443 protein-coding genes, 3 tRNA genes and 3 pseudogenes (1 of these 449 cut by a window edge) are annotated in these 453559 nt (G+C 60.1%); 217 read left to right on the top strand and 232 right to left on the bottom strand.

Annotated elements, in window-relative coordinates; genetic code table 11:
- Positions 1-770, top strand: the 3' portion of a protein-coding gene (locus BTE54_RS06440; protein WP_078051826.1) for a zinc-dependent alcohol dehydrogenase family protein. 274 nt of this gene lie to the left of the window's left edge; only the last 770 of its 1044 coding nucleotides appear in the window; its start codon lies off the left edge, out of view; the stop codon is at positions 768-770.
- A 44-nt stretch (positions 771-814) separates the two neighbouring features.
- Here BTE54_RS06440 and BTE54_RS06435 read toward each other — a convergent pair whose 3' ends face one another.
- The gene (locus BTE54_RS06435; RefSeq protein ID WP_078051825.1) at positions 815-1459 is read right to left on the bottom strand and encodes a hypothetical protein; all 645 of its coding nucleotides are present in this window, start codon (positions 1457-1459) and stop codon (positions 815-817) included.
- Between the two features lie 331 nt (positions 1460-1790).
- Here BTE54_RS06435 and BTE54_RS06430 point away from each other — a divergent pair, with 331 nt between their 5' ends.
- The gene (locus BTE54_RS06430) at positions 1791-2567 is read left to right on the top strand and encodes an AAA family ATPase (RefSeq protein WP_078051824.1); all 777 of its coding nucleotides are present in this window, start codon (positions 1791-1793) and stop codon (positions 2565-2567) included.
- A 78-nt stretch (positions 2568-2645) separates the two neighbouring features.
- Positions 2646-3977 (top strand): MFS transporter, encoded by a 1332-nt coding sequence (locus tag BTE54_RS06425; RefSeq protein ID WP_065655780.1) that lies wholly within the window; start codon positions 2646-2648, stop codon positions 3975-3977.
- 190 nt (positions 3978-4167) lie between these two features.
- On the opposite strand, the gene metH is transcribed toward BTE54_RS06425, so the two are convergent.
- Positions 4168-7941, bottom strand: coding sequence for a methionine synthase (gene metH, locus BTE54_RS06420; protein ID WP_078051951.1), 3774 nt, complete (start codon positions 7939-7941; stop codon positions 4168-4170).
- Positions 7942-8133: 192 nt separating this feature from the next.
- On the opposite strand from metH, the gene BTE54_RS06415 reads away from it, so the two are divergent.
- Positions 8134-9381, top strand: coding sequence for an AGE family epimerase/isomerase (locus BTE54_RS06415; RefSeq protein WP_078051823.1), 1248 nt, complete (start codon positions 8134-8136; stop codon positions 9379-9381).
- A 144-nt stretch (positions 9382-9525) separates the two neighbouring features.
- On the opposite strand, the gene BTE54_RS06410 is transcribed toward BTE54_RS06415, so the two are convergent.
- Together BTE54_RS06410 and BTE54_RS06405 are read right to left on the bottom strand one after the other, a co-directional pair.
- Complete coding sequence (locus tag BTE54_RS06410; protein ID WP_143240695.1) at positions 9526-10086, bottom strand: dual specificity protein phosphatase family protein; 561 nt, start codon at positions 10084-10086, stop codon at positions 9526-9528.
- Between the two features lie 211 nt (positions 10087-10297).
- On the bottom strand, positions 10298-10750 hold the full coding sequence (locus tag BTE54_RS06405; RefSeq protein WP_078051821.1) for a hypothetical protein: 453 nt from the start codon (positions 10748-10750) through the stop codon (positions 10298-10300).
- Between the two features lie 442 nt (positions 10751-11192).
- On the opposite strand from BTE54_RS06405, the gene BTE54_RS06400 reads away from it, so the two are divergent.
- Both BTE54_RS06400 and BTE54_RS06395 read left to right on the top strand, forming a co-directional pair.
- The gene (locus BTE54_RS06400) at positions 11193-11825 is read left to right on the top strand and encodes an outer membrane protein (protein ID WP_065655776.1); all 633 of its coding nucleotides are present in this window, start codon (positions 11193-11195) and stop codon (positions 11823-11825) included.
- A gap of 211 nt (positions 11826-12036) precedes the next feature.
- On the top strand, positions 12037-12408 hold the full coding sequence (locus BTE54_RS06395; RefSeq protein WP_035261012.1) for a hypothetical protein: 372 nt from the start codon (positions 12037-12039) through the stop codon (positions 12406-12408).
- 173 nt (positions 12409-12581) lie between these two features.
- On the opposite strand, the gene BTE54_RS06390 is transcribed toward BTE54_RS06395, so the two are convergent.
- Positions 12582-12657: transfer RNA gene (locus BTE54_RS06390), tRNA-Ile, on the bottom strand.
- A 180-nt stretch (positions 12658-12837) separates the two neighbouring features.
- Between BTE54_RS06390 and BTE54_RS06385 the strand changes: the two genes are divergently transcribed.
- Entirely contained in the window at positions 12838-13581 is a 744-nt protein-coding gene (locus BTE54_RS06385) for an SIMPL domain-containing protein (RefSeq protein WP_065655757.1), read from the top strand.
- A gap of 184 nt (positions 13582-13765) precedes the next feature.
- Here the strand turns inward: BTE54_RS06385 and BTE54_RS06380 are convergent, their stop codons facing one another.
- A complete protein-coding gene (locus tag BTE54_RS06380) occupies positions 13766-14101 on the bottom strand; it encodes a hypothetical protein (protein ID WP_065655756.1) in 336 nt (111 codons plus the stop codon).
- 150 nt (positions 14102-14251) lie between these two features.
- Entirely contained in the window at positions 14252-14674 is a 423-nt protein-coding gene (locus tag BTE54_RS06375; RefSeq protein ID WP_065655755.1) for a secondary thiamine-phosphate synthase enzyme YjbQ, read from the bottom strand.
- 253 nt (positions 14675-14927) lie between these two features.
- On the opposite strand from BTE54_RS06375, the gene BTE54_RS06370 reads away from it, so the two are divergent.
- Complete coding sequence (locus BTE54_RS06370) at positions 14928-17480, top strand: HWE histidine kinase domain-containing protein (RefSeq protein ID WP_078051819.1); 2553 nt, start codon at positions 14928-14930, stop codon at positions 17478-17480.
- Between the two features lie 27 nt (positions 17481-17507).
- On the opposite strand, the gene BTE54_RS06365 is transcribed toward BTE54_RS06370, so the two are convergent.
- The 4 genes from BTE54_RS06365 to BTE54_RS06350 all read right to left on the bottom strand — a co-directional run bounded on the left by BTE54_RS06365 (position 17508) and on the right by BTE54_RS06350 (position 23884).
- The gene (locus BTE54_RS06365; protein WP_198939087.1) at positions 17508-18425 is read right to left on the bottom strand and encodes a DUF930 domain-containing protein; all 918 of its coding nucleotides are present in this window, start codon (positions 18423-18425) and stop codon (positions 17508-17510) included.
- A gap of 196 nt (positions 18426-18621) precedes the next feature.
- The gene (rpoD, locus tag BTE54_RS06360; RefSeq protein ID WP_065655752.1) at positions 18622-20676 is read right to left on the bottom strand and encodes an RNA polymerase sigma factor RpoD; all 2055 of its coding nucleotides are present in this window, start codon (positions 20674-20676) and stop codon (positions 18622-18624) included.
- Positions 20677-21068: 392 nt separating this feature from the next.
- Positions 21069-23054 carry a DNA primase gene (gene dnaG, locus BTE54_RS06355; protein WP_078051817.1) on the bottom strand — a complete coding sequence of 662 codons (1986 nt, stop codon included), beginning with the start codon at positions 23052-23054 and terminating at the stop codon, positions 21069-21071.
- A 380-nt stretch (positions 23055-23434) separates the two neighbouring features.
- On the bottom strand, positions 23435-23884 hold the full coding sequence (locus BTE54_RS06350; protein ID WP_170988576.1) for a GatB/YqeY domain-containing protein: 450 nt from the start codon (positions 23882-23884) through the stop codon (positions 23435-23437).
- Positions 23885-24222: 338 nt separating this feature from the next.
- On the opposite strand from BTE54_RS06350, the gene carA reads away from it, so the two are divergent.
- The gene (gene carA / locus BTE54_RS06345; protein ID WP_078051816.1) at positions 24223-25428 is read left to right on the top strand and encodes a glutamine-hydrolyzing carbamoyl-phosphate synthase small subunit; all 1206 of its coding nucleotides are present in this window, start codon (positions 24223-24225) and stop codon (positions 25426-25428) included.
- A 38-nt stretch (positions 25429-25466) separates the two neighbouring features.
- Here the strand turns inward: carA and BTE54_RS06340 are convergent, their stop codons facing one another.
- Positions 25467-26864, bottom strand: a complete 1398-nt coding sequence (locus BTE54_RS06340; protein WP_078051815.1) for an MATE family efflux transporter — start codon at positions 26862-26864, stop codon at positions 25467-25469.
- Between the two features lie 332 nt (positions 26865-27196).
- On the opposite strand from BTE54_RS06340, the gene BTE54_RS06335 reads away from it, so the two are divergent.
- Positions 27197-29287, top strand: a complete 2091-nt coding sequence (locus BTE54_RS06335; RefSeq protein WP_078051814.1) for a methyl-accepting chemotaxis protein — start codon at positions 27197-27199, stop codon at positions 29285-29287.
- A 443-nt stretch (positions 29288-29730) separates the two neighbouring features.
- The gene (locus tag BTE54_RS06330; protein ID WP_078051813.1) at positions 29731-30210 is read left to right on the top strand and encodes a DUF2938 domain-containing protein; all 480 of its coding nucleotides are present in this window, start codon (positions 29731-29733) and stop codon (positions 30208-30210) included.
- A gap of 30 nt (positions 30211-30240) precedes the next feature.
- On the opposite strand, the gene BTE54_RS06325 is transcribed toward BTE54_RS06330, so the two are convergent.
- The gene (locus tag BTE54_RS06325) at positions 30241-31158 is read right to left on the bottom strand and encodes a neutral zinc metallopeptidase (protein WP_078051812.1); all 918 of its coding nucleotides are present in this window, start codon (positions 31156-31158) and stop codon (positions 30241-30243) included.
- Between the two features lie 97 nt (positions 31159-31255).
- Positions 31256-31744 carry a DUF2306 domain-containing protein gene (locus BTE54_RS06320; protein ID WP_078051811.1) on the bottom strand — a complete coding sequence of 163 codons (489 nt, stop codon included), beginning with the start codon at positions 31742-31744 and terminating at the stop codon, positions 31256-31258.
- Between the two features lie 47 nt (positions 31745-31791).
- Between BTE54_RS06320 and BTE54_RS06315 the strand changes: the two genes are divergently transcribed.
- The 3 genes from BTE54_RS06315 to BTE54_RS06305 all read left to right on the top strand — a co-directional run bounded on the left by BTE54_RS06315 (position 31792) and on the right by BTE54_RS06305 (position 36790).
- A complete protein-coding gene (locus BTE54_RS06315; protein ID WP_162934103.1) occupies positions 31792-32658 on the top strand; it encodes a LytTR family DNA-binding domain-containing protein in 867 nt (288 codons plus the stop codon).
- A 157-nt stretch (positions 32659-32815) separates the two neighbouring features.
- Positions 32816-36304: a carbamoyl-phosphate synthase large subunit gene (gene carB, locus BTE54_RS06310; protein ID WP_078051810.1), complete on the top strand. Its 3489-nt coding sequence runs from the start codon at positions 32816-32818 to the stop codon at positions 36302-36304.
- Positions 36305-36601: 297 nt separating this feature from the next.
- Complete coding sequence (locus BTE54_RS06305) at positions 36602-36790, top strand: hypothetical protein (protein WP_078051809.1); 189 nt, start codon at positions 36602-36604, stop codon at positions 36788-36790.
- Positions 36791-36869: 79 nt separating this feature from the next.
- On the opposite strand, the gene BTE54_RS06300 is transcribed toward BTE54_RS06305, so the two are convergent.
- The 3 genes from BTE54_RS06300 to BTE54_RS06290 all read right to left on the bottom strand — a co-directional run bounded on the left by BTE54_RS06300 (position 36870) and on the right by BTE54_RS06290 (position 40841).
- On the bottom strand, positions 36870-38009 hold the full coding sequence (locus BTE54_RS06300) for a GGDEF domain-containing protein (RefSeq protein WP_078051808.1): 1140 nt from the start codon (positions 38007-38009) through the stop codon (positions 36870-36872).
- A 151-nt stretch (positions 38010-38160) separates the two neighbouring features.
- On the bottom strand, positions 38161-39609 hold the full coding sequence (locus BTE54_RS06295; RefSeq protein WP_078051807.1) for a UdgX family uracil-DNA binding protein: 1449 nt from the start codon (positions 39607-39609) through the stop codon (positions 38161-38163).
- Positions 39609-40841 carry a putative DNA modification/repair radical SAM protein gene (locus BTE54_RS06290; RefSeq protein WP_065655741.1) on the bottom strand — a complete coding sequence of 411 codons (1233 nt, stop codon included), beginning with the start codon at positions 40839-40841 and terminating at the stop codon, positions 39609-39611. The genes BTE54_RS06295 and BTE54_RS06290 overlap by 1 nt, the downstream gene beginning before the upstream one ends.
- A gap of 221 nt (positions 40842-41062) precedes the next feature.
- Here BTE54_RS06290 and greA point away from each other — a divergent pair, with 221 nt between their 5' ends.
- Together greA and BTE54_RS06280 are read left to right on the top strand one after the other, a co-directional pair.
- The gene (greA, locus tag BTE54_RS06285) at positions 41063-41539 is read left to right on the top strand and encodes a transcription elongation factor GreA (RefSeq protein WP_003522847.1); all 477 of its coding nucleotides are present in this window, start codon (positions 41063-41065) and stop codon (positions 41537-41539) included.
- 90 nt (positions 41540-41629) lie between these two features.
- The gene (locus tag BTE54_RS06280; protein WP_078051806.1) at positions 41630-42685 is read left to right on the top strand and encodes a glycosyltransferase family 4 protein; all 1056 of its coding nucleotides are present in this window, start codon (positions 41630-41632) and stop codon (positions 42683-42685) included.
- 31 nt (positions 42686-42716) lie between these two features.
- On the opposite strand, the gene BTE54_RS06275 is transcribed toward BTE54_RS06280, so the two are convergent.
- Positions 42717-43184, bottom strand: coding sequence for an Lrp/AsnC family transcriptional regulator (locus BTE54_RS06275; RefSeq protein WP_020811379.1), 468 nt, complete (start codon positions 43182-43184; stop codon positions 42717-42719).
- Positions 43185-43451: 267 nt separating this feature from the next.
- Here BTE54_RS06275 and trxB point away from each other — a divergent pair, with 267 nt between their 5' ends.
- The 4 genes from trxB to BTE54_RS06255 all read left to right on the top strand — a co-directional run bounded on the left by trxB (position 43452) and on the right by BTE54_RS06255 (position 47480).
- Positions 43452-44426: a thioredoxin-disulfide reductase gene (trxB, locus tag BTE54_RS06270; RefSeq protein ID WP_003522850.1), complete on the top strand. Its 975-nt coding sequence runs from the start codon at positions 43452-43454 to the stop codon at positions 44424-44426.
- Between the two features lie 24 nt (positions 44427-44450).
- Positions 44451-45347 carry a LysR family transcriptional regulator VtlR gene (locus BTE54_RS06265; RefSeq protein ID WP_020011327.1) on the top strand — a complete coding sequence of 299 codons (897 nt, stop codon included), beginning with the start codon at positions 44451-44453 and terminating at the stop codon, positions 45345-45347.
- A 602-nt stretch (positions 45348-45949) separates the two neighbouring features.
- Positions 45950-46240, top strand: coding sequence for a metalloregulator ArsR/SmtB family transcription factor (locus BTE54_RS06260; protein WP_065655739.1), 291 nt, complete (start codon positions 45950-45952; stop codon positions 46238-46240).
- A 127-nt stretch (positions 46241-46367) separates the two neighbouring features.
- Positions 46368-47480 (top strand): alkene reductase, encoded by a 1113-nt coding sequence (locus BTE54_RS06255; protein WP_065655738.1) that lies wholly within the window; start codon positions 46368-46370, stop codon positions 47478-47480.
- Positions 47481-47533: 53 nt separating this feature from the next.
- Here BTE54_RS06255 and BTE54_RS06250 read toward each other — a convergent pair whose 3' ends face one another.
- Positions 47534-47923 carry a DUF6220 domain-containing protein gene (locus BTE54_RS06250; protein WP_078051804.1) on the bottom strand — a complete coding sequence of 130 codons (390 nt, stop codon included), beginning with the start codon at positions 47921-47923 and terminating at the stop codon, positions 47534-47536.
- Complete coding sequence (locus tag BTE54_RS06245; RefSeq protein ID WP_078051803.1) at positions 47923-48960, bottom strand: NAD-dependent epimerase/dehydratase family protein; 1038 nt, start codon at positions 48958-48960, stop codon at positions 47923-47925. The genes BTE54_RS06250 and BTE54_RS06245 overlap by 1 nt, the downstream gene beginning before the upstream one ends.
- A gap of 89 nt (positions 48961-49049) precedes the next feature.
- On the opposite strand from BTE54_RS06245, the gene BTE54_RS06240 reads away from it, so the two are divergent.
- Positions 49050-49994, top strand: a complete 945-nt coding sequence (locus BTE54_RS06240) for a LysR family transcriptional regulator (protein WP_003522856.1) — start codon at positions 49050-49052, stop codon at positions 49992-49994.
- A gap of 58 nt (positions 49995-50052) precedes the next feature.
- Here the strand turns inward: BTE54_RS06240 and BTE54_RS06235 are convergent, their stop codons facing one another.
- Positions 50053-50319, bottom strand: coding sequence for a DUF2188 domain-containing protein (locus tag BTE54_RS06235; RefSeq protein WP_003522857.1), 267 nt, complete (start codon positions 50317-50319; stop codon positions 50053-50055).
- A 194-nt stretch (positions 50320-50513) separates the two neighbouring features.
- Between BTE54_RS06235 and BTE54_RS06225 the strand changes: the two genes are divergently transcribed.
- Complete coding sequence (locus BTE54_RS06225) at positions 50514-51620, top strand: calcium:proton antiporter (protein WP_078051802.1); 1107 nt, start codon at positions 50514-50516, stop codon at positions 51618-51620.
- A gap of 58 nt (positions 51621-51678) precedes the next feature.
- Here the strand turns inward: BTE54_RS06225 and BTE54_RS06220 are convergent, their stop codons facing one another.
- Entirely contained in the window at positions 51679-52881 is a 1203-nt protein-coding gene (locus tag BTE54_RS06220; protein ID WP_003522859.1) for a pyridoxal phosphate-dependent aminotransferase, read from the bottom strand.
- A gap of 211 nt (positions 52882-53092) precedes the next feature.
- On the opposite strand from BTE54_RS06220, the gene BTE54_RS06215 reads away from it, so the two are divergent.
- From BTE54_RS06215 to BTE54_RS06195, 4 genes are all read left to right on the top strand, one after another.
- On the top strand, positions 53093-54019 hold the full coding sequence (locus BTE54_RS06215) for an EAL domain-containing protein (RefSeq protein WP_078051801.1): 927 nt from the start codon (positions 53093-53095) through the stop codon (positions 54017-54019).
- Positions 54020-54165: 146 nt separating this feature from the next.
- On the top strand, positions 54166-54477 hold the full coding sequence (locus tag BTE54_RS06210) for a hypothetical protein (RefSeq protein ID WP_078051800.1): 312 nt from the start codon (positions 54166-54168) through the stop codon (positions 54475-54477).
- A gap of 150 nt (positions 54478-54627) precedes the next feature.
- Complete coding sequence (locus BTE54_RS06205) at positions 54628-55530, top strand: DMT family transporter (RefSeq protein ID WP_035263654.1); 903 nt, start codon at positions 54628-54630, stop codon at positions 55528-55530.
- A 444-nt stretch (positions 55531-55974) separates the two neighbouring features.
- A complete protein-coding gene (locus tag BTE54_RS06195; protein ID WP_003494703.1) occupies positions 55975-56190 on the top strand; it encodes a cold-shock protein in 216 nt (71 codons plus the stop codon).
- 145 nt (positions 56191-56335) lie between these two features.
- Here BTE54_RS06195 and BTE54_RS06190 read toward each other — a convergent pair whose 3' ends face one another.
- Complete coding sequence (locus BTE54_RS06190; protein WP_065655731.1) at positions 56336-56980, bottom strand: MBL fold metallo-hydrolase; 645 nt, start codon at positions 56978-56980, stop codon at positions 56336-56338.
- A 230-nt stretch (positions 56981-57210) separates the two neighbouring features.
- Here BTE54_RS06190 and BTE54_RS06185 point away from each other — a divergent pair, with 230 nt between their 5' ends.
- The 4 genes from BTE54_RS06185 (at position 57211) to BTE54_RS06165 (ending at position 60685) form a co-directional block, all read left to right on the top strand.
- Positions 57211-57810 carry a DUF1236 domain-containing protein gene (locus tag BTE54_RS06185; RefSeq protein ID WP_065655730.1) on the top strand — a complete coding sequence of 200 codons (600 nt, stop codon included), beginning with the start codon at positions 57211-57213 and terminating at the stop codon, positions 57808-57810.
- A 241-nt stretch (positions 57811-58051) separates the two neighbouring features.
- On the top strand, positions 58052-58558 hold the full coding sequence (locus tag BTE54_RS06175) for a MarR family transcriptional regulator (protein WP_031234081.1): 507 nt from the start codon (positions 58052-58054) through the stop codon (positions 58556-58558).
- A 2-nt stretch (positions 58559-58560) separates the two neighbouring features.
- Positions 58561-59274: a response regulator transcription factor gene (locus tag BTE54_RS06170; protein WP_003522866.1), complete on the top strand. Its 714-nt coding sequence runs from the start codon at positions 58561-58563 to the stop codon at positions 59272-59274.
- 31 nt (positions 59275-59305) lie between these two features.
- Positions 59306-60685 (top strand): ATP-binding protein, encoded by a 1380-nt coding sequence (locus BTE54_RS06165; protein ID WP_065655728.1) that lies wholly within the window; start codon positions 59306-59308, stop codon positions 60683-60685.
- Positions 60686-60756: 71 nt separating this feature from the next.
- On the opposite strand, the gene BTE54_RS06160 is transcribed toward BTE54_RS06165, so the two are convergent.
- The 4 genes from BTE54_RS06160 to BTE54_RS06145 form a co-directional block, all read right to left on the bottom strand.
- The gene (locus BTE54_RS06160) at positions 60757-61098 is read right to left on the bottom strand and encodes a tRNA-binding protein (RefSeq protein WP_003522868.1); all 342 of its coding nucleotides are present in this window, start codon (positions 61096-61098) and stop codon (positions 60757-60759) included.
- An 11-nt stretch (positions 61099-61109) separates the two neighbouring features.
- On the bottom strand, positions 61110-61928 hold the full coding sequence (proC, locus tag BTE54_RS06155; RefSeq protein WP_078051799.1) for a pyrroline-5-carboxylate reductase: 819 nt from the start codon (positions 61926-61928) through the stop codon (positions 61110-61112).
- A 1-nt stretch (position 61929) separates the two neighbouring features.
- Positions 61930-62430: a YbjN domain-containing protein gene (locus BTE54_RS06150; RefSeq protein ID WP_003522870.1), complete on the bottom strand. Its 501-nt coding sequence runs from the start codon at positions 62428-62430 to the stop codon at positions 61930-61932.
- 428 nt (positions 62431-62858) lie between these two features.
- On the bottom strand, positions 62859-63122 hold the full coding sequence (locus BTE54_RS06145) for an accessory factor UbiK family protein (RefSeq protein ID WP_003522871.1): 264 nt from the start codon (positions 63120-63122) through the stop codon (positions 62859-62861).
- A 308-nt stretch (positions 63123-63430) separates the two neighbouring features.
- Between BTE54_RS06145 and lgt the strand changes: the two genes are divergently transcribed.
- The 6 genes from lgt to BTE54_RS06115 all read left to right on the top strand — a co-directional run bounded on the left by lgt (position 63431) and on the right by BTE54_RS06115 (position 69451).
- A complete protein-coding gene (gene lgt / locus BTE54_RS06140) occupies positions 63431-64243 on the top strand; it encodes a prolipoprotein diacylglyceryl transferase (RefSeq protein ID WP_162934157.1) in 813 nt (270 codons plus the stop codon).
- A gap of 15 nt (positions 64244-64258) precedes the next feature.
- Entirely contained in the window at positions 64259-65359 is a 1101-nt protein-coding gene (locus BTE54_RS06135) for a class I SAM-dependent methyltransferase (RefSeq protein ID WP_078051797.1), read from the top strand.
- A 151-nt stretch (positions 65360-65510) separates the two neighbouring features.
- Positions 65511-66305 carry a peptidoglycan editing factor PgeF gene (pgeF, locus tag BTE54_RS06130; protein ID WP_078051796.1) on the top strand — a complete coding sequence of 265 codons (795 nt, stop codon included), beginning with the start codon at positions 65511-65513 and terminating at the stop codon, positions 66303-66305.
- 1 nt (position 66306) lies between these two features.
- Positions 66307-67458, top strand: a complete 1152-nt coding sequence (locus BTE54_RS06125) for a Xaa-Pro peptidase family protein (protein WP_078051795.1) — start codon at positions 66307-66309, stop codon at positions 67456-67458.
- 89 nt (positions 67459-67547) lie between these two features.
- Positions 67548-68297, top strand: a complete 750-nt coding sequence (locus tag BTE54_RS06120; protein ID WP_065655721.1) for a hypothetical protein — start codon at positions 67548-67550, stop codon at positions 68295-68297.
- A 221-nt stretch (positions 68298-68518) separates the two neighbouring features.
- Complete coding sequence (locus BTE54_RS06115; RefSeq protein ID WP_003522877.1) at positions 68519-69451, top strand: ribose-phosphate pyrophosphokinase; 933 nt, start codon at positions 68519-68521, stop codon at positions 69449-69451.
- A 248-nt stretch (positions 69452-69699) separates the two neighbouring features.
- Here the strand turns inward: BTE54_RS06115 and BTE54_RS06110 are convergent, their stop codons facing one another.
- The 4 genes from BTE54_RS06110 to BTE54_RS06095 are packed head-to-tail and all read right to left on the bottom strand — an operon-like array spanning position 69700 to position 73168.
- The gene (locus tag BTE54_RS06110) at positions 69700-70548 is read right to left on the bottom strand and encodes a phosphatase PAP2 family protein (RefSeq protein ID WP_078051794.1); all 849 of its coding nucleotides are present in this window, start codon (positions 70546-70548) and stop codon (positions 69700-69702) included.
- Positions 70538-72046 (bottom strand): glycosyltransferase family 39 protein, encoded by a 1509-nt coding sequence (locus BTE54_RS06105; RefSeq protein ID WP_198939086.1) that lies wholly within the window; start codon positions 72044-72046, stop codon positions 70538-70540. The genes BTE54_RS06110 and BTE54_RS06105 overlap by 11 nt, the downstream gene beginning before the upstream one ends.
- Positions 72021-72308, bottom strand: coding sequence for a lipid-A-disaccharide synthase N-terminal domain-containing protein (locus tag BTE54_RS06100; protein WP_031233742.1), 288 nt, complete (start codon positions 72306-72308; stop codon positions 72021-72023). The genes BTE54_RS06105 and BTE54_RS06100 overlap by 26 nt, the downstream gene beginning before the upstream one ends.
- Positions 72309-72328: 20 nt before the next feature.
- On the bottom strand, positions 72329-73168 hold the full coding sequence (locus BTE54_RS06095) for a glycosyltransferase family 2 protein (protein WP_078051793.1): 840 nt from the start codon (positions 73166-73168) through the stop codon (positions 72329-72331).
- 189 nt (positions 73169-73357) lie between these two features.
- Between BTE54_RS06095 and BTE54_RS06090 the strand changes: the two genes are divergently transcribed.
- The gene (locus BTE54_RS06090) at positions 73358-75622 is read left to right on the top strand and encodes a methyl-accepting chemotaxis protein (RefSeq protein ID WP_078051792.1); all 2265 of its coding nucleotides are present in this window, start codon (positions 73358-73360) and stop codon (positions 75620-75622) included.
- 132 nt (positions 75623-75754) lie between these two features.
- Here the strand turns inward: BTE54_RS06090 and adh are convergent, their stop codons facing one another.
- From adh to BTE54_RS06075, 3 genes are all read right to left on the bottom strand, one after another.
- Complete coding sequence (gene adh, locus BTE54_RS06085) at positions 75755-77272, bottom strand: aldehyde dehydrogenase (protein WP_065655717.1); 1518 nt, start codon at positions 77270-77272, stop codon at positions 75755-75757.
- A 173-nt stretch (positions 77273-77445) separates the two neighbouring features.
- Complete coding sequence (locus BTE54_RS06080; RefSeq protein ID WP_065655946.1) at positions 77446-78405, bottom strand: helix-turn-helix domain-containing protein; 960 nt, start codon at positions 78403-78405, stop codon at positions 77446-77448.
- Between the two features lie 105 nt (positions 78406-78510).
- Positions 78511-80595 carry a bifunctional diguanylate cyclase/phosphodiesterase gene (locus BTE54_RS06075; protein WP_078051791.1) on the bottom strand — a complete coding sequence of 695 codons (2085 nt, stop codon included), beginning with the start codon at positions 80593-80595 and terminating at the stop codon, positions 78511-78513.
- Positions 80596-80900: 305 nt separating this feature from the next.
- On the opposite strand from BTE54_RS06075, the gene BTE54_RS06070 reads away from it, so the two are divergent.
- The 5 genes from BTE54_RS06070 (at position 80901) to BTE54_RS06050 (ending at position 86189) form a co-directional block, all read left to right on the top strand.
- A complete protein-coding gene (locus BTE54_RS06070) occupies positions 80901-81509 on the top strand; it encodes a 50S ribosomal protein L25/general stress protein Ctc (RefSeq protein WP_065655715.1) in 609 nt (202 codons plus the stop codon).
- 295 nt (positions 81510-81804) lie between these two features.
- Positions 81805-84192: an EAL domain-containing protein gene (locus BTE54_RS06065; protein WP_078051790.1), complete on the top strand. Its 2388-nt coding sequence runs from the start codon at positions 81805-81807 to the stop codon at positions 84190-84192.
- A 17-nt stretch (positions 84193-84209) separates the two neighbouring features.
- Complete coding sequence (locus tag BTE54_RS06060) at positions 84210-84923, top strand: transporter substrate-binding domain-containing protein (RefSeq protein ID WP_065655945.1); 714 nt, start codon at positions 84210-84212, stop codon at positions 84921-84923.
- Positions 84924-85012: 89 nt separating this feature from the next.
- Positions 85013-85729 (top strand): aminoacyl-tRNA hydrolase, encoded by a 717-nt coding sequence (gene pth / locus BTE54_RS06055; protein ID WP_078051789.1) that lies wholly within the window; start codon positions 85013-85015, stop codon positions 85727-85729.
- Positions 85730-85736: 7 nt separating this feature from the next.
- A complete protein-coding gene (locus BTE54_RS06050) occupies positions 85737-86189 on the top strand; it encodes a GNAT family N-acetyltransferase (protein ID WP_078051788.1) in 453 nt (150 codons plus the stop codon).
- A 3-nt stretch (positions 86190-86192) separates the two neighbouring features.
- Here the strand turns inward: BTE54_RS06050 and clpS are convergent, their stop codons facing one another.
- Positions 86193-86504, bottom strand: coding sequence for an ATP-dependent Clp protease adapter ClpS (gene clpS / locus BTE54_RS06045; protein WP_065655944.1), 312 nt, complete (start codon positions 86502-86504; stop codon positions 86193-86195).
- A 241-nt stretch (positions 86505-86745) separates the two neighbouring features.
- On the opposite strand from clpS, the gene ychF reads away from it, so the two are divergent.
- The 3 genes from ychF to BTE54_RS06030 all read left to right on the top strand — a co-directional run bounded on the left by ychF (position 86746) and on the right by BTE54_RS06030 (position 89094).
- The gene (gene ychF, locus BTE54_RS06040; protein ID WP_078051787.1) at positions 86746-87849 is read left to right on the top strand and encodes a redox-regulated ATPase YchF; all 1104 of its coding nucleotides are present in this window, start codon (positions 86746-86748) and stop codon (positions 87847-87849) included.
- A 307-nt stretch (positions 87850-88156) separates the two neighbouring features.
- On the top strand, positions 88157-88630 hold the full coding sequence (locus BTE54_RS06035; RefSeq protein WP_065655710.1) for a MaoC family dehydratase: 474 nt from the start codon (positions 88157-88159) through the stop codon (positions 88628-88630).
- Positions 88627-89094: a MaoC family dehydratase gene (locus tag BTE54_RS06030; RefSeq protein WP_078051786.1), complete on the top strand. Its 468-nt coding sequence runs from the start codon at positions 88627-88629 to the stop codon at positions 89092-89094. Before BTE54_RS06035 ends, BTE54_RS06030 begins: the two co-directional genes overlap by 4 nt.
- 43 nt (positions 89095-89137) lie before the next feature.
- Here BTE54_RS06030 and BTE54_RS06025 read toward each other — a convergent pair whose 3' ends face one another.
- From BTE54_RS06025 to petA, 5 genes are all read right to left on the bottom strand, one after another.
- A complete protein-coding gene (locus BTE54_RS06025; protein ID WP_003494623.1) occupies positions 89138-89680 on the bottom strand; it encodes an adenine phosphoribosyltransferase in 543 nt (180 codons plus the stop codon).
- A 92-nt stretch (positions 89681-89772) separates the two neighbouring features.
- Complete coding sequence (locus tag BTE54_RS06020) at positions 89773-90165, bottom strand: GFA family protein (RefSeq protein ID WP_078051948.1); 393 nt, start codon at positions 90163-90165, stop codon at positions 89773-89775.
- An 84-nt stretch (positions 90166-90249) separates the two neighbouring features.
- On the bottom strand, positions 90250-91161 hold the full coding sequence (locus BTE54_RS06015) for a cytochrome c1 (protein ID WP_078051785.1): 912 nt from the start codon (positions 91159-91161) through the stop codon (positions 90250-90252).
- Between the two features lie 22 nt (positions 91162-91183).
- Positions 91184-92506, bottom strand: a complete 1323-nt coding sequence (locus BTE54_RS06010; RefSeq protein WP_065655707.1) for a cytochrome b N-terminal domain-containing protein — start codon at positions 92504-92506, stop codon at positions 91184-91186.
- Positions 92507-92520: 14 nt separating this feature from the next.
- Positions 92521-93099 (bottom strand): ubiquinol-cytochrome c reductase iron-sulfur subunit, encoded by a 579-nt coding sequence (gene petA, locus BTE54_RS06005; RefSeq protein WP_065655706.1) that lies wholly within the window; start codon positions 93097-93099, stop codon positions 92521-92523.
- Between the two features lie 309 nt (positions 93100-93408).
- On the opposite strand from petA, the gene BTE54_RS06000 reads away from it, so the two are divergent.
- Positions 93409-94341, top strand: coding sequence for an endonuclease/exonuclease/phosphatase family protein (locus BTE54_RS06000; RefSeq protein ID WP_078051784.1), 933 nt, complete (start codon positions 93409-93411; stop codon positions 94339-94341).
- A 9-nt stretch (positions 94342-94350) separates the two neighbouring features.
- Here BTE54_RS06000 and BTE54_RS05995 read toward each other — a convergent pair whose 3' ends face one another.
- Both BTE54_RS05995 and BTE54_RS05990 read right to left on the bottom strand, forming a co-directional pair.
- Complete coding sequence (locus BTE54_RS05995) at positions 94351-96219, bottom strand: ABC transporter ATP-binding protein (protein WP_078051947.1); 1869 nt, start codon at positions 96217-96219, stop codon at positions 94351-94353.
- Between the two features lie 341 nt (positions 96220-96560).
- Positions 96561-98411: an ABC transporter ATP-binding protein gene (locus BTE54_RS05990; RefSeq protein ID WP_078051783.1), complete on the bottom strand. Its 1851-nt coding sequence runs from the start codon at positions 98409-98411 to the stop codon at positions 96561-96563.
- A 534-nt stretch (positions 98412-98945) separates the two neighbouring features.
- Here BTE54_RS05990 and BTE54_RS05985 point away from each other — a divergent pair.
- Positions 98946-99407 (top strand): tRNA (cytidine(34)-2'-O)-methyltransferase, encoded by a 462-nt coding sequence (locus BTE54_RS05985; protein WP_161987926.1) that lies wholly within the window; start codon positions 98946-98948, stop codon positions 99405-99407.
- A 172-nt stretch (positions 99408-99579) separates the two neighbouring features.
- Entirely contained in the window at positions 99580-101232 is a 1653-nt protein-coding gene (locus tag BTE54_RS05980) for a Na/Pi cotransporter family protein (protein WP_078051781.1), read from the top strand.
- A 36-nt stretch (positions 101233-101268) separates the two neighbouring features.
- On the opposite strand, the gene BTE54_RS05975 is transcribed toward BTE54_RS05980, so the two are convergent.
- Complete coding sequence (locus BTE54_RS05975) at positions 101269-101544, bottom strand: hypothetical protein (RefSeq protein ID WP_003523094.1); 276 nt, start codon at positions 101542-101544, stop codon at positions 101269-101271.
- A 129-nt stretch (positions 101545-101673) separates the two neighbouring features.
- Between BTE54_RS05975 and hemF the strand changes: the two genes are divergently transcribed.
- From hemF to BTE54_RS05960, 3 genes are all read left to right on the top strand, one after another.
- Positions 101674-102585 (top strand): oxygen-dependent coproporphyrinogen oxidase, encoded by a 912-nt coding sequence (gene hemF, locus BTE54_RS05970; RefSeq protein ID WP_078051780.1) that lies wholly within the window; start codon positions 101674-101676, stop codon positions 102583-102585.
- A 123-nt stretch (positions 102586-102708) separates the two neighbouring features.
- Complete coding sequence (locus BTE54_RS05965; protein WP_078051779.1) at positions 102709-102978, top strand: hypothetical protein; 270 nt, start codon at positions 102709-102711, stop codon at positions 102976-102978.
- A 228-nt stretch (positions 102979-103206) separates the two neighbouring features.
- Entirely contained in the window at positions 103207-103392 is a 186-nt protein-coding gene (locus tag BTE54_RS05960; protein ID WP_003523091.1) for a DUF1059 domain-containing protein, read from the top strand.
- 24 nt (positions 103393-103416) lie between these two features.
- On the opposite strand, the gene BTE54_RS05955 is transcribed toward BTE54_RS05960, so the two are convergent.
- Genes BTE54_RS05955 through BTE54_RS05945 form a run of 3 tightly spaced genes read right to left on the bottom strand, consistent with a single transcriptional unit; the run spans position 103417 to position 105928 of the window.
- Positions 103417-104673, bottom strand: a complete 1257-nt coding sequence (locus BTE54_RS05955) for a CCA tRNA nucleotidyltransferase (protein ID WP_078051778.1) — start codon at positions 104671-104673, stop codon at positions 103417-103419.
- Positions 104670-105302 (bottom strand): CoA pyrophosphatase, encoded by a 633-nt coding sequence (locus tag BTE54_RS05950; RefSeq protein WP_003523089.1) that lies wholly within the window; start codon positions 105300-105302, stop codon positions 104670-104672. The genes BTE54_RS05955 and BTE54_RS05950 overlap by 4 nt, the downstream gene beginning before the upstream one ends.
- A complete protein-coding gene (locus BTE54_RS05945) occupies positions 105299-105928 on the bottom strand; it encodes a DUF1285 domain-containing protein (protein ID WP_078051777.1) in 630 nt (209 codons plus the stop codon). The genes BTE54_RS05950 and BTE54_RS05945 overlap by 4 nt, the downstream gene beginning before the upstream one ends.
- Positions 105929-106103: 175 nt before the next feature.
- Here BTE54_RS05945 and BTE54_RS05940 point away from each other — a divergent pair, with 175 nt between their 5' ends.
- The 5 genes from BTE54_RS05940 (at position 106104) to BTE54_RS05920 (ending at position 113450) form a co-directional block, all read left to right on the top strand.
- Entirely contained in the window at positions 106104-107114 is a 1011-nt protein-coding gene (locus tag BTE54_RS05940; RefSeq protein WP_003523087.1) for a MoxR family ATPase, read from the top strand.
- 25 nt (positions 107115-107139) lie between these two features.
- Positions 107140-108054 carry a DUF58 domain-containing protein gene (locus tag BTE54_RS05935; protein WP_078051776.1) on the top strand — a complete coding sequence of 305 codons (915 nt, stop codon included), beginning with the start codon at positions 107140-107142 and terminating at the stop codon, positions 108052-108054.
- The gene (locus tag BTE54_RS05930) at positions 108051-110861 is read left to right on the top strand and encodes a DUF4159 domain-containing protein (RefSeq protein WP_078051775.1); all 2811 of its coding nucleotides are present in this window, start codon (positions 108051-108053) and stop codon (positions 110859-110861) included. The genes BTE54_RS05935 and BTE54_RS05930 overlap by 4 nt, the downstream gene beginning before the upstream one ends.
- A 1-nt stretch (position 110862) precedes the next feature.
- Positions 110863-112947, top strand: coding sequence for a hypothetical protein (locus BTE54_RS05925; RefSeq protein WP_078051774.1), 2085 nt, complete (start codon positions 110863-110865; stop codon positions 112945-112947).
- Between the two features lie 89 nt (positions 112948-113036).
- Positions 113037-113450 (top strand): GNAT family N-acetyltransferase, encoded by a 414-nt coding sequence (locus BTE54_RS05920; RefSeq protein ID WP_078051946.1) that lies wholly within the window; start codon positions 113037-113039, stop codon positions 113448-113450.
- Here the strand turns inward: BTE54_RS05920 and BTE54_RS05915 are convergent.
- Positions 113447-114400: a LysR substrate-binding domain-containing protein gene (locus tag BTE54_RS05915; protein ID WP_078051773.1), complete on the bottom strand. Its 954-nt coding sequence runs from the start codon at positions 114398-114400 to the stop codon at positions 113447-113449. The genes BTE54_RS05920 and BTE54_RS05915 overlap by 4 nt on opposite strands.
- 86 nt (positions 114401-114486) lie before the next feature.
- On the opposite strand from BTE54_RS05915, the gene BTE54_RS05910 reads away from it, so the two are divergent.
- On the top strand, positions 114487-115452 hold the full coding sequence (locus tag BTE54_RS05910; RefSeq protein ID WP_078051772.1) for an MBL fold metallo-hydrolase: 966 nt from the start codon (positions 114487-114489) through the stop codon (positions 115450-115452).
- A gap of 59 nt (positions 115453-115511) precedes the next feature.
- On the opposite strand, the gene BTE54_RS05905 is transcribed toward BTE54_RS05910, so the two are convergent.
- Entirely contained in the window at positions 115512-116825 is a 1314-nt protein-coding gene (locus BTE54_RS05905) for an MFS transporter (RefSeq protein ID WP_078051771.1), read from the bottom strand.
- A gap of 339 nt (positions 116826-117164) precedes the next feature.
- Complete coding sequence (locus BTE54_RS05900; protein WP_035220162.1) at positions 117165-117734, bottom strand: N-acetyltransferase; 570 nt, start codon at positions 117732-117734, stop codon at positions 117165-117167.
- 296 nt (positions 117735-118030) lie between these two features.
- Here BTE54_RS05900 and BTE54_RS05895 point away from each other — a divergent pair, with 296 nt between their 5' ends.
- Positions 118031-119023 (top strand): glutathione S-transferase family protein, encoded by a 993-nt coding sequence (locus BTE54_RS05895; RefSeq protein ID WP_065655689.1) that lies wholly within the window; start codon positions 118031-118033, stop codon positions 119021-119023.
- 16 nt (positions 119024-119039) lie between these two features.
- Here the strand turns inward: BTE54_RS05895 and BTE54_RS05890 are convergent, their stop codons facing one another.
- Positions 119040-119531, bottom strand: coding sequence for an NUDIX domain-containing protein (locus BTE54_RS05890; protein ID WP_078051945.1), 492 nt, complete (start codon positions 119529-119531; stop codon positions 119040-119042).
- Positions 119532-119597: 66 nt separating this feature from the next.
- On the opposite strand from BTE54_RS05890, the gene BTE54_RS05885 reads away from it, so the two are divergent.
- Positions 119598-120548 (top strand): metallophosphoesterase, encoded by a 951-nt coding sequence (locus BTE54_RS05885; RefSeq protein ID WP_065655687.1) that lies wholly within the window; start codon positions 119598-119600, stop codon positions 120546-120548.
- Positions 120549-120763: 215 nt separating this feature from the next.
- Here the strand turns inward: BTE54_RS05885 and leuA are convergent, their stop codons facing one another.
- From leuA to BTE54_RS05860, 4 genes are all read right to left on the bottom strand, one after another.
- Complete coding sequence (leuA, locus tag BTE54_RS05875; protein ID WP_078051770.1) at positions 120764-122473, bottom strand: 2-isopropylmalate synthase; 1710 nt, start codon at positions 122471-122473, stop codon at positions 120764-120766.
- Between the two features lie 318 nt (positions 122474-122791).
- Complete coding sequence (locus BTE54_RS05870) at positions 122792-123025, bottom strand: CopG family antitoxin (RefSeq protein ID WP_078051944.1); 234 nt, start codon at positions 123023-123025, stop codon at positions 122792-122794.
- Positions 122991-123284 carry a BrnT family toxin gene (locus tag BTE54_RS05865; RefSeq protein ID WP_065655686.1) on the bottom strand — a complete coding sequence of 98 codons (294 nt, stop codon included), beginning with the start codon at positions 123282-123284 and terminating at the stop codon, positions 122991-122993. Before BTE54_RS05865 ends, BTE54_RS05870 begins: the two co-directional genes overlap by 35 nt.
- A 36-nt stretch (positions 123285-123320) precedes the next feature.
- Complete coding sequence (locus tag BTE54_RS05860) at positions 123321-124499, bottom strand: benzoate/H(+) symporter BenE family transporter (protein WP_078051769.1); 1179 nt, start codon at positions 124497-124499, stop codon at positions 123321-123323.
- 278 nt (positions 124500-124777) lie between these two features.
- Between BTE54_RS05860 and BTE54_RS05855 the strand changes: the two genes are divergently transcribed.
- Positions 124778-125860: an esterase-like activity of phytase family protein gene (locus tag BTE54_RS05855; RefSeq protein ID WP_078051768.1), complete on the top strand. Its 1083-nt coding sequence runs from the start codon at positions 124778-124780 to the stop codon at positions 125858-125860.
- Between the two features lie 63 nt (positions 125861-125923).
- Here BTE54_RS05855 and BTE54_RS05850 read toward each other — a convergent pair whose 3' ends face one another.
- Positions 125924-126568 (bottom strand): NrsF family protein, encoded by a 645-nt coding sequence (locus BTE54_RS05850; RefSeq protein ID WP_078051767.1) that lies wholly within the window; start codon positions 126566-126568, stop codon positions 125924-125926.
- Positions 126565-127080 (bottom strand): sigma-70 family RNA polymerase sigma factor, encoded by a 516-nt coding sequence (locus tag BTE54_RS05845; protein WP_198939099.1) that lies wholly within the window; start codon positions 127078-127080, stop codon positions 126565-126567. Before BTE54_RS05845 ends, BTE54_RS05850 begins: the two co-directional genes overlap by 4 nt.
- Positions 127081-127298: 218 nt before the next feature.
- Here BTE54_RS05845 and BTE54_RS05840 point away from each other — a divergent pair, with 218 nt between their 5' ends.
- Positions 127299-127568, top strand: a complete 270-nt coding sequence (locus tag BTE54_RS05840) for a pentapeptide MXKDX repeat protein (protein WP_078051766.1) — start codon at positions 127299-127301, stop codon at positions 127566-127568.
- A 72-nt stretch (positions 127569-127640) separates the two neighbouring features.
- Here the strand turns inward: BTE54_RS05840 and BTE54_RS05835 are convergent, their stop codons facing one another.
- Positions 127641-128222 (bottom strand): ATP-dependent Clp protease proteolytic subunit, encoded by a 582-nt coding sequence (locus tag BTE54_RS05835; RefSeq protein ID WP_003523060.1) that lies wholly within the window; start codon positions 128220-128222, stop codon positions 127641-127643.
- Positions 128223-128458: 236 nt separating this feature from the next.
- Here BTE54_RS05835 and BTE54_RS05830 point away from each other — a divergent pair, with 236 nt between their 5' ends.
- Entirely contained in the window at positions 128459-129049 is a 591-nt protein-coding gene (locus BTE54_RS05830) for a HupE/UreJ family protein (RefSeq protein WP_078051765.1), read from the top strand.
- A gap of 100 nt (positions 129050-129149) precedes the next feature.
- Positions 129150-129902 carry a DUF2076 domain-containing protein gene (locus BTE54_RS05825; RefSeq protein WP_078051764.1) on the top strand — a complete coding sequence of 251 codons (753 nt, stop codon included), beginning with the start codon at positions 129150-129152 and terminating at the stop codon, positions 129900-129902.
- Positions 129903-129926: 24 nt separating this feature from the next.
- Here BTE54_RS05825 and queF read toward each other — a convergent pair whose 3' ends face one another.
- From queF to BTE54_RS05805, 4 genes are all read right to left on the bottom strand, one after another.
- Complete coding sequence (gene queF / locus BTE54_RS05820; protein WP_078051763.1) at positions 129927-130391, bottom strand: preQ(1) synthase; 465 nt, start codon at positions 130389-130391, stop codon at positions 129927-129929.
- 16 nt (positions 130392-130407) lie between these two features.
- Positions 130408-131310 carry a cation diffusion facilitator family transporter gene (locus BTE54_RS05815; protein WP_078051942.1) on the bottom strand — a complete coding sequence of 301 codons (903 nt, stop codon included), beginning with the start codon at positions 131308-131310 and terminating at the stop codon, positions 130408-130410.
- Positions 131311-131465: 155 nt separating this feature from the next.
- Positions 131466-131867 carry a glyoxalase superfamily protein gene (locus BTE54_RS05810; RefSeq protein ID WP_078051762.1) on the bottom strand — a complete coding sequence of 134 codons (402 nt, stop codon included), beginning with the start codon at positions 131865-131867 and terminating at the stop codon, positions 131466-131468.
- Between the two features lie 68 nt (positions 131868-131935).
- Positions 131936-133042 (bottom strand): branched-chain amino acid ABC transporter substrate-binding protein, encoded by a 1107-nt coding sequence (locus BTE54_RS05805; RefSeq protein WP_078051761.1) that lies wholly within the window; start codon positions 133040-133042, stop codon positions 131936-131938.
- 285 nt (positions 133043-133327) lie between these two features.
- Here BTE54_RS05805 and BTE54_RS05800 point away from each other — a divergent pair, with 285 nt between their 5' ends.
- A complete protein-coding gene (locus BTE54_RS05800; RefSeq protein ID WP_078051760.1) occupies positions 133328-134503 on the top strand; it encodes a DUF3095 domain-containing protein in 1176 nt (391 codons plus the stop codon).
- A 131-nt stretch (positions 134504-134634) separates the two neighbouring features.
- On the opposite strand, the gene BTE54_RS05795 is transcribed toward BTE54_RS05800, so the two are convergent.
- The 4 genes from BTE54_RS05795 to BTE54_RS05775 form a co-directional block, all read right to left on the bottom strand.
- Complete coding sequence (locus BTE54_RS05795; RefSeq protein ID WP_003524068.1) at positions 134635-134955, bottom strand: metalloregulator ArsR/SmtB family transcription factor; 321 nt, start codon at positions 134953-134955, stop codon at positions 134635-134637.
- Positions 134956-135495: 540 nt separating this feature from the next.
- On the bottom strand, positions 135496-136542 hold the full coding sequence (gene choV, locus BTE54_RS05785; protein WP_035260963.1) for a choline ABC transporter ATP-binding protein: 1047 nt from the start codon (positions 136540-136542) through the stop codon (positions 135496-135498).
- A complete protein-coding gene (gene choW / locus BTE54_RS05780; protein ID WP_035240066.1) occupies positions 136539-137390 on the bottom strand; it encodes a choline ABC transporter permease subunit in 852 nt (283 codons plus the stop codon). Before choW ends, choV begins: the two co-directional genes overlap by 4 nt.
- A 285-nt stretch (positions 137391-137675) precedes the next feature.
- The gene (locus BTE54_RS05775) at positions 137676-138629 is read right to left on the bottom strand and encodes a choline ABC transporter substrate-binding protein (RefSeq protein WP_003524073.1); all 954 of its coding nucleotides are present in this window, start codon (positions 138627-138629) and stop codon (positions 137676-137678) included.
- A gap of 336 nt (positions 138630-138965) precedes the next feature.
- Between BTE54_RS05775 and BTE54_RS05770 the strand changes: the two genes are divergently transcribed.
- From BTE54_RS05770 to BTE54_RS05760, 3 genes are all read left to right on the top strand, one after another.
- A complete protein-coding gene (locus tag BTE54_RS05770; protein WP_078051759.1) occupies positions 138966-139547 on the top strand; it encodes a thymidine kinase in 582 nt (193 codons plus the stop codon).
- A gap of 113 nt (positions 139548-139660) precedes the next feature.
- Positions 139661-140113, top strand: a complete 453-nt coding sequence (locus tag BTE54_RS05765; protein WP_003524080.1) for a pseudoazurin — start codon at positions 139661-139663, stop codon at positions 140111-140113.
- Between the two features lie 238 nt (positions 140114-140351).
- A complete protein-coding gene (locus tag BTE54_RS05760) occupies positions 140352-141503 on the top strand; it encodes a DUF2333 family protein (RefSeq protein WP_078051758.1) in 1152 nt (383 codons plus the stop codon).
- A gap of 30 nt (positions 141504-141533) precedes the next feature.
- Here the strand turns inward: BTE54_RS05760 and BTE54_RS05755 are convergent, their stop codons facing one another.
- On the bottom strand, positions 141534-142250 hold the full coding sequence (locus BTE54_RS05755; RefSeq protein WP_078051757.1) for a LuxR C-terminal-related transcriptional regulator: 717 nt from the start codon (positions 142248-142250) through the stop codon (positions 141534-141536).
- A gap of 100 nt (positions 142251-142350) precedes the next feature.
- A complete protein-coding gene (locus tag BTE54_RS05750) occupies positions 142351-142872 on the bottom strand; it encodes a TIGR00645 family protein (protein ID WP_003524933.1) in 522 nt (173 codons plus the stop codon).
- A 358-nt stretch (positions 142873-143230) separates the two neighbouring features.
- On the opposite strand from BTE54_RS05750, the gene BTE54_RS05745 reads away from it, so the two are divergent.
- A complete protein-coding gene (locus tag BTE54_RS05745; RefSeq protein ID WP_078051756.1) occupies positions 143231-145471 on the top strand; it encodes a TonB-dependent hemoglobin/transferrin/lactoferrin family receptor in 2241 nt (746 codons plus the stop codon).
- Between the two features lie 56 nt (positions 145472-145527).
- Here BTE54_RS05745 and BTE54_RS05740 read toward each other — a convergent pair whose 3' ends face one another.
- Positions 145528-146451, bottom strand: coding sequence for an extensin family protein (locus BTE54_RS05740; RefSeq protein ID WP_078051755.1), 924 nt, complete (start codon positions 146449-146451; stop codon positions 145528-145530).
- Between the two features lie 282 nt (positions 146452-146733).
- Between BTE54_RS05740 and BTE54_RS05735 the strand changes: the two genes are divergently transcribed.
- Complete coding sequence (locus BTE54_RS05735) at positions 146734-148923, top strand: anthranilate synthase (protein ID WP_078051754.1); 2190 nt, start codon at positions 146734-146736, stop codon at positions 148921-148923.
- The gene (locus BTE54_RS05730) at positions 148920-149432 is read left to right on the top strand and encodes a GNAT family N-acetyltransferase (RefSeq protein WP_198939084.1); all 513 of its coding nucleotides are present in this window, start codon (positions 148920-148922) and stop codon (positions 149430-149432) included. The genes BTE54_RS05735 and BTE54_RS05730 overlap by 4 nt, the downstream gene beginning before the upstream one ends.
- Here the strand turns inward: BTE54_RS05730 and BTE54_RS05725 are convergent.
- Entirely contained in the window at positions 149429-150373 is a 945-nt protein-coding gene (locus BTE54_RS05725; protein WP_078051753.1) for an HD-GYP domain-containing protein, read from the bottom strand. The two genes, BTE54_RS05730 and BTE54_RS05725, sit on opposite strands and share 4 nt — an antisense overlap.
- A gap of 278 nt (positions 150374-150651) precedes the next feature.
- Between BTE54_RS05725 and ade the strand changes: the two genes are divergently transcribed.
- Positions 150652-152346 (top strand): adenine deaminase, encoded by a 1695-nt coding sequence (gene ade, locus BTE54_RS05720; protein ID WP_078051752.1) that lies wholly within the window; start codon positions 150652-150654, stop codon positions 152344-152346.
- A 65-nt stretch (positions 152347-152411) separates the two neighbouring features.
- Here ade and BTE54_RS05715 read toward each other — a convergent pair whose 3' ends face one another.
- The 3 genes from BTE54_RS05715 to BTE54_RS05705 all read right to left on the bottom strand — a co-directional run bounded on the left by BTE54_RS05715 (position 152412) and on the right by BTE54_RS05705 (position 155387).
- The gene (locus BTE54_RS05715; protein WP_078051751.1) at positions 152412-152963 is read right to left on the bottom strand and encodes a hypothetical protein; all 552 of its coding nucleotides are present in this window, start codon (positions 152961-152963) and stop codon (positions 152412-152414) included.
- 304 nt (positions 152964-153267) lie between these two features.
- On the bottom strand, positions 153268-153726 hold the full coding sequence (gene aac(6') / locus BTE54_RS05710; protein ID WP_078051750.1) for an aminoglycoside 6'-N-acetyltransferase: 459 nt from the start codon (positions 153724-153726) through the stop codon (positions 153268-153270).
- Entirely contained in the window at positions 153723-155387 is a 1665-nt protein-coding gene (locus BTE54_RS05705) for an alpha-glucosidase family protein (RefSeq protein ID WP_078051749.1), read from the bottom strand. Before BTE54_RS05705 ends, aac(6') begins: the two co-directional genes overlap by 4 nt.
- A gap of 154 nt (positions 155388-155541) precedes the next feature.
- Between BTE54_RS05705 and BTE54_RS05700 the strand changes: the two genes are divergently transcribed.
- Together BTE54_RS05700 and BTE54_RS05695 are read left to right on the top strand one after the other, a co-directional pair.
- Entirely contained in the window at positions 155542-156462 is a 921-nt protein-coding gene (locus BTE54_RS05700) for a sugar kinase (RefSeq protein ID WP_174036299.1), read from the top strand.
- A gap of 161 nt (positions 156463-156623) precedes the next feature.
- Complete coding sequence (locus BTE54_RS05695) at positions 156624-157673, top strand: bifunctional monoglucosyl/glucuronosyl diacylglycerol synthase (RefSeq protein WP_035240305.1); 1050 nt, start codon at positions 156624-156626, stop codon at positions 157671-157673.
- 172 nt (positions 157674-157845) lie between these two features.
- On the opposite strand, the gene BTE54_RS05690 is transcribed toward BTE54_RS05695, so the two are convergent.
- From BTE54_RS05690 to BTE54_RS05670, 5 genes are all read right to left on the bottom strand, one after another.
- Positions 157846-158082, bottom strand: a complete 237-nt coding sequence (locus tag BTE54_RS05690; protein WP_143240694.1) for a hypothetical protein — start codon at positions 158080-158082, stop codon at positions 157846-157848.
- A 19-nt stretch (positions 158083-158101) separates the two neighbouring features.
- Complete coding sequence (locus BTE54_RS05685) at positions 158102-158710, bottom strand: DUF2026 domain-containing protein (RefSeq protein ID WP_078051748.1); 609 nt, start codon at positions 158708-158710, stop codon at positions 158102-158104.
- A 212-nt stretch (positions 158711-158922) separates the two neighbouring features.
- Complete coding sequence (der, locus tag BTE54_RS05680; protein WP_003524225.1) at positions 158923-160353, bottom strand: ribosome biogenesis GTPase Der; 1431 nt, start codon at positions 160351-160353, stop codon at positions 158923-158925.
- 132 nt (positions 160354-160485) lie between these two features.
- A complete protein-coding gene (locus BTE54_RS05675; RefSeq protein ID WP_078051747.1) occupies positions 160486-161157 on the bottom strand; it encodes a tetratricopeptide repeat protein in 672 nt (223 codons plus the stop codon).
- A 156-nt stretch (positions 161158-161313) separates the two neighbouring features.
- A complete protein-coding gene (locus BTE54_RS05670; RefSeq protein ID WP_078051746.1) occupies positions 161314-161898 on the bottom strand; it encodes an NnrU family protein in 585 nt (194 codons plus the stop codon).
- Between the two features lie 150 nt (positions 161899-162048).
- Here BTE54_RS05670 and BTE54_RS05665 point away from each other — a divergent pair, with 150 nt between their 5' ends.
- Positions 162049-163032, top strand: coding sequence for a polysaccharide deacetylase (locus BTE54_RS05665; protein WP_078051745.1), 984 nt, complete (start codon positions 162049-162051; stop codon positions 163030-163032).
- Positions 163033-163294: 262 nt separating this feature from the next.
- Here BTE54_RS05665 and sbmA read toward each other — a convergent pair whose 3' ends face one another.
- The 4 genes from sbmA to BTE54_RS05645 all read right to left on the bottom strand — a co-directional run bounded on the left by sbmA (position 163295) and on the right by BTE54_RS05645 (position 168104).
- Entirely contained in the window at positions 163295-164563 is a 1269-nt protein-coding gene (sbmA, locus tag BTE54_RS05660; RefSeq protein WP_078051744.1) for a peptide antibiotic transporter SbmA, read from the bottom strand.
- Between the two features lie 183 nt (positions 164564-164746).
- A complete protein-coding gene (locus tag BTE54_RS05655) occupies positions 164747-165937 on the bottom strand; it encodes an MFS transporter (protein ID WP_078051741.1) in 1191 nt (396 codons plus the stop codon).
- 298 nt (positions 165938-166235) lie between these two features.
- Positions 166236-166988 (bottom strand): type I methionyl aminopeptidase, encoded by a 753-nt coding sequence (gene map, locus BTE54_RS05650; RefSeq protein ID WP_065655656.1) that lies wholly within the window; start codon positions 166986-166988, stop codon positions 166236-166238.
- 54 nt (positions 166989-167042) lie between these two features.
- Positions 167043-168104 carry an LLM class flavin-dependent oxidoreductase gene (locus BTE54_RS05645; RefSeq protein ID WP_003524232.1) on the bottom strand — a complete coding sequence of 354 codons (1062 nt, stop codon included), beginning with the start codon at positions 168102-168104 and terminating at the stop codon, positions 167043-167045.
- A gap of 218 nt (positions 168105-168322) precedes the next feature.
- On the opposite strand from BTE54_RS05645, the gene BTE54_RS05635 reads away from it, so the two are divergent.
- From BTE54_RS05635 to BTE54_RS05610, 5 genes are all read left to right on the top strand, one after another.
- Positions 168323-169099: a 3-hydroxybutyrate dehydrogenase gene (locus BTE54_RS05635; protein WP_003524233.1), complete on the top strand. Its 777-nt coding sequence runs from the start codon at positions 168323-168325 to the stop codon at positions 169097-169099.
- A 138-nt stretch (positions 169100-169237) separates the two neighbouring features.
- Complete coding sequence (gene xdhA, locus BTE54_RS05630; protein ID WP_078051939.1) at positions 169238-170707, top strand: xanthine dehydrogenase small subunit; 1470 nt, start codon at positions 169238-169240, stop codon at positions 170705-170707.
- Between the two features lie 194 nt (positions 170708-170901).
- Positions 170902-173241, top strand: coding sequence for a xanthine dehydrogenase molybdopterin binding subunit (gene xdhB, locus BTE54_RS05620; RefSeq protein WP_198939083.1), 2340 nt, complete (start codon positions 170902-170904; stop codon positions 173239-173241).
- A gap of 193 nt (positions 173242-173434) precedes the next feature.
- Positions 173435-174289: a xanthine dehydrogenase accessory protein XdhC gene (gene xdhC / locus BTE54_RS05615; protein ID WP_198939082.1), complete on the top strand. Its 855-nt coding sequence runs from the start codon at positions 173435-173437 to the stop codon at positions 174287-174289.
- Positions 174290-174526: 237 nt separating this feature from the next.
- Positions 174527-175456, top strand: a complete 930-nt coding sequence (locus tag BTE54_RS05610; protein WP_065655650.1) for a LysR substrate-binding domain-containing protein — start codon at positions 174527-174529, stop codon at positions 175454-175456.
- On the opposite strand, the gene BTE54_RS05605 is transcribed toward BTE54_RS05610, so the two are convergent.
- The gene (locus tag BTE54_RS05605; protein WP_174039553.1) at positions 175432-175770 is read right to left on the bottom strand and encodes a hypothetical protein; all 339 of its coding nucleotides are present in this window, start codon (positions 175768-175770) and stop codon (positions 175432-175434) included. The two genes, BTE54_RS05610 and BTE54_RS05605, sit on opposite strands and share 25 nt — an antisense overlap.
- A gap of 505 nt (positions 175771-176275) precedes the next feature.
- On the opposite strand from BTE54_RS05605, the gene puuD reads away from it, so the two are divergent.
- From puuD to BTE54_RS05585, 4 genes are all read left to right on the top strand, one after another.
- On the top strand, positions 176276-177538 hold the full coding sequence (puuD, locus tag BTE54_RS05600) for a urate hydroxylase PuuD (RefSeq protein ID WP_078051737.1): 1263 nt from the start codon (positions 176276-176278) through the stop codon (positions 177536-177538).
- Complete coding sequence (gene guaD / locus BTE54_RS05595) at positions 177535-178845, top strand: guanine deaminase (protein ID WP_078051736.1); 1311 nt, start codon at positions 177535-177537, stop codon at positions 178843-178845. Before puuD ends, guaD begins: the two co-directional genes overlap by 4 nt.
- Before the next feature lie 210 nt (positions 178846-179055).
- Positions 179056-179775: a sulfite exporter TauE/SafE family protein gene (locus BTE54_RS05590; RefSeq protein ID WP_078051937.1), complete on the top strand. Its 720-nt coding sequence runs from the start codon at positions 179056-179058 to the stop codon at positions 179773-179775.
- Between the two features lie 79 nt (positions 179776-179854).
- Entirely contained in the window at positions 179855-180988 is a 1134-nt protein-coding gene (locus BTE54_RS05585; protein WP_185740880.1) for an alpha-hydroxy acid oxidase, read from the top strand.
- A 204-nt stretch (positions 180989-181192) separates the two neighbouring features.
- Here the strand turns inward: BTE54_RS05585 and BTE54_RS05580 are convergent, their stop codons facing one another.
- Positions 181193-181537, bottom strand: coding sequence for a multidrug efflux SMR transporter (locus tag BTE54_RS05580; RefSeq protein ID WP_065655045.1), 345 nt, complete (start codon positions 181535-181537; stop codon positions 181193-181195).
- A complete protein-coding gene (locus BTE54_RS05575; RefSeq protein WP_078051734.1) occupies positions 181534-182118 on the bottom strand; it encodes a TetR/AcrR family transcriptional regulator in 585 nt (194 codons plus the stop codon). Before BTE54_RS05575 ends, BTE54_RS05580 begins: the two co-directional genes overlap by 4 nt.
- A gap of 189 nt (positions 182119-182307) precedes the next feature.
- On the opposite strand from BTE54_RS05575, the gene BTE54_RS05570 reads away from it, so the two are divergent.
- Positions 182308-183600, top strand: coding sequence for a D-alanyl-D-alanine carboxypeptidase (locus tag BTE54_RS05570; RefSeq protein WP_185740886.1), 1293 nt, complete (start codon positions 182308-182310; stop codon positions 183598-183600).
- A gap of 3 nt (positions 183601-183603) precedes the next feature.
- On the opposite strand, the gene BTE54_RS05565 is transcribed toward BTE54_RS05570, so the two are convergent.
- The 9 genes from BTE54_RS05565 to BTE54_RS05525 all read right to left on the bottom strand — a co-directional run bounded on the left by BTE54_RS05565 (position 183604) and on the right by BTE54_RS05525 (position 189548).
- Positions 183604-184347: a metallophosphoesterase family protein gene (locus tag BTE54_RS05565; protein ID WP_078051732.1), complete on the bottom strand. Its 744-nt coding sequence runs from the start codon at positions 184345-184347 to the stop codon at positions 183604-183606.
- Positions 184348-184352: 5 nt separating this feature from the next.
- Positions 184353-184709: a hydroxyisourate hydrolase gene (uraH, locus tag BTE54_RS05560; protein WP_078051731.1), complete on the bottom strand. Its 357-nt coding sequence runs from the start codon at positions 184707-184709 to the stop codon at positions 184353-184355.
- Positions 184706-185206 (bottom strand): ureidoglycolate lyase, encoded by a 501-nt coding sequence (locus tag BTE54_RS05555; protein ID WP_078051730.1) that lies wholly within the window; start codon positions 185204-185206, stop codon positions 184706-184708. The genes uraH and BTE54_RS05555 overlap by 4 nt, the downstream gene beginning before the upstream one ends.
- 3 nt (positions 185207-185209) lie before the next feature.
- A complete protein-coding gene (locus tag BTE54_RS05550) occupies positions 185210-185572 on the bottom strand; it encodes a DUF86 domain-containing protein (RefSeq protein ID WP_078051729.1) in 363 nt (120 codons plus the stop codon).
- Positions 185569-185859 carry a nucleotidyltransferase family protein gene (locus tag BTE54_RS05545; RefSeq protein WP_035220685.1) on the bottom strand — a complete coding sequence of 97 codons (291 nt, stop codon included), beginning with the start codon at positions 185857-185859 and terminating at the stop codon, positions 185569-185571. Before BTE54_RS05545 ends, BTE54_RS05550 begins: the two co-directional genes overlap by 4 nt.
- A gap of 53 nt (positions 185860-185912) precedes the next feature.
- Positions 185913-186410, bottom strand: a complete 498-nt coding sequence (gene uraD / locus BTE54_RS05540) for a 2-oxo-4-hydroxy-4-carboxy-5-ureidoimidazoline decarboxylase (protein ID WP_078051728.1) — start codon at positions 186408-186410, stop codon at positions 185913-185915.
- The gene (puuE, locus tag BTE54_RS05535; protein ID WP_078051936.1) at positions 186410-187333 is read right to left on the bottom strand and encodes an allantoinase PuuE; all 924 of its coding nucleotides are present in this window, start codon (positions 187331-187333) and stop codon (positions 186410-186412) included. Before puuE ends, uraD begins: the two co-directional genes overlap by 1 nt.
- Before the next feature lie 202 nt (positions 187334-187535).
- Positions 187536-188243, bottom strand: a complete 708-nt coding sequence (locus BTE54_RS05530) for a DUF1045 domain-containing protein (protein ID WP_003524263.1) — start codon at positions 188241-188243, stop codon at positions 187536-187538.
- Positions 188244-188339: 96 nt separating this feature from the next.
- Positions 188340-189548: an FAD-binding oxidoreductase gene (locus BTE54_RS05525; protein WP_078051727.1), complete on the bottom strand. Its 1209-nt coding sequence runs from the start codon at positions 189546-189548 to the stop codon at positions 188340-188342.
- Here BTE54_RS05525 and mnmD point away from each other — a divergent pair.
- Positions 189547-190302: a tRNA (5-methylaminomethyl-2-thiouridine)(34)-methyltransferase MnmD gene (mnmD, locus tag BTE54_RS05520; RefSeq protein WP_078051726.1), complete on the top strand. Its 756-nt coding sequence runs from the start codon at positions 189547-189549 to the stop codon at positions 190300-190302. The two genes, BTE54_RS05525 and mnmD, sit on opposite strands and share 2 nt — an antisense overlap.
- Positions 190303-190333: 31 nt before the next feature.
- Here the strand turns inward: mnmD and BTE54_RS05515 are convergent, their stop codons facing one another.
- Positions 190334-194005, bottom strand: a complete 3672-nt coding sequence (locus BTE54_RS05515; protein ID WP_198939081.1) for a response regulator — start codon at positions 194003-194005, stop codon at positions 190334-190336.
- 507 nt (positions 194006-194512) lie between these two features.
- On the opposite strand from BTE54_RS05515, the gene BTE54_RS05510 reads away from it, so the two are divergent.
- Positions 194513-195985, top strand: coding sequence for a DEAD/DEAH box helicase (locus BTE54_RS05510; protein ID WP_078051724.1), 1473 nt, complete (start codon positions 194513-194515; stop codon positions 195983-195985).
- Positions 195986-196217: 232 nt separating this feature from the next.
- Here BTE54_RS05510 and BTE54_RS05505 read toward each other — a convergent pair whose 3' ends face one another.
- From BTE54_RS05505 to BTE54_RS05490, 4 genes are all read right to left on the bottom strand, one after another.
- Positions 196218-197126 carry an EamA family transporter gene (locus tag BTE54_RS05505; protein WP_078051723.1) on the bottom strand — a complete coding sequence of 303 codons (909 nt, stop codon included), beginning with the start codon at positions 197124-197126 and terminating at the stop codon, positions 196218-196220.
- 161 nt (positions 197127-197287) lie between these two features.
- The gene (locus tag BTE54_RS05500; RefSeq protein WP_003520528.1) at positions 197288-197677 is read right to left on the bottom strand and encodes a DoxX family protein; all 390 of its coding nucleotides are present in this window, start codon (positions 197675-197677) and stop codon (positions 197288-197290) included.
- Between the two features lie 241 nt (positions 197678-197918).
- Positions 197919-198536 (bottom strand): L,D-transpeptidase, encoded by a 618-nt coding sequence (locus BTE54_RS05495; protein ID WP_078051722.1) that lies wholly within the window; start codon positions 198534-198536, stop codon positions 197919-197921.
- Between the two features lie 180 nt (positions 198537-198716).
- Positions 198717-199613 carry a DMT family transporter gene (locus BTE54_RS05490; protein WP_065655058.1) on the bottom strand — a complete coding sequence of 299 codons (897 nt, stop codon included), beginning with the start codon at positions 199611-199613 and terminating at the stop codon, positions 198717-198719.
- A 443-nt stretch (positions 199614-200056) separates the two neighbouring features.
- Between BTE54_RS05490 and BTE54_RS05485 the strand changes: the two genes are divergently transcribed.
- From BTE54_RS05485 to BTE54_RS05455, 7 genes are all read left to right on the top strand, one after another.
- Complete coding sequence (locus BTE54_RS05485; protein WP_065655059.1) at positions 200057-201466, top strand: circularly permuted type 2 ATP-grasp protein; 1410 nt, start codon at positions 200057-200059, stop codon at positions 201464-201466.
- A gap of 3 nt (positions 201467-201469) precedes the next feature.
- On the top strand, positions 201470-202411 hold the full coding sequence (locus BTE54_RS05480) for an alpha-E domain-containing protein (protein WP_065655060.1): 942 nt from the start codon (positions 201470-201472) through the stop codon (positions 202409-202411).
- 21 nt (positions 202412-202432) lie between these two features.
- On the top strand, positions 202433-203254 hold the full coding sequence (locus BTE54_RS05475; RefSeq protein WP_078051720.1) for a transglutaminase family protein: 822 nt from the start codon (positions 202433-202435) through the stop codon (positions 203252-203254).
- Between the two features lie 4 nt (positions 203255-203258).
- Positions 203259-203855 (top strand): class I SAM-dependent methyltransferase, encoded by a 597-nt coding sequence (locus BTE54_RS05470; RefSeq protein ID WP_078051719.1) that lies wholly within the window; start codon positions 203259-203261, stop codon positions 203853-203855.
- A gap of 117 nt (positions 203856-203972) precedes the next feature.
- Entirely contained in the window at positions 203973-204437 is a 465-nt protein-coding gene (locus tag BTE54_RS05465) for a GNAT family N-acetyltransferase (RefSeq protein ID WP_065655063.1), read from the top strand.
- A 50-nt stretch (positions 204438-204487) separates the two neighbouring features.
- Positions 204488-204898, top strand: coding sequence for a VOC family protein (locus BTE54_RS05460; RefSeq protein WP_078051718.1), 411 nt, complete (start codon positions 204488-204490; stop codon positions 204896-204898).
- 23 nt (positions 204899-204921) lie between these two features.
- Complete coding sequence (locus BTE54_RS05455; RefSeq protein WP_078051717.1) at positions 204922-205575, top strand: histidine phosphatase family protein; 654 nt, start codon at positions 204922-204924, stop codon at positions 205573-205575.
- A 187-nt stretch (positions 205576-205762) separates the two neighbouring features.
- Here the strand turns inward: BTE54_RS05455 and araD1 are convergent, their stop codons facing one another.
- From araD1 to chvE, 4 genes are all read right to left on the bottom strand, one after another.
- Positions 205763-206758, bottom strand: a complete 996-nt coding sequence (araD1, locus tag BTE54_RS05450; RefSeq protein WP_078051716.1) for a 2-keto-3-deoxy-L-arabinonate dehydratase AraD1 — start codon at positions 206756-206758, stop codon at positions 205763-205765.
- Positions 206759-206878: 120 nt separating this feature from the next.
- Complete coding sequence (gene gguB / locus BTE54_RS05445; protein ID WP_078051715.1) at positions 206879-208075, bottom strand: sugar ABC transporter permease GguB; 1197 nt, start codon at positions 208073-208075, stop codon at positions 206879-206881.
- On the bottom strand, positions 208072-209610 hold the full coding sequence (gguA, locus tag BTE54_RS05440; protein WP_078051714.1) for a sugar ABC transporter ATP-binding protein GguA: 1539 nt from the start codon (positions 209608-209610) through the stop codon (positions 208072-208074). Before gguA ends, gguB begins: the two co-directional genes overlap by 4 nt.
- Before the next feature lie 89 nt (positions 209611-209699).
- Positions 209700-210764, bottom strand: coding sequence for a sugar ABC transporter substrate-binding protein ChvE (gene chvE, locus BTE54_RS05435; RefSeq protein WP_065655068.1), 1065 nt, complete (start codon positions 210762-210764; stop codon positions 209700-209702).
- Between the two features lie 255 nt (positions 210765-211019).
- Between chvE and BTE54_RS05425 the strand changes: the two genes are divergently transcribed.
- Positions 211020-212024 (top strand): LysR family transcriptional regulator, encoded by a 1005-nt coding sequence (locus BTE54_RS05425; RefSeq protein WP_020808912.1) that lies wholly within the window; start codon positions 211020-211022, stop codon positions 212022-212024.
- 71 nt (positions 212025-212095) lie between these two features.
- A complete protein-coding gene (locus BTE54_RS05420) occupies positions 212096-212578 on the top strand; it encodes a hypothetical protein (protein WP_078051712.1) in 483 nt (160 codons plus the stop codon).
- A gap of 54 nt (positions 212579-212632) precedes the next feature.
- Here BTE54_RS05420 and BTE54_RS05415 read toward each other — a convergent pair whose 3' ends face one another.
- Entirely contained in the window at positions 212633-212896 is a 264-nt protein-coding gene (locus BTE54_RS05415; protein ID WP_078051711.1) for a hypothetical protein, read from the bottom strand.
- Between the two features lie 258 nt (positions 212897-213154).
- Positions 213155-213661, bottom strand: coding sequence for a MarR family winged helix-turn-helix transcriptional regulator (locus BTE54_RS05410; protein WP_003520548.1), 507 nt, complete (start codon positions 213659-213661; stop codon positions 213155-213157).
- A 520-nt stretch (positions 213662-214181) separates the two neighbouring features.
- Between BTE54_RS05410 and BTE54_RS05405 the strand changes: the two genes are divergently transcribed.
- A tRNA-Arg gene (locus BTE54_RS05405) sits at positions 214182-214258 on the top strand.
- Between the two features lie 212 nt (positions 214259-214470).
- Positions 214471-214611, top strand: a complete 141-nt coding sequence (locus BTE54_RS24590; protein WP_104679577.1) for a hypothetical protein — start codon at positions 214471-214473, stop codon at positions 214609-214611.
- Positions 214612-214861: 250 nt separating this feature from the next.
- Here BTE54_RS24590 and BTE54_RS05400 read toward each other — a convergent pair whose 3' ends face one another.
- The 7 genes from BTE54_RS05400 to uppW all read right to left on the bottom strand — a co-directional run bounded on the left by BTE54_RS05400 (position 214862) and on the right by uppW (position 222673).
- A complete protein-coding gene (locus BTE54_RS05400) occupies positions 214862-216808 on the bottom strand; it encodes a methyl-accepting chemotaxis protein (RefSeq protein ID WP_078051710.1) in 1947 nt (648 codons plus the stop codon).
- Between the two features lie 353 nt (positions 216809-217161).
- Positions 217162-218073 (bottom strand): homocysteine S-methyltransferase family protein, encoded by a 912-nt coding sequence (locus BTE54_RS05395; protein ID WP_078051709.1) that lies wholly within the window; start codon positions 218071-218073, stop codon positions 217162-217164.
- Between the two features lie 19 nt (positions 218074-218092).
- Positions 218093-218782, bottom strand: a complete 690-nt coding sequence (locus tag BTE54_RS05390; protein WP_059754423.1) for an ABC transporter permease — start codon at positions 218780-218782, stop codon at positions 218093-218095.
- A 12-nt stretch (positions 218783-218794) separates the two neighbouring features.
- Entirely contained in the window at positions 218795-219517 is a 723-nt protein-coding gene (locus tag BTE54_RS05385) for an ABC transporter permease subunit (RefSeq protein WP_078051708.1), read from the bottom strand.
- Positions 219518-219529: 12 nt separating this feature from the next.
- A complete protein-coding gene (locus BTE54_RS05380) occupies positions 219530-220306 on the bottom strand; it encodes a transporter substrate-binding domain-containing protein (protein WP_065655094.1) in 777 nt (258 codons plus the stop codon).
- Between the two features lie 41 nt (positions 220307-220347).
- On the bottom strand, positions 220348-221127 hold the full coding sequence (locus BTE54_RS05375; RefSeq protein ID WP_065655095.1) for an ABC transporter ATP-binding protein: 780 nt from the start codon (positions 221125-221127) through the stop codon (positions 220348-220350).
- A gap of 175 nt (positions 221128-221302) precedes the next feature.
- Positions 221303-222673 carry a Wzy-type polysaccharide biosynthesis protein UppW gene (gene uppW / locus BTE54_RS05370; RefSeq protein WP_078051707.1) on the bottom strand — a complete coding sequence of 457 codons (1371 nt, stop codon included), beginning with the start codon at positions 222671-222673 and terminating at the stop codon, positions 221303-221305.
- Between the two features lie 511 nt (positions 222674-223184).
- Between uppW and BTE54_RS05360 the strand changes: the two genes are divergently transcribed.
- Positions 223185-224255 (top strand): GNAT family N-acetyltransferase, encoded by a 1071-nt coding sequence (locus tag BTE54_RS05360; RefSeq protein ID WP_198939098.1) that lies wholly within the window; start codon positions 223185-223187, stop codon positions 224253-224255.
- 41 nt (positions 224256-224296) lie between these two features.
- Here the strand turns inward: BTE54_RS05360 and uppG are convergent, their stop codons facing one another.
- On the bottom strand, positions 224297-225376 hold the full coding sequence (gene uppG, locus BTE54_RS05355; RefSeq protein WP_198939097.1) for a polysaccharide biosynthesis glycosyltransferase UppG: 1080 nt from the start codon (positions 225374-225376) through the stop codon (positions 224297-224299).
- Between the two features lie 2 nt (positions 225377-225378).
- Positions 225379-226449: a polysaccharide biosynthesis UDP-hexose transferase UppI gene (gene uppI, locus BTE54_RS05350; protein WP_078051705.1), complete on the bottom strand. Its 1071-nt coding sequence runs from the start codon at positions 226447-226449 to the stop codon at positions 225379-225381.
- Positions 226450-226626: 177 nt separating this feature from the next.
- Between uppI and uppH the strand changes: the two genes are divergently transcribed.
- Together uppH and uppJ are read left to right on the top strand one after the other, a co-directional pair.
- Complete coding sequence (uppH, locus tag BTE54_RS05345) at positions 226627-227538, top strand: polysaccharide biosynthesis endo-1,4-beta-xylanase UppH (protein WP_223215544.1); 912 nt, start codon at positions 226627-226629, stop codon at positions 227536-227538.
- A gap of 8 nt (positions 227539-227546) precedes the next feature.
- Positions 227547-228491 (top strand): polysaccharide biosynthesis UDP-hexose transferase UppJ, encoded by a 945-nt coding sequence (gene uppJ, locus BTE54_RS05340; protein ID WP_078051704.1) that lies wholly within the window; start codon positions 227547-227549, stop codon positions 228489-228491.
- A gap of 17 nt (positions 228492-228508) precedes the next feature.
- Here the strand turns inward: uppJ and BTE54_RS05335 are convergent, their stop codons facing one another.
- Both BTE54_RS05335 and uppL read right to left on the bottom strand, forming a co-directional pair.
- Positions 228509-228757 (bottom strand): hypothetical protein, encoded by a 249-nt coding sequence (locus BTE54_RS05335; protein WP_065655100.1) that lies wholly within the window; start codon positions 228755-228757, stop codon positions 228509-228511.
- A gap of 190 nt (positions 228758-228947) precedes the next feature.
- On the bottom strand, positions 228948-229748 hold the full coding sequence (gene uppL, locus BTE54_RS05330; RefSeq protein WP_078051703.1) for a polysaccharide biosynthesis UDP-hexose transferase UppL: 801 nt from the start codon (positions 229746-229748) through the stop codon (positions 228948-228950).
- Between the two features lie 245 nt (positions 229749-229993).
- Between uppL and BTE54_RS25040 the strand changes: the two genes are divergently transcribed.
- Positions 229994-230203, top strand: a complete 210-nt coding sequence (locus BTE54_RS25040) for a hypothetical protein (RefSeq protein ID WP_198939079.1) — start codon at positions 229994-229996, stop codon at positions 230201-230203.
- Between the two features lie 22 nt (positions 230204-230225).
- Here the strand turns inward: BTE54_RS25040 and uppM are convergent, their stop codons facing one another.
- Positions 230226-231848, bottom strand: coding sequence for a polysaccharide biosynthesis protein UppM (gene uppM, locus BTE54_RS05320; RefSeq protein ID WP_198939078.1), 1623 nt, complete (start codon positions 231846-231848; stop codon positions 230226-230228).
- A 257-nt stretch (positions 231849-232105) separates the two neighbouring features.
- Here uppM and uppO point away from each other — a divergent pair, with 257 nt between their 5' ends.
- From uppO to BTE54_RS05300, 3 genes are all read left to right on the top strand, one after another.
- Entirely contained in the window at positions 232106-233521 is a 1416-nt protein-coding gene (uppO, locus tag BTE54_RS05310) for a polysaccharide biosynthesis phosphomannomutase UppO (protein ID WP_065655103.1), read from the top strand.
- 133 nt (positions 233522-233654) lie between these two features.
- The gene (locus BTE54_RS05305) at positions 233655-234056 is read left to right on the top strand and encodes a group II truncated hemoglobin (protein WP_035220023.1); all 402 of its coding nucleotides are present in this window, start codon (positions 233655-233657) and stop codon (positions 234054-234056) included.
- Positions 234053-234448, top strand: coding sequence for a DUF423 domain-containing protein (locus BTE54_RS05300; RefSeq protein ID WP_078051702.1), 396 nt, complete (start codon positions 234053-234055; stop codon positions 234446-234448). Before BTE54_RS05305 ends, BTE54_RS05300 begins: the two co-directional genes overlap by 4 nt.
- Before the next feature lie 3 nt (positions 234449-234451).
- Here the strand turns inward: BTE54_RS05300 and BTE54_RS05295 are convergent, their stop codons facing one another.
- The 3 genes from BTE54_RS05295 to rutR all read right to left on the bottom strand — a co-directional run bounded on the left by BTE54_RS05295 (position 234452) and on the right by rutR (position 236045).
- Positions 234452-234745, bottom strand: coding sequence for a hypothetical protein (locus BTE54_RS05295; RefSeq protein ID WP_078051701.1), 294 nt, complete (start codon positions 234743-234745; stop codon positions 234452-234454).
- Positions 234726-235151, bottom strand: a complete 426-nt coding sequence (locus BTE54_RS05290) for a DUF2325 domain-containing protein (protein ID WP_078051700.1) — start codon at positions 235149-235151, stop codon at positions 234726-234728. The genes BTE54_RS05295 and BTE54_RS05290 overlap by 20 nt, the downstream gene beginning before the upstream one ends.
- A 252-nt stretch (positions 235152-235403) precedes the next feature.
- Positions 235404-236045 (bottom strand): HTH-type transcriptional regulator RutR, encoded by a 642-nt coding sequence (gene rutR / locus BTE54_RS05285; RefSeq protein WP_003520582.1) that lies wholly within the window; start codon positions 236043-236045, stop codon positions 235404-235406.
- A 259-nt stretch (positions 236046-236304) separates the two neighbouring features.
- Between rutR and BTE54_RS05280 the strand changes: the two genes are divergently transcribed.
- The 10 genes from BTE54_RS05280 to BTE54_RS05225 all read left to right on the top strand — a co-directional run bounded on the left by BTE54_RS05280 (position 236305) and on the right by BTE54_RS05225 (position 249456).
- Positions 236305-237552 (top strand): Zn-dependent hydrolase, encoded by a 1248-nt coding sequence (locus tag BTE54_RS05280; protein ID WP_121490415.1) that lies wholly within the window; start codon positions 236305-236307, stop codon positions 237550-237552.
- Positions 237549-239006: a dihydropyrimidinase gene (hydA, locus tag BTE54_RS05275; protein WP_078051699.1), complete on the top strand. Its 1458-nt coding sequence runs from the start codon at positions 237549-237551 to the stop codon at positions 239004-239006. The genes BTE54_RS05280 and hydA overlap by 4 nt, the downstream gene beginning before the upstream one ends.
- Positions 239003-239446 (top strand): NUDIX domain-containing protein, encoded by a 444-nt coding sequence (locus BTE54_RS05270; protein ID WP_198939077.1) that lies wholly within the window; start codon positions 239003-239005, stop codon positions 239444-239446. The genes hydA and BTE54_RS05270 overlap by 4 nt, the downstream gene beginning before the upstream one ends.
- Positions 239443-240237: an ABC transporter ATP-binding protein gene (locus BTE54_RS05265; RefSeq protein WP_065655110.1), complete on the top strand. Its 795-nt coding sequence runs from the start codon at positions 239443-239445 to the stop codon at positions 240235-240237. The genes BTE54_RS05270 and BTE54_RS05265 overlap by 4 nt, the downstream gene beginning before the upstream one ends.
- A 234-nt stretch (positions 240238-240471) precedes the next feature.
- Positions 240472-241347 carry an ABC transporter permease gene (locus tag BTE54_RS05260; RefSeq protein WP_078051698.1) on the top strand — a complete coding sequence of 292 codons (876 nt, stop codon included), beginning with the start codon at positions 240472-240474 and terminating at the stop codon, positions 241345-241347.
- Positions 241344-242216: an ABC transporter permease gene (locus BTE54_RS05255; RefSeq protein WP_078051697.1), complete on the top strand. Its 873-nt coding sequence runs from the start codon at positions 241344-241346 to the stop codon at positions 242214-242216. The genes BTE54_RS05260 and BTE54_RS05255 overlap by 4 nt, the downstream gene beginning before the upstream one ends.
- A gap of 20 nt (positions 242217-242236) precedes the next feature.
- Positions 242237-243229, top strand: a complete 993-nt coding sequence (locus BTE54_RS05250) for an ABC transporter substrate-binding protein (RefSeq protein WP_059754460.1) — start codon at positions 242237-242239, stop codon at positions 243227-243229.
- A gap of 541 nt (positions 243230-243770) precedes the next feature.
- Positions 243771-244964, top strand: coding sequence for an efflux RND transporter periplasmic adaptor subunit (locus BTE54_RS05240; RefSeq protein ID WP_003520590.1), 1194 nt, complete (start codon positions 243771-243773; stop codon positions 244962-244964).
- 13 nt (positions 244965-244977) lie between these two features.
- Positions 244978-248298, top strand: a complete 3321-nt coding sequence (locus BTE54_RS05235; protein ID WP_078051695.1) for an efflux RND transporter permease subunit — start codon at positions 244978-244980, stop codon at positions 248296-248298.
- Positions 248299-248766: 468 nt separating this feature from the next.
- Positions 248767-249456, top strand: coding sequence for a Crp/Fnr family transcriptional regulator (locus BTE54_RS05225; protein WP_078051694.1), 690 nt, complete (start codon positions 248767-248769; stop codon positions 249454-249456).
- Positions 249457-249528: 72 nt separating this feature from the next.
- Here BTE54_RS05225 and BTE54_RS05220 read toward each other — a convergent pair whose 3' ends face one another.
- From BTE54_RS05220 to BTE54_RS05200, 5 genes are all read right to left on the bottom strand, one after another.
- The gene (locus BTE54_RS05220; protein ID WP_078051693.1) at positions 249529-250353 is read right to left on the bottom strand and encodes an MBL fold metallo-hydrolase; all 825 of its coding nucleotides are present in this window, start codon (positions 250351-250353) and stop codon (positions 249529-249531) included.
- Positions 250354-250356: 3 nt separating this feature from the next.
- Complete coding sequence (gene ureG, locus BTE54_RS05215; protein WP_003520595.1) at positions 250357-250968, bottom strand: urease accessory protein UreG; 612 nt, start codon at positions 250966-250968, stop codon at positions 250357-250359.
- Between the two features lie 89 nt (positions 250969-251057).
- Positions 251058-251729: an urease accessory protein UreF gene (locus BTE54_RS05210; RefSeq protein WP_198939076.1), complete on the bottom strand. Its 672-nt coding sequence runs from the start codon at positions 251727-251729 to the stop codon at positions 251058-251060.
- Between the two features lie 3 nt (positions 251730-251732).
- Complete coding sequence (gene ureE, locus BTE54_RS05205) at positions 251733-252218, bottom strand: urease accessory protein UreE (RefSeq protein ID WP_003520598.1); 486 nt, start codon at positions 252216-252218, stop codon at positions 251733-251735.
- A gap of 355 nt (positions 252219-252573) precedes the next feature.
- On the bottom strand, positions 252574-253110 hold the full coding sequence (locus tag BTE54_RS05200) for a peroxiredoxin (protein ID WP_003520599.1): 537 nt from the start codon (positions 253108-253110) through the stop codon (positions 252574-252576).
- Positions 253111-253333: 223 nt separating this feature from the next.
- On the opposite strand from BTE54_RS05200, the gene BTE54_RS05195 reads away from it, so the two are divergent.
- Positions 253334-253837: a hypothetical protein gene (locus tag BTE54_RS05195; protein ID WP_065655118.1), complete on the top strand. Its 504-nt coding sequence runs from the start codon at positions 253334-253336 to the stop codon at positions 253835-253837.
- Complete coding sequence (locus tag BTE54_RS05190; protein ID WP_078051692.1) at positions 253834-254160, top strand: hypothetical protein; 327 nt, start codon at positions 253834-253836, stop codon at positions 254158-254160. Before BTE54_RS05195 ends, BTE54_RS05190 begins: the two co-directional genes overlap by 4 nt.
- Positions 254161-254178: 18 nt before the next feature.
- Here the strand turns inward: BTE54_RS05190 and ureC are convergent, their stop codons facing one another.
- From ureC to urtE, 10 genes are all read right to left on the bottom strand, one after another.
- On the bottom strand, positions 254179-255888 hold the full coding sequence (gene ureC / locus BTE54_RS05185) for an urease subunit alpha (protein ID WP_078051691.1): 1710 nt from the start codon (positions 255886-255888) through the stop codon (positions 254179-254181).
- A 4-nt stretch (positions 255889-255892) separates the two neighbouring features.
- Positions 255893-256537: a Urease operon accessory protein gene (locus BTE54_RS05180; RefSeq protein WP_065655121.1), complete on the bottom strand. Its 645-nt coding sequence runs from the start codon at positions 256535-256537 to the stop codon at positions 255893-255895.
- Positions 256538-256541: 4 nt separating this feature from the next.
- Entirely contained in the window at positions 256542-256964 is a 423-nt protein-coding gene (locus tag BTE54_RS05175; protein WP_161987849.1) for a lysozyme inhibitor LprI family protein, read from the bottom strand.
- Between the two features lie 3 nt (positions 256965-256967).
- Positions 256968-257324, bottom strand: coding sequence for a GFA family protein (locus BTE54_RS05170; RefSeq protein WP_065655122.1), 357 nt, complete (start codon positions 257322-257324; stop codon positions 256968-256970).
- A 1-nt stretch (position 257325) separates the two neighbouring features.
- Entirely contained in the window at positions 257326-257631 is a 306-nt protein-coding gene (locus BTE54_RS05165; RefSeq protein ID WP_020808767.1) for an urease subunit beta, read from the bottom strand.
- Positions 257632-257649: 18 nt separating this feature from the next.
- Positions 257650-257907 (bottom strand): DUF1272 domain-containing protein, encoded by a 258-nt coding sequence (locus tag BTE54_RS05160; RefSeq protein ID WP_078051690.1) that lies wholly within the window; start codon positions 257905-257907, stop codon positions 257650-257652.
- Between the two features lie 10 nt (positions 257908-257917).
- On the bottom strand, positions 257918-258220 hold the full coding sequence (locus BTE54_RS05155) for an urease subunit gamma (protein WP_003520609.1): 303 nt from the start codon (positions 258218-258220) through the stop codon (positions 257918-257920).
- A 105-nt stretch (positions 258221-258325) separates the two neighbouring features.
- Positions 258326-259177, bottom strand: a complete 852-nt coding sequence (locus BTE54_RS05150) for an urease accessory protein UreD (RefSeq protein ID WP_198939075.1) — start codon at positions 259175-259177, stop codon at positions 258326-258328.
- Positions 259084-260337 (bottom strand): PHB depolymerase family esterase, encoded by a 1254-nt coding sequence (locus BTE54_RS05145; RefSeq protein ID WP_078051689.1) that lies wholly within the window; start codon positions 260335-260337, stop codon positions 259084-259086. Before BTE54_RS05145 ends, BTE54_RS05150 begins: the two co-directional genes overlap by 94 nt.
- 255 nt (positions 260338-260592) lie before the next feature.
- Positions 260593-261288: an urea ABC transporter ATP-binding subunit UrtE gene (gene urtE / locus BTE54_RS05140; RefSeq protein WP_078051688.1), complete on the bottom strand. Its 696-nt coding sequence runs from the start codon at positions 261286-261288 to the stop codon at positions 260593-260595.
- A gap of 3 nt (positions 261289-261291) precedes the next feature.
- Between urtE and BTE54_RS25485 the strand changes: the two are divergent.
- Positions 261292-261462: pseudogene (locus BTE54_RS25485) on the top strand (propionyl-coenzyme A carboxylase alpha polypeptide); the annotation flags it as partial.
- A gap of 22 nt (positions 261463-261484) precedes the next feature.
- Here BTE54_RS25485 and urtD read toward each other — a convergent pair.
- From urtD to urtB, 3 genes are read right to left on the bottom strand one after another with little or no spacing between them, the layout of a single operon-like run.
- Positions 261485-262246 carry an urea ABC transporter ATP-binding protein UrtD gene (urtD, locus tag BTE54_RS05130; protein ID WP_078051687.1) on the bottom strand — a complete coding sequence of 254 codons (762 nt, stop codon included), beginning with the start codon at positions 262244-262246 and terminating at the stop codon, positions 261485-261487.
- A 7-nt stretch (positions 262247-262253) separates the two neighbouring features.
- Positions 262254-263429, bottom strand: coding sequence for an urea ABC transporter permease subunit UrtC (urtC, locus tag BTE54_RS05125; protein WP_078051686.1), 1176 nt, complete (start codon positions 263427-263429; stop codon positions 262254-262256).
- A complete protein-coding gene (gene urtB, locus BTE54_RS05120; RefSeq protein WP_078051685.1) occupies positions 263426-265039 on the bottom strand; it encodes an urea ABC transporter permease subunit UrtB in 1614 nt (537 codons plus the stop codon). Before urtB ends, urtC begins: the two co-directional genes overlap by 4 nt.
- A gap of 57 nt (positions 265040-265096) precedes the next feature.
- Here urtB and BTE54_RS25480 point away from each other — a divergent pair.
- Positions 265097-265264 (top strand): annotated as a pseudogene (locus tag BTE54_RS25480) (riboflavin biosynthesis protein RibD); the annotation flags it as partial.
- Positions 265265-265327: 63 nt separating this feature from the next.
- Here BTE54_RS25480 and urtA read toward each other — a convergent pair.
- Together urtA and BTE54_RS05105 are read right to left on the bottom strand one after the other, a co-directional pair.
- A complete protein-coding gene (gene urtA, locus BTE54_RS05110; protein ID WP_035219970.1) occupies positions 265328-266617 on the bottom strand; it encodes an urea ABC transporter substrate-binding protein in 1290 nt (429 codons plus the stop codon).
- Between the two features lie 343 nt (positions 266618-266960).
- Positions 266961-267167, bottom strand: a complete 207-nt coding sequence (locus BTE54_RS05105; protein ID WP_065656767.1) for a DUF2735 domain-containing protein — start codon at positions 267165-267167, stop codon at positions 266961-266963.
- A gap of 480 nt (positions 267168-267647) precedes the next feature.
- On the opposite strand from BTE54_RS05105, the gene BTE54_RS05100 reads away from it, so the two are divergent.
- The 5 genes from BTE54_RS05100 to BTE54_RS05080 all read left to right on the top strand — a co-directional run bounded on the left by BTE54_RS05100 (position 267648) and on the right by BTE54_RS05080 (position 274763).
- Positions 267648-268682 (top strand): glutamine synthetase beta-grasp domain-containing protein, encoded by a 1035-nt coding sequence (locus BTE54_RS05100; protein WP_065656766.1) that lies wholly within the window; start codon positions 267648-267650, stop codon positions 268680-268682.
- A 154-nt stretch (positions 268683-268836) separates the two neighbouring features.
- Positions 268837-269607: an SDR family oxidoreductase gene (locus BTE54_RS05095; RefSeq protein ID WP_078051683.1), complete on the top strand. Its 771-nt coding sequence runs from the start codon at positions 268837-268839 to the stop codon at positions 269605-269607.
- A 31-nt stretch (positions 269608-269638) separates the two neighbouring features.
- Positions 269639-273034 carry an ATP-binding protein gene (locus BTE54_RS05090; RefSeq protein ID WP_078051682.1) on the top strand — a complete coding sequence of 1132 codons (3396 nt, stop codon included), beginning with the start codon at positions 269639-269641 and terminating at the stop codon, positions 273032-273034.
- On the top strand, positions 273031-273960 hold the full coding sequence (locus BTE54_RS05085; protein ID WP_065656763.1) for a response regulator: 930 nt from the start codon (positions 273031-273033) through the stop codon (positions 273958-273960). Before BTE54_RS05090 ends, BTE54_RS05085 begins: the two co-directional genes overlap by 4 nt.
- 278 nt (positions 273961-274238) lie before the next feature.
- The gene (locus tag BTE54_RS05080) at positions 274239-274763 is read left to right on the top strand and encodes an AAA family ATPase (protein WP_078051681.1); all 525 of its coding nucleotides are present in this window, start codon (positions 274239-274241) and stop codon (positions 274761-274763) included.
- Positions 274764-274898: 135 nt separating this feature from the next.
- Here BTE54_RS05080 and BTE54_RS05075 read toward each other — a convergent pair whose 3' ends face one another.
- The 6 genes from BTE54_RS05075 to BTE54_RS05050 form a co-directional block, all read right to left on the bottom strand.
- Entirely contained in the window at positions 274899-276017 is a 1119-nt protein-coding gene (locus BTE54_RS05075; RefSeq protein ID WP_004430064.1) for a branched-chain amino acid ABC transporter substrate-binding protein, read from the bottom strand.
- Between the two features lie 119 nt (positions 276018-276136).
- Positions 276137-276490: a DUF6867 family protein gene (locus tag BTE54_RS05070; RefSeq protein ID WP_003522917.1), complete on the bottom strand. Its 354-nt coding sequence runs from the start codon at positions 276488-276490 to the stop codon at positions 276137-276139.
- 182 nt (positions 276491-276672) lie between these two features.
- A complete protein-coding gene (locus BTE54_RS05065; RefSeq protein ID WP_003522918.1) occupies positions 276673-277401 on the bottom strand; it encodes an ABC transporter ATP-binding protein in 729 nt (242 codons plus the stop codon).
- Complete coding sequence (locus BTE54_RS05060) at positions 277401-278279, bottom strand: ABC transporter ATP-binding protein (protein ID WP_003522919.1); 879 nt, start codon at positions 278277-278279, stop codon at positions 277401-277403. The genes BTE54_RS05065 and BTE54_RS05060 overlap by 1 nt, the downstream gene beginning before the upstream one ends.
- Complete coding sequence (gene livM, locus BTE54_RS05055) at positions 278279-279676, bottom strand: high-affinity branched-chain amino acid ABC transporter permease LivM (RefSeq protein ID WP_059754526.1); 1398 nt, start codon at positions 279674-279676, stop codon at positions 278279-278281. Before livM ends, BTE54_RS05060 begins: the two co-directional genes overlap by 1 nt.
- 4 nt (positions 279677-279680) lie before the next feature.
- The gene (locus tag BTE54_RS05050; RefSeq protein WP_004430050.1) at positions 279681-280583 is read right to left on the bottom strand and encodes a branched-chain amino acid ABC transporter permease; all 903 of its coding nucleotides are present in this window, start codon (positions 280581-280583) and stop codon (positions 279681-279683) included.
- Positions 280584-280917: 334 nt separating this feature from the next.
- Here BTE54_RS05050 and cysQ point away from each other — a divergent pair, with 334 nt between their 5' ends.
- From cysQ to BTE54_RS05030, 4 genes are all read left to right on the top strand, one after another.
- Complete coding sequence (gene cysQ / locus BTE54_RS05045) at positions 280918-281706, top strand: 3'(2'),5'-bisphosphate nucleotidase CysQ (protein ID WP_065656759.1); 789 nt, start codon at positions 280918-280920, stop codon at positions 281704-281706.
- Between the two features lie 318 nt (positions 281707-282024).
- Positions 282025-283065 carry a DUF2793 domain-containing protein gene (locus BTE54_RS05040; RefSeq protein WP_078051680.1) on the top strand — a complete coding sequence of 347 codons (1041 nt, stop codon included), beginning with the start codon at positions 282025-282027 and terminating at the stop codon, positions 283063-283065.
- A gap of 191 nt (positions 283066-283256) precedes the next feature.
- On the top strand, positions 283257-283532 hold the full coding sequence (locus tag BTE54_RS05035; RefSeq protein WP_003491799.1) for a DUF1153 domain-containing protein: 276 nt from the start codon (positions 283257-283259) through the stop codon (positions 283530-283532).
- Between the two features lie 224 nt (positions 283533-283756).
- The gene (locus BTE54_RS05030; protein ID WP_003522924.1) at positions 283757-284038 is read left to right on the top strand and encodes a GNAT family N-acetyltransferase; all 282 of its coding nucleotides are present in this window, start codon (positions 283757-283759) and stop codon (positions 284036-284038) included.
- 254 nt (positions 284039-284292) lie between these two features.
- On the opposite strand, the gene BTE54_RS05025 is transcribed toward BTE54_RS05030, so the two are convergent.
- A complete protein-coding gene (locus BTE54_RS05025; protein ID WP_003522925.1) occupies positions 284293-284496 on the bottom strand; it encodes a DUF1059 domain-containing protein in 204 nt (67 codons plus the stop codon).
- A 287-nt stretch (positions 284497-284783) separates the two neighbouring features.
- Positions 284784-285134: a flagellar export protein FliJ gene (locus tag BTE54_RS05020; protein ID WP_003491821.1), complete on the bottom strand. Its 351-nt coding sequence runs from the start codon at positions 285132-285134 to the stop codon at positions 284784-284786.
- Between the two features lie 480 nt (positions 285135-285614).
- Between BTE54_RS05020 and ctrA the strand changes: the two genes are divergently transcribed.
- Together ctrA and BTE54_RS05010 are read left to right on the top strand one after the other, a co-directional pair.
- Positions 285615-286319: a cell cycle two-component system response regulator CtrA gene (ctrA, locus tag BTE54_RS05015; protein WP_003522926.1), complete on the top strand. Its 705-nt coding sequence runs from the start codon at positions 285615-285617 to the stop codon at positions 286317-286319.
- 150 nt (positions 286320-286469) lie between these two features.
- Positions 286470-287000, top strand: coding sequence for a GNAT family N-acetyltransferase (locus tag BTE54_RS05010; RefSeq protein WP_065655530.1), 531 nt, complete (start codon positions 286470-286472; stop codon positions 286998-287000).
- Here BTE54_RS05010 and BTE54_RS05005 read toward each other — a convergent pair.
- From BTE54_RS05005 to BTE54_RS04995, 3 genes are all read right to left on the bottom strand, one after another.
- Positions 286997-288043 (bottom strand): alpha/beta fold hydrolase, encoded by a 1047-nt coding sequence (locus BTE54_RS05005; protein ID WP_198939074.1) that lies wholly within the window; start codon positions 288041-288043, stop codon positions 286997-286999. The two genes, BTE54_RS05010 and BTE54_RS05005, sit on opposite strands and share 4 nt — an antisense overlap.
- Positions 288044-288183: 140 nt before the next feature.
- Complete coding sequence (locus BTE54_RS05000; RefSeq protein ID WP_078051679.1) at positions 288184-288711, bottom strand: GNAT family protein; 528 nt, start codon at positions 288709-288711, stop codon at positions 288184-288186.
- 85 nt (positions 288712-288796) lie between these two features.
- The gene (locus BTE54_RS04995; protein ID WP_003522930.1) at positions 288797-289444 is read right to left on the bottom strand and encodes a histidine phosphotransferase family protein; all 648 of its coding nucleotides are present in this window, start codon (positions 289442-289444) and stop codon (positions 288797-288799) included.
- Between the two features lie 251 nt (positions 289445-289695).
- Between BTE54_RS04995 and BTE54_RS04990 the strand changes: the two genes are divergently transcribed.
- Positions 289696-290292, top strand: coding sequence for a DUF1134 domain-containing protein (locus BTE54_RS04990; RefSeq protein ID WP_003522931.1), 597 nt, complete (start codon positions 289696-289698; stop codon positions 290290-290292).
- Positions 290293-290566: 274 nt separating this feature from the next.
- Complete coding sequence (locus BTE54_RS04985) at positions 290567-291796, top strand: hypothetical protein (RefSeq protein WP_078051678.1); 1230 nt, start codon at positions 290567-290569, stop codon at positions 291794-291796.
- Positions 291797-292015: 219 nt separating this feature from the next.
- Here the strand turns inward: BTE54_RS04985 and BTE54_RS04975 are convergent, their stop codons facing one another.
- Together BTE54_RS04975 and BTE54_RS04970 are read right to left on the bottom strand one after the other, a co-directional pair.
- Entirely contained in the window at positions 292016-292870 is an 855-nt protein-coding gene (locus BTE54_RS04975) for an RNA methyltransferase (protein ID WP_143240691.1), read from the bottom strand.
- Complete coding sequence (locus BTE54_RS04970) at positions 292860-293252, bottom strand: hypothetical protein (protein WP_059754555.1); 393 nt, start codon at positions 293250-293252, stop codon at positions 292860-292862. The genes BTE54_RS04975 and BTE54_RS04970 overlap by 11 nt, the downstream gene beginning before the upstream one ends.
- 38 nt (positions 293253-293290) lie before the next feature.
- Here BTE54_RS04970 and BTE54_RS04965 point away from each other — a divergent pair, with 38 nt between their 5' ends.
- From BTE54_RS04965 to rpoH, 3 genes are all read left to right on the top strand, one after another.
- Positions 293291-294313 (top strand): RluA family pseudouridine synthase, encoded by a 1023-nt coding sequence (locus BTE54_RS04965; RefSeq protein ID WP_078051677.1) that lies wholly within the window; start codon positions 293291-293293, stop codon positions 294311-294313.
- A gap of 274 nt (positions 294314-294587) precedes the next feature.
- A complete protein-coding gene (locus tag BTE54_RS04960) occupies positions 294588-295412 on the top strand; it encodes a class I SAM-dependent methyltransferase (protein ID WP_065655537.1) in 825 nt (274 codons plus the stop codon).
- A gap of 166 nt (positions 295413-295578) precedes the next feature.
- Positions 295579-296481 (top strand): RNA polymerase sigma factor RpoH, encoded by a 903-nt coding sequence (gene rpoH, locus BTE54_RS04955; RefSeq protein WP_003522581.1) that lies wholly within the window; start codon positions 295579-295581, stop codon positions 296479-296481.
- Between the two features lie 430 nt (positions 296482-296911).
- Here rpoH and BTE54_RS04945 read toward each other — a convergent pair whose 3' ends face one another.
- Complete coding sequence (locus BTE54_RS04945) at positions 296912-299206, bottom strand: hypothetical protein (RefSeq protein WP_198939073.1); 2295 nt, start codon at positions 299204-299206, stop codon at positions 296912-296914.
- 70 nt (positions 299207-299276) lie between these two features.
- Positions 299277-300575 carry an adenylosuccinate synthase gene (locus tag BTE54_RS04940; protein WP_046801505.1) on the bottom strand — a complete coding sequence of 433 codons (1299 nt, stop codon included), beginning with the start codon at positions 300573-300575 and terminating at the stop codon, positions 299277-299279.
- 241 nt (positions 300576-300816) lie between these two features.
- On the opposite strand from BTE54_RS04940, the gene BTE54_RS04935 reads away from it, so the two are divergent.
- On the top strand, positions 300817-301704 hold the full coding sequence (locus tag BTE54_RS04935; protein ID WP_198939096.1) for a DMT family transporter: 888 nt from the start codon (positions 300817-300819) through the stop codon (positions 301702-301704).
- A 90-nt stretch (positions 301705-301794) separates the two neighbouring features.
- Here the strand turns inward: BTE54_RS04935 and BTE54_RS04930 are convergent, their stop codons facing one another.
- The 3 genes from BTE54_RS04930 to BTE54_RS04915 all read right to left on the bottom strand — a co-directional run bounded on the left by BTE54_RS04930 (position 301795) and on the right by BTE54_RS04915 (position 305248).
- Positions 301795-302328: a transglutaminase-like cysteine peptidase gene (locus BTE54_RS04930; RefSeq protein WP_065655539.1), complete on the bottom strand. Its 534-nt coding sequence runs from the start codon at positions 302326-302328 to the stop codon at positions 301795-301797.
- A 276-nt stretch (positions 302329-302604) separates the two neighbouring features.
- Positions 302605-304380, bottom strand: a complete 1776-nt coding sequence (locus tag BTE54_RS04920) for a hypothetical protein (protein ID WP_078051674.1) — start codon at positions 304378-304380, stop codon at positions 302605-302607.
- A 16-nt stretch (positions 304381-304396) separates the two neighbouring features.
- A complete protein-coding gene (locus BTE54_RS04915; RefSeq protein WP_143240690.1) occupies positions 304397-305248 on the bottom strand; it encodes an acetoacetate--CoA ligase family protein in 852 nt (283 codons plus the stop codon).
- Positions 305249-305847: 599 nt separating this feature from the next.
- Between BTE54_RS04915 and BTE54_RS04910 the strand changes: the two genes are divergently transcribed.
- Positions 305848-306432, top strand: coding sequence for a transglycosylase SLT domain-containing protein (locus BTE54_RS04910; RefSeq protein WP_003522586.1), 585 nt, complete (start codon positions 305848-305850; stop codon positions 306430-306432).
- Between the two features lie 54 nt (positions 306433-306486).
- Here BTE54_RS04910 and BTE54_RS04905 read toward each other — a convergent pair whose 3' ends face one another.
- The 5 genes from BTE54_RS04905 to BTE54_RS04885 form a co-directional block, all read right to left on the bottom strand.
- The gene (locus BTE54_RS04905; protein WP_078051922.1) at positions 306487-307101 is read right to left on the bottom strand and encodes an alpha/beta hydrolase; all 615 of its coding nucleotides are present in this window, start codon (positions 307099-307101) and stop codon (positions 306487-306489) included.
- 158 nt (positions 307102-307259) lie between these two features.
- Complete coding sequence (locus tag BTE54_RS04900) at positions 307260-308204, bottom strand: VOC family protein (RefSeq protein ID WP_078051672.1); 945 nt, start codon at positions 308202-308204, stop codon at positions 307260-307262.
- 163 nt (positions 308205-308367) lie between these two features.
- Positions 308368-309444, bottom strand: a complete 1077-nt coding sequence (locus tag BTE54_RS04895) for a DUF2218 domain-containing protein (RefSeq protein ID WP_078051671.1) — start codon at positions 309442-309444, stop codon at positions 308368-308370.
- 71 nt (positions 309445-309515) lie between these two features.
- Positions 309516-310229 (bottom strand): uracil-DNA glycosylase, encoded by a 714-nt coding sequence (gene ung / locus BTE54_RS04890; RefSeq protein ID WP_065655545.1) that lies wholly within the window; start codon positions 310227-310229, stop codon positions 309516-309518.
- Positions 310230-310252: 23 nt separating this feature from the next.
- Positions 310253-310648: a VOC family protein gene (locus BTE54_RS04885; RefSeq protein ID WP_065655546.1), complete on the bottom strand. Its 396-nt coding sequence runs from the start codon at positions 310646-310648 to the stop codon at positions 310253-310255.
- 252 nt (positions 310649-310900) lie between these two features.
- Between BTE54_RS04885 and BTE54_RS04880 the strand changes: the two genes are divergently transcribed.
- The gene (locus BTE54_RS04880; protein WP_059754575.1) at positions 310901-311257 is read left to right on the top strand and encodes a YbaN family protein; all 357 of its coding nucleotides are present in this window, start codon (positions 310901-310903) and stop codon (positions 311255-311257) included.
- 16 nt (positions 311258-311273) lie between these two features.
- On the opposite strand, the gene BTE54_RS04875 is transcribed toward BTE54_RS04880, so the two are convergent.
- The 3 genes from BTE54_RS04875 to BTE54_RS04865 are packed head-to-tail and all read right to left on the bottom strand — an operon-like array spanning position 311274 to position 314031.
- Entirely contained in the window at positions 311274-312056 is a 783-nt protein-coding gene (locus BTE54_RS04875) for a heme ABC transporter ATP-binding protein (protein ID WP_078051670.1), read from the bottom strand.
- Entirely contained in the window at positions 312053-313141 is a 1089-nt protein-coding gene (locus BTE54_RS04870; protein WP_078051669.1) for an iron ABC transporter permease, read from the bottom strand. The genes BTE54_RS04875 and BTE54_RS04870 overlap by 4 nt, the downstream gene beginning before the upstream one ends.
- Positions 313138-314031 (bottom strand): hemin ABC transporter substrate-binding protein, encoded by an 894-nt coding sequence (locus BTE54_RS04865; protein WP_078051921.1) that lies wholly within the window; start codon positions 314029-314031, stop codon positions 313138-313140. The genes BTE54_RS04870 and BTE54_RS04865 overlap by 4 nt, the downstream gene beginning before the upstream one ends.
- Before the next feature lie 187 nt (positions 314032-314218).
- On the opposite strand from BTE54_RS04865, the gene BTE54_RS04860 reads away from it, so the two are divergent.
- The 9 genes from BTE54_RS04860 to BTE54_RS04820 all read left to right on the top strand — a co-directional run bounded on the left by BTE54_RS04860 (position 314219) and on the right by BTE54_RS04820 (position 319219).
- Complete coding sequence (locus BTE54_RS04860) at positions 314219-314566, top strand: antibiotic biosynthesis monooxygenase (RefSeq protein WP_003522597.1); 348 nt, start codon at positions 314219-314221, stop codon at positions 314564-314566.
- 9 nt (positions 314567-314575) lie between these two features.
- Entirely contained in the window at positions 314576-315100 is a 525-nt protein-coding gene (hutX, locus tag BTE54_RS04855) for a heme utilization cystosolic carrier protein HutX (RefSeq protein WP_020809737.1), read from the top strand.
- 184 nt (positions 315101-315284) lie between these two features.
- A complete protein-coding gene (locus BTE54_RS04850) occupies positions 315285-315674 on the top strand; it encodes a hypothetical protein (RefSeq protein WP_245316565.1) in 390 nt (129 codons plus the stop codon).
- A 127-nt stretch (positions 315675-315801) separates the two neighbouring features.
- Complete coding sequence (locus BTE54_RS04845) at positions 315802-316341, top strand: DUF2975 domain-containing protein (protein WP_078051667.1); 540 nt, start codon at positions 315802-315804, stop codon at positions 316339-316341.
- Between the two features lie 9 nt (positions 316342-316350).
- A complete protein-coding gene (locus tag BTE54_RS04840) occupies positions 316351-316593 on the top strand; it encodes a helix-turn-helix transcriptional regulator (protein ID WP_078051666.1) in 243 nt (80 codons plus the stop codon).
- Positions 316594-316687: 94 nt separating this feature from the next.
- Entirely contained in the window at positions 316688-317464 is a 777-nt protein-coding gene (locus BTE54_RS04835; RefSeq protein ID WP_078051920.1) for a YbaY family lipoprotein, read from the top strand.
- A 218-nt stretch (positions 317465-317682) separates the two neighbouring features.
- Positions 317683-318567, top strand: a complete 885-nt coding sequence (gene purU / locus BTE54_RS04830; RefSeq protein WP_065655552.1) for a formyltetrahydrofolate deformylase — start codon at positions 317683-317685, stop codon at positions 318565-318567.
- A 45-nt stretch (positions 318568-318612) separates the two neighbouring features.
- Positions 318613-318909 (top strand): type II toxin-antitoxin system RelE/ParE family toxin, encoded by a 297-nt coding sequence (locus BTE54_RS04825; RefSeq protein ID WP_035263680.1) that lies wholly within the window; start codon positions 318613-318615, stop codon positions 318907-318909.
- A gap of 4 nt (positions 318910-318913) precedes the next feature.
- On the top strand, positions 318914-319219 hold the full coding sequence (locus BTE54_RS04820) for an addiction module antidote protein (RefSeq protein ID WP_026363923.1): 306 nt from the start codon (positions 318914-318916) through the stop codon (positions 319217-319219).
- A 13-nt stretch (positions 319220-319232) separates the two neighbouring features.
- On the opposite strand, the gene BTE54_RS04815 is transcribed toward BTE54_RS04820, so the two are convergent.
- Complete coding sequence (locus BTE54_RS04815) at positions 319233-320627, bottom strand: sensor histidine kinase (protein WP_078051665.1); 1395 nt, start codon at positions 320625-320627, stop codon at positions 319233-319235.
- Positions 320624-321304 (bottom strand): response regulator transcription factor, encoded by a 681-nt coding sequence (locus BTE54_RS04810; protein ID WP_003491888.1) that lies wholly within the window; start codon positions 321302-321304, stop codon positions 320624-320626. Before BTE54_RS04810 ends, BTE54_RS04815 begins: the two co-directional genes overlap by 4 nt.
- A gap of 82 nt (positions 321305-321386) precedes the next feature.
- Here BTE54_RS04810 and BTE54_RS04805 point away from each other — a divergent pair, with 82 nt between their 5' ends.
- The 10 genes from BTE54_RS04805 to dps all read left to right on the top strand — a co-directional run bounded on the left by BTE54_RS04805 (position 321387) and on the right by dps (position 331027).
- Positions 321387-322454: an ABC transporter substrate-binding protein gene (locus BTE54_RS04805; RefSeq protein ID WP_245316564.1), complete on the top strand. Its 1068-nt coding sequence runs from the start codon at positions 321387-321389 to the stop codon at positions 322452-322454.
- Between the two features lie 316 nt (positions 322455-322770).
- Positions 322771-323715 carry a tripartite tricarboxylate transporter substrate binding protein gene (locus tag BTE54_RS04800; RefSeq protein ID WP_078051664.1) on the top strand — a complete coding sequence of 315 codons (945 nt, stop codon included), beginning with the start codon at positions 322771-322773 and terminating at the stop codon, positions 323713-323715.
- Complete coding sequence (locus BTE54_RS04795; protein ID WP_078051663.1) at positions 323712-324206, top strand: tripartite tricarboxylate transporter TctB family protein; 495 nt, start codon at positions 323712-323714, stop codon at positions 324204-324206. Before BTE54_RS04800 ends, BTE54_RS04795 begins: the two co-directional genes overlap by 4 nt.
- Before the next feature lie 107 nt (positions 324207-324313).
- Positions 324314-325831: a tripartite tricarboxylate transporter permease gene (locus BTE54_RS04790; protein WP_020809148.1), complete on the top strand. Its 1518-nt coding sequence runs from the start codon at positions 324314-324316 to the stop codon at positions 325829-325831.
- Positions 325832-325957: 126 nt separating this feature from the next.
- A complete protein-coding gene (locus BTE54_RS04785; protein WP_020809147.1) occupies positions 325958-326215 on the top strand; it encodes a hypothetical protein in 258 nt (85 codons plus the stop codon).
- A 360-nt stretch (positions 326216-326575) separates the two neighbouring features.
- Entirely contained in the window at positions 326576-327514 is a 939-nt protein-coding gene (locus BTE54_RS04780) for a siderophore ABC transporter substrate-binding protein (RefSeq protein WP_078051662.1), read from the top strand.
- A 220-nt stretch (positions 327515-327734) separates the two neighbouring features.
- Complete coding sequence (locus BTE54_RS04775) at positions 327735-328700, top strand: ABC transporter permease (RefSeq protein WP_065655558.1); 966 nt, start codon at positions 327735-327737, stop codon at positions 328698-328700.
- Complete coding sequence (locus BTE54_RS04770; protein ID WP_078051661.1) at positions 328693-329661, top strand: iron chelate uptake ABC transporter family permease subunit; 969 nt, start codon at positions 328693-328695, stop codon at positions 329659-329661. The genes BTE54_RS04775 and BTE54_RS04770 overlap by 8 nt, the downstream gene beginning before the upstream one ends.
- On the top strand, positions 329658-330416 hold the full coding sequence (locus tag BTE54_RS04765) for an ABC transporter ATP-binding protein (RefSeq protein ID WP_078051660.1): 759 nt from the start codon (positions 329658-329660) through the stop codon (positions 330414-330416). The genes BTE54_RS04770 and BTE54_RS04765 overlap by 4 nt, the downstream gene beginning before the upstream one ends.
- Positions 330417-330538: 122 nt before the next feature.
- The gene (gene dps, locus BTE54_RS04760; RefSeq protein ID WP_003522611.1) at positions 330539-331027 is read left to right on the top strand and encodes a DNA starvation/stationary phase protection protein Dps; all 489 of its coding nucleotides are present in this window, start codon (positions 330539-330541) and stop codon (positions 331025-331027) included.
- Between the two features lie 78 nt (positions 331028-331105).
- Here dps and BTE54_RS04755 read toward each other — a convergent pair whose 3' ends face one another.
- The gene (locus BTE54_RS04755) at positions 331106-331327 is read right to left on the bottom strand and encodes a hypothetical protein (RefSeq protein WP_003522612.1); all 222 of its coding nucleotides are present in this window, start codon (positions 331325-331327) and stop codon (positions 331106-331108) included.
- A gap of 384 nt (positions 331328-331711) precedes the next feature.
- Here BTE54_RS04755 and BTE54_RS04750 point away from each other — a divergent pair.
- Positions 331712-331786: transfer RNA gene (locus tag BTE54_RS04750), tRNA-Gly, on the top strand.
- Positions 331787-331927: 141 nt separating this feature from the next.
- Here the strand turns inward: BTE54_RS04750 and BTE54_RS04745 are convergent.
- Entirely contained in the window at positions 331928-332761 is an 834-nt protein-coding gene (locus BTE54_RS04745) for an aldo/keto reductase (protein WP_078051659.1), read from the bottom strand.
- Positions 332762-332822: 61 nt separating this feature from the next.
- On the bottom strand, positions 332823-334004 hold the full coding sequence (locus tag BTE54_RS04740; protein ID WP_078051658.1) for an MFS transporter: 1182 nt from the start codon (positions 334002-334004) through the stop codon (positions 332823-332825).
- A gap of 190 nt (positions 334005-334194) precedes the next feature.
- Between BTE54_RS04740 and BTE54_RS04735 the strand changes: the two genes are divergently transcribed.
- Positions 334195-335094 carry a LysR family transcriptional regulator gene (locus tag BTE54_RS04735; RefSeq protein WP_078051657.1) on the top strand — a complete coding sequence of 300 codons (900 nt, stop codon included), beginning with the start codon at positions 334195-334197 and terminating at the stop codon, positions 335092-335094.
- Positions 335095-335103: 9 nt separating this feature from the next.
- On the opposite strand, the gene BTE54_RS04730 is transcribed toward BTE54_RS04735, so the two are convergent.
- On the bottom strand, positions 335104-336003 hold the full coding sequence (locus BTE54_RS04730) for a LysR family transcriptional regulator (protein ID WP_003522616.1): 900 nt from the start codon (positions 336001-336003) through the stop codon (positions 335104-335106).
- 247 nt (positions 336004-336250) lie between these two features.
- Between BTE54_RS04730 and BTE54_RS04725 the strand changes: the two genes are divergently transcribed.
- The 4 genes from BTE54_RS04725 (at position 336251) to BTE54_RS04710 (ending at position 342126) form a co-directional block, all read left to right on the top strand.
- Positions 336251-337057: an alpha/beta hydrolase gene (locus BTE54_RS04725; protein ID WP_020809339.1), complete on the top strand. Its 807-nt coding sequence runs from the start codon at positions 336251-336253 to the stop codon at positions 337055-337057.
- A gap of 56 nt (positions 337058-337113) precedes the next feature.
- Complete coding sequence (locus BTE54_RS04720) at positions 337114-338304, top strand: efflux RND transporter periplasmic adaptor subunit (protein WP_078051656.1); 1191 nt, start codon at positions 337114-337116, stop codon at positions 338302-338304.
- 130 nt (positions 338305-338434) lie between these two features.
- Positions 338435-341629, top strand: coding sequence for a multidrug efflux RND transporter permease subunit (locus BTE54_RS04715; protein ID WP_078051655.1), 3195 nt, complete (start codon positions 338435-338437; stop codon positions 341627-341629).
- Between the two features lie 293 nt (positions 341630-341922).
- On the top strand, positions 341923-342126 hold the full coding sequence (locus BTE54_RS04710; RefSeq protein WP_065655566.1) for a hypothetical protein: 204 nt from the start codon (positions 341923-341925) through the stop codon (positions 342124-342126).
- A gap of 47 nt (positions 342127-342173) precedes the next feature.
- Here BTE54_RS04710 and BTE54_RS04705 read toward each other — a convergent pair whose 3' ends face one another.
- Together BTE54_RS04705 and BTE54_RS04700 are read right to left on the bottom strand one after the other, a co-directional pair.
- Entirely contained in the window at positions 342174-343019 is an 846-nt protein-coding gene (locus BTE54_RS04705) for an endonuclease/exonuclease/phosphatase family protein (RefSeq protein ID WP_078051654.1), read from the bottom strand.
- A 49-nt stretch (positions 343020-343068) separates the two neighbouring features.
- On the bottom strand, positions 343069-344529 hold the full coding sequence (locus BTE54_RS04700) for a phosphatidylserine/phosphatidylglycerophosphate/cardiolipin synthase family protein (RefSeq protein ID WP_078051653.1): 1461 nt from the start codon (positions 344527-344529) through the stop codon (positions 343069-343071).
- A 225-nt stretch (positions 344530-344754) separates the two neighbouring features.
- Here BTE54_RS04700 and pdxY point away from each other — a divergent pair, with 225 nt between their 5' ends.
- Both pdxY and BTE54_RS04690 read left to right on the top strand, forming a co-directional pair.
- A complete protein-coding gene (gene pdxY / locus BTE54_RS04695; RefSeq protein ID WP_078051917.1) occupies positions 344755-345630 on the top strand; it encodes a pyridoxal kinase PdxY in 876 nt (291 codons plus the stop codon).
- Between the two features lie 175 nt (positions 345631-345805).
- On the top strand, positions 345806-346447 hold the full coding sequence (locus tag BTE54_RS04690; protein ID WP_065655570.1) for a carbonic anhydrase: 642 nt from the start codon (positions 345806-345808) through the stop codon (positions 346445-346447).
- A 177-nt stretch (positions 346448-346624) separates the two neighbouring features.
- Here the strand turns inward: BTE54_RS04690 and BTE54_RS04685 are convergent, their stop codons facing one another.
- Both BTE54_RS04685 and BTE54_RS04680 read right to left on the bottom strand, forming a co-directional pair.
- Positions 346625-347440, bottom strand: coding sequence for a lytic transglycosylase domain-containing protein (locus BTE54_RS04685; protein ID WP_078051652.1), 816 nt, complete (start codon positions 347438-347440; stop codon positions 346625-346627).
- A 222-nt stretch (positions 347441-347662) separates the two neighbouring features.
- Positions 347663-348697: an aspartate-semialdehyde dehydrogenase gene (locus tag BTE54_RS04680; RefSeq protein WP_078051651.1), complete on the bottom strand. Its 1035-nt coding sequence runs from the start codon at positions 348695-348697 to the stop codon at positions 347663-347665.
- A gap of 507 nt (positions 348698-349204) precedes the next feature.
- On the opposite strand from BTE54_RS04680, the gene BTE54_RS04670 reads away from it, so the two are divergent.
- The 3 genes from BTE54_RS04670 (at position 349205) to BTE54_RS04660 (ending at position 354325) form a co-directional block, all read left to right on the top strand.
- Positions 349205-351088, top strand: a complete 1884-nt coding sequence (locus tag BTE54_RS04670; protein ID WP_174000018.1) for an MFS transporter — start codon at positions 349205-349207, stop codon at positions 351086-351088.
- Positions 351089-351285: 197 nt separating this feature from the next.
- On the top strand, positions 351286-352860 hold the full coding sequence (locus BTE54_RS04665; protein WP_078051650.1) for a Re/Si-specific NAD(P)(+) transhydrogenase subunit alpha: 1575 nt from the start codon (positions 351286-351288) through the stop codon (positions 352858-352860).
- Positions 352861-352879: 19 nt separating this feature from the next.
- Positions 352880-354325, top strand: coding sequence for an NAD(P)(+) transhydrogenase (Re/Si-specific) subunit beta (locus BTE54_RS04660; protein ID WP_003522629.1), 1446 nt, complete (start codon positions 352880-352882; stop codon positions 354323-354325).
- Positions 354326-354394: 69 nt separating this feature from the next.
- On the opposite strand, the gene rutF is transcribed toward BTE54_RS04660, so the two are convergent.
- The 7 genes from rutF to BTE54_RS04625 all read right to left on the bottom strand — a co-directional run bounded on the left by rutF (position 354395) and on the right by BTE54_RS04625 (position 359671).
- Entirely contained in the window at positions 354395-354919 is a 525-nt protein-coding gene (rutF, locus tag BTE54_RS04655) for an NADH-dependent FMN reductase RutF (protein ID WP_065655575.1), read from the bottom strand.
- A gap of 26 nt (positions 354920-354945) precedes the next feature.
- A complete protein-coding gene (locus BTE54_RS04650) occupies positions 354946-355536 on the bottom strand; it encodes a malonic semialdehyde reductase (RefSeq protein WP_059760057.1) in 591 nt (196 codons plus the stop codon).
- Positions 355537-355552: 16 nt separating this feature from the next.
- Positions 355553-356344, bottom strand: a complete 792-nt coding sequence (gene rutD / locus BTE54_RS04645) for a pyrimidine utilization protein D (RefSeq protein WP_198939072.1) — start codon at positions 356342-356344, stop codon at positions 355553-355555.
- 13 nt (positions 356345-356357) lie between these two features.
- Positions 356358-356744, bottom strand: a complete 387-nt coding sequence (gene rutC, locus BTE54_RS04640) for a pyrimidine utilization protein C (RefSeq protein WP_004443491.1) — start codon at positions 356742-356744, stop codon at positions 356358-356360.
- 26 nt (positions 356745-356770) lie between these two features.
- Positions 356771-357511 (bottom strand): pyrimidine utilization protein B, encoded by a 741-nt coding sequence (gene rutB, locus BTE54_RS04635; protein WP_060723695.1) that lies wholly within the window; start codon positions 357509-357511, stop codon positions 356771-356773.
- Positions 357508-358599 (bottom strand): pyrimidine utilization protein A, encoded by a 1092-nt coding sequence (rutA, locus tag BTE54_RS04630; RefSeq protein ID WP_065655578.1) that lies wholly within the window; start codon positions 358597-358599, stop codon positions 357508-357510. Before rutA ends, rutB begins: the two co-directional genes overlap by 4 nt.
- A 460-nt stretch (positions 358600-359059) precedes the next feature.
- Positions 359060-359671: a biliverdin-producing heme oxygenase gene (locus tag BTE54_RS04625; RefSeq protein ID WP_078051649.1), complete on the bottom strand. Its 612-nt coding sequence runs from the start codon at positions 359669-359671 to the stop codon at positions 359060-359062.
- A 306-nt stretch (positions 359672-359977) separates the two neighbouring features.
- Between BTE54_RS04625 and BTE54_RS04620 the strand changes: the two genes are divergently transcribed.
- From BTE54_RS04620 to BTE54_RS04580, 9 genes are all read left to right on the top strand, one after another.
- Positions 359978-360862: a dihydrodipicolinate synthase family protein gene (locus tag BTE54_RS04620; RefSeq protein WP_078051648.1), complete on the top strand. Its 885-nt coding sequence runs from the start codon at positions 359978-359980 to the stop codon at positions 360860-360862.
- A 21-nt stretch (positions 360863-360883) separates the two neighbouring features.
- On the top strand, positions 360884-361540 hold the full coding sequence (locus tag BTE54_RS04615; protein WP_065655581.1) for a GntR family transcriptional regulator: 657 nt from the start codon (positions 360884-360886) through the stop codon (positions 361538-361540).
- Positions 361541-361644: 104 nt separating this feature from the next.
- Complete coding sequence (locus BTE54_RS04610) at positions 361645-362976, top strand: sugar ABC transporter substrate-binding protein (protein WP_065655582.1); 1332 nt, start codon at positions 361645-361647, stop codon at positions 362974-362976.
- Positions 362976-363914, top strand: a complete 939-nt coding sequence (locus tag BTE54_RS04605; protein ID WP_078051647.1) for a sugar ABC transporter permease — start codon at positions 362976-362978, stop codon at positions 363912-363914. Before BTE54_RS04610 ends, BTE54_RS04605 begins: the two co-directional genes overlap by 1 nt.
- A 14-nt stretch (positions 363915-363928) precedes the next feature.
- Positions 363929-364750, top strand: a complete 822-nt coding sequence (locus BTE54_RS04600) for a carbohydrate ABC transporter permease (RefSeq protein ID WP_174039668.1) — start codon at positions 363929-363931, stop codon at positions 364748-364750.
- A 29-nt stretch (positions 364751-364779) separates the two neighbouring features.
- Positions 364780-365838, top strand: a complete 1059-nt coding sequence (ugpC, locus tag BTE54_RS04595) for a sn-glycerol-3-phosphate ABC transporter ATP-binding protein UgpC (RefSeq protein ID WP_078051645.1) — start codon at positions 364780-364782, stop codon at positions 365836-365838.
- Between the two features lie 21 nt (positions 365839-365859).
- Positions 365860-366819, top strand: coding sequence for a sugar kinase (locus tag BTE54_RS04590; RefSeq protein WP_078051644.1), 960 nt, complete (start codon positions 365860-365862; stop codon positions 366817-366819).
- A gap of 143 nt (positions 366820-366962) precedes the next feature.
- Entirely contained in the window at positions 366963-368021 is a 1059-nt protein-coding gene (locus tag BTE54_RS04585; RefSeq protein WP_078051643.1) for a P1 family peptidase, read from the top strand.
- 20 nt (positions 368022-368041) lie between these two features.
- Positions 368042-368908 carry a D-amino-acid transaminase gene (locus BTE54_RS04580; RefSeq protein WP_078051642.1) on the top strand — a complete coding sequence of 289 codons (867 nt, stop codon included), beginning with the start codon at positions 368042-368044 and terminating at the stop codon, positions 368906-368908.
- A 7-nt stretch (positions 368909-368915) separates the two neighbouring features.
- Here BTE54_RS04580 and BTE54_RS04575 read toward each other — a convergent pair whose 3' ends face one another.
- From BTE54_RS04575 to BTE54_RS04545, 7 genes are all read right to left on the bottom strand, one after another.
- Complete coding sequence (locus BTE54_RS04575) at positions 368916-369812, bottom strand: LysR substrate-binding domain-containing protein (RefSeq protein ID WP_078051641.1); 897 nt, start codon at positions 369810-369812, stop codon at positions 368916-368918.
- 251 nt (positions 369813-370063) lie between these two features.
- On the bottom strand, positions 370064-371575 hold the full coding sequence (locus BTE54_RS04570; RefSeq protein ID WP_078051640.1) for a serine hydrolase domain-containing protein: 1512 nt from the start codon (positions 371573-371575) through the stop codon (positions 370064-370066).
- 213 nt (positions 371576-371788) lie between these two features.
- The gene (locus BTE54_RS04565) at positions 371789-372529 is read right to left on the bottom strand and encodes an ABC transporter ATP-binding protein (RefSeq protein ID WP_078051639.1); all 741 of its coding nucleotides are present in this window, start codon (positions 372527-372529) and stop codon (positions 371789-371791) included.
- On the bottom strand, positions 372526-373356 hold the full coding sequence (locus BTE54_RS04560) for an ATP-binding cassette domain-containing protein (RefSeq protein WP_004443518.1): 831 nt from the start codon (positions 373354-373356) through the stop codon (positions 372526-372528). The genes BTE54_RS04565 and BTE54_RS04560 overlap by 4 nt, the downstream gene beginning before the upstream one ends.
- A gap of 3 nt (positions 373357-373359) precedes the next feature.
- Positions 373360-374262 carry a nickel transporter permease gene (gene nikC / locus BTE54_RS04555; protein ID WP_004433196.1) on the bottom strand — a complete coding sequence of 301 codons (903 nt, stop codon included), beginning with the start codon at positions 374260-374262 and terminating at the stop codon, positions 373360-373362.
- Complete coding sequence (locus tag BTE54_RS04550; protein WP_065656219.1) at positions 374259-375272, bottom strand: ABC transporter permease; 1014 nt, start codon at positions 375270-375272, stop codon at positions 374259-374261. Before BTE54_RS04550 ends, nikC begins: the two co-directional genes overlap by 4 nt.
- 2 nt (positions 375273-375274) lie before the next feature.
- Positions 375275-376870, bottom strand: coding sequence for an ABC transporter substrate-binding protein (locus BTE54_RS04545; protein ID WP_078051637.1), 1596 nt, complete (start codon positions 376868-376870; stop codon positions 375275-375277).
- A 233-nt stretch (positions 376871-377103) separates the two neighbouring features.
- Here BTE54_RS04545 and BTE54_RS04540 point away from each other — a divergent pair, with 233 nt between their 5' ends.
- Entirely contained in the window at positions 377104-378144 is a 1041-nt protein-coding gene (locus BTE54_RS04540) for a dipeptidase (protein WP_065656225.1), read from the top strand.
- A gap of 55 nt (positions 378145-378199) precedes the next feature.
- Here the strand turns inward: BTE54_RS04540 and BTE54_RS04535 are convergent, their stop codons facing one another.
- Positions 378200-378493, bottom strand: coding sequence for a hypothetical protein (locus tag BTE54_RS04535; protein WP_078051636.1), 294 nt, complete (start codon positions 378491-378493; stop codon positions 378200-378202).
- Positions 378494-378767: 274 nt separating this feature from the next.
- Between BTE54_RS04535 and mprF the strand changes: the two genes are divergently transcribed.
- From mprF to BTE54_RS04520, 3 genes are all read left to right on the top strand, one after another.
- Positions 378768-381368, top strand: coding sequence for a bifunctional lysylphosphatidylglycerol flippase/synthetase MprF (gene mprF / locus BTE54_RS04530; RefSeq protein ID WP_078051635.1), 2601 nt, complete (start codon positions 378768-378770; stop codon positions 381366-381368).
- An 11-nt stretch (positions 381369-381379) separates the two neighbouring features.
- Positions 381380-382750, top strand: a complete 1371-nt coding sequence (locus BTE54_RS04525; protein WP_078051634.1) for a virulence factor family protein — start codon at positions 381380-381382, stop codon at positions 382748-382750.
- Positions 382751-382971: 221 nt separating this feature from the next.
- The gene (locus BTE54_RS04520; RefSeq protein WP_078051633.1) at positions 382972-384300 is read left to right on the top strand and encodes a telomere resolvase; all 1329 of its coding nucleotides are present in this window, start codon (positions 382972-382974) and stop codon (positions 384298-384300) included.
- A 99-nt stretch (positions 384301-384399) separates the two neighbouring features.
- On the opposite strand, the gene BTE54_RS04515 is transcribed toward BTE54_RS04520, so the two are convergent.
- From BTE54_RS04515 to graD, 7 genes are all read right to left on the bottom strand, one after another.
- Positions 384400-385686: an aromatic acid/H+ symport family MFS transporter gene (locus BTE54_RS04515; protein ID WP_065656213.1), complete on the bottom strand. Its 1287-nt coding sequence runs from the start codon at positions 385684-385686 to the stop codon at positions 384400-384402.
- A 216-nt stretch (positions 385687-385902) separates the two neighbouring features.
- Positions 385903-386241 (bottom strand): YciI family protein, encoded by a 339-nt coding sequence (locus BTE54_RS04510; RefSeq protein WP_065656212.1) that lies wholly within the window; start codon positions 386239-386241, stop codon positions 385903-385905.
- Positions 386238-387125, bottom strand: coding sequence for a hydroxyquinol 1,2-dioxygenase (graB, locus tag BTE54_RS04505; RefSeq protein ID WP_078051631.1), 888 nt, complete (start codon positions 387123-387125; stop codon positions 386238-386240). Before graB ends, BTE54_RS04510 begins: the two co-directional genes overlap by 4 nt.
- A gap of 12 nt (positions 387126-387137) precedes the next feature.
- Entirely contained in the window at positions 387138-388193 is a 1056-nt protein-coding gene (gene graC, locus BTE54_RS04500) for a maleylacetate reductase (RefSeq protein WP_078051630.1), read from the bottom strand.
- Between the two features lie 3 nt (positions 388194-388196).
- The gene (gene tsdA / locus BTE54_RS04495) at positions 388197-389180 is read right to left on the bottom strand and encodes a gamma-resorcylate decarboxylase (protein WP_078051629.1); all 984 of its coding nucleotides are present in this window, start codon (positions 389178-389180) and stop codon (positions 388197-388199) included.
- Between the two features lie 46 nt (positions 389181-389226).
- Complete coding sequence (gene graA / locus BTE54_RS04490; protein ID WP_078051628.1) at positions 389227-390456, bottom strand: FADH(2)-dependent resorcinol hydroxylase oxygenase component; 1230 nt, start codon at positions 390454-390456, stop codon at positions 389227-389229.
- A 93-nt stretch (positions 390457-390549) separates the two neighbouring features.
- A complete protein-coding gene (graD, locus tag BTE54_RS04485) occupies positions 390550-391089 on the bottom strand; it encodes an FADH(2)-dependent resorcinol hydroxylase reductase component (RefSeq protein WP_020810141.1) in 540 nt (179 codons plus the stop codon).
- A gap of 205 nt (positions 391090-391294) precedes the next feature.
- On the opposite strand from graD, the gene BTE54_RS04480 reads away from it, so the two are divergent.
- Together BTE54_RS04480 and BTE54_RS04475 are read left to right on the top strand one after the other, a co-directional pair.
- Entirely contained in the window at positions 391295-391726 is a 432-nt protein-coding gene (locus BTE54_RS04480) for a MarR family transcriptional regulator (protein ID WP_004433168.1), read from the top strand.
- A 123-nt stretch (positions 391727-391849) separates the two neighbouring features.
- Complete coding sequence (locus BTE54_RS04475) at positions 391850-392239, top strand: hypothetical protein (RefSeq protein WP_004433166.1); 390 nt, start codon at positions 391850-391852, stop codon at positions 392237-392239.
- Between the two features lie 132 nt (positions 392240-392371).
- Here the strand turns inward: BTE54_RS04475 and BTE54_RS04470 are convergent, their stop codons facing one another.
- From BTE54_RS04470 to BTE54_RS04455, 4 genes are all read right to left on the bottom strand, one after another.
- Positions 392372-393001 carry an outer membrane protein gene (locus BTE54_RS04470; protein WP_078051914.1) on the bottom strand — a complete coding sequence of 210 codons (630 nt, stop codon included), beginning with the start codon at positions 392999-393001 and terminating at the stop codon, positions 392372-392374.
- A 253-nt stretch (positions 393002-393254) separates the two neighbouring features.
- Complete coding sequence (locus BTE54_RS04465) at positions 393255-394649, bottom strand: HAMP domain-containing sensor histidine kinase (RefSeq protein ID WP_198939071.1); 1395 nt, start codon at positions 394647-394649, stop codon at positions 393255-393257.
- Between the two features lie 35 nt (positions 394650-394684).
- Positions 394685-395359 (bottom strand): response regulator transcription factor, encoded by a 675-nt coding sequence (locus BTE54_RS04460; protein WP_078051626.1) that lies wholly within the window; start codon positions 395357-395359, stop codon positions 394685-394687.
- 160 nt (positions 395360-395519) lie between these two features.
- Positions 395520-396161, bottom strand: coding sequence for a TetR/AcrR family transcriptional regulator (locus tag BTE54_RS04455; RefSeq protein WP_162934125.1), 642 nt, complete (start codon positions 396159-396161; stop codon positions 395520-395522).
- Between the two features lie 141 nt (positions 396162-396302).
- On the opposite strand from BTE54_RS04455, the gene BTE54_RS04450 reads away from it, so the two are divergent.
- Complete coding sequence (locus tag BTE54_RS04450; RefSeq protein ID WP_078051625.1) at positions 396303-398339, top strand: NADH:flavin oxidoreductase; 2037 nt, start codon at positions 396303-396305, stop codon at positions 398337-398339.
- 75 nt (positions 398340-398414) lie between these two features.
- Here BTE54_RS04450 and BTE54_RS04445 read toward each other — a convergent pair whose 3' ends face one another.
- From BTE54_RS04445 to BTE54_RS04430, 4 genes are all read right to left on the bottom strand, one after another.
- Positions 398415-399476, bottom strand: a complete 1062-nt coding sequence (locus BTE54_RS04445) for an ABC transporter ATP-binding protein (protein WP_078051624.1) — start codon at positions 399474-399476, stop codon at positions 398415-398417.
- Positions 399473-401704: an iron ABC transporter permease gene (locus BTE54_RS04440; RefSeq protein ID WP_078051623.1), complete on the bottom strand. Its 2232-nt coding sequence runs from the start codon at positions 401702-401704 to the stop codon at positions 399473-399475. The genes BTE54_RS04445 and BTE54_RS04440 overlap by 4 nt, the downstream gene beginning before the upstream one ends.
- Positions 401705-401789: 85 nt before the next feature.
- Positions 401790-402815: an ABC transporter substrate-binding protein gene (locus BTE54_RS04435; protein ID WP_003492136.1), complete on the bottom strand. Its 1026-nt coding sequence runs from the start codon at positions 402813-402815 to the stop codon at positions 401790-401792.
- Between the two features lie 113 nt (positions 402816-402928).
- On the bottom strand, positions 402929-403927 hold the full coding sequence (locus tag BTE54_RS04430; RefSeq protein WP_078051622.1) for an ABC transporter substrate-binding protein: 999 nt from the start codon (positions 403925-403927) through the stop codon (positions 402929-402931).
- A 239-nt stretch (positions 403928-404166) separates the two neighbouring features.
- On the opposite strand from BTE54_RS04430, the gene BTE54_RS04425 reads away from it, so the two are divergent.
- A complete protein-coding gene (locus tag BTE54_RS04425) occupies positions 404167-404901 on the top strand; it encodes a response regulator transcription factor (protein ID WP_078051621.1) in 735 nt (244 codons plus the stop codon).
- The gene (locus tag BTE54_RS04420) at positions 404898-407003 is read left to right on the top strand and encodes an ATP-binding protein (RefSeq protein ID WP_078051620.1); all 2106 of its coding nucleotides are present in this window, start codon (positions 404898-404900) and stop codon (positions 407001-407003) included. The genes BTE54_RS04425 and BTE54_RS04420 overlap by 4 nt, the downstream gene beginning before the upstream one ends.
- Here the strand turns inward: BTE54_RS04420 and BTE54_RS04415 are convergent.
- Positions 407000-408334, bottom strand: a complete 1335-nt coding sequence (locus BTE54_RS04415) for an aspartate aminotransferase family protein (protein ID WP_078051619.1) — start codon at positions 408332-408334, stop codon at positions 407000-407002. The genes BTE54_RS04420 and BTE54_RS04415 overlap by 4 nt on opposite strands.
- 103 nt (positions 408335-408437) lie before the next feature.
- On the opposite strand from BTE54_RS04415, the gene BTE54_RS04410 reads away from it, so the two are divergent.
- The gene (locus tag BTE54_RS04410; RefSeq protein ID WP_162856837.1) at positions 408438-409286 is read left to right on the top strand and encodes a LysR family transcriptional regulator; all 849 of its coding nucleotides are present in this window, start codon (positions 408438-408440) and stop codon (positions 409284-409286) included.
- Positions 409287-409349: 63 nt separating this feature from the next.
- On the opposite strand, the gene BTE54_RS04405 is transcribed toward BTE54_RS04410, so the two are convergent.
- The 3 genes from BTE54_RS04405 to BTE54_RS04395 all read right to left on the bottom strand — a co-directional run bounded on the left by BTE54_RS04405 (position 409350) and on the right by BTE54_RS04395 (position 412149).
- Positions 409350-410051, bottom strand: a complete 702-nt coding sequence (locus BTE54_RS04405) for a L,D-transpeptidase (RefSeq protein WP_245316563.1) — start codon at positions 410049-410051, stop codon at positions 409350-409352.
- A gap of 80 nt (positions 410052-410131) precedes the next feature.
- On the bottom strand, positions 410132-411490 hold the full coding sequence (locus BTE54_RS04400; protein ID WP_078051617.1) for an ATP-binding protein: 1359 nt from the start codon (positions 411488-411490) through the stop codon (positions 410132-410134).
- Complete coding sequence (locus BTE54_RS04395; RefSeq protein ID WP_065656201.1) at positions 411490-412149, bottom strand: response regulator transcription factor; 660 nt, start codon at positions 412147-412149, stop codon at positions 411490-411492. Before BTE54_RS04395 ends, BTE54_RS04400 begins: the two co-directional genes overlap by 1 nt.
- A gap of 116 nt (positions 412150-412265) precedes the next feature.
- Between BTE54_RS04395 and dsbD the strand changes: the two genes are divergently transcribed.
- Positions 412266-414086, top strand: a complete 1821-nt coding sequence (gene dsbD / locus BTE54_RS04390) for a protein-disulfide reductase DsbD (RefSeq protein WP_078051616.1) — start codon at positions 412266-412268, stop codon at positions 414084-414086.
- A gap of 62 nt (positions 414087-414148) precedes the next feature.
- On the top strand, positions 414149-414757 hold the full coding sequence (locus tag BTE54_RS04385) for a DsbA family protein (RefSeq protein ID WP_078051615.1): 609 nt from the start codon (positions 414149-414151) through the stop codon (positions 414755-414757).
- 208 nt (positions 414758-414965) lie between these two features.
- Here the strand turns inward: BTE54_RS04385 and BTE54_RS04380 are convergent, their stop codons facing one another.
- The 3 genes from BTE54_RS04380 to BTE54_RS25235 all read right to left on the bottom strand — a co-directional run bounded on the left by BTE54_RS04380 (position 414966) and on the right by BTE54_RS25235 (position 417142).
- A complete protein-coding gene (locus BTE54_RS04380) occupies positions 414966-415991 on the bottom strand; it encodes a cyclopropane-fatty-acyl-phospholipid synthase family protein (RefSeq protein WP_078051614.1) in 1026 nt (341 codons plus the stop codon).
- A complete protein-coding gene (locus tag BTE54_RS04375; RefSeq protein WP_078051613.1) occupies positions 415988-416776 on the bottom strand; it encodes a DUF1295 domain-containing protein in 789 nt (262 codons plus the stop codon). The genes BTE54_RS04380 and BTE54_RS04375 overlap by 4 nt, the downstream gene beginning before the upstream one ends.
- Before the next feature lie 78 nt (positions 416777-416854).
- A complete protein-coding gene (locus tag BTE54_RS25235) occupies positions 416855-417142 on the bottom strand; it encodes a hypothetical protein (RefSeq protein WP_245316569.1) in 288 nt (95 codons plus the stop codon).
- Between BTE54_RS25235 and BTE54_RS04370 the strand changes: the two genes are divergently transcribed.
- From BTE54_RS04370 to BTE54_RS04300, 15 genes are all read left to right on the top strand, one after another.
- Positions 417038-418339, top strand: a complete 1302-nt coding sequence (locus tag BTE54_RS04370) for an NAD(P)/FAD-dependent oxidoreductase (protein ID WP_245316567.1) — start codon at positions 417038-417040, stop codon at positions 418337-418339. The genes BTE54_RS25235 and BTE54_RS04370 overlap by 105 nt on opposite strands.
- On the top strand, positions 418336-419154 hold the full coding sequence (locus BTE54_RS04365; RefSeq protein WP_078051611.1) for a DUF1365 domain-containing protein: 819 nt from the start codon (positions 418336-418338) through the stop codon (positions 419152-419154). The genes BTE54_RS04370 and BTE54_RS04365 overlap by 4 nt, the downstream gene beginning before the upstream one ends.
- Complete coding sequence (locus BTE54_RS04360; RefSeq protein ID WP_078051610.1) at positions 419141-420373, top strand: cyclopropane-fatty-acyl-phospholipid synthase family protein; 1233 nt, start codon at positions 419141-419143, stop codon at positions 420371-420373. Before BTE54_RS04365 ends, BTE54_RS04360 begins: the two co-directional genes overlap by 14 nt.
- Before the next feature lie 29 nt (positions 420374-420402).
- A complete protein-coding gene (locus tag BTE54_RS04355) occupies positions 420403-420780 on the top strand; it encodes a DUF2147 domain-containing protein (RefSeq protein WP_078051609.1) in 378 nt (125 codons plus the stop codon).
- Positions 420781-420849: 69 nt separating this feature from the next.
- The gene (locus BTE54_RS04350; protein ID WP_078051608.1) at positions 420850-421278 is read left to right on the top strand and encodes a DUF2177 family protein; all 429 of its coding nucleotides are present in this window, start codon (positions 420850-420852) and stop codon (positions 421276-421278) included.
- Positions 421279-421418: 140 nt separating this feature from the next.
- Positions 421419-421961, top strand: a complete 543-nt coding sequence (locus BTE54_RS04345) for a sigma-70 family RNA polymerase sigma factor (RefSeq protein ID WP_065656274.1) — start codon at positions 421419-421421, stop codon at positions 421959-421961.
- Positions 421958-422668, top strand: coding sequence for an anti-sigma factor (locus BTE54_RS04340; protein ID WP_065656273.1), 711 nt, complete (start codon positions 421958-421960; stop codon positions 422666-422668). Before BTE54_RS04345 ends, BTE54_RS04340 begins: the two co-directional genes overlap by 4 nt.
- Positions 422669-422782: 114 nt before the next feature.
- Positions 422783-422941 (top strand): hypothetical protein, encoded by a 159-nt coding sequence (locus BTE54_RS25230; RefSeq protein WP_162934127.1) that lies wholly within the window; start codon positions 422783-422785, stop codon positions 422939-422941.
- 161 nt (positions 422942-423102) lie between these two features.
- Complete coding sequence (locus BTE54_RS04330; RefSeq protein WP_078051607.1) at positions 423103-424257, top strand: iron-containing alcohol dehydrogenase; 1155 nt, start codon at positions 423103-423105, stop codon at positions 424255-424257.
- Positions 424258-424449: 192 nt separating this feature from the next.
- Positions 424450-425475, top strand: coding sequence for a LacI family DNA-binding transcriptional regulator (locus BTE54_RS04325; protein ID WP_078051606.1), 1026 nt, complete (start codon positions 424450-424452; stop codon positions 425473-425475).
- A gap of 35 nt (positions 425476-425510) precedes the next feature.
- Positions 425511-426464 carry a substrate-binding domain-containing protein gene (locus tag BTE54_RS04320; protein ID WP_065656269.1) on the top strand — a complete coding sequence of 318 codons (954 nt, stop codon included), beginning with the start codon at positions 425511-425513 and terminating at the stop codon, positions 426462-426464.
- Positions 426461-427264 carry an ATP-binding cassette domain-containing protein gene (locus BTE54_RS04315; protein WP_065656268.1) on the top strand — a complete coding sequence of 268 codons (804 nt, stop codon included), beginning with the start codon at positions 426461-426463 and terminating at the stop codon, positions 427262-427264. Before BTE54_RS04320 ends, BTE54_RS04315 begins: the two co-directional genes overlap by 4 nt.
- Entirely contained in the window at positions 427261-428265 is a 1005-nt protein-coding gene (locus BTE54_RS04310; RefSeq protein ID WP_078051605.1) for an ABC transporter permease, read from the top strand. Before BTE54_RS04315 ends, BTE54_RS04310 begins: the two co-directional genes overlap by 4 nt.
- Before the next feature lie 4 nt (positions 428266-428269).
- On the top strand, positions 428270-429337 hold the full coding sequence (locus BTE54_RS04305; RefSeq protein WP_078051604.1) for a phosphotriesterase: 1068 nt from the start codon (positions 428270-428272) through the stop codon (positions 429335-429337).
- A 24-nt stretch (positions 429338-429361) separates the two neighbouring features.
- Positions 429362-430132, top strand: coding sequence for a glutamine amidotransferase (locus BTE54_RS04300; RefSeq protein WP_065656265.1), 771 nt, complete (start codon positions 429362-429364; stop codon positions 430130-430132).
- Between the two features lie 9 nt (positions 430133-430141).
- On the opposite strand, the gene BTE54_RS04295 is transcribed toward BTE54_RS04300, so the two are convergent.
- A complete protein-coding gene (locus BTE54_RS04295) occupies positions 430142-431038 on the bottom strand; it encodes a ribokinase (protein WP_078051603.1) in 897 nt (298 codons plus the stop codon).
- Between the two features lie 24 nt (positions 431039-431062).
- Between BTE54_RS04295 and BTE54_RS04290 the strand changes: the two genes are divergently transcribed.
- Both BTE54_RS04290 and BTE54_RS04285 read left to right on the top strand, forming a co-directional pair.
- Positions 431063-431905, top strand: coding sequence for a BtpA/SgcQ family protein (locus BTE54_RS04290; protein WP_078051602.1), 843 nt, complete (start codon positions 431063-431065; stop codon positions 431903-431905).
- A gap of 13 nt (positions 431906-431918) precedes the next feature.
- On the top strand, positions 431919-433160 hold the full coding sequence (locus BTE54_RS04285) for a Zn-dependent hydrolase (RefSeq protein WP_078051601.1): 1242 nt from the start codon (positions 431919-431921) through the stop codon (positions 433158-433160).
- 394 nt (positions 433161-433554) lie between these two features.
- Here BTE54_RS04285 and BTE54_RS04280 read toward each other — a convergent pair.
- Both BTE54_RS04280 and BTE54_RS04275 read right to left on the bottom strand, forming a co-directional pair.
- A pseudogene (locus BTE54_RS04280) lies at positions 433555-434289 on the bottom strand (CoA transferase); the annotation flags it as partial.
- A 25-nt stretch (positions 434290-434314) separates the two neighbouring features.
- Complete coding sequence (locus BTE54_RS04275; protein WP_078051600.1) at positions 434315-436003, bottom strand: GMC family oxidoreductase N-terminal domain-containing protein; 1689 nt, start codon at positions 436001-436003, stop codon at positions 434315-434317.
- Between the two features lie 160 nt (positions 436004-436163).
- On the opposite strand from BTE54_RS04275, the gene BTE54_RS04270 reads away from it, so the two are divergent.
- The 4 genes from BTE54_RS04270 to BTE54_RS04255 all read left to right on the top strand — a co-directional run bounded on the left by BTE54_RS04270 (position 436164) and on the right by BTE54_RS04255 (position 438680).
- Complete coding sequence (locus BTE54_RS04270) at positions 436164-437093, top strand: LysR family transcriptional regulator (protein WP_078051599.1); 930 nt, start codon at positions 436164-436166, stop codon at positions 437091-437093.
- 159 nt (positions 437094-437252) lie between these two features.
- The gene (locus tag BTE54_RS04265; protein WP_078051598.1) at positions 437253-437567 is read left to right on the top strand and encodes a plasmid stabilization protein; all 315 of its coding nucleotides are present in this window, start codon (positions 437253-437255) and stop codon (positions 437565-437567) included.
- A 43-nt stretch (positions 437568-437610) separates the two neighbouring features.
- A complete protein-coding gene (locus tag BTE54_RS04260) occupies positions 437611-438057 on the top strand; it encodes a CBS domain-containing protein (protein WP_078051597.1) in 447 nt (148 codons plus the stop codon).
- A 107-nt stretch (positions 438058-438164) separates the two neighbouring features.
- Complete coding sequence (locus BTE54_RS04255) at positions 438165-438680, top strand: DUF305 domain-containing protein (RefSeq protein WP_078051596.1); 516 nt, start codon at positions 438165-438167, stop codon at positions 438678-438680.
- Between the two features lie 182 nt (positions 438681-438862).
- On the opposite strand, the gene BTE54_RS04250 is transcribed toward BTE54_RS04255, so the two are convergent.
- Genes BTE54_RS04250 through BTE54_RS25225 form a run of 3 tightly spaced genes read right to left on the bottom strand, consistent with a single transcriptional unit; the run spans position 438863 to position 439608 of the window.
- Entirely contained in the window at positions 438863-439153 is a 291-nt protein-coding gene (locus BTE54_RS04250) for a DUF3175 domain-containing protein (protein ID WP_198939070.1), read from the bottom strand.
- 20 nt (positions 439154-439173) lie between these two features.
- On the bottom strand, positions 439174-439362 hold the full coding sequence (locus BTE54_RS04245) for a hypothetical protein (protein WP_078051594.1): 189 nt from the start codon (positions 439360-439362) through the stop codon (positions 439174-439176).
- Positions 439363-439404: 42 nt separating this feature from the next.
- Entirely contained in the window at positions 439405-439608 is a 204-nt protein-coding gene (locus tag BTE54_RS25225; RefSeq protein ID WP_035237037.1) for a hypothetical protein, read from the bottom strand.
- Here BTE54_RS25225 and BTE54_RS25220 point away from each other — a divergent pair.
- Together BTE54_RS25220 and BTE54_RS04230 are read left to right on the top strand one after the other, a co-directional pair.
- Complete coding sequence (locus BTE54_RS25220) at positions 439601-439945, top strand: hypothetical protein (RefSeq protein ID WP_223215547.1); 345 nt, start codon at positions 439601-439603, stop codon at positions 439943-439945. The genes BTE54_RS25225 and BTE54_RS25220 overlap by 8 nt on opposite strands.
- A gap of 54 nt (positions 439946-439999) precedes the next feature.
- Complete coding sequence (locus BTE54_RS04230; protein ID WP_078051592.1) at positions 440000-440239, top strand: hypothetical protein; 240 nt, start codon at positions 440000-440002, stop codon at positions 440237-440239.
- Here BTE54_RS04230 and BTE54_RS04225 read toward each other — a convergent pair.
- Positions 440192-440965 carry a Crp/Fnr family transcriptional regulator gene (locus BTE54_RS04225; protein ID WP_065656253.1) on the bottom strand — a complete coding sequence of 258 codons (774 nt, stop codon included), beginning with the start codon at positions 440963-440965 and terminating at the stop codon, positions 440192-440194. The two genes, BTE54_RS04230 and BTE54_RS04225, sit on opposite strands and share 48 nt — an antisense overlap.
- A gap of 262 nt (positions 440966-441227) precedes the next feature.
- Here BTE54_RS04225 and BTE54_RS04220 point away from each other — a divergent pair, with 262 nt between their 5' ends.
- Positions 441228-441884, top strand: a complete 657-nt coding sequence (locus tag BTE54_RS04220) for a UdgX family uracil-DNA binding protein (protein WP_078051591.1) — start codon at positions 441228-441230, stop codon at positions 441882-441884.
- An 89-nt stretch (positions 441885-441973) separates the two neighbouring features.
- Positions 441974-442309, top strand: a complete 336-nt coding sequence (locus BTE54_RS04215; RefSeq protein WP_078051590.1) for a hypothetical protein — start codon at positions 441974-441976, stop codon at positions 442307-442309.
- Between the two features lie 24 nt (positions 442310-442333).
- On the opposite strand, the gene BTE54_RS04210 is transcribed toward BTE54_RS04215, so the two are convergent.
- Together BTE54_RS04210 and BTE54_RS04205 are read right to left on the bottom strand one after the other, a co-directional pair.
- Positions 442334-442582: a hypothetical protein gene (locus BTE54_RS04210; protein ID WP_078051589.1), complete on the bottom strand. Its 249-nt coding sequence runs from the start codon at positions 442580-442582 to the stop codon at positions 442334-442336.
- A 45-nt stretch (positions 442583-442627) separates the two neighbouring features.
- Positions 442628-442900 carry a DUF982 domain-containing protein gene (locus BTE54_RS04205; RefSeq protein WP_158080260.1) on the bottom strand — a complete coding sequence of 91 codons (273 nt, stop codon included), beginning with the start codon at positions 442898-442900 and terminating at the stop codon, positions 442628-442630.
- Positions 442901-443197: 297 nt separating this feature from the next.
- Here BTE54_RS04205 and BTE54_RS04200 point away from each other — a divergent pair, with 297 nt between their 5' ends.
- The 3 genes from BTE54_RS04200 (at position 443198) to BTE54_RS04190 (ending at position 444707) form a co-directional block, all read left to right on the top strand.
- A complete protein-coding gene (locus tag BTE54_RS04200; RefSeq protein WP_003520657.1) occupies positions 443198-443557 on the top strand; it encodes a hypothetical protein in 360 nt (119 codons plus the stop codon).
- Between the two features lie 15 nt (positions 443558-443572).
- Positions 443573-444355: a Crp/Fnr family transcriptional regulator gene (locus tag BTE54_RS04195; protein WP_078051587.1), complete on the top strand. Its 783-nt coding sequence runs from the start codon at positions 443573-443575 to the stop codon at positions 444353-444355.
- A gap of 124 nt (positions 444356-444479) precedes the next feature.
- A complete protein-coding gene (locus tag BTE54_RS04190; RefSeq protein ID WP_065656246.1) occupies positions 444480-444707 on the top strand; it encodes a hypothetical protein in 228 nt (75 codons plus the stop codon).
- 476 nt (positions 444708-445183) lie between these two features.
- Here the strand turns inward: BTE54_RS04190 and BTE54_RS04180 are convergent, their stop codons facing one another.
- Together BTE54_RS04180 and BTE54_RS24940 are read right to left on the bottom strand one after the other, a co-directional pair.
- The gene (locus tag BTE54_RS04180) at positions 445184-445708 is read right to left on the bottom strand and encodes a sigma-70 family RNA polymerase sigma factor (RefSeq protein WP_078051586.1); all 525 of its coding nucleotides are present in this window, start codon (positions 445706-445708) and stop codon (positions 445184-445186) included.
- A gap of 146 nt (positions 445709-445854) precedes the next feature.
- The gene (locus BTE54_RS24940; protein WP_158080259.1) at positions 445855-446094 is read right to left on the bottom strand and encodes a hypothetical protein; all 240 of its coding nucleotides are present in this window, start codon (positions 446092-446094) and stop codon (positions 445855-445857) included.
- Positions 446095-446173: 79 nt separating this feature from the next.
- Here BTE54_RS24940 and BTE54_RS04175 point away from each other — a divergent pair, with 79 nt between their 5' ends.
- Positions 446174-446404: a hypothetical protein gene (locus BTE54_RS04175; protein ID WP_078051585.1), complete on the top strand. Its 231-nt coding sequence runs from the start codon at positions 446174-446176 to the stop codon at positions 446402-446404.
- Between the two features lie 21 nt (positions 446405-446425).
- Here BTE54_RS04175 and BTE54_RS04170 read toward each other — a convergent pair whose 3' ends face one another.
- The 9 genes from BTE54_RS04170 to BTE54_RS04130 form a co-directional block, all read right to left on the bottom strand.
- A complete protein-coding gene (locus tag BTE54_RS04170) occupies positions 446426-446623 on the bottom strand; it encodes a hypothetical protein (RefSeq protein ID WP_078051584.1) in 198 nt (65 codons plus the stop codon).
- A 118-nt stretch (positions 446624-446741) separates the two neighbouring features.
- Complete coding sequence (locus tag BTE54_RS04165; protein WP_162934128.1) at positions 446742-447365, bottom strand: isochorismatase family cysteine hydrolase; 624 nt, start codon at positions 447363-447365, stop codon at positions 446742-446744.
- Between the two features lie 10 nt (positions 447366-447375).
- Positions 447376-448035, bottom strand: coding sequence for a DUF6766 family protein (locus BTE54_RS04160; protein ID WP_065656240.1), 660 nt, complete (start codon positions 448033-448035; stop codon positions 447376-447378).
- A gap of 76 nt (positions 448036-448111) precedes the next feature.
- Positions 448112-448612, bottom strand: coding sequence for a ferritin-like domain-containing protein (locus tag BTE54_RS04155; protein ID WP_003520646.1), 501 nt, complete (start codon positions 448610-448612; stop codon positions 448112-448114).
- A gap of 42 nt (positions 448613-448654) precedes the next feature.
- A complete protein-coding gene (gene catE, locus BTE54_RS04150; RefSeq protein ID WP_078051583.1) occupies positions 448655-450799 on the bottom strand; it encodes a catalase C in 2145 nt (714 codons plus the stop codon).
- Between the two features lie 68 nt (positions 450800-450867).
- Entirely contained in the window at positions 450868-451476 is a 609-nt protein-coding gene (locus tag BTE54_RS04145; RefSeq protein ID WP_065656238.1) for a general stress protein, read from the bottom strand.
- A 27-nt stretch (positions 451477-451503) separates the two neighbouring features.
- The gene (locus BTE54_RS04140; RefSeq protein ID WP_078051582.1) at positions 451504-451821 is read right to left on the bottom strand and encodes a PepSY domain-containing protein; all 318 of its coding nucleotides are present in this window, start codon (positions 451819-451821) and stop codon (positions 451504-451506) included.
- A 267-nt stretch (positions 451822-452088) separates the two neighbouring features.
- Entirely contained in the window at positions 452089-452706 is a 618-nt protein-coding gene (locus BTE54_RS04135) for an NAD(P)H-dependent oxidoreductase (protein WP_078051581.1), read from the bottom strand.
- A 104-nt stretch (positions 452707-452810) separates the two neighbouring features.
- Positions 452811-453218 carry a low affinity iron permease family protein gene (locus tag BTE54_RS04130; protein ID WP_078051580.1) on the bottom strand — a complete coding sequence of 136 codons (408 nt, stop codon included), beginning with the start codon at positions 453216-453218 and terminating at the stop codon, positions 452811-452813.
- Between the last annotated feature and the right edge of the window lie 341 nt (positions 453219-453559).

Here is a 453559-nt window from a genome sequence, read left to right as displayed (position 1 = left end):
ATTGCCATGAATGCCGCTCCGGCAACCAGCAGGTCTGCGAGGCGCAGTTCCAGCCCGGCTTCACCCATTGGGGCTCCTTCGCCGAATATGTCGCCATCGATTATGCCGATCAGAATCTGGTGCACCTGCCGGAATCGATGACTTATGCGACCGCCGCCGGCCTCGGCTGCCGTTTCGCCACCTCCTTCCGGGCCGTGACTGATCAGGGACGCCTGAAGGGCGGCGAATGGCTGGCGGTCCATGGCTGCGGCGGCGTTGGCCTCTCCGCCATCATGATCGGCGCTGGCCTCGGCGCGCAGGTCGTCGCTATCGATATAGCCGAAGACAAGCTCGAACTTGCGCGGCAGCTTGGAGCAACCGCCACCATCAACAGCCGCGCGGTTGCCGATGTTGCCGAGGCGGTTCGCGAGGTGACGGGCGGCGGCGCGCATGTCTCTGTCGATGCGCTTGGCCACCCGCAGACCTGCTGCAACTCCATCAGCAACCTGCGTCGGCGCGGCCGCCATGTGCAGGTGGGCCTCATGCTGGCCGATCACGCCATGCCCGCCATCCCCATGGCCCGGGTGATCGCCCATGAGCTGGAGATCTACGGCAGCCATGGAATGCAGGCATGGCGTTACGAGGACATGCTGGCGATGATCGAAAGCGGCAGGCTCGCGCCGGAAAAGCTGATCGGCCGCCACATCACGCTTTCCGAGGCAGCAACCGCCCTGCCCGCCATGGACAGCTTTAAGGAAAGCGGCATCAGCATCATCGACCGGTTCGAATAGTGCAGGCTCCTGAGACCGCCTGAGGTTCAGGGATTTTGCACCGCTCAGGCGCTCCTGCGTCCGAATGTCCGGACCGCAGCGGTTCCTCGGGCAGACGCATGGGCCGGCGATGCTGCCGGGATACGCGCCGCGCGATCCGTCTGGCTATCGCTCCATTGACGGGTTACCAGCTGTTTCTTGCGGACCTCCAGCGGGTCGGGGGTGTCCTCCTCCTCCTGCCGCTTACTTCCCGCAATTGCGGAGATCGTCGCCAGTCGCGAAATCCACCGCACTAGCTGCATGCCCTTGTGAACAAGCACGAAGATACCAACAATTGCCACCGCTATGATAATCACGAGGTTCCAGGGCGCGTCGCTGGCCCTCGCCGCCCGCTCCATGCGGTCTTTTGTCGTCGGATCAAAACCAAGCGTCGCCTTCAGCCTGGCGATATCCGCATCGCTGAGCCTGCTGTAACGCTCGCCACTATACAGCACATAACCGCTCCTATCCCCGCTGTTGAGATAACCAATGTCGAACGCTTCCCCGTCGCGAAGAAAAGGCTCGTTATCCGGCAGATCGTAAACGAGATCGATCGTCTCGCCGCCGCCGAATCCGGGGATGGCAAAAAAGCGGGACTTCCGCGCCTCAGCTTCGCTCACGAATATCGCGGAAAATAGAAACGCGACCGAAAAAAGCGCAATATGCTTCATTCACTCTCTCCAACAACAACGAGAATGACAACAACTGGCATTGCTGAATTAATTTGAAGTTTATACTTACGATAATATCCTAATTTTAAGATAAGTATTGAATATATCTAATATTGATCGATTTATTACCAAAAATGTACTGTACTAATTTATAATAAAATGAACTTCGAACGATTCGGCATGACGTATCTCCGCCAAAGTGCCAAACCATTGGTGCGAACAGCGCCCCACGTTAAGCCGCAATCACACGCAATTGCTTTGAGCATAGCGCCGCGATGATGCGACAGAGCGCAACGTCGGCGAACATGACGGATTAGATAAGGAACGCGACATGCTGTTTCTCGATAGCGTAACCATGAAAGAGACCCCGGACGGAAGAGACGACTATCCCTTCTCCGTTCCGGCGCTACGCCACCTGGAACGCCTCGAATTCAAGACGCCGATCACCTTTTTCGCCGGTAATAACGGCTCGGGAAAATCGACACTGCTGGAGGGTCTGGCGGCGGGAATGACGGCCTATGCCATCGGCAATCATGGCCAGGTCAAGGGTGATCTCTATCTCCAGCATGCCGAAACCGTGGCGAAGGCCTTCTATTTTGCCCGCAAAAAATATCCGAAGATCCGCATGTTTCTGCGCGCGGAAGACGTGCTTGGCTATATCCGTCGACAGAACGAGGAAGCACTGGACGATTTTCGCTGGGAGCGGGAAAAGGCTTTAAAAAACGGCGAGTATTTTCCGGAGGAAACGCCGGAGACATTTCGCGGGATTGTCAGGAACAACAGCCTCGACCGGCGATCGCATGGCGAAGGCTTCCTCGATATCATGCATCAGCGCGTGCATGGCGCCGGCCTCTATTTTCTCGACGAACCGGAAAGCCCGCTTTCGCCGCAAAAGCAGCTCGAACTGGCAGCCCTTATCCGCGACGCCGCCGATAGCGGCGGACAATTGATTATCGCTACGCATTCGCCGGTGCTTTTGGCCATTCCCGAGGCGACGATTTATTACTTCGATGAGGATGGCATCACCGAGCGCCTCTATGACGAACTGGAAAACATCAGCTTTCTGCGGCGCTTTCTCGATCGCCCCTCGAAATACCTGAGTGATTGAGCATCGATAAGGCTTGAAATCGTGCCGCTCTTGCCGCATGCCCATAAGTACTACGTAATTTAGAAAAGAAGCAGCCTCATGTCTCCCACCACCACACCGGCGGCAGCCCGGCCTCTTAACGGTCAGGATTACAAAACTCTTGGCCTTTCGGCCCTCGGCGGCGCGCTCGAATTTTACGATTTCATCATCTTCGTATTTTTCGCCACCGTCATCGGCCATCTGTTCTTCCCGCCGGAAATGCCCGACTGGCTGGTGATGATCCAGACCTTCGGCATCTTCGCCGCCGGTTATCTGGTGCGGCCGCTGGGCGGCATCGTTCTGGCGCATTATGGCGACCGTTACGGCCGCAAGCGGGTCTTCGCCTTCTCCATCCTGCTGATGGCGCTCTCCACGCTGGGCATGGCGCTGATGCCGACGTATGCCACCATCGGCGTGGCCGCCCCCATCCTGCTCATCGTCCTGCGCATGCTGCAGGGCGCTGCCATTGGCGGTGAAGTGCCCGGCGCATGGACCTTTGTTGCCGAACATGTGCCCTTCCGCCGCGTCGGCCTCGCCTGCGGCTTCCTCACATCGGGCCTTTCCTTCGGCATTATGCTGGGATCGCTGATCGCTTTCGCAATCAACTCGCTCTTCACGCCGGAAGACGTGGCCGGTTACGCCTGGCGCATTCCCTTCCTGCTCGGCGGTATTTTCGGCCTCATCGCCGTTTATCTGCGCCGCTGGCTGGAAGAAACGCCGATCTTCACCGAGATGAAAAAGTCGAAATCGCTGACAGACAAGCTGCCGCTTGGGCTGGTGCTGAAGCACCATATGCGCGGCGTGGTCATTTCCGCCCTGCTGACCTGGGTTCTCTCGGCCGCCATCGTCGTCACCACGCTGATGACGGCCACCTTCCTGCAGAAGCTTTACGGTTATACTCCGACGCAGGCACTCGCCGGCACCAGCTTCGGCACGTTGTTCCTGATCTTCGGCGTCATCATCGCCGGCGCGCTGATCGACCGTGTCGGCTCCGGCATCTTCTTCATGGGCGCCAGCATCTTCTTCGGCATCGCCACCTTCACCTTCTACAGCTATGCCGGCACATCGCTTCAAACCATGTTCGTGCTTTACGGCGTCATGGGCCTTTCGGTCGGCATGGCAGGCGCAGTGCCCTATGTCATGGTCCGCGCCTTCCCGGCCTCGGTCCGCTTCTCCGGCCTCTCCTTCGCCTATAACGTCTCCTATGCCGTCTTCGGCGGGCTGACGCCGATTGGCGTGACCACGGCGCTTGCGATCAACCCCATGGCCCACGCGTGGTATCTAGTCTTCATCGCCGTCCTCGCCTTCTGCATTGGCCTTTACCTCTATCTGCGCGGCAGCGAGGTGGAGAGCCATGTCGGCATCGAGGAACTGGCCGCGTTAAAGTCGTAAAAGACGACGTCAACGAAAAGCGCGGGGCATGCCCGCGTCGCTCGACGTCATCCTTGGGCTTGTCCCAAGGATCTAATCACAGTCGATAAAATCGAAACGTTGCAGATGCTCGGGACAAGCCCGAGCATTACGGAAGAGAGGTTTCAGGGCTTAGTCCCTGAAAGCTATTTGACCACCTTTGCCCAAAACCTCACGCCGCGCTATCAATTTCCTCGGCAGCATTCGTCGGTACGTAGTTCAGTACCGGCCCAAGCCAACGTTCCACCTCTTCCACCGGCATATCCTTGCGGCGCGCATAATCGAGAACCTGATCGCGCTCCACTTTGGCGACACCGAAATAATAGCTCTCGGGATGGCCGATATAGATGCCCGAGACGGAGGAGCCCGGCCACATGGCATAACTTTCCGTCAGTTCCACACCCGCCGCATTGGTGGCGTCGAGCAGGGCAAACAGCGTCTTCTTTTCGGTATGATCGGGCTGGGCAGGATAGCCGGGCGCCGGGCGAATGCCGGCATAGGCTTCGCCAATCAGCTCATCGCCGTTGAAGTTTTCCTGCGGCGCATAACCCCAGAACTCCTTGCGCACCCGCTCATGCATGCGCTCAGCGAAGGCTTCCGCGAAACGGTCGGCCAGCGCCTTGACGAGAATGGACGAATAATCGTCATTCGCCCGCTCGAAACGCTCGGCAATCGCTACTTCCTCGATGCCCGCCGTCACCACGAAACCGCCGACATAATCGGCAACGCCGCTATCGACAGGTGCGACGAAATCCGACAGCGCCACATTGGGGCGACCGTCGCGCTTGGAAAGCTGCTGGCGCAGCGTGAAGAAGGTGGCGAGCTCTTCGCCGCGGCTTTCATCCGTGAACAGCCGGATATCGTCACCCACGGCGTTTGCCGGCCAGAAGCCGATCACCGCGCGCGGCCGGAACCAGTTTTCCTCGATGATCTTCTTCAGCATCGCCTGCGCATCGCTGTAGAGCTGCCGCGCCGCCTCGCCCTGCTTTTCGTCATCGAGAATGGCCGGGAAACGACCCTTCAATTCCCAGGTCTGGAAGAACGGCGTCCAGTCGATGTAACGGGAAAGCTCTTCCAGATCATAGGTTTCGAACACCCTGGTGCCGAAGAATTGCGGCTTGACGGCGCTATAGCTCGACCAGTCGATCTTGTGCGCATTCTCGCGGGCGCGGGAAAGCGGCAGGCGCTGCTTCTCGCGCTCATTGCGGGCGTGCGCCTCTGCCACCTTGGCATATTCGCTGCGAATACCGTCGATGTAAGCGGGCTTCTGCTCGGCAGAGAGAAGCGCCGACACGACGCCCACCGCACGCGAGGCGTCGGTGACATAGATTGCCTGCCCCGCCTCGTAACGCGGATGGATTTTCACCGCCGTATGCACACGGCTCGTCGTCGCGCCGCCGATCAGCAGCGGGATGTCGAAACCCTGCCGCTCCATTTCGGCCGCCACATGCACCATCTCGTCCAGCGACGGGGTGATGAGGCCGGAAAGGCCGATCACATCCACCTTTTCGGCAATCGCCGTTTCGAGGATTTTCGTCGTCGGCACCATGACGCCGAGATCGATGATCTCGTAATTGTTGCAGGCGAGAACGACGCCGACAATGTTCTTGCCGATATCGTGCACGTCGCCCTTGACGGTCGCCATCAGCACCTTGCCGGCAGCGCTGCGTTCCGCACCGCCGTTCTGGCGCTTTTCCTCTTCCATGTAAGGCAAAAGCACGGCAACCGCCTGCTTCATCACGCGGGCGGATTTCACCACCTGCGGCAGGAACATCTTGCCCGAACCGAAGAGATCGCCGACCACATTCATGCCGGCCATCAGCGGCCCTTCGATGACGTGCAATGGACGCTCCGCCTTCTGGCGCGCCTCTTCCGTATCGGCCTCGATATATTCGGTGATGCCGTTGACCAGCGCATGTTCCAGCCGCTTTTCAACGGGAAGCTCGCGCCAGGAAAGGTCCTGAACCTTGGTATCCTTGGCGCCCGTACCACGGAAACGCTCCGCGACCTCCAGCAACCGTTCCGTCGCGTCGTCGCGACGGTTCAGCACCACGTCCTCGCAGGCCTCACGCAGTTCAGGGTCGATATTGTCGTAAACCGCGAGCTGCCCGGCATTGACGATGCCCATATCCATGCCGACCTGAATGGCGTGGTAAAGGAACACGGCATGCATCGCCTCACGCACCGGCTCATTGCCGCGGAAGGAGAAGGACAGGTTGGAAACGCCGCCGGAAATATGCGTCAGCGGCATGGTTTCACGGATGGTCTTGGTGGCCTGAATGAAATCCACGCCGTAATTATTGTGCTCCTCGATACCCGTCGCAACGGCAAAGACGTTGGGGTCGAAGATGATGTCTTCCGGCGACAGGCCCGCCTTCTCGGTCAGGAGCTTGTAGGCGCGCGAGCAGATCTCGACCTTGCGCTCATAAGTATCCGCCTGCCCGACCTCATCGAAGGCCATGACCACGACCGCCGCACCGTAATTATGGACGAGCCGCGCCTGCTGGAGAAACTTCTCCTCGCCTTCCTTCAGCGAAATGGAATTGACGATCGACTTGCCCTGAACGCATTTCAGGCCGGCCTCGATGATCTCGAACTTGGATGAGTCGATCATCACAGGCACACGGGCGATATCCGGCTCGGCGGCGATGAGGTTCAGGAACTCCACCATCGCCTTTTCGGAATCGATCAGACCCTCATCCATGTTGATGTCGATGATCTGCGCACCGTTTTCCACCTGATCGCGGGCAACAGCCAGCGCCGCCGTGTAATCACCGGCGGTGATGAGCTTGCGGAAGCGGGCCGAGCCGGTGACGTTGGTGCGCTCGCCGACATTGACGAAGGGAATGTCCTTGGTCAGCACGAAAGGCTCGAGGCCCGAAAGCGACATGAAGGGCTTGTGCTCGGGAATTTCGCGCGGCTTGTAGCCTTTCACAGCCTCCGCAATCGCCCGGATATGCTCCGGCGTCGAACCGCAGCAGCCGCCGACGATGTTGACGAGACCGTCGCGGACAAAGCCCTCGACCTGACGCGCCATCATCTCAGGTGTTTCGTCGTACTGACCGAATTCATTCGGCAGGCCGGCATTCGGATAGGCGCAGACGAATGTATCGGCCACGTCAGACAGTTCCTGCAGGTGCGGACGCATGGCGTCGGCACCCAGCGCGCAGTTCAGGCCGATGGTGAAGGGGTTGGCGTGGCGCACCGAGTTCCAGAACGCCGAAGGTGTCTGGCCGGAAAGCGTGCGGCCGGAAAGGTCGGTGATCGTGCCGGAGATCATCACCGGCAGGCGGATGCCCTTGGCCTCGAAACGCTCCTCGCAGGCGAAAATCGCAGCCTTGGCGTTCAGCGTATCGAAAATCGTCTCGATGAGGATGATGTCGGCGCCGCCATCGATCAGGCCGTCGATCTGCTCGCCATAGGCGATACGCAGGTCGTCGAAACTGACGGCGCGGTAACCGGGATTGTTGACGTCAGGCGAAATGGAGGCCGTGCGGTTGGTCGGGCCGATGGCGCCCGCCACGAAACGGCGGCGGCCATCTTCCCGCTCGGCGCGCTGGGCGGCACGGCGGACAATCGCGGCACCCTCGCGGTTAAGGTCGTAGACGGCGTTTTCCATCTCGTAATCGGCCTGCGCGATACGCGTCGACGAAAACGTGTTGGTTTCGAGAATATCCGCACCCGCCATGGCGTAGCGGTAATGGATGTCTTCGATGGCATCAGGCTGGGTCAGGATCAGAAGGTCGTTATTGCCCTTCTGGTGACAGGCACAGCCGATAAAACGATCGCCACGAAAATGGTCTTCGTCAAAACCCAGCCCCTGGATCTGCGTGCCCATGGCGCCATCGAGAATGAGGATGCGTTCGCTGGCGGCATCGCGCAACGCCTTGAAAATTTCCGCGCCGTCACGCTTTGCCCCTTCAGGGCCGAACAGATCGTCAAACACGGGCATACTCCTCATTTCGATTTGCAAGATCGCAAGCCGTCAAGTCACATAAAGATATGTTTATGTCAATATATCTTCAAGGGACAGGCATGGCTTTGCGCAGTTGCAGCACGTTACGAAATATCGCTGACAGATGACAGGTTTATACAGCAAGGATATAAGCCGAAGCAGCAAACCGCATGGAGGACGAGAATGCCCGAGGACGATCACAACAGCCGCAACTGGAACACCCTGCCCTGGCATCGCCAATGGCTGGTAAAACAGGCCGAGGGACTTTTCGATTTCTTCCAGTATCGTGCCCTCAACCCTGCCGGCGGCTTCTTCGATCTCGATGCCAAAGGCGCGCCGTTGCAGCCAAACGACCCCGTGCGCGGCATCCATGCTTCGGCCCGCATGGTGCATTGCTTCTCCATCGGCCACTTGCTTGGCCGTCCGGGCTGCGGCGATATCGTCGATCACGGCATGACCTACCTCTGGAACAGGCACCGCGATGGCGAGCATGGCGGTTATTTCTGGCAGGTGAACGATGCCGGCCCAGTGGACGCCACCAAGCAGGGTTATGGCCATGCCTTTGTGCTTCTGGCCGCCTCTTCCGCCAAGACCGTCGGCCACCCACTGGCCGACAAGATGCTGGCCGATATTACCGAGGTTCTGGAAACCCGCTTCTGGGAAGAAAAACACGGCGCCATCGCCGAGGAATTCCATCGCGACTGGTCGCCCATCGAGAATTACCGCGGCCAGAACTCAAACATGCACCTGACCGAAGCGCTGATGGCGGCCTATGAGGTTATCGGCGACAATAGCTACCTCAGCAAGGCGGAGCGCATCGCCGATCTCGTCATCCGCCGTCGCGCCGGCGAGCTGGACTTCCGTGTACCGGAGCATTTCGATGAGAACTGGACACTCGACAAGGAGTATCGCGGCAACGAAATGTTCCGCCCCTCCGGCTCCACCCCCGGCCACTGGCTGGAATGGGCGCGCCTCATCCTGCAATTATGGGTGCTGGGCGAGCGCCGCCATGACTGGATGCCGGTGGCCGCGAAATCGCTGTTCGTGCAATCCATGGCGCTCGGCTGGGACCGGGAAAAGGGCGGCTTCTTTTATACGCTCGACTGGAACGACAATCCCGACAAGCGGTCAAAGCTCTGGTGGCCCATGTCCGAGGCGGCGGGCGCTGCCCACTTCCTCAACGAGAACCTGCCGGCGGACAACTTCTATGAAGACAGCTATCGCCGCATCTGGAGCACCATCGCCAACAATTTCATCGACCATGAGAATGGCGGCTGGCACGAGGAGCTGACGGAAGATCTGGTTCCCGCCCACACGCTGTTCCCCGGCAAGGGCGATATCTATCACGCGCTGCAGGCCTGCCTCATCCCGCTTTTCCCGGCGACGGGAAGCCTGACGAAGGTGATCAGGGAAAGTGGCGGGGATTATTGAGGCGCGCTGCGCAACCGTCCGTCATGCCGGCCTTGAGCCGGCATCCAGCCACGGCGCGTCTGCGCCGTAAAAGAGTCTTTTGCGATCAATGACTTGATCGCACTGGACCCCGGATCAAGTCCGGGGTGACGATGTATGGCGGCGTCAAAACCCGATGGTTTCCTCGAAATCATCCCAGGACTGGTACATTTCATAACGCCCGATACCGGGGATCGGCACATGCCCGTAATAGGGGGAAAGCTGAAATTCTGCGACCGCCTCGCTCTTGCCGGCCACGGCAGCCACATAGATGGCGGAGGCGAGCCCGGTGCGGTTGGCGCCATGTTCGCAATGGATGAGAACAGGTTTTTCCGCATTGCGCAGCACGGCCGCCAGCGTTTCCGAATCGTCCACCGAGACCTTTTCGCTTGAACTCAGCGGATAATCCACAAGCCGGATGCCGTTGTTCCTGGCCGCAAGGCTTTCGGCATCGTACCAGCCTTCACGCTTTTCATCGCGCAGGTTGATGATTGTCTTGATGCCATAAGCCTTGGCATAGGCCGTGATGTCCTTACCGCTCGGCTGGGCCGAACGGTAAAGCTCTCCGGGAATGACTTCGTGAAAATTTCCGGTGAGCTGGCCGATGCCCATATGCGCACCCGCCAGAACCGGCAGGGCGACAAGGCCGATGGCGGTTATTTTCAGAAACTTCAGAACAATACGCAAAACATCAACCCGCGACATTCATCGAATGGAGGGGGAGATGGCATCGCAAATGGACGAAAACAAGTCAGCGACTGCCCCAGCCGGTTCCCTTGCGGACGATAGGAATTCACCCATCCGCCTGAAACCGCTGTGGTGCAGGGATTTTCCGACCGCCGCTCACCGGCGCGAAAATTTTCAAAATGCCGTGATAACCGACAGTCGCACGAACCGCTCAGTCGAATTCCGCGGAAATGACGGTGACGCGCCATTCCAGCCGTTGCGGCTCAACCCTTTCATTGTTGCGCATCCGGAACGCCCGGCAGGCCGAGAAAGTCTCCCCGGCCTCGATCCGTCTTTCGCTCACCTGATAGGGATCGAAGGAAACGGAGGCACGGAAGGCCGGTTCGAACCCTTCGAGCGTATAGGTCAGCCGCTGTACGGCGACATTATTGTCGTTGCGGAAGCTGACGCGGATCGGCAATGCCGCATCCGGGCAGGACGCATCGAATCCGGCGCTCGCGACGATATGGTCGAGCCGCTGGTTGCCGCGCCACCAGTCATAAATCACAAAGGCGGCGGTGGCCGTCCAGATCAACAACAGGCAGACAACGACGGATTTGAGATGCCGCGGAAATGCAATGAGGGTGAGAAGAAGAATGGCGCTGAGAACGGCTCCGACAATCACGTCGCCCCTCCTCCGCTAAAATAAAGCCTCATGCGATCTCATCCTCCCATGCCCTTTCCGCCCGCAACGATCCCCTCGCCGGGAAGTCGCAACGGTGTAGTCTCAACCGCAGCTTATGCCGCTGGCGATGCGGCGAAAAACATCGGCACCGCCATAGTCTACCACAACTCTATGGTCGCGCCCTGCGCTGTCAAGACAACCAAGCGTGACGCCGGCCGGCCACCCTGCCGGACTTTTGACGAAACGGCGAAGGGAACCAAACACGGCCGAAGACGTTCGCCGCATCAGAACAGCATGGCGGGGCGATAAAAAGCCGCGATCCGGGGCAAGACGGCCAGCAACGCCGGGAGGACACGAGCGCATCTTGGAACCGCCGAACCCCGCCCCATATTAAAAGCAGCTAATCTATGCTATGGATGTCAGTCAGCTCAGGGAGAAAACGATGAAAACGCTGATCGTAACGTCACTTCTGGCCCTTTCCGCCAGCACCGCAATGGCCGCGGATGCCGTCTACGAAACGCCGGCACCTCCGGTCGCTCAGGAAACCCTGCCGGTCTTCACCTGGTCTGGCCCCTATCTTGGTATCCAAGGCGGCGCGGGCTGGGCGAATGGCGATTTTTCGGCGGGCGGCCCCGTCGCTTCGGATAATTTCAATGGCGGCATTCTGGGCGCCTTTGCCGGTTACAATTACCAGTTCGACAATAATTTCGTCGTCGGCATCGAAGGTGACGTCGATTATAACTGGAACGACAATGACTATGCCGGTGTGCAGATCGGCACCGACTGGCAGGGCTCCGTCCGCGGCCGCGTCGGTTATGCCTTCGACCACGCCCTGCTCTATGCCACCGCCGGCTGGACCGCGACTCGCGGCTTTATCGAAACGCCCGGCGCCGGCAAGGACAGCACTACCTTCAACGGCTATACCGTTGGCGCGGGTCTGGACTATGCCTTCACCGACAATGTGTTCGGCAGGCTGGAATATCGCTACAACGATTATAGCGACAAGGACATCTTCGGTATCAACACCGATGTCGATCAGCACACTGTGAAGGTCGGTCTCGGCGTGAAGTTCTGATCGCGACCAATGGACTTCGACAAAAAGCCCGGCCATCCGCCGGGCTTTTTCGTCACTGAAAACCTGAACCGGCTTGAATTCTTACATTCTGAAATCAGAGAAATATGAACTGTGCAGAAATGGAATATTCACAGGCCGTTCACCCGTCCCGTGCCATGATCCGGGCATAATGAGCCTCTATCTCCCGAAGCAGGCTTATGGAGTAGCCCCGATGAAAAAGATAATTCTTTCCACTATTGCCGCGCTTGTCGCCACCGGCAGCATTTTTGCATCCTATGGCACCGCTGCCGCGCAGGACTATCCCTATCGCCCACGCTATGACCGTGGCTACGACCGCGGCGGCCCACCCCCGCCGCCCTACCGCGAACACCGCCGCCACAATGACGGCGCAGCGATCGCCGGCGGCCTCGCCGCAGGCGTCATCGGCGGCCTGATCGGCGGCGCCATCGCCAATAGCAATAACGGCCCGCGCTACTACGAGCCGCCACCGCCGCCCCGCCCGCGCTGCTGGTTCGAAGACCGCCGCGTTCCCAATTCCTATGACGGCGGCTGGCATACGGAAAGTATGCGGGTCTGCAACTGATATTAAAGCTTTCTCGATCCGGCTTGCCCCATCGGCACGCCGGATCGGCTCCGACGCATTCATTCCCCAGCCGGGCTGTGCCATCGGCATAGCAGAGATCACGCGTCAGACGTGACAGACGCGCGCTCGCGAAGAGCCGTAAAACATCCCAAGCAATTGATCTTGAAAGAAAATGGTGGGCCCGGAGGGACTCGAACCCCCAACCAAGCGGTTATGAGCCGCCGGCTCTAACCATTGAGCTACAGGCCCTTTTCGGAAAAACCAGTCCGAAACACCGGTTTCGCAATGGCTCGAATCCGGTGGGTCACGCTCTAACGTAATTTTTTGAGCCCGACAAGCCAATGATGCTTTCGCAAAGCAGTGCCGCCGTATTAGCTACACAATCTAAGGCAATACCCTTCAAAGGGACTCAATCAACGAGGAAACACCATGAAGACAAAAACGGCCCGCCTTTTCGCACTCACCGCAATGACCGCAGCAGCCATGATGCCGCTCGCCGCCCAGGTGTCTGCGCAGGAGGCTACTCCTCGCGAAGCCACCATTAGTGTTTCCGGTGAGGGCCAGTCGGCCATTGCCCCCGACATGGCGATCCTGTCCTTCAGCGTCGTCAAGCAGGCGGAGACCGCAGCTGCGGCGCTGACCGAAAACTCCAAGGCGCTTGCCGATGTTCTGAAGGCGCTGAAAGAGGCCGCCATCGAGGAGCGCGACCTGCAGACCAGCAATTTCTCGGTGCAGCCGCTCTACAAGCACTATGAACCCAAGGATGGCGTCTATGTCGCGCCCGAGATCACCGGTTATCAGGTGTCCAACGGCCTGACCGTGCGGGTGCGCGACCTGAAGAAGCTCGGCACGATCCTCGATACCTCCGTCAAGCTCGGCATCAACCAGGGCGGCGACATCACCTTCACCAATGACAAGCCCGAAGCGACGGTGACCGAGGCCCGCAAGCTGGCCGTTGCCGATGCGCTGGCTAAGGCGAAGACGCTGACGGAAGCTGCAGGCGTGAAGCTTGGCCGGGTCATTCAGATCAGCGAAAACTCGCAGCGCCCGATGCCGGTACCGGCGGGCGCGATGCGCGCTTCGATGATGAAGGAAGCCGACAGCGTTCCGATCGCTTCGGGCGAGAACAACTACAGCGTGGTGGTCAACGTCACCTTCGCTCTCGAGCAATAAGATCGACGGCGGGCGGCGCCTCGGCGCCGCTCCTGCCCCATCTTGCGTTCAGCCATTCACATAACCCGAAATAAAATGCCCCTCGCCTGCCTTTCCGGACAAGCGAGGGGCATTTTTGATCCATCTACCATACGGGGATATCGGCAGATCGATAAGGTCGCCGCTGTTAGCGGCGGATTACATTTTAGCGGCGGATGACGGGGCAGCCGCGCTCATTGGCGAAAACGACGCGGTCGCGGCCGTAACGGTTGAAGCCTGCCACAACGACACGGCGCGGCGATACATCAACCACGCGGGCGCGGCGAAGGCCCATGCGGCTCGCTTTTTCTTCCGCCAGCCAGGGCGAGCAGCCACGGCGCGGGCGATCCGGGCGACCCCAGCCGGGACGATGGCCATAGCCATCCTGAACCTGAACTCTGAACTGAACATCCGAGCCCGCGGAAGCCGCCGGCGCAGTGAAGGAAATTCCACCGAGGGCGATGAGGGCAGCCAGGCCGGCTTTTGCGAAGGTGCTGAACATGAACTCACTCCGTTGTTTCTTTGCCGACAGGGGAACATCCCCCGGCGATTGACGAGACCCTAGACTCGCCCGCCTGAATATCAGCAGAACCGAATGTTCAGCAGGCGTTCAGGGAGGTTAACGCGGAACGCCTCGATCCGGATCCGGATATCACGGCGAGATATGCAGCACGATTTCGCGCCGATGCGGCTCATCGCGGTGTTCGAAAAGATAAAGGCCCTGCCAGGTGCCGAGCACGAGCCTGCCGTCGCTGATCGGCACGCCGATGGAAGCCGTGGTGAGCGCCGATTTGATATGGGCGGGCATATCGTCGGGGCCTTCGAGCGTGTGGATGATCCAGCGCATGGAAGGATCGTCCGAAGGCGGCACGAGACGGGAGAAAAACATCGTGAGATCGCGCCGCACATCGGGATCGGCGTTTTCCTGGATAAGCAGCGAGCAGGATGTGTGCCGGACGAAGATCGTCAGCAGGCCTTCTTCCAAGCCGGCTTGGCTGACGAATGCCTTGGCCTCGGATGTGAATTCATAAAGACCCTGCCCCCGGGTGGCGACTATGATTTTTCTCTGCGGCACATTTTTTCCTTAAACGTGGTGGAACAAAATCGGCGCTGCCAACGTTTCAGCATGTCAAATTGTATCCAATGACGTAATGGATACGACAATAGCGTGATGACGGCCTATAAAAGCAGAACGGAAAACCGGCGTCACAGTTGCAAAAAACGGGGAAGGGTTGGCACTATCAGAATGAATTATTCAAGCTTACCCGTTCGTCGACGAACACAATATTCCCCGTACAAGACAGGCACAGGGTGCGAAAGACTGATTCATGGCCCCCAGTGACTATCATGTCGACCTGACCAATTGCGACCGCGAACCCATCCACATCCCAGGCTATATTCAACCGCATGGCTGTCTCATCGCCTGCGACAACGCCATGCGCATGGTGCTGCGGCATTCTGAAAACTGCCGCGAACTGCTGGGCGTCGAAGGCGATATCAATGGCAGGACGGCCGAGGAGGTGCTCGGCAAAAAACTCGTCCACGATCTTCGCAATGCGCTCACCGTCACCGGCAGAACCACGCGTCCCGCCATGCTGCCCGCCATGGAAATGAGCGACGGCCGCAGCTTCGATATTGCCCTGCATCGCTACAAATCCACCACGATCATCGAATTCGAGCCCTCGCGCAGCGAAACGCAGCCGCTGGGCACCGCCCGCAAGATGGTGGACCGCATCCGCGAGGCGGACAGCATCGAAAGCCTGATCTCCAGAACGACACGGCTGATAAAGGCGACGCTCGGTTACGACCGGGTGATGATCTATCGTTTCGAGGAAGACGGCGCCGGCAAGGTCGTGTCGGAAGCGAAGCAGCCGGAGCTGGAAAGCTTTCTCGGTCAATATTTCCCCGCCAGCGACATACCCCAGCAGGCCCGCGCGCTCTATCTCAAGAACACATTGCGCATCATCTCCGATGCGAGCGGCGCCCGGGTCTCCGTCCTTCCGGCACTCGACGCATCGGGCGAACCTCTCGATATGTCCTTTGCCCATCTGCGCAGCGTCTCGCCCATCCATTGCGAATATCTTCGCAACATGGGTGTTGCGGCTTCCATGTCGATTTCGGTGATTGTCGACGGTGCGCTCTGGGGCCTCATCGCCTGTCATCATTATTCCCCGCGCGTGCTGACGATGCCGGTCCGGATCGCCGCTGAAATGTTCGGAGAATTTTTCTCCATGCATTTGCAGGTCCTAAAGCAGAAGCGCAGGCTCGATACCGTAAACCACGCCCATGCCGCGCTTGACCGCTTCCTTCGGCTTGCCGCCCATCACGCCAACATCGAAGAACTGCTGATCGACAGCTTTCAGGATTTTGCCGATCTGATGCCCTGCGATGGCGTCGGCCTATGGGTGGGAAACAACTGGCACGGCCAGGGTGCAACGCCGCCGCATGACGCCATTCCAAGGCTGGCGCGCTTTGTTGCCTCGGCTTCAGAAGGCAGGGTCTGGGCGACGCACGCGCTGTCGCAGGCCATACCAGAGGCGGAAATCTATGCCGGCACCGCAGCCGGAATGCTCGCCATTCCACTCTCGCAGGTGAAGAACGACTATCTTCTGTTTTTCCGCAAGGAGATCGTGCAGAACCTGAACTGGGCAGGAAATCCGGAAAAATCCTATGAAACCGGTCCGATGGGGGATCGTCTCACGCCGCGCAAAAGCTTTGCAATCTGGAAAGAGACGGTGCGCTGGCAGGCTCAGCCCTGGTCGGAAGACGACCGGGAAATCGCCGAAGCGGCGAGGATTGCGCTGGTCGAGGTCGCATTCCATCACAGCGAGCTGATGGCGGGCGAAAGAGAGCGCGCGGAAGTGCGCCAGCGCATGCTGAACGAGGAGCTTAATCACCGCGTCAAGAATGTTCTGGCCATCATCAAATCGCTGGTCGGTAATCCCTCGCAGGAGGGCAAGACCCTGCAGGAATATGTGACCGCCCTGAAGGGCCGCATTCAGGCATTGTCCTTTGCCCATGACCAGATCATTCGCGGTGAAGGCGGCGGCGCGCTTCGCGATCTTCTGGATGCCGAGCTGTCGCCGCATCGCTCACCGGAAACCGTTGTGAAATTGACCGGCCCGCAAGTCACACTCGATTCGCGCGCTTTCTCCGTCATGGCTCTCGTTCTGCATGAGCTGGCCACGAACGCCGCCAAATACGGTGCGCTTTCGCAAAATGGCGGGCAATTGCACGTGCGCTGGACCATCGACGAGAACCGCGATTGCGAGATTGAGTGGCGCGAAATCCTGCCCACCAAACTGCCCCCGCCATCGCGCGCGGGCTTCGGCACCGCACTCATCAGCCGCAGCATCCCATACGATCTCGGCGGGCGCAGCACGATACGCTATTTGCCCGATGGGCTGGAGGCGGAAATTCTCCTGCCCTCCCGTCACGTTTCTTCGGCCATGGCAGTCGCCGACACGCAAACCGAAGATGAAACCGCGCCACAGCCCAGGCGCTATAACCGGGAGGAGCCGTTGAAAGTATTACTCGTCGAAGACCAGATGCTGATCGCCATGGATGTCGAGAACATGCTGGAAGACAACGGCATCAAGGCAATCGAAACGGCAACCTCGTCGGCAATGGCCATTGAAAAGCTGAAGACCTATGTGCCGGATGTCGCCATTCTCGACATCAATCTCGGCTCCGATACATCGATCCCCGTCGCCCGGGAACTCCACCGCCGCGGCATCCCCTTCCTCTTCGCCACCGGTTATGCGGATGGCAGCATGGTGCCGGATGAATTCGGCACCGTGCCGGTGATCAGGAAGCCCTATGATGAGGACGCGCTGATGGCGGGCATTGGGCTGCTGGTGGGGGATGCGGAGCGGGTTTAGGAGACTAATGATTGGGAAAACCCGCCCTCACTGAAATCTCGTAAAGCCCCGCTTTTTCGCGTCTTCCGGGCTGACCTCATTTCCGATTTTAAACCGGAACTCCGTCACCGTGTAATTTTCCAGATCGACTTCGCACTGGAACGAGACGTCATGCCAGCCACTGCCCGTGTTGAACGCGCCGCCGGAAGCATCGATCGAATTACCGGAAATCCTGCCGCCCGTGTCCGAATAGGGGATCATGCCCCTGGCGGCAAATCCCGCGCCCTGAATCTGGGCCAGGGCTTCGGTGCTGCAAAGCTGAACGACACGGCGACGCGGTGGCAGATCGCCAAACATCTGACGTCTCTGGGCCGGTGACAGCATCGACGAAGACAGGAGGTTTTTGGCCGCCGGAAGTTTCGCGGGCTTCTTTTCCGTCACTTCCGCCGGCTTTTCCTCAGTCGGCTTGGCCTGCGGCACTGGCGGCTGATCGGGCTGCGCTTCTTCCTTCACGGGTGAAACCGTGATCTCCCCCTGTGCGGCGGAAGCCTGAAGATCGCTGTTGGCGGCAGGAGCTGCGGGCTTTTCCTCAGCCGTTTTTTCAGGCTGGCTTGCAGGCTCCGCGGAAGGCTCGGTCTTTTCCGCTTCCTCCGTCTTGCCCGGCTTGTCCTCGGGGTCCGCCTGCGCTTCCTCGGGCCTCATGGCGATGGCCAGCAACGTCGCCTGCGGCGGCGGCAAAGGTTTTGCCTCTTCCGCTGGAGGAGCGGGCGGCGGTGGGGGTTGCGGCTTTTCCTCTTTCGCGTTCTCTTCACCCGGCGGCGGGGCCTCTTCCGCCTTTTTCTCCTCAGGCGGCGGCACCAGATCGACGCTGATGCTTTCCGGCTCCTGCGGCTCGGCTATCCGCTCCGGCAGCTCGAAAAAGAAAAGCGCGACGACGGCAAGATGCAGCAGCACGGAGACGGGCACAGCCCATCCTCCCCTCCGCCATTTGCCTGCCGAAATCTGTTGCATCTCATCGAACCAAATCGAACCCGGGCTTATCCAGCAAAAGCGGAATGCCTGTTTTCACACATAAGGCTTGTCGCAGAGTTCGCCAGTGCGGGAAACAAAAAACCCGGCCAGCGCTGACTGACCGGGTTCAATTTTAAAGGAAGCGGAACGCTTAGCTGTCGAGGAAGCTGCGCAGCTTTCTGGAGCGGCTCGGATGCTTCAGCTTGCGCAGCGCCTTCGCCTCGATCTGGCGGATACGTTCGCGCGTGACCGAGAACTGCTGGCCGACTTCTTCCAGCGTATGGTCCGTGTTCATGCCGATGCCGAAGCGCATGCGCAGAACGCGTTCTTCACGCGGCGTCAGCGAGGCCAATACGCGGGTGGTCGTCTCGCGCAGGTTCGCCTGAATGGCGGCGTCGATAGGCAGCAGCGCGTTCTTGTCCTCGATGAAGTCACCGAGATGCGAATCCTCTTCGTCACCCACGGGAGTTTCGAGCGAGATCGGCTCCTTGGCGATCTTCAGAACCTTGCGCACCTTTTCCAGCGGCATGGCCAGCTTTTCGGCCAGCTCTTCCGGGGTCGGCTCGCGGCCGATCTCGTGCAGCATCTGGCGCGAGGTGCGAACGATCTTGTTGATCGTCTCGATCATGTGAACCGGAATACGGATCGTGCGGGCCTGGTCGGCAATCGAACGGGTGATTGCCTGCCTGATCCACCAGGTCGCATAGGTCGAGAACTTGTAACCGCGACGGTATTCGAACTTGTCGACCGCCTTCATCAGGCCGATATTGCCTTCCTGAATGAGATCGAGGAACTGCAGACCACGGTTGGTGTATTTCTTCGCAATCGAGATCACCAGACGCAGGTTGGCCTCGACCATCTCCTTCTTGGCGATGCGCGCTTCGCGCTCACCCTTCTGCACCATCGAAACGATGCGGCGGAATTCGGCGATGGAAATGCCGGTTTCCGTGGAGAGGTTCTGGATCTCCTGACGGATTTCCCGGATCGTGTTGCTTTCCTCGCGGGCGAATTCCTTCCAGCCGCGCGCGGCCAGATTGGCAATCGACTTCATCCAGTTCGGATCGAGTTCCGCACCGTGATATTGCTCAAGGAAGCTGTCGCGCTTGACGCCATAGGATTCGGCAAGGCGCAGCAGGCGGCCTTCATTCTGCATCAGGCGCTTGGAAATGTCGTAGAGCTGCTCGACCAGGCTGTCGATACGGTTCTGGTTCAGCGACAGCGACTTGACGGCCGTGATCAGCTGATCCTTCAGTTCCTTGTACCGACGCTCCTGACCGGAAGACAGGGTGCCGGTGCAGGCAAGACGCGCTTCAACCTGCTGATCCTGAAGCTTGCGCAGCTTCTTATAGGTGTCCGCGATGGTATCGAGCGTTTCCATGACCTGCGGGCGCAGTTCGGCTTCCATCGCGGCGAGCGAAAGATTGGACTCGTCGTCGTCCTCCTCTTCCTCTTCCGGCGGAAGGCCATCGCCGCCCACGTCGGTCACATCCTCGTCGCCGGTCGGCGCACGCAGCTTGCGGGTCTTTTCCTTCTCTTCGGCGGCCTTGCGGTCCGCCTCGATCTTCTCCGGGCTCTGGAACTGGGGAGCCGCCTTGGCTTCAGGACCGGAATAGGTGGTTTCGAGATCGATAATCTCGCGCAGCAGCGTCGTGCCTTCGTTGAGTTCGTCGCGCCAGATAATCAGCGCCTGGAACGTCAGCGGGCTTTCGCACAGGCCCGAAATCATCGTTTCGCGGCCGGCCTCGATACGCTTGGCGATGGCGATTTCGCCTTCGCGCGACAGAAGCTCCACGGAACCCATTTCGCGCAGATACATGCGCACCGGGTCGTCGGTACGGTCGGTCGGTTCTTTCTTCTTGGCGGTCGCAAGCGCGGTGCCGCCGGAAGGGGCAAGTTCCCCGCCCTCGGAATCGTCGCTATCGGAATCGCTGTCGTCGTCGCTGCTGGCGGCTTCCTCGGCGTCCTCGTCCTCGATCACGTTGATGCCCATATCGGACAGCATCGCCATCGTGTCCTCGATCTGCTCGGAGGTCACCTCTTCAGACGGCAGGACGGAATTCAGCTCGTCCATCGTCACATAGCCGCGCTTCTTGGCGGCCTTGATCATTTTCTTGACCGCGTCATCCGAAAGGTCGAGAAGCGGGCCGTCCGTCGCACCGTCGCGTTCGTTTTCTGCTTCTTCGTTTTCTTTGACTTTGGTTGCCATCTATCTCGTCGCTTTCCCTGACGCTAACACCTGTTCCGCAGCATCGCCGTCCGCCCCTTGAGCATCCGGCGCATGCCGCGAATCACTGTCAGACACCTAACGGAGTGATCTTTAATTGCCGATTAACCACGGCAGCCTCAGGCAGAATGCAAAGACAGTGCACCCGGAAATGCTTGCTCATGCAATTTCTATCCGCCAAGGCTCATTCCACCTTACTTTTCCTGAAATGGTGATTCCCGCTATTTCCCGCCCCGTCAAGCCTTTGAGGGCGAGACAGCCAAGGAAATTCTTAAAAAGAGCCGCATTTTGCGGATTATCACCAGACTATCCCCTATTTAGGACGCCTGCCGCAAAAGGCAACCCCAAACACCTTTCAATTCTGCGGACCGCCCTCAGCCATGGCCGACGGCCGGCCCCTTCACCCGGCCGGACATGACCCCGAAACCATCGATGATCGCCTCCTGATTTTCCATACGGCCAATTTCCAGCTGCACTTCGGCCAGCGCCCGCACCAGCAATGTACCGCGTTCGTCATCCGTCGCCTCGGCGATTTCCCGCTCCAGTTCCTTTTTTTGCCAGAGCAGGGATTTCGTCCTCTTATGCAGGGAAAGGGCCTGCACATAACCCTCGCGCGCATCCTCCATCGCCGCCTGCTCCGTCGCCGTCCACAGGCGGGCATTGCGCACCTGCTGGTCCATGGCCTTCAAAAGCACCTCGAAACCCTGCTGTGACAGGCGCTCGATCAGCCCTGCCCGCGAAATCTCCGCCGCACTTTCCGCCGCATAGGTCAGCACCGTCGACCACAGGCGCTGCAAATCGCGGTTTTCGTAGTCGATAGCGGCGATCTCGTCATATTCCTCGAGCAGCAATTCGGGATGGTTGACGATGGTGATGGCAAGAACGCTTTCCCGGAGCGAAGGCTTTGTCTGATAGCCCCTGACAAGGCCAGACTGCGCAAGCCGGTCGGAAATGCTGCTGGCCGGCGCGGCCATCGCCCCGCCCCGCCCCGGCGCATTGCGCTGGAAGCCGCGTCCCGCGGGCTGCGCGCCGTTGCGGCGGAAATTGCCGTTCTGAGCCCCGCCTTGCTGAAAACGCGGCTGGAAAAAGCCGTTCAGCCTGTCGCGCATATCCTGCTGGTAAAAACGGCGTACCGTCTCGTCGCCGATAACGGCCACGATCTGCCGCAACCGGCTTTCAAGCTGGGCGCGTTTTTCCGGCGTATCGAAAGTGACGCCGGAGGTCTCGCGGCTCCAGATCATCGCGGCCAGCGGCTTGGCTTCAGACAGCACCCGGTCGAAAGGCGCGCGCCCCTCAAGCCGCACGAGATCGTCCGGATCCTTTCCATCGGGCAGAAGCGCGAAGCTGACGGAACGATCCGGCTTAATATGCGGCAGGGCAAGATCGGCCGCACGGTTGGCGGCGCGAATGCCAGCGCCATCGCCATCGAAGCAGAGGATCGGCTGCGGCGACATTTTCCAGAGGAGATCGAGCTGGCTTTCGGTCAGCGCCGTGCCGAGCGGCGCGACGGCATTTTCCACACCCGCCTGATAGAGCGCGATGACATCCATATAACCTTCGACGGCGATGACCGAACCGCCGGCCGCCTGCGAGGCGCGCCGGGCGCGGGCGAAATTGTAGAGAACATTGCCCTTGTGAAAGAGCTCTGTTTCGTTGGAGTTCAGATACTTCGCCACCGCATCCGCGGCCATGGCGCGGCCGCCGAAAGCGATCACCTTTTCCCGCGAAGACAGGATCGGGAACATGATGCGGTCGCGGAAGCGGTCGTAGGAGACCGGCACATTCTCATGCACCACCAGCCCGCAGGCCTCCATCTGTTCCTTCGTCACACCCTTGCTCGCCAGATGCTCTTTCAGCGCATTGCGGCTATCGGGCGCATAACCCAGCCGGAAAGTCTCGATGGTGCGCCCGGTCAACCCGCGATCGCGCAGGTAAGCCCGCGCCCGCGCACCGAGAGCGGTCTGCAACTGGTCCTGAAAGAACAGCGTCGCCATTTCCATGACGTCCTGAAGCGAAGTGCGCTCGCGCTCGCGCTTTTCCGCCTGCGGATCGGGCTGCGGCATGGAAATGCCGGCCATATCGGCAATCTGCTGCACGGCCTCCGGAAAACTCAGGCCCTCAAGCTCGGTCAGAAAGCGGAAGTGATCGCCGGAAACGCCGCAACCGAAGCAATGATACCGCCCCTTGCGGTCCTCGCAGTGGAAGCTCGGGCTTTTCTCACCATGGAACGGGCAGCAGGCCCAATAATCCCCGCGCGACGTATTGGTCTTCTTCTTGTCCCAGGACACACGTCGGCCGATCACATCGGAGATGTGCACGCGGTCGCGTATCTCATCAAGGAAAGAGTTGGAAAAGCGCATGGGTTACCTATTCGAGGCCAGTCTTTCATATAAGCGCGGAAAGAGGCCAGCACAAAACTTAAAGAACAGGAATACCCGATATTCACAGGCCACGACGGCGAAATCACATCGCCATTGCGCCCGCTTCGGGCAAATTTATGGCACCGCAGCATCACCAAAAATTATGTTTTTGTAATTTGAGCCGGCCGCGGCGGCGATGTAAAAACATCAGCGAAGGCAGCAATTGACCTCCGTATAATCTGCCGACGCCCGCAGGCACGTCCCCCGAAAAAAGCCTGTGAAGGACCGCATTTTGATCCGCCGGAATGCGTTTTCGTCGACAGAAAAAAGGCAGGGCAGCCCACATCTGCCCTGCCTTTACTTTTTAAGGATGCCCGAACTTACTTCAGCAAATCCTTGACGACGCCGGAAGCCTTGGCGAAGTCGATCTGGCCGGGGTAGCGCTCCTTCAGCGCATTCATGCACTTGCCCATGTCGCGCAGGCCGGACGCGCCGGTCTCAGTGATGACGGCCTGGCAGAGTTCGCGCACCTTCTCGGCCGGGATTTCTTCCGGCATGAATTCCTTGATGATGACGATTTCCTCGCGCTCCTGAGCCGCAAGCTCGGGGCGGCCGGCGCCTTCATAGATATTGGCGGATTCTTCCCGCTGCTTCACCATCTTGGTCAGGATCTGCATGATGTCCTCATCGCTGACGGGGTCCTTGCCCACGCCGCGATTGGCGATATCGCGATCCTTGATGGCGGTCTGGATGAGGCGCACGGTCGAGGTGCGGCGTGCATCACGAGCCTTCAATGCGTCCTTCAAAGCGTTTGCGAACGTGTCGCGCATCATTTTTCTTCTCCTTGGGAAAGCGCTTTCCGCAGCTTCTCGATACGGAAACTTTCCACCTCATTTTGCGAAACGACATAAACGAGCAGACACGCTCAAGCAAATCAAATGCATAAGACCTTGAAAATACGGTGGTTTAATTCCACGTAAATCTTGGCCCTGCGGTTGACCGCTTGGGCTGCTTTCGTTATTTTCCGGCACCTGCACGAGATTTTAACGAAGGGTCGGAACGCGAGCTTTATCGCGCGCCCCTTTATGTCACGAAGCCTGCGACAAAAATGGCCCCTTACCCCCTGCCTTTCAAGAGGCGGGGTGCGAAGCGGCAGAAACGGAACGAGATGACCGAGACAGCGCCCTGGACTACCCGCAAACCGACCGCAATGCTTGTTCTTGCCGATGGCACAGTGATTGAAGGAACGGGCATCGGCGCAACCGGCAAGGTTCAGGCCGAAGTCTGCTTCAATACGGCGCTGACGGGTTACGAGGAAATCCTGACCGATCCTTCCTATCTCGGCCAGATCGTCACCTTCACCTTCCCGCATATCGGCAATGTCGGCACCAATGAGGAAGACATCGAAGACCTGACGCCCGCCGCCCGTCGCGGCGCTGTCGGCGTCATCTTCAAGGCCGATATCACCGATCCCTCGAACTTTCGCGCCGTCAAGCACCTTGATGCCTGGCTGAAGGCCCGCGGCGTCATCGGCCTCTGCGGCATCGACACCCGCGCGCTCACCGCATGGATCCGCGAAAACGGCGCGCCGAACGCGGTGATCGCCCACGATCCGAACGGCGTCTTCGACATCGAAGCGCTGAAGGCGGAAGCCAAGGCATGGAGCGGCCTCGTCGGCCTCGACCTTGCCATCGAAGCCACCTCCGGCCAGTCCTCCACCTGGACGGAAACGCCGTGGGTCTGGAACAAGGGCTACGGCACGCTCGGCGAAGCCGATGCCAAGTACCATGTCGTCTGCGTCGATTTCGGCGTCAAGCGCAACATCCTGCGCCTCTTCGCCGGTCTGGATTGCAAGGTCACGGTCGTTCCGGCCCAGACATCGGCCGAAGACATTCTGGCGCTGAAGCCGGATGGCGTGTTCCTCTCCAACGGTCCGGGAGACCCGGCCGCGACGGGCGAATATGCCGTGCCGGTTATCCAGAACCTCATCAAGAGCGAGCTGCCGATCTTCGGCATCTGCCTCGGTCACCAGATGCTCGGTCTCGCCGTCGGCGCAAAGACCGAAAAGATGCATCAGGGCCACCACGGCGCCAACCACCCGGTCAAGGACTTCACCACCGGCAAGGTGGAAATCGTCTCCATGAACCACGGCTTTGCAGTCGACACCAAGTCGCTGCCCGAAGGTGTCGAAGAGACCCATATCTCGCTATTCGATGGCACCAATTGCGGCCTGCGCATCGTCGGCAAGCCGGTCTTCTCGGTCCAGCACCATCCGGAAGCATCGCCCGGCCCGCAGGACAGCCACTATCTCTTCCGCCGCTTCGTCAACCTGCTGCGTGAAAGACAAGGTGAAGCAGCGCTCGCCGAGCGCTGATACCTCGTAAAATCCGGAAAGATTATGCGGCCCGCTTTTCAGCGGGCCGTTTGCATTTCACGCTTCACCAGAAGGACGAAGCGGATGGTGAGCAGAACCGCCGCCGTCGAAAGGCCGATCACGAAGCCGAACCAGACGCCGCGCCCGCCAAAGCCGAGCGGAAAGGCCATGGTCCAGGCAAGCGCCAGCCCAATTGGCCAATAGGAAATCAGCGCCAGCATCGCCGGAATGCGCGCATCCTTCAACCCGCGCAGCAGGCCTGCTGTGACCGCCTGAATGCCATCGACAAGCTGGAAGATGCCGGCAATCACCACGAGGCTGCTGGCATAGGCAAGCACTTCCGCAGCTTCCGGTAGTTTGGGATCGAGGAACCACTTCGCCAGAAATTCCGGCACCGCCGCAAACAGGATGCCGCCGCAGATGGCGATGCCGCAGGCGATGGCGTAAATCATGATAGAAGCACGGATGAGATTCCTGAAATCTCCCTGCCCCCGCGTCACGCCCACACGAACCGTCGCCGCCTGGGAAAGACCAAGCGGAATCATGAAGGCGATGGAGGCGAGCTGCAGGGCGATGCCGTGCGCCGCAAGCTGGACGGTGCCGATCTGCCCCATCAGGATCGAAGCGGCGGCGAACAGCGTCACTTCGGCAAGAATGGTGATGCTAATCGGCAGACCAAGACGCAGCACTTCGAAAAGCGCGTGCCAATCAGGCCGCCAGAAGCGCACGAACAGCTCGTATCTCTTCGTTTCCTCACGCGTCTGCACATAGGCGACAATGAAAATGAAGCTGAAGGCGTTGACGATGACGGCAACGACGGCCGCACCATTCATGCCCATGGCGGGCAATCCGAAATGGCCGAACACCAATGCATAGGCCAGCACACCGTTCATCACCAGCATGACGAGGGTGACATAAAGAATGATGCCGGCGCGCCCGATGGCGCTGACAAGCCCGCGCAGGACATAAAACAGCAGCGCCGGCAAAAGGCCGAACTTGGCGATGGCGAGATAATGGCCGGTCAGCGCCGCCACATTGGGGTTCTGCCCAAGAGAAATGAGAATGCGCTCGGCATTGAAGAAAATCGGCAATGCAAGCAGCCAATAGGCGATTGCCACCCACATGCCCATGCGCAGCGAGCGGCGCGCGGATGTCGCATCACCCTGCCCGTAAGCCTGCGCTACCATTGGTACAACAGCGACGGAAAAGCCGGAGCCGAAAATGAAGACGACGAAAAAGAACTGTCCGGCCAGCACCATGGCCGCCAGCTTTTCGGCGCCAAGTTGGCCGACGATGACCATATCAGTGGTATGGATGCCAAGCTGCGCGAGCTGCGCGCCGATAAGCGGGATTCCCAGTACAAGCGTAGCCTTGAAATGCGAAAACCACGACCCCGATCCAGAAGGAACGGTTCCTGCAACAACCGACGAAGACATTGTAATTCACCTGAACTTTGGCCATTGCCCGCGAATTGCGCAACGGCAGCACGGTGATGAATAAAATATTCCCTTCCTGCACGCAACCTTTGCAGATCGATGATCAAAATTTACGCAAAACGGCAATCTGGGCCCCCCAATCGGCGAACCTTGATAACAAAAGACAAATTTAGCCGAATTTTACCATTTCAATTTACTTATTAGAATATTGCGTAGTTCTTCTAAACCAAAAGCTGCATGACGCAGAATATTCCCCGCCTTTAAGGCATGTCTCTCCCCACCATTCCCCTAGATGAGCCGAACGGATTCACCCGGTTTCAAGGACGTGTAGCTTGCCTAAAAAAACCAATCTCATGACGCGCATTCTCGTTGCTGCGTCATCACTTGTCGTCGCCGCCTTTGCCGGCTTCTCTTTTTACATCGACAGCCTTCAGCATCGCGTCACGACGGAAGCGGTGGCGGAAAACATCGATTCATCCGGCAAACAGGCGGCGCAAAGCATCGCCAACTGGCTGAATGGCCGCATCATGCTGACCGAAACGGTGGCAAAGACGCTGGCCAAGCTTCCGGATAACGAAGCAAAGCTGCATTTTCTGGAAAACGACGTGCTGACGGCACAATTCATGTCGACCTATTTCGGCAATGCCGACACCGGCAGCTTCACCACCTTCCCGAAAACGCCGCTGCCTGAGGGTTATGATCCGCGCAAGCGCCCATGGTATCTGGATGCGGTGAAAGCCGGCAAGACGGTTCTGACCGAACCCTACAATGATGCATCGACCGGCGGCCTCATCATCACCGCCGCCATACCCGTTTCCATCGATGGCAAGCTTGCTGGCGTGACAGGCAGTGACTTCTCGCTGGACTCGCTGGTGAAGATGATCAAGTCGGTGGATGCTGGCGCAGATGGATATGCATTCCTCGTCAGCAAGGATGGCAAGATCCTCATCCATCCCGACCCAAAATTCGTCGACAAGCCGATGGCCGATCTCTTCAAGGTCAACACGCCAGCGATTTCCTCCGCGATCTCCCAGACTGAGATCGACGGCAAGGGCAAGATCACCAGCTTCATTCCGGTCGCCGGCCTGCCCTCGGTCGACTGGTATCTCGGCTTTGTCGTCGATTCCGATGTTGCCTACAGCGCAATCGGCCAGTTCCGGCTCGCGGCAACCATCGCCACGATCCTCGCAGCGACGATCATGATCGGACTTCTCGCAACCGTCCTTTCCCGCTTCATCGTCCGCCCCGTCACGCAGATGACGTCCGCCATGGAAGGCCTTGCCGCCGGCAACCTCGATGTCGCCATTCCCGGTCAGGAGCGCACCGACCAGATCGGCTCCATGGCCGCAGCCGTTGCCGTGTTCCGTTCGAACGCCATGGAACGACTGCGCCTTGAAGGCGACGCCGAACAGAACCGTACGCTCTCCGAACAGGAGCGCAACGAGCGTGATAGAACGGCAGCAAAAGACGCGGCTGATATCCAGTTCGCAGTCGATTCACTTGCCCGGGGCCTGGCGCATCTTTCGGACGGCGATCTCAATTATCGCATCGACACGCCTTTCGTGGCCCGTATCGATCGCCTGCGCAACGATTTCAACAATTCGGTCGCCAAGCTGAACGCAGCCCTCAGCACCGTCGGCCAGAACGCCCTCGCAATCGATGCGGGTGCCGGTGAAATCCGCCAGTCGGCCGATGATCTGGCGCGACGCACCGAACAGCAGGCGGCCTCCGTTGAGGAGACGGCAGCAGCACTCGAGGAAATCACCACAACGGTGAAGGATTCCGCCCGTCGCGCCGAAGAAGTCGGCCGTCTGGTCGACCGCGCCCGCGGCAATGCCGAACAGTCCGGCGTCATCGTGGAAGATGCCGTGCGCGCCATGGAAGGCATCGAAAAATCATCGTCCGAGATCAGCAACATCATCGGCGTGATCGACGAAATCGCCTTCCAGACCAACCTGCTCGCGCTGAATGCAGGTGTTGAAGCCGCCCGCGCCGGTGAGGCCGGCAAGGGTTTTGCCGTTGTCGCCCAGGAAGTCCGTGAACTTGCCCAGCGCTCCGCCAATGCGGCGAAGGAGATCAAGACGCTGATCAACGCCTCGACATCGCAGGTGCAGTCCGGCGTTGAACTTGTCGGCAATGCCGGCAAGGCGCTGGAAACCATCGTCCGCGAAGTGCAGGAGATCAACCGCCATATCGACGCGATTGTCACCGCGTCGCGCGAACAGTCGACCGGCCTTCAGGAAATCAACACCGCCATCAACACCATTGATCAGGGCACACAGCAAAATGCCGCCATGGTTGAGGAGCAGACGGCAGCAAGCCACGGCCTCGCCTCGGAAGCAGCAGCCCTCAACGAACTGCTCGCGCAGTTCCAGCTCGCCACGGCCAGCCGGCGGCAGGCGGAATACGGGCGGGCCGCTTAAGGGGAAAAGACCGTGGCCGGAGCGCTATCGTCACCAGATCGCTGCCAGCCACTACCTACTCTCGACGTCATCCTCGGGGCTTGTCCCGAGGATCCAACCACGTCGCGTTAAATCCGATCGGTTGCAGATGCTCGGCCCTGTCCCACTGCTGTCCGGTTTAAATTTGGTGGACATGGCGCACGGTGTTGATTCTACTCGTATTCGAGCGTTTGGCGACGATCTCGGACACGAAAGAGGAGCAACACCGTGCGCCATGTCCACCAAATTTAAACCGGACAGCAGTGGGACAAGCCCGAGCATGACGGAGGTGAGGTCTAGCGCCTTTCTCACCCTCATGGCCGGAGCGATCCGGCCATTTTTCTTGTCCGCTCCGGCAATAGCCGGTTTCCGCCACCGGCGTGATCCGCTAGAGCTTGATCGATCATGATCATGCGGAGGGATCTATGCTGGAACTGATTTGGCGCGGCATTGCCATGGGCATCAGCGGCACCGTGTTTATGGATATATGGGCAATCGTGCTGCACCGGTTCTTCGGCCAGTCCGCGCCGAACTGGGCGCCGGTCGGCCGCTGGTTCTGGCATGTGCCGAAAGGTACGATATTTCACGACAGTATCGCCACGGCTGAACCCTATGAACATGAACTGGCGCTCGGCTGGATTTCACATTACGCCGTCGGCATTCTTTATGGCATCGTTCTAGCGCTGGTAGTCCCGGCCGCGTGGTTTGCCAATCCTTCGTTCATTGAGCCGTGGATCGTCGGCATCGTAACGGTTGGCGCGGGCTGGTTCCTGTTGCAGCCGGGGCTCGGCATTGGCTGGGCGGCGTCGAAAACACCGAACCCCACGAAGGTTCGCGTCCTCAACCTCGTGGCCCATACCATCTTCGCCCTCGGAATGTATGTGGTGGCGCTCTTGATGCGCTAAACGAAAAGGGGGCTGAAAAGCCCCCTCTCCTCAGATATTCGCCGAGAACGTATCACAATCTTCGACACGGCCGCTCTGGAAACCGCGCTTGAACCATTCCGCGCGCTGTGCCGAGGTGCCGTGGTTGAAACTGTCAGGCACCACATAGCCCTGGGTCTGCTTCTGCAGCGTATCGTCGCCGATCTGGTGGGCGGCGTTCAGCGCTTCCTCGAGGTCGCCGGTTTCGAGAATACCCTTCTGCTCGGTGAACTTGCCCCAGATGCCGGCATAACAATCCGCCTGAAGCTCGACGCGCACCGACATCTTGTTGGCGTCCGTCTGGCTCATCGACTGACGGCGGCGGTTGAACTCCGGCAGAACGCCGGTCAGGTTCTGGATGTGGTGGCCGACCTCATGCGCAATCACGTAAGCTTGCGCGAAATCGCCGGCCGCGCCGAAACGCTGGTCGAGTTCTTTGAAGAAGCTGGTGTCGAGATAGACCTTGCGGTCGCCCGGGCAATAGAACGGACCGCTGGCAGCGGAAGCATAACCACAGGCGGAAGACACCTGCCCGGAGAACAGAACCAGCGTCGGCTTCTGATAGGTCTCCCCGGCCGACTGGAAAATGCCGCTCCACGTATCTTCCGTCTCGGCAAGGACGGTGCGGACGAAGGCGGTCGTCTCGTCGGACGATTGTCCCTGTGGTCGCGTGCCGGACTGCTGGGTCCCCGATTGCGTCGTACCGCCGCCATCCATCGACAGGTCGCCGCCGGTCAGCAGCGTCAGCGGGTTGATGCCGAGCACCCAGCTGATCAACAGAATGACCAGAAGACCGCCAATCCCGATACCGCCGCCGCGACGCCCGATTGGCACGCGCATCCCGCCTCGGGAAAAAGGATCACCCGATCCCGCCGACATGCCGCGCCGATCCTCGATATTGTCCGACTGGCGACGCCCTCTCCATTCCATGCTCTTCTCCCGGCGGTTCCGCCTCAACAAGCTGCCTTATAACGGCACTATAATACATCTTGTTCCGGAAGAAAGCAGAGGCGGCCAAAGGAACCTTTCAGACGGTTCGGCGTCGCTGTTTCAATACCGTCAGAAACAGGAAGACGAACACCAGTGCGCCGGCGGAAAGGGCCACAAAACCGGCTTTTCCATCACCAAAAGCAACCTCATGCATGATGCGGCCGGGAACGAAGGTGAAGCCTCCGGCAATCACGATGCCGCCGAGATAAACGCTCTGCATGATCCGCATATGGCGTCTGATATCACCGCGGCGCGCGAAATAGATCGATTGCAGACACCCGTAGATGGTGAAGATGGAAAGCAGATGGATCGGGCTGAAACCATAAAACACCTTCAATTCATGGATGAAGAAGGTAGACGCCGCAGTCGCGACCATCAGCACCACCCAGATCTTGCCGAGCAGCCGGTGAATGGCGGTGCCCTTTGGGCGCAGGAAAATGAAGGCCCCAAGAAGGGCTGCGGGCACGACGGTGGCGACATGGAACTGCACGGCAAGCGGTGCATCTAACAAAGGCTGGAATGACATGGGCGCTGTTTCGGTTCGGTTGAAATCGAAGCCAATTTCGGCAAAACATGCGGAGAAGAAAAACGGATTGGCGCCATCAGCAGGAAAACTTCGTGGATCACCCGTCTCTGCAATTCACGCTTCGTGAAATGCACGCCATGCTGCAATCGCGCAGGCTGTGGCTGACATTTCTTGCGGTGCTGGCGATCTTCATCTTGACCGGGCCTTTCGGGACCAGCGAAACCATGAGCTTCGCCGACCGGCTGCTTTACTGGACAATCGTTCAGGCGGGCGCCTGGATGCTCGCCATCTCCTTTTCGGTCATCGCCAAGACGATCCTTGCAGGCCACATCGACAACATGCTGACACGCATGATGATCGGCTCGCTGACGGCAGCACTGCCGATCGGGCTACTGCTCGCCATTACCAATCAGATTTTCTACGGCAAGGAGATGGGTCTCACGCCGGTTCTGAAGAGCAGCCTCTCATCCCTGCCGCTCTGCGCGATCTTCTGCCTGTTGAGTTACCTTACGACCCGCCAGTCCTTCGAAAAGGTGGCGGACGCTGAAACGGACACAAATGCAAATGCAGATAGGGACGTGAAAGGCATCATCCCCTTGCTGGAACGATTGCCGCCGCAAAAGCGCGGAGAATTACTGCGACTATCGGTCCAGGATCATTACACGCAAATCGTCACCACGCGCGGGCAGCAGCTGGTTCTGCTACGTTTTGCCGATGCGCTGAAAGAACTCGGCCAGACGGCGGGTTTACAGGTGCATCGTTCCCACTGGATTGCCGATGCCGACTTTGTCTCCCTGCGCAAACAGGCCGGCCGTCTGCATGTCATGACCAGAGACGGCAGTGAAATCCCCGTCAGCCGCTCTTACAGTGCTGCGGTACAGGCCCGTTTCACCGCACACGCCCCTGCCCGTTAAGAGTTTCTGTCGATTCCGGAATTTATGGGGTTCCGTTCTCAAAAACATTTGCCTATAAGCCGCTTCTAGCCTGAAAACATTTGAATTGCGCCCCCCGACCGGTGATCCTTCACCCTGGCCGGTGTTTTGCGCAACCGAAAAGCGGAACGAGAGAGCCATGCCGAAGCGCCAAGATATCAAGTCCATCCTCATCATCGGCGCGGGACCGATCGTCATCGGTCAGGCATGTGAATTCGACTATTCCGGCACCCAGGCCTGCAAGGCGCTGAAGGAAGAGGGTTACCGGGTCATCCTGGTCAACTCCAACCCGGCGACGATCATGACCGATCCGGGCCTTGCCGACGCCACTTACGTCGAGCCGATCACGCCCGAAGTCGTGGCAAAGATCATCGCCAAGGAACGTCCGGATGCGCTTCTTCCGACCATGGGCGGTCAGACCGCGCTCAACACCGCGCTCTCTCTCAAGCGCATGGGCGTTCTCGACCGTTACAATGTGGAAATGATCGGCGCAAAGCCGGAAGCCATCGACATGGCCGAAGACCGCGCTCTCTTCCGCGAAGCCATGGCCCGCATCGGCCTTGAAACCCCGCGCTCCATGCTGGCCAACGCCACCGAAATCAAGGATGCCGACCGCAAGAAGCACGAGGCAGCCCGCACCGAGCTGAAGGGCAAGCTTTCCGGTCCCGATCTCGACAAGGCGCTGGACGATCTCGAAAACCAGTGGAACCTCGGCGAAACCGACCGCAAGCAGCGCTATATGGCCCATGCCATGGCAATCGCCGCTCAGGCCATCGATCATGTCGGCCTGCCGGCCATCATCCGCCCGTCGTTTACGCTTGGCGGAACCGGCGGGGGCATTGCCTATAACCGCTCGGAATTCTTCGATATCGTCTCGGGCGGTCTCGACGCCTCGCCGACGACGGAAGTTCTGGTCGAAGAATCGGTTCTCGGCTGGAAGGAATATGAGATGGAAGTCGTCCGCGACAAGGCGGACAATTGCATCATCATCTGCTCCATCGAAAACATCGATCCGATGGGCGTCCACACGGGTGACTCGATCACCGTTGCGCCGGCGCTGACCTTGACCGACAAGGAATACCAGATCATGCGCAACGCCTCGATTGCGGTGCTGCGCGAGATCGGCGTGGAAACCGGCGGCTCGAACGTGCAGTTCGCCGTCAACCCGAAGGACGGCCGCCTCGTCGTCATCGAAATGAACCCGCGCGTGTCGCGCTCGTCCGCTCTCGCTTCCAAGGCCACCGGCTTCCCGATCGCCAAGATCGCCGCCAAGCTCGCCATCGGTTATACGCTGGATGAGCTGGAAAACGACATCACCGGCGGCGCGACACCTGCTTCGTTCGAACCTTCCATCGACTACGTCGTCACCAAGATCCCGCGTTTCGCCTTCGAGAAATTCCCCGGCGCTTCGCCGATCCTCACCACCGCCATGAAGTCGGTCGGCGAAGTCATGGCCATCGGCCGCACCTTCGCGGAATCGCTGCAGAAGGCGCTGCGCGGCATGGAAACCGGCCTCACCGGTCTCGATGAAATCGAAATCCCCGGTTACGAGGAAGGCGAAGGCTCCAAGAACGCCATCCGCGCCGCCATCGGCACGCCGACGCCGGACCGCCTGCGCATGGTCGCTCAGGCGCTGCGCATGGGCATGAGCGAAGAGGAAGTCCACGAAAACTCGAAGATCGACCCCTGGTTCATCGCCCAGTTCAAGGCCATCGTCGACATGGAAGCCCGCATCCGCGAGCATGGCCTGCCGCAGGATGCCGAAAACCTGCGCATGCTGAAGGCCATGGGCTTCTCCGACGCCCGCCTCGCCAGCCTGACGTCCAAGCGTCCGAAGGAAGTGGCCGAACTGCGCAACAGCCTGAATGTTCGTCCGGTCTTCAAGCGCATCGACACCTGCGCGGCCGAATTCGCCTCGCCGACCGCTTACATGTATTCGACCTATGAAATTCCCTTCGTCGGCGCAGCCCGCTCGGAAGCGCAGGTTTCCGACCGCAAGAAGGTGGTCATCCTTGGCGGCGGTCCGAACCGCATCGGCCAGGGCATCGAGTTCGATTATTGCTGCTGCCACGCCGCCTTCGCGCTGAAGGATGCCGGTTTCGAAGCAATCATGATCAACTGCAACCCGGAAACCGTCTCCACCGACTACGACACCTCCGACCGCCTCTATTTCGAACCGCTGACGGCCGAAGACGTGATCGAGATCATGCGCGCCGAACAGGAAAAGGGCGAGTTGGTCGGCGTCATCGTGCAGTTCGGCGGCCAGACCCCGCTGAAGCTCGCCGAAGCGCTGGAAAAGAACGGTATCCCGATCCTCGGCACGGCGCCTGACATGATCGACCTTGCCGAAGACCGCGACCGCTTCCAGAAGCTGCTGATGAAGCTCGATCTTGCCCAGCCGAACAACGGCATTGCCTATTCGGTCGAGCAGGCTCGCCTCGTCGCGTCTGAAATCGGCTTCCCGCTGGTTGTTCGCCCGTCCTACGTTCTGGGTGGCCGCGCCATGCAGATCATCCATTCGGAAGGCCAGCTCCAGACCTATCTGCTCGACACGGTTCCGGGCCTCGTACCCGAGGACATCAAGCAGCGTTACCCGAACGACAAGACCGGCCAGATCAACACCCTGCTCGGCAAGAACCCGCTGCTGTTCGACAGCTACCTGACCAACGCCGTGGAAGTGGACGTCGATGCGCTGTGCGACGGCGAAAGCGTCTTCGTGTCGGGCATCATGGAGCACATCGAAGAAGCCGGCATCCATTCGGGCGACTCGGCCTGCTCGCTGCCGGTCCGTTCGCTGTCGAAGGAAATCGTCGACGAGTTGGAACGCCAGACGACGGCGCTTGCCAAGGCGCTCAATGTCGGCGGCCTGATGAACGTGCAATATGCCATCAAGGACGGCATGATCTACGTTCTCGAAGTCAATCCGCGCGCCTCGCGCACCGTGCCTTTCGTCGCCAAGACCATCGGCGCGCCGATCGCCAAGATCGCCGCCCGCGTCATGGCCGGCGAGAAGCTCGATCCGGCGATTGCCGCTTACGGCGAAAAGCCCGATCCGCGCAACCTGAAGCACATTGCCGTCAAGGAAGCCGTCTTCCCCTTCGCCCGCTTCCCCGGCGTCGACATTCTGCTCGGACCGGAAATGCGCTCGACCGGCGAAGTCATCGGCCTCGACACCGATTTCGCGCTGGCCTTCGCCAAGAGCCAGCTCGGCGCCGGCGTCGACCTGCCCCGCTCCGGTGCGGTCTTCGTCTCGGTGCGTGACGAGGACAAGGAAGGCGTTCTGCCCGCCATCCGCATTCTCGTGGAAAGCGGCTTCAAGGTGCTGGCCACCGGCGGCACGCAGCGCTTCCTCGCCGAAAAGGGAATCAACGCCGAAAAGATCAACAAGGTGCAGGAAGGCCGTCCGCATATCGAAGACGCCATCCGCAACCGTCAGGTCCAGCTCGTCATCAACACCACCGACAGCAACAAGGCGATTTCTGACTCGAAGTCACTGCGCCGCGCGACGCTGATGCAGAAGGTGCCTTACTACACGACGATGGCCGGCGCGGAAGCGGCAGCGCTTGCCATCAAGGCGCTGAAGGCCGGCAATCTGGAAGTGAAGCCGCTGCAGAGCTACTTCCAGTAAGCTGCGGGAACCGCAGGTTCCAACGCTGAATGAAAACAAAACGCCGCGGGTCACCATGCCCGCGGCGTTTTGCATTGCGTAATCCTGCTGCAATTCATTGCCGGTATCAAAACATCAGGTTCGAACGAGGCCCATGATGTCCCTATTGCTCAATGGCGGATCGCCCGCATCCATTCGCCGCGCCGTTGCCAAAGCTCCGGTCAAACGCTCCATGAAGATGCTGAGGTACCCCGCCATAGTATCCCAGCGATGGGGACACCTGGCCCCGATAAGCCAAAGCACCTTGAGGGACTGACCATGGCTGGACGTCCACCGGGACCGGAGCGGGTGGCTTTTCCGCTGCGGATCGAACCCGCAATATTGAACATGATCCGGCACACCGCGAGCGGCGAGTTGCGCAGCATCAATGCCCAGATCGAGGTTCTTCTGAAAGAGGCCCTGTCCCGCCGCGCCACGGCGGATGAAGCAGACAAGCCGCCCTTCTAGACCGAAGGGCAACAACGACGCTACACGACACGACGATGCGGTGCCGCCCTGCGGAAAAATCGACAGCCCGCAGCCCCGCCTATGCCGCCTGCGCCTCCCGAACGCAATTGCGCCCTTCCATCTTCGCGCGGTAAAGTGCGCGATCTGCCATTTCCGCGAGCGTCTGGAGATCGCAGCGCATCTCGCCAGTGGCGGCAACGCCGATGCTGATGGTGACGCCGACACGCAGACCGCCGCAATCGACCTCGGTTACCGCAATCGCATCGCGAATGCGCTCGCCGATCATGCAGGCCTTGCGAACGCCGGCGCCCGGCAGGTAGATGATGAATTCCTCTCCGCCGTAACGCGCCAGCACGTCCCCGCTGCGGATGCTGCCGCCGATACGCTTCGCCACTTCCTGCAGCACGCTATCGCCGACGGCGTGGCCGAAACGGTCGTTGATCGACTTGAAGTGATCGATATCCAGCAACATGGCCGCATCGGTGGGATCGGGCGTCGCAGGCATGGTCTGGAAAAAGAAGCGCCGGTTCTTGACGCCCGTCAGCGGGTCGGTATTCGCAAGAACAAGCAGTTTTCGCTCCGACCGCTCGGCCACGAACATCATCACGAACAGGGCAATGGCGAAGTTCAGCATGATGATCAAGAAAAACGCATTGACCAGATTGATAGTGGCATAATCGGGCAAAAGCACGCTTTTCACCACCGATAGCGAAATGAGACCGGAGACGCCGGTGATGCCACCCAGCGCCAGGCGAGACAGCAGCGGCTCCCTGCGCCATCTGGCCAAAAGCACCGATGCCCCGGCGAGATAGGCAAGCGATGCGCAGCCATTGAAGAGCGCCGCGCGATACGCATTATTTTCCGCCACCTGCTGGGCGACAACCATCGCCAGCACGGAGATGACGCAGACAATGGATACGGTCCGTCGGTCGACGGAACGCCCGTCGCTCAACGCCTTCAAGCCGAGCCAGATCAGCGCGTAACCCACAATACCGAAAGCGACACTGCCGAGCCGCCACAGGGCCGGCGACAATATTCCCCATTCGCCATAACCAGCAAGCGTGGAACCAATCGTCATCGAGGCGAAACCCGCCGCAAGGGGGATGGGACCGCGCAAGCCGCGATTGGTCATTTTCAGATAGATAAAACTCAAAAGCCCAACGATATAAGAACACTTTTGCATCAGTATGACTGTCGCAAGGTCGAGTTCACCCAACATGATTTGTCCATACGGTAAATAAATTCGGAGGACTTAATTATAGTATTAAGTATAAAGTTTCAATAAAAATAACAGATAAATAATCAGTAAATGATACTACTGCAAGTTATGGCTCAAATATTGAATAAATCTCCAGCGCGCAAATGGAATTTTATTCGAATGTTCTAATAAAACTTATATCCTTCTTGAACCGCATCGTTTCCGCCTCTTTCACCTGCGCATTGGCAAGGCGCAGGAGGTAGGACGGATGCACGGTGACAAAAAGCGTTCGGCCTTCCTCCATCGGCAGAGGACGGCTCCGAATCTCCGAAAGCTTTTCCTTGCCGCCGGTCAGCGCATAAAGCGCCGTTGCGCCCATGGCAACGATCAGCTTTGGCCGGACGAGCGCGATTTCCTGATTGAGCCACCAGCGGCATTGCTCCACTTCCCCCGCATTCGGCCGCTGATGGATGCGCCGTTTGCCGCGCGTTTCATATTTGAAGTGTTTGACAGCATTGGTGACATAAAGCTTTTTGCGCTCGATACCGGCATCGGCAAGAGTCCGGTCGAAAAGCTGGCCGGCCGGACCGACAAAAGGCTTGCCGGCGAGATCCTCGTGATCGCCCGGCTGTTCGCCAACGATCATGATTTCCGCATCCTCCGGCCCCGAACCGAAAACCGTTTGCGTGGCGCTGCAATGCAGGGGACAGCGGGTACAGTGGGCAGCCTCCCGCGCCAGCGACGCGAGCGTGCCCTCCGGCACGGGTTGCGTCGTCTCCCGGGCAGCGGCCGCAGCCTGCAGGCGATGGTGAAAGGGCTGCGGCTGGCTTGCCGCCCTGGCGGCCATCTCCAGCACCCGCGCCTCGGCACCGAGAACGAGACCGGGAATGAGATCGGCTTCCGGCAGGTTCTTCCAGTATTTCTTCGGCATCTCCGCCGTCATGGCTTTGATCTTGAGGCGCGCCGGATTGAATATATTGGCATAATAGGTCCGCCAGAGTTCATCCGTCTCGTCCGTCAGATCAGGCTTCGCCGCCGCCTCCCGTGAGCTTTGCAGCTCGCTTCCGTCCCATCGGGCGGACCCTTTCGGCGTGGCGATCAGCCAGTCCATATCGGTAAACCGTCGCTGGAAAAACGCTGCCGTTCGCTCGACGATGAAATGATCCGGCTCGAACCAGGCCATGAACCGCCGTCGCCCGCCCTGCCCCTGCGGCAAGGGCAATTCCTTGAAACGGACGAAGGCCGTCATCTTGTGACAATCCCGGCGCACCGATTTCTCGAGCAAGCGGGCCTCTGCAACATCCGGATCGGACTTGAACTGCAACAGGGCGCGATCCCGCTTCAGCCGCCACAATAACCGGTAAAGCAACGCAAACCGGCCGGGATCGCCATGGCAGATGACGGCCTGCGCCAGCGCCACGAACGAGGCCGGAACGGAAACCTGCCCATTGCCGGCATCGACCGTCGGCAATGGCTCGCCGGCGAAATCCAGCAGCCCTGCCCCGTCATCCCGCAACCGCCAGTCAATCGTCTCCGGCGGAATATCGGCGGCAAGGGCCGCACGCGCGGCATCGCGCCACTCGCCGAAATCGCCCCGCCCTTCGAGAACCGGGCCATACATCACAACAGCGACAATTGTTCGGGCTGCGGCGCAAACATCGCCCGCAAATCCGGCCGCTCGGTCAGCTTGCCCGGCGTCCAGCCCTCGGCGACGATGAAAGCCTTCACCTTTTTCAGGGAAACGCCGAAACGCGCGATATCCTCCAGCCGCAGCCGCCGGAACCGCCGCGACGAGAGGACGGAGGCCACCGTCTTGGTGCCGAAACCGGGCACACGCAGCAGCATTTCCCGATCCGCCGCATTGACGTCCACCGGGAAACGGTCGCGATGTTTCAGCGCCCAGGCGAGTTTCGGGTCGATATCGAGATCAAGCATGCCGTCGCCGCCGATCGCCGTTATCTCGCTGATATCGAAGCCATAAAAGCGATACAGCCAGTCGGCCTGATAAAGCCGGTGTTCCCGCATCAGCGGCGGCTTGACGAGCGGCAGGTTTTTCGACGAATCGGGAATGGGGCTGAAGGCCGAATAATAGACGCGCCGCAAACCGTAGCTGCCATAAAGCCGGGCGCTGGTGGAGAGAATGGTGCTATCGTCAGCGCCATCCGCCCCCACGATCATCTGCGTGCTCTGTCCGGCCGGCGCAAAGCGCCTGGTTTTGCGTGTCCGGACGGTAGGCTCTCCCGCCTCCTCGATCTTCAGGCGGATATCGGCCATGGAGCGGCGAATATTGACGGGCTGCTTTTCCGGCGCGAAACGGCCAATGCCGCTATCGGTCGGCAATTCGATATTGATCGAGAGCCGATCCGCATAAAGCCCTGCCTCCTCAATGAGCCTGGGCGATGCTTCGGGAATGGATTTCAGGTGAATATACCCACGAAAACCATGGGTAACCCGCAACTCCCGCGCCACGCGCACCATCTCCTCCATCGTATGATCGGAAGAGCGGATGATGCCGGAGGACAGGAACAGCCCCTCGATATAGTTGCGCCTGTAAAACTCCAGCGTCAGCCAAACCACCTCTTCCGGCGTGAACCGTGCCCGCTCGACATTGCTGGAGGAGCGGTTGATGCAATAGGCGCAATCATAGATACAGAAATTGGTGAGCAGGATTTTCAAAAGCGAAATGCATCGCCCGTCCGGCGCATAGGCATGGCAGATGCCCGACCCTTCCGTGGAGCCCAGACCGCCCGATGCTGCGGAGTTGCGTTTTGTCGTGCCGCTGGATGCGCAGGAAGCATCGTATTTCGCCGCGTCGGAGAGAATGGCCAGCCGTTGCCTGATGGACTTCTTCATGGGTATGTTCACTATATGTTCCACAGACAAATGTCAATGACATAAGGTAACGCATTGATTACGTGAGAAAATATGTACGCCTCAAATTTGCTGGCATTTCGCTGTCGTCTTCTGATATAGTCGGCTCAGTTATGATTTTGGCATGGTTCCGGAGTTCCCCTCCGGAACCTGTTTCTTTTTGTGTCTGCAAGTAAAGCGACCGGAATGCGAAGGATAAAAAAATGGTAGAAAAAGTACCGATGACTCAGGGTGGATTCGTCAAGCTGCAGGAGGAGCTGCGCTGGCGCCAGCAGGAGGAACGCCCCCGTATCATCGAGGCGATTGCGGAAGCGCGCGCCCATGGCGACCTTTCGGAAAACGCCGAGTACCATGCTGCCAAGGAAGCACAGAGCCACAATGAAGGCCGCATCACCGAACTCGAAGACCTGACCGCACGTGCGGAAGTCATCGATCTCTCCAAGATGTCGGGCTCGAAGATCAAGTTCGGCGCCACCGTCAAGCTGGTGGATGAGGATAGCGACGAGGAAAAGACCTATCAGATCGTTGGCGATCAGGAAGCCGATGTGAAGGCTGGCCGCATCTCCATCTCCTCGCCCATCGCCCGCGCCCTGATCGGCAAGGAAGTCGGCGACAGCATCGAAGTCAACGCGCCTGGCGGTGCCAAGGGCTACGAGATTCTCGCGGTTCAGTGGGGCTGATCCCCTCACATGCAATGCGCCCCATGCGGGCGCATTGCTTTTCTTGACGTCTTCAATCCCCCGAATTAGCCGCAAAGACGGAAGCCCATCTTGTCCCACGTCAGTCTGAAAGATGTGCAGGTGCTTGCGCCGAACTTCAAACGCAGGCTCTCCGGCGTCACCTCCACCATCGTTCAACTTATTCCGGTGCAGAACCGGCTGGGACAGAAGGTGGCCGTCATCGGCCCCGGCCTGCCGCCGCATCTGCCGCATGTGCGCTTCCGCGATCTCTGGCGGCTCTGGCAAAACGGCCCGCAGGGTGGCCCGCGTATCTGGCATGCCCGTCGCAACCTCGAAATGTTGCCGGGTCTTTTCATGCGTGACGTGCTGCGCATGAAGGTGAAGCTGCTGTTCACCTCGGCCGCACAGAGGCGGCATTCCGCCTATACACGGTTTCTGATTTCGAAGATGGACGCCGTGGTCGCGACCAGCACCCGCTCCGGCTCGTTTCTGGAAGTACCCCATCGCGTTGTCATGCATGGCGTCGATACCGACCTGTTCCATCCGGCAACCGGCCCGGAAGACACAATCGCGGCAACCGGCCTGCCGGGACAATATCTCATCGGCTGCTTTGGACGGGTGCGCCACCAGAAGGGCACCGATCTCTTCGTGCGCGCCATGATCGAGCTTTTGCCCGCCCATCCGCAATGGACAGCCATTGTTTCCGGCCGGGTAACGGCGGAACATAAAGCTTTTGCCGAGGCACTCGAGGCCGATGTCAAGGCTGCCGGCCTTTCGGATCGCATTGTGTTTCAGGGTGAGGTGGACGACATCAAGCCGTGGTACCGGCGGCTGACGCTCTATGTCGCCCCATCCCGCAACGAAGGTTTCGGCTTGACGCCGCTCGAGGCCATGGCATCGGAAACGGCCGTCGTCACCAGCACTGCCGGCGCCTATGAGGAAATGATCGTCAGGGGTGAAACCGGCGCAGTCGTTGAGGCGGGTGACTATGCATCGCTCAGGGATGCGATAAGGACCTATCTTGCCGACCCTGCTCTGGCCGAGAGCCATGCCCGTGCCGGTCTCGCGCATGTGCGCAGCACATTCCCGCTTGATAAAGAGGCTACGAGTCTCGGCGAAGTCTATGAAGCTTTGCGGCGCGGGTAACGCGTCTTAAGGCAGTAACGAAGCCTGCCGCTCAGATTTCCACGAGACCGACGCGCTTGACCTGCCGGATGGTGAGCATGGTGCGCACCGTATCGACATTTTCGTCCGCCGTCAGAACCTCGATGACGAAATCCTGAAATTCCGTCAGGTTTTTGGCCACGCAATGTAGCAGAAAGTCGCTTTCGCCCGACACCATCCAGGCCTGACGCACCAGCGACCAGCCGGCCGTTGCCGCCGCAAAAGCCTTCAGATTGCTGTCCGACTGGCGCTTGAGACCAACCATGCAGAAGGCGACGAGATCGAAACCGAGCTTCGGCGCGTTCAACATGGCGTGATAACCCTCGATCACGCCCGCCTCTTCCAGCTTGCGGACGCGCCGGAGGCAGGGCGGCGCGGAAATTCCGACCCTTTCGGCCAGTTCCACATTGGTCATGCGCCCGTCGCGCTGCAATTCGCGCAGGATTTTCAGATCGATGGCATCGAGTTCGACGCTGGTCACGGAGGAGTACCTCGTTAAGCTGTGGAACTTCCTTGTACTATTCAGCGCGGGATTCGCAACATTATGCCACCGCCCGGTCACAAAATTGCGCGCGCATCCACAACTGCCTTGTTGGTAACGCAAGGCTGCCCTTGAATAAAGACACTAGACAACCTTAAATACCGGGCAACGAAGGGGTTGCGGCCTGTCCGCCGTCTTGCGGCCGGAGGGTTCTGGTGCCGAAAGTCACTGCTACCGAGAGGCCCCGCTATTGAAAGGAACGTTTCCATGTCTGCCCGCCACACCAAGGTATTGATCATCGGCTCCGGCCCCGCCGGTTATACCGCGGCGATCTACGCGGCCCGCGCAATGCTGAAACCCGTGCTGATCGCCGGCATGGAACAGGGCGGCCAGCTGATGATCACCACCGATGTCGAGAACTATCCGGGCTTTGCCGATCCGATCCAGGGTCCGTGGCTGATGGACCAGATGCTGAAGCAGGCGACGCATGTGGGCGCGGAAATCGTCAGCGACCTCGTCACCGAAGTTGAAACCAATGTTCGGCCTTTCGTGGTCAAGACCGATTCCGGTCAGGTCTGGACCGCCGATACGCTGATCATCGCCACCGGCGCCAAGGCCAAGTGGCTCGGCATTGAGAGCGAGCAGCATTTTCAGGGCTTCGGCGTTTCCGCCTGCGCCACCTGCGACGGTTTCTTCTATCGCAACAAGGATGTGATCGTGGTCGGCGGCGGCAACTCCGCCGTGGAAGAAGCGCTGTACCTCGCCCATATCGCCAAATCGGTCACCGTCGTTCACCGTCGCGATAGCTTCCGCTCGGAAAAAATCCTGCAGGAACGGCTGTTCGCCAAGGAAAACGTCAAGATTCTCTGGAACACGGAAATCGCCGAAATTACCGGTGCACCCGCAAAGCCGCCAATGCCGCCTTCCGTCTCCGGTGTGAAGCTGCGTGACACCAAGACCGGCACGATCAGCGAATTCCCCATCGACGGCGTCTTTGTCGCCATCGGCCATGCGCCGGCAGTCGAGCTGTTCAAGGGCAAGGTGAAGCTGAAAGACAACGGCTACATGTGGACCGCCCCCGATTCCACGGCGACCGACGTGGAAGGCATTTTCGCGGCTGGCGACGTCACCGACGACATCTACCGTCAGGCGATCACCGCCGCCGGCATGGGCTGCATGGCCGCGCTGGAAGCGGAACGTTATCTCACCGCGCATCAACCGCTTGCTGTCGCAGCGGAATAACCGAAAGGCAGGATAGGCATGGCAATGCCATTGGACTGGGATAAACTGCGCATTTTTCATGCCGCAGCCGAAGCAGGGTCTTTCACCCATGCTGCCGACAAGCTGCATTTGTCCCAGTCGGCCATTAGCCGTCAGGTCAGCGCGCTGGAGCAGGATGTCGGCGTCAAGCTGTTCCATCGCCACGCCCGCGGTCTCATCCTCACGGAACAGGGCGAGTTGCTGTACCGCACCGCCCATGACGTGCTGCTGAAGCTCGAAACCGTCAAGATGCAGCTCACCGAAACGACGGAGAAGCCGAGCGGCAAGCTGCGCGTGACGACGACCGTCGGTCTCGGCCAGGGCTGGCTGACGGACAAGGTGCAGGAATTCCTGCAGCTCTATCCGGAAATGTCGATACAGCTCATCCTCGACAATGAGGAGCTGGACGTGAACATGCGTCACGCCGATTGCGCCATCCGCCTGCGCCAGCCGCAGCAGTCGGACCTCATTCAGCGCAAGTTGTTCACGGTGCACATGCACGTCTACGCCGCGCCGTCCTATATCAACCGCCATGGTGAGCCGCAGTCGATCGAGGATCTCGACAATCACCGCATCATCTCCTTCGGCGAACCGGCGCCCAACTATCTGCTGGACGTCAACTGGCTGGAGAACGCCGGACGCTCATCCGACAACACGCGTACACCACACCTACAGATCAACAGCCAGACCTCGATCAAGCGCGCCTGCCTGCTGGGAATCGGTATTGCCTGCTTGCCGGATTATATCGTCGGCCGCGATCCGGGCCTTATCCAGCTATCGCTCGCCGCCGATATTCCGTCCTTCGATACCTATTTCTGCTATCCCGACGAGATGAAAAACGCTGCAAAGCTGAAAGCCTTCCGCGACTTCATCGTGGCAAAGGCGCGGAACTGGAACTTCTGACGTTAAAATAATCGGCGCTCGGTTATAGTCTTTAAATTTCAATCACTTATCTTACGAAATACTCGAGCGGCGCGCCTGCGCCGCCCGGGAGCATTGCACATAAAATATACCGGAAATATCGAGGGCTGCGTGTTGCGCATGCCTGACCTGCACAAAAAAGAGTTGTTTCGTGCACAAAAAAGCACCATATCGCTCTCAGCTGATGCACACGGTGGCTTTTCCTCCCAGTTCCACCGCATCAGCTGTTCCCCTCTGGAGGTTTTTGACCTTCACACTTAAAGGGCCCTGGATCCATCCGGCGGCCCTCTTTTTTTACCCGCAAGAATTTTCTCCGAATTGGCGAAATATCGCATGATGCAACCTTGTTTTGCATTATTCCCACACCCATATCTTAGTCAGCTGTCACGCTCGCTCAAGGCACGCGGCAGCTGTTCCCCTCTGGAGGTTTTGACCTTCAAACTTATCAGGCCGCGGAGATATCCAGCGGCCTTCTTTTTTGGAAATGCATGCCCGCGCCCCCCTCGATCCTCACAGAGACGTGACTTGTATATCGACAATGATCGATATAAATATCGGACATGGCAGATATTGAAGAAGCACCGATGAACCCGGAGGAAATCCTCAAAGCCCTTTCGCACCCCGCAAGGCTGAAATTCCTGGAATGGCTGAAGTCTCCGGAAAGTCACTTCTGTCAGGAGCATCCCCTCAGCATGGGTGTATGCGCCAACCAGTTTCAGATCAGCGGCCTGTCGCAATCCACCGTCTCGTCGCATCTGGCGGTGTTGCAGGCAGCCGGCCTGATAAGGTCGAAAAAGGTCGGGCAATGGGTGTTTTTCGAACGCAACGAGGAAACCATCGACGCCTTCCGCAATTATCTGCAAACCAATCTCTGAGCCTCCCAAGCTTTGAGCCTCGGGGTGTCGGACCGGAAACCGCAAGGCGGTTTTCATTCCGGCACCCAGACAGAAAGACAGCGCGTCCCCCGCGCAATTTCGCCAACCGACCAGAAAGTGAAGTCGCATGACCAGTCTTTTCGAACCGGCACAGGCCGGCGATATCGCACTCGCCAACCGTATCGTCATGGCCCCCCTCACCCGCAACCGTTCGCCGGGCGCCATTCCCAACAACCTCAACGCCACCTATTACGAGCAGCGCGCCACGGCCGGGCTGATCGTCACGGAAGGCACGCCGATTTCCCAGCAGGGTCAGGGTTACGCTGACGTTCCCGGCCTCTACAAGCGGGAAGCAATCGCGGGCTGGAAACAGGTGACGGATAGCGTGCATTCTGCCGGTGGCAAGATCGTCGCGCAGATCTGGCATGTGGGCCGCATTTCCCACACCTCGCTGCAGCCACATGGCGGCCAGCCGGTCGCGCCTTCCGCCATTCCGGCCAAGTCGAAGACCTATATCATCAATGATGACGGCACCGGCGCCTTTGCCGAAACCTCCGAGCCCCGCGCGCTCACCATCGACGATATCGGCCTCATTCTCGAGGATTACCGCAGCGGCGCGCGCGCAGCACTGGAAGCCGGTTTCGACGGTGTCGAAATCCATGCCGCCAATGGCTACCTGATCGAGCAGTTCCTGAAATCCAGCACTAACCAGCGCACGGATGATTATGGGGGCTCCATCGAAAACCGGGCCCGCTTCCTGCTCGAAGTTGTCGATGCCGTGGCGGAAGAGATCGGCGCAGGCCGTACCGGTATCCGCCTCTCACCCGTCACGCCCGCCAACGACATTTTCGAAGCCGATCCGCAGCCGCTTTATAATTACGTGGTGGAACAGCTCGGCAAGCGCAATCTCGCCTTCATCCATGTCGTTGAAGGTGCAACCGGCGGCCCGCGCGATTTCAAGCAGGGCGACAAACCTTTCGATTATGCCGCCTTCAAGGCCGCTTATCGCAATGCCGGCGGCAAGGGTCTGTGGATCGCCAATAATGGCTACGACCGTGAGAGCGCCATCGAGGCCGTCGAAAGCGGCAAGGTGGATGCCGTGGCCTTCGGCAAGGCCTTCATCGCCAATCCGGATCTGGTGCGCCGCCTGAAAAATGACGCGCCGCTCAACGAGCCGAACCAGCCGACCTTCTATGGCGGCGGAGCTGAAGGTTACACCGACTATCCGGCGCTTGCCTGATAAGGGATAAAGCAAAGACACCGCACTGCCCCAAAGCAGTGCGGCGTTTTCTTTCAGCGCAGGCTTCGCGCCTGCCGCGCGGCAAAATCGGAAAACGCGCCCATGACGAAGGCGTTGGGCACATGCAGCGCCTGCATGAAGCCATTGCCCGTTTCCCGTCCGATGCTCATAAGGGCCACCTGAAGACAGTAGAGACCAAGCAGGACCAGCGTGCGTGCAAGGTTCGGCCGCAGATCGTCATATAGAGAAGCGAGAACCGCCAGCGACAGGATCGGAACGGCGATCAGAAAGCCGAGCCCCTTGTGCAGCGAAAGCAGCGATCCATCGTAATAGATCGACAGCCCGGCCAGCAGCACCTGCGCGAAGATCAGCACCGGCACGCTTGCCGAAATCACGGCAAACACGCGACGCCTCGCCGACATCCCATTCGCAATCGTGGCCATCACACCCTGCCCCCGGCATCGGCCGGATGAGAAAGGCTCGACGGCTGCGGCCTCTGCTCAAGGCAGCCGAGGCTCGCAAGCGTCGTCGCTACCGCGATGTCGAGCGGTGTTCTGGGTTCCGTTCCGAGAAAATCCGTCAGCCTGCGATTGCTCATCCGGATCGGCATCTGCCAGAGATATTGCATTTCCAGCACTTCGCGGAACAGGGGAACGAAGGGAGCGGCCAATTTGATGCCCAACCAGGATAGCTGCCGCCTCTTGACCAGACGCCCGACAACCCGCTCGATGGCTTCAACCAATTGCAGCCCGTCGAAATCCCAGAAACCTTCCATGTGATAGACGGCGAAAGCCGGAAGCTCGCCTGCGCGGTCCAGCAGCCGGCCAATGGTCTCCGCGACATCCGGCAGATAGGCCCATTGATGCCCGGCATAGGGTGCGGCGGGATTCTGGACACTCCGGACCGGCTCTCCGGGCTTCACCAGCATCTGCGAAAACCAGTTGTTTCTCGCATCCGGCCCAAAGAAATCCCCGCCGCGGACGATCAGCACCGGCACGCCGCGCATGGACGCCATTTTCAGCCGCCGCTCCATCTCCACACGCAATGCGCCCTTGCGGGTAAAAGGCTTTTGCGGGCTGTCTTCCGTCAGAAGCGGAAAGGCGTCCGGGCCGAAATTATAGACGCTGCCCGGAAAGACGATCCTCGCCCCGCAGGCCTCGGCGGCGGCAATAGTATTGTCGAGCATCGGCAGCACCTGGCTTTCCCAATTGCGATATCCGGGAGGATTGACCGCATGGACGATGAGGCTCACGCCTTTTGCCGCATCCATCACATCCTGCCGGTTCATGGCGTCGCCGGTCACACGTTCGACACCATCCGTAGCGCCCGTTGACGTCCGCTGGCGCGTCATCGCCCTCACCCGCCATCCCCGTTGCTGCAGCATTCTGGAGACCTGGCTGCCGACACCGCCATTCACCCCCAAAATCAGGGCCAGAGGCCGTTCATTCCGCGCTGTATTTGCGTTGTTTTCATATATCATCGCCGTACTCCTTGTTGTGGGCTGGAGTATCGTCCCGTTCCGCGGTATACGAAATTATCGAAATGAGTGGAGCAGCTATACAAAATCTTATGACGAGAAACCGTGACATCAGCTGGGATTTCTATCGCACCTTCCTCAGCGTGCTGAGCGACGGTTCGCTGTCCGCCGCCGCCCGCGAGCTTGGCATCACCCAGCCGACGGCGGGACGTCATATCGGCGCGCTGGAAGAGGCCGTCGGCTTTCCGCTGTTCATCCGCTCGCCGCATGGCTTGATGCCGACGGAAGCGGCGCTTGCGCTCCGCCCCTATGCGGAAAATCTCGCGGCAACCACCGCCGCCCTCATGCGCGCGGCCTCCGGCGAAGTCGGCAAGATCGAAGGCACGGTGCGCATCAGCGCATCCGACATCATCGGCGTGGAAATGCTGCCGCCGATCATCACGGCCATGCAGGAGGTTCACCCACGGCTTGAAATCGAGCTTTCGCTCTCCGATACGCTGGAAGACCTTTTAAGGCGCGAGGCGGATATCGCCATTCGCATGACCGAACCGCAGCAGGATGCGATCGTCATGCGTTATATCGGCAATTTCCGTCTGGGATTTCATGCGACGCGCGACTATCTGGCAAGAGCCGGCACCCCGAAGAGCATGGAAGATCTGAACCATCACCGGATGGTCGGCTTCGACCGCAAGACACCTTTCATTCGGGCGGCCATCCAGCGCATGCGCTCGCTCGATCCGGACATACCCGATATTGAGGAAATTTCCTTTGAAATCCGCGCCGACAGCAATCTCGCCCAGCTTGCCATGATCCGCGCCAGCGCAGGCATCGGCGTCTGTCAGATCGGTCTGGCGCGCAAGGACCCCCGGCTCGTTCAGGTTCTTCCGAAAATCGACATCCCGCTCCACACCTGGGTCGCGATGCATGAAAATCTCAAGACCTCGCCGCGATGTCGTGCCGTGTTCAGCGCCCTCGTCGAAGGCCTCAAGGGGCATCTTAAAGAAACCGATCCGGGCGCACCGCCGAAACGGCGCTAATGCCGAACAACTCCCGGCAAAGTGATCCCGGCTTTGCTGGAAATCCACGGATCGGTGATCAAAACGGTCTGGCCTGCTGCGTCGTCTTGTCGACCACCTCGGCTTCCGGCCGGTCGCCGCCCTGGCTGTATTCTTCATGCCAGTGGCCGCTCTCATCCTGATAGCTGATTTCCTCGTCATCGCCCCCCACCTGCTGTTCGGCGGCGACGATGCGCGCAGCTTCGACGGCATCCGCATAAGAAGGGAATGTTTCGGAATAAGCGCCGTTCATGCGGTAGGCGAAGCCTCCGTCATGTTCGACAATTTCATATACCACTTTGGTCATGCATGGTCCTCCTGCTTCGGTAGGCGACATGGCAACCACAACCGCGTTTCAAGCATTGCACCCTATGGGACACCGCGGCATGAGCAGCATGTCCTGCAACACCACTATCCTACCAAAAGCATTCAAGCGCAAATCCTGCTTGATCTGGGGGACGATACGTCACAGCCTGAGCCGATCAGGGGGAAGGGAAATCGATGGCGGGTTCTATTCTGAAACAGGAGCGCATGCTGCTGCTGGCGATACCGGCGGCAATCGTCGCCTATCTGGCCGAACATGCAATATTCGAAGCCGGAAAAACGGCGGCGCTCATCGCCGCAGTCGCGCTGATCGGGCTCATCGTCCTCGTCTCGATGCGGGTTGCCCATCACGCCGAAATCCTCGCCACCAAGGTCGGCGACCCTTACGGCACCATGATCCTGACGCTGTCGGCCGTCGCGGTGGAAGTGCTGATCCTCGCCATCATCATGAGCGAATCCAGTTCGCCCACTCTGGTGCGCGATACGATCTATTCCGCCGTGATGATCGACATCAACGGCATTCTCGGTCTCGCGGCGCTGCTCGGCGGTCTTCGCCACGGCGAGCAGCCCTATAATGACGATTCCGGCAAGACCTATGGCGTGATGATCCTCACCGCCATGGGTATTTCGATGATCGTGCCGGAATTCATCCCCAATGAAAGCTGGCATGTCTACTCCGCCTTCACCATCGTCGCGATGATCGCGCTTTATGCCCTGTTCCTCAAAATGCAGGTCGGCCCGCACAGCTATTTCTTCAGCTATGCCTATCCCCGCAAGTCGCATCCAGCCGGACAGGCATCGGACGGCCATGCGGAAGAGGAGGACGAAGGCAGCGTACCGCTCTCCATCGGCCTCATCATCGCCGGCGTGGTGCTGATCGGCGTGCTGGCGGAATTCATGTCGGCCTTCTTAAGCGAGAGCCTCGAGGGCACCAGCGCGCCGCCGGCGCTGATGGCGGTGGTGGTGGCGACGATCTCGGCATCGCCGGAAATCCTCACCGCGCTCCGGTCCGCCTTGCGAAACCGCATGCAGGCGGTGGTCAATATCGCCATGGGCGCATCGCTGTCGACGGTCATCCTCACCGTGCCCGTGATGGAGGGTATCGCGCTTTATACCGGCCAGCCCTTCATCATGGCAATGACGCCGGTTCAGACCGTGATGGTCTTCATCACCCTCATCGCCGCCGCCATCAATCTCAATGACGGCGAGACCAACGCGATTGAAGGAATGACGCATTTCATTCTCTTCGCCACCTTCATCATGCTGCTGTTTCTGGGGCTTTGACCAAAACGAAAAAAGCCCGGCATCGCTGCCGGGCTTCTTCATTTGAGATCACAACCGATCAGCGGCAATCGGCGCAGAAGCGCTGGATGCGCTTGCAGGCTTCTTCCAGCAGCGCTTCCGACGTGGCGTAGGAAATGCGGAAGTTCGGGCCGAGGCCGAAAGCCGATCCCTGCACGACGGCGACGCCTTCGGCTTCCAGAAGCTCGGAAACGAAATCCGTATCCGTCTCGATGACCTTGCCCGAGGGAGCGGTCTTGCCGATCAGGCCGGCGCAGGACGGATAAACGTAGAATGCGCCTTCCGGAGCCGGGCAGCTGATGCCCTTCGCCTGGTTGAGCATGGAGACGACGAGGTCACGACGGCCTTCGAAGATTTTCTTGTTGGCCGGAATGAAATCCTGCGTGCCGTTCAAGGCTTCGACAGCGGCCCATTGCGCAATCGAGCTTGCGCCCGAGGTCTGCTGGCCCTGGATCATGTCCATGGCCTTGATCAGCGGCAGCGGGCCGGCAGCGTAACCGATACGCCAGCCGGTCATGGCATAGGCCTTGGAGACGCCGTTCATCGTCAGCGTGCGGTCATAGAGCGAAGGCTCCACTTCGACCGGCGTGACGAATTTGAAATCGCCATAGGTCAGGTGCTCATACATGTCGTCCGTCAGCACCCAGACATGCGGATGCTTGACCAGCACATCGGTCAGCGCCTTCAGCTCGTCGTGCGAATAGGCGGCGCCCGACGGGTTGGACGGCGAGTTGAACACGAACCACTTGGTCTTCGGCGTGATCGCCTTTTCCAGCGCTTCCGGCTTCAGCTTGAAATTGTCTTCCAGCGTGGCGTCGACGAAAACCGGCGTGCCGCCGCAGATCGCCACCATTTCCGGATAGCTGACCCAGTAGGGCGCCGGAATGATGACTTCATCGCCCGGGTTCAGCGTGGCCATGAAGGCGTTGAAGAGGATCTGCTTGCCGCCCGTGCCGACAATCGTCTGCTCCGGCTTGTAGTCCAGCCCGTTTTCACGCTTGAACTTGTCGGCAATCGCCTTGCGCAGTTCCGGAATACCCGAAACCGGCGTGTATTTCGTTTCGCCGCGCTTGATGGCGTCGATGGCCGCTTCCTTGATATTTTCGGGCGTATCGAAATCCGGCTCGCCGGCGCCAAGGCTGATCACATCGCGGCCCTTCGCTTTCAGCTCACGGGCTTTCTGGGTAACGGCGATGGTGGCGGATGGCTTTACGCGGGAGAGAATGTCGGCAAGGAAGGCCATTTTTAATCGGTCCTATTGGGGTTGACATCGGCAGAGGTTGGAAAAATCGTCATCTGCGGCATTTTCTATGTCGAAAGACAGGCCTTCTTTCAAGGTCAAAAGCCGGCTTATGTGCTGCATCGCAGAATTTAAACCTTCCTTAACCCGGAAGTAACGCTTGATACGCTACATTCGCGAGCCTAGAGGTCGTGTCTCTATAGCTGGTTGAAAAATGGCGCTCAAAAGCATCTTTTCCAGTCTTGTCCGCGAGGTCGATGGCACATGGTCCACGGCCTATAGCACCTTCAACCTGAAATCGGCCCTGCAGCCCATTTTCCGCCGCACGGCGAGCGGTATTCTCGACATCGATTCCTTTGAGGGTCTGGTGCGTCCCCATCGCAATGGCGAGCCGGTGACGCCGGGCGAATTCTTCTCGCTGGTCGCGCCGGAAGATATCGAAAATATCGACAGCATCCTGCGCACGATCCACATTCTCAACACCGGCCGGCTCAACCGGTCCCGCGCCCGCATCTTCGTCAATTTCCATCCGGGGCTGTTCCAGACTCCGGCCAAGATGCGCCAGGAAGTGGAGCGCATGCGTCTTGCCGCCCACGAAGCCGGCATGACGGCGGATCGCATCGTCTGCGAAATATCCGAGAAAAAAGCCTCCGATACGCAGATGGTCGCCGACTTCGCGTACCACATGCACGATATCGGCTTTCGCGTGGCGCTCGATGATTATGGCGCGGGCGATTCCGACATCGACCGGGTGAAGCTCATCAAGCCGGACTATGTGAAATTCGAAGCCGGCTGGGTGCGCGATTTCATGCAGAATTCGGCGGGCGCTGCCCTTCTGCGCGTCATCGTCAGCCAGTTTCGCGCCGATGGCATAGAGCCGGTCTTCGAAGGACTGGAAGCTGCATGGCAGGTCGATCTGTGCGAAGAACTCGGCGTCTTCTTGATGCAGGGCTACGTGCTGGCAAAGCCAGAACTTGCCCCGACTAGTTTCGACACACGTTTCCCGGAACTCGGTAGTGAATATTTCGCCCCCTCAAGGACGGAAAGAGGCCCTGCGCCACCGGCATTTTTCCGGGAAGAACGCCCCGCCGATCCGCACCCGCTGCGCCAGACCCGGACCTTCGGAAAACGCGGCCTCTGACGCCAAATCCGCCCAAACGGCTCTCCTAACCGGCTTTGCCACAATATTGCCGCAATAAATGCCGCGGAACGCCAGAATTCGGTCTCCAAGCCGTCCATTTCGAAGCCTCTTTTATCCTTTAAGAACAGGGACAAGAGGCGACAGCCATGTTTACCAACGATCGGACTTCCGTTGAAAGGTTAAGGGCGCAGAGAACGCTGTTTTCCCTCTGGATGGCCGTTGCGGCGTTTCTTGTCATCGTCACCATGGCCGCCGGCATCGCAACCTCGGCCAATGCGGCTGCCCAGGCGGTCGATACCCTGCATACTTCCGCCATTCCGCAGGTGGCAGCGACGACGAAAGCGAGTCCCCACATCCTGCTCATCGTCCTTTCGGCCGCGGCCTTCATTGGCCTCGGCATTGGCGGCCTGACGCTCACCCGGCGCAGCCTGAAGGACGAGGCCCGCCGCTACAAATGAGCGGCCCTTCCCTCGACTTGCGGCATCGGCAGGTTGCTGCTAAAGCACCCGGAAACAGTCATCCGCATCGCGGATCGATATTTCAAAAATCCCCGAATTGCCACGGCCGCGACTGAATGATCTTCCGGCCCTGCCGTGCTGGTGCCAACAATGACGCGTATTCAGGCCAATATGCTGCTTCTGCTCGCCGCAGCAATCTGGGGAGGCGGCTTTGTCGCGCAATCCTCCGCCATGGCCTCTATCGGCCCGTTCTGGTTCGTCGGCCTGCGTTTCGCCATCGCCGCCATCGCCGTGCTGCCCTTCGCGCTCATGGAAACACGGTCGCTGAAATCGCCGCCGCGCCGGCGCGAAATCGGCAGCTTCATCCTCGTGGGTCTGGCCCTGTTCGGCGGCGCCACCACCCAGCAGGTCGGGCTCCTGACCACGACTGTCACCAATTCCAGCTTCCTGACCGGGCTTTACGTCATCTTCGTACCGGTGATCGCCGTCGTGCTTTACCGTCGTCACCCCCATTGGATCGTCTGGCCATGCGCGCTGATGATGCTGGGCGGCATATTCCTGCTCTCCGGAGGCGCGTTCGAGGCGCTGACCACTGGCGATATTCTCAGCATCATCTGCGCCTTCTTCTGGGCGATCCAGATCACGCTTGCCGGGCGCTTCGTCTCCGAAAGCGGAAGGCCGCTGGCGCTTTCCTGCACCCAGTTCGCCGTTTGCTCCCTTCTTAGTTGCATGATCGGTGTCGTGTTCGAACCGATCAGCATGGCCTCCATCGAGGCGTCGCTGGCGGAAATCCTCTATGTCGGCCTCGTCTCCTCCGGCCTCGCCTTCGTGCTGCAGGTCATCGGCCAGCGTTACACCACCGCCCCGCAGGCCGCGATATTCCTGTCTTCGGAAGCTCTTTTCGGCGCTTTGCTGGCTTCGGTCTTCCTGAAGGAAACCATCTCAAGCGCCGGCTATATCGGCTGCCTGATCATATTCGTCGCGATCCTGATCGTGGAACTGGTGCCGGAATTGACGCGCAAACGACAAAAATCCATGGCTGGAGCGGCCTGACGCAAAAAGAACTTATTTTTCTCGTTCCGCCGTAAATCCAGATAGGGCATTCAAATTTTGCCGTGAAATCCTGCGGTAAACGGCAATTATTTCATCAACTGTCGCTTCTGCGGAAAAAATATGCGATTGCGCAATCTTATTCTACCGCAGGTTTTTTATCTGACAAAAAGCCCGTGAAAACTTTTGCTTGCCAATTTTCGATAAACGCATCACTCTACCGCGGTTCGGGCAATTTGCGAGCATGGGAAGGCCTATAATTTTGCGCACTGGGGACGCTATAAACCTCGGGCGGTGGGACGAAAAACGTTGGATGAGAACGCCATTACTTCCCGCTGCGAAGGTCCATTTTCTCAATAGTCAAAAACTGCCTGCCAACGCCCACGCGGGGCAAAACTGTAATGCTGCCTGTAGCTGAACGCGGGCAGAGCGAAAAGGACCTGATGCATGGCCGAAACTGGCACCGTAAAATTCTTCAATACAGACAAAGGCTTCGGCTTCATCAAGCCAGACAATGGTGGCGCTGATATCTTTGTTCACATCTCTGCCGTACAGGCTTCTGGCCTGTCCGGACTTTCAGAAAATCAGAAAGTGAGCTTCGACACGGAACCGGATCGTCGCGGCAAGGGGCCGAAGGCAGTCAATCTGCAGATTGCTGGCTGACCCTAAAACGGCTTTCTTTTCTAGTTGAAGCCCGGCAGGAATGCCGGGTTTTTTTGTGCGGTCCCGCAGGCCTTAGAGCATTTCCAGGAAAAGTGGAATCCGGTTTTCCGTCTGGAAATGCGGAAAAACTCTAATGGGCCGGCGCTCAGAGCCCCTTGAGATAGGGGTTGGTGAGCCGTTCCTCGCCCAGCCGTCCACCCGGACCATGGCCGCAGATGAAACCGACATCGTCACCCAGCGGCAAAAGCTTGTCGCGGATGGACGCCATCAATTGCTCGTGGTTTCCGCCCGGCAGGTCCGTGCGCCCCACCGATCCCGAAAACAGCACGTCGCCGACATGGGCGAAGTTCTGGTCGCGGTTGTAATATATGACGTGGCCGGGCGCATGACCTGGGCAATGATAGACCTCGAAGACGTGGTCTCCAAATGAGACCTTATCGCCTTCCTTCAACCATGTGTCAGGCACCACATTCTTCAGACCGCTGATGCCGTATTTATCCGCCTGCACCTCGATCCTCTCCAGCAGAGGCCGGTCGTCCTCATGCGGCCCGATGACCGGCAGCGACAGCTTTTCACGCAGTTCATCCGCGCCGCCGGCATGATCGAGATGCCCGTGCGTCAGCCAGATTTCCTTCAGCGTGATGCCGTTTTCAGACACGACCTGGAGAATGACGTCAACATCCCCACCGGGATCGACGACGACGCCCTCTTTGGTGTCCTGATCGAACAGGATGGTGCAATTCTGCTCGAATGGCGTGACCGGAATAATGCCCGCCTGCAATTTTCCCATATCCTGTATCTCCTGTCTGAAAGCTCCAGCCTCCTATAGCCCGCGACCGGGTGCGGCACAATGGCGGCGGAAAAGACGGCGACTTCCGGCGACTGAAGCAGTCTAAAATATAATTGGAAACAGTGAGATAGCAATAAATCCTAGGCTGATGGCGGGAATTGCCGGCAAAAAATGTGGAACGCCCCGATGGTTGCGACGTTGTAGCTCCAGTCTTGAAAGGAGTGAGACACATGGACAAGACGCTTAAAATGCTCATGGCTGGCGGCGCCTTCGCCTTGATGGCCGGTTTCGCGAACGCCGCCATGGTCGCCACCACCGCATCGGATATTTCCGTTCGCTCAGGCCCCGGTGAAGACTATCCCGAAGTGGGACTGGCCACCCGCGGCAGCAATGCGGTTCTGGATGGCTGCATGGAAGGCAGCAGCTGGTGCCGGATCGAAGTCAACGGTCTGCGCGGCTGGGCCCACGCCGATTATCTGAATGTCATGTATGAGGGCTCTCCGGTCATTCTCGAACAGCGCCGCTCGGAACTCAGCGTGCCGGTTGTGACCTACGAAACGACCTCGAGCGTGCAGGCAGAGCCCAATCCCGGCGATCCGAACCTCGGCCGCGTCGGTGAGGTCGATCCGCCGCAATCGGTGATCACCTACATTGACGAACATCCCGCAGACACCGTCACCTATGACGGCGACATAGCCGTCGGCAGTGTGTTGCCGTCGGATACGCGTCTCGTCGAAATTCCGGACTATCAATATCGTTATGTCCGGGTGAACGACGTGCCGGTTCTGGTAGAACCTTCGACGCGACGGATCGTTTACGTCTATCAGTAAACGCACGGCGGACATCAAGAGACGGATGAAGAGCGCGGAGTTTCCGCGCTCTTTTCTATTTCCGGTAAAGGTCACTCAGGATTCCAGTTGCACCCGCACCCGCGCCATATTATCCACCGCAACAGAAAATGATCGCGGCATTCTCCCGAGCGGACGCATTTTCGGCTATGTTTACAGAATATTGGCGCATCGACGCCTGTCAGCCTATGATCAGACAGCCGCAGAATATGAAGGAACCGTAGTGCCACCGCAATCGCTTAAAACCGCAGCCGCCAGGCAGACACCGGCACTCCCGAAGGTTGACGACGGCAAGATCGACTTCGACACGATCGAGGCGCTGTTTTTCGCCTATCGCGATTTCGTCTCCGATCCAGATGTCATTCTGTCGAAGCTAGAATATGGGCGGGCGCATCACCGGGTGGTCTATTTCGTCAGCCGTCAGCCGGGCATGACGGTGGCGGATCTGCTCGATACGCTGCAGATTACAAAGCAGAGCCTTGCCCGTGTGCTGAAGCAATTGATCGACGACGGTTACATCCGCCAGATGGCGGGCCCGGAAGACCGCCGCCAGCGCAGGCTTTACCCCACGCTGACGGGCCGTGAACTGGCGCTGGCGCTGAGCGAGCCGCAATCGCGCCGCATCGACCGCGCGCTGGAAGGTCTCGGGCCGGACGCCCGCGCCTGCGTGCGCAAATTCCTGGCGCAGATGCGCAGCCCGACGACGACCACCACCGTGGAGGACGAGTGACGATGGCGACAGCACCGACAAAACGTCCACCGGCGGATGACGATGCGGCCCATCTCCTGATCGTCGACGACGATGCCCGCATTCGCGATCTCCTGCAGCGCTTTCTGGGCGACAAGGGCTATCGCATCTCCGTGGCGGCAGATGCCGCCGAAGCACGGCGCAAAATGGTGGGCATCCGTTTCGACCTGCTCATCCTCGACGTGATGATGCCGGGCGAAAACGGACTTTCGCTGACCCGTTCGCTGAACGAGGACAAATCCGTGCCGGTCATCCTTCTGACCGCCCGGTCGGAAGCGGATTCGCGCATCGCCGGGCTGGAAGCCGGAGCGGACGATTATCTCGCCAAACCCTTCGACCCGCGCGAGCTCGTCCTTCGCATCAACAACATCCTGCGGCGCAATACCTCGCCCGATACGCCCAAGATCGAACAGATCATGTTCGGCCCCTACAGCTTCTCCATCCCCAAAAAGGAATTGCGGCGCGGCCCCGAAACGATCCGCCTGACGGATCGCGAGCAGGAGATCATGCTGCTTTTTGCGCTGCGCGCCGGCGATACCATTCCCCGCCACGAGCTGGTGGAAGCGGAATCGGAAGTGGGCGAAAGAACCATCGACGTGCAGATCAACCGTCTTCGCCGAAAGATCGAGGACGACCCTGCCAATCCTGTCTATCTGCAAACGGTGCGCGGCATCGGTTACCGCCTGAGCGTGGACTGACGAGCACCCAACGAAGGGCGAACGCACGGCCATGGCGAGCCTCGATTTTCTCAGCACGGTCAGAAACAGCGGCGTGGCCAAGGCCTGGCGCATGTCGGGCAGATGGCTGCGCCATTGGCTGCCAACCGGCCTCTACACCCGTTCGCTGCTCATCATCATCCTGCCGATGATCCTGCTTCAGGCCGTGGTCGCGGCCGTTTTCATGGAACGCCACTGGCAGCTCGTGACGGAACGCCTCTCCTCCGCCGTGACGCGCGATATCGCCGCGATCATCGAGCTTCTGCAGACAGACCCGGAGGAAGACGACTATCAACGCGTCATCCGCATCGCCCGCGACAAGCTGGGTCTGAGCGTCTATATCGAACCGAAGGCGGATCTGCCTGCTCCAAGACCTGAGCCGCTGTTTTCGATCCTCGACAGGATTCTGGCGGATCAGTTAACGCAGCAGATCGGCCGACCGTTCTGGATCGACACCTATGGCAATGGTTCATTGGTCGAAATCCGCGTCCAGCTGGAAGACAAGACACTGCGTGTCTTCACCAGCCGCAGCGCGGCCTATGCCTCCAACACCCATATCTTCCTTGTCTGGATGGTCGGGGCATCGCTGGTGCTGATCGCCATCTCCATCCTCTTCCTGCGCGGGCAGATCAAACCCATCGAAGCGCTCGCCAAGGCGGCGGAAAACTTCGGCAAGGGCCAGAAGATCAGCGGCTATTCCCCGCGCGGTGCGGATGAGGTGCGGCGCGCCGGCCTCGCCTTCATATTGATGCGCGAGCGTATCGAGCGGCAGATGGAGCAGCGCACCGCCATGCTGAACGGCGTCAGCCACGACCTGCGCACCATCCTCACCCGCTTCAAGCTGCAATTGGCGCTCGCGGGCGACAATCCCGACCTCGAGGGGCTCGACAAGGATGTCGAGGACATGCAGTCGATGCTGGAGGCCTATCTGACCTTTGCCCGTACCGATGTCGAAGAGGATGTCGGCACGCTGGAGCTTCCGGCCCTTCTCGAAAAAATCAGCCATGATTTCGAGCTGCACGGCAAGAAATTCAGCTACGAGCTTTATAATATCGAGCGGATCATCGCGCGGCCGAACGCGCTGTCCCGGCTCGTCGCCAATCTTGCCGAAAATGCACGGCGCTACGCCGGTAATCTCCACATCGATATCCGCAAGGCGCCGCGTTCCATCATCATGACCTTTGACGATGACGGGCCGGGCATTCCGGAAAACTCACGCGAGGATGTGTTCAAGCCGTTCTTCCGGCTGGACGAGGCGCGCAACCTCAATGCTTCGGGCACCGGCCTTGGCCTTTCCATCGTCCGCGACATCGCCCGCAGCCACGGCGGCGATGTGACGCTCGATGAAAGCCCGATGGGTGGATTGCGGGTAATCGTCAAAATTCCGGCTTAAAGCACCGGATCGGAAAGTGTGACCCGGACTTGCCGTTTCCATTTACTCCGGCACTGAGCCGTTGTGTTCCATCAGCACATTTTCTCGCCGTTCGGCACTGGCCGTTCAACGGCGGCAAGCACGATATCGCCATTGGCATCGGCAAAACCGAGCGTCAGAACCTCGGACCGGAAAGGGCCGATCTGGCGCGGCGGAAAATTCACCACGCCCAGAACCTGCCGGCCGACAAGGCTTTCCAGCGTGTAATGCACCGTGATCTGCGCCGAGGATTTTTTGACGCCGATCTCCGGCCCGAAATCGATCTTCACCTTGAAGGCAGGTTTGCGCGCCTCAGGAAAAGGCTCGGCCTCAATGATGGTGCCGACGCGGATATCGACCTTCTCGAAATCGGCATAGGAAATTTCACCGCTCATCGCCCGTCCCTTCAGCCCGCCAGCTCTTCAGCGCGGGTTTTTGCGGCAGCGACCGCCCTGTCGAACAGGGGCTGCATGCCGTCTTCCGCCATCAAAACGGACAGCGCCGCAGCCGTGGTGCCGCCCGGCGAGGTGACATTCTGGCGCAGGCGCGCCGCTTCGTCGGAGGATTGATGCAGCAGCTCACCGGCGCCGGCCACGGTCTCGCGCGCCAGACGCATGGCCACATCCGCCGGCAGACCGGCCTTGCGGCCGGCTTCGGCCATGCATTCCACCAGATAGAAGACATAGGCCGGGCCGCTTCCCGAAACGGCGGTTACCGCGTCGATATCGCTTTCGGCATCCACCCATTCGACCGGGCCGCTGACTTTCAGCAGCCCGTCCACCACCGTTTTAAGCTCCGGCGTCAACAGCTCGTTGGCATAGGCCCCCGTGACGCCACGGCCGACCATGGCCGGTGTGTTGGGCATGGCCCGCACGGCCGCAACCTTGCCGAAATGCGAAACGAACGTGCCGATGGTGGTGCCCGCGGCAATCGAAACGACGACCGTATTCGGGCCCAGCAGGGGTTTCAGTGAGGGCAGTACGGCTTCCATCATCTGCGGCTTCACCGCCACGAAAAGAATACCGGCCTTCACACCCTCGGGCACGCTTTCGCTATGGGTGGCTCCGGCTTCCGCAATCGTCGTCCGCATCGCGTCGGAAGGGCGCGGATCGATCACGATGACCTGCGATCCCGGCACGCCCTTTTTCAGCCAGCCTGAAAGCAGAGCGCCGCCCATATTGCCGGCGCCCACCAGGACGAGCGGCCCGGAAGCCTTATATACCATCTTACGCTTCTCCGACGGTCTCGAACATGACCGCTTCGATTGCACTTTTCGCATCCAGCCCCGACCAGACGACGAACTGGAATGCCTGATAATATTGTTCACAGGCCTCCAGCGCGCTGGAAAGCAGCACTTCCACCTGCTGGTTGTTCGGTTCGGCGCCGCCCGCCAGAAGCAGGGACTGGCGGAAGATCACCACATCTTCCTGCCGCCACAGATCGAAATGCCCCATCAGCACCTGACCGTTGACCTGGGAGAGCAGACGAATGACTTCGTTGACGCGCTGATCCGGCACCTTGATGTCGAAGGCGCAGGCAAGATGCAGCGCCTCGAACTCTTCCATCCATGAAAAGGAGACGTGATAGTCGGCCCAGTGACCGGCGACGGTCATGGCGATCTCGTCTTCGCCCGAACGTTCGAACGACCAGTCGTTCGAGGCCGCGACGATCTCGATCATGTCCACGGGATTGGACTGACGCTCAATTTCAAATTCTATCAGACTCATGCGGCACCTTCTCAGCCGGTAGGAATGTCCTGTTTTGAACGCCGGGCACAAAACGCACATACAAACCGGGATAAACATTTGAGACGATTGCCCGACACCACCAGAATTACGCATTCACCCTGTCTGGAGCTTACCAGGTCTTTTCGAATCATCATTTAAAATCAGTGTATAATGGCCGAGTCCTGCTGCCACCCCTTCCCCGCCATTTTTGCTTTTTGAACAGTGGATATCTCCTCCCCCATCACCTCAGGCGAGATACATAAGCGACTCTGCCGATTGCGTTTTTTGGAAGTGTCCACAGGCCCCAAAAAATTCGCGCAGGAGGGATGATTTTAACAACCGGGAGTCATTTCGGGCGGAATGGGCCGAAAACAAAAAGTCCCGGAATCGCAAGCGATCCGGGACCCATCGAAAAAAGCGTTAAAAAATCAGTCCTTGGCGGCGGAAAGCTTCGCTTCCAGAGCCTCGATACGGGCGCGCAGCGCGTCGTTTTCATCACGCGCCTGAATGGCCATTTCGCGAACGGCATCGAATTCCTCGCGCCGGACGACGTCCAGACTGTTCAGCCAACGATCCGCCTGGGCGTGAAAAGCGGCTTCGGCTTCCTTGCGCACACCCTGCGCCGCGCCGGCCGCATCGGTCATCAGCTTGGCGAATTCATCCAGAAAACGGTTGGTGCCTGTCGTGCTCATGGCGCTCATCCTTCGTCGGTTCAGGGGCATCGTCTTGCCCGCTGTTGCTAGCCTTCAGGTATGCACTCCATCGCCGCCTTGCAAGCGAAATCGAAAAATCGCAAGAGCTTGCATGGCCTTTGCTATCTTAAGCCGCAGCTTGAAGAATAACCTTGACCGCCGCCATCGCAATCGCCATTTTCCTTGGCGTCAGGGAGACCGGTGAGCATCATCGCCCGGCCCCATGAGGCAATGGCTCGTTCCGTTGTCCGCCCCGCAACGATGACGGAATATACGGATTGTTAGCCGCTCCCACCCAACTCGCCATCATGCCATTCCCCAATATCGATCCGGTAGCGCTGTCCCTCGGCCCGCTCTCGATCCACTGGTACGGCATCGCTTATGTCGCGGGCATCATGCTCGGCTGGTTTTATGCCCGTCGCCTCGCCCGCACGGATCGCCTGTGGCCGAACGAGACGTCGCCGATCTCGGCGCAGCATCTTGACGATTTCATCCTCTGGGCAGCCGGCGGCATCGTACTCGGCGGGCGCATCGGCTACATCCTGTTTTACGATCTCGCCGCCGTCGCCGCCAATCCCATCAGGGCAATCGAGATATGGAACGGCGGCATGTCGTTCCATGGCGGCCTGATCGGCACCACCATCGCCATGATCCTTTTCGCCCGCAAGAACAGCATTCCGGTCTGGAGCATGTTCGACATCGTCGCGGCCGTAGCACCCATCGGCCTGCTGTTTGGGCGCATCGCCAATTTCATCAACGGCGAATTGTGGGGGCGCATCGCCGACGTGCCATGGGCGGTCGTCTTCCCGACCGGCGGCCCCTTCGCGCGGCACCCGAGCCAGCTTTATGAAGCCGGCCTCGAAGGCCTCGTGCTCGTCATCGTTCTTGCAATCGCCATCTACGCCTTCAGGGCGCTGAAGACGCCCGGCGTCGTCACCGGCATCTTCGTCTGCGGTTACGCGCTATCGCGCATCTTCGTAGAGTTCTTCCGCGAGCCGGACGCCCAGATCGGTTATCTCGCCGGCAACTGGCTGACCATGGGCATGGTGCTCTCCACGCCGATGTTCGCTCTCGGCCTCTGGGCGGTTCTGCGGGCGCGCAGCGCGGCAAAAAGCGCCTGAACGGTATGACCCGCCATGACGACACCGCTCGCGCAACGCATTAAATCACTTATCCGGCTCAACGGTCCGCTTAGCGTTACCGACTTCTTCTCGCTCTGCCTCGCCGACCCGGAGCACGGTTATTACAGGAGCCGCGAGCCCTTCGGCCGTTCGGGCGATTTCATCACCGCACCTGAAGTCAGCCAGCTTTTCGGCGAAATGCTCGGCGTTTTCGTGGTCCACGCCTGGCAGAGGCACGGCGCCCCCATGGAAACCCAGCTGGTGGAAATCGGCCCCGGCCGCGGCACCATGATGTCGGACATGCTGCGCGTCATCCGCCGCATCGCACCGCCGCTTTACGAGACGATGCGGGTGCATCTGGTCGAAACCAGCCCCCGCCTTTCCGCCATCCAGAAGGAAACGCTGGCCGCACATGCGGACAGGCTGACCTGGCATGACAGTTTCGACGATGTGCCGGAAGGTTTCCTGCTCCTCGTCGCCAACGAGCTTTTCGACGCCATTCCGATCCGGCAATTCATAAAAACACCACAGGGTTTCCGCGAACGGGTCGTCAGCCTCGACGCCAATGACGAACTTGTGTTCTCGACCGGGCTTGCCGGCATAGACCCGGCCCTGCTGCCGCCGCAGCCGGAACGGCAGCCGATTGGCGCCATAGTCGAGATTTCGCCTGCCCGCGAAGCCGTGATGACCGCGATCTGCCAGCGCCTCTCCGCCCATGGCGGCACGGCGCTCGCCATCGATTACGGCCATCTGGTCGCCGGTTATGGCGATACGTTGCAGGCCATGCGCAACCATGCCTTCGACCCGGCGCTTGCGCATCCCGGCGAAGCCGATCTCACCAGCCATGTCGATTTCGAAAGCCTCGTGAAAACGGCCGAAGCAACCGGCGTACACGTCAACGGCACCCTGAGACAGGGCGACTTTCTCTATGGCCTCGGTCTCAAGGAACGCGCGGCCGCACTTGCCGCCAAAGCCACGCCGGACCAAACGCTGGAAATCGCCGAAGCGGTCAACCGCCTCGCCGGCGAAGGCGCCGGCAAGATGGGGGAACTTTTCAAGGTCATCGCCGTTTCAAGTCCCGCGCTTCATCTCCTGCCGTTTCGCGCGGTGGATTGACAGCGCAATCACCTCTGGGCCAACATCGCCGCGACACACGAAGCAGGCACACTGCATCACACACGCCGCGCAACGCCGCGGCAACCGGAAACATCTCGCTTAACCGTACCTCACTGGCCAACAGCGATATTCTCCAAGGAACTCCCGCACCATGCAGAACGCAACGCTGCCGCTCCCCATCCAGAGTCCCCTGCTCGCCGACTATAGCAAAAACCGTATCCGTCACGGTTTTTTCACCCGGCAGGGCGGGGTGTCGGAAGGGCTTTATCAGGGCCTCAATGTCGGCCTCGGCTCGCATGACGAACCGGAACGGGTGCAGGAAAACCGTCGGCGCGTAACGCAATGGTTCGGCCTGTCGGCGGAGCGCCTCGCCACCGTGCACCAGATCCATTCCCCCGATGTTCTCGTGGTCGATGAAACCTATGACGGCAGCCGCCCGCAGGCCGACGCCATGGTAACCGCGACACCGGGTTTCGTGCTTGGCGTGCTGAGCGCCGATTGCGGCCCGATCCTGTTTGCCGATGCGGAAGCCAGCGTCGTGGGTGCCGCCCATGCCGGCTGGAAAGGCGCGCTGTTCGGCGTGCTCGAAAACACCATCGAGACCATGACGACGCTCGGCGCCAGCCGGGAGCGCATCGCCGCCTCGCTCGGCCCTTCGATCAGTCAGAACAATTATGAGGTTGGTCCGGAATATGTGGCGCGTTTCACCGATATTGATCCGGCCTATGCGAATTATTTCGCCGGGACGGAGAAGGAAGGTCACGCATTGTTCGACCTCAAGCAATTCACCATCGACCGGCTGACGAAAGCCGGTGTGAAAGCGGAAAATCTCGGCCTCTGCACCTATCCCGACGAACATCGCTTCTATTCCTACCGCCGCACCACCCACCGCGCCGAACCCGATTATGGCCGGCAGATTTCCGCAATCGCAATTCTGGAGGACTGACATGGCCCTGCATTTCGAGCTTTCGGAATTCGATGCCCGCCGCGAGCGTCTGCTCGCAAAAATGGCCGAGGAGAAGCTGGACGCCCTTCTGCTTTTCGCGCAGGAAAGCATGTATTGGCTGACCGGCTACGACACGTTCGGCTACTGCTTCTTCCAGACGCTGGTGGTCAAATCGGATGGCTCCATGACGCTTCTGACCCGCTCGGCGGATCTGCGCCAGGCCCGCAATACCTCCATCATCGAGAATATCCTGATCTGGGTCGACCGGCCCAATGCCGACCCGACGCTCGATCTGAAGAACCTGCTGAGCGATCTGGACCTGCTGGGTGCAAAGATCGGCGTCGAATACGACACCCACGGCATGACCGGCCGCGTCGCCCGCCTGCTGGACAACCAGCTCGCCAGCTTCTGCCAGATGAGCGACGCTTCCTATCTGGTCAGCACACTGCGGCTGGTCAAAAGCCCGGCCGAGATCGCCCATGCGCGCAAGGCGGGCCAACTGGCCGATGCGGCGCTGGACGCGGCGCTGCCGCTCATCAGGCCCGGCGCGGACGAGGCCGCAATTCTCGCGGCCATGCAGGGAGCGGTCCTGGCCGGCGGCGGCGATTACCCCGCCAATGAATTCATCGTCGGTTCCGGCGCGGATGCGCTGCTGTGCCGTTACAAGGCCGGCCGCCGCAGGCTCGACGACAAGGATCAGCTGACGCTGGAATGGGCCGGCGTCAGCGCCCATTACCATGCCGCCATGATGCGCACGGTGGTAATCGGCGAAAAGGACTTCCGCCAGAAGGAGCTTTACAGCGCCTGCCTGCAAAACCTCACCGCCATCGAAGAGGTGCTGGGGCCGGGCAAGACCTTTGGCGATGTCTTCGACGTGCATGCCCGCGTGATGGACGAACGCGGCTTGACCCGCCACCGGCTGAACTCCTGCGGTTATTCGCTGGGCGCGCGCTTCTCGCCGTCCTGGATGGAGCATCAGATGTTCCATGCCGGCAATCCGCAGGAGATTACCGCCGACATGACACTCTTCGTGCATATGATCGTGATGGATTCCGATTCCGGCACGGCCATGACGCTCGGCCAGACCTATCTGACCACCGACGGCGCACCGGAGCCGCTCTCGCGCCACAACCTCGATCTTCTCACAGCTTAAATCGCTGCCGGGTTTGACAGAGCGGGAAAACCGCCCTTACATTGCGCCACCTTGGGCAAGAAGGAGCGGAACATGAGAGGGAAAATCGCATGAGCCGGACGGGGTTCACCCCCCTTTTTCCGGCCATCATTGTTCCAGCGATGATGCTGGCCCTGTCAGGCTGCAACACGACGGAAGCGCTTACACCGCAGGTGGATGTCGGCCACAATGCCTCGCAGTCGACACCCGTGACCCAGGGCGATCTCGACCAGATGGCCGCCGCCGCCGACCGCGCCCCCACGGGCGCTCCGGCAACCGCAACATCCGTTCCCGCCTATGCACCGCAAAACTCGTTGCAGGCGCAGGCACAGGCGCTGTCCAACGGCAGCCAGTATGGCGAGCCGCTTCGCCAGAACCAGACCGCAACCCAGCCACCCGCCGCCGCTCAACCCGCCCCCGCGCAGCAGACGGCATCGCTTGCGCCCGCCTCTTCCGCAAACTCCATCCGCTTCCTGCCTATCATCGGAGCCCCGGTTCAGGCGGTGACGCCGCTGTCGCGCCAGCTCGGGGCCGAAGCGCGGGCGAAGGGGCTGACCATCCGGGCCTCAAACGACAATTCGGCCGAAAACATCCTGAAGGGATATTTCTCCGCCTTTGCCGATGGCGCCAAGGTCAATGTCGTTTACGTCTGGGACATTCTGGACGCCAATGGCGTGCGGCTTCACCGCCTGCAGGGGCAGGAAACGGTGGCGGCAAAAGGCAGCGATCCATGGGCCGCCGTGACCGACAGGGTCATGCAGGATATCGCTGCAAAAACGCTCAACGACTATTCGTCATGGAAGCAGTCTCAACAGGGATGAGGTGAAAACGGCGGGAGAAGTCACAGAGATTTCACGAAAATCATTGCGAAAGCGCGGAGTCCTCTTGCAATCGGAAGCAACAGCGCTATTAAGGCGCGCATGGCAACAAGGCGTATCCGGCAAAGGCTTTTCAGCCGGATGTTCCTCCCCTTGAACGACGCTTGGTTACGGTGGATTGAGCCCCGTGATGCAAGGCGATGGCATGGAAACAGGCGGCCGCAATGAAGGTTTTCGCAGGCAATTCGAACCGGCACCTTGCCGAAGCGATCTGCAAGTATCTTAATGTTCCTCTCGGAAATGCCACTGTAAAGCGGTTTGCTGACCAGGAAATATTCGTAGAAATCAGCGAGAACGTGCGCGGCGAAGACGTTTTCATCGTCCAGTCCACCTCCTTCCCGGCAAATGATCATCTGATGGAGCTGCTCATCATGATCGACGCCATGCGCCGCTCCTCTGCCAAGCGTATTACCGCGGTGCTTCCCTATTTCGGTTACGCCCGCCAGGACCGCAAGGCCGGCCCCCGCACCCCGATTTCCGCCAAGCTCGTCGCCAATCTGATCACCGAAGCCGGCGCCGACCGCGTTCTCACCCTCGATCTCCATGCCGGCCAGATCCAGGGCTTCTTCGATATCCCCACCGACAATCTCTTCGCAGCGCCCATTCTCGCCCGCGACGTGAAGGACCATTACGACACCAACAATGTCATGGTGGTTTCGCCCGACGTTGGCGGCGTGGTTCGCGCCCGTGCACTCGCCAAGCGTCTCGACTGTCTTCTGGCCATCGTCGACAAGCGTCGTGACCGTCCGGGCGAATCCGAAGTCATGAACGTCATCGGCGATGTCTCCGGCAAGGACTGCATCCTCATCGACGACATCGTCGATTCCGGCGGCACGCTCTGCAATGCCGCCGAGGCGCTGCTGAAAAAGGGCGCCACCAGCGTTACCGCCTATATCACCCACGGCGTGCTTTCCGGTGGCGCGGTTGCCCGTGTTGCGTCCTCGAAGCTGCGCGAACTCGTTATCACCGACAGCATACAGCCGACCACCGGTGTCCAGTCCGCGCATAACATCCGCGTGGTCAGCACCGCAGGCCTGCTCGGCGAAGCGATCAACCGCACCGCACAGGAACAGTCGGTTTCCGGCCTGTTCGACTGAAGAGCTGCGGCAAACCTCGACAACCGTTCTGCCGCTTGGCGAATTGCCGCCCGGTTTAGATTCCCGGGCAGGTTGCGTTCCATGTTGAAATCGCTGGTTGCCTCGACGTCGTCCTCGGCCCTGCGCCGAGGATCCAGTCATGTTGAATGAAATCAACAGGTCGCAGATCCTCGGAGACCCGAGGATGACGCAGGAGTGTCTGGCGCGCTTCGTCATTCACCTCATTGAAGCGAACTCCGAAGTTCCCCTTAAGACGATGCCGCACCCGCATCCGGCGGCCGTTGCAGACGTGAGGCTGCGGCCTTGATTTTCGGCCACCAGCGCCGAACCCGGGTCAGGACAGCATGGCGACCGTTACGCCAGATGCTGACCGTATCGGCTGTGACCGCATCGCCGGTAAACAGATGGCGATGACGTCCGATCACCAGCGCCCGGTAGAGAAACAGGGTTGTGAGGGCGGAAAACAGGATGGACATCACCACATCGCTGAGGAAATGCCCGCCGGCCGCGATGCGCAAGCCGGACATGAGGACGATCATGCCGGCGGCGATGCCTCCCATCACCAACCGTCCGCGCCGTTGCAGCCGGGGCCAGACGAGCACGCAGAGCGGCAGGAAAAAACTGGCGATCAGCGCGGTTTCGCCGGAAGAAAACGAGCAGTTCGAATAACATTGCGCACTGTACTGAAAAGGCGGCGTGAAAAGCTGCTGCCCGCCGAATTCGGTGACGCTGAATGGGCGCGCGCGACCGATGGTCGCCTTCAGCACACCATTGACCAGAAGCCCGGCACAGAGGATCACCGGCCCACACAGGAAGGCCCACACCCGCCAGCCGGTTCTTTGCAGCGTGCCCAGCCGAAGATTGCCGACAAGGATCGTGAAAGCCAGAAGGGTGGCAAGCTCCGTACCTTCGCGCAGCGTATCCCGCAACCATTCGGGAAACGGCTCACGGCCGGACCATGGCTGCTCGACGGGCGAGAAAAACAGGGCGGAGAATCTCAGATCGATGGAGGGAAAGGTCGCGAACAGGATGACGAGCGCCAATGTCGCGAGTGTCACCCAGATCGTGATCCGCATATGCGAAAGATCATTGTCCATTGCTGCCCTCCGGCATGCATCGCGGCAGCAGGCGCCAGAGTCCGATTTCCCTGCCCTCGAGGAAACCCGGCCCGGCGGTCCAGCGGGCGACCGGAGCTTCGCCGGCAAGGCAGGCCGGCAGGCCATCCGCACTTGCCAGAAACAGGGGATTTTTCGCCTCGCCCGGTTTCAGCGGGTAAAGAAGCGCATAGTGACTGGAAGGCACGCCGGTCTCGGGCAGCGCGCGCGTCATCACCTGTTTCTCATCCCGAAGCTGATAAAAAAGCTCGGCAAGTATCGAACGGTCGGTAGCGACGATGGCGTCCGCACCCGCCTCGCGCGCCCGTAACAGACCGGTCGACACCAGCTCGGCGCGCCCGAGATACCGCGCCATCGCCAGTTCACCTTTCGGCAGGCGCAATTGCGTTCCAGCAATGGTCATCAGCGGCAGCGCGATGGCCACGATGCTACCAAGTACAAGCGTGGACACGATGAGCCAACGCCGCGACGTCAGGACCGGCACCGCCAGAAGCACGCCCGCCGCATAGGCCCCGACTGCCCAATTGGCGAGCGCCCGTGACATCAAACCCTGCGCGGTAATCAGCAGAACGATCGGCACCGAAAGAGCGACCAGCGCCCGGGTTTCGGCGTTCTTCGCACGAATTGTTGCGACGACCATGCCGACGAAAACGAACGGTCCGACCACGCCCGCCTGCGAGAAGAAGAATTCCAGCGCGGAACCGATCTTCAGCTGGACGCCATGCCAGTTCGCATTATCCGCCGTATGGCGTGCGGTCATGAAATCATGCGCCGCGTTCCACCACAGATTGGGCGCGATGACGGCGACGCAGACGAGCGCAGCAATGACCGCGTCACGCAGCCGGATGCGCCATGCCTCACAAAGCCAGCCGGCAGCGATGAAGCAGGGCAGAAAATAGATCATCGCATATTTCGACATCAGCCCGAGGCCGAAGCAGAGACCGAGCGCGATGCTCCAGCCCAGCGCCGCCCTGCCCTCGCGGCGGGCCAGCGCAAGCTTCCGCACGGAGATCATCGACAGCACGATGAACAGCATCATCGGCGTATCGGTCGAGATCAACAGGCTGCCGAGCGTTACGGCCGGCAGGGTCAAATAGATAAGGGCGGCCAGGGATGCCAGCCTGACATCATAGATCATGCGGCCGAGCGCAAGAATGGCCGCCGCCGCGACGCCATGCACCACAGGCGCGGCCAGCCGAACCTGAAACGTGCCCTCACCGCCGCCCAGAATGGTTGCCGCGCGGATAAGCCAGCCGATTAGGGGTGGCTTGGAATAGGCGCCGAGCGCCATCTCCCTGCCCCATAGCCAATATTGCGCCTCATCGACGAAAAGGTCGGTGCGGTTGAAGGCCAGCCCAACGACGCGCAACGCGGTTACAAGGACAATCGCCGCGAATGCAAATGTCAGCCATCGACGCTCATCGCCTGCCTGCGCATAAGGCAGGGTCGCCGCCTCATGCATGCTGGCGGCGTTCGGCATGAATCAACCAGAGATTTCGGGCATAGATGAAAAGGCCGGACGCCTGGCCCAGAATGAAGACCGGATCGCGCCGCCAGATGGCGTAGGAAAGCAACACCAGACCGCCGAGAACGGAAAAATACCAGAAGGCCACCGGAATGACCGAGCGGTTCGCCCGTTCCGAAGAAATCCATTGAACCAGAAAACGCATGGTAAACAGCATCTGGCCCATGAAGCCGGTGCAGACCCACAGAAATTCCTTCCAGCTGTTCACATGCAGCATGGACCATAAAGCCGGTGCATTCACGGCGATGTCTCCGTTTTGAAAGTTTCAGCCCAGCTTGAGCGCTTGCGCCGGCGCAGCAGCCAGGCGACGCCGATCAGGTCGTGGATGCCGACAAGCGCGCGGCCGATATTGGTGTAATGGGAATTCCCGTGCAGCCGCGCCCGGTGCGTGACGTCGACATGGGTGACCTGCCAGCCGTCGCGATTGAACAGCGCCGGGAAATAGCGGTGGTGATGATCGAAATAGGGCAAGGCGAGATAGGCGTCGCGGCGGAAGGCCTTGAGCCCGCAGCCGGTGTCGCGCGTGCCGTCCTTCAATATCCGCGCCCGAAGCCCATTGGCGAAGCGGGAGGAAAGACGTTTTCCAAGCGTATCGCGCCGACCGACACGCTGGCCGGCCACAAGACCGAGCCGGCTGGGAGCGCTGGCGGAGAGAAGCGGCGCGAGAAGAGCCGGCAGATTGTCCGGCGGGTTCTGCCCATCTCCATCCAGCATGCAGATGACAGGCGCACGCGCCGCCTGCACACCGCTGTGGATCGCCGCAGACTGTCCGCCCTGACGATCATGCCGGACGAGCCGCAGCATCGGGTAACGATCGCCAAGCGCCAGCACCGCATCGACCGTGCCGTCGGAAGATGCATCGTCCACCACCACGATCTCGAAGGCGCCGACAGGCAGGCAGGCGGCAAAAATCTCCGCCACGAGCGTTTCCACACTCGCTTGCTCATTGTGCATGGGCACGACAACGGCGAAATCCGGCCTCGGTTTCACGCTGGCTCCGTCATATCCGTCCGCATTCAGTCTGCAGACATCATTGATAGTGGCGAGAGAAGGAGCGCGGAAAGCTTGCATGAACATGAACAGCCGTTGAACTTCACTCGATATGCGCCCGTTCTATTGCAGTTTTATTACGGGAAACGCGTCAGTGGCGGCCGGCTATTTTTTCACGGCATGCGGGAAACAATCGTACAATTCCCAGCACTTTTAACGCGGCCGTAAACAATTTTTGCCACGGTATGGCCACGTTTTTTGGGGGGAGGAAACAGGATGCCGGGTGTAAATCCGACTGCTGTCAAAGCTAAATCATTGTCGATAAAGGCCAAATTCGCAGCGCTCGTCACGGGCGCAACGCTGGTTTCATGTCTTTCCGTGGGGCTATTGTCCTACGAGATGGGGAAGGCGGGACTGATCGACGCCAGCGAAATCAGGCTCGAAACGGTTGCAGGCAACCAGTCCAAGCAGCTTGATGCCTATACTTTGCGCGTCGAACAGAGCATTTCCGAATTGTCGCAGAACGCCGCGGTCGCACAGGCGCTGGAAACGATGACCACCGTTGTGCCGACGGAAAGGGATGCGATCATCCAGGCTTTCCGGCGCGAGGGCGTCTCCGAAGAGGAGCGCGCCTCCTTCAATGGCGAAGGCCTGCGACTGCTTTATGCCATTCGCCACGCCACCATCAACGCCGCCATCGCCAGCGTCTGGCGCAACACCCGTGTCAGCGACATCTATGTGATCGACAAGACCGGCCTCATTATTTACACCGTAACCAAGGGGAAGAACTTCCTCACCAGCGTGACGGAACCGCAGAACGCCGCGATCAAGGACCTGTTCGACCGCATCGAAGCCGGCAAGGACGGCGTGGTCAGCACCACTGGCTTCAGCGGCGGCGAAAATCATTCGGCCATGATCGGCATGCCGCTCGCCGTCTCCAACTGGGGCCAGCTCCAGCGCAAGGGCGCCGTCATCATGCGCATCGCCGCTGATCGCATCGGCGCGGTGGTGACGCCCGAGGAAACCGGCAAGACCATCGATGACGCCGTTCTCCTGAGCGCCGACGGCAAACGTCGGGCCGGCGTACTGTCGGGCGGTGCTGACGCTGCGGTTTCCGAAAGCCTCGCCGCCCTTTCCAACGCAAACAACGCCGGAACGGTGATGGCGCAGACACCTGCGGGCAACATCTTCTATGCCTATCGCCCGGTCTCCGTCTTCGGCCAGAAACATCTTTTGGCCATCGGCCAGCAGGAAAGCAAGGTCCTCGCCGCCGCCAACGATCTCGCCTTCTGGGCAACGGTTGCGACACTTGCCGTGCTTGCGATCATGACGCTGATCGGCATTTTCGTTTCCGCGAGCCTTACCAAGCCGCTGACCGGCCTTGCGGGGCTGATGGAGCGCCTGAACGGCGGTGAAAACAACATCGAGATCAAGGCCGTTTCCCGTGGCGACGAGATCGGCATCATGGCGCGCGCGCTGGAATCCTTCCGTCAGGGCATTCTGGACAAGCAGCGCATGGAAGCCGAATCCCATCGCAAGAGCGAAGAACTGGACGAAGAACGCGCCCAGCGGGAAATGGAAAAGGCAAGAAGCGCGAAAGAACTGGAAGAGGCTGTCGACGCACTTGCCACCGGTCTTGCCAATCTCGCGGCCGGCAGGCTCGATCTCCGCATCGACAAATCCTTCGTGCCGTCGCTCGATCATCTGCGCATCGACTTCAACAACTCCATGGCAGGCCTGGAAGCGACCATCTCCAACATCGGCGAAAGCGCCAATGCCATCCGCTCCGGCTCCGGCGAACTGAAAAGCGCATCGGAAGACCTGTCGCGGCGCACCGAACGCCAGGCCGCAGCCCTTGAGGAAGCGGCAGCGGCACTCGGAGACATGACGCAGGCCGTCAATCTCTCGCTGTCGCGCTGCAATGTCGCCGTCGAGGCGACGGCGGGCACGATGCAAGATGCGCACAAGTCCACGGCTGTCGTTAAAGAAGCGATCGTGGCGATGGAACGCATCGAGACCTCGTCGGCCAAGATCCGCCAGATCATCGATGTCATCGACCAGATCGCCTTCCAGACCAATCTGCTGGCGCTGAATGCCGGTGTGGAAGCCGCCCGCGCCGGCGAAGCCGGCAAGGGCTTTGCCGTTGTGGCGCAGGAAGTTCGCGAGCTTGCCCAGAAATCGGCAGCCGCCGCCCGGGACATCACGACGCTGATCGCCACCTCGGCGGGCGATGTGGAAAGCGGCGTGGCGCTGGTGCTGAAGACCGGTGAAAGCCTCGAGCAGATCCAGAAACGCATCCAGTCCGTCAACGACCAGATCGGCGAGATCGCCACCGCATCGCGTGAACAGTCCGGCCGCCTCAGCGAAATCAACGCCTCCGTCAACGAACTCGACCATGTAACGCAGCAGAACGCGGCCATGGTGGAGGAAACGACGGCGGCCGCTTTCTCGCTATCCAGCGAGGCGGACGGCCTGACCGAACAGGTGGGGCAGTTCTCGGTCGGCGCCCCCCGCCAACGGGACCAGCGTTACGCGGCATAAACCGCAACGAAAAAAGGCCGGAGGCAAAACCTCCGGCCTTTCTGTTTGAAGCCGGGCTCCCAGGGGCCGAAGCCCCTGGGAACACGCCGGCGATCTGGCACCACAGCCCCTCGCCGGCTTCCGGGGAGGACCTCAGAAGAAACCGACCTTGTTCGGGCTGTAGGACACGAGCAGGTTCTTGGTCTGCTGGTAATGGTCGAGCATCATCTTGTGGGTCTCGCGACCGATGCCCGACTGCTTGTAGCCGCCAAAGGCAGCGCCTGCCGGATAGACGTGATAGCAATTCGTCCACACGCGGCCCGCTTCGATGCCCCGGCCGGCCCGATAGGCAATGTTGGTATCGCGGCTCCAGACGCCTGCGCCCAGACCGTAAACCGTGTCATTGGCGATTTCGAGCGCCTCTTCCAACGTCTTGAAGGTGGTGACGGAAACGACCGGGCCGAAGATTTCCTCCTGGAAAATCCGCATCTTGTTGTTGCCTTCGAAGACGGTCGGCTGGATGTAATAGCCATCCTTCAGATCGCCCGTCAGCGTCTTGCGGTCGCCGCCGGTCAGAACCTTGGCGCCTTCCTTCTTGCCGATCTCCAGATAGCCCATGATCTTGTCGAACTGTTCCTGCGAGGCCTGCGCGCCCAGCATGGTCGACGGATTGAGCGGATCGTCCTGGCTGATCGCCTGAACGCGCTTGATCGCCTTTTCCATGAAGCGGTCATAGATCGATTCATGCACCAGCGCACGCGAGGGGCATGTGCAGACCTCACCCTGATTGAGCGCGAAGAAGGCGAAACCTTCGAGCGCCTTGTCGAGGAAGGCATCGTCCTCGTTCATCACATCGGCGAAAAAGATGTTCGGCGACTTGCCGCCCAGCTCCAGCGTGATGTTGGTGACGTTGTCGGCCGCATAACGCATGATTTCCTTGCCGACCGAGGTGGAGCCGGTAAAGGCGATCTTGGCGATGCGGTTGCTCTGCGCCAGCGGCTTGCCGGCTTCGAGGCCCGTGCCGTTGACGATGTTGAGGACGCCGGGCGGCAGCAGGTCTTCGATCAGTTCCATCACGATGAGAATCGAGGCCGGTGTCTGTTCCGCCGGCTTCAGCACCACGCAATTGCCGGCGGCAAGCGCCGGTGCAAGCTTCCACGCAGCCATCAGGATCGGGAAGTTCCACGGAATGATCTGGCCGACCACGCCGAGCGGCTCATGGAAGTGATAGGCGACCGTATCGTTGTCGATTTCGCCGATCGTGCCTTCCTGGGCGCGGATGCAGCCCGCGAAATAACGGAAATGGTCGATGGCGAGCGGAATATCCGCATTGGTGGTTTCGCGCAGCGGCTTGCCGTTATCCCAGGTTTCGGCACGGGCGATGAGATCGAGATTGTCCTCGATCCGCTGGGCGATCTTGAGCAGGATGTTGGAGCGCTCCGTCACGCTCGTCTTGCCCCATTTGTCGCGGGCCTTGTGGGCGGCATCCAGCGCGAACTCGATGTCGGATGCGTCCGAACGCGGCACTTCGCAGATCTTGTGGCCGGTCACCGGCGAGAGATTGTCCATGTAGCGGCCGGATTTCGGCTCCACCCATTTGCCGCCGATGTAATTGCCGTATTTCAGCTTGAAGGGCGCTTCGCCCGCTTTCTGCTGAACCTGAATGTTCATGATTTCATCCTCCCTGATGAAAACGATCCGCAGCGGACCGCATGGGAGGAAGGTGGGCCTAGATGGCGCGGTTCGGTAGAGGGGCGACGCGGTTCCGCAGCGCACATTGTCTCACATCTGCGACAAAGCCGCGTTGATCCGGCGCGATCGGCCGGATCGCAACCACAAGGACGTCAATGAACGTCGAATTTCTTCATCTTGCGATGAAGCGTGGCCCGGCTGATGCCGAGCAAGGACGCGGCCTGCGTGACATTGCCGTTGGTGCGCGACAACACGCGCCGCAACGCCGAGCGCTCCGCTTCCGCAAGATCGGAACCGCCATCGTGGCGTTGCTCCTGAAGAACATCGGCGGCGGGCAGTCCCTGCGCGATGCGGGCATCGTCCAGCTTCAACGCAAGGCGTGCGGCACGGGTCGCGCCCAGCACGAGATCGTCCTGATCTACGGCGAGCAGCGACAGCGCCGCTCCGAACCCGCTCGGCACGACGACGATGCGCGCACCCGGAAAGGCGCGGCGGAAAAGATTGCCCTCGATACGCTGCGCCGCATCCTTCACCGCCTGGGTGACGAAGGAGAAAGTCATCTCGTTGATGTCGTCGCGGCAGGTGGAAATATCGAGCGCGCCGGTCACCCGGCCGGTATGATCGCGGATGGGAGCCGTGGTGCAGCAGAGTTCGGTATTCGACGTGAAGAAATGCTGATCGCGGTAGACCACCACCGAGCGCTCATCCACCAGCGCCGTGCCGATACCGTTGGTGCCCACGCTTTCTTCGCTCCAGACCGCCCCGGACCAGAGGCCAAGCGCACGGAAATCACGGTCATCGCCCGAAGCGCCGCGCCGCTCCAGCGCAACGCCCTGCGCGTCGGTCAAAAGCAGGCAGCAGCCGGATCTGCCGACGCTTTGGAAAATGCGGTCGAGTTCATCCGTGCTTTCGGCAATCAGGCCGGCCGCACTTTCGCGGGCGCGGCGGAACTCATACTCGCTGAGAAAGATCGGCTTGCGGTTTTCCTCCGGTGCAAGATGATGTTTGACCATGCAGCGACGCCAGGAGGCGACAATCGGAGAACTTGCGGCTGCGGAACGATGGCGCGCGGTTTCATACACGCGTTCCGCATGGGCGATGTCTGTCGGCATACGCTCCTCCCAAAGCTTTTCGGCGATGGTGCGCTGGAAGCGGCCATGTTTCAACAAAAAATTTCGCGACCGGCCTTGCCGGGCGCAGCCGCAGGTGCCGCCGGACTATCGGACCGCCTTGAAATAACGCCGGCCGGCGGTAACGTCCGTTTCATCCTCGGCCGAAAGGAACGTATCGTCCACGAGATTGGCGATGGAGGTCAGCGGACCGGGCTTGCCGAAAAAGAAGCCCTGCACCTGCAGGCAACCTTCACGCCGCAGGAACTCGATATGGGCCTTGGTTTCGACTCCTTCCGCAAGCACCGGAATATTGAGGCTGTGCGCCAGAATGAGCGTCGAGCGAACGATCGCCTCCGACTGCACGTTGGTCGACAGGCCATCGATGAAGGCCCGGTCGATCTTGATCTTGTCGAAGGGGAAGCTCTGCAGCGTCGAAAGCGAGGAATAGCCCGTGCCGTAGTCATCCATGGCGATCTTGACGCCGAGCGACTTGAGTTTGCGGATGGTGACGAGCGCGTGGCGGTGGTCGGCGATGATGCTGCCTTCGGTAATTTCCAGCTCGAGCCTTTCCGGCGCAAGTCCCGTTTCGGCAAGAATTCTCTCAACCTTGTCGGGGAAATCATTATCCGCAAGCTGCTGCGGCGCGACGTTAACGGCAATGGCGAGTGACTTTTTCCACCGCGCAGCCTGCGCGCAGGCTTCTCTCAGAACCCATTCGCCCAGTTCGACGATAAAGCCGGTCTGTTCGGCGATCGGAATGAATTCGGTCGGCGAAACCATGCCCCGTTCGGGATGGTTCCAGCGCAAAAGCGCTTCGAAACCGACGATGCTGCCGCTTTTGGTGTCGTTCTGCTGCTGGTAATAAAGCTCGAACTCGTTATTGGCGAGGCCGCTGCGCATGGCGATGGCCAGCACGTTGCGCTCACGCGCGGCCTCGTCCATGGATTTGTCGTAAAAGCATATGGTTTCCGAAGTACCGCTTTTTGCCCGGTACATGGCGACATCCGCCTGGGCCATCAGCGTATCGGCATCGATGGAGCCGGTATTGCGAACCGATATACCGACGCTTGCGCCAACCGAAAATGTCTGCCCGTTCCATTCCACCGGCTTGCTGATCTGTTCGATCAATCGCTGGGCGAATTCCGCGCCGTCGGCGCGGGTGTAATAGGAATGGGTCATCGCCACAAATTCATCGCCGCCCATGCGGGCCAGAAACTCTCCGGTCTTCAGCACGGAACTCGCGCGGTCGGCGATGGCGCGCAGCACGGCGTCGCCTGCCGCATGGCCATGCACGTCATTTATTTCCTTGAAACGGTCGAGATCAATGGAAAGGAGCGCGGTGTGTGCGCCCAGCGAGACATGGCGTGTGCGACGATTGAGATGCTCGATGAATGCCGCACGGTTGGGAATGCCCGTCAGCGGATCGTGCAACGACAGATGGCGATAGCGGGCAACCGCCTGCTGGGTGGACTGCGCATCGATGACATAAGTGGAGAGCCCGAGCGCCAGAAGCAGAAGCGTCACCGCAATGGCGCCTCCGCCCATGATGGCCGGCGGAAGCAGGTTTTCCGGAATGACGATGCGCGGGTCGAAGGCGAAGGACATCGACGCCATGCCGGTGTAATGCATCGAGGCAATGGCGAGGATGAGAAACGCCACCGCGCTATACTGGCAGAAACGGTTAACAGGCCGGGCAACGCGATTGACCGCAATGGCGCCGAGCACAGCTCCCAATATCAGCGAGGCGATGACATAGGCCTGATCCCAGAAAATCATGCCCTGAACATTATAGGCGGCCATACCGGTATAATGCATTGCCGCAATGCCCAGGCCGAGGACCACGCCACCGGCTTCCACCAGCACGCTGCGCCCGCCATAGGCGGAAATGCCGAGGCCGGCAGTCGTTGTGGTAATGGCAATCAGAAGCGACAGCCCGGTCAGATAGGGATCGTATCCCACATCGCCCGCCGCGACATAGCCCAGCATCGCCACGAAATGGGTGGTCCATATCGCCGCCCCGCCATTGACGCCGGCCAGAAACAGCCAGTTGACCTTCTGCACGCCCGTCGCCAGACGTGCTTTCGAAAAAAGGCGCATCGACACGAAACTGCCCAGCATGCAGACGAAGACCGCTGCGGCGGTGTATCGATAGTCGTGATCGATGGTGAGGCACTGGAGAACTTTGAGCATTGTCATCTACGCAATTGGAATTTTGCATAGCCTTATCATTCGCCAAGTTTTCACCCGGTTTATGTGCATGGATAAGCATATATTAAAGGTTGCAACAACCGAGTGAATTAGCGAGAACTAATAAAATTACAAAGCGGCACCCGTGAAAAACGGGCCGCTCTTGTCTTTATGCACCGTTTGTATTATAGCGCCCGCACCCGTGTAGACACCCTTGGAGGCAACGCGGGCGGGATGGCCTTTGGCCTCTCCGGTTCAGGCCGCTTCATTCGGCGTGAACTCTCCATATAACCTCGAAAGGAATTGCCATGAGCAAAGAATCGTATGAGCTCAAGGCCGAGGCGCGCGAACGAGTTGGTAAGGGGTCCTCTCGTGAACTTCGCCGCAACGGTTTGATTCCCGCTGTCATCTATGGTGACAAGCAGGCCCCCATTTCCATCGCGCTCTCGACCAACGAAGTCACCAAGCGTATCCACGCTGGCGGTTTCATGACGACGGTTGCGACCATCGACGTCGACGGCAAGAAGATCAAGGTTCTCCCGAAGGACTACCAGCTTGATCCGGTCCGCGACTTCACCATGCACGTCGACTTCCTGCGCGTTTCGGGCAACACGCTCGTCAACGTCGAAGTTCCGGTTCACTTCGTCAACGAAGAAAAGTCGGACATCAAGATCGGCGGCGTTCTGAACATCGTTCGCCACACGGTGGAATTCCACTGCCCGGCCAACGACATTCCGGAATTCATCACGGTCGATCTCGCTGGTCTGAAGATCGGCGACAACGTTCACATTTCGAATGTGAAGCTGCCGAAGAACATCACGCCGGTTATCGCCGACCGTGACTTCACGATCGCAACGATCGTTGCTCCGGCCGCTGGCGTTGCAGAAGAAACGACCGAAGAAGCTTCCGAGGAATAATCGGCGGCCGCAAGGCCGACAGCTTTGAACAATGAGGCCCGTTCCGTTTTCGGAACGGGCCTTTTAGTTTTTATGAACTTTAAAACCAGAAAGCTTGCCATCCTCACCTGATACGCAACCCGTTTCAGTGTCGATTAACACTTCCATGAAACGATACCCTCGCGCTGTCGTGGAACACCGGCCGGGCTGAGGAAATGCGTGGGAAAACAGGCTTTTGCCGAAAACCCTTGCAAAACCCTCCGGGCGGAGGAAACGGGCGCAGCAAGTCTGGGGCAAAGGGTAGCTGCAATCGAACATGGCTCATTCCGTCGAAAGTCGCTTTATCGCGATTGTTTCCGGCGCACTTCTTACAGTGGTCGCCCCGCTCTTCACGCTTTTGCTGACGCTCTCCTACCACGAAGCCATTCGCAGCCAGCGTAACCACCTTGAGATTCTGCTGTCGACCAATGCGCAGGCGCTTGCCCGGCCCCTGTGGGACCTTGATGACGACACCATAAACCAGATTACCGGCACCCTCATTTCCGACCCCGTGATCAGGATGGTCGAGGTCAGGGATACCTCCGGCCAGCTCGATATCGTCCAGACGGCCGGCAGCGACATCATTCAGGATGCCGCCTCGACGACGCGCGAAGTGACCTACAAGACCACGAAGGGCTCCGTCACGGTCGGGCAACTGACGATCTATTACGACAATGTCAGCCTTCTGACCTCTTTGAGCCGCACCGAACTGGCCTTCATCACGATTTTCATACTCGCCGTCCTCACCATCGTTCTTGCCGCCATCGCCGGCAACCGCTTCATGGTCATCCGCCCGCTGATGCGGCTCGCGGCCGCCATCGAGGCGACGCGGCGTCTCGGCTCGCGCCACCACGTCGACTGGCGTTCGAAGGACGAAATCGGCCGACTGGCGAAAAGCTTCAACGAAATGCAGACCCAGCTCGAAAAGGAAGAGCTGGAGATCAAGAATGCGCATGAGCGCAAGACGGAAATCTACAACCGCACGCCCGCCATGCTGTTTTCACTCGACAGGCACGACCGCATTGCCGCCGTCAGTGACTATTGGGTGCAGGCGACCGGTTACGACCGCACGCGGATACTCGGCCTGAATTTCGCCGATCTCATCCATCCCGATGACCGGCTTCTGTTCCAGCAGCGCAAGACGGCTCATCCCCTGCCCGATGCCTCGCATAGCGGCATTACCGTGCGTTTCCATTGCATGGATGGCAGCGTCATGGATGCGCTCATCCTCGAAAAGGCCCTTGATTCCGGCGATGCGACCCATCAGAGCACCTGCCTCTGCGTCATGACGGACGTAACCGAACTGCGCCAGTCGGAAAAGCGCAACCGCCAGCAGGCCATTTCCGACCACCTGACCGGCCTTTTCAACCGTCAGGGCTTCGAGGCCATTCTCGACCTGCAAATCCGCGATGCGGACCGCAACGGCAGCGAGCTGGCCTGCCTGTTCATCGACCTCGACCGGTTCAAGGCGATCAACGACAATCTCGGCCATGCCGCGGGCGACGCCGTTCTCAAACAGTTCACGTTGAAGCTCGAACCGCTGCTGACACCGCTGGACAGCGCATCGCGGCTGGGCGGCGACGAATTCGCCATCCTTCTGGCCGGCGACAAGGTGGAAGAGCGCGCCCTGCAATTCTGCGAGCGCATCTGCGCCATGCTCGACACGCCCTTCGACATCGAAAGCAACAGCATCCGCCTCAGCGCCAGCATCGGTATGGCGGTCTATCCCCTGCACGCCGCCAGCGCCTCCGAGCTTTTGCAGAATGCCGACATGGCCATGTATACCCGCAAGCGCACGGGCAAGAACGGCTCGCAGGTCTTCGACAGCTCGATCATGGACCGGGCGCGCGAACATGCGGAGCTGGAACGGGATATCGCGCAGGCGCTTTCCGAAGACTGGTTCGAGGCCTATTTCCAGCCGATTCAAGACCTCGCCACCGGCCAGACGGCGGGTTTCGAGGCGCTGCTGCGTCTCAACCACCCGGACAAGGGCCTGCTTTCCCCGGCCACAATCATCAGCCTTGCGGAAGAAAACGGCACTATCCACCGCATCGGCAATGTCATTCTCGATCAGTCGATCGCCAATCTCGCCCGGCTGTCACGCCTGCCGGGCATGGAACAGACCTATGTGGCGGTGAATTTCTCGCCCCTGCAATTCGAACCGGGATTGCCGACGCGCATCGCCGGCGTTCTGCACCGCCATGGCATTCTTCCCAGACGGCTGGTCATCGAGATCACCGAAGCCGTTATCATGAAGGACGATCCGCAGGTCCGGGCGATCCTCAATGCCATCCACCAGCTCGGCTGCCGCATCGCGCTGGATGATTTCGGCACGGGTTATTCCTCGCTTAGCTATCTCAGCCGTTTTCCGGTCGATATCGTCAAGATCGACCAGTCCTTCACCCGCTCGATCTGCGACGACAGGATGGACATCAGGCAGCGCAACCGCATGCTGGTCGAAGGCATCGCGGCCATCTCGCACAAGATGAACTGCGCAGTCATTGCCGAGGGCGTCGAGACGGAAGAACAGAAGGCGCTTCTGAGCGATATAGGCGCGGATTTCGGGCAGGGTTATTTCTTCGCGCGTCCGCAGCCGGTCGAAAGGCTTATCTCCTCACTCGACACGGCGTCCGGGCAAAACCGCGCCGCTGCGCGGCAAGCATGAACCGGCAGGGGGCAGCCATGGGATTGATCCGCTTTTGCCTGATCTTTCTTGCACTCGCCACTCCGGCCAGCGCGGCCAAGCTCTTCCTGACCACCGAGGTCTATCCGCCCTATAATCTGCAGGCCAGCGACGGCAGCGTGCGGGGTGTCTATTTCGAACAGCTCAGAACCGTGCTCGAAGACACCGGCACCAGTTACGAGGTCGCCGTCATGCCCTGGGCGCGGGCGATCGCACTGGCCAGAACGCAGGCCATGCACTGCGTCTTCGCCGCCGCGAGAACACCGGAGCGGGAAAAACAGTTCAAATGGGTCACGCCGATCCATATCGACCGCAACATTCTCGTGGCGCGCCGCAACGCGAATATCGAAGCCTCCAGCCTTGAGGAAGCCAAGAAATATCGGGTGGGAACCCAGCGTGGAGATTACACCGAAGCGCTTCTCGAAAAGCTCGGTTTCCCGCAGGTGGATGTCGGCGCGGATTTCGAGATCACGCTTCACAAGCTCAAGGCCGGCCGCATCGACCTGATGCCCATGTCTGAAAGCACCTTCAAAAGCCTGCCCGCTGACACGTTCAGCGAAGTGATAACTCTCTCGCGGCAGCAGCTTGGGCTTGCCTGCAACAAAAGCGTGCCCGACGAGGTCATCGCGAAATTACAGGCCCGGCTGGACAGGCTGATCGCCGATGGAACGCAGCAGCGAATATTCGACCGCTACAATCTCGTCAGCCCCTGAGCCCATCCGAAACTCCATAAAAAGATTGACAGCCGGCGGTTTTCGGGGTGGTGACAACAGCATCATCAAGCAAAACGCGGACATGCCCCATGAAGATCATCGCAGGACTTGGTAATCCCGGCGCGCAATATGCGGGAAACCGTCACAATATCGGCTTCATGGCCGTCGATGCGCTGCAGCGCCTGCCGTCCTTTGCGCCCTGGTCGAGAAAATTCAAGGCGGAGATTTCCGAAGGCGAGATCGGCGGCGAAAAGGTCCTGCTGATGAAGCCGCTGACCTATATGAACCTTTCGGGTGAGTCCGTCGGCGAAGCCATGCGCTTCTTCAAGCTTGCGCCGGCAGACATCATCGCCATCCATGACGAACTGGATTTGCCGGCCGGCCGCGCCCGCATCAAGACCGGCGGCGGCCATGGCGGCCATAACGGCCTGAAATCGCTCGACGCCCATTGCGGCAAGGACTATCGCCGCCTCCGTCTCGGCATCGGCCATCCCGGGGACAAGGAGCGGGTGCACGGCCACGTGCTCGGCGATTTCGCCAAGGCCGACCGGGTCTGGCTCGATCCGCTTCTGGACGCCATTGCCGACAATGCCGCCATGCTGGTGAAAGCCGAGGATTCGCAGCTGATGAACAAGCTGGCGCTCGCCACGGGCAGCAAGCCGGAAGCCGAAAAGCCGGCCAAGGCAGCCAAACCCGCCGCACAGTCCCATATCCATCAGGCACGCAACAGCGCCCAGCCGAAAAAGCTGCCGGAAACCGGCCCGATGGCCGAAATGCTGAAACGCATGTTCAGCAAGAAGGACTAAATCGCAAATGTCTTCCGAGCCCATCGTCCTGCGGGCAGCCGGAGCTGGCGACCTGGCCGGATTGCTTCACCTTTACCGGGCGCTCAATCCGTCCGACCCTGAAATGATGGCAGAAGAAGCGAACACGGCTTTCGCAGCCATGCTCGCCCAGCCGGGCCTGACCGTGTTTCTTGCGACCGAAGGCGAAGAAGCGGTCGCCACCGCCACGCTACAGATCGTTCCGAACCTGACGCGCGCCGCCCGCCCCTATGCCCTTATCGAAAACGTGGTGACGCTGGAAAACCGTCGCGGCCGCGGATATGGCCGCGCGGTGGTGCGCCATGCCGTCGAGGCCGCTTTTGCGGAGAACTGCTACAAGGTGATGCTGCTGACCGGGCGACAACGCCCGGAGGTTCACGCCTTTTACGAAAGCTGCGGTTTCGTGCAGAACAAGACGGGCTTTCAGATCCGGCAGGGTTAACGCTCACTCCTCCGGCTCGGTGGTGAACATCAGCGGAAAACCCGCTTCCTTGCCGAGATCGGTCGCTTCCTTGGCCTTGGTCTCGGCAATATCGCGCTCGCAGACAACGACGACCGCGCTGCCGAAGCGGTGCGCCGTCATCATCACCCGGTGGCCGGTTTCCTCGCTCATGCGGAAGACGGCTTTCAACACCATCGTAACGAACTCACGCGGCGTATAGTCGTCATTCAGCAAAATGACCTTGTAGAGCTTCGGCCGCTCCAGCTTCGGTTTGACTTTCGGCTTCGGCTTGAGATCGACAGGACTGTCACTCATCATGGTCGCTCGTGCCTGTCGCTCATCGCGGTTATTCATGGGAAAACCCCATTGATGACGAAAGATCGATCGCTTGACCCGCTTATATTGCGCCGCAACCGCCGCATCGGCAACCCTGCCCGAAATTCCGCACCATTAAAGGGGCTTTGCCCGCACAAATCGGCCCGCGGGCTTGACCTTGCCCTGCCCTTTCCGCAAAAGGCTCCTCAACGAATTCTTTCAAACGGACAGGTTTCAAGCCATGGGCTTCAAATGCGGTATCGTTGGATTGCCGAATGTCGGCAAGTCCACTCTCTTCAACGCGCTGACGAAAACGGCAGCGGCGCAGGCGGCCAACTATCCCTTCTGCACCATCGAGCCGAACACCGGCGAAGTGGCGGTTCCGGATGCGCGCATGAAAATCCTTGCCGACATTGCCGGCTCGAAGGAAATCATCCCCACCCGCATCTCCTTCGTCGATATTGCCGGCCTTGTGCGCGGCGCATCGAAGGGCGAAGGCCTCGGCAACCAGTTCCTCGCCAATATCCGCGAAGTGGACGCCGTGGTCCACGTTCTGCGCTGCTTCGAAGATGACGACATCACCCACGTCGAAGGCCGCATCAACCCCGTGGCCGATGCCGAAACCATCGAGACCGAGCTGATGCTTTCCGATCTCGAAAGCCTTGAGCGCCGCACGGAACAGACCCGCAAGCGCGCCACCGGCAAGGATAAGGAATCGCTGGCGCAGTTGCCGCTGATGGAAGCCTCGCTGAAGCTCCTGAACGAAGGCAAGCCGGTCCGCACCCTGCTCTCCACGCTGGATGCCGAGGAACTGCGCATCCTTCAGGGCCTCAACCTCCTGACCGCGCATCCGGTCCTCTACGTCTGCAACGTCGCCGAAAGCGACGCCGTCGACGGCAACGAACATACCAAGGCCGTTGCCGAAATGGCCAAGTCCCAGGGTGCGGAATCCGTAGTCATCTCCGCGGCGATCGAATCCGAAGTCGCGCAGCTTCCCGATGAAGAGGCGAAGGAATTCCTCTCCGCCCTCGGGCTCGAGGAAGCAGGCCTCGACCGCCTGATCCGCGCCGGCTACAAGCTGCTCGATCTCATCACCTATTTCACCGTCGGCCCGAAGGAATGCCGCGCCTGGACCATCGAGCGCGGCACCAAGGCCCCGCAGGCGGCCGGCGTCATCCACTCCGATTTCGAACGCGGCTTCATCCGTGCCAACACCATTGCTTACAACGACTATGTCACCTTCAAGGGCGAAGTCGGCGCGAAGGAAGCCGGCAAGGCTCGCGACGAAGGCAAGGAATATGTGGTTCAGGACGGCGACGTCATCCACTTCCGCTTCAATACCTGATCTGGCCTTTGGCGACTTCGATAAGGTCCGCCAAGAAGGGTAACCGAACATTGCGGCGCGGTTTCTTCTCCCCGCCGGGGAGAAGGTGGCCCGAAGGGTCGGATGAGGGGGCAAGCTCTCGGTTTATCTCTACCCTCGCCCCCTCATCCCGCTGCCGCGACCTTCTCCCCCTCCGGGAGAAGGCGAAACGCGCGCCCACTCGCTCCAAACCACCTCCCCAAGAACCGGCCTCCCCGATTTGACCTTTACGTAAAGGGAAAAATCATTTTAGATGCCGCCGATATTGACTGTGCGAAGGGAGGAAACCATGACGCCGGTCGCGACATATGCCTATGAGGATTTTTCCGTCGGTCGGGAATTTCCTTTGGGCCCGCAATCGATTTCCGCAGAGCAGATCATCGCCTTCGCCAGCGAATTCGACCCACAGCCGATGCATCTTTCCGAAGAGGCTGGCCGCCAGAGCATTCTCGGCGGCCTGGCGGCTTCCGGCTGGCACACCTGCAGCCTGCTGATGCGGATGATGGCGGACAGCTACATTTCGAACTCGACCTCGCAGGGCAGCCCCGGCATCGATTTCGTCGACTGGAAAAAGCCGGTTCTGGCGGGCGATACGCTTGTCGGAAAATCCATCGTGCTGGAACAGCGGCCCTCCGCGTCGCGCCCCGGCATCGGCCTCGTGAAATTACGCCACGAGCTTTATAACCAGCGCGGCGTTCTGGTATCGCACGGGGAAAACACCGTGATGTTCCTGATGCGCGGCAATGGAGGCGTTGCAGCATGAAACTGGCAGAACTTTCTCCCATCGGCGAACGCGTCACCCTCGACACGCTGCATTTTTCCGCCGAAGACATCATCCGTTTCGCGCGCGATTTCGATCCGCAGCCCTTTCATCTCGACGCGGAAGCCGCAAAGAACAGCGTTTTCGGCGCTCTCTGCGCTTCCGGCTGGCACACCGGCGCAGGCTGGATGAAATGCTTCCTCTCTCACTGGGCCAAAGAGGTAAAAAGGTTGAAGCTACAGGGCCTTGAGCCGCCCAAACTCGGCCCCTCCCCCGGCTTTCGCGAACTCAAATGGAAAAAACCGGTCTTCGCCGGAGACGATGTCACCTATTTCGTCACCCTGCTCGAGACCCGAGCGCTGGAATCCAGAGCCGGCGTCTGGCTGAACACCACATTTAACGAGGGCGTCAACCAGTCGGGAGAAACGGTGCTGACCTTCCAGAGCGGGGTTCTGGAATTCGAATAGAAAAGCGTCGGGGCAATAGCGTCACCATTGCCCCGTTACCATCTCAGTGGCCGGAAAATTCCACCAGCGTGCGCACCTCGACACCGAGGTCTTCCAGCTTCTTGCGGCCACCGAGATCGGGCAGGTCGATAACGAAACAGGCGGAAACGATTTCCGCACCCATCTGCCGCAGCAGCTTGACCGCACCTTCGGCAGTGCCGCCGGTGGCGATCAGATCATCGACCAGAATGACCTTTTCGCCCGGCTGGACCGCATCCACATGCATTTCCATTTCGTCGACGCCGTATTCAAGGCTGTAGGCGACACGGACGGTGGTGTGCGGCAGCTTGCCCTTCTTGCGGATCGGCACGAAACCGGCAGATAGCTGATGCGCCACCGCACCGCCCAGAATGAAGCCGCGTGCTTCCATGCCGGCGATCTTGTCGATCTTCGTTCCAGCATAGGGCTGCACGAGTTCGTCCACGGCACGGCGAAAAGCGCGGGGGTTGCCGAGCAGTGTCGTGATATCTCGGAAGATGATGCCCGGCTTCGGATAGTCGGGAATGGAACGGATGGCAGCGGAAAGCTCCGAAGCGATAACGGTCATGGTATTTCCAGTTGAGATAAGGGAAATGGATCAGAAGGTTCGGACCACCCTATCAACTTGACGGCTGCGGACCAACTAAAAAGGGCCGGCGCTCATTCCGCCGGCGACATTCCCTCGATCCGCGCCCAGACCGGGCAGACATCCTCGAAGGAATGCGACAGGGGCCGCAGCGCCTCATCGTCCCTGTCATCGAAACTTCCAAAGACCAGCGCAACCGTCGGCGCGTCGTCGATGGCGCCAAGCGTGCTGCCGCAGATCGGGCAGAAGGCCCGGCTGGAGTAATCGGAGGATCGGAAAGTCGAAGGCGCGCCGCCCTCTCCCGTCCATGTCACCGCATCCTTCTCGAACTCCACCCAGGCAAGGCTGGGCGCACCGGAATGCCGCTGGCAGATATCGCAGGAGCAAGTGTGTGGATTACCTGGCTCGCCCTTCGCTTCAAAGCGGATGGAGCCACACAGGCAGCCGCCGTTACGAATTGTCGTCATTTCCACCATCCCTCCCGGCACATGAAAAGGCCCCCACGGAAGACCGTGGGGGCCAATGACTGACGGGCATCTTCTGGATGCCGATCAATGTTCCTTGTTGGCGTAGACCGATTTCTTGGTGAGATAGATCAGCGCCGTGAAGATGAACAGGAACACCATGACCATGAAGCCGGTGCGCTTGCGCTCTTCCAGATGCGGTTCTGCCGCCCACATCAGGAACGCAGCAACGTCCTTGGAATATTGGTCCACGGTCTGCGGCGCGCCGTCATCATAGGTCACCTGATCGGCACTGATCGGCGGCGCCATCTTTAAGGAAGTGGCGCTGACGAAGTACGGATTGAAGTGCGTGCCTTCCGACACCTTGTACTCCGAACCATCCGGGTTTTTTATGCCAGCCGGCGGATCCTGATATCCGGTCAGCAGCGCATGGATGTAATCCGGGCCGCCTTCCTGGTAACCGCCGACAATCGGGATCATGTCGATGATGAATTGCGGAAAACCGCGCTCCACGCCACGCGCCTTGGCGAGCAGCGACATGTCGGGCGGGGCCGCTCCGCCGTTGGCGGCAGCGGCCGCCTCATGGTTGGGGAAAGGCGAAGGGAAATGATCGGAAGGCACGGCCTTGCGATTGTACATTTCACCATCGGCGTTCGGCCCGTCCTGTACCTCATATTCCGCGGCGAAAGCCTTCACCTGCTCCTCCGAATAGCCGAGATCCTCCAGCGTGCGGAAGGAAACGAGGCTCATGGAATGGCAGGCGGAGCAAACTTCCTTATAGACCTTCAGGCCGCGTTGCAGCTGGCCCTTGTCGTATTTGCCGAAGGGTCCGGCAAAGGACCAGCTCTGCTCCTCGGGCTTGATGACCGGGAAGTGATTGCCGGCAATCGCATGCGTGGCCTGGGCGGCGAGATCGTGGCTTTCTTCCGCCGCCGAAGCGACGGCGACGGAACAGCCGATGGCGGTGATAAACGCGATGCTCGTTACAAGCTTCTTCATTGTCGTCATCCTTCCTTCACGCTCAGACTTCAGCAGCCGCAGATGCGGCACCTGTCTTGGCGGCGTTCTTTTCGAGAACGGCCTCGGTAATCGAATTCGGAATACGCCGGGGCGTTTCGACCAGACCGAGGATCGGCATAATGACGAGGAAGAAACCGAAGTAATAAAGCGTGCCGAGCTGCGAATAGCCGACATAATTGCCTTTCAGCTCGCCGGTGAGCAGGCCGAGCAGGCCAGTTCCTTCCGCCGGGCGTGAACCCAGCCAGCCGAGCATGATGGCATTGACCACGAACAGCCAGAAAAACATCTTGTACCAGGGACGATAGACGGCGGAACGCACCTTCGACGTATCGAGCCAGGGCAGGAAGAACAGCACGACGATCGCGCCGAACATCACGAGAACGCCGCCCAGCTTGGAATCGATGATCCAGATGTTGAAAGTGATGGCGCGCAGCATGGCGTAGAACGGCAGGAAGTACCATTCCGGAACGATATGCGCCGGCGTCTTCAGCGGGTCGGCCATGATGTAGTTGTCGGGGTGGCCAAGGAAGTTCGGCATGTAGAACACGAACCAGGCATAACCGATCAGGAACACGGAAACGCCGAGCGCATCCTTCAGCGTCGCATAGGGCGTGAAGGGAACCGTGTCGGTCTTGCTCTTCACTTCAACGCCGGTCGGGTTGGTCTGGCCGGTCACATGCAGCGCCCAGATGTGCAGGATCACAACGCCTGCGATCATGAAGGGCAGCAGATAGTGAAGCGCAAAGAAGCGGTTCAGGGTCGGCTGATCAACGGCAAAGCCGCCGAGCAGGAACTGCTGGATCCATTCGCCGATGGCGGGGAACGCGGTGAAGAAGCCGGTGATAACGGTTGCGCCCCAGAAGGACATCTGGCCCCAGGGCAGAACGTAGCCCATGAAGCCCGTCGCCATCATCAGCAGGAAGATCACGCAGCCGAGAATCCAGAGGATTTCGCGCGGCGCCTTGTAGGAGCCGTAATAAAGGCCGCGGGCGATATGCAGGTAAACCGCGATGAAGAAGAACGACGCACCATTGGCATGCATGTAGCGCAGCAGCCAGCCATGGTTGACGTCGCGCATGATCTTTTCGACGGAATTGAAGGCGACCGTCGTTTCGGCCGCATAATGCATGGCCAGCACGACGCCGGTGAGGATTTGCACCAGCAGCATGACGGAAAGCATCGCGCCAAAGGTGTAGGCGTAGTTCAGGTTACGTGGGACAGGATAGGCAACGAAGCTGTCATAGATCATGCGCGGCAAGGGAAGCCGCGAATCGATCCACCTTTCGATGCCGGTGGACGGCTGATAACTGGAATGACCACTCATGAATATCTGTCCCCTTATCCGATCTTGATCACGGTATCGGATGTGAATGCAAATGTCGGGATGGCGAGGTTTTCCGGCGCCGGACCCTTACGTATGCGGCCCGCCGTATCGTAGTGCGAGCCATGGCAGGGACAGAACCACCCGCCGAAATCGCCGGCCTGGCCGAGCGGAACGCAACCGAGATGGGTACAGGAACCGACCATGACGATCCAGTTTTCCTTGCCCTCGCCGGCGGAGCGGTCGATATCCGTCGCCTGCGCGTCGGCGGCGATGTTGGCATTGCGCGCCACAGGATCCTTCAGATCGCCGAGAGCGACGGCCTTGGCTTCCTCGATTTCCTTCTCCGTGCGGTTGCGGATGAAAATCGGCTTGCCGCGCCACTTCACGGTAAGCGACATGCCCGGCTCGACGGCCGTGACATCCACCTCGATGGAGGCGAGCGCCAGCGTCGATGCATCGGGACGCATCTGGTCGATAAAGGGCCATGCGACGGCGGCGGCACCGACAGCGCCCGCCATTCCCGTCACTAGGTAAAGAAAATCGCGACGGGTCGGTTCACCCGAAGCGTCGTGATTGGTTACGTGCTCGCTCACCGCTACACCATCCTCTGCGCTGTTTTTGCCGTAAATCGCATGAGTCCTCCCGCTATGATTTGATCCAAGACAAACTCCGTCCCATCGTCCTGGTCATTCTCGCGGCATTTGAGAAACCGCGTCATGTGTTTGATCGCAAAATATTGACTGACTTGGCAAGAGCAAAGCACACAAAGCTGCCGTAATTCTGCCGGAGGGGGCCGATTTGGCTCGCATTTTTTCGCCGTCCTTGGCAGGCGGGCAACATTGTGCGCATCCATGCACCATGTTAGGAGACTTCAAGGGAGAGCGCGGAAAGCAGGGATTCGGATGACGGCGAAGCTCTCTTGCATGGTCTCCACGGCGGTGGCTGCCGTTCTTTTCGTCGCCAGCCTGCGTTATGTGACGGATTTCTGGCTTCTCGCCTTCGTCACCAGTTTCCAGCTGCACATCGCCATCGTCTGTATCCTGCTCTCATGCCTCGTTTTCTGGCTGACGCGCGACGCGGTTTCGGCGCTCCTCGTCGTCTGGTCGCTTGCGCTCGCCATCCATGCCATTGCCATGCTTCTGGAATTTTCCTCATCCGCCAACCCGGCGCCGGGCGCCAAACCCTTCCGGCTGCTGTCCTTCAACGTGCTGATGGACAATGCCACCAATGCGGATGCAATTGCCGACACGATTCTCGAATCGGGCGCGGATGCGGTCTATCTCTTCGAGGCGGCGGCGCTGAAATCGGCCCTGCCGCGTCTGCAGCAAACCTATCCGCACAGGCTTGGCTGTTACACCGGAACGCCCGGATGCGATCTGGTCATCCTGTCAAAAAGACCGTTGCTGGAAGACCGTTTCCATAGTCTCAGCGATCTTCGGCGGGATCGGTTCGCCATAGCCCATATCGATCTCGACGGCACGGAACTGACGCTCGCCGCCGGGCATATCACCAAGCCCTATTTCGACGATTATCATAGCGACGAACTCGATGAAGTCAGTGAAATTCTCTTTCGCGTCCCCGGGCCGCTCATTCTAGCCGGAGATTTCAATTCGGCCAGCATCGCCCCTGACATGCGCGCTTTCCTCGCCGCCAACGATCTAAAAAAAGCGACCTTCGAACCCGCCACATGGCCGACAGAGGCCGGCCGCTTCGGCATCGCCATCGACCACGTCTTCGCCCGCGAACCGGCGACGCTGATGAAAACCACCCGCCTGCCCGACAGCCTCGGTTCCAATCATTACGGCCTGTTGGCGGATTTCATGATCGGGAAATAGCCGAAGGCCTTATTGCGCCGCTTCGTCCGCTGCAAGAAAACCGCCCGACTGCCGCGCCCAGAGTTCCGAATAAAGTCCGCCCTGCATGACCAGATCGGAATGGCTGCCCTGTTCGACGATGCGCCCCTGGTCCATCACGATCAGCCGGTCGAGAGCGGCAATCGTCGACAGGCGGTGGGCGATGGCCAGCACTGTCTTGCCCTGCATCAACTCATCCAGATTGCTCTGGATCGCCGCCTCCACCTCCGAATCGAGCGCCGACGTCGCCTCATCGAGCACCAGGATCGGTGCGTCCTTCAGCATCACGCGGGCGATTGCGATGCGCTGGCGCTGGCCGCCGGACAATTTCACGCCGCGTTCGCCCACATGCGCGTCGAACCCCTTGCGACCGCGCTGATCCTCGAGCCTGGCGATGAAATCATCCGCCTTGGCTCGCCGCGTCGCCTCCTGCAATTGCGCTTCGGTGGCGTCGGTGCGGCCGAACAGGATATTGTCGCGAATGGAGCGATGCAGCAGCGACGTATCCTGCGTGACCATGCCGATATGGGCGCGCAGCGATTCCTGCGTCACCCTGGCGATATCCTTCCCGTCGATCAGGATGCGGCCTTTTTCGACATCGTAAAAACGCAGGAGCAGATTGACGAGGGTGGATTTTCCCGCCCCGGAGCGTCCGACGATGCCTACCTTCTCGCCCGCTCTGATTTCGAGATTGAGATGGTCGATGACGCCGTTCGCGCGCCCGTAATGGAAGCTGACATTTTCGAAACGGATGCCCGGCTTCTTCACCTCCAGCGCCGTCGCCTCCGGCGCATCGACGAGATCGATCGGCTGCGAAATCAGTTCGGCGGCATTCTGCACCGTGCCGAAATTGCGCATAATGCCGTTGAACTGCGTCATCAGCCGGCCGAGCAGGAAGTTGAGACGCAGCACCAGCGCCAGCGTGAAGGCCACCGCACCGGAACTGATCTTGCCGGAAAGCCACAGATCGATGCAGAGCGCCGCCATGGAGGTGATCATCACGCCGGACAACAGCGCCATGGAGGCGCGCACGCCGGTGATGAACCGGGTGAATGTCATGGTCGCATGCTGGAAAATGTCGAAACCCTGCCGCATGTAGCGGTCATTGGCATCATCTCGCCCGAACAGCCGGAGCGTCTGGATATTGCTGTAGGCATCCACCATGCGGCCGGAGAGCATCGAGGCGGCTTCCGCCGTTTCCTTGGAATGGTAGCGGATACGTGGCACGAAATAGCGCGCCAGCAGCGAGAATATCCCCACCCAGACGACGACGACGACCGCAAGCCGCCAGTCCAGCCCGCCAATCAGGAACAGCATGGAAACGGAATAAATGCCGACGAACCACACGCTTTCCATCAGCGAGGTGACGAGATCGCCCGCTGCCTGCCCACCCGACCAGACCTTGGTGACGATGCGGCCGGAAAAATCGTTCTGGAAGAAGGTCAGCGATTGCCGCGCCACATGCATATAGGATTGCCAGCGCACCAGATTGTAAAAACCGGGCGTGATGATCTGCTGATCCACCAGCGCCGTTACCATGGTGACGATAAAACGCACCACGCCGATCAGCACCAGCATGCCCACCAGCTCGCCGCCATGGGCCGCAAGCAGCCCCGCCCAGCCCTCTTCCGGCTTCACGGTAGAGAGAATATCCACCAGCCGCCCGACGAACCAGAACAGCGCCGCCTCGATGGCCGCCGTCAGCCCGCCCAGCACCAGCATGGCTAAAAACGGCGCCTTGGCCTGCGAGATGTAGAACCAGATAAAGGCGAACGTGCTTTCAGGCGGCCGCAAATCGTCCTTGCGGGCGAAGGGCTTTATCCAGTTCTCGAAAAACTCGAAGATGCGGGTAATAACCATGATCCGGATATAGGCGGATTCCCGGAGCGGGAACAGCCGCGAAGGCTTCGGGAAGAGATTATATTTCGGTAACATTCGTGGAATGAAGAAGGGCGGGGAATGTTCCCCGCCCTTAAATCGACCCAGCGATATTTTGCGCATCGGTTGCATCCTCACACCGTCACCCCGGACTTGATCCGGGGTCCAGCGCGATCAAGTCCTTGATCGCAAAAGACTCCTCTCACGGCGCGGACGCGCCGTGGCTGGATGCCGGATCTAGTCCGGCATGACGGAAGAGAGGTTGGCACACATATCATAGGCGAGAGGGCGGGAAACCATGCTTGCCGCCCTCTCGCTTTTCCTTACTCCGCCGCCACTTCCGCCTCATGGTCGGCGATGAAGCCGCCGGACTGGCGCCGCCACAGGTCGGCATAGATACCGCCCATCGCCACCAGTTCCGCATGGCTGCCCGCCTCCACGATCCGGCCCTTGTCGAGAATGATAAGCCGGTCCATTTCGGTCAGCGTCGAAAGGCGGTGGGCGATCGCGATCACCGTCTTGCCTTCCATCAGCGAGAACAGGTTTTCCTGGATCGCCGCCTCGACTTCGGAGTCGAGCGCCGAAGTCGCCTCGTCCAGCACCAGAATCGGCGCGTTTTTGAGGAAGACGCGGGCGATTGCGATACGCTGGCGCTGGCCGCCGGAGAGCTTCACGCCGCGTTCGCCCACCTGCGCATCGAGGCCCTGACGGCCATGCATGTCGACAAGCGTTTCGATGAAGTCCCAGGCATTCGCCCGCTTCGCCGCCGCGATCACCTGCTCGTCCGTGGCTTCGGGGTGACCATAAGCGATGTTGTCGCGGATCGACCGGTGCAGCAGCGAGGTATCCTGCGTCACGACGCCGATCAGCTCGCGCAGGCTGTCCTGGGCCACCTTGGAGATGTCCTGCCCGTCGATGGTGATCCTCCCCGCTTCCAGATCGTAGAAACGTAAAAGCAGGTTCATCAGCGTCGTCTTGCCCGCACCCGAACGCCCGACCAGACCGACCTTTTCGCCAGGTTTGATGTCGAGCGTCAGCCCGTCGATCACGCCCTTGTTCTTGCCGTAGTGGAAACGGACATTGTCATAACGGATCGCGCCCTGCGGTGCGGCAAGCTGAGGCGCCTTCGGAACGTCGACGATGTCGTGCGGCTTCGTCATCATCGACATGCCGTCATAGACCGTGCCGATATTCTCGAACAGCGAGGTGACTTCCCACATGATCCACTGCGACATGCCGTTGACGCGCATGGCAAGGCTGATGGCGATGGCGACCGAACCGGCCGTGACCGAACCCTGCATCCAGAAATAAAGACCGAGCGCCGCCGTGGAAAACAGCACCAGGGCGTTGTTGAGGTCGATCAGGATGTTGAAGCCGGAAATCTTGCGCATCTGGCGGTGAACGGTTCCGAGAAACACATTCATGCCCTCACGCGCATATCTTTCCTCGCGCCCCGCATGGGAAAACAGCTTGATCGTCGAGATGTTGGTGTAACTGTCGACGATCCGGCCCGTCATCATCGAGCGTGCATCGGCCTGCTCCTGCGCCAGTCGGCCAAGCTTGGGCACGAAATAAGCGAGTATGGCCATATAGATACCGAGCCAGACCAGCAGCGGAATAACCAGCCGCCAGTCCGCCGCCGCGACCATGAACAGCATCGAGACGACGAAGCTGATCGCATAGACGAAGACGTCGATCACCTTCAGCGCCACTTCGCGGATCGCCAGCGCCGTCTGCATCACCTTGGTGGAAACGCGGCCGGCAAACTCGTTGGCGAAGAAGTTCATGGAATGGCGCAGCAGGAAACGGTGCATCTTCCAGCGCGCAATCATGCCGAAATTGCCGGCAAGCGTCTGGTGCATCGTCATGGTGTGGATCGCGCCCATCAGCGGCAAAACGAAGAGCACCAGCGCCGCCATGCCGATCAGATGCCAGCCCTCATCGGCAAAAAACGTCTCGCGATTGGCCGTGGACAGCCAGTCGACGATATTGCCGAGGAATTTGTAGAGCATGGCTTCCGCAATCGCGATGCCCATGGACATCAGGCCGAGCAGCAGGAGCCATGGCCATGCGGGCTTCACATAGTGCCACAGGAACGGCAAAAGCTTCTTTGGCGGCACGGAGGGCGCCGAAGAGGGAAAAGGATCGAGGCGTTTTTCAAACCAGCCAAACATAGGCCAAGCTCCGGCAATCAATCGCTCCATCGTGACATGGTGAGCGGACACAAATATGGCTCACGACGGAACGGAAAAGTCTTTGGATATGGCCGTGACAGCCACATGACGAATCGAAAAATGGGAAACGCGGGCGAACCGCGGAGTAACACCTAAGCCAGCAGCGGCACGACTGGGGCCGGGAGGCGGATGCGAATGTCATTTGGCATGAGAACCTCCCTTGGCTGGTGTTGAAGATATGGCCTTGTAGCGCAAAATTTAGTCAATGACCAGTCGGAAAGACACCGAATACGCGAGAAAACATGCAGGTGCCGCCCGAAGGGGCGGAGATGACCCCGCGAGGTCTCCGCCCGTTAAACGATGCCGACATCGCCCTATTCGGCCGCGGGTAGCCGCCCTGTGTGTCACGCGAATGAACATCCAGCCGGGAACGGCGCTTCAAGGGGACTTTTTGCAGCATAGCTGTCGCCCGGCCCCTGCCCGTGATAATCGGACGGGCAGACCAACCGCAGTGAGACGTCCATGTCCGATACCATGCCCGAAATCAGGATCGCCCTTTACCAGCCCGATATTCCCGGCAATACCGGCACCATCCTGCGGCTGGCCGCCTGTCTCGGCCTCGGCGTCGACATCATCGAGCCGGCCGGTTTCGATATTTCCGACCGCAACCTGAAACGGGCGGGCATGGATTATATCGCGGCGGCGGCGCTGACGCGCCATGTCAGCTGGGACCGTTTCGAGGAATGGCGGGCAACCACCGGCCGCCGTCTGGTTCTCGCCTCCACCAAAGCCGCCCTTCCCTATACGAAGATCGCCTACCGCACGGATGACATCCTGCTTTTCGGCCGCGAAAGTGCGGGCGTACCAGACCATGTGCATGAAAAGGCAGAGGAGCGAATCATCATCCCCATGATGTCGGGACAGCGCTCCATCAACGTCGCCATGTCGGCGGCGATGATCGCCGGCGAGGCTTTGCGCCAGGTGGCATGGGCCTAGGCGTCATTTTTAACGCCAATTTTTCGGGCAAATACAAAATTTGACCGTTTTTACTTCAAAACTGTCGCAACCCGGCCTGTACCGAGGGCATTGAGGCTCCTATACTGATTAGCCGGACAATAAAAATCGTGCTCGCCGGAACCATCCGCCGGCGGGTGTGAGGAGACGTCGCATGCAATCCACCATTGTCATCGTCAACCTTCTCGGCGCAGTCGCGCTGCTGCTCTTCGGCCTTTCCCAGGTCAAGGATGGCGTAACCCGCGCGTTCGGCATGAAACTGCGAAGCGTGCTGGCCACCGGCACCCAGAACGGTCCGCGTTCCTTCTTTTCCGGCTTTTTCGCCACCGTCGCGCTGCAAAGTTCGACGGCGACGGCGCTCACCGTCGCCTCCTTTGCTGAACGAGACCTCATCAGGCCGCGCATGGCGCAGGTGGTGCTGCTCGGCGCCAATGTCGGCACCGCCGTGACCGCATGGATCGTGGCGGCCGGGGTGGAATGGCTGTCGCCGCTGCTGATCCTTGCCGGCATTATTTTGAAAAAGGGCAGCTCCAATGCCCGGCAGGGCGGCGGAACGGCGCTGATCGGCATCGGCCTCATGCTTCTGTCGCTGCATCTGTTGAGCGGCGCGACAGAACCGATGCGCGCCTCGCCGGCTCTCGGCGTCTTTATCGGCCTGCTTGACGGGGCATGGCCCGTCGCGCTGATCTTTTCCGCCGTGCTCGCCTTCGTTTCGTCTTCGAGCCTTGCCGTCGTGGTGCTCATCCTGTCGCTGGCCGCCACCGGCACGCTTTCCACCGGCCTCATCATCGTGCTCATTCTCGGCGCCAATCTCGGCGGCGCCATTCCGCCGGTCATCGCCACGCTTTCCGGCCCCGCCTCGGCGCGGCGCATCACCATGGGCAACCTTCTGGTGCGCACCATTGGCTGCCTCATCGCGCTGCCGCTTGCCTCCTATGGCGCGGAATTCCTGCAGCAGTTGCCGCTTTCGCCCGCAAAATTGCCGGTCGACGCCCATCTGATCTTCAACGTCATTCTGGCGGCGCTGGCCTGGCCCTTCTCCGGCCTCCTGTCCGACCTGATGGCAAGGCTGGTGCCGGGCGATCCGAAAGCCGAAGACGGTCCGAATTTCCTCGACCAGCAGGCGCTGGACATGCCGGTCGTGGCCCTTGCCAACGCCACCCGCGAAGTGCTGGGTGTCGGCGACAGCATCGAGCGCATGCTGATCCGCGCTGAAAACGCCTTCAAGCACAATGATCTCGCACCGCTTCAGGAGGTTTCCCTGCTCGAAAAGAAGGTCGACCGCCGCCAGCAGGAGGTGAAGGTCTATCTGTCGCAACTGGGACGCAAGGGGCTTGCCGACGAAGAAGCCCGCCGTTCGATCGCCATCATCGATTACGCGATCAACCTCGAACATATCGGCGATATCATCGAAAAAGGCATCTGCGAGCAGATCCGCAAGAAGGTGCTGAACAGCTTCAAGTTTTCCGATGACGGCTATGAAGAGCTGAAAACCCTGTTCGACATGACCATCGAGAACCTGCGCGCCGCCCAGAGTATTCTGGTAACCGGCGATTTCGAACTCGCCCGCAGGCTGATGGAAAGCAAGGTGGATATACGCCGCCTCGAAAAACAGTCCTCCAACCGCCATCTGGAGCGGCTGCGAGACGGGCTTGCGGAAAGCATGCAGACCAGTTCGCTGCATCTCGACATGCTGCGAGATCTGAAGCGCATCAACGCCCATATCGTCACGGTGGCGCATCCCATTCTGGATGAAAGCGGTGTGCTGATCGAAAGCCGACTGCGTTATGCCGAGCCCCGCGCCTGAAAGCATTTCGGGGGAAATGCGAAAACGCTCTAAACTTCAATCGGCCGAAGGAAGCCGCCGCATGGTGAATTCGATGCGGTCGCCTTCCAGTTGCCGCCAGCTTTCCACTTCCGTCCAGTAGGCCGCTTTCGGAAAGCTGTCGAACCATTCGCGCGCTTTGGCGCGGGCTTCCTCGCGTCCGAGACAGAAGGTCTGCCGCACGAACATGCCGTTGCGCGTCTTGTCGTCGCCCGAGCCTTCACGCGCCTTGCGGTGATTGGCGATCCTGCGCTTCAGCCCGTCGAGGGGCGGCGGTCCGGTAAATTTCGTCATGATATTCACCTCTGGCACCTACATCGATAAAGATAGTGCCCGCATGTGAACTTGGCGAGTCGAATTTGTGCGCGGGGCCTGCACCTGCTAGACGCGACAGGGAATCGACTTCACCTAAGGAGAATACGCATGGAACGGCCAATCTTGCCGAAGGGCTTGCCCGACGACATCGAAGACAAGAAGGCCCTTGCCCAAGCCTGGTTCCAGCATCTGCGCGACACCATCGTTAACTCCTTCGAGACCCTCGAAAACGACCTGACCGGCCCTCTTTCCGACCAGGAGCCCGGCCGTTTCGTCCAGAAAGACTGGCTGCGCGACAATGGCGAGGGAGGCGGCGGCAGGATGTCGATGATGGAAGGCCGCGTCTTCGAAAAGGTCGGCGTCCACACCTCCACCGTCTATGGCGAATTCTCGCCGGAATTCCGCAAGCAGATACCCGGTGCAGAAGAAGACCCGCAGTTCTGGGCGTCGGGCCTCTCGCTCATCGCCCATCCCGTCAACCCCAATGTGCCGGCGGTGCACATGAACACCCGCATGGTCGTCACCACCAGCCACTGGTTCGGCGGCGGTGCGGATCTGACGCCGGTGCTGGGACGCAGACGGACGCAGGAAGACCCGGACAGCCAGCTTTTCCATCGTGCCTTCGAAATCACCTGCAACCGCCATCCGGTTGCCGATTATCCGCGCTACAAGACGTGGTGCGACGAGTATTTCTTCCTGAAGCACCGTAACGAAGCCCGCGGCATCGGCGGCATCTTTTTCGACTGGCTGTACACGCAGGAGGAAAATGGCGGCTGGGACGCCAATTTCGCCTTCGTGCAGGATGTCGGCCGCGCCTTCAATCTGGTCTATCCGAAAATCGTCCGCGCCAATTTCAACCAGAACTGGACGGAAGAGGACCGCGACGAACAGCTCATCCGCCGCGGCCGCTATGTGGAATTCAACCTGCTTTACGATCGCGGCACGATCTTCGGCCTCAAGACCGGCGGCAACGTCGAATCGATTCTCTCCTCGCTGCCGCCGGTGGTGCGCTGGCCTTAAAAAACCTCACGCAAATTTGACGCTCATCAGCCAATTTGTCGCAGATAGCGCAAATTAGGACTTATGGAAAAATCAAGGCAATGATAGTCTCCTCCCCGCAGACGTACTGGAGGAGCTATCGTCATGATTACTTCGAACAGCATGCCTATCTCTGCTTCCCCCGAGGGAGCGCCACAATCCATCGATACCCCGGAATTGATCGACCGCCTGGCAGCGGAAATGCGCGCCACGGGTGATCGCGAACTGCCGCATTCCTTTTATGTCGAACAGGTAAAACGCTCCCTTGCCGGACAAAAAACGGCACGGCGGGCGGCCAATGACGAAATGCCTCGTACAAAAATTCCGGCAGCCGGCACATCCTCTGTTTTTCAGTGCTGGGCGATGCCCGAATAGGGGCCTGAATAAGGTCGAAGGACGCCGCTCTGGAACATAAGCGGTGAACATTCGTTTCTTGTCGGAGGGACAGCAGGCAATCGAATTGCTGTCCCTCACTCTCGCACATTCTCCCTGTCGAAAATCGATTCCGCTTTTCGACAGGGAGAATGTGCAGACTCAAGATGTTAGAGCGTCCTTTATGCGTCCGAACAGACGCATGGCGCTCTAAAACAGGGAGGCAAGACCATGAGACTGTTTGAATGTGGAACGCTCGTGCCCGGCTGTGCCTGGCACACGCGCGCAGATGACGACGCCGAAGTTGTGCGTCGCACCGTGGAACATATGCGATCGGCACACGGCGAAACCGTCATCCGCGAGAACATGATCGAAAACATCAAATCCCGCATTCGCGACGAGGCAAATGCGGCCTGACCCGCAACGCCATCGTCGCTGACCTCAATTTTCCAGCATATCCTTCAGCCGGGCGGTTAACGCTGCCCGGTCGAGTGAGAAATTGACGTCGACCCACTTTTCCTCGAGGCTTTTCAGCACTTCGCCCACCTTCGGGCCCGCCTCGACGCCCGCGGCCATCACATCAGCGCCGCTCAGCGGAAAGCCCGGTTTGTGAAATTTTTCCGCCCGCGTCAGCAAAGTAGAAAGCCGCGCCACTTTCTGCATGGCCGTGTCGCCAGCCGAAAGATCGGCACGGGCCGAAGCAAGCGCCAGTTTCAGCCGCGTCTTCACGCCCTCGACGCCCTGACGATAAAGCAACCGGTCGAGCGCGGTCTCCTTCATCTCCGGGTCAGCCGCCGGCGCCGAAGCCCAATGGGCAAGATAAGCCGCTTCGGCCTTCGACAGCCGGAGACGCGCGGCAAGGGCGGCCAGCCTGTCCCTGTCCGGCGGCACGATGGCGGCAAGCCGCAGCATCGGGTCCACCGCCCAGCCGAGAGCCTGCTCCGTCGCCACCAGCCCGTGAATGGCATCGATGCCCCATTTTTCCGTTTCGGGCAGAATTTCCGCCAGCACGCCCGATTGCCGCATCCACAAAAGGGCGCGGGAAGGATCGCGGGCGGAAAGCAGCTTTTTCAGCTCGCTCCACACCCGCTCGGCTGAAAGCGTGCCCAGCTTGTCCTTGGCCCGCGCGCTTGCCCGCAAGCCGTCCGCATCCGGGCGGCCGGAACCATAATGGGCGAAAAAGCGGAAAAACCGGAGAATCCGTAGATAATCTTCCGAAATCCGCATCGCCGCATCGCCGATGAAACGCACAGTGCCGGTCTCGATATCGGGAAGACCATCGATAAGGTCGATGATCTCGCCCTTTTCGTCGGCATAGAGGGCATTGATGGTGAGGTCGCGCCGCTCGGCATCGGTCTGCCAGTCGGTGCCGAAGGCCACCTGTGCGTGGCGGCCATTGGTTTCGACATCGCGGCGCAACGTCGTCACCTCGAAACCTTCGCCATCGATCACCAGCGTCACCGTGCCGTGTTCGATGCCGGTCGGCACCGCCTTGATGCCTGCCGCCCTGGCCCGCGCAACAACCACGTCAGGGGTGAGCGTCGTCGCCATGTCGACATCGACCACCGGCAGGTCCATCAGCGCATTACGCACCGCGCCGCCAACAATCCGCACCTCGCCGCCATCGGCATTCAGAAGCGTAAAAATGCGCTTCAGCGCCGGTTTTTCAAACCAGTCCCGCCCGGCAAGGCTGCTCATGAATAAAACCTCTCGTAAATCGTCCTGACGATGCCCGCCGTAATGCCCCAAATGTAGCGTTCGCCATAGGGCATTTCGTAGAAAAACCGCTCCTTCCCCTGAAAGATACGGCTGCCGCGCCCGTGGTTGGCCGGGTCCATCAGAAAGGACAGCGGCACCTCAAAAACCTCATCCACTTCCGTTGGATTGAGCGTCAGGTCGAAGCCGGGCCGAACGATGGACAGCACCGGCTTGATGCGGAAACCCGTCCCGGAAATATAATCCGGCAGACGCCCGACCGTTTCCACGAAAGACCTGGAAAGGCCGATTTCCTCTTCCGTCTCGCGCAGCGCCGCCTCTTCCGGCGTCCGGTCCTCGGCATCGATGCCGCCGCCCGGAAAGGAAATCTGGCCGGAATGTTTGCGCAGGGTGGCCGTGCGCTGGGTGAAGATCACCCGCGCATCGTTGCCATCGTCAATGACCGGCACCAGCACGGCGGCGTCCTTCAGCCTGATGCCGTTTCCAGACAGCACCACGCCCGGATTGAGCACATGGTCGCCATGCTCCCGTTCCGCCACGCCCTCGCCTTCCTGCAGCACCCGGCAGCGGAAATCGGCGGCGGTAAAAGTCTTGAATGCCGTTGTCGTCATTGCGAAAGCCGTTCCAGTTCCTTGGCGGGCATCACCGGAAAAGTCACCCCGCCGGAGCGCACGGCGAACATGTCGACGCCCTCCACTTCGATCACCTCGCCAAGTGCGACGAGATCATACATCACCGCCCGCGACACGAGCGCTTCCAGTCTGCCGCGCACCAGAAGATAGGGCTTCAATTCGCGGTTCTCACCGAAAACCTCGAACCGCAGCGGATGCTCCGGCCCCGCCTCCACCACATCGCCGACATTGGTGCGGAAGGTCAGCAGCGGCTCGCCATCATCCTCACCCGCCGTCAGCTTCATTTCCACGGCGACGAAAGGCGCGTCCACGACGCGGATGCCGACTTTTTCCACAGGAGTTACGAGGTAGGTTTTGCCATCCTCATCCTTGCGCAGAACCGTGGAAAACAGCCGCACCAGCGGCGCCCTGCCGATGGGGGTGCCGAGGTAGAACCAGGTGCCATCAGCGCGGATTTCCATGTCGAGATCGCCGCAAAAAGGCGGATTCCAGCGCTCCACCGGGGCCGGCCCGCGTTTGGCGTCGCCAGTCTGTTCGGCGGCGCGGGAAATCATCGCCGCAAGCCCGGCCGCATCGCCCGCCGAATTTATCGTCTCCGCTGCCATATTCGAGTCTCGCTTTGCCGATAAGGAAATACTAAGTCACGACATAGTCATTCGAATGGCGCTTGTCAGCGGCCAAGAGAGCAATAAGCTATATGCAGCGCAAAATCCGTCCCGGTCGACTGCCAGCAAAACCGGGATGCGACTGTGACAGCGGCGAAGGTATGAGGAGAGCGACATGGGCGTGATGAATACCGGCGAAACCCTCGATGAAAAGGCCATCGTCGCCGCGGCCGAAAAGGCGCTTTCCGACATTGCGGCCATCCGCACGGAAGTCTCCAAGGTCATTTTCGGCCAGGAAAAAGTGGTGCAGAACACGCTTCTCGCCATCCTTTCCGGCGGCCATGCGCTGCTGGTCGGCGTTCCTGGCCTCGCCAAGACCAAGCTCGTCACCACGCTCGGCACCGTGCTCGGCCTCGATGCCAACCGCATCCAGTTCACGCCGGACCTGATGCCGTCGGACATCCTCGGTTCCGAAGTCATGGATCAGGACGAAAACGGCCGCCGTTCCTTCCGTTTCATCAAGGGTCCGATTTTCGGCCAGCTGCTGATGGCCGACGAAATCAACCGCGCCAGCCCGCGCACGCAGTCCGCCCTTCTGCAGGCCATGCAGGAATATCACATCACCATGGCTGGCCAGACCTATGAACTGCCGAAGCCGTTCCACGTTCTCGCCACCCAGAACCCGCTGGAACAGGAGGGCACCTATCCGCTGCCCGAAGCCCAGCTTGACCGCTTCCTGCTTCAGGTCGATGTCGGTTATCCCGAGCTTGCCGCAGAACGCCAGATCCTGCTCGACACGACGGGAACCGCCTCGGGCGAAGCGCGCGGCGTGATCGATGCCGGGCGCCTGATGGAAATCCAGGCCCTCATCCGCCAGATGCCGGTGAGCGACAAGGTGGTGGATGCAATCCTCTCGCTCGTCCGCTCCGCCCGCCCCGGCCATGGCAACAAATTGACCGACAAACACGTTGTCTGGGGTCCGGGCCCGCGCGCCGGCCAGTCGCTGATGCTGACGGCCCGCGCCCGTGCGCTTTACGAAGGCCGGCTCGCCCCGTCGCTGGACGATGTTCATGCGCTCGCCGAACCGGTGCTGGAACATCGCATGGCGCTGACCTTTGCGGCCCGTGCCGAAGGCATGTCGGTGCGCGATGTCATCGCAGCGCTCGTGGAGCAGGCGAAGAACTGAACGCACGTTCGCGAAAGGACTGCATGTGGCATCCATCGGCCAGATCGTAGACAAGACGCCGGGTAGCGAAGTTCTGGCGCGCGCGCGCCAGCGCGCAGCCCTGGTGCCGGACTGCATGGTCGAGGCAAAGCGCATCGCCAACACCGTCACCGCCGGCTGGCACGGCCGCCGCAAACGCGGCATCGGTGAAAATTTCTGGCAGTTCCGCCCCTATGCCGAAGGCGAGAGCCTGTCGCGCATCGACTGGCGGCGCTCCGCCCGCGACGATCATACCTATGTGCGCGACCGGGAGTGGGAAGCCGCCCACACCATCTGGCTCTGGGCCGACATGTCGCCGTCGATGATGTTCAAATCCACCCTCGGCTCCGTCTCCAAGGAAAGCCGGGCGCTGGTGCTGATGCTGGCGCTGGCGGAAATTCTCGCGCGCTCCGGTGAGCGCATCGGCTGCCCCGGCATCATGGAGCCGGTTTCGGCCAGGAACGCCGCCGAACGGCTGGCCGCCGCCATCATGCACGCGCCGCTCACATCAGGCATGCCGGAAACAGGCATGATCCGCGGCGCAAGCGACATCGTCCTCATCGGCGATTTTCTCGATGATGCGCAGGCCGTGATGGAGCGCATTTCACCGCTCGCACGGCGGGGCTTGCGCGGCCATGTGGTGGAAGTCGCCGATCCGGCCGAAGAGACCTTCCCCTATTCCGGCCGCACCGAATTCACCGACCCGGAAACCGGCGAAAAACTGGTGTCCGGCCGTGCCGAAACCATTCGCGAGGATTACACCCGCGCCTATCTTGCAAGGCGTGAGGCTCTGTCCTCGTCGCTGCGCCGTCTCGGCTGGAACTTCGTGTTCCACTGCACCGATCATCTGGCCTCCGAGGCGCTTGTGGCCATGCACATGTATCTTTCCGGCGCGCCAGCACAGGGCGGTGGGCAAAGATGAGCGCATTGCCTTTCGTCTTCACCAGCCCCTATATCCTCCTCGGCTTGCTGGCGCTGCCCGCCATCTGGTGGCTGCTGCGGCTCACCCCGCCGCGCCCCAAGGCGGAGGTGTTTCCGCCGCTGAAGATATTGGCGACGGTGCTGAAACGCGAGGAAACGCCCTCGAAAAGTCCGTGGTGGCTGACCCTGCTGCGCATGGCGCTTGCCGCCGCGGTAATTTTCGCGTTGGCCGACCCGGTGGTGAACCCGCGCAACAACAGCATTGCCGGCAGCGGCCCGCTGGTGCTGCTGGTCGACAATAGCTGGGCCTCCGCACCCGACTGGGAAAGGCGCGTGGCGACCGCTCAGGCCCTGATCGGCGATGCGGAACGGGCCGACCGCCCCGTCTCCATCAGCTTCACCGCCGATGCGGAACATGACGCCGTACCGGGAACGACAGCCGTTGCACTGGAAAAACTCGCCGCAGCAAAGCCGAAGCCGCTCGTTCCAGATCGTGTCCGCACGGCGGAAGCCATCACCGAGGCGCTGAATGGCGCGGCCCCCGGCACGATCGCCTATATTGCCGATGGTGTTCAAACCGCGCAGGATGAAAGCGCGATGAGAACGCTTGCCAGTCTCTCCCCCGCCGAATTCCGCATCGTGAAGGGCGACGGCAAGGCGATTACAGCCATTACCGGCGCCACCAACAATGCCGATGCCATGAGCGTCACACTGTCGCGGCTCGATACCGCCGAAGCCGCCCGGGTAACCGTCAATGCGCAGGACAGCCAGGGCCGCATCCTCGCCAACGGCATCGCGAACTTCGCTCCCGGCGCGGCCGAAACCACGGCAACGGTGGAAGCACCTTTCGAACTGCGCAACGATTTCGCCCGCCTCTCCCTCGAAGGCGTGTCGACGGCGGGTGCGGTGCATCTTCTGGACGACGGTTTCCGCCGCCGTCGCGTGGCGCTGCTCGCCGGCGAAACCGGCAATGATTTCCAGCCGCTGCTGCAGCCGCTTTATTACATCAGCCGCGCGCTCCAGCCATTTGCCGATCTCATCCCGCAGCGGCAGGCCGATCTGGCGCAGGCGATACCGGAAATCCTGCAATCCAATCCTTCGGTCATCGTCATGGCCGATATCGGCCGTCTGCCGCAGGAAACCTATGAGCCGATGCAGAAATGGCTTGCGGGTGGTGGCACGTTGATCCGCTTCGCCGGGCCGCGCCTTGCCGCAGCCCCGGCCGACGATCCGCTCGTGCCCGTAACACTCAGACAGGGCGAACGCGCGCTTGGCGGCGCGCTCTCCTGGGCCGAGCCGCAGCCGCTTGCCGATTTCCCGAATTTCGGCGCCTTTGCCGGCATGCCGAAGGCCGATGGCGTCCTCGTCAAACGCCAGGTTCTGGCCGAACCGACACCGGATCTGGCTGAACGCACATGGGCAAGCCTTGCCGATGGCACGCCGCTCGTCACCACCCGCAATGTCGAGGCTGGCCGCATCGTGCTCTTCCATGTCAGCGCTGAGGCAAGTTGGTCCGACCTGCCGATCTCTGGCCATTTCGTCGATATGCTGCGCCGTATCGTGCAATTGTCGAAGGCAGGCGGCGCTTCCGCCAACGCCAATGCCCCGGCCGCGGCCCTTCCGCCCTTCCGGCTGCTGACGGCCGAAGGCGCGCTTTCAGCCGAAATCGGCACTGCCCGGCCGCTGGAAATGCGCGCCGGCCAGCCGCCGCGCACCGGTTTCGACAATCCCCCCGGCCTCTATGGCACAGAGGATGGTTTCGTGGCTCTCAATCTCTTACCCGCAGGTGCCACACTTCGCCCGCTCGACACCTCCGCCGCCGGTGTCAGCACCACCAGCGAAGCCCTGATCGGAGAAACGGCGAAATCGCTGCGTCCCGCGCTCTTCATCGCCGCCTTCCTGATGTTGATTGCCGACAGCCTGATCGTGCTCTTCATGAACGGCGCCTTCGCACGCCTGCCGAAAGCCCGCAGCGCCACAGCCGCCACCGTGCTTCTGGCGCTTGGCGCCTTTGCCGCCATGTCGCCAACCGACGCCCGCGCCGACGATCCCAAATCCGGCGACGAACAGATTTTCGAGCGGCTGGACACCACCCATCTCGCTTATGTCCGCACCGGCGAAGACGATGTCGACCGCATTTCAGAACAGGGCCTGCAGGGTTTGAGCGAATTCCTGACCTGGCGCACAACGCTGGAGCCCGGACAGCCTGTGGGCCTCGATATTTCCAAAGACGAATTGTCCTTCTATCCCATCATCTACTGGCCGGTTTCCGCAACGGCACCCATGCCCTCAAGCGCCGCCATCTCACGCATCGACGCCTACATGCGCGCCGGCGGCACCGTGCTGTTCGACACGCGCGACCAGTTCTCTTCGCTCGATACCGGCGCGACCAGCCCTAACGGCGAGCGCCTGCAGGCGATCCTCGCCAATATCGATATCCCACCGCTGGAGCCCGTGCCGGAAGACCACGTTCTGACGCGCTCCTTCTACCTGCTCACCAATTTCCCCGGCCGTTACAACGGCTCCCCGCTCTGGGTGGAATCGCGCCAGGGTGCCGCCAAGACCACCTCCGGCCTTTCCTCCTCCGGTGATGGCGTGACGCCGATCATGATAACCGGCAATGATTTCGCCGGCGCATGGGCCGTCGATCCGCAGGGCGCACCGGTTCTGCCCACCGTGCCGCCGGACGAGATGCAGCGCGAGCATGCCTTCCGGTCCGGCGTCAACATCATGATGTATATGCTGACCGGCAACTACAAGGCGGATCAGGTCCACGTTCCCGCACTTCTCGAACGGTTGGGGCAGTGACATGACATTGACCTTCGCCCCCTTCCTGCCGTGGATCGTGATCGCCGTTCTGGCCGTCGCCGCCCTTGCCCTCTCCTTCATCGGCCTATGGCGCGGTGTGCGCGGCGCATGGCTGCGCGGGCTGGCGCTCGCCGCCTTGCTGGCGGCCATCGCCAATCCGCTGCTGACGCAGGAGGAGCGCGAGCCGCTCTCCACCATCGTCCCCGTCATCGTCGACCGTTCGCAGAGCCAGGACGTGCAGGACCGGCCGCAGATGACGGACACGGCGCTGAATGCGCTGAAAGACCGGCTCTCCCGCTTCCCGCGCATCGAGCCGCGCATCGTGGAGGTGCGCGATGATGGCGAAAGCGATTCACCCTCGACGCAGCTTTTCTCCGCCTTGTCCTCTGCCGTTTCTGATGTCTCGCCTTCCCGCGTCGGGGGCGCGATCTTCCTCAGCGACGGCCAGATTCATGATATCCCCAATGCCCTGCCCAACGCCGAACAGGCGCTCGGCTTTCGCGCACCCGTGCATGGGCTGATCACCGGCAAGGCCGATGAGTTCGACCGCCGTATCGAAATCATCCGCGCCCCGCGCTTCGGCATCGTCAACGAGGAACAGCAACTGACGCTGCGCGTCTTCGATGATGGACGTCCGGCAGGCGGCGGTGCGGCGGAAGTGACGGTGAAGATGAATGGCGAAGAAATCGCCACGCTGCAGGCGACACCCGGCCAGCCGACGCCGTTCAATTTCAAGGTTCCGCGCGGCGGCAACAATGTCATGGAATTTTCCGTCGCCGAGCTTCCCGGCGAAGTGACGGCTGCCAATAACCGCGCCGTTCACCTGATCGAAGGCATTCGCCAGAACCTGCGCGTGCTGCTCGTCTCCGGTGAACCCCATGCCGGCGAACGGGCGTGGCGTAACCTCCTGAAATCCGACGCCTCGGTCGATCTGGTACATTTCACCATTCTGCGCCCGCCGGAAAAACAGGATGGCACGCCGATCAACGAACTCTCGCTGATCGCCTTCCCGACCCGAGAATTGTTCGTCGAAAAGATCGAGGATTTCGACCTCATCATCTTCGACCGCTATCAGCATCGCGGCGTGCTGCCGATCCTCTATTACGATTACATCGCCCAATATGTCGAAAAAGGCGGCGCGCTCTTGATCGCCGCCGGGCCGGAACATGCCGGTCAGGATTCGATCGCCATGACGCCACTCGCCTCCGTGCTGCCGGCGCAGCCGACCGGTCAGGTGCATCAGGCAGCTTTCTACCCGCGCCTTTCGGAAGCGGGCAAGAAACACCCCGTCACCCGCGGGCTGGAAGGTTCGGGCAACGAGCCGCCGCAATGGGGCCGCTGGTTCCGCACCATCAGCGTCGACCCGCCGCAGGGCCAGACCGTGATGCTGGGCGACGGGCAGAACCCGCTTCTGGTGCTCAACCGTCAGGGCGAAGGCCGCGTCGCCATGCTGCTGTCGGATCAGGGCTGGCTGTGGGCGCGCGGTTTCGAAGGCGGTGGCCCGCATGTGGCGCTTTATCGCCGCATCGCCCACTGGCTGATGAAAGAGCCGGAGCTTGAGGAAGAAGCGCTGACGGCGCGCGCCAATGGCCGCACCCTGCAGATCACCCGCCAGACCATCGGCGACGATCCCGGTCAGGCAAGCGTGCGTTTCCCTTCCGGCAAGACGGAAAACATGGCCTTCACCAGCACGGAGCCCGGTCTTTACAGGATCGAGCGCCGCATGGACGAAACCGGGCTGTTCGAGATCAAAAACGGCGATTTCACCACCCTCGTCCATGTCGGCGCGGTGGATGCGCCGGAATTCAAGGCGATGATCTCGACCACCGAAACGCTGAAGCCGCTGGCCGAGGCCACCAAGGGCAGCGTGCACCGTGTTGCCGACAATTCCGGCCGTATCGCGCTGCCCGATATATTGCCCGTGCGCGGAGATATCAGGGTTGCCGATGAGGATCGCATGCTGATACGCATGACCGACGAGACGGTGCTGAAAGGCGTCAACACCCTGCCGCTCTTTGCCGGTTTTGCCGGGCTTGCCGCCCTGCTGCTCGCCTTCTCCGCGCTGTGGTGGCGTGAGGGCCGGTAAGGGCGTTTCCAGCAAAGAGCTTAAGGCGCTTCAAGTCTCGGAACGGAAAACGGGAAACGGCCGCCGCCCGGCGGCCCGGGAAGATGAACATGAATTTCGTTTTGAGCGACGTCGCGGATGCAGAGGCCGAAAAGGCCATTCGCGATCCGCTGGTGGCCTATAATCTCGCCCGTTTCGGCGAAAGCGACAAACGCGAAATCAACATCACCATCCGCGATGACGACAATACCGTCACCGGCGGTCTGGTGGGCCATACCGCTCGCGGCTGGCTTTACGTGCAGCTTCTTTTCGTGCCGGAGGCCATGCGCGGTCAGGGCACAGGCCCGAAGCTGCTTGCCATGGCGGAGGAAGAAGCCAGAAAACGCGGCTGCATGGGCGCCTATATCGACACGATGAACCCGGATGCCCTGAGAACCTATGAGCGCTACGGTTTCACGAAGATAGGCTCGCTTGGCCCCCTTTCCAGCGGCCAGTCGATCACCTGGCTGGAGAAGCGGTTCTAGGCGGCAATCCCCGAGACCCCACCGTCGACCGTTCGGCCCATGGCCTCGCGGATTTGCTGGCGAAGCCATACGGCTCCGGCATCCGCGTCAGTTTGCAATGTCCAGACCATGGCGACGGGCGGGAAACTCAGCGTCACCGGCACCGGGCTTATTTCCAGCCCCAGCATTGGCGCATAACGCAGCGCGATGCGCGAGGACACGGTCGCCAGCACCGCCGAGGATCGCGCCGTTGCCAGCACCGAGAGGAAATCCGGCGCGGCCGCAACGACGTCGATTTCCAAGCCGCTCAGTTCCAGCGCATCCTTGATGCAGCCATGCAGGCTGTCCGTCTGCGATATGACCGCGTGTTTCGCCTCCATATAGGCGTCCAGCCCGACGGGATTGGGCAGATCGAGCAAGGCCGGGTTGAAACAGCAAAGCACGCTGGAGGAATAAAGCGGTTCGCAATGGTGGCGCTGCTCTTTCGAGTAGGTGCATCCGACCGCCATGTCGATCACACCCGTATCCAGCATCGCGGTTATTTCCTGCTCCTGCCCGCTGCGGGCCAGAATGCGAATACCGGGCGCGATCTCCCGCAGCCGCGCCGTCAGATCCGGCAAAAGCAATAGCTCCACCTCGCTCGACATGCCCAGCCGGAATGTGCGGCGCTCCGTCGCCGGATCGAACACATCCGCCGTCAAAACCGCCGCCTGCGCCTGCCTGAGCGCCTGCCGCACCGGGCCGGCCAGATGGAGCGCCCGCGCCGTCGGCTTCATCTCCTGCCCCACGCGGATGAAAAGCTCATCCTGAAACAGGGTCCGCAAAGTCGAGATGTTATGGCTCATGGCCGGCTGCTGGATTTTCAGCCGCCGCGCGGCGCGCGTCACGTTCATCTCCTCCATCATCGCATCGAAAGCGACGAGAAGATTGAGGTCGAAGGAACGGAGATTGAAATGATCGATAGTTTGCATAAGTCACATCGATTTGATTGCTGGCTTCCCTACACTTAGCTGGAGTGCGGAAAGTTTCAAGACGTTCCCTAACTCAGGAGCCTTTAATGCCATCACGTCGCTCACTTCTCAAAGGCGCCGCCAGCGCCATCTTCGCAGCCCCTTTCATTGCGCCCTCCCTCGCCTTTGCCAAAGCGCCGCTCGCTGCCACACAGGCACCCGGCTTCTACAGGCTGATGGTCGGCAAGGTGGAAGTCACCGCGCTGTCGGATGGCGTCGTCGCGCTGCCGCTTGCAAAACTTTACAGCAACACAACACCGGAACACGCATCCAAGGTTTTGCAGGATGCCTTCCTGCCGGACGAGACGCCGACCTCCGTTAATGCGTTTCTGGTCAATACCGGCGACAGGCTGGCTCTGATCGATGCCGGCACCGGCACCTATCTTGGCGCGAGCCTTGGCAAGCTTGTCGCCAATATCGAAGCTTCGGGCTACAAGGCCAGTGAGATCGACGACGTCATCCTCACACACATCCATACCGACCATTCCGGCGGATTGTCGGCGAATGGCAAACGCGTTTTTGCCAACGCGACCCTGCACGTCAACCAGCGCGAAGCCGCTTTCTGGCTGGATGAGGCAAAGGCGAAGGCAGCGCCCGAAGCGATGAAAAAATATTATGCCGAAGCGAGAGAGAGCATCCAGCCCTATATCGATGCCGGCAAATTTGAGACCTTTACCGACAACGCCGCGCCGGTTCCCGGTCTTGGGTCGATCCTCTATGCCGGCCACACACCAGGCCACAGCGCCGTCGTTCTGGAAAGCGAAGGCCAGAAAATCGTCTTCTGGGGCGATATCACCCATGGCGATATCCTCCAGTTCGATGAGCCTGACGTGGCAATCGAATTCGACGTCGACCAGAAGGCCGCCGTCGTGGCGCGTGATTTGGCATTCAAACAGGCGGTAGAGGGCAAATATCTGGTGGCCGGCGCGCATATCGCCTTCCCCGGCATCGGCCATGTGCGCACCGACAGCACCAATTACGATTGGCTGCCGGTCAACTACACGGCGCTGTAAGGTGCAAAACAGTCCGGCCTGATCCTCAACGGGTCAGGCCATTGCGCGGAAACGACGCGTCAGGTCAGCGCCACCTGCCGCGTTTCCGCATTGATCATCGTCGCCGCAATGGCGGCAAGAACCAGCAGCCCGGCAAAAATGCCGATTGCGACGCCAAAACCCTGCGCAATCGCATAACCGAGAAGAGACGGCGCTAGCAGGCCGCCAAGCCGTGCCATGGCGCCCGCTGCTCCCATGCCGGTTGCGCGCGATTCGGTCGGATAAAGCTCCGGCGTAAAGGCATAGAGCGCGCCCCAAGTGCCGAGAAGGGCAAAACTCATTATCAGCAGTGAAGCCGCAATCATGACGCCCCCGGCCGCGAGCGTGAACAGCAGGCAACCGAGCGCAGAGAGCAGGCAAAAGCCGATCAGCGTCGGCTTGCGGCCCCATTTTTCAACGCCATAGGCGGCAAGCGCATAACCGGGGATCTGCGCCAGCGCCACCAGCACCAGAAAACCATAACCACGCACGAAACCGAACCCGTCACCCGCCAGTTTCGCAGGCATCCAGGTGAAGACGCCGTAATAGGAAACGGAAACGAGAAACCAGATGGCAAGGATCATGATGCTGCGCTGCCGGAGCGCCGGCGAAAATATCCCCTGCCCTTTGCCCACGTCAGGTTGGAAAAGCCCGGTCCCGGCATCGAGCGGCGCACGCCCGTTCGTCACCAGCATGCGGTTGACGACGGCCTTGGCTTCCTCCAACCGGCCGCCGCGCAGCAGGTAAAGCGGCGATTCCGGCACCAGAAAGCGCAGGCCAAGGCCGAGAACCGCCGGAAAAGCCGTCACCGCGAATATATACCGCCACGCATCTGCGACGCCGGCAAGGCTGGCGCCCCAGGCCGCCAGCGCCACGATCAGCGTGCCGACAGCCCAGAAACCCTCCAGAAAGACCAGCCAGCGGCCGCGATTCTTGGCGGGCAGGAATTCGGCCATCATCGCATAATCCACCGGCAGCGTGCCGCCCACGGCGGCCCCGGTGAGAAAACGCAGGACGAGCAGAATAGTGAAATCAGGCGCGAACACCGAAAGCACGCCGAACAGCGCATCGCAGGCCACGGTGACGATCAGCACACGACGACGCCCGTAACGATCCGCCAGCCGTCCGAAACCGGCAGCACCCAGCAGCATGCCGAAAAAGAACGCCGTTCCGGTCTGCAGCGCCTGCGGCACCGTCAGCCCGAAGGTTGCGGCAATCGAGGCGGCGGTGAAGCCAACGGCCAGAACCTGCATGGCATCCGCCGCCCAGACGAGGCCGAATATGCCCATCAGCCGCCGCTGATAAGCGCCTGCGCCCGCACGCTCCAGCGCATCGTTCATGGTGATAGCCGTCATGCCCCGCCCCTTTGCAGAAATCGACTTTGACTTGCTATCGTATAGGGGGAGGAAACGGAATTGAATTCTGTGGAGGGAGACGCGTTGTTTCGAAACAGGCTAGAGGAAGATAGATTTTACCAGACAAAAAGATGTGCAAGGCAGTCTCGATGTTTGCCATAGCGCGCAACGCCCCTTCCGTCATCCCGGCCTCGAGCCGGGATCCAGTCACGGCGCGTCTGCGCCGTGGGAAAAGTCTTTTCAGCCCAAAGACTTGGGCTGGCTGGATTCCGGCTCAAGGCCGGAATGACGGGGGTTTTATGTCGCGCTAAAAAGCACAAAGCCCCTTCGGATACCCCCTCAGCCGTAAACCCTGAGCGGCTCCTCAAAACCCTCATCTTCCGCCGTGGCGGCCGGCATCACGGCCTCGCATTTGCGCCAGCCGATCTTGCCCTTCAGCCGCTGGTGCACGTCGTCGCCAATCGGCACGACGAGCACGCGGTTCGGGTCCACCGGGCCGGGAAAATCGAGCGCCGCATAAGCGACCTTCTCGAAACCGAGCGGCATGTAATAGGGCGGATCGCCGATCAGGATCACCGCTTCGGAGCCCTTTCGCCGGGCGGCGGCAATGGCGATCCGGACGAGTTCCCGGCCGATGCCCTTGTTCTTGTGCGAGGGCCGAACCGCAAGCGGCCCGAGCATATGGCCCTTCACCCCGCCCGCCAGAACCGGCGTCATGCGCACCGAGGCAATGGTTTCGCCATCATCGGCGCAGACGAAAGACAGCGACCGGTCATGCGGCCCCTGCTCGCGGATGCGCGCTGCGGCACGGGTATGCCTGCCGGGACCGAATGCTTCTTCGTTGATGACGTCGATGATGGCGTCGTGCGACGCGTCCTCGGTGAGGTAGACAAGATCGTGCTTGGACATGAAGAGACCGAAACTTCCAGAATGCGGATGCGACAATAGATGACGGCTGCGCCGGTAAGGGCGTTCAGGAGCGTCAGCGTCGTCGGAGCATCCGTGGTTCGATCATAATCAGCAATTTCCTCAGAATTGTGAAAATTGCAGTTATCAGGAAAATTCCCACCCGTCCAGAACAAATCTCTGCGCTATCCCATTCAGTTTCCACAGAACCGGAAACGCATTGTTCAACGCCTTTCGGGTTCGCGGAAGAGTGCAGAACGGTTAGGATCGCTCAAAAGGAAACAATCAAGGAGATCGTCATGGGCATGCTGGTGGAAGGCGTATGGAAAGACGTCTGGTATGACACCAAGGAAACCAAGGGGCATTTCAAGCGCAGCGCCTCGCAATTCCGCAACTGGATCACAGCGGATGGCGCACCCGGCCCTTCCGGAGAAGGGGGGTTCGAGGCGGAAAAGGACCGTTACCACCTCTATGTCTCCTTCGCCTGCCCCTGGGCGCACCGCACCCTGATTTTCCGCAAGCTCAAAAAGCTGGAAGACCTGATTTCCGTCTCCGTCGTCGATCCGCTGATGCTGGAAAACGGCTGGGAATTTAAGCCTGAGGGCGAGCGCACGCCGGGCGCGACCGAGGATCACCTCTTCGGCTCCTCCGCACTCTGGCAGGTCTACACAAAGGCAGACCCCAAATATTCGGGGCGCGTCACCGTGCCGGTGCTCTGGGACAAAAAGCGCGGCACCATCGTCTCCAATGAATCGGCGGAAATCATCCGCATGTTCAATTCCGCCTTCAACGATCTCACCGGCTCGCAGGCCGATTATTATCCCGAAGCGCTACGCAGCGAGATCGACGCACTGAACGACGTGATCTACGACACAGTCAATAACGGCGTCTACAAGGCCGGCTTCGCCACCACTCAGGATGCCTATCAGCAGAATGCCGTAAAAGTGTTCGAAACGCTGGATATGCTGGAGGACCGCCTGAAGGATCGGCGTTTCCTGTTCGGTGCGGAACAGACGGAAGCGGACTGGCGCCTGTTCACGACGATGGTGCGGTTTGACCCCGTCTATGTCGGCCATTTCAAATGCAATATCCGCCGCATCCACGACTATCCGCACCTGACGGATTACCTGCGCGATCTTTACCAGACGCCGGGCGTGCCGGAGACGGTGGATATGCGCCACATCAAGGAGCATTATTACCGCAGCCACCGCACTATCAACCCGACCGGCATCGTGCCCGTCGGCCCGGAACTGGACCTGACCATGGCCCATGGCCGCGAGGCGCTCTCCTGACGGAGAGCCGCCGCCGCTACCAGTGGTCGGCGATCGCCGCTTCGCCGGCAAGCTCGGCAAGGCGGCGACGGGTGGCGGCCGTCACCCCTTCCGGCAGCTTCGACAGGTCGAAAAAGCCGCTTTCGGCAATTTCATGATCCGGCTTTTTCGATTTGGTCTGGGTGACGTCAAGCCGGTAGAGCGCAACATGATCGCGATTGCTGCCTTCCAGATTGAGATAGACATGGAAAAGCTCCGGCCTGGAGGCTGCTTCGAGATTGCCTTCCTCGCGGATTTCCTTGTGCAGCGCCACGAGCAGGGTCTCACCACGTTCCACCCCGCCGCCCGGCAGATACCAGCCCGGCAGATAGGTGTGCCGCACCAGAAAAATTCTGCCCTTTTCATCGAAACAGGCCGCACGCACGCCAAGGGTGGCGCCGCGCGTGAACAGAAAAACGAAATGCAGAAAACGGATGAAGACACGCATATGGAACGGACGGGCCTGCCGCCCGGTTGTTTCGTCATTCACCCTGGTTTCTCCCCGCATGCCGGCTTTCATTGGACGCGCGGCATATCATAGGTTATCTCTGCCGCCATGTTCAAACTTGCGCATATTTCAGACGTCCATTTGGGGCCACTGCCAAAACTCACTTTCCGCGAACTTGCATCCAAGCGTATCACCGGTTTTGTCAACTGGCACCGCAACCGCCGCAAGCATCTCTTCACCGATACGCTGGAAAAACTGCTCGACGATCTGGAGACAAAGTCACCTGACCATCTGGCTATTACCGGCGATCTCGTCAATCTTGCGACCGGCATTGAAATCCGCGCCGCCGCCGACTGGCTGGAGGAGGTGGGCGATCCCGAAAAAACCTCCGTCGTTCCCGGCAATCACGACGCCTATGTTTCCGGCGCGCACGACAAGGCCATGCAGGCCTGGTATCCCTATGTTCGTGGCGATGGCGATCCGCCGGAATGGGACGACGACCGCAAGATTTTCCCCTATATGCGCGTGCGCGGTCCCGTCGCACTCATTGGCTGCTCCACCTCGATTGCGACACCGCCCTTTTCGGCAACCGGTTATTTCGGCAACCGGCAGGCCCGCGCCACGGCGGAGCTCTTGAAAAAAGCCGGTGAACAGGGGCTGTTCCGGGTGGTGATGATCCATCACCCGCCGATTCGGGGCGCTTCCCCCACCCACAAGCGCATGATCGGCATCCGCCGTTTCGCAGCGGCGCTGGGCGTCGGCGGCGCGGAACTCGTGCTGCATGGCCATACCCATCTCAACACGGTCTACTGGCTGAATACGCATCATGGGGAAGACCACATCCCGGTCGTCGGCATTTCCTCCGCCAGCCAGGGACCCGGCGGTGAAAAACCGCGCGCGGCCTATAATCTCTTCCATATCTCCGGTGGCCCCGGCACATGGAACGTCGCCTGTGAGCGTCACAGCCTCAATGAGACGGGGACGGGCGTGGCGCTGGAGGATGTGCGGGTGTTTTATGAAAACGGGCGGCCGCTGGGGTTTTCGCTGCTGGGGGAGTAAAATTCGAGGCGGTGAGGTTGGAGCGTGTGGCTTCACCCCCCTCTGCCCTGCCGGGCATCTCCCCCTCAAGGGGGGAGATCGGCAGGAGGCCCTCTCATCGCTTCATTCTCAAGCTTCGAGATGGGCGAGACCCAACCTCGAGTCGATCTCCCCCCTTGAGGGGGAGATGTCCGGCAGGACAGAGGGGGGTGCCCTGCCCCACCCTCAAGGCCCACTTACCTCGCCCGCTCTTCCAGCACCCGATTGGCCGCCGAAACAATCGCCTCCAGCGACGCCGCTACGATATTCGTATTGACGCCTGCCCCGAACAGCTTACCGCCCGGATGCTCCATCTCGACATAAGCGATGGCCGAAGCGTTCGAGCCATGCTGCAGCGAATGCTCGGAATAATCATTTACCGACAGGTCAATGCCGAGATAAACCGACAGCGCATTGATGAACCCGTCGATCGGGCCGGTGCCCTTGCCCTCGATGCGCTTCACCTCGCCATTATCGGTGATCTCGGCGGCGACGATGCGTACGCCCTTGAAATCGCCGGCCGGATAGGTGTGGTGATCGACGAATTTGATGCGCGCATTCGGCTGCGTCACGTAACGCTCGATAAAGCGCTCGTAGATGCGCTTGGCCGGCAGTTCCACGCCCTCTTCATCGGTGATGCGCTGGATATCCTCGCGGAATTCCACCTGGAGATTGCGCGGCAGGTTGATGCCGTAATCCTGCTGCAGAATATAGGCGATGCCGCCCTTGCCGGATTGCGAGTTGATGCGGATGATCGCCTCATAGGAGCGGCCGACATCCTTCGGATCGATAGGCAAATAGGGCACTTCCCAGACGGGATGATTGGCGACCTTGATCGCCTTCATGCCCTTGTTGATCGCATCCTGATGCGAGCCGGAAAAGGCCGTATAGACCAGTTCGCCGACATAGGGGTGGCGCTCGGGGATCGTCATCTCGTTGGAATATTCATAGACCGCCTTGATGCGCTCGATATCGCGGCAATCCAGCTCCGGATCGACACCCTGCGTATACATGTTCAGTGCCAGCGTCACGACGTCGACATTGCCGGTGCGCTCACCATTGCCGAAGAGCGTGCCTTCGACACGGTCCGCACCGGCCATCAGGCCCAGTTCGGTCGCGGCAATGCCGGTGCCACGGTCATTATGCGGGTGCAGGGAGATGATGACATTTTCGCGATTGTCGATATTGCGGCACATCCATTCGATCTGGTCGGCATAGATGTTCGGCGTCGCCATTTCGACCGTCGACGGCAGGTTCAGGATCAGCTTGTTGTCGGCCGTCGGCTTCACCACCTCGACCACGGCGTTGCAGATTTCCAGCGCCACTTCCAGCTCTGTGCCGGTAAAGCTCTCAGGCGAATATTCGAAGCGGTAACCGCCGCCAGCCTTGGCCGCCATATCGGTGATCATCTTGGCTGCATCGACCGCGATCTGCTTGATGCCGTGCACATCCTTGCCAAACACCACGCGGCGCTGCAATTCCGAAGTGGAATTGTAGAAGTGGATGATCGGCTTGTTGGCGCCCTCCAGCGCCTCGAAGGTGCGGGTGATCAGCTCCGGGCGGCATTGCACCAGCACCTGCAGGGAAACATCGTCAGGCACATTGCCCTCTTCCACGCACCAGCGGGCGAAATCGAAATCCGTCTGCGAGGCGGAAGGAAAACCGATCTCGATTTCCTTGAAGCCCATTTCGAGCAGCAGCTTGAACATGCGGGCCTTGCGGTCGTGACCCATGGGGTTGACCAGCGACTGATTGCCGTCGCGCAGGTCTACCGAACACCAGATCGGCGCCTTGTCGATGGTCTTGCCCGGCCAGGTGCGGTCGGGGATATTGATGGTGGGATAAGGGCGATACTTCACGCTCGCGTCGGTCATACCCTTGGAAATGTTAGTGATCTTGCCGTCCATTTCGCTTCCTCCTTGCGCAGTCCGCGGGCTTCTTCAAGCCATCGGCGGATGCGCGGCCCTTGAGGGCCTAAATCCAGTATAAAATGAGATTTCGAGATGAGGAGCGTTTGCACCAGCGGGCTTTCGGCCGCCGGGCGCTCCTCACTGGACCCGGCAACCGCGTGTAAGGTCGAGGCTAAGAAGCGAGAGTGCACCGCACGGCGAGGCCTTCGCAGAAATCTGCGCGCTCATGCCAAAAATGGTTGCGATGCTGTTGCTCATGGCGATGTGTATAAACAGCGGCTGGCGGTCTGACAAGGGATCTTGTGAGGCGCAGGCTTATTTTGCTTGACGGCCGGTCTCCAGCCTTTCAGCGATCCACAATTTGACAAGCGATTGCCGGGTCACACCGAGACGACGTGCTTCGTTGTCGAGATCGTTGACGACCCACGTCGGAAAATCGATGTTCACGCGCTTGGGTTCGATGTTCAGATGGCGCGCCGTCGACCAGTCGAGATATTCGCTGATGTCTTCGCCATCATCGGCCATCTTGTCGAATTCTTCTGCGCTTATTGTCTTCATAATGATACCTCTCTAATTCTCGGACACGTCGCACGGAAATGATGCGAATACGGCCACCCCGCACTGTATGGACAGCCAACCACAACTTCTCCCCTAGAAGTGCGATGAGGGCGAACCGCTCTTCTCCAATATTATGCGCTGTAACCGTCAAACCGTATTTATCGTGCCACAATGCCTGTGCATCGACAAAATCGATGCCGTGTTTGTCTTTATTGCCAGCGCTCTTTATCGGATCAAATTCGAATACCATGAGAATATAATATAAAAACTATACCATTTCCACTATCTAACCACGCTTCACCATTCGCTGCAACGCCATCATCAGCCCGCCGCCGATCAAGCCCCAGAAGGCCCCGGAAATGCCGCCGAAGGAAAGGCCGGAGGCCGTGATGAGGAAAGTGATGGCCGCCGCCTCGCGGGTTTCCGGCTCCCTGAAGGCTGCGACAGCGGAGCCGGAAAAGGCGCCGACCAGTGCCAGCCCCGCCACCGCCTGAATGAGGATGGGCGGCGCCAGCGCCACGAAGGCGGTGACCACGCCCGCCAAAAGGCCAAAAATAATATAGCCGACACCGCCGATGATCGCCGCCCAGTAACGCCGCTTTGGATCGGGATGGGCGTCCTCGCCAGCACACATGGCAGCCGTAATCGCCGCAAGATTGACGGCATGGCCGCCAAAAGGTGCGGAAAGCAGCGAGAAAAAGCCGGTCGAGGCGAAAAGCGGTCCGGGCTGCGGATCGTAATGATTGACCTTCAGCACCGCGATGCCGGGAATATTCTGCGAGGCCATGGTGACGATGAAGAGCGGCAGCGCGATGGAGACAACCGCGTGGAGACTGAAGACGGGCGTTACCCACTCCATCGGCGGTGTCAGCGATTGCGCCACGCTGTCCAGCGCACCCGCCGGAATTTCGACGCCAAAAATCATCACCAGTACGAAGGCGGCAAGGGCGGCGGGCACGGCGAACAGCCGTTTGAATGCTCCCACCACGATCCAGGCGAGGATGATGGGCAATCCGAGCGCCGGGTTGAAGCCGATGGCCTTGATGGGCGCAAAACACAGGCCGATGATGACGCCAGAGAGCATGGCATTGGCAAGGGGCGCTGGAATGGAGGCGACCGCCTTTCCCAGGGGCCGGAACAGGCCGGCGATGATAATCAGGATGGCGCAGATGATGAACCCGCCGACGGCCGCCGGAAAGCCGCCCTCAATGACGCCGGTGGTCGCAAGCAGCGCCGCACCCGGTGTCGACCAGGCGATGCTGATGGGTAGCCGCGTGGCGGCGGAGAGAATAATGGCGCAAAGCCCCATCGCCACCGAAAGCGCCATCAGCCCCGACGCCGCCTCGAAATCCGTCGCGCCGACAGCTTTCAGGCCCTGCAGCACGACGGCGAAGGAGCTGGCGAAACCCACAAAGGCGGTGAGGCAGCCCATGAACAGGCTCTGGACGGAAAAATCTTTCAGCATGAAGCACTCTGCGGCCTGCTGCCTGTCGCAAACAACCGCAGCGGTCCGCATTGGCGACAGGCAGAAACAAAATTGAAGCGTGACGCGCGAATCCGGGGATGGCGACACGCTTTGGATGAAGCGTGATTATATTCAGGATCAAAAAAGACGCGGCTTGGCAAGATGAGCCGCCAGACTTCAGGTACGGCGGCATGGAAAACGTCATCAAAGTTTAGCGGCACGGCGCTAATCCTCCCTGCACCACAACCGGTCATCCGCCACAAGAGGGACCCTTGCCAATGCTGCGCATCGTCACCACCGTCGCCTGCTGTTTTGCGGCTTTGCCCGCCGCGGCCCAGACCCCGCCGCCGCCGGCCTTTCTCGGCCAGATCGTCGTTCCATCGGGCCTCTCCATCGATGGCGTCACCTTCGGCGGCATTTCCGATCTCGCTTTTGACAGCGAAACCGGGCGTTATCTCGCAATTTCCGATGACCGTGTGGAAAAAGGGCCGGCCCGTTATTACGAGCTGGAGCTGACTGTCGCGGAAGGCGCCGCCACGCTCAACATCGCCGCCACGCGCGAATTGAAGGACGAGACCGGCGCTGCTTTTGCGCCGAAGGGCATCGATGCGGAAGGCATCGCGCTCGACCGCAAGGGCGGCAAGCTCTACTGGTCCTCCGAACGCGACCTGAAGAACCAGCCGGCGCTTTACGTCTCGGACCTCGACGGCAGCAATGTGAAGCGGCTGGAACTGCCAAACGCCTATCTCGTCGATGACGCCAAGACCAGGGGCGTACAGAACAACCTCGCTTTCGAAGGCCTGACGCTGATGCCCGGCCGGCTGATCGCCGCCACCGAAAATGCGCTCACCCAGGACGGCCCCAAGGCGACCCCGCAGGGGGGCAGCCCGGCCCGCATCCTCGTCATCGACACGGCGACGCTGAAACCGGTCGCCGAGCATGTCTATGTAACCGAGCCTATCTCTAAGACGCCGACAGCCGCCGAGCCGAAATATAACGACAACGGCCTTTCCGCCATCGCGGCCCTGCCGGATGGCCGTTTCGTCGCCGTCGAGCGCAATTTCGCTTCCGGCGTGGGCAATCACATCCGCTTCTTCATCGCCGACATGTCCCGCGCCGACAATATTCTCGGCAAGGACAAGATCGATACCGCATCCGTGGCCGCCGTATCCAAATCGGCCTGGTTCGAAATCAACGAAGGCGATTTCGGCCTCGATATCGACAATATCGAAAGCTTCGCCTTCGGCCCGGTGGTGGATGGCAAGCAGCTCTTCGTCATCGCTTCCGATGACAATTTCAACACCGGCAAGCAGTTCACCCAGTTTGCAGCTTTCGCAATTCCCGCCAATCTGGGTCAGTGAAATCCACATGAAGCAGAATGCCGGTTCTGGACCATGTCCGGGCCGGCATCGGCAATCTTGCCTTCACCAGCGGAGCAGACGTGAACCGGCAAAAGCGCCGATGATGCCGGTCAACAGGATGCCCAGCGAATACCAGATCAACACGAAAGCCATGCCGTTTTCGGTGCAGAACCACGAATAGACCCATGCCCCGGCCGCACCCGCGGCGATGCCCGCGGCAAAACCCGCAAGCCTGGGATCAGCGGGAGCCGAACGCCTGAGAACCGCGAAATTCGCGATAAACAGCGGCAGCGCGAAAGCAACGATCAAAAATGGGCAATGCAGCGCCGACGATCCGAGAATGAGGGTCCTGTAGGTGCCAGGCACGGCAAATCCAAGCTGGACGAAGGCGATGACCGCCATGGCCACGAAAATCACCGCAAGCCACGCAAACAGGCCACCCCTGTCGCCGTCCGGCCGCGCAAGACGCATGACGGCGAAAAATGCGGTCACGGCCAGCAGGACATTATAGGCGGATTTGACCCAGAAACCCGGTTCGGTCATGGCGTCATTCATATCGCTGCGAAGCCCCAGAATGACGACCATCAGCAGCAGCGAAACGCCGAGCGCGGGCAAGGCCACGAACGCCAGCCTCCGCTCCAGCGCGAAAGCTCGTACCGGTTTCAGATCGCCCGCCAGTTGATCGATGATGTCTTCCGTCTTCCTCACGTGTCCCCCCGCAACTTTGCCGCCAGGACTTTCAGCGTTCTGTGAATACCGACCCTAGCCGCAAGCTCGGTCTGGCCGGATTTTTGCGCCGCTTCGGCAATTGAGTGACCTTCGAGCTTCACCCTTCGAATGAGATCCCGCTGCCGTTCCGGCAACTCGTCGAGCAGCCGCTCCACATCCATGCGGGCCGTGACCGCATCGACGGACGGTTCCGCCTCCAGCGTTTCATCGAGTTCCACTTCCGTCAGCACACGCGCACCCCGACCCCGATAGTGATCGATGAGCTTGTAGCGCGCTATCGAAAAGAACCAGGCCGTAAAGGGTCGCACACGGTCATAGGTCTCCCGCTTGGCGTGAAGCGACAACAGGGTTTCCTGCACAAGATCTTCGACATCGCCTCTGGCAGCTGCTCCCATGCGCCGGCCGTAATAGGCGATCAGCAGCCGTCTCAGGGCATGAAGCAAATGCCGGTAGGCGCCTTCGTCCCCATCGAGGGAACGCAGCATCAGCATTTTCAGTGTTTCTTCCGAAGGGCTGCCTGTCATCGTCACTATCGGGTTATTCGCAATCGGCAGGATAGTGTTACATAGTGGCTTTAAAAAAATCTCGCCCGAACTTGTCGTCACAAGCGCGTGAAGATGTAACGGCCGGACGTTCCCGGCCGAATGGACAATCGTGAGCCCCGGCACAATGCCGGCGGACATTCAACGACGTCCAGAGGAGACCCTTCATGACCCGCATTTTTACCGCCATTGCCGCCGCTTCCCTTCTGTCCGCTCTTTCCTTCGCAGGCATCGCCCATGCCGACAGCATGAAAACCGATACGATGAAGAAGGATACCATGCATAACGACACCATGAAGACGGAGACGATGAAAAAGGACGGCATGTCCATGACCGGCAAGAAGGCCAGCAAAAAGGACTGCCTGCACAAGGCCGGCATGGAAATGGACAAGATGAAAAAGGCCGACATGATGAAGGCCTGCGACATGATGAAATAACCCCGGCCTGAAAGGAAAAAGCCCGCACCGGTTTTCACCGATACGGGCTTTCTCAACTGAAAAATCGAAAACTCAGAGTTCCGACTGGCTTTCGACGATCTTGCCGACGAGGCCATAGTCCTTGGCCTCTTCCGCACCGAGCCAGTAATCGCGATCGATATCCTTGGCGATCTTTTCTTCGCTCTGGCCGGTGGCCTTGGAGAAGATCTTGATCAGGCGCTGGTTCATCTTGATGATTTCGCGGGCCTGGATTTCGATGTCGGACGCCATGCCGCGCGTACCGCCGGAGGGTTGGTGCAGCAGGAAGCGGGTGTTCGGCAGGCAGAGGCGACGTTCCTTCGGCACCGAAACGTAAATCAGCGCGCCGGCGGAAGCGACCCAGCCCGTGCCGATGATATAGACCTTCGGCTTGATGAACTTGATCATGTCGTGGATGGAATCACCCGATTCGACATGGCCGCCCGGCGAATTGACGTAAACGCGAATGTCGTCGTCGCTGGCGGCGGCGAGAGCCACGAGCTGCGTGCAGACCTTCTGCGCCAGTTCCTGCGTGATGCCACCATAGATGAAGATCGAACGCGACTTGAAAAGATTCGCTTCCGTTTCCTTGCCGATCGGCAGTTCCTTGCTCTTGTCGTCTTCGTCTTCGTTCATCAACGGCTCTCTCCAGCAAAATTCGTGCATGCCCTTCGGACATAGTGCGACTTGTTACGTAAGGCAATGAGAGAAAAAGGCAAGGTTTGCCCGCCAACAATAAACAGCACCCCCGGCAGATGACGCATGGACAGCCTGTCTGCCTTCGCGATATCTTTGACGCCTCATTGCAGCGCCGCCTGCTGCGGGAAGCCCCAAGATTCCGTTGCGGACGGCCATAATTTCAAGAGGGAACCATGCTGAAAAGACTAAGCCTCACTGCCGCCGCACTGGGCATTACCGCCCTGCCCGCTTTCGCGCATTTGAACCCGGAAGAACACGGCTCCTTCATGGCCGGTGTCTCCCACCCCTTCTTCGGTGCGGATCACATTCTGGCGATGGTGGCCGTCGGCATCTGGGCCTCGCAGATCGCCGTGGCGCAGGGCGACCGCAAGGCGCTGTGGATCGTGCCTTCCGCCTTCGTCGGCACCATGGCCGCCGGCTTCCTGATGGCTGTTTATGGCATCGGGCTTCCCTTCGTCGAACCGGCCATTCTCGCCTCCGTCATCGGTCTCGGCCTGCTCGTTGCCATGGCGGCAAGGCTTCCGACGGCAGCGGCGGCGGCCGTTGTCGGTGTTTTCGCGCTTTTCCACGGCCACGCCCATGGCGGTGAACTCGGCAGCGCCGGCGCGCTTCAATTCGGCATCGGCTTCATGATCGCCACCGCCATCCTGCATGCGGCCGGCATCGCGCTCGGCCTCGGCATTGCCCGTTTCGGCTCGGTCGCAAGCCGCACGGTCGGCGCGTTGACGGCGATTGCGGGTCTCTCGCTCGCCTTCGGCGGTTGACGATCATTACCGAAATTTAAAATTCGGGCTGCTTTGAAAAGCCGGAATTGAGGCCTACCTCCTTATCGTGGATTTTCGCTTCACGGTAAGGAGGCATCATATGTCACCGGAAGAAAGCCAGCTTCTCAAGGCCCTGTTCGACAGGACCAGAACCGCATCCGCCACCCCGCGTGACCGCGAGGCGGAAACATTGATCGCAGACGCCGTGCGCGATCAGCCCGCAGCTCCTTATTATCTCGCCCAGGCGGTGATCGTTCAGGAAAAGGGTCTGGAGGCGGCAGCAGCCCATATCAAGCAGCTCGAAGACCGTATCCACGCGCTGGAAAGCGGCAATAGCGCCCCGCAGGCCGCAGCGCAGGGCGGCTTTCTGAGTTCCATCTTCGGAACCGGCCAGCCGCAGCCGCCGGCACCCACGCCTGCCCCCTCCCCGGCTGCCCCGCAAACCTCATGGCGAAACGATACCGCTGGCCAGACGGCCGGTCCCTGGGGATCGCCAGCCGGCCAGCAACCCGGCGGCCCCTGGAGCCAGCAGTCCGCCGCATTCGGGCGTTCTTCCGGCGGTGGTTTTTTGCAGGGTGCGCTTGGGACCGCTGCGGGTGTCGCCGGCGGCATGCTGCTCGCCAATTCGCTGAGCGGCATTTTCGGCAGCCATATGTCGTCGCTCGGCCTTGGCTCGCCCTTCGGCGGCGGCAATGCCGCGGGTAACGCCCCTGTCGAGGAAACCGTCATCAATAATTATTACGGCGACAACGCCAGCCCCCAGAACAACGATGACGACGATATCCAGCAGGCCGATGACGACAGCGCCGACGATGCGGATTTCGATTCAGGCGACGACGGTTCGTTCGCCTGAACCTTTAGTCTCGTAAAAGCCGGATCAGCCGCGACCGCGATAGGTGGGAACGCCCTGATCCGGCAGCCATACGCCCTCGGGCACCGGTCCGGTCTGCCAGAAGACGTCGATCGGAATGCCGCCGCGCGGATACCAGTAAGCGCCGATTCTCAGCCACTTCGGCTGCAGCAGCTCCACCAGCCGCCTGGCGATATAGACCGAGCAATCCTCATGGAATGCACCGTGATTGCGGAAGGACTGCAAAAACAGCTTCAGCGACTTGGATTCCACCAGGAAATCGCCCGGAATATAGTCGATGACGATATGGGCGAAATCCGGCTGGCCGGTCATCGGGCAAAGCGAGGTGAATTCGGGTGCGGTGAAGCGCACCACGTAATCGGTGCCGGCATTGCCGTTCGGCACCTTTTCAAGAACGGCCTTTTCCGGGCTCTCTGGCGTATCGACCTTCGTGCCCAGCTGCGACAGGCCGGAAACATCCGTCACGGACATGGAAAACTCCTGTTTTTCAAACAATCACTTTGACGCCATGCGCCTTTTCGCCTTCCGGCTCGACGTGAATGGCAAGGCTGGCGCCCGGTATGACGTCCCTTATGGCATCTTCAAGGCGGTCGCAAATATCATGCGCCTCGCGCACCGTCATGGCAGCTGGAACAACGACGTGAAAATCGATGAAGGCGGCCGAGCCGGCGCGGCGTGTCCTCAGATCGTGTACGCCAATGACGCCACCGCAATGTTCGGCGATGGCCTTCTTGATCGCCTCGTCTTCTTCCGGTTCCACGGCCCGGTCCATCAGCCCGCCAAGCGAATGCAGAATGACCTTGGATCCCTGGAACAGGATGTTGATGGCCACCAGAATGGCGAGCAGCGGATCGAGAATGGCATAACCCGTCAGCAGCGCCAGAATAAGGCCGACGAGCACGCCTGCCGAGGTCACGACGTCAGACATGATGTGATGGCCGTCGGCGGCCAGTGCCGGTGAGGCGTGTCTTTTGCCGACACGGATCAGGATCGTCGCCCATATGGCGTTGATGACGCCCGCCGCCGCATTGATGGCAAGACCAAGGGCCGGTGCTTCCGGCAGCCTCGGGTTGAAAAGACCGCCCCAGGCCTCCTGCACGATCAGAAGCGCGGCAACGACGATCAGCACTCCCTCCACGACGGCGGATATATATTCCGCCTTGTGGTGGCCGAACTGGTGGTCGTCATCGGCGGGCTTCTGCGCATAACGAATGACAAAATAGGCGATGAAGGCCGCGACCACGTTGACGGTCGATTCCAGACCGTCCGATAAAAGCGCGACCGAGCCCGTGACCCACCAGGCCACGAGCTTGAGGCCCAGCACGCCGAAAGAAAGCGGAATGCTCCAGAATGCGAGCTTCCGGACCAGCGTATTGCCTTCACTGTTCATTTTTGCCCCCGTGCGGATGCGAACGAATTGCATGACCGATTGCCAAAACGCACGAACCGCGCGCACGGGGTCTCCGTGCGCGCGGTTCGCTATTTGCGCGTTCTATCGTTCAAACGGAGAACAAGGTCAAGGGCCTTGCGCTCAGGCCCAAAACATCACTCTCCGCTTTTCTGCTCACAGAAACGAATGCGGTTGCCGAACGGATCGGTCACTTCCATCACATCACCCCATGGCAGTTCTTCAACGCCCGGCTTCATGAAGCGATAGTCTTTCGCCGCCAGTTCCTGTTGATAGGCGTGAACGCCGTGCATGGTGGCGAAGATGTTGGAGCCCGGCGTCGCATCGCCATGATGGCCGCTAAGATGAAGCCCCATTCCGGCCCGTGAAACCTGCATGTAAAGCGGGAAATTATCGCCGAAGCGATGTTCCCAGTCGACCTCGAAACCGAGAAAATCGACATAGAACTCCCGCGCCTTGGCCTCGTCGAAAATTCTGACGATCGGGAATATCCGCCCGAAGCCGATGTCTCCAACAGTCCGTTTCCCGGCATCGCCCATGCTGCCCCAACCCCTTTTCCGGCCGTAAAACGATACCGGCCGCACAGGGTGCGGCCGGTAGGATCAGCTTATTCGGCTGCGACGATCTTGCCGTCCTGCCACTTGAACAGCGAGAAGGCCTGCGAGGTCAGGTCGCCGTTTTCGCCGTAGGTCACCTTGCCGATTGCGGTCGGGAAAGCGTCACCGCTTTTCAGGGCCGTCGCGACGGCTTCGGAATCCTTGGCGCTTCCGGCCTTCTCGATGCCGGCCTTCACCACTTCGACGGCAGCGTAAGCATTGAGTGTGAAGGCTTCCGCCGGAATGTTGGCGGCCTTCAGCGCTTCGGCAGCGGCCTTGGAATCGTCGTTCTTCAGCGCGTCGGAAGCGTTGGTGAAGATCGTGCCTTCGCCAGCCTGCGAACCGATGTTCCAGAACTCGCTGTTCGACAGGCCGTCACCGCCGATGACGGCAGCCTTGGAGCCGATATCCTTCAACTGGCGCACCAGAAGACCCGCTTCCGGGTGGTAACCGCCGAAATAGACGATGTCGGCATTGTCGGACTTCAGACGGGCCGTCAGCGCACCGAGATCCTTTTCGCCGGGCGTCAGCGCATCGTAGAGAACTTCGGTCACGCCACCGGCATTCAGCGTGGTCTTGAAGGCGTCCGCCAGACCTTTGCCGTAAGCGCCCTTGTCGTGAATGATGGCGATCTTCTTGTCCTTGAGGTTGGCGAGAACATATTTCGCCGCAACCTCAGCCTGCTGGTCGTCACGACCGCAGGTGCGGAAAACGTTGGCAAGGCCACGGTTGGTCAGGCCCGGCGCGGTCGCCGTCGGCGTCACCATCAGCACGCCGTTTTCGGCAAAGACATCCGATGCCGGAATGGCGACGCCGGACGTCACCGGACCGACGACGAAGTGGATGCCTTCGGCAACCAGCTGGTTGGCTGCGGAAACGCCCTGCTTCGGCTCACCGCCGTCATCGGCAAGCTTCAGCACGACCTGTTCGCCGAGGATGCCGCCCTTCTTGTTGATTTCATTGACTGCCGTCTGGGCGCCGTTCTTCACCTGGTCGCCATAGGCGGCGACAGGACCGGTGAGCGGCGCAATCAGGCCGATGACGATTTCGGCATGAGCAAGGGGTGCGAATGCGAAGGACGCTGCAAGCGTCACGCTGGTCAATGTCTTCAGTTTCATCCTGGTGTCTCCTTAAAGGGGGTCGCGGGACCCGGTGAGCGCCATGGGGCGCCGACCGAATGAAACTATCGGACGCCTCCCGGCGAAAACTCGTTCCATTTTTGAATTCCGAGCCTTCCACTCAACTCATACGGAAGGTTTGATGATTTATGCAAGTCACTTTGCTGGATTAGCTCTATTAGCGGTAAATCAATCGCTGGATCGGCCGCGATTGCGCCGTGTGAATGGACGCATCGACCTTCCGTAAACGCTTGGCGTTTGGCCGCCGCTGGAGGATAATACGCTATGATCGCAGCAGATGAAGAATTTCTGACGGGCCTGCCCGTCTTCCGGCATTTTGAAGACGTGGCCGACCCGGCACTTTATCGCGCCCTGCCGCCGGGATGGGGGCTGGCCATCGCCGATATCATCGATTCGACCTCGGCAATCGGCACCGGCCGCTACAAGGCCGTCAACATGGCGGGTGCGGCGGTCATATCGGGCGTATCGAACAGTCTCGGCCGTCACGACCTGCCCTTCGTTTTCGGCGGCGATGGCGCTGCCGTCGCGGTGCCGCCGCACGGGCTGTCTGTCGCACGCACCGCGCTTTCGAATGTACAGCGCTGGGTGAAAGACGATCTCGATCTTGCCATGCGCGTGGCGCTGGTTCCCGTCGAGGATATTCGTGAAAATGGCTTCGACATTCGTGTCGCGCGCTTTCAGGCGAGCGAGGACGTTTCCTACGCCATGTTTTCGGGCGGCGGCAACAGTTGGGCGGAAGCGCGAATGAAGGAGGGGCAATATGCCCTGCCGGCAGCCGAAAAGGGCGAACGCCCCGATCTCACCGGCCTTTCATGCCGCTGGAACCCCATTCCGGCCACCCATGGCAAGGTGGTGTCGATCATCGCCGTGCCGGGGGCGTCGCGGGACATGCCGGCATTTCGCCAACTCGTCGTAGATCTTGTCGATCTCGCCGAACAGGACGCAAGACACGGCCACCCCGTGCCCGAAGATGGGCCGAAACTCGGTTTTGTGCGCGAGGGTCTCGGCCTTGAAGCCCGGGCCGGCGCTGCCTATCGCGATGTCTGGGGCAAGATGCGCCGCTCGTTTCGCGTTCTCGGCGAGTCCCTGCTCGTCAATCTCTTGAGTGTGACGGGGCTCTCGTTCGGACCGTTCAATGCGATACGCTACCGGCGTTCGGTCGCGAGCAACACCGATTTCAGGAAATTCGACGACGGCCTGAAGATGACGGTGGATATCGACGCCGCACGGCTCGAAAAAATCCGCGCGCGGCTGGAACAGGGCCGCCTCTCGGGAAGCTGTTATTACGGCCTGCACGAACAGGATGCCGCATTGATGACCTGTATCGTTCCGTCTCCGCTTTCGCGAGACCATATGCATTTCGTGGATGGTGCCGACGGCGGATATGCGGCTGCGGCAAGCCGTCTCAAGCAGCAGATACAGCTTGCTGCGCCGGTCTGAAAAGCGCTCCAATACGCAGCCCCGATTCTTGTGCCGGATGCGCCCGCAGCGAAGGCCCCTGAAAAGAAAAACCGGCGTCGTGCGCCGGTTTCAATCGAGTGATGCTGCCGGGCCTTAACAGGGCCGTGGGCTCATGCAGCGGTCTTGCTGCTCTTCTGCGCCTGGCAGTAAATTTCCTCGAGGGATGCGAGGATTTTTTTCACGGATTCGGAATTGCTGGAATAATAGATGGTCTGCGCATCCCGTCGTGTCTTCACCAGCCGCTGGGCACGCAATTTCGAAAGATGCTGCGAGAGAGCGGACTGGCTGAGACCAACCTGTGAAGCGAGAACACCGACCGGCACTTCCGTATCCACCAGCGTGCACAAGATCATCAGGCGCTTGGGATTCGCCATGGCTGAGAGCAAGTCTGCAGCGGCGATGCTATGTTCCGACAGAGATTGATTATCCATACGCTCAAGTCTCCTGATGACAGTCGAAAAAGACGGTCATGGTGGCTATTATAGGTGTTCCAAAAGGTGTTTTTATAATTCAGTCGATACGTTGTATATACCTAAATCTTGCTTATATCGTGTCCCCTTCAAAGACTATTCTTCACCGATTATTTACTTAAAATATTGTGACCAAATTATCAGCTTTTTGCCTGTTTTTTGTCAATTTGATGATAAACCCATGTATTAGCGGCAGTATTTATAAGCAATAAACGATAAAAAGTTGAGCACCTCAATCTTAACACCCGACGCCGGATTTTGGGGTGACAATCTATTACCACCTTAAATTTAGCAGCGAGCTAAAGAATCTAGATTAACTTTGCGCAATTTTCTCTAAGTTTGCAATATGATTTTTATTAGTAATTATTTTCATGCATAACTTGTGATATCAAAAATATTCTTTGCTACCGTGGGAAGGTATAACTTGCGCCGTAAAGATCTTCTGGAAACAGAAAAAGGGCCCTCCATGGAGGGCCCTTTCTTTTTCAGACAGGCGAATCACTATTTTTTGCGGTGACGCGTCAGCCCCGCGACAACTTCATCGGCGGAAATCGTGCCGACGATAGCACCGTTGTCGACGACGCCGATCGCGCCGGAATGTTTTGACAGCGCATCGAGAATATCGATGAGCGGCGATGACGGGCGGGCGGTGGCGGCGACTGTCATCTGCCCGTTGCGTTCGTCCACCCCACGCTTCATCACATCGGCGGCGGTCAGCATGGAGATCGGGTTCATGTTCTGCACGAAATCCGCGACATAGGGCGTGGCCGGCTGCTTGACGATCTGCTGCGGCGTTCCGCACTGGATGATGCGTCCGCCCTCCATCATGGCGATCCGGTTGCCGATGCGGAAGGCCTCATCCAGATCGTGGCTGACGAAGAGGATAGTTTTCTTCAGCCGGCTCTGGAACTCCAGAAGCTCGTCCTGTAGGCGGCTTCTGATGAGAGGGTCGAGCGCCGAGAATGGCTCGTCCATCAACAGGATCGGCGCGCCGGTGGCAAAAGCTCTCGCCAGCCCCACACGCTGCTGCATGCCGCCGGAAAGCTCTCCCACCTTGCGGTCGGCCCAGGCGGAGAGATTGACCAGCTCCAGCTGCTCGGCCACCATGCGCTTGCGCTCGGCTTCCGGCACGCCGGAAAGCTCAAGCCCGAAGCCGACATTATCGGCCACATTGCGCCAGGGCAGAAGGCCGAATTGCTGGAAGACCATGGAGACCGTGTGCATGCGCAGATCGCGCAGCGCTTTCGCCGTCGAGCGATAGGGATCGACATAGCCGGACTTGGTCTTCACGCCGACATTGCCGCGCACCACGGGCGCAAGCCCGTTGACAGCCCTCAGCAGGGTCGACTTGCCCGAGCCGGAAAGCCCCATGAGCACGAGTATCTCGCCCTCGCTGACCGAGAGCGAGGCATTGGCGACGCCGAGAACCAGTCCCGTTTCGGCATTGATCTCGTCACGCGTGCTGCCCTTGTCGATCAGCGGCAGCGCCGCATCGGGCCGGTCGCCGAAAACGATATCGACATTTCCGAAGATGATGGCGTCACTCATAGATCATCCTCCGCGCCGGGAAGGCGGAAAAGCCGGTCGAGAACGATCGCCAGTACGACGATGCACAGTCCCGCTTCGAAGCCCATGGCGATATTGACGGTATTGAGCGCGCGCACCACCGGCACACCCAGACCATTGGCGCCCACCAGGGCGGAAATGACCACCATCGACAGCGACAGCATGATCGTCTGGGTAAGGCCGGCCATGATCTGCGGCGCGGCGAAGGGAAGCTCCACCTTGCGCAATACTTGCGAAGGCGTGGCGCCGAAGGCGACGGCCGCCTCCACCAGCGCCGGCGGCGTCGAAACGATGCCGAGGCGGGTGAGCCGCACCGGAGCCGGAATGGCGAAGATGACGGTGGCGATGAGCCCCGGAACCATGCCGAGACCGAACAGCACCAGCGCCGGGATCAGATAAACGAAGGTGGGGATGGTCTGCATCAGGTCCAGCACCGGTCGCATGCCGGCATAAATCCACTTGCGCCGCGCCGCCAATATGCCGAGCGGTATGCCGATGATCATGCACACGGCGCTGGCGGCGATGACGAGCGCCAGCGTTTCCGTCGTCGCCTTCCAGTAGCCCAGATTGATGATGAGCAGCAGGCCGAGCGCCGTGAAGACCGGCATGCCGACGGAGCGGCGCGTCCAGGCGGAAAGCGCCGTCAGGATCGCGACGATGACAAGCGGATGCGGCGCCTGCAGCACATAAAGCAGGGCGTTGATGACGCTTTGGAAAATGAAGGAAAGCCAATCGAAGAAAAAAGCGAGATTGCCGGTCAGCCAGTCAATGGCCTCCTTGGCATATCGGCCGACAGGCAGGCGGTTTTCAGGAGCGCTGAGCCATTCCACGGTAAGAAAAGACCTTTCGTGAACTAAAACAATTCCGGCAAAAGTGCAGAGCGGTTTTGCGTCCGGAATTGCGCAGACAACAAAGAAATAGAGCATCGTCATCCCGTTTCACCGGGATTGCTCCAATGCAGAAATGACGGCCGGCAGCGGAACTGCCGGACGCGGTGCTGGCGCATGACCTTCAATGTCTGAAAATTCACAGGCAAGGTCATGCATGGGCATCGTTATTTCCCGCTGATCCGGCCTGCCGCGCAGGCCGGATGCAGTCATGCATCGTCTTGCGGCTTAGAGGCCGAGAGCCTTCTTGGCGGCAGGCAGGGCGTCAGCGCTGCCGTCCTTGGTCTTGACGTTGGCGAGCCAGGGCTCGATCGCCGTCGGATTGGCCTTCAGCCAGGCGGTTGCAGCCGCCTCGCCCTCAAGGCCGTCATTCAGGATCTTGCCCATGATCTCGTTTTCCATGGGCAGGGAAAATTGCAGGTTCTTGAGGAAGGCGCCGACGTTGGGGCATTCCTCGACGTAACCCTTGCGGACATTGGTATGGATCGTCGCGCCGCCGAGATTGGGGCCGAACACCTCGTCGCCGCCGGTCAGATAGGTCAGCTTGAAATTCGCATTCATGGGATGCGGTTCCCAGCCGAGGAAGACGATGGGCTCGCCGGATTTTTCGGCGCGCGCCACCTGGGAGAGCATGCCCTGTTCGGACGACTCGACGACCTCGAATGACTTCAGACCGAAACTGTCCTTGGCCACCATGTCGAGAATCAGGCGATTGCCGTCATTGCCCGGCTCGATACCATAGATCTTGCCGCCGAGATCGGCGCTGTGGGCGGCGATGTCCTTGAAATCCTTGATGCCGAGTTCGGCGCCCTTGGCGTTGGTCGCCAGCGTGTATTTCGCGCCGGTCAGGTTTTCCCGCAGCGTCTCCACGGATTTGTCTTCGCGATAAGGCGCGATATCGCCTTCCATGGTCGGCATCCAGTTGCCGAGGAAGACGTCGATGTCCTTGTTTTTCAGGGATGTGTAGGTAACGGGTACGGAGAGAAGCTTGACGTCGGTTTCATAGCCAAGGCTTTTCAGAAGCACTGTGGCGGTCGCCGTCGTGGCGGTGATGTCGGTCCAGCCCACATCGGAAAAGCGCACTGTGCCACAGCTTGCCGGTTCCGCAGCACCGGCCGCACTGAACGTCATGGAGGAGATTGCTGCGGCCAGGGCCAGACAGCGGCTTCTATTTGCAAACATATGGCTTGCTCCCTGTTTTTTCGTTCCCTTGCCATTATCAATATCTGCCGGACACAATCAACTCGCGCGCATTTGCGTGCTTTGGCGCACCGTTTGCGACAAAATGGTGAAAATGTCGGTATTCAGCGGTGCAATGTCGAAAAAGGGCAGACCTTAGAAATCTGTGTTTTTCCAACGGCCATACTTTTCAATCCGCGTCTTCGCCGTCAAAAGACGCTGGATGCAGCATCGGCTGGAAAACCGGGACAGGTTTGTGAAGGCACGGTGTGCCGATTGAAGAGGTTGGAGCATTCAAACGCACGTCGGAATGATGCAACGGTGCTCCGGGAGTGGATAATGGCAAAACTCTATTTCAATTATTCGACGATGAATGCCGGCAAATCGACCATGCTGCTGCAGGCATCCTACAATTATCAGGAGCGCGGCATGCGCACACTGATCTTCACGGCCGCCTTTGATGACCGGGCCGGCGTCGGCCGTGTCGCCTCGCGAATCGGCCTCTCTTCCGACGCCCTGACCTTCGATGACAATACCGACCTGTTCGCCGAGGTATCGGCCCTCACTGCCGAAGCGCCGGTCGCCTGCGTTTTCATCGATGAAGCCAATTTTCTCTCCGAGCACCATGTCTGGCAGCTTGCCGACATTGTCGACAAGCTGAACATCCCGGTCATGACCTATGGCCTGCGCACGGATTTTCAGGGAAAGCTTTTCCCCGCCTCGAAAGAACTGCTGGCCATTGCCGACGAGCTTCGCGAAATCCGCACCATCTGCCATTGCGGCCGCAAGGCGACGATGGTCGCCCGCTTCGACAATGAAGGAAAGGTCGTGACGGAAGGCGCGCAGATCGATGTCGGCGGCAACGAGAAATATGTTTCCTTCTGCCGCCGCCACTGGGTGGAGACGTTCAAGGGCGAGTGAACATCTGCGTCCGGTTGCCGCATTTGATTTTCCGCAAAGATGACTCCCCCGCTCCTGGGCTAAGACGACGGCGACACATTCGCGTGGATGTGCTTTCTCTCAGGAGCAAAACGATGCAGAACAGAACTGCCAAATTCGCCGGCCTCGCCATTCTCGCAGGTCTTTTCGCCTTTCCCGCCCTTGCTGCCGAAATCGAAGTGAAGATGCTCAACAAGGGCAGCGACGGTCAGGCGATGGTCTTCGAGCCCGCAACCGTCAAGGCCGCCGTCGGCGACGTCATTACCTTCGTCCCGGTCGACAAGGGCCATGATGCGGCAGCCGTGAAGGACATGATCCCCGAGGGTGTCGCAGACTTCAAGGGCAAGATGAACGAGACGGTGAAGTTGACGGTCGAGAAGGAAGGCGCCTACGTCGTCAAATGCACACCGCATCTGGGCATGGGCATGATCGCGCTCGTTGTCGTCGGCGATGCCGCGCCGGCCAATCTGGACGCCGTCAAGAACGGCAAACTGCCGAAAAAGGCGCGCGACCGGCTGAACGACGAGATCGCCAAGCTCGGCCTTTGAGGACATATCCCTTCGGTTCCGCGGCGGCTGTTCCTCCACAATCGGTGTGGAAAGCCATAATGGCCGGCGCGGACCGCAGGTTGAGAAAAGTTTCGCAATCATGTTGTATCCCGGTTGACCGGGACATATCTGGAAGACAGTAAATGACCGCGGTTTGTACGAAGCGCCGAAGGGCGCGGGTGGCCCGCGTGTTTTTCTTCCGGCGTCCAGCCCCACGGGCAGAGGAGACTATGACGACATGATCGACCGGATCACCGCTTTGATTCAAGCAGCCTTCAGCGCCATCGGCAGGGCCGCCGGTCTTCTCGTCGCCTGGCTTTTGTGGCCCTTCATGGCCGCCCACGGCTGGTACAGCGGCCGCAACTGGCTCATCAAGGGCCCGATCGCCCTCATCGTCATTCTTCTCGCCGGCTTCTACGGATATTTCATCTGGCAAACCCAGGTCTGGACGAATTTCGACCCGGATTACGTCGCGCGCTACAAGCTTGAAGAGCGCACCGTGCCTGCCGGGCAGGAATTGCCCGCCGCCGCCCCGGCGGGTGGCGCAACGGGCGCCGCCGCAAACACATCCGCGCCGGTCTGCCAGCGTTCGGCCATCGTCGACGCAGCCGCCGATCTCACCGATTTCAACGTCAACCAGAACGCGTGGATTTCCTCCATGCTGCTCTATCGTCTCGGCCTTTTCGGCATGGACTGGGACAGCACACCGTTTCTGGACAACAAGGCGTCTTTCCAGCGTGGTGTAAACCAGGCCGTGCGCCGCACCTCGGTGGAACTTGTGGATACGCTCGGCCGCGTGCGCGGAACCTCCGGCATCAACAACAATCTCCAGGAAGCGCGCGGCAACATGCAGTTCAGCGAGTATTCCTGGTATTTCGGTCTCGATCCCTTCGGCCCGAAGACCCCGACCCCCAGCTATTACCGCGCCGCCATCCGCAGCTTCCAGGCCTTCAATGGCGAACTCGCCGCCTGCAAGGCCGTCTTCGATACCCGCGCCGACAACCTCATCCAGTTCATCGACCGTATCGCCGGCGATATCGGCTCCACGTCGGCAATTCTGCGCGAACGCTCGGAAAATTATAATGGCGGCTGGTTCGATACCCGTGCCGACGACCGCTTCTGGTTCGCCTATGGCCAGCTCTACGGTTATTACGGCGTGCTTTCCGCCGCCGGATCGGACTTCGCGCAGGTCATCCGCGAGCGTAACCTGACCAACCTGTGGAACGACACGCTGTTGCAGACCCGCGCAGCCCTGCGCATCCAGCCGGCGATCATTTCCAATGGTGAGGAAAGCGGCTGGATCATGCCCTCGCACCTCGCCACCATGGGATTTTACGTTTTGCGGGTCCGCTCGAATCTCGTCGAGCTTCGCTCGGTTCTCGACCGGTAAGGCGAGATCTGCCGGGAACGACAGGGTCGATCAGTCTATCAGGCCAAGGCGTATGGTCTTGGCCACCAGCTGGGTGCGGTTGACGCAGTCGAGCTTGCGGATGGCGTTGTTCATATAGGCATTGACGGTATGTTCCGAGATGGACAGAAGCTCGGCGATCTCCACGGAGGTCTTTCCCTGCGCCGTCCAGCGCACGACGTCTAGTTCCCGCTTCGTCAAAGGCGATGGACCTTTTGAGTTGGTGCGGCAAAGCCGGTCATAGACTTCCAGCGCATGCAGCACGATCATGCCCAGCTCGTTGAGCGCGGCTTGCGGCAGGATATCGCGATCGCCCGCGAAATTCATCAGATGCCGGTTGCCGTACATGCCATGCACCGGCACCATCAGACCGGACGTAATGCCCATGCTGCTCAGCGAGGCCGCCGCATCCACCAGCGGTCCGCAGGCAATATCCGGATCCTGCAGCGACCAATATTGCGGCATCATCGATGAAGCGCCGCGCTTGATGACGGGACACTCCCCAAGCGCGCCGTCCCGGGTCATCGCATTCACGACCCAGATGGGCAGGCTGCTTTCGACAACCGTCGGCAAGGCATAGGCATTCTGGCCGCCGGGCAAGCGCAAAAGGGTCACATAGGCGTAACCGAAGGCGAGCATTACTTCCCGCAGGGCCTCCAGCCATTGGGATTTGTCGGCCGCAGCCGACAGATCGTCGCAAAGTCTGGCCTGACGCTCCGTCTTCACCATTCACGCACCCTCGACACGCCGGGACGCAGCGCCCGGAGCGTAAAACATGCGGCTTGGCCAGAACGGGGTTACGACCTTCATATCGGCTGGACCATCCTGATCAAAGCACCGGCTTTTCGGATTTGTCCTTCGGCTTGGCCATCAGTTTTTCCAGAAAACCAAGCATGACCGCCGAGACGACAAAAGCCAGATGGATGATGGTGAACCACATCAGCTTGCTGTCCGAATATTGACTGGCGTTGAGGAAGATTTGCAGCAGGTGGATCGACGAGATCGCCACGATCGACGATGCGACCTTGATTTTCAGACTGCCGGAATCGAGCTTGCCCAGAAAGGAAACCTCGGCATCGGCATCGTCGAAGCGGCTGACGAAGTTCTCGTAACCGGAAATCATCACCATGACGATCAGGCTGGCGACCAGCGCCGCATCGATCAGACCCAGCATGGCGAGGATCATGTCCGCTTCGTCGTAGGTGAAAACGTTCTTCGCAACTTTCAGAAACTTCAGCGCGAAGGAAAACGCATAAACCGCCAGTGCCGCGACGAGCCCGAGATAAAAAACGACGAGCAGCCAGCGGCTGGAGAGGATGATCCGCTCGACGAGCAGTTCAAGAGACTTCATTTCCGTATCCGATTAATAATCTGTTTATTGTTGGGGCATGGTTTGTTTCGCCATGTAAACTGGCTGCGAATATCCTAGCAAGCGGCAATGTCGGGACTTTGACCGTACCGTGGCGTTTTCACACCCCATTCACCAATGAGGTTCGAGAGCGGATAAGCGTCATATTTTTGCAACATACTGTTATGCTTTAAAACATGATGCAAAAAGTCATATATAATATGTTGACAGTTATCGTCATGTTTTTTAGTCCTCGCTTATCGGCTCGCCCGTAACAATCAAAACAGTTTCAGCCGCGGCGGCAAGCGCGGCGTGCTTTTGCACGCCGTGGCCCATTCGCGCGCCTACCTGGGGGTAATTAATGTCCATTTCGCGCACGCATTCCGCGCTGCTTCTGTGCACTGCCATCTCTCTTCTGCCGCTTGCCGGCCCCGCGCGGGCCCAGGACGCCGCGGCGCAAGCGGACGAGGCCACCACGCTTGAAAGGATCGTCGTCAAGGGCAAGCGCGTCAAAAGCGCCAATGCCGCCGCCGACACGCCGCTGGCGAGCCAGACCACGGCGGAAGACATCCGCAAGAAGGACATCGGCAGCATCAAGGACCTCGGCAACAGCACGGAGCCGGGCGTCGATTACGTCGATGCCAAGCCCGGCCGGCCCGGCGGCCTGTTCATTCGCGGCCTCGGCGGCGCGCGCGTCGTCACCTTGATCGACAATATTCCCGTTCCTTATTTCAACAATTTCGCCCGTCAGGGTCAGGCAACCACCACCCTCAGCGATACGAGTTCGAGCTTCGATTTTTCCTCGCTCTCGACGGTCGATGTGGTGCGTGGCGCAGATTCCAGCCGTATCGGCTCCGGTGCCCTCGGCGGCGCACTGGTGCTGCGCACGCTCGATCCGGAAGACCTGATCGGCGAAGGCAGGGACTGGGGCGGCGTGGCCAAGACCACCTATGACAGCGAAGACAGAAGCGTGGGCGGATCGCTCGCCGTCGCCAGGAAGATCGAGAATACTTCGGTCCTGTTCCAGGGCTCCTACAAGCGCGGCAACGAGACGGACAACAAGGGCACCGCCGATATCTACGGCACGCGCCGCACCAAGCCCAATCCCGCCGACACCTATGAAAGCAACCTGATGTTCAAGATCCGTCAGGATCTTGAAGGCGGTCACAGCATCGGGCTGACGGCCGAGCGCTATTCTCTGAGAAACCGCAGCGACATGAAGACCCTGCAGGGCGTCAGCGTTTCGGGCTCGACCTACCGGATCGGCGACTACCGGGGTTATGAGGATACCGAGCGCGATCGCGTATCGCTCGATTACGAATACGAAGCGCCCTCGACCGACGGCTTCATCGACGCCGCCAATCTTTCGCTCTACTGGACGCGTCTTTCCAAGGAATCCGGCGCCGGCGACCGCCTGACCAACAATTCGCTTTATATTCGCGAAGACAGCATGCGCAACAGCGCATTCGGCATCGTCGGCGGCCTTGAATCCGGCTTCGAGCTTGGCGGCGTGCAGCACACGGTCCGTTTCGGCGGCAACGCCATGACGACCGATTTCAGCCAGGAGCTTTTCGCCAACACGGCCGGATCGACCTCGTCCTCGCAATCGGACATGCCTGACGTGAGCGGCAAGAGCCTCGGTCTTTATCTCGATGACGAAATCGCCTTCGGCAACGGCTTCCGCCTGACCCCCGGCCTGCGCTTCGATTCCTACGATTACGATCCCGATGGCTCCGTTTCCGGCAACAGCGGCTACCGAACATTCGGCCTGCCGAGCGGCAACAGCGGCTCGCGCTTCTCGCCGAAGCTTCTTGCCACCTATGACGTCACGCCCGAACTGCAGCTTTTCGCACAATGGTCGATGGCCTATCGTGCCCCGACGATCAACGAACTGTATCTGAACTTCTCCAACGTCAGCTCCGGTTACGCTGTTGTCGGCAACTCCGCCCTCAATCCCGAGACCAGCAACGGTTTCGAGATCGGTGCGAACTACGCCTCCGGCGACCTCACGGGAAGCCTGACGCTGTTCCACAACAAGTACAAGAACTTCATCGAGCAGTACACGACGTCGACAACGCTCTTCCCCGGCTTCGGCGGCAGGGGCAACGGATCGCTCTTCACCTATCGCAACCGTAACAACGTCGAAATCTCCGGTGTCGAAGCCAAGGTCCGCAAGGACCTCGCCAACGGCTTCTTCGCCCACGCTTCGCTTGCTTACGCCTATGGCAAGGACACCGATACCAACGAATTCATTCGCACGGTCGCGCCCTTCAAGTCCGTCGTCGGCATCGGCTACGAGCAGGACGTCTGGGGCACGGAATTTACCGGTGTCTTCTCCTCCGGCATGCGTGACGACAGGGTGGCCAACACCTTCGACGCCCCCGGCTATGGCGTCTTCAACCTGACCGGCTGGTGGGAACCGGAACAGACCAAGCGCCTGCGCATCCAGGCCGGCATCTACAACCTGTTCGACAGGAAATACTGGAATGCCGTCGGCGTTCGCGACGTGAACCCGAATGCCGTCAGCACCGTCAACCAGCCGGCCGACTTCTATACGGAAGCCGGACGCACCTTCAAAATTTCTCTGACCCAGAAATTCTAAAACCGGGCAGAAACATCATCTCCAGTCGGGGCGGCCTTCGGGTCGCCCCTTTTTTATCAGCGGCAATAGAGATAACCGCCTTTTCGCTCCAGCACGTCGAGATGCAGGTGGTCCTGATGGGTGGCGTCGCTGCCGGGGGAAAGAACCGTGCGGAAGAACAGGCAGGCGGCGGCGGTAATCGTGCGCTGGAAAGCGCCTTCCGGCGTTCCGTCTTCACCGCGCGGCTTCATCACCAGCGGCTCGCCCTTATCGAAGGCGATCGTGGAAATATCGACGGCATTGCCCTTGGCATGTTCGGAAATCTTGCCGTTTTCCGCGCTGTTGCGGTTGCGGCAGATATAGGTCGAGGCATTGGCGATGGCCGTCACCTTTTTCTCCGGCATAGCCAGAGCCGCCGCCGGCAGCATCATTTCCTTTGTCCAGCGGGAAAGCGCAAGAGCGGTTTCGCAACGCATGGTGCCCGATGGTTCCAGCTTGATGCCGGGCAGAACCACGGAAAGCTCGACAGGCGCTTCGATGCCGCAGCCCTGCTCCGCATCCCGGATCGGTTCGAGCTGTTTGAATTCCGCGCCGATATCCTTCAATGCGCCAAGGCATGCCTGAAGCGCGGCCGGGTCTTCCGGTTTCACCGGCTCCGGCGGCTTCTCTTCCGGTTTTGCAGCGTCAACATCCGGCTTGCGTTGTTCACCCTCCTCTTTGCCCTCATCCGCCTTGCCTTCGACGCCTTTCTTGCTGTCATCGGACCCCTTGTCTGCCGGCGTCTTGCCGTCGTCCGGTTTCCCCACTTCCGGGGCCTGCGGTTTCGGGGCCGGTTTCGGCGCTTCCATCGGGCTTTGCGGCGGCTCGTCCGATGGCTTTTCCGAGGGGGTGGCGGATTGCCCCTCACCCGGTTTCGGTTGCGGCACCGGCACCTGCGCCGGCGGTTCAGAGGCGGAAATCAATGCGAGGGTGGTTACCAGAAGACACAGGCGATGAAGCATTTTTCGGGGCACTCCTGACCGTTTCGGCAGGAGTGCAACGCCGCCACGGCCCGTAAGGTTCATTCCCTCACCGAAATCCGCTTGCCAAGGCGGATCGTGCGCGCTAACAATTTTCCCATGAACATCGTGTCTAAGAACATTGCTAACTGGTGGTGGGGCAGCTTTTCGCGGCCTTGACCAGTCATGTCTTCAGACAAAGTCCAAGCCGCCCGAATTTTCAGGCGGCTTTTTTGTTATTGTGCCGCCTGTCATCGGGCCTGAACAACGGGAAGTATGAGAGAAATGGTAACGATCATTCAGGATGACGGAGCGGAAACCTACGAGACGAAAGGCGGCATCAAGGTCAGCCGAAAGCGTCGGCCCGCCGATTACGCCAGCGCCATCGATAATTATATCGAAAAGCTCGATTCCCATCGCGGCGCGGTTTTTTCGTCCAACTACGAATATCCGGGCCGTTACACCCGCTGGGATACGGCCATCGTCGACCCGCCGCTCGGCATTTCCTGTTTCGGCCGCAAAATGTGGATCGAGGCCTATAATGGTCGCGGCGAAGTGCTGCTTTCCTTTATCACCGAGAAGCTGAAGGCGACGCCCGATCTCACGCTTGGCGCCTCCACCACGCGCCGTCTCGATCTCACCGTCAACGAGCCGGACCGCGTCTTTACCGAAGAAGAGCGTTCGAAAATCCCGACCGTCTTCACGGCGCTGCGCGCCATCGTCGACCTCTTTTATTCGAATGCTGATTCGGCCATCGGCCTGTTCGGCGCCTTCGGTTACGATCTCGCCTTCCAGTTCGACGCGATCAAGCTGTCGCTGGCGCGCCCGGAAGACCAGCGCGACATGGTGCTGTTTCTGCCGGACGAAATCCTCGTCGTCGACCACTACTCCGCCAAGGCCTGGATCGACCGCTACGACTTCGAAAAGGCCGGCGTGACGACGGACGGCAAGTCCTCCGACATTACGCCCGATCCCTTCAAGACCACCGATACGATCCCGCCCAAGGGCGATCACCGTCCCGGTGAATATTCCGAACTGGTGGTGAAGGCCAAGGAAAGCTTCCGCCGCGGCGATCTGTTCGAGGTCGTTCCCGGCCAGAAATTCATGGAGCGTTGCGAAAGCAATCCATCGGCGATTTCGCGCCGCCTGAAGGCGATCAACCCCTCGCCCTATTCCTTCTTCATCAATCTCGGCCATCAGGAATATCTGGTCGGCGCGTCGCCGGAAATGTTCGTGCGTGTCTCCGGCCGCCGCATCGAGACCTGCCCGATTTCCGGCACCATCAAGCGCGGCGACGATCCGATTGCCGATAGCGAGCAGATCCTGAAACTGCTCAATTCGAAGAAGGACGAATCCGAACTCACCATGTGCTCGGATGTGGACCGTAACGACAAGAGCCGCGTCTGCGAACCGGGTTCGGTAAAGGTCATCGGCCGCCGCCAGATCGAGATGTATTCGCGCCTCATCCACACGGTGGACCATATCGAAGGCCGCCTCCGGGACGATATGGACGCCTTTGACGGCTTCCTCAGCCACGCCTGGGCCGTCACCGTTACCGGTGCGCCGAAGCTGTGGGCCATGCGTTTCATTGAAGGCCATGAAAAGAGCCCGCGTGCCTGGTATGGTGGCGCGATCGGCATGGTCGGCTTCAATGGCGACATGAATACCGGTCTGACCCTGCGCACCATTCGCATCAAGGACGGCATCGCCGAAGTGCGCGCCGGCGCGACCCTGCTTAACGATTCCAATCCGCAGGAAGAAGAAGCCGAAACCGAACTGAAGGCCTCCGCCATGATCGCTGCCATCAGAGATGCAAAAGGCACCAACGCCGCCGCCACCAAGCGTGATGCCGCAAAGGTCGGCACCGGCGTCAAAATCCTGCTCGTCGACCATGAGGACAGTTTCGTGCACACACTGGCGAATTATTTCCGCCAGACGGGTGCAACGGTCTCGACCGTTAGAACACCTGTCGCGGCCGAAGTCTTCGATCGCTTCCAGCCAGATCTCGTGGTCCTCTCCCCCGGACCGGGCAACCCGACGGACTTCGACTGCAAGGCGACAATCAAGGCCGCCCGCGCGCGTGAACTGCCGATCTTCGGCGTCTGCCTTGGCCTTCAGGCACTGGCGGAAGCCTATGGCGGCGAGTTGCGCCAGCTTGCGGTGCCGATGCATGGCAAGCCGTCGCGCATTCGCGTACTGGAGCCCGGCCTGGTCTTCTCCGGCCTCGGCAAGGAAGTGACCGTTGGCCGTTACCACTCGATCTTCGCCGATCCCACCACCCTGCCGCGTGATTTCATCATCACCGCGGAAAGTGAGGACGGCACGATCATGGGCATCGAACACGCCAAGGAGCCGGTGGCCGCCGTTCAGTTCCACCCGGAATCGATCATGACGCTCGGCCATGACGCCGGCATGCGCATGATCGAAAACGTCGTGGTGCATCTGACCCGCAAGGCGAAGACAAAGGCGGCATGATGGCTGCTGCCGACGCCATCAGCATCGAACCCATCCGGGCGGAGCACGTTGAAAGTTTTCACCGTGCTCTCGATGCGGTATCGCGTGAGCGGAAATATCTGAGCTTCCTGGAGGCGCCGCCGCTCGATTCGGTCCGCGCCTTCGTTCTCGACATGATCGAAAACGACCATCCGCAATTCGTGGCGATTGCGAATGGCAAGGTGGTCGGCTGGTGCGATATTCGCCGCGAGAGCAGGCCCACCCATGCCCATCGCGGCATCCTCGGCATGGGCATCCTGCCGGCCTATCGCGACAAGGGGCTGGGTGGACGGCTGATGCGGCAGACGCTCGATGCCGCCCGTCAATGCGGGCTCCACCGTGTGGAACTGAGCGTGCATGCCGACAATGCCAGAGCAATCGCGCTTTATGAAAAGATCGGCTTTGTACATGAAGGCCGGGGCCGTGATGCCGTTCTGATCGACGGGCGTTACATCGACAGCCTGAACATGGCGATCATCTTGGGCAACTAACCCCTCGGCAGCGAGGCGGAAATGCACAGCGCGAATTTCTTCAGCAGCTGCGTGTCGAAGTGCCCTTCCCGCCGCAGCATCCAGGTCAGCGCCTCATTCGCCGTCCACGGCTTCTTGTAGGGCCTGACCGAGGTGATGGCGTCATAGACGTCGCAAATCGCCGCGATACGCGCATAGAGGCTGATCTGGCTGCCCGCACGGCCGCTCGGATAACCGCCGCCATCCATCCGCTCATGATGATTGAAGCAGACATCGAGCACCATCTCCGGCATCTGCGCGTTGCGCGACAATATATCCCGGCCGAATGCGGGATGGAGATTGATGATTTCCCGCTCGCTGGCGCTCAACCCTTCCGCCTTGTTGAGGATCGATGAAGGGATTTCCACCTTGCCGATATCATGCAGCAACCCGCTGATGCCGAGCAGATTGACCGTTCCCCTGTCGAGTCCGAGATAATTACCGAAGAGGATCATCAGTCCGCTGACGGAGACCGAGTGCACGAAGGTCGTTTCGTCTTTCGATTTCAGGCGGGTGACGCCGATGAAAATCGCCGGGTTCGACTGCACGGCATCGGAAATCTTGCCCGCCGCCGCAGCCATACCTTTCAGCGAAACAACGCCGCCGGCTTCTGCGGAAGCAAATGTCTCGGCAATCGTATCGGCGGCCGAGCGCACGGCATGGGTAACGGCGGCGACGGTTTCCGGGCAATTGCCCGGTTGCGGCGAAGGAGCCGCAGAACGCGCGCTGTCTTCGGTATCATATCCCCTGGCGGTGTTGATGACGATGCTTTCGGCGCCGCTTGATTTCAATTGACGCATTAATTCCTCGTGCCGCAAAAGAAAGCGGTGTCGTTTTAAAAATCCCTGGTTCGAAAGCGTTCCTTCGACCGCTTCGATAAACATGCCAATCGTCAGTTGCTGGGTGGAAATTCGTTTGAGCATCAGATGCTTTTATTTTCCTTCCCGGGAATGATAACCTGAAACCGTAATTCGTAAAAATGTCGGCGCGCAACCGGCTAAACTATAAAGGTGAAGTCCAGTCTTCCCAACCCTGCCTAAACTTGCACCTCGGAAGATTAGATAACACAAATATGAAAATTTTTTACTCTGGATATATTTAAAACTCAAAGAATCAATCGGAATAGACCAAGAAACAACCACAGAATGTAAATAGTGAAAATTCTCGCATACGACGTAAATCAGGAGCCGAAGAAACCCGCATGAATTCCAGACTTGAAACGCGCATCGATCAGGGTACGGGCCGTGAACCGGCGGACATGGTTCTAAAGGGCGGACGCTTCTTCGACCTCGTCACCGGAGAACTCGTCGCTTCGGATATCGCCATCTGTGGCGACACCATCGTCGGCACCTGCGATAACTACAAGGGGCGACAGGAAATCGACATTTCCGGAAAGATCGTCGTTCCGGGTTTCATCGATACGCATCTCCATATCGAATCGTCGCTGGTGACACCGCACGAATTCGACCGCTGCGTTTTGCCCTATGGCGTTACCACGGCCATTTGCGACCCGCACGAGATCGCCAATGTTCTGGGCGTGGAAGGGCTTCAGTTCTTCCTCGACAGCGCCATGGAAACCATCATGGACATCCGCGTGCAGCTCTCCTCCTGCGTGCCCGCCACCCATCTGGAAACCGCCGGCGCCGATCTGCCCATCGAAAAACTGCTGCCGTTCCGGGGGCACCCGAAGGTCATCGGCCTTGCCGAATTCATGAATTTTCCGGGCGTCATCCACAAGGATCCGGTGTGCATGGCGAAGCTAGAGGCCTTTCGGGGCCAGCATATCGACGGCCATGCACCGCTTCTTTCCGGCACGGCGCTGAACGGCTATCTCGCCGCCGGCATCCGCACCGAACATGAATGCACGAGCGCGACTGAGGCGCTGGAGAAAATCCGCAAGGGCATGCATATTCTGGTGCGCGAAGGCTCGGTCTCGAAGGACCTGCACGCCCTGATGCCGATCATCACCGAACGCCTGTCGCCCTATCTGGCCCTCTGCACGGATGATCGCAACCCGCTCGACATCGCCGAACAGGGTCATCTCGACTATATGATCCGCACCGCAATCGCCAGCGGCGTGGAACCGCTCGCCATCTACCGCGCCGCCTCCATTTCCGCCGCAAAAGCCTTCGGTCTGCGGGATCGCGGCCTTGTCGCACCGGGCTGGCGGGCCGATCTTGTGGTCATCGACAGCCTGCAGAACTGCAAGGCGAGCATGGTGCTTTCCGGCGGCCGGCTCGTCGATGACGCCCTTTTTGCCACGCGCAAACCGGTCGCACCCGTCGGCCTCGACAGCATCAAGGCAAGACCCGTGCTCGCCTCGCATTTCGGCGTGCCGGTCACGGAGGGCGAAAGCCCTGTCATGGGTGTGCTTCCCGGCAAGATCATTACCGAGCACCGCCGCTACAGGCTGCCGACGGATGGCAACCAGACCACCGTCGATCTTGAAAACGACATCATCAAGGTCGCCGTCATCGAACGCCACGGCAAGAACGGCAACCATGCCAACGGTTTCGTTCAGGGCTTCGGCCTGAAAAAAGGCGCCATCGCCTCAACCGTCGGCCATGACAGCCACAATATCTGTGTCGTCGGCGTGAGCGAAGACGACATGGCGCTGGCCGCCAACCGGCTCGGCGAAATCAAGGGCGGCTTCGTGGTGGTGGAAGACGGCAGGGTGACGGGTGAGATCGCTTTGCCCGTCGCCGGGCTGATGAGCCTCGAACCCTATGAGACCGTTCGCGATACGCTGCACACGCTCAGAAAAGCAGCCTATGCACTCGGCACGACGCTGGAAGAACCCTTCCTGCAGGTCGCCTTCCTGCCCCTGCCCGTCATCCCGCATCTGAAGATTTCCGATATGGGTATGGTGGATGTGGACCGGTTTGCGCTGATCTGACGGTGGCTTGCCGACCGGGGCAGCGGAAAACGCTCAATCCGCATTTCGAGGCCGCGAAAGCGGCCTCATGCTTTCGTCTCCGAAGGCCAGGTGACGTAATAATATTTGCCCGCGACCCTGCCAAAATAGGCGTGTTTTCCTGTCGCCTTGTCGACATAGCTTCCGCTTCCATCCTTGGAAAGCTCGCCGTCTTCGCTGCGCTTCAGCTGCGTGTTGAGGAAATCCACCCAGTTGGTCTTGGCAATGTCAGTGGCTGTCGTCGGCTTGGCGTTTTTCTGGTTCGGGTCCCACGCATTGATCGTTTTGCCCTGAGTGGGGTTCGAAACCTGCAAGGCCCCACGCTCGAGAGCGCTCATCATCGACCGAGCGCGCAGATATTGCGCCGGATCGTCCCCCGCCAGGGAAAGCTTGGCCCTCAGATTCCACATGAAGGCGGGCGATGCGATATAATCGGCTGACGAGGTTTTGGGGGCTGATTTCGGTGTGGATGCCCGGGCTGCCGATTGTCCGGAAAGGAAGACCTCTCGGATGGATGGAAGGGCAGCCTTAGCTTTGGCGCTTGACGATGTGGAATTCGCGGTATTGGGCTGATTGAAATTCTTGATTGAAACGGACATGACAATCCCTGCTCACTTTATGGGTGGAGACCGAAAAATCTGTAGGTTTCAATAATTAATACTGGAAACTTGCCCAAGGCTCGCCAAAATCGAAGTAAATATGAAAAATTTACTTGAAAATTTTCATTAATACGAATACATTCATGTTTTAATATTGAATTAATTCGAATTTAAACCGTCATAAATCACTAAATACTTAAATATTACTATTAACCATCCAAGACGCGATCATGGCGCCGCATTTGATCGGGGAAAGGCGCCCGCGAAGACTGACATCATCCGCTGGCCGAACAGCGCCGGGAGGTCATGAACCCAAGGGCAGAGACTTGCGAAAATAAACCACCCGCTGCGTTTCCTCAAATCCCAGCGCCGCATGCATGCGGTGTGAATCGACATTGGAAATATCGGCATCGGAAGCAAGTTCGCTCACACCCTTGCTGGTCGCCCAACGGGTTACTTCGGCAATCAATGCCGCCGCAACGCCCTGCTTGCGAAAGGCCTCCTCCACATAAACGCCTTCCAGAAAGGCCACGGGCGAGGCGTCGCATCCGTTGACATAATCGTGCCGCAGGCTGGCTTCGGCAAAACCGATGGCCATGCCCGCCGGATCATAGGCGATAAATCCAACCTCGTTGTCGGAGACGTCCTGCAACTCCGCCCGGTGTTCGGCGGGTGAAGCATCCGGCCACAAACGGTGCCGCAGAAGCGACCACTCATCGAGCGATGCTTCGCCGGCCGTCTCGATGGCAAATTGCCCGCTCATGCAACGACCCCGCAAAACACATCCAGCCCCTCGAGCTTCACGATACCCGCATCGAATAACGGTGCGAAACCCGGCATCGGCAGTATATCGGTGACCCGCATGGCCTTCGGTATCGGGAATTCCACCGCCTCACGGGTGAGGTTGAAAACGAAGAGCAATTTTTCATCCCCCTTCTGGCGCGTGAAGGCCAGCACATCGAGATTGGTCTTGATGAAATGCATATCGCCATCGCGCAGCGCGCCGTGACCTTTTCGGAATGACAAGACGGCGCGGTAATGGTTCAGAACCGAGTCCGGCTTGCGCTCCTGCGCATCCACAGCCTGCATGGCATGAACATAGGGCACCGGCAGCCAGGGCTTTTCAGCGCTGGAAAAACCGGCATTCGGCTTGCCTGTCTCCCACACCATCGGCGTGCGGCATCCGTCCCGCCCCTTGAAGGCGGGCCAGAAGCGGATGCCGTAGGGATCGCGCAGATCCTCGAAGGCGAGTTCCGCCTCGATCAGACCCAGCTCCTCGCCCTGATAGAGACATATGGAACCGCGCAGGCTGGCGAGAACGCAGATGGCAAGCTTCGCCACCCGCACCTGCTCCTCTACACTTTCGGAAAAACGGCTGAGGTGGCGAACCACATCGTGGTTGGAAAAGGCCCAGCACACCCAGCCATCCGTCACCACCTTGCCGAAGGTCTCGACCGAGGCGCGCAGATGCTTCGCGCTGAAATCCGGCCCCAGCAGGTCGAAAGTGTAGCACATGTTGAGCTTGTCATTGCCGGACGTATAAGCCGCCACCGTCTTCAGCGACCGCGCCCCGTCTCCCACTTCACCCACCGTGGCGCGCCCCTCATACTCGTCGAGCAGCGCGCGAAAACGCTTCAGGAAAGCCACGTTTTCCGGCCGCGTCTTGTCGTAGAGATGGTCCTGCATGCCATAGGGATTGACGTCGGAAGCATCGAGACCGAAACTTTCCTCGTCGAAAAGCGGCGGGTTGTCGCGCAAAAGCTTGTCGTGGAAATAGTGGTTCACGGTATCGAGCCGGAAACCGTCCACACCGCGATCCAGCCAGAACCGCACGGTTTCCAGAAGCGCATCCTGCACATCCGGATTATGGAAATTGAGATCCGGCTGCGAGGCGAGGAAGCTGTGCATGTAATATTGCTTGCGCACGCCGTCCCATTCCCATGCCGGTCCGCCGAACACGGAAAGCCAGTTGGTGGGTGCCGTGCCATCCGGCTTGGGATTGGCCCAGACATACCAGTCAGCCTTGCTGTTGGTGCGGCTCGCCCGGCTGTCCACGAACCAGGGATGCTGGTCCGACGTGTGCGAGATGACCTGGTCGATGATGACCTTCAATCCCAAACGGTGCGCCTCGGCCATCAGTGCGTCGAAATCGGCAAGCGTGCCGAACATCGGATCGACATTGCAATAATCGGAAACGTCATACCCCATATCGGCCATGGGCGAGGTGAAGAAGGGCGAAAGCCAGATGCCGTCGACACCGAGCGAGGCGATATAGGGCAGGCGTTTCGTCACCCCGGCAAGATCGCCGAAACCGTCGCCGGTCGTATCCTGAAACGAGCGCGGATAGACCTGATAGATCACCGCTCCCTTCCACCAGTCCGATTGTGCTTGAGGTTTGTGGACCGGGGCATAGGGCAGCGTCATCGGCGATCTCCTGTGGGCGTCTTGCCAGAGAATATAAAGCCGTTGCCTCCGCGTAAACCGGAACTTCGCACATGCACAAACGGCTACAACCGCCCTTGTCAGAGGCGCGCACTCGTCGTAAGCCGCATGGCTGGAAAAAAGGGAGGATGACGGCGTGGGCGGACGGTTTCTGTCGATTGGCGAATGCATGGTGGAACTGTCGCAGGCCGGCAACGGGCTGCTGCGCAAGGGTTTTGCCGGCGATACATTCAATACCGCATGGTATGCCCGGGCCTGCCTGCCGGGCGACTGGTCGGTCGATTATTTCACCGCGCTTGGCGACGATCCTCTTTCTGAAGACATGCTCACCTTCATCGCGGACGCCGGCATCGGCACGGAAAAAATCCGCCGCATCAAGGGCGGCACGCCCGGCCTCTACCTCATCAATCTGAAGGATGGCGAGCGCACCTTCAGCTACTGGCGCAACGCCGCCGCCGCAAGGCAGCTGGCCGCCGATGCGGACCACCTGCGCAGGACGGTGGAAAGCGCCGATGTCGTCTATTTCTCCGGCATCACGCTCGCCATTCTCGCCTCCGCCCATGATGTCGATACGTTCCTCGCCGAACTGCGCCGCGCCAGGGCGGCGGGCAAGCTGGTGGTCTTCGACCCCAACATCCGCCCGCGCCTGTGGGCGGATAAGGATACGATGCTCGAGACCATCTCCAACGGCGCACGCGCCGCAACGCTTGTCATGCCAAGCTTCGATGACGAGGCGAGCCATTTCGGCGATGTCTCCGTGGAAGCGACCATCGACCGCTACCGTTCGCTTGGCGTCGAAAACATCGTCGTGAAGGACGGCGCCAAGGGCGCGACGCTCGATTTCGGCGGCAGCCGCACTCACGCCCCGGCGGTGAAGGCCGTAGACGTGGTGGACACGACAAGCGCCGGCGACAGCTTCAACGGCGCTTTCCTCGCCCGTTATGTGACCGGCAGTTCGCCGGAGGAAGCGGCCACCTTCGCGGCAAGGGCGGCGGCAACCGTCATCGGCCACCACGGCGCGCTGATCAGCCCCGAGCTGCTGCCGCTGGTGGGATAAGGCTCCGTCGCACCGGGGAAGCGCGCAAACTTCCGCGCGCAAACCACGCTTCCTCGCTGTCACACACCCTGACATGATCCTGTAACACGCACGCCGCATATACGGGCAGAAGCCGGGCAATGGGGATTCGCCCGCGCGCAGATGAGCAGGATCAGTGTTTCATGACGAGAATCACGATTGTCACAGATGCCTGGCACCCGCAGGTCAACGGCGTGGTTCGCTCCATAGAAAACACCAATACCGAACTCGCGCGGCTCGGCGTCGATGTGCGCATGGTCACGCCGCAGAGTTTTTACAGCATCCCCTGCCCCACCTATCCGGAAATCCGCCTTTCGGTTGCCGGTTATCGCCGTGTGGCGGCGGAGATCGAAAAAAGCCAGCCTTCCTTCGTGCATATTGCGACGGAAGGACCGCTGGGCTTCATGGCGCGGCGCTGGTGCGTGAAGAACCGCATGCGTTTTTCCACCAGCTATCACACCCGCTTTCCCGAATATGTGGCGGCGCGCTTCCCTGTGCCGGAAAGCTGGCTTTACGCTTTCGTGCGCTGGTTCCACAATGGCGGCAACACCTGCATGGTGGCGACGCCGAGCCTTGAGACCGAACTGGAAGCGCGCGGCGTGCGCAATCTGAAGCGCTGGAGCCGCGGCATCGACGCCGAGCTTTTCCATCCCCGCCCGAAAGCAAAGCTGCCTTTCGACCTGCCGCGCCCAATCTTCATGACGGTGGGACGTGTGGCGGTGGAGAAGAACCTGCCGGAATTTCTGGAACTGGACCTGCCGGGTTCGAAGGTCGTTATCGGCGACGGCCCTGCCCGCCATGAATTGCAGGAGAAATATCCGGACGTTTTGTTCACCGGCGTCAAGACCGGTGAGGAGCTGGCCGATGCCTATGCGCAGGCCGATGTCTTCGTTTTCCCCTCCAAGACGGACACCTTCGGCAACACCATTCTGGAAGCACTGGCAAGCGGCGTGCCCGTGGCCGCCTTCCCCGTCACCGGGCCGATCGATATTCTCGGCGGCAACCCGGCAGCCGGTGCGCTGGACGACAATCTTCGCGATGCCTGTCTGGCAGCACTTCATTGTTCGCCGCAGGAGGCGCTGGCGCTTTCCAGAAGCTACAGCTGGGAAAAAGCCTCGCGGCAGTTCCTCGACAATGTCATTCACGCGGCAGGAAAATCCCTGCCGCTGCTGTCGCGTTCTCAACTTGCATAAAGGCGATCCCCGAAATTCTGTTCGGGAACGGTGGACGAAACGAAGCGGGAATGTCACAAGGCAATCAGGACGCGACTGCCGTTATCTTTAGAACGGGGTCGGGCTGCTGATTGACGTCAGGCGGCTGCCGCGAGAACACGCTGGCCGTCCTCTGTTTCCGGATCATACCGCTTCAGGCTAAGGGAAGAAGCTCTTTCTGCTGGGCTGCGCACCAGTGATTGATCTTCTCGATGATGTCCTTTGCAGCAATCGGCAGGGCGCTGTTGGGTATGACGGCCACCGTCCCGTGGAAAACCAGCACCAGACTATCGGGCGGCGTGAGTGCGAGATGGTGAAGCCCAGCCTGCGTAGCAACATTGCCCCTATAAATCAAAAGGCCTTTTGCTGACAAAACCTTGAGGATCGACACTGCGCGGCGTAACCCGCCTTCACCATGCTCCGGTAAGCATCTGGCCGGAAAGCGGCACGGTCCGCGCCTTGCCGTCGCGATCCGTTACCGAAAGCGAGGCGGCCATCTGTTTCGGCGACTTGCGGAACCAGTTGGCGGCAACGCTCGCCATATCGCCGATCATCGCCTGCCTGTGCCAGTCGGCAAAGCGCTTGGCCGTGGCTTCGGGTTCGGAACGATAGAAGAAATCGCCGGATTGTCCGAGATCGTTGATGGATGCCGCCATGGCGGCAAGCGGCCGCTGGAACATTTTCGCCGGCACGGAAAGCCCATCGGCGCCTTCCGAAAATGCCGGCGCCATGAAATCGATCACCCAGCCATCCGCCTCGATCCAGCAGTGGAAGTTCTCGCCCGCGCCCGTCACATAACCGTCTTCACGGTGATCGGCGAATAGCAGCACGGTGCCGCCGAGATTATAGGCCGCAAGCCCGCCCTTCGGCACCGCCTTCACCTTGTAATGCTGCTGCAGGATGAAGGCGCCGAAGGTGCTGAAATACATGGAGGCCGAGGCGGGATCGGCATTCTGGCTGATGAGCAGGCTGTTGATGACGCGGTAAATCCGGTGATAGTCGGTCTGCTTGATCAGCATGGTCTTTTACTCTTCAAAACCGTGAAATTGGAGCGAGCGGGTGCCCCTTGTTTCTTCTCCCCGAGGGGGAGAAGTCCGCGGCAGCGGGATGAGGGGGCGAGGCCAACAGTATACGGAGAGGTTGCCCCCTCATCCGACCCTTCGGGCCACCTTCTCCCCCTCGGGGAGAAGAAACACGCCGCAGCGTCGTGCATCATAAAAACGACGACCGATTACCGCCGCTTCTTCGCCTTGCTCTCGAACGGATTGTCAGACCCACGATAATGCACACGGATCGGCACGCCCGGCATGTCGAAATCCTTGCGCAGACCGTTCACCAGATAACGTGTATAGCTTTCCGGAATAGCTTCCGGCCGCGTGCAGGAAATCATGAAGGCCGGCGGGCGGGCCTTGACCTGCGTCATATATTTCAGCTTCAGGCGGCGGCCGGAAACGGCCGGCGGCGGATGCTGGGTCGTCTGCGAATCCAGCCAGCGGTTAAGGCGGGCGGTGGAGATGCGGCGGTTCCAGACCTTGTCGGTGTCGATGATGTTCTGCATCAGCCGGTCGAGGCCATAACCCGTCTGGCCGGAAATCGGCACGGCGCGAATGCCGCGCGCCTGCGGCAGAAGCCGCTCGGTTTTCTCGCGCAGATCGGCCAGATAGGCCTGCGGGTCTTCCACCAGATCCCATTTGTTGAAGGCGAGCACGGCGGCGCGGCCTTCGCGGATGACGAGATCGACGAGCTGCAAATCCTGCTTTTCGAAGGGAATGGTGCTGTCGAATACGATCACCACGGTTTCGGCAAAACGAATGGAGCGCAGCGAATCCGCGACCGAGAGCTTTTCCAGCTTCTCCGTCACCTTGGCCTTGCGGCGCATGCCGGCCGTGTCGAACATCTTGATGGTGCGGCCGCGCCAGTCCCATTCGACCGAAATGCTGTCGCGGGTAATGCCGGCTTCCGGGCCGGTCAGCAGGCGGTCTTCACCGAGGAAACGGTTGATGAGCGTCGACTTGCCCGCATTCGGCCGGCCGATAATGGCGACGCGCAGCGGCTTGGTCTCGTCATAAACCGGCTCTTCGTCTTCTTCGTCCTCGCTGCCCGGCTCGCTGCGCGGCAGAACGATATCCGTTTCTGCCTCGTCCACCTCAGGCGGGAAGGCCACGTCTTCACCGATCGCCTCGACGATGGCGTCGCGCAGGTCGATCATGCCCTGGCCGTGTTCGGCCGAGATCGGGCAAGGATCGCCAAGACCGAGCGTAAAGGCGTCGTAGAAACCGGCATCCGAGCCGCGCGCTTCGGACTTGTTGGCCACCAGCACCACCGGCTTGCCGCGACGGCGCAGCATTTCGGCGAGCGTCTCGTCGGCCGGCGTCAGGCCCGCCTTGGCGTCCACAACGAACAGCGTCACATCGGCATCGTCGATTGCCGCTTCGGTCTGCGCCCACATGCGGCCCTGAAGCGTTTCCGGCCCGGATTGCTCCAGACCGGCGGTATCGATGATGGTGAAACGCAGGTCGACCAGCTTCGCCTCGCCCGGGCGGCGGTCGCGGGTCACACCCGGCGTATCGTCCACCAGCGCCAGCTTCTTTCCGACAAGACGGTTGAAAAGCGTGGACTTGCCAACATTGGGGCGCCCGACTATGGCGACGGTGAAGCTCATTGATCCTGGTTCCTTAAAGCACGTCTGCCCAAAACGTTACCTGTTTTGGGCAAAGGACATGCGTAAAATAATGAGTTGGATCGCTTTGGCAATGCACAGAATGCCGGGGCGATCCTGCGTGGCGAAGCGGCGTTAGGCAGCCTTGCCCGAAGCGGTGATGTTGTCGAGCATGATCTGCGCGCGGTTCGTCACGTTGCGCGGCGCCTGCGCGTCGCTGACGATCTGCTCGAACCATTGTTTGGCCTTGGCGAAATCGCCGGCCTTGTAGGCGGCAAGACCCAGCGCCTCACGGGCTGAAGCGCGCATGGTCTGGCCATCGGTGCTCAAGGGCTCCGCAAGGGCGACGACCTGATCATAGGTACCGTTATCCACCAGCAGCCAGGCGGCGCGCACCTTGGCGGTATCGCGGAAGACCTGCGGTGCGGATGTGTCGTTGCCGATGGCGGTGAAGGCGGCGATGGCGCCGGCCGCATCACCCTTCTGCGACAGCAGCGTGGCCGAGCGGAACTTTGCCAGAACCGGATAATTGCCATGACCGGAGGTTTCGAGATCGGCGAAGGCCTTCAGCGCCTCATCCGTCTTGTTGTCCGAAGCGAGCTTCAGCGCCGCAAGGAACTGGTCGCCGGAATTGGAAGCGCGGCTGGTGTTCCAGTATTCGTAGATACCGGTGCCGGCGGCGCCCAGAACCACGAGAACGGCCGCACCCACGACCACGATACCGTAACGGCCCCAGAAGCGCGACAGCTGCTCGGAGCGGATCTGCTCGTTCACTTCGCGGATAAAGGTATCATTCTCGTTTGCCATCAAATTCTCCGTTACCCGCGCGGAGATCGTGTCCCGATCCATCCGTCCGCGGACATACCAAGCCGCTTACCCGGATCGGCAAAAGTAAGGCCAACCGGGTCATGGTCGGCCTTCTAGCCTATTTTGCCTGATATGTAAGGGGGAAACGTTGATTTCCTACAGGACGATGGGCTGAACGCCGATCAACCATTCGTGCAGTTTCAGGATGAAAGCACCCCAGAGGACGATGCCGCCGAGGATGGCCACCAGATCGTAACGGCCTGAAACGAAGTCTCGGACCACTTTTTCGCCTGCCCGTTCCCGGCGCTTCAGCGAAATCCGCATCACCACGCCCCAGGCGAGGAACGATACGAAAAGAAGAATGGAAGACGTCTCGCCATTGGCCAGAAGATGCGCGAGCGCCCATATCTTGACCGAAAGAATGAGCGGATGTTTCGTCTTCGTCGCGATGTGGCCAGCCGGGATGAGGCTGGCGATAAGACAGATCATCGCCGGCAGCATCAGGGTCACGGCAATGTGGCTCATCCAGACCGGCGGATACCACAACATGCCGGTTTCCTGCCGCGCTTCCCCGAAGGCATAAATGACAAGGCCGAGCGTGATGAGGCTGACGAGCGAATAGACGCCCTTGAAAGGGCCTTCGCCCATCGACGCGATCATCCGCGCGCGAAATTGCGGTGCGACCACCTTCAAAAGATGCGTCAGCAGGAACAAGGCAAGACAGAGTGCGAGAAAAAGCATGAAACACGGTCCCCCGGGTGGAACGAAGCGGCCCTATCACCGCAAGCTGCAACAGGAATTAGGCCGAAAGTCATGAAAACGCCAGACTATTCAAAGCTTCGCCTTATTCCACCCGCAAAAGGCCACGGTGTTTCATATGACGGATAACTGATGTTTCGCCCATTTGCCGCCTTTTCCCTGTCGCTTCTCGCCGCCCTTCCCGCTTTTGCGCAAGAGGCTGAGAAGCCGAAGCAGCTCGTCATCGTGTCCTTCGACGGTGCGGGCGACAATACGCTGTGGGAAAGAAGCCGGGCGACGGGCAAGCAAGTCGGCGCGCATTTTACCTATTTCCTTGCCTGCACGCTGGTGATGGACAGGAAAACCAGCGCCAAGACCTATCAGGGACCTGGCCAGAAGTCCGGACGTTCCAATGTCGGTTTCGGCCAGTCGCCGGAAGAGGTGGAGGCAAGGCTCAGAAACATCTGGGCCGCTTATCGCGAAGGCCACGAAATCGGCAACCACACCTGCGGCCATTTCGATGGCGGGCAATGGACCACTGAGCAATGGGACGGCGAATTCACCACCTTCACCAGCACGCTGGAAAACGCCTGGCAGATGATCGGCAAAAAGGGCGAGGAACCCGAAGGCTGGCGCGAGATGGTGAAAAAGATCAATGGTTTCCGCGCGCCCTATCTCTCGCAGGGGCCGGCGCTGACCGAAGCGCAGAAAAAGCACCGTTTCGTTTATGACGCCACCAGCATCACCAAAGGACCGGAATGGCCGGTGGAGCGCGACGGCATAGAGCATTTCGGCCTGCCGCTCATTCCGGAAGGCCCGGGCAACCGCCCGATCATCGCCATGGACTACAATCTCTTCATCCGCCACTCCATCGGCGTCGAGACGCCGGATCGTTCGAAGGAATTCGAGGAGCGCGCCTACACGGCCTTCCGCAATGCATTCGACAGGCAATATAATGGCGAGCGCATTCCGCTACAGATGGGCTTCCACTTCGTGAAGATGAATGGCGGCGCCTATTGGAACGCCTATGAACGGCTGCTGCGCGAGGTCTGCGGCAAGCAGGATGTCGCCTGCGTGAGCTATGCCGAGGCGATGCCGATGATCGAGGCGCGGAAGAAACAAAAGACCGAGGGGTGAACTTCCTCATACTCTCCTGTTCGTGACAAAGGTCGAACACCCCTCCTCCGTCATGCCGGTCCCCGGAACAAGCCCGAGGATGACCCGGCATCGAGCTACGGCGCGTCTGCGCCGTGAGAAGAGTCTTTTGCGATCAAGGACTTGATCGCGCTGGACCCCGGATCTAGTCCGGGGTGACGGGTGCGAATGAGGCAGTTCACCAAACACATCGTCTTCGTAGGGCGTGCTCAAGACCTGAAGGCGGCCAATCGACCGCCTTTTTTCAAGGCTTGTTGGCCGCCAGCTCTCCAGCTTCCGCTTCGCGCTGAAGATAGCGCTCGTCGATATCCGGCAGGGGCTTGTCGTCGATCGCGGCCTCGAAGGCCACAAGACGTTTATGGATGGACAGCAGCTCGATGATCGTTGTCCAGGAATTGACCAGATACTGGAACGAATTGCTGACCTGACCGAAGGCCGTGGCGATCTGCTGGTAGATACCGTAGGTGATCTTGCCCGCCACGATGGTCGGAACGAGCATCAGAAGCAGGAACACCGCATCGGCCTGAATGTAGAAATACCGTGCGACGTTGAAATAGAGATAGTGCCAATACATACGGAAATAATTCTTCCGCACATTGGAGTAGAGTTCCTTGACTGTCGGCGGCTGGGCGCGGTCGGCGTGGTCCTCGCCATAGACCAGTTCCTTACGATAGGCGGCTTCCACACGCTGGTTGCGGAAGTTCAGGCCGGGCAGCTTGATGCCGACCGTCGCCAGAAGCACCGTGCCGAACACCGACCAGACAATCGCCAGCCAGAACAGCGCATGCGGCACTTCGCCCAAGATCGGCAGTTCAGAAACATAGGACGACAGCGCAAACAGGATCGGCAGGAAGACGACGAGCGTCATCACCGAGTTGATGAGCGTGATGCCCAACCCTTCGAGCGTCGAGGAGAACCGCATTGTATCTTCCTGAACGCGCTGGGAAGCGCCCTCGATGTGACGCAGCTTTTCCCATTTGGACATGTAGAAGTCGTTCATCGCGGTTCGCCAGCGGAAGATGTAATGGCTGGTGAAGAAATCCGTCAGGATCGAAACGGCCATGCTGAGAAAGGCGATCTTGGCGAATACGATCTGGAGACTATAGAAATCCCAGACCTCAATGCCCGGCTGTTTCGAAAGCGCATTTTGCAGAAGGTCACCGAAAGGCCGGCGGAAATTATTGATAACGACCGAAATCTGAACGCCGAAATAGGTCACCGCGATAATCAGCAGCGATCCCCAGATGGACCAGTACTTCCAGGGGTGATCCTTGGCGATAACGGTCCATACCCCACCGAACGCCGCCAGACACAAGGCGAGATAGGCGTAAAAGAACAGGTTGGCCGGCACCAGGAAGTAGCTGAGATCGTAGGGTTCCTGTTCAGGCATGACGTAGCCCCAAGACCGACCTAACCCTTCAACGATGAAGTACCATCCGAGAATGGCGAAAAAAGCCCAGACAATGGCCGACGTGAAGAACATTTTCGGTTTGGGAAAGAAGGAATGAAACACGTTTCGAACTCACGCGCGTTTGAAATCAGCCATTATTGGCGAAGCACTAGATGGCCCGAACCTAGGGCAGAAATTTGTGCACAGCAACGGAGAAGCGACGACCTTAACAAGATGTAAGGCGCAGATGGCGGACGATGGCCACCGGAAACACCGGATGAAAGGCAGGAAAAGACAGCCAGCGGCCTAGCGCCGCCGCTCCGTGGCGAGCACCGGCAGCATCAGCAGAATGCTGACGACGAGCACGGCGGAAGCGAGAATGCTGGGCGCGGTGAAACTTCCTGTCACTTCGGCAATCCAGCCGGCAGCAAGCGGCCCGACAATCTGACCCGTGCCGAAAGCGGCCGTCATCAACGCAAAGGCGCGACGCGGGCTCGGCCCGGCAAATTCCCGGCCGAGCTGCAGGCCATAGGCGGTGATGACCATGAAGGTCAGCCCGAGAAGCAGGCCTCCGGCGAGAACACCCGGCACCGGCGGCAGCATGACGGAAGCGAAAACACCGACGGCTTCGACGGCAAGAACGATGACGAAGGCGCGTTTCAGCCCCTGCGATTTCAACACCGGTTTCCAGAGGAAAAGCGAAATGGCGGCGGCGCAGCCGGTGATGAACCAGGCCAGAAACTCCACGAAGGCGCCGGCAGCGGCCATGCGGGCAATCGCCACGATGAAGGTGGCGGTTATGACGTAACCGAAACCGAAAAGCCCATAGGCCAGCGTTGTCAGGAAGAGCGGCCGCGTCCAGTTGAGCGGTGGCTCCGCCACCGAGGATGCATGTCGCGGCGGGCCTGCGGGCAGCACCCGCCAGACGAGAATGAATGTGATGAAGGAAAAGACAGCGCCTGCGATCCACTCCTCGCGCCATGAGGAGCCGCCGCCGTCAAAAACGACGCCGATCAGATAGACCGCAAGCGAGGAAATCGCGATGCCCGCACCGACGCCGCCATAATGCAGCGCCTGAACGCTGTCCCTGCCCGCCTTGACGGCATGGCCGATAACGATCTGCGAGGTGAAGATCATGGTGAGCGCGCTGGCGACACCGGCCAGAAACCGGATGACGGTAAAGGCCGCGACGGAGTTGAAAGCCGCCATGGCAAGCAACAATGCCCCGGTGGCAAACAGGCCGCAAAGCGCCACCAACCGCTCCCGCCCCGAACCCCATGAATAGGCCGCCAGAACCGCCCCGGCCAGATAACCGGCGAAGTTACCCGCCGCCACGATCCCCGCATCCCCCGCCGAAAGCGGAACATCCGCCATCATGCCGGGCAGAATGGGGGTGAAGGAAAAGCGGCCGAAACCCATGGCGGAGGCCATCATCAGCGCCCCGGAAAATCCAAGTGCGGTCAGATGTCTGGCGGAAAGTGGCTTGTCGATGCTCATGCACGGCTTATCGCAACGGCGCGGATAAGGGACAAGCGAGTTATTTTGATCGGCGTTATAAGCGGTCGTTATCGGTCACGCGGTGAGCGTCGGTGCGTTCCGCGGATGCCGCGTATTTCTTCTCCCCGCCGGGGAGAAGGTGGCCCGACGGGTCGGATGAGGGGGCAAGCTCTCCGAAATCCGGCGAGGGCGCCCCCTCATCCCGCTGCCGCGGACTTCTCCCCCTCGGGGAGAAGAAATAAGCGGCACGCGCTCGCTCCGATCTTAAAAGTGAGGGTGACGGAGGCAGGTGTAGCTGTCACTCAGCGAGCGTCAGCACCAGCGGCCCGTTCTTCGTCGCAACCACGGTATGCTCATACTGCACCGTCGGCGCGCTCGGATCGCTATAGAGCGTCCATGGATCGTCATCGCCGTCCTCGGCCCAATAGGCGCCGGTCGAGAGAAACGGCTCAACGGTAAACACCATGCCTTCCTGCATGATGCGCCGCTCGTCCTTGTCCGGCCAGGTCGCCAGTTCCTTCGGCTCCTCGTGCAGCGAGCGGCCGATGCCGTGGCTGGCGAGATTGGTGATCAGCGTATAGCGGTTCTTCTTGGCAAAGGCGCCGATGGCATTGCCGATGTCGGCGAAAGGCCGGCCGGTTTTCACCTGCTGCAGGCCCGTCCACATGGCGCGTTTGCCATCGCGGCACAGCCGCTCGATGTCCTTCTTCACCGGCGGCACGGCGAAAGACGAGCCGGTATCGCCGAAAAAGCCGTTCTTCACCGCCGAGACATCGATATTGACGAGATCGCCCGCCTTGATGATGCGCGGTCCCGGAATGCCGTGGGCCACTTCCTCGTTGACGCTGATGCAGGTCGCGCCGGGAAACTTGTAGCAGAATTCCGGCGCCGATTGCGCACCATTATCCTCCAGCACCTTGCGGCCGATGGCATCCAGCTCGGCCGTGGTGATGCCGGGTTCCAGCGCGTCCGCCATGGTCTGCATCGCGACGGCGCACAAACGGCCGATGTCCTTCAGCAGAACCAGTTCTTCTTCGGTGGAAATGACCATGTCTCTGTCCGTCGTTCTGTATGGCGGGTCTCAAAACGCCCGCCTTGGCAATCATCAGGCCGTGGCTTTCACCGGATCGGCGCTCCCCGTCAATTCTTTTCTGACGATCGGGGCGACTTTCGTACCATAAAGCTCGATGCCGCGCATGATCTGATCGTGCGGCATCAGGCCGATGGCCATCTGCAGCAGGAAGCGGTCATTCCTGAAAACGCCATGCGCCTTGATGATCTTTTCCGCCACCAGCTCCGGCTCGCCAAGGAAGAGATTGCCCTCCGGCCCGCGCGCGGCGTCGAAATGCGCGCGGTTCGTCGGCCCCCAGCCGCGCTCGCGGCCGATGCGGTTCATCACCTCCGCCTGCGGTCCGTAAAACTGGTCCGCCGCCTTGTCGGTGGTGTCGGCAATGAAGCCGTGCACATTGATGCTGGTGCGCAACTTGGTCTTTTCCTGCCCGGCGCGGCGCGCAGCCTCATGATAGAGATCGAACAGCGGCGCAAAGCGGCGATATTCGCCACCGATGATGGCAAGCGCCACCGGCAGACCCATGGCGCCTGCCCGCGCCACCGATTGCGGCGTGCCACCGACGGCGATCCACACCGGCAGACGCTCCTGCAGCGGCCGCGGATAAACGCCGCGCCCGTTAATGGCAGGATGCTTGGTGCCGGACCAGGTGACGATTTCCTGCTCCCGCAGCGCCAAAAGCAGATCGAGCTTTTCGGCGAAGAGCACGTCGTAATCCTCAAGATCGTAACCGAACAGAGGGTAGGATTCGATGAAGGAACCGCGCCCGGCCATGATTTCGGCGCGGCCGTTCGACAGGAGATCGACGGTCGAAAACTGCTGGAACACCCGCACCGGATCGTCCGAACTCAGCACCGAAACGGCGCTCGTCAGGCGAATATTCTTCGTCTTCACCGCCGCCGCCGCGAGAACGGTGGAGGGCGAGGAGACGACATAATCCGGACGGTGATGCTCCCCGAGGCCAAAGACATCGAGCCCGACCTGATCGGCAAGCTCGATCTCTTCGATGAGTTCCCGCAGCCGACGCGCGCCTTCCGGCCCACGGCCATCGGCGGGGTTGGGATTGACATCCGCGAATGTGTAAAGACCGAGTTCCATAGATGATACCTCTGTTTGCTTGCCTCAGAGATAGGGACGGAAGCTCCCGCAGGCAAATGCAGAATCTGGATGCTTAGCTTCGAAAAAATGGATGGGCGCGGCCTGTTTCACCGCGCTACCGAGCTCCCCTTAAATGGTGCCAAATGGCGATTGCCAGCCCGCCCCCTTTGGGCATACCTTGCTTAAACATGTGCGAAGTAATGCAAAAAGGGGAAAGCATGCATCGGACAGTTATCGTGACGGGCTCTACAAGCGGTATCGGCCTTGCGATTGCGCAGCGATTTGCGCGGGAGGGCGCCAATATTGTACTGAACGGTTTCGGCGATGAGGACGAGATCGAAAAACTGCGCCTTTTGCTGGAAGCGGAAAGCGGCGGGCGCGTGCTCTATCACCCCGCAGATATGACGAAACCGGACGAGATCGCCGATCTCATTCAATCCTCGCACGAAAAACTCGGCTCGGTGGATGTGCTCGTCAACAATGCCGGCATCCAGCATATTGCGCCCATCGAGGAGTTTCCGCCGGAAAAATGGGACTGGATCATCGCCATCAATCTGACCAGTTCCTTCCATACCATGCGCGCTGCGATACCGCTGATGAAGAAGGCCGGAAAAGGCCGTATCATCAACATCGCATCCGCCCACGGTCTCGTCGCCTCGCCGTTCAAATCGGCCTATGTGGCGGCCAAGCACGGCATCATGGGCCTGACGAAGACGGCGGCGCTCGAGCTTGCGCAAACCGGGGTTACCGTCAACGCCATCTGTCCGGGTTATGTGCTCACACCGCTCGTCGAAAAGCAGATACCGGAAATGGCGAAGGTGCGCGGCATCAGCGAAGAGGCGGTGAAGAACGACGTGATGCTGGAACTGCAGGCAACCAAGCAGTTCGTCACCGTCGATGACGTGGCCGCCGCTGCGCTGTTTCTGGCAAGCGACGCCGCAAGCAACATCACCGGCACCCATATTTCCGTGGATGGCGGCTGGACGGCGCAATAATTGCCGAACTTTCTTTCCGTTTTGGAAACAATGAATTGCCAAAACGGAAATCGATATACGCCTGCGGGCGTGCATATGATGCGCAGGGACAATGACAAGAAATCGGCTCGGCAGCCGGTCAAAAAAGCAGGGCATTGCATGAACGACGCGATCAGCTTCATCCTCAACAGCGAAACCATCTCGCTGAAGGATTTCGGACCGACAGACACGCTTCTCGATTATCTCCGCATCAGCAAGCGGTTGACCGGGACCAAGGAAGGCTGCGCCGAAGGCGACTGTGGCGCCTGCACGGTGCTGGTCGGGCGGCTGCTGGACGGTTCGCTGCGTTATGAAAGCGTCAATGCCTGCATCCGCTTTTTAGGTTCGCTGCACGGCACCCATATCGTGACGGTCGAGCATCTGGCCGCCCGCGATGGCACGCTGCACCCCGTGCAGCAGGCGATGGTGGATTTCCACGGCTCGCAATGCGGTTTCTGCACGCCGGGCTTCATCATGTCGCTTTACGGCCTGTGGCTTGCCAGTGAAAACCCCGGCCGCGCCGACATCGAAAAGGCGCTGCAAGGCAATCTCTGTCGATGCACGGGCTATGAGCCGATCGTCCGCGCCGCCGAAAAAATCGCCGCTGCGCGCCCGAGCGCCCTCTTCGACCCGCTGCAACGCGACCGCACGGATATCATGGCAAGGCTCTGGGCAATCCGCGCCAATGAGACGATCACCGTCACCCACGGCGAGGACCGCACCATCATTCCGGCGACACTGGCCGAACTGACCGAGATTTACGCCGCTGAACCGAAGGCGACCATCGTTGCCGGCTCCACCGATGTCGGCCTGTGGGTGACGAAGCAGATGCGGGCGCTGAACCCGGTCATCTTCATCAACAATCTCGGGGATCTGCAAACCATCACCGTAGATGAGGACGGCGTAACACTCGGCGCCGGCGTCACCTATAGCCAGGCCTTCAAGACCGTTGCGGAACACTTCCCGCCGCTTGCCCGGCTGTTCGACCGCCTCGGCGGCGAGCAGGTGCGCAATATGGGCACCATCGGCGGCAATATCGCCAACGGTTCGCCCATCGGCGACACGCCGCCGGCGCTGATCGCGCTCGGGGCGACGCTGACCTTGCGATCCTCCTCCGGCAACCGCAGCCTGCCGCTGGAAAGCTATTTCATCGAGTATGGTAAACAGGACCGGCTGAGCGGCGAATTCGTCGAAAAGCTCTTCATCCCGTTCCGGAAGCCGGAAAGCCTCTACGCCGTCTACAAGATTTCCAAGCGGCGCGACGAGGATATTTCCGCGCTCTGCGGCGCCTTCAACCTGACGCTCGATGCCGATGGCGCGGTAGAAGACATCCGCATCGCCTTCGGCGGCATGGCCCGCACGCCGAAACGCGCCGCGCATCTGGAGGCGGCGCTTCTCGGCAAGGCGTGGTCGCAGGAAACCATCGATGCGGCGCGCGATGTGCTGGACGAGGATTTCACCCCGCTGACCGACTGGCGGGCGACTGCCGAATATCGGCAACTGACGGCTAAAAACCTGCTGACGCGGTTTTTCCTCGAGACTTCGGGGCAAAAGCAGGAACTCAGCCGTTTCTCGCTGGAGGAGGCGTGATGATGGCGATGGCGACACCCGCACCCTCCCTCATTCCTGTGCTTGTCACAGGAATCCAGCCGACGCGCGTCTGCGCGGCGAAAGACTCTTTTAAGCCCAAAGACTTGGGCTGGCTGGATTCCTGTGACAAGCACAGGAATGAGGGACTATTATCGCTGTCATATGCCGTAATTCACCAAGAAGGAGCTTGAACCATGGACACCACAAGCTTCGACAAGACCAAGACCGAAATCGACGGCCCGATGCACGCTTCGCTCCGGCACGATTCCGCCCATAAGCATGTGACGGGCAGCGCCGAATATATCGACGATATTCCCGAACCCGCCGGACTGATCCACGGCGCGCTTGGCCTTTCCGACCGGGCACATGCCGAAATCGTCTCGATGGACCTCTCGGAAGTGGAAAAAACACCCGGCGTGCTCTGGGTCATGGTTGCCAAGGACGTGCCCGGCGAAAACGACATTTCTTCCGGCGGCCGTCACGACGAGCCGCTGCTTGCCGAAACCAAGGTGGAATTCCACGGCCAGCCGATCTTCGCGGTTTTCGCCGAAACCCGCGATATCGCCAGAAAGGCGGCCCGCAAGGCGAAGATCACCTATAAGGACCTGCCGCATTTCACCGATATCGACACGGCGATTGAAAATGGCGGCGCGCTGGTCATCGATCCGATGACGCTGAAGCGCGGCGATGCCAAGATCGAAATGGATGTCGCACCCCGTCGCCTCACCGGCACGATGCGGATCGGCGGGCAGGAGCATTTTTATCTCGAAAGCCACATCGCCATGGCCGTGCCGGGCGAAGATGACGAGGTAACGCTGTGGAGCTCCACCCAGCATCCGAGCGAAATCCAGCACATCGTCAGCCATATGCTTCAGGTCCCGTCCAACGCCGTCACGGTGCAGGTGCGCCGCATGGGCGGCGGTTTCGGCGGCAAGGAAACGCAGGGCAACCAGTTCGCCGCCCTCTGCGCCATCGCCGCCAAGAAGCTGAACCGGGCCGTTAAAATCCGCCCCGACCGCGACGAGGATATGAGCGCCACCGGCAAGCGCCACGATTTCCGCGTCGATTACGAGTTGGGCTTCGATGACGAAGGCCGCATCCACGCCGTCGACGCCACCTATGCCGCCCGCTGCGGTTTTTCCTCCGATCTGTCCGGCCCGGTGACGGACCGCGCGCTGTTCCATGCGGATTCCAGCTATTTCTATCCGCATGTGCACCTCACCTCGCGGCCGCTGAAAACCCACACGGTTTCCAACACCGCCTTTCGCGGTTTCGGCGGCCCTCAGGGCATGCTGGGCGCGGAACGCTTCATCGAGGAAATCGCCTATGCGGTGGGCAAGGACCCGCTCGATATCCGCAAGCTGAATTTCTACGGCGAGACCGGCTCGGGCCGCACCACGACGCCCTATCATCAGGAGGTTGAGGACAACATCATCGCCCGCATCGTCGAAGAGCTGGAAACCTCCAGCGACTATCGCGCGCGACGCGAGGCGATCATCGAGTTCAACAAAACGAGCCCGATCATCCGCAAGGGCATTGCGCTGACGCCAGTCAAATTCGGCATCTCCTTCACCATGACCGCCTTCAATCAGGCCGGCGCTCTGGTGCATATCTATAATGACGGCTCCATCCACCTGAACCATGGCGGCACCGAAATGGGCCAGGGCCTTTATACCAAGGTGGCGCAGGTGGTGGCGGATGCCTTCCAGGTGGATATCGGCCGGGTGAAGATCACAGCCACGACAACGGGCAAGGTGCCGAACACGTCGGCCACCGCCGCCTCCTCCGGCACCGACCTCAACGGTATGGCGGCCTATGACGCCGCCCGCCAGATCCGCGAGCGGCTGGTCAAATTCGCCGCCGAGAACTGGAATGTGCCCGAAGAGGAAGTCGTCTTCCTGCCGAACCGGGTGCGCATCGGTCTTGAGGAAATCGCCTTCAACGATTTCATCAAAAAGGCCTATTTCGCCCGCGTGCAGCTTTCCGCCGCCGGTTTTTACAAGACGCCGAAAATCCACTGGGACCGCGCCGCCGGCCGCGGCACGCCGTTTTATTATTTCGCCTATGGCGCGGCCTGCTCGGAAGTGTCGATCGATACGCTCACCGGCGAATATATGATGGAGCGCACCGATATCCTCCACGATGTCGGCAAGTCGCTGAACCCCGCAATCGATATCGGCCAGATCGAGGGCGCCTTCGTGCAGGGCATGGGCTGGCTGACGACCGAGGAATTATGGTGGGATGGCAAGGGGCGGCTGCGCACCCATGCGCCCTCCACCTACAAGATCCCGCTCGCCTCCGACCGGCCGAAGAGCTTTAACGTCAAGCTGGCGGAATGGGCGGAAAATGCCGAACCCACCATTGGCCGTTCCAAGGCCGTGGGCGAACCGCCCTTCATGCTGGCGATCTCTGTTCTCGAAGCCCTCTCCATGGCCGTCGCCTCCGTCGCCGATTACAAGGTCTGCCCGCGCCTCGATGCACCGGCAACGCCCGAGCGGGTTCTGATGGCGGTGGAACGGCTGAAGAAGGTGTGAGGGGGAGTATCCATGCGGCCAAGCCCCCTCATCCGGCCCTTCGGGCCACCTTCTCCCCGGCGGGGAGAAGAAAGTTCCCGCAAGCTCCGCACTACGACCGCAACACTTTTGAATTGCCGTGACGGCGCGGCAGATTTCTTCTCCCCGCCGGGGAGAAGGTGGCCCGAAGGGCCGGATGAGGGGGCCAGCGTCAATGCCTGACACCTCCCTGCCCTCTTTCCTCACCCGCTCCCCCGCCACGATCCTCGTGGAAATCGAGGCCGTGAAAGGGTCCTCCCCGCGTGAGGCCGGAACCTTCATGCTGGTCTCGCAAGGCGGCCTGTGGGAAACCATCGGCGGCGGGCAGTTTGAATATATGGCGATAGACCACGCCCGGGCGATGCTGCGGAGCGGTTCTACCGAAGACCGCATGGATATTCCACTTGGCCCAGAAATCGGCCAGTGCTGCGGCGGCCGCACCCTGCTCCGGTTCCGGCTGATAACTTCGGAAATTGCGGCAGCGCTGGAAGCGAGGGTGAAGGGCGAGGCCGAGCAGCAGCCGGCCGTCTTCATTTTCGGGGCGGGCCATGTCGGCAAGGCGCTGGCCGAGGCGCTGTCGCTGCTGCCCCTGACGCTGACAGTGGTGGAAACGCGGGAAAACGAACTGCACGATCTTCCAGTGAACATCGCATCCGTGCTGACCCCCATGCCGGAGGCGCTCGTCGCGAAAATCCCGGCAAACGGCGCGGCCATCATCGTCACCCACGATCACGCGCTCGATTTCCTGATTGCGAAGGAAGCGCTTGCCCGCGACGATCTCGCTTATGTCGGCATGATTGGTTCGAAGACCAAACGCGCCACCTTCGCCCATTGGCTGGAGCGGGAGGGAGAGCCCATATCCCGCCTTGCAAAGCTCATCCTGCCCATCGGCGGCAACAGCGTCAGGGACAAGCGGCCTGCGATCATAGCGGCCCTTGTGGCAGCCGAGTTGCTGCAAGCATTTTCCGCTGCCGCAATCCGTCGCAGCGAAAATCGACACGGCCATCCTCAAGGCCAAGATCACGCCTGAGCCCATCCGGCAGGCTTTCATCCGCCAGATTGTCGGGTTGAAGGCTTTCAAGTGTAAACCGTTCCGCTGTCCGCAGACCCGCACGCAGGCGGGACCACGCGCGCAAGAGTGCTGTGCGCATGTTCGTCTCCATTCAAAAATGTCAGAAGCTCAGTTGATGAATTGAGCTAAAAATGCTCTGTTTTCCGGAGAAAAACCAATGAAACCTTCGGCAATTGGTATAAAGAGAACTTATCCATGAAAATGTCCCGCCAGTTTCCCCTGAACGCCCTGCGGGTGTTCGAAGCTGCCGCAAGGCATCTGAGCTTCACCAAGGCCGGCGAAGAGCTGGGCATGACCCAGACGGCAGTGAGCTATCAGGTGAAACTGCTGGAGGAGAATATCGGCGAGCCGCTCTTCATCAGAAAGGCGCGGCAGGTCTCGCTGACGGAGGCCGGGCAGAAACTTGCGCCGAAAGTCGCGGAAGCCTTCAACAATCTGCGGGAGGCCGTCGACAATGTGCGTGACACATCCGATGCGACCCTGACAATCCATTCCACCGCCACCTTCGCCTCACGCTGGCTTTCGCGGCATCTGGGCGCTTTCCAGCTCGAACATCCCTCGATTGCCGTGCGGCTCGACACATCAAGCGCATTGATCGATTTTTCCCAGTCGGATTGCGATGTCGCCATTCGCTGGAGCAAAGATAGCGGCAAAGGGCTGATCTACCATCAACTGCTGCGCGGCGTTTATACGCCGATGCTGCATCCGGGCCTTGCCGAAAGCATCGGCGGATTGCACAAGCCGGAAGACCTGCTGCGCCTGCGCATCATCGATCCCGGCGATATCTGGTGGAGCCAATGGTTTCGGGAAGTGGGTGTTGAAAATCCCGGCCTTGATCGTTATCCCCGCAGCCGCCTCAATGTGCAGGCCTTCGAAGCCGCCGCCGCAATTGCCAGCCAGGGGGTGGCCATGCTCACCCCTGAACTCTATGCCGATGAGATTGCGCTCGGCCGCCTGTATCAACCCTTCGAGCACCTCAGCAGCGAAGGAAAGAACTATTGGCTGGTCTACCCCGAAAACCGCCGGAACATTCGCAAGATCAGGCTGTTCCGCGACTGGATATTGAAGCGGATCGAGGAAAGCCGGCCGCAGCAACTGCCTCAAAACCCCATGTCCGGCGCATAAAAACAGCGCGGCGTGTCCTCATCCGGAAACAGACAGAGATGATATTCGCCGTCCTCGGATCGTCTTGCCTCGCGCTGCGACCAGTTGAAGACATGGCGTCGGGTGACCATGCGGTGATCGCCGGGTGCGAGCGAGACCTCGTAACCGTCAGGCGTAACACGAACACTGCGCGTGGGAATCATCTGGCAGTCGCCGGTTTGGGCGTCGCCATTGCAGCAATAGCTTTCATATTTGAACCCCTTGTGGGATTCATGGGCAAGCGCGGTGGCGCTGAACGCCAGAGATAAGAAGAGGACCGTCAGAACAAGGCGCATCGGCATGGTCTCCGTTGAAACAACGGCGGCTGCCGGAAGATCATTGCGTCCCTTTATTCAAATTTCACATCAACACCCACCCGGACACAACGGCACCGGGAACTGCGATACCTGCCCCTGATCTGCCCCCACCCAGGGTTCGCAGCGCCCGCTTTCGGAAGAACCGCCAGCGAAACATATCATGGAAGCCCTGCGCATCGGCGTAAAACCGGAATGGATTTCCGGCAAGGCGCCCCGCAGGACTCCGCAGCCTTATATTTTAGCACATCGGCAGACTGCACGAAGGATAATAGCTGAGTCGCGTTAGCCAGCTAAGCACAAACTATGCGACAAGAATGAGCGGCTGCAACTTTACCGGGCCAACCCACCTACACGGGCGAACTCAATAGAAATTGCGGACACATAGGCGTCAGATTGTGAACAATCACCGCCTGCCCTCTGCTTTTCCCTTTCCTAAAGGTCAAATTTCTCGCAAGGTGCGCTGCACAAGGATCAGGGGAACCGCATGTACGAATATGCCATTGCGTGGGAATGGATGGCCTTTGCCGTCCGCTGGCTCCACGTCATCACCGCCATCGCCTGGATCGGCTCATCCTTTTATTTCATCGCGCTCGATCTCGGGCTGGTCAAACGGCCGCATCTGCCGCCGGGGGCCTATGGCGAGGAATGGCAGGTGCATGGCGGCGGCTTTTACCACATCCAGAAATATCTGGTCGCGCCTGCCCAGATGCCCGAGCACCTGACATGGTTCAAATGGGAAAGCTATGTCACCTGGCTGTCCGGCTTCGCCATGCTCTGCATCGTTTATTATGGCGGCGCCGATCTCTTCCTCATCGACCATTCGGTGCTGGCGCTTACGCAGTTCCAGGCCATCTGTCTGTCGCTCGCCTCGCTTGCCATCGGCTGGCTGTTTTACGATTTCCTCTGCAAATCGCCGCTCGGCAACAATACCTGGGGCCTGATGATCGTGCTCTACGTCGCGCTGGTGGCGATGGCATGGGGTTATACGCAGGTCTTCACCGGCCGCGCCGCCTTCCTGCATCTCGGTGCCTTCACCGCCACCATCATGTCGGCGAATGTGTTTTTCATCATCATCCCCAACCAGAAGATCGTCGTGGCGGACCTGATCGCCGGGCGCACGCCGGACCCGAAATACGGTCGCATCGCAAAGCAGCGCTCGCTGCACAACAACTACCTGACGCTGCCCGTCATCTTCTTCATGCTGTCGAACCATTATCCGCTGGCCTTTGCCACGCAGTTTAACTGGATCATCGCCGCACTGGTCTTCCTGATGGGCGTCACCATCCGCCACTGGTTCAACACCACCCATGCCCGTAAGGGAAAACCCACATGGACCTGGCTGCTGACCGCGCTGATCTTCATCGTCATCATGTGGCTTTCCACCGTGCCGAAGGTGCTGACCGGCGAAGAAGAACAGAAGGCAGCGACGCTTTCGCCGATGCAGCAGCAATTCGTCGCCGACGCCCATTTCGCCAAGGCGCGCGATGTGGTTCAGGGCCGCTGTTCCATGTGCCATGCGGCCGAGCCTGTCTGGGAAGGCGTGCCCTTTACACCGAAATCCGTGAAGCTCGAAACCGACGAACAGATCGCCGCCCATGCCCGCGAAATCTATTTGCAAGCCGGCCGCAGCCATGCCATGCCTCCCGGCAACATCACCGCCATCACCCCGGATGAGCGCAAGCTGCTGACCGCCTGGTACGAAAGCGCGGTTTCCGGGGCTGGAAAAGCCGAAGGAAAGACTGAATGAGCATGGTTCTGCTGCGTGGCCGCCTGCTGAGCTTCCGCCGCGCGCCGCTCACTATCGACGATACGCAAAGCTATCTCTATATAGAAGACGGTGGCCTGCTGATCGAAGACGGCCGGATCGCCGCCATCGGCGAATACGCCGCAATCCGCAGACAAGCGCCCGAAGACATCGAGGAAAAGGATCACCGGCCGCATCTCATCGTGCCGGGCCTCATCGACATGCACCTGCATTTCCCGCAGATGCAGGTCATCGGCTCCTACGCCGCCAATCTGCTGGAATGGCTGAACACCTATACCTTCCCGGAAGAGTGCCGTTTCGTCGAAAGCGCCCATGCCCAGCGCATCGCCACGCATTTTTACGACGAGCTTCTGCGCCACGGCACCACCACGGCCGCCGCCTATTGCTCCGTGCACAAGACCTCCGCCGACGCCTTCTTCACTGAGGCCATGAAGCGCAACATGCTGATGGTGGGCGGCAAGGTGATGATGGACCGCAACGCCCCGCAGGGCCTGCTGGACACGCCGGAAACCTCCTATGACGAGACGCGCCAGGTCATCGCCGACTGGCACGGCAAGGGCCGCAACCACGTCGCCATCACCCCGCGCTTTGCCATCACCTCCACACCGAAGCAGATGGAAGCTGCACAGGCGCTGGCGCAGGAATTTCCCGATCTCTTCATCCAGACGCATCTGTCCGAAAATCTGGACGAGATCAAATATACCTGCGAGCTTTACCCCGAAGCGACCGACTATACCGATATCTATGTGCGTTATGGCCTGATGGGCAAAAAGACCCTGCTCGGCCACGCCATCCACCTCTCTGACCGCGAGGCAGATGTGCTGTCGGAAACCGGCGCGGTGGCAGTGCATTGCCCCACCTCGAACCTCTTCATCGGCTCCGGCCTCTTCCCGATGAAAAAGCTGCAGCGGCGCGAAAAGCCTGTTCGCATCGCGGTTGCGACCGACATCGGCGGCGGATCGAGCTATTCCATGCTGCGTACCATGGACGAGGCCTACAAAATCCAGCAATTGCTGGGCGAACGCCTCAACCCGCTGGAAAGCTGGTACCTGATGACCCGCGGCAATGCCGAGGCCCTCTCGATGGTCGACCGCATCGGCACGCTGGAGGCCGGCACGGACGCAGACATCACCGTGCTGAACGCTTCCTCGACACCCGCCATGGCGCTGAAGATGGAAGTAGTGAACAGCCTGACGGAAGAACTCTTCCTGATGCTGACCATGGGCGACGACCGCACGGTGGTTGAGACCTATGTGGCCGGCAGGGCAATGAAGAGCGTGCTGGCATAGTTCGGTTGGGGCCGAAGCACTTAGCCACAAACTCCTTTACACAATCACATATTGAATCGAGCGGGTGCCGCGTCTTTCTTCTCCCCGGCGGGGGAAGAAACCGTGGCCGCACCCGCTCGCTTCTAATGACAAGCTGACGCCATCCCGGCCGAAATGCGAATGACCTCTGGAGTGCGCGCCGTGCCGGATGTGGACATAACCACCATGCTGATGGTTTTTGCCACCTTCACCGTCGCGGGCATCGTCAAGGGCGTGACCGGCATGGGGCTGCCCACCGTCGCCATGGGCGTGCTCGGCCTGTTCATGCCGCCCGTCCTTGCCGCAGGGCTGCTGATCCTGCCCTCCTTCGTCACCAATATCTGGCAGTTGCTGGCCGGGCCGGATTTCAGGGCCATCATCGCGCGGCTATGGCCGATGATGATCGCCATCGCCGCCGGCACCCTCATCGGCATCCGGCTGATGACGGCAGGCACCGGTATCTGGACCACATCGGCGCTTGGCTTGTGCCTCGCGGCTTATGCGGCCTACAGCCTCTTCGCCAAACCCCTTTCTGTGCCCCCACGATTGGAACTCAAACTCTCACCGGCCATAGGGCTGACAACCGGCCTACTGACCGGCGGCACCGGAATTTTCGTCGTCCCCGCCGTGCCCTATATACAGTCGCTCGGTTTCAACCGCGACGATCTCGTTCAGGCGCTCGGCCTTTCCTTCACCGTTTCGACCATTGCGCTTGCCGCCGGCCTTGCCTCTCAGAACGCCTTCCGCGTTGAGCACCTGTCGCTTTCCGCACTCGCCGTGATGCCCGCGCTTCTCGGGATGTGGCTCGGCCAGAAAATCCGTAACATCGTCAGCCCGGCCACATTCCGGCGCTGGTTCCTCATCTGCCTGCTTTTATTGGGAGCCGAGCTGTTTTTGCGGGCTTTCTGGTGATGGACCCCGTCGATTTTAATGTCGCAGCCATCCCATTCATGTTATGTGAAGCCATCATTCAAATGTGAAGGCTTTATCCATGGGCAAAATCCTGACCATAGCGGACCTGAAGCAACAGGCTCAGCGCCGTGTGCCAAAAATGTTTTTCGACTACGCCGATAGCGGCGCATGGACGGAAGGCACCTACCGCGCCAATGAGGATGATTTTTCCAAGATAAAGCTGCGCCAGCGCGTGCTGGTGGATATGACCGATCGGTCGCTTGCCACAGAAATGGTCGGCGAGAAGGTTTCGATGCCGGTAGCCCTCTCCCCCACCGGACTGACGGGCATGCAGCACGCCGATGGCGAGATGCTGGCCGCAAAAGCGGCGGAAGAATTCGGCGTGCCCTTCACGCTTTCCACCATGAGCATCTGCTCCATCGAGGATGTCGCCTCCGTCACCTCAAAACCCTTCTGGTTCCAGCTTTACGTGATGAAGGACCGGGATTTCGTCAACAATCTCATCGACCGCGCCAAGGCCGCCGGCTGCTCCGCACTGGTGCTGACACTCGACCTGCAAATTCTCGGCCAGCGCCACAAGGATTTGCGCAACGGCCTCTCCGCACCGCCGAAATTCACCCCGAAACATATCTGGCAGATGGCGACCCGGCCGAAATGGTGCATGGACATGGCCCGCACCAAGCGCCGCAGCTTCGGCAATATCGTCGGCCACGCCAAAAACGTCTCCGACCTGTCATCGCTCTCCTCCTGGACGGCGGAGCAGTTCGATCCGCGCCTGTCGTGGAAGGATGTCGAATGGATCAAGGAACGCTGGGGCGGCAAGCTTATCCTCAAGGGCATCCTTGATGAGGAAGATGCCCGCGCCTCGCTCGATACCGGCGCCGACGCCATCATCGTCTCCAACCATGGCGGCCGCCAGCTCGACGGTGCGCACTCCTCCATCGCCATGCTGCCGAAGATCGTCGATGCAGTTGGTGACAAGGTCGAGGTGCATATGGATGGCGGCATCCGCTCCGGTCAAGACGTGCTGAAGGCCGTGGCGCTCGGCGCCAAAGGCACCTATATCGGCCGCCCCTTCCTCTATGGTCTCGGTGCCGATGGCAAACAGGGTGTGACGACGGCGCTGGAGATCATCCGCAAGGAGATGGATATCAGCATGGCGCTTTGCGGCAAAAGGCTGATTACGGATGTGGATCGCAGCATTCTGGCGTGATATCAGAAGGGCAGAACTTCCGGCATGGCAACGAGAGCTCGCAGACCTCTCTACCGTCATGCCGGACTAGATCCGGCATCCAGCCGCGGCGCGTCTGCGCCGCGAAAGAGTCTCTCGCGATCAAAGACTTGATCGCGCTGGATCCCGGCTCAAGGCCGGGATGACGGCGGTCGGTATCGCCTTCGCGCTAGACCACCCAGCCCCTCAATGCCCCACCGTCTTCGAAAACACGTTCACGATCACCACCCCCGTCACGATAAACCCGAGGCCGACAACGGCGGCGATATCCAGCGCCTGGCGGAACACGAAATAGCCGATGCCGGAAATCAGCACGATGCCGAGCCCGCTCCATATTGCATAGGCCACGCCGACCGGCAGCGCCCGCAGCGTGAACGACAGCAGATAAAAGGCCGCGCCGTAAAACAGCGCCATCAGCACCGTTGGCAACAGCCTGGTGAACTGCTGCGACTGCTGCAGAAAGGAAGTGGCGATGACCTCACAGACGATGGCCGCGACAAGCGCCCCATAGGTCAAAACAGCCGCGTTCATCGTTCCACTTCCTTTTTCGTCTGGGCGATCATCCGGGCCCTCAGAGCCGCCCTGTCGCCACCCGCTTTGCCATCGTCGGCCAGTAGATCGGCAAACCAGATGCCGTCAGCCGCAAGCCGCACCATCTCCAGTACCACCCCGTCATCCGTTTCTTTATGACGGGCAAGACGTCCCTCAATCCAGCTGTTCCACATGCGCCGAAGCGACGGTTCACCGACCATGGAAACCGAGATCGCTGCCCATTGCCTGCCCGAATCCCTGCCCCGATCCGAGAAAACCGCGTTCACATAGGCCCTTGTGAAGCTCCCAAAATCTTCACAATCCTGTGAGACGAGGTCGTCGATCTCAGCGTCCAGAGCCGCCAGAAGGTCAGTCATCACCGCTTCCAGCAGCGCCTGCTTGGAGGGAAAATGATGAAACAACCCGCCCTTCGTCACCCCCGCGGCATCCGCCACCGCCTGTACGGAAAGTGCTGCAACACCCTGCTCGGCAGCGAGTTTCGCCGCGCAATCGAGAAGATTGCGGCGAACGATTTCAGGCTGCTTTTTCCGCTCATGTGCATTTTTCATGGTGGCGAACATACCGGATGGTTGGTTTCTTTGCAAGGAAATTGCGGGGGCTACGGCCGGCTTGAAATTCATACTTAATTAAGCATGAAAGCGATCTCTAAAGTTTTAGCGGTTTTGTTGCCGGAAAGTGTCAGTAAAACTTCGCTCATCGCGGCGGACGAACAAAAGGGGTGGATTATGTCGGGAACGATCAAACGGGGAATGGCGGGCGCATGGGTCTTCGCACTCGCCTTCTTTTGCGCGATCCTCTCATTGCAGGCATCGCCTGCGCAGGCCGGTTACGCCCATTTCATCATGGACGCCAATACCGGCAAGGTTCTGGCCGCCCGCAATGCCGATGTGCTGAACCACCCCGCTTCGCTCACCAAGATGATGACGCTCTACATGACCTTCGAGGCGCTGCATTCCGGCCGGCTTCGCTGGGACCAGAAGATAAAGATGTCCAAGAACGGCGCAGCCGTTATCCCCTCGAAGCTTTATGTGCGCCAGGGGCAGACCTTCACCGTGCGCGAGGCCGTCTACGGCATGATCGTCAAATCCGCCAACGACATGGCGGAAGGCATGGGCGATCATCTCGGCGGCTCCGAGGCAAGGTTCGCCGAAATGATGACCCGCAAGGCCCGCCAGCTCGGCATGACGAAAACGGTGTTCCGCAACGCCTCCGGCCTGCCCAGCAAATCGCAGGTGACGACAGCGCGTGATATGGCGAAGCTCGGCCTGGCGCTGCAGCGCGACTTTCCCAAGGAATACGGCCTCTTCGCCATGGAATCCTTCAGCTTCCGGGGAAAACGCATTCGCGGTCATAACAATCTGATGTATCGCTATCAGGGCATGGACGGCATCAAGACCGGCTATACCAATGCTTCCGGTTTCAACCTCGTCAGCGCCGTCAATCACAATGGTCGCCGCGTCGTCGGCGTCGTGCTGGGCGGCAAGACCGCGCGCAGCCGCGATGCGCAGATGGCCGCCCTTCTGGACAAGGCCGTGCCGCAGGCATCGAGAAGCCGCAACACCGAACAGCTCGTCGCCAGCGCCAATGTCAGCCGCACCTTTGCTGTGACGCCCGCAGCCGCGCCCACCGCCTCCCTACCCCCCGCATCTGTACCATTGCCGATGTTCGCCGAGCGCCGCCAGGATCCCGTCGCTATGCAGATCGCCACGGCGAATAACCAGATGGCCGACATGATGCAGGTTTCGGCCATCCCGCGGCCGGGTCCCACTGCCGTCTCCGCCGGTCAGAGAAGCCGCTGGGAAGTGCAGATCGCCGCCACCGACAGCGAAGCCGCCGCCCGCTCGCTGCTCGCCAATGCCCGCTCCAACATCGCCGGAAATTATGCCGGGATCGCTCCCTACACAGAAGCCGTGCAAAGCGGATCGGCAACCCTCTACCGCGCCCGTTTCACCGGCTTCGAAGACCAGTCTTCGGCGGTTTCAGCCTGCAAGGAACTGAAGGCGCAATCTTATTCCTGCGTGGTGATGACCAGCGAGGGGTGAGGATCAGCGCTTGAGCCAACCGCCGGCCAAGGCTTCGGAGAGATGCGGCATGCCGTTGACCTTCGCCATCTCGGCCATGGCCATATTGTCGTAACGGATGTTGCGGAAATAGACCTGCCAGCCGCGCCCGGTCTCTTCCAGCACAGCATAGGTGGCAAGCGGATGACCCGCCTCGACGTGATGGTCGAACGGCGTGTCGTCCTTCCAGCCGGGGCAGCCGACGCTGCCGGGATTGACGATCAGCCGGCCGTCGGAAAGCTGCACGGTACGGGGAATATGGGTGTGGCCACACAGCATCAGCGGCTGCGTGATGCCTTCCGCCATGGCTTCGATTTCGGCCAGCGGCCGCAATTTCAGAACGCCTTCCGGTGACAGCGTTTCCAGCCAATATTCCAGATCGTCACGCGGCGAGCCGTGGCAGCAATAAGCGACATCCTTGAACACCATGCTGAATGGCAGGGTTTGCAGCCAGTCCAGATGGGCGGCGCTCAGCTGCGCATGCGCCGGCCTCTCCCAGCTCCCCATCTCCTCCGGCGCGCGGTCGATCAGTTCCCGGTCATGATTGCCGCGAATGCTGGGTATCCAGTTGCCAACAAGCACATCGCCGGTAAACCCCGCTTCCAGCGGGCCGCTGAAACAATCGCCGAGATTGACGATGTCCTTGATGCCAAGCCTCGCGATATCCTCCAGCACGGCTTCAAGCGCGGCGCAGTTTCCATGAATATCGGCAATGGCGGCAAAGATCATGGCAATCAGCTTCCTCGATAGGTGGAATAGCTATAAGGCGAAAGCAGAAGCGGCACATGGTAATGGCCGCTCTCATCGGCAATGCCGAAGCGGATCGGGATAATATCGAGAAAGGCCGGCTCCGGCAGTACAACACCCTTGCCGCGCAGATAATCGCCGGCATGGAAAACCAGCTCATATTCCCCGGCCCTGAAATTGTCGCCGACGAGCAGAGGCCCGCCATCGACACGGCCGTCGCTATTGGTCTTCACTGTCTTCAGCTTCTCGCGGCGATCGCCGGAGAGCCGGTAGAGCTCGATCGTCAGTCCTTCTGCGGGCGTGCCATGGGCGGCATCGAGGACATGGGTGGTCAAACCGGTCATGGCTTGGGCTCCGCGATCATATAGGGCTTGTCGAAAAAATACTCTTCCAGATTGTTACCCGGCCCATCACGGTCGGCAACCAGAAAATCCGAAACCGCCTGCAACGGCATAAGCGGATAGTGCCAGACATTGCGGCGGTAATTCACGCCCTGATCGCCCCGCGCCAGAAACACCTGCGGCCGGCCGGGCCGGCCGCCGTCGTCATCGGCGACGACCACGAGGAAGGGTCGGCCGGAAAGCGGCGAAAAACTCTGGCTGCCAAGCGGATGCCGTTCCATCATCTCGATTTGATGCGGAAAGGCGCGCGGCTGCCCGCGGAAAATATTGAGGATGACACGCGCACCCTCCCCCGCCGCCTCCGGAGCTGCGAGCGCATGGTGCCGCTCGGTCTGACCGCCATTGATATGCCGCATGGAAGAGGGTGTCGTTTCGATCACATCACCGAAGGATGCGAAAGCCTCTTTGGTGAGAGGTTTTATGTCGAGAAAATCAGTCAAATGTCATTCACCTTGGGCATGCCAGTTTCGGAGGAGGGAGAGACGCGCCTGCAAATCCGGAATGCTCTGCGTTATCGTTTTCCAGACGACCGAGAGCTCCGTCCGGAAATAATCATGCACGATCAGATTGCGCATACCCTTCATCTTGATCCAGGGAATTTCCGGGTGCTGCTGTAAAAATGCGGGGTAATGCCTGTCGAGCTTGGCGACCGCCTCGCCAATCAGGGCAAGGGCCATCATGACCGCCATCTGCGTCCGCGTGTCGGAAGAAAAAGCGGCCTCATCCATATCCTGAATGAAATCCCGTATTCTGGAGGCGGCAACATCCATCTCCTTCAGATAGAGCAGAAGCCGATCCGTGCTCATACCGCTTTGGCTTCCTTCAAAACGCGCGCCCGTATATCCGAATGCAGGCCGCCCGAGGTGACGACGTCAACCTCCACACCAAGCAGCGCCTTCAATTCCTCCAGCAAACCGCCGAGATCGAACAATGTCGTACCCGGCAGCGCATCCACCAGAATGTCGAGATCGCTGTCCGGCCGGTCCTCGCCACGGGCGACGGAGCCGAACACGCGCGGGTTTGCCGCGTTGAAGCGTTTCGTCGCTTCGCGGATCGCTTCCCTGTTCTTTTCCAGCACCTCGGAAGGTCTCATGATCTTCATCTCCAGACAGCGCGATTCTAGCAGAACGGCCACCACTCGCCAATTCAGCCTTCCGGCAACATCGCGGAAAGGCGCAGCCAGGCGATCTTCTCCACCTGCGCCGTCGCCGTCTCAAATTCTTCGGCTGCACCGTTGCCGATGCGCGTCTCGAAGGCAGCTAGAATATCATGCCTGTTCAGCCCCTTGACCGCGATGATGAAGGGAAAGCCGAATTTTTCGGTATAGGCGCCGTTCAACGCGGTAAAACGAGCGTGCTCTTCCGGAGTAAGCCGGTCCAGCCCCGCACCGGCCTGTTCGTTGCGGCTGTCGGCCGTCAACTCGCCCGCAATCGCCAGCTTGCCGGCAAGATCGGGATGCGCCCGCAACACGCCGAGCCTTTCCGCCTCGGAAGCAGCGCGAAACTGCGCACAAAGCACGGCGTGAACCGCCTTCGCCGTCAGTTCCAGGCCGGCTCCGCCAGCATCATAGGCCCGTTCGGCGATGAAGGGCGAATGTTCGAACACGCCGCCGAAACGGGTGACAAAGTCCTCACGCGTCACCATCAAAGCACCTCCGGCTTATGATGTTCATGCCAGTGACGGGCAATCTCGATGCGCTGCGGGATCCACACTTTCTCATGCCCGAGCACATATTCGATGAAACGGCGAAGTGCCGCCGCGCGGCCGGGACGGCCGACAAGGCGGCAATGCAGGCCGACGCTCATCATCTTCGGCGCGCCCTCGACGCCTTCCTGATAAAGCACATCGAAAGCATCCTTCAGATAGGTGAAGAACTGGTCGCCGGAATTGAAACCCTGCGGCGTGGCGAAACGCATATCGTTGGTTTCGAGCGTATAGGGAATGATAAGGAACGGCTCGTCCTTCGCACCCTTCACCCAATAGGGCAGATCGTCGGCATAGGAGTCCGAAGAATAAAGGAAACCGCCCTCTTCCATGACAAGGCGCAGCGTATTGTCCGAAGGCTTGCCCTGATACATGCCGTAAGGACGCTCGCCGGTAACCTCCGTGTGCAGACGCACAGCTTCGACTATGTGCTTGCGCTCTTCTTCTTCGGAAAAATCCTTATATTCCAGCCAGCGGTAACCGTGGCTTGCGATTTCCCAGCCCGCTTCCTTCATCGCCGCGATGGCTTCCGGGTTGCGGGCCATGGCGGCGGTCACGCCATAAACGGTGGTGGTGACGCCGAGACCGGTGAACATGCGCCACAGCCGCCAGAAGCCGGCGCGCGAGCCATATTCATAGATCGATTCCATGTTCAGGTTGCGCTGGCCGGGCCAGGGCTGGGCGCCGACGATTTCCGACAGCAGCGATTCCGAAGCCTTGTCATTGTCGAGAATGCAGCTCTCGCCGCCCTCCTCGTAATTGATGACGAATTGCACGGCGATGCGCGCGCCGCCCGGCCATTTCGGATCGGGAACATTGCGGCCATAGCCCACCAGATTGCGGGAGTAGTTTTCGGAAATCATGCAGCCACCCAGAACATCTCTCCCAAGGCGGAAACCGATTTCGGGAGACATAAAACAGATCTCCGAAGCGCGATGACCCAAGGGGCGCAACAGACACTTCAGATATGCGATATCCGAACGGTAGCATCCGCATCCGGAATGTCGAGATCAATCTTGCCGACATTCCGATGCTTTTTTGTATACGATTACTGCGACGTGCCCTTCAGGCGATCTTTCGGGCGGAAACACGGCCCATGGGGTGAAGCGAGTGTACCCGGAAAGGCGCACCCGGTTCATCCTCGATGAAAAGCGCAAGGCTGGAAAACTGCAGGGATCGGGTCAGCAGCGGCTCGAAAACCTTGCGCACGGCCCGCTCAATCCTCTGGCTGCTGGAAGCTTCCACACCGCCCGTCAGGGACATCTGGAACCGGAACTCATCCATCACATGCGGGCTGCCCCAGCGATGCAGATTGGTGAGTTGCGAGGCCGAAAGCCGGTCCGGATCAGCGCGCTCGATTTCCGCGTCGGAGAGCGGCGCCCGGTAACGGTCGAATTCCTGCACCACGCGGGCGGCAAAGAAATGCAGCACTTCGCAGGGGCGCTCGGGAACGAGGCTGAAGACATTCTCCTGCCTTGCCACCACCAGTTGCGGCAGTGTGAAGGGCTCCTGCCTGCCGGAAAAATACATCAGGTCACGCAGAAGCGCCGCCTCGGAATGCCCCTCCGCAAGACGGAAGGGGGCCTTGATCGTGCCATGGAAACCGTAACGGCGCGGCAGGGCCGTATGGTAGGAAATCTCCTGCATGCCGAGATCGATCATGCCTGGCGGCTCCACCGCCTGACCGGAATAGGCATCGCGCCCCAACCACGCGGCAGCCGCCTGCGTCAGGGGGTCATTGGGGGAAGGCGTGAAATGAATGGCGTATCGCATGCACTGTCACCTCGCCGCAAATGCGGACAAACCGGCCTCGTTGCAGGCCAGCAAATAAGTGATTTGCGTGACAGATTAACGACGTGGGCGGCCTGATCAGAACTTTCTAAAGTCCGCGGTGGCAATACTCACGTGTTGTTGAAGGTGAAAGCCCGAGGGGATGACAGGCGTGTGACCGCACACGGTCTGCAACGCCGCATCGGCAAGAAAATGCGCAAGCCCGAAGCTGACCTTGAAGCCGCCGGTCAGCGCAACGAGCCTCGGATGGCCGGGGATCGTGCCCACCATCGGGTCCCTCCCCACCGCCTTCGGGCGCAGCCCGGCCCAGCGTTCCAGCACCGGCGCGCCAGTAAGCGAGGGAACAACGGCAGACGCTTCCGCAAGCAGTTTTTCGAGCATTTCATCGGTACTGAAGGGATCGGAAAAACAATCTTCGCTGGTACTGCCGATCGCGACCGTGCCATCCTCATGCGGCACGATATAAAGACCGTTCAGGAACACGACCGGCATCGCCGGATCGGCTGCCGCGTCGAGAAGTGCTGCCTGCCCCTTAACCGCCTGCCCCAGCGTCACACCGGCCTCCAGGCCGAGGGCAGCGCGGATCAGGGGGAAGGCACCATGGCCGTTGGCGACGATGACATGGCCGAAAGAAACCGCGTCGCCCGACGACAGCACCGCCCGCCCGGCATCCGCGTCGAGCGAAAGAACGCGGCAACCTTCCGCCAGCCGCACATGCCGCGCCTTACCGAGAAAAGCCGAAAGAAGGGCGATCATCGCACGTGGCGAAACCCGCGCCGCCAGCGTATCGAACACGAAACCCGCCTCACCCGCCGCATCATCCACCCAGCCCGCGACCGAAGGCCTGTCGCCGACATGCCAATGGAACCGGCGCTCGCCCGACACCCAGTTCTCCAGCGCATCCCGTTCGTGCCGTTCGGCAATGGCGCGCAGATGCGGCCTCGGCAGCGGAATGATACGGCCTGAGCGACGGTAGCCGGCGGAAAGCCCGGTTTCCGCCTCCAGCCCGGCAATCTCTTTTTCCAGCGCAATGAGCGCATCGAACTGGAATTGCTTCTTGTCCGACCAGCGGTCCGGCATATGCGGCATCAACGCGCCCAGCAGCCCGCCGCTGGCGCCGCCGCCGGGGCGATCCGCCTCCACCAGCAATGTATCGATGCCGAGCCGCTCCGCCTTGACGGCGGCCCACAGCCCCATGATGCCGCCGCCGACGATGAGAAGCGGCACGGAAGCCGGCAATCTTGGAGATTGACCCTGTTCGAAAGCGGGATTATCGGCTTTAGCCATGAAACATTCCAACGAAAATATCACAGAGACCGGCGCAGCGGCCGGTTCACCGGCCGGGGAAACCCCCACCGCGCTCGACTGGCGTGACGGGGATATGCCCTATTCACTGGCCTTTGACGACCATTTTTATTGTCAGACGGACGGCAGGCTGGAATGTGGCCATGTCTTCCTCTCCGGAAGCGGCCTGCCAGAGCGTTGGCTCGAACGGGAGGGCGCCTTCCGCATCGGCGAACTGGGCTTCGGCACCGGGCTTAACCTCTGCGAGACATGGCGCCAGTGGAAAGAGATGCGCAACGGCCGCTCCACACTGCATTTCATCTCCTTCGAACTCTACCCGATGAAGGCGGAGGAAATCGACCGGGCGCTTTCCCGCTGGCCGGAAGTGGATGCCGAACGCAAGGCGCTCACCGCCCTCTGGCCCGCCGAGCCGAAAGGACGGGTCGAAATCCAGCTCGATGACGAAACGCGCCTGACGGTGGTCTGTGGCGAAGCGCTCGCCGGCATTTCCGCAAGCGAGGAAAGTTTCGACGCCTGGTTTCTCGATGGCTTCGCACCCGCGCGCAATCCGGACATGTGGTCGCTGGAAATCATGCAGGCGCTTTTCGCAAAGACGGCGCCTGGCGGCACATTCGCCACCTATGCCGCCGCCGGCTTCGTTCGCCGCAACCTCATCGCCGCCGGTTTTGAGCTGGAGCGCCGGAAAGGTTTTGCCGGAAAGCGGGAAATGCTCTGCGGGACCAAACCGTTCGGCTGACGCGAAGCACAGCGATGTTTCGGTCGAAAAGTCACACGCCCGGCACGTCGCGGCGCGGCATGTTTTCGCCCAGCCATTGCGCGATCTTGTCTTCGAGCGTTTCCGGGCTGATGGGCTTCGACAGATAATCATCCATGCCCGCCTCCAGGCATAGTTCCCGATCCGCCTCCTGCGTATGGGCGGTAACGCCGATGATCGGCACATGCCGGCCGTCGGCGGCGGTCCGTTCCGCGGCGCGGATGGCCTGCGTCGCCTGATGTCCGTTCATGACCGGCATCGAAACATCCATCAGGATGATGGCGGGATTGTTCTCCTGCCACGCCTGCACGGCCTTCTTGCCATTGCCGACGATCAGAAAGCGCAGACCCGCCTGCTGCAATATCTGGGTGAAGACAATCTGATTGACGTCATTGTCCTCGGCCACCAGCACATCGAGAAGGCTCGGCCGATGCCGCGCCAGCACCGCCGTCGATGCGGCATCGCGCTGCTTTCTTTCGGCGGAGCCTCTTTCCGGCAGGACGGCGCCATCACCCAGACCGTCACGCGGGGCCGGAGTTTGCCGGGCGCGTTTCAGCCGCACATCGCGCACCACATCGAAGAGGGTGGAGCGCAGGAGCCGCGCCCGCGCCGGCTTCATCAGATGCGCCTGCACATTGAGATCGGTAAACAGCGTCTCGTCGCCGACGACATCCATGGAGGTCAGGAAAACAATGGCGATGTCGTCAAAGCGCGCATCCGCCCGGATCCGCTCCACCACATCCAGCCCGTTCATGACAGGCATATGATAATCTAGAACGATGGCGTCGATGGAAAAACCGAGCGAGGCCGCCTCCTCAAGCACGGCGATGCCGGAAGGCCCGTCTTCCACCGCGTGGCCGTCTATGCCCCAACTGCGCAACTGCTCCGTCAATATGCGGCGATTGACGTCGTTATCGTCGATGACGAGCACGCGGATATCTTCGATCGCCACGGAAAGAAGCGGGAGGTCGCGCTGTCTCTCGGTCACCTGAAACGGAATATTGACCTCGAAGGTCGATCCCCTGCCGACATCGCTGACGACCTTGATCGCGCCGTCGAACAGGCCGACGAGACCGACCGTGATCGCCAGCCCCAGCCCCGTTCCCTCGTGCCGGCGCGTCGCGGAGCCATCGACCTGACTGAACTTGTCGAAGATGGTTTCAAGCTTGTCGGCCGGAATGCCGATGCCGCTGTCTTCGACGCGCAGTGACAGAATGGCCTCGGAGGCTTCCGCCGAACGCGCCGAAAGCTCGACCAGCACATGCCCCATTTCGGTGAACTTGACGGCGTTTCCAACGATATTGGTGACGATCTGCCGAAAGCGGCCGGCATCGCCGATGACCTTGCCGAAGACAGAAGCATCGATGCGGACGATCAGCTCTATGTCCTTTTCCAGCGCCGCCGAGGACAGCAGCGACACCACATCCTCGACCGCCTCCGCCGGATCGAAGGGCACGCTGCGCAGCCTCATCTGCCCGGCCTCGATCTTCGAGAAATCGAGAATGTCGTTGATGATCGTCAGAAGCGCATTGCCGGACTTGACGATGATATCGGTAAAGGTCTTCTGGCGCGTATCGAGATTGGACTTGGCCAGAAGCTCCGCCATGCCGAGAACGCCGTTCATCGGCGTGCGGATTTCATGGCTCATATTGGCCAGGAATTCCGATTTGGCCCGATCCGCCGCTTCCGCACGCGATAGCAGCCGCTGCAATTCCTCTTCACGCAGCTTCATCTCGGTCACATCGGTGACGATGATGAGCCAGTAATTGCCGGAACTGTTGGTGGCCTCCAGATTGAGCCAGCTTTTGCCGGCGACATGGATGAGCCAGGAAAACGGCCGGTTGGCGGCGATATTCTCCCTCCAGGCGCGCAGCGTCTCCGCAGCCTCCCCGGCCGTGCCGAAATCGCCGCGCCCGGCGCAATGGGCGAAGAAACCCGACCAGTTGCAGCCCTTTTCCAGAAGATGCGGCGGCACGTCGAACATGCGCGCCATCGCCTCGTTGGACATGATGATCGTGCCCTGCTCGACCAGCACCAGCCCCTGCGCCATGGCGCGGGTAGCGCCCTGCATATATTCGCCGACCCGCTCCAGTTCGGCCTTCGCCTTGCTGATCTCAACATCGCGCATGCGCACATCGGTGACGTCGGCATAGGTGCTGAGGATTTTCCCGCCTTCGAGCCGGGTTTTCGAAATCACCGTGACCTTGCCGCTTTTGCTGCGCACCTCGCGGGGCGCAAAGACCTCCTCCTTCAGAAGCCGCTGCACCCGCTCGCCATAGACCTCATCGAAAGGCCTGTCGCCATAGTCATAAAGGCCGCTGTCGAAATTCATCTCCATGAATTCGCGATAACTTTTGCCGACAAGCGACTTCTCGCCGCCGATCTCGCCCCAGACCTCATAAAAGAACGGATTGACATATTCGATGACGAGATCGGCGCTGAGCAGCAGCACGCCCACCGGCAGGGCATGGAGAACCGCTTCAAGCTGGCGGTGCAGCGCCTCAGCCTCGGCCTGCGCGGCGATCAGCGCCTTTTCCCGGTCCTGCAACAGGCTGGCATCGGTGACCGAGCCGACCAGATAATAGTCGTCATCCGGCGTCGCGACCCGGCCGAGCCTTGTGATGACGGGAATGGCGCCGCCATCCGCAAGCGGAACGCTTCCGGTCTTTTCAATGGCTTCCCCGGTTCGCAGAATATGCTCGTTTTCCCGCTGGAACTGCGGGCCTTCCTCCGGAAACATCTCGCATTCGGTCTTGCCGATATGGTCGGCGAGGCTGCCGCCCAGAAATTTCTCATAGGCCGCATTGGCAAAGGTCAGCCGCCTGTCCTGATCCCGCAGGAACACGCCGACCGGCAATTGCTCAAGCGCGGCGCGCAGAAGCCAGGTCTCGCGGATCTGCGTGCTCAGAAGCGTCTCATGCGCCTTGAACTCGGTGACATCCACCCGCAGTCCCACCAGCATGCCGTTTTCCAGCCGCTTGTTGACCATGCGCACCCAGCGGCCATCGGCAAACTGCTCCACCCTTTCGAGATAGGGCAGGGAAAAATCCCGCAGTTGCTCCTGCATCCACCCTTCGAACGCCGGATCGCCGGCCTTCGCATCGCGGTAGCCGCTCGAAAAATAAATCGCCCTCATCAGCGTCTCGAGCGGGACGCCGGCCTTCAGGTCGACACCGAGCGCGCTGTAGAATTCCCTGAAGCGGGTATTGCAGTAGACCAGCCGGTTTTCGCGGTCATAAATCACGATACCCGCATCGACGAGATCGATCACGCCGCTGCCGAACAGCAGCTCCGAAGCGCTGTCGGCTTGCGGAAAAACCTCCACGGCGGCGGACGGCATATCCTCGAACGCTTCGAACAGGAACAGATTGCCGTCGTCACCGGTGAAACGTTCGCAGCGAAGCGTGTATGGCCCGGACGCCCCCCCACCATGGCAGGCAATCATCTCATCCGTGGCGAAGACCAACGAGCGGCGCTCCCTGTCCTCGCGCTCGGCATCGCGAATATCGGCGGAAAGGGAAAGGCTGGTGTGTCCCTTGAATGCCCCGGGCGGGCGCCCCATGATCCGGGCATAGGCGGAATTGACCGCGATATAGCGAAGTTCGCTGTCCTTGATGCACGCGGGCAGGTCCAGGGCGGCAACGGCCCTGCAAGCCTTTTCCAGCAACCCGCAGCCTTCGGTCAATCGATACTCCACACCTTGCAGTCCATTCCTGTCGAATCAAATATTTCCGGACGCCATGGCAAAAAACGTTATGTGAGAAAATCGATCTTTGCTATGTATCCGACGGTGTCGTTACCCTTTTTTAACCATAATTCTTCGCTGGCGCCCGCACCGTCCCGGCAATCGCCGGCTAACGGTACGCATGGCTGCCATGCGCCCTCAAGCGGCGGCGTTACAAAACTATCGCTTGACTTTGACGCGCAAAACGCCCACATGGCCCTCAAGCTTTCACCTTCGGCAGCCGCGTGAGCTGCAGCGTATGACCGGAAAGACGTCCTTAAAATAAGGAATCTGGCCCGCATGAAGGAAAAGCGCAAAGAATACAGAAGACGGCATGTGCCGCACTGATGCGCAGAAAGTTATTCCAACCCACAAGTTCCCAATTCACGCGGGGTTCTTGACGCCGAAACCGCCGGACAGCAGCCCTGTTCCGGACGATTGGTTTTTGGCGCCCCGAAAGGCATTATATTGACCAGTTTTAGCGAACTCGGCCTCTCCGAAAAGATCGTGGCCAGCGTTACCCAGCTTGGCTATACGACCCCTACTCCCATTCAGGCAAAGGCCATTCCGCTGCTGCTCGAAGGCCGTGACCTGATCGGCCTCGCACAGACCGGCACCGGCAAGACCGCCGCTTTCGGCCTGCCCATCATCGAAATGCTGATGAAGCAGGCGGACCGCCCGGCAAACCGCACCTGCCGCACGCTCATCCTCGCCCCCACCCGCGAGCTGGTGAACCAGATCGGCGAAAACCTGCGCTCCTTCGTGAAGAAGACGCCGCTGCGCATCAACCAGGTGGTCGGCGGCGCATCGATCAACAAGCAGCAGCTTCAGCTCGAAAAGGGCACGGATATTCTGGTGGCGACCCCCGGCCGCCTGCTGGACCTCATCGCCCGCAACGCCATCTCGCTTTCCAAGGTCACCTATCTGGTGCTCGATGAAGCGGACCAGATGCTCGATCTCGGCTTCATCCACGATCTGCGCAAAATTTCGAAGATGGTGCCGGCCAAGCGCCAGACGCTGCTCTTCTCGGCCACCATGCCGAAGGCGATCGCCGATCTCGCCCACAGCTACCTGACCGATCCGCTCAAGGTGGAAGTGACCCCGCCCGGCAAGGCAGCCGACAAGGTGGAGCAATATGTTCACTTCGTCGCCGGCAAGAACGACAAGACCGAGCTTCTGAAGAAGTCGCTCAACGAAAACCCGGATGGCCGCGCCATCGTGTTCCTGCGCACCAAGCACGGCGCTGAAAAGCTTTACAAGCATCTCGAACATATCGGCTTCAAGGTCGCCTCCATCCACGGCAACAAGAGCCAGGGCCAGCGCGAGCGCGCTCTCAAGGGCTTCAAGGACGGTGAGATCAAGGTGCTGGTGGCAACCGACGTCGCTGCCCGCGGCATCGACATTCCGGCCGTCACCCACGTCTTCAACTACGACCTGCCGGAAGTGCCCGACGCCTATGTTCACCGCATCGGCCGTACCGCCCGCGCCGGTCGCGACGGCATCGCCATTGCGTTTTGCGCCCCGGACGAAACCCGCCTGCTGCACGACATCGAAAAGCTGATGAAGATCGATATTCCGGTCGCCTCCGGCGAACGCCCGGCCGGTCTTGCGAGCCCAACGCGCCCCAACAACAACCGCGGCGGCCGCAACAACAATGGCGGCCATCAGCGTGGTCCCCGCGAAGGCGGACGTCACAACGGCGAATCCCGCCCGTCGCGCCACCACGCACCGCGCGAAGCGGACAACGATCTGGAAGTCACCTCCGACTTCAAGCGCGTCAAGCAGGCTGAAGGCGATGCAGGCCGCCCGGCCGGCCCGCGCAAGCACCGTCGCCCGGCCCGCAAGCCCGGTGGCAGCGGCGCCAACCGCCACGCCCCTGCCGGCGGCAACGGCCAGGAAAAGCGCGCTTCCGGCAACGGCCATCGCGGCCGTAACCGCTAAGTTGCTCTAATGGATTAAGGACGCCCGGCATTGCCGGGCGTTTCTTCTCCCCGCCGGGGAGAAGGTGGCCCGAAGGGTCGGATGAGGGGGCACCGCTGCCGTATCTCACCACCCTTGCCCCCTCATCCCGCTGCCGCGACCTTCTCCCCGGCGGGGAGAAGAAACAAGCGGCACGCGCTCGCCAATAATCAAGCCCCGCAGCCACAGCCAGCCAGCGGGGCTTTGCTTTCCCTCACCCGCCCTGCGCGACCGGACGACGCCGTGACGGCAGGGTCATGGCCAGCACGCCGGCAATGACGCAGACGAGCCCCACCCACATGGCAGGTGTCGGCATTTCCCCCAGGAACGCCATGCCGATGGCGACGCCGACCGGCACCCTGAGATAGGCCTGCGACGTCGTGCCGACGGAGCCTAGCGTCTGCATCAGCCGGAAATAGATCATAAAGGCGAGCGCGGTCGAAAACACGCTGAGGCAAAGGAGCGCCGTCAGTGACGCCGCCGAAGGCGACAGCGTCCAGGGCCGGTCGACGATCAGGCTCACGGGCAACAGGAAAACAGCGCCGCAGATAAGCGAACCCGCTGCCGGCATGATCGGATCGAGCCCCTTGAAATTTTTACTGAAAATAGCCGCACAGGCATAGGAAAAAGCCGCCGTCAGCACGGCGAGCTGGCTCCATATCGCCTCGCCCGCACCGCTCAGTGCCTCGACACCGATGATGAGGCACACGCCCGTCATGCCGGCAATGGTGCCAAACAGCTTGCGCCCGCTGACCGGCTCATGGCGGATAACGAGTGCGGTGAGAAGAAAGGTGAAGATCGGCGTCGTTGCATTGAGAATGACGGCAAGACCGGCATCGATGCTCTGTTCCGCCCAGGCGATCAGCGTGAAGGGCAGAACGCTGTTGATGCAGGCCTGAATGAAGAACAGCCGCCATGTCGCCAAATCCGTGGGCAGGCCCAGCCCGCGCAGCCGGATCACCGCAAAGAGCAGCAGACCGGCGATCAGGGTTCTCGAGGCGATGAAGGTGATCGGCGGTATCGTCTCCACCCCGATCTTGATGAAAGTATAGGATGCGGCCCACAGCGTTGACAGCAAGGCAAGAAACAGCAATTCGCGGGCGATGGGGTTCTGGGAGGTCACGGATCGATTTTCCAACTGCGTTCAGGATGGCCCGTTCTTAATCCGAAAACAAGCATCTATGCTTCGGCCACGGCCGAAGCTTTAATCCTTCTCAAAAAAAAGCTCCGCACGGCGTAACCATGCGGAGCTTCTGCAAAAGAGATCGATGACGGGTCGGGCAATCAGGCCCGGCGCTCATCCACCGAGAAGGCGCCCGGACCGGCAACGAACAGATAGAGGAAGATGAAGCAGAACAGGATGGCGGCGTCGCCACCGTTCAGGGCCGGAAAGAAATTGCTCGGCGCATGCGCCATGAAATAAGCGACCGCCATCTGGCCGGACAGGATGAAGGCGACCGGGCGTGTGAACAGGCCGATCAGCACGAGAATGCCGCCGACGAGTTCCAGAAGCGCCGCCACCAGCAGCATCGTCGGCAGGGAGCCATCCATCTGCGATGCCGGAAAACCGAACAGCTTCTGCGTTCCATGCGAAATGAAAAGCAGCGCCGTCATGATGCGCAGCGCCCCGAGTGCCTGCGGGCGATAGCGGGAAAGAGAGTCGAAAGTTGCCATGTTCATGTGTCCCCGTTGAAGTGGTGCCGCGCTCGATACAGTGCATTTACGCCTTTATGGATACACGTCTCGAACACCGGAAATCACGTTTCCGATATAGCAGAACTCCCTTAAATATAGAAAGGGAGGCATTCTACACATCGTTGATTTTCCAGCATAAAATTGACCGTCTGCCGAAAAAATCAACTCAAGGATACAGGCATTTTCTGGCGTGGCAAAGGCGGAAAAATCCGCCTCTTCCTCACGCCTGCAAGACGACGACCTTCGAACCGACCGGCACGCGGCTGTAAAGATCGATGATGTCATGGTTCAGCATGCGGATGCAGCCGCTCGACATGGCATGGCCGATGGATTGCGGCTGGTTGGTGCCGTGCAGACGGAACATGGTGTCGTTACCGCCGCGATAGAGATAGAGCGCGCGTGCGCCGAGCGGATTGTTCGGGCCGCCCGCCATGCCGCCGGCAAATTTCAGATTGCGCGGATCGCGGCGCATCATGTTCGCGGTCGGCGTCCAGGACGGCCATTCCGCCTTGCGGCCGATATAGGCATCGCCCTTCAGCGCAAGACCCTGCCGGCCGACACCGACGCCGTAACGCATGGCGCGACCATCGCCCATAACGTAATAAAGCCGCCGCGCCGGCGTATCCACCACAACCGTTCCGGCCGGGTGCATGGTATCGTAGGTGACTTCCTGCCGGCGCAGTTCCGGCTTGACCTTGTCCAGATGCATGGCGGGAAGCGGGAATTTCTCCTCCGGCTTTGCCGCATAATCCAGCCTCTGCTGGCCGATGCCGGTATTCGCGCAGCCGGCCAGAAACAGCGGCAATCCGAACAGAACACCACGACGTGAAATAGACATGTAACCCCCGCCAAATCTTTGGATTAACGAGAGGTATAATTTTATGGTTAACAAAGCCCTAATATGAGGTTGTGGTAATTAAAGAATTTCCAGGAAAAGTGGAGCCCGGCTTTCCGTCCGGAAATGCAGCAAAACAAAGAGTTAGAGCGCTTTCGCTGCTCGAAGAAAAGCGAAAAGGCTCTAACGTGCGACAACCGCTGCGGCAGGTTTGCGATTGGCGAGATAAACCCCCGTCACCGCCAGAACGGTGCCGGCAATCATGGCCGGTGTCAGCGTTTCGCCGAAAAGCAGTGCTGCTTCCACCGCCGCAAGCGGCGGGACGAGATAGATCAGCGAGGCGGCCCGCGAGACCTGCCCGCGTCGGATGAGATAAAGAAGCAACGCCACGGCACCGATGGAGATCGCACCCACCGACCAGGCAAGCGTGGCGGCAAGGCCGAGGCTCCAGTCCACATGCCCATCCTCCAGCAAAAGCGCGAAGGGCACGGTGACCAGCAGCGCACCGACATATTGCAGTGTGGCCACCGCCATGATGTTTCCGCCATGGACATATTTCTTCTGGTAGAGCGTGCCATAGGTAACCGAAGTCATGCCCAGCACATTCACCGCCACGGCGTAGAGCGGCACCGACAGGCCGACAGCACCGGTGGCCATGACCTTCGGCAGCACGGCAATGGCAATGCCGGCAAAGCCGATGAGCAGGCCGGCGCGCTGCAAGGGCGAGATCCTTTCACCGATCATGTAGCGGGCGGCCACCGCCGTCATCAGCGGCTGCAGACCGGCGATGATGCCGCCGATCGCCGCCGGCACGCCCTGCCCTATCGCCCACCAGATCATGCCGAGATAAAGACCGTGCAGGAAGACGCCGGAGAGGATCGCCCGGAAGAGATCGGCACGCCGCTCAGGCCACTGGATGGAAGAAAAGCGGCAGATCGCCCACAGCAACGCCCCCGCCAGCAGATAGCGCAGACAGAGAAAGGTTAGCGGTCCGGTATAATAGACCGCATATTTGGCGGTGACCCAGCCGGTCGACCAGAGAAAAACGAAGATGGCCGGAGCCAGACGGTCGAGCGACATGGGAACATCCCCTGTGCCGCACCATGCCCGTAACCGGACACGGTGCGGGAAAGGCGGCGAATTGATATTTCTGCGGCTTCACGCAAACCGGCGAAAGATCGAGCCGGGTATTCAGCAAGGCGGTATCCGCATCCCGACGAAAGGTCAAAGGCGTTTTCGTGATCACATCTTTCAGATTTTCTGATGCGACGCCCGATATTCATCAACCGAAAGCGAGCGACTAAAATTTATGCATTCGCCCACGGCGCACACAGTGCCGCCACCCCAATACGCGCCTCGTCCCCGCGCAACCAATTTTCTAATGCCGCATTTATAGGCTGAAACCGAAAAAACGCTTCTTTTTTAAAACTCTAGGGCGGTAAAAAATCTTCTCGGGGAGGCCTGCATAGTTCTTGCATTGCATTTAGCGTTGTATTCATATGGCAAAAAAGGGGACATCGAAGTTGGCATTTGACGAAATGATAAATGCGGACGACACGCCGCGAAGCCCATATGAAAACTATAACGAGTGGTACAGCCGACAGGACAGGGCGCACCTGATCCAGAAATCAAAAGACGCGGAAAACATCTTTCGAAAAACCGGTATTACTTTCGCAGTCTATGGCCATGCCGACAGTTCAGAAAAACTGATCCCCTTCGATATCATCCCGCGCATCATCTCCGGACGGGAGTGGCGCAAACTGGCCCAGGGCATCGAACAACGCGTCCTCGCCCTCAATGCTTTCCTCGACGATATCTACCACAAACAGGAAATCATCCGCGCCGGGCGCATTCCCCGCGAAATCATCGAGAAAAACGAAGCCTTCCTGCCGGAAATGATCGGCTTCACCCCACCCGGCGGCGTCTATACCCATATCGTCGGCACGGATATCGTCCGCACCGGCGAAGACCAGTTCTACGTTCTGGAAGACAATGCCCGCACACCGTCCGGCGTCAGCTACATGCTGGAAAACCGCGAAACGATGATGCAGATGTTCCCGGAGCTCTTCCATGAAAACCGGGTGCGCCGGGTGGAGGATTACCCCTATCTGCTGCGCCAGTCGCTCGCCTCGCTCGCACCGCCCGGCTGTTCCGGCAAGCCGCGTGTGGCGGTTTTGACGCCCGGCATCTATAATTCCGCCTATTACGAACATTCCTTCCTCGCCGACATGATGGGCGTGGAACTGGTGGAAGGTTCCGACCTGCGCGTCATGGACGGCAAGGTCAAGATGCGCACCACCCGCGGTTATGAGGCCATCGACGTGCTTTACCGCCGCGTTGATGACGACTTCCTCGACCCGCTGACCTTCCGGCCGGATTCGGCGCTCGGTGTTCCCGGCATCATGGATGTCTACCGCGCCGGCAACATCACCATCGCCAATGCCCCCGGCACCGGCATTTCCGACGACAAGGCGATCTATTCCTACATGCCTGAGATCGTCGAGTTCTATACCGGCCGCAAACCGCTTCTGGAAAACGTGCCGACCTGGCGCTGTTCGGAGCCGGACAGCCTGAAATACGTGCTGGACAACCTCGCCGATCTCGTCGTCAAGGAAGTTCACGGTTCGGGCGGTTACGGCATGCTGGTCGGCCCCACGGCGACGAAACGCGAGCGGACGCTGTTTGCGGAAAAGCTCAAAGCCCGTCCCGCCAATTACATCGCGCAGCCGACGCTGTCGCTGTCCACCGTGCCGATCATGGTGAAGAACGGCATTGCGCCGCGCCATGTCGATCTGCGCCCCTATGTGCTCGTCTCGGACAAGGTGCAGATCATTCCCGGCGGCCTGACCCGCGTGGCGCTGAAAAAGGGCTCGCTGGTGGTCAATTCCAGCCAGGGCGGCGGCACCAAGGATACCTGGGTACTGGAGGATTAAGCCATGCTGGGCAGAACGGCAAACGGGCTCTACTGGATGTTCCGGTACATCGAGCGCGCTGAAAACATCGCCCGGCTGATCGATGCGGGCCTGCGCGTTTCATTGACGCGCTCCGGCAGCGGTGATGAGGACTGGGATGGCGTGCTGCAAAGTGCGGGCGTGCGCGAAGCCTTCCTTGAAATGCACAAGAAGGTGACGGCGGCGGACGCGATCGATTATCTGCTTCGGGAAAAATCGAACCCTTCCAGCGTCATGTCCTGCATCGAGGCGGGCCGCAACAATGCCCGCATGGTGCGCACGGCGCTGACGCGCGAGACATGGGAAGCCACCAACGAATTCTGGATCGAGCTGAAGAACATTCTCGGTCGCAAGCTCAACCATGCCGAACTGCCGCAGACCATCGATGTCATCAAACATCGCGCCGGTCTGGTGCGCGGCGCCTTCCACGGTTCGATGCTGCGCAACGATCTCTATAACTTCTCCCGCATCGGCACCTTCATCGAGCGCGCCGACAACACGGCCCGTATTCTCGACGTCAAATATTACGTGCTGCTGCCGGCGGTGGCCCATGTCGGCTCCTCACTCGACAATGCGCAGTGGGAATCCATCCTGCGTTCGGTTTCGGCGCACCGCTCCTATGGCTGGGTCTATGATGCGGAATACAAGCCGGCCAATATTGCCGACTTCCTCATTCTCAATGGCCGCATGCCGCGCTCGCTGGCCTATTGTTATGAAAAGATCGCCAGCAACCTCAATTACATCGCCGAGGATTACAGCGAGAGGCACAAGGCGCACGACACGGCCGAGAGCATTCGCGACAGCCTGCGCGCGACCACCATCAGCCGGGTGATGGATGAAGGCTTGCACGAATTTCTGGAGAGATTTGTCAACCGCAACGGACAATTGGGACAGGAAATCACGGAAGGCTACCGCTTCTATCAATAAGCGCGTGGACGGGGACAGCTTATGCGTCTGAAAATCACCCATACGACGGAATATGTCTATGACGAGCCGATGCCCTATGCGTTGCAGCGGCTGCGCCTGAGGCCGCAGACCGGCCCCGGCCAGACGGTGGAGAACTGGGATGTCTCGGTCGATGGCGCCACCGTCGAAGTGACCTATGACGACCACTTCGGCAACCGTGTTGCGCTGGTGGAAACCGAAGGCCCGCAGCAGCGGGTGAAGGTGGTGGCGAGCGGCACCGTGAACACCGAGGACAAGGCCGGCGTGTTCGGTTACCACATCGGCAATGCGCCGCTGTGGCTTTTCCTGCGCGAGACGCCGCGCACCAAACCCGGAAAGCTCGTGCGCGAACTGGTGAAGGTGAGCGCCGGCGACAGCGAGCTGGCCCGCCTGCATGACCTGATGGAAAATATTCACCGCAAGGTAGAGTATGTGCCGGGCGCAACCGATATCGAAACCACGGCGGAAACGGCGCTGGAAGCGGGCAAGGGCGTCTGCCAGGACCACGCCCATATCCTGACTTCCGCCGCCCGGCTGATGGGCCTGCCCGCCCGTTACGTTTCCGGTTATCTGATGATGGAAGAGGTGGAGGAACAGACGGCCACCCATGCCTGGGCCGAAGTGCATCTTCAGGGGCTCGGCTGGGTGGGTTTCGACGCCGCCAACAATATCTGCCCCGACGACCGCTATGTGCGCATCGCATCGGGCCTCTGCTACCGCGATTGCGCGCCGATATCGGGCATGCGCATCGGCCCCGCCGGTGAGACCCTGAATGTGTCGGTCACCGTGCAGCAATCGCAGGGCCAGAGCCAGTCGCAGAGCTGACACGATGACTGGCAGGGACGACGACACAATCGGCTTTTACACGGGTAACGCTGCGGCCTATACCTCGCGCGGGCAGGCGGCGGATCGCCCGCATCTGGAAACATTCCTGACGCGGCTGCAAGAGGGTGCAAGCATTCTCGAGCTGGGATGCGGCGGCGGGCAGGACAGCGAATTCATGCTGGCCGCCGGTTACGATGTCCACCCCACCGACGGAACGCCTGAAATCGCCAAAGCGGCGCAAGCCCGGCTCGGCATTCCCGTCCGGACATTGCTGTTCGAGAATATCGATGAGAGTGCGCGATATGGCGGCGTCTGGGCCAATGCCTGCCTGCTGCATGTGCCTCGCCCTGCCCTGCCGGGCATCATCGGCCGCATCCACACCGCGCTGAAACGGGGTGGCGTTTTTTATGCCAGCTTCAAGGCGGGAGAAGCGGAAGGCCGCGACATGTTCGGCCGTTATTATAATTACCCTTCGAAGCCCTGGCTGGAAGACGTTTACGGACAGTTTGATTGGGCGGTGGTGGAGATCGAGGCGAGGCAGGGCAGCGGTTATGACAAGCTCCCGACCGCATGGCTGCATGTGACGGCAACGAAACCCTGACCCCGCGCGACAACTTGACGGTTGCGAAACCCCGTCCCACCCGGTTTAATCCCCGCATCGATTTGAAAGCATGATCCGGCTTCAGCCTGCGGGAGGAAAGCCGGCCGGGAGACGGCTTTGTACAGCATTTCCGACTATCGCGACTGCCAGTCGCATGGACCCGTCATCGCCGAACGGGTCTGGACGGCATGGTGGCAGGATAGCGGCCTTCAGGTGGGCGACGTCGCCGAGCACCTGAAGGACATGACCAACCCCCATACGCTGCCCACCGGCTTCGTCGCCCATGACGGCAGCGATTATGTCGGCTCCGCATTCCTCATCCATTGCGATCTGGAAGAACGTCCGCAATATCTGCCCTGGGTCGCAGCCCTGTGGGTGGAAGAAGACCGCCGGCGCTCGGGCGTGGCGCGAGCCTTGATGCAGGCCGCGACGCAAAGGGCAGCCGAACTTGGCCACGAGACCAGCTATCTCTGCTGCCAGCGGGGTCTCGAAGCCTATTATGTCAACTGCGGCTGGACCGTTCTGGAACGTGGCGTCGGCAAACACGACCTGACGGTGCTGACCTACACAATAGACAAATAGGTTTCCGCCGCGATCCGCCGCCGGAAACCCCTGAACCGCCGGGAGGAACCATGCAACCGCCAACCGCCATTATGGAAACCGCGCTCTACACCGACGACCTCGACGCCGCCGAAGTCTTTTACCGGGATGTTTTCGGGCTGGAAGTGGTACGCAGGCTGCCGGGGCAATTCATCTTCTTCCGATGCGGGCAGCAGATGCTGCTGCTCTTCGACCCCGAGCAATCCCGCCGGGCCGACCCCGACAATCCCATCCCCCGCCACGGTGCGGTGGGGCAAGGTCATTTCTGCTTTTACGCCAGGGACAAGTCGGGGGTGGACGGCTGGAAGGCGCACTTCGAAGCGCTCGGAATTCCCATCGAACACTATCACCGCTGGCCGAATGACAGCTATTCCGTCTATATCCGCGATCCGGCTGGTAATTCGGTGGAGGTTGGGGAAGGCAAGCTGTGGGGGTTTGGATAAGCCCAATACCCGGAAGAAACGCTATGAAGAACATTTTTGTCGTCACGCACACTCAGTCCATCCACCATGTCGAAAACAAGGTCGGGGGTTGGTATGACACCGAGCTGACACCCAAAGGTGTGGCAGATGCGGAAGCAACAGCTGCTAAGCTTATGACCTTGATTGGCAGTGCATCAATTGAAATCTTCAGCTCCGATCTTCTCCGGGCCTCCCAGACTGCGGCAATCGTTGCTGAACATCTCAAGCGCCCTTTTGAAATCACAAATGACCTGCGAGAAATCAGCTACGGTTCGGCTGGCGGCATGCCACAGGAATGGCTCGACGCCCGCCAAATCCCCGCTCAGGACCACAATCGGATGGATCACCGAGGCGGAATCGCCGATGCCGAAACGAGACGTGAGGTGGCGGAAAGAGTGTATCGCTCTGTTAACACCATTATTTCGCGGCCATGCCCAACACAGATCATCGTTACCAATGGCTTTGCCCTTACCTTCGTCATCGCAGCATGGATCAAGATGCCAATAGAAAGCGCCGGCTATGTCAGCTTTCCGGCGCGGTCTGGAAGCATTACCCACCTAAGACAAGATGACTATTGGCAAAGTCGATCCGTTATTGCTTTGGCGGATGTTTCCCACCTGAAGGCAAGCTGTGGGGGTTCGGGTGAGGCAAGCGCCTGACAGTTGCCCGACACACAAAGGGATAACGGGATGAAAGAGGTATCATTTTGCGCATCCTCGGGCTCGTCCCGAGGATCTATCCACGTCGCTTAAAATCAATCGGTCGCAGGTCCTCGGGACAAGCCCAAGGATGACGTCGAGGGAGGGATGACCCACCCCCGACCATTTTTCACGCGCAGTCCGCAGATCATATCTGACGAACGGTGATCTCTTCTTCCGCATCCACGGCCAGCGGGTTTCTCAGCGGCAGGCCGAAACCGGCGGCTTCGATCTCGAAGACGTCGCCCGCTTCCGGCTTGATGCCTTCTGCGAAGGAGAGCGTCGCAGTGCCGAACATGTGCACATGCACGTCGCCGGGCGCGCGGAACAGGCCGTATTTGAAGTGGTGATATTCGAGGTTCGCAAAGGTGTGAGACATGTTGTCCTCACCCGAAACGAACGGCTTTTCGAAAATGACCTTGTCGCCGCGGCGGATGCGCGAGGTGCCACGAATATCCGACGGCGGAGCGCCGACGCGGATTTCCGGGCCGAAGCTTGCCGGGCGCAGTTTGGAATGGGCGAGGTAGAGATAGTTGATCCGCTCGGTGACGTGATCGGAAAACTCGTTCGAGACGGCAAAGCCGATGCGCACCGCTTCGCCCTTATCGGAGATCACATAGATGCCGGCCATCTCAGGCTCTTCGCCGCCATCGAGCGCGAAGGAGGGAGAGGTGAGAGCCGCACCCGGTGCTGCCGCCACATGGCCGTTGCCTTTGTAGAACCACTCGGGCTGAACGCCCTTTTCACCGGCCTTGGGCTTGCCGTTTTCGAGACCCATGCGGAACATCTTCATGGAGTCCGTCAGGCTTTCTTCCGCCGCTTCCGTGGTCTTCTTGTGCATGCTGTCGCGGGTCGCGGCCGAACCCAGATGGGTGAGGCCCGTGCCGGTCAGATGCAGATGCGCCGGATCGGGATGGGTGATCGGCGGCAGGAAACGACCTTCGGCATAGGCCTTTTCGAGATCGACGACATCGCCGAGACCATGGGCGGAAATGACATAGGCAAGGCTCTTGCCGCCATTGGCGGCTTCCATGGCAAGCGCATAAACCGACGCCGCACCCTTGACGGCCTGCGCCTGCCCGCCTTCTTCGCGAACGGCTACGGTGATCTTGCCACTGGCATCTTTGATCTGTGAAATGAGCACGGGATTTCCTTCCTCCGGCGCAACGCGCCTTTATCTCTTCTACGCGGCGCATAACGCCTGCATCTTATGAAAGTGGCCGGAAACCGGCCACTTTTTTGACTTGCTATGTGGGTTGGGCAATCAGCCCTTGTTCTTGTTGTAAACGTCGAAGAACACGGCGGCGAGCAGCACGAGGCCCTTGACCATCTGCTGGAAGTCGATGCCGAGGCCGACGATCGACATGCCGTTGTTCATGACGCCCATGATGAAGGCGCCGATGACCGCACCGGTGATCTTGCCAACGCCGCCGGATGCCGAAGCGCCACCGATGAAGCAGGCCGCGATAACGTCAAGTTCGAAGCCCACACCCGCCTTCGGCGTCGCCGAGTTGAGGCGTGTCGCGATGATCATGCCGGCAAGACCGGCCAGCACGCCCATGTTGACGAAGGTGAGGAAGCTCAGGCGTTCGGTGTTGATACCGGAAAGCTTGGTCGCCTTTTCATTGCCGCCCATGGCGTAGATGCGACGGCCGATGGTGGTGCGGCGGGTCACGAAGCTGTAGAGCGCAACGAGAACAAGCATCACGATCAGCACGTTGGGCAGGCCGCGATAGGTGGAAAGCTGGTAGCCGAGGAACAGGATCGCGGCCGAGATCAAAAGGTTTTGGGCGATGAAGAAACCGAAAGGCTCGACATCGATACCGTGCTTCACGTTCACGACGCGACGGCGCCATGCGAGATAGAACAGCACGACGGTAATCAAGACCGTCAGGATCATCGAGGTGGTGTTGAGACCTTCAATGCCGCCGATATCAGGCAGGAAGCCGGTGCTGATGATCTGGAAATCGGTCGGGAACGGACCGATGTTCTTGCCGCCGAGCACGAACAGCGTCAGGCCGCGGAACACCAGCATGCCCGCCAGCGTCACGATGAAGGACGGGATGCGGTGATAGGCGATCCAGTAACCCTGTGCAGCACCGATGATGCCGCCGATGACGAGACAAATCAGCGCCGCAAGGAACGGGTTCATGCCCCATTGCACGGTCAATATGGCCGCTATCGCGCCGACAAAGGCGACGATGGAGCCGACCGAAAGGTCGATATGCCCGGCCACGATGACGAGCAGCATGCCCAGCGCCATGATGACGATGAACGAGTTCTGCAGGATGAGGTTGGTCAGGTTCACAGGGCGGAACAGGATGCCGCCGGTGTAGAACTGGAAGAAAACCATGATGGCGACGAGCGCGATCAGCATGCCGTATTCGCGAATATTGGCGCGAATATAGGACGAGATCGAGACGACGTTACTTTCTTCGTTTGTGGTGTTTGCCGAACTCATGAGTTCTTCTCCCCTGAGCGCATGATAGCGCGCATGATGCTTTCCTGGCTCGCCTCTCCCTTCGGCAATTCAGCGACGATGCGGCCTTCGTTCATGACGTAGATGCGGTCGCAATTGCCGAGCAGTTCGGGCATTTCCGATGAGATCATCAGAACGCCTTTGCCGTCGGCAGCGAGCTGGTTGATGATGGTGTAGATTTCGTATTTCGCGCCGACATCGATACCGCGGGTCGGTTCATCGAGGATCAGCACGTCGGGATTGGAGAACAGCCATTTGGAGAGCACGACCTTCTGCTGGTTGCCGCCCGAAAGATTGACCGTTTCCTGAAAAATCCCCGACGAGCGGATGCGCAGGCGCGTGCGAAAATCGCTCGCCACCTTCATTTCCTTGATGTCGTCGATGATGCTGGCACTCGACACGCCGGCCAGATTGGCAAGCGTGGTATTGTGCAGGATGTTGTCGTTGAGCACGAGACCGAGATGCTTGCGGTCTTCCGTGACATAGGCGAGACCGGCATCGATGGCCTTGCGCACGGTGCTGACATCGACCGGCTTGCCGTCGATCAGCACTTCGCCGCTGATCTTGTGGCCATAGGACTTGCCAAACACGCTCATGGCGAATTCGGTGCGCCCGGCACCCATCAGACCGGCGATGCCGACGACTTCGCCCTTGCGCACGGTAACGTTGATATCGTGCAGAACCTGGCGGTCGCGGTGCTGCTGGTGATAGGCGTTCCAGTTCTTCACTTCGAGAATGGTCCCGCCGATCGGCACATCGCGCGGCGGATAACGATCCTCGAGATCACGCCCCACCATGTTGCGGATGATGACATCCTCGCTGATTTCTTCCTTATGACAGTCGAGCGTCTTCACCGTCATGCCGTCGCGCAAAACGGTGATCTGGTCGGCCACCTTGCGCACTTCGTTGAGCTTGTGGGTGATGATGATCGAGGTCATGCCCTGCTTACGGAATTCCATCAGCAGGTTCAGCAGCGCCTCGGAATCGCTTTCGTTGAGCGAAGCCGTCGGCTCATCGAGAATGAGCAGCTTCACGCTCTTCGACAGCGCCTTGGCGATTTCGACGAGCTGCTGCTTGCCCACGCCGATATCGGTGATCAGCGTCTCCGGCGATTCCTTCAGACCCACCTTCTTTAAAAGTTCGCGGGTACGGTTGAAGGTCTGCTGCCAGCTGATGACGCCGCTCGAAGCGACCTCGTTGCCAAGGAAGATGTTTTCCGCAATCGACAGAAGCGGCACGAGCGCCAGCTCCTGGTGAATGATGATGATACCAATATCTTCACTGTCGTTGATGGCGCGAAAATTCCGCACAGCGCCTTCATAGTGGATTTCGCCCTCATAGGTGCCGGCGGGGTAAACACCGGAAAGGACCTTCATCAAGGTCGACTTCCCCGCGCCGTTCTCACCGACGAGTGCGTGGATCTCACCCTCTTTAACCTTGAGGTTGACGTTCTCAAGCGCTTTCACGCCCGGAAACGTCTTGGTGATGTTCCGCATTTCGAGAATGGTATTGGCCATATCGCAATCCAGCGCCCGATTAATTCCGGCGTTTTTATTTTTATGGAAAACGGGGATGACGCCAAGTCATCCCCGCATGTGTGTCGAGCTTATTTCAGCTGGTCTTCCTTGTAGTAACCGCCATCGACGAGAACCTGCTTGTAGTTCTCCTTGGTCACTGCAACCGGCTTCAGCAGGTAGGACGGAACGACCTTGACGCCATTTTCATAGGTCTTGGTGTCGTTCACTTCCGGCTCCTTGCCTTCCATCACGGCGTTGACCATGTTCACGGTCACCTTGGCGAGTTCGCGGGTGTCCTTGAAGATGGTGGAGTACTGTTCGCCGGCAATGATCGACTTGACGGAAGGAACTTCAGCGTCCTGACCGGAAACGACCGGCAGCGGCTGGTCCTTCGTGCCATAACCAACGCCCTTCAGCGAGGAGATGATGCCGATGGAGAGACCGTCGTAAGGCGACAGAACGGCGTCAACCTTGGCGTCGGTGTAATAGGCCGACAGCAGGTTGTCCATGCGGGCCTGGGCCGTTGCCGGGTCCCAACGCAGCGTACCGACCTTGTCCATGCCGGTCTGGCCGGACTTCACGACGAGCTTGCCGCTGTCGATGTAAGGCTGGAGAACCGACATCGCGCCGTCATAGAAGAAGAAGGCGTTGTTGTCGTCCGGGGAGCCGCCGAAGAGCTCGATGTTGAACGGGCCCTTGCCGTCCTTCAGGCCGAGCTTGTCGACGATCGAAGTCGCCTGCAGAACGCCAACCTGGAAGTTGTCGAAGGTGGCGTAGTAGCTGACGTCGCCGCTGTTGCGGATCAGGCGGTCATAAGCGATGACCTTGATGCCCTGCTCGCCGGCCTGCTTCAGAACGTCCGACAGCGTCGTGCCGTCGATCGATGCGATCACGAGGACCTTGACGCCCTTGGTGACCATGTTTTCGATCTGGGAAAGCTGGTTCGGAATATCGTCATCGGCATATTGCAGGTCGGTCGTGTAACCGGCTTCCTGAAGCTGCTTTACGATGTTGTTGCCGTCGTCGATCCAGCGTGCGGACGACTTGGTCGGCATGGCGATACCAACGGAACCCTTGTCCTGTGCGAAAGCCGGCACTGCGAAAGAAGCAGCACCGATGGCACAAGCCGCCATCAGCGAAATAATGGACTTCATTAACTCTCTCCCTTGAGCCCTTCTCTGGAGCCCGCATGCTGCGGTGCACCATGAAATTCATGCCGTCAGAGGAAGAAGCCGCATTGCGCTCATTCCGATTTCGCAATTGCGAAATGGAACAGCTGCCGCTCCTCCCCGGCATTCCGCAAATTGTTCTGAATCCATATAACTGTCAAATAGAATAAATCAGTTTCCATATATCAATTATGATATATTAAATCGATACAAAAACCGATGAGGGGTATAAAACCACGAATGAACAACCAAAAAGTGTATGAGCAGGCGCAAACAACGGATGCCCTTTTCGTCTTTGAGGACAACCCTTTGCTGCGGGCCGGATTGAAGATGAGCCACCTGCGCATGCTGGTCATGATCGAGGAGCACGGGCAGGTCAGCGCGGCCGCCGCCGCCATGAACATGACGCAGCCGGCCGCCTCGCGCATGCTCTCGGAAATGGAGGCGATCGTCAAATCACCCCTTTGTCAGCGGGCCTCGCGCGGCGTTGTGCTGACGAAATTCGGCGAGGCGCTGGCGCGGCGGGCGCGCACCATATTGCTGGAACTGCGCGAGGCGAGCCGCGAGCTGAACCAGATGAAATCCGGCAGCGGCGGCTCGGTTTATATCGGCGCCGTCACAGCACCTGCGATCAGCCTCGTGGTTCCCGCCATAAGGCGCGCCATGGACACCTATCCCGGAATCGAAATCAACGTGCAGGTGGAAAGCAGCAACGTGCTGGCCCGGGAACTGCTTGCGGCCCGGCACGATTTCATCATCGGCCGGATACCGGACGATTTCGATCCCGGCCTCTTTTCCATCCATGAAATTGGCATAGAGCGCGCCTGTCTGGTGGTGCGCGAAGGCCACCCGCTGCTTCGCGGCGAGCCCGTGACCCTGCAGGATCTCTCCGGTTACGACTGGGTCTTCCAGCCGCCCGGCGCGCTTCTGCGCAGAACCATGGAAGATGTCTTCCTAACCCATGGCGTCGCCATGCCGCGCAACGTCATCAACACACCATCCGTGGTGCTCACCCTTGCGCTTGTCTGCAACACGGATGCCATCGCCCCGATCGCGCAGGACATGGCCGAATTCGTTGCCGGCCAGCAGGCCGATATCGGCCGAACCCGGATATTGCCGACGGATTTCGAACTCGTCGTAAAGCCCTACAGCATCATCACCACCAAGGGCCGCGTTTTGCCGCCCAGCGCCCGCCTGCTCTACGATCTGGTTCTGGATGAAAGCCGCAAGCTGACCGGCCCGTGACGGCGGCAAGCCAGACACCACCTTCATGATCCATAAAGGCCGGATAGTCAGACCGGCGAGGGAAAAGCCGCATGCTCTTCGGACAATCCGTCTTCCAGTCGGTCGTCGACAGGCTGAAACACGAAAAAGAAACGGAAGAGGAAGGCGCGGAGCCCCCACCGCCCGCCGGTCACCGCATTGCCGGTTTCAGCTCGGGCTTCGTTATCGATACACATATTGAAACGCCGCCGCCCGCGAACGGCAATCTCGATGCCTATCTCGCCTTCCTGGCCGACCCCGCGCCACCACCTGAACCGGAGCCGGCGCCCGAACCGGAATCCATGCCGGCCCATCTCGAAAGGACGTCGCTTGCCGATGTTTCGGCGGAACTGGCGATCCACGACGCCGACACGGCCGCAACGCTTGCGGAAAAGCGCCGCGCCTTTGCCCGCCTCAATCATCCCGACCGGGTGAAACCGCAGTTCCGGCACAATGCGACGCTGCGCATGACCGCGGCCAATCTCCTGATTGACCAGGCTATACGGATGCTGCGGGCACGGGAGCATTTCCGGTAAAGCGCCGGACGGCCTTATCTCGTAAAATACATGAGACGAAAGACAGGAAGCGCTTCAGCCCGCATCGTTCTTGTCGGTGGGCGCGCTTTCGGCGGCAGGCTCATCCGCGCCATTTCCGCTCTTGGCAGCATCGCTTGCGGGTTTGAACTTCAGCAGCAATTCATAGGCCGCATAAGCGCCGATGCCGGCAACGATGGTTCCCCAGAAAAACTCGCGGTTGACGAATTCGATGACGGCCCACGCGGCGCAAAAGCCGACGATGAGCAACCGGACCCACAGGGCACGATAAAGCGGATGACTCGTATCGATATTCAGCATGGCGTTCCCGTCCCGGGCCTTTCCAGTCGATCGCATGATTGCGGTTCCACGCCCAAAGGCGTGAAGATGCTTATGCGTCTTGGCGGTTTCACAGGAAAATTGCAACGCAATTCAGCCCCGCTACCGATCAGGCTGGCGTGAAAGACCCGCGCAGGAAGACCGTCGCCGGTGCCGAAGGCAATGGCAAGACGGGAATATCAGCGCACAGGCCGCACCCTGCGGCGGCCAGCGCCCGGATTGCCCCGCTCTCGTCGAAGCTCAGTCGCGCAGGCGTCCGAGCAGCGCCAGAAGCTGGTCGCGGGCCTTCTTGCCGCCGATCCTGTCGATCAGCTTTTCCTCGCGATCCCGCCAGGTGTTGGAAAGCCGGTCGAGAAGGCTGCTGCCCTCCTCCGTCATGTCGAGGAAATGAACGCGCCTGTCCTCTTCCGATTTGCGGCGGACGAGCAGTCCCTTCTCTTCCATGCTATCGACGATGGCGACGAAATTGGCGCGCTGTATGCCGAGCGCTTCCGCCACATCGCTCTGCTTGAGACCCGGATTGCCGCCGACGATGACGAGAACGGAAAAATCGGCCGGCCGTAACCCCTGCTCCGCCAGCACATCGGCAAAACCGTTTGCCACGGCAAGTTGCGAGTGCCGCAAATGATAGCTGATCGCAGTCGTCAGCAACCCATAGTCGATAGCCGTGATATGCGCCGCTTCCGCGCTGCCGCTTTCGGCCTTTTCCGTCCGCGGCCCGTTGCTGTGTGCCAATCGCAAAGCCATCCGATCCCCCGCCTGATTCGTTCCTTTACCTTGTCGAAATCATAACCGACAACATCACGAAACTGTATCCCAAATAAATGTAGATGATACTAATATTGTATAATAATTTGACAGTTAATCGCTGGAAAAGCAAACCCGGACTCCGGATCGCCACCGGGCCAACGAAAAAAGTATGACTATTTACCCGCCAATTTTGAGGGGATAAAATCGCGTCACGCGCCGTATTTGAAAGGCGTTGCCCTCATCCGGCCGCCTCTTCATGAAAGCGGCAAAACAGCGGCCCGCCCCGGCAATAACATACTACTTATAAGGGAAACCCCGTTCCGGCAAAAAGACAATACGTCAAACGACGCATCGCCCCACCGCCGCTGAAAGACCCGCGACCACCCCCAAACAGGCCCCGCGCCCCACCCCGCCCAAAAACAGACAACGTTTCGCAAATCTCTGATTTTTAGACATTGATGCGAAAACAAAGCTGGGGTATGAACCAACCGCTGCACGCGATTCAAGCGTGACCGCTGCACCCGTAGCTCAGCTGGATAGAGTGTTGGATTCCGATTCCAAAGGTCACAGGTTCGAATCCTGTCGGGTGCGCCATTTCTCAGGGGCTTCAGCGTTTCTTACTACCCCTGAAACAATCACAGGAACACATCGAGGGTAAGCTTCAAGAGCCCTGGATGAAACGATCCGGCTGGGACTGCGTCAAAAGGCCCCTGCCCGAGTGCATGAATTGGCGTTGTTGAAGCAGCCGTTTTGAGGTAGCCCTGTCCTCGATAGATTGTATCAAGTAACAGACTGGAAATACTCGGATGATGGAATGGGATTGGGTAGATTTGTTCCCCTTGGTCTTCTTTCCGTTCAAGATTATCGTGTTGGGCACGGGCATGTTCTTCGCCATCAAGTGGCATCACGATCAGGCGAAGAAGGAAAAGGGCCCCAGCGGCCCGTAAGCGCCCGCCGGTCGGGCAGCGAAAAGTTCAGATTTCATCGGATGGATGTTTTCGCGCGTGAACCGGTGCCGGGGAACCGCATGGCAATGGTTGCCGATGCGGATGATCTAGCCGTCACGAAAATGAAGATGTTGCGTTTCGCACGGTGGACATCGATTTTGCCAGAGCGGCTTTCGATCAAGCCGCATCGTCGTTGAACGCCGGCGGGGATGCCTCCCCGCCGAAACGCATGTTGGAAACGGATCGCCGCTCAGAACTCCTGCCAGTCGCCCTTTGTATCGACGGCGGCATTGCCCGAAAACGCCGAGGCGATCTTGCGGCCCAGTGCACGGACCGGAGAGGCGACATATTTGTCGCTGCCACCGGCGCTGCGAACCGGCGCAGGCTGGCTTTTCGGTAGATAGGCGCCGTCGGCGAGCCGGAACTGGGAGAGCAGCTGGTTGAGCGACGCCACTTCCTTGGCGAGGCTGTGGCTGGCGGCATTGGTTTCTTCCACCATGGCCGCATTTTTCTGCGTGTCCTGATCCATCTGGTTGACCGCCGTATTGATCTGCTGCAGTCCGGAAGACTGTTCCTGCGCGGCCTCCACGATGGAAACGACGTGCCGGTTGATTTCCTGCACTTCAGAAACGATGGTCGCCAGCGCCTTGCCGGTGTCGCCCACCAGCTGAACGCCCTGCTGCACCTGATCGTTTGAGGTGTTGATCAGCGCCTTGATCTCCTTGGCGGCATGGGCGGAGCGCTGGGCAAGCTCACGCACTTCCTGCGCGACGACGGCAAAACCCTTGCCGGCCTCGCCCGCACGCGCGGCTTCCACGCCGGCATTCAGCGCCAGAAGGTTGGTCTGGAAGGCAATTTCGTCGATGACGCCGATGATGTTGCTGATCTCATTGGCGGATTTCGCAATCTGCTCCATGGCGACCACGGCGCGGCGCACCACGTCGCCGGATTGCTCGGCGCCCGCCTTGGCGCGGCTGACGATCTCGCCCGCCTCCTGCGCACGACGGGTGGAATCGTGCACCGTCGTGGTGATTTCTTCCAGAGCTGCGGCGGTTTCTTCCACGGCAGCGGCCTGCTGTTCGGTGCGCTTGGCCAGATCGTCGGCCGCAGATTTGATCTCGTCCGCGCCCGCGCCGATGCCACTGGCGTTCTGGGCCACCTTGGTCAGGGCCGCCTGCAGCTTTTCGGCGGACATGTTGAAATCGTTACGAACGGCGTCGAGCGTGGCGGTGAACGGCTGGCCGATGCGATAGGAAACATCGCCCTCCGAAAGCTTCGAGAGACCGGCGGCGAGATTGTCGACGGCGAACTTGACGTCGGCCGCTTCCCTTGCCTTCTGCTGCTCGCGCTCCATCCGGTCTTTCTCCGAGAGGCTGCGATTGGCTTCGGTTTCCTGCTCGAGACGAATGCGCTCGATGGCGTTTTCACGGAAGACCTGCACGGCCTTCGCCATCTGGCCCACTTCGTCGCGGCGCGTCATGCCGTCGATTTCCGTCGCCGTCTCGCCGCCGGCAAGCGACACCATGCGCTCGCGCAGGCGGGCGATAGGGGTTGTGATGCCGCGGGACGCCACGAACAGCGCCAGAATGATGCCGACCGCAAAAGCGACGCCGACAACCACCAGCGAGGTGAAGATGGTCGAATTGGTCTGGTCCGTCAGTTCGTCGCTTCCCTGGACGACGCCCTTGGCAAGCTTGTCCAGCAGCGCCGTCATGGCAACCGAAGTCGCGTGAATGGAGGCGTCCGCCTTGAGCAACTGGGCAGCGGATTCGTCATTACGGTTTGCCATACCAAGTTCGACAGCCTTATCCGTCATGGCGGTTATGGCCTGCGACTGCGCGATGAAGGCGTCCATGGCGGCGGACTCTTCGGGAAAAACAGTCTTCACATTATTGAGACGCTGGAGGAGCGCACCCTTGCTGTCACTGTAGGCCTGCTTGGCGGCCTTTATCTCCGGCCCGTTCACGTCGTACGCCATGACCTGATAGGCGCCATAGGCCAGGGCAACCAGATTTCGGTTGGCACGCGCAAGCTCCACCAGAGCGGCGTTGTCGTTGGCGATAAAGAGCGAGTAGGCCGTGTCCGCTTCCTTGTAGCGGGTGGACATGAAGGCGGCGGCGCCAAGGCCGACGATGCAGAGCGGAAGAATGAGCGACAGGATTTTGGTGCGGATACTGGCGTTTTGAAGAAACGACACGGGAAACTCCTGAAATTGACGCCGCTCCTTTCCCGTGCCGGAGGTGTTCGGCAAAAATGACATTGCACGTCGAAAGCCTACATCATCAAGGCCCCGTCAGCCGGATCATCAGCCATGTCGCAGCCTGCATCATGCACCTGCCCGCAAAACCGGGAAACGACTGACCGCGACCGGAAAAAATGGAGAACAGTACTCTATAATGTTCAAATTTACTTTATATAATAACAATTATACTTAAAAACTTTAAAATTCCTTTATGCCGCATGCTGTTTCGAGCGCGCACGGAACAAAAAAACGGCAGGCTTTTCAGCCTGCCGCATGCATTTCCGATAGTGGCGTTGGAAGCGCTCGCGTCAGGCCGCCGCGCGCCGCAGCGCTGTCGCAACCGTGTGGATATGCGCCGCACCAATGCCGCAGCAGCCGCCGATCATGGTCGCGCCCGCATCCGCCCAGGAGCAGGCAAAACGGGAATAGACATCGCCGGTCAGATCGGCGCGCGTGCTATGCAGCCCTTCATTGGCGGCGGAATCGCCCTGCTCGCCTTCGAAGGCATTGGCGTAGACGCCGATTTCCAGCGACACAGCCTTTTCCGCGAAGACGGCGGCGGCCGTCTCGACGGCGGCCTTCATGACTTCCGGCTTGCTGCAATTGAACAGAAGCGCGGCGGCACCCGATTGCGCCGCCCATTCGGCCGCCGCCCTGACCGTTTCACCGGAGCGAAGCGCAGGCTCGGCGCCGGCCGCAGCCGCATCGTCGTTGAGCGTGAAGGAAATCCAGAACGGTTTGCCGGTTGCGGCAACGGCCTCGCGCACCGCTTCGCCCTCGGCGATCAGGCTGAGGGTCTCACCGAGCCAGACATCGACATGGGGCGCAAGATTGTCGACCAGCACCTTCAGATAGGCCTGCACCCGCGTGGCATCGAAATTCTGCGGCTCATAGGAACCGAAAATCGGCGGCAGCGAACCCGCCACCAGCACCTTGCGGCCGGAAGCATCCGCCGCTTCGCGCGCCAGCTTGCCAGAAAGGGCGATCAGCGATGCGCCATCCTCCTGGAAACGCTCTTCGCCGATGTGGAAGGGCACCAGCGCATAAGAATTGGTGGTGACGACATCGGCGCCGGCCTCGATGAATTCCGCATGCACCTGCCGCACGATATCGGGCGCGTCGATCAGCGCCAGCGCCGACCATTCCGGCTGTTTCAGTTCGGCGCCGAGCCGCTGCAATTCGCGGCTCATGCCGCCGTCGAGGATACGGATTGTGCTCATGGTCATACTCCCTGAATGTTTATCGCCTGACCGGCACCTGCTGTTCGACAAGGCCGAAACAGCGGGCGATGATGGCGGTGAGAATGAGATAGAAGACGGTGACGACGATCAGCGGCTCATAGACCAGAAGCGTATCCTGCCGCACCTTGTAGGCGACGGCGTAGAGGTCCATCACCGTCACGGTGAAAGCAAGCGGCGTGGCTTTCAGCTGCATCACCACCTCGCCGGCAATCGTCGGCAGCGCGATGCGGATGGCGCGCGGCAGCCAGATGCGGCGAATGAGGGTGAAACGGCCCATGCCGAAAGCCCTGCCCGCCTCCAGCTCACCTTTCGGAACCGCCAGCAGCGCGCCGCGCAGAACTTCCGCCTCATAGGCCGCATAATTCAGCGTGAAGCTCACGGCCGCAAAGAAGAACCCTTCGCGCAGCACCGGCCACATAAAGCTCTGGCGCAGGCCGGGGATCATCGGCAGAAGCGAGCCAACGCCGTAATAAAGCAGCCAGAGCTGGATGAGCAACGGCGTGCCCCGGAAGAAGGTGCAATAGGCCCGCGCCAGGATTTTCGTCATCCGCCCGCCGCTCACCTGCGCAAAGGCAAGCCCGATGGCAAGGAGAAAACCGATGCTGACGGAGATGGCGAGCAGCGCCACCGTCTGCCATGCACCCGAAAGAAGCAGCGGCCAATATTTCGCGACCCATGAAAAATCCATGCCGTCCCCTCCTCAGGCCAGGGCCGGCTGGCCGCGCCGCACGCGGCGCTCGATCAGCGAAAAAACGAGGTTCGAAACGAGCGTGATGGCAAGGTAAAGCAGGGCGGCGGCAAGGAAGAACAGGAAATATTGCTTGGTGCTGGCCCCGGCCAGCCGCGTCGCGAGCGCCAGTTCCTGATAACCGACGACCGCCACCAGAGCGCTGTCCTTGGTCACCGCAAGCCAGAGATTGCCAAGACCCGGCAAGGCGTTCGGCAAAAGCGCCGGCAAGACCACCCGACGGAAACGTAAGGCCGGCGACATGCCGAAGGCGCGCGCCGCCTCGATCTGCCCGCTCGGAATGGCAAGGATCGCCCCGCGCAGCACCTCGGTCATATAGGCCCCCTGCACGAAACCCAGCACCGCAACGGCGGCGACGAAACCGTTCACCTCCAGCGGCGGCATGCCGGCCAGCAGCAGCAGCCGGTTGAGACCGTCAGTCCCGGCATAATAAAGCCCGACGATGAGGATCAGCTCGGGAACGGCGCGGATCGCGGTGGTATAGAGGTTGAGCAGCAGGCCCAGCGGCCTGTTGCCCGAAAGCTTGCCGAGCGCCCCGGCCATGCCGATGGCAAGGCCGATCAGATAGGCGCCGGCGGAAATGGCAAGCGTCGATGCCGCACCCTTCAACAGGGTGCCGCCCCATCCCGGAGGATAGGGAGACAGAAGTTGCAACGTGGTTTCAAGGCTTGCCATTGATATGACCGATCAGGGCTTGCTGCCGTAGATGTCGAAGCTGAAATACTTCTTGGTGATCTCGTCATATTTCCCGCTGGCGCGGACGGCGGCGAGGGCGGCGTTCAGCTTGGTCTTCAGTTCTGTATCGTCCTTGCGCAGGCCGCCGGAAACGCCGAGACCGAGGATTTGCTTGTCGTCGGCCACGTTGCCCATGTCGGCGCAGCAATCCTTGCCGGCATCGCTCTTCACGAAGGCATCGAGAACCAGCGAGTCGCCAAAGACATAGTCGATACGGCCGGCGGCCAGATCCTGGAACGCCTCGTCCAGCGTCTGGTAGGTCTTCTCATCGGCGACACCGGCGAAATATTTCTTGTAATATTCGGACTGGATGGTGGCCACCTGAATGCCGATGGTCTTGCCCTTGACGTCTTCCGCCGCTGCACCGGGCTTTTCGCCCTTGGCGCCAATCAGCTTGCTCGGCGTGTTGTAATATTTGTCGGTGAAATCGATCACCTTCTGGCGCTCTTCCGTGTTCGACATGGACGACCAGATGACGTCGAATTTCTTGGTTTGGAGAGCCGGGATCAGCCCATCCCACGACAGTTCCACGATCGAGCATTTTTCCTTCATTTCCGCGCAGACGGCGTCCATGAGGTCGATTTCCCAGCCCTGCCACTTGCCGCTCGCATCCTTGGCGAAGAAGGGCGGATAGGCCTCGTTCATGATGCCGAAGCGCACGTCGGCGCTGGCGGTGAAGGCGGAAAACGCAAATGCCGTTCCGGCAAGCAGCGTGGCGAAAAATTTCATTCAAGTCTCTCCTGTTAAATACGGACTGTCAGGCAAAAGGGTCAATTGGTGAGCGCGCCGGTAAATTCCCGGCAGCGGGCGCTCAAGGGGTTTCCGAACACCTGCGCCGGCGGCCCCGCCTCCTCCACCCGGCCCTGATGCAAAAACACGACCTGCGAGGATACATCGCGCGCAAAGCGCATTTCGTGGGTGACGAGCAGCATGGTGCGGCCTTCTTCGGCCAGATCGCGGATGACCTTCAGAACCTCGCCCACCAGTTCCGGATCGAGCGCCGAAGTGGGTTCGTCGAACAGCATCACCGCCGGCTCCATGCAGAGCGCGCGCGCAATGGCGGCACGTTGCTGCTGCCCGCCGGACAGGAATGCCGGATAGGCGTTTTTCTTGTCATAAAGCCCAACCTTGTTCAGCAGGGCTTCGGCCTTTTCAACCGCCTCCTGCCGCCTGACGCCGAGAACATGAACGGGCGCCTCGATGACGTTTTCCAGAACGGTGCGATGGGCCCAGAGATTGAAATTCTGGAACACCATGCCAAGGCCGGTGCGCAGTTTTTCCACCTGCCGCCAGCTTTTCGGCACCGCCTTGCCGTCGCGTCCGGTTTTCGTGGCGATTTCCTCGCCATTGACGATGACGCGGCCGCGATCCGGCGTTTCGAGAAAATTCATGCAGCGCAGAAAGGTGCTTTTGCCGGAACCGGAAGACCCGATGATCGAGATGACATCGCCCTTGTGGGCCTGCAAGGAAACACCCTTCAAAACTTCATGCGTGCCGAAGCTCTTGTGGATGTCATCCGCCTCGAGCGCGCAGGCGCCTGTATCTGCCATCGATTGACCTAGCCGATCCGTTTTTTTTAGTGCCGCCGCGCCAATAGCCGGGGTTTCGCGGTGCGACGTGCACAATAACAAAGACTTGAGCCGCGCATGTTTAGCGAAAATAGCCGCAGACGCGCGCAACAATCGGCTCTTTTACATATTTGCAACGAAAAATCATTTCAAAATATCATCTGGAGCGAACGACAGGCGAAACCTGTCCTTGTAGCGGTGTCGGGACGATGCCCGCTCCACCCACGGCTCTCTCCGGTTCTCGCTCCGCCTCGTCCTCCACGAGGCTGGCATTGGCCTGAAGGTGCAGACCCATCACGGCGACGATGAGGAAGAACCAGACGAACCCGGTACTGAGGAAAAACAGCGTTTCCAGAAAGCCGTAGAGCAACACATAAAGCCATACGCCGACATAAAGCCGCGTCAGCGGACTGTTGCGCGTGGCCTCGTTCATTTTGCCGAGATAGTGCAGCGGCAGGAGATAAATCCACACCATCACCAGCACCAGCCCCGGCACGCCACCGGCCAGCAGAAGGTCGAAATAACCATTGTGCGAATCCGGCGCGGTCGTCGCCCAGGTATTGTTCTCGGTGAAACTCGACATCAGGGCATCGCTGCGCCAGAAGGCCTGGTAGCCGTATCCGAGGAGCGGGCTTTGACGGATGTAATCGATGGCGACGGTCCAGATATCCCGTCTGCCGGTAAAGCTGGCGTCGAGCCCCAGCTTCGTCAGCATCTGCGAAAAGACGGGATCGACCGTGGTGCCGACGGTCACCAGCGCAAAAACCGCCAGAAACAGGGTCACGACCGTATAACGCCAGCGCGGCCAGCGCAGGATGAACCAGCCTGCCGCAATGATGATCGGCATCAGCCCGAGCGCGGTCTTGCCGCCCGACTTGACCAGAAAGACCAGCGACAGCAACAGCACCGACAGCCCGCCGATGAAGGACCAGCGCTTGCAGAGATAAATACCGACGATAATCAACACCGCCATGACCGAGGCGGCTTCGTTCTTGTGGCGGAAAACCCCGCGCCAGTCCCCCGCCAGCAGCGGCTCCAGCGCATCGCTGGCCTGATGGATCGAGCGCGAGGGCAGCACGGTGATTCCGAAATAGCACAGGAACAATATGATCAGGGCGCTTGTGGCAAGCAGCGTCGTGAAATGCCGCTCGGTGCGCGGCAATTGCAGGAAGCCGCCGGCGAGCACACAGATAATGGCGCACATGACCAGCCGCCTGAGCGAAAACAGCGGCGCTTCACCCGCAAGCGAGGTCAGGACAAACCAGCCGAAAATCGCCGCCATCAGCAGGCGCGGCATGAAGAGGATGGAAAACGACCGCTCCTTCGCCATGAAGGCCAGGAAACTGAAAAACAGGATGATCGCGGTCAACTGGTTGAGCAGGTTGGACCCGGCCGCCATGGCGGAGCCCTGATAGGTCGATGAGAGCGAGATATAGGGCGAAAAGCCGACCGTGAAAAACAGGAACGTCACGTAAAACAACACGTCCCGCCAGTAGCCACGCCCCTGTTCGCCATGCGCTGCATCCATAAGGGGTTTTTCTCTCCCTTTTTCCTGAAGCCACCCGCATTGAAACTCGTGCTTCGCATATTCGATAATACTAATATCCCGCGCAAATCCTATTTTTTAGTTATTCATAATGCACGGGGAAATAGCACCGCGATCGTGCGCTTTTCCCCGGGAAATCGGAGCCCGGAGACGCCAAACCCCAAAAAATCGCCTATAAAAATTTATCCGTATTTCATCCAAAGGTTGCCTGCTTGAGCGTATTTTGTTAACCTCAACCGATGCGGTTTATGCAGATCAATATATTGATATTAATATCATTTATTCCAAAACCGATACTTTCGATTCCATCGGATTTCAGGTTTTATATCTATATTAATACATTCAAATATACGCTGCCTATGGTTGATTTCGTCAATGCGTAAAAAGGTGGGGGCCGACGGTGGACGTTCCGATACACACCCATATGGACGATGGCGATAGCGGTCACTTGACACAACGCCCGGTTCAAATCGGTGTGTCCGGCATCCGCCCCATGCGCAGGGAAGACGTTCCGGCTGTCGAGGCCGTGCTCAACAGCGCTTTCAGAAAGACCGGGCAGGAGCGGAACTTCGATTTCGGCTCCTATATCGAAAAACTGTTTTTCGGCAGCCCCGCCTTCAGCCCGGAAAACGGCAGCGTTGTCTACGATGCCGGAGAGAACGGGGTCACCAGCGTCATTCTCGCCGTGCCCATGCGCTTCGTTGCGAATGGAAAAACCATTACCGCACGGCTGCTCTGCGCCTTCGCATCGGACGGGAAACGCGGCGCACTCGGCGCGGCGCGTCTGTCCCGGGGCATGCGGGCCTCCAAACACGACATGTTGTTCTCGGATACGGCTTCACCCGTCAGCGCCGATCACTGGGTGGCGACCGGCGGCAACATGCTGCCGATTGAAAGCCTGCAATGGCACAAGGCGCTTAAGCCCTTCTGCACCATCGCGCTGCGCATGCCGCGCCGTTCGAAACTGGCCAAAACCACGCTGGCGCTCGCCGCGCTCGGATTTGTGGATGGAATCCTGCGACGATGGAAAAAGGGTCTGAGACCGCAGGAGGCCGCCGGCGCTACGGTGAGAACCGTGGATTACGAAACCTTCCGACACAAGGCGCTCGCGATGATCGAGCGTTTTTCCATTCGCCCGGAATGGTCTCACGAGGAATTCCACTGGCTGATCGAGATGAGCAGGACCAATGAAAGCCTCGGCGAACTGAAGGGCGTGGTGATCGAGAATGCCGACGGCCATGCCATGGGCGCTGCGCTGTTTTTCGGCCAGCGGGGCAGAACGGCCTATGTGCTCAATCTCGTCTGCGATGCCGGTTGCGAAAACGATGTCCTCAACACCCTGTTCCGCCATTTCGATGACGAGAACTATGCCCATGTCACCGGCATGGCGCAGCCCTTTCTCATCAACGCGCTTTACCGCCAGAACCACATGAGCTTCCGCCATGACGGCTATTTCTGCATGGCGACGCGCGATGACGCCCTGCGGGAAAGGGCGCTGGCCGGCGACATCTATATTGGCGGACTGTGCTCGGAGAGCTGGAGCAAGCTCATCACCGACTATTGAGCCCCCCGCCCCGCCTCACGACGGAAGACGGATCGAAACCCTCAAGCCTTGCTGAACCGCCCGACATTGGCCGAGATGAGATGGCGCAGCGCTTTCGCATAACGTTTGGAGCGCGTCTTGGCCGCCAGCGCGCTGGTCCAGTCCACCATCGACCCGTTAATATCGAAATCGCCGAGCTGGCCTTCGGGAATATCGCCCTTTTCGATACGTTCGACGATGGAGGCGAGCGCCGCATAAAATTCCGGCGAGCGATAGGGCGGATGCAGTGAATACATGCCCTTGCCCGTGCCGAGAAAATCGAGGCGATAAACACCCGTGCGCATCATGTTCGTGCTCAGCACCTCCTCGGCGGGCATCGAGACAGGCTGCTGGTTATAGGCATAGGAGCGGATGCGCCGTTTGACATCGGGCTTGAGCAGTTCCAGCGAGCCGATGCGTTTCGCAAAGCGTTCCATGTCGATCATGAAAAGCCGGGTGGAAACGGTGGCGAAACGCCAGGTGGGAATGCGCGACGGCAGCTTGCGCGGCGCAGGAATATTTTTTACGCCGGGCATGCCGACATGGCGGGAAATATCCAGATCGCCGCGCACCGTCGGCGGCCCGGAAAAGGGCGTGATGCACAGCGCATCCGGATTGGCCTTCTGGAGCGCGATGGCCTCGCCGAACCAGCTCTGGCTGCCGCCGCCGAACATCATGTCGCTGTCCATATGCAGCACATAACGGGCATTGGCGCGTTTCAGCCCGTAGAAATAGACATGGAAAGGCCCGCCATCGAAAGCCTTGGCAGGATAGGGGATCAGCGAGCGGGGAAAGAAGGTTTCCGTCACGGCGCTGCGCGCCGCATCGCTGTAATCGACGATATCCACGGAGAGATGCGGATAATTGGTCTGCATTTCCTCCAGCATGTCGAAGAGACGCTGGCGCGCCGCATCGAAACCGTTGCCCTTGTAGCGGCCGGCCCCCACCTGGCCCGTATCGACGGTCAGCAGAATGCGGTCCACCTGTCCGCCCCAGACCCTGAGCTGATGCGGCAGGGTCAGGGCCGCATGCGGGGCATCGAAGGGGTGCAGGTTGATTTGCAGCGCCTTTTGCACGGGAGGAAGCGGCATTTCAGCATTCATAGTCATGCACCACGGTTCCGGAATTCATTGATGATGGCCATCATGGGTTTTTCGTTGAAACTCCAGTCCAGCGGCAGCGGCCGGTTGGCGGTGCCGTCCCGGCGCGGATAGGCCCAGCGGATCCAGCTATATTGATCCGAGATGCCCCATGTGGTGATGGAGGAAAGCGCGCCGCCCGCGGAAGCCGCCTCCAGAAATTCACGGACCTGGCCGTTGATCAGCATATCGCGTTCGGCTTCCGGCGCGGGCAGCGTCTGGTCCATCACATCCAGCTCCGTTACCAGAACGGCAAGACCGTAACTGCGCATTTCCGTCGTGAAGGCGGCAAGCTCGTCCTTGGCGATCGGCCAGCCGCCGCGCAAATGCCCCTGCAGGCCGACGGCGTTGATCGGCGCGCCCTTCTCCAGCAGTTCGAGAATGAGATTGCGGAAGGCCGCGCGCTTGGCCGGCGATTTCTCGGCGGCAAATTCGACATCATATTCATTGAGCACGAGCTGCGCCTTCGGATCGACGGCGTGGGCGATCTCGAAAGCTTTCTTGATGGCGTCCGGCCCGGCGCCGTAATACCAGGCATCGCGCCGCGCGCGCACATTGCCCGGCACGTCGGGGATCGGCTCATTGACCACATCCCAGCTATGGATCACGTCCTTATAACGCTCCATCACCGTGACGATATGGGTCTCCATCAGCTTCTCGACCTTCACGCCGCCGCCGATGCTCGCAAGCCAGGGCGCATTGGAGGCATACCAGATCAGCGGATGGCCGTGCATGGAAAGCTTATGCTGACGGGCGAAATTGGCGATTGCATCGGCGGCGGCGAAATCGAACGCCTCCGCCGAAGGCCGCAGGACCTCCCATTTCATTTCGGTAACGGGGGTAATGCGCGAGCAATATTTCACCACCGCCTCGCCGATGCGGCTATCGGCCGTGAGATCCGGCAGGTAAACGGCCGCGCCGTAAGGGGCGGTTTTGCTCGCCGCTTTCTTCTGTGCGGCAAAGGCCGAGCCGGCCACGGCATGCAGCAGGCCAGCGCTTGCCGCACCGCCCATAAAATTCCGCCGCCCAATCCGCATGCACCCGCCTCCGCAACCTTTATTCCCAAAACATAACATTCCGATCATAGGAAAAGGATATTAAAGATTTGCAAGGTTAACCGACGTTATACCACGTCATAATTGGCCAGACCCGCTTAATGCGGTAGTAACTTCGCTGTGCGAATTCTTGGCCCACGCCGCATGGAGTTTGAAGTCTTGGTTTCCGTTTCGATTGTCATTCCCGTTCGCAATGGCGAGCGTTACATCGTGGAAGCGATCGAAAGCGTGTTGCTGCAGGGCGAGACCATCGGCGAAGTGCTGGTGGTCGATGATGGCTCCACCGACGCCACCGCACAAAAGGTGGAAGGTTTTTCCGATCCTCGCGTCAAATTGCTGGCCCGGCCGCAGGGAAGGCAGGGCGTTTCCGCCGTGCGCAATTTCGGCCTGTCGCAGGCGCGCGGCGAATGGACGATGTTTCTCGATGCCGACGATCGCCTGAAACCGGGCGCCATCGCGGCCCTTTGCGCCGGCATTTCCGGGCCGGATGTCGTCGCCGTCTATGGCGATTACGAGCGCATCGATGAAAACGGCGTCAAGATCGGCCGGCGCAACCTCATTCGCCGCCGGGAAAAACCCGATGGGTTCATTCTCCAGCCGCTGCTCGGCGGCAACTTCATCGTCAATGGCGGCATCATGCTGGTCAGAACCCGCATCTTTCAGGAATTCGGCGGTTTCGACGAGACTTTGCGTTATGCCGAAGACTGGTATGGCTGGTGCCGGCTCGCCGCCGCCGGCCGTTTCGTTTACCTGCCCGGCTGCCATGTGCTGGATTACCGCGTGCACAGGACGAGCGTGATGATGAACCGGCTTTTGACCTTCCGGGATTGCGAACCGGCAATCGAGGCCGTGTTTTCCGACCCGGCCATCGTCGCTGCCGTTTCGCCGCCGGAGCTGCGGCGGCTTCGCCGCCGGTCCGAAAACCATATGAATGCCTATACCGTGGCGCAGGCCTTCCGCGCCCGCCGCTACCGCGAGGCCTTTTCGGCGCTGGCCGATACCTTCCTCAACCGCCCGCGCCAGAGCCTCAGGGCCGTCGTTTTTTCCGCCGCAGCGCTTGCCGGAATTTAGGAGTTTCCATGTCCGAGATCATGCCGGAAGCGGTGGTGTGCATTCCGAGTTTCCGCCGGCCGGAAGGCCTGAAAAAGACCCTTCGGTCGCTCGCAGCCCAGAAGGTCGATTTTCCCTTCGCCATCGTCGTGGTCGATAATGACGGCGCGGGCCAGGCGGGTCTCGCGGTCGCGCGCGCCTTTTTCGCCGAAAGCGGCATGGCCGGCGAGGCATTGGTCGAACCGACGCAGGGAAATTGTTACGCCATCAACACCGCCTTCCGCACCGCCCGGCAAAACTATGCTTCGGCTGAGTGGTTCCTGATGATCGATGACGACGAGGCCGCCTCCCCCGTCTGGCTTGCCGAAATGGTTTCGGCGGCGAAATCCTTCGGCGTCGATATCGTCGGCGGACCGGTCAACCGGGAATTCGACGCACCGGCTTCGAAGGCGGTTCTCTCGCATCCGCTGTTCGGCTCCATCGAAGCGCCGACCGGCCCCGTCGAGCAAATCCACGGATCGGGCAACTGCCTGATCTCACGGCGGGTTTTCGAGACGCTGGCGAAACCGGAATTCGACGTGCGCTTCAATTTCCTCGGCGGCGGCGACATGGATTTCTTCACCCGCTGCCGCAAGGCCGGTTTCAAATTCGCCTGGAATGCACAAGCGCTCATCATCGAATATGTGCCGGAAAACCGCATGGCGCCGCGCTGGATCATGGAGCGCTCGCTCCGAACCGGCATCATCAATTACAGCATCGACCGTGCCCGACGCCCCGGCCTGAAAGGCGGGCTGCTGCTTGCCGCCAAAAACGCCGTCAGCCTGTGCCTGTCTCTTGTCCGCGCCGTTTCCGCCTTCGTGAAAACCGGAACCCTGCTGCCAGCCACGCATCCGCCGCTGATGTCCATCGGCCGCGTGATGGCAAGCCTCGGCATTACGCTCACGCCCTACAAGGCGCCGGCGAAGAAGAGCTGAAGCGGGATAGCTTCGGCTCAGCCAAGGGTTTTTTGCCTGCCGAGCGAGATCGTATTCGTGAACCGTTTCTGGAAACCGAACGACGACAAGGCCGTCGCGAGGACGAGGAGCGGCACGAGCACCGGCCAGAAGAAACAAAGGACAATGCCGGTCACGCGATAAAAATCCCAGTCCTTGCCGCGGCGGGCGCCTTCGATATAGGTCATGGCGAGAGAGGTAACGGTGCCAATTCCATATATGAAAAGAGAAATGGACGTAATCACCATTGATGGCCTCAATAAATCTATGATTCGAATAAATTTGTAATATTGATGCACTGTAGCGCAGATGTTCGCAGTTGCAACGGATTTCAGCGACGCAGCGCATCCATTCAATAAGTTAGAACAATCTTATATTGTCGGGCGGGAGGCGAACGCGCGCTTTATTCTTCGCGCAGCGGCAGCTTGTCGCGATGATCTAGCGGCCTTGTCCCGACGCGCCGAACCGATACTTCAGCAGCGAATATATGGCGATAGGATTGGTCAGCAGGTAACGTTTTCCGAGCCGCTTCGGCTCAAGCATGGCCCGGTAGAGCCATTCCAGCCCCATATCCTGCATCCATTGCGGCGCCCGGCTGTTCTTGCCGGCGAGAAAATCGAAAAGGCCGCCGCAGGTCTTGATCACGGCGATGCCGGAAAGCCTTTCCAGATTGCGCGAGACGAAACGCTGCTCCAGCGGTATGCCGAAGCCCACCCAGAGAATATCCGTCCCGGATGCCGCGATATCGGCGAGGATCGCCTCTTCCTCGGCCCGGCTGAAATAACCGTTGCGCCGCCCCGCAAATATAAGGCACGGATAAAGCCTCTGCATTTCCTCGACCGCCGCGCGGTTCACCTCTTCGGAGCCGCCGAGGAAATAGAACCGGCTGCCCGTCTCTTCGGCGCGCTTCGCAACGGCATGAACGAGATCCGTGGTCGCAACCCGTTCTCTCAATGCCTTCGGGCAGAATTTGCGGGAGAAGATCACCAGCGACATGCCGTCCGCATGGATCTGGTCCGCCTGCCGAAGCATGGCGTCGAATTCCCGGTCGTGATGGCAGAGCGCGATGACCTGACCGTTTGCCGATGTCGAATAAAACGGTTTTGCACCGGCCGCACGCGCCGTCGTCGCGCGCAGGATGAAATCCCGCGCGGTTTCGTCGATGGTCGCGTCGGTAATGGGTAGCGCCGCAAGCGGAATAACCGGCCAGACCTGGCCAGTCCCCTCCGCATCCGGCATCTCTCTCCCTGTCATAATCTGTCCGGTGTCCAAGATAGGCATCGTTTCATTGTTATATTCACGCTTATGCTTAGGGTATAAGGCTTCAAACACTACGAAGAACTATCATTAATATTTTTATAAATCCCCGTATGCGGCGGCCATTTTACACGCCTGAAGGTTGTGCGCCACATTTTCCGCCTATTCCGGTTTTCCAGCCGATGGGTTAAGGGACGCGGAAATCAAACCACGGAAGGGCTCCGGCCATGGAAACAATCTCGATCGACAATCGCGGCGATTTCGGCCTCTGGGCGATAGAACGGGCGAAAGAAATCGTCGCCAACGAGGCATCCGATCTTGCCATTTCGGTTCGCGACGGTGACGAAGCGGGCATTCGCGATGCCGGCAATGCGCTGGGCGCGGCCATCGCCGCCGCGCTGCTCGAGGTTTATGACGGTCTGATTTCGGAAGATTAAGGCGACGCGCAGCCGCCTTGTCTTACCGCGCCGCGACATCCGCGTGGTCGTCCCGGCGAAGATAACCCCAGAGACCGAGCGCCACGGCAATTGCCAGACCAAGGAACAGGCCGCCCATGCCGCCGGCGATCAGGAACGTCAGCTTGCCCGGCGGCCAGCTTCTGGAATTGGGCGCAACCGGCTGCGAAATCACCCGTACATTGGTGGAATCGATCGACTGCTGTTCGGCAAGCTGGCGGGAGCGGGTGAGATAAGTCTCATAGATCGCCGCCGCCGAGCGGGCGTCACGATCGAGATCACGCAGCCGCACCTGCGCCTCATTGTCGGTAAAGACATTGGCGCGTTCCGCCACCGCTTTCAGCCGCAGGGCATCGAGTGAGGAGCGCGCCTCCGCGACGTTGATCTTTGCCGCTTGAAGGATACGCCGCGCCTCATCCGCCATTCCCTGTTCCAGCATCGCCCGCTCCGCCCCTGCTGTCGCAAGCCGCGGATGGCGCGCGCCATAGGTCAGCGTCATCGCACCGATCTGCTGTTGCAGCGTGCTGTATTGCGCGCGGATCGTATTCATCGTCTGGCTGTCGAATATGGCGTCGCTCTGGGTGCGGTTCTGCGCAATCGCCGCCTCCATCTGCTTGAGGCGCGATTCTTCCTGAATGAGGCGCTGCTGGGTCGCAAGCACCTGAGCGTTCAGCTCACCGGAAGCCAGATTGCTGACGAGCTGGCCGTTATTTTCCTGCAGGCCGTTCTCACGGCGAAAATCGGCCACGCGCTTTTCGGCGGCGGTCACATTCTCGCGCATTTCCTCGAGCCGCTTCCTGAGATCGTCAACGACGCGTTGACTGCTGTCGGAGTTTGTCTGGAATAGCTCGCTTTCGAAAGCCTTCACGATGGCCTTGGAGACAGTCACCGATTTTTCGGCGTCATTGGTCCAGACCGAAAGCGTCACGACAAAGGATCGCGGGTCGCGTTCCGCCGCCACCCGATCGCCGAGCGAACGAAGCGCGCCGACCCGGTTGTCGTCATCTTCCGGTTTCGATGAGAACATCGCCTTCAGCCGGGCGAGCGGCGGCGGGCTGATGAATTCAGGATCCTGATCGAGCTTCAACTCGTCCACCACCCGTGCCAGCACGTTGCGTGAGGTGATGGTGCGCAGCTTGCTTTCCACCTCGAGGATTTGCGTGTCGCGCTGCTGGTTGGGCGAAAACACGCCGTCATTGACGACATTCAGGTTGGAGGGATTGACGACGATATCCGTATAGGCCTTGTAGCGCGGCGGCGTCATGGAGGCATAGGTCAGAGCGCCGGCAACGCAGAGAACGATTGCCAGCACGATCCAGACAATGCCTTTGCGAAGCCAGAGGATGACGTCATCCACACCGATCCTGTCGATATGTTTCAGGCCCGGCAGCGCAGTCGCCAGACTGCCGCTCGGCGAAGCCGCCTTCACCGGCGTCTCGGCCGCAGCCGGCTCGGCGACGGTTTTCGCCGGTTTCGGCTCCAGATGCTCCTTCAGCACCGTGCGCTCGAAAACCTCGTCCTCATCCACCAGATCGTCCAGCAGGGAACCATGGGTTCTCGCGGCAGGCGCCGTTTTTTCATCGAGCGGACGTGCCTGCTTATGTCCCGCCTTTTGAAGCCTGTACATCAGCCAATCCAACTCGAACGAACCACAAAAAGGCCGGCAACAGAGGGTTCCCATCGTCGCCAGAGCCGCTATCGACGGACAAGTTTAAATATGACGGGTGAATTTTAGGTTACCCGCATCAGTCCCGCCATCATCGCCTATTCGCGTCGGCGTTGAAAGGGATGATTGACTTGAATGGATCGATACGGTTCTTTCAACCGTTATATTTTTGCATTATCCATTTGACCCTCAAAGATTTTATCGAAACGGAGTTTGGAATGAGCCTGAAATTTGGAACGAGCGGCCTTCGCGGCCTCTCTGTCGATCTGAAAGGAAAAGCTTCTGCCGTCTATGCCACGGCATTTGCGAGGCACCTTCTCACATCGGGCCAGGCAAAGGCGGGCGATCCCATTCTCGTCGGCCGCGATTTCCGCGATTCGAGCCCGGATGTTTCCGCCACCTGCATCGCCGCGCTCAAAAAAGCCGGCCTGACCCCGTTCGATTGCGGCACGGTGCCGACACCGGCGCTGGCGCTTTACGGCCTGTCACTGAAGGCCGGCGCGCTGATGATCACCGGCTCGCATATTCCGGCCGACCGCAACGGCATCAAGTTCTACCGCCCGGACGGCGAAATCGACAAGCAGGACGAGACGGCGATTGCCGCTCTTGCCGCCGAAATCGAAGCGGAAGGCATCAGCGACGAGGCGGCGACCGCCGAGGACCATTCCGCCGCGGCAGCCGAACTTTTCTACGAGCGCAACATCGCGCTGCTGCCGGAAAAAGCGCTCTCCGGCCTCAAGATCGGCGTTTACCAGCACAGCACGGTGGCGCGCGATCTCTTTGTCGACGTGCTTGCCCATTATGGTGCGGATGTCGTTCCGCTCGGCCGCTCCGAAACCTTCATCCCTGTCGATACCGAAGCGGTCTCGCCGGAAACGCTGGCCCTTCTCAAGAAATGGTCGCCGGAGCACGGTCTCGACGCCATCGTTTCCGCCGATGGCGACGGAGACCGTCCCCTGCTGACCGATGAAAACGGCGTGCCGCTGCGCGGCGACCTCATCGGCCTGATCACCGCCAATTTCCTCGGCGCCGGCGTGGTCGTCACCCCCGTCACCTCCAATTCCGGCATCGAGGCAAGCGGTTCGTTCGACGTCGTCCGCACCAAAGTCGGCTCCCCTTTCGTGATCGCGGGAATGGCTGAGGCGCTCGCCGCCGGCAAGAACGGTGTCATGGGCTTCGAGGCCAATGGCGGCCTGCTGACGGCCTCTGCCTTCACACTTAACGGTCGGGCGCTTTCGCCGCTGCCGACGCGTGACAGCTTCCTGCCGGTTCTCGCCGTGCTGCTTCTCTCGGCAGAACAGAAAAAGCCGCTGTCGCAGATCGCCGCCGCCTATAACCTGCCGGTCGCCGCCGCCGACCGTCTGGAAAATTTCGCGCAGGAAAAGAGCGCCGCCCTGATGACGCATCTGCGCGCCTCGCGCAGCAATCTCGAGGCCTTCCTCGCACCGGTCGGCACCGTGAAGACGCTGAGCGACATCGACGGCCTGCGCGTCGCGCTCACCGATGGCAGCACCATCCATTTCCGCCCTTCCGGCAACGCTCCCGAAATGCGCTGCTATGTCGAAGCCGCCAATCAGGACGAGGCCGAGACGCTCCTGAACAAGGGACTCGATCTCATCCGTAATTTTGGGTGACGCTTTGCGCGATGCCGGGCCTGCCCGGCATCTATCCTCCTTGACCTGTCGCAAATGTCGCACCCCGCCCGTGCCCTGTTGCTCTTCCGGCTCCATGGAGCGATAAGGACCGAAGGGCCACAAGAGGCGGACGATGAGCGGCGAGACCATTACCCTTTATGAAGCGATAGGTGGCGATGCGACCGTAAGGGCGCTGACCCGGCGCTTTTACGAATTGATGGATACCCTGCCGGAAGCGGCGCGCTGCCGCGCCATCCATCCCGCCGATCTTTCCGGCAGCGAGGCGAAGTTTTACGATTATCTGACGGGATATCTTGGCGGACCGCCCGTCTATGTCGAGAAACATGGCCACCCGATGCTGCGCCGCCGCCATTTTGTCGCCCCCATCGGCCCGGCAGAGCGGGATGAATGGCTGCTCTGCTTCCGACGCGCCATGGACGAGACCATCGAAAATCCGAAGCTCCGCGAGATCATCTGGACGCCGGTGGAGCGGCTGGCCTTTCACATGCAGAACCAGGAGGCGGACAGCCAATGACCACGCAGAGCGCGACCATCGCAAGCCTGCCGCGCGAAAGATTGCGGGCCTTGATTCTGTTGCTGGGCGGCCTGCTGGGTGCTGCGGGCGTCATGCTTGCCGCCGCCGCCACGCATACCGGCGAAACCTATATGCTCGGCAATGCCTCGGCCATGGCGCTGGCGCATGCGCCGGTGCTGGTGGCCCTCCATATCGGCGCGGATCGCATCAGAACCGCCATTCCGGCAGGCCTGATCCTCGGCCTCGGTACTGCGGTCTTTGTCGGCGATCTCGTTACCCGGCATTTTTCCGGCCACAGCCTGTTTCCCTACGCCGCACCCACGGGCGGCCTCGGCATGATCGGCGGATGGCTAGTGCTGTGCGCGGGAGCATTTCTGAAGCCGAAGGGTTAGGCTTTAGCCCTTACGCCGCGTCCAGCGAAACGAGAGGATATTGCGGCCCTCTTCGGCCGCCGCGCCGATCTCGAAGGACGGCGTTTCACCGGGCTGGCGGGTGCGCAAATAGGGAAAGGTCACAACATTGCCGCCGCTTCTGGCAAGGCGGTTGCGCCTTTCGCGTTCACCGATGATTTCATAGATGTCCGGCAAAGCCGGATCGGCGGCCTGTTCGGCCATCTTGTGCAGTTCCACGCGGCAGGCTTCCGCCGCCGCTGGCACTCCATCCTTAAAATTATTGCGCTCGTCGCTCATCGTTCGAGGTCCGTTCATTCATCGTCTGCAGCGCCCGCTCCAGACTGGATTTGCTGCCGTTGCGCAGCGGAATGAACGTCTTGCCGAATTTCTTGCAACCGGACTTCACCCGCAGACACGCATCGTGGCTGATACAGTCGATCGGGCAGAAAACGCAGTCGACGGAGGGAAGCACGGTATCGATGCGCGAGACGGCCTCACGCAGGCCGCCATCGTGATGAATGAGCTCCGCGCCGAAATTGCTGGCGATCTGGCGAAGATGAGCAACCTGACAGTCACGGCCGCCGACATAAAGAAAGCTTTTGGGACCGGAAAGCTGCTGTTCGGCCACGTCCCGCTCGGTTTGGGGAACGCCCTTGCCCTGCTTGCCGCCACGTTCGGCCTTCTTCTTTTCCTTGCGTGCCATTCCCTCACCTGCCGGTTGATTTTTCAATGCCCCGGACGTTCGGGATGCCGGCACCATAATAAAGATGAGTTTTGGAGTAAAGTATAAAGGTGATAATTTTCCTCATGTTTCGGCATAAAGAATCGATTGCTTAGAGCATTTCCAGGAAAAGTGGACCCGGTTTTCCGTCCGGAAATGCGCCAAAACAAAGAGTTAGAGTGTTTTCGCGATTCGAAGAACGCGAAAACACTCTAGGCGCGAGAACGGTTCCCTTCAGCCGTTTATCCGCAATCCGCCCATGAAAAGCTGCTCCAAATGCCGGGCCGCATCCTCGAAACGGCCCTCGCCGCCATTCTTCTCGCCCAGCACCGCCCGCACCTGCACATCGAAATCCGCATAATGCTGGGTGGTCGACCAGATGGAAAAAATGAGGTGATAAGGATCGCATTTGGCCATCCGTCCGGCCTTCACCCAGGCGCGGATCACCTCGGCCTTTTCATCCACCAGTTGTTTCAGCGGCCCCTTCAGCTCATCCTCGATATGCGGCGCGCCCTGTAGGATTTCATTGGCGAACAGGCGGCTTTCACGCGGGAAATCGCGCGACATTTCCAGCTTGCGACGAATATAGGAACGAATCTCGCTTTCAGGATTGCCCTCGGCATCGAAAGCGCGCAGCGGGTCGAGCCATGTGTCCAGCACCCGCTCGATCAGCGCGCGATGCATCGCCTCCTTGGTGCGGAAATAATAAAGCACGTTCGGTTTCGACATGCCGGCCGCCTCGGCGATCTGATCGATGGTGGAGCCGCGAAACCCGTTTGTGGAAAAAACACTGAGCGCGGCTTCAAGAATCGCTTCCTGCTTTTCTTCCTGAATGCGGGTCCGCTTCTGTGTTTTCGCTGCGCGCGGTATGGCCATTCTCAGCTCTCTGTTTCTTTTCCATGCAATTGCCGTTACAGTATGCTTAAAAAATAATCTCCGCGTACAGTTTAGGCAAAATTACTGCGATTCGTCACGAAATCCCTTGCTGACGCCACCGCGAATTTGCAATGTTTACCAGCCGGTCAATTTATCCCCCATCGCCATCACAAGGCAATGGCTGTTATCTTAACCGGCAAAAAAGGGAACGGCACAAGCTTTGCTTCGATAAAAACAAAACAGGTGAGGACGACACTTTATGGCGGCGGGTAAGAACTTGACGGTCAATGGCGACCGTCTGTGGGACAGTCTGATGGATATGGCGAAGATTGGCCCCGGCATTGCCGGCGGCAATAATCGCCGCACGCTGACGGATGAGGATGCGGAAGGCCGCCGCCTCTTTCAGCGCTGGTGCGAAGCGGCGGGCCTGACGATGGGCGTCGACCGCATGGGCACCATGTTCGCCACCCGCCCCGGCGAGGATCCGGATGCGCTTCCCGTTTATATCGGCAGCCACCTCGACACCCAGCCGACCGGCGGCAAGTTCGATGGCGTGCTCGGCGTGCTGGCCGGGCTGGAGGTGGTGCGCAGCCTGAATGACTTGAACATCAAAACCAGACACCCGATCACCGTCACCAACTGGTCAAACGAGGAAGGCGCGCGCTTTGCCCCGGCCATGCTGGCCTCCGGCGTCTTCGCCGGCATTCACGATCTCGATTATGCCTATGGCCGCACCGATACCGACGGCAAGACCTATGGCGAAGAGCTGAAACGCATCGGCTGGCTGGGCGAGGAAGAGGTGGGCGCGCGCAAAATGCACGCCTATTTCGAATATCACATCGAACAGGGTCCGATCCTGGAGGCGGAAAGCAAACAGATCGGCGTTGTCACCCATTGCCAGGGCCTGTGGTGGCTGGAAGTGACGCTGACCGGCAAGGAAGCCCACACCGGCTCCACGCCTATGGCCATGCGCGTCAATGCCGGTCTTGCCGCCGCCCGCATTCTCGAAAAGGTGCAGGAGGTGGCCATGGCTCACCAGCCCGGCGCCGTCGCCGGCGTTGGCCAGATGATCTTCACGCCCAATTCCCGCAATGTGCTGCCCGGCAAGGTGGTCTTCACCATCGACCTCAGAACCCCCTCACAGGCGAAACTCGACAGCATGCGCGCCATCTTCGAGCGCGAGGTGCCGCAGATCGCCGAAGAACTCGGCGTGGGCTGCTCAATCGAGGCCATCGGCCATTTCGATCCCGTCACCTTCGACCCCGTTTTGGTCGGCCGCGTACGCTCCGCCGCCGAAAAACTCGGCTACAGCCACATGGATATCATCTCCGGCGCCGGCCACGATGCCTGCTGGACGGCAAGGGTCGCCCCCTCCACCATGATCTTCTGCCCTTGCGTGGACGGGCTTTCCCACAACGAGGCCGAAGAAATTTCGCCGGAATGGGCAGCCGCCGGCTGCGATGTGCTGCTGCATGCGGTGCTGGAGACTGCGGAGATCGCGGAATGACCGCCACCATCATCAAGAACGGCACCATCGTCACCGCCGACCTCACCTATAAGGCCGATGTGAAGATCGAAGGCGGCAGGATCACCGAGATCGGGCCTGATCTGACCGGCGGCACGGTACTCGATGCCACCGGATGTTACGTCATGCCCGGCGGCATCGATCCGCATGTGCATCTGGAAATGCCCTTCATGGGCACCTATTCCGCCGATGATTTCGAGAGCGGCACGCGCGCGGCGCTTGCCGGCGGCACGACCATGGTGGTGGATTTCTGCCTGCCGGAGCCCGGCCAGTCGCTTCTTGATGCCCTGCAGCGATGGGACAACAAGGCAACGCGCGCCAATTGCGATTATTCCTTCCACATGGCCGTCACCTGGTGGGGCGAGCAGGTCTTCGATGAGATGAAGACGGTGGTGCGGGAAAAAGGCATCAACTCCTTCAAGCACTTCATGGCCTATAAGGGCGCTTTGATGGTGAATGACGACGAGATGTTCGCTTCCTTCTCGCGCTGCGCCGAACTGGGCGCCATCCCCTTCGTGCATGCGGAAAACGGCGATATCGTCGCGCAGATGCAGGAAAAGCTGATGGCGGAAGGCAATGTCGGACCGGAGGCGCATGCCTATTCCCGCCCGCCCTCGGTGGAAGGCGAGGCCACCAACCGCGCCATCATCATCGCCGATATGGCGGGTGCGCCGCTTTATGTCGTCCACACCTCCTGTGAGCAGGCGCATGAAGCCATCCGCCGCGCCCGGCAAAATGGCATGCGGGTCTATGGCGAACCGCTGATCCAGCACCTGATCCTCGATGAAAGCGAATATGCCAATGCCGACTGGGATCACGCCGCCCGCCGGGTGATGTCGCCGCCCTTCCGCAACCGGCGGCATCAGGACAGCCTCTGGGCGGGCCTCGCCTCCGGCTCGCTGCAATGCGTGGCGACCGACCATTGCGCCTTCACCACCGAGCAGAAACGCTTTGGTCTCGGCGATTTCCGAAGGATTCCGAACGGCACCGGTGGGCTGGAAGATCGCATGCCGCTGCTCTGGACCCATGGCGTGGCGACCGGCCGCCTGACGATGAACGAATTCGTCGCCGTCACCTCCACCAACATCGCCAAGATTCTGAACATCTACCCCAGAAAGGGCGCGATCCTCGTCGGCAGCGATGCCGATATTGTCGTCTGGGATCCGGCGCTGGAAAAGACCATCAGCGCGGCGAGCCAGCAATCGGCCATCGATTACAACGTGTTCGAAGGCCAGAAGGTCAAAGGCCTGCCGCGCTACACCCTGTCGCGCGGTCTCGTCAGCATCGAGGAGGCCACCATCGAAACGCAGCCGGGCCACGGCCAGTTCATTGCCCGAGATGCTTATCCAGCCGTCAGCCGGGCGCTTTCCACCTGGAAGGAACTCGTCGCGCCGCGCAAGGTGGAACGCAGCGGCATTCCGGCATCGGGTGTATGACCGTGAGCGTCGGGCCGAAACGCGAAATCGTCATCGCCGCAGCCGTTCTCCTCAATGAGCGGCGGCAGATGCTGGTCGTGCGCAAGCGCGGCACCACGCAATTCATGCAGCCGGGCGGCAAGATCGATCCAGGCGAAACGCCGGAACAGGCGCTTCACCGCGAACTTGCCGAGGAAATCGGCCTGACGCTGCCCGAAAATGCCGCCCGTTATGAAGGCGTCTTTCGCGAGGAGGCCGCCAATGAGACGGGGGCGGACGTCGTCGCCCATACATTCATCGCGAGGCTTCATGCCGATGTGGCCCCGCAGGCGGAAATAGAGGAAGTGCGCTGGCTCGATCTCGACGGCCACACCGGCGTAACGATCGCAAGGCTTACGGAAACCCAAATGCTGCCGCTGGCGCGCGCGGCCCTGACGGAAAGCGAAACCAAGCCCAGATGAACCAGGCCTCCCCCTATTCCGTCGTTTCCGCCAGAAATCTCGGCCTCACTTTCGAAACGGGCGATGGCCCGGTACACGCACTCTCCAATGTCGACCTGGAGGTCGGCAAAGGCGATTTCGTCTCCTTCATCGGCCCTTCCGGCTGCGGCAAGACCACCTTCCTGCGGGTCATCGCCGATCTGGAAAAACACACATCCGGCGACATCACCGTCAACGGCACGACGCCGGAAAACGCCCGCCGGGACCGCTCTTACGGTTACGTTTTTCAGGCCGCCGCCCTTTATCCGTGGCGCAGCATCGAAAAGAACATTGCGCTGCCGCTCGAAATCATGGGCTATACCAAGGCCGAGCAGCGCGAGCGCGTCGAGCGCACGCTCGATCTCGTCAACCTCAACGGTTTCGGCAAGAAATATCCCTGGCAGCTTTCCGGCGGCATGCAGCAGCGCGCCTCCATTGCCCGCGCTCTCGCCTTCGATGCCGACCTGCTGTTGATGGACGAGCCCTTCGGCGCACTGGATGAGATCGTGCGCGATCACCTCAACGAACAGCTTCTGAAACTCTGGGATGCGACCGGCAAGACAATTTGCTTCGTCACCCACTCCATTCCGGAAGCGGTCTATCTCTCGACCAAGATCGTCGTGATGTCGCCTCGGCCGGGCAGAGTGACCGATGTGATCACGTCGACGCTGCCACGGGAAAGGCCGCTCGAGATTCGCGAGACACCCGAATTTCTGGCGATTGCGCATCGGGTGCGTGAGGGGCTGAAGGCGGGGCATAGCTATGAGGGGTGAGGTCATCGCCAGCTTTACCCCCCTCTGCCCTGCCGGGCATCTCCCCCTCAAGGGGGGAGATCGGCAAGAGGCGCGACCACCGCTTCATTCGCAAACGTTAAGACGGGCGAGACCTCACCACGAGTCGATCTCCCCCCTTGAGGGGGAGATGTCCGGCAGGACAGAGGGGGGTAAGCCGCACCCACAAGGCACCGCTAAACCCCACCCGCGGCAAAAGCGGCGGAGCGAAAACCCATGACCCTCCTCCGCCACCGCATCCTCCCCATCCTAACCGTCCTCCTCGCCATCCTCATCCTCTGGCACCTCGCCGTCATCTACCTCAACATGCCCTTCGCCCGCGATCAGGCCACCCGCGCCGGTCAAACGCCGGGCTTCTTCGAGCTGCTGCCGCAAACCTTCGCCCAGGAGCGTCCGGTTCTCCCCGCCCCGCACCAGATTGCCGCCGAACTGTGGGACACCACGGTCAACAAGGCCATCACCTCCAAGCGCAGCCTCATTTACCACGCCGGCGTTACGCTCTCGGCCACGCTGCTCGGTTTCGCCATCGGTGCGGTACTCGGCATCCTGCTTGCCGTCGCCATCGTGCATAACCGCGCCATGGACCGCTCCGTCATGCCGTGGATCATCGCCAGCCAGACCATCCCCATCCTTGCCGTCGCGCCGATGATTATCGTCGTGTTGAATTCCATCGGCATTTCCGGGCTGCTGCCGAAGGCGCTGATCTCCACCTATCTTTCCTTCTTTCCCATCGTCGTCGGCATGGTGAAGGGTCTCCGAAGCCCGGAGACGATCCAGCTCGACCTGATGCACACCTATAATGCCTCGCCCGGCCAGATATTCTGGAAGCTGCGCTGGCCCGCAGCGCTGCCCTATCTCTTCACCTCGCTGAAGATCGCCGTCGCCATTGCGCTGGTCGGCGCCATCGTCGGTGAATTGCCGACAGGCGCTGTTGCCGGGCTTGGCGCGCGTCTGCTTTCCGGTTCCTATTACGGCCAGACGGTGCAGATATGGGCGGCGCTGTTCATGGCCGCCGGTGTGGCTGCGCTGCTGGTATCCATCATCGGCATCGCCCATGCCGCCGTCCTCAAGAGAATGGGAGCCCGGCCATGACCCATCCCGGCTGGTTTTTCGGCGCGATCCTGTTCTGGCTTGCCGCCTGGGCCTTCAACGAATGGCTGGTGCGCCGCCACGTCTCCACGCCAGCGGCAAAACGCATCGGCCGCATCGCCGTGCCGCTCCTCTTCGGGGTGGCCATCCTCGCGCTCTGGGAAGGCGTGGTGCGCGGTTTTTCCGTGCCGCCCATTCTGCTGCCGGCTCCGAGCGCTATCCTTGCACGGCTCGCCGGCTCCCTGCCGATACTCTGGGCCGATTTCCGCCAGACCTTCATCAAATCGGTACTGACGGGTTATGTGCTCGGCTGCGGCCTCGGCTTTGCCGTCGCCATCCTCATCGACCGCTCGCCTTTCCTGCAACGCGGGCTGCTGCCCATCGGCAATTTCGTCTCGGCTCTGCCGGTCGTCGGCGTAGCACCCATCATGGTCATGTGGTTCGGCTTCGACTGGCAGTCGAAAGTCGCCGTCGTTGTCATCATGACCTTCTTCCCCATGCTGGTGAACACAGTTCAGGGGCTTGCCGCTTCCAGCCACATGGAACGCGACCTGATGCGCACCTATGCCGCCGGCTGGTGGCAGACGTTGCTGAAGCTGCGCCTGCCCGCCGCCTGGCCGTTCATCTTCAACGCGCTGAAGATCAATTCCACGCTGGCGCTGATCGGCGCCATCGTCGCGGAATTCTTCGGCACGCCCATCGTCGGCATGGGTTTCCGCATTTCGGCGGAAATGGGCCGCAGCAATGTCGATATGGTCTGGGCCGAAATCGCGGTCGCAGCACTCGCCGGCTCCGGCTTTTATGGTCTCGTGGCGCTCGCGGAGCGGGCCGTCACCTTCTGGCATCCGTCCGTCCGTGGGGGACGAACGTAATAACGAAAAAGGGAACAGCGATGAAAATGAAACTTGCATCCATGCTTCTTGCCGGCGCGTCACTCCTGACCGCATTCGGAGCGCAGGCCGCCGACAAGATTACCCTGCAGCTGAAATGGGTCACCCAGGCGCAGTTCGCGGGATATTACGTCGCAAAGGACAAGGGTTTTTACGAAGCCGAAGGCCTCGATGTCGACATCAAGCCCGGCGGCCCGGACATTGCACCCGCGCAGGTTCTGGCCGGCGGCGGTGCGGACGTCATCGTCGACTGGATGCCATCCGCACTCGCCACCCGCGAAAAGGGCGTGCCGCTGGTCAATATCGCCCAGCCGTTCAAATCGTCAGGCATGATGCTGACCTGCCTGAAAGAAACCGGCATCACCAAGCCGGAGGATTTCAAGGGCAAGACGCTGGGCGTCTGGTTCTTCGGCAATGAATACCCGTTCCTGTCGTGGATGGCGCATCTGAAAATCCCGACAACCGGCGGCGCCGATGGCGTGACTGTTCTCAAACAGGGCTTCAATGTCGATCCGCTGCTGCAAAAGCAGGCCGCCTGCATTTCCACCATGACCTATAATGAATATTGGCAGGTCATCGATGCCGGCATCAAGCCGGAGGAACTCGTCACCTTCAAATACGAGGCGGAAGGCGTGGCGACGCTGGAAGACGGGCTTTACGTTCTGGAAGACAAGCTGAAGGACGCCAAGTTCAAGGAAGACATGGTCAAATTCGTCCGCGCTTCCATGAAGGGCTGGAAATGGGCCGAAGAAAACCCTGACGACGCCGCCGATATCGTTCTCGAAAACGACGCCTCCGGCGCCCAGACCGAAAAACACCAGAAGCGCATGATGGGCGAAGTGGCAAAACTGACCGCCGGTTCGAAGGGCGCGCTCGACAAGGCGGACTATGACCGCACGGTCAAGACGCTGCTGGGCGGCGGTTCCGACCCGGTCATTACCAAGGAACCGACAGGCGCCTTCACCACCGAAATCACCGATGCGGCGCTGAAATAATTCGAAGTGACGCCTAAATAATGGAGCGCGCGGGAGGTCCGCGCGTTCTGATTTATGATTGGTACCAGGGCGACAACTCTCTCGACGTTATCCTTGGGCTTGTCCCAAGGATCTAACCACGCCAACAAAATCACAACGTTGCAGATCCTCGGCACAAGGCCGAGAATCGCTTAACTCGATTTCCCATCTGGCGTCGATCTTCTTTTGGAGGCTTTGCCGAAATGCACCTATTTCGCTGGTAACCCATTTGACGAATTACAATATCCCGACCTATACAAAAATGTATATCAACCATCGCGGCTATGCGGATTGATTTGTACGACAACAAGAATTACAGTCCCGCCCACAAGACTGCCAAATTTGATCTTGTAAAATAAGCACAGGGCAAAGGTGCTTAAGATTCGCGTTGAGGGGCGTTTGAATCGGGAGGATCGAAAAGGAAGTATTGTGATCCCTTGTTTCACATTCGCTATCGCATGACCTTCTAATTGAGCCCTGGGGCTGCAGGACATGCGATCGGATATTGCGCGAGCCAAGACACATGCAGCATAAAGTCACGTTTAACCGCTTTGTATTCCTTCTTCTTTCCGCAACGGCGCTTCCCCTCTCCGCAGCAGCCGAGGGAGAGGCGCAGGCGCCGGTCAAACAGCAGAACCTGCCCTCCATCATCGTCGCCCATGCGGCAAAACGCGATCTCGTGGACCGCATCATCGCCACCGGCACGATCCGCCCCGTGGACGAGATTTACGTCCAGCCGCTGGTCGACGGCCTGTCGATCGACACGCTGAACGCCGATATCGGCGACCGGGTGGAAGCGAATGCGGTTCTGGCCGTGCTGTCCTCCGACAGCCTCGTGCTGCAAAAGAGCCAGCTTGAGGCCAACAAGGCCAAGGCTGAAGCCTCCGTCACCCAGTCGAAAGCGCAGGTGCTAGAAGCGCAGGCCAATCTCAATGACGCCCTTCGCCAGCGTGACCGCGCCGCCAAGCTCGGCCAGAGCGGCTCCGGCTCCGTCTCCGAAACGGAAAAGACCGAAGCGGCCGCTCAGGTGGCGCAGGCCCGCCTCGATGCGGCCAAACAGGCCGTTTCCGCCGGCGAAGCCGACATCAAGGTCGTCGACGCGCAGATCGACGACATCGATCTGAAGCTGACGCGCACCGGCGTGAAAACCCCGGTTGCCGGCATCGTATCCGCCAAGAACGCCAAGGTTGGCGCAATCGCCAGCGGTGCTGGCAATCCGCTGTTCACCGTCATCAAGGACGGCGCGATAGAACTCGTCGCCGATCTCTCCGAGACCGATATCCAGAAGGTCAAGGCAGGCCAGAAAGCCTATTTGACGGTTGCCGGCGGAGCTGAGAAAATAGAAGGCAAGGTGCGCCTCGTTTCACCCACCGTCGACCCGACGACGCGCCTCGGCTCCGTGCATGTGGTTCTGCCGACCGACAGCCCGGCGCGTTCCGGCATGTATGCCAGCGCGGCGATCATCGTCGAGGAGACGAATGCGCTCGCTTTGCCGCTGTCGGCCGTCACCTCCGGGCGTGAAGGCTCTACCACCCGCAAGGTGGAAGGCGACGTCGTCAAGCAGGTGAAGATCGAGACCGGCATCGAAGACGGCGGTTTTATCGAGATTGTCAGCGGTCTTGCCGCTGGAGACAAGGTTGTCGAGAAAGCTGGAGCATTCGTGCGTGATGGTGACCGGATAAGACCGGTGGAAGCCCAGACGGCTGCGTCCAACTGACTGAGGGAATGAGATGAACTTTTCCGCATGGTCAATCCGTAACCCGATTGCGCCGCTGCTCGGCTTCGCGCTTTTGATGATCCTCGGCATGCAGGCGTTCAACACCCTGCCCATCACCCGTTTTCCGAATATCGACGTTCCCGTCGTGGCCGTTACCGTGACCCAGAGCGGCGCTTCGCCCTCCGAGCTGGAAATGCAGGTGACGAAGGAGATCGAGGACGCCGTCGCCGCCATCAGCGGCGTCGACGAAATTCAGTCCACAGTGGTCGACGGACAGTCGACGACAACGGTTGTCTTCCGCATCGAAAAGCCGACGGAAGAAGCGGTTCAGGACACCAAGGACGCCATCGACAAGATCCGCAGCGATCTGCCCGCCGATATCGAAGTGCCCGTCGTCAGCAAGATCGACGTCGAGGGGCAGGCGATCCAGACTTTCGCCGTCTCTTCGCCCAACATGACGCTGGAAGAACTGTCCTGGTTCGTGGATGACACGATCAAGCGTTCGCTCCAGGGCCAGTCCGGCATCGGCAAGGTCGACCGTTACGGCGGCGCTGACCGCGAAGTTCGCGTGTCGCTGAGCCCCGAAAAGCTCGACGCCTATGGCATCACCGCTACCGAGGTGAACAGCCAGCTGCGCGGCACGAACGTCGATCTCGGCTCGGGCCGAGGCCAGGTGGGCGGCAACGAACAGACCATCCGCACGCTCGGCGATACGCGCGATGTGAGCCAGCTCGCCAATACCACGATTGCGCTTTCCAACGGTCGTTTCGTCAAGCTTTCCGAACTCGGCACGGTCACCGACACCTATGAGGAGCAGAAATCCTTCTCGCGTTTCAACGGCAATCCCGCCGTCACCTTCGCGGTGTTCCGCTCCAAGGGCGCAAGCGAGGTCTCGGTCGCCGAAACCGTGGCGGCAAGCCTCAATGAAGTGCGCAAGAATCATCCGGATGTGTCGATCGAAATGGTCGATGACGCCGTTTATTTCACCTATGGCAACTACAAGGCCGCACTCGATACGCTGATCGAAGGCGCGATCCTCGCCGTCATCGTTGTCCTGCTCTTCCTGCGCAACTGGCGCGCAACCCTGATTGCCGCCGTGGCCCTGCCGCTTTCCGCGATCCCGACCTTCTGGATCATGGATATCATGGGCTTCTCGCTCAATCTCGTCAGCTTCCTGGCGCTCACGCTCGCCACGGGTATTCTCGTCGACGACGCCATCGTGGAAATCGAGAACATCGCCCGCCATATCAAGATGGGCAAGACGCCCTATCGGGCGGCACTCGAAGCGGCGGATGAAATCGGCCTCGCCGTCATCGCCACCAGCTTCACCATCATCGCGGTTTTCGTGCCGGTGTCGTTCATGCCCGGCATTCCCGGCCAGTACTTCATCCAGTTCGGCCTCACCGTCGCCTTCTCGGTGTTCTTCTCGCTCGCCGTGGCCCGCCTCATCACACCGTTGATGGCGGCCTATCTGATGCGCGCCGAAGATGCGATGGACGATCACCACGACAATGACAGCCGGTTGATGAAGGCCTATACGCGCATGGTAACCGCCACCACCCGCAAGTGGTGGGCGCGCTATCTGACGCTGCTCGGCGCCATCGGCTTCCTCGTCGCTTCCGTCATTCTGCTTGCCGGCGTTCCGGGCAGCTTCCTGCCGCCGGACGACGCCTCGCGCGTGACGCTTTCGGTGGAACTGCCGCCCAATGCGACGCTCGACGAAACCGACCGCACGACGACGCAGATTTATCATGCCCTGCGTGACATCAACGGCGTCGAAAGCGTCTTCATCCTCGGCGGCGCTTCGCCCAAGGGCGATCTGGAGCTTCGCCGCGCCACCGTCAACGTCATCCTCCAGCACATCGACCATTCGCTGCTCAAGCTGGTGGTCAACAAGGGCCTCGGCTCCATCCCGCTCATCGGCCCATACTTGCCCAAGGTGGAGGAAAAGGGTCGCACACGTCCGCAATGGGATGTGGAACGGGATATTTTCGCGCAGGTGCGCGGCATCCCGGATGTCCGCATCATCAAGCTGAACGACCGTGCGGAACGCGAGCTCTCCTTCAACTTCCTCTCGACGAACGAGAAGGACCTGAACGACGCCGTCGGCATTCTCGAAAGCCGCCTGCGCGCCTCGCCCATCCTTGCCAATGTCAGCTCGGAAGGTGCGTTGCCCCGCCCCGAACTGCAGATTCGCCCGCGCAAGGATGAAATCGCCCGTCTCGGCATCACGCCACAGCAGATTTCGCAGACCGTGCGTGTCGCCACCATCGGCGATATCGATGCGCAGCTGACGAAGATTTCGCTGGATGACCGGCAGATTCCGATCCGCGTGCAGGCCTCGCTCGATACCCGCCGCGATCTCGCCACCATCCGCGCGCTGAAGATAAAGACTGCCTCAGGGTCGCTGGTGCCGCTCTATAGCGTTGCCGATATCGACTATTCGGAAGGCCCAAGCTCGATCAAGCGCAACGACCGCAACCGCGTCGTCTCCATCGGCTCCGACGTGCCCTTCGGCACGGCGCTCGATACATCGACGGCCGAGTTCAAACGCATCGTGTCGGAAACCGACCTGCCGGCGAGCGTGCGCCTGGCCGAAAGCGGCGACGCCAAGGTGCAGGGCGAAATGCAGCAGGGCTTCGTCAACGCCATGCTGCTCGGTCTGATGCTGGTGCTGGTCGTGCTCATCCTGCTGTTCAAGGATGTCATCCAGCCCTTCACCATCCTGTTCTCGCTGCCGCTTGCCATCGGCGGCGTGGCGGTCGCGCTCATCATCACGCAGAACGCGCTGTCCATGCCCGTTCTCATCGGCATCCTGATGCTGATGGGCATCGTGACGAAGAACGCCATCCTGCTGGTGGATTTCGCCATCGAAATGCGCCGCCACGGCATGGAACGGGTGCATGCCATGGTGGAGGCCGGCCGCAAGCGCGCCCGCCCGATCATCATGACCTCCATCGCCATGTCGGCGGGCATGTTGCCCTCCGCGCTCGGCGTCGGCGAAGGCGGTTCGTTCCGCGCGCCGATGGCGATTGCGGTGATCGGCGGCATCATCGTCTCGACGGTGCTGTCGCTCATCGTGGTGCCGGCCTTCTTCCTCATCATGGACGACCTGTCGCGCCTGCTCGCCCACCTTTTCGGCCGCTTCGTCGGCAAGAAGGAAGAGGAGGAAGAGGCCCTCTCCAACGAGAAACTCTCGGAGATCGCCCGCGAAAACAGCCTGGCGCTCTCCTCGCTGGAGGCACGCGTCGCCAGCATGGAAAAGAGCACCGGCGACAAGGCCGCGGACAAGGGCAGCAACATATTGCGGCTACCGCCGCTCGCTGCGGAGTGAAGCTTGCAGAATAACGATTGAGACGCCGGGCCCTGTGCCCGGCGTTTCTTTTGGGGGTGTTTAAGGGGCAAAACGTCGCCACCTGTTTCTTCTCCCCGAGGGGGAGAAGGTGGCCCGAAGGATCGGATGAGGGGGCTAGCGCTCGATCTATCTCTGGCCTTGCCCCCTCATCCCGCTGCCGCGACCTTCTCCCCCTCGGGGAGAAGAAATATGCGGCGCTCGCCCGCTCCATATTCCCCCTGTGCTTCTAAGCCCGAATGGACGAACCATTTCCTCCCGTAACGACTGCAATTCTGTTTGATCGAAATCAATTCGCTTTCCAGGTGAACTGCTAATCTCCCTCGCATCGGGAATTGCCGGTCGAAGGATAATGCGATGAGCTCTTTTCAGATAGGCGTGCGGGAACACGAACATCCCCGGTTTCGTCTCGCTTCGGACAGCCCGGCAAAAGGTATGAGCGGGAGCCGGATGGACGTGAACAAGACCGTGAAGCTGAGCAACAGGGACAGGAACATTCTGCTGCGTGCACCCTTGATCGGGATAGCGGATGATGCGGCGGCATTGAAGCTGATGGAGGCGGCGACCATCACCAATGTGAACGCCCGCCATGTGCTCTTCAAGGAAGGCGAAGCGGCGCAACATTTCTACTGCGTGCTGTCGGGTTACGTCAGGCTTTACCGGCTGGACCGGCACGGGCGCGAGGCGGATGTGCGCGTCAGCGGCCCCGGCGATACCTTCAACGAATGCCTGATTTTCGGCAGCGATACCTATCGCTACAGCGCGCAGGCGGCGGAAAGCTGCACCGTGGCGCGGTTCGAACTTGCGAGAATCCGCAGTCTGATCGATCAGGAGCCGGCCATCGCCAAGGCCGTCATGCGCTGCCTGTCCAACAGCCTGCTGGCCACGATGGATTGCATCGCGAACGACCGGCTGCAGACGGCGCCGCAACGTGTCGCCCATTACCTCATCAATCAGGGCCCGCGCGACGCGACATCCTTTTCGCTGCGGCTGCCATTCCAGAAAAGCCTGCTCGCCGGCAAGCTCGGCCTCGCGCCGGAAGCACTGTCGCGCGCCTTTTCGGCACTGAAAAAGGCTGGCGTCACCGTGCGCGGACGCATCGTGCAGGTCAATGACGTCGCCGCATTGAAGCAGATATGAAAATACCGGGAGAGGATGAAGGGCGGGATGCCATCAGGCATTCCGCCCTTCTGCATGCCCGAAATCGGAAAATCAGTCCGGCTGCGGCACAAAACGGAAGCTGTCGCCCTGCCGCTCGACACGGAAAAATCCGCCGAGATGACCGCCGGAAACCAGCCAGCCATGATCGGCTGCCTCGGCCAGCGCCTTGAGGCGTGTTTCATAAGCAAGCGCGGAATCGATATCGTAGACGAAACCGACGCCGGGATCTTTCACCTGCAACGCGCTCACATGCAGCACGTCGCCCCATAATAACAGCCGCTCATCGCAATTGCCGATCAGATAACCGGTGTGCCCCGGTGTATGGCCAGGCATGGCGACTGCCTCGATACCCTCGGCGACCGCGCCCATGGGGATCGGCCGCAACATCGGGCCGCAAATGTCGAGCAGCCGCGCGGCAAGGTCGAACCCGCCCTGCCGGGCCGGCGGCAGGCTTTTGCGCGCCTCCGCGCTGCTGAAAAAGCCAAGATCGGCCTCGGGAACCCATATGTCAGCATTGGGAAAATAAGGCCGGTCGCCATCGATGAGGCCAAGCGCATGGTCGCCATGAATATGGGTGAGGATGATACGCGTCACATCGGCCGGCTGAATCCCCGCGGCAATCATCGCCGCGCGGGCATGGCCATAGGCCTCACCCCAGGCCGTGCCGCAACCGGCATCGATCAGCCAGACGCCGTCAGGCCCGGACAGCGCGAAGCAGTTGACGTCCATATCCACCGTTTCGCCCTGATGGCCGGCAAGGGCCGCAGCCAGCGCTTCGGCGCCCTGACGATGGATGAGATGGCCGACCGGCGCCTTGTAGACACCGTCGACAAAACGGGAAACCTCGTAAGCACCGAAACGGCGGGCGATAGCCATATTTCAGAGACCGCCCTGCTCTTTCAGAAAACCGACGATGCGATCCACGCCGTCGCCGCGTTTCATATCGGTGAAAACGAAGGGCATGGCGTTGCGCATGCGCGTCGCATCGCTGTCCATGACGGTGAGGTCAGCACCGACATAGGGCGCAAGGTCCTTCTTGTTGATGACCAGCAGGTCAGAGCGGGTGATGCCCGGCCCGCCCTTACGCGGAATTTCCTCACCCTGGCAGACGGAGATCACATAGATGGTAATGTCGGCCAGATCGGGCGAAAAGGTCGCAGCGAGATTGTCGCCGCCGGATTCGATGAAGACCACATCGAGATCGGGAAACCGCGCATTGAGCCCGGCAATCGCCTGCAGATTGATCGTCGCATCCTCACGAATGGCGGTATGCGGGCAACCGCCCGTCTCGACCCCGACGATACGCTCGGACGGCAGCGCCTGCATGCGCACCAGCGCCTCGGCATCTTCCTTGGTGTAAATATCGTTGGTGACGACCGCGACGGAATAATCCGCGCTCATTGCCTTGCAGAGCTTTTCCGTCAGCGCCGTCTTGCCAGAACCGACCGGCCCGCCAATGCCGACGCGCAGCGGTCCATTACCCGATTTCATCACTCTGTTCCCTTCGATATGCTTTGGTCTTGTTTCACCATAGTCCCTCAACGGGACGCTTCAATATATGCAAGGATCGTGCCGCCCTTTCAGGACCGGAAAAGCCGGGTGCCCTGCGTTTCATGGCGCATGGCTGCCGTATCGGCGATGATCGTCGCGCTGCCGAGATCGTCGAGCGTGGATTGCATCGCCCGCGCCGCCATCTCTGCGATGATCGCCTCGCTTGCGGCCAGAATGGCAACGCCATCCTTCTGTCCCGCGACCCCGAGGCGGATGCCCGCTGAAACGATCTGCGAGGCGCCGGCATGCAAAAAGGCGGCAACCGTTTCCCTGAGCGGCACCGCATGGCCGGCGGCGACCCCGCCGACGGCGATGGGATAAGGAACGTCTTTCGGCAACAACTCAAGAACCGCATGCGGCCATGCGCCGGCGGCGGCAACGAAGGCATCGCCCAGAAGCACCGTCTCGCGGTATCGCTCCGCCGAACCGGCCAGCGCCCGCGCCAGATCGGCCGTTTCGCTCAAGATGGCCGCATCCCCGGCGCTGCGCCAGGCATGCGCCAGAAACACCGCATCGTTCCACAGGCTGCCATGGCGCAGCAGCGTTTCGAGCCAGTCGCGCAGGGCCGCCGCATCGCCGATGCGACGATCCTCCACCGCCTTTTCAAGACCGCCGGAATAGGAAAAACCACCGACGGGAAAAGCCGGCGACAGCCAGGCCATGAGCCGCAGCAGCGCGGCGACGCCGCGATCGTCACTCACGGCTCAGCCGTGATCGTGATGGTGATGCCCGTGGTCATGACCATGGGAATGGCCACCATGGGCGTGGTAAGCGCCGCGCGCCGGCTGGAATGGCTCTTCCACCTCACGCACGGTGGCGCCCAGACCTTCCAGCATGGCGCGAATAACATGGTCGCGCAGGATGAGAATACGCTCTTCTTCGATCTGCGCGGAAAGATGCCGGTTGCCGAGATGCCAGGCAAGCTCGATCAGGTGAAGGCGGTCCTTCGCCTTGATTTCGAACAGCTTTTCATCCGCCGCACGGACCTCGATCAGGTCGCCGTTCTCCACCACCAGAAGATCGCCATGGGCAAACAGCACGGCTTCCTTCAGGTCCAGCATCACCATCTCATCATTTTGCAGATGCAGCAGCTTGCGGCGCAGATGCCGCTGGTCATGCGCCAGGGTGACATAACCGGAAGCTTCGTCGGCAGGGGTTCCGGCCGGATGATAGGAGGTGACGCGCAGCATGGGATGATCCGTTTCAGAAACAGTCTTGGGGGTCTGATTTTTGCCGGATAGGCGGGGTGATTTCAAGGTGGATACAATGCAAGGCGTGAAAAAGGCCGGCATTGCAGACAGAAAGACTTGAGGCGTCCGGCAACTTCTCCTCCGTCATGCCGGACTGGATCCGGCATCCAGCCACGGCGCGTCTGCGCCGTGAGAGGAGTCTTTCGCGATCAGGGACTTGATCGCGCTGGACCCCGGATCTAATCCGGGGTGACGGTGTGCGGATGCTGCGGCACCGCGAAAGACAATCACGTCCCAGAAAACGAAAAAAGCCCGGCATTGCGGCCGGGCTTTCGCAAAAATCTTAAAACCGAAATCAGGCCGCAGCGCGTGCCTTCAGGTTTTCCAGAATGTTCTGCGGCGCGGAAACGCCGTAAGGGTCAGATTCGCAATTGTCCGAATAGCCCTCCTCCTCGAACCACTGCTCAACGACGCCATCGTTGACGACGGCGGCGTAACGCCAGGAGCGCATGCCGAAGCCGAGATTGTCCTTGGCGACCAGCATGCCCATCTTGCGGGTGAACTCACCCGAACCATCCGGAATGACCTTGACATTTTCGAGGTTCTGGCCCTTTGCCCAGGCATTCATGACAAAGGCGTCATTGACCGACAGGCAATAGATATCATCGACGCCGAGCGCGCGGAACTCGCCCGCCAGCTTTTCGAAATCGGGCAGCTGGTAGGTCGAGCATGTCGGCGTGAAGGCGCCGGGCAGCGAAAACAGGACGACCTTCTTGCCCTTGAAATAATCGTCGGAGGTCATGTCCTGCCAACGGAACGGGTTGGGGCCACCGACGGCCTCATCGCGAACGCGCGTGCGGAAGGTTACGGCGGGCACTTTTTTGCCGAGCATGTCTTGTCTCCTATTCTGGCGTTTTACGGGGATCGCTTGGGATCGATCCGCGCGGAATTCTTTTGCCGTTTCCATAGCGCAAGACGCGCTGCGGTGCAGCATAAAAATCCCGATTTCAAAGGAGATTCAAACAGGCCCGATACTACCTGATACAACTATAAGGAACAGTTTACATAAATACACTTTTAAGTAATATTCCGCCACCCAACGGGAGACACTGAAATTGATTTTGAAAGATCGCGTACTCAATCATCTCGACAGTACCCTCAGAGCCTATTTCGACTATAGCGACGGCCCACAATGCTCCAATTTGCGTGGCTTCGTCGCAGGGCTGGTCACGGATGTCTGCGAAAAGATGGATGGAGACTTGCTGCGGAAGGTCGCGGAAAAGGTAGACGGCAAGAGTTTCGCCGAATGGCGGTCATGGTACATCGATGAAGTCGTCACTCTGCAGGCCAGTGCGGTGGGCGCATTCGCCCATCGCATCATTGACGTGGAAACGCTCAGCGCCTCGGCGCGCAGCGGAAAAGTGCCCTGCGAGCTTGGCTACAGACACGCGGATGAATTCATCGCCTGCTGGGAGGAGACCTATGCAAAGCGGCAAGCGGAGAAGGAAAAGCTGCCTTCATCGAAAAAATTTCAGGACAAGCGCAACAGCCACACCGAGCCGCCGTACCTGATGAAAGATATCCTGGGGCTGTCCTGGTGGCGCAAGCGGTCCAAATGAACGACGGCAACAAGGAATCGACCAAGGAAATGCTGGCGGTTTTCCGCATCATCGCCAGCGCCGGGCTTTCGCTGATCCTCCTTCTGGCCACTTTCAAGAACAGGACGCCGGACCTTTCCAATTGGCTGGTTTACCCAGCCGCCCTGTTTTTCAGCGCCTCTTTGCTGTTCTGCCTCTACCTGTTTCTGCAAGCCATAACCCTGCTTGCGGGCGAAGCGGACGCAATCATCGATCAGCCGAGGATAAAGGTCCCCGCAATGGCGGCCATGGGGCTGTTCATGGCCGGCGTTGCAAGCCTGCTGACCGCGCTCATGTGCATCTGAGCGCGGAGCAGCCGTTTCTCAGAACAGGAAATAACGCTGCGCCATCGGCAGCACCGTTGCCGGTTCGCAGGTCAAAAGCTCGCCATCCGCCCGCACTTCGTAGGTTTCCGGATCGACCTCGATATGTGGGGTGAGCGAGTTGTGGATCATCGACGCCTTGGAGATGCCGCCGCGGACATTCTTCACCGGCAACAGCTTCTTGGCAACCCCGAGGCGCTGGGCAAGGCCTGCATCCAGCGACACCTGCGATACGAAAGTGACCGAGGAATTGGTGCGCAGCTTGCCATAGGCGGCGAACATCGGCCGATAATGCATCGGCTGCGGCGTGGGAATGGAGGCATTCGGATCGCCCATCGGAGCGGCGGCAATCGAGCCGCCGAGCAGCACCATCTCCGGCTTCACGCCGAAAAAGGCCGGGTTCCACAACACCAGATCGGCGCGCTTGCCGACTTCGATGGAGCCGATCTCGTGGCTGACACCCTGGGCGATGGCGGGGTTGATCGTATATTTGGCGATGTAACGGCGGACACGGAAATTGTCGTTTTCGCCGGTCTCTTCCTTCAGGCGGCCGCGCTGGCGCTTCATCTTGTCGGCCGTCTGCCATGTGCGGATCGCCACTTCGCCGACGCGGCCCATGGCCTGGCTGTCGGAAGAGATGATCGAAAACGCGCCGATATCATGGAGAATATCCTCCGCCGCGATGGTTTCCTTGCGGATGCGGCTTTCGGCAAAGGCGATATCTTCGGGAATGGACGGCGACAGGTGGTGGCACACCATCAGCATGTCGAGATGTTCGGCGAGCGTATTGACGGTATAGGGCCGTGTCGGGTTGGTGGAAGACGGAATGACGTTGGGATTGCCACAGACCTTGATGATATCAGGCGCGTGCCCGCCGCCCGCCCCTTCGGTATGGAAGGCGTGGATGGTGCGGCCACGGATGGCGGCGACCGTATCTTCCACGAAACCGCTTTCGTTCAGCGTGTCGGTGTGGATCATCACCTGCACATCGTATTGATCGGCCACCGTCAGGCAATTGTCGATGGCGGCGGGTGTCGTGCCCCAGTCCTCATGCAGCTTCAGCGACGACGCGCCGGCAAGGATCATCTCCTCCAGCGGTGCGGGCAGCGAGGCATTGCCCTTGCCGGCCAGCGCCAGATTCATCGGGAAGGCATCGAAGCTTTCTATCATCCGCTCGATGTGCCATGCGCCGGTGCAGGTGGTGGCGAGCGTGCCATGCGCCGGGCCGGAGCCGCCGCCCAGCATGCAGGTCACACCGCTCATCAGCGCTTCTTCGATCTGCTGCGGGCAGATGTAGTGGATATGCGCGTCCATGCCGCCAGCCGTCAGAATTTTGCCTTCGCCGGCAATCGCCTCGGTCGAGGGGCCGACGATGATCGTCACGCCGGGCTGCGTATCGGGATTGCCCGCTTTGCCGATGGCGTGGATGCGGCCGTTCTTCAGGCCCACATCAGCCTTGTAGATGCCGCTATGGTCAACAATCACCACATTGGTGATGACGGTATCGACCGCGCCTTCGGCCCGCGTCGCCTGGCTCTGGCCCATGCCGTCGCGAATGACCTTGCCGCCGCCGAATTTCACTTCCTCGCCATAGATCGTGTGGTCCTTCTCGATCTCGATGAAGAGTTCGGTATCGGCAAGACGCACCTTGTCGCCAACGGTCGGGCCGAACATGCCGGCATAGGCGGCGCGGGAAATCTTGTAGGGCATGGGCTCAGGCTCCTTCGGACGCGGAGAAAATCGATGTGGGAGAAATTCGTGTCAGCCGGCCCTCGCCCGCAAGGGCTTCGACCAGCTGTTGTTCGGCAGCAAAGGGATGGCCACTCCAGCCCTGATGGCCGAAACCGGCAATCGCCACCTCGTCGCCATCGTCGCTCACGCTCTCAAGAACATGGGCGATGGCAAAAAGACCGGTGCTGGGGCAGACATAGGGCCCGGGCGCATAGGCTTCGAGCGCGGCATCGAGCCTTTCATGCACACCGCGCGGAATGACGATATGACCCTTGCCGGTTTCCCGGGCGATGGCGGCAAAGCCTTCGGTGTAATCGGCGCAGAAATCGGTCAGTTCCGGCCAGCATGCGCGTATGTCCGGTTCCATTTCGGAAAATTTTGCGGGATCACGCACGGACCAGATGACGGCGGCCTGCCGCACACCGTCACTCTCGCGCCATTCGGTTCTCTCGGTCATCTCGAGACCCGGCCGCCCGGTGTTACACACAGCCACAACATCGGTGCGCGTGCCGCCCAGCCCCAGCGACCGGCAATCGTTGAAGCGGATGACGATGTCCGAACGGTCGATGAGCCGGGCTGCGCCCGGCGGCAGCTCCCCATTTCCGACGATCGTGATGCGCCGCCCCATGCGTTCAGAAACCTTCCGACAACTGACGCAATTCTTCCGCCCGCTTGCCGCTCATCTCGGCGAGGCAGGAGGAAATCAGCATCGGTTCCATCGAGCCGCCGCGGGCCTGAAAGCCTGAAAGCGCGCAATTGGCGTCACGAAACGCTACCCAGGCACGCTGGGCGGTCACCAGCGCGTCGGTCGCACCCTTACCGTCTGCATCCGCCGTCTTGTCGCGCTCGGTGAGCAGCTTGCGCAGCTTCTGATATTCGACGTTCAACTGCTTGTCGGCCTTTTCGTAATCCTTGCCGGCGCAGATGGTCATGTCCGCCTGCGTCTGCGGGGCCTTGCAATCCGGCTCGCCCTGTGCGGCGGCCGGCATGGACAGGCCGGCGGTCGCGCAGAGAAGCACGGTCGCCAGAAGGACGTTTTTTCGGCTCATCTCCATCGCTCAGGCCGCCGCGCCATCGAAAGCCTGCGGCTTTAGCGCCCGGGGATCGACACCATCGAGACAATTGGCGTTTACCGCCACCATCGGCGTTCCATCCGGACCATCGGCATAAGCAAAGCTCTCGATGCCGCAGGTGGAGCAGAAAAGATGATGGATCTTGTGTTTGTTGAAGAGATATTCCGCCAGCTTGTCCTCGCCGGAAAGCAGCGTGAATCTCTCACGCGGCGCGAAGGCCAGTGTGGAACCCAGGCGCTTGCAGCGCGAACAATTGCAGATGATGGTATGATCGAGATCGGCGTCGACCTCAAAGCTCACATCGCCGCACTGGCAGCTTCCATGATAATGCGCCGTCGCCATTTCATAACCTCCCCATGACCTGTTGACGGAAACCGTAAACCTCGCGCTTGCCGGAAAGCGGCACCAGCGTCACTTCCCGCTTCTGGCCGGGTTCGAAACGAACCGCCGTGCCGGCGGGAATATCAAGGCGCATGCCGCGCGCCTTGTCGCGGTCAAAGAGAAGACCCGCATTGGTCTCGAAGAAATGATAGTGGCTGCCCACCTGCACCGGCCGGTCGCCCGAATTGGCGACTTCGATGGTCACGGTCGGCTGGCCGGCATTGAGTTCGATGCTGCCCTCTGCGGCAATGATTTCGCCGGGTTTCATGGTATTTCCCCTTTTGTCTCAAGCAACTTTGGCCGCCGTGCAGCCTTCGGCCTTCAGGACCCGCCGTGTCGACGCGGGATTATTGACGAGTTTCGCCGCCGGGCGAACGGGCCTGCGAACCAGCTCACCGCCGCAATTCGGGCAGGCGCCGTGAAGCACATCGGTCACGCAATCGACGCAGAAGGTGCATTCGAACGAGCAGATCATCGCATCCCGGCTGTCGGGAGCAAGATCGCGGTCGCAGCATTCGCAATTGGGCCGAAGCTCCAGCGCCATATTCGCCACCTCACCGTATCGGTTCGTGAACGGTCACCAGCTTGGTGCCATCGGGAAACGTCGCTTCCACCTGCACATCGTGGATCATCTCGGCAATGCCATCCATCACCTGATCACGGGAAATGACATGCGCGCCCGCTTCCATAAGCTCCGCCACGGCACGGCCGTCGCGGGCGCCCTCGACCACGAAATCGGTAATCAGCGCAATCGCTTCGGGATAGTTCAGCTTCACGCCGCGTTCCAGCCGGCGGCGCGCCACCATGGCGGCCATGGAAATCAGCAGCTTGTCTTTTTCTCTTGGGCTAAGGTTCATCGTGGTCCCGCAGCTTGGAACCTGTTCCGCAAGCATGGTTGCGGCAAGCAGATCCGACATGTTGACAGACCCCGAAGGCCGCCGGTTGCCGACGATCCGAAGGGTTTACAGATTCCAGACTTTCGGCACTGGCGCGCCGTTTCGCAAGAGCGAAATGATCGGAAAAAGCAATTTTCTCAAGGAGAAACCATCGGCGGCAGAGACGCGAACGACAAGCTTGCCCTGCCATTCGCTGGCGCCGCCGCTTTCCCCGGCAATAGCCCGGATTTTAGGCAGAAGCGCCTCGGAGAGAGGCCCGATATAAAGCAGCGTCGCAAAGGCGACCTGACCGGCCAGAACCGCCGGTTTCGCGGTCAGGGCCGCCACCTCGCCTTCCAGCAGAAGCTCTTCGGCATGCACCAGCTTGCCGCCGTGGCGAATGCGCCAGCGGTCGCGGAAAAGACCATGCGCCATCGCCTCGCCCATGGCCTGGCGACCGAGCAGCACGGCTTCGACGGCGATGAATTCGGAAGACTGGTCGAGATCGGCTTCCAGTCGGCGGGTCAGCGAGGCGCGGTCGAAAAGGATTGTTTCCTGCGGCAGCCAGTGCAATCTGGCGCCCGGCCCGGCGGAAACCCGGGCGGTAACGGTGGCTGTGCCGGAGGATGCCTTGTAGACCTTCTCGCAGGCCTGCGTGGTCACGACCAGCGAGGTGCCGGCGCCGGCAACCGCCTGCCATTCAAGTTCGTCTCCGCCGGTCAGGCCGCCGGAGGAATTGATGAGAATGGCTTCGGCTTCGTTCGAAAAGGTTTCCGGCAGGCGGATTTTGGCGCAGCCTTCCTGGAACAGTTCCTCCAGCCGGCTGCGCCCTTCAACCGCTTTGGTTACAATGCGTCCTCTGCCACGGGCGCGCTGCTGCCGGACAGGTTGAGCGTCTTGGCGACCGGAAGGGCCGATGGCTTGCTGTTCTGGCTGCACGCGGTCTCCGAAGCGGTTGCGGAAGCGGATGAGGCCTTTGCGCCGCAATCCTTCTTGACGACGGCATCCACGACCAGCTGCCCTTCCGTATTGCGGAAGAAATCCCACATTCTTTCCGCCGCATCAACCGTGCGCGTCACTTCGCCTGTGGGCATCTTGCGCTCCACGGCCGGTTCCGCCTTCGGCGTCTGTTCGCCACCCGGTTTGCGGGTAACGACGGCGCTTGCGGCCAGCACTTCCGCCTTCATGGTGGCGCGCGGCCAGGCGTGGTCCCAGTCGTTGATGACATAGGACTGAATGCGTGCGCCGGCCTTGCAGACATCATAGGAATTGACGGTGAAACTTTCGCCCACCTTGCTTTTGGCGGCGCCCTTGCAGCCGTCCATCTCGGCCCAGCGCTTCAGCGCCGTCTCGCCGCCATATTGCCAATAGGACTTGCCGCCGCCCTGATAGGGGTTGGCGGGATCCTTCAAGCCGGCAAAGGCGATGATCGACATCGGCCGCGCCGGCGTGCAGCTTGCCGCATCCGGTCCCCATTTGCCGTCGGTCTCCAGCGGATAACCCGCGCGCAGCGAGGCGACGAAACCGGCAGCGGTGAAATCCGCGCTGCCATTGCAGATGAATTGCGAGAGCATGCGCCCGCCACCGGAATAACCGGAACCGTAAAAACGCTCCTCATCCACGCAGAACTTGCCCTTCACCATGGTGATGGCATCGCGGATGAAACCGACCTCGTCCAGCCCGCCCGGACGCTTGGTAACACCGGGAACATTCCAGGCATGGGTGCCGGGCAATTCGCCATTCAGGCTGCCGGCCAGCGCCACCACCACCAGACCGTCACGTTCGGCCAGCTTGTCCCAGCCGCTGCGGTTCAGCTGGCCATGCGGATTGCTGTTGGAGCCATGGAAATCGAACACCACGGGCAGCGGCTTTTTTCCGTCATAGGCCGAGGGAACAAAATAGACTCCGTCGCGTTTTTCACCGTTGGAAAGAATGGAAAAATCATGCCTGCCCGGCTCCATGCCGTGTCCGGGCAACTGACCGCAGGTCGATGCCGACGCTGCGACACCGGCGCTCGCGCACATCGCAAGACCCAGAAAAAGGGTGCGGGCGGAGCGGAACAGCCGGGCGGCCCGGCCAATGGCAAAGTCTTGATTCATTGACACGCCTTTATTGGGCACGGTTTTCCCGACGATACGTCGGACGTGCGGGGAATGTAAGGGATCAACTGTCGCAGCGTGCGAATAGACTTTTCCTGTGTCTCGCATGCAGCATTTTCGCTGCCAATATCACAGGCTTTTATTCAATGAAATGCTAAAATTGCGCATGAAAGCCATGTCGAGACGCATAGGCTTTCAAAATATTAATCGGCCGTTTGCACGCCGTGATCGGCGTGCGGCATTTTTAGTCTCGATTTATACTGTCAGGTGACGCCGCGCTTCCGGCGTATCCAGCGTTTCGGCCAGCCCCTGATGCACGATTTCACCGCGGTCCATGATATAGACGTAATCGGCAAGCTCGCGGCAGAAATCCAGATATTGCTCGACCAGCAGGATCGCCATGCCGGTGGAATCGCGCAGATATTTGATCGCCCGGCCGATATCCTTGATGATCGACGGCTGAATACCCTCGGTCGGCTCGTCGAGAACGAGGATTTTCGGCCGCGTCACCAGCGCCCGGCCGATGGCGAGCTGCTGCTGCTGGCCGCCGGAGAGATCGCCGCCGCGCCTTCCCAGCATGGATTGCAGCACCGGAAACAGGCTGAAAATATCGTCGGGAATGAACCGTTCCTTACGCGGCAGCGGCGCATAGCCGCTTTCGAGATTCTCCTGCACGCTGAGCAGCGGAAAAATCTCGCGCCCCTGCGGCACGTAGCCGACGCCGCGCTTGGCCCGGTGGTAAGGCGCCAGCCCATCAAGCGCCGTCCCTTCAAAGCTGATCGTCCCGGCGCTGATGGCGTGCTGGCCGGTAACGGCCCGCAGCAGCGAGCTTTTGCCCACCCCGTTGCGGCCGAGGACGCAGGTGATCTTGCCCATCTCCGCCGTCAGCGAAACGCCGCGGAGCGCTTGGGCTGCGCCGTAATGGAGGTTGATGTTTTCGACGTTCAGCATGATGAAACTCCATTGGCGGTATAGTGGGCGGCGTTACCCCCCTCTGCCCTGCCGGGCATCTCCCCCTCAAGGGGAGAGATCAGATGCCGCACCCGCCCGTTCCATGGGCAGAGTTTTCGCCGCTTGCCGATCTCCCCCCTTGAGGGGGAGATGCCCGGCAGGGCAGAGGGGGGTATGGCGAACGCAAACAACACCATCACCGCCCCAGATAATTCTCAATCACCTTCGGATCGTTCGACACGAAATCAATCGACCCTTCAGCCAGCACCGAGCCTTCGGCAAGGCACGTCACCTTCACCCCCAGTTCGCGGATGAAACCCATGTCGTGTTCCACCACCACCACCGAACGGGTCTTGGCGATTTCCTTCAAAAGCACGGCGGTTTCGGCCGTTTCCGCATCCGTCATGCCGGCCACCGGCTCATCCACCAGCAGCAGCTTCGGCTCCTGCGCCAAGAGCATGCCGATTTCCAGCCATTGTTTCTGGCCGTGCGAGAGGTTGGCGGCGAGATCGCCGCGGCGGTGACCGAGGCGCACGGTGGCGAGGATTTCCTCGATGCGGGCTTTGTCTTGCTCCGTCAGCCGGTAAAACAGCGTCGCGAACACGCCGCGCTTGCGGTTGAGCGCCAGTTCCAGATTGTCCCAGACGGTATGGCTTTCAAACACCGTTGGTTTCTGGAACTTCCGGCCGATGCCGAGCTGGGCGATATCCGCCTCGTCCTTTTTGGTGAGGTCGATGCTGTCTTCGAACAGCACCGTGCCCGTATCCGGCCTTGTCTTGCCGGTGATGATATCCATCATCGTCGTCTTGCCAGCCCCATTCGGGCCGATAATGGCGCGCAGCTCACCGGGTTCCACCACGAAGGAGAGGGAATTGAGCGCCCTGAAACCATCGAAGGACACCGAGACGCCGTCAAGATAAAGCAGGCTTTTGGTTCTGTTTTCGGAAATCGTGTTCATGTCCGCCTCACTCCGCCGCCTGTTGCGCCACTGTCGAGCCGCTGTCATTGCCCGGCTGGGCGTCGGCTGCCGCAAGCGCGACCCGCTTTTCGCGCCGCCGGGCCAGATAGTGTTGCAGCGTGCCGACGATGCCCTTGGGGAAGAACAGCGTCACCGCGATGAACAGCCCACCCAGCGCAAACAGCCAGAATTCCGGGAAAGCGCCGGTGAAATAGCTTTTCCCGCCGTTGACCAGCAGCGCCCCGATGATCGGCCCGATCAGCGTGCCGCGCCCGCCCACCGCCGTCCACACCACCACTTCGATGGAGTTGGCGGGCGAAAATTCGCCGGGATTGATGATGCCCACCTGCGGTACGAACAGCGCCCCGGCAATGCCCGCCATCATGGCCGACACGACAAAGGTGAAAAGCTTGATGTTTTCCACCCGGAAACCGAGGAAGCGTACCCGGCTTTCGGCATCGCGCACGCCCACCAGCACCTTGCCGAATTTGGAATTGACGATGCCGGAGGCGATCAGCAGCGAGATCGCCAGCATCACCGCCGTCATGGCAAAGAGCACGGCGCGCGTGCCATCCGCCTGCACGGAAAAGCCGAGAATATCCTTGAAATCGGTGAGCCCATTATTGCCGCCGAAACCCATGTCGTTGCGGAAGAAGGCAAGCAGCAGCGCATAGGTCATGGCCTGGGTGATGATGGAGAGATAAACGCCGTTGACGCGCGAGCGGAAGGCGAACCAGCCGAACACGAAGGCCAGCAGCCCCGGCACGATAAGCACCATCAGCGCCGCAAACCAGAACATGTCGAAGCCTTGCCAGAACCACGGCAGTTCCTTCCAGTTGAGGAACACCATGAAATCGGGCAGCACCGGATGGCCGTAAACCCCGCGCGTGCCGATCTGCCGCATCAGATACATGCCCATGGCATAACCGCCGAGCGCGAAGAAGGCGGCATGGCCGAGCGAGAGAATGCCGCAATAGCCCCAGACGAGATCGAGCGCGAGCGCGAGCAGCGCATAGGCCAGATATTTGCCGAGCATCGACATGATATAGGTCGGAATGCGGAACGCGCTGTCGGCCGGCAGCAGCAGGTTGGAGGCTGGCACCAGCACGGCGATGGCCAGAATGATGCCGATGGCGATGGAAATGCGGCGGTCGAGCGCGCGCAGGAGGAAGCCGGTAATCATGCTTCGATCGCCCTTCCCTTGAGTGCGAAGAGACCGCGCGGCCGCTTCTGGATGAACAGGATGATGAGAACGAGCACGAGGATCTTGCCAAGTACGGCGCCCACCGTCGGCTCAAGGAACTTGTTGAGCACGCCGAGAGACAGGGCGCCAACCAGCGTTCCCCAGAGATTGCCGACACCGCCGAACACCACCACCATGAAACTGTCGATGATGTAGCTCTGGCCGAGATTGGGCGAGACATTGTCGATCTGCGACAGCGCCACACCGGCAAGACCGGCAACGCCCGAACCAAGCGCGAAGGTAAAGGCATCCACCCACGGCGTACGGATGCCCATGGAAGAGGCCATGCGGCGGTTCTGCGTCACGGCGCGCATCTGCAACCCGAAGGCGGAGCGCTTCAGGAGAACCAGCAGCGCGAAGAATACCGACAGCGAGAAGCAGACGATCCACACCCGGTTCCAGGTGAAATTGAGATAACCGACGCTGAAGGAGCCGGACATCCAGCTCGGGCTGCCGACTTCCCGATTGGTGGGGCCGAAGATGGAGCGCACGCCCTGTTGCAGGATGAGCGAGATGCCCCAGGTGGCAAGAAGCGTTTCGAGCGGCCGCCCGTAAAGGAAACGAATGACGCCGCGCTCCATCACGAGGCCGACAAAGGCCGTCACCAGAAAGGCAGCGGGCAGAGCGATGGCGAGCGACCAGTCGAACAGGCCGGGGAAATGCGTGCGGATCACCTCCTGCACCATGAAGGTGGAATAGGCGCCGATCATCACCATCTCGCCATGCGCCATGTTGATGATGCCCATGACGCCGAAGGTGATGGCAAGGCCGATGGCGGCGAGCAAAAGCACGGAACCGAGCGACAGGCCGTACCAGACATTCTGCGCATAGTCCCAGAAGGCAAGGGAGCTTTCGATGCTCGATATGGCGCTGTCGATATCCGGTTTCAGGCTCTGATCCACCGACGATGAGGCCGCCATCAGAATGCCGATGGCATCGCGCCCGCCAAGGCTCTTGATGGTGGCGATTGCCTCTTTTTTCTGTTCGATTGACCGTTCGGAGGAGAGCAGCGAGACAGCCCGCGCCTCCTCCATCCGGGTCCGCACCTCAGTATCGGCCTCCTTGGCGATGGCCGCTTCCAGCAATTCGAGATTTTCGGCGCTCGGCGCTTTCAGAACGGCGTCTGCCGCGGAAATCCGCACGGATTTTTCCGGGCTGAGCAGGGTCAGGCCGCCAAGAGCGGCGCGGATGACGCGGCGCAGATTATTGTTGACCTTGATCTTGCTGACGGCCGCCTTCGGCGCTTCACCCGCACTTTCGCCCGTCAGCGGGTCGATCAGCGTAAAATTGGAACCTGCCGGCTTCGTCATGAAAACCAGATTGTCGGCCTTGCGCACGTAAAGATCGCCCGCCGCAAAAGCCTCGAGCGCCGGCACGACACGCGCATCGCCCGTGGCGGCAATCTGCCCGATCAGCACTTCGGCCTGCTTGAAATCCGCCGTGCCGAGCTGGTCGATCAGCGCCTTCGGCTCGCTTTGCGCGAAGGATTGGGCTGCGATCCCCAGGGTGAGCCAGAGGAAGATGGCTCCGAGAAAAGATCGGATCGTCATGTCGGGTTCCTTGGGCGTTTTACGACAGGGCGTTTGAATTTGGCGCGACCTGAATATGCGGCTTCACCCCCCTCTGCCCTGCCGGGCATCTCCCCCTCAAGGGGGGAGATCGGCAAGATGCTTTCCCGCCATTTCCATTCTCGAACTCTGAGATGGGCGGGCCCTCGCCGCAGGTCGATCTCCCCCCTTGAGGGGGAGATGCCCGGCAGGGCAGAGGGGGGTAATTCTTGTTCAGTTTCCAATGAGAAAACCGCCCCCAACAACCGGGGCGGCAACCGCTTCCGCTAATCAGCTACCCTTGCCGCCGCACTTCCCACTGGCCACATTGAAGTTGCCGCAGGACATCGGCTTCCTCCAGTCCGAGATCAGATCCTTCGAATCCGGCAGATAATCCGACCACTCGTCACCCACGACCTGCGGCGTCTGCTGCACGATTTCAAACTGGCCGTCGGCCTGGATTTCGCCGATCAGCACCGGCTTGGTGATGTGGTGGTTCGGCATGACGGTGGAGTAGCCGCCCGAAAGGTTCGGCACGGAAACGCCGATAATCGAGTCGAGAACCTTGTCCGTATCCGTCGTGCCGGCGGATTCCACAGCCTTTACCCAGGCGTTGAAGCCGATATAGGCGGCTTCCATCGGGTCATTGGTCACGCGCTTGTCGTTCTTGGTAAAGGCATGCCAGGTCTTGATGAATTCGGCATTGACCGGCGCATCCACGGACTGGAAATAGTTCCAGGCGGCAAGGTGGCCGACCAGCGGTGCGGTATCGAGACCGGCCAGTTCTTCTTCACCGACCGAGAAGGCGACGACGGGAATGTCTTCAGCCTTGATGCCCTGGTTCGCCAGTTCCTTGTAGAAAGGCACGTTGGCGTCGCCGTTGATGGTGGAGACCACGGCGGTCTTCTTGCCGGCCGAACCGAATTTCTTGATGTCGGACACGATCGTCTGCCAGTCGGAATGACCGAACGGCGTGTAGTTGATCATGATGTCCTCTTCCTTGACGCCCTTCGACATCAGGTAGGCCTTCAGGATCTTGTTGGTGGTCTGCGGATAGACATAGTCCGTGCCGGCCAGAACCCAGCGCTCGACGCCTTCTGTATTGGCAAGGTAGTCTACGGCCGGAATGGCCTGCTGGTTGGGTGCTGCACCCGTGTAGAAGATGTTGCGCGAGGATTCTTCACCCTCGTACTGAACCGGATAGAACAGGATCGAGTTCAGTTCCTCGAAAACAGGCAGAACGGATTTGCGCGAGGAGGATGTCCAGCAGCCGAAAACGGCGGCGACCTTGTCCTGCGAAATCAGCTGACGAGCCTTTTCGGCGAACAGCGGCCAGTCGGAGGCCGGATCGACCACCACGGCTTCAAGTTTCTTGCCGAGCACGCCGCCCTTCTTGTTCTGCTCGTCGATGAGCATCAGCATGGCGTCCTTCAGCGTCGTTTCTGAAATGGCCATGGTGCCGGACAGCGAATGCAGCACGCCGACCTTGATGGTGTCGTCAGCGGCAAAAGCGCCATGGAAGGCGGTGGTGGACAGGATCGCGCCAAGCAGCGCGGCACTGAGCGTCTTGCGGAATATCATTGGAAGAACCCCTCTCCTTGTTTGGCCTCTCGTGGAGGCTCAGCGGCATCTGCGGCCGCTGCTGGGAGGGACTATCGATCTCGTGAGAGCGAAACCGTATACGTCAATTGACGTAGGCGGGGTGGCGAAAGATGCACGAGGGGGTGCTAGATTAGCGTCCCGCGCGGAACTGCCTATGTGGAGGGAAACGTCTCCGCTGGTTTCTTCTCCCCGAGGGGGAGAAGTCCGCGGCAGCGGGATGAGGGGGCAAGGTTAAAGGTATTCGGTGAGCTAGCCCCCTCATCCGACCCTTCGGGCCACCTTCTCCCCGGCGGGGAGAAGAAATGCACGGCACGGTCTCACATCAGGAATGCGGCTTGTCGTTCCGCTCTTCGTCGCGGATCGCCTCGTCGTGGTACCACGAGCCGAAATCCACATGCGGCTCGCGCGCCTCGCGCTCGAGGTCACTCAGCCCGCTGTTGCGGAATTTGGACACGCCCGCGCGCCCGCCAATCGGGAATTGATAGATCGTTGCCGTCTCACGATGAAAGCCAGTCGCCATTTCGGTCATCTCACTCTGTTTGCATCGAAGCACTTTATGTATGGAGCAAACCCTTAGAGCCCAGATTCGCTCCGTTTGACTAAAAAAAAATCACCTTGCGAAAAATATAGGCATTATTCGTCTCATCTACAAGAAAAACCATTCCGAAAGCGCCGGTTTTTGGGGCAAATGCCAATCCCTCGCGCGCAACCGAAATCATTGCACCGCAGCAGGGCATCTCACCGGCAGACGCCGGCTATCTATCAGGATTCAATGATGAAACATGAGGGGTGAATTTGCCTTCCGCAGTGCAATAGAACCATCCGCCCGCGATATCCGGGCTCCTGGGCGACAGCGCCCCTGAAAGATTTTTCGAAAAAATCGCCCGATATCGCCAATCTGGCACGCGGCATGCATCTAAGGGGTCAGCCCTTGAACGCGAATGCGCTTCGGTGGCCAAAGCCACGGGAGGCCTCAAGGCTTCGCATTGTTACCTATGAGAGGTTCGTAATGACTAAGTTCAAACTCGAGTACATCTGGCTGGACGGATACAAGCCGGTCCCCAACCTGCGCGGCAAGACCCAGATCAAGGAATTCGACGAATTCCCCACACTCGAGCAGCTGCCGCTTTGGGGCTTTGATGGCTCGTCCACGCAGCAGGCCGAAGGCCACTCGTCGGATTGCGTGCTGAAGCCCGTCGCGATCTATCCCGACCCGGCCCGCTCCAATGGTGCACTCGTCATGTGCGAAGTCATGATGCCCGATGGCGTCACCCCGCATCCGTCGAACAGCCGCGCAACCATCCTCGACGACGAAGATGCATGGTTCGGCTTCGAGCAGGAATACTTCTTCTACCAGGACGGCCGCCCGCTCGGCTTCCCGGAACAGGGTTACCCGGCTCCGCAGGGTCCTTATTACACCGGCGTCGGCTTCAAGAATGTCGGTTCGGTTGCCCGCGAAATCGTTGAAGAGCACCTCGATCTCTGCCTCGAAGCCGGCATCAACCACGAAGGCATCAATGCCGAAGTGGCCAAGGGCCAGTGGGAATTCCAGGTATTCGGCAAGGGCTCCAAGCGCGCCGCCGACCAGATCTGGATCGCCCGTTACCTGCTGCTGCGTCTTTGCGAACAGTACGGCATCGACGTCGAATTCCATTGCAAGCCGCTCGGCGACACCGACTGGAACGGTTCGGGCATGCATTGCAACTTCTCCACCAAGTTCATGCGCGAAGTTGGCGGCAAGGAATATTTCGAAGCCCTCATGGCCGCTTTCGCCAAGAACTGGAAAGAGCACATCGACGTTTACGGTCCGGACAACCACCTGCGCCTGACCGGCAAGCACGAAACCGCTCCGTGGAACAAGTTCTCCTACGGCGTTGCTGACCGTGGTGCTTCGATCCGCGTTCCGCATTCCTTCGTCAACAACGGTTACAAGGGTTACCTCGAAGACCGTCGTCCGAACTCGCAGGGCTGCCCTTACCAGATCGCTTCCGTCGTTCTGAAGACGATCGCAGAAGTGCCGCTCGCAAAGTCGGCTGCTGCCTGATATCGAACTGATGGCGTCGCCCGAACCGGGCGACGCCATTTTTCTGTCCACCGAACAGCCGGGCCGGACGGGCGACCTTTCGCTCTCTTCCCCACGCGGCATATTCTTCCTTCGCGAACTCCAAGTTTCGGCACGTCAAGCAAGAAGGTGAGCGATGGGCATTCTCCAGAAATTCTCTCTCGAAAACCGCACCGCCGTCATCACCGGCAGCGGCCGCGGCCTTGGCTTCGAAATCGCCAGCGCCTTTGCCGAAGCGGGCGCCCATGTGTGGCTGACCGGCCGCAATGCCGAAACGCTGGAACAGGCGGTCGACACGTTGCGCAATGCCGGCGCCAAGGCCGATTACGCCGCCTTCGATATTGCCGATACGGCAGCCGGCAGCGCCCTTGTTCGCCATATCATGGACGAGTTCGGCCACCTCGATATCCTCGTCAACAATGTCGGCGCGCGCGACCGCCGCCCGCTTGCTGAATTCAGCGACGAGGACGTGCTGGAACTGATCCGCACCGATCTCACCTCCTCCATCTCTCTGTCGCGGGATGCCGCGGAGGCCATGAACACCAATGGTTACGGCCGCATCATCACCATCACCTCGATTCTCGGCCATATCGTCCGGCCGGGGGATGCCATCTATCCCGTCGCCAAACAGGGGCTGACCGGCCTGATGCGGGCGATTGCCGTGGAATATGGCGCACGCGGCATCACCAGCAACGCCATCGCACCTGGCATGTTCGCCACCGAAACCAATGCCGCCCTTGCCGAAAATCCTGAGATGGTGGCCTTCGCCAAACTGCGGGTGCCGCTGCAGCGCTGGGGCCGGCCGGATGAGATTGCCGGTGCTGCCCTGTTTCTGGCGAGCGACGCAGCCTCCTTCGTCAACGGCCATGTGCTGACGGTGGATGGCGGCATGTCGGTGCGGCTGTGAGAGGCCCGTTGCGGAAAGGCGCTCAATAGGTATGGCGGCACGGCAACGCATCATCCCCGTCAGGCGCGAATATAACCGCTGGGTCGCCAACCAGACGCTGGAAGATTATGCGCTGCGTTTTACCGCCAAGAGCGCCCGGCAATTTTCCTCCAACCGCATTTCCCACACCGCCATCGGCGCGATTTCCTTTCTGGCGCTGGAAGCCATCGGCGGCGCCATCACGCTCTCCTACGGCACCACCAACGCCTTTTACGCCATTCTCGTCGCCGCCATCGCCATGCTGGCCGTCGGCCTGCCGATCAGCCGTTACGCCATCCGCCACGGCGTCGATATCGATCTGCTGACACGCGGCGCAAGCTTCGGTTATATCGGCTCCACCATCACCTCGCTGATTTATGCCGCCTTCACCTTCATGCTCTTCGCCATCGAGGCGTCGATCATGTCCGGCGCGCTGGAACTGGCGCTCGGCATTCCGCTGTGGATCGGCTACATCGTCTCGGCCGTCATGGTCATTCCGCTCGTCACCCATGGCGTGCGGCTCATCAGCCGTTTCCAGATCATCACCCAGCCCTTCTGGATCGTGCTGAACATCCTGCCCTTCGTGTTCATCGCTTTGATGGACTGGGAAAAATACGATCTGTGGCGGGCCTTTGCCGGCATCCACCACGCCTCCGGCCCGCCCGGCACGGTAGCGGATTTCAACCTCGTGGAATTCGGCGCGGCTTCCGCCGTCATTCTGGCGCTGATGTCGCAGATCGGTGAACAGGTGGACTTCCTGCGCTTCCTGCCGGCCGAGGGGCAAAGCCGCCTGCGCCACCGCATTGCAGTTTTCCTGGCGGGCTCGGGCTGGGTCGTGGTTGGCGTGCCGAAGCTGCTCGCTGGCTCCTTCCTCGTGGTGCTCACCTTCAGTTCCGGCGTCTCGGTGGATCGCGCCGCCGATCCGGCGCAGATGTATCTCACCGCCTTCGGTTACATGATCCCCAACGAGACGGCCGCCATGCTGCTGATGGTCGCCTTCGTGGTTGTCTCGCAGCTGAAGATCAACGTCATGAACGCCTATGCGGGTTCGCTCGCCTGGTCGAACTTCTTCTCGCGGCTCACCCACAGCCACCCCGGCCGCGTCGTCTGGCTGGTCTTCAACGTGGCGATCGCGCTGCTTCTAATGGAACTCGGCATTTACCGGCTGCTGGAAGAAACGCTCGGCATCTTTTCGATCATCGCCATGGCGTGGCTCTGCACCATCTCGGCCGATCTTTTCATCAACAAGCCGCTTGGCCTTGCCCCGCCCGGCATCGAATTCAAGCGTGCCCATCTTTACGATATCAACCCCGTCGGCGTCGGCTCCATGGCGCTTTCGGCGACCATTGCGCTGATGGCGCATTTCGGCGCCTTCGGGCCGCTCGCCGCATCGCTCGCGCCCTATCTCACACTGATCGTAGCCTTCATCGCCTCGCCGCTGATTGCCTGGGGCACGAAGGGCAAATTTTATCTCGCCCGCAAGCCGCGCCAGAAGTGGCGTGAGGAAAGCAGCATCACCTGCTCGATCTGCGAACACCCTTTCGAGCCGGAAGACATGGCCTGGTGTCCCGCCTATGCCGCGCCGATCTGTTCGCTCTGCTGCTCGCTTGACAGCCGCTGCCATGATATGTGCAAGCCGAAGGCGAAGCTGAACTATCAGGTCGCCACCGTCGCGAAATCATTCCTGCCGGATCAGCTGGTGGCCAAACTCGCCACCCGGCTCGGACGCTACGGCATGGCCGCGGCGATTGCCGTCACCGCCATTGGCGGCATATTGGCGATGATCGCCCATCAGGTCGGCACCGCCTCGCCGGAAACGGCCGATGTGGTGAACCGCACCATCCTCATCGTATTTTTTGTCTTCGCCGTCATTGCCGGCATCGTCTGCTGGTTCCTCGTGCTTGCCCATGACAGCCGGGTGGTGGCGGAAGAAGAATCCTCGCGCCAGAACACATTGCTGCTCAAGGAAATCGCCGCCCACAAAAAGACTGACGCCGCCCTTCAGGACGCCAAGGAAACGGCCGAGGCCGCCAACCGCGCCAAGAGCCGGTATGTGGTGGGCCTCAGCCATGAATTGCGCACGCCGCTCAATGCGGTTCTTGGTTATGCCCAGATTCTCGAGCGCGACGACACCATCCCCCCGCCCCGGCAATCGGCAATCAAGGTCATCCGCCGCTCGGCCGATCACCTGTCCGGCCTGATCGACGGGCTTCTCGATATTTCCAAGATCGAAGCCGGCCGTCTGCAGGTCTATTCCAACGAGATCAATATTCAGGATTTCCTCGACCAGATCGTCGACATGTTCCGCCCGCAGGCGCAGGCCAAGGGGCTGGAGTTCCGCCACGACCGCTCCCGCGCCCTGCCGCAATATGTCCGCACCGATGAAAAGCGGCTGCGGCAGATCCTCGTCAACCTCATCTCCAACGCCATCAAATTCACCGATGAGGGCGCCGTCACCTTCGATGTTGGTTACCGCAGCCAGGTGGCCAGCTTCACCGTCTCCGATACCGGCCGCGGCATTGCCGAAAAAGACCTCGCCCGCATCTACGAGCCCTTCCAGCGCGGCGAGGCAGACAGCGTGCGCCCCATGCCGGGCCTCGGCCTCGGCCTGACCATCACAAGGCTTCTGACCAATACGCTCGGCGGCGAAATTTCCGTTTCCAGTGCAAAGGATGAAGGCTCCACTTTCCGCGTGCGCCTCATGCTGTCTGCCGTGCACCGGCCAAGCACGGCGCCGGCGGCGGAAAAGACCATCCGCTCCTATTCCGGGCCGCGCCGCACCATCGTCGTGGTCGATGACAATGAGGATCATCGCGAGCTGATGCGGCAGGTGCTGGTGCCGCTCGATTTCGTGGTGCTGACCGCCCAGAGCGGGCCGGAATGCCTGACGCTTATCGAAGGCGTGAAGCCCGACCTTTTCCTCATCGATATTTCCATGCCCGGCATGACCGGCTGGCAGCTTGTGACGAAACTGCGTGAAGCCGGGCAGACCGCCCCGCTCATCATGCTCTCGGCCAATATCGGCGACGGGGCAGTGGCGGGTGCCGGAGAAGACAACCACAATGACGCCATCGCCAAGCCCGTCGATATCCGTCATCTCTGCGACAGGCTTGCCGTGCATCTCGGCCTGAAATGGATTTACGAGGCGGATATGCCGCCCCCGCCATCGCCGCCGCCCGTGGCGCAGATCGTCCATCCCGGCGCAATTCACATTCAGGATTTGCAGCGGCTCGGCGAAATAGGCTACATACGCGGCATCGAGGCGAAACTCGCCGATCTTGCCCGCAACACGGAAAACCTGCCCTTCACGCAGGAGCTCGGCACCTATGTGCAGGCCTTCGATCTGGCCGGTTACGCGCATTTTCTCAAACGGTTTACGGATAGCGACACGGGAGACGGCAAGGCATGAGCGGTCAGGCGGCGGCAGCCCCGAGAGACATCGTATTGCTGGTGGATGACAGCCCGGAAGCACTGGGGTTCCTCACCGATGCGCTGGAACAATCAGGCTTTTCCGCCCTCATCGCCACCTCCGGCCAGGCCGCGCTCAACATTGCCGAACGCATCACGCCCGATATCATCCTGCTCGACGCCGTCATGCCGGCCATGGACGGTTTCGAGACCTGCCGCCGCCTGAAGGCCAATGCGGCGGTGGCGCAGGTGCCCGTCATCTTCATGACCGGGCTGACGGAGACCGAACATGTGGTGCGGGCGCTCGAATCCGGCGGCGTCGATTATCTGACCAAGCCGATCAATATAGACGAGCTGCGCGCCCGCATCCGCGTGCACCTTTCCAATGCCCGCTCGGCGCAAAGCGCCCGCGTCGCGCTCGATGCCGCTGGCCGCCACCTGCTCGCCGTGCGCGCCAATGGCGCCATCCACTGGTCGACGCCGCAAGCGACGCGCCTCGTCAACGCCGCCACCGGCCGCGACGACGGCATGGAGATCGTCACCAGCCATATCGGCCGCTGGCTCGCAGAACGGGCGGCGGCGGAAACCGGCCGCGACGTGCCGCTGACGATCACAGAGGCCGGGCGGCCCGCCCTGCAGCTGTCCTTCCTCGGCGCCATGGGGCCGGATGAATTCCTTTTCCGCCTCACCGCCGCCAATGAGAAATCCGGCGACCACCTGCTGCGCGAGCATTTTTCCCTCACCGCCCGGGAATCGGAAGTGCTGCTGTGGATCGCGAAGGGCAAATCCAATCGCGATATCGGCGATATCCTTGGCCTTTCCGCGAGAACCGTGAACAAGCATCTGGAGCAGATCTATGTGAAGCTCGGGGTGGAAAACCGGGCATCGGCGGCCGTGAAGGCGGCGCATATTCTGCATCAGGGGTGACGACAACGCTGAGTGTGGTAAGGTTCGGCCAACATATATTTTCCGCTTGAGCGCAGCGTCCGCTCATTGGTCGAACGGCGGCCCCTTGTTTCTTCTCCCCGAGGGGGAGAAGTCCGCGGCAGCGGGATGAGGGGGCTAGCTCTCCGAAATCCGGCAACGTTTCCCCCTCATCCGACCCTTCGGGCCACCTTCTCCCCCTCGGGGAGAAGAAACAAGCGGCAACGCCTCAACCCATTCCATCAAACATACCCCGCATCCCCAACAAGGAGGACGTTCCCATGGACCGTTTCATCATCCTTTCCGGCTGCTCCGGCGGCGGAAAATCCACGCTTCTCGCCGAGCTTGCCCGGCGCGGTTTCGCCACCGTGGAAGAGCCCGGCCGCCGCATCGTCATCGAAGAAACCCGCAATGGCGGCACGGCCCTGCCGTGGATCGACATCGAAGCCTTTGCCCGCCGCGCCATCGCCATGGCGCTCGAAGACCGGCAAAAAGCCCCGCCCGAAGGCCCGGTCTTCTTCGATCGCGGCCTGATCGACGCCGCCTCCGCGCTTCGCCATATAAATGGCGATGCCTTCATCGAGACGCTGCGGGCTGCACACCGCTATAATCGTCTGGTCTTCCTCACCCCGCCATGGCCGGAAATCTACAGGGGCGACAGCGAGCGCAAGCATGGCTTCGACGTGGCGATTGAGGAATATGAGCGTTTGCTCCGCGACTATGACGAGCTTGGTTACGATATTTCCGTGCTTCCGAAATCCGGCATAGAGGAACGCGCGGACTTTATTCTGACGCGGATCGACTGAAGCGCCCTGGCAGGAGAATGGGCTTCAGCGGTTTTCGAGCAATTGCGAGACGGTAACAAACTCAAACCCGCGTCGAGACCGCAAACAAAAAGCCCGGCATCGCTGCCGGGCTTCGATAGGGTGTCGCAGAAGGGCTTAGCTGCCCTGCTGGATGTAGGTGAACTTGCCGTCCGGACCCTTCTTCCATTCGTACATGACGTAGCCGGGAAGCTTCGGGTCGCCCTTCTCGTCGAAGGAGATGTCGCCGAGCGCGGTCGGGAAGGTGCCGGACTTCAGGGCCTCGGCAACCTTTTCCGGCTCCACGGAACCGGCGGCCTTCGCCGCACCGGCAATCGCCTGCATCGCGGCATAGGAGTAGAGCGTGTAGGCTTCCGGGTTGAAACCGGCGGCCTTGAACTTCTCTACCAGTTCCTTGTTTTCCGGGCGCAGTGTCGGATCCGGGCCGAAGGTGTTGAGCGTGCCTTCGACGGCGTCGCCGGCGATGGAAGCAAGTTCGTTCGAGACGATACCGTCGCCCGAAACGAGCTTGGCCTTCAGGCCCTGGTCAGCCGCCTGGCGGATGATGAGGCCGGCTTCGGTGTGCAGGCCGCCCCAGTAAATGATGGAAACGCCGGCTTCCTTCATCTTGGAGATCAGCGCGGAGAAGTCCTTGTCGCCGACGTTGACGCCTTCATACATGACTTCCGTCACGCCGGCGGCATTGGCAGCCTTCTTGGTTTCATCGGCAAGGCCCTGACCGTAAGGCGTCTTGTCGTGAATGATGGCGACCTTGGCGTCCTTGAAATGATCGGCCAGGTACTTGCCGGCAATGCCGCCCTGCTGGTCGTCACGGCCGCAGGTACGGAACGTGTTCCAAAGGCCGCGCTCGGTAAAGACCGGGTTGGTTGCGGCGGGTGTGATTTCGAGAATGCCGTTTTCGGCGTAAACTTCAGAAGCCGGAATGGAAACGCCGGAGTTGAAGTGACCGACAACGAATTTCACGCCGTCAGCGACGAACTTGTTGGCAACCGAAATACCCTGCTTGGGGTCGGATACGTCGTCGCCCAGCACGATCTTGATCTGCTCGCCATTGATACCGCCGGCGGCATTGATGTCTTTCGCGGCCTGTTCGGCACCCTTCTGGATCTGAGCGCCGAAAGCAGCGTTCGGGCCGGTCAGCGGTGCGCCGACAGCGATCACGACATCGGCCCAGGCCGAACCGCCAAACGCGACCATGGCGGTCAGCGCAACAGCGGAAAGAAGAGACTTCTTCATTACTTTACTCCCAGTTCCTTTGGATGGGTTGATTGCAAGGACCTGTTCAGTACCCACCTTCACTGAACAGGAAACTGTTCCACTCTGACGAGCATTGTGCAGCCGGAAAAATCCGCCTGTCAATCTTTCTTCTTGTAGGAAAATGCCGATGTCCGGTCGTAAAGCCAATAGTAGTTATTGACCATCTGGCTCGTCCGGCGCGTGCGGAAACCGACGCTGGAAAAAACCAGAAGAAGAACGACGTCAAACACGTAATAGAAGCCGTTGATGAACGGCCCGTTGAACAGCGCGTGATGCAGAAACCGCATCACCACACCCAGAGCGAGCGTATAGATAACCACCCGCGTATAACCGCCCCAGCCATCGGCCACGGACTTGCCCGTGCGCCATGCCGTCCAGAAACCCAGAAGAACAACCAGCGCGCGCAGAACATACCGCACGCCGTTATCCGTTTCGAAAAAAAGGCCCTGCATCTCTTTCCCCATCAGTGCCGGGCTGAAATGCCCTGACCCTGCCTTGTCTGTCGTCCCGTCGTTTTCCCGCCGGGCATTTTATTGTTTGCACCCCGCCATGGTTCCTTAAGGTTTGGCCGAAAGGACGACAGGCCGCCGTTTGCAGTCTTGCGCCGCAAAATTTCCGGCGCAAGTAAAATCTTTCAGTGCCGTCCGCCTTCGAGATAGGCGGCGCGCACCTGCGGATCGGCGAGCAGTTCCCTGCCCGAACCGCTCATCGTCACCTTGCCGTTGACCATCACATAAGCGCGGTCGGAAAGCTTGAGCGCGGCAAAGGCGTTCTGCTCCACGAGGAAGACGGTCAGCCCCTCTTCCTGGTTGAGTTTCTTGATCGCCTCGAAAATGCCCTTTACGATCAAGGGTGCGAGACCGAGCGACGGCTCGTCCAGCAGCAGGAGCTTCGGCCGTGCCATCAGCGCGCGGCCGATGGAGAGCATCTGCTGCTCACCGCCGGAAAGCGTGCCGCCGCGCTGGCTCTGGCGCTCCTTCAGGCGCGGGAACATCACGAAGATCTTCTCGACGTCTTCCTTGAAATATTTCAGGTTATCGAGATTGGCGCCCATCTGCAGGTTTTCCAGCACCGTCATGCGCGGGAAAATCCGGCGGCCTTCGGGCGACTGGGCAATGCGCTTGCGGGCGATCAGATGGGTCGGCAGATGGGTAATATCCTCGCCGTCGAAGATCACCTGACCGGCACGCGCCTGCGGGCTGCCGCAGATGGTCATCATCAGCGTTGACTTGCCGGCGCCGTTGGCGCCGATCAGACTGACGATCTCACCCTTTTTGACCTCGACATCGACACCGGCCAGAGCCCGGATATTGCCATAATAGGTTTCGACACCCTGGACTTTCAGAAGCGGTTCACCGGACATCAGGCCGCTCCTCCGTCGAGTTCTTCCGCAATCACGTCTTCCACTTCATCATCCTCGACACCCAGATAGGCGGCGATGACCTTCGGGTCGTTCTTCACATGGTCCGGCGTGCCGTCGGAAATCTTCTGGCCATATTCCAGAACCACCACATGGTCGGAAATCTGCATCACCACGGACATGTCGTGCTCGATGAGGAGCAGCGACGTGCCCTCGTCGCGAATGCCGCGCAGGAGCGCGTTGAGCGCCAGCGATTCCTTCGGGTTGAGGCCGGCGGCCGGCTCGTCGAGGCACAGAAGCTCCGGCCCCGTGCACATGGCGCGGGCGATTTCCAGACGGCGCTGCGCGCCATAGGGAAGGTCGCCGGCCGGGTCGTCGGCGCGGTCGATAAGATCGGCCTTTTCCAGCCAGTATTTGGCCTTTTCGATAGAGGCATCCACCGCCCGCCGGTAAGCGGGCAAGCCGAGAAGACCGAGGATCGTGTAACCCGAGGCCTTCATCAGCGCATTGTGCTGCGCCACCAGCAGGTTTTCCAGAACCGTCAACCCCGAAAACAGGCGGATGTTCTGGAAGGTGCGCGCCACCTTGGCCTTCTTGGTGATTTCGAAATCCGGCAGGCGCTCGAGAAGATGCGCCTCGCCGCTTTGCTGGCGCATGGTGATCATGCCCATGGTCGGCTTGTAGAAGCCGGTGATGCAGTTGAAGACCGTGGTCTTTCCCGCACCGTTGGGGCCGATCAGCGCCGTGATCTCGCCGCGCTTCGCCTCGAAGGAGAAGTCGTTGATGGCCATCAGGCCGCCGAAGCGCATCGAGAGATGTTCGACCTTGAGGATCGTATCGCCAGTCGTATTGGGTGTCATTGTTGCCGTTCCGGAAGCCATCAACCGTGACCTTCCTTGGTAAAGCTGCCGGAGACGGCCTTGCGTTCCTTAAGGAAGGCCGTGGGTTCACGCGAGCCGACGAAGCCGCGCGGCTTGAACAGCATGACGATGACCATGGCAAGGCCGAAGAGCAGCATACGGTAAAGTTCAGGCGTGAAGTCGGGCCCGAAGACATGCTTCAGGAACTCCATTTCACGCAGGAGCTCGGTGCCGCCGACCATGACCAGCGCCGCAATGGCGATACCCGTCAGCGAGCCCATGCCGCCGAGAACGACGATGGCGAGAATGACGGCGGATTCGAGAAACACGAAGCTTTCCGGCGAAACGAAACCCTGACGCGCGGCGAAGAAGGAACCGGCGAAACCGCCAAACATCGCGCCCGTCGCAAAGGCGGTGAGCTTGGTGATGACGGTATCGATGCCGAGCGAACGGCAGGCGATCTCGTCCTCGCGCAGCGCTTCCCAGGCACGGCCGATTGGCATGCGGCGCAGGCGGATGGTCACATAGGCCGTCAGCATGCAAAGCAGCAGGATCACGTAGAACAGGAAGATCTTGTAATAGGCCGACGACATCGACAGGCCAAAGGCCTTGGCGAAATTGTTCGACGCGCCGACATCGAAGGACCAGATGCCGAAGACGGACGCCTTGGCGATGCCCGAAATACCGAAGGTGCCCTTGGTCACATCCGTCCAGTTCAAAAGCACGAGGCGGATGATTTCACCGAAGGCGAGCGTCACGATTGCCAGATAGTCGCCGCGAAGACGAAGCACCGGGAAACCGAGGATGATGCCCCAGAAGCCCGCGAGAATGCCGGCGACCGGCAGGAGCACCCAGAAGGACAGGCCGAAATGGCTGGAGAGCAGCGCATAGGAATAGGCGCCGACCGCATAAAAGGCCACGTAACCGAGATCGAGCAGGCCGGCCAGCCCGACGACGATGTTGAGGCCCCAGGCCAGCATCACATAGATCAGGATCTGGATGCCGAAATTGTCGACGAATTTCAGCGAACCCTGAAAGCCGAACAATTGCACGGCGATAACGGGATAAAGCAGCAGCAGGACCAGCGCCAGCTTCAGGAAGTGCTTGTGGAAAAAGCCCTTCTCTTCGGAAATCTCCAGCACGCCGCTCTTGGCCTTGGCCAGCTTGCGACGATCGAGCGACGGCTTGATGAAGCCGACGACGAGGAAACGGCCGACAGCGGCAATGCCGACGAAGACCGCCAGAAGCCCCCAGCGGGTACCCCAGATAAGCTGGTTGTTGATATCCTGATAGGTGACGATGCCCACATAAAGAATGAACATGCCGAACGAGATGAGGCCCGCAATCAGGCCCTCCTTCACAGCCGCCGCCATCAGGCTCGGGCTGGAAGCAGCATTGTCGGAAGCGATATTGGTCATGGGATCACACCTTCTCGACTTCCGGACGACCGAGAATGCCGGTCGGCTTGAAGATCAGCACGAAAGCCAGGATGCCGAATGCCGCGACATCCTTGTAGGCGATGGAGAAATAGGCCGACCACAGCGATTCGATGAGGCCGATCAGCAGACCGCCGAGAACAGCGCCCGGAAGCGAGCCGATGCCGCCGAGAACGGCCGCCGTAAACGCCTTGACGCCGGGAATGAAGCCATCGCTGAAGGAGGCAACGCCGTAATACATGAGATACATGGTGCCCGCGACAGCGGCGAGTGCTGCACCCATGATGAAGGTGATGGAGATCGTCTTGTCGACATCGACGCCAAGCAGTGCCGCCATCTTGCGGTCCTGTTCGGTGGCGCGCTGCGCCCGGCCGAGCGGGGTCTTGTTGACGATATACCAGAAGGCGAAGAGCAGCACCGAGGTAACGACCATGATGATGAGCTGCTTCAGCGACACGGTAATGGCGCCGAAATGATAGCTTTCCGTCACCATCGACGGGATCGGCTTGTTGCGCGGACCCTGCGTCACCTGGATGAAGTTGGACAGCGCGATCGACATGCCGATGGCCGTGATCAGCGGTGCAAGACGGAAGGAGCCTCTGAGCGGGCGATAGGCGACGCGTTCGATCACCCAGTTCCACAGGCCGGTCATCAGCATGGCGACGACCATCATCAGAAGCAGAAGAAGCGCCACCGGAATGCCGGCGACAAAGGATGTCACGATCAGGAAAACGATCAGCGCGGCAAAGCCGCCGAGCATGAAAATATCGCCGTGCGCGAAGTTGATCATGCCGATGATGCCGTAAACCATCGTATAGCCGATAGCGATGAGGCCGTAGATCGATCCAAGAGTCAGCCCGTTGATGAGCTGCTGGATAAAATACTCCATGTCTTTCCCCCGGGCACGACCTCGAATGGGCCACGCCTCGTTATGTTAATTATAGGGGCGCCCTTGCAGGCAGACCCCCACCCTCAAAATGCATATCGTGTTCGTTAAAAATGTGAAGTCAAAAACGGGCTATCCTGCACAAAATTTGGAATTTCCACATGGACTGCCGCTTTCCCGGTCAAAAGAGCCATGATTTTGGCAGGAAGTGCTGAAAAAATGACGGCCGGATGCTTATTTCAGCATTGTCCGACGCCATTATTTGACGGGCAGCGGGCAAAGGAGTAGCGAAGATCGGAACGGCGATATCCCGCAGACGGGATCAATTGGCAAAGAGATGATCGACATATTGACGAAAGCGGCGCTGGACGCCGGGCAGGCCATCATGGCGGTCCACCGTGCCGGCCCGCATGTGTCATACAAGGATGACTGCTCGCCGGTGACCGAGGCCGACCAGCGCGCCGAGGCGATCATTCTTGCGGCGCTGGCCGCCCATTTTCCCGACATCCCCGTGGTTGCCGAAGAGGCGGTATCGAGCGGCATCCTGCCGGAAACCGGTGCGGAATTCTTCCTCGTCGATCCGCTGGATGGCACCAAGGAATTCATTTCGGGCAAGGACGATTTCACCGTCAACATCGCGCTCATCCGCAACGGCGTTCCGGTGGCCGGCGTGGTTTACGCCCCCTGCCGCGGACAGGCTTGGACGGGCGAGGACAATGCCGCCGAAAAGCTCGCCATTTCCGGCGAAGGCGCCATCCTGTCGCGCCACCCCATCCGCGCGCGCCAGCGCGGCGCTTCCCCCGTGGCGCTGATCAGCCGCTCGCATTGCACGGCGAAAACGGAAGCCTTCGTGGCGGAACACGGGCTGAAGGACTGCATCTCCGTCGGCTCTTCCCTGAAATTCTGCATGCTGGCAGAGGGCGCCGCCGATATCTACCCCCGCTTCAGCCGCACCATGATGTGGGACACGGCCGCCGGCGACGCCGTGCTGCGCGCTGCGGGCGGCAGGACGCTCGATTGCGAGGGCAGGCCGCTTGCATATGCGGTGAGAGGTGACGGCGAGGATGCGCTGGCCAATCCGGATTTCATTGCCGAAGGGGCGATGGCAGTGGAACACGCGGGGTAACGGCCGCTCGGCGCTTGCTGCGGCCATTGGTGAGCTTCGGCGTATGCCGCTTCACCCCCCTCTGCCCTGCCGGGCATCTCCCCCTCAAGAGGGGAGATCGATCTGCGGCGAGGTCTCACCCATCTCAACGTTTGCGAATGAAGTGGCGGTAGCGCTTCCTGCCGATCTCCCCCTTGAGGGGGAGATGTCCGGCAGGACAGAGGGGGGTAAACCGCATACACCAAGGCCCCAAAAAATAATCCATCCCCGCTCATCCCCACCCCACGCCCCCGCCCCACAATGCCCCGCAACGAAACACCGCAGCGCGGAAGGCACATCATGACGGAACAGACGGCGAGACTTCGGCTTCCCTATATCCTCCCCTCGCAGGCACAGAAACACGTCACCCATAACGAAGCCCTGCAAAGGCTGGACGCAATTGTGCAACTGGTCATCAAGGCCGTCATCACCACACCGCCCGATAATGCAGCGGAAGGGGATTGTTTCCTCCTCTCCGCCGATGCTGCGGGCGACTGGGCCGGCAAGGGCGGCAGGCTCGCCTTCCGGCAGGATGGCGCCTGGCTCTCGATCACGCCGCAGCCGGGCTGGACGGCGTGGTTTGCGGACGAGAGCAGATATCGCATCCTGCGCGACGGCAACTGGCGCGACATGCCGCTGCCGGCCGCTGGTCGGCTGGAAAGGCTGGGCATCGGCACCGAGGCCGACGCCACCAATCGGCTGGCGCTCACCTCCCCCGCCAGCCTCTTCACCCACACCGAAGAAGGCGGCAGCCACCGCATGACGATCAACAGGGCGGGCAAGGGCGATACCGCCTCGCTGCTGTTCCAGTCCGGCTGGAGCGGCCGGGCGGAAATGGGCCTTGCCGGCACTGACGGGTTTTCGATCAAGACCAGCAAGGACGGCGCCTCATGGCACACCGCACTCCTGTGCAGCGGCGATGGCCGGGTCTCGATGCCGAACCGCCCGCTCGCCGTTGCCGGCCTGCCGGCGGGCACGACGAAACCCGCCAATGGCGCGGCGGCAGGTTTTTCCCTGCTCTCCATCGCCGAGGGCGGCTTTGCGCTCGGCGATGCGGTGAGCGGTGGCGGACGTGAACTCGTGGTTCCGGCAAAGGGCCCTTATCTGGCGGCCCTGACGCTCGCCGTGGTCTCCTCTTCCGGCCACCGGGTGACGCTTTTCATCAATGGCGCGGCGGCCAGCTTCGGCATCGCTGGCAATGCATCGACGTCAGGCACATTGCAATCGGCAACCTCCATCCTTTCCCTCGATGCCGGCGACCGCCTGCGGCTGCAGCATGAGGGAACGGCGGAATTTACCCAGGGCAGCGGGAAAACGTGGCTTTCGCTTGCGGCACTCTGACGGAAACAACCGATGAGAGAGAAAAATTGCGATTTTTGGAAAAATTTTTTCCCGGCAAAATAAGGCGACTCGAACAAATCAGGCGAAACCGTTCAAATTCTTAATAAATTGTCACGAGCTGCTTAGGCAATTTTTAAAGGTACCGGGATAGAGTTCCCGTCATATGGTCTTGAGTTTGTATAGAGTGTCCAATGACCGAAATGATACGCCCACGAGTTAAATATGTCATCGGCCCCGATGGCAGCCCTCTGACGATCGCGGATCTTCCGCCTGCCAATACCCGTCGCTGGGTCATTCGCAGAAAGGCGGAGGTGGTTGCAGCGGTACGCGGTGGACTGTTGAGCCTCGAGGAAGCCTGCGAGCGTTATACGCTCACCGTCGAAGAATTCCTGTCCTGGCAGTCCTCGATTGCCGATCATGGCCTTGCCGGCCTGCGCACCACGCGCATTCAGCAATATCGCCACTAAAACAGTGCGCCGGCGCGATAACGCGCCCAGACCGAGTTTCCAGAACGCCCCGCCGGATTATCGACGGGGTTTTCGGTTTGATTTCGGATCCTCCCTGAGAACTGCCCCACAAAACCGGCGATTGTCGCCGGTTTGTGTCCGCTGCGTTCGCTATCCCGCTGTTTCAATTCGGATGCAAGCCGTTACAGTGGCGACAACGAACAGCAATGCGGAAGGCGCTCATCATGGACATCAAGACAACCGAAACCGGATCGCACGGCGAATATTCGGCGACCATCGACGGCCACAAGGCGGAGATGACCTATTCGCGCACCTCCCCTTCCCTCATCATCATCGATCATACCGGCGTGCCCGATGCGCTGCGCGGCAAAGGCGTCGGCCAGGCGCTCGCCGCGCATGCGATCGATGAAGCCCGCAAGGGCGGCTGGAAAATCATTCCGCTCTGCCCGTTCTTCAAGGCCCAGACATTGCGCCATGCCGAATGGGCGGATGTTATTCAGGGGTAAGGGCGCTTTATCTTCTGTCTGAGAGCAGAATAATCGCAAGCGTCGCGGCATATTTCTTCTCCCCGCCGGGGAGAAGGTGGCCCGAAGGGTCGGATGAGGGGGGCGACGTTGGCGATAAATCGAGAACTTGCCCCCTCATCCCGCTGCCGCGACCTTCTCCCCGGCGGGGAGAAGAAACAAGCGGCTTACGCTTAATCCCTCACAACCGTTCCAAATATCGCGGTATTCATACAAAAGGGCGTCGATCCGCCGCGTCACGCCACCTTCAATGGCGGCGTCCCGGCATGCATGCTTCGGCGGACTTCTTCACGGAATTCAAGCGTATCCTTTGCGCCGTGCACGGCCACGGCGTGTTGCACGGCCGCTTCCATAAGCTCCTCCGGAGAATCGGCGGAGATGGCGACGGTGCATCTGCTGTCACTGGGGAATTCGCGGCAATCGATATATTGGCGGGCCATTTTTTCCTCCCTGCAAGTGCCGCCCGCACCCGCACGGGGCGCGTGCGCGTAAAAGCCTCCGGCTCACGGTCGGAACCTCCGTAAAATACGCCTTTCCCCACGTCCGGACAATCGAAATCAGGCCTGACCGTCCCGGCGGGAAACACCGGCGACGCGGCAAAACAAAAGGCCGCCCTGAAGGAGCGGCCTTTCGAAAAAATGCATGGCGTCCCGTCATTGAAAGCCGCCTCCTGATCCACCGGCAGCCGTCAATGAGGACGATCTTCGTAAATTCCTGCGCCTATAGGTCAGGCGCGGGCGCGGATGGCTCCGTCGCGGTTTTCCAGTGCGGCGGCCTTTTCATATTCGGCCTGCACTTCTTCCAGCGAAGCTTCGGCGGCTTCCTGCTGGGCCTTCAGCTCACGGATCGAGACCTGAAGATTATCCGCCCGCTGGCGCGCGGCCTTGGCGAAGGTCGGATAGGCGAAATGCGTCGGATCGGTAATGCCCGACTTGCTTTCTTCCAGAGATATCTGATGCACCAGTTCCTTTGCCATCCGCTCGAACTCGGACATCATCTGCTGCAGCTGGTTAAGCTGCCGGCGTTTTTCATTGACCTGAAATTCCTTCAGGCGAACCAGGCTGTCACGCGACTTCATACGCAATACTCCATGGATAGCGAGACCCGGATCAAAAAGGCACTATGCCACCCTGATCGGCCCGTTTAACCCGCCCGTTTTTCCGCAAGGGTTGCCCCCTGTCCCGGAATGATTCCCAAAAGTTACCCGACGTTAATAAAAAACCGCCGTCGTTAACCTTTCGTTTACGGGCATCGTTAATGATAACGACGATCATTTAAGGGTCGGTAAATGCCAGGTCCAAAAAAATGGACCCGACGATGTAAGAGTCGATTGAATCACTTAACGGGATTTCCTCACGTTAAGCTTCAATTTTGGCGATGGTGGATTCACGTGCAAAAACAGCGAAATGCCTACTTTGCTTAATAAATTCGATACACCTTGCCAAAGGCAATTAGAATTTGTTAACCATTTGGTGGCAGCCTGCAAATCAGGCAACGTCTGGATCCGCATCGCGCGAGGCAATGATTTACCGGTTCGCGGGCGGCAAAGGGGATAATTATGCGGGTTCTACTTATTGAAGACGACAGCGCGACAGCGCAGAGCATTGAACTGATGCTCAAGTCGGAGAGCTTTAACGTCTACACGACCGACCTCGGTGAGGAAGGCGTGGACCTCGGCAAGCTCTATGATTACGACATTATTCTTCTCGACCTCAACCTGCCCGACATGTCGGGTTATGAGGTTCTGAGGACGCTTCGCCTCTCCAAGGTCAAGACGCCGATCCTCATCCTGTCCGGCATGGCCGGCATCGAGGACAAGGTTCGCGGCCTGGGCTTCGGCGCAGACGATTACATGACGAAGCCGTTCCACAAGGACGAGCTTGTTGCCCGCATTCACGCTATCGTCCGCCGTTCCAAGGGCCATGCACAGTCGGTCATCGCCACCGGCGAGCTGATCGTCAATCTCGATGCCAAGACGGTTGAAGTGGGTGGCCAGCGCGTTCACCTGACCGGCAAGGAATATCAGATGCTCGAGCTGCTTTCGCTGCGCAAGGGCACGACGCTGACCAAGGAAATGTTCCTGAACCACCTCTATGGCGGCATGGACGAGCCGGAACTGAAGATCATCGACGTCTTCATCTGCAAGCTGCGCAAGAAGCTCGCAAACGCCGCCGGCGGCGCAAACTACATCGAAACCGTCTGGGGCCGCGGCTATGTTCTGCGCGAGCCGGATGGCGCGACGGAATTCCTCGAAACCGCCTGATCCATTCCGGAACAGGACAGTTTTTAAAAGACCCGCTGGAAACGGCGGGTTTTTTGTTGCGATTTGAAGATTTATTCTCCCTCATTTCTGTGCTTGTCACAGGAATGAGGGAAGAAAACCTGGCTACGCACCGCCAAGGGACAACGGCAGATGAACCACCCTATCCCCACCCTCAGGACCGAACGCCTGACGCTGCGCCCGCTGATGATCCCAGACTTTCCCGCCTATCGGGACTTCATGGCGTCGCCACGCTCCATCGGTGTCGGCGGTCCTTACGACCTGCCCTCGACATGGGGCGTGTTCTGCCACGATCAGGCTAACTGGTACTTTTTCGGCCATGGCGCACTGATGATCGAGCTTGGCGAAACGGGACAATGCGTCGGCCAGGTCGGCATCAATCACGGTCCGCTGTTTCCGGAAAAGGAACTGGGCTGGCTGCTTTACGAAGGCCATGAAGGGCGCGGTTATGCGGCGGAAGCCGCCTCGGCACTGCGCGACTGGGCCTTCAAGACCCTGAACCTGCCCACGCTTGTCAGCTACGTCTCGCCGCAGAACCGCAAATCCGCGGCCGTCGCCGAACGAATCGGCGGCAGGCTCGACCCGGCGGCACCCCGTTCCGATCCCGAAGACCTCGTTTATCGGCACCATCCGGCCACGAGGCTTCCGGAAAACCCGACCTAGCGCATCTCCGCTTTCAGAAAGCCGAGGATTGCCTGCGCGATCTGCGCATGGATGGCCGCGCGGTCCCTACCGCCGCCATCCCGGCAGACGAAACCTTCGCCCGGTGAAAGCTCCTCCACGATCTTTTCGCCGTTCGGCCTACAAATCTGCATAAAGCTGAAATGGCTGGCATCCGGTATCTCCCGATAAACGGTCATCGCCTTTGGCAGATGCCGGGCGATATAGTCGGAATCGGCCTTGATGGCGGCGATCTCCGGTGTTTCCACACCCGCGGCCAGAACCAGGACCGGCACGCCGACGGCTTGCAGCGTCTCCGGCAGGAAACCGGCGGCCGGCCCGAGATCCAGCGCGATGGCGGCGCGGATGCGGGTATCCTTCAAATCCATCGAAAGACGCGGATCGGCCCTGCCGTCACCGACTACCCCGACTTTGGCGAGCAGCCGCGGAGCCTTGCATTGCGGCGGGCGCTTCTCCCCGCGGCAATCCTTCAGCGCAAGATCGGCGCTGTATCGCGCGCCAACCAGCTCCATTGCGGTCCAGCCGCCGAGGGAATGGCCGATTACGGCGATGCGCGTCGTGTCGATCCTGCCGGCGAATCGGTCATTGCCGAGCAATGCGGTCAGCGTTCTACTTATGTCGCGCGGCCGTTCCCACAATGGAACGATCTCGGTCGCATTTTCTTCGGTGAACGATTCGCCGCCGTGATCCGGGGCGGCCACGACATAACCTTCCCGAACAAGCTCACCGGCAATCCAGTTCAGATTGCGCCAGCTTCCCCCGAAACCGTGCGACAGCAATATGAGAGGACGTGAACCGTCAAGAAGGGAAGCGCCCGGTTGAACCTCAAGGCCGTAAAAGGCGGCATTTTCGCCGACGATCTCGCTTTTGCTCGACGGCGCGGCCGGGTACCACAATGAAACGGCTAGCGTTCTCGAACCGGCCTCATCCGGCAATTCGATCTGTTTAAAACCGATGCCGCTTTCCGCCGCTGAGGACTGGACAGTGGAAAAAATGACGATGACCGCCGCAAGAAGATAGCGCATGGGATGCTCCGGAGTTGATATGGACCAACTCCTGGTTCAATCCGCCGCCCGCCGAGACCTCAAACAGGTTTCAGGTCGTCCTGAAACGCGATTGGAGACAGCAACACCGTGTGCTTGAGAAAGCCGCGTTCAGAAATGCTCTAGATATCAACGATCCGCTCGAAAAGCCGAACGGGACTGTCGCGGAACGTCGTATCGCGAAATGGCCGGAAACCGAATCGGGCGGCTATGGCCAGCGACGGGCTGTTGAGCGGATTGATCATGCAGACGGTCCGCTGGGAAATCCCGCGACCATCGAACCATCGCAGCGCCGCCTCCACCGCCTCTGTCGCGACACCCTTGCCCACCAGCGCCCCGTCGATTTTCCACATCGCCTCGGGCACGCCGTCGAAATCCTCACCGTTGCCACGGCGCATATGGGCAAAACCCACCTCGCCCACGATGCGCCCCGTGGCAAGCTCTTCCACCACGAAAGGGCCGAAGCCGAACGCGGACCAATGGCCCAGAAAACGCAAAAGCCGGGCGAAGGCGAGTTCCGGGTCCAGCGGCGCAATCGATACGACCCCTTCGATCTGCGGAACATCCGCGCCCCAGAAGGCGCGATAGAGCGCTTCATCCGCGATGGCATGCGGCCGCAGGACAAGGCGAGCGGTTGTCAGACGGGTCATGAACATGCTCCCCAAACGAAAAAGGCCGGCGCGTCGGCAGACGCGGTCCCGGCCCTTTCACAAATTCAGATCGGCGATTGAACGGTCACTCGGCAACCGTCTTGGCGGTAAACACGATGCGGTCGTCATGCACCTTGTATTCCACCGCCATATTGGCCTCCTCGGCCAGAAGCAGCGTGTAATAGGGCTGAACGGAATGGGCATCGACCGCCTCTTCCAGCCTGCCCTCGTAAATTTCCACGAACTTGGCCGGCACGCGCATCATCCGGCCCTTGACGGTGATTTCGAACCTGGCGTCGCCGTCGGGGCTTTCCAGCAGCACATCCACATTGCCGCCGCGCGGAATGGCGCCATAAGCCACGAGGAAGAGATTGAGCAGAAGTTTGACACGATTCTTCGCAACGATGGCGCGCGGGCCGTTCCAGCTCACCTCCGCCTTCTTTTCAGCGGCGGCGAAATCCTGGGCGGCTTTTTCGGCCTCGCCGGTGTCGATGGACGCGCCGGCGGAGCCGGAAGCGCCGAAAGCAAGGCGGGCGAACTTCAGCCGCACGGATGCGTTAAGGGCTGACGTGCGGATGAGATCGAGCGCGTCGTCATCCGTGCCGCCCTCGTCCAGGAGTTCGAGGCCGTTATTGATGGCGCCGACAGGAGAAATCACATCATGGCACACACGGCTGCACAGAAGAGCCGCCAGATCGGGACCGGACAGCGTGATATTGAGTTTGCTGGTCATAAAATTCTCTCCTGCGCAAGGGAGGCGCGGACGGTGTGGAAATTGTTAAGCCATAATGACACCATATTTGGTAAACCGATTGTTAATACGATGGTTTCAAAATGCCAAATGCCTTAACAGGCCACACTGGAGCCCCGTGTATCCGCAAGGATGCGCGAAACATGCTGTAGAACTTTGACTCTGGGCATCGGCCCTTTCGAAAACCGATTCGGATTTTCGAACCGATGCGCTAACGAAACAGACGGACGGACATGACGATGCGCCTTACGAAAACCCGCACCATTGCACGCCTCGGACTGGGAAAGATTGTCGCGCTCCTTGCGAGCCTCCTGATATGGGTCGCACCGGCCGCGGCCCAGAACAGCGATCAATATTCTTTCCAGGAAGTCGTGGATGCAGGCCACGGATTCTTCGGTGAAACCACCGGCGGCCTTGCCAAGGTGGTGGAGCGCGCCTTCCAGCAATACGGTCTTCCAAACGGTTACATTCTGGGCCAGGAAGGCTCCGGCGCCTTCGTCGCGGGCCTCACTTATGGCGAAGGCACGCTTTACACCAAGAATGCCGGCCAGCACCCCGTCTTCTGGCAGGGCCCCTCCCTCGGCCTCGATTATGGCGGCCAGGGCACCCGCGCCATGATGCTGGTCTACAACCTGCCCTCCGTCGATGCGCTTTACCGCCGCTACGGCGGTGTGAGCGGCTCCGCCTTCATCGTCGCCGGCGTCGGCATGACCTATCTGAAGAGCAGCGACGTAACGCTTGCCCCCATCCGCACCGGCATCGGCGCGCGCCTCGGCATCAATGTCGGTTACCTGAAGCTCACCCAGCAGCCGACCTGGAACCCCTTCTGATAAGACGGGACGGTGCGGCATCTTTCTTCTCCCCGCCGGGGAGAAGGTGGCCCGAAGGGTCGGATGAGGGGGCAACGTTGCCGAATATCTCTACCCTTGCCCCCTCATCCCGCTGCCGCGGACTTCTCCCCCGCGGGGAGAAGAAACAAGTGGCGCCGACACCGCCTGTGCAATTGCCGGGAGCCCCCTCCCCACGGTTGCAATAATAGCGTAACGTGCTTTCGCGCCCCTCTTTCCGAATGCGCGCGTATCTGAGTTTCGGAGACTGTCCCGCGTGATCGAATATGCCATTCTCTTCGGATTGGGTTTTCTCACCGCAACCCTGCTGGCCCTGTTGATCGCACCCGCGATCCACCGCCGCATCGTCGCCTATACGGAAAACCGCATACGCGCGACGATGCCCATCAGCCCGCAGGAAGTGCGCGCCCAGAAGGACATGGCGCGTGCGCTCTACGCCGCCGAAAACGCCAAGGTTCGCCAGGAACTGGATACGGAACGGGAAAAGAACACCTCGCTGCGCCTCGCCAACGAAGCCGCTTCCAGCGATGCCTATCGCCTTGGCGAGCAGAATCGCAGCTTCTCCCTGAAAATCGAAGAGCTGACGCTGGAAATCGGCGAATTGCGCGCAGCGCTTGATGCCGCCGAAGAACACGCCGGCATCATACAGGCGAACCTCGCACAGCAGGAGCAGGCCGCCAACGAGCGCGCCAGCCAGATGTCCGATCTCACCGCCCGCCTCACCAACCTGACGCGCGAGCTGGATGATTCGAAAATCCTCGCCGCCACCCGCGATCTGGAAGCCGAGCAGGCCAAGCAGAGCGCCACGCGTTTCCGCAAGGAAGGCGAGACCGCCACCCGCGAATTGCAGGATGTGGCCGCCCGCAACAAGGAAGCGATGACGGCGGTTGCGCGCGAAAGCCGCAAGGTCACCCGGCTGGAGGAACAGGTCGCTACGCTCATGGCGAAAAATGCCGATCTCGACACGATGCTGACGCTGCGCAACCAGGAAGTCGCCCGCCTCAAGGAACAGTTTGCCGCAACCGGCGGCCGCGCCAACGACATGATCATTCGCCTGCCGAACCCGGCCGTGCCGGTCGAGAAAACGACTAGCCCATCGCAACCGGCGGCCCCTGCCCCCGCCGCCGCGCTTGAAACCGCACCCGCCGCCGAAGACGAGGCGGCACCGGCGATGGCCGCAGCGGAGCCAGCCCCTCCGGTCGTGACGGCGCCAGCGGCGTCGCAAGGTCTGGAGCAGGAAATCGAGGATATCCGCAATCAGGGCACCGCTCTCACTGAACGCCTGCTGAACGTGCGCGGCACCGGCAATGACGAACCCATCCGCCGCGAAATCGCAAGGATCGCCGCCGAGATGATCGCGCTCACCGCCGCGCAGGAGGGCGAGAAATCGCCCATTCCGGGGCTGCTCGCCAAGGCCTCCGGCTCATCGGGGCGGGAGAGCCTTGCGAAGCGGGCGAAGGTGGTGATGGAGAAGCGGGAACATTAGGTCCGCGGTGGGTGTGGTTGTACCCCGCGTTGAGTGTGTGGCTTACCCCCCTCTGCCCTGCCGGGCATCTCCCCCTCAAGGGGGGAGATCGATATGCGGCACTCTTCAGCCCAACTCTAACGTTGCGAATGAGCGAGCGTTAGCTCCCAGCTGATCTCCCCCCTTGAGGGGGAGATGTCCGGCAGGACAGAGGGGGGTGAAGCCGCATACGCCTCGGCATCACACCCGCCCCATAACCCCCGCCATCTGATAAAGCGCCAGCCCCGAAGCCGTCCCCGCGTTCAAGCTATCCAGCTGCGGCGATTGCGCAATCCGTGCGGTATGAAACCGCGACAGCACCGATTGCGGCAACCCCTCACCCTCCGTACCGATGACCAGCGCCATTCGTTCGGACCGGGGAATATCGCGTATCTCCGTCTCGCCATTCGGAGACAGGCTCCAGATCGCAAAACCGGCCTCGGAAAGCCGTTCCAGCATCTCCACCGCCCCGCCGCCGCGATGATAGGGAACCCACAGCACCGACCCCACGGAAACCCGCAGTGCCTTGCGATAAAGCGGATCGCAGCACGTCTCGTCCAGCAACATCGCATCGGCATAAAACGCCGCCGCATTGCGGAACATCGCCCCCAGATTATCGTGATTGGAAATGCCGCAGCCGACAAGCACCAGCGACGAGGCGGGAAGTGCCGCCGTCATCTCTTCCAGCCCGCGATCCTGAACCCGCCGCCCGAGCGCCAGAATGCCGCGATGCAGGTGGAACCCGACGATGCCATCCAGCACCCGCGCTTCAGCCACATAAACCGGCACATCCGGCGGGAAATCGACAAGGATATCCGCGACGCCGGAAAGCCGATTGCGAAGGATGAGGATGCTCTCGGCCGCAAAGGCCCCACCCGCTTTGTGCGCGGCGGCCAGCATGCGCAGCACCACCGTGCCTTCGGCAATGAAGCGGCCCTGACGCCCGGTCAGGTCGCGCTCGCGAATATCGCGAAAGGCGGCGATGCGCGGATCGGCCGGGTCCTCGACCGGGATCAGCGCCCGCCCGTCCAGCAGCTTATTGGCCTCACTGGCCATCGACCGTCACATCGGCGAGGAACCGGCCGGCCGCGACGTTGAAGACCAGCGCCTTGCGGGTGCCGTTGGCGAGCCGCCCGTAAAACAGCATGTCGCCGCCGGAATAGCTGACATTATCGATGACGAAGCCCTGCGGCAGGCTGGCGGTGACGGCCAGCGGCCCGTTGCCGGTGGGAACCGCGAGGTTCGGCGCTTCGCTCTGCGTCTGAACCGCCTTCGACGGCCCCATCGCCTTGTAGACAACCGCACCGAAGACGGCCATAAGGCTGATAAACATCACGGAGCCCGACACGATCTGCAAACGGATCATCTTGCGGCGAACTTTTTCCATGGCCGGATCAAGCGGCTTGTCTTCCTGTTCGTCTTGCTCGATCTGCGTCATCGGGTTCCCTGAAATGCTGATGGATCGGAAAAATAAGAATGAACGACCCCTTTAAACAAGGCGGAGACGCAAGGAAAGTCCTGATTGCCGGGGAAGACGCCGAAGGCCGCCTCGATTCATGGCTGGCAGGCGAAGTGGGCGGCGACTTCTCCCGCAGTCGCCTGAAGGCGCTGATCGAACAGGGCGCGGTCTCCATCAACGGCCAGCCGGTAACGGAGCCGAAAAAGAAGGTGCATCCCAAGGATCGCATCGAAATCGTCATGCCCGAGCCGGAAGACCCGGAACCCAAGGGCGAGGACATTCCGCTCGACGTGGAATATGAGGATGAAGACCTGATCGTGCTCATCAAGCCCGCCGGTCTCGTCGTGCATCCGGGCGCCGGCAACTGGACCGGCACGCTGGTCAACGCCCTCATCCACCATTGTGGCGACAGCCTCTCCGGCATTGGCGGCGTCAGGCGGCCGGGCATCGTGCACCGGCTGGACAAGGAAACCTCCGGCGTCATGGTCGTGGCGAAGAACGACAATGCCCACCGCCATCTCGCCGCGCAATTTGCCGACCATGGCCGCACCGGGCCGCTGGAGCGCGCCTACAAGGCCGTCGTCTGGGGCCGCCCGCGCACCCTGCGCGGCACCATCGACGCCGCACTGGGCCGCAGCGCCGACCGCACCAAACGCGCCGTCAAGCACGAGGATTCGGACGATGCCCGCGAGGCGATCACCCATTACGAGGTGATGGAGCGTTACCATGAGCGGCCGGACGCCACCTGCCTCGCCTCCATGGTGGAATGCCGGCTGGAAACCGGCCGCACCCACCAGATCCGCGTTCACATGGCCCATATCGGCCATCCGCTAATCGGCGATCCCGAATATGGCGCGGCCTTCCGCACCAAGGCGAACCTTCTCGAAGAACCGGCAAAAAGCACCGTCCGCGGCTTTCCGCGCCAGGCCCTGCATGCCTATCTGCTCGCTTTCGAACATCCGCGCACCGGCGAGGTGATGGAATTCGAAACCGAGCTGCCGGATGACATGGAAGCGCTGACCGCCGCATTGCGTGGCTGAAAACCTGCATGGCGCGGTCAAAAAAACTGCGCCATGCATTTTACCGGAAGCCCCGGATAATAAAAAAAGATTAGCGGATAGCGATATTCCACAGTCGGTCCTTTTTATAGACCGCCCCAATTTCGCTTCAATCGTCACACCTCCTCGGCCCCGCAAAGCCTGAAATCGCCGCCATTAAACCGTGGCGATTTCAAGCCTGCCAAACAAAACCGCAGGGACGCCATTCGTTCGATCCGCACCCGAACGGAACCGGCATGATGACGGGATCTATCGCATGAATATCGAAGACCGCCGGTTTATCTTTCAGGAGTTGCGCAGCGTCGAAGGCTATATCGACCCGCCCGATGCGCTCGTCTTCAAGGCACTCTTGCAGGCCCAGACGAAAAGCGGCCTCCATGGCGGCATGGCGGAAATCGGCGTTTATTACGGCCGCTCCTATTTCCTGCTGCGTAAATTCGCCGGGAAGCAGGAAAAGGTGCTGGGCGTCGATCTCTTCGATCTCGATCCGCCCGAAGATGGCAGCCTCGACCAATATGAACGGCTGATGGAAAACGGCCGCCGGCTGGGTTTCGCCATGGATGAAGACCTGATCATCAGGGGCGACAGCACGCGGCTGGCGCCCGCCGACATCACCTCCCGCATCGGCCCCGCCCGCTTCTTCAGCATCGATGGCGGCCACAACCTGCACCACGTTCTGGCCGATGCGAAACTGGCGATGGAGGTGATCGCGCCGCATGGCGTCATCGTCTTCGACGACACCTTCAACCCCGCCTGGCCGGAAGTGACGGTGGGCGTCGCCGATTTCCTGCGCACCCATGGCCACAGCCTCGTCTGCTTCGGCATGACGAAATACAAAACCTATGTCTGCCGCCGGGAATTTCACGCGACCTATGCGGGCGCGATTGCCGCCGATCCCGATCTGCAGGCGCTTGCCCATGTGGAGACGCAGTTCCTCGGCTCCAAGGTTGTGCGCCTGCACAATCCCATGCGCCGGCGGGTGATGTATGAGCTGATGGTGCGCTCCGGCCTTGGCGGTTTTTCGGAACGAATCTACCGTTCGAAAGTTAAACAGGTCAAAGAAGGTGTCACTGGAACATAACGCATGTGTGAACGCAGCGTTCGCTTGAAACGCGGCGGGCGCGTACATATCTGTCACATGGGTTCGTGCGGGGTCGGTAACGACCCGCAGCTTACGGTGTGCCTCCGGCGGGTCAGTCGCCGATCAAAGAGGGTGCCGTTCCAGACCATAGATAAGGGGGTGCTTTATGGCCCGCAATAGTTTGCCTACGATTACAGCCGGCGAAGCCGGTCTCAATAGATATCTCGACGAAATCCGCAAATTTCCGATGCTGGAGCCGCAGGAAGAATACATGCTTGGCAAGCGTTATGCCGAGCATGGCGACCGCGACGCCGCGCATAAACTCGTCACCAGCCACCTGCGTCTCGTCGCCAAGATCGCCATGGGTTACCGCGGTTACGGCCTGCCGATCGGCGAAGTCGTCTCCGAAGGCAATGTCGGCCTGATGCAGGCGGTGAAGAAATTCGATCCGGAGCGCGGTTTCCGTCTGGCCACCTATGCCATGTGGTGGATCAAGGCCTCGATCCAGGAATATATCCTGCGCTCCTGGTCGCTGGTGAAGATGGGCACGACCGCCAACCAGAAGCGTCTGTTCTTCAACCTGCGCCGTCTGAAGGGTCGCATCCAGGCCATCGACGATGGCGATCTGAAGCCGGAGCACGTCAAGGAAATCGCGACGAAGCTGCAGGTGTCGGAAGAAGAAGTCATCTCGATGAACCGCCGCCTGCACGGCGACGCGTCGCTCAATGCGCCGATCAAGGCCTCCGAAGGCGAGTCCGGCCAATGGCAGGACTGGCTGGTGGACGACCATGACAGCCAGGAAGACGTGCTGATCGAACAGGACGAGCTGGAAACCCGCCGCCGCATGCTGGCGAAAGCCATGGGCGTGTTGAACGACCGCGAACGCCGCATCTTCGAAGCCCGCCGGCTTGCCGAAGACCCGGTGACGCTGGAGGAACTTTCCTCCGAGTTCGACATCAGCCGCGAACGCGTGCGCCAGATCGAGGTTCGCGCCTTCGAGAAGGTGCAGGAAGCGGTGCAGAAGGAAGCGCTGGAAGCTGCGCGCGCCTTGCGCGTGGTGGATGCGTAAGGCGACACGCGCCTGACGCCAATGCGCTGACCATGAATTATCCTCGGCCTTCGGCCGGGGATTTTTTGTTTGTAAAAGGCGGGCGATGGCAAATGGTCTGTCTCTGAGACCCGTGATTGTTCTGGAGGAAAAGCGGTAGGGAAAATATCCGCGCTTCGGAGTATGCCGCTTACTCCCTCTGCCCTGCCGGGCATCTCCCCCACAAGGAGGGGGATTGGCAAGACGCTCTACCGCCGCTTCATCCTTGACCGTTGAGTTGGCCGCGACCTCGCGGCATATCGATCTCCCCACCTGTGGGGGAGATGCCCGGCAGGGCAGAGGGGGGTAAGCCACACCCACCAGCACCAACTAACCCACCCATCACCCGCCAACGCAAAAACACCGCCGCAGCCATATAACGAAAAGGGCGGCCTGGGCCGCCCTTAAATCATCACTGCCCGGTCGCTGGCGTTGCCGCCGCCCATTCGCTGAGCGCCTTGTCGAAGGCGGCGATGCCGTCATTGCCCTTTTGCAGGGTCAGCAGCGCACGCCGGCCGTTGCGGTAGGAAACCGGAATGTCGATCCAGTTGCGGCTCTTCAGAAGCTCCAGATTGGTCCTCATCGCATCCGGGAAGTCGTTGAGCGCGATCATGTGGAAATCGTCGGTGATCTTGGCCGGAACCGCGATCAGCGCGTTGCCGCGATCCTGCTCGGTGCTCTTCATCGCGATGCGCTGGACGCTGTCGATAGCGCCGCCTTCGAAGCCGGGCGAAACCGAGAAGACGATCTCGATCAGATGGCTGGCCGGCAGCGACGGGTCGGTATTGCGCTTGAAGGTGATCAGCGCGCTGAGGCCACGGCCGGGAACGGTGATCTGGCCCTGCACGGTCGGAGAAGGCTTGCCCTCACCGTCATTTTCCTGCTGCAGCGACCAGGAAACACTGCCCTGAATGGCGGTCGGCACCGTCTGGCCCAGCACTTCCTCATAAAGGAACATGCGGTCGCCGGCAGCGGCGGCAGGCTGCTGCGCCGGCGGCGTGCCAGCAGGTGTTCCAGCGGGCGCACCGGCATTGTTGGCCGGAGCCTCGCCCGCAGGCGGCGGCGCGACATTCTGCTCATAGACCGACTGGCCTTCGGCGGTGACCGGCTGGCCGTTCGCACCGGCGGCAGGTCCCTCGTCACGCTCGGTGCCGTCGGCCAGAAGCCGCTGGGTGAACTTGGTGCCGGTGACGGAGCCGTCATCGCCATGGGTCGGGGCCTGATGGTTGGTCGGGGTTGTCGGCTGCTGCCCCGTGGCGGGCGGCTGCTGGGTCGCCGGCGGTGTCGAGGTCTGCGCCTCACCCGTGCCGTTCGAAGCCGTCTGGCTGGTGCCGCCGTTCTGTGCGGAACTGACCAGCCCGCCGACCATATCGTTCAGCGCATCGCGGTTCATCCACACGGCATAACCGCCGCCGGCAAGCAGCGCCACGCCGACAACGGCCAGAACCAGCGACGCATAATTGCGGCGCGGCTTCTTCTTGACCATATAGGCGGGCGTTGCGGCGGCAGCGCCCACGCCATTCGTTTCGCCCGAAGCCTGACGGGTGGAGGACGACGCGCCGTCATAACCGATCAGCTCGTCCAGATCGTCCCAGGGCGTGCGTTCCTTGTTGTCCTTTGCCGCTGCCTGATCGCCGAAGAGATCGTTATCCGCGCGCGGCAGCGCCGGCGCGTCCTTGGCGGGAATGGCAATATCCGCATCCTGGAAATAGGACGAGAAATCCTCGACCACGGCCGCCTTTTTCGGAGCCTGCTCTTCCGGCTGGCGATGGTCGTCAAAATCGTGCCGGCCGCCAAACGCCGGAGCATGCTCCACGGCGGCGGGGCCGAAATGGTCGTCCGCCTCGCGCCGCTCATCCTTTTCGTAAGGGGCGGGCTCGAAACTTACTTCCGGCTCCTGGTAATGCTGCGCGGCATAACCGGCAACGAGCGGACGTTCGTCGGTCTCGTTGCGAACCTCTTCATATTCCTCGGCGACCGGACGCACATCGTCGTCCTGCCCTTCATCGAGCTTGCGCCAGTCATCCTCATCCACCGGCTGCGCCCAATGGGAAGGAACGGAATCATCGGCAGCGCCGAGCGCCGTTTCAGGCTCCGGCTGGTGAGCCGGCTCTTCATCCGCCCGTGTGAAATAGGTGCCGACGACTTCGTCGGAACCGTGTGCCGGGGCGGGAGCGGCATGAACCGTTTCCGGCGCATCATAAAGCTCTTCCGGCGCGCGGTCGCCGTGATGCTGCTCCTCATCGGCAGCGGTGTCAGCGTGCCGGGGCTCTTCCTCTTCGGCCGCTTCTTCGTAAGCCGGCTCCGATTGCGCGGGTTCAGCGGATGCCGGCTCTTCGTAGGCCGGCTCGTGCCGCGCCTCTTCCCGGTCGGCATCCTCTGCCGGCTCGGCGGCGCGTGCCTCGTCTTCGTCGGCAGCATCCTGCTGGTAATAGGATGCCGCCGTCTCTTCCGCGGCGGGAGAGACAGCGTCATCATCCTCCAGCGCCGGAAGCGCCTCGGCATATTCGCTGTCCACCTCGGCTATGGCGGCGTCCAGCTTGGCGATCTGCCGGCGCAACAATTCTTCCGGCGGACGTGGCTTCATATTCTCGAGTTGGCGCACAACCGCACTGCGCGCCTTGTCGTAAACCTTCGCCCGGTTTTCGGGAGTATTGTTCGCCAAGCCATCCACGGCCTTGCGAATGACTGCTACAAAATCCGCCATAAGCACTTTCTCGTCGTGACCGGCGACGTACCGGCCCGATATGGTTTATGAATCTAGATCGCCGAGGACATTAATCCTCAAACGGATCAGTCACAAGTATGGTGTCGTCACGCTCCGGACTTGTCGACAGAAGTGCGACAGGCGCCCCGATCAATTCCTCGACCTGACGGACATATTTGATTGCCTGAGCAGGCAAATCCGCCCATTTTCGGGCACCGACGGTAGATTCCTTCCAGCCTTCCAGCGTGATGTAGATCGGCTCGACGCGCGCCTGCGCGCCCTGGCTGGCCGGAAGATGATCGATTTCCTGCCCGTCAAGCTTGTAGCCGACGCAGATTTTCAGCTCGTCGAGACCATCAAGCACGTCAAGCTTGGTGAGCGCGATGCCGGTAATACCATTGGTGGCGACCGACTGGCGCACCAGTGCCGCGTCAAACCAGCCGCAGCGGCGCTTGCGGCCGGTGACGGTACCAAATTCATGGCCCTTTTCGCCGAGGAACTGGCCGATCTCATCGTTCAGCTCGGTCGGGAACGGACCTTCGCCGACCCGCGTGGTGTAAGCCTTGGTGATGCCGAGAATATAACCCAGCGAACCCGGACCCATGCCCGAACCAGCGGCGGCCTGGCCGGCAACCGTGTTGGAAGAGGTCACATAGGGGTATGTGCCATGGTCGATATCGAGCAGCGAGCCCTGAGCGCCTTCGAACAGAATGCGCGCACCGGCGCGGCGCTTCTTGTCGAGCAGCAGCCAGACGGTTTCGCTGAAGGGCAGGATGCGCTCGGCAATCGAGCCCAGCTCTTCCATGATCGTCTCATGCGAGACTTCGGTTGCACCGAAACCGCGACGAAGCGCATTGTGATGCGTGAGGATGCGATCAACCTTGGCGGAAAGCGCCTCCATGTCGGCGAGATCCATGACGCGGATGGCGCGGCGGCCAACCTTGTCTTCATAGGCCGGGCCGATGCCGCGGCGGGTGGTGCCGATCTTGGTGCCGCTGTTCGAGGCCGCGTCTTCGCGCATGCCGTCCAGCTCGCGGTGCAGCGAAAGAATGAGGGTGGCATTGTCGGCGATACGCAGGTTTTCCGGGGTAACCTTCACGCCCTGCGCTTCCAGACGGCCGATTTCGGCGATCAGCGCATGCGGATCGACCACGACGCCATTGCCGATGACGGCGAGCTTGCCGGGACGCACGACGCCGGACGGCAGAAGCGAAAGCTTGTAACTGATGCCATCGATGACAAGCGTATGGCCGGCATTATGGCCGCCCTGATACCGCACGACGACATCTGCCCGCTCGGACAGCCAGTCGACAATCTTGCCTTTGCCTTCGTCGCCCCACTGCGAGCCGACCACCACAACATTCGTCATTTCTTGCTTTCCTGCTCATGGCGCTTGCGCGCCCGATAACCCGATGGGAAACCCAAACCCGCGAATGTATACTGTGTTGTTTTACGGAAAGCGACCCTGTTTCTTATGGAGAATTTTGCTTTTTCCGTGACAAGGCGCGGATTTCCCGCATTATCTCGCCCCGTGGGGGCCAAGCGCGGGCGCAAGACCGCCATTCACCCCTTAGCCGTTTTCCCGCCCCGTGAAGAAGCGAAACATCAGCGTGCCCTCCAAAGCCTATATCGCCCTCATCATCGCCACGCTCTGCTGGGGCGGCAACACCGTTGCCGGCAAGCTCGCCGTCGGCCACATCAGCCCCATGGCCTTCACCTTCCTGCGCTGGGTCTTCGCCGTCGCCATTATCTTCGCCATTTCCGTGCCGCAGCTCATCAAGGACTGGCCGGTGGTGAAAAACCGCCTGCCCTATTTCCTCGTGCTCGGCAGCGTCGGTTATACCGCCTTCAACGTGTTTCTCTACACGGCCCTGCAACACACCTCGGCCATCAATGCCGCCGTTATCCAGGCCGGCATTCCCATGGTCATCTTCGTCTTGAACTTCATCCTGTTCCGCACCCGTGTGCTGTTCGGCCAGATCGCCGGCTTCTGCCTCACCATCGCCGGCGTCGCGCTTCTCGCCTCGCATGGCGATCCGGTCTCGCTGCTGCAACTGGAAATGAATGTCGGCGACGGGATCATGCTGCTGGCCGTGCTGGTCTATGCCATCTACACCGTCATCCTGCGCTGGAAACCGGCGGTCGACTGGCGCACGCTGATGGCCATTCCCGCCTTCTTCGCCCTCCTCACCTCGGTGCCGCTGATCTTCTGGGAAATCTCACGCGAGAGCGTCGTCTGGCCGGATCAGAAGGGCTGGGTGCTGGTGGTCTATGCCGCCATTTTTGCGTCGCTGATCGCGCAGATCCTCTATATCAAAGGCGTTGAACAGATCGGCGCCAACCGCGCCGGCCTCTTTATCAACCTCGTGCCGGTCTTCGGCACCCTGCTGTCGGTTATCGTGCTCAGCGAGACGCTGCACACCTATCAGATCGTCGCTCTCATCATGGCGCTGGCGGGCATTGCCGTCGCGGAACGAAAAAAATCGCCGGCTTCCTGAACCAACAGGGTCAGGAAAACCGGCGTAGTCTGGCAGGCATGAAAGAATGGAGCATCGGATCGCAAATCTTTCCGATGCTCGAACGAAAGGTCAGAGCGCGGTTTCGCGCTCAGCCGGAGAAAGGACGGCGTTGCCAAGGACGATATCGCCCTTGTCGGTGGTGACGATCAGCACTTTTTCGAGCGATCCGTCATTGTTCAGCGAAAAGGCAAGGCGCAGCGCGCTGGAAGACCAGCCGGCGCCGGCAAGGGCCGTGCGCTTGATGGCGGCGCAGTCACCGCAATCGCCAAGGCCCAACGACGGCGTTGCCGGAACATCGGTTGCAAAACCAGAAAAATAATCGTCGAGCGCGCCCATGGTGGCGTTCACATCGCGGTTGACGCGCAGCAGTTCCTCACGGCGCTCGACCGTCAGCGGCGCGGCGATGGTGGAAACGCATTGGCCGGCGGAAAGAACGCAGCCATCGAAACCGCCCCGCGCGGAAACACCGATCTGCGTCACCGCGGATTTCTCGACGGCGGCAAAACCGCGGGCAAAACCGGCAGCGCCAGCCGCATCGGCATGATTGGACATGGAAGCAACGGCAATTCCGCAGATGGCGGCAGCAATAATCTTCTTCAGCATTTCATACCCCGTTTGCGATCCGCCGGCTTGTGCCGGTCTCGATTTCTGTTGTGTGGAGCGTCTCTTTAAAAGGCCGCTCCCCGTCTGTGATCCCACAATGGCACAGCACTGTTTTCAGCCGCTTTAAGCCGATTGCTACAATTTTATCGGTTTTCATTTTTGTACAGCGGACAGCTTTTTTTCAGTTTTACCGTCCTGAAACACCAATAAAAAACGGCGGGCAAAAGCCCGCCGTTTAGCGATATGCACATGGCTGAATCTCCTGAAAAAGAAGAATCAAATAAGCCTTATGAAATCACGCGAGGGATAACTTCTGTTGTTCTGACGGGCCTCGTCGCCATCCACGCCGCCCTCCCCGCCTGTATTGCCCTCAATGGTGTCGAAACTCGTCGGCCCGATGGACAGAACGAAACCGACATGGGTCCAGTCCTTCGCATCTTTCCGGATGACGAAAAGATAACCCGGCCGCAGCCTGGATGCGCGAAGAAGCGCGGTGTTTACCTCGCTTTCGGCAATGAACCGCCCGCTCGTCTTCGCGTCCGCAACCAGCGCATCGACGCCGGCCTGGCGCTTAAGCGGCACCTTGATACCCATGTCCCGCGCCGCCTGTTCGAAGATGAGCGAGACAAAACCGGCGCACCAGAGTTGATCCGCCCCATCCGCTCCGCGCATATAGGCACGCACCCATGGACCGCAATTGTTGCCGCCGGCCTCCTTCGGCCGCTCAGCAATATGCTGCCGAGCAACCTTCAGCACGGTCTCCTCAAAAGACGCACCGGGAACGACCTTCGCCACTGCACGGCGAAGCGGAGCGGTGAGGACTGCCCACAACTCCTCATCAAGCATCGTCGCACCGCTTCGCCCCTGCGCCTTTGCGAAACGGTCCAGCATCGTTTCGGTGGAGGCGCCGAAATCGCCATCGACACTGGTGTAACAGCCGTTCAGATGCAGCCATTCCTGCAAGCGCTTGACACCCGCACCGGAGGAGCCAAGCTTCAACGCGCCGGGAAAGGCGAGTTCCTGCTCGATGGATTTGAACGCGGCTCCGGGCAAATCGTGAGACAGAAGCGACAAATTCTCCGTTGCCGCCAGGGGATTGGCTTTGAGCACATTCGTGGCGCCGAGCGATACAGCCCCCATTTCGATCAGCGTCTTCAGGATGATGGCAGCGCCGACCTGTTTGGATGGCACCTCTGGATCGAAATAACGGTCGCGGGTGTATTTACCCTTGTCGTAGTGATAGCAACCGCTCCACAAATAAGGCGTGGGAATTTTCCGCCGCTGATATTCGTTTTTGACACCATTATAGCGGTGCCATCGGTTCAAGACGTTGGGCAGGGACCAGTCGGTTATCTTGTCCAGCTCTTCATAGGTCATCGCATATCGCGCTGCCGTCTCCCAGTCATAGGGTGGCGACCCGAAAGGCGGCTGGTTCGCAGGCACCCGCACCGTGCGCCCGCTCAAGGGGTCGCCGTTCAGCAGATGACGATCGAACTTGAACCCGCATTCCATGCAATGGACAATCGCCACGAACCACCAGGGCACCGTGGTCCCCGAAACGACGGCTGCATAGCGCTTCTGGTTTTCAACCGCTTTACGCGCTGCAAATTCCGCATCGTCGCGCCATTCAGCACGGATTTCCATCGTATCCCAAAGCTTCTGATAGTCCTCGGACCAACCCGCCGGCTTGCCGGCCGCAACCTTCGCAGGCTCGGCAGACGGTTGTTTCGCCGCCGCCGCATCCAGCTGGGCATCTGAAAACTCGACCTTTTCCGGCGGCTCGAAGGGGTCGGTTGCCGGCGCAGGCAATGGCGAGGCCCGGACTGAGGCGGCTTTACCTTCAAATTCCACACCTTTTGCTGCGAGAAGCGCGACTGCGCGATCATATGCTCCGAGCGCGAGGAGGGAAATTGCCGGGATCAGGATTTCCTGACGGGCGAGCGCCATTTTCATTCCCGCCTCGTCGCCCTTTGCTTTGGCTACATCATATTCATTGTAGGCTGCATCAAGTTGAGCATTGAGGCGCTTGGTAAGTTCTGCGGCATCGAGCATTGCACGTCCCCCGGCTTTATCTGAGGCGTTCCGACCTTATTTTTTCTGCAAGCACGCGAAGTTCGATCGAGGCGTCGTTGAGGCTGCTGATACTGACACCGGCAGGAGCCGAGGCGGCGGCCAGCGCCCTTGCGAGAGCCACCCGCGACTGGTCAATCAACAAGACCCATCCCGCCAGACGAAGCCGGTTGCTCTCAAAAGCCGCGTTTCGCGTGGCCGCGCTGCCACCATCGGTGGAATAGCGATTCTGTCCCGCATTGAGCAGTAAATGCATGGAAGGCGTCGCGTCCCGTAGGGCGACAAGGAAAGCATCCATGTGCTTGCCATTGGCGACGAGACGGCGACGAAACTCCTCTCGGCCCGCCGCCGCCAGCAGGGCTTCGGCGGCAATTTTCGCCTGCGCCAGCCCTGGAGAAAGTGTCAAAGCGGCCTGAGCAACCACCGGAGGAGCGGTTTTCCCGTCAATTGCCCCTATCGCCGCTGAAGCACTTTTGATGTTCAGCGCAAAACCGGTAACTCGATCAACGGCCGCAGCGGCATTTTCACCTTTTCCCAGAGCAACGAGGGCGGCGTTGTAGTCGTTGAGAGCCTGCAGCGATCGACGCAATGACGCGGTGAGCGGCGGCTCGACGCTTTCCACATAATAGGCCGCATCATCCGGAGCAAAGTTTTTGTCCTTGCCGTTGATATCAAACCACGCCTTTCGCTCGGCTTTGGCAATATCCACAAGAAGTGCGTTCGCTTCGGCAAATTGCGCCTCGTAAGCCTGCCGGTAGAGCTCGAATTCGCGCAGGCCCGTGGCCGTACAACCCTGCAGGAAAAACACTATTACAAAAAAAAGATACAAAAAATTACTTGAAAGTCGCACTATAGCCCCCGCCAGCGACGTATAATTCCTAAAAATTACGCTACACCCTTGGCGGCAATTGTAAAGAGAAAACGTGACGCAATACACCTCAATATTGAAAAATCGCTGCGTTTTTTTTAACCATAACCGATCCCCGCCGCCCCGAATTCGGAAGCAACGTTGGAAAACGATAAAGAGGGCCGCATCGCTGCGGGGGTATCAAGGGGTATTGCAGGGTTTGCAGACGATGCGGCCCCGGGTTGGAACATATGACCCGCCCGCCAAACCGGTTCCTGTTTGGAGGATGGGCATATGCCGGCCGCCTCAACCGTGACATCGGGAAACTCCCCGGTTTTGGCCGCCTGCCCCGTCCACCTTGCGCCGCGCGCACGCCTGATGACCGGGATGGGCCAAGTATAGCCGGGCCGGCGGGACCGTGGACGCGCGGGGATGAACGCTTCTTGAAAAAAGGCGCCCGGAAGCGGCCTCGCCCCATCCCGGCCACAGGAATTTTCAGCGGGTTAACGGTCGGCCGATCGGCGGCATTTGAATTAACCTTGTCTTAAAACCCGACGTTAATGGTTAGCAATTTAAGAATAGCGGAACGAAAGGGTTCCGTTATGCGTGGCGTATTTGCCGTTGTTTTTCTGATGCTCGTTCTGGCCGGCTGCGCCACCGCACCGTCGCAGGTCACCAATGCCTGTGCGATTTTCGAGCAACGGAACGGCATCTTCAACAACTGGCGGCGCGATGCGAAAGCGGCCGAGCGCGAATTCGGCGTGCCCGTGCCTGTCATGATGGCGACGATCTACACCGAATCCGCCTTCCGCCCCTATGCGCGGCCGCCGCGCACCAAGCTTCTCGGTTTCATTCCCTGGACACGCCAGTCGAGCGCCTACGGTTATGCACAGGCGCTGGACGGCACATGGAGCGTTTACCAGCGTGAAACCGGCCGCTGGTCGGCAAGCCGCACCGATTTCACCGATGCCATCCACTTCGTCGGCTGGTATCATGCCAAGAGCCGGCGCGAAAACGGCATTTCGCTGAACGACCCCTATAATCTCTACCTCGCCTATTATTCCGGCCATGCCGGTTATGCGAAGGGCAGCTGGCGCAACAATTCTGCGGTCCAGAAGGCCGCCCGCCGCTCCGCCAACATGGCGCTGCGTTACGAGGCGCAGCTACAGCAATGCGGATATCGCTGAGGCGGCGGCACAGGCGAATGCCGGCTTCAAAGCCGGCATAATGCAGACATTCAGCTAAGCGTTATAAGCCGCCAGAAAACCCCTGACCGCATCGATCTCGCCGGAGCGGATTTCATGCCCGCCCGGATGCCACACGGTTTCCACCGTGCCGCCCTGCGCCTTGAGGCTCTGTTCAAGCGCCTTCGTCAGCGGCACCGGGCAGATCGGATCGCGCTCGCCAGCCGTGATCAACACCCGGCGCGAAGCCTTGGCGGGCAAGATTTTCGGCTCGAACGGGATGAGCGGATGCATCAGCACCGCCGCATCGAAAAGCCCGGGTTCTTCGATCAGCACATTGGCGAGAATATTCGCACCGTTGGAAAAGCCGAGGCCGATGACCGGACCGGCCTGATAATGCTCCCGGTTCGCCCTAATGAAATCCGCCATCTTGACGGTCGCCCGTTGAAGGTCGGCCATGTCGTAGACGCCCTCTCCCGTGCGCCGGAAAAACCGCGCCGCGCCGTATTCGGAGACATCGCCGACGGGCGAGAGAATGGTCGCCTCAGGCAGCAGGCGCGAGCCGAAATCGAAGAACTGGTTTTCATCGCCGCCGGTGCCGTGCAGCAAAACGAAGAGCGGTGCACCGGCAGCGCCGGCGCGTGATTTGTGGAAATAGCTATCCCTGGTCATGGGAAGGATCCTTTCTGAAAGGAAGAGGTTCAACGGCTTCCGCAAGGCCTCTTCGGCCAAGCGGAGCAATCATATGAAGCGAACGGACGCGGCTTGTGTCTTCTCCCCGGCGGGGAGAAGAAGCAGGTCGCAACGTCCTGCCAAGCGCTATCGAGAGGTTAAGCCTCCTTCTCGTCCCCCAGCGGCTCCAGATGCTCTTCAAGCACGGAGCGCAGATGCGCGTGCTGGGTCGGCAGCTTCAGCGCCTCGCCGAGATGGGCGGTGTCCTCGTCCCGGTCGAAACCGGGTTCGTTGGTGGCCACTTCGAACAGCACCCCGCCCGGCGTGCGGAAATAGATCGCCCAGAAATAATCGCGGTCGATCACCGGCGTCACCTGATAGCCGGTATCCATCAGCGCCTTGCGCACCTCCAGCTGCTTTTCACGGTTTTCGACCGCAAAGGCGATGTGGTGCACGGACCCCGCACCCAGCCGCGCGCCAGAAATATTCGGCATGGTTTCGATGTCGATGAAGTCGGCACCGTTGCCGCCGGGAATACCGAGGCGCAGAACGCCATCCTGACGGTCCACTTCCTGATAGCCCATGAATTTCAAAAGCTCGGCCGTCGCACCTTCATCGCGAAGACGCAGCGAGGCGCCCTGAAAACCATGGATCGCCTGATCCGCGCCGACGCCATTGCCGATCCACTGCGCACGGTTGTCATCCCTGACCTCGACCAGCGCAAAACCGTCGCCATCGGGACCTGCGAAATGCAGACGCTTGTTGCCGAAGGCTTCATCGGCCTTCAGGCCATCCACGCCGGCCTTGGAAAGACGGTCCTGCCAGTAGCCGAGCGATCCTTCCGGAACGGAAAACAGCGTCGTGCCCACCTCACCGGTGCCGGGACGGCCGCGGGCGATATGCGGGAACGGAAAGTAAGTCATGACGGAGCCGGGCGTGCCGACTTCATCGCCATAATAGAGATGATAGACGTCAGGCACGTCGAAATTGACCGTCTTCTTCACCCGGCGCAGGCCAAGCGTATCGGTGAAAAAACTGTTGTTCTGGCGCGCGCTCGCCGCCATGGACGTGACGTGGTGCAGGCCCTTGATCTGGTTGAGCATGATAAACCCCTTTTGCCTGGCGGGCCTCACGGTTGGGGCCTGCCCTGTTCATGGCGTAAAGATGGGGTAACAGCGCTCTCAGGCATAGAGTGGACAACGGGAACGGATTGTTCCCGAATGATGAACGATAAAACCGACTGTTCAACGGGCCCGATAAGGCAGCTCAATGATCGTCGGCGACGCCCAAGGTCCAGTAGCCGACAGCGCGCAGCGATGCTTTCGGGAAAGCTACCTCGTCGGTGAGGAAGGATTTTGCCGCCCTCGCCTCGGATTTTTCGCAGGCGACAAAGACATGCAGGCCGTCATGATCCGCGCTCCAGGCGTGGTCGCGCAGCGCCTTTTCGATGAGGCCCGCGGTGCCGGCGGGCTTGCCGCGGCGATAAAGCCATGTCCACTCGACATTTGCCGCGCAGACGATCTCCTGCCGTTCGGCTTCATCGTCAATCTCGGCATAGACGCTCAGCTTTTTCCCGGCCGGCATTTCGGCGGCCATGCGCAGCATCACCGGCAGCGCCGTTTCGTCACCGGCAAAGACATAACGCTCGGCTTCCGGGCAGACACCGCTCGGGCCGATGATGCCGAGAACATCGCCGGGCTTCGCCGTCGCGCCGAAGGTTGCGCCCGGCATGTGGTCGCCCTCATGCATGACGAAGTCGATATCGACTTCACCGCGCGCGATATCGCCGGAACGGATGGTGTAGACACGCCGTATGAGAAGATCGTCGCCCGCCGGCCAGACGATCGCCCCGGTGGGCGCAAGATAAGGCCAGACCGGCGCGCGGGCCTGATCCGGCACCAGAAGCAGGCGCACATGCATGCCGCCGGTCAGCAGCCTTTCGATGCCGCTTTCGACGGAAACCACCAGCCGGCGCATATGCGGCGTCAGATTATAGGCGCGGGCGACCTTGCCGACGAAGAGATTGGGCAGCTCACGCTGTTGCGCGCCATGGCCGCTCCAGCGGAAATCCAGCCCCGTCTCGCCGGAGAATTCGACGATATGCTCGGCCACCATCGCCTTCACCGACATCAATATATGTTCGGAAATGCAGCTCACCCTTGCCGCGAAACGCCCGCCCTCGGCGCTGAAGCTGCCATGGCCATATTCCGTCTTGAACCGCACTGTCGCGCCTTCGCGTTCCATCTCCATATGCTCGGAAAAATGATCCTCGAAAGCATCGACGATCGAAAGCGGATCGGGCAGCGAGACGGAGGTTTCGGCAGACAGGAGAGACACGGGCATAATCCTTCACTTTGCAGTCCGGTTATCTTTAATCCCGACAACCGCAAAGCGTAAAGGTATTTTATGAGTGTCTAGAGAAGGTTTTTGTCGCTTCCCACCGTTTCCGGCAATTGCCAGTCGATCGGCTGGCGGCCATGGGAGGCGAGAAAGGCGTTTGCCTTGGAAAAATGGCCATTGCCGAAAAAGCCGTTATGGGCCGAAAGCGGGGACGGATGCGGCGAGCGCAGCACGAGATGCTTGCGCTGATCCACGAAGGCCGCCTTCTTCTGGGCGTAGGAACCCCAGAGCAGGAAGACGACATGGTCGCATTCGTCGTTGACGGCGCGGATCACGGCGTCGGTGAATTTTTCCCAGCCCTGCCCCTGATGCGAGGCGGCGCGGGATTCCTCCACCGTCAGCACGCTGTTGAGCAGAAGCACGCCCTGTTTCGCCCAGCTTTCCAGAAAGCCGTGACCCACCGGGCGAATGCCGAGATCGCTCTGCAATTCCTTGTAGATATTGACGAGCGAAGGCGGAATGCGCACGCCGGGCTGGACGGAAAAGCAAAGCCCATGCGCCTGGCCGAGCCCGTGATAGGGGTCCTGGCCTAAAATGACGACCTTGACCTCATCGAGAGGCGTGAGATCCAGCGCCCGGAAATATTCCGCACCCTTCGGAAAGATGCGCTTGCCGGCGGTCTTTTCGGCAAGCAGGAACTCTTTCAGCTTGAGCATATAGGGGCTGGCGAATTCACCGGAAAGAACGCGTTTCCAGCTATCCTCGAGTTTGACGCCTGCCTCTGCCATGCCCGCCTCTCCCATCATCGCGCTTATTTGAACCGGTTACCGCGTTGCAGCACTTCGATCTTGTAACCGTCCGGATCGCAGATGAAAAAGTATTTCGCGAAAGGCTGACCCTTATAATCGGCTTCGATGATTTTTCCAGGGGAAAGGCCGATCTCGGTGAAGCGCTGGTGCTCGCCATCCACATCGGCCACGCTGACCGCAAGGTGACCATAACCGTCGCCCAGCGCATAGGGCACTTCGCGACCCCGGTTGATGGTCAGTTCCAGCTCGAAATCGCCCTCGGCATTGCTGAGATAGATCAGCGTGAAGTTTTCGAACTCGGCGCGTTCCGCAACCTCAAGTCCGAAAGCCTGTTTGTAAAATTCCACCGAACGCTTTTCGTCCAGCACCCGGACCATCGAGTGGATCAGCTTGGCCATGGTGTTTTCCTTCTTCTTCCTGTTGACGGCCCGGTTATGCTCCGGGCATCGCGGCCAAGGGGATAAAGACAGTGTGCTTCGCTTTCAACCCTAAAGGCGCTCTGCGACAGGACGTAACGGCCCGATCACGGCAAATGTGATGGCAAAAACCCCTTAGTTTTTCCGGTGCAGTTGGGACCTGCGGCAACGAGACCGCATGGTTTTGGCTTTGCCGCTCTATCCTGAGTGGTGAACTCATGATACCGGCTAGGCATGCGCCTTTTATACCTCTGTCTTGGCTGGCTTATGGTCGCGACCGGCATTGTCGGCGCGTTTCTTCCCGTTTTGCCCACCACGCCGTTCCTGCTTCTGGCGCTCTGGTGTTTTTCGCGCTCCTCGCCAAAACTCGAGGCATGGCTGCTGGCCCACCCCAGATTCGGCCCTTCGCTGCGGCGATGGCGCGAACGCGGCGCAATCGCCCGCAATGCCAAGGTCGCAGCGCTTTCTGCCATGTCCGTCAGTTACGCCGCTTTCTGGTTTCTGAGCGAGCCGCCGCCGCTCCGGGCCGCCATCGTCGCCGCCGTCATGCTCGGCTCTGCGCTCTTCATCGCCACCCGGCCGGAAAGCTGAGGCGAAGGACAGGTCCTTAACGGTGTCGCGACTGCGGCAGCACGTAAGGAATATGCCGCGCCGGCAGCCGGCCGACGACACCGCCAATGCCATAAACCCTTGCAATCGTCTCGTCGCTGATCGTTTCCAGCGAGGGGCCGCTCGCCGTCACCCGGCCGCCATGCATGACGATAAGTTGATCGGCAAATTCAGCCGCAAGGTTGAGGTCGTGCAGGATGGCAAGCACCAGCCCGCCGCCGCTTGCAAAGTCGCGCGCCGTTTCCAGCACGGCAATCTGGTGGCCGATATCGAGACTTGCGGTGGGCTCGTCGAGGAAGAGCGCCCGCGCCTCGCCATTTTCCATCGGGTTCGGCACCTGCGCCAGCGCCCGGGCAAACTGCACCCGCTGCTGTTCTCCGCCGGAGAGCATGTTGTAGGACCGCTGCTCGAAACCGCGCAGCCCGGCCTTGGCGAGTGCGCGGCGGGCCTGCTCTTCCGGCGCGCGAGACCCCTGTGCGACAGCCCCCATCCGCACGATTTCGAGCGCGGTGAAGGGGAAAGCAAGCTGGGTGCTCTGCGGCAGCACGGCCCTGAGACGGGCGAGCTGGACCGGCGTGAAGGCCGGCAGGTCGATGTCGTTATAGGTCACCGAACCGCCCTCGGCGCGCATCTCGCCCGAGAGAACCTTCATCAGCGTGGATTTGCCCGCACCGTTGGGACCGATGATGACATTGACCTTGCCGGGCTTGAGATCGACGCTGACCGCATCGAGAAGCCGGCGGCCGGAGCGGATGAGGGTGAGGTTTTCGGCCCGGATCATGACATGTTCCGCATGGAGAAACCGCCGCGTCCCAATAGCAGGAACAGGAAGACCGGCGCGCCGATGAGCGCCGTGACGACGCCGATGGGCAGTTCCGCCGGCGACGCGACGGTGCGGGCGAAACTATCGGCCAGAAGCAGAAGCGCTGCGCCGCCAAGTGCCGAGGCCGGCAACAGGAAGCGGTGCGACGGGCCGATGGCGAGCCGCAGAAGATGCGGCACGACGATGCCGACAAAACCGATGGAACCGGCCGCCGCCACGCTCGCCCCGCAGGCGGCGGCAACGGCCAGAATGACGATCCGCTTCAGCCGCTGCACCGGAATGCCCATGTGAAAGGCGGCGGCATCCCCGAGGATCAGCGCATCGAGCCCGCGGGCAACGAAGGGAATGATGGCGAGAACGACGATGATGAAAGGGAGGGTCGCGAGCACCTTGGCGGGCGTGGCCCCACCGAGCGAACCGAGCGACCAGAAGGTAATATCGCGCAGCGCCCGGTCATCGGCCATGAAAATCATCAGCCCCGTCAAAGCACCGCTGATCGCCGCCACCGCGATGCCGGCCAGAATGAGCGTGGTGGTGGAGGTGGCGCCATCCTTCGTCGCGATCAGGTAAAGCACCCAGGTGTTCAGCAACCCGCCGAAGAACGCCATCAGCGGCAGAAAATGCGGGCCGAAAAACACGGCTACGGTGGCAAGCGCACCCTCCCCGAGAGAAATGGCCGCGACCGCAAACAGCGCCGCACCCGAGGTGACGCCGACAATGCCGGGATCGGCCAGCGGATTGCGGAACAGGCCCTGCATCATCGCCCCCGAAACGGCAAGCCCCGCGCCGATCAACATGCCAAGCGCCGTGCGCGGCAGACGAACCGCCTCGAGAATGACCCTGTCGCGCGCATCGAGCTGATCAGCGCCGCCGGTGAAATAAGCCCAGAGTTCGGACATGCCGACGCCCGTGGGTCCGCTGACCAGCGACACGCCACAGGCAAACAGCAGGATGCCGACGAGCACGGCGAGGGTGACGACCCCCTGGCGGGATCTGTCGCCCGCAACCCTGCCTTCAGCGGAACTCAAGGCGGCAAGGCTCACGGCTTCACCACCTCAGGATAGAGCTTGGCTGCCAGCTCGCGGCCCGCAGCAGGCGTGCGCGGACCAAAACCGATGAGATAAAGCCCATCCATGCTGATGAGCGCCTTGCTGGCGGCAGCAGGCGTGGACTGGAAGGCCGGCAGCGCGAAGATCTCTTCCGCCTTGGCGGCATGGTCGCCGCGCGCCATGGTCAGCACCAAATCGGGTGCCGCGGCAATGACCGCCTCATCCGTCAGCGGCTTGTAACCCGTGATCTCCTGAGCCGCATTGATGCCGCCTGCCATTTCGATGATCGCGGCGGCTTCTGTATCCTTGCCCGCCGCCATGATGCGGCCGCCGGCGGTGGAAAGCACGAAGAGAACCCGCTTTCTGCCCTTTTCCGGCACGGCCGAAACATCCCTGGCGAGCGCATCGAGCCCGGCCTTGGTCTCGGCAGCCAGCGCCTTCGCCTTGTCAGAAAGACCGACCGCCGCGCCGACATCCTCGATCTTTTTGGGGATGGCGTCGCCGCTCGGCGGCGTATCGACGGTGACGAAAGGCACCGCACTTGCCTTCAGGATGGCGATGACATCCGCCGGGCCGGACCCGTCCTCAGAGAGGATGAGATCGGGCTTCTGCGACAGGATGCCTTCCGACGAAAGCGCCCGCATGTAACCGATATCCGGCTTGGCAAATGCATCGGCCGGATAGCTGCTGGTGCTGTCACGCGCAACGACGCGGTCTCCTGCGCCCAGCGCATAAAGGATTTCGGTGACCGTGCCGCCCACCGCGACAATGCGTTTCGCTTCCGGATTGCCCTTGTCCGAAGCCATGGCGGCAGGTGCGGCAAAGGCGATTGCGGCGGGCACGAGAGAGGCGAAAACAAAGGAACGAAGGCGGGAATTCAACATGGCGCTATCCTGAAACACGACCCGGCGCGGCTTTCCCTGCGCCAATTAATCTTGAGTTCTTTACACATGTTTATGGGCGGCGCAATCGATAAGTGGAGTAAATTTGTTCGCTTTGTCGTGAACCCCTTTCCAACCTCCCCGCGGCTGGATATCCTGACTCAAACTGGAAACTTAAAGGGAGAATTTCATGTTTATCGCAATGAACCGTTTTCGTGTCGTGCCGGGTTATGAAGAAACCTTCGAATCCATCTGGCGCGAGCGCAAATCGCATCTGAGCGAATTGCCGGGCTACATCGAATTTCACATGCTGAAAGGCCCGAAGGCAGATGACCACACGCTTTATGCCTCGCACACCGTCTGGGCCACCAAGGACGATTTCCTCGCCTGGACGAAATCCGAACAGTTCCGCGCCGCCCACGCCAAGGCCGGCGAAAACCGCGGCAAGGTGGAATATCTCTCCGGCCCGCATTTCGAAGGCTTCGACGTCATCATCCATGAAGACAAGAATGGCGAACGCCGTTCGATTGCCGCCTGAGGCCGCCCGATGAGCATTGCAGCCCAAAAGACCGACGACGACAGGCAGGCCCGCGCCGCCGCTGCGCTCGCCGAAAAGCCTGACGGCATCGTGGAGGCCATCGCCGCCAAGGCCGAGGTGACGCCGGCCGAAATTCTGGCGATCCTGCCGGAAGGTGCCGCCGTTTCCGCTGCCGCCGACCGCTTCGACGCCATCTGGAACGAGATGCGCGGCTGGGGCGAAGTCCTGATGATCGTGCAGACCGGCGATATCGTGTTCGAAGTGCCGGGCCACCTGCCGGAAGGCAGCGAAAGCCACGGCTGGTTCAACATCCATGGCGACAGTCCCATCGGCGGTCACATCAAGAAGGACAATTGCGCCGGCATCACCTTCGTCGATCGCGGCTTCCACGGCCGCCGCTCCTGTTCCGTCTGGTTCATGAACGCCGCCGGCAGCGCCATGTTCAAGATTTTCGTCCGCCGCGACGAGAACAAGGAACTGCTGGCCGGGCAGTTGGCGAAGTTCGAAGCGCTGCGGGACGGTTTCCGCGGCTGAGTAGGCACAGGGCTGCCACATCGAGAGTGGCAGCCCTTCCTTCGGGCGTTATCCAACGATGTGAGAAACCCGTTTCGGAGCAAATAATTATCGTTTAACGATAAAAAATCTTGTAAAATCGATATTCTTGATCGAGATTGGCCGCCGTCGGCCGATCCAGCCGTCATTTGAAAAAGGAATTTCGATGATGAAGAAATTATTCACCGCCGCCATGGCGAGCGTGTTGCTGCAGACCTGCCTCGTCTTACTCCCCGCGCAGGCAGCGGGCGGTCAGGACCCTGTCGCGGCAGAACGTACTCTCAGAACCGTTCTGGAGGAGGCGCGTAGCGGCAACGTCAATCTCTCGCGCTTCGAAGATGACATTTTCGCCGATGTCCGGGCCAATGCCGGAGCGGTTTCTGGCGAAATCAAACGCCGTGGCAAGGTAACGGCAATGCAATATCTCGGAAGACAGGCGACCGAGGCGGGTGACCTTCACAAATTCAAGATCACTTTCGAAAAAGGCCAGATGCTCTGGTCGCTCATTCTCAACGCGCGGGGTCAGATCGCCAATATCGATATGGAAGCCCCCTGACATCTTTGCCTTTGCCTTTATCTGTGCCGGTGGGATGCAGCGTGCAGCCCGCCGGTATCTGACTCGATTGACGTTATAAATTTATCGCCTTACATGAATTGAAAGAACAGGAACTTCGGGATCACTGATGACAGACCCATCCGTCAGCCGCCGCATCGGCCGTGTCAGCCGTATCCTGATTTGGCTCGCCTTCCTGCTCGCAGGCCTTCTCGTGGCCGGTTACGCCGCCATATGGGCTGATGCGGAAACCCTGCGGACGGTGATCGAAGACCAGATCCTGCCGCCCGCCACCCCTTACCGCCTGACGGACTTGGTTCGTGTTACGGGTTTTATCATCGGGCTTCTGCCGCTTGTGGCCGCGCTTTGCGCCCTCTGGTTCGCCATCCATCTGTTCCGCCTTTTCGAAAGGGGCGAAGTCTTTATGCCGGCCTCCGGTAAAGCGATAATACACATTGGCGTAGCGCTCGTCGCCATTCTGCCGGCGCAGATCATCATGACCGGCTTCGCTTCCTTTCTGCTGACGATGGGCAATCCTGTTCCGAGCATTTCCTTTTCTTTTGAGAGCACGCAGATGCTCGTAGGCTTTGCGGGCGGGCTAATGATCGTCGTTGGCTGGGTGCTGGGAGAAGCGACGCGCATCGCCGATGAAAACCGCGAATTCATCTAGGAAACGCCCGTGCCGATCATCGTCAATCTGGATGTCATGCTTGCAAAACGGAAGATGCGATCAAAGGAACTCGCAGCGCGTATCGGCATTACCGAACAGAACCTCTCGATCCTGAAAGCCGGAAGGGCGAAAGGCGTGCGCTTCGAGACCCTCGAAAAGATTTGCGACGTGCTGGACTGCCAGCCCGGCGACCTTCTCGAATACAGGCATGGCCCCTCTGCCGTCGCGAATGATGCCGCGGGCGAAGTCTGAAGGCGACAGGCAGCCCCCTTCGGTTCATCGCCCGTTCAGTGCCGTTTTTTATCATCCGCTGAAATTCGAACGGCACCAGCACGGAGCAAGCACCATGACCGACCGCCAACCTCTTCTTTCGCGCCGCAGTTTCGCCGGGCTTGTTGCGCTTGCGCCGCTTTTTGCAGCGGGCGGCGCGGCTGCCGCACCTGCAAGCCTGCGCGGCAGCGTTTCCTATCGTGAACGCATCGCCCTGCCGCCGGGCGCGACCGTTACGGTGCGTCTGATCGACGTTTCGCTTGCGGATGCGCCCTCGCAGACGATTGCCGAAACCACCATTCGCCCCCGTGGCCAGGTGCCCGTACCCTTCGTGCTGCGTTATGATGACCGAGACATCCGTGGCCGCCGCTCCTATGCGTTGAGCGCCGAAATCCGCGACCGCGACCGGCTGCTCTTCACCACCACGCGCCGTTATTCGGTGCTGACCGGCGGTCGCGACGATACCGACCTCGTACTTGAGCGCGTCGGCGCGGGTCCGGGTCGGCCGGAGCCGGAAGCCGGTATCGACGGGCGCTGGCTGGTGCAGGACATCCGTGGCGAGCGGGTTCGCGGCCGCCGTCAGGCGACGCTGGAAATTACCCGCGAGGGCCGCGTTTCCGGCAATGCCGGTTGCAACGGCATCGGTGGCGAGGTGAAGATCAGCCGCAACCGCATCGATTTCGGCCGGATGATTTCCACCCAGATGGCCTGCGCGCCTGACATCATGCGCCAGGAACGGCAGTTCATCGAAGCGTTGGAAGGCGCCCGCTCGTTCAGGCTGGAGCCGCGCCGGGGCACGCTCGAACTGCTCGACGGCCGCGGCCGCACGGCGATGCGCCTGCGCCGCGCCTGAGGCCGGCAACCTGCCGCAACACCCTGCGTCGCCGTACTGGCCCAAACGGTGCTGGCCATGGAACATTCCATGTCGCTTCCGGCACGGCGCGCTGCCCTTTCCCGCCCTATGACTTTGGCTGCGTTCGTCTTGACGCTTTGCTCCGCCGCGGAGCTGCGCTATGGAACGCGCCAAACTGCGCCGGTTGATGCCGGCGCGACGTCTTTGAGGGAAAACGAATGACATCCTATGTTCTGACCGTAGCCTGCAAATCGACCCGTGGCATTGTGGCTGCGATTTCCGGTTATCTGGCGGAAAAAGGCTGCAACATCGTCGACAGTTCGCAGTTCGACGACCTCGAGACCGGCAAGTTCTTCATGCGCGTCTCCTTCATCTCCGAAGAAGGCGCCACCCTTGAGGCCATCACCGACGGCTTCAAGCCGGTGGCGGAAAAATTCGGTATGGAGGCGGATATCTATCCGGACGGCCAGCGCATGAAGACGCTGTTGATGGTCTCCCGTTTCGGCCATTGCCTCAACGACCTGCTCTATCGCTGGAAGATCGGCGCATTGCCGATCGACATCGTCGGCGTCGTCTCCAACCATTTCGATTACCAGAAGGTCGTCGTCAACCACGACATTCCCTTCCACCACATCAAGGTGACGAAGGAGAATAAACCCAAAGCCGAAGCTCAGCTAATGGACCTGATCGAGACCAGCGGCACGGAACTCGTCGTGCTGGCGCGCTACATGCAGGTTCTGTCCGACGACATGTGTCGGAAGATGTCTGGCAAAATCATCAACATCCACCATTCCTTCCTGCCGAGCTTCAAGGGCGCCAACCCCTACAAGCAGGCCTATGAGCGCGGTGTGAAGCTGATCGGTGCCACGGCCCATTACGTCACCGCCGATCTCGACGAAGGCCCGATCATCGAGCAGGACACGGTGCGCATCACCCATGCGCAGAGCGCCGACGACTATGTCTCGCTTGGCCGCGATGTCGAAAGCCAGGTGCTGGCCCGCGCCATCCACGCCCATATCCACCACCGCACCTTCATCAACGGCAACCGCACCGTCGTCTTCCCGCCAAGCCCGGGAAGTTATGCTTCCGAGCGGATGGGGTGAACCCTTCGTCATTGACGAAATGACAACTACAGTTTACATTGCGCCATGCTCACGATCCGGGAAACAAGCGAGTTTGCCGACTGGCTGGCGGGTCTGCGCGATGTGCAGGCACGCGCCCGCATAGCACGGCGCATTTACCGGCTGGCGGACGGCAATCCCGGAGACGTGAAACCGGTTGGCGAAGGCGTCAGCGAACTCAGGATAGACCTTGGACCCGGATATCGGGTCTATTTTGTCCGGCACGGCGATGTCGTCATCATATTGCTGTGTGGCGGCGACAAGGCATCGCAGTCCCGCGACATCGCCAGAGCCAAGAAACTGGCCAGAGCGCTCAAGGAGTGAGACCATGCCACTTGTGACACGCGATTACGATGCTGCCCGCTACCTTGATAGTGACGAAGCGCTTGCCGCTTACATCGCCGACGCCACAGAAAGCGGCGACGCACAGGAGCTTGCCCATGCGCTGGGCGTCGTGGCGCGGGCCAAGGGCATGACTGACCTTTCGAGGCAAACCGGCCTTCCCCGCCAGACCTTGTACAAGGCGCTGAGCGGCGAGGGAAATCCCGAACTGGCGACGATTGCCAAGGTCGCCGACGCGCTGGGCTACAGGCTCTCGCTGGTGGCGAAATCGCCTGCAGACACAGCCGCCTGATAAACCCGGCGGGCTACGGCGCCTTTTCCACGCCACCAAACATCACCCGCGCCCTCAGCCCACGCCCCTCCGCGCCATCCTCCAGTGTCAGCCGCCCGCCGAACAGCCCGGCGATCTCTTCGATGATGGCGAGGCCGAGGCCGGCGCCGGGGGCGGCGTTGGCTTCGCCGCGGGCAAAGCGCTGGCGCACCATGGCGCGTTTTTCCGGGGGGATGCCGGGGCCGTTATCTTCCACTTCCAGCCAGACGGCGTCCGTCTCCTTGCCGACGCGGACGGTGACTTCCGCGCCACGACCGGCATAGTTGATGGCATTGGAAACGAGATTGCCGACCAGTTCGCCGATCAGGAGCGGCTCGGCTAGAATGGCGACCTCCCCCTCGCCTTCGAAACCGAGATCGATGCCGGCTTCGGCCGCACGCGGCACGAAATCGGCCGTCACATTCTGCGCAACGGCCACGAGATCGATTGCGGAAAAATCATGTTTTTCGCTGGAGCCGGCGGCATCGATATTGGCCATGCGCAGCAGCTGGGCGAGGATATGTTCGGCATGGGCCACGGACGCCCCGCCCTTCAGCGCCGCCGCCTGCGCTTCCTCAAGGCTTGCGGCGCGGGCGGAAAGGGCGAGCTGGGTGCTGATGATGGCAAGCGGCGTACGCAGCTGGTGGCTGGCATTGCCGGTGAAATGCCGGAGCGCGTCGAGCGCCGATTGCAGCCGCACCATGAAGGAATTGACCGTTTCCACCAGATTTTCCACCTCCACCGGCACGGATTGGCGGATGGGGTGCAGGTCGTTCGGGCTGCGCTCGGCAATCGCTTCGCTGAGCCGGTAAAGCGGCCTGAGCGAAATCGTCACCGCGATCCAGACGATGATCGCCGCCCCCACAATCATCAACAGCAGGCGCAGCGCCGAGCGCAGGATGATCGCCTGCGCCAGCTGGCTGCGGGCAATGGTGGTTTCGGCAACCGTTACGGAAAAGGGCACGGAATTGATGCCCGTGGAAGCGAAACGCCTGATCGCAGCGATGCGGATCGGCTCGTCGCGGAATACGGCATCGCGATAGGCAGGGATATCGCCCGCCGGGTTCTCCACCGTCGGCAGGTTCTGGTAGCCGGTCAGGAATTGCCCGTTCGGCCCGTCGACACGGTAAAACACCCGGTCCTGTGCGGCCGATGTCAGCATTTCCAGCGCAACATAGGGAATATCGACTTCCAGCGAGCCGTCTTCTGCCACCACCACCCGCTCGGCAATGGCAAGCGCGGAACCTGATAGTACCCGGTCGGAGACGACATTGGCGGTATTGACCGCCTCACGCCAGGTATCGGTCAGCGCAACGCAGCCGATAATGGCGGTGGAGATGAGAAGCCAGCCTAAAAGTCGCCGCCTGAGCGAATAGGCGGCCTGTCTCATTCAGCCATCTCCGGCAGCTTTTCGAGATAATAACCGATGCCGCGCGCCGTCTTTACCGTCAACCCGTGCGGCGCGAGTCGCTTGCGCAGGCGGCTGACATATTGCTCGATGGCATTGGCGGAAATATCGTCATCGAAGCCGGTCAGCGACTGCACGATGGCCTCCTTGGCGACGACCTTGCCGGCCCGCATGAACAGCACTTCGAGCAGCGCCACCTCGCGCGCCGGAATATCGAGCGGACGTCCATCCGCCGAAAAGGTGCGGGAATTGAGATCGAACAGCACCTTGCCGAAACTCAGCGCCGAGGAGCGCAGCCCGGCATTGCGGCGCAGCAGCACCCGCACCCTCGCCTCGAATTCGGTGATATCGAAAGGCTTGATCATGTAGTCGTCAGCGCCGAGATCGAGCCCCTTGACCTTTTCTTCCGGCGTGCCGCGCGCCGTCAGGATCAGCACCGCCGCCTTGTCCTGGCGCGAACGCATGGAGCGCAGCACCTCGATACCGTCCATTTCCGGCAGGTTGAGATCGAGAATGACCAGATCGAAACTTTCAGCGGCAATCGCCGCATCGGCGGACGCACCATCGGAAACCACATCCACCGCATAACCGCTGCCGCGCAGAAGCGCCGACAGCCCCTCCGACAGCACCTGATTGTCTTCGACCAGCAAAATACGCAAATCTTCCCTCCCACAGCATTGCCGAGTTTAACCAGACCCTTACCGCTTGTGAATGGCCAGCGCCTGCTGCATGATCTTTTCCATGCGTATCTGCCTTTTCCTCTGTCTCTGTCTTTGCATGGCCTCGCCCGCCCTTGCGCAAGTCGCCATCTTTCCGGCACCCTCCGGCAAGGCGGATGCCGAGACGCTGGTGGTCTATTCCTCGCTGGATGAACCGCTGGCGACGCCGATGATCGAGGGTTTCCAGAAGGCCAATCCCGATATCGCCGTCCATTATGAGGATATGCTGACCGGCGAGATTTACGACCGCATCGTGAAGGAAACCGACGCCGGCAAAAAGACCGCCGATTTCGCCTTTTCCTCCGCCATGGATCTGCAGGTGAAGCTGAGCAATGACGGTTATGCCCAGCGTTCTGACCTCGCCATGAGCGCCCGCTGGCCCGCCTGGGCGAACTGGCGCAACACCGCCTATGCGCTGACCTTCGAGCCGGCGGTTTTCGTCTATCACAAACCGAGCTTCACCACCGAAGAACCGCCAGCCAGCCGCGCCGAATTCGTCGATTATCTCGAGCGCCACGCCAAGCAAGTGCATGGCCGCATCGCCACCTACGACATAGAACGCTCCGGCGTCGGTTTCCTGTTCATGTCGCGCGATCAGGAGCAGTTCGGCGATATATGGAACGTCATCAAGGCCATGGGTGCGGCGGGCGTGAAGGTCTATTCCACCTCCTCGGCCATTCTGGAGCGCGTCTCCGACGGGCGCTTCGTGCTGGGCTACAATATTCTCGGCTCCTATGCGGCGGACTGGGCCTCGCGCCACCCCGATGTCGGCATCGTGCTGCCGAAAGATTATACCGTCGTCATGTCGCGCATCGGTCTGGTGCCGGAAGCCGCCGCCAACCCGGCGCTCGGCCGCCGTTATCTGGAATTCTTCATGTCGAAGGAGGGCCAGACGATCATGGCCCGGCAGTTGCAGATCCCCGCCGTCAGCCCGGAAGTGGCGGGGGAAAACACCGCCAACACCATGCAGGCCATCCACGGCGCACAATTGCGCCCCGTGCCCGTCAGTCCCGGCCTGATGGTCTATCTGGATCAGGTCAAACGCAGCCGCCTGATCGAGCGCTGGAACGAGGCGTTGCGGTCGCAGTAGGTTTAAGCGCCCCACCATCCACAGGGAGGGAGCTGCAAGCTTTAAAAGCGCCGTCCCACACGCCACAGTAGACGTCCGATACAAATTAATAGAGAGTAAATGCGCAAGGACTTGCGTAGCGTCAGTTAGATGACAGCTTTCTGTGATGCTCTGCAATTCTTCTTCATTCCGTGGAGGCGGAAGAAGATGCGGGAGGAAATCCAGGATTGCCAAGGCCCCACGCTGAGCATTCAGCGCCGGCGCAGACGCGTCCGAAAAGCCCCCGCATAAACGAAAAACGACGCCCAAAAAGGGCATCCTGAGGAGGGTTTTCCAAGTGAAGCATTTTCTTATCGGCACATTCCTGGCGGGCGTGATCGCGCTTCCGGCGGTTGCAGCGGATTACACCATCATCGCCCCGGCAAATCCCGGCGGCGGCTGGGACCAGACCGCGCGCTCCCTGCAGACCGTGCTGCAGGAAGAAGGCATTTCCAAGAGCGTTCAGGTGCAGAACGTACCGGGCGCCGGCGGCACCATCGGTCTTGCGCAGTTCGCCAGCCAGCAGAAGGGCAACCCGAACGCCCTCATCGTCGGCGGTTACGTCATGGTCGGCGCGATCCTCACCAACAACGCGCCCGTCACCCTCAAGGAAGTGACGCCGATCGCCCGTCTGACCGGCGAATATGAAGCCATCGTCGTTCCGGCATCCTCGCCGCTGAAGACCATCGGCGACCTCATCGACCAGCTCAAGAAGGATCCGGGCAGCGTTTCCTGGGGCGGCGGCTCCGCCGGCGGCACCGACCATATCGCCGTTGGTCTGATCGCCAAGGCAGCCGGCGTCGATCCGACCAAGATCAACTACATCGCTTATTCCGGCGGCGGCGAAGCGCTTGCCTCGATCCTCGGTTCGCAGGTAACTGCCGGTATTTCCAGCTACGGCGAATTCGAGAGCCAGGTAAAGGCCGGCACGCTGCGCCTGCTCGCAGTTTCCAGCGAAGAGAAGCTGGAAGGCGTCGATGCGCCGACGCTGAAAGAAAGCGGCCTTGATGTCGTCGTCCAGAACTGGCGCATGGTCGCCGCTCCTCCCGGCCTGACGCCGGAGCAGGAAAAGGCCGTCAATGCCGACATCGAAAAGCTGGTGAAGTCCGCCAAGTGGCAGGAAACCCTGAAGACCAAGAGCTGGATGGACACCTATCTCGCCGGTGACGAATTCAAGGCGCAGCTCGCCAAGGATACCGACGCCACCGCCGCCATCCTCAAAGACATCGGACTGGTAAAATGAGCCAGGGTTCCAACCCTTCGCAGCATCAAAAGCGCCGCCCTGACTGGGCGGCGCTGGTGATCGCCATCTTCCTCGTCATCATCGCCTGCGTGATCTTCTGGGACAGCGCCCGCCTCGCCAGCGTCACCGGTTATTCGCCGGTCGGCCCGGCAACGGTGCCTTATGCCATCGGCTTCTGTCTTATCGGCCTGGCGTTGTGGACGGCCATCGAGGCCTGGCGCGGTGATTTTCCCGAACGCGACAAACAGGAAATCGCCCCGGTTATCTGGGTCGTCGCCGGCCTTGCCGCGCAGATGTTGCTGCTCAACGTCGCGGGTTTCTCCATTGCCACCGGCCTGCTTTTCGCCTTTACGGCGCGCGCCTTCGGCAAACGCAAGCTCTGGTATTCGATCCCCATCGGCATCGCCCTGAGCTTCTTCATCTGGTTCATCTTCGCGCGGCTGCTGCAGCTTTCGCTACCCGCCGGGCCTCTGGAACGGCTGTTGTTCTAACAGCCATTCCGACCAAAATTTGAGATCACAGGAAACCGCAGGCGCGCAATGACGCATATGCCAGCCGTTCCGCCCGCCCATCGGGTCCACTTGGGGGACATCTGTCCATGAGTACCTTTGAATTCCTGCTGCACGGTCTTGAGGTTGCCGCCCAACCCATGAACCTGCTCTATGCGCTGATCGGCGTGACACTCGGCACCGCCGTCGGCGTTCTGCCCGGCATCGGGCCTGCGCTGACCGTGGCGCTGCTTCTGCCCGTTACCTACAGGCTCGATCCCGCCGGTTCGCTCATCATGTTCGCCGGCATCTATTATGGCGGCATGTATGGCGGATCGACCACCTCGATCCTGCTCAACACGCCGGGCGAAAGCGCCTCGATCGTGACCGCGCTTGAAGGCAACAAGATGGCCCGCAAGGGCAGAGGCGGTCCGGCGCTGGCCACCGCCGCCATCGGCTCCTTCGTCGCCGGCCTCATCGCCACCATCGCACTCGCCTTCATCGCGCCCTATATCGTCAAGCTGGCGCTGGTCTTCGGCCCGCGTGAATATTTCGCGCTGATGGTGCTCGCCTTCGTCACCGTTTCCTCCGCTTTCGGGGATTCGGCGCTGCGCGGCCTCACCTCGCTGTTCATCGGCTTCGCGCTTGCCATCGTCGGCATCGACCAGCTGACCGGCCAGACCCGCATGAGCTTCGGCATTCCCGACCTCCTCGACGGTGTGGAGGTGACGACGCTTGCGGTCGCCATGTTCGCCATCGGCGAAACCCTGTTCATCGTCGCCCAAGGCAGCACCGGCCCGGACAAGGTCGAAGCCGTGAAAGGCTCCGTCTGGATGAGCGCGCAGGACTGGGCACGCTCGTGGAAAGCCTGGCTGCGCGGCACGCTCATCGGCTTCCCCATCGGCGCCATGCCGGCGGGCGGCGCTGAAATCGGCACCTTCCTGTCCTACGCCACCGAAAAGAAGCTGACCAAATATCCGGAAGAATTCGGCCATGGCGCCATTGAAGGTGTGGCCGGTCCGGAAGCCGCCAACAATGCCTCCGCCGCCGGTACGCTGGTGCCGCTCTTGACGCTCGGCCTGCCCACGACGGCGACCGCCGCCATCATGCTCGCCGGCTTCCAGCAATATGGCCTTCAGCCCGGCCCGCTGCTGTTTGCCACCAATCCGCAGCTCGTCTGGGGCCTGATCGCCAGCCTGTTCATCGCCAACCTGATGCTGCTGGTTCTGAACCTGCCGCTCGTCGGCCTGTGGGTGAAGCTGCTGACCATTCCGAAGCCCTGGCTTTATGCGGGCATCCTGCTGTTTGCGACGCTCGGCACCATCGGCGCCAACCCGTCGGTCTTCGAACTCGGCATGCTGCTCGCCTTCGGTATCCTCGGCTATATCATGCGCATCTTCGGTTATCCGATTGCGCCTGCGGTCGTCGGCCTCATCCTCGGTCCGCTCGCCGAGCAGCAGCTGCGCCGCGCGCTCGCCATCGGCCAGGGCGACCCGACGGTGCTGTTCACCTCGCCGATTGCCGTTGGCCTCTTCATTGTGGCAGCCGCCGCCTTCATCATCCCGCTCATCATGCGTATCCGCGGCCGTGGCGAGGTGCTGACGCAGCTTGCCGCCAACGAGGACTGAGAACCAAGAACCTCCCAAGGCAACTGGCCCTGTATCTTCGGATGCGGGGCCTTTTTTATTCACGCCAACGGGATGTGTGATGCGCACACGCCCATGATAGAATTGCGCCAACCGCAGGAGAAAGACATGCGCACGATTGCGATCATGATGGTTCTGGCGCTTGCCGGCTGCACCACCGCCCCCGATGTCGAGCCCATTCCCGGCAGCATCACCTATGGCGGACAGCCGCGCACCAAACTCACCAAATCCCCCATCGGTAGCACGCTCAGCAATGAATTCGTCATGGGCGACGGGCGGCTAGCCATCGAAACCTACCGGGTGCAACCGGACCGCTCCCTTAAACTGGAGAGACGCGAAATCGTCGGCGACTGGCCACCGGAGTGAGGGGAACCTGCTTACCTGTTGCTGCTATTGAGACCCCGTCATGCCGGACTTGATCCGGCATCCAGCCAGCCCAAGTCCTTGGGCTGAAAGAACCCTCATCGCCGCGCAGACGCGCGTCGGCTGGATGCCGGATCAAGTCCCGCATGACGGATGTCGTGGCTAGGCTGCGTCTTACGTCCGGCGATACAACGAGTCTTGCTACGCGCGGCTCCCCCTTTCCCGCTCACCGCAATTCAGAACCGTTCTAAAACATAATTTTGATTTCCGTCGACCTTGCCAATAAAGCTGATCGCCAACATCAAGTTAACCCGGCGGGATCACGTCCGCCGGCTCGGAACCATATTGCAAGGGACATATTAATTGGCCATCAACTTCACCTTCCCCGTTCGGCTGCTGGCGGCAGCGGCCTTCAGCCTCGGCGCGATGACGGCGAGTGCCGAAGAAATGACGATCAAGCACGCGCAGGGCGAGACCGTGCTGAAGGCGGCGCCGAAGAAGGTTCTGGTTCTCGATATTCCCTCGCTCGACAATCTCGATGCGCTCGGCGTCGAGCCCGCCGGTGTCGTCGGCTCCAACCTGCCGACCTATCTGCAGAAATATGCCGACGGCAAATATCTGAAGGTCGGTACGCTGTTTGAGCCTGATTATGAGGCGATCAATGCGGCAGAGGCCGATCTCGTCATCGTCGGCGGCCGTTCGCGGGCGAAATATCCGGACGTTGCGAAGATCACGCCCGCCATCGACATGTCGGTGGATTCCAAGGAATTCATCGGCAGCGTCAAAGCCAACATCACCAAGCTCGGCGATATCTTCGGCAAGCAGGAAGAAGCCAGGAAGCTCGATGCCGCCATCGATGAAAAAGTGGCCAAGCTGAAGGAAATCGCGCCCAATTCCGGCACGGCGATGATCCTCGTCACCAATGCCGGCAAGGTCGGCGTTTATGGCCCCAGTTCGCGCACCGGCTGGCTGCACACCGAAATCGGCTTCAAGCCGGTCGCAGCCGACATCGACGACCGTTTTGACCGTGGCGATGTCGTCTCCTTCGAATATCTGGCCGAGGTCAATCCCGAGTGGCTGTTCGTGATCGACCGCGACGCCGGCATCGGCCGCGCCACCGATCCGGGCAAGGCAGCCGCGCAGGTGCTGGACAACGAGCTGGTGCACCAGACCAATGCCTGGAAGAAAAAGCAGATCGTTTATCTCGATCCGCAGGCGGCCTATATCGTCAGCAGCGGTTATACGGCGCTCTCCACCCTGCTCGATCAGGTCTACAAGGCCGTCTCGGAGAAGAAATCGTAAAAGCCTCCAGGCATCCGCTTCTGAAGGCTGCTCCATACTCGACGTCATCCTCGGGCTTGACCCGAGGATCTACCAAGGTATCGTAAAATCAATAGGTTGCGGATCCTCAGGACATCCTCGGGCTTGTTCCGGGGACCGAGGATGACGGAGAGAGGTTTGTAGCCTCACCGTAACCTGAGGGGTCGCCGGGAGCTTTCACCATTTTCGAAAAACCGCCAACGTGAAATCCCTGTCTCTCATCCTTGCCCTTCTTCTGGCCCTGGTGCTCGCCATCACCAGCCTGTTCGTCGGCGTGAGCAACGTTTCGCTCACAACGCTTTTCGCACCGGACACGAGTGCGGACGCACTGCGCGTGCTGCTGGTCAGCCGCATTCCGCGCACGCTGGCGTTGATCCTGGCCGGAAGCTCGATGGCGATTGCGGGGCTCATCATGCAGATGCTGGTGCGCAACCGCTTCGTGGAGCCTTCGACGGCGGGCACCACCGAATCCGCCGGCCTCGGCCTGCTCACCGTCACCCTGCTGGCGCCGGATACGCCGATCTTCGGCAAGATGCTGGTGGCCGCCGTCTTTGCGCTCGCCGGCACCGCGCTGTTCCTGCGTATCCTGCGGCAGGTGCCGCTGCGCGACGTGCTGCTGGTGCCGCTGATCGGCATCATGCTGGGCGGCGTCATCTCCGCCGTCACCACCTTCTTCGCTTATCGTTTCGATCTCCTACAATCGCTGGGCGCATGGATGACGGGGGATTTTTCCGGTGTGCTTCGCGGCCGTTATGAGTTGCTGTGGGTCGGCTTCCTCTTCGCCATCGCCGCCTATCTCGCGGCAGACCGCTTCACCGTGGCCGGCATGGGTCGCGATTTCACCACCAATCTCGGCCTCAACTATCGCCGCGTCATGGCGCTCGGCCTCACCATCGTCTCGCTGGTCAGCGCGGTCGTCGTCGTCACCGTCGGCATGATCCCCTTTCTCGGGCTGATCGTGCCGAATGTCGTCAGTCTGATGATCGGTGACAATATGCGCCGCTCAGTGCCCTGGGTGGCAACGCTCGGCGCGGTCTTCGTGCTTTCCTGCGACATCATCGGCCGCACCGTGCGCGCGCCTTACGAAATACCCATCGGAACCGTGGTCGGCGTCATCGGCAGCGCGCTGTTCCTCTATCTCCTGCTGCGGAAACGCCACCATGCGTGAGAGACATCCCGACCGGCGTGCAAAAACCGTTCTGCTGGTGCTTGCGGTATTCGCACTCATCTCCATGGCCGCCTTCATGACGCTTGGCGCCAAGGGCAGTTGGAGCTTCGTACTGCCGTTTCGCGGCATCAAGCTTCTGTCGCTCTTGCTGGTGGCCTATGCCATCGCGGTCTCAACCGTGCTGTTCCAGACGGTCACCAACAACCGCATCCTCACCCCTTCGGTCATGGGTTTCGATTCGCTTTATGTGCTGATGCAAACCGGGCTGATCTTCGTTTTCGGCTCGGCAACCGTCGTCCTGATCGATCCGCAGCTGAAATTTCTCACGGAGACCGCGCTGCTCGTCGCCTTTTCCGCCCTGCTCTATCGCTGGCTTTTCGTCGGCGCGGAACGCAGCCTGCATCTTCTGGTGCTGGTCGGCATCGTCTTCGGCGTCTTCTTCCGCAGCCTCTCGGGTTTCATGCAGCGCGTGCTGGACCCAAATGAATATACGGTGCTGCAGGATGTGCTGTTCGCCAGCTTCAATTCCATCGATCCGACGCTTCTTGCGGTCTCCGCCGTCATCATCGGCGTGGTGACCATCATCGGGCTCAGGCTCATGCACACGCTCGACGTCCTCTCGCTCGGCCGCGCCACGGCCATCAGCCTGGGGGTCGAATACAAGCGCACGGTCACCATCATCCTCGTGCTGGTTTCGGTGCTGGTCGCCGTCTCGACCGCTCTCGTCGGCCCGGTCATGTTCTTCGGGCTGCTGGTCGCGGCGCTGGCCCATTATCTTACCGGCAATGGCAAACACGCCTATGTGTTGCCGGCCGCGATCCTTATCGCCGTGATCTGCCTCGTGGGCGGTCAGGTGGTGCTGGAGCGGGTCTTCGCCTTCGATACGGCGCTCTCGATCATCATCGAATTTCTGGGCGGTATCGTCTTTATCGGTCTTATTCTGAAGCGGGGTGCGCGATGATCATCGCCAGTCAGATCAGCAAATCCTATGGCGACAGCCTCGTCGTCGATGGCGTCTCCGTCTCCATTCCGGCAGGCGGCGTCACCTCCATCATCGGGCCGAACGGTGCTGGAAAATCGACGCTGCTTTCCATCGTCGCAAGGCTGATGTCGATGGATGCCGGAACGGTGACGGTGGACGGTCTGGATGTCACGAAAACCCCATCCGATACGCTGGCCAAGCGGCTTTCTATATTGCGGCAGGACAACCACATCTCTTCGCGCCTGACGGTGCGCGACCTCGTCGGTTTCGGCCGTTACCCCTATTCCAAGGGCCGCCCGACCATCGAGGACAAGGTCCATATCGATCGGGCGCTGGAATATCTGCATCTCGAAGCCCTTGCCGGCCGGTTTCTGGACGAGCTTTCCGGCGGCCAGCGACAGCGCGCCTTCGTGGCGATGGTGCTGTGCCAGGATACAGATTACGTGCTGCTCGACGAGCCGCTCAACAATCTCGACATGAAACACGCCTCCAGCATGATGAAGATCATGCGCCGCGCCGCTGACGAGCTGAAGAAGACCGTGGTTCTGGTGCTGCACGACATCAACTTCGCCTCCTGGTATTCCGACACCATCATCGCCATGCGCGAAGGCCGCATCTGCCATCATGGGCCGGCGGAAGAGATCATCCGTCCAGATGTCCTCAAGGACATCTACGACATGCCGATCCGCGTCAATGAGATAGACGGCCGGCGCATCTGCCTGTTTTACGAATGACATGATGATTGTGCAGGATTTTCGCTGTCCCAGTGCTTAGCATGGAACAGGGCCTCAGGCCCGGACGTTAAACGACGGACTTTTCCAAAGCGGCATTCCGTCCGCAACTTCAGGAGACATCGATGAAGACGCACAAGACGAAGAACGACCTGCCTTCCAACGCCAAGTCGACCGTGATCGGCATTCTGAACGAATCGCTGGCCTCGGTGATTGACCTTGCTCTCATCACCAAGCAGGCGCACTGGAACCTCAAGGGCCCGCAGTTCATCGCCGTGCATGAACTTCTCGACACTTTCCGCACCCAGCTCGACAATCATGGCGATACGATTGCCGAGCGTGTTGTCCAGCTTGGCGGCACGGCGCTCGGCAGCCTGCAATCCGTCTCTTCCACGACGAAGCTCAAGGCCTATCCGACCGATATCTATAAGATCCACGACCATCTGGACGAACTGATCGAGCGATATGGCGAGGTCGCGAACATGATCCGCAAGGCTATCGACGATTCCGACGAGGCGGGCGACCCGACGACGGCGGACATCTTCACCGCCGCCTCGCGCGATCTCGACAAGTCGCTGTGGTTCCTCGAAGCGCATGTTCAGGAAAAGAGCTGAGCCGGAAGCGGTTCCCGCCACAACACACACGAAAGCGCCCGAGATGCTCGGGCGCTTTTTTATTGTCATATGGCGCAATCAGTGCCGACGTAAAACCGCAAGACCGATATCGCGCAACATCTCATGGTCAAGAATGCCGCGCTGGGCGCTACGGATCAAAACCGCCGCGCACTCATTGGCAACATGGCTGCTGCGGTCTTGAAAGCATTCGAAACATACGCCATCGAAAATAGTCTGCAGATCGGTGATCTGCTCCGGCGACAATTGTGCGCCAACCCGTTCAAAAGCTGCGTACGACAAGGCTCATCCTCCCGATGACGATATGCCAAACATCGTTCCCAATATCGTTTTGATTTTTCTTGTGGACAGGGAATTTGTACACCCGAACGAATCACTTGTCGAATCAGATTTTAACCAAATGTAAATAGGTTATTTTCTGGCCTTCCCGCCGGCCGCCACCCCATGGCAGGGGGATAAAAGCCAGCTGAAACAATATCTTCAGCGGAAACTCCCTGGTCGTCAGCCCGTGATGGCCGCCAGATTTCGGATAAATCCGCACACAGGCGGATTTCCACCGAAACCGCAAAAGAAACTGTTGCATTCCAAAAACGATTGAGCGATATAGCACCCGTCGCCGCTTGGCGGCCCACGGTTCAGCGAACTACCCCGGACCGGTGGATTTGAGCGGGTGTAGCTCAGGGGTAGAGCACAACCTTGCCAAGGTTGGGGTCGAGGGTTCAAATCCCTTCGCCCGCTCCAAATTTCCAGAACAGGCAGATAAATCTTCACTGCACCCGATGTGAAACGCGTCGTTTCCATGGGCTGTGAGCAGCATTGCCGCGCGAGGATTTCCCACGCACGGGCAAACCAGGAAGGGCGTTCCCTCCCCGGCTCTTATTATCAGGCGGCCTTGTCCCAGACGGGTGCAAGCCCTTCCGGTGAAACGATGCGGCCATCCGGTCTGGCAAGCGCGCGGATCGCCGCCATTTCATCGGCCGAAAGTTCGAAATCGAAGATGGCGAGATTTTCATCGACGCGCGCTTCGCTGACCGTTTTCGACAGTGCGATGACACCCTGCTGCTGCACGAGCCAGCGCAGCACCACCTGCGCCACCGACTTGCCACGGCCTGCGGCGATTTCCTTCAGTACCGGATCGGTGAAGACCTTGCCATCGGCCATGCCGTAATAACCCGTCACCGACATGCCGGCGGCCTTTGCCGCGGCGATAACCACGTCCTGATCGATATAGGGGTGGTATTCGATCTGGTTGGTCACGATCGGGGCCTTGGACAACTTCACCGCCTCGGCCATCAGCGCCGTGCTGAAATTGGAAACGCCGATATGGCGCACCTTGCCCGCTTCCTTTACCGCGTTCAGCGCGCCGATCTGTTCTGCAAGCGAAACCTCCTCGTTCGGCCAATGCAGCAGCAGCAGGTCGACATAATCGGTCTTCAGCTTTTTCAGGCTCTCATCCACGGAGGCGAGGAAGGCATTATGCCTGTAGTTCTCGACCCAGACCTTGGTGGTCAAAAACACGTCGCCGCGCGCCACACCGGAGGCAGCGATAGCTTCCCCGACCTCGGCCTCATTGCCGTAGATCTGGGCGGTATCGATATGGCGGAAACCGGCTTTCAGCGCATGGGGAACGATGCGCAGCACATCGGCACCGGGAATACGAAACGTGCCGAAACCCAGCGCCGGGATCGAAGCGCCATTTGCGGTGACATCAAACATATATTTTCTCCTTTGAAGTGGCCCGGCCGACTTGGGAGCGGCCGGGAATTTTATGAAAAGTTCAGGCGGTTTTCAGCGTCAGCGCGGCGCGGCGGTCGAGCATGCTGCTCCAGAGGGTCAGGAGCAGGGCCACGGCGACGAGGATGGCCCCGACCCATGGGGTTGCGGCAAGACCCATCGGCGATTCCACCACCAGACCGCCAAGCCATGCGCCAATGGCGATGCCGAGGTTGAAGGCGGCGATGTTGAGCGCCGAGGCGACATCGACAGCGCCGGGGCGATGTTCCTTGGCAAGCTGCACCACATAAAGCTGCAGGCCGGGAACATTGGCAAAGGACAGGAAACCGAGCGCGGCAAGCGTGATGAGCGTCAGCACCGGCGAGAAGGCGGTGAAGGAAAAGACGAGCAGCACGATGGCCTGTGCCAGGAAGAGGCCGATCAGCGCCCTGGCCGGGTTATGGTTGGCGATCCTGCCGCCGCCGATATTGCCGGCCGCAATGGCGATGCCATAGAGCACGAGGATCAGGCTGACGCTCTTTTCGGAAAAGCCGGTGACATCCTGCAGGATCGGCGCAAGGAAGGTGAAGGCGACGAAGGTGCCGCCGTAACCAAGCGCGGTCATGGCGAAAACGATGAGCAGGCGACCGGAGCCGAGAACACGGACCTGATCGAAGAGGCTCGCCGGCGGCGCCTTCTTGAGCGTGTTCGGCAGAAGCGTGGCAATGCCGAAGAAGGCGATGACGCCAAGGGCGGCAACGACCCAGAAGGTCGCACGCCAGCCGAAGACCTGCCCGATATAGGTGCCGAGCGGAACGCCGGTGACGATGGCGACCGTCAGCCCCATGAACATCATGGCAATGGCCGAGGCGCGGCGATTTTCCGGCACGAGATCGGCGGCGATGGTGGAGCCGACCGAGAAGAAGACACCATGGGCGAAGGCGGCGATGACGCGGGCGACAAGCAGCGTCTCATAGCTGGGCGACAGGGCCGCCGCGCTGTTGCCGATGATGAACAGGGCCATCAGGCCGAGCAGCAGCGGCTTTCTTTCGATCCTGCCGGTTAGCGCCGTCAGGATCGGCGCACCGAAGGTGACGCCCAGCGCATAAACGCTGACGATGAGGCCGGCAAGCGGCAGGGTGATGTGAAGATCGGTCGCGACCGTCGGCAGAAGACCGACAATCACGAACTCCGTGGTGCCGATCGCATAGGCCGCGATCGTCAGGGCAAATATGGCCAATGGCATGACAAATACCTCTTCGCCCGGAGCGGGTCGCGGGCGTTCTGGACAGCAACGCCGTCCGGTTGGATCATTTGGATAGCGATGCTATCCGGTTGGATCAAATCCATGGACGCAATATGGGCGAAGGGGACTTGCATGATAATCGGCAAGGTTGGATAAATACCTTTGAATTGATTTCACAGGTGGTGCGGCGATGGACAATCGGGCCGGAGAAATGGAAGTCTTCGTGGCGGCGGCGGAACTTGGCAGCTTTTCCGCCGCCGGGCGCAGGCTGAAGCTTTCACCCTCGGCGGTGAGCAAGCTTGTCACCCGTATCGAAGACCGCCTTGGCACCCGGCTTCTTGCCCGCTCCACCCGGCTTGTCACGCTCACACCGGAGGGCGAAGTCTATCTTGCGCGGGCAAGGCGCATTCTCGCCGATATAGCCGAGACCGAGCAGATCGTGGCGAGCGGCGGCAAGGTGGTGCCGCGCGGCCTTTTGCGCGTCAACACCACGCTGGGCTTCGGCGAACGTTATCTGCTGCCGCTTGCGCCGGAATTTTTGTCGCTTTATCCGGAAATCGAGCTGGATATCTCGCTGACCGACGGCGTCATCAGCCTGATCGAGGAACGCACCGATATCGCCATCCGCTCGGGCGCGATGGGAGATTCATCCCTGAAGGCGAGAAAGCTGAAGGAAGTCCGCCGCGTCATCGTCGCCTCCCCCGCCTATATCGAACGACACGGAATGCCGGAAAAACCGCAGGATCTGGCGCGGCACAATTGCTTCAGCTTCAATTTCAGCCGCAGCCTCAACGAATGGCCCTTTCGCAACCCCGGCTCCACGGAAGTCTACCGCCTGCCCGTAACAGGCAATGTCTCGGTCAACAGCGGCATGGCCATGCGAAGGCTCTGCCTGACGGGTCTGGGGCTGGGAAGGGTCGGCGAATTTCATATCGAGCCGGATATAGAGGCGGGCCTGCTCGTACCGGTGCTGGAAGACTATAATGCCGAGGAGATGGAAGTGATCCACGCGGTTTATGCCGGTCACGAACACCTGGCCGCCCGCGTTCGCGCCTTCATCGATTTTGTCGCAGCAAGGGTCGGGCGGTGACTGGCCGCCTCACACCAGGCCGTGCACCAGCTTGGCCAGCCAGTCGACAAAAACGCGGACCTTGTTGGTTACATGCCGGGTCTGGGGATAGACCACATAGATCGGCATGGCCTCGCGCCGCCACTCGGAAAGCACCGGCACCAGTTCTCCCCGCGAAAGCGCATCCTTCACCATGAAAACGGGAAGCTGCACGATGCCCATGCCGGCCAGCGCCGCATTGAGATAGGTGCGGCTGTCATTGACCGAGACGACATAATTCGGGGTCAGCTCGACGCTGCGCACGCCATTGTCGAAGGAGGCCGGCATGATCTGGCCGGTGGTGGCATTGAGGTAGCCCACCGAATAATGCTCCTTCTCCAGATCCTCCGGTTCTTGCGGCATACCGAAATTTTCGATGTAGGACGGCGAGGCGAATGTCTCGAACCGGAGTTCGCCCACTTTACGAGCAATCAGCGACTGATCGCGCAGCACGCCGACCCGCAGCGCACAGTCGACATTCTCCGCGATATAATCGACCAGACGGTCGCCGACACCGAGGTCGAGACGGATTTGCGGATAACGCTGGTAAAATTCGCAAAGATGTGGGATAACCACCAGGTCCGCGAAGACACCGGCCATTTCCACCCGCAACCGGCCGGAGGGCTGCACCTGCGCGCTGGACATGCTACCGTCAAGTTCTTCGATTTCCGATAAAATCTGTGAGGCCCGCTCATAATAGAGAGCGCCGTCCGTTGTCAGCATCACCCGGCGTGTGGTGCGGTTAAGAAGTGTGGTGTGCAAATGCGCCTCCAGCGCCTGCACCATATTGGTAACAGTGGTTTTCGGCATGTTCAGCGCGGTGGCGGCGCGGCTGAAATTGCCGGTTTCCACGACCCGCGTAAAAACCCGCATGGCGGAGAGCTGATCCATTCACTGCCTCGGAGATATGATTATCCGTGATTTCGGAATAGTGTTTTCAAATTTGCATGCTTGATCGTTTCGATCCGAACAATAATATGGATTTCAGATTTTGCAATATGATCCGCCTTGAAGCATGTCGCGCAAAGTGCGTTGCGGTTTTGCGGTGACGACATGCGGCAAGATAAAAACTTAAAGCGCAGGAGCGTATCCGAAGGATCGCAACACGCTTTAAGTGGCGGGCAAAGGATCTGGAGTCATGAACGCGCATTGGGAAAATATGGGTAGCGAGACGTCCGCGTCGAAGCTCTCCGTGCGCCGTTATGAAGGTTCCTGCCTCTGCAGCCATCCGCCTGTCGTGCTTTATCTGCGTGGCGGATCGTTTCTGGAACCCGGCCTTGAGCCGGGCGGCAATTGCCCCGAGCTTCCGGTGGCTCGCGCGCTCGCAGAAAGCGGCGCAGTGGTCGTGGAAGCCGACTATAGCAAGCCGTCCGGCAACGAGTTTCCGATGGTCATCGACTGCGCCTATGAGGCGCTCGATCATCTGAGCCGGGACCGCAAGCATTATGGCGGCGCGAAATCGCTGCTGTTCGTGGCCGGCGAAGAGGCTGGCGGCAATGTGGCGGCGGGGCTTGCCTTGAAGGCCCGCGACCGCATGCCGGGCAAACTCGCAGGCCAGATTCTTCTGTCGCCCATGATCGACCCGATGATGACGACGGAATCCTTCCGCGATGCGGACAGGATCGGCATGCGCCAGCGCTGGGCCGATGGCTGGAGCCATTACCTTGCCAAGGCGTGCGGGTTTTTCCACCCCTATGCCGCGCCCTGCCAGTGCACGCGGCTGAACCGGGTGGCGCCGGCGCTGATCTTTACCGCCGAGGACGACCCTCTGCGCGACGAAACGGTCAATTATGCAGACCGCCTCATCGCCTCCGGTGTCAGCGTCCGGCAGCATGTTTTCCCCGCCGGTGTCGGCTGGACGGGGCTTTATCAAGGAGAGGGCGGCGGATGGGTCTCATCCGTCTGTTCGGAGTTCAAGACCTTCGTTGACCAGTTAAAGCACTGAAAATTCGCATTTATTTATGAACGACCTGCTCCCGATCGGGGGCCAAGGAGATACCCATGACGCTGAACACAAAGCGCCGGGCCCTGACGGGTGCCGGCATCGGGCTTGCCATGTCCGTTGCAGCAGCAGCACTGTTTTTCGACCTCCCCACCAGCCGCGATGCAACGGCCGCTTCGACGCCTGCTGAAACACCGGCAATCCCGGTTACCGTCGCCAAGGTGGAAAGCCGCGACGTGATGCGCTGGGAAGAGTTTTCCGGCCGTCTCGAAGCCGTTGACCGGGTGCAGATCCGCTCCCGCGTCGCCGGCCAGATCAAGGCCGTGCATTTCCGCGAAGGCGCGCTGGTGAAGGAAGGCGATCCCCTCTTCACCATCGATCCGGCCCCCTATCAGGCCGCCGTTGCCGGGGCTGAAGGACAGGTCGCCTCGGCTGAAGCCAAGGTCAGCCTTGCCAAAACGGAACTCGACCGTGGCCGCAGGCTTTCCGACAATCGCACCATCTCCCAGAGCGATCTCGACCAGCGTCAAAGCTCGTTTGCGGATGCCGAAGCCCAGCTTCGTGCCGCCCGCGCAGCGCTGACCACGGCTCAGCTCGATCTCGGTTATACCGAAATCCTCGCCCCGGTTTCCGGCCGCGTCGGCCGCATCGAAATCACCGCCGGCAACCTCGTCGCCGCCGGCTCGACCTCGCCGGCGCTCACGACACTGGTATCGGTCAACCCGATCTATGCCAGCTTCAACGCCAGCGAAGGCGTGGTGGCCAAGGCGCTTGCCGAACTGCCGCAGACGGACGGCGCCCTGCCCGCTCTTGAACAGATCCCGGTGGAAATCGGCACGCTTTCGGATGAGGGCACGCCGATCAAGGGCACGCTGCACCTGATCGACAACCAGGTGGATTCGGCGAGCGGCACCATCGGTGTCCGCGCCGTCTTCGAAAATCCGGACGGCAGGCTCATTCCCGGCCAGTTCGTGCGGGTGCGCATGGGTGAACCGAAGCCGGAAAACCGCATCGTCATCAGCGACCGAGCCATCGGCACGGATCAGGACAAGCGTTTCGTCTTCGTGGTCGATGCCGAAAACAAGGTGAGCTACCGCCAGATCAAGCCGGGCGCACCGGCCGATGGCCAGCGCATCATCGAAAGCGGCCTTGCCGCCGGTGATACGATCGTCGTCAACGGCCTGCAGCGCATTCGTCCCGGCGCCACCGTCGCACCGCAGGCGGAAGACAAGGTTGCTGCTTCGCAGTAACCCGCCTCTTTGATCAGTAAGCGTCCCGCCTCCCGCGAGACGCCCCTTCAGACAGAACCGGCCTTCACCGGCGGCAGGATTGCCGCCGGAACGGCCTTCGCATTCCCAAAGACCCGGAGAGGGACTGGATATGAATATTTCCAGATTTTTTGTCGACCGGCCGGTATTCGCTGCCGTGCTTTCGGTCCTGATTGTGGTGGCAGGCCTACTCGGCATGCGCGCCCTGCCGATTTCGGAATATCCCGAAGTCGTTCCGCCATCCGTCGTCGTGCGCGCCACCTATCCCGGTGCGAACCCGACCGTTATTGCCGAAACCGTCGCGACACCGCTGGAAGAACAGATCAACGGCGTCGAGGACATGCTCTATATGGGCAGCCAGGCGACATCCGACGGCGTGCTGACGCTGACCGTGACCTTCAAGCTCGGCACCGATCCTGACAAGGCGCAGCAGCTGGTGCAGAACCGCGTGTCGCAGGCCGAACCGCGTCTGCCGGCGGAAGTCCGCGCACTTGGCATCACCACCGTCAAGAGCTCGCCCGACTTCATCATGGTCGTCAACCTCGTCTCCAAGACCGACGCCTATGACATCACCTATCTGCGCAACTATGCGACGCTGAACGTCAAGGATCGCCTCGCCCGCATCGAAGGTGTCGGCCAGGTGCAGGTCTTCGGCGCAGGTGACTATTCCATGCGTGTCTGGCTCGATCCGCAGAAGGTCGCCGAGCATGATCTCGCCGCAAGCGACGTTTCCGACGCCATCCGCCAGCAGAACGTGCAGGCCGCAGCCGGCGTCATCGGCGCTTCGCCAAGCCCGAACGGCGTCGACCTGCAACTCAACGTCAATGCGCAGGGCCGTCTGACGACGCCGGAGGAATTCGGCAACATCATCGTCAAGAGCGGCGCAAACGGTGAAATCACCCGCCTGCGCGATGTCGCCCGCATCGAACTCGGTGCGGCCGATTACACGCTGCGCTCGCTGCTCGACGGCGAACCCGCCGTGGCTGTCGCGGTGCTTCAGGCCCCCGGGTCCAACGCCATCGAAATCGCCGACAATGTCCGCGCCACGATGGACAATCTGCAGCTGGCAATGCCTGACGGCGTGAAATACGAGATCGTCTACGATACGACAAAATTCGTGCGCTCCTCCATCGAAAAGGTTGTCGATACACTCCTCGAGGCCGTTGGCCTCGTGGTGCTTGTCGTCATCCTCTTCCTTCAGACATGGCGCGCCTCGATCATTCCGCTGATCGCCGTTCCGGTCTCGATCATCGGCACCTTCGCCGTCATGTATGCCTTCGGCTTCTCCATCAACGCGTTGACCCTGTTCGGTCTCGTGCTCGCCATCGGCATCGTGGTGGATGACGCCATCGTTGTCGTCGAAAACGTCGAGCGAAATATCGAAAACGGGCTCTCGCCGCGTGACGCCACCTATAAGGCGATGCGCGAAGTCTCCGGCCCGATCATCGCGATTGCGCTGGTTCTGGTCGCGGTCTTCGTGCCGCTTGCCTTCATCTCCGGCCTGTCCGGCCAGTTCTACCGGCAGTTCGCACTGACCATCGCCATATCCACCGTCATTTCAGCCATCAACTCGCTGACGCTGTCGCCCGCTCTTGCAGCCCTGCTGCTGAAGGAACACGGCGCACCGAAAGACTGGCTGACCCGCTTCATGGATAAAATCCTCGGCTGGTTCTTCCGCGGCTTCAACCGCGCCTTCGGTGCGGCCTCCAACGGCTACGGCAAGACCGTGGGCGGGCTGGTGACGCGTAAGAGCCTTGTCATGATGGTCTATATGGCGCTGGTGGCCGCCACCTACGGCATGTTCACCACCGTCCCGAGCGGCTTCGTGCCGGCGCAGGACAAGCAGTACCTGATCGGCTTCGCCCAGCTTCCGGACGGCGCAACGCTTGACCGCACGGAAAGCGTCATCAAGCGGATGAGCGACATTGCGCTCGAAACACCCGGCGTCAGCCACGCCATCGCCTTCCCCGGCCTGTCGATCAACGGCTTCACCATCGGCTCCAATTCCGGCATCGTCTTTGCGGTTCTCGATGACTTCGAAGAGCGCAAGACACCGGAACTGTCCGGCGGCGCCATCGCCATGCAGCTGAACCAGAAATATGCGAGCATTCAGGATGCCTTCATCGCCATGTTCCCGCCGCCGCCGGTCAACGGTCTCGGCCAGACGGGCGGCTTCAAGCTGCAGATCGAAGACCGCGCCGGCTACGGCTATCAGACGCTGGATGAAGCGACGAAGGCCGTGATCGGCAAGGCCTATCAAACGCCGGAACTCGCGGGCATCTTCTCCAGCTACCAGATCAACGTGCCGCAGCTCTTCGCCGATCTCGACCGCGCCAAGGCGGAACAGCTGGGCGTTTCCGTCAGCGACGTCTTCCAGACGCTGCAGATCTATCTCGGCTCGCTCTATGTCAACGACTTCAATGCTTTCGGACGGACCTACAGCGTGCGGGTTCAGGCGGATTCCCAGTTCCGCGCGCATGCCGAAGATATCGGTCGCCTGAAGGTTCGCTCCGCATCGGGTCAAATGATCCCGCTGTCGACGCTCTTGAAGGTAAATGCGACGACGGGACCGGAGCGCACCAACCGTTATAACGGCTTCCTTGCGGCCGATATCAACGGCGGTCCGGCACCGGGCTTCTCCTCGGGACAGGCGCAGGCGGCGATTGAAAAAATCCTTGCCGAAACCCTGCCCGCAGGCGTCGACTACGAATGGACGGACCTGACCTACCAGCAGATTCTGGCCGGCAATTCCAGCATCGTGGTTTTCCCGTTGGCGCTGCTGCTCGTCTATCTCGTGCTCGCCGCGCAATATGAAAGCCTCACCTTGCCGATTGCGATCATCCTGATCGTTCCGCTCGGTGTGCTTGCGGCCCTCACGGGTGTCTGGCTGACGGGAGGGGATAACAACATCTTTACGCAGATCGGCCTTGTCGTCCTTGTCGGTCTCTCGGCGAAAAACGCGATCCTGATCGTGGAATTCGCCCGGGAGCTGGAATTCGAAGGACGAACGCCGCTTCAGGCGGCCATCGAGGCAAGCCGGCTTCGCCTGCGCCCGATCCTGATGACCTCGCTCGCCTTCATCATGGGCGTGGTGCCGCTGGTCGTCTCCACCGGTGCAGGTGCGGAAATGCGTGCGGCCATGGGTGTCGCGGTGTTCTCCGGCATGATCGGCGTAACGTTCTTCGGCATCTTCATGACACCGGTCTTCTACGTGCTGGTGCGCAGGCTGGCGGGCAATCGTCCGCTCATCCAGCACAAGCAAGAAGAACCGGCCAATTCGGACTACAAGCTCGAAAAGGCCGGCTGAGACCGCACTCCCATCCACCGCCACCTTCGAAGCAAGCCCGCCGCGCATCCCCCGATGCGCGGCGTTTTTTATGACACAAAACGTTCATGCGGGTTTTCTGAAATAGAATCAGTTTCAAATACTTACACGGCAACACTAGATAATTTTACGCCGCATCGGAGGCGTCAGAAATGCAATATATCCAGCCATATTGATGAACATCAAAAGAAACAATTCTATTTTATGCTTTGTATTTTGTGGTATTTTTGAAAGAACAGGGTGATTCGGACTAAATGATTTAGTTCAGGGGCGACATGATGGAGCAGGACTACGAAAACTGGGCAACGACTGTTGCCTATTCGATAGTGATGCATGAGGGTCTTGATCTCGCGCTTGCTGCGCAAAATCTCGACAGAGGCAAGACCAGAAATAATCGCGAGCGGCTGATGGAAGCCATTCGCACATCGTTGCTTGAAGCGCGCTCGCGCAGCCACATGACGGTGGCGCAACGGGTTTAATCCGGCCTTTTTGGCGCCTTTATGAGGCACACCATGACGCGACCGGATCAGGCCGGCAGCAGGTCGGTCCGCACTGCGGCCTTCAGCGGCAGATGATCCGAGGCGATGCGCGCCAGCGCGCTGTCATGCGCCTCCACCTGCTCGATCAGCCCTTCACGATTGGCGATGATCCTGTCGAGCGCCAGCACCGGCAGGTTGGACGGAAAACTCGGCACCGCCGGCGGCAAAGCGCCAAAAGCATCCCGGAACGTATTGAGCGACGACCCGTTGCCGAGACGCCATTCGTTCAGGTCTCCCATGAGAATGGTCGCGCATTCGTTGCGTGCTTCGAGAAGGCTGATCAACGCTTTCGCCTGCTGGGCGCGGGAATGTCTGAGAAGCCCGAAATGGGCGGCGATGACCCGCAGCGTGCCGCCCCGCTTTAGATCCAGCTCCACGACGAGCGCGCCGCGCGGCTCCAGCCCCGGCAATTTCAGCGTATGCACATCCCTGACCGCGCCTTCCTTGAACAGCACGACATTGCCGTGCCAGCCATGCGCCTTCACGCCGGCCTGCACGGGCACGGGAATGAGGCCGCTTTCCCGCTCCAGCCGCGCGAGATCGAGCAGACCGGTACGCTCGCCGAAACGGCTGTCCGCTTCCTGAAGGGCGATGATGTCAGCGCCGATTTCCTGAATGACGCGGCTGGTGCGATCGGGATCGAACTTGCGGTCGCGGCCGACACATTTATGCACATTGTAGGAGGCGATGACGGGGAAGGAATGATCTTTCGTCGCTGGCGCCGCATTCTGGCGCTGGCGGCGGTCGCGCAGCGACTGCATGACGAAGGCGGACAGGCTGGTGTTTTTCGTCAAAGCCGTTTTTTCATCATCCAGCAAACCGTTCTTTTTCACGCGTCGATGCCTCCGGTCTCGCGCAGCACCCTGCCGGGCGCACCGCACTCTAAAGATAAGGCGAAGCGAGCCACAGGACACGCTCCACAAAACGGACAACGAATGGCCGCGCATTCAGTTCGCTGAGCCGCACGGGCAAGGCGGTTGCCCGTGCATCCCGGATGCGCTCGCCGATTGTCGCGGCGAATTCCTCATCCATAACTTCGAGATCGATCTCAAAGTTCAACCGCAGCGAACGCGGATCGAGATTGGAAGAGCCAATGTAGCTCCAGCGCCCGTCGATCACCAGAAGCTTGGAGTGATTGAAAGCCCCCGTCGCCCGCCAGATGCGGCAGTAATTCCTCAACATCTGGTCGAATTGCGCCGTCATCGCCCTGTCCACAAGCACCAGATTGTTGCTTTTCGGCACGATGATATCCACCACAACTCCCCGCCTTGCTGCGGTTATGAGCGCCGAAATAAGCTCCCGATCAGGGAGAAAATAGGGCGACATGATGAGAATGGAGGAGCGCGCGACGGAAAACGCGCCCATCAGCATCTTGTGACTGGTCTCGATACTTTTATCCGGCCCGGAGGAGCAGACGCGGGCAACGATCTGCGAACCCGGCACACCATCGGGAATGGCGATATCCCACACCGGCGTGTCCAGCAGTTCCTTCGTCGTGAAACGCCAGTCCTCCGCCGCGATGGAGAAAAAATCCGATACGACCGGCCCGGTGATCTTGAAATGCGTATCGTGCGACTGGCTTTCGCCGCCGAATTCCTGGGTGAACCCCTCACGGATATTCATGCCGCCACTGAACGCGAAGCGCCCGTCCACCACGAGGATCTTGCGGTGGGTGCGCAGATTGGCATAGGGCAGCCGCAGCCCCATGATGACATTGCCGTTGAAGACGTCGCAGACGATGCCCTTTTCCCTGAGCGTCGGCAGGATGCTCGGCACCGAATAACGCGCGCCCACCGCATCCACCAGCACCCGCACCTCCACGCCGCGGAACTTCGCCCTTTCGAGCGCCGCGACAAAGCGGGCGCCGATCCGGTCATTGTCGAAAATATATGTTTCGAGAATGATCGACCGCTTCGCCTCGTCGATGGCCCCCAGCATGGCGGCATAGGCGGCATCCCCCGTCACCAGCGGCTCGATGCCGTTGCCTGTCGTCAGCGCATGGCGCGTCACCCGGTCGCCCAGCGTCTTCATCGCCTCGAAACGGCGTCCGAAGCGCGCAGCGATCATGTCGCCGCTCGCATCCAGACGCGCCACGCGATCCATGATCTCGTCCTGCATGAAGGACCGCTGCTGCGTGATGTTGGACCGGCGAATGCGGTTGATGCCGGCAATGGCATAGATGACCGCGCCGACGACGGGCGACAGCACGATGACGCCGACCCAACCGAGCGCGGAGCGGACCTCCTCCTTCGTCATCGTGGCATGCACGGCCGCCACGCTTCCCATCAAAATCGAGAGAACGGCAAGGATATGCGGCCAATAGGCAATGACGAGATCGAGCATGGTACAACTATAGAGTACTTCGGCAATCTCGCAATGACAGGCAGGCAGCGCTGGCAGAGACAAAGAACCTGACCGCGCCATGCTTTTGCGGGACAGACCCTTGCGGGATTAACGGTGGAAACCGGCCTTGCGATATGTCATGAGAGCGCATCTTGATCTTTGGGCAGTGGCAGGGCGAGGTGCACTTGCGGGCTTTCTGCCTTGTTTGAAAGCAAGAAGGCCGTGATGCAGGAAAATACACAGGGCGCCGTCATCGTCATTTCCAGCCATGTCATGCGTGGCTCCGTCGGCAATCGCGCTGCAGTCTTTGCGCTGGAGACCCTCGGTTATCCCGTCTGGGCGGTGCCCACCATCGTCATGCCGTGGCATCCCGGCCACGGCCCTTCCACCCGGATGCGCTTTCAGGACGACGATTTCGACAAGGCGATGACCGACCTCGAAAACGCCAAATGGATCGGCGAGGTCAAGGCTGTTCTGACCGGTTATTTCGGTAGTGCGGCGCAGGTTCGCTCCACCGCACGGCTGATCCGCAATCTGAAGGAAAAGAACCCGTCGCTGATTTACGCCTGCGATCCGGTCATGGGCGATCTGGGCGGGCTTTACATTCCGCTCGAGACCGCGGAAGCCATCCGCGATCACCTCATCCCGCTTGCCACTGTCGCCACGCCGAACCGTTATGAACTCGCCTGGATGAGCGGCGCGGAGCTCGAGACCAACAATGCCATCATGGATGCCGCGCTTGCGCTGGGCCCGCCGAAAATGCTGGTCACCTCGGCCGTGCCGATGATGACGGGCGGCACCGGCAATCTTTATCTCAGCGGCCGCCACGCGCTGCTTGCCGAACATCGTGCCATTGAGAATGCGCCGAACGGTCTCGGCGACCTGATGTCGGCGCTGTTCCTCGCCCGCCTGCTGGAAGGCATGGATGACGAAAAGGCGCTGCAGCTCGCGACCGCCAGCGTGTTCGAAATTCTGGCCCGCACCAAAAAACGCGAGATGAACGAACTGACGCTGGAGACGGACTCTTCCAGCCTCTCCACACCCATGGCGATGGTGCAGATGCGTCATCTCTTGCATCCTTCGCGCAGCAAGCGCAAATAGCGGCTAGAGCATTTCCAGGAAAAGTGGCCCTCGGTTTTCCGTCCGGAAATGCGACAAACAAGGAGTTGGAGCGATTTCGCGGTTCGAAGAAAAGCGAAAATGCTCCAAAGGATTGGTCTTCAACGCACCGAGTTCTTTTCTTGATCTCGGTCCAACCACAACGGTACTGCGATAGATGAAAGATTTTCCGGAAAACCTTCTCAACGGCTACAAGAACTTCATGAACGGTCGCTATGTCGACGAGCGCGAAAGATACCGCGTTCTGGCCGACACCGGACAGAAGCCGCAGACCCTGTTCATTGCCTGTTGTGACTCCCGCTCCGCGCCGGAAACCATTTTCGACTGCGGACCGGGAGAGCTTTTCGTCGTCCGCAACGTCGCCAACATGGTGCCGCCTTTCGAGCCCGATGGCCAGTACCACGCCACCTCGGCGGCTATCGAATATGCCGTACAGGTTCTGAAGGTGAAGGATATCGTCGTCATGGGCCACGGCCGCTGCGGCGGCATCCAGGCAGCGCTCGATCCCAATCTCGAGCCGCTGTCGCCCGGCGATTTCATCGGTAAATGGATGAACATGGTCAAGTCGGCCGCCTCGCAAATCCAGAGCAACGACGTGATGACAGCTTCCGAGCGGCAGACGGCGCTGGAACGCGTTTCCATCCGCAACTCCATCGCCAATCTGCGCGGCTTCCCTTTTGTGAAGGCGCAGGAGACGGCCGGTAAGGTGAAGCTGCACGGCGCATGGTTCGATATTTCGACCGGCGAATTGTGGGTGATGGACGGCAAGACGGGTGATTTCCGTCGCCCGGATCTGTGATTGGCAGGTAATAGCTACCGGCCAAATTCAACGCTCGTCACCCCGGACTAGATCCGGGGTCCAGCGCGATCAAGTCCTTGATCGCCAAAGACTCTTTCACGGCGCGGACGCGCCGTGACTGGATGCCGGATCAAGTCCGGCATGACGGAAGTGGGAATTCGCGCTTGGAAAGCAGCCTTATTGGCCGTCGATCGCCTTGCCGATGAAGGCAATCGCCTGCTGGTAGACGCTTGCGGCGTTCCAGCCCTGGATGGCGGCGTAGTTTGCCTGTCCCTGCTGATAACCCGCACCGCGCTGCCAGCCATGGCCGACGAGGAAGTTCGCGGTGGAAGCCAGCGCATCGGCGCGCGAACCGACGAGATCGATACGGCCGTCGCGGTCGAAATCCACGCCGTAACGCACGACGTTCAGCGGCAGGAACTGCGTCTGGCCGATTTCACCATGGGCCGCACCCTTGGCGTTGACGTTGAGCGAACCGCTGCCGACGAGCTTGAGGGCCGCGTAAAGCTGCTCGGTGAAATAATCCGAACGACGGCAATCGAAGGAGAGCGTCGCGACGGCGGAAAGCGTGTGCTGGTTGCCCATGAAGCCGCCAAAGCCGGTTTCCATGCCCCAGATGGCCAGAAGCGGACCGGCCGGCACGCCATAGGCGCGCTCGATGGAGGCGAAGAGAGCAGCATTGTTCTTCTTCATGGTCTTGCCGCGCGAAATGATCGTCTGACCGCCGCGCTTCTGCATGAATTGTTCGAAGGAGAGCTTGAAGCTGTGCTGGCCGCGGTCGGCGCGGATCGTCGCCTGGTTGTAGGAGACGCCGGAGAAAGCACGGTCGAGCACCGAGGCGCTGACGCCGCGGCCCGCCGCTTCCTGCTTGAAGGCGCCGACCCAGGCATCGAAGCCCGCCGAAGTGTTGCCGCATTGCGCAGCCATAACCGGCGTCGCTGCCAGAACCGAAACCATGGCCACACCAGCCAGAATTACCTTCATTGCCCGCATCAAAATCTGCCTTCGATATCCTTTGGGGAATTTTTCCCGAGAACCAAACCGTCAATACTGTATGATTCAGGTGCCAAAACTGTCTTTTGGCGGCCTAAATTGCCTTTCGGCAGCAAGGCCTGCAAATAAACTGGCCGTGATCGTCGCCAATTATGAAACCCGCCTGCCCCACACAGAACAGACGGGTTATACTTAACGAACCTTAAAAAATCGTATCGTGGATCAGGCAGCCGCCTTGCGGGGCTTGATGAAACCACGATTGATCAACAGTTCGGCGATCTGGACGGCGTTGAGAGCCGCACCCTTGCGCAGATTGTCGGAAACAACCCACAGGTTGAGGCCGTTTTCGACCGTCGCATCTTCGCGGATGCGCGAGATATAGGTCGCGTCCTCACCGGCGGATTCAACCGGGGTGATGTAGCCGCCGTTTTCGCGCTTGTCGATCACGAGGCAACCCGGCGCTTCGCGCAGGATGTCGCGCGCCTGATCGGCGGTGATCTCGTTTTCGAACTCGATATTGACCGATTCCGAATGGCCGATGAAGACCGGAACGCGCACGGCCGTGCAGGTTACCTTGATCTTCGGATCGAGCATCTTCTTGGTTTCGGCCAGAACCTTCCACTCTTCCTTGGTGTAGCCGTCTTCCATGAAGACGTCGATATGCGGAATGACGTTGAAGGCGATTCGCTTGGTGAACTTCTTGGTTTCGACCGGGTCGGCGACGAAGACGGCGCGGGTCTGCTGGAACAGCTCGTCCATGCCTTCCTTGCCGGCGCCGGAAACGGACTGGTAGGTGGAGACAACGACGCGCTTGATCTTGGCGAAGTCATGCAACGGCTTCAGCGCGACGACGAGCTGTGCCGTGGAGCAATTGGGGTTGGCGATGATGTTCTTCTTGGTGAAGCCCGCAACCGCATCGGCATTGACTTCCGGAACGATCAGCGGAACGTCCTGGTCGTAGCGCCATGCCGACGAATTATCGATGACGACGCAACCCTGCTGGCCGATCTTAGGCGACCACTTCTTGGACACATCGCCGCCGGCAGACATCAGGCAGATATCGGTATCGGAAAAATCGTAGTTCTCGAGGTTCGAGACCTTCAGCGTGCGGTCGCCATACGAGACTTCCGTACCCTGCGAACGGGCGGAAGCGAGCGGCACGATCTCATCGGCGGGAAAACCGCGTTCGGCCAGGATATTGAGCATTTCGCGACCGACGTTGCCGGTGGCGCCTGCAATTGCAACTTTGAAACCCATGATCAAGCTCTCTTTCTGTCTCTCCTCTTTTTGGTGAGGTGGGAACCCGCATCATATCGCGGCTTCCTCGATCCCCAGCCAAACCGGGGAGAGAGCGGTGGCCAGAGACGTCAGACGGTTTTAATCGTCGTTTTGGCCGTAATTCGGGTAGAATAAGAAAGGCGCGGATCATCGCCGGCGGATTGTGCCGGTCCTTCCATGACGAACATGTCTGCAACATGCATGTGCAAGGTGATGCTCCTTCTTCGCGAGAAGCTATTAGAAGGTTTCTCGGTTGTGTCAAGGAAAAAGGCGCGTTTGAGGCGTCTTGCGCAAGCCGTAAAATCGGCCTCGCGACATTTTCGGGACGCCTTGCATTAGACTAAAGTCATAATCCGAAAGCATCGCTCTTATTGCAGTTAATTTTCTGTCACTCTGACACTCCGCGCATTGCACCCTTATGGGGAGTCCGGAGGAGAGAGATGGGCTCCGCAATGCGCCAATTGGGACATCTGTGGAGGACAGACAATGGCAGATATTGCAGCCGTGAGCGGCGCCGCCCGTCCAATGACGGGTGAAGAGAAGAAGGTGATTTTCGCCTCTTCTCTCGGAACAGTCTTCGAATGGTACGATTTTTATCTGTACGGCTCGCTCGCGATCTATATCGGCGCGAACTTCTTCAGCCAATATCCGGAAACGACACGCAACATCTTTGCGCTGCTGGCCTTCGCCGCCGGCTTCCTCGTGCGCCCCTTCGGCGCGCTGGTATTCGGCCGTCTGGGCGACATTGTCGGCCGCAAATATACCTTCCTCATCACCATCCTCATCATGGGCGTTTCGACCTTCCTCGTCGGCGTCCTGCCCGGCGCATCGCAGATCGGCATTGCCGCTCCGATCATCCTGATCGTCCTGCGCATGCTGCAGGGTCTGGCGCTCGGCGGTGAATATGGCGGTGCTGCAACCTATGTTGCCGAGCATGCCCCCAATGGTCGCAGAGGTTATTACACCTCGTGGATCCAGACGACGGCGACGCTCGGCCTGTTCCTGTCGCTGGTGGTCATTCTCGGCGTGCAGTTCGCACTCGGCAAGGAAGCCTTCGCCGCCTGGGGCTGGCGCATTCCCTTCCTCGTCTCCGTTCTGCTGCTCGGCGTATCGGTCTGGATTCGTCTGAAAATGAACGAATCTCCGGCCTTCAAGAAAATGAAGGAGGAAGGCAAGACATCCAAGGCGCCGCTCAGCGAAGCCTTCGGCCAGTGGAAGAACGCCAAGATCGCGCTCATCGCGCTTGTCGGCGCCGTCATCGGCCAGGCCGTTGTCTGGTATACGGGCCAGTTCTACGCGCTGTTCTTCCTACAGAGCATCCTCAAGGTCGACGGCCAGTCCGCCAACATCATGGTGGCGGCAGCACTCATCCTCGGCACCAGCTTCTTCGTCATCTTCGGCTGGCTTTCCGACAAGATCGGCCGCAAGCCGATCATCATGGCCGGTCTCATCCTTGCCATGCTGACCTACTTCCCGCTGTTCAAGGCACTGACATGGGCCGGCAACCCGGCGCTGGCGCAAGCCCAGTCCACCGTTCGCGCCACCGTGACCGCAGCCCCCGGCGACTGCAAGTTCCAGTTCAACCCGACCGGCACGGCGAAGTTCACCACATCCTGCGATATCGCCACCTCGTTCCTGACGCGCAACTCCGTTCCCTATGACGTGGTTGCGGGCACAGCCGGCCAGCCGGCCACCGTGAAGATCGGCGATGCCACCATCACCAGCTACGACGCCGTTGCCGCCGGTGCGGATGCGGCAGCCAAGGACAAGGCCTTCCAGAAGCAGGTCAACATGGCGCTTCACGATGGCGGCTACCCGCTGGTGCGCGGCGCGGCGCAGGTGCCGGACGCGAAACTGGATGCCTTCATTGCCGCAAATCCGGAGCTTAACCTCAATGCGGAGGCCGTTCGCGCTGCCGACAAGAAGATGGTCCCGACGGACAAGCTGGTGGCGGACAAGCTGCTGACACCGGCAGAAACCGCAGGTGCGGCGGAAATGGCCGTCTACACCGTAGCCGGCGGCGGCACCTTCTCCATGGTGGCCGATCCGGCCGCCGTGAACTGGGTCGTCATCATCGCGGTCCTGACCGTCCTCGTCATCTACGTAACGATGGTCTATGGCCCGATCGCGGCCCTGCTGGTCGAACTGTTCCCGACCCGCATCCGCTACTCCGGCATGTCGCTGCCATACCACATCGGTAACGGCTGGTTCGGCGGCCTTCTGCCCGCCACCGCCTTTGCGATGAGCGCGGCGAAGGGCGACATCTATTACGGCCTCTGGTACCCGATCATCTTCGCGGGCATCACGCTGGTCGTCGGCCTGCTGTTCCTGCCGGAAACCAAGGATCGCGATATCCACGCCATGGATTGAGCCATACCCTGTTTGACATTTTCGGAACCCGGCGCTGGAGCGCCGGGTTCTTTTATTGCGCGGTGGGTCCGCATATCGAACAAGACTGTCGCAGCGGGCTGTCATTCCGTCGCAGGCAAGACAAAATCAATATGGAGACAAAGCCCCCCTGAATAGGCTATGACCCCCCTATATTATCAGGCAGAGGGAGAGCCATTTTGAGAATCGGGACACCTAAGGAATTATATGAGGGCGAGGCGCGCGTCGGCATGACGCCCGACAGCGCCCAGGCATTGCAGAAACTCGGATATGATTGCATTCTTGAAACCGGTGCAGGCAAGGCGGCGGGTTTTTCCGACGACGCCTATCGCGCAGCCGGTGTGACGATCGTCGACAGCGCCGATGCGCTTTACGCCGGCTCCGACATCATCGCCAAGGTTCGTCCGCCGGAAACGTCGGAGATTGATCGCCTGTCTTCGGACAAGACGCTGATCTCGTTCTTCTATCCCGCTCAGAACAAGGACCTTCTGGAGCAGGCGAAGGAAAAGGGCGCAAGTGTCATCGCCATGGACATGGTGCCGCGCATTTCCCGTGCCCAGAAGATGGACGCCCTGTCCTCCATGGCCAATATCGCCGGTTATCGCGCGGTCATCGAGGCCGGCAATAATTTCGGCCGCTTCTTCACCGGTCAGGTCACCGCCGCCGGCAAGGTGCCGCCCGCCAAGGTGCTGGTCATCGGCGCAGGCGTCGCCGGTCTTGCCGCCATCGGCACGGCCACATCGCTCGGCGCCATCACTTATGCCTTCGACGTTCGCCCGGAAGTGGCCGAACAGATCGAATCCATGGGCGCGCAATTCGTCTATCTCGATTTCGCCGACCAGCAGCAGGATGGCGCGGCCACCGGCGGTTATGCCGCCCCCTCCTCGCCGGAATTCCGCGAAAAGCAGCTCGAAAAATTCCGCGAACTCGCGCCGCAGATCGATATCGTCATTACCACGGCGCTCATTCCGGGCCGCGACGCCCCGAAACTGTGGCTCGCCGACATGGTGGCGATGATGAAGCCGGGTTCGGTCATCGTCGACCTGGCCGCCGAACGCGGCGGCAATTGCGACCTCACGGTTCCCGACAGCCGTGTCGTCTCAGAGAATGGCGTCATCGTCATCGGCTACACGGATTTCCCGAGCCGTATGGCCACACAGGCCTCGACGCTCTATTCCACCAACATCCGCCACATGATGACCGATCTGACGCCCGCAAAGGACGGCAAGCCGGTTCACAACATGGAAGACGACGTCATCCGCGGTGCGACGGTCACCTATCAGGGTGAAATTACCTTCCCCCCGCCGCCGCCGAAAATTCAGGCGATTGCCGCGCAGAAGCCGAAGGAAAGAGCAAAAGAACTCACGCCTGAGGAAAAGCACGCCAAGGAACACGCGGACTTCAAGGCGCAGACGAAAAGCCAGGTCGGCCTGCTCGCCGTCGGTACGGCGATCCTGCTTCTGGTGGGCGCTTTCGCACCGGCAAGCTTCATGAGCCACTTTATCGTTTTCGTGCTGGCCTGCTTCGTCGGTTTCCAGGTCATCTGGAATGTCAGCCATTCGCTGCACACGCCGCTGATGGCGGTGACGAACGCGATTTCCGGCATCGTCATCATCGGCGCATTGCTGCAGATCGGTTCCGGCGACTGGCTGGTGGTGATCCTCGCCTCGCTTTCCGTCCTGATCGCGACGATCAACATCGTCGGCGGTTTCCTCGTGACACGGCGCATGCTCGCCATGTTCCAGAAGTCCTGAGCCGTGTAGGGGACATTCAATGACCATTGGTATCGTTTCCGCGGCCTATGTTGCCGCAGCCGTTCTTTTCATCCTTTCTCTTGGTGGCCTTTCCGGACAGGAAAGCGCCAAACGCGCCGTCTGGTACGGCATTGTCGGCATGGGTCTCGCCATCGTCGCCACCGTCTTCGGCCCTGAGATCAGCAAGGGCGTCGGGCAGTGGCTCGTCGTACTCCTGATGCTGGCGGGCGGCTCCGTTCTCGGCTACTTCGTCGCAAGCCGCGTGCAGATGACCGAAATGCCGCAGCTTGTTGCAGCCCTTCACTCCTTCGTCGGCCTCGCCGCCGTCTTCATCGGCTTCAACGCCCATATCGAGGAAGCGCATGTCGCCTCGCTCGATGAGACCGCGCGTTCGCTGCTGACGGGCTTTTCCGCCATTCTCGCCCACAAGACGCCGGTGGAACTGGCGATCATGAAGGTCGAGGTCTTCCTTGGCGTCTTCATCGGTGCAGTCACCTTCACTGGCTCCGTCGTCGCCTTCGGCAAGCTTGCCGGCAAGGTGGACGGCAAGGCGAAGAAGCTGCCGGGCGGACATTTGCTCAATGCCGGCGCTGCGATCCTGTCGCTGGTGCTGCTCATCATGTATTGCAACGGCGCCGGCGCTTGGACGCTGGTGCTGATGACGCTTGCCGCCTTCTTCATCGGTTATCACCTGATCATGGGCATCGGCGGCGCCGACATGCCTGTCGTCGTTTCGATGCTGAACAGCTATTCCGGCTGGGCGGCCGCAGCAATCGGCTTCACGCTCGGCAACGATCTGCTGATCGTCACCGGTGCGCTGGTCGGCTCCTCGGGTGCGATCCTCTCCTACATCATGTGCAAGGCGATGAACCGCTCCTTCATCTCGGTCATCCTCGGCGGCTTCGGCGGCACGACGGGTCCGGCGATGGAAATCGAGGGCGAGCAGGTGGCGATCGACGCCGAAGGCGTGGCGGCCGCGCTGAATGACGCCGACAGCGTCATCATCGTTCCCGGCTACGGCATGGCGGTGGCGCAGGCGCAGGCCGCGGTCTCCGAACTGACCCGCAAGCTGCGCGCCGACGGAAAGACCGTGCGCTTCGCCATCCACCCGGTCGCAGGCCGCCTTCCCGGCCACATGAACGTACTGCTGGCCGAGGCCAAGGTGCCTTACGACATCGTGCTGGAAATGGACGAGATCAACGACGACTTCCCCAATACCGACGTCGTCATCGTCATCGGCTCCAACGACATCGTCAATCCGGCCGCCCAGGACGATCCCAACTCGCCGATTGCGGGCATGCCGGTTCTGGAAGTGTGGAAGTCCAAACTTGTCATCGTCTCCAAGCGCGGCCAGGGCACCGGTTACTCCGGTATCGAGAATCCGCTGTTCTACAAGGACAATACCCGGATGTTTTACGGCGACGCCAAGAAGTCGATCAACGATCTTCTGCCGCTGATCAAGTAAATGAAAAGGGCGTTTCCGGGAGGCCGGAAACGCCCTTTCTATAGTCCGAGAGGAAAAACTCCCGCTGGATCAAAGCACCCGGTAACGCCGGTTGAAATACATCAGCGCCTCATCGCCTTCATTGATCTTCATATCCACAACCTCGCAGATCAGAATATCATGCGTGCCGCCGTCATGCGCCTCACGGATGCGGCAGTCGAAAGAGACAAGCGCGTCCTCCAGAACCGGCGCGCCGGTTTCAAGCACACCCCAGCTCCCGGCGGCGAAACGCTCTTCCGCCGGCGTCTTGCCGCCGAAAAGCGTGCTCAGCACCTCGTGATGGGCGGCGAGCGTGTTGACGCAGACGACGCCATTGGCCTTCACCACCCTGTAAGCGGAAGAATTGCGGTTGAGGCAGATAAGAAGGGTGGGCGGATTGTCGGAAACGCTGCAAACCGCCGTCGCTGCAAAGCCTGCACGGCCTGCCGCCCCGTCCGTGGTGACGATATTGACCGCCGCACCGAGCCGCGCCATGGCGTTTCTATAATCGAGGCTGCGCTGCTGTGCAGTCTTCGTCTCCATTTCCGCTTCCTTTTCAAGAGACATCATCTGCATCTAACCCATCCTTCCTTAACAGGCCATCAAGCCAGCACACAGGCGTCTTCGAAGCCAAGGCGGGGCAACCGTCCGAAAAGCTTCGACGGATCGCCATAGCCGAGATTGATCAGGAAATTGGACTTCCACGTCGTGCCTGCGAAAAACGCCGCATCCACCTTGCCTTTGTCGAAACCGGACATCGCCCCGGTATCAAGTCCCAACGAGCGGGCTGCTAGGATGAGATAACCCGCCTGCAAAGTGGCATTGCGGAAGGCCGTTTCCTCGGCCACGGCCGGGCTGGAGGTGAACCACGAACGGGCATCGGCATGCGGAAACAGCATCGGCAGTTTCTCGTAAAATTCGCGGTCGATGGCGGCAATCACGGTGACGGGTGCTGCCATCGTCTTTTCGAGATTGCCCGACGAAAGCGCTGGCCGCAGTTTTTCTTTCGCTTCCTGGCTGCGCACGAACACGAAACGTCCCGGCGAGCAATTGGCTGAGGTCGGACCCATCTTCGTCAGATCGTAAAGCTCTCTCAGCGTCTCGTCGCCGACCGGCTTGTCAGCCCAGCCATTGTGGGTGCGCGCCGCGGTGAAAAGTGCTGCAAGTGCCTTGTCGTCGAGTGCTGTGGTCATTGTCCTAAAAATCCCGTCAGAATGTTCGTGTTGCCGGTAGCAGAAACTGCAAAAGCCGGGCATTGAAAAGGTCAGCTTCAGTAATATTGACCGCATGCGCCCCGAAATCGAGAAGGCAGAGTTCCCCCTGCGGCAAACCCTCAGCGAGACGCACGGAGCGGGTGTAGGGCACCAGGAGATCGTCTTTCGTGCCCACCACCAGAACCGGATTGCCGATCTCGCCGAGGCGACTATCGACGTCAAAGGCCCTCAGTGCCGCGATGCGCCGAAGCACATTCCCCTTGCCCTGAAAATGCGCGACGCCATGGGCATCGTCCCGCGCCAGCCGCTCCTGATGGTCCGACATCCAGGCGGCCGGATAAAGAAACAGCGGCTGGGCTTTGACGAAAGCCTCAACGCCGGATTTCTCCAGAAGCTCGATCCGCACATCGAAGCAGCGCCCGGAATGCGGATCCGCCTTGCTCCAGGCATTGATGAGAACAAGCCTGTCGATAAGGCCGGGCCTGCGCAGCGCGATATCGAGGCCGATCAGACCGCCAAGCGCATGGCCCATGAAGTGGAATTTCTCGAGGGTCAGCGCCGAGACGATTTCCAGCACATCATCCGCCATCGCCGATATGCCGCCCTCCAGCGGCACCTCACCGCCGGTCCTGCCGGCTCCGCGATGGTCGTAGGTGACGATCCGGAAATGATCGGCAAGGACTTCGATCTGCGGCGTCCAATAGGCGCCCGATCCGCCCAGCCCCGATGACAGCAGGATGGTGGGCGCCTCAGGATCAGTCAGGCCATGAACCTCGAAATGCATCATCTGCCGTTTCGCCCTATTTGCCGATATGGGCGACGGTGGCGATTTCCACCAGCGCGTCTGGCTTTACAAGACCGCATTGGATGCAATAACGCGCCGGCTTGTCGCCGGGGAAATATTCGGCATAGACCGTGTTGACGGCCTGATAATTCGCCCAGTCGGTGATGAAGATGTGGTTCATCGTCACGTCCTCCATCGTGCCGCCGGCGGTTTCGATGACGGACTTGATGGTTTCCAGAACATGGCGGGTCTGCGCGCTGGCATCGCCCACATGCACGACATTATTGTCCTTGTCGAAGGGCAGCGTGCCGGAAACGTAAACCACGCCATCGGCAAGGGTTCCCGGCGAAAAGGGAGCGATGGGTTTGCTGGTGCCAACAGGTACGATGATCTTTTTCGGCATTTCGTTCTCCTCTTTGTTTTTCTCAATCAATCGGTGACGGGTGCGGCCTGCGAGATGACACCGCAGAAATCATTGACGGTGGCCACCCAGCCGAAAAACTTCTCGACATTGTAGACCGTCGCCTGCTGGATATAGTCCGGCCCGAGATGATGGGTGGCGTCCTCCAGCATCACCCCGAAATATTCGAGGTGGAAGGCGTCGCGCAGTGAGCTTTCCACGCAGACATTGGTGGCGATGCCGACAAAGACCAGATTGCGGATGCCGCGGGCGCGCAGCACGCTGTCCATATTGGTATTGAAGAAACCGCTGTATCGCGTCTTCGGCACCAGAATATCCCCGGGCTGCGGCTGAAGCTCGTCGACAATGGCATAGTCCCACGTGCCCTTGGCCAACAGCTGGCCCTGCAACTCCGGCCTTTTGCGCATGGTCTTCAGGGCGTTGGATTTGTGCCAGTTGGGCGAACCCGGGCCGCCCGCCTCGACATAATCCTTGTCCCAGCCATTCTGGAAATAAATGACCTGAACACCCGCCGCCCGCGCGGCATCCAGCGTCTTCTTGATGTTGGCGATGGTACCCTTGGCCCCGGAAATATCGAAACCGGCCAGATCGACATAACCGCCCTCGGTCGAATAGGCGTTCTGCATGTCGACCACGACAACGGCGGTCTCGCTGGGTTTCAGGGTGATCGGCTCCGGCCTTGCGGGAAGCGTCACACTTTCCGAACGGCTTTCCGGCCCCTTGTAACCCGCCACGACGGCTTCACTCATTCCGCAGCCTCCAGTGCAGCCTGAACATGCGCGCGGCTCTTCATCAGCGGCTGCACATATTTGCCGAATTTCTCGACGCCTTCGAGGAAGTCGTCGAAGGTCAGCATCACGCCGCCCGTTCCCGGCACTTCGCTCATCTCGTCCAGCATCGCCGCCACTTCCTCATAGGAGCCGATCAGCGTTCCCATGTTGATATTGACCGCCGAAACGGGATTGGACATGTGGCGAACATTGGTGTCGGAGCCGGATTTGGTGTCGACAGCGCTTTGCAGGCCGAGCCACTTGATCGCATCCTCATCGGCACCCGCTTTGTAATGCTCCCACTTCGCCCAGGCATCCTCGGATTTTTCCTCGGCAAGGATCATGGTCAGCACGACGGATTTAACCTCGCGACCGCTCTTTTCCGTTGCCGCCAGAAGCCGCTCATTGGTGGGCGCAAAGGCCTTTGGCGTGTTGACGCCGACACCGAAGCAGAAGCTGTAATCGGCGAACTTGGCCGAAAACGCCATGCCGGAATTGGAAGAGCCGGCGCAGATGAGTTTGACGTCGCCCTGCGGCACCGGCTTCATACGGCAATCCTCCATCTGGAAGAACTTGCCCTTGTAGTCCGACTGGCCCTCCGTCAGCAATTCCTTGAGGACTGTCGTATATTCGCCGAGATATTCATAACGATCACCGAAATAATCGTCGCCCGGCCAGAGCCCCATCTGGCTATATTCCGGCCGCTGCCAGCCGGTAATAAGATTGATGCCGAAACGGCCGCCGGAAATGGAATCGATGGTCGTCGCCATGCGGGCTACGATGGCCGGCGGCATGACCAGCGTTGCGGCCGTGCCGAACAGCTTGATCTTGGAGGTGACAGCGGCAAGGCCCGCCATCAGCGTGAAGGATTCCAGATTATAGTCCCAGAACTCGGTCTTGCCGCCAAAGCCGCGCAGCTTGATCATCGAGAGCGCGAAGTCGAAACCATATTGCTCCGCCTTCAAGGTGATCGCCTTGTTCAGGTCGAAGCTCGGTTTGTATTGCGGCGCGTTTTCTGACAGCAGCCAACCATTGTTCCCGATCGGGATAAAAACACCAACTTCCATCTTGCTGTTCCCTTTTTTGCATCAGGTGTCTCCTGACTTGGCAAAAGAGTAGCAGGTTCTGTGCCAGACCAAATAAAATAATTTTATCAAATGGATAAAATTTTGGAGGCGAATTATTTTTACCAAAAGATAAAAATTTTATCATTCGATAAAATTATTTGCCTGTTTATTCGGCAAATATCGAACGCAATCTGCGGGAAATGGGCGGCTCTTATATCGGTCGCGGAGCGTTGCGCGGCATCCCAAAACCTCCCTCCGTCATGCCGGCCTTGAGCCGGCATCCAGCCACGGCGCGTCTGCGCCGTGAGAGGAGCCTTTCGCGATCAAGGACTTGATCGCACTGGACCCCGGTTCAAGTCCGGGGTGACGGTGCAGGGATTTTACGACTCAATCGAACACACACGTGCCACGGGGCACGTCTGCGCGATGAGAACAAGAATCGCAAAGCTATGCCGAAATCTCAGGCGAGGCGTTGCCGCGCATAGGCATGCACGGCCCGGAAAGCGGCTTCCGCACCGGCGATGACCCGCTCTTCCTCTTCGACCGTCAGCGAAATCTCATCGAGAGCGGCGGTGAAAGTGCGCCAGTGCAGGCCGCGCCCTTCCGGAGCGCCGGCCAGATGGCGCGCGCCGAAGTCTTCATTCAGACCAAGCTTGGCCGCATCCTTCAGCAGGAAAGCAGCGCCCAGATTGGAGCCTTCAACCACATAAAGCCAACCCATGGCCTCCGGCAGATCGAACGGCATTTCACCGGTGAAGCGCGGCTCGGCGGTTTCGGGAATGGCAAGACCGAGATCGGCAAGGTCCTGCTCGATCATGGAGAGACGGCGGCGGCCCTTGAGATCAGGAAGCAGGCCATCGAGCGTCGCATTGGAAAAGAAGACATCGAGGTCACGATGGAAAAGATATTGCGTTTCCACGAATTTGCCGAAGTTCTCCCGGCTCTCGAACGGCTTCGATGCCATGATGAAGGCATCGAGATCGCCATGCGCGCCGCGCGTCGCAGCTTTCAGGCGCTTGACGCGGCTCTGCTCAATGTCTGCTACAGGCGCTGACGGCTCCGCAATGGTCATGATGATGGTCCCTTTATCCCTAATATTCAGATTGCTGATAAAAATCTTTACTCCAACAGTCAAATTTTATTTTCGCATTTATCCGCTCGCCCTGCAAAGAGCATAAGCCCGCTGTCGCCACGGTAAAGCAGCCTCCCTGCCCCTGTACAACCCTTCCATCCCAACGCCTCGCAGCATTGCCGCTCAACGCACGACGAAGCGAATTCCCCGATCCCCGTCTTCCGAACAATCAAACTGCAATTACCTCTTTACAACTAACATGTCAGCGCGTTATCAATGCGCAATCACCTTCGAGGAGCATCTTACTTGACCCAGAAATTTGGCCTTTCGGCAGCCCTGACCACTCCTTTCAAAAAGGACGGAACGGTCGATATCGACGCCATGATCGCCCATGCCAGACGCTGCCTTGAAAATGGCTGCGACAGCGTGACACTCTTCGGCACCACGGGCGAAGGATGCTCCGTCGGCAGCCGTGAACGGCAGGTCATTCTTTCCCGCTTCATCGAGGCCGGCGTTGCGCCTTCCCGTCTGGTCACCGGCGTTCTGGTGGATTCCATCGAGGACGCCGCCGACCAGTCGGCGGAGGCCCTGAAGGCCGGCGCCCGCAATATTCTTCTCGCACCACCCTCCTATTTCAAGAATGTCGGCGATGACGGCCTGTTTGCCTGGTTCTCGGCGGTGTTCGAAAAAATCGGCAAGGATGCACGCGACATTCTCGTCTACAACATCCCTTCCGTGACCATGGTGACATTGTCGGTCGAGCTGGTTGGACGGCTGAAAAAGGCATTCCCCGGCATCGTCACCGGCGTCAAGGATTCCTCCGGCAACTGGAGCCATACCGAGCGCCTGCTGAAAGAACATGGCGATCTCGCCATCCTGATAGGCGATGAGCGCGATCTGGCGAAGGGTGTTCGCCTCGGCGGTCAGGGCGCGATCTCCGGCGTCGCCAATTTCCTGACACAGGAAGTCCGTGCGATGGCCGTTGACGGCAAGGACGACAAGCGCGTCGAAGATCTTGTTGTGGAACTTCTGAAATTCCCGGTTACACCAGCGGTCAAGGTGCTGGTATCACACACGACAGGAGAAAATATCTGGTCGGACGTGCGCGCACCGCTCGTCGCCATTTCACCGGAGGGCCGGCGGCAGATCGAAGGCGCGTTCGATGCGCTGTTTCGCAAACAGGCCGCCTGAACAGACCTTGAAAGGTTGAGCATGGAAGATACCGGCGAACAGACATTGCGGGAACGGGCGTATGAGAGCTTTACGCATCACCTTCTCTCGCGCGACGTTCGCCCGGGACAATTCATCTCGCAACGCCGCCTCGTGGAACTGACCGGCTTGCCGCTCGGCGCGATCCGGGAGGCGATTCCGCGGCTGGAGGCGGAAGGGCTGATCAAGACCGTGCCGCAACGGGGGTTGCAGGTCGCCCATATCGACATCAACCTCATCCGCGAGGCGTTCCAGTTCCGCATCTTTCTCGAAAAGGAGGCTGTCGCGCTTTTTACCCGCTCGGCCTCCGACGAGGCAATCGCAAAGCTTTTAAAACAGCATCGCGACATTGCCGAAGCGGCTGAAAATGGCGGGGAATCGCCGGAACTGGACGAGCATGCGCAGCAGGTGGACTGGGGCATGCACGATGCCTTCATCGATGCGCTCGGCAATTCGATCATCTCGAACGCCTACCGGGTCAATTCCATCAAGATGCGCCTTATCAATCAGGAGCGCTTCCGCATCGCCGGCCACGTAAAGTCGGTGATGAAGGAACATCTCGCCATTCTCGAGGCCATCGAGAGGCGATCCGTCGAAGACGCCGTGGAGCGGCTGACCGCCCATATCCGCAACGCAAGGGACAGGGCGCTGGCGGTTTAAGGCAATTCCGGCAGGAACTGAAGAGGTTCTGCGCCGGGATTGCAGGAAAATAAGCAACAAGCCGGGGTGAGGAGAATTTCCGGCTAATCTGGAGGAGAACTGACATGACGCATTCATTGCTCAACCCCACGCGTCGCGCCTTTCTGGCAGGCACGGCGGCGCTTGGCGGCGGCGCGATGCTCGGCATTCGCCCGGCATCGGCAGCGGTGAACTGGAAAAAACACGCCGGCACCACGCTTGAGGTCAATCTCGTCAAAAGCCCACGCAGCGAAACGCTGATCAAATATCTCGGCGAATTTGAAGAACTGACCGGCATCAAGGTCAATGCCGAAGCCACCCCGGAACAGCAGCAGCGCCAGAAGGTCGTGATCGAGCTTTCCTCCGGCAAGCCGAGCTTCGATGTGGTGCATCTGAGCTACCACGTTCAGAAGCGCCAATTCGAAAAGGGCAAATGGCTTGCCGATATCAGCGGCTTCCTGAAGGACCCGTCGCTGACCGATCCTTCGCTTGCGGAGAAGGATTTTGCCGAGGCAGGTATGCTGTTTGCCAAGGATAGCGACGGCGTGCTGCGCTCGCTGCCCTTCTCGGTGGATTACTGGATCGTCTACTGGAACAAGGAGCTCTTCGAAGCCAAGGGCCTGAAATACCCTGAGACCTTTGAGGAACTGGTGACGGCGGCGGAAAAGATCACCGATCCCGCAACCAACACCTATGGTTTCGTTGCCCGTGGCCTGAAGAACGCCAATACCCCGGTCTGGACCTCGCTGATGCTGGGTTATGGCGCAAAGCCCATCGGCGCGGACGGAAAGGTCAACACCGAATCCAAGGAAGCGGTGGAAGCCGCCAAGCTCTATCAGCGCCTGATGACCAAGGCCGCCCCTCCCGGCGTCTCCGGCTTCAACTGGGCGGAAGCGCAGTCGGCCTTCCTCCAGGGCAAGATCGGCATGTGGTTCGATGGCGTCGGTTTTGCGCCGCCAATCGAAAACCCGGAAAAATCCCGCGTCGTCGGCAAGGTCGGTTACGGCGTCATGCCGAAGGGCCCGGCAACCCAGGCCGCCGGCACTTTCGGCGATGGTCTCGGTGTTGTCGAAGCCAGCAGCAAGAAGGAAGCCGCTTACCTCTTCTGCCAATGGGCGATTTCGCATGAAATGGGCGCGCGTCTGTTGCAGGCGGGTGCCGGCGTTCCATTCCGCCAGTCCATCCTCGAAGACCAGAAGGTGCGCGAAGGCGTGAAGATGCCGGCCGCCTGGCTGGATGCGGTCGTCGGTTCCGGCAAGGTCTCGCAGCTTGCGCTGCCCGTCATCATTCCGGTGACGGAATTCCGCGATATCTACGGCGTCGGCCTCACCAACATGATCGGCGGCGCGGACCCGGCAGCCGAACTCAAAAAGGCGACGGAACAGTTCGCACCCGTTCTGGCGCGTAGCGAGGGATAATGGCCTCCGTGAGCATCGAAAACACCAAAACAGGCGTCAGTCGTAAAGAAGGGAGCGGGCCGGCAAGGCTTGCTCCCAACTACTGGCCCTTCGTCATACCGGCACTTGTCGTCATTTCGGCGGTAATCGTTTTTCCATGGGTCTTTACCCTCTGGATGAGCGCGCATCGCTGGACGCTCGGACAGGAGCAGAGCTTTATCGGTTTCGAGAACTACATCCGGCTCGCCAGCGACGCCCGGTTCTGGGAATCGCTCTGGCACACGCTCATCTATACCGTGCTGTCGGTCGTCGCTCCGCTGTTCCTCGGAACATTGGCGGCGCTGGTTTTCGATGCGCAGTTTCCGCTGCGCGGTTTTCTGCGCGGCGTCTTCGTCATGCCGATGATGGCGACGCCGGTCGCCATCGCGCTCGTCTGGACCATGATGTTCCACCCGCAGCTCGGTGTCCTGAACTATCTGCTCTCCTTCATCGGCATCGGCCCGCTGGAATGGATCTACAACCAGTCCACCGTCATCCCCTCGCTGGTGCTGGTGGAAACCTGGCAATGGACGCCGCTGGTCATGCTGATCGTGCTCGGCGGGCTCGCCGCAGTGCCCCGCGAACCCTATGAAAGCGCCGAAATCGACGGCGCCAATGCCTGGCAGAAGTTTCGTTATCTCACCATGCCGATGATCGCGCCGTTTCTGATGATCGCTGTCATCATCCGCTCCATCGACGCCGTCAAAAGCTTCGATATCATCTATGCGATGACCCAGGGCGGACCCGGCACGGCATCGGAAACTATAAACATCTACCTCTACAATACGGCGTTTGCCTATTACGACATCGGTTACGGCTCAGCCATGGCCGTCGTCTTCTTCATCATCATCGTGGCGCTCTCCTTCGTGCTTCTGATGGTGCGCCAGCGCTCGCAATGGAACGAGATGGAGGAACACTGATGTCCGCAAAAATCCTGAAACGCAGAAATCTCGACCGGCTCGGCCTGTTCTTCGTGGCGCTGGTGATGATCTCGCCGGTCATCCTGTTCTTCATGTGGATGATCTCGCTGTCGCTGAAATATGAAATCGACAACGGCGCTTATCCGCCAATCCTGATCCCCGAACGTTTCGCCTGGTCGAACTATGTGAAGGTGTTCGAAGAGAACAATTTCTTCCTCTATTTCTGGAATTCGGTCCTCGTCACCGGTGCGGCCACTATTCTCGCGCTCGTCATCGGCGTGCCCGCCGGTTACGGCATCGCCCGGCTGAAGGCGGAAAAGTCGGCTGTGGTCATCATGATCGCCCGCATGACGCCCGGCCTCTCCTTCCTCATTCCGCTGTTCCTGCTGTTCCAATGGCTGAACCTGCTCGGCACGCTCTGGCCACAGATCATCATCCATCTGGTGGTGACGGTTCCGATCGTCGTCTGGATCATGATCGGTTATTTCGAGACCACGCCTAAAGAGCTGGAAGAGGCGGCAAGCATCGACGGCGCATCCTCCTGGCAGGTGTTCCGGCTGGTGGCGCTGCCGATTGCCAAGCCCGGCATCGTCGTCTCCTTCATCCTCGCGGTCATCTTCTCGTGGAACAACTTCGTCTTCGGCATCGTGCTGGCCAGCCGTGAAACCCGCACCCTGCCGGTCGCGGTCTACAACATGCTGTCCTTCGAACAGGTGAGCTGGGGTCCGCTTGCCGCCGCAGCTCTGATCGTGACGCTGCCGGTGCTGCTGCTGACCATGTTCGCACAGAAACAGATCGTGGCGGGTCTCACCGCCGGCGCCGTCAAGGGCGGCTGAACCAAACAAATCATAACGGGAACCTGCACATGGCACCGGTCAATATCCAAAATGTCCAGAAGCGCTTCGGCGCGGTCAACATCATCCACGGCATCGATATCGACATCAAGGATGGCGAATTCGTCGTGCTCGTCGGCCCTTCCGGCTGCGGCAAGTCCACCCTGCTGCGCATGATCGCCGGGCTGGAGGAGTTGAGCGACGGCGAAATCCACATCGGCGCACGCGAGGTCAGCCACCTGCCCGCCCGTGACCGCGACATCGCCATGGTGTTCCAGAACTACGCCCTTTATCCGCATATGACGGTCAAGGATAATATGGGCTTCGCGCTGAAGCTGAAGAAGGTGAGCGCCGAGGAAACCAAGGCCAAGGTCGACAGGGCCGCGGCCATTCTGGGGCTGGAAAAGCTGCTGGACCGCTATCCGCGCCAGCTTTCCGGCGGCCAGCGCCAGCGTGTCGCCATGGGCCGCGCGCTGGTGCGCGATCCGCAGGTGTTCCTGTTCGATGAGCCGCTTTCCAACCTCGACGCCAAGCTGCGCGTGCAGATGCGCGGCGAGATCAAGGCCATGCACCAGCGCATCGGCACCACCACCATCTATGTCACCCACGACCAGGTGGAAGCCATGACCATGGCCGACAAGATCGTGGTGCTGCATGATGGCGTCATCGAGCAGATCGGCGCGCCGCTGGAGCTTTACGACAATCCCGCCAACCTCTTCGTCGCCGGCTTCATCGGCTCGCCCGCGATGAATTTCATTCGCGGCCGGGTGGAGGAAGGTGTGTTCCGCACGGCGAAGGGCCTCAGCCTGCCGCTGCCCGCCAATGCCGATATCGGCAAGCTGGGCGGCCGTGACCTCGTCTACGGCGTGCGGCCGGAACATATCCGCGCCGCTGAGAGTGGCATTGAAGGCCGGGTCGAACTGGTCGAAGGCACCGGCTCGGAAATCTATGCCAAGCTGAATTGCAAGGGCGATGACATTGCCTGCCTGTTCCGCGAGCGCCTCAATGTCCGCTTCGGCGATACGATCCACATTGCCATCGATCCGGCAACCGTGCATCTGTTCGACAAGGACAGCGGCAAGCGTATCTGACAGGTGACAGGAGTGAACAGCATGGCAGACAAACAGGGCGGCAAGCATGTGCTCTGCGTGGGTGCCGCCGTGCTGGACACCCTGTTTCGTGTGCACGACATGCCGAAGGGCGAAGGCAAGGTCCTGCCCTATGAGATGCTGCAGATTGCCGAAGGCATGGCGTCGAGTGCTGCCTACGCCGTCCATCGCATGGGGGGCCGCGCCAGCCTCTGGGGCGCGGTGGGCGATGACGAAACCGGTACCCGCATCCTGGGCGATCTCAGTGAAAGCGGCATCGACACATCAGGCATGACGGTTGCACCCGGCGCACGCTCGGCCCTGTCGACAATCATCATCGATGACCGGGGAGAACGGCTGATCGTGCCTTTTTACGATCACCGGCTGCATGAGAAAAAACGCACCTGCACGCCGGAGGATATTGCTCCTTTCGATGCCATCCTGGTGGATGTGCGCTGGCCGGAACTGGCGCTCGATGTTCTGACTGTGGCACGCGCGCTTGGCAAACCGGCCATTCTGGATGGCGATGTTGCACCCATCGAAACCCTTGAGAAGCTGGCCCCCGCCGCAACCCATATCGTCTTTTCCGAACCCGCCGCCGCCCGGCTGACCGGACTTGAAACGGTGAAGGACATGCTGCCGATGCTGCATTCCCGCTACCCGCAAACCTTCATCGCCGTTACCGCCGGACCGGCGGGCTGCTGGTGGACGGAGGCCGGCGATCTCAAGGTGCATTTCCAGACGACGATGCAGGTCAAGGCGGTGGACACGCTGGCGGCAGGCGATATTTTCCACGGCACGTTCGCACTTGCGATGGCTGAAGGCATGGAAAGCCGCGCCGCCATCCGCCTCTCCTCCGTTGCCGCCGCGCTCAAATGCACGGTCTTCGGCGGCCGGGCCGGCGCACCGACGCGCGAAGAGACGGAAGACGCGATGCGCCAATGGCTGGAGCGTGAAGGCGAACCCGCGCTGCGCGCCTCCTGAGCGCATCCATTGCCCGCATAAAACTATTCCATTTTTGCGATGCCGTTTCGCGGCGAAGTAGTCTAACGTCAAGTCAGAGCAAAGCTTTTCGCAAGCCGCGCCTTTTCCACCTTGAGCCCGTATTCCGCAAAAGTGATCGCCCGATGCATCAGACGACCCGCCCGAGACTGCGCGATATCGGTTTCCGGCCCGGCCATTTCGAGACCGGCCCGCTCAACGCCATCACCGATGTCGAAGGCGTGACCATCGGCCATTCGACCGTCATCGAAGGCGACACGATCCGCACGGGCGCAACCGCGATCCTGCCGCATGGCAGTAATCTCTTTCAAGACAAGGTGCCCGCCGCCTTCGCCGTCTATAACGGCTTCGGCAAATTTGCGGGTTCCACCCAGATCGAGGAACTCGGCGAACTCGAAACACCCATCATCCTCACCAATACGCTGGCAACTGGCCGGGCCATCGAGGCGATCAACCGCCATACGCTGGCACAGCCGGGCAATGAGAAAGTCGTCTCGATCAATGCCGTCGTTGGCGAAACCAACGATTCCCGCCTGAACGACATCCGTGCCGGCCGCCCAACCATCGAGGAAATTTCGGCCGCGCTGCAAAACGCGGCCACAGGCCCGGTGGCCGAGGGCGGCGTGGGTGCCGGAACCGGCACGGTGGCCTTCGGCATGAAAGGCGGCATCGGCACCGCATCCCGCATCGTTACCATCGCCGGAACGACCTACACGCTCGGCATTCTCGTGCAGTCGAACTACGGCGGCCATCTGCTTGTCTGCGGCGCGCCCTATGTCAGCCCTGACCACAAGGACAAGGACGGCTCGATCGTTATCATTGTGGCAACCGATGCGCCGCTCTCCTCCCGCAATCTGAAGCGTCTGGCGGCCAGAAGCTTCGGCGGTCTGGCGCGCACGGGTGCAGCACTCAGCAATGGTTCCGGCGATTATGCGCTGGCATTCTCCACCGATGAGCGGCTGCGCCGAACGCCCGCACGCCGCAAGGCCGTCGCAGACTATCCAGAACTTTCCAACGATGCGATTTCGCCGCTCTTCGAAGCAGCGATTGAGGCGACGGAGGAGGCGATCCTCAATTCGCTCTGCGCCGCAGAAACGACAACCGGCTTTAATGCCGGGACCGGCAAGGTCTCCACGGTCGAGGCCATTTCCATCGACGCCCTTAAAACCCTTCTTTCAGCCTGACTTTTCCAGACGGAGTTTTCATGACTAGCCAATCCGGTCGCATCGTTTACGTCAACGGCGAATTCCTGCCCGAAGCGGACGCCCGCCTTTCCATCTTCGACCGCGGTTTCCTGTTCGGCGACGGCATTTATGAAGTCACCTCGGTTCTGGAAGGCAGGCTGATCGACAGCGATCTGCACATGGCCCGGCTGGAGCGCAGCGCCCGCGAAATCGACGTGCCGCTGCCGGTTACGACCAAGGAGATCGTCGAGGCCGAACGCCGGCTGATTGCCGACAACAACCTCGTCGAAGGCATGATCTACCTGCAGCTGACGCGAGGTGCCGAAGACCGCAACTTCCTCTTCTCCGCCGATCTGAAGCCAACGCTGGTCATGTTCACCCAGGCCAAGAAACTGATCGGCACCCCGGTCGAGGAAGCCGGCATCGCCGTCAAATCGGTTCCCGACCAGCGCTGGGAACGCCGCGACATCAAGACCGTCTGCCTGCTGCCGCAGGTCATGGCCAAGCGCATCGCCAAGGCCGAGGGTTGTGACGAAGCCTGGATGATCGAGGATGGTTTCGTTACCGAAGGCGCTTCCTCCACCGCCTATATCATTACCGGCGACAAAAAGATCGTCACCCGCGGCAACAGCAACAAGACCCTGCCCGGCTGCACCCGCCTTGCCGCGCTACAGCTGGCCAAGGAAGCCGGCTTCACGCTGGAGGAACGCCCTTTCACGCTGGAAGAGGCGCTGAATGCTGACGAGGCCTGCCTGACCAGCGCCTCCAACTTCGTGGTTTCGGTCACGAAGATCGACGGCAAGCCGGTGGGTAACGGCAAGCCCGGCCCGATGGTAAGCCGCTTGCGCGCGCTCTACCTCGAAAACGCCCGCCGCACCGCGATTTAAGCAAACATCAGCCTTCGAGAACCGCCCATATACGCTCGACAACGGGCCGGCGGTTCTCCTTGGAACGATAAAGCCGGATATCGACGGCAATATCGAAACTGTCATCGGCGGCACGCACCAGCGCGCCGCTATCCAGCTCGTGCCGCATCAGGCTTTCCGGCACCCAGGCGACACCCCAGCCGGCCATCGCCATGGCTTTCAGCCCCACCGACATGCTGCCCTCATGCACCCGCTCGAATTGCGGCAGGCGCGCGCTCAGCAGATCGCGCAGCAACGGCCCGAAGAACGAAGCCTTTTCATAGTCCAGATAAGCAAAGGGTTTTTTCGCATCTTGCTGAAGCGCGTGCAGCGGTGAACCGTCTTTTGCGGGCGCTGAAACGGGAATGATCTTTTCCGCACCGAGCACGCGAAACTCGAAAAGCTGCGCATCGAGCAGCATCGGCACTTCGTGATGGGCATAGGTCAGAAGAAAATCGCTCTGCCCGTCCACCAGCGAATTGAGATTTTCCTCCATGCTGCCGGAATCCGGCCGCAGAACCGAAAACAGCGGCCCGGCCTTCTCGTTCACCCGTTTCAGCCAGTCGGGAAAGAAGGTGAAGGAGAGGGTATGCAACGCCGTCAGCCGCACCGTTCTGGCATCCGCCCCCTCTTCTTGAAGAAGCGTGCGCCGGGCATGATAAAGCTGCTTCAGCGTTTCCTGCGCCACCGGCACGAATTTCACGCCCGCCTCAGTCAGTCGGGAAGGATAGGAGGCGCGGTCAACCAGCGTGGCACCCACCCAGGCTTCCAGCTGCTTGATACGCCGGCTGAAGGCGGATTGCGTCACATGCCGCTCATCCGCCGCCTTCGAGAAATTGAGCGTTCCGGCCAACGCCAGGAAATCCTCGAGCCATTTGACTTCCAAGGGCCAGTTCTCCCACAAAGATGTTGTCCCGGCCTGCCGGGAACATGGTCTTTATTAGGAGCAATGGAAGCTGATTGAAACCCACTAGAAACTTCGGACTGTTGAGGAAATAGCCCGAGCCTCGCTCTCGTCATCCTTGGGCTTGTCGCAAGGATCTAAGCACGTCAACAAAATCAAACATTTACAGATCCCCGGGACAGGCCCGAAGATGACGCCGAATTTGTCGGGCGCGACGGGATTGGTCTCTGTCGTTAGCGGCTTCGCGAATACTCGATCATCCGCGCCCGGCTGGAAACCAGCTCGATCCGATCATGACCCAGACGATTGAGGCAAACGCGCTTCGTCCATGGCCCGTCAATCAGCGTGAAGAGGAAACGGCCATTACCGAGCGCCTTCAGAGGCATGCTCCGGCGCGTGGGGCCGATGCCCATCGTCAGAGAGGAACCGCTGATGATAAATTCCGCGCCCTCATCCGAGCGCCACGAGCCCGAAAGATCATCCGGCACCGCATGATCGCCGACCGGCAGGAAGCGGCGAGCGGCGTGGCCGGCCTCGCCAACAATGGCATCACCCTCTAGCCTGAGGCGCATCGGAGACGATGCCGAACGGGACGATACCCAGCCATCGTCATCTTTATAAAGCGTGTCGTCACCATCGATGAAGGTGGATGTGCTGCCCTTGATTTCCAGCCACCACGGCCCGCTTTCGGTCACGTAAAGGCCTTCCGGCAGGCTGGCGGCCGGCTTGGGCAAAGGCAGGCCGGTGAGGGCCGCCATGCTTTCAAGCGCGATCTTGAAGCCGTTGGTATCCTCGCGGTTCGACACCACAACGAAACCCGTGCCGTTTTCCGGATCGAGGAGGAAATAGGTCTTGTAGCCCGGATGCGAACCGCCGTGGCCGACGAAGCGCCTGTCTCCCAGATGCGACCAGCGCAGGCCGAGACCATATTCGCTCATTCGCCCATCGGCCAGCGAACGTTCGGCAGAGAGCCTGTTGAGAACACCCGCAAAGCTGCCCTCGCCCCGCATCAGCCCCTGCAACCAGCGGGTCAGCGCTTCGGCGCTGCCGGCAAGACTGCCCGAAGCGGAAATATGCAGACCGGCGGCCGAAAGCTGCCAGTTGTCTTCAGCCTTCCAGTAACCCGGCACCAACCCGTCGACAGGATCGTTCCAGACATCCGGCGCCTTCAGGAACACGCCGAAGGGACCGGCAATCTGCGTCTGCACGAAATCATCGAAACGGAAACCGCGACGCTCCAGCGCCGCTTCCACCAAACGGTAGCCCGTATTGGAATAGGAAACCTCGCTGCCGGCAGGGAAATTCAGCCGAGTGAGCCGCGACAGATAATCGAGAAGCGGTCCGGCCTTCGTTTCGGTATAAACGGAAAGGCCAAGCAGCGAGAGGCATTCACGCGTATCCGGCAGGCCACCGCTCATATCCAGCGCCTGCCCCACCGTGACGTCGCGGAGCGGCGGCTGCAACTCCGGCAGATGTTTGCCGAGTGGATCGTCAAGGCCGATCAGATCGGAATGAGCAAGCACCATGGCACAGAAGGCATGTTTGGTGACGGAGGCATAACGCACCACGCTCTGCGGCGTGAAAGGCGCGAAGGTGGAGAGGCTTTCGACACCGCCCGCATGGGCGAAACGGATACCGTTGAGATCGAAACCAATGACAGCGCCGCCCGGCTCGTTGCCCGCCCATTGCCAGACGAAGCTCTCTGAAAGGGTTGAAGCGGCGTTCCAGTCGAATTGCTGTGGCATGGTTCGGTCTCGTGTCTTGTCGTCTCTACAGAAAGCCTCGGCATCGCCGCTTGTTTCTTCTCCCCGAGGGGGAGAAGGTGGCCCGAAGGGTCGGATGAGGGGGCAACGGTAAAGATTTACGGGAAGCTTGCCCCCTCATCCCGCTGCCGCGGACTTCTCCCCCTCGGGGAGAAGAAACTCGTGGCACCCGCTCGATTTATTGGCAACGTAGACTCAGGCCGGCTCTTCCAACCGGATGCTCAGGCTGCGCAGCTCTTCCGTATGCGGATGTTTCGTGCGGCCTTCGCGCAGATCGTCCGCGCTCAGTTGCTCCACCATTTCGCCGTTCAGCATCACGCCAACCTGCGGGCACAGATGCGCGATGACCGCCAGATTGTGGCTGACGAGAATATAGGTGAGGTTGCGCGCCGCGCGCAGGTCCTGCAACAGGTTCAGAATTTCCGCCTGCACCGAAACATCGAGCGCCGACGTCGGCTCGTCGAGCAGCAGCACCTGCGGATCGGCGATCAGCGCACGGGCAATGGCCACGCGCTGGCGCTGGCCGCCGGAAAGCTGGTGCGGGAAACGGAAGCGCACCGCCTGCGGCAACGCCACATCCGAGAGCGCCTGCTGGATGCGCTTTTCGATATTGTCCATGCCATGCACCAGCGGCAATTCGCTGAGAATGCGGTCGATGGTCTGGCGCGGATGCAGCGAACCATAGGGGTCCTGAAACACCATCTGCACCTGCCGGAAGAATTCCGGCGTGCGCTTCAGCGGCGCATCCTTGCCGGCAAAGGCGATACGCCCTTCCCAGCTTTCATTCAGGCCGGCCATGGCGCGCAGGATGGTGGACTTGCCCGAGCCGCTTTCGCCGACGATGCCGAAGCTGCCGCCCTTTTCCACCGAAAAGGACACGCCCTTTACCACTTCGCGGTCGCCGAACTTGATACGGAGATTATCGACGTCGATCATTGGCTGGACCACGCTGCATCACGGTTGAGAACGGGAAGACGCTCGCGCGGATGCGTCAGCGAGGGAATGCAGTTCAGCAGTCCCTGCGTGTAAGGATGCTGGGCTTTCAAAAGCTCGGAAGCCTTCAGTTCCTCCATCACCCGGCCTGAATACATGACAGCGACGCGGTCGCAGAAATGCGAAACGAGCGGCAGATCGTGGCTGATGAGGATGAGGCCCATGCCGCGTTCCGATACCAGCTCCTCGATCAGCCGCAGGATTTCAGCCTGCACCGTGGCGTCAAGCGCGCTGGTCGGTTCGTCGGCGATCAGCAGTTCCGGATCGGGCGCAAGCATCATGGCGATCATGACGCGCTGGCCCATGCCGCCGGAAACCTCATGCGCATAGGATGAGGCAACCTGGCGCGGATTGCGGATCTTCACCTGATCGAGAAGCGCGATGGCCGCTTCCATGGCGGCTCGCTTGCTGCCGCCCTTGTGGGTGCGCCAGGCTTCGGCCACCTGCGCGCCGATGGTCTTCACCGGGTTCAGCGAATATTTCGGGTCCTGCAGAATGAAGCCGGCCCGCTTGCCGCGGATTTGGCGCATCTGCCTTTCGCTGGCCGACAGCACGTCGATGCCGTCAAAGGCGAGCTTGTCGGCGCGGATATCCGCATTGGAGGGGAGAAGCTTCATCAGCGCCCGCGCCGTCAGGCTCTTGCCCGAACCGGATTCGCCGACAATGCCGAGCTTTTCAGTGCCGAGCTTCATGGAAACACCGCGCACCGCCTCGAAACGGCTGGTGCGGGTCTGGAAAGCGATCTTCAGATTTTCGATTTCGACCAGCATGGCTCAATGTCCCTTCGGGTCGAGAACGTCGCGCAAGCCATCGCCAAGGAAGTTGAAGGCGAGCGAAACGAGGAAGATGGCGATGCCGGGAATGGTGGCGACCCACCATTGTTCGAAGATGAAGCGCTTGGCTGTCGCAATCATCGCGCCCCATTCCGGCGAAGGCGGCTGCGCGCCCATGCCGAGGAAGCCGAGGCTGGCGGCGGTGATGATGATCGAGCTCATGTCGAGCGTGATGCGCACGATAAGGCTCGGCACGCAGAGCGGCGCGATATGCCGGGCGATGATGCGCCAGGCGGAAGCACCGGTCAGCCTATAAGCCGCAACGAAATCGCTGCCGCGCACCGTCATGGTTTCGGCGCGCGCCAGACGCGCATAGGGCGGCCAGGCGGTGAGCGCGATGGCGAGAATGGCGCTTTCAACGCCGGGCTTCAGCGCCGCGACGAAGGCGAGCGCCAGAATGAGGCGCGGGAAGGCCAGGAATACGTCCGTCACCCGCATCAGCACCGTATCGACGATGCCGCCGAAATAACCGGCGATGCAGCCGATGGCGAGGCCAATGGGTGCGACGAGAACGACGACGGCAATGACCATGCCGAGCGTGACGCGGCCGCCATAGAGAATGCGCGAGAGAATATCGCGACCGAGCTCATCCGTGCCGAACCAGTGTTCGGCGCTCGGAAACGCTAAGCGATTGCCGAGGTTCTGCGTCGCCGGATCGTAAGGGGCAAGCAGCGGCGCCAGCAGCGACAGCGCGATGAAGAGAACGATGATCGTAAGCCCGATCACCGCCAGCGGGTTGGACTTGAGATTGAGCCAGATGCGATACCGGTTGCCCCAGGCAGCCTGTGTTCGCGAATGCGGCGTCTCATCCAGCGCCCAGTTTCTGAAATTAGCTAACATCATCGAACGCGAGGATCCATAACTCTGTAAAGCACGTCTGCGAGCAGGTTGAGGGCGACATAGATGAAGCCGATCAACAGGGTTGCTCCGACGACGGGGTTCATGTCCGCGTTCATGAGCGAGACGGTGAGATATTGGCCGAGACCCGGCCAGCTGAAGACGGTTTCCGTCACCACCGCACCTTCGAGAAGACCGGCATAGGTGAGCGCGAGAACCGTGATGAGCTGCACGGCGACCGTCGGGAAGGCATGCCCCCAGATCACGGTCATGGCCGAAAGCCCCTTGGCGCGGGCGGTGATGACATATTCGCCCTTCAGCGCGTCGATCATGAAGGCGCGCGTCATGCGGGTGATATAGGCCATGCTGAAATAGGCGAGGATGCATACGGGCTGCACCATATGGGCGATGGCGTCGTAAAAGGCGTCCCAGTCGCCCGCAAGCAGCGTGTCGACCGTCATCAGACCAGTGACCTGCGTGATCATGCCGTCATAGATGATGTCCTGCCGGCCCGGCCCCGGTGCGACGCCAAGCGTGGCGTAGAAGACGAGCAGCGAAATCAGCGCCAGCATGAAGACCGGCACGGAGTGACCGGCAAGGCAGACGACGCGGATGACCTGGTCGGTCAGCTTGCCCTGCTTGACGGCCGCCCAGACACCGAGCGGAATGCCGATCAGCGCAGCAAGGATGAGAGCTGCGGTGGCAAGTTCGAAGGTGGCGGGGAAAACGCGCTTGATATCGATCCAGACCGGATTGCGGGTCAGGATCGAATTGCCGAAATCGCCATGCAGGACCTGCGAGACATAATGGAAGAACTGCACGACCAGCGGCTGGTCGAGACCCATTTCGGCCCGCACCCGCACGATGACGTCTTCGGGCGCGTTATCGCCGACCGCCGCGATGACGGGATCGACGGGCATCACACGCCCGATCATGAAGGTGATGATCATCAAACCGAACAGCGTCAGGAGGACGCTGCCCAGTATCGACGATATGCTTTTAACGCGCTTGTTCAATGTCACGCTTTCTTCGCATCGTGGTAGGAATTGCCCTCGGAGAGAACGCCGAGTTCGAAGCCGGAAACGCCGTTGCGGAAGGCTGCCGTCTTCGTGGTCTGGAACATGAACACGAAGGGGCTGTTTTCCATGTGCTCGCGTTGCAGGGCTTCATAAAGCTCCACGCGCTTTGCAGGATCCTTCTCGTCACGCGCGGCTTCGGCCTTGGCGGCGAAGTCGTCGTTCTTGAAGCGCGAACGCCACAGGAAGGGCTTCGACTTGGCGTCGTCGCCATTGTCCTTGTTGATGTTGAAGACATCGGCGTTGGAATGCGGATCGAAATAATCCGTGCCCCATGCGGAAAGCGCCATCTGGTGCTCACGCGCGCGCATCTTGGTCAGAACCTGACGGTTTTCCGCCGACTGCAGGCGGACCTTGATGCCGATATCGGCAAGGTTTGCCTGAATGGCCTGCGCCAGATCGGGATAAGGCTGGGCGGAATAGTGATCCATGCTGATCTCGAAACCGTCGGCAAGACCGGCTTCCGCCATCAAAGCCTTGGCCTTTTCGACGTCGCGCTGGTACGGAATGTCGTTGACGGCGCCGGGGAAACCCTTCGGCTCGAAGCTCTGGTGGATTTCGTGCGTCAGCGGCACGATGTTTTCCTGCATGCCCTTGTAGTCCAGCGCCCACTTGATGGCCTGCCAGACCTGCGGCTTGGCGAGGTTCTCATTGCCCTGGTTGAGCGAGATCAGCACCAGCGAGGCAATGGACTTGCGCTCCAGTTCGATATTCGCATCGTCCTTGACGGTGCGCAGCTGTTCCGACGTCAGGTCGCGGGCAATGTCGATATCGCCCTTCTGCAGCATCAGCAGCTGGGAAGACGGATCGGTGACGTGGCGCAGGATGATGCGCTTGATATTGCCCTTGTAAGGACCGTTCGGATTGACGGTGAGCGCAACGCTTTCGCTCGGCTTCCAGGCCTGTAGCACGAAGTCGCCGGAGCCGGCGCTGTTCTTCTGCAGCCAGCCATTGCCGAGGTCTTCGCCGGAAGCATTGGCGAGAACCGCCTTCTTTTCGACGATCGCGCCGATATTGGCGGAGAGGCAATAAAGCAGGAAGGAGATGGCGGTCGGCTTTGCCGTCGTCAGCTTCACCGTCTTGTCATCAGTGGCAACGATAGTCGTCTCGGCATTGTCGGGCGTGAAGCCGAACTGGCTGATGATGAAGGCCGGGCTCTTGTTCATCTTGATGGCGCGCTGCAACGAGAAGGCGACGTCTTCCGCCGTGACCTTGGCGCCGCTCGCGAAGGTCGCCTCGTCACCGATCGTGAAGGTGAAGACCTTGCTGTCCGCATCGGCTTCCCAGGATTTCGCGATGACCGGATCGACCTTGGTCGAATCCTCACGGTTGGCGCGCACCAGCTTCTGATACATGTTGGAGATGATTTCACCGCCGACGGCTTCGAAACCTTCATGCGGGTCAAGGCTCGTCATATTGTCCAGCTGCTGCGCAACAACCAGAATATCCTTCGGCGTCGCGGCAAAGGCCGGAATGCGCGCATAAGAAAGGAACGGAACGGCAGCGCCGGCAATCAACAGGTTGCGTCTTGAAATCATCGAAAATCCCCTTTCGGACCTTATTTTTCGGAAAATGGTGGGTTTGCCCCAATCCAGTCATTTTTTTTATGTTTTCCCGCGATTACCACGAGCAAACGAGGCCCGACCAATTCCAAATTTGGCAGAGCCTATGCACGGATTGCATTTGCTCCCGCCTTGACCTTTCCTCTACCAATTCAGAAAACTCGTCCGCACGCGCGTCCGCGCAATCCCATTTCCGAAGGTGAATGACCATGACCGATCAAAAAACCGTACCCGTCTTCGACGGCCACAACGACGTGCTGCTGCGGTTATGGCGATCGGGCAATGTTTCCCCCGAAACGCTTCTCATCGAAGGGGATACCGTCGGCCACATCGACCTGCCGCGCGCCAAGGAAGGCGGGCTGGCCGGTGGCCTCTGCGCCGCCTATGTGCCTTCGCCCAGCATGGACAAGGACGCCAACGGCGACTACCCGACGCCGACCGAGGCGGATGCGCTGAAGGCGACGCTTGCCATGGCCGGCCTTTTGTTCCGGGCCGAAAAACAATCCGCAGGCGCGCTCAAGGTCTGCCGCACGGCCGCCGATATCCGCAACGCCATGTCAGAGGGCGCTTTCGCCTCCGTCTTCCATATTGAAGGTGCGGAGGCGATCGGCGCCGATCTGGATGCGCTCCACGTTCTCTACGAAGCGGGCCTGCGCACGCTCGGGCCTGTCTGGAGCCGCCCGAACATCTTCGCTTACGGCGTTCCCTTCCGTTTCCCCTCGACGCCGGATATCGGCCCCGGCCTCACTGATGCCGGCAAGAGGCTGATAAAGACCTGCAACGCGCTGAAGATCATGGTCGACCTGTCGCACATGAACGAGCAGGGTTTCTGGGATATTGCCGGGATTTCCGACGCGCCGCTGGTGGCGTCGCATTCCAACGCCTATGCGCTGTGCAATCACAGCCGCAACCTGACGGACCGGCAGCTTGACGCCATCCGCGACACGGGCGGCCTCGCAGGCATCAATTTCGGCGTTCTGTTCCTGCGTCAGGACGGCGTGAAAAATCCGGACACCGATCTCAACGAACTCGTCCGCCACGTGGACTATATCGTCAACCGCATCGGCATCGATCACGTCGCTCTCGGTTCGGATTTCGACGGCACCACCATTCCCGCCGCCATGAAGGACGCAGCCGACCTGCAATTGCTGGTCGAAGCCCTGCGCAAGGGTGGTTATGACGACGAGGCGCTCGCCAAAATCTGCCACGGCAACTGGATCCGTGTGCTCGAAAAAACCTGGGGCGCGTGAGGCATATTGCAATTTATCTCCGGCGCAAAGCGCCGGAGATGTGAGCGGCAGGCCCTTAAGCCTTTGCCGCTTTTTTCTTGCCGGTCGCCCGGAAAGCCAGAAGCCCGGCGACGACACCAATCAGCGCCCATTTCATCGGCAGCACATCCGCCGTCTCGCTGCGGATCGGCAACACAGTCACGGTGCCCGGACGGGATTCATAACCCATCTGCCCTTTTGCCTTGGCCTCCGCGATCTGTTGCGGCGAAACGACCCATTCGGCGCCGCGCATCTTATCCACCGCCATGTATCCGCCGCCCGCCACAAGGGCGACGACGAGCGAAACGACTATTCTTGTGGGCTTGTTCATTGGCATCTCCTTCAATCGAAAGGAGCGTGTAGTCGCATCAAACGGCACCACCAAGCAACCACAACGGTCAATTTGGCGTCATTCGGAACAATCCCACCAATCATGCATTCCGTAGTTGTATTTTCAGCGCCCAACCGGTGAAATTCACGCATGATCGGACATAAACTTCACATCGACACTTCATGCTTTTCTGCTAATCACATTTCCTCAACCTAAACGAATTAGCGACACAATCCTGTGGTTCGCCAACAGGAACTGGCGCTGGGCAAAGTAAATGGCAGACAAGAGCGAAATTACACAAACCGATGTTACGGAATCTGCGGTTGAAAGCTTTTTTGCCAGAAACCGACCCTATCTGACGGCGATCGCCATCACGCTGGTCTTTGTGATGATGACTTTCGCCATCTATCACCTGACCTCCGAAGTCCGCTATGACGACGTCATCGATGCGCTGACGCAGACCTCGGCCTCGGCGGTGCTGCTCGCCATCGTTTTCACCGCGCTCAGCTTTCTGGCGCTGATATTCTACGACGCCAATGCCATCGAATATATCGGCCGCAAGCTGCCCTTTCCGCCCATGGCGGCAACTGCGTTTGCGGCCTATGCCATTGGCAATACCGCCGGTTTCGGCCCCTTGAGCGGTGGCGCCATCCGCTTTCGCGCCTATTCCCGGCTGGGTCTGTCACCCGGTGAAATCGCCCGCGTCATCGCCTTCGTCACGCTGTCCTTCGGTCTTGGGCTGCTTTCGGTCAGCGCCATCTCCACCTTCATCGTCGCACCGCGCATCGCCGCCATCATCGGCGTCGATGCCGTTATTCTCAGGGGTACAGCGCTTGCCATAATCGCAATTCTCGTGGCGGCCGCCTATGTCGGGCGCAACGGGCGCGCCATCCGGCTCGGCGCATGGCGGCTTCGTCTCCCGGACAGCCGGACATCGTCGCGCCAGTTCCTGGTCTCCGCTTTCGATATCGCCGCCTCCGCCTCCGTGCTTTATGTCCTGCTGCCCGACACACATCTCGGCTGGCCGACATTTTTCGCCATCTACGCCACCGCCGTCGGCCTCGGCGTGCTCAGCCATGTGCCCGCCGGCCTTGGCGTCTTTGAAACCGTCATGGTTGCGGGGCTTGGCAACGCCATCAGCGTCGATCAGCTGCTTGGAAGCCTCGTTCTCTACCGCGTCATCTATCACGTGCTGCCGCTCGTGGTGGCCATTCTGGTCATGCTCGTCTCGGAAATGAAGCAGTTCGCGGCAAAGCCTGTTGTCTCCGATATCAGCCAGCTTGCCGTCAGGCTCGCACCGCCGCTGCTGTCGACCTTCGCGATGATCCTCGGCACCATGCTGATCTTCTCGAGTGTGACGCCGACACCGGACAGCAATCTGGATTTCCTCTCCAATTTCGTACCGCTTCCCATCGTTGAAGCGGCGCATTTTCTCACGAGCATTCTCGGCCTCGTGCTTGTCGTCGCCTCGCGGGGCCTCGGGCAGCGGCTGGACGGCGCCTGGTGGATTGCGCTGGTCGCCGCCTCGCTGGCGCTGGTCCTCTCGCTCCTCAAGGCCATCGCCGTGTTCGAAGCCGCCATCCTCGGCGTCTTCATCGCGGCCCTCTCCGTCAATATGCGCAGCTTTAACCGCCATGCCTCGTTGGTTAAGCAGGCGCTGGGCCCAAGCTGGCTCGCCGCCATGGCCGTCATCATTGCGGGCGCGGCGACAATCCTGCTCTTCGTTTATCGCGATACGGATTACAGCCAGACATTATGGTGGCAGTTCGAATTCTCCGAGGAAGCGCCGCGCGGATTGCGCGCCCTTCTCGGCCTCGTGCTTGCCTCCTCCACCATCGCCATCTTCAGCCTGATGCGGCCGGTGGCCTTCAGGCCGGACGCCATCAAGGCCGACGACGTCACGAGTGCGACCGGCATCGTCATGAAACAGGATGCGGCCGACGCCAATCTGGTGCGCATGGGCGACAAACACGTGATGTTCTCCGAAAGCGGCAACGCCTTCATCATGTATGGCATCCAGGGCCGCTCATGGATCGCGTTTGCCGATCCGGTCGGCGATGAGGATGATTTCCCGGATCTGGTCTGGCAATTCGTGGAAGCCGCCCGTGGCGCCGGTGCGCGCGCCGCCTTCTACCAGATTTCGCCTTTCCTCCTCTCCCATTGCGCCGATGCGGGCCTGCGCGCCTTCAAGCTCGGCGAACTGGCATTGGTCGATCTCACCGCATTCGAACTGAAGGGCGGCAAGCTTGCCAATCTTCGCCAGTCGCTGAGCCGCGGCGCGCGCGACGGATTGACCTTCGAGGTGGTCGAACAGGCGCAGGTGGCGGATATTCTGGATGAGCTGAAACAGGTCTCCGATGGCTGGCTCGCCCACCACAATACCCGGGAAAAGCGTTTCTCTCTTGGCGCTTTCGAGCCGGATTACATCCTGTCGCAACCTGTCGCCGTGCTGCGCAAGGATGGAAAGATCACCGCTTTCGCCAATCTGATGGTGACGGACACGAAAAAGGAAGCCACCGTCGACCTCATGCGTTTTTCGCCGGATGCGCCGCGCGGCTCGATGGATTTTCTCTTCGTCAGCATCATGCAATATCTGCGCGAGGCGGGCTATGAGAGCTTCAATCTCGGCATGGCCCCCATGTCCGGCATGTCGAAACGCGACGCCGCCCCCGTCTGGGACCGCATCGGCAGCACGCTGTTCGAACACGGCGAACGTTTCTACAACTTCAAGGGACTTCGCGCCTTCAAGGCGAAGTTTCACCCGAAATGGGAACCGCGTTACCTTGCCGTGCAGAACGGCGCAGACGCCGCTCTGGCGCTGATGGACGCGACGGTTCTCATCAGCGGCGGCGTCAGAGGAGTGATCGGAAAATGAGAAAACCCAGCATGCTGAAAGCGGTTCTTGCCGCCTCCGCCCTGTTCGCCTCCCCCTTGTTTGTTTCTGGCGCCGTTTTTGCGCAGGACAAACCCGCTTACGAGACCGGCATGATCCCTTCCGAGCATATCATGGTGCCGGATGGCGAAATTCTCGCCAGCGTCTTCCTGATTTCTGATGCGGACGGATGGACGGCTGCCGATGAGACCCGCGCCAAGGCGCTGGTGGAAAAGGGCGCAGCCGTGGTCGGTATCGATTTCAAGGAATATCTGAAGGCGCTCGAGGCCGATGATGACGAGTGCATCTATATGATCTCGGACATCGAGTCGCTCTCGCAGCAGATCCAGCGCACCGCCGGCACGAGCAGCTATCGCCAGCCCATCCTCACCGGCATCGGCAAGGGCGGAACGCTGGCGCTGGCGATGATTGCGCAGAGCCCCGTCTCCACCGTCCGGGAAGCCATCGCCGTCGACCCCAAGGCCGGCCTGCCGCTTGAGAAAATCCTCTGCACCCCCGCCACCAAGGACAAGGCGGATGGCGAAACGGTCTATGGCCTGACCGACGGGCCGCTGCCCGCCCCCGTCAGCGTGCTTTTCACGCCTGCCGCGGATCAGAAGGGCCGCGACCACGTCAACGCGCTCGTCAAGCTGCATCCCGATATCGACGTGACGGATGTGGATGACAAGGCGGACGAGGTTTTGACCCAGACCCTGTCCGACCAGATCGACGCCGCAGGCGACACCGACAGCCCGCTCGGCCTGCCGATCAAGGTTCTGGAAACCAGCCCGGTGATGGACACCATGGCGGTGATCTATTCCGGCGACGGCGGCTGGCGCGATCTCGACGAGGAAGTGGGCGGCGCCTTCCAGAAGGAAGGCATACCCGTCATCGGCGTCGATTCGCTCCGCTATTTCTGGAAGGAAAAGAAACCGCAGGAGGTCGCCACAGATCTCGGCCGCATCATCGACACCTATCGCAAGGAATGGAAAGTCCGCAATGTGGTGTTGATCGGCTATTCCTTCGGTGCCGATATTCTGCCCGCCACCTATAATCTGCTGCCGGACCGCGACAAGTCGCATGTCGTGCAACTGACCCTGATGGGACTTTCGACCGAAGTGGATTTCGAGATTTCCGTCGAAGGCTGGCTTGGCGTTGCCGGTGAAGGCAAGGGCGGCAAGACGGTCGATGACATCGCCAAGATTGATCCGAAGCTGGTGCAATGCATCTATGGCACGGAAGAAGAAGATGAAGACCCCTGCCCCGGCCTGAAAGCCAAGGGCGTGGAAGCGGTCGGCATCGAGGGCGGCCACCATTTTGACGAGGACTATGAGGGACTGGCCAAGCGTATCGTGACCTCGCTGAAGACCCGGCTTCCGAAATAGCCTGCATCATCACAGGCCGATATTCCGCATCTCGGATAATCTTTGACGGCGAATGCATCGCCGATGCTTCTTCGCGTCGCGGCCGTGCTTGCGGAATCGCTTAAACTATTATTCAAAAGAAACCGGCCTGCAGTGGATGTTCATCACATTTCCGCAACCGTGCTGCTGTTGATCGCCAACCATGGATTTTATATTTCCGGACGGGTTCAGGGAGCCGCCGCATGCCCGCTTCAAAGCGAAAGACGAAAACACCAGTCCTCGTGGAACGCATCGATCATTTCGTCGGCCAGGTCAAAGAGGCGATGAAGAGAGATGACACGCTGCGCAACAGAAAAATCCGCGATCTGTGGGATGCCGAGGTCCGCTACCATTTCGACAATGGCCGCACCGAAAAGACGCTCGAACTCTACATCATGAAATATCGCAATGCGCTGAAGGCCGAGTTCGGCGTCAAGAGCACGCCGCTTGCAATCTGCAACATGAAGAAGCTGCGCGAGCGGCTGAACACCTATATTGCGCGCGCCGACTATACGAAAACCGGCGTGGCGACCTCCATCGTCGAAAAAATCGAGCGGGCGGAGTTCAATACCGCCGGTCGCAAGCCGACCGTTCTGCTGCGCATCGCGGACTTCATTGCGGCGATGAACGGCATGGGAACGAAAGAAGAGATGCAGTCCCTGTGGAACGCTGAAATCAGCACCATGAAGGGCAGAGCCCAGACAACGATCATCTCCTACATCACCAAATATCGCAACGCCATCCGCGAGGCCTTCGGCGACGACCACCCGATGCTGAAGATCGCCACCGGCGATGCCGCGATGTATGACGATGCACGCCGGGTGAAGATGGAGAAGATCGCCAGAAAGCACGGCGCGCTGATCACCTTCGAGAATTACCGGCAGGTTCTGAAGATTTGCGCCGATAAGCTCCTGTCCGCCGATCCCCTGATGATCGGCATCGGCCTTATCGGCATGACCGGGCGCCGCCCTTACGAGGTCTTCACCCAGGCGGAATTTTCACCTGCCCCCTATGGCAAGGGCGTTTCCAAATGGAGCCTCCTGTTCAACGGCCAGGCCAAGACGAAACAGGGCGAAGGAACGAAATTCGGGATTACCTATGAAATCCCGGTTCTTGCCCGCTCCGAAACCATTCTGGCCGCCTATAAGCGGCTGCGCGAAAGCGGGCAGGGAAAATTGTGGCATGGCATGTCGATCGACGATTTTTCGTCGGAAACCCGCCTGCTGCTCAGGGACACGGTTTTTAACCTGTTCGAGGATCTCTGGCCGAAGGAAGAGCTTCCCAAGCCCTATGGCCTCCGGCACCTCTATGCCGAGGTGGCCTTTCACAATTTCGCGCCGCCGCATGTGACCAAGAACAGCTACTTCGCCGCCATTCTCGGACATAACAACAACGACCTCGAAACCTCGCTGTCCTATATGACCTATACGCTGCCGGAAGATCGCGACGATGCGCTGGCGCGGGCCAAACGCATCAACGAACGGACGCTACAGCAGATGGCGACAATAGCGCCGGTTTCCCGCAAGGCGTGATGCGTTAAAGTCATTTTCCGGGTGTAAAACCGCTAGGCAGCTTTGTCGGAAATGCTCCGGCCGCGGATTTCAGTTCTCCGCGGCCAGCCGTTTCATTCATCAAACCCGCGCGTCACCGGAGGTGCGGTAAAGCAGGGTCAATACCGTCAGCATCAGCCCCACAAGTGCGACCGAGCCGAAAATGTAGAAATTCCACTCGGGCGCCAGACCCCGCTGCAACACGAGGCCGCCGATCATCGGGCCGGCAATGCCGCCGAGCCGCCCAACCGCCAGTGAAAAACCGAGACCCGTGCCGCGAATATGAACGGGATAGAGCCGCCCCACCAGAACATTGGCGAGAATCTGCGTGCCGATGGTGCCCGCACCCGCAAGGGCGACGAAGGCATAAAGAAGCGGACCCTTGTTCACCGTCAGGGCGAAGATCGAGGCAGCGCCGATGGCAAACAGGATCGCTACGACCACCTTGACATTGCCCTTATCCGCAAACCGACCGCCGATGAGGATGCCGATCGCGGCCCCGACATTGAGCATGACGGAAAAGCTGAGCGCCGAGCTGATATCATAACCCATCTTGTTCATGATGGTGGGCAGCCAGTTGACCATGCCGAAGGTGAGAAGCAGCGAGCAGAAGTGGATGCCCCAGGCATTCAGCGTCGAGAGCAGCCGGCCTTCCGAGAACAGCGCGCCGACACCGCCCTTTTGAATTTTCGCATGCGGCACGATGCGTTGCAGACCGTAGCTGTCGCAAATGCCGTCAGCCTCCGCCTGCCGGCCCTTGCTTGCCAGCCATTCGGGCGATTCCGGCAGGAAACGCATGAAGATCGGCAGAAGAATAAGCGGCAGGCCGCCGATCAGCATCAAGGGCCGCCAGCCATAGGTCTCCAGAAGGAGAATGCCCATGACGCCGGAAATGATGCCGCCGATAAGATAACCGAGGAAAGACAGGGAGTTGGCCTGCGCCCTGCGATGCGGCGGCGAAAATTCCAGCACCAGCGCGGTGACCGTCGGCAACAGCGCGCCAAGCCCGAGACCGGCGAAGAAGCGCGTGATTTCGAAGGCGAGAAAATTCGGCGTCATGGCCGAGGCGATCATCATCGCCGAAAAGCCGGCGAGGCTGAGAAGAACCACTTTGCGGCGACCGATGCGGTCGGCCATGGTGCCGGCAAAAAGCGCGCCCAGCAGCATGCCCACCAGCGTCAGCGCGGCAGCGCGCCCGACCATGGCCGGGTTGAGCGCCCATGCGCCTTCTTTCAAGAGTGCCGGTGCGACGGCGCCGTAAACGACGAGATCGTAACCGTCAAACATGATCATCAGGCCGCATGTCGCGATAACGCCGGCCGGGTTCTTCGTCCGCGCTGACGCGGCGCTCAGATAATTCGTGGACATGTTCCTCCCTTTCACGCATGAACGCGCCATCCGGTATGGATAAGCGTCTCCCGTTCCTGCGATATCCTCCGTGAGTGCCCGGCGTGCTCCACACTGATATGTGCCCTGCTCCTGTCAAGCACATATCGCCAGCATCCCGCCTTCGATTAAATGTTGCATCTGCAAAAATTGCAAATGAAATATTAACAAATGCCAGGCGCACCGCGCCGACGAAATTCAGCCAGGCTCCAGCCCGGAAATCGTCGACAACGTCGGCGTCCAACTCAAAATATGAATGCGGTTATAAACACCGTGAATGACGAATGGATCGGCATCGCTGAAGGCGATGACATCTTCGATCGAGCGCGCCTGCGCAATAATGAGGGCGGCGGATGGGCCGTCGGCAACCGCGCTCATCGGGCCGGAGACAAGAATCTTGAACCCTTCCGCCATCGCCTCGCCATTGCGCAGATGGGCCTTGTGAGCCTCTATCTGCGCCGCCCGTTGCGCAGCCGCAGCGGGATCGCTTTCGGCAAAACGCACGTAAAGCCGGGTTCGGTCGCTCCCGCCGCTCATCGGGCGAGCACGAAATCGTGGTTCACCGACCAGAACCAGTCGCCGATGAAACCCAGGTCCCGCGCCTTCTGCGCATCATCCACCCGCTGGAAATCGGCGAGCAGGCTCTCCTTTACGCCGAAGACCGCATCCGAACGGATATAGGGATCGTCGGGATCGAAGATATGGGTGACGAGCGTGGCGAAGCCTTCGGCCGAAACGATATAGTGCAGATGCGCTGGCCGGTAGGGATGCCGCCCCATGGCGCGCAGCAGCTGCCCGACCGGACCGTCATCCGGGATCGGATAATATTTCGGCTTGGCGGCCCGGAACCAGTAGCGCCCGTCCTCGCCGGTGATGAAGACGCCGCGCAGGTTGAAATCGGGCTGGATGCCCTTCTGCTGCACGTCATAAAAACCTTCGTCATTGGCCTGCCAGACATCGATGCGCGCGCCGGCGACCGGCGCTCCCTCGGTATCGAGGATGCGGCCGGTGACCACCATATCCTCGCCCTTGCCATCGAGGCAGATATTCGCACCCATCGGCATTTCCGGCGCATCCGCGACATGGAAGGGGCCGAGAACGGTCGATTCCGACGCGCCGCTCGGCTTGCGATGGTTGATGGCGTCGACCAGCATGGAGACGCCGAGAATATCGGAAAACAGGATCCATTCCTGCCGCCATTCATTGCAGATCTGGCCGACCTCGGTGAGGAAATGAATGGCTTTCATCCACTCCTCCTCGGTCGGTTCGATTTCCTTCACCGCCTCATGCAGCTTGCGCGTCACCACCGCCATGATTTCCTTCAGACGCGGATCGTCACAGTCGCGCATCCGCGCAATCACGGTTTCAGCCGAACGTTCCTCGACGAAATAGCCGTCATCATTGCTTATCTTCATATCCATCGTCTCCTCCCATCACTCCGGCCGCGCGCCCTCGAAGGCGCGTTGCAAAAGGTCGCGGATCGCAGTTTTTTCGATTGGCCGCGGGCACCAGTAAGGATTGGCCGTTGCAAGCTCCGCCATGCGGTCGAGATCGTCCGACCGGACCCCGAGAGCGGCAAGGCTCGAGGGCGCGCCAAGCCGGGCGGCAAAATCATAGAGCCCCGTCCCTGCCCTGCCGCCCACTAGAGAAGCAAGCGGCGCAAGCAGATCCGGCACCGCCTGTTCCACATAGGCGATGGTATGCGGCAGAAGCACCGCATGGGTTTCCGCGTGCGGCAGATCGAGACTGCCGCCCAGCGTGTGGCAAAGCTTGTGATGCAGCGACATGCCGACGGCGCCAAGCACCGTGCCGCACAGCCACGCACCATAAAGCGCGGTCTCGCGCGCCTTGACATCCTGCGGCGCAGCCTTCACGCCGGGAAGCGCCTCGATCATCGCCCGCAATCCCTCAACCGCCATCAGGCTGGCGATTGGATTGCGGTCCTGCGCGTAAAGCGCCTCCGCCGCGTGCGCCATGGCGTTCAGCCCGCTCGTCATGCTGATGGCGACCGGCAATCCAAGCGTCAGTTCCGCATCGTAAATCACCACTTCCGGCAGGATTTCAGGCCCGCGTATGGTGGTCTTCACACCGTTTTCCGTCTGGCCGAGAATGGGCGTCACCTCGGAGCCGGCATAGGTGGTCGGGATGACGATCTGCGCCGCATCGGTGCGCAGCGCAATGGCCTTGCCGAGACCGGTGGTGGAGCCGCCGCCGAGCGCTACAATGCAATCCGCTCCGGTGGTGCGATAGGCTTCGACCGCGTTTCTCGTCACCTCAACCGGCGTATGCATGGCCGCATCGGAGAAGACACCCACGGCAAGCCGGCCAAGCCGGGCGGCAAGCGCCTCCGCGTCGCCCTTCTGCTGCGGCGTGGAAAGCACCAGCGCCTGCGACAGGCCAAGGCGGCGGATTTCCTCTGCCACGCCCGCCGAGCTGCCCGCGCCGAAGACGATGCGGGCGGGCGCGGCCATATAGACGAACGGCTGCATGGTTCAACGCCCGTCGAGCTTGAACAGGCGGCGCGCATTGCTGCGGCCGATCTTCACCCGGTCCGCCTCGGCGATGGTCGTCGCGTTGAACCAGTCGGAGGCGTGGTCGATATTCTCGAAGGGCCAGTCCGTGGAAAACAGGATGCGATCCGCACCGATTTCCAGAATCGCGTCGATCAGCGTCTGGGTGCGGAAATTGCCCGAGGTGGTGATGTGGAAATTCTCGTTGAAATAATCCACGAAACGGCGCTTGGCCGGATAACGCGGCGGCAGCTTCACCCAGGCATTGCGGTGGTCGATGCGCCACATCATGTAGGGCAGGCCCTCGCCCATATGCCCGAGGATGATGTTGAGCCGCGGATGTTCGTCGAACAGGCCGGACGCCATCAGGCGCAACGCGTGCACGGCCGTTTCCTGCGCGAAAGCCCAGGTGGGGCCAAGCAGCCAGGGATGGCCGTCATAGATGCGCGAATCCTGCGGCAGCGGGTTGCGCGGATGCAGGTAGAAGGGCACATCGAGCTTTTCCACCTCGCCCCAGAATGGGCGATATTGCGGCAGGTCGTAATAAAGCGGCGTCTGGCCATCGCCCTCCTGGCTGAAACCATTGACGAGCGCGCCGACGAAACCGAGATCGTTGACGCAGCGCTGAAGCTCCTGCGTCGCCGCGTCAGGGTCCTGCAATGGCAGGGCTGCGAAGGCGAGGAAACGATCCGGCCGCCTGGCGCATTCTTCGGCGAGGACGTCGTTCGCTCGCCGCGCGATCTCGATCGCCTTCTTCCTGTCGGGAATGGCCTGCACCGCCGGCGCGTTCAGCGACAGGATCATGGTTTCGATGCCATGCGCATCCATCAGCTTCAGGCGCGTATCCTGAATGTCGAGCAGGCGGTGCTGCAGTTCCTTCCAGTAATCGCCGGGCACGAACCCGGCCGAATCCTGAAGCGTTTCCGGGATTGCGAAATGCTCCTCGAGAGCGACCTTGCCTTGCATGTGGTTTCCTCCGAATTCACTCTATGATTTGCCGCCCGAGAGGCGATCAATATTGGCCCTTGGGTTCCAGCCCGAGCATGCTCTGGCCGATCATGGTGCCCACGGCGTCCCAGTTCATGCTGATATGGCGGCCGACCGCGTTCGCATCCCGCCAAGCCCGCTGCACCGGGTTGGAAAGATCGAGCCCGACGCCGCCGGTGGAATCGTTGAGCGCCTGCACGGCGCGCAGGGCGAGAGACACCGCAAAGGACTGGCCGCGACGGCTGAGAAGACGGTCATCCACCGTAAATTCCGCCCGGCCTTCGATCCTTGCCTGCGAGAGCGCCTGTGCGCGGGCAACATCGCGCAGCAATATTTCGCAAGCCGCATCGACGCTCGCCGCTGCTTCCGCAACGCGCAGCTGGATGGTCGGAAATTCGGCCATGCGATTATTGCCGCCCGCCACCGCACCGCGCGTCACCCGGCCGCCGACATGATCGACGTAAGCCGCAAGCGCACCCCTGGCCGCGCCGACGCCGGCCGCCGCGAGACAGGAGGGAATGCCGGTCAGAAGCGGCATGTTGAACAGGCCTTCCTCGGCATAATATTTTCCACCGGGCGTCTTTCCGCTGGTGGCGTCCGGAAAGGTCAGAACCCGATGTCCGGGAACGAAGACATCGTCGAGAACGAGCGTCTTGGAACCCGTGCCGGCCAGCCCCACCACATGCCAGGTATCTTCAATGGTATATTCGCTCGCGGGAACGAGCAGGAAGGCCGGAACCGGCTTGCCCTCGCCCTGCGGCGGCAGAATGGCGGCGCAGAGAGACCATTGCGCATTCTCGCAGCCCGAGGCGAAAGCCCATTTGCCGCTGAGGCGGTAACCGCCATCCGCGAGCTCCGCCATCTTCACCGGCGCATAGGAGCCGCATAGCAGTGCATCGGGGTTTTCACCCCAGACATCGGTCTGCGCCTCTTCCGGAAACATCGCCAGCAGCCATTGATGGGCCGACAGCAGGCCAGCGACCCAGCCGGTCGACGCACAGGCGGCCGAAAGCTCGATATTGGCCTCGACGAGCTCGGCGAAGTCACCGCCCTTGCCGCCGAAGGCGCGGGGTTTGACGATATCGAAATAACCGATTCCACGAAGCGCCTCGATGTGGCTGGCCGGAACGCGCCGGGCCTCCTCCGTCTGTCTGGCGCTCGCCCGGAAAAGATCGGCTATGCCGGTAACGCGGCTTGCGAGGCGGGCACGCGGGTTCGTTTGCGCCGGCAGCGGCGCATGGCTCATATCGTTCATGATTGTCTCCTTGCGGACTTTACTGGCCGGACTTTACCGGCCGGATGTTGCTGGCCAGGCGTTATCTCGCCGGGATTATCTGGGCGGCAATGATCAGGCGGGCAGGCTCGCGGGGCTTGCGGCGCAATATTGGGCGTTTTCGTAAAGCAACGGCCGTGTCGTCTCGCTGACATCGGCCGAGACAACCTGCCCGATGAAGACGGTATGGGTTCCGTAAGGCATGGCCGCGACCCGGCGGCAGGCGATGGCGGCATGGGCCGTGGGCAGATAGAGAACGCCATTGTCGTGGCGCTGCCATTGACCGTCGCGGAAACGCTCTTCCGGCGACACCTTGCCGCTAAAGGCATCCGACAGGGCAATCTGATCCTGCGTCAGCACATTGACGATGAAATCGGGTCGGCACAGCAGCAGTTCATGCAGCAGGGTGCGATTGTTCAGGCAAACCAGCAGGGACGGAGGCTCCATCGAGACCGAAGTGACGGCCGTGACCGTCATGCCGTGATCGCGCTGATCACCCGAAGCACAGGCCGTGATAACCGTCACAGTCGCCGGAAAACGACGCATTGTTGAACGGAAATTCTGACCGACGCCTTCAGGCGCAAGGCTGCTCAGGCCAAACAATGCTGATGTCATGAGATCCTCCCAAATCCTGCATTCTATTTATTTGCGTTTGCAACGTTTGTCAATGCAAATGTTGTTTGTCATTTTTTGTGCAGGGGAGAACGCCGCATTCCCCCGTCTTAGGGGGCGAAGCTATTGAAACGGATGGATTGTGCCGGTACAGCCGATAGGCGCACATCAGCATCTGCGCAGATGGTTCTCAAACGGGGATTTGCTCGTGTCCTATCAATTCACCGATTCGGTACCCTACCTGCTCAACTGGGTGGGCGTTCGGCTTGGCGAGCGCTTTTCGGTAAGACTGGCCTCCTATGACATCACCCTGCCGATGTATCGCGTGCTGGCGACGCTGCGGCAGCAGGAGAGCAAGACGCTGACCGAGCTTTCAGACATGGTATCGGTGGAGATTTCCACGCTGTCCCGGCTTGTGGGGCTGATGGTCCGGCGTAACCTCGTCAGCCGCGAACGGCCGCTCGACAATGCGCGCATCGTGCGCATCACCCTTACCCCGAAGGGCGAGGAACTGGCCGATGAACTCATGCCCATCGCCGCCATGTTCGAAAAAACCGCAATCGAAGGCCTCGACCCGGCCGAAGTGAAACTCTTCAAAAGCATCCTGCGCCATATCGGCCGCAACATTGCCGGCCTCTGATAGCGGCAATTCGGGCATCGACGCTTCGGCGGCAGCCACCCGCCTCGCCCGGCGTTTCCCGTGCAATGTACTTGCAATAACCGGTTTCTATCCCTGCGAACGTCACCGCAGAAAGGAACTTCCATGTCCAACAGATCGTCCCTTGCAGTCCCGGCAGCAATCTTCCTTATCGCCGGCGCATCGATACTGCTTACGGCCTGCGCCTCAACTGTCATGAAAAGCTATATCGGCGCGCCCATCACCAGCGTGATGCTGGACTATGGGCCACCGGACAATATCTATAGTCTGGGTCCCGGCCAGCAGGCCTATCAATGGCGGAAAAACAAGACGCAGGCTGTCGCCGGATCGTCGAGTGGCGAGGTGCGGACAACACGGCGTGGCGAACGTTACGAAGTGTCCGAAACGCCGGCCTATATCGAGCGCATCGACTGCTTCTATACCTTCTACACCCGCAACTCCGGGAGCGAATGGTATGTTACGAGCTTCCGGCAACCTTCGCTCGAATGCGAATGACCGATCCGGGATTCAAATTTTGGCCCGGTTCCGCATGTGCCGCGCCCCGCCCTTTTTCACCGCCGCTTCCAGACCGAAAGCGGCGGCGTTCTTTTGAAAATTCTCCCTGGAATCTGTCATGGGAAGGGCCGATCAGAAGCGATAATTCAGGCCGGCCTTGATGACATGATCGCTGACATCGGTTTTCGATTTGCCGCTGGCGGTCGTCGTGGCCACATTTCCAGTGCTCACATAATTATATTCGAACTTCGCCGACAGGCCGCCGCCGAAACTCTGTTCGACGCCTGCGCCGACCAGATAGCCCTGTTTCCAGCCATCGGGACCTGTCACGCCGTTTCCGTCCCTGAACTTTGTCGTGGTCAGGCCGGCGGTGCCGTAAACCAGCGTCTGGTCGAGCGCCACGCCGGCCTTCGCCTTGGCCGCGCCCCGGAAACGCTCCCGCAAACGACCGTTCGGCACACGCGCCTCATTCCCGAGATAGGAACCTTCGAGTTCCGCACCGACCACGCCGGAACCGAACTGGAAGTTATAACCGGCCTGAACACCGCCCGTCAGGCCGCGGCCGCTGGCCAATGGGTTGAATTTCGGGGAAGCGACGCCACCATGCGCACCCACATAGGCCCCGCCCCAGGAGAAGGCCGGCGGACTGCCGTAATCGAAGGATTGCTGCGTATTGTAGTTGGTAAGATCGGCGGAATAGGCATTGCCTGCAACCGTGACGGCGATGGCCACGGCGACAAGCGATTTCTTGACGATCGACATGAATGACTCCAGACGAAACCGATGCGCCATCTTCTGGCGCAGCCAAGTTTCAGTTCGCGTTGAAGAACCGGAAACCGGCTCCCGTTAGTCTGCTACGCCAGCCGACATGACGTGCGGATGCGTTCAGCAGATAAGGGAATTTTCCCCGCGAGAATTGCGCCTGCATTGCATGGAATGAATTTTATTAGAAATTATTTAGTAATTTAAATAAGTTAGATCTATTTTCTTAACCGAATCGCAAGAAATTTCATTATCAGAGAGCGGTCGCAGGGCCTTTCGAAACTATAGATCGAATTTCGAGCCGGACACAAAAGCCCGGATTGAGATCGACAAACAGAACACGGCCGCAATGAAGCTCCGCCGCCTTCTGGACCAGATTTAACCCAAGGCCTGCTCCGGGCGAGTTCGTATTGATGCGGTGAAACGGCTCGAATACCTGCGCGCGCTCCGGGAGAGGTATGCCCGGCCCTTCATCGCAGACCTCGATGGCCCCCGCCGGATCGACCCGGATCGTAATTGCGCCCTTGCCGCCAGCATGGTCTATCGCGTTGCGCACAAGATTGACGACCGCCATCTCGATAATCGACGTCTGCACCGTGAAGACGACTTCGCCCTCACCGGGCTCGAAATCGAACTCGTAACCGGCATCCATCGCAATCGGGGCGAGATCGGTCGCGATGCGCTCGACAAGCCTATTGAGATCGCGCGGCTCCGCCGGCAGTTTCACCGCACCCACCGCCTGCATTTCCAGTAGTTGATGCGCAACGCGGGTCAAGCGGTCGATATCGGCCCTGATCTGCCGGCTCAGCGCGTCATCGGGCAAGAGGTCGGCTCTGGTGCGCACGATTGCGATCGGCGTCCGCAGTTCATGCGCCGCATCGGCGAGAAAGCGGTTGCGGCGATTATACCCGTCATCGAGCCTCGACAGCGCAACGTTGAAGGCATCCACCAGCGGGATGATTTCAAGGGGAACTTTCGAACGGTCGATACGCTCGGAACGGTTCTCGAAATCGATGGACTGCGCCTGTTTGACGGTTTCCATCAGCCCGCTCAGGGAACGGCCCACCGCCCGCGGGGTCACGAGCAATGTCGCAATGCCCGTCAGGATCAGCATGGGCACGACGGCGATGAGAATGATGAAGCCCAGCGCCGGCAACACGGTCAGCCAGCGGATGGCGCCCTCGGCATCCTTTTCCAGATCCAGCTGAACATTGATCCAGATGCTAAGCCCGTCATTGGGAATTCCTTCCTCCGTTCCGGCAATGAACTGAAGCCGCCCGGCGGCTGTGTCGCGGTTTTCAACGGTGGCACGGAGCGTTCCCGCCGCCTCCAGACGCGCACGGTCAAAACTTCGGGGAAATACCGCCGACAGGGCAGGCCCCGGGACAGCGCCATATTGCAATACGATGTCATCGGCGTCGCGCACCACAAACCAGAGTTTCGGATAGCGCCGTTTCAACTCCGCCAGTTCCGGCGTCGCCGACAGTTGCGGCCTGCCCTGTCCGTCCTTCGTCACGCTCTCCGCGACGATGCGGGCAGCCTCTTCATTCGCACCTTCGAGCCGTGGATCGATGATCCATATCCAGCCGATGAGAAGGATGACAAAAAGAACGAGCAGGAACGCCTGCAATGCGAAAAGACGCTTCATCAGCCCCCATCGCAGGGATCGATTGCGCTCCTGTCTCATGTCTTCAACCGGATGAGATAACCGATATTCCGCACGGCCCTTATCTCCACGGTGGCTTCAGCCTGCGCCAGCTTCTTCCTGATACGGGAAATATGCGCATCGAGAGCGTTGGACTCGATCTCGTCATCGAGCGTATAGACCGCCTCGATCAGGTTCGACCGCGTAACGATGCGGTTCGGACGCCGCATCAGCGCCTCCAGCACCAGATATTCCCGACGCCGCAACTCGATGATGGAGCCGGCAATGCTGACTTCATTGCTGCGCGGATCGATGCTCAGATTTCCGAAATGCGCATATTTGTCGGAAAGAGAAGGGCCGCGTCTATGGAGAGCCCTGAGGCGGGCGAGCAGCTCCTCAATTGCAAAGGGCTTGGCAAGATAATCATCCGCTCCGGCATCGAGCCCGTCGACACGGTGATCGACACTTCCAAGCGCTGTCAGAACAAGGATCGGCACGGAATGCCTGCTCCGCCGAAGCGAAGCCACCAGGTTCAGCCCCTCGCCATCGGGAAGGCGGCGATCCAGAACCAGAACATCGTAAGACCCGTCCCGCGCAAGGGCGTCAGCATCGCTGATGGTGCGGACATGATCGGCAAGCACATCGCGCCGGCGCAGGGCTTCGAGAAGCGCGCGCGCCATTTCGGGTTCATCCTCAAGAAGCAAGATTCGCAACGACTTCCCCCGGAAACGGATCCTTGCCATCCCCACCACTGGTCGAGAAATGTTGCAGCTACATTGCAGGAGGGCGGGCAGACAATTCGACTTCTACCACCTTGCAGCAGATAATCCGACGGCATTGCGTGCGTTTTACGATGACCTCACTCTGGAAATGTCACGGTTGCGCCGTTGCAGGCCTGTACCCGTGTCTCGCATAAAATCGGTCAAGCTCACGCTGCTGCGGCATCTCACCGGTATAGATGGCGATATAGTCCGGAATCCTCTGCATCCGCACCGCCACATCTTCCTCGGACTGCATGGAAATGTAGCCGATCTGCACCAGATAGGTGGTCCGGGCACGCACATCCGCCGTGTTTTCATTGTGGCCGAACCGCACGAACATACGTGCAAGCGCCGTCATTCTCATCTCGTCGGCCTTGCGAACCTCCGCAAGAATCTCGTCGGACTGAAGGGCCCAGCTTCGAACGGCGAATTCAAATCTGCTGTCGAAAAGCGCGGGATCCAGCCAGCAGTCGAAAACATTCAGCATGGCTTCGGCCAGCGTCTCGGCATAGGCTTCGGATTGCCGGACGATGCTTCCGGTATTTTTTTCCCGCCAGCGGGCGAGAAGCGCGGCCAGCAATTCCTCCCGGTCCTTGAAGAACCAGTAGAAGCTCGTGCGCGACAGATTTAGCTTTTTCGCCAAAGGCAGGATTTTGACGGAATCCACGCCCGATTCCAGCAAAGCCTGATAGGCGGCCTCAAGCCACCCCTCCTGCGATCCACGCCAGCCGGTGTCGTTCAATGTCGCGTCCATGACGCGTTCGTAGCAAATCGGTCTCTTCGCGACAAGCGGGATGTACACCCATGTCAAAAGGAAAGACAATTGTGTTTTGTAAATTGACACAAGTGTACATTCCCGCTTAGCCTTGAGACAGAAACCCTTTTGGAGCAGGCTATGTCGAGCGATCCCCTTCTTCAGCCCTACCAGCTAAAACACCTCACACTGCGCAACCGCATCATCGTCACCTCGCACGAACCCGCCTATCCCGAGGACGGCATGCCGACGGGGCGTTACCGCGCCTACACGGTGGAGCGGGCGAAGGGCGGCGTTGCGCTCACAATGACGGCCGGCTCCGCCGCTGTCTCCAGGGACAGCCCGCCCGTCTTCAACAACCTGCTCGCCTACAAGGATGAAATCGTCCCGTGGATCCGGGAAATGACCGACGCCGTGCATGAACAGGGTGCGGCGATCATGATCCAGCTCACGCATCTCGGCCGCCGCACCCGCTGGGACAAGGGCGACTGGCTGCCGATCCTTGCGCCGTCCCATCACCGCGAAGCGGCGCATCGGGCTTTTCCCAAGAAGGTCGAGGACTGGGATATCGAGCGTATCATCAAGGACTTCGCCGACGCCGCCGAACGCATGAAGGCGGGCGGAATGGACGGGGTGGAGCTGGAAGCCTATGGCCATCTGATCGACCAGTTCGTCTCGCCACTGACCAATGAACTAGACGGCCCCTATGGCGGCCCGCTTGAAAACCGCATGCGTTTCTGTCTCGACGTTTTCAGGGCGATGCGCGAACGCGTGGGCGACGATTTCATTCTCGGCGTCCGCTACACCGCCGACGAATGTCTTGAGGGCGGCACCGGGAAGGCAGAAGGCATCGAAATCGCCAGACGCCTGAAGGACAGCGGCCTGATTGATTATCTCAATGTCATCAGGGGCCATATCGACACCGACCCGGGCCTGACCGACGTCATCCCCATTCAGGGCATGGCCAATGCGCCGCATCTCGATTTCGCCGGTGAAATCCGCGCCGCGACGAGTTTCCCGACATTCCACGCCGCCAAGATCCCCGATGTCGCCACCGCGCGCCACGCCATCGCCGCCGGCAAGGTGGACATGGTGGGCATGACCCGCGCCCACATGACCGATCCGCATATCGTGCGCAAGATCATGGAAAAACGCGAGGAAGATATTCGCCCCTGCGTGGGCGCCAATTATTGTCTCGACCGCATCTATCAGGGCGGTCTCGCCTTCTGCATTCACAATGCGGCAACGGGCCGTGAGGAAACCATGCCGCACGAGATACCCAAAGCGGCGGAACGCCGGAAGGTGGTGATCGTCGGCGCCGGACCGGCCGGGCTCGAGGCCGCGCGCGTCTGTGCCGAACGCGGCCATGAGGTCGTCGTGTTCGAGGCCGCCAACAATCCCGGCGGCCAGATCCGGCTGACGGCGCAAAGCGAACGCCGCCGGGAGATGATCAGCATCATCGACTGGCGCATGAGCCAGTGCGAGAGACTGGGCGTTACCTTTCACTTCAACAACTGGGCCGAAGCGGACACAGTTCTTTCGGAGAACCCTGACGTGGTCATCATCGCCACGGGCGGCTTGCCGCATACCGATGTACTTTCCAGCGGCAACGATCTCGTCGTCTCGGCATGGGATATCATTTCAGGAGACGTCAAGCCGGGAACGAATGTACTGGTTTTCGACGATGCCGGCGATCATGCCGGTCTGCAAGCCGCCGAATTCCTCGCAAAAGCCGGGGCGAAAGTGGAGATCATGACGCCCGACCGCGCCTTCGCCCCGGAAGTCATGGCCATGAACCTCGTTCCCTATATGCGCTCGCTGCAAAAACGCGATGTGACTTTCACCGTTACCTACCGGCTGGAAGCGGTGGAAAGAAACGGCAACCAGCTCATTGCCCATGTCGGCAGCGATTATGGCGGCGTGACGAAATCGAGAACCGTCGATCAGATCGTCGTCAACCACGGCACCATCCCGCTGGACGACCTTTATTTCGAACTCAAACCCGGTTCGAAAAACCTCGGGGAAATCTCCTACGACGCCCTGCTTGCAGGAGCGGCCCAAGCGGTCGAGCGCAACCCGGAAGGCGCCTACCGGCTCTTCCGGATCGGCGATGCGGTCGCCGCACGCAATACCCATGCGGCGATCTACGATGCGCTTCGTCTGGCGAAGGATATTTGAGGCTGGCGTTCCCGACACACAGAGGCAGAACAAATCTGCCTCTGTCGCGATGTAATCCTGAGTGCAGGAGCGGCTTCAAGCCTGAATCAAGGCAATGCCCCGGTTCTTGAACCCCAACGTCACATCGCTCGCCGCCGGCAGGCTGGTCTCCACGGCATGGTCGACGATGAAAAGCGTACCGATATCGGTTTCCACCTCATATTCAACGTGACCGCCGAGATAGGCGCTGTGCAGCACCCTTCCGGCAAGCCCCTGCGCACCCGGTTGTCCGATGGAAATCGAGCCGGGGCGGACCGCAAGCTCTGCGGGACCCGGCCGGGCGTTGCGGGCCGCGACCCGATGATCGATCCCCCCGACGCGGATCAGCGCATCGGCGCCCTCAACGCCAATGACCTCGCAACCGACGACATTCGCCTCACCCATGAAATCGGCGATGAAGGCGGAGGCCGGGGCCTCGTAAAGATCGCGTGGCGCACCCGACTGGGCGATCTCGCCATCCTTCATTACGATGATCCGGTCGGAAACGGCCAGCGCCTCATCCTGATCATGCGTCACGTAAACCGCGGTGAAACCGAGCCGCTGCTGCAATTCGCGGATTTCGGTGCGGACCCGGCGGCGGAGGCGGGCATCGAGGTTGGAAAGCGGCTCGTCCAGCAGCAGCACCTGCGGCTCGAGCACCAGAGCGCGGGCAACCGCGACGCGCTGCTGCTGGCCGCCGGAAAGTTCGGCAGGCAGGCGGTGGCCCATGCCGGCAAGGCCGACGAGCTTCAACCCCTCTTCCGCCCTTTCCCGCGCCTCCGCCTTGCGCAGCCCGGAGGATTGCAGGCCATAGGCGACATTGTCGAGCGCCGTCATATGCGGGAAAAGCGCATAGGACTGGAAGACCATCGAGACATCGCGCTCATTGGCGGGCAGCATGGTCACATCCTTGTCGCCGATGAGGATGCGGCCGGAGGTCGGATGTTCAAGACCCGCCAGCATGCGCAGCGTCGTCGTCTTGCCGCAGCCGGAGGGACCGAGCAGGGTGACCAGCGTGCCGGGCTCGATGGTGAGCGACAGGTCGGGAATGGCGGTGAAGGCGCCGAAGGTCTTGCGGACATTCTGAAAGGTAACGGAGCCGGGTTTGACGGAAATCATGCGGTTTTCTCCTGAGCGAGAGGAACGGAGGAAGCGGATGGCAGGCCGGCGACGCGGTTTTCGCGCCGCAGGCGACGCTCGCCGACAATGAGCTGGAAGCCTGTGATGACGGTGATCATCACCACGATCAGCATGGAGGAATAGGCAATCGCCACCCCATATTCGCCGTTCTCGACAAGGCCGACGATATAGGAGGTCGCCATGTTGTATTCGGCGCTGACGAGGAAGATGACAGCGCTGATGGAGGTGATGGCGCGCACGAAGGAATAGACCAGTGCGGCCGTGATTGCGGGCCTCAAGAGCGGCAGGATGACCTTGCGGATGGTGCGGAAACTATTGGCCCGCAACGTCAGCGAGGCCTCGTCGAGGCTCTTGTCCAGCTGGCTCATCGCCGCAATGCCGCCACGCACGCCGACCGGCATGTTGCGGAACACGAAGCAGGCGATCAGGATCAGCGCCGAGCCGGTCATTTCCACCGGCGGCAGGTTGAAGGCCATGATGTAGCTGACGCCGATGACCGTGCCGGGAATGGCAAAGCTCATCATCAGCGCGAATTCGAACAGGTTCCGCCCGGCGAATTTCTGCCGCACGATGATATAGGCGGTCAAAAGACCGACGGCAGCGGTCAGCGGCGCGGAAACCAGTGCGATCTTCATGGTCGTCCAGAACGAATTCCAGGCGACGCCCGTCCAGGCAATCGAGCCATTGGAGAAGCTGACGGAAAAGGCGCGGACGTAGTGGTCGAGCGTCAGGGAATTGTCGAGACCCCATGTCTTCACGAAACCGCCCACAAGGATCATGCCATAAACAACGATGGTGAAGACCATCCACGGCACCACGACGGCGTGAACGCCGATGGACAGGCCGCGCGGCAGCGCGATATGCGCGCCGCTGTCACCCTTGCCTGTCACCGTCGCAAAATTCTTGCCGGCCAGCCAGAAGCGTTGGGCAAGGAAGGCCGAAAGCGTGAAGCACAGGAGGATGATCGCAAGCACCGCAGCGCGGGAGGGATCATTCTGCGAGCCGACGACGGCAAAGAAGATTTCCGTCGACAGCACGCCATGGGTGCCGCCAAGCACCAGCGGATTGCCGAAATCCGCCATGCTCTCGATGAAGCCGATCAGAAAGGCATTGGCGAGACCGGGTTTCATCAGCGGCAGCGACACCCGCCAGAAGGTGCGCCAGCGGTCGGCGCGCAGCGTCTGCGAGGCTTCTTCCATCGACGGGCTGACGCCTTCAACCACGCCGATCAGCACCAGAAACGAGATGGGCGTGAAGGAAAGGACCTGCGCGATCCAGATGCCGGTCATGCCGTAAAGCCAGCGACCCGGCTCAATGCCAAAGAGATAGGAAAGCCATTCGGTGACGACACCGGCGCGACCGAAAAGCAGTGTCAGGGCAAGGCCGATGACGAAAGGCGGTGTGATGATCGGCAGAACGGTGAGAAGCCGCAGGCCCTTCTTGAAGGGAAAGCGCGTGCGGGTGGCGATCAGCGCAAAGCCGAGACCGAGCACGGTCGAACCGAAGGCGGTCATCAGCGCCAGAAACAGCGTCCGCCAGGCAACGCCACAACGCTCTTCGCCCACCACGCAGCCAAGGCTCCAGATGCCGGGATCCTGAATATTGCGGATGAAACCATCGGCATTGAAGGAACCATCGAAATCCTGAACGGAGGCGACCAGCATGCTGCCGATCGGATAAAAGACAAAAACCGTGACGAGGAAAACCAGAACGGAAATGGCACCGACGACGAAGGCGTCGCCTTTCATGACGCCGCGCTCGGCGAGACCTAAGGCGAAAAGCAGCACGAAGACGAACGACACTACGACGGCACCGGCACCCATGGAAGGTTGGCCATCGGCAAGCATGCCGAAGAGGTTTTCGCTCACCGTCCAGCTCCAGCCGCTAAAGCCGATGGCCAGCCCCTGCAAGGCGAGGAAAACGAGCCCGGCAGCGCCGATAATGGCAAGCAGCCTGCCGCGCCGCATCGGATCGCCTACAGGCCGGACAAGGCATGCGGCGAGGAAAAAGACAACGACGCCGACCAGCCATGGTTTTCCATAGGACAATATTTGCAGCACACCGGGCGCATTGCTGGCGGAAGAGAAAAATCCGGAAAGCCAGCGGAAGCTGAAAAAGCCGCCTTCGATGCGATACCAGGGAAGAAGAATGAGGGCAAAAGCCCCGAGCGCCAGGACGATGTCCAGCCTGCGATTGCCACGTGTCATGGCCGACCTCGCTTATTTCATGCCGATGAAAGAGTGGCGGACACCCCGGCTAAAAAAGCCGGGATGCCTGTCGCCGGAGTTAAGATCAGTTGGCGACCGCACCAACTTCGCGGTCCCAGCGCTCCAGAAGCGCCTTGCGCTTGGCCGGGTCGCCATAGGTCTTGAAGTCGTAGTCTATGAGCTTGATGTCTTCGAACTTCGGCGCTTCCTTCGGCACTTCCGCCGTCTTGTTGGAGGGCAGCTGGAAGGACTTGGCATCCTTCATGCGCGACTGCACCTCCGGCGTCAGCGCCCAGTCGTACCAGGTCTTCGCGTTGTCGAGGTTGCGGGCGCCCTTGATTATCGACATGGAGCCGATCTCGTAACCCGTCCCTTCGCAGGGCGCGATGGACTTGACCGGGAAGCCTTCCGCCGTCTGCGCCACCGCATCATGCATGAAGACGATGCCGAGCGCCGTTTCGCCGCGCGCCGCCGCCTTGACCGGTGCCGAGCCGGATTTGGTATATTGCGAAATATTGGCGTTGAGCTTCTTCAGATAATCAATCGCCTGATCTTCGCCCATGATCTGCACCAGCGAGGCAAGCGCTGTATAGGCGGTGCCGGACGAATTCGGATTGGCGATCTGGATTTCGCCCTTCAGTTCCGGCGCCAGCAGGTCGGCCCAGCACTTCGGCTCCTTGTAACCCTTGGACTTGAAGATTTCGGTGTTGTAGCCCCAGCCCAGCGCGCCGGCATAAACGCCGACAGTCCTGTAGCCGGTGCTTTCCGCCTGCTTCACGGCCCAGTCCTGCAACTGGTCCAGCATCGGCGACTTGTATTCGAGCGTCAGGTTCTCGGACGCCGCCTGCATGTGCGGATCGCCGGTGCCGGCCCACCAGATGTCGGTCTTCGGGTTGCGGGCTTCCGCGCGCACCTTGGCATAGGTCTCGCCCGAAGACAGGCGCACCATATTGACCTTGATGTCGTGTGACTTTTCAAAATCGCCCTTCATCTGTTCGCAGATGACGACATCGGCCGAGCAGATCAGGTTCAGTTCGCCCGCCGCCTGCGCGGAAACGGCGCTCAATGCCGTACCGGCAAAAAGCAGGGTGGAGAGTATCGTCAGTCGCATGGTTATCCTCCTGTAGCTTGCGTCTGAATTCTCGGGCCGCGCGCAGACATGGCGCTGCCGGTCGCGGCGCCTGCGGCGCGCGCGCTGTCTTTTTCGGGATGGTGGTTTTGGCCCTACTGGGTCTGGCTCGGGTGGATTTCGCTGTCGAAGCGGCTCAATAACCGACTTCGCTCTTCCGGCTGTCCGAAGGTGGCAAAATCGTAATCCACCATCTTGATCATCGATATGTCAGGTGCGGTCAGCGGCAATGTCGCCCGGGCGTTGGAAGGCACCTGGTTCTGGCCGGCCGCGGCCCCGGTCGCCTGCCCTTCCGGGCTCAGCGCAAATTCCACGAAATCCTGCGCAATTGCCGTATTGCGGTTGCCCTTGACGATGCTGACAGCCCCGATCTCGTAACCGGTGCCCTCGCAGGGGGCGACGATCACCAGCGGAAACCCTTCGGTCTTCTGCGTCACTGCATCATGCATGAAGGAAATTCCGATCAGGACCTCGCCCCGCGCCGCCGCCTTCACCGGTGCAGCACCAACCTTGGTATAGCCCACGACGTTCTGGTTGAGCTTCGCCATGAACCCGAAAGCTTCCTCTTCGCCAAAAAGCTGGACGAGAGTGGCCAGCATGGTGAAGGCCGTGCCTGAATAGTTCGGATTGCCGGTCAGGATATGGCCGCGATAGACATCCTTCGCCAGATCCTTCCAGCAGGTCGGCGCCGGCAGATTGTTCTTCGCAAGCAGTTCCGAATTATAGGCAAAGCCCAGCGCGCCGGCATAAATTCCCGCAGACCGCGATCCCGACATCACCGAGAAATTCTGCGCCCACGGCAGCAAATCCTGCTGGTGGACAGGCCGGTATTCATCCAGCAACCCTTCAGACCCCGCCTGCAAATGAGTATCGCCAGTACCGCCCCACCAGACATCGACAGTGGGATGGGATCGTTCGGCACGAATCTGATCGAGAATTTCGCCGGTGCTCTTGCGCACCATCGAAATCTCGAGACCGGCCCTGGCTTCGAAAGCCCGCTGCATGGTCACGCACCAGGCCTCGTCGACGCCGCAAAGGACGTTCAACTTCGGCTCGGCCATGCCATGCCCTGCGCCGCACAGCCATAGGGCCATGCTCGCCGCAAGTGCGGTCAATGCTTTCAATTAAGCCTCCCCGCCCGGAACCTCCCCGTTCCAGTCTCCACCTACAGCATGTCACATCCTGTCGGCACCGCAATCGAAGAATGGTTACCAATCTTTCACCGCACCGCCGAACAAGATTACAGATATTACAATTATGACAGGGGCGATAACCAGCGAGCCTTTGAAGATCGCCGCCGCCATGCCTATGATGATGGCGGGAGGAAAGTGCAGTGCTTAATCAGAAGGTTCGCATTCTGATCGTCGAGGACGATCCGGATATGGCCGAGCTCATCTCGGACCTCATCGAGGCGGAGGGCTGGCTGCCCACCTGCGCGCGCTCCGCCGAGGAGGCTGACGAGATATTGGCGAGGGACAGGATGCAGCTTGTGCTGGTCGATCACAATCTGCCGGGCACGTCCGGACGCACCTTCGCCCAGCGGCTGCGCAGCCAGATCGACATCGGCATCGTCATGGTCACCGCCGCCGGCAGCGCCGCCGACCGGGTTCTCGGTCTGGAAACAGCCGCCGACGATTATGTGGTCAAACCCTTCGAACCCATCGAACTCACGGCCCGGATCAAGGCCGTACTGCGCCGGACGATCCCTTCGCTGAAACAGGAGAAGGACAGCGATCATGGGCGCGGGGCGCTTCGCCTCGGCGACTGGGCAATCGATCTCGATGCACGCCGCGCCGTTTGCCTGAGCGATCACAGCCGCACACTGACCACCGCCGAATTCGCGCTTCTGGAAATACTGGCGGAAACACCCAACCAGCCCGTCAGCCGCTCCCAGATTCTCGACAGGCTGGGTTCGGAGAGCGACCGTTATATCGACAGAAATGTCGACGTGCTGGTGCTGCGGCTCAGGCGCAAGATTGAGATCAACCCCGACCTGCCGCGTCACATCAAGACGCGGCGCGGCAAGGGTTATGTTCTGCACACCGATGACGGCGAGCTTTCCCCGTGATCAGCCGCTCCTTCCTGTCCTCCATCGCCTTTCGCCTGCCCTTTGCGATTGTCTTTACCTGCCTCCTCGTCTTCAGCCTTTCCGCCATCGCCATTTATGGCCTGCAGCGCGCCCGCGATGAAATGGCGGCCTATGGGTTGCAGGCTTTTTCCAGTCTCGCCAAGGCGTCGCTGGTCTCGCGGCAGGTCTCCGATCTGGTCTCCAGCGCACCGTTCCTGATGAACGCCGCCTCGCCCTACCGCGTTTCCAGCGAAAGCCGCTCGGTGGTCCAGCAGGTCGATATCTTGCTTGAAATGACAGGACCGGACAGCGGCGAACGGATCACCCGTGGCTTTGCCAGCGAACGCATCGTCGAACTCCTCCAGATCATCCGGGAACAGACGCTCGATCTTGCGAAGGATGCCGATGCGGCACAGGGTCACAAGGCGGAAGCGGCAGCGGCGCTCGGCGAAATCGCCACCGGTCAGGGCATCCTCGATCCGGAACTGCGCCGGCGAATGAACGGCATCGTACAGGCCGCATCCGCATCCGACAGCCTCTTCCAGCTTGGCGAACTGCGCCGCCGTTACGTGGCGGAAACAACGGCGCGCCAGCAGGGCTATCCCGGCGAGCGCCTGCCCGTGGCCGAGCTGCAGCCCTATGAGCGGGTCTTCGAAGCCCAGAGCCGTTACCTTCTGGAAATGTTCGCGATCCGCGCCTCGGTCTCCCGCCTTCACACCGTCTCGCGGGATCTTTCCCATGTGACCGAAACCCAGGGCGATGCGGTTGCGCGCAGCCTGAACGAAGACCTGATTTCGACCTCCGATGCTCTCAACCGGCTGCTGATCATTGTCGCCGTCGCCTCGCTTCTGGTTCTCATCGTGGCGATCTTCTCGATCCGCTCGGTAATGCGTGTCTCGCGCGGGATCGTGACGCTCTCCAATGGCATGAATGCCCTCGCCAAGGGAGATAAGGATGTCGGCCCGCCCTCCTATACCGGCCCCGAGACGGAGTTGATCCGGCTGCTCGATGCGTTTCGCGCCTTCCATGACAGCGTCGACCGCGTCTCGCGCCTCAGGCGTACGGCCGAAGCGGCGGCCCGCACCATCCGCTCGACCTTCCGAACCATGAATGAGGGAATTGCACTCTTCGATCCGGCCGGCCGGCCCATCACCATGAACCGTCGCATCATCGAACTCGTCGGACGCTCCGGCTCATCGCGAAAACTGCCGCTTCGGAGATTTGTCGAACCGATCCCGGAAATCGACCCGGCTCTGCTGCCCTTCGACGCAGAACCGGGGGAATTGCTCGACCGCGCAGTCCTTCGCCATCGCACCGACGATCAGCGGGTGATCGAAGTATCGATGTCACGCCAGCCGGATGGCGGCATCGTGCTGCTCGCCCGCGATGTGACCGCTCTCGATCGTCAGGAAGCGGAAGCCGTCAAAGCCCAGAGGCTTGATGGCATCATGCGCATGACCCATCAGGTCAGCCATGAGGTGGGCAACATGATCGGCATCATCACCGGCAGTCTTGGACTTCTGGAGCGGGAAGCCGGTTTCAACGATCGCCAGAAGCGGCACATCGCCCGCATCCGCAAGGCGGCAGACCGCGGCCGGTCTCTGGCCAGCAGCATGCTCACCATCGGCAGCCAGCAGCCGATTCATCCAAGCGTCATCAATGTCGCAAGCCTGCTGCGCGGCATGGCCGATATTCTCGAAATCGCCGTCGGCCCCAAATGCCGGATCGCGCTCGATATCGAGGGCGATCTTCCTTCGATACCGCTGGACCCGGCCCTTTTTGAACAATCCATTCTCAATCTCTGCCTGAACGCCGCAGCCGCCATGCCCGATGGCGGCCTGATTTCAATCGAGGCCGCCTCCGGCAAAGATACGCTGGTGATCGCCGTCACCGACGAGGGCATCGGCATGACGCCGGAGGCCGTGGACAAGGCCTTCGAGCCCTATTTCACCACGCGGGGCGACCATGGCGGTGCAGGTCTCGGCCTCGCGATGGTCTACGGCTTCGTGCGCCAGAGCGGCGGCGAAGCGCATATCAGTTCCAGACCCGGCGAAGGCGCAAGGGTGGAACTGACTTTTCCGGCAAATGCCGGTCACACCTAGCGGGCAAGCTGTGCGGATTCGATCGAATCCGCCAGTATCTCCAGCCCAAGGTCGATCTCCGAATCCGATACCGTCAGCGCCGGCGCAATGCGGAAGACACCGCCCATGCCGGGCAGCTTGACGATGTTCATGCTGAGGCCACGCAACATCGCCTCCTGCATGATGCGCGCACCAAGTTCGAAGCCCGGGGCTTTCGTATGCCGGTCGGCGACGACTTCAAATCCGAGCAAAAGCCCGCGCCCGCGCACATCTCCAACGCATTCGAACCGCTGCTGCAGCGAGAGCAGCCCCTCCTTCAAACGGTTCCCGCGGGCAATCGCCTGTTCCACCAGACCATCACGCGCCACCACATCGAGAACCGTCACGCCGACAGCCGCCGGCAGCGGATCGGAAACATGGGTCGTATAGAACAGGAAACCCCTCTCGAAGGCCTTCTGTTCGACGTCTGCGCTCGTCATCACCGCCGCAAGCGGCAGGCCGGCGCCGAGCGTCTTCGACAGCGTCATGATATCGGGCGTCACACCGTCCCGCTGGAAGGCGAACATATGCCCGGTCCGGCCAACACCGGTCTGGGCTTCATCGAGAATGAGCAGCATGCCGCGCTCCTCGCACTTTTTCTTTAGCGCAGCGAGATAACCGGCCGGCAGTTCGAGGATACCGCCGCTCGACAGGATCGGCTCGGCAATGAAGGCGGCAAGATTGCCGGTCGACTGGCGATCTATCAGTTCGAAAGCATCGTCGAGTTCCGCCTGCCAGTCATTCGATCCATCGGGATTCTTGAAACGCGGACGATAGGCATTCGGCGCGGGAATGACGAGTGAACCCGCCGTGGCCGGGCCATACCCCCTGCGGCCGGCGCTATAGGTAGCGGAGGCCGCAGCGCCTGTCATGCCATGCCAGCTCTGTGCAAAAGCGACGATCTCATGCCCGCCGGTCACAAGCTTCGCCATGCGGATCGCCGCCTCGTTGGATTCAGCCCCGGTGGTCAGCAATTGCACGCGATCGAGACCCGGCGCGAGCGCCGCAAGCCGCGCCGCCAGGTCGACGACCGGGCGCGACAACATGCCGGAAAAGAGATGGGCGACCGATGCCATCTGCCGGTTGACGGTGGCGACGATATCAGGATGGGTATGCCCGATCAAAGCGCTCATCTGGCCGGAGGTGAAATCGAGAATGGCGCGCCCATCCGCATCATAAACGAAACTTCCCTCAGCCCGTTCGACGATGATCTCCTCGAAGGCCGGTCCGTAGCGGGTCAGATGTTTATTGGCGGCCTCCCAGAAAGCCGGTTCGTCATTGAGCGAGGCGAAGTTCTTCGCGAGATTGTCCATGGCACATTCCCCAAGAGTTTATCTTGCGGAAACATAACAACCCATTGCCACCTCAGTCCAATTGATAGTATTTTACTCCGATATCGATAATTTTGATATCGCCATGCTCGACCTTACGCTGCTGAAGAACTTTATCATTGTCGCTCGCGCCGGCTCCATCAGCGTCGCCGCAGCGCAGATCGGACGCACCCAATCCGCGCTCAGCACCCAGATGCAGCGGCTGGAAGAGCTGGTCGGCCATACCCTGCTGCAGCGAACGGGTTCTGGAGTGCGCGTAACTGCGGCGGGCGAGAGACTGCTTGCCCATGCCAGCGCCCTGCTTGCCCGGCATGATGAAATCCTTGCCGATATGGGTGAGGCGACTCTGCAGGGAACCGTGAGCCTTGGCTGCCCTGAAGATTATTCCATCGCCTTCCTGCCGGAACTGCTGAGAGGCTTCTTCGGCACCTACCCGAAAGTCGATCTGCGCATGGTCTGTGCGCCCACGACGGAACTGCGCCCCCTCCTGCAACGCCGCCAGATCGACATGGCGCTGGTTTCGCAATCCGATCCGGATCACCGCGACGTGCTCCGCAGGGAAAGCTTCGTCTGGGTGGCGGACAGGCCGGAGCCGGATCTCCTCGCCAAGGATGTGCTGCCGCTGGCGCTCTCCGCGCCCGTGACGCTGGATCACCGCGCGGCGTGCGACGCCATGGAAGCCGCCAATCGCCGCTACCGCGTCGCCTTCGCCAGCAACAGCCTTTCCGGCCTCATCGCAATCGCGCGCTCCGGCCACGCCATCAGCGTGCTGACAAGGACAGCCGTTCCAGCCGACCTTCATATCGTCAAAAGCGGGCTACCCCCCCTGCCGACGATCGGCATTGCCATCGAGTTTGCCGATACGCAGACATCGTCGGCAGCCAGGGCGCTGGGCGATCACATCCGCACCGTTCTTCCCGGTCTCAGCCTGTAGCGTCAGGTTAATCCGGGCTTCGGAATCCTCTGGAACTTCGCCAGGCTATCAAGCGGCTCCACCCTATCCTTGTACAACGATCCGGGCACCGGGCTTTACCCGGTTGTAGAGGTCGATGATATCCTGATTCAGAAGACGAATGCAGCCGGCCGATACAGCCTTGCCGATTGAGCCTGGATCATTCGTGCCGTGAACACGATAATATGTATCCCTGCCATCCTTATGCATATACAGCGCTCGGGCACCCATCGGGTTCGACGGGCCGCCATCGACTCCGTCCTTGTTCGGGCCGTAATGCGCGGGGTTCCTTGCGACCATCTCAGGTGTTGGGATCCACCGGGGCCAGGCAGCTTTTCTCGCAATAATCGCGTCGCCACCATCGAAGGCGCGCGCGACAGGGCCGACACCCACGGCATATCGGATCGCCTTACCGCCGGGTTGAATCAGATAAAGGAAACGTGCTCGTTGATCGACGATGATCGTACCGGGCTTTTCGTCCGTGGCATAGCTTACGACCTGCCTCACGAAGGCAGGATTCATTTTTCCGGTATTAACGCCGGCAATATGAAAACCGGCATCGGTCTTTTCGCCATACATAAGCACCGGGTCGGTTCCGATTGGGGCTGCCTCCCGATCTTCGACACGCTCATTGGAAGGGCGCGGCGCAGCGCCGGGAATACGGTCGGCATTGCTTGCGCAAGCGGTGAGGAAGATTGTCAACGCGACGGCCATCGGCCTGCGAAGAGAAACAATTGGACGAATCATGGGAGCCTGCTGGAATTGGTTGGAGCCTATAAAACGTGGCTGAAGCTCCAACCTTAAGGCTGCCTTAAACGCTAGTCCCGTCACTCCTGCGACAGAGTGAGCGCCACGACGAAACCGGAATCAGCCTGACGAAAATCAAGCTCTCCGCCGAGCTTTCGCATCGCCATGTCGACAATCGCCAGGCCAAGGCCGCTGCCTTCGCCATGGGCCAAATGTCCTCGCTTGAACCGCTCCCTGACAGTCGCCTGATCTTCCGGGTTTATGCCCTGCCCTTGATCCGTCACGTCGATTTCGACCTTGGGACCGTTCCTCAGTGCACAAATCTCGACGCTTGAGCCCTCCGGCGAATACTGAATCGCATTCTCGATGACATTGCGCAGCGCCAGACGCAGGAGATTGACGTTTCTCAAGGTCACCATTTCATCCGATTGCAGGCGAAGCTTCACGGAGATGCCACGCCTGCTGCTCTGGGCTTCAAGATCGGACCGAATGTCCTCCATTATCCCTGCGAGCCGCACCGTCTCGATCCCGTCGCCGCGATCCGCCGAATCGACGAGCGCCAGGTCGATAAGCTGGCGGACAAGACGCCCGGTCCGGTCAACGCTCGTCGAAATATGCGCCAGCGCCTTGTCTCGAACATCATCCTCCTTACTCCGCAGCGCCACCTGAGCCTGGGTCTTCAATCCGGCAAGCGGGGTCTTCAACTCGTGGGCGGCATAGGCGATAAACGTCTTCTCACGCTCACGGGCTGCCTCCACCCGCAGGAAGAGGGAGTTCAGCGATCTGAGCAATGGCTTGATTTCACTGGGCGTGTCCCTGTTTTCGATGGCGTGCAGTTCATCCGCAGACCTCAACCCCAGTGACATGGCGATCCTGTTGAGCGGTCCCAGCCCCTGTCCAACACTCAGCCAGATCAGCACCGCAAGGATCGGCAAAATGGCAACGGCCGGAACGAGCTGCCCCTTGACCACATCGGCAACCAGCCTGTCGCGTATCTCCAGACTATCGCCCACAAGAACACGGGCATTGAGGTTCGGATTCACAACCGCAAAGACACGCCATCGGACACCATCGACGATGGTTTCGCTAAACCCGTCGCGATTGTCTGTGAGCGATTCTCGCGGCGCGCTTTCCGACCGGCTGACGAGGTGCCCCTGAAGCGACCATATCTGGCAGGAGAGCTGCCGTCGGTAGTCCTCCTGGAGATCGAACGGCGAAGCGGCGTCGGTGGCTTTCGTGTCGTCCACGGCGGCAGCCACATCGATATGGTGATCGGTAAGGAGCGAGCTGACCATGCGGGCGGCTTCCATCAGTCGCGCGTCCAGCACCCGCTCGACCTGATGCTGCACGCTGAAATAGGTCCACATGACGGCAAGCAGCCAGAGGGCTCCCGTCGTCGCCAGCAGGATCGCAAAAAGCCGCAACCGGATCGAACGCATCAGGGCATCCCCAATCTGTAGCCAACCCCGCGCACCGTTTCGATGGCGGCACTTCCAAGTTTGGCGCGCAGCTTATGCACATGCACCTCGATCGTATTGCTCTCCACATCCTCCTGCCAGCCGTAGAGACGCTCTTCCAGTGCCTGTTTGGAGTGAATTGCCTGCGGACTTTCCATCAGCGCATGAAGGATCGAGAACTCGCGGCGCGACAGGATTACGGTCGACCCATCCCGAAGAACCTGCATCGAAGCGGGATCCAGCGTCAGCCCTCGCAGGCTGATCTGCGCACTCGCCCGCCCGGCCGCACGGCGCATGATCGCCCGCAGACGGGCGGCAACCTCATCCAGATCGAAAGGTTTGCCAAGATAATCGTCGGCGCCCGCATCCAAACCATCGATGCGGTCTCCAACCTCATCCTTGGCCGTCAGGAGCAGGACGGGGATCCGGTTTCCACTGCGACGCAAGCCGTTCAGGACATCCAGCCCGGAACCGTCCGGCAGCATTCGATCAAGAACGACCGCATCGAAATTATCCGTCGCCAGCGCCTCCGACGCATCGGCGGCCGTTGTCACGCCGTCCGCGACGAAGCCGCTCAGCTTCAAACCTTCCCGTAACCCGTCGAGCAGGATCGGATCATCTTCGACAATGAGAATTCGCAATCACGCCTCCGCAAGCGGTCCATCCAATCTTGCCATGCGCGCACCAGCTTAAGCCTGCCTTAAGCTCCCGGCGAGATCAGTCCCGGCATGGAAGAATACATGAAAGGATATGCCGGATGCGCATATTGGCGTTCACATTTGTGATCCTGGCGCTTTTCAGGGTCGTCTCCCCGGCGTCCGCGATGGAAACACCACTTGCCATGGACCAGGCGTTCAAGGCAACGGTCGAGCGAGGAAACGACGGCCGCGCCATCATTCGCTGGGCGATCAATGACGGCTATTATCTCTACCGTGACTATCTGAGCGCAGAAGACGAGGACGGCCGCAAACTGGAAATCCAGTCCCTCCCCGGCGAGATGAAAGAGGACCCCAGTTTCGGCTTTACCGAGATTTTCTACAAGACTGCAACGGCATCGGTCGCCGAAGCGCCGGCAAAATTCCGCCTTACCTATCAGGGTTGCCAGGACAGGGGGCTCTGCTATCCGCCGACCACCAAAACGGTCGATATGGCAAGCCTGACCGTGGGCGCTGAAGGTGTGTTTTCCCAAAACAGCTTCGCCAAAGCCGCACAGGCTTCGGCCGGCGTCTCCATGGACGCCACACAGGAAGGATTTTCACTGGCGGAGGATAGCGCGCAGATGGCGGTCGATCTGCTGCTGGCGGATGGCGGATTGATCCTGCTTCTTGCCGGATTTCTCGGTTTCGGATTGCTGCTCGCCTTCACGCCATGCGTTTTCCCGATGTATCCGATAGTTGCGGCCATGCTCGCCCGGGAAGGGGAAAAACTGACCGCGCGGCGCGGCTTCCTATTGTCCCTGTCTTATGCGCTTGCGCTTGCATTCGCCTTTGGGCTGATGGGAATGGCCGCCGCATGGTCAGGGCAAAACCTGCAGGTCGCATTGCAATCGACCTATGCCGTAGCTGCGATATCCATCCTGTTCGCCGTCCTCGCGCTCGCAAATTTCGGCCTTTTCCACATTCAGCTTCCGGCCGTGATCTCTGCCCGGTTTGCGAAATCGCCGCAGGGTGCTAGCACGATTCCCGGCGCGATGCTGCTCGGCTTCTCCTCGGCATTGCTCATCGGACCTTGTGTCACGGCTCCCCTGGCGGGTGCGCTTCTCTACATTGCCCGCACCGGCGATATCGTCATCGGCGCCGCCGCACTATTCGCCCTTGGACTGGGCAAGGGAATTCCCCTCGTCATCATGGCGACCGCAAGCGGCAAGGCGCTGCCGAAAGCAGGGTTGTGGATGGAAAAAGTGCGCCAGATTTTCGGCTTCATGTTTCTGGCCACCGCGCTTTGGCTGGCAACGCCGCTCATGCCGGAACGGCTGACATTGCTCGGATGGGCAATACTTGCCCTTTCCTTCGGCGTTTTTGCCTTCGGTGCAGGGACCGGCGATCCGAAGTCCGGTGTGAGCGTGCTTTCCCGCACGACGGGTCTCGCATCCATCATCTGGGCAATTCTGATCTTCATCGGTCTCGGCATCGGTGCAACGGATCCGCTCTCTCCCCTGAAGCCGCTGAGTTCCGCCAGCGGCTCCGGATCGCTCGCGTCGATAAAGAAAAGCGACTTCGAGAAGGTTTCCTCCATCGCAAGCCTGGAAGCCCGGCTCGACAGCTCGCCGCCACAGGAACCGACACTCCTTTATGTCACAGCCGACTGGTGCGTGACCTGCCGCACGATCGAACGCTCACTTTTAACCGCACCCGATGTGGTTGAAGCGTTGAAGGGAGTAAACCTCGTCAGCCTGGACCTGACAAAACTGGACGCAAAAAAACAGGCGTTGCTTTCGACATTGAAAGTAGTCGGCCCGCCCACGATGGTTTTTCTCGATAGCAACCGAAACGAGCCGGAAGCAACGCGGCTGGTCGGCGAATTCTCGGCCGCAGATCTGGCAGCATCCGCTCGCAGGGCGCAGGGATCGCCTCCGTGAACGAGGTCGCGATCAATCCTGCCGCATTACCGGTATCCAATAATCCAACAAGGAGAATTCTGATGTTTTCACGACGCGATTTCATGGCCGGCGGACTGGCGGCTTTTAGCGGAGCGCTGGTGTCTGCAGGAGACGGCTTCGCACAGCAGGTCAGCACGGACGAGGTGTTCTTCGACAGGGACGCACCCGTGCTTGGAAATCCCAAAGGCAAGGTCACGATTGTCGAATATTTCGATTATCAATGCCCCTACTGCAAGACTTCGCATGCCATGGTGAAAAAGGTTGTCGCAAATGACGGCGACGTCAGGCTCGTTTTGAAGGACTGGCCGATCTTCGGCGGCGCATCTGTCTTCGCGGCGCAAGCGGTGCTGGGGGCCGCCCAGATCGGTCAATATGAAATCGCCATGGAAGCGCTGATGAAAACAAAGGCGCGTATTTCCGAAAACGATGTCGAAAAGGCTCTGACCGGCGCAGGATTGGCGATGAAAGACATCGCCGCGGCGGTCAACAGCAACAACAGGAAAATCTCCGCGCTGCTCGATCGAAATTATCGCCAGGCGCTCGCCTTCAACTTTGTCGGCACGCCATCCTTCGTCATCGGCAAGACGATCTATCCCGGTGTTCTGGATGAGAAAGGCCTCAAGGCCGCGATTAAACAGGCCCGGTCATAATTCGGAAATCTCGCCCGGAACAACGCCCCTCCCTGTCATCTCGATTGTCAGGGAAGTTGCCAGTGAAATCGTCATAAGGACCTCCTCGATGCCCCGTTAGAATCCTCGCTTCCGGTCTGCACGCCTCACTGAGAGAAAACGTTCGTTTTGGCAAACGTTTCGAGCGCGGTTTTTAGAACGTGACGCCGCCGATTGTGTGGGGGTAACACTAAACCCTCTTAAAAAAGTAGTGTCCCACACCCCACACGTCACCGCCCTCATGCCCGAAGAGCCCCGCGGTCGCCAGGAAGAACAATCGCCATCGCCTTTCCCACAGCCGGGCGTCGGCGCCATAGGTTTGCTGCAGAATGGGTCGGATACGGTCAATTTTTTTGTCGAAATTTTCGAGCCAATCGAGCGCTGTCCGACGATAGTGCGACCCTGACCAGCGCCACTCCTGCTCGACGGTGAAAAGCTGACTGAAGCGATGGGGAAGGTCGAAGGCCGGCATGATGCCGCCGGTGAAGAAGTGCCGGGCGATCCAGTCGGCAGGATTGTTGTGGTCAAAACGATAGGATCGGTCGCGGTGGTTAAACACATGCAGGAAAAACCTGCCGTCCGGCTTCAGCCACGAGTGAACACGCTCGAACAACACGCGCCAATTCGACATATGCTCGAACATTTCCACCGATACGACACGGTCGAATCGATCTCCCGTCGTAAAATCATTCATATCGGCCGTCACGACAGAAAGGTTTGAAAGCCCCCGTTCTCGGGCACGACCGATTATATATTCGCGCTGCGACACGGAATTCGAGACTGAGGTGATGCGCGCATTGGGGAAACGGCCGGCCATATAGAGGGATAACGAACCCCATCCGCAGCCGAGTTCCAGAATATCCATGCCGTCTTCAAGGCCGGCATGGTTGGAGGTCTCGGCCAAAGCAACATTTTCAGCCTCATCCAGCGTCGTCGTGGCATCGTCATAATAGCAGCAGGAATATTTGCGCTGCTCTCCCAGAACGAGCGCAAAAAATGCCGCTGGCACTTCATAATGCTGTTTGTTTGCATCGTCGGTATGGCTGGCGACGGGAAACTTCACCATATCCGCCGCGAAAACCTCTTCCGCATCCGCTGGAATAGCGGCAAGCCGCCGCTTCGTTCGTGCACAGAGCATATCTATTCCGGCCAGCGTCACGCCGTCGCTGAGCGGCGCGCGCTCGGCGGCGTTGATGGCGAGTGCGAGCATGTTCATGGCCTGTCCTCGTTCTTGCGCGGCCCCGGAAAAAAGGCGTTGACGCGTTGTTGAAGGGCGCGGAATTTTTCCCCGCGCGATTGCAGCATATGGTCTTCAAGCGGCGGAATGCCGGAGACGTGGACAAGCAGCCAGTACATCATCGCCGGTGCGGCGAGCGATACCCATGACAAGGGCTGCCCCTGAATGGCCAGCAGCGGAAAACCGCACCAGAAAAGCCATTCGAAAAAATAGTTGGGGTGACGGGAATAACGCCACAGGCCGGTTTCGCAGACACTGTTTTTTGCCGCTGCGGTCTTTCTGAATTTCGAGAGCTGGGCGTCGGAGAGCGCTTCGCCTGCCAGCGCGCCAAGGGCAACCACCATGGCGATAACGTCAACCATACGCGGAAACACATGGGTGTTGCTTGCCGCAAGATAGACCGCAAGAACGAGCACGAAAGCGGCGATTGCCTGTATCTGCAGGAAGATGAATAGCCGCAGGGCGGCAGCGCTTCCCCATTGCTCCATAAGGTTTGCATAGCGGGGATCTTCCCCGCCTCCTCGCGTGCGCATGCCAATATGGCCGGCAAGCCGCAGGGACCAGACAACGATCAGGAAAAGTATAGCACCGCGCCGCCAGCCGTCTCCGCCGGCGAAAGCAACAGCGAAAATTCCGCCAAACCCGACAGTTGCCGCCCAGACCGTGTCTATCCAGCCGCTTGAACCGGTTGCTCTCTGCAACGCCCAAGCGCCCGCCATCAGAAGCGACATGAGAATGGCAAGCGCCAGGACTACAGAAAACATCACTAATTCGCTCGCCATTTTGAATGGTTTGAGGTCGGGTTTCGTGATGGCAAATACGAGCGGACCCGCAAAATAGTTTCAGGCGCCGGACAAAATTTCAAAAAATCGGTGCGCCGGTGAAACTGATCGGGCGGCCTCCTCGTACATGTCGCGGTCCCCAGGACTGGATTGCCAGTGCGATAGCGAGGAAAAATGGTCGACACCGAAGCGAAAAAAGAACAAAGCCGCCGCATCGCCGTCGTCGGAACGGGAATTTCCGGTTTGTCGGCGGCCTGGCTTTTGTCGCAACGACACGATGTAACTGTTTTCGAAGCGGCTGACCGCATCGGAGGCCACACCAATACGGTGACGTTCAGCACGGACCATGGAGAAGTCCATGTCGATACCGGATTCATTGTCTATAACGAGCAGACCTACCCCAATCTCACGGCGCTTTTTAAGCAACTGGGCGTGGCGACCGCAGCTTCGAACATGTCTTTCGCCGTTTCTCTGAATGATGGCGGTTTCGAATATTCCGGCGGAACGGGCCCCGGCCTGCTGGCCCAGAAGTCCAACATCCTGAGGCCACGTTTCTGGGCGATGCTTGGAGACCTTTTGCGCTTTTACCGCAATGCCCCACGCGACCTGCATTTGATGGGCGATCTGTCTCTCGACGAATATCTCTCCCGCAACCGGTATGGTTCAGCGTTCCGCGACGATCATCTTTACCCCATGGCTGCGGCCATCTGGTCCACGCCGGCCATGGAGGTCGGCCGCTATCCGGCGGCGCATTTCATCAAATTCTGCCGCAATCACGGCCTTCTGTTGCTGCGCAATCGGCCGGTCTGGCGCACAGTCATTGGTGGCTCGCGCGAATATGTGAAACGCATTACGGCGCCGTTTGCGGATCGAATTCTCCTCTCGACGCCGGTGAAGCGCATCCACCGCCTGCCGGACGGCGTCGAAATCACCACTGCGGACGGCAAAGCCGTGCGCTTCGATGATGTGGTGATAGCAACCCATGCGGATCAGGCGCTCGACATGCTCGCGGATGCAACACGCGCCGAACGGCGCATTCTTGGCGCTTTTGCCTACACCCAAAACCGCGCCGTGCTTCACACCGACAGCCGTTTCATGCCGCGCCGCCGCGCTGCCTGGTCAAGCTGGAACTATGTGGCCGACACGCGCATTAAAACGAGCCTGCCGAGCATTACCTACTGGATGAACAGACTTCAGCCGCTGGGTGAAACCCCGGACATTTTCGTAACGCTGAACCCCGAGCGAGAACCGGATCAAGGAAAAATCATCGCCGAGGAAACCTATCACCATCCGGTTTTTGATGCTGGCACCGAACAGGCGCGTCAGGAGCTATGGGCCCTGCAGGGTCTGCGAAACACCTGGTTCTGCGGCGCTTATTTCGGATCCGGTTTTCATGAAGATGGTCTTCAGGCCGGCCTTGCCGTCGCCGAAGATCTTGGCGGCGTATCCCGTCCATGGAAGGTTGCTGACGACAACGGCCGGATCATCCGCCTGGATTTGGCGACGATTGCGACAGACACGGAAATCATGGAGGCGATGGCATGACGCCTCCCCTCACCTCGGCGCTTTTTCCCGGCCATGTAACGCATGCGCGCTTGAAGCCGAAAACCCATAAGCTCGCCTACCGGATTTATTCGCTGCTCCTCGACCTCGATGAGTTGAACGTGCTCGACCGGAAATTGCGATTTTTCTCCGTAGACCGGTTCAACCTGTTCTCGTTTCACAGCAGGGACCGCGGCAACCGCAGCGCCATCGGGCTGCGCCAGCAGATCGAGGCAGCCATGACGGCGGCAGGCATGGCAGTGGACGGAGGCCCGATACGTCTGCTCACCATGCCGCGCCTGCTAGGGTGGGCCTTCAACCCACTCAGTGTCTTCTTCTGCTACGGGCGCGACTTGTCGCTCAAAGCTATCCTCTGGGAGGTGGACAACACGTTTGGCGAGAGACACTCATACCTGATCCCGGTGGAAGCCGGCAAATCGACCGAGATCGTCCAGCAATGCGACAAGGCCTTTTATGTCTCTCCATTCATGGACATGGATCTCCACTATGTTTTCCGCGTCGCCCCGCCGGGCGACAGGCTGAAAATCGTCATCGATACTTTCGACAAGGACGGCCTGATCCTGACCGCCCGGCATCTGGCCCGGCGTGTCGAATTGACGGACGGTGCGCTTCTGAAAGCTTTCTTCGCCATTCCCCTCCTGACGCTCAAGGTCATTCTGGGCATTCATTGGGAGGCCCTGAAAATTTGGCTGAAAGGCGTGCAGTTCAGAAAACGGCCGCGGCCGCCTGCCGGTCCAGTCTCCTTCCATCATCCTTCATCGTCGCAAATCGAGGCCAAAATTCATGACCCCGTTTGACAATCTCACGGAATTATCGGCGAAGAATACGCGCCTGAACGACCGCATCAGCCCAGGCATGTGGCTCATCAACCGGCTGTTGAGCAATATCGACAGGGGAAGATTAAATGTCATTCTTCCCGGCGGCCGCATCATTGAAAGATCCGGCGCAACGAATGGCAGCGAGGCGATCCTTGTCCTGCATAGCTGGCGCGCGATCCGGCGAATGCTGCTGAACGGCGACATCGGCTTTGCCGAGGGTTTCATCGAAGGCGATTGGACCACACCAGATCTGACGGCGCTAATCCGCTTTGCGGCCCAAAATCGCGAGGCGTTCGCAAGGTCAATGCGCGGCAGCCTGCCGATGCGCCTTCTCAACCGCACTGCGCACGGGTTGAATGCCAATACCAGACGCGGCAGCCGCCGCAATATCGAAGCGCATTATGATCTCGGCAACGAGTTTTACCGGCAGTGGCTTGATCCCTCCATGCTGTATTCTTCGGCGATTTTCGATGACACGGCGTCTACGCTCGAAGCCGCACAACTTAAAAAACTGGAACGTATCGTCGATAAACTGCAATTGAGCGGCGGCGAGAACATATTGGAGATCGGCTGCGGCTGGGGCGCACTCGCCATTCACCTTGCCACGCAGGCCAAAGCCAACGTCACCGGCATCACACTCTCCCCCTCCCAGCTAAAATGGGCAAAAAATGCGGCGGAAAAAGCCGGCAGCACAGACCGCATCGATCTGAGGCTGCAGGATTACCGCGACCTGAACGGCCAATTCGACAGGATTGTCTCCGTCGAAATGTTCGAAGCAGTCGGCGAGGCCTATTGGCCGAGCTATTTCGAAACGCTGAAAAGATGCCTGAAACCGGGCGGCAGTGCGGTGCTGCAAATCATTTCGATTGAAGAAAGCCGCTTCGATAAATATCGGCGCAAGGCGGATTTCATTCAGAAATACGTCTTTCCCGGCGGCTTTCTGCCCTCAGATGCCGCGCTCGAAAAAGCGGTCGACAAAACCGACCTTAAGCTCACCGATAAAGAACTTTTCGGCCAGTCCTACGCGCTCACGCTCGCCGAATGGCGCCAGCGTTTTCACGCGCGGTGGCAGGCGATTTCCCTGCTTGGCTTCGATGACCGCTTTCGACGGCTTTGGGATTATTACCTTTGCTATTGCGAGGCAGGCTTTGCCGAGGGGAGCATAAATGTGGGCTTCTACACGATCGAACACAGATAAGGCGGGACCAAACTGCGGAGAGAGAGACAATGATGATCAACGGATTGACGGTTGCTTCCGTCCTATGGTCACTGCTGGTCGCGTCCAGCGCGACGGCGGCCGATATCGACGGCAACTGGGCGCGCGGAGACGGCAAGGCGAAAGTACTGATTGCGCCCTGCGGTGAAAATATCTGTGCCACAAACACCTGGATCAAGCCGGGCACCCCGAAGGAAAAGGCCGGGGACCGGCTGATCATGGACATAAAGCAGACAGAGGCAGGCAGTTATTCCGGCACCGCTTTCGACCCCCAGCGGGATAAATCCTACAGGATAACAGTGACAATAAACGGCAACGGCATGACAACGAAAGGCTGTATCGTCGCCGGTCTGCTGTGCAAAGGCATAAATTGGACAAGGATCGACTAGCCACATCTACACGTTGCCTCGACCCGCCATCGTCGCTCCCTTATCGAGGCCCTGCAAAGGAAAACACCAATGAAAACCTATGTCGCAGCCTACCTTTTTACCCTCGTCGCCTTTCTGGTGATTGATTTCATCTGGTTGAGCACGATGGCGTCGCGCCTTTACCGCCCGGCCATCGGCGATCTTCTGGCAGAAAACTTTCGGCTTGCTCCGGCGGTCGTCTTTTACCTCATCTATGCCGCCGGCCTGACCTTTCTTGCGGTTCGCCCGGCCTTTCAGACAGGAGAATGGACGACCGCGCTGCTCTATGGCGCAGTGGTCGGCTTCATGGCCTATGCCACTTACGACCTGACCAATCAGGCGACACTCAAAAGCTGGTCCACGACCCTGACCGTCGCCGATCTTCTATGGGGAACCTTCGTCTCCGCGGCAGCGGCTACAATCGGCTATTTCCTCACGGTGCGGCTGGTCGGCCCGCTGGAAAATCCGACGGGCCTGTGATGACGACATCCCCTCTTACCGGCCGCTTAAGTGCGATAACCCTGCGGCCCAGTCGTTGCCAGGTTCGCAGCATGAGCATGCATCTCTTGTCTTCCTGCGAAATACGATCCTATAAAGGAGGCGCAGCAAGGAAGGTTCGAATGCAGGGCACAGAGATCGCAAGCCTTATTAACCGCGTCGGCATGGGTGATCGTTCAGCATTCGTCTCGCTTTATCAGGCAACCAGTCCGAAGCTTTTCGCGATCTGCCTGAAAATCCTGCGTGACAGAACGGAAGCCGAGGAGGCGCTGCAGGAAATCTATATCAAGGTCTGGCAGCGGGCCCGGACATTTGCCGCCAGCGCCGGCAAACCCGCCACATGGCTTGCCGCCATTGCCCGCAATCATGCAATAGACACGATCCGCGCCCGCAAGCCCATAACCGACGACATCGAAGAAGCCTACGATCTTGCCGACGAGAGCGCCCGCGATCCTGAGCAGCAGATCGTTCTCGCCGATGAAGGCCGCAGGATCGAAGCCTGCATGCGCGAGCTTGAGACCGTACACGCGCAGGCGGTGCGTCGGGCCTATGTCGAGGGCTTGAGCTATCTCGAACTCGCAGAAGAATTGCGCGTGCCGCTCAACACGGTCAGAACCTGGCTGCGACGCAGTCTTCTCAAACTCCGAGAGTGCATGCAGCGATGACAACGGGCGAACAGAGCGGCGGCAAGCATTCGCACGACGACATCCTCGCCGGTGAATATGTCCTGGGCGTGCTGCCGCTCGAAAAGCGCCGTGAACTGGAACGACGCATGCAGGACGACGCGGCCTTCGCACAGCTGGTGCAGCGCTGGGAGGCGGAATTTTCCGACTTCAATGCTGATTACCAGGAGCAGGCACCGAGCGCCGCTGTTCTTGCGCGTATCGAAGAACGCCTGTTCGGCGGCAGGACCGTCAATACCAATGGCAGCCTCTGGAATTCCGCGTCCTTCTGGCGCTGGATCTCGGTTGCCACCAGCGCAACCGCCGTGGCCGCCATCGTTTACGCCGCCTTCCCCGAAAAATGGCAGGGCGCCACTCCGTTGGTGGCCGAACTTGCAACGACCGACAGCCAGGTTAATCTCCTCGCCTCCTACGATGCGGAATCCGGACGGATGCACATTGTGCCTGTCGCAACCGGCAAGACCGACGAAAAATCGCTGGAACTGTGGCTGGTGATGGATGGCGGCAAGACCCGCTCGCTCGGCGTCTTCCAGCCCGGCACGAATGGCGATCTTATAATCCCCGCCGACATGCGCAACAGCATCACCGAAGGCACCACCTTCGCGATCAGCGTCGAACCTTTCGGCGGCTCGCCGACTGGTCAGGCAACCGGCCCTGTTATCGCTGTCGGCACGGCGCGATGGGGATGAAGGTTTAACGCTTCCCGATTTCTAGGCGAGTCCCCGATGAACGCGTCACGGATACGAGATGGGTCGTAACGGTCAATCTCCGAAGCCGACGATGCCCTTGATTTCGGTGAACTCGTGCAGATCGATCCCGCGCGGGCGCAAATCGCGCGCGGCCGTTGCCCAGTTCGCCCTTCCTCCGTGGTCGCAGACAACATCGCCCGCATCACCGCACTGGCCAGAGAAGCAAAGGCGACGACAGCGCCGGACATTCTGGTTTTCCCGGAACTTCGCTGACCGGGCTTGAGGCTGCCCACACCCGGGTGGAACCGCTTTCTACCACCAACCTCGATACACCCTACCCGACGAACATTGTCCGGCGAAAGGATCTTGTCGTCATGCGTCAACCACATCACTATCAGCCTCTCGTCAAATGGCATCAGTGAGAGACCGATAAGATGTCCACGTTCACATTCGCGACTGTCCCTCAGATAATCGCAGGCCCCGGCAGTATCGCAAGGCTTTCGGAGCTGAAGACCGGGCTCGGGTCGCGTGTTCTGGTAATTTCAGACGATGGCGTCGTCAGGGCTGGGCTTGTTCAACCCGCCCTTGCGAGCCTTTCGGAGGGCGGAGCCGAAACATCGATCTTCACCGGCGTTGTCGCGGATCCTCCGGAAACCGTCATCCACGACGCTGTGGCGCGTGCAATCGATTTCGGTGCCACCGGCATACTGGGCATCGGTGGCGGCTCATCGCTCGATGTCGCGAAACTCGTGGCCCTGCTGGCAAGGAGCGGTGAAGCACTCGGCGATATTTACGGCGTCGGCAAGGTGACCGGGGAACGCCTGCCCCTCGTGCTGGTGCCGACGACGGCAGGTACCGGATCGGAAGTCACGCCGATTTCCATCGTTACCACGGATGCACATCAGAAAAAGGGCGTGGTGTCGCCAACCCTGCTACCGGATGCGGCGATCCTCGACGCAAGCCTGACCGTCGGCCTTCCTCCAGCGGTGACTGCGGCGACGGGAATTGACGCCATGGTCCACGCCATCGAGGCCTTCACCTCCGCCAGTGCGAACAACAATCCTGTTTCCCGCCCCCTTGCCAAAGAGGCGCTCCGGCTTCTTGGAGCGAATATCGAGATCGCCGTGAAGAACGGGGCCGAGATGGTTGCCAGACAGGCCATGCTGCTGGGTGCGATGCTGGCCGGTCAGGCCTTTGCCAATTCGCCGGTTGCGGCCGTTCATGCTCTCGCCTACCCGATTGGCGGCCTCTATCATGTTCCGCACGGGCTCTCCAACAGCCTGGTCCTGCCACATGTGTTGCGTTTCAACGCAACGGTGTGCGGCGATGCCTATGCGGAATTGGCGCCATGTCTTTTTCCTCAGCTGGAGTCTGCCGACAGGTCCGGCCGACTTGCCGGCTTCCTGGAAGGGCTGGCCTCGCTCCCCGGGCGCCTGAACCTGCCGGTGCGACTGAGAGATGTTGGGATACCAAAAGACGGGCTTGCCTTGCTGGCGGAAAGTGCGATGGAACAGACCCGCCTGCTGGTTAACAATCCACGCACGGTGCTGCTGTCCGATGCCGCCAGAATCTACGAAGATGCTTGGTAGGCAAAGGTAAGCGCCGCCTTATCTCCACTTCGATCCGGCTCCGGTGAAACAGACAAATTTTAAAGAGGTTATAAAACCGTGTTGACTCGGCCCATCTTTTAGACTTCTTTGTAAACCGGTTTAGTAAATCGCTTTACAAACCGGACAGAGGTCGAAAAGACCCGATAGAGTGGAACAGAAAGCGGGAGTGTGATGGCGCGAAACCATGCGACCAGCCTCAAAGATGTCGCCTTGGCGGCAGGCGTTTCAGTTGCGACCGTATCGCGGCTTCTGAACGGCACGCTGGAGCTGCCGCCAGAAACGAAAGCGCGCATCGAGGCCGCTATCCGTGAACTCAATTACGTGCCCAATCCGCATGCCAGACGCTTGAGCCGAGGGCGCTCGGACACGATCGGCCTTGTCGTTCCTGATATTGGAAACCCGTTTTTCGGCATGCTCGTTGCGGCCGTCGAAGAAGAAGCCGACAGGCGAGGACTTGCCCTCTCGCTTTTCGCCACGCTGAACCGTACGGGTCGGGAATTGTCCTATCTTCGTCTGCTTGCCCGCAATCATGTCGATGGGCTCGTTTTCATCACGAACCACCCCAATACCGACGAACTGGCGGAGCTGATCAATACCACCGGCAAGGTGGTGGTGGTCGATGAAGACGTGCCCGGCGCCACCGTGCCGAAACTCTTCTGCGACAATGAGCAGGGTGGTCGCCTGGCGGGCGCGCATCTGGCTATGCATGGGCATAAACGTGTCCTTTATGTCGGGGGACCAGAGGACATGATCAGTACGGAGCGTCGTTTTCGCGGCCTCAAATCTGCTCTCACCGAGCGGGTGGCGGAGGCAGAGCTTTCGATTTCCAGATATTGCGGCGCCTATACCGTGGAATTTGGCCGGGCTGCCGCGCGCCGCTTTCTGGATGAGGGGCGACCGGCAACGGCGGTTTTCGCCAGTTCGGACGAAATCGCCATCGGATTTGTCGAGGTTCTGCGTTCCGAAGGCGTGCGCATCCCGCAGGACGTGTCGATGATAGGTTTCGACGACGTCGGGCCGCTGCATCTTTTTGCGCCGCCGCTCACCGCCATTCGCCAGCCTGTCAGCGCCATTGGCCAACGCGCCCTGTCGCTTTTGCTCGAAACCAATTGGGACCAGGAGCCTCCTTTGCTGTCAGAGGAGCTCTTGCCCGTCGAAATCGTCGTGCGTGAATCCGTTGCGCCGCCCGCGATCTAATAAAAAGCAACGAAACCAACAGAGGAAGAACGATAATGCTGAATTTCAAACGTCGATATTTTTCCGCAGCTCTGGCTGCGACCGTCCTTGCCGGCGCGACTTTGTCTGCTGGTCTTGCCAACGCCGCCGAAAAGACGATCGCCCTGGTTCAGATCAACCAGCAGGCGCTGTTTTTTAACCAGATGAATGAAGGCGCGGAAAAAGCCGCCAAGGAAGCCGGCGTCAAGCTGGTGATCTTCAACGCCAACAATGACCCCGCCGCTCAGAACAGCGCGATTGAAACCTATATCCAGCAGAAGGTGGACGGCATTGCCGTGGTCGCCATCGATGTCAATGGCATCATGCCGGCCGTAAAGCAGGCGGCCGCCGCCAATATTCCCGTTGTCGCCATTGACGCCATCTTGCCGGAAGGTCCGCAGAAGGCGCAGATCGGCGTTGATAACGGCAAAGCGGGCGCCGACATGGGAAAATTCTTCCTTGACTACGTGAAGTCCGACATGGGCGGCAAAGCCAAGATCGGCGTCGTCGGTGCGCTGAACTCTTTCATCCAGAACATCCGCCAGAAGGGCTTTGAAGACACCATCAAGGACAAGTCCGGCATCACCGCCGCCGGCGTTGTCGATGGCCAGAACGTTCAGGATACCGCACTTTCGGCCGCGGAAAACCTCATCACCGGCAATCCGGACATGACCGCCATCTACGCCACCGGTGAACCGGCTCTTCTCGGCGCAGTCGCTGCGGTTGAAAGCCAGAGTAAACAGAAAGACATCAAGGTTTTCGGTTGGGACCTGACCAAACAGGCCATCGCTGGCATTGACGCCGGTTATGTCGCAGGCGTCATCCAGCAGGATCCTTCCGCCATGGGTGCAGCAGCGGTCAAGGCCCTCAAGACCGTCTCCGATGGCGGCACCGTGGAAAAGACCATTGCCGTGCCGGTCACCATCGTCACCAAGGCCAATGTCGAACCCTACCGTGCGGTCTTCAAATGATTGCGGCCGGACAGCACACAGGCGCTGTCGACGGCGCCGGGGGAGATCTTCTCTCCCGGCAGCCCGATCGTGAAGCGCGTATCTCCCTGCGCAATATCCGCAAGACCTTTGGCTCGCATCAGGCGCTTCGCGGCGTCGATCTGGATATCTTTCCCGGCGAGTGCCTCGGTCTCGTCGGCGACAATGCGGCCGGTAAATCTACCCTCACCAAGGTGATTTCCGGCACCTATATCCCTGATGAAGGCACGATCACAATGGAAGGGGAAGCCATTCGCTTCTCCGGCCCTGCCGATGCCCGCAACCGCAACATTGAGATGGTTTTTCAGGATCTGAGCCTGTGTGACCATATCGATGTCGTGGGCAATCTCTTCCTCGGGCGCGAAATTACCAAAGGTCCGTTTCTCGACCGGCCGACCATGCTTTCAGAAGCTCGCAAGATGCTGGATGCACTGGAAATCCGCATTCCGCGTCTCACCTCCAAGGTGGAGAAACTGTCCGGCGGCCAGCGACAGGCAATCGCCATTGCGCGGGCGGCCTCCTTCAATCCGAAAGTCCTGATCATGGACGAGCCGACATCGGCGCTTGCCGTTGCGGAAGTGGAAGCCGTGCTTTCGCTCATCAATCGCGTCAAGGCCAAGGGCGTGTCGGTTATTCTCATCACCCACCGGCTTCAGGATCTCTTCCGGGTCTGCGACCGCATCGCCGTCATGTATGAAGGCACCAAGGTGGCAGAGCGTCAGATCAACGACACCAGCCTCGAAGACCTCGTGCGTCTGATCGTGGGAGGGCAACGTCATTGACCGTCTATACTGAACGCGCCAAAGGCTCGCCGCTTTCGGACTTTTTCGCCGAAAATGCGCAGGTGCTTTCCATCGCCGCCTTTTTTGCCCTCTGCATGCTGTTCTTCTCCGCAACCACGGATACGTTTCTGACGGCCGGCAATCTTCTGAACGTGGTCCGTCAGGCCGCGCCCATCCTGATCGTCTCAGTCGCAATGACATTCGTCATCATCACCGGCGGTATCGATCTGTCCGTCGGCTCCATGGTCGCCCTGATCAATGCCGTCGGGGCGATCCTGCTTGCGGCCGGTTACCCCTGGCCGCTGGTTGTCGTCGCCATGCTCGTGCTCGGCGGCGGGCTTGGCCTCGTGCAGGGCTGGTTCATTGCCTATCAGGGCATTCCGGCCTTCATCGTGACGCTTGCAGGCCTCTCCATCCTGCGCGGCGTTGCCCTCTATATCACGCAGGGCTATTCCGTGCCGATACCGGAAGCGCCCGGTTTCTTTTACCTCGGCAGGGGTGATTTCCTTGGCATTCCCGTTCCTGCCCTGATCGGCGTCGTCGTTACCGTGATAGCCTATATCGTTCTTTCGAGCACCCGATATGGTCGTCGCGTCGTCGCCGTCGGCTCCAATCCCGAAGCGGCGCGCCGCGTCGGGATGCCAGCCAAATGGATTCTCGCCTCGGTCTATCTGGCCGCGGGCGTGGCGTCGGCCATTGCCGGCCTGATGATTGCGGCGCGGCTGGGGTCGGGATCCTCGAATGCGGCGGTCGGTTTCGAGCTTCAGGTGGTTGCGGCGGTGGTTCTGGGCGGCACATCGTTGATGGGCGGTCGCGGCACAATTCTCGGCACGGTTCTGGGCACCATGACCATCGCCGTCATCGGCAATGGCCTTATCCTCATGCATATCTCTCCCTTCTTTACCCAGATCGTGACGGGCGCCATCATTCTCGCAGCAATCTGGCTCAACACGCGCATCTTCACCGCCAACTTCCGCCTCGGCGCGAAGAGAAAGGGGTGATGCGATGACCACGGAACTCTCTGAGGGACATATCCGGTCGGGAAAGATCATGACCGTGCGTGGCGCAATCGCTGCGGACCAGCTTGGCGTCACCCTGATGCACGAGCACATCCTCAACGATTGCCGATGCTGGTGGCACGCCCCCAGAACACCGGAGCGGCAATATCTCGCCGAAGGCTTCGTCTGCATGGAAATCCTGAGCGAGTTGCGTCAGGATCCCTTCGTCAACAAGCACAATATCACGCTCGATGACGAGCCGCTGGCGATTGCGGAACTGAAGGATTTCGTTACGGCCGGTGGACAGACGGTTGTGGAACCAACCTGTCAGGGCATCGGCAGAAATCCGCTGGCGCTGCGGCGGATTTCACAGGCGACGGGCCTCAACATCGTCATGGGCGCTGGTTATTACCTTGCATCCTCCCACCCCGAAAAAGTGGCCGGGCTCACGGTCGAAGCCATAGCCGACGAGATCGTGCACGAAGCGCTCCACGGTGTCGATGGCACCGATGTCCGCATCGGTCTGATCGGCGAAATCGGTGTCTCCGCGGATTTCACGGCAGCGGAGGAAAAGTCCCTGCGGGGAGCGGCGCAGGCGCAGGTCCGCACCGGCCTTCCCCTGATGGTTCATTTGCCGGGATGGCTTCGGCTGGGACACAGGGTTCTCGACATCGTCGCGGATGAAGGCGCCGATCTAAACCATACGGTTCTTTGTCACATGAACCCGTCCCACGCGGATATCACCTACCAGAGCGAACTCGCAGATCGCCGCGCCTTCATCGAATACGACATGATCGGTATGGATTTTTTCTACGCCGACCAGCAGGTGCAATGCCCCAGCGACGAGGATGCCGCCCGTTCGATTGTCACGCTGGCGGAGGGCGGTTACCTCGACCGCATTCTGCTGTCTCATGACGTCTTCCTGAAAATGATGCTGACCCGATATGGCGGCAATGGCTACGCCTATATTCTCAGACACTTCCTGCCGCGGCTGAAGCGGCACGGGCTCGATGACGCCACTCTTCAAACTCTCATGCGGGACAACCCGCGCTCGGTCTTCCAGGCGAAGACCTGACGAAACTATGGAAATGGAAAGATCATGACAAAAAAAGTGCTCCTCGTCGGTGAAAGCTGGGTCAGCTCCGCCACCCACTACAAGGGCTTCGATCAATTTGGCAGCGTCACCTTTCATCTGGGTGCAGAACCGCTGGTGAAGGCTCTGGAAGGCAGCGAATATGAGCTGACTTACATGACCGCCCATGATGCGGTGGAAAAATTTCCCTTCGAGATGGCGGGGTTAGATACCTATGACGTCATCATTCTCTCGGATATCGGTGCAAATTCGCTTCTGCTGCCGCCGGCCGTCTGGCTGCAGTCCAAAACCGTGCCGAACCGGTTGAAGCTCATCAAGGCATGGGTGGAAAAGGGCGGCGGCCTGCTGATGGTCGGCGGCTATTTTTCCTTTCAGGGTATTGATGGTAAGGCCCGCTGGCGCCGCACGCCGGTGGAAGATACGTTGCCCGTCACCTGCCTTCCATGGGACGATCGCGTGGAAATTCCTGAGGGCTCGACGGCCGATATTCTGAAACCCGACCATCCAACCGTGGCAGGCCTTTCCGGCGAATGGCCACTTCTGCTGGGGGTGAACGAGGTTGAGGTGCGTGACCGCGCCGATGTCGAGGTGGTTGCACGTCTGCCGGAAGATCAGGGTTCCCATCCGCTGCTCGTCACCGGTCGGTTCGGCAAGGGCCGCACGGCCGCATGGACATCCGACATTGGTCCGCACTGGCTTTCTCCAGCCTTCTGCGAATGGGATGGCTATGGGCGGCTGTGGAAGAACATTCTCGGCTGGCTGACGGAAAAGCCGTGACCAGAGCGGCTACGCCTGCAAAATGGTCATCAGTTCTTGACGACTGGGAAAGGCATCCTGCGTGCCCCGACGACCAACCGTAATGGCTGCGGCCCTTGAGGCATCCTCAAGGGCACGCGCGTCCACGGCGACGCCGCGAAGCATGGCGGAGGCGAGCGCAACACCCGTGAAGCAATCGCCGGCGCCCGTGGTGTCGACGATTGTGGCGGGCGCAGCCGGCACCTCGATAGCGCCTTCGGCGGACACGAGCGCACAGCCTTGTCCGCCGAGCGTGACGATGACGAGGCCGACACCGGCGCGCAGCAGGCACGCTCCGGCATCGGACCCTCTCTCACCCGTCAGCGCCTCGGCCTCGAGGCGGTTGAGGACGGCGATATCGATGAACGGCAGGACGCTTGCAAACCAGGGCTGAAGCGGCGACGGATTGAAAGCCGTCTTTAGTCCCTTCGATCTCGCCGCATTGAGAATGGCAAGGGTCGTTTCTTCCGAAAGATTGCCCTGCAAAACGAGGAGGTCACCGGAGAAGGCGACGGCAAGGGCGTCCAAGGCAGCTTTCTGATCGAGCGCTGCCGCTGCCGAACGGGTAGTGATGATCGAGTTTTCACCGTCGGGGGTGGTCAGGATGATGGAGATATCGCTGGTGGGGCTATCGACGGAAATGAGCTTTGGTGTCAGGCGCTCGCGGGTGAGTGCCTTTTCGATCGCAATCGCACGCTCATCGCTGCCGACGGCGGCGACGAGCGTGGTTTCGACACCGCATCTCGAAAGAACAATGGCCTGGTTGCAGCCTTTGCCACCCAGACTGCGCGAGGCCCGCTCGCCAAAGATTGAAGCGCCTGCCTCCGGCAGTGCCGCAATGGAATAGGTTTCATCAAGTGCGATATTGCCGATAACAAAGGCACGCATGGAAAACTTTCGAAAGGGACTGAAATGCAGACCATATCCGACAACGCGGCCAATGCTATCAAGGAAATTTTCGGTCGCAACAAGGCGCTGATCGGCATGATACATTGCCCGGCCTTTCCCGGAGCGCCGCGTTATCGGAACGCAAGCATGGATGCGATCTACGATGCGTGCATGCGCGACGCCGAACGCCTTGTTGAAGGCGGCATGCACGGTCTGATCGTCGAAAACCACGGTGACGTTCCCTTCTCCAAACCAGATGATATCGGACCGGAAACCTCAGCCTTCATGAGCGTGGTGACGGACCGCATCGTCCGCGCCGTCGGCGTGCCCGTTGGTATCAATGTGCTGGCCAATGCTCCCATCCCTGCCCTTGCGATCGCCATGGCGGGCGGGGCGAAATTTATCCGCGTCAATCAATGGGCAAACGCCTATGTGGCCAATGAGGGTTTCATGGAGGGACGTGCAGCCGAGGCGATGCGCTACCGTTCATTGCTAAGGGCGGAGCACATCAAGGTTTTTGCCGACAGCCATGTGAAGCACGGCGCCCACGCCATCACCGCGGATCGCAGCATTGATGAACTGACGCGCGATCTCGCCTTCTTCGACGCCGATGCCGTCATAGCGACAGGCCAGCGGACCGGAAACAGCGCGTCTCTTGAAGAGATCGAGGAGATCGGCGCGGCCACGCATCTGCCGCTTCTGGTCGGCTCAGGGGTCAACGAAGGCAATATTATCGAAATCCTCAAACGCACCAATGGCGTAATCGTGGCGTCATCGCTGAAGGAAGGCGGCGTCTGGTGGAACCCGGTCGAACTGTCCCGGGTACGTTCTTTCGTTGCAGCGGCTCAGCCCGGCCTCGACGGCTGAAAAGGAGACAGCAATGGCAAAACTTTCGATCAACGGCGAAAGACTGCTGGCAAATCTCGATCGATTTGCGGCGATCGGCGCGACTGAAAAGGGCGGCGTCAACCGGCAGGCGCTGACCGCACTGGATTGTGAGGCGAGACGACTGCTGGCGAAACTCGCCATTGATCGGGGGTTTTCCGTGTTTCAGGATCCCCTTGCCAATCTTTTCATTCGGAGGAGTGGCCGCGACGAGAGCCTTGCACCGCTTCTGATCGGCAGCCATCTGGATAGCCAGCCGTCAGGCGGCCGGTTTGATGGAGCACTGGGAACGCTTTCGGCATTCGAGGTTCTCGAAACGCTCGAAGATTTCGGAATAGATACGGAGCGCCCCATTGAGGTGGTCGCCTTCACCAATGAGGAAGGCTGCCGCTTCGCTCCCGGCTGCATGGGCTCCATGGCTTTTGCTTCCGGTAATATCCCCGAAAACTGGCTTCATCTTGCGGCAACGGATGACGGCGCCGGTTTTGCCGGTGAGCTTGACGCCACCCTAAAAAGCCTGCCGGAAGCGACCATGCGCGATCTTGGTTTTCCGGTCTTTGCTTTTGTCGAGGTACATATAGAGCAGGGTCCATCCCTTGAAAAACAGGGCGTGCCCATCGGGATTGTGACGGGCATACAGGGTACACGCTGGCTGGAGGTGTCAATCACCGGCCAGACTGCTCATGCCGGCACAACAGCCCTAGCATATAGACGCGATCCTTTTCATGCCGCGGTCAATGCGCTGGGATCGCTTTTCCCCGCCATGATGCCGCTGGATCCTGCGGCCCGGTTCACCGTTGGCCGAATGGCGTTGCAGCCCGGTGCCGTCAACGCCATTCCACAATCCGTGACTTTTACCGTCGATATCAGACATCCATCATCAGAAACACTCGACGAAATGGAGAGTAAAATCCGCGCGATCGTGCACGACGCTGCGATGGACCAAAAATGCGAAGCGACGATTGGACAGATATTCGACATGCCGCCGGCGAATTTCCAGGATGGCATCGTCTCGGCATTGGGCCGCGCCGCGCGGGAGCGCGGTTTTTCGACCGAACGCATGTTGTCAGGCGCATTCCACGATGCACTTTTCATGAACAGGGTCGCACCATCGGCCATGATTTTTGTGCCGTGCCGCGACGGTCTCAGTCATAACGAGGCAGAGCATGTTGAACCTGAACATAGCATAGCGGGATGCAACATGCTTTTCGCTTCGGTTCTTCAAATCCTGTCATAGGTCACCTTCGACGACCGTGGGACAGGATGCTTGCGCATGACCTGATCAGCTCGCTGGGAAATCCTGCCGGTTTCCACAACGTTATCGGTGTCCGACCGAGCTTGGAGGTTTCCACCTCGCTAGTACGGCGCGCCATTCTGCGATCTTTCCCTTGTCTGTTCCCGCACCAAGAATGCTCTTTGCTTATGTTGAATATCTGACCCGCCAAATGCCATCGTACACTTCGGCGGGTCGAAAGCGACTTCGGTATCCTCCTCAACCCCGGAGCCACCGTTTGCCGTCAGCTCGGCAGATACTCGGTGCTCCAGCTCTGGCTCGCAACACCGTCCTCAAGCAGCTTCTCGATCTCTTTTTCTGTATAGCCGACCTCTTCGAGGACCTTGACGGTTGAGGCCTCGTAACTCAGGTTCATCGGCAGGCCTTCGGCCCGGCGGCGGGCGATTTCCTGCTCGCGCTGCGTGATATACCGATCCGGGAGCCCTTCGATCTTGATCGAGTTGTAGCACAGTCCTTCCATGACGGCGCTGGCAAGCGGCACCTCGATGTGATCGCCAAGCCCAGTGCGCTCACGCGCCTGCAAGGCGAGGACTGTTGCAGACGACGCCAGCATGGCGCCATAGGCCGAGGCCAGCGGCAGCGGGGAGAAGGACGGGTTGACGCCCATGAGCACCCGATTGAGGCCCATATCCGTAAAAACGCCGGAGCTTGCCGCGATGACGCTTTCATAGGCGCGCAGCTCACGCCTTTCCTCGTCGTTCGAAGCAAAGCCGGGGATGGAAAGCGTGATCAACTCCGGCCGTTCCTGCCGGAGCGTTGAAAAATCTATTCCGAGCGCCGCCAGTTTGCCCGGGCGAAAATTTTCGATGACAATGTCTGCTTCCGCGATAAGCGCAAACGCCTGCTGGATGCCCTCAGGCACCTTCAGATCGATGTTGACGATGGCTTTGTTGCGATTGAGCGTTGCATTGGCTGGGCTTTGCCAAAGCGGACCGCCAGGGGGATCGATATGCACGACGGTCGCACCCAGATCGCCGAGGATCATGGCCACCGCCGGGCCGGCAATATATTGCCCGAAATCAACCACCCGAACGCCGGAAAGCGGAAGCGTGGACCGTGCGGTCGATGTCATCTCTTTGAACCTCCCCAAGAATTTTCTATGCGTGTGCGTCTGCAATGATCCAGCCGGCCGCCTTTTCGGCAATCATAAGCGTCGGTGCGTTGGTGTTGCCGCTTGTGATCTTCGGCATGATGCCCGCATCCACGACGCGCAGCCCTGCAACTCCGCGCACCCTGAGGCGACTGTCGACGACTGCCGTCGGATCGTCATCGCGGCCCATTTTCGTCGTACCCACCGGATGGAAGATGGTATTGGCGATATCGCCCGCAAGCCGCGCCAGTTCCTCATCACTCTGGAACTGCGGACCTGGCTTCCATTCCTCAGGCCGGTATTTTGCCAGCGCTGGCTGCGACACGATTTTGCGCACCTGGCGGAGGCTTTGGGCAGCTATCCCGCGGTCTTCTTCGGTGCTGAGATAGTTCGGCGCAATTGCCGGCGCGTCCGACACTTTGCCGGAGCGAATCCGCACGCTTCCAACGCTGGTCGGGTTCAGATTGCAAACACTGGCAGTGAAGGCGGGAATAGTGTGCAGCGGCTCACCGAACGCGTCGAGGCTGAGGGGCTGGACGTGATACTCCAGATTGGCATGGGCCTGGCTTTCATCGGAACGCGTGAAGGCGCCGAGTTGCGAGGGCGACATGCTCATCGGACCACTGCGTTTCAACGCATATTCGAGCCCGATCATTGCTTTACCCAAAACGCTGTTGGCGAGCGTATTAAGCGTTTTCGCATTACCGACCTTGAAGACCGCACGAATTTGCAGATGGTCCTGAAGATTTTCACCGACACCTGGCAGGTCGTTTTCGACCTCAACGCCGTGACGCTTCAGCAGTGCGGCGGGTCCGATGCCCGATAATTGCAGGATTTGCGGTGATCCGATTGCACCTGCAGAGAGAATAACCTCTCCGCGCGCCCCAACCTCCGTGCGCTGCCCGTGGCGCTCAACCATGACACCGATGCACCGTTTGCGACCGGACGCCTCTTTTACAAGGATCAAACGCTCGACATGAGATTGCGTCCAGATCGTCAGGTTGGGACGGTTCCGCGCCGGGCGCAGGAAAGCCTTTGACGTGTTCCAGCGCCAGCCGGAGCGCTGATTGACCTCGAAATAGCCCACACCTTCATTGTCGCCGCTGTTGAAATCGTCCGAACGCGGAATGCCAGCTTCCACGGCGGCCTCCGCGAAGGATTCGAGAATGTCCCATTTCAGACGCTGCTTCTCGATCCGCCATTCGCCGCCATGGCCATGCATGTCGGAGAACCGGCTGTTGTCGCCGGTCTTCGGATCCGCGCCATCGTCCAGCCGGTAATGATCCTCATGCGCCTTGAAATCGGGCAGGCAATTTTGCCAGGACCAGGCATCATCGCCGGTTGCCGCTGCCCACCCGTCAAAATCGCGCGCCTGACCACGCATATAGATCATGCCGTTGATCGATGAGCAGCCGCCAAGCGTCTTGCCGCGGGGATAGCGCAGCGAACGGCCGTTCAGGCCGGCATCTGGCTCGGTTTTATAAAGCCAGTCTGTGCGCGGATTGCCGATGCAATAGAGGTAGCCGACCGGGATATGTATCCATGGATAGTCGTCCTTGCGGCCGGCTTCCAGCAAAAGGACACGTTTTGACGGGTCACGGCTGAGGCGATTGGCGAGGAGGCAGCCTGCGGAGCCACCGCCAACAATAACGTAGTCAAAAACGTCGCGGAAAGTTCCGTAACCACCATTCCTCATCGGGTTGCACCCCCATCGCGATGGAACACCACATAATTATAAGATTGGACACTTTGCCGTGGCATGCCATGCTCCCTCCCTGCTTTAATTAGATGCATAGCCAACATTGGCTCGTAAAATCCAATGACAAATTCAACCGAGCATTATAAGTGAAATTAATATGCTGGAAGGTATCGATCTGAGAACATTACGGGCGTTTGTTACCGTGGGGCGGGAAGGAAACGTCACCCGAGCCGCCGAGCAACTGCACGTCACGCAGCCGGCGGTGACGCTTCAGTTGAAACGCTTGGCCACCGACACCGGGCTGACCCTGTTCCGGCGAACCTCGACGGGTTTGGAGTTGACACAGGAAGGTGCGCTGTTGGCTGCAAAAGCCGAGCAAGTGCTGGCGGCGCTGACGGACTTCGGTCAGACGGCCGGTAATTTATCGACGAGGGTCCGGGGCAAATTGCGGATCGGCACGATCATCGATCCTGAATTCACACGGCTGGGCGCCTTTCTGAAAGCGCTTCTTGAAAGCGGACCGGGTATAGAAACAACGTTGCGTCACGGAATGAGCGGTGATGTGCCGGAGAGGCTCAAGCGCAACGAGCTCGACGCCGGTTTCTATCTCGGTGACCCACGGGACTATGACCCGTCTCCCGACATCACTGGCGAGAATACCGCATCGCTTTTCTACGCTCGCTCACTTGCCCAATTGACCTATTGCGTTGTCGCTCCGCCATCGCTCGCAAGCTTTGTGCGAGGGGCCGATTGGTTACAGCTTGCCTCCCTCCCATGGATCGGCACGCCACCCGCATCGGTCCATAATCGGATGCTGGCCCGGCTGTTCACCAATCTTGGCGTTCGCCAACACATCGTGGCCCAAGTGGACCAGGAAGCGTCCATGATCGCCATGACGCGCACGGGGGTCGGACTAAGCCTTTGCCGGGAATCGATTGCCCTGCATGAACAGCAGTCTCATGGACTGGTCATCGCGGACATTGTGAAGCTCTCGACGACCTTGAGTTTCCTCTGCCTGGAAGCGCGTATGGGCGATCCTTCTATCATCGCGGCATTCGACGCAATTAGACGCGTTTGGGTCCAGTAGGCCGGTTGCCGGTCAATGGTGCCCGAGGCCTGTTTCAGAAACACGTGATCTCCGTCAGCCTGTCAACGGTAAGAAGCGAGAGGGCCGGAGACTGGGTTATCTCGGGAACATCGTTTGATCACTGGAGTTAGGGGCGCTTCAACCAAGAGGAGAAGCACGATGCCCCGTGGCGACAAGTCTTCCTATACGGACAAACAGAAGCGCAAGGCCGAGCATATCGAAGAAGGATATGAGGATCGCGGCGTCGGCGAGAAAGAGGCCGAGCGGCGTGCCTGGGCCACCGTGAACAAGGAAAGCGGCGGCGGCAAGAAATCCGGCTCCGGCCGCGGTCATGCCGGGAACCACGCCTCTTCCGAAAAGGGTGGCCGCAAAGGTGGCGAGGCCGCTGCTGCAAGACCGAAGGCAGAGCGATCCACTTCCGCCAAAAAGGCCGCCGCCACCCGCAAGCGCAATGAGCAGCACGCCCAGCACTAAGCGGGTGCGCAGCAAGGATTTACCGTGAGAAGGAGTTACCGCGATGAAAGTCCAGGAGGTCATGACGCATGATGTGCGTGTCGTGAATGCGGAAGAAACCATTCAGGAAGCAGCCCGCATCATGGCGGAAATCGATGCCGGTGTCCTGCCGGTCGGTAAGGAAGGAAAGTTGGTGGGAATGCTCACCGACCGGGATATCGCAATTCGCGCAGTTGCCGAAGGCAAAGGTCCGGACACCAAAGCGAGCGACATCATGTCCAGGGAAGTGAAATACTGCTTCGATGACGAGGATGTGGAAGATGTCTGCGGCAATCTCGGCGACCAGCAGATCCGCCGTATTCCCGTCCTCGACCGCAACAAGCAGCTGGTGGGGATCCTGTCCCTCGGCGATGTCGCCGTGGAAACCGACGGCAACGGCGTGGGCGAGGCATTGGCAGCGATCTCCCGTCCCGGCGGGACCCACAGCCAGTCAGGCGTGCAGCCACATTAGCCCTATGGCCCCGAGCCTGTTTTGACTGGCTCCACCGACTAGATCATCACCGGGGAGGGCCGCACTCCTCTCCGGGGCAAGCCGCTGTGCGGCAACGGGAGGACCAGATGTACGACAATCACGGCGCCCATCATGAGGGGAAAGCCCGCGCCGCCGGCCATCCCTATGCGGCTTTCGCCGTTAACATGATCCTCAGCCTCTTGGTTATGTACCTCGTGATGTTCTCCATGATCGACGGCTGGGGCGACTTCCGGAACAATCTCAACATGGTCTACATGGCCCTAACCATGGTTGCGCCAATGGGCATCCTCATGCTCGCGACGATGGGTGGGATGTATCCGAACAAGCGGCTGAACCTATTTCTTCATGCCGGTCTTGCCCTTCTCTTCGTGGCGGCTTTCACCGGTACGCGCAACCAGACCCTGATCGGCGACCGACAATTCATTGCTTCGATGGTCCCCCATCATTCCGGCGCCATTCTCATGTGCAGAAATGCTAGGATCACCGATCCGGAACTTATGGCACTCTGTGCGGAGATTTCCCGCGGCCAGCGCGCCGAAATCGAGCAAATGAACGCAATCGACGAGCGCCTCCACACAGAGATCGGCGGCCCTTCGAGATGATCGCCAGCGTCTCTGGCCGCGCCCGTTGACGTCGCCGCGTCGTCATCCTGCGTTTCGCGGGGGCATGGCGGCTCACAGGAGTTCCGGGACTTAATATTACATGAGGAGCAATTTTCTGCTGCACGGCCCCCAGCCCTCCTTCGCGCTTCGCGTGATAGGGGCCAAAAGCGAGTGCCGTGCGTCTATCGCGATTTCCCGAATTCCTTGCGAAGCTCATCCTTCGCGTCTTCCAGCACTTCCTTGCGATTTCCGGGCAACGTCCGGCCAGCACGGTTGATGTAAAACACCAGCATCGACATTGCAGACCGGAAAGGGCTGGTCTTGCGCCTGGAGGATTGTTCCGCCGAAGCTTTCAGCGAACGTGCGATCTGTGAAGGATCGTCTTTGGTGAACACCTCCTTCTCAAGATCGAGCGCATCGCTTTCCCTGATCACCTTCTGTGACCACTTCTTTTTCTTTTTTGCCTTTTTCATCGTTCTCTCCCGGCGGATAATTATTTTCGTTCGGGGTCATGGGTGTGGTGACTGTCACGCTCACCCCCTCCCCCGGAAACCCTGCTCTTTGAACGTTTGTCATTGTCTGCCGCAGGTTTCTTGATCTCCAGTGGGGCCTTTGCGTTTTCATGGGAAGAGCCCGGCCCGCCCTGCCGGATACTTGCCGGTGTTTTCGTCGAGGTGGACATTTATTCCTCCTGTCGTCGGGTGGCAGCGGACAAGCCGCTGGCCTATTGGTCGTCGCGGGTTTTCATTGCATCGGAAACACGCTTCTTCCGTGGGTCCTTGAGATTTTCACCGACAGCATCCCGATCGTGCTCGGGGTCGTCCGTGGGTTTCATGTAGCCTCTGGGTCGGCTTTCCTTCGGCCCTTCCCATCGCGGCGATTGGTCGGTGGTGCCGGGAGCACCGTCTCGTGGAGAATTATTGGTCATCATTGCCTCCGGTTGGGTTCAACGCTCCCCAACCACTTTGCTGGGGCAATGTTCCGCGAAGACGGGGAGGCAACAGCGGAATTTTTTTCGAAACAATTGCACGCTCCACTGGTTAGGCGACCCAGAATTCAAACCGAGGGAACAGAAGATGACGGATAAATCCGGAAAAACCGATCGCATCTCCAGAATGGCGCATGAGCAGCAGCAGGACTTTCTCCGACGCTCATCCCTGCACTTCCTGGAATGCGCCATCCATCTATGCGCGACGAATATGAGCATTTCCGAACTTGCCGCACGGCTTGAAAAACAGGCGCAATATTTGCGGCAGTTTGGCTAGGGATAGGCCACTCCATGCGTCAGCGGCGACCATCGTTTCTTGGGAAGACCCGCAATGCCAAGATTTTTCTTCAATGTAATCAGCGGTAAAAACGTCCTTGATGACCCGGAAGGAAGCGAGCTCCCTTCCCTCGACCAAGCGATCGAAGAGGCGCGCAAGGACGCCCGCGCCTTGATGAGCGAGGCGATCCTGCAAGGGCGTGACATCTCCGAAGGATGCATCATCATCCGTAACAAGCAGCATGACTTACTGAAAGTCGTCCGTTTCAGCGATGCGCTGGACCGAAAGGACTGAAAGGGCATCATCCGTCCGCATACGGGCCATCAGTGTTTCATATTCTCTTTCGGGGACGCCATAGGTCATGTCGGCGACGTCTTCCAGTATACCGCGATTGACAATGCGGACATTTCCGCGGCTGGCGCGAATGGCATGAATGCCTTCGAGAACATGCAGCTCGTTGGTAATGCCAGGCCGCCGCACCCCAAGAACGGTGGAGAGAAACTCATGGGTAATCGGCAAATCATCCATATCGAGGCGGTCATGACACATCAGCAGCCAGCGTGCGAGCCTTTCCCGCAGACCATATTGCCCATTTGCCAGCACAAGCTGGCTGGCCTGAAGCAGGCAGATGTTGATATAGCCCAGCAAAAGCTCACGCAGTCGCGCGTCTTCCTCCATTTCCCGCCGTATTTCAGCGGCCGGAATCAGGAAGCCACGACCGCCCACGCCCATGACGGTTTCGTCCGGCGTGGTTTCCGCGCCCAGCAGAACGGGCCAGCCGGTGATGCCCTCTCGCCCAACAAGCACGGCTTCAATGCTTTTGCCGCCGTCATCATGAACGACCGTCGATGCAAGACCGGTTTCGATAAAACAGAGATGAGAAATGGGCTTGCCAGCGGCAACGAGCCGATGTCCCGCCGGCAGATCCACGGGCTCCAGCCGCGACGCAAGCTGCGACAGGCGTTCTGTGCCGAGGGTCTTCAACAATCGGTTATAAACAAGAAAATCTGATCCAAGCATAGCGGTTCGCCCGGTCGCCCCTTTGCTCGAAAAAACATCAACCTGCGGCGGTCATATTAGCAGCGGAAAATCCCATGAAAACAGTGAGTACGTTTCCGTACGAATTGGTAGAACGGATCGTTCCTACCGCGCAGATGGACGCAAGTTCAAATTTTGGCCCATTTTTGAGGCAGCATCATATATCGAAACCCGGTCATTGGGTATGTGGACCCCCACCGTCACGGCAGGGGAGAAATGGCCGTATCTGCGGGGAGCCACCACCTTGGCAAGAAGTACGCGCAAAAACCGTCTGCCACCCGCCTTCCAGCCCGAAAGCGCCAGCGCGCCCTCACTTGGCGCTTTGCGCAAGGAAGCGGAAAGCTGTGAAAGATGCGATCTCTACAGGAACGCCACCCAGCTTGTTTTCGGCGACGGCGACACCCGGGCGCGCGTAGTCCTCGTCGGCGAACAGCCCGGCAATGAAGAAGACCTGAAAGGACGGCCTTTCGTTGGTCCGGCCGGTCGCCTGCTCGACGAATGCCTCAAAGAAGCGGGTGTGGATCGTTCGCAATGTTATGTGACCAACGCCGTAAAACATTTCAAATTCGAGCAGCGTGGGAAACGACGTCTGCATGCCCGCCCGAACGGCGGGGAGGTGCAGCGCTGCGCGTGGTGGCTGGGTGCAGAACTGCGGCTTGTCGAGCCAGACCTTGTCGTGGCGATGGGCGCCACAGCCTTTTACGCGCTGACGGGACGCGCAAGCGGCGTGACGAAGGAACGCGGGCATGTTCTTTTGACGCCGGCCGGCACACGCCTTCTCGTCACCATCCATCCATCTTATCTGCTGCGCCTTCGCGACCGGCAGGAGGCGGATCGACAGCGCCGCGCCTTCGTCTCCGACCTGCACAAAATAGGCGAAATCCTTGGCGCGACGACTTAGCCAAACCGGCCTGCCGCAATCGCCCCAAAGTGAGGAACAAGCTTTTCCCATCGTGGTTAGGTGCGACCGAACAGGGAGGCTTGAACACCATGGAAAAGAGCATCGAATATCAAATCATCGCGCATGAGAACGGGTGGGCCGTTGTCGTCTCTGAGGTCATGAGGGCAGTTTACCCCAGCCGCCACCTGGCTTTGGCGGCTGCGAAGCTGCTGGAGAGCAATGTGGTCCCGACGCACGAGGCTGAACGCCTTGCTGCGACCGCCCATCTGACCCTGACCGACACGACGGCACCGAACCGGTTGCGCACCTCCCTGCAACTGATGGTGGCTGTGCCCTATCAGGTGGATATTCCCTTGCGGCGAAGAAGCGAAGAAGTCTGCTTTCCATCGATCAGTGGCCTCGATCTGATAGCCGGCAAAGTATAGACCGGAACACATCGCGGCCTCGCCTCACACCGCGCGGCCGGGATGCGTTCCTGTCAGAAAATAGAGTGCAATCGCAACAGCGAGGGCGAATATGACCAGCGTATAGACCATCATGGTTTTCCACGTCCGTTTGCGCCCTCGAAAATCGCCATCATCTACGCCGATGGGCGAGAATTTCGAGTCGAGCCTTTCACTTAACGGTCGGTTCATATCCTGTTCGGGCCTGATGCTTTCCCGCGGCTCATCAGCCATGTCATTGTTTTTCCCCGCCATCGGATACCTCCCCTATGGATGAATACAAGTTCGCATGGACCTGACCTAAAGACGGATTTGATTGGTGGAAACGGCTTTATGGCTCACGCCCGCCTCCAGACACGCGGCAATCAGGTGTTCCCGCGCAACGGTTGAGGAGCCATTTCGCAACAGAGCGAGGCGGCAACTCCTGAGGGCAAGACGATAGTGGACACCGGTTTTTACCGGCCAGTGTTCTTCCAGCAGAGAGATTGCCTCTTTCATGTCGGCGATCAGAAACTGCCGGCTGACCAGCGAAATCTCAAGCGCACCGGCACCGATCAGCGGAATGGTGGTCATTGTCTTATCTTCCCTCGCTAACACCGGCTCGCATCTCGAGGAAGGAAATCCTTCCGATCCGGAAGACGCCCCAACCCCGCTCATGCGCAATTGTTCCGCCGCAAGACGCTAGAACATCAGATCATTACCTCTCGAATTCGAGTATTGGCCGCTGTTTTTCGGGATCAATTTCTGAAATTGCAGCACTCCCCTCGCGCTTATTTGATAAATTCAGTGACCGGGCGGCTGAAATCGTCTTGCTCAGGCGTTATGGTGGGAACAGGCACACGCATGCCGATGGTGCGCGAGGAGTAAAGCATGCAGACCGTTAAACGCCTCACCATCGCAATCATTGGCATGACAGATACTGTTACATCGGAAATCCGAATGGCGTGGTTTCATGCCCAGATCGGCCTGGAAGGACCCTACTCCGCCAGCTTCATTGAAAGTGAAGACGCTCTCAAATTTGCCGCGGCGATTATTGACGTTCGTTACGAGGCGGACGTCATGCTGCGTCTCACTGAACAACTGGACGAAGAGGCAATTCCTTATCTTTTTTTCGTGCCAGAGACGGTTATTGACAGCGAGCCGGGACCTTTTGTCCTCTCCGGACGTTCGGAAGACATCGAAAACATTGTTTCCGCTTTGATGGCTCAAGGAGGGGGCATCAGACATTAAAGCGAGGCACGTGTTATGTTGAAACAAGCCGAGGGCGATGGCGAAGCGAATTTTCTGCTTTCTCTTCTGCCAGATGACATCAGGCGTGACGTAACGGGCGTCTGTAAGCCCGTCAAGCTCGCATTGGGCGATGTGTTGATATCCGCCGGCGCGCCCGTCGAGCGTGTTTTCTTCCTGTCATCCGGCATTGCCTCCGTCGTGGTCGTCACCAAATCGGAGCGCAAAACAGAAGCGGGGCTTGTCGGGAGAGAGGGATTTGTGCCGACAGGGGCGGTCGCTGGCGCGGAAAGAAACCTGACCGAAATCGTGATACAGGCTCCCGGCGAAGCCCTTGTCATGGACATGCGGTCGTTTGAAGCGCTTCTTGAAAAATATCGGGTCTTTTTCGAGATTCTTGTCTGTGCACTGCACATCTCAAGAACGCAGGTGGAATACACGGCGTCTTCCAATGCCACCCAGTCCGTAACGGAGCGGCTCGCCCGCTGGCTCCTGATGTGCCACGACCGCATAGAAGGCAATCATCTGCCACTGACCCACGACTTTTTGTCCACCATGCTGGCCGTCAGGCGAGCAAGTGTAACGGACGCCCTCCACGTTCTCGAAAGCCATGGGTTCATTCGTTCCGAAAGGGGAAGAATTACGATCAGGAACCGCGAGATGCTCGAGAACTATGCGCGCGATCTCTACGGCATGCCTGAACAGGAAAGCAATCGTGTATTCGCCCGCTTTCTGCGCGAATACCAGTCTGAAATCCCGCTTGACGACCTCGTCATTGTCGAAAGCAGCGGGGTTCGGTAGTCCGCACGACCTTCTCAATCGTCGTTCGGTACGCTTCCGAACATTTACGTTTGGCCATTTCCCTATAGTATGGGTTCATCTTCCCTCACGCTGTGAAATGCAGGATGCGTTTCAAGGAGGTGAAATGCACGCCAATCACGAGTACCAGAGTTCCGGAATTTTTCTGAACGAAGACATCAACATCGTTAAGGCAGCCTACGAGAATGTTCTGTCCGCAGAACGCGATCCGGCTTTGTGCCGGGCAGACGTCGCCCGCTATGTCCTGAAAATGTATGATCGCGGCGTTGTCGATCCCCTGAAACTTCAGCGGCTCGCAACTCTCTATTTTCGAACCAAATTGCTTGTCGGCTGATTTTCCAGCCTTACGCGTTGTCGGTTCGGCTTGGTCTCAGGTTCGATGACGTCTTAAAAGACGTTCCTCTACGGTTTCGGATAATCGCGTACCTCGTCATGCCCAGGAACGGAATGATGCGTTCCGGTTTCCCATTCATCCATCCGTGGCGTCACTCGCCTGCAATATGAAAGGCGTCGACGGACGGGGGGAACAAACCTGCGCAAGCATGGTTCGGGTCGCTCCACGAACTCATGCCGGACGAGGTGTAACATGACCAGGAAAACACTCCCCATTCCCGAAGAGAACAGAAGCCAGCAAGGGCCCGGCGACAACGACCGTCTGAACACGGAAGAAACCTCCGCCGTCAAGGAACAGAAGGTTTCAACCCAGACCGGGAGGCAGGCAAACATAAAGATAAACACGACACATCAAGGTCACCAGCAGGACAGGTAGCGCCCACCTGTCTGCGGCGTGCGGCCGGCTGTCACCAGCACTCAGTCCAGATTTCGACGTAGCGACTCCCTCGCCCTGTTGACGCGGCTTTTGATGGTGCCCACCCGGCAGCCGCAGATGGCGGCGGCATCGGAATAACTCGTCCCTGCCGCCACGAGCAGCAGAGCTTTTTTCTGGTCCTTGTCGAGATGGCGGATAGCCCTCATGACCTCCTGATGCTGCACACGCCATTCTTGGCTGGCAGGGGTAGACATGGATTGCTCGATACCGACCGGCAAGCCGACGCATTCACGCCTCGACACCTTGTAGCGAGTGCAGAACGTGTTGCGCAAAATGGTGAAGAGCCATGATTTCAGCGCCGTGCCGGGGGTAAAACCATGCAGGGCCCGAAGCCCCCGCAACATCGTCTCCTGAACGAGATCGTCAACATCCTCCTCATTTCTGACGAAGCGGCGCGCAAAAGCCGTCAGGGCCGGCGCCAGCTCCGCAATACCGATGCGCAACTCCTCCAGCTGCGCTTCACTCAATGTGTTTCCGGAAACTCCACTCACAGCGTGCTTGGCCATTTTCCCATCCTTTCACTATGGGGAAATGTCTCGGCGGACGCTTGGTTGCTGTACGCCAACGTACAATGGCGACATCAATGAGGATTTCGACGACGTCGATTGGAAAAGCGCAGGCGCGCGCGAAGCTTTAGATAGGACAGTTGGTTTCAGGCCTCATCTACACCCTTGGGCGGTTGCCTCCGCCACCTCTCTTCGATCATGCGTTCCGCGTTCTTTCTCGCCTTTTCCCTGTCCCGGCGGCTTTCTTCAGTATCGACGGACCGGGCATCGTCCGTACCGGGCTCCGGCTGGGTGTCCTTGTCGGGTAGGCTCATCGCTTCATCTCCGCTTATGGTTGCAGGAATGGCGGATCCGCTATCCGGCAGGTCTTTTAACCGCAGCGTCATGGAGAGGTTCCGATCTTGCTGAGGCATTGAGGGAACAGCGGTGCTGTAAAACTGTTAGGGAGGGATCAAGGAGGATGTCATGAACAAGAACGACAAGCTGAAGCAAATTCACAAGGACAGCGAACCGCAATTTGCGCGCGGTAAGAAAACCTCGAAAAACAACGGCGTGGCGAGCGCGAAGCCAAGGGTTATCACCGGTTCGGACGACGCAACCGCCAACAAACTGCCGCCCGGCGTCAAGAAACCCGAGAAGGACTGGGATTTGAACTATGACGAACGAGATACCAGCGAGGGCAATTTCCAGGGTTAATCCGGTCGCACACCACAACCTTCACCGAGCCAGGTCCTCGATCGCAAGTTCGATGGATTGTGGCTCGGCGCCCTCCTTTGTCTGCACTCTCAAGACGCTGCCGGTGTTCAGCACGCCCTCAAGCACCGTCCGCTCCCCCACGATGATCTTAATCACCTTGGGGGTCGCCGCCTCGATATTGAGGCTGTTGCTGGTTTCGTGATCAACGGTTTGGGCCACGGCGGAGCCTCCGGTTCTTGTAAAGATAGGCGGCCTAACTTCGCTCGGGGAGCCTTGTTCCTTGTCTTCGGTGAAGACCGCTGGCTGCTTCCGCTAATCGCCCGAAGCAATTCTGATATTAGGGTCTCATGAACCGCGGAGCGGATTGCCTGGGAAGCGCCGCAAGGAGGGTCGCTGTATCGCACACCTGCAACTGCGTCGAAAAACGGCCAGACAGCAGCTTCAACGCCGCATCGTGTGTCGCATCCCTTCCGCTACAAAGCGCGTCTTCGACCAGAATGACGTAAAAACCCTGGTCTATCGCTCCCAGAACGGTGGCGAGAACGCAGACATCTGTTTCACCGCCGGTAATCACCAATGTTGAAACCCGTTCCTCCCGCAGGAGGTCGCCAAGGCCTCCATGCTGCCAGGGGGAGTACACGCTTTTACGAAAGATGCGGGCGGGCGGTATGTAGCGCGACAGCGCTGGTATAACACCGATCAGTTCCGGGACCAGCGACTGCTGCGTCATCATCGGCCATTTTTCATAATAGGCCCGCCATGCACCAACGGCCTGCTCGACAGATTTCGGCGGCACAAAACAGGTGAAGATGCATCGGGCGGGATCGCCTTGAACCACAGCCTCCACCTCCTCGCTGATGCGGTCCATCCATTCGACATGCCATGGCGTATCCTCGGCGAAAACGCGTTGCATGTCGACGCACAGGTGCCGCCAGTCTCCCTCGGCAGAAAACTCGATCAATTCCTCCTCCCTATCCGCCGGTCTCGCTGTGAGGAGCGGCAACGGGTTTCGATTCCGGCGACCCGCGGAAGCGCAGGAAGATGGAGAGAATGACGAGAACCGCGGTCGAAAGAAACTCCGATTGCCAGTTCTGAAAAGATTCAAACCAGAATTCCACACTTCCCAGATGCGCAAATAGCGTTGTCTCGGGCTCACCGTGCATGGCGGCTTCCACTGCCCCTGCGTCAGCGCTGTATTTCAGATGGAGAACAAAACTGACGATGAAAAGGAAGAACAGCGCCAATCCCAGAGAATAGGAATAGAGGGTGCGGATAAATCCCCCTGCTTTCACCGGCCAGGGCGCCTCGGGATCATCTGCTTTTTGTGCGGGATCTTCGTCCTGCGATGCAGCTTTATCGGGGTCTTTGGATTCCGACGAGCCTCTCTGAAAAAGAAACGCGGTCAGCATCACATAAGCCGACATCTGGAGAAATTCGCTCTCCCAGTTTTCGAACAGGGCGGAAAGAAAATGGCCGCTCTTTGCGTAGGAAAGAAGCGTCAGGGGCGTCGCCTGATGCTGCGCAAGCTCCTCGTTGTAAACGACCCAGCCGGTCGCAAGCATGCCACCGATCGTCAAAAGGGAAGTCAGGACAAGGACAATCGTCAATCCATTGTCGCGAAACAGCCTCATGGTTCAGCCTCGCATGAAAGAGACAACTGTAAAATTGGACGCGCCGCCGGTATCGGCGGCACGTCCGCGTGACGGCTCATGCCGCCTTGGATTTAGCCTTCACGTTGGCGCGTGCCTGGGCAAGCGAAGAGAGAGCCGTATCCGTTGCGCTTTCCTCGCCCAGCGTCTGCTCGAACAGTTTGGCCGCTTCCTTCATGCCGAGTTCGACCGCCCATGTCTTCAAGGTGCCATAACGGGTGATCTCGTAGTGCTCCACGGCCTGCGCCGAAGAAATCAGCCCGGCATCGAGCGCGGGAGAGCCCTTGAACTCCTCCATGATTTCCTCGCCTTCCGAGATAATGCCCTGGATCGCTTCGCAGGTCTTGCCGCGTGCCGGCTTGCCGAGCAACTCGAAGACATTCTGCAATCGCTCCACGTGGACCTCGGTCTCGTCCCTGTGCTTTTCGAATGCCGCCTTTAAATCCGCTGACTGCGCAGCCCGCGCCATTTTCGGAAGCGCCTTGAGAATCTGGCGTTCCGCGAAATAAATATCCTTCACCGTATCGAGGAAAAGGTCTTCCAATGTCTTCTCAGCCATTTTTAGTCTCCTGTTGCTTGGTGGTGAGTGAGAGTGGGTGTTTCATTGCTTATCGACCGGCACGGAGGCCTTGCCGAGTTTGAGCGACGGTTCGCGCGCCCAGACTCGAAGTTTGCCGAGCTCTGATACGAAGGCAGCCAGTCCTCCTTCACCCGGCAATGGCAGCATGCCTTCATCCATGACATCGGCAATTCCCGCTTTTTCCAGTAACGGCAGCGCCGACTGGTCGTAGCCAATGAATTTGCAGTGCTGGAACGCATCGGCGACGAAATCCCGCGCAGTTGCCTCCTTGATCAGCTCATCGATGGCCGCCGCCGATGTCAGCAGCGCCACCGCATCGAAAAGCACCGAAGGCCCGCCATCAATCATGTGATGTGCCTCGACGACGGTGCCGTCCGACGCCGTTACCCCGCCGACCTTGGGCGCGATAAGCTCGAAGACAGCTTTTTCCGCCTCGACCGCTTTGGTCAGTCCCTTCAGCAGCTTGGCGTCTACGCCGTCGGTAATGAGAATGCCGAGCTTGCGACCCTCGAACCGTTTGGGACCCCGCTGAACGATACTGAGCGCCGGCGACGGCTCCAGATCCTGACGGGTTGGCATGGCGGCATCCGCCGGTTTCGGCATGGCTTGCAGGCCGAGCTTCTGCGCCACCGTCGCGGCAAGCGTTTCGTCGATATTGAGAAGATGCGCGACCATCCTCTCACGAATGACGGGAGTTTCCACCTTGCTGAGTTCGAAGGTGAGCGCCGATGCGATATGACGTTGTTCAGGTGGCGTCTGGCTGATGTAGAACTGGCGCGCCTGACTATAGTGGTCGGCGAAACTTTCCGGCCGCAACCTTGCCTTGGCGCCCTGCTCCTCGGCAGGGAAATGCCGGAATCCACGCGACGGCGATTCCCTTGGCCCTTCCCCGAAGGAATTGGGCTGATAATTCGCCCGTCCGGTCGGATTGTGCATCGCCATATGGCCATCCTGCTGGAAATGCGCGAAAGGACACTTGGGCGCATTGATGGGCAAATGCGTGAAGTTCGGCCCGCCGAGACGCTTGAGCTGCGTATCGAGATAGGAAAAATTCCTGCCCTGCAGCAGCGGATCATTGCTGAAATCGATGCCCGGCGGCACGTTCTGCGTCATGAACGCCACCTGTTCGGTCTCGGCAAAGAAATTGTCCGGCATCCGGTCTAGGACAAGCCGGCCGACCGGTTTGGGCGCCAATATCTCCTCGGGAATGATCTTGGTGGGGTCGAGAACGTCGAAATCGAAGCTGTCGGCGAAATCCTGATCAAAAAGCTGAACCTGCAACTCCCATTCCGGAAAATTGCCGGACTGGATCGCCGCCCAAAGATCACGCCGGTGAAAATCGGGATCGGCGCCGTTGATCTTGACCGCCTCGTTCCACGCCACCGACTGCAATCCGAGCTTCGGCTTCCAGTGAAACTTCACGAAGGTCGATTGCTCCTTCGCGTTGATGAATCGGAAGGTGTGAACCCCGAAACCTTCCATGAACCGGAAGGAGCGCGGAATGGTCCGATCCGACATGATCCACATGACCATGTTCATGCTTTCAGGCGTGAGACTGATGAAATCCCAAAAGGTGTCATGCGCGGTTTGCGCTTGCGGAAAGGCGCGATCAGGCTCCTGCTTGGCGGCATGGATGAGATCCGGAAACTTGATCGCATCCTGAATGAAGAAGACGGGAATGTTGTTGCCGACAAGGTCCCAGTTTCCCTCCCTGGTGTAGAGCTTCACGGCAAAACCACGCACATCCCGCGCAAGGTCGGCCGACCCCTTGTTGCCGGCGACGGTCGAGAACCGCACGAAGGCCGGGGTCTTTTCACCCGCCCGCTGGAAGAGATCGGCCTTGGTATGGGCGGCAAGGGAGTCGTAAGTCTCGAAATAGCCGTGTGCGCCGTAACCGCGGGCGTGAACCACGCGCTCGGGAATTCTCTCATGATCGAAATGGAAGATCTTCTCGCGAAAATGGAAATCATCCACGACAAGCGGCCCGCGAGAACCGACCCGAAGCGAATTCTGATCGTCTGCAACCGGCCCGCCCTGCGCGGTCGTTAGCACGGGCTCGTCGCCGGTCGCGGTCTGGTGCAGTTCTCCGCCATCCCCCCGAACAAGCTTCTGGTCGTGAATGGTGGAGGTGGCGGATGATGAGGTGGAATCTGGTTTTCTGGCCATGTCAGCTCCTGCAAGGCGTTGACCGGAGGCGATGGCAAAACCATGCCCCCGGCTGACGGGTGAGTTCGTCAAATTGCGGAGCGGCGGTACCGGTTACGCTCCTGCTCAACATCTTCCGGCGCAAAGGGTCTCGACGCCTCGTCGAAGCCGGTCCAGCCTTGTTCGCGATAGGCCGCGCGGCGTTCCGCAGGGTCGACCCAGCCCTGCCGCTTGAGCACGGCCTCGGCCTCCGGCACCAGATTATCTTCCACGCGGGCGGTGACCAGCGTACCGCCCCTGCGAACCCCTTCGGCGTAAAGATTGGCATCCTCTTCGGAAACGCCCGAACGAGTCATGGCTCCGATAAGCCCGCCGGCCGCACCGCCGGCAACGGCGCCGCCCGCTGCACCGACCGCTGTTGCGGCAAGCCAGCCTGCTGCAACCACCGGCCCCACACCCGGGATCGCCATCAATCCAAGCCCCGTCAGCAGACCGCCCGCGCCACCGACAAGCGCACCGATGCCGGCACCTGTGCCTGCGCCCTCCGCTGCGTTGGAATCGGAATCCTCTCCATGCCGCCTGTCGGCGTTGCTGCCGACGATGCTGATATCGCTTGACGGCACGCCCGCTCTTTCCAGTTCGGAAACGGCGGCACTTGCATCATCATAGTCGTCGAAAAGTCCGGTTACGGTTCTCATGTCACTTCTCCCAAAATCCTGCGCGCCTCACTTGGCGACGACGTTGCCCTGATAATCGAGCGCTATGGCCACGGTCTTGCCGCCTTTCATGCCCGATGCCATCCACACACCCTTGTCGTCCTTCGTCAGGTCCTTGACCTGCGTGTAACCGGCCTCTTCCATCCTCTGTTTGGCCTGCGCTTCAGTGAAGCTATTGGCGCCCTCCACCGGAGCCGTCGGATTATTGGCGCCCGGTGTCGCGACAGCCGGCGTATCGCCACCCGGATTGGCGGTTGGGGTCTGCTGGGCGAAAGCCGACAGCGCACCGCCGCCTAAGAGCAACACAACGAAAACAGTTTTCTTCATGTGGATTTTTCCTCCGCTAGGATCATGGATTGCGAGCCTCCCTTTCGGAGTTTCCTCCGACAGACGGGAAACCCATCTCGGGCCGGCATGAACGCCTCTCGAACAAACCGACATGCAGAGAGTTCCGAAAATAATTATCGGCAGGGGAGAATGCCGCCTCACATGATGATCGCCTTACCCACAACGCCGGACGGGGTATGGTGAGGAATTGCAGCCGTTTTATACGACGTCCTTGGCGGAAAAGCCGGCAGTGCCGCCCTGATAACGTCAGTCCTTGTCGCCCGGATATTGACTGTTCTTAAGGAGGAGAGCCAGGTGCACCGTGTTGCGCACAAGCATGCTGACCATGGTTTTAACGGCGTCCGGCGTTTCATCGAGATCGACGAAATTCTTCGAACCCATTGCTTCTCCCACCCAGTAGGCAACAGCATTTGCGGGAATAGTGAAGCCGACATCATTCAGGGCCTGGAAAAGTTCCGCCGAAACATGGTGAGCACCGTCTTCATTTCCGACGACCGCCACCGCGGCGACTTTCCCATAGGAAACCATACGCCCCTGCTCGTCGGTCTCGTCCAGAAATGCATCCATGCGCTCCAGGGCTCTTTTGCACACGCTCGAGGGCTGTCCGAGCCATATCGGCGTTCCAAATAGAATAATATCGGCTGCAACGATCTTTTCACGGATGGCCGGCCAAGCGTCCCCCTCGCCTTCATCGGATGTAACGCCAGGCTTGATGTCATGATCGGCGAGCCTGATCGTCTCGGTTTGCACATCATGATTGCCGAGCTCCCGAAGGATCAATGTCAGCAGTTTTTCGGTGGACGACGGCTCTGCCGAGGTGGAAGACTTGAGTGTCGCATTCAATGCTAAGACCTTGAGAGACATAATAGCTCCTTCTGTCAGCGGGCTTTGCCGCATGTTGGTGTAAGTGACTATGTCCCGGCGACAGGAGACGGCCACGGCCGCCGCCAGCTGGCAAACCGTCTGACCTAACGCCGGGAAAGCAGTCGCGCCATGGCGTGATGCGGAGGTGGCTTTTCGCCTTCAGGTCCGTTTTCCTTTTCCAGCCGGGCGCGAATCTCCTCGATTTCTTCTTCCGTGAGATGCTCGATCCCGATAAAATCTGCGCGTGCCTGCTCCACGGCTCTCAGGAGTTCGTCCAGCTTTGCTTCCATCGCTGCAGAATCCCGGTTCTGCGAATTCTGCACGAGGAAAATCATGAGGAAGGTGACAATGGTGGTGCCCGTGTTGATGACAAGTTGCCAGACCTCCGAAAAGCCAAACAGCGGCCCGCTTACTCCCCAGACGATGATCGTGCCAAGCGCGACGACAAACGCAGTGGGCGAGCCTGAAAAGGACGCGGTACGGCTGGCAAAAAGGGTGAAGAACTTGTTCATAGCGTGCTGCACCTTACCGCTGACGCCGATTCCGACGCAAAAAACGCACCTGTCATATTGTCTAAGAGCGTCGGCTCGACAACGTGCGCTGCATTTAGGTTGGCACTAACAAAGGAAAAAGCAGATGGTTCCGAGGTTAGAGACCAGACGGAAATGAGCAGCCTCCAACTTCGCTTATCCATTAGGACAAAGCGGGACTAAGTTCGCTTAACGCTTGTCGTTATTTCATAAGACCAGAAACAGAAAAAACCCCGTCGCGTGTGCACGGGGTTTTGTTTTGCTATTTGGTTGCGGGGGCAGGATTTGAACCTGCGGCCTTCAGGTTATGAGCCTGACGAGCT

The organism is Agrobacterium sp. YIC 4121 (genome assembly GCF_002008205.1).
GTDB classification, from domain to species: Bacteria; Pseudomonadota; Alphaproteobacteria; order Rhizobiales; family Rhizobiaceae; genus Agrobacterium; species Agrobacterium leguminum.
Note: the sequence above shows the minus strand (reverse complement) of the source record. Positions and strands in the feature narration are given on the sequence as shown.

Bases quoted from the DNA above. Each gene is read 5' to 3' on its own strand.
- BTE54_RS06435 (WP_078051825.1), bottom strand. From the start codon at position 1,459: ATGAAGCATATTGCGCTTTTTTCGGTCGCGTTTCTATTTTCCGCGATA.
- BTE54_RS06430 (WP_078051824.1), top strand. From the start codon at position 1,791: ATGCTGTTTCTCGATAGCGTAACCATGAAAGAGACCCCGGACGGAAGA.
- BTE54_RS06425 (WP_065655780.1), top strand. From the start codon at position 2,646: ATGTCTCCCACCACCACACCGGCGGCAGCCCGGCCTCTTAACGGTCAG.
- BTE54_RS06415 (WP_078051823.1), top strand. From the start codon at position 8,134: ATGCCCGAGGACGATCACAACAGCCGCAACTGGAACACCCTGCCCTGG.
- BTE54_RS06400 (WP_065655776.1), top strand. From the start codon at position 11,193: ATGAAAACGCTGATCGTAACGTCACTTCTGGCCCTTTCCGCCAGCACC.
- BTE54_RS06395 (WP_035261012.1), top strand. From the start codon at position 12,037: ATGAAAAAGATAATTCTTTCCACTATTGCCGCGCTTGTCGCCACCGGC.
- BTE54_RS06385 (WP_065655757.1), top strand. From the start codon at position 12,838: ATGAAGACAAAAACGGCCCGCCTTTTCGCACTCACCGCAATGACCGCA.
- BTE54_RS06380 (WP_065655756.1), bottom strand. From the start codon at position 14,101: ATGTTCAGCACCTTCGCAAAAGCCGGCCTGGCTGCCCTCATCGCCCTC.
- BTE54_RS06370 (WP_078051819.1), top strand. From the start codon at position 14,928: ATGGCCCCCAGTGACTATCATGTCGACCTGACCAATTGCGACCGCGAA.
- rpoD (WP_065655752.1), bottom strand. From the start codon at position 20,676: ATGGCAACCAAAGTCAAAGAAAACGAAGAAGCAGAAAACGAACGCGAC.
- dnaG (WP_078051817.1), bottom strand. From the start codon at position 23,054: ATGCGCTTTTCCAACTCTTTCCTTGATGAGATACGCGACCGCGTGCAC.
- BTE54_RS06350 (WP_170988576.1), bottom strand. From the start codon at position 23,884: ATGCGCGACACGTTCGCAAACGCTTTGAAGGACGCATTGAAGGCTCGT.
- carA (WP_078051816.1), top strand. From the start codon at position 24,223: ATGACCGAGACAGCGCCCTGGACTACCCGCAAACCGACCGCAATGCTT.
- BTE54_RS06340 (WP_078051815.1), bottom strand. From the start codon at position 26,864: ATGTCTTCGTCGGTTGTTGCAGGAACCGTTCCTTCTGGATCGGGGTCG.
- BTE54_RS06330 (WP_078051813.1), top strand. From the start codon at position 29,731: ATGCTGGAACTGATTTGGCGCGGCATTGCCATGGGCATCAGCGGCACC.
- BTE54_RS06325 (WP_078051812.1), bottom strand. From the start codon at position 31,158: ATGGAATGGAGAGGGCGTCGCCAGTCGGACAATATCGAGGATCGGCGC.
- BTE54_RS06320 (WP_078051811.1), bottom strand. From the start codon at position 31,744: ATGTCATTCCAGCCTTTGTTAGATGCACCGCTTGCCGTGCAGTTCCAT.
- BTE54_RS06315 (WP_162934103.1), top strand. From the start codon at position 31,792: ATGCGGAGAAGAAAAACGGATTGGCGCCATCAGCAGGAAAACTTCGTG.
- carB (WP_078051810.1), top strand. From the start codon at position 32,816: ATGCCGAAGCGCCAAGATATCAAGTCCATCCTCATCATCGGCGCGGGA.
- BTE54_RS06305 (WP_078051809.1), top strand. From the start codon at position 36,602: ATGGCTGGACGTCCACCGGGACCGGAGCGGGTGGCTTTTCCGCTGCGG.
- BTE54_RS06300 (WP_078051808.1), bottom strand. From the start codon at position 38,009: ATGTTGGGTGAACTCGACCTTGCGACAGTCATACTGATGCAAAAGTGT.
- BTE54_RS06295 (WP_078051807.1), bottom strand. From the start codon at position 39,609: ATGTATGGCCCGGTTCTCGAAGGGCGGGGCGATTTCGGCGAGTGGCGC.
- BTE54_RS06290 (WP_065655741.1), bottom strand. From the start codon at position 40,841: ATGAAGAAGTCCATCAGGCAACGGCTGGCCATTCTCTCCGACGCGGCG.
- greA (WP_003522847.1), top strand. From the start codon at position 41,063: ATGGTAGAAAAAGTACCGATGACTCAGGGTGGATTCGTCAAGCTGCAG.
- trxB (WP_003522850.1), top strand. From the start codon at position 43,452: ATGTCTGCCCGCCACACCAAGGTATTGATCATCGGCTCCGGCCCCGCC.
- BTE54_RS06265 (WP_020011327.1), top strand. From the start codon at position 44,451: ATGCCATTGGACTGGGATAAACTGCGCATTTTTCATGCCGCAGCCGAA.
- BTE54_RS06260 (WP_065655739.1), top strand. From the start codon at position 45,950: ATGAACCCGGAGGAAATCCTCAAAGCCCTTTCGCACCCCGCAAGGCTG.
- BTE54_RS06255 (WP_065655738.1), top strand. From the start codon at position 46,368: ATGACCAGTCTTTTCGAACCGGCACAGGCCGGCGATATCGCACTCGCC.
- BTE54_RS06250 (WP_078051804.1), bottom strand. From the start codon at position 47,923: ATGGCCACGATTGCGAATGGGATGTCGGCGAGGCGTCGCGTGTTTGCC.
- BTE54_RS06245 (WP_078051803.1), bottom strand. From the start codon at position 48,960: ATGATATATGAAAACAACGCAAATACAGCGCGGAATGAACGGCCTCTG.
- BTE54_RS06240 (WP_003522856.1), top strand. From the start codon at position 49,050: ATGACGAGAAACCGTGACATCAGCTGGGATTTCTATCGCACCTTCCTC.
- BTE54_RS06235 (WP_003522857.1), bottom strand. From the start codon at position 50,319: ATGACCAAAGTGGTATATGAAATTGTCGAACATGACGGAGGCTTCGCC.
- BTE54_RS06225 (WP_078051802.1), top strand. From the start codon at position 50,514: ATGGCGGGTTCTATTCTGAAACAGGAGCGCATGCTGCTGCTGGCGATA.
- BTE54_RS06220 (WP_003522859.1), bottom strand. From the start codon at position 52,881: ATGGCCTTCCTTGCCGACATTCTCTCCCGCGTAAAGCCATCCGCCACC.
- BTE54_RS06215 (WP_078051801.1), top strand. From the start codon at position 53,093: ATGGCGCTCAAAAGCATCTTTTCCAGTCTTGTCCGCGAGGTCGATGGC.
- BTE54_RS06210 (WP_078051800.1), top strand. From the start codon at position 54,166: ATGTTTACCAACGATCGGACTTCCGTTGAAAGGTTAAGGGCGCAGAGA.
- BTE54_RS06205 (WP_035263654.1), top strand. From the start codon at position 54,628: ATGACGCGTATTCAGGCCAATATGCTGCTTCTGCTCGCCGCAGCAATC.
- BTE54_RS06195 (WP_003494703.1), top strand. From the start codon at position 55,975: ATGGCCGAAACTGGCACCGTAAAATTCTTCAATACAGACAAAGGCTTC.
- BTE54_RS06190 (WP_065655731.1), bottom strand. From the start codon at position 56,980: ATGGGAAAATTGCAGGCGGGCATTATTCCGGTCACGCCATTCGAGCAG.
- BTE54_RS06185 (WP_065655730.1), top strand. From the start codon at position 57,211: ATGGACAAGACGCTTAAAATGCTCATGGCTGGCGGCGCCTTCGCCTTG.
- BTE54_RS06170 (WP_003522866.1), top strand. From the start codon at position 58,561: ATGGCGACAGCACCGACAAAACGTCCACCGGCGGATGACGATGCGGCC.
- BTE54_RS06165 (WP_065655728.1), top strand. From the start codon at position 59,306: ATGGCGAGCCTCGATTTTCTCAGCACGGTCAGAAACAGCGGCGTGGCC.
- BTE54_RS06160 (WP_003522868.1), bottom strand. From the start codon at position 61,098: ATGAGCGGTGAAATTTCCTATGCCGATTTCGAGAAGGTCGATATCCGC.
- proC (WP_078051799.1), bottom strand. From the start codon at position 61,928: ATGGTATATAAGGCTTCCGGGCCGCTCGTCCTGGTGGGCGCCGGCAAT.
- BTE54_RS06150 (WP_003522870.1), bottom strand. From the start codon at position 62,430: ATGAGTCTGATAGAATTTGAAATTGAGCGTCAGTCCAATCCCGTGGAC.
- BTE54_RS06145 (WP_003522871.1), bottom strand. From the start codon at position 63,122: ATGAGCACGACAGGCACCAACCGTTTTCTGGATGAATTCGCCAAGCTG.
- lgt (WP_162934157.1), top strand. From the start codon at position 63,431: ATGCCATTCCCCAATATCGATCCGGTAGCGCTGTCCCTCGGCCCGCTC.
- BTE54_RS06135 (WP_078051797.1), top strand. From the start codon at position 64,259: ATGACGACACCGCTCGCGCAACGCATTAAATCACTTATCCGGCTCAAC.
- pgeF (WP_078051796.1), top strand. From the start codon at position 65,511: ATGCAGAACGCAACGCTGCCGCTCCCCATCCAGAGTCCCCTGCTCGCC.
- BTE54_RS06125 (WP_078051795.1), top strand. From the start codon at position 66,307: ATGGCCCTGCATTTCGAGCTTTCGGAATTCGATGCCCGCCGCGAGCGT.
- BTE54_RS06120 (WP_065655721.1), top strand. From the start codon at position 67,548: ATGAGCCGGACGGGGTTCACCCCCCTTTTTCCGGCCATCATTGTTCCA.
- BTE54_RS06115 (WP_003522877.1), top strand. From the start codon at position 68,519: ATGAAGGTTTTCGCAGGCAATTCGAACCGGCACCTTGCCGAAGCGATC.
- BTE54_RS06110 (WP_078051794.1), bottom strand. From the start codon at position 70,548: ATGGACAATGATCTTTCGCATATGCGGATCACGATCTGGGTGACACTC.
- BTE54_RS06105 (WP_198939086.1), bottom strand. From the start codon at position 72,046: ATGCCGAACGCCGCCAGCATGCATGAGGCGGCGACCCTGCCTTATGCG.
- BTE54_RS06100 (WP_031233742.1), bottom strand. From the start codon at position 72,308: ATGCTGCATGTGAACAGCTGGAAGGAATTTCTGTGGGTCTGCACCGGC.
- BTE54_RS06095 (WP_078051793.1), bottom strand. From the start codon at position 73,168: ATGTTCATGCAAGCTTTCCGCGCTCCTTCTCTCGCCACTATCAATGAT.
- BTE54_RS06090 (WP_078051792.1), top strand. From the start codon at position 73,358: ATGCCGGGTGTAAATCCGACTGCTGTCAAAGCTAAATCATTGTCGATA.
- adh (WP_065655717.1), bottom strand. From the start codon at position 77,272: ATGAACATTCAGGTTCAGCAGAAAGCGGGCGAAGCGCCCTTCAAGCTG.
- BTE54_RS06080 (WP_065655946.1), bottom strand. From the start codon at position 78,405: ATGCCGACAGACATCGCCCATGCGGAACGCGTGTATGAAACCGCGCGC.
- BTE54_RS06075 (WP_078051791.1), bottom strand. From the start codon at position 80,595: ATGCTCAAAGTTCTCCAGTGCCTCACCATCGATCACGACTATCGATAC.
- BTE54_RS06070 (WP_065655715.1), top strand. From the start codon at position 80,901: ATGAGCAAAGAATCGTATGAGCTCAAGGCCGAGGCGCGCGAACGAGTT.
- BTE54_RS06065 (WP_078051790.1), top strand. From the start codon at position 81,805: ATGGCTCATTCCGTCGAAAGTCGCTTTATCGCGATTGTTTCCGGCGCA.
- BTE54_RS06060 (WP_065655945.1), top strand. From the start codon at position 84,210: ATGGGATTGATCCGCTTTTGCCTGATCTTTCTTGCACTCGCCACTCCG.
- pth (WP_078051789.1), top strand. From the start codon at position 85,013: ATGAAGATCATCGCAGGACTTGGTAATCCCGGCGCGCAATATGCGGGA.
- BTE54_RS06050 (WP_078051788.1), top strand. From the start codon at position 85,737: ATGTCTTCCGAGCCCATCGTCCTGCGGGCAGCCGGAGCTGGCGACCTG.
- clpS (WP_065655944.1), bottom strand. From the start codon at position 86,504: ATGAGTGACAGTCCTGTCGATCTCAAGCCGAAGCCGAAAGTCAAACCG.
- ychF (WP_078051787.1), top strand. From the start codon at position 86,746: ATGGGCTTCAAATGCGGTATCGTTGGATTGCCGAATGTCGGCAAGTCC.
- BTE54_RS06035 (WP_065655710.1), top strand. From the start codon at position 88,157: ATGACGCCGGTCGCGACATATGCCTATGAGGATTTTTCCGTCGGTCGG.
- BTE54_RS06030 (WP_078051786.1), top strand. From the start codon at position 88,627: ATGAAACTGGCAGAACTTTCTCCCATCGGCGAACGCGTCACCCTCGAC.
- BTE54_RS06025 (WP_003494623.1), bottom strand. From the start codon at position 89,680: ATGACCGTTATCGCTTCGGAGCTTTCCGCTGCCATCCGTTCCATTCCC.
- BTE54_RS06020 (WP_078051948.1), bottom strand. From the start codon at position 90,165: ATGACGACAATTCGTAACGGCGGCTGCCTGTGTGGCTCCATCCGCTTT.
- BTE54_RS06015 (WP_078051785.1), bottom strand. From the start codon at position 91,161: ATGAAGAAGCTTGTAACGAGCATCGCGTTTATCACCGCCATCGGCTGT.
- BTE54_RS06010 (WP_065655707.1), bottom strand. From the start codon at position 92,506: ATGAGTGGTCATTCCAGTTATCAGCCGTCCACCGGCATCGAAAGGTGG.
- BTE54_RS06000 (WP_078051784.1), top strand. From the start codon at position 93,409: ATGACGGCGAAGCTCTCTTGCATGGTCTCCACGGCGGTGGCTGCCGTT.
- BTE54_RS05995 (WP_078051947.1), bottom strand. From the start codon at position 96,219: ATGGTTATTACCCGCATCTTCGAGTTTTTCGAGAACTGGATAAAGCCC.
- BTE54_RS05990 (WP_078051783.1), bottom strand. From the start codon at position 98,411: ATGTTTGGCTGGTTTGAAAAACGCCTCGATCCTTTTCCCTCTTCGGCG.
- BTE54_RS05985 (WP_161987926.1), top strand. From the start codon at position 98,946: ATGCCCGAAATCAGGATCGCCCTTTACCAGCCCGATATTCCCGGCAAT.
- BTE54_RS05980 (WP_078051781.1), top strand. From the start codon at position 99,580: ATGCAATCCACCATTGTCATCGTCAACCTTCTCGGCGCAGTCGCGCTG.
- BTE54_RS05975 (WP_003523094.1), bottom strand. From the start codon at position 101,544: ATGACGAAATTTACCGGACCGCCGCCCCTCGACGGGCTGAAGCGCAGG.
- hemF (WP_078051780.1), top strand. From the start codon at position 101,674: ATGGAACGGCCAATCTTGCCGAAGGGCTTGCCCGACGACATCGAAGAC.
- BTE54_RS05965 (WP_078051779.1), top strand. From the start codon at position 102,709: ATGATTACTTCGAACAGCATGCCTATCTCTGCTTCCCCCGAGGGAGCG.
- BTE54_RS05960 (WP_003523091.1), top strand. From the start codon at position 103,207: ATGAGACTGTTTGAATGTGGAACGCTCGTGCCCGGCTGTGCCTGGCAC.
- BTE54_RS05955 (WP_078051778.1), bottom strand. From the start codon at position 104,673: ATGAGCAGCCTTGCCGGGCGGGACTGGTTTGAAAAACCGGCGCTGAAG.
- BTE54_RS05950 (WP_003523089.1), bottom strand. From the start codon at position 105,302: ATGACGACAACGGCATTCAAGACTTTTACCGCCGCCGATTTCCGCTGC.
- BTE54_RS05945 (WP_078051777.1), bottom strand. From the start codon at position 105,928: ATGGCAGCGGAGACGATAAATTCGGCGGGCGATGCGGCCGGGCTTGCG.
- BTE54_RS05940 (WP_003523087.1), top strand. From the start codon at position 106,104: ATGGGCGTGATGAATACCGGCGAAACCCTCGATGAAAAGGCCATCGTC.
- BTE54_RS05930 (WP_078051775.1), top strand. From the start codon at position 108,051: ATGAGCGCATTGCCTTTCGTCTTCACCAGCCCCTATATCCTCCTCGGC.
- BTE54_RS05925 (WP_078051774.1), top strand. From the start codon at position 110,863: ATGACATTGACCTTCGCCCCCTTCCTGCCGTGGATCGTGATCGCCGTT.
- BTE54_RS05920 (WP_078051946.1), top strand. From the start codon at position 113,037: ATGAATTTCGTTTTGAGCGACGTCGCGGATGCAGAGGCCGAAAAGGCC.
- BTE54_RS05915 (WP_078051773.1), bottom strand. From the start codon at position 114,400: ATGCAAACTATCGATCATTTCAATCTCCGTTCCTTCGACCTCAATCTT.
- BTE54_RS05910 (WP_078051772.1), top strand. From the start codon at position 114,487: ATGCCATCACGTCGCTCACTTCTCAAAGGCGCCGCCAGCGCCATCTTC.
- BTE54_RS05905 (WP_078051771.1), bottom strand. From the start codon at position 116,825: ATGACGGCTATCACCATGAACGATGCGCTGGAGCGTGCGGGCGCAGGC.
- BTE54_RS05900 (WP_035220162.1), bottom strand. From the start codon at position 117,734: ATGTCCAAGCACGATCTTGTCTACCTCACCGAGGACGCGTCGCACGAC.
- BTE54_RS05895 (WP_065655689.1), top strand. From the start codon at position 118,031: ATGGGCATGCTGGTGGAAGGCGTATGGAAAGACGTCTGGTATGACACC.
- BTE54_RS05885 (WP_065655687.1), top strand. From the start codon at position 119,598: ATGTTCAAACTTGCGCATATTTCAGACGTCCATTTGGGGCCACTGCCA.
- leuA (WP_078051770.1), bottom strand. From the start codon at position 122,473: ATGGACGGCAAGATCACTAACATTTCCAAGGGTATGACCGACGCGAGC.
- BTE54_RS05865 (WP_065655686.1), bottom strand. From the start codon at position 123,284: ATGGTATTCGAATTTGATCCGATAAAGAGCGCTGGCAATAAAGACAAA.
- BTE54_RS05860 (WP_078051769.1), bottom strand. From the start codon at position 124,499: ATGCTGAAAGATTTTTCCGTCCAGAGCCTGTTCATGGGCTGCCTCACC.
- BTE54_RS05855 (WP_078051768.1), top strand. From the start codon at position 124,778: ATGCTGCGCATCGTCACCACCGTCGCCTGCTGTTTTGCGGCTTTGCCC.
- BTE54_RS05845 (WP_198939099.1), bottom strand. From the start codon at position 127,080: ATGCTGATGCTGCGTTCCCTCGATGGGGACGAAGGCGCCTACCGGCAT.
- BTE54_RS05840 (WP_078051766.1), top strand. From the start codon at position 127,299: ATGACCCGCATTTTTACCGCCATTGCCGCCGCTTCCCTTCTGTCCGCT.
- BTE54_RS05835 (WP_003523060.1), bottom strand. From the start codon at position 128,222: ATGAACGAAGACGAAGACGACAAGAGCAAGGAACTGCCGATCGGCAAG.
- BTE54_RS05830 (WP_078051765.1), top strand. From the start codon at position 128,459: ATGCTGAAAAGACTAAGCCTCACTGCCGCCGCACTGGGCATTACCGCC.
- BTE54_RS05825 (WP_078051764.1), top strand. From the start codon at position 129,150: ATGTCACCGGAAGAAAGCCAGCTTCTCAAGGCCCTGTTCGACAGGACC.
- queF (WP_078051763.1), bottom strand. From the start codon at position 130,391: ATGTCCGTGACGGATGTTTCCGGCCTGTCGCAGCTGGGCACGAAGGTC.
- BTE54_RS05815 (WP_078051942.1), bottom strand. From the start codon at position 131,310: ATGAACAGTGAAGGCAATACGCTGGTCCGGAAGCTCGCATTCTGGAGC.
- BTE54_RS05810 (WP_078051762.1), bottom strand. From the start codon at position 131,867: ATGGGCGATGCCGGGAAACGGACTGTTGGAGACATCGGCTTCGGGCGG.
- BTE54_RS05805 (WP_078051761.1), bottom strand. From the start codon at position 133,042: ATGAAACTGAAGACATTGACCAGCGTGACGCTTGCAGCGTCCTTCGCA.
- BTE54_RS05800 (WP_078051760.1), top strand. From the start codon at position 133,328: ATGATCGCAGCAGATGAAGAATTTCTGACGGGCCTGCCCGTCTTCCGG.
- BTE54_RS05795 (WP_003524068.1), bottom strand. From the start codon at position 134,955: ATGGATAATCAATCTCTGTCGGAACATAGCATCGCCGCTGCAGACTTG.
- choV (WP_035260963.1), bottom strand. From the start codon at position 136,542: ATGAGTGACGCCATCATCTTCGGAAATGTCGATATCGTTTTCGGCGAC.
- BTE54_RS05775 (WP_003524073.1), bottom strand. From the start codon at position 138,629: ATGTTTGCAAATAGAAGCCGCTGTCTGGCCCTGGCCGCAGCAATCTCC.
- BTE54_RS05770 (WP_078051759.1), top strand. From the start codon at position 138,966: ATGGCAAAACTCTATTTCAATTATTCGACGATGAATGCCGGCAAATCG.
- BTE54_RS05765 (WP_003524080.1), top strand. From the start codon at position 139,661: ATGCAGAACAGAACTGCCAAATTCGCCGGCCTCGCCATTCTCGCAGGT.
- BTE54_RS05760 (WP_078051758.1), top strand. From the start codon at position 140,352: ATGATCGACCGGATCACCGCTTTGATTCAAGCAGCCTTCAGCGCCATC.
- BTE54_RS05755 (WP_078051757.1), bottom strand. From the start codon at position 142,250: ATGGTGAAGACGGAGCGTCAGGCCAGACTTTGCGACGATCTGTCGGCT.
- BTE54_RS05750 (WP_003524933.1), bottom strand. From the start codon at position 142,872: ATGAAGTCTCTTGAACTGCTCGTCGAGCGGATCATCCTCTCCAGCCGC.
- BTE54_RS05745 (WP_078051756.1), top strand. From the start codon at position 143,231: ATGTCCATTTCGCGCACGCATTCCGCGCTGCTTCTGTGCACTGCCATC.
- BTE54_RS05740 (WP_078051755.1), bottom strand. From the start codon at position 146,451: ATGCTTCATCGCCTGTGTCTTCTGGTAACCACCCTCGCATTGATTTCC.
- BTE54_RS05735 (WP_078051754.1), top strand. From the start codon at position 146,734: ATGGTAACGATCATTCAGGATGACGGAGCGGAAACCTACGAGACGAAA.
- BTE54_RS05730 (WP_198939084.1), top strand. From the start codon at position 148,920: ATGATGGCTGCTGCCGACGCCATCAGCATCGAACCCATCCGGGCGGAG.
- BTE54_RS05725 (WP_078051753.1), bottom strand. From the start codon at position 150,373: ATGCTCAAACGAATTTCCACCCAGCAACTGACGATTGGCATGTTTATC.
- ade (WP_078051752.1), top strand. From the start codon at position 150,652: ATGAATTCCAGACTTGAAACGCGCATCGATCAGGGTACGGGCCGTGAA.
- BTE54_RS05715 (WP_078051751.1), bottom strand. From the start codon at position 152,963: ATGTCCGTTTCAATCAAGAATTTCAATCAGCCCAATACCGCGAATTCC.
- BTE54_RS05705 (WP_078051749.1), bottom strand. From the start codon at position 155,387: ATGACGCTGCCCTATGCCCCGGTCCACAAACCTCAAGCACAATCGGAC.
- BTE54_RS05695 (WP_035240305.1), top strand. From the start codon at position 156,624: ATGACGAGAATCACGATTGTCACAGATGCCTGGCACCCGCAGGTCAAC.
- BTE54_RS05685 (WP_078051748.1), bottom strand. From the start codon at position 158,710: ATGCTGATCAAGCAGACCGACTATCACCGGATTTACCGCGTCATCAAC.
- der (WP_003524225.1), bottom strand. From the start codon at position 160,353: ATGAGCTTCACCGTCGCCATAGTCGGGCGCCCCAATGTTGGCAAGTCC.
- BTE54_RS05675 (WP_078051747.1), bottom strand. From the start codon at position 161,157: ATGGCAAACGAGAATGATACCTTTATCCGCGAAGTGAACGAGCAGATC.
- BTE54_RS05670 (WP_078051746.1), bottom strand. From the start codon at position 161,898: ATGCTTTTTCTCGCACTCTGTCTTGCCTTGTTCCTGCTGACGCATCTT.
- BTE54_RS05665 (WP_078051745.1), top strand. From the start codon at position 162,049: ATGTTTCGCCCATTTGCCGCCTTTTCCCTGTCGCTTCTCGCCGCCCTT.
- BTE54_RS05655 (WP_078051741.1), bottom strand. From the start codon at position 165,937: ATGAGCATCGACAAGCCACTTTCCGCCAGACATCTGACCGCACTTGGA.
- map (WP_065655656.1), bottom strand. From the start codon at position 166,988: ATGGTCATTTCCACCGAAGAAGAACTGGTTCTGCTGAAGGACATCGGC.
- BTE54_RS05645 (WP_003524232.1), bottom strand. From the start codon at position 168,104: ATGGAACTCGGTCTTTACACATTCGCGGATGTCAATCCCAACCCCGCC.
- BTE54_RS05635 (WP_003524233.1), top strand. From the start codon at position 168,323: ATGCATCGGACAGTTATCGTGACGGGCTCTACAAGCGGTATCGGCCTT.
- xdhA (WP_078051939.1), top strand. From the start codon at position 169,238: ATGAACGACGCGATCAGCTTCATCCTCAACAGCGAAACCATCTCGCTG.
- xdhB (WP_198939083.1), top strand. From the start codon at position 170,902: ATGGACACCACAAGCTTCGACAAGACCAAGACCGAAATCGACGGCCCG.
- xdhC (WP_198939082.1), top strand. From the start codon at position 173,435: ATGCCTGACACCTCCCTGCCCTCTTTCCTCACCCGCTCCCCCGCCACG.
- BTE54_RS05610 (WP_065655650.1), top strand. From the start codon at position 174,527: ATGAAAATGTCCCGCCAGTTTCCCCTGAACGCCCTGCGGGTGTTCGAA.
- BTE54_RS05605 (WP_174039553.1), bottom strand. From the start codon at position 175,770: ATGCGCCTTGTTCTGACGGTCCTCTTCTTATCTCTGGCGTTCAGCGCC.
- puuD (WP_078051737.1), top strand. From the start codon at position 176,276: ATGTACGAATATGCCATTGCGTGGGAATGGATGGCCTTTGCCGTCCGC.
- guaD (WP_078051736.1), top strand. From the start codon at position 177,535: ATGAGCATGGTTCTGCTGCGTGGCCGCCTGCTGAGCTTCCGCCGCGCG.
- BTE54_RS05590 (WP_078051937.1), top strand. From the start codon at position 179,056: ATGGTTTTTGCCACCTTCACCGTCGCGGGCATCGTCAAGGGCGTGACC.
- BTE54_RS05585 (WP_185740880.1), top strand. From the start codon at position 179,855: ATGGGCAAAATCCTGACCATAGCGGACCTGAAGCAACAGGCTCAGCGC.
- BTE54_RS05580 (WP_065655045.1), bottom strand. From the start codon at position 181,537: ATGAACGCGGCTGTTTTGACCTATGGGGCGCTTGTCGCGGCCATCGTC.
- BTE54_RS05575 (WP_078051734.1), bottom strand. From the start codon at position 182,118: ATGTTCGCCACCATGAAAAATGCACATGAGCGGAAAAAGCAGCCTGAA.
- BTE54_RS05570 (WP_185740886.1), top strand. From the start codon at position 182,308: ATGGCGGGCGCATGGGTCTTCGCACTCGCCTTCTTTTGCGCGATCCTC.
- BTE54_RS05565 (WP_078051732.1), bottom strand. From the start codon at position 184,347: ATGATCTTTGCCGCCATTGCCGATATTCATGGAAACTGCGCCGCGCTT.
- uraH (WP_078051731.1), bottom strand. From the start codon at position 184,709: ATGACCGGTTTGACCACCCATGTCCTCGATGCCGCCCATGGCACGCCC.
- BTE54_RS05550 (WP_078051729.1), bottom strand. From the start codon at position 185,572: ATGAGCACGGATCGGCTTCTGCTCTATCTGAAGGAGATGGATGTTGCC.
- BTE54_RS05545 (WP_035220685.1), bottom strand. From the start codon at position 185,859: ATGAGACCTTCCGAGGTGCTGGAAAAGAACAGGGAAGCGATCCGCGAA.
- uraD (WP_078051728.1), bottom strand. From the start codon at position 186,410: ATGGTGACGCGTGAGGACTTTGTCACCCGTTTCGGCGGCGTGTTCGAA.
- puuE (WP_078051936.1), bottom strand. From the start codon at position 187,333: ATGATTTCCGAAAACTACTCCCGCAATCTGGTGGGCTATGGCCGCAAT.
- BTE54_RS05530 (WP_003524263.1), bottom strand. From the start codon at position 188,243: ATGCGATACGCCATTCATTTCACGCCTTCCCCCAATGACCCCCTGACG.
- mnmD (WP_078051726.1), top strand. From the start codon at position 189,547: ATGAAACATTCCAACGAAAATATCACAGAGACCGGCGCAGCGGCCGGT.
- BTE54_RS05525 (WP_078051727.1), bottom strand. From the start codon at position 189,548: ATGGCTAAAGCCGATAATCCCGCTTTCGAACAGGGTCAATCTCCAAGA.
- BTE54_RS05500 (WP_003520528.1), bottom strand. From the start codon at position 197,677: ATGGCAACTTTCGACTCTCTTTCCCGCTATCGCCCGCAGGCACTCGGG.
- BTE54_RS05495 (WP_078051722.1), bottom strand. From the start codon at position 198,536: ATGTCTATTTCACGTCGTGGTGTTCTGTTCGGATTGCCGCTGTTTCTG.
- BTE54_RS05490 (WP_065655058.1), bottom strand. From the start codon at position 199,613: ATGTCGCTCGACCGTCTGGCTCCGGCCATCTTCGTTTTTCTCTGGTCG.
- BTE54_RS05480 (WP_065655060.1), top strand. From the start codon at position 201,470: ATGCTGGGCAGAACGGCAAACGGGCTCTACTGGATGTTCCGGTACATC.
- BTE54_RS05475 (WP_078051720.1), top strand. From the start codon at position 202,433: ATGCGTCTGAAAATCACCCATACGACGGAATATGTCTATGACGAGCCG.
- BTE54_RS05470 (WP_078051719.1), top strand. From the start codon at position 203,259: ATGACTGGCAGGGACGACGACACAATCGGCTTTTACACGGGTAACGCT.
- BTE54_RS05460 (WP_078051718.1), top strand. From the start codon at position 204,488: ATGCAACCGCCAACCGCCATTATGGAAACCGCGCTCTACACCGACGAC.
- BTE54_RS05455 (WP_078051717.1), top strand. From the start codon at position 204,922: ATGAAGAACATTTTTGTCGTCACGCACACTCAGTCCATCCACCATGTC.
- gguB (WP_078051715.1), bottom strand. From the start codon at position 208,075: ATGAGTTCGGCAAACACCACAAACGAAGAAAGTAACGTCGTCTCGATC.
- gguA (WP_078051714.1), bottom strand. From the start codon at position 209,610: ATGGCCAATACCATTCTCGAAATGCGGAACATCACCAAGACGTTTCCG.
- chvE (WP_065655068.1), bottom strand. From the start codon at position 210,764: ATGAAGTCCATTATTTCGCTGATGGCGGCTTGTGCCATCGGTGCTGCT.
- BTE54_RS05425 (WP_020808912.1), top strand. From the start codon at position 211,020: ATGAACAACCAAAAAGTGTATGAGCAGGCGCAAACAACGGATGCCCTT.
- BTE54_RS05420 (WP_078051712.1), top strand. From the start codon at position 212,096: ATGCTCTTCGGACAATCCGTCTTCCAGTCGGTCGTCGACAGGCTGAAA.
- BTE54_RS05415 (WP_078051711.1), bottom strand. From the start codon at position 212,896: ATGCTGAATATCGATACGAGTCATCCGCTTTATCGTGCCCTGTGGGTC.
- BTE54_RS05410 (WP_003520548.1), bottom strand. From the start codon at position 213,661: ATGGCTTTGCGATTGGCACACAGCAACGGGCCGCGGACGGAAAAGGCC.
- BTE54_RS24590 (WP_104679577.1), top strand. From the start codon at position 214,471: ATGATGGAATGGGATTGGGTAGATTTGTTCCCCTTGGTCTTCTTTCCG.
- BTE54_RS05395 (WP_078051709.1), bottom strand. From the start codon at position 218,073: ATGAGCACAATCCGTATCCTCGACGGCGGCATGAGCCGCGAATTGCAG.
- BTE54_RS05390 (WP_059754423.1), bottom strand. From the start codon at position 218,782: ATGGATTTTTCATGGGTCGCGAAATATTGGCCGCTGCTTCTTTCGGGT.
- BTE54_RS05385 (WP_078051708.1), bottom strand. From the start codon at position 219,517: ATGGCAAGCCTTGAAACCACGTTGCAACTTCTGTCTCCCTATCCTCCG.
- BTE54_RS05380 (WP_065655094.1), bottom strand. From the start codon at position 220,306: ATGAAATTTTTCGCCACGCTGCTTGCCGGAACGGCATTTGCGTTTTCC.
- BTE54_RS05375 (WP_065655095.1), bottom strand. From the start codon at position 221,127: ATGGCAGATACAGGCGCCTGCGCGCTCGAGGCGGATGACATCCACAAG.
- uppW (WP_078051707.1), bottom strand. From the start codon at position 222,673: ATGGATGCAGCGCATGGCGAACAGGGGCGTGGCTACTGGCGGGACGTG.
- BTE54_RS05360 (WP_198939098.1), top strand. From the start codon at position 223,185: ATGCGCAGGGAAGACGTTCCGGCTGTCGAGGCCGTGCTCAACAGCGCT.
- uppG (WP_198939097.1), bottom strand. From the start codon at position 225,376: ATGAATGCTGAAATGCCGCTTCCTCCCGTGCAAAAGGCGCTGCAAATC.
- uppI (WP_078051705.1), bottom strand. From the start codon at position 226,449: ATGCGGATTGGGCGGCGGAATTTTATGGGCGGTGCGGCAAGCGCTGGC.
- uppJ (WP_078051704.1), top strand. From the start codon at position 227,547: ATGTCCGAGATCATGCCGGAAGCGGTGGTGTGCATTCCGAGTTTCCGC.
- BTE54_RS05335 (WP_065655100.1), bottom strand. From the start codon at position 228,757: ATGGTGATTACGTCCATTTCTCTTTTCATATATGGAATTGGCACCGTT.
- uppL (WP_078051703.1), bottom strand. From the start codon at position 229,748: ATGCCGGATGCGGAGGGGACTGGCCAGGTCTGGCCGGTTATTCCGCTT.
- BTE54_RS25040 (WP_198939079.1), top strand. From the start codon at position 229,994: ATGGAAACAATCTCGATCGACAATCGCGGCGATTTCGGCCTCTGGGCG.
- uppM (WP_198939078.1), bottom strand. From the start codon at position 231,848: ATGTACAGGCTTCAAAAGGCGGGACATAAGCAGGCACGTCCGCTCGAT.
- uppO (WP_065655103.1), top strand. From the start codon at position 232,106: ATGAGCCTGAAATTTGGAACGAGCGGCCTTCGCGGCCTCTCTGTCGAT.
- BTE54_RS05305 (WP_035220023.1), top strand. From the start codon at position 233,655: ATGAGCGGCGAGACCATTACCCTTTATGAAGCGATAGGTGGCGATGCG.
- BTE54_RS05300 (WP_078051702.1), top strand. From the start codon at position 234,053: ATGACCACGCAGAGCGCGACCATCGCAAGCCTGCCGCGCGAAAGATTG.
- BTE54_RS05295 (WP_078051701.1), bottom strand. From the start codon at position 234,745: ATGAGCGACGAGCGCAATAATTTTAAGGATGGAGTGCCAGCGGCGGCG.
- BTE54_RS05290 (WP_078051700.1), bottom strand. From the start codon at position 235,151: ATGGCACGCAAGGAAAAGAAGAAGGCCGAACGTGGCGGCAAGCAGGGC.
- rutR (WP_003520582.1), bottom strand. From the start codon at position 236,045: ATGGCCATACCGCGCGCAGCGAAAACACAGAAGCGGACCCGCATTCAG.
- BTE54_RS05280 (WP_121490415.1), top strand. From the start codon at position 236,305: ATGGCGGCGGGTAAGAACTTGACGGTCAATGGCGACCGTCTGTGGGAC.
- hydA (WP_078051699.1), top strand. From the start codon at position 237,549: ATGACCGCCACCATCATCAAGAACGGCACCATCGTCACCGCCGACCTC.
- BTE54_RS05270 (WP_198939077.1), top strand. From the start codon at position 239,003: ATGACCGTGAGCGTCGGGCCGAAACGCGAAATCGTCATCGCCGCAGCC.
- BTE54_RS05265 (WP_065655110.1), top strand. From the start codon at position 239,443: ATGAACCAGGCCTCCCCCTATTCCGTCGTTTCCGCCAGAAATCTCGGC.
- BTE54_RS05260 (WP_078051698.1), top strand. From the start codon at position 240,472: ATGACCCTCCTCCGCCACCGCATCCTCCCCATCCTAACCGTCCTCCTC.
- BTE54_RS05255 (WP_078051697.1), top strand. From the start codon at position 241,344: ATGACCCATCCCGGCTGGTTTTTCGGCGCGATCCTGTTCTGGCTTGCC.
- BTE54_RS05250 (WP_059754460.1), top strand. From the start codon at position 242,237: ATGAAAATGAAACTTGCATCCATGCTTCTTGCCGGCGCGTCACTCCTG.
- BTE54_RS05240 (WP_003520590.1), top strand. From the start codon at position 243,771: ATGCAGCATAAAGTCACGTTTAACCGCTTTGTATTCCTTCTTCTTTCC.
- BTE54_RS05235 (WP_078051695.1), top strand. From the start codon at position 244,978: ATGAACTTTTCCGCATGGTCAATCCGTAACCCGATTGCGCCGCTGCTC.
- BTE54_RS05225 (WP_078051694.1), top strand. From the start codon at position 248,767: ATGGACGTGAACAAGACCGTGAAGCTGAGCAACAGGGACAGGAACATT.
- BTE54_RS05220 (WP_078051693.1), bottom strand. From the start codon at position 250,353: ATGGCTATCGCCCGCCGTTTCGGTGCTTACGAGGTTTCCCGTTTTGTC.
- ureG (WP_003520595.1), bottom strand. From the start codon at position 250,968: ATGAAATCGGGTAATGGACCGCTGCGCGTCGGCATTGGCGGGCCGGTC.
- ureE (WP_003520598.1), bottom strand. From the start codon at position 252,218: ATGCTGCGCGTCACCTCCTATCATCCGGCCGGAACCCCTGCCGACGAA.
- BTE54_RS05200 (WP_003520599.1), bottom strand. From the start codon at position 253,110: ATGCTCGGCAAAAAAGTGCCCGCCGTAACCTTCCGCACGCGCGTTCGC.
- BTE54_RS05190 (WP_078051692.1), top strand. From the start codon at position 253,834: ATGAACGACGGCAACAAGGAATCGACCAAGGAAATGCTGGCGGTTTTC.
- ureC (WP_078051691.1), bottom strand. From the start codon at position 255,888: ATGCCCTACAAGATTTCCCGCGCCGCCTATGCCGGCATGTTCGGCCCG.
- BTE54_RS05180 (WP_065655121.1), bottom strand. From the start codon at position 256,537: ATGGGGCGGCGCATCACGATCGTCGGAAATGGGGAGCTGCCGCCGGGC.
- BTE54_RS05175 (WP_161987849.1), bottom strand. From the start codon at position 256,964: ATGGAGATGAGCCGAAAAAACGTCCTTCTGGCGACCGTGCTTCTCTGC.
- BTE54_RS05170 (WP_065655122.1), bottom strand. From the start codon at position 257,324: ATGGCGACGGCGCATTATCATGGAAGCTGCCAGTGCGGCGATGTGAGC.
- BTE54_RS05165 (WP_020808767.1), bottom strand. From the start codon at position 257,631: ATGAAACCCGGCGAAATCATTGCCGCAGAGGGCAGCATCGAACTCAAT.
- BTE54_RS05160 (WP_078051690.1), bottom strand. From the start codon at position 257,907: ATGGCGCTGGAGCTTCGGCCCAATTGCGAATGCTGCGACCGCGATCTT.
- BTE54_RS05155 (WP_003520609.1), bottom strand. From the start codon at position 258,220: ATGAACCTTAGCCCAAGAGAAAAAGACAAGCTGCTGATTTCCATGGCC.
- BTE54_RS05145 (WP_078051689.1), bottom strand. From the start codon at position 260,337: ATGAATCAAGACTTTGCCATTGGCCGGGCCGCCCGGCTGTTCCGCTCC.
- urtE (WP_078051688.1), bottom strand. From the start codon at position 261,288: ATGCTGAACGTCGAAAACATCAACCTCCATTACGGCGCAGCCCAAGCG.
- urtD (WP_078051687.1), bottom strand. From the start codon at position 262,246: ATGAACACGATTTCCGAAAACAGAACCAAAAGCCTGCTTTATCTTGAC.
- urtC (WP_078051686.1), bottom strand. From the start codon at position 263,429: ATGATTACCGGCTTCCTCCTGCGCGCGCTCGACCGCCGCATTTCCATC.
- urtB (WP_078051685.1), bottom strand. From the start codon at position 265,039: ATGACGATCCGATCTTTTCTCGGAGCCATCTTCCTCTGGCTCACCCTG.
- urtA (WP_035219970.1), bottom strand. From the start codon at position 266,617: ATGATATTCCGCAAGACGCTCAGTGCCGCGCTGCTTGGCGCGATCCTG.
- BTE54_RS05105 (WP_065656767.1), bottom strand. From the start codon at position 267,167: ATGACCGAAATGGCGACTGGCTTTCATCGTGAGACGGCAACGATCTAT.
- BTE54_RS05100 (WP_065656766.1), top strand. From the start codon at position 267,648: ATGACTAAGTTCAAACTCGAGTACATCTGGCTGGACGGATACAAGCCG.
- BTE54_RS05095 (WP_078051683.1), top strand. From the start codon at position 268,837: ATGGGCATTCTCCAGAAATTCTCTCTCGAAAACCGCACCGCCGTCATC.
- BTE54_RS05090 (WP_078051682.1), top strand. From the start codon at position 269,639: ATGGCGGCACGGCAACGCATCATCCCCGTCAGGCGCGAATATAACCGC.
- BTE54_RS05085 (WP_065656763.1), top strand. From the start codon at position 273,031: ATGAGCGGTCAGGCGGCGGCAGCCCCGAGAGACATCGTATTGCTGGTG.
- BTE54_RS05080 (WP_078051681.1), top strand. From the start codon at position 274,239: ATGGACCGTTTCATCATCCTTTCCGGCTGCTCCGGCGGCGGAAAATCC.
- BTE54_RS05075 (WP_004430064.1), bottom strand. From the start codon at position 276,017: ATGAAGAAGTCTCTTCTTTCCGCTGTTGCGCTGACCGCCATGGTCGCG.
- BTE54_RS05070 (WP_003522917.1), bottom strand. From the start codon at position 276,490: ATGCAGGGCCTTTTTTTCGAAACGGATAACGGCGTGCGGTATGTTCTG.
- BTE54_RS05065 (WP_003522918.1), bottom strand. From the start codon at position 277,401: ATGTCCGGTGAACCGCTTCTGAAAGTCCAGGGTGTCGAAACCTATTAT.
- BTE54_RS05060 (WP_003522919.1), bottom strand. From the start codon at position 278,279: ATGGCTTCCGGAACGGCAACAATGACACCCAATACGACTGGCGATACG.
- livM (WP_059754526.1), bottom strand. From the start codon at position 279,676: ATGACCAATATCGCTTCCGACAATGCTGCTTCCAGCCCGAGCCTGATG.
- BTE54_RS05050 (WP_004430050.1), bottom strand. From the start codon at position 280,583: ATGGAGTATTTTATCCAGCAGCTCATCAACGGGCTGACTCTTGGATCG.
- cysQ (WP_065656759.1), top strand. From the start codon at position 280,918: ATGATCGACATATTGACGAAAGCGGCGCTGGACGCCGGGCAGGCCATC.
- BTE54_RS05040 (WP_078051680.1), top strand. From the start codon at position 282,025: ATGACGGAACAGACGGCGAGACTTCGGCTTCCCTATATCCTCCCCTCG.
- BTE54_RS05035 (WP_003491799.1), top strand. From the start codon at position 283,257: ATGACCGAAATGATACGCCCACGAGTTAAATATGTCATCGGCCCCGAT.
- BTE54_RS05030 (WP_003522924.1), top strand. From the start codon at position 283,757: ATGGACATCAAGACAACCGAAACCGGATCGCACGGCGAATATTCGGCG.
- BTE54_RS05025 (WP_003522925.1), bottom strand. From the start codon at position 284,496: ATGGCCCGCCAATATATCGATTGCCGCGAATTCCCCAGTGACAGCAGA.
- BTE54_RS05020 (WP_003491821.1), bottom strand. From the start codon at position 285,134: ATGAAGTCGCGTGACAGCCTGGTTCGCCTGAAGGAATTTCAGGTCAAT.
- ctrA (WP_003522926.1), top strand. From the start codon at position 285,615: ATGCGGGTTCTACTTATTGAAGACGACAGCGCGACAGCGCAGAGCATT.
- BTE54_RS05010 (WP_065655530.1), top strand. From the start codon at position 286,470: ATGAACCACCCTATCCCCACCCTCAGGACCGAACGCCTGACGCTGCGC.
- BTE54_RS05005 (WP_198939074.1), bottom strand. From the start codon at position 288,043: ATGCGCTATCTTCTTGCGGCGGTCATCGTCATTTTTTCCACTGTCCAG.
- BTE54_RS05000 (WP_078051679.1), bottom strand. From the start codon at position 288,711: ATGACCCGTCTGACAACCGCTCGCCTTGTCCTGCGGCCGCATGCCATC.
- BTE54_RS04995 (WP_003522930.1), bottom strand. From the start codon at position 289,444: ATGACCAGCAAACTCAATATCACGCTGTCCGGTCCCGATCTGGCGGCT.
- BTE54_RS04990 (WP_003522931.1), top strand. From the start codon at position 289,696: ATGACGATGCGCCTTACGAAAACCCGCACCATTGCACGCCTCGGACTG.
- BTE54_RS04975 (WP_143240691.1), bottom strand. From the start codon at position 292,870: ATGGCCAGTGAGGCCAATAAGCTGCTGGACGGGCGGGCGCTGATCCCG.
- BTE54_RS04970 (WP_059754555.1), bottom strand. From the start codon at position 293,252: ATGACGCAGATCGAGCAAGACGAACAGGAAGACAAGCCGCTTGATCCG.
- BTE54_RS04965 (WP_078051677.1), top strand. From the start codon at position 293,291: ATGAACGACCCCTTTAAACAAGGCGGAGACGCAAGGAAAGTCCTGATT.
- BTE54_RS04960 (WP_065655537.1), top strand. From the start codon at position 294,588: ATGAATATCGAAGACCGCCGGTTTATCTTTCAGGAGTTGCGCAGCGTC.
- rpoH (WP_003522581.1), top strand. From the start codon at position 295,579: ATGGCCCGCAATAGTTTGCCTACGATTACAGCCGGCGAAGCCGGTCTC.
- BTE54_RS04945 (WP_198939073.1), bottom strand. From the start codon at position 299,206: ATGGCGGATTTTGTAGCAGTCATTCGCAAGGCCGTGGATGGCTTGGCG.
- BTE54_RS04940 (WP_046801505.1), bottom strand. From the start codon at position 300,575: ATGACGAATGTTGTGGTGGTCGGCTCGCAGTGGGGCGACGAAGGCAAA.
- BTE54_RS04930 (WP_065655539.1), bottom strand. From the start codon at position 302,328: ATGCTGAAGAAGATTATTGCTGCCGCCATCTGCGGAATTGCCGTTGCT.
- BTE54_RS04920 (WP_078051674.1), bottom strand. From the start codon at position 304,380: ATGCTCGATGCCGCAGAACTTACCAAGCGCCTCAATGCTCAACTTGAT.
- BTE54_RS04910 (WP_003522586.1), top strand. From the start codon at position 305,848: ATGCGTGGCGTATTTGCCGTTGTTTTTCTGATGCTCGTTCTGGCCGGC.
- BTE54_RS04905 (WP_078051922.1), bottom strand. From the start codon at position 307,101: ATGACCAGGGATAGCTATTTCCACAAATCACGCGCCGGCGCTGCCGGT.
- BTE54_RS04900 (WP_078051672.1), bottom strand. From the start codon at position 308,204: ATGCTCAACCAGATCAAGGGCCTGCACCACGTCACGTCCATGGCGGCG.
- BTE54_RS04895 (WP_078051671.1), bottom strand. From the start codon at position 309,444: ATGCCCGTGTCTCTCCTGTCTGCCGAAACCTCCGTCTCGCTGCCCGAT.
- ung (WP_065655545.1), bottom strand. From the start codon at position 310,229: ATGGCAGAGGCAGGCGTCAAACTCGAGGATAGCTGGAAACGCGTTCTT.
- BTE54_RS04885 (WP_065655546.1), bottom strand. From the start codon at position 310,648: ATGGCCAAGCTGATCCACTCGATGGTCCGGGTGCTGGACGAAAAGCGT.
- BTE54_RS04880 (WP_059754575.1), top strand. From the start codon at position 310,901: ATGCGCCTTTTATACCTCTGTCTTGGCTGGCTTATGGTCGCGACCGGC.
- BTE54_RS04875 (WP_078051670.1), bottom strand. From the start codon at position 312,056: ATGATCCGGGCCGAAAACCTCACCCTCATCCGCTCCGGCCGCCGGCTT.
- BTE54_RS04865 (WP_078051921.1), bottom strand. From the start codon at position 314,031: ATGTTGAATTCCCGCCTTCGTTCCTTTGTTTTCGCCTCTCTCGTGCCC.
- BTE54_RS04860 (WP_003522597.1), top strand. From the start codon at position 314,219: ATGTTTATCGCAATGAACCGTTTTCGTGTCGTGCCGGGTTATGAAGAA.
- hutX (WP_020809737.1), top strand. From the start codon at position 314,576: ATGAGCATTGCAGCCCAAAAGACCGACGACGACAGGCAGGCCCGCGCC.
- BTE54_RS04850 (WP_245316565.1), top strand. From the start codon at position 315,285: ATGATGAAGAAATTATTCACCGCCGCCATGGCGAGCGTGTTGCTGCAG.
- BTE54_RS04845 (WP_078051667.1), top strand. From the start codon at position 315,802: ATGACAGACCCATCCGTCAGCCGCCGCATCGGCCGTGTCAGCCGTATC.
- BTE54_RS04835 (WP_078051920.1), top strand. From the start codon at position 316,688: ATGACCGACCGCCAACCTCTTCTTTCGCGCCGCAGTTTCGCCGGGCTT.
- purU (WP_065655552.1), top strand. From the start codon at position 317,683: ATGACATCCTATGTTCTGACCGTAGCCTGCAAATCGACCCGTGGCATT.
- BTE54_RS04825 (WP_035263680.1), top strand. From the start codon at position 318,613: ATGCTCACGATCCGGGAAACAAGCGAGTTTGCCGACTGGCTGGCGGGT.
- BTE54_RS04820 (WP_026363923.1), top strand. From the start codon at position 318,914: ATGCCACTTGTGACACGCGATTACGATGCTGCCCGCTACCTTGATAGT.
- BTE54_RS04815 (WP_078051665.1), bottom strand. From the start codon at position 320,627: ATGAGACAGGCCGCCTATTCGCTCAGGCGGCGACTTTTAGGCTGGCTT.
- BTE54_RS04805 (WP_245316564.1), top strand. From the start codon at position 321,387: ATGCGTATCTGCCTTTTCCTCTGTCTCTGTCTTTGCATGGCCTCGCCC.
- BTE54_RS04795 (WP_078051663.1), top strand. From the start codon at position 323,712: ATGAGCCAGGGTTCCAACCCTTCGCAGCATCAAAAGCGCCGCCCTGAC.
- BTE54_RS04790 (WP_020809148.1), top strand. From the start codon at position 324,314: ATGAGTACCTTTGAATTCCTGCTGCACGGTCTTGAGGTTGCCGCCCAA.
- BTE54_RS04785 (WP_020809147.1), top strand. From the start codon at position 325,958: ATGCGCACGATTGCGATCATGATGGTTCTGGCGCTTGCCGGCTGCACC.
- BTE54_RS04770 (WP_078051661.1), top strand. From the start codon at position 328,693: ATGCGTGAGAGACATCCCGACCGGCGTGCAAAAACCGTTCTGCTGGTG.
- BTE54_RS04765 (WP_078051660.1), top strand. From the start codon at position 329,658: ATGATCATCGCCAGTCAGATCAGCAAATCCTATGGCGACAGCCTCGTC.
- dps (WP_003522611.1), top strand. From the start codon at position 330,539: ATGAAGACGCACAAGACGAAGAACGACCTGCCTTCCAACGCCAAGTCG.
- BTE54_RS04745 (WP_078051659.1), bottom strand. From the start codon at position 332,761: ATGTTTGATGTCACCGCAAATGGCGCTTCGATCCCGGCGCTGGGTTTC.
- BTE54_RS04740 (WP_078051658.1), bottom strand. From the start codon at position 334,004: ATGCCATTGGCCATATTTGCCCTGACGATCGCGGCCTATGCGATCGGC.
- BTE54_RS04735 (WP_078051657.1), top strand. From the start codon at position 334,195: ATGGACAATCGGGCCGGAGAAATGGAAGTCTTCGTGGCGGCGGCGGAA.
- BTE54_RS04730 (WP_003522616.1), bottom strand. From the start codon at position 336,003: ATGGATCAGCTCTCCGCCATGCGGGTTTTTACGCGGGTCGTGGAAACC.
- BTE54_RS04725 (WP_020809339.1), top strand. From the start codon at position 336,251: ATGAACGCGCATTGGGAAAATATGGGTAGCGAGACGTCCGCGTCGAAG.
- BTE54_RS04720 (WP_078051656.1), top strand. From the start codon at position 337,114: ATGACGCTGAACACAAAGCGCCGGGCCCTGACGGGTGCCGGCATCGGG.
- BTE54_RS04715 (WP_078051655.1), top strand. From the start codon at position 338,435: ATGAATATTTCCAGATTTTTTGTCGACCGGCCGGTATTCGCTGCCGTG.
- BTE54_RS04710 (WP_065655566.1), top strand. From the start codon at position 341,923: ATGATGGAGCAGGACTACGAAAACTGGGCAACGACTGTTGCCTATTCG.
- BTE54_RS04700 (WP_078051653.1), bottom strand. From the start codon at position 344,529: ATGCTCGATCTCGTCATTGCCTATTGGCCGCATATCCTTGCCGTTCTC.
- pdxY (WP_078051917.1), top strand. From the start codon at position 344,755: ATGCAGGAAAATACACAGGGCGCCGTCATCGTCATTTCCAGCCATGTC.
- BTE54_RS04690 (WP_065655570.1), top strand. From the start codon at position 345,806: ATGAAAGATTTTCCGGAAAACCTTCTCAACGGCTACAAGAACTTCATG.
- BTE54_RS04685 (WP_078051652.1), bottom strand. From the start codon at position 347,440: ATGCGGGCAATGAAGGTAATTCTGGCTGGTGTGGCCATGGTTTCGGTT.
- BTE54_RS04680 (WP_078051651.1), bottom strand. From the start codon at position 348,697: ATGGGTTTCAAAGTTGCAATTGCAGGCGCCACCGGCAACGTCGGTCGC.
- BTE54_RS04670 (WP_174000018.1), top strand. From the start codon at position 349,205: ATGGCAGATATTGCAGCCGTGAGCGGCGCCGCCCGTCCAATGACGGGT.
- BTE54_RS04660 (WP_003522629.1), top strand. From the start codon at position 352,880: ATGACCATTGGTATCGTTTCCGCGGCCTATGTTGCCGCAGCCGTTCTT.
- rutF (WP_065655575.1), bottom strand. From the start codon at position 354,919: ATGCAGATGATGTCTCTTGAAAAGGAAGCGGAAATGGAGACGAAGACT.
- BTE54_RS04650 (WP_059760057.1), bottom strand. From the start codon at position 355,536: ATGACCACAGCACTCGACGACAAGGCACTTGCAGCACTTTTCACCGCG.
- rutD (WP_198939072.1), bottom strand. From the start codon at position 356,344: ATGATGCATTTCGAGGTTCATGGCCTGACTGATCCTGAGGCGCCCACC.
- rutC (WP_004443491.1), bottom strand. From the start codon at position 356,744: ATGCCGAAAAAGATCATCGTACCTGTTGGCACCAGCAAACCCATCGCT.
- rutB (WP_060723695.1), bottom strand. From the start codon at position 357,511: ATGAGTGAAGCCGTCGTGGCGGGTTACAAGGGGCCGGAAAGCCGTTCG.
- rutA (WP_065655578.1), bottom strand. From the start codon at position 358,599: ATGGAAGTTGGTGTTTTTATCCCGATCGGGAACAATGGTTGGCTGCTG.
- BTE54_RS04625 (WP_078051649.1), bottom strand. From the start codon at position 359,671: ATGACCATTGCGGAGCCGTCAGCGCCTGTAGCAGACATTGAGCAGAGC.
- BTE54_RS04615 (WP_065655581.1), top strand. From the start codon at position 360,884: ATGGAAGATACCGGCGAACAGACATTGCGGGAACGGGCGTATGAGAGC.
- BTE54_RS04610 (WP_065655582.1), top strand. From the start codon at position 361,645: ATGACGCATTCATTGCTCAACCCCACGCGTCGCGCCTTTCTGGCAGGC.
- BTE54_RS04605 (WP_078051647.1), top strand. From the start codon at position 362,976: ATGGCCTCCGTGAGCATCGAAAACACCAAAACAGGCGTCAGTCGTAAA.
- ugpC (WP_078051645.1), top strand. From the start codon at position 364,780: ATGGCACCGGTCAATATCCAAAATGTCCAGAAGCGCTTCGGCGCGGTC.
- BTE54_RS04590 (WP_078051644.1), top strand. From the start codon at position 365,860: ATGGCAGACAAACAGGGCGGCAAGCATGTGCTCTGCGTGGGTGCCGCC.
- BTE54_RS04585 (WP_078051643.1), top strand. From the start codon at position 366,963: ATGCATCAGACGACCCGCCCGAGACTGCGCGATATCGGTTTCCGGCCC.
- BTE54_RS04580 (WP_078051642.1), top strand. From the start codon at position 368,042: ATGACTAGCCAATCCGGTCGCATCGTTTACGTCAACGGCGAATTCCTG.
- BTE54_RS04570 (WP_078051640.1), bottom strand. From the start codon at position 371,575: ATGCCACAGCAATTCGACTGGAACGCCGCTTCAACCCTTTCAGAGAGC.
- BTE54_RS04565 (WP_078051639.1), bottom strand. From the start codon at position 372,529: ATGATCGACGTCGATAATCTCCGTATCAAGTTCGGCGACCGCGAAGTG.
- BTE54_RS04560 (WP_004443518.1), bottom strand. From the start codon at position 373,356: ATGCTGGTCGAAATCGAAAATCTGAAGATCGCTTTCCAGACCCGCACC.
- nikC (WP_004433196.1), bottom strand. From the start codon at position 374,262: ATGATGTTAGCTAATTTCAGAAACTGGGCGCTGGATGAGACGCCGCAT.
- BTE54_RS04545 (WP_078051637.1), bottom strand. From the start codon at position 376,870: ATGATTTCAAGACGCAACCTGTTGATTGCCGGCGCTGCCGTTCCGTTC.
- BTE54_RS04540 (WP_065656225.1), top strand. From the start codon at position 377,104: ATGACCGATCAAAAAACCGTACCCGTCTTCGACGGCCACAACGACGTG.
- BTE54_RS04535 (WP_078051636.1), bottom strand. From the start codon at position 378,493: ATGAACAAGCCCACAAGAATAGTCGTTTCGCTCGTCGTCGCCCTTGTG.
- mprF (WP_078051635.1), top strand. From the start codon at position 378,768: ATGGCAGACAAGAGCGAAATTACACAAACCGATGTTACGGAATCTGCG.
- BTE54_RS04525 (WP_078051634.1), top strand. From the start codon at position 381,380: ATGCTGAAAGCGGTTCTTGCCGCCTCCGCCCTGTTCGCCTCCCCCTTG.
- BTE54_RS04520 (WP_078051633.1), top strand. From the start codon at position 382,972: ATGCCCGCTTCAAAGCGAAAGACGAAAACACCAGTCCTCGTGGAACGC.
- BTE54_RS04515 (WP_065656213.1), bottom strand. From the start codon at position 385,686: ATGTCCACGAATTATCTGAGCGCCGCGTCAGCGCGGACGAAGAACCCG.
- BTE54_RS04510 (WP_065656212.1), bottom strand. From the start codon at position 386,241: ATGAGCGGCGGGAGCGACCGAACCCGGCTTTACGTGCGTTTTGCCGAA.
- graB (WP_078051631.1), bottom strand. From the start codon at position 387,125: ATGGATATGAAGATAAGCAATGATGACGGCTATTTCGTCGAGGAACGT.
- graC (WP_078051630.1), bottom strand. From the start codon at position 388,193: ATGCAGCCGTTCGTCTATATGGCCGCGCCCGCCCGCATCGTCTTCGGC.
- tsdA (WP_078051629.1), bottom strand. From the start codon at position 389,180: ATGCAAGGCAAGGTCGCTCTCGAGGAGCATTTCGCAATCCCGGAAACG.
- graA (WP_078051628.1), bottom strand. From the start codon at position 390,456: ATGAACGATATGAGCCATGCGCCGCTGCCGGCGCAAACGAACCCGCGT.
- graD (WP_020810141.1), bottom strand. From the start codon at position 391,089: ATGACATCAGCATTGTTTGGCCTGAGCAGCCTTGCGCCTGAAGGCGTC.
- BTE54_RS04475 (WP_004433166.1), top strand. From the start codon at position 391,850: ATGTCCAACAGATCGTCCCTTGCAGTCCCGGCAGCAATCTTCCTTATC.
- BTE54_RS04470 (WP_078051914.1), bottom strand. From the start codon at position 393,001: ATGTCGATCGTCAAGAAATCGCTTGTCGCCGTGGCCATCGCCGTCACG.
- BTE54_RS04465 (WP_198939071.1), bottom strand. From the start codon at position 394,649: ATGAAGCGTCTTTTCGCATTGCAGGCGTTCCTGCTCGTTCTTTTTGTC.
- BTE54_RS04455 (WP_162934125.1), bottom strand. From the start codon at position 396,161: ATGGACGCGACATTGAACGACACCGGCTGGCGTGGATCGCAGGAGGGG.
- BTE54_RS04450 (WP_078051625.1), top strand. From the start codon at position 396,303: ATGTCGAGCGATCCCCTTCTTCAGCCCTACCAGCTAAAACACCTCACA.
- BTE54_RS04445 (WP_078051624.1), bottom strand. From the start codon at position 399,476: ATGATTTCCGTCAAACCCGGCTCCGTTACCTTTCAGAATGTCCGCAAG.
- BTE54_RS04440 (WP_078051623.1), bottom strand. From the start codon at position 401,704: ATGACACGTGGCAATCGCAGGCTGGACATCGTCCTGGCGCTCGGGGCT.
- BTE54_RS04435 (WP_003492136.1), bottom strand. From the start codon at position 402,815: ATGCGACTGACGATACTCTCCACCCTGCTTTTTGCCGGTACGGCATTG.
- BTE54_RS04430 (WP_078051622.1), bottom strand. From the start codon at position 403,927: ATGGCCCTATGGCTGTGCGGCGCAGGGCATGGCATGGCCGAGCCGAAG.
- BTE54_RS04415 (WP_078051619.1), bottom strand. From the start codon at position 408,334: ATGGACAATCTCGCGAAGAACTTCGCCTCGCTCAATGACGAACCGGCT.
- BTE54_RS04410 (WP_162856837.1), top strand. From the start codon at position 408,438: ATGCTCGACCTTACGCTGCTGAAGAACTTTATCATTGTCGCTCGCGCC.
- BTE54_RS04405 (WP_245316563.1), bottom strand. From the start codon at position 410,051: ATGATTCGTCCAATTGTTTCTCTTCGCAGGCCGATGGCCGTCGCGTTG.
- BTE54_RS04400 (WP_078051617.1), bottom strand. From the start codon at position 411,490: ATGCGTTCGATCCGGTTGCGGCTTTTTGCGATCCTGCTGGCGACGACG.
- dsbD (WP_078051616.1), top strand. From the start codon at position 412,266: ATGCGCATATTGGCGTTCACATTTGTGATCCTGGCGCTTTTCAGGGTC.
- BTE54_RS04385 (WP_078051615.1), top strand. From the start codon at position 414,149: ATGTTTTCACGACGCGATTTCATGGCCGGCGGACTGGCGGCTTTTAGC.
- BTE54_RS04380 (WP_078051614.1), bottom strand. From the start codon at position 415,991: ATGAACATGCTCGCACTCGCCATCAACGCCGCCGAGCGCGCGCCGCTC.
- BTE54_RS04375 (WP_078051613.1), bottom strand. From the start codon at position 416,776: ATGTTTTCTGTAGTCCTGGCGCTTGCCATTCTCATGTCGCTTCTGATG.
- BTE54_RS25235 (WP_245316569.1), bottom strand. From the start codon at position 417,142: ATGGTCCGTGCTGAACGTCACCGTATTGGTGTGGCCTCCGATGCGGTC.
- BTE54_RS04365 (WP_078051611.1), top strand. From the start codon at position 418,336: ATGACGCCTCCCCTCACCTCGGCGCTTTTTCCCGGCCATGTAACGCAT.
- BTE54_RS04360 (WP_078051610.1), top strand. From the start codon at position 419,141: ATGACCCCGTTTGACAATCTCACGGAATTATCGGCGAAGAATACGCGC.
- BTE54_RS04355 (WP_078051609.1), top strand. From the start codon at position 420,403: ATGATGATCAACGGATTGACGGTTGCTTCCGTCCTATGGTCACTGCTG.
- BTE54_RS04350 (WP_078051608.1), top strand. From the start codon at position 420,850: ATGAAAACCTATGTCGCAGCCTACCTTTTTACCCTCGTCGCCTTTCTG.
- BTE54_RS04345 (WP_065656274.1), top strand. From the start codon at position 421,419: ATGCAGGGCACAGAGATCGCAAGCCTTATTAACCGCGTCGGCATGGGT.
- BTE54_RS04340 (WP_065656273.1), top strand. From the start codon at position 421,958: ATGACAACGGGCGAACAGAGCGGCGGCAAGCATTCGCACGACGACATC.
- BTE54_RS04330 (WP_078051607.1), top strand. From the start codon at position 423,103: ATGTCCACGTTCACATTCGCGACTGTCCCTCAGATAATCGCAGGCCCC.
- BTE54_RS04325 (WP_078051606.1), top strand. From the start codon at position 424,450: ATGGCGCGAAACCATGCGACCAGCCTCAAAGATGTCGCCTTGGCGGCA.
- BTE54_RS04320 (WP_065656269.1), top strand. From the start codon at position 425,511: ATGCTGAATTTCAAACGTCGATATTTTTCCGCAGCTCTGGCTGCGACC.
- BTE54_RS04315 (WP_065656268.1), top strand. From the start codon at position 426,461: ATGATTGCGGCCGGACAGCACACAGGCGCTGTCGACGGCGCCGGGGGA.
- BTE54_RS04305 (WP_078051604.1), top strand. From the start codon at position 428,270: ATGACCACGGAACTCTCTGAGGGACATATCCGGTCGGGAAAGATCATG.
- BTE54_RS04300 (WP_065656265.1), top strand. From the start codon at position 429,362: ATGACAAAAAAAGTGCTCCTCGTCGGTGAAAGCTGGGTCAGCTCCGCC.
- BTE54_RS04295 (WP_078051603.1), bottom strand. From the start codon at position 431,038: ATGCGTGCCTTTGTTATCGGCAATATCGCACTTGATGAAACCTATTCC.
- BTE54_RS04290 (WP_078051602.1), top strand. From the start codon at position 431,063: ATGCAGACCATATCCGACAACGCGGCCAATGCTATCAAGGAAATTTTC.
- BTE54_RS04285 (WP_078051601.1), top strand. From the start codon at position 431,919: ATGGCAAAACTTTCGATCAACGGCGAAAGACTGCTGGCAAATCTCGAT.
- BTE54_RS04275 (WP_078051600.1), bottom strand. From the start codon at position 436,003: ATGAGGAATGGTGGTTACGGAACTTTCCGCGACGTTTTTGACTACGTT.
- BTE54_RS04270 (WP_078051599.1), top strand. From the start codon at position 436,164: ATGCTGGAAGGTATCGATCTGAGAACATTACGGGCGTTTGTTACCGTG.
- BTE54_RS04265 (WP_078051598.1), top strand. From the start codon at position 437,253: ATGCCCCGTGGCGACAAGTCTTCCTATACGGACAAACAGAAGCGCAAG.
- BTE54_RS04260 (WP_078051597.1), top strand. From the start codon at position 437,611: ATGAAAGTCCAGGAGGTCATGACGCATGATGTGCGTGTCGTGAATGCG.
- BTE54_RS04255 (WP_078051596.1), top strand. From the start codon at position 438,165: ATGTACGACAATCACGGCGCCCATCATGAGGGGAAAGCCCGCGCCGCC.
- BTE54_RS04250 (WP_198939070.1), bottom strand. From the start codon at position 439,153: ATGAAAAAGGCAAAAAAGAAAAAGAAGTGGTCACAGAAGGTGATCAGG.
- BTE54_RS04245 (WP_078051594.1), bottom strand. From the start codon at position 439,362: ATGTCCACCTCGACGAAAACACCGGCAAGTATCCGGCAGGGCGGGCCG.
- BTE54_RS25225 (WP_035237037.1), bottom strand. From the start codon at position 439,608: ATGACCAATAATTCTCCACGAGACGGTGCTCCCGGCACCACCGACCAA.
- BTE54_RS04230 (WP_078051592.1), top strand. From the start codon at position 440,000: ATGCCAAGATTTTTCTTCAATGTAATCAGCGGTAAAAACGTCCTTGAT.
- BTE54_RS04225 (WP_065656253.1), bottom strand. From the start codon at position 440,965: ATGCTTGGATCAGATTTTCTTGTTTATAACCGATTGTTGAAGACCCTC.
- BTE54_RS04215 (WP_078051590.1), top strand. From the start codon at position 441,974: ATGGAAAAGAGCATCGAATATCAAATCATCGCGCATGAGAACGGGTGG.
- BTE54_RS04210 (WP_078051589.1), bottom strand. From the start codon at position 442,582: ATGGCGGGGAAAAACAATGACATGGCTGATGAGCCGCGGGAAAGCATC.
- BTE54_RS04205 (WP_158080260.1), bottom strand. From the start codon at position 442,900: ATGACCACCATTCCGCTGATCGGTGCCGGTGCGCTTGAGATTTCGCTG.
- BTE54_RS04200 (WP_003520657.1), top strand. From the start codon at position 443,198: ATGCAGACCGTTAAACGCCTCACCATCGCAATCATTGGCATGACAGAT.
- BTE54_RS04195 (WP_078051587.1), top strand. From the start codon at position 443,573: ATGTTGAAACAAGCCGAGGGCGATGGCGAAGCGAATTTTCTGCTTTCT.
- BTE54_RS04190 (WP_065656246.1), top strand. From the start codon at position 444,480: ATGCACGCCAATCACGAGTACCAGAGTTCCGGAATTTTTCTGAACGAA.
- BTE54_RS04180 (WP_078051586.1), bottom strand. From the start codon at position 445,708: ATGGCCAAGCACGCTGTGAGTGGAGTTTCCGGAAACACATTGAGTGAA.
- BTE54_RS24940 (WP_158080259.1), bottom strand. From the start codon at position 446,094: ATGACGCTGCGGTTAAAAGACCTGCCGGATAGCGGATCCGCCATTCCT.
- BTE54_RS04175 (WP_078051585.1), top strand. From the start codon at position 446,174: ATGAACAAGAACGACAAGCTGAAGCAAATTCACAAGGACAGCGAACCG.
- BTE54_RS04160 (WP_065656240.1), bottom strand. From the start codon at position 448,035: ATGAGGCTGTTTCGCGACAATGGATTGACGATTGTCCTTGTCCTGACT.
- BTE54_RS04155 (WP_003520646.1), bottom strand. From the start codon at position 448,612: ATGGCTGAGAAGACATTGGAAGACCTTTTCCTCGATACGGTGAAGGAT.
- catE (WP_078051583.1), bottom strand. From the start codon at position 450,799: ATGGCCAGAAAACCAGATTCCACCTCATCATCCGCCACCTCCACCATT.
- BTE54_RS04145 (WP_065656238.1), bottom strand. From the start codon at position 451,476: ATGAGAACCGTAACCGGACTTTTCGACGACTATGATGATGCAAGTGCC.
- BTE54_RS04140 (WP_078051582.1), bottom strand. From the start codon at position 451,821: ATGAAGAAAACTGTTTTCGTTGTGTTGCTCTTAGGCGGCGGTGCGCTG.
- BTE54_RS04135 (WP_078051581.1), bottom strand. From the start codon at position 452,706: ATGTCTCTCAAGGTCTTAGCATTGAATGCGACACTCAAGTCTTCCACC.
- BTE54_RS04130 (WP_078051580.1), bottom strand. From the start codon at position 453,218: ATGAACAAGTTCTTCACCCTTTTTGCCAGCCGTACCGCGTCCTTTTCA.